This window comes from Kitasatospora papulosa, assembly GCF_000717245.1.
Taxonomy (GTDB): Bacteria; Actinomycetota; Actinomycetes; order Streptomycetales; family Streptomycetaceae; genus Streptomyces; species Streptomyces papulosus.
This window is the reverse complement of sequence record NZ_JNYQ01000004.1, coordinates 230,686-686,108: the sequence shown is the minus strand read 5'-3', so window position 1 is coordinate 686,108 and position 455,423 is coordinate 230,686. Positions and strand designations below refer to the sequence as shown.

The 455,423-nt window shown below is 70.9% G+C and carries 420 protein-coding genes, 2 tRNA genes and 1 riboswitch (2 of these 423 only partly in view); of the genes, 246 read left to right on the top strand and 176 right to left on the bottom strand.

Translation table 11 applies throughout. The features are described from left to right. On the bottom strand, positions 1-372 hold the 5' end (the start) of the coding sequence (locus tag IA22_RS0114320) for an aldehyde dehydrogenase family protein (protein ID WP_030123835.1). It extends 1,092 nt beyond the left edge of the window; 372 of the gene's 1,464 nt are visible here — the first part of the coding sequence; its start codon is at positions 370-372; the stop codon falls past the left edge of the window. 5 nt (positions 373-377) lie between these two features. Then, positions 378-1,364, bottom strand: coding sequence for a deoxyribose-phosphate aldolase (deoC, locus tag IA22_RS0114315; protein WP_030123834.1), 987 nt, complete (start codon positions 1,362-1,364; stop codon positions 378-380). Between the two features lie 124 nt (positions 1,365-1,488). Between deoC and IA22_RS0114310 the strand changes: the two genes are divergently transcribed. Then, on the top strand, positions 1,489-2,127 hold the full coding sequence (locus tag IA22_RS0114310) for a PH domain-containing protein (protein ID WP_015578488.1): 639 nt from the start codon (positions 1,489-1,491) through the stop codon (positions 2,125-2,127). 147 nt (positions 2,128-2,274) lie between these two features. Here IA22_RS0114310 and IA22_RS0114305 read toward each other — a convergent pair whose 3' ends face one another. The 3 genes from IA22_RS0114305 to IA22_RS0114295 form a co-directional block, all read right to left on the bottom strand. Next, positions 2,275-3,915 carry a phospho-sugar mutase gene (locus IA22_RS0114305; protein ID WP_014154427.1) on the bottom strand — a complete coding sequence of 547 codons (1,641 nt, stop codon included), beginning with the start codon at positions 3,913-3,915 and terminating at the stop codon, positions 2,275-2,277. Between the two features lie 96 nt (positions 3,916-4,011). Next, entirely contained in the window at positions 4,012-4,836 is an 825-nt protein-coding gene (locus tag IA22_RS0114300) for a purine-nucleoside phosphorylase (protein WP_014154426.1), read from the bottom strand. A gap of 103 nt (positions 4,837-4,939) precedes the next feature. Further along, entirely contained in the window at positions 4,940-5,377 is a 438-nt protein-coding gene (locus IA22_RS0114295) for a gamma-glutamylcyclotransferase family protein (protein ID WP_014154425.1), read from the bottom strand. A gap of 243 nt (positions 5,378-5,620) precedes the next feature. On the opposite strand from IA22_RS0114295, the gene IA22_RS0114290 reads away from it, so the two are divergent. The 3 genes from IA22_RS0114290 (at position 5,621) to IA22_RS0114280 (ending at position 9,015) form a co-directional block, all read left to right on the top strand. Next, complete coding sequence (locus tag IA22_RS0114290; protein WP_014154424.1) at positions 5,621-7,060, top strand: NAD(P)H-quinone dehydrogenase; 1,440 nt, start codon at positions 5,621-5,623, stop codon at positions 7,058-7,060. 80 nt (positions 7,061-7,140) lie between these two features. After that, positions 7,141-7,902: an isocitrate lyase/PEP mutase family protein gene (locus tag IA22_RS0114285; RefSeq protein WP_015578491.1), complete on the top strand. Its 762-nt coding sequence runs from the start codon at positions 7,141-7,143 to the stop codon at positions 7,900-7,902. Between the two features lie 144 nt (positions 7,903-8,046). Further along, positions 8,047-9,015, top strand: a complete 969-nt coding sequence (locus IA22_RS0114280; RefSeq protein WP_078640114.1) for a DeoR/GlpR family DNA-binding transcription regulator — start codon at positions 8,047-8,049, stop codon at positions 9,013-9,015. Positions 9,016-9,048: 33 nt separating this feature from the next. On the opposite strand, the gene IA22_RS0114275 is transcribed toward IA22_RS0114280, so the two are convergent. Together IA22_RS0114275 and IA22_RS0114270 are read right to left on the bottom strand one after the other, a co-directional pair. Next, positions 9,049-9,651 (bottom strand): TetR/AcrR family transcriptional regulator, encoded by a 603-nt coding sequence (locus IA22_RS0114275; RefSeq protein ID WP_014154421.1) that lies wholly within the window; start codon positions 9,649-9,651, stop codon positions 9,049-9,051. 90 nt (positions 9,652-9,741) lie between these two features. Continuing rightward, positions 9,742-11,496, bottom strand: coding sequence for an acetyl/propionyl/methylcrotonyl-CoA carboxylase subunit alpha (locus IA22_RS0114270; RefSeq protein ID WP_014154420.1), 1,755 nt, complete (start codon positions 11,494-11,496; stop codon positions 9,742-9,744). A 379-nt stretch (positions 11,497-11,875) separates the two neighbouring features. On the opposite strand from IA22_RS0114270, the gene IA22_RS0114265 reads away from it, so the two are divergent. Next, on the top strand, positions 11,876-12,316 hold the full coding sequence (locus IA22_RS0114265; RefSeq protein ID WP_014154419.1) for a hypothetical protein: 441 nt from the start codon (positions 11,876-11,878) through the stop codon (positions 12,314-12,316). 9 nt (positions 12,317-12,325) lie between these two features. On the opposite strand, the gene IA22_RS0114260 is transcribed toward IA22_RS0114265, so the two are convergent. The 4 genes from IA22_RS0114260 to IA22_RS0114245 form a co-directional block, all read right to left on the bottom strand. Then, positions 12,326-12,937: a nucleoside triphosphate pyrophosphatase gene (locus IA22_RS0114260; protein ID WP_030123831.1), complete on the bottom strand. Its 612-nt coding sequence runs from the start codon at positions 12,935-12,937 to the stop codon at positions 12,326-12,328. 20 nt (positions 12,938-12,957) lie between these two features. Beyond that, the gene (gene mmpB, locus IA22_RS38015; RefSeq protein ID WP_015578495.1) at positions 12,958-13,086 is read right to left on the bottom strand and encodes a morphogenic membrane protein MmpB; all 129 of its coding nucleotides are present in this window, start codon (positions 13,084-13,086) and stop codon (positions 12,958-12,960) included. A 75-nt stretch (positions 13,087-13,161) separates the two neighbouring features. Continuing rightward, entirely contained in the window at positions 13,162-13,368 is a 207-nt protein-coding gene (locus IA22_RS0114250; protein ID WP_014154416.1) for an acyl-CoA carboxylase subunit epsilon, read from the bottom strand. 14 nt (positions 13,369-13,382) lie between these two features. Further along, positions 13,383-14,963: an acyl-CoA carboxylase subunit beta gene (locus tag IA22_RS0114245; protein ID WP_014154415.1), complete on the bottom strand. Its 1,581-nt coding sequence runs from the start codon at positions 14,961-14,963 to the stop codon at positions 13,383-13,385. Between the two features lie 184 nt (positions 14,964-15,147). Between IA22_RS0114245 and IA22_RS0114240 the strand changes: the two genes are divergently transcribed. The 5 genes from IA22_RS0114240 to hutH all read left to right on the top strand — a co-directional run bounded on the left by IA22_RS0114240 (position 15,148) and on the right by hutH (position 21,121). Then, positions 15,148-16,017: a biotin--[acetyl-CoA-carboxylase] ligase gene (locus tag IA22_RS0114240; protein WP_030123830.1), complete on the top strand. Its 870-nt coding sequence runs from the start codon at positions 15,148-15,150 to the stop codon at positions 16,015-16,017. 151 nt (positions 16,018-16,168) lie between these two features. After that, positions 16,169-17,359 carry an adenylate/guanylate cyclase domain-containing protein gene (locus tag IA22_RS0114235; RefSeq protein WP_014154413.1) on the top strand — a complete coding sequence of 397 codons (1,191 nt, stop codon included), beginning with the start codon at positions 16,169-16,171 and terminating at the stop codon, positions 17,357-17,359. A 97-nt stretch (positions 17,360-17,456) separates the two neighbouring features. Continuing rightward, entirely contained in the window at positions 17,457-18,269 is an 813-nt protein-coding gene (locus tag IA22_RS0114230) for an enoyl-CoA hydratase/isomerase family protein (RefSeq protein ID WP_030123829.1), read from the top strand. Between the two features lie 73 nt (positions 18,270-18,342). Next, a complete protein-coding gene (locus IA22_RS0114225; RefSeq protein ID WP_030123828.1) occupies positions 18,343-19,509 on the top strand; it encodes a GGDEF domain-containing protein in 1,167 nt (388 codons plus the stop codon). A 64-nt stretch (positions 19,510-19,573) separates the two neighbouring features. Further along, positions 19,574-21,121 carry a histidine ammonia-lyase gene (gene hutH / locus IA22_RS0114220; RefSeq protein WP_030123827.1) on the top strand — a complete coding sequence of 516 codons (1,548 nt, stop codon included), beginning with the start codon at positions 19,574-19,576 and terminating at the stop codon, positions 21,119-21,121. 55 nt (positions 21,122-21,176) lie between these two features. Here hutH and IA22_RS0114215 read toward each other — a convergent pair whose 3' ends face one another. Beyond that, on the bottom strand, positions 21,177-21,509 hold the full coding sequence (locus tag IA22_RS0114215) for a hypothetical protein (protein WP_030123826.1): 333 nt from the start codon (positions 21,507-21,509) through the stop codon (positions 21,177-21,179). Positions 21,510-21,662: 153 nt separating this feature from the next. Here IA22_RS0114215 and IA22_RS0114210 point away from each other — a divergent pair, with 153 nt between their 5' ends. The 5 genes from IA22_RS0114210 (at position 21,663) to gdhA (ending at position 27,502) form a co-directional block, all read left to right on the top strand. Further along, positions 21,663-22,022: a hypothetical protein gene (locus IA22_RS0114210; protein ID WP_014154408.1), complete on the top strand. Its 360-nt coding sequence runs from the start codon at positions 21,663-21,665 to the stop codon at positions 22,020-22,022. Positions 22,023-22,203: 181 nt separating this feature from the next. After that, a complete protein-coding gene (locus tag IA22_RS0114205) occupies positions 22,204-23,475 on the top strand; it encodes a L,D-transpeptidase (protein ID WP_015578503.1) in 1,272 nt (423 codons plus the stop codon). A 152-nt stretch (positions 23,476-23,627) separates the two neighbouring features. Then, positions 23,628-25,097, top strand: coding sequence for an ABC transporter permease (locus tag IA22_RS0114200; protein ID WP_030123825.1), 1,470 nt, complete (start codon positions 23,628-23,630; stop codon positions 25,095-25,097). Positions 25,098-25,145: 48 nt separating this feature from the next. Next, on the top strand, positions 25,146-25,829 hold the full coding sequence (locus IA22_RS0114195; protein WP_014154405.1) for an ABC transporter ATP-binding protein: 684 nt from the start codon (positions 25,146-25,148) through the stop codon (positions 25,827-25,829). Between the two features lie 293 nt (positions 25,830-26,122). After that, complete coding sequence (gene gdhA, locus IA22_RS0114190; protein WP_030123824.1) at positions 26,123-27,502, top strand: NADP-specific glutamate dehydrogenase; 1,380 nt, start codon at positions 26,123-26,125, stop codon at positions 27,500-27,502. Between the two features lie 190 nt (positions 27,503-27,692). On the opposite strand, the gene IA22_RS0114185 is transcribed toward gdhA, so the two are convergent. Next, entirely contained in the window at positions 27,693-28,193 is a 501-nt protein-coding gene (locus tag IA22_RS0114185; protein ID WP_234434506.1) for a hypothetical protein, read from the bottom strand. On the opposite strand from IA22_RS0114185, the gene IA22_RS0114180 reads away from it, so the two are divergent. From IA22_RS0114180 to IA22_RS0114170, 3 genes are all read left to right on the top strand, one after another. After that, complete coding sequence (locus IA22_RS0114180; protein ID WP_234434505.1) at positions 28,161-28,700, top strand: pectate lyase family protein; 540 nt, start codon at positions 28,161-28,163, stop codon at positions 28,698-28,700. The two genes, IA22_RS0114185 and IA22_RS0114180, sit on opposite strands and share 33 nt — an antisense overlap. Positions 28,701-28,993: 293 nt before the next feature. After that, the gene (locus IA22_RS0114175) at positions 28,994-29,356 is read left to right on the top strand and encodes a helix-turn-helix domain-containing protein (protein WP_014154401.1); all 363 of its coding nucleotides are present in this window, start codon (positions 28,994-28,996) and stop codon (positions 29,354-29,356) included. A 127-nt stretch (positions 29,357-29,483) separates the two neighbouring features. After that, entirely contained in the window at positions 29,484-30,230 is a 747-nt protein-coding gene (locus IA22_RS0114170) for an esterase/lipase family protein (protein WP_014154400.1), read from the top strand. Between the two features lie 77 nt (positions 30,231-30,307). Here the strand turns inward: IA22_RS0114170 and msrA are convergent, their stop codons facing one another. The 3 genes from msrA to IA22_RS0114155 all read right to left on the bottom strand — a co-directional run bounded on the left by msrA (position 30,308) and on the right by IA22_RS0114155 (position 32,384). Next, complete coding sequence (gene msrA, locus IA22_RS0114165; RefSeq protein WP_030123821.1) at positions 30,308-31,012, bottom strand: peptide-methionine (S)-S-oxide reductase MsrA; 705 nt, start codon at positions 31,010-31,012, stop codon at positions 30,308-30,310. A gap of 68 nt (positions 31,013-31,080) precedes the next feature. Then, positions 31,081-31,239 carry a hypothetical protein gene (locus IA22_RS37120; protein WP_014154398.1) on the bottom strand — a complete coding sequence of 53 codons (159 nt, stop codon included), beginning with the start codon at positions 31,237-31,239 and terminating at the stop codon, positions 31,081-31,083. Positions 31,240-31,280: 41 nt separating this feature from the next. Next, on the bottom strand, positions 31,281-32,384 hold the full coding sequence (locus tag IA22_RS0114155) for a hypothetical protein (RefSeq protein WP_030123820.1): 1,104 nt from the start codon (positions 32,382-32,384) through the stop codon (positions 31,281-31,283). Between the two features lie 79 nt (positions 32,385-32,463). Here IA22_RS0114155 and IA22_RS0114150 point away from each other — a divergent pair, with 79 nt between their 5' ends. Continuing rightward, the gene (locus IA22_RS0114150; RefSeq protein ID WP_030123819.1) at positions 32,464-33,609 is read left to right on the top strand and encodes a cystathionine gamma-synthase; all 1,146 of its coding nucleotides are present in this window, start codon (positions 32,464-32,466) and stop codon (positions 33,607-33,609) included. 126 nt (positions 33,610-33,735) lie between these two features. Here IA22_RS0114150 and IA22_RS0114145 read toward each other — a convergent pair whose 3' ends face one another. Together IA22_RS0114145 and IA22_RS0114140 are read right to left on the bottom strand one after the other, a co-directional pair. Beyond that, entirely contained in the window at positions 33,736-33,927 is a 192-nt protein-coding gene (locus IA22_RS0114145; protein WP_014154395.1) for a DUF1059 domain-containing protein, read from the bottom strand. A gap of 98 nt (positions 33,928-34,025) precedes the next feature. After that, positions 34,026-34,553: a MarR family winged helix-turn-helix transcriptional regulator gene (locus tag IA22_RS0114140; RefSeq protein WP_030123818.1), complete on the bottom strand. Its 528-nt coding sequence runs from the start codon at positions 34,551-34,553 to the stop codon at positions 34,026-34,028. A 157-nt stretch (positions 34,554-34,710) separates the two neighbouring features. Here IA22_RS0114140 and ilvA point away from each other — a divergent pair, with 157 nt between their 5' ends. The 3 genes from ilvA to IA22_RS0114125 all read left to right on the top strand — a co-directional run bounded on the left by ilvA (position 34,711) and on the right by IA22_RS0114125 (position 37,947). Beyond that, positions 34,711-35,940 carry a threonine ammonia-lyase gene (ilvA, locus tag IA22_RS0114135; protein WP_030123817.1) on the top strand — a complete coding sequence of 410 codons (1,230 nt, stop codon included), beginning with the start codon at positions 34,711-34,713 and terminating at the stop codon, positions 35,938-35,940. A 148-nt stretch (positions 35,941-36,088) separates the two neighbouring features. Continuing rightward, positions 36,089-37,093 (top strand): daunorubicin resistance protein DrrA family ABC transporter ATP-binding protein, encoded by a 1,005-nt coding sequence (locus IA22_RS0114130; protein ID WP_030123816.1) that lies wholly within the window; start codon positions 36,089-36,091, stop codon positions 37,091-37,093. After that, the gene (locus IA22_RS0114125) at positions 37,090-37,947 is read left to right on the top strand and encodes an ABC transporter permease (protein WP_014154391.1); all 858 of its coding nucleotides are present in this window, start codon (positions 37,090-37,092) and stop codon (positions 37,945-37,947) included. Before IA22_RS0114130 ends, IA22_RS0114125 begins: the two co-directional genes overlap by 4 nt. A gap of 60 nt (positions 37,948-38,007) precedes the next feature. Here IA22_RS0114125 and greA read toward each other — a convergent pair whose 3' ends face one another. Together greA and IA22_RS0114115 are read right to left on the bottom strand one after the other, a co-directional pair. After that, positions 38,008-38,505, bottom strand: a complete 498-nt coding sequence (gene greA, locus IA22_RS0114120) for a transcription elongation factor GreA (RefSeq protein WP_014154390.1) — start codon at positions 38,503-38,505, stop codon at positions 38,008-38,010. 191 nt (positions 38,506-38,696) lie between these two features. Beyond that, the gene (locus IA22_RS0114115; RefSeq protein ID WP_030123815.1) at positions 38,697-39,101 is read right to left on the bottom strand and encodes a DUF4307 domain-containing protein; all 405 of its coding nucleotides are present in this window, start codon (positions 39,099-39,101) and stop codon (positions 38,697-38,699) included. Positions 39,102-39,198: 97 nt separating this feature from the next. On the opposite strand from IA22_RS0114115, the gene mca reads away from it, so the two are divergent. Together mca and IA22_RS0114105 are read left to right on the top strand one after the other, a co-directional pair. After that, entirely contained in the window at positions 39,199-40,080 is an 882-nt protein-coding gene (gene mca / locus IA22_RS0114110) for a mycothiol conjugate amidase Mca (protein WP_014154388.1), read from the top strand. 1 nt (position 40,081) lies between these two features. Beyond that, complete coding sequence (locus IA22_RS0114105) at positions 40,082-40,369, top strand: hypothetical protein (protein ID WP_015578513.1); 288 nt, start codon at positions 40,082-40,084, stop codon at positions 40,367-40,369. Positions 40,370-40,428: 59 nt separating this feature from the next. Here the strand turns inward: IA22_RS0114105 and IA22_RS0114100 are convergent, their stop codons facing one another. Continuing rightward, positions 40,429-41,088 (bottom strand): response regulator transcription factor, encoded by a 660-nt coding sequence (locus IA22_RS0114100; protein ID WP_014154386.1) that lies wholly within the window; start codon positions 41,086-41,088, stop codon positions 40,429-40,431. Continuing rightward, complete coding sequence (locus IA22_RS0114095) at positions 41,076-42,350, bottom strand: sensor histidine kinase (RefSeq protein WP_030123814.1); 1,275 nt, start codon at positions 42,348-42,350, stop codon at positions 41,076-41,078. Before IA22_RS0114095 ends, IA22_RS0114100 begins: the two co-directional genes overlap by 13 nt. A 174-nt stretch (positions 42,351-42,524) precedes the next feature. Here IA22_RS0114095 and IA22_RS0114090 point away from each other — a divergent pair, with 174 nt between their 5' ends. Both IA22_RS0114090 and IA22_RS0114085 read left to right on the top strand, forming a co-directional pair. Further along, a complete protein-coding gene (locus IA22_RS0114090) occupies positions 42,525-42,728 on the top strand; it encodes a hypothetical protein (RefSeq protein WP_014154384.1) in 204 nt (67 codons plus the stop codon). Between the two features lie 77 nt (positions 42,729-42,805). After that, on the top strand, positions 42,806-43,633 hold the full coding sequence (locus IA22_RS0114085; RefSeq protein WP_015578516.1) for a CPBP family intramembrane glutamic endopeptidase: 828 nt from the start codon (positions 42,806-42,808) through the stop codon (positions 43,631-43,633). 8 nt (positions 43,634-43,641) lie between these two features. Here IA22_RS0114085 and IA22_RS0114080 read toward each other — a convergent pair whose 3' ends face one another. Both IA22_RS0114080 and IA22_RS0114075 read right to left on the bottom strand, forming a co-directional pair. Further along, complete coding sequence (locus IA22_RS0114080; protein WP_030123812.1) at positions 43,642-46,860, bottom strand: tetratricopeptide repeat protein; 3,219 nt, start codon at positions 46,858-46,860, stop codon at positions 43,642-43,644. A gap of 285 nt (positions 46,861-47,145) precedes the next feature. After that, positions 47,146-47,787: a DinB family protein gene (locus IA22_RS0114075; RefSeq protein ID WP_015578518.1), complete on the bottom strand. Its 642-nt coding sequence runs from the start codon at positions 47,785-47,787 to the stop codon at positions 47,146-47,148. 124 nt (positions 47,788-47,911) lie between these two features. Between IA22_RS0114075 and IA22_RS0114070 the strand changes: the two genes are divergently transcribed. Together IA22_RS0114070 and IA22_RS0114065 are read left to right on the top strand one after the other, a co-directional pair. Next, positions 47,912-48,310 carry a nuclear transport factor 2 family protein gene (locus IA22_RS0114070; RefSeq protein ID WP_030123811.1) on the top strand — a complete coding sequence of 133 codons (399 nt, stop codon included), beginning with the start codon at positions 47,912-47,914 and terminating at the stop codon, positions 48,308-48,310. Positions 48,311-48,351: 41 nt separating this feature from the next. After that, the gene (locus IA22_RS0114065; protein WP_030123810.1) at positions 48,352-49,068 is read left to right on the top strand and encodes a helix-turn-helix transcriptional regulator; all 717 of its coding nucleotides are present in this window, start codon (positions 48,352-48,354) and stop codon (positions 49,066-49,068) included. 226 nt (positions 49,069-49,294) lie between these two features. Here the strand turns inward: IA22_RS0114065 and IA22_RS0114060 are convergent, their stop codons facing one another. The 6 genes from IA22_RS0114060 to IA22_RS0114035 form a co-directional block, all read right to left on the bottom strand. Next, on the bottom strand, positions 49,295-49,702 hold the full coding sequence (locus IA22_RS0114060) for a PIN domain-containing protein (protein ID WP_030123809.1): 408 nt from the start codon (positions 49,700-49,702) through the stop codon (positions 49,295-49,297). Continuing rightward, positions 49,699-49,962 carry a hypothetical protein gene (locus IA22_RS0114055; protein ID WP_015578522.1) on the bottom strand — a complete coding sequence of 88 codons (264 nt, stop codon included), beginning with the start codon at positions 49,960-49,962 and terminating at the stop codon, positions 49,699-49,701. The genes IA22_RS0114060 and IA22_RS0114055 overlap by 4 nt, the downstream gene beginning before the upstream one ends. A 178-nt stretch (positions 49,963-50,140) precedes the next feature. Then, a complete protein-coding gene (locus tag IA22_RS0114050; protein ID WP_030123808.1) occupies positions 50,141-50,665 on the bottom strand; it encodes a hypothetical protein in 525 nt (174 codons plus the stop codon). Between the two features lie 14 nt (positions 50,666-50,679). After that, complete coding sequence (locus IA22_RS0114045; RefSeq protein WP_030123807.1) at positions 50,680-52,668, bottom strand: hypothetical protein; 1,989 nt, start codon at positions 52,666-52,668, stop codon at positions 50,680-50,682. Continuing rightward, the gene (locus tag IA22_RS0114040) at positions 52,665-53,828 is read right to left on the bottom strand and encodes a 5'-methylthioadenosine/S-adenosylhomocysteine nucleosidase family protein (RefSeq protein WP_030123806.1); all 1,164 of its coding nucleotides are present in this window, start codon (positions 53,826-53,828) and stop codon (positions 52,665-52,667) included. Before IA22_RS0114040 ends, IA22_RS0114045 begins: the two co-directional genes overlap by 4 nt. After that, the gene (locus IA22_RS0114035; protein ID WP_030123805.1) at positions 53,829-54,572 is read right to left on the bottom strand and encodes an NUDIX hydrolase; all 744 of its coding nucleotides are present in this window, start codon (positions 54,570-54,572) and stop codon (positions 53,829-53,831) included. It abuts the gene before it with no gap. Positions 54,573-54,757: 185 nt separating this feature from the next. On the opposite strand from IA22_RS0114035, the gene IA22_RS0114030 reads away from it, so the two are divergent. Beyond that, the gene (locus IA22_RS0114030) at positions 54,758-56,785 is read left to right on the top strand and encodes a thioredoxin domain-containing protein (protein WP_030123804.1); all 2,028 of its coding nucleotides are present in this window, start codon (positions 54,758-54,760) and stop codon (positions 56,783-56,785) included. A gap of 71 nt (positions 56,786-56,856) precedes the next feature. Here IA22_RS0114030 and trhA read toward each other — a convergent pair whose 3' ends face one another. Continuing rightward, positions 56,857-57,540: a PAQR family membrane homeostasis protein TrhA gene (trhA, locus tag IA22_RS0114025; RefSeq protein ID WP_030123803.1), complete on the bottom strand. Its 684-nt coding sequence runs from the start codon at positions 57,538-57,540 to the stop codon at positions 56,857-56,859. A gap of 207 nt (positions 57,541-57,747) precedes the next feature. Between trhA and IA22_RS0114020 the strand changes: the two genes are divergently transcribed. Further along, positions 57,748-59,574: a phosphoenolpyruvate carboxykinase (GTP) gene (locus IA22_RS0114020; protein ID WP_030123802.1), complete on the top strand. Its 1,827-nt coding sequence runs from the start codon at positions 57,748-57,750 to the stop codon at positions 59,572-59,574. Between the two features lie 325 nt (positions 59,575-59,899). Here IA22_RS0114020 and IA22_RS0114015 read toward each other — a convergent pair whose 3' ends face one another. From IA22_RS0114015 to IA22_RS0114005, 3 genes are all read right to left on the bottom strand, one after another. Then, the gene (locus IA22_RS0114015; RefSeq protein ID WP_030123801.1) at positions 59,900-60,298 is read right to left on the bottom strand and encodes an SCO4983 family protein; all 399 of its coding nucleotides are present in this window, start codon (positions 60,296-60,298) and stop codon (positions 59,900-59,902) included. Between the two features lie 102 nt (positions 60,299-60,400). Further along, entirely contained in the window at positions 60,401-61,612 is a 1,212-nt protein-coding gene (locus IA22_RS0114010; protein ID WP_030123800.1) for a pyridoxal phosphate-dependent aminotransferase, read from the bottom strand. Between the two features lie 260 nt (positions 61,613-61,872). Then, complete coding sequence (locus IA22_RS0114005) at positions 61,873-62,685, bottom strand: arylamine N-acetyltransferase family protein (protein WP_014154367.1); 813 nt, start codon at positions 62,683-62,685, stop codon at positions 61,873-61,875. 229 nt (positions 62,686-62,914) lie between these two features. Here IA22_RS0114005 and IA22_RS0114000 point away from each other — a divergent pair, with 229 nt between their 5' ends. Beyond that, entirely contained in the window at positions 62,915-63,760 is an 846-nt protein-coding gene (locus IA22_RS0114000) for a S1 family peptidase (RefSeq protein ID WP_030123799.1), read from the top strand. A 43-nt stretch (positions 63,761-63,803) separates the two neighbouring features. Here the strand turns inward: IA22_RS0114000 and IA22_RS0113995 are convergent, their stop codons facing one another. Continuing rightward, positions 63,804-65,426, bottom strand: coding sequence for an N-acyl-D-amino-acid deacylase family protein (locus IA22_RS0113995; RefSeq protein WP_030123798.1), 1,623 nt, complete (start codon positions 65,424-65,426; stop codon positions 63,804-63,806). Between the two features lie 40 nt (positions 65,427-65,466). Continuing rightward, positions 65,467-66,768, bottom strand: coding sequence for an alanine racemase (locus IA22_RS0113990; RefSeq protein ID WP_030123797.1), 1,302 nt, complete (start codon positions 66,766-66,768; stop codon positions 65,467-65,469). Between the two features lie 138 nt (positions 66,769-66,906). Between IA22_RS0113990 and IA22_RS0113985 the strand changes: the two genes are divergently transcribed. The 4 genes from IA22_RS0113985 to IA22_RS0113970 all read left to right on the top strand — a co-directional run bounded on the left by IA22_RS0113985 (position 66,907) and on the right by IA22_RS0113970 (position 70,760). After that, positions 66,907-67,956 carry a sugar kinase gene (locus IA22_RS0113985; RefSeq protein WP_030123796.1) on the top strand — a complete coding sequence of 350 codons (1,050 nt, stop codon included), beginning with the start codon at positions 66,907-66,909 and terminating at the stop codon, positions 67,954-67,956. Next, positions 67,953-68,711: an IclR family transcriptional regulator gene (locus IA22_RS0113980; protein ID WP_014154362.1), complete on the top strand. Its 759-nt coding sequence runs from the start codon at positions 67,953-67,955 to the stop codon at positions 68,709-68,711. Before IA22_RS0113985 ends, IA22_RS0113980 begins: the two co-directional genes overlap by 4 nt. Before the next feature lie 6 nt (positions 68,712-68,717). Then, positions 68,718-69,128 carry a RidA family protein gene (locus IA22_RS0113975; RefSeq protein ID WP_014154361.1) on the top strand — a complete coding sequence of 137 codons (411 nt, stop codon included), beginning with the start codon at positions 68,718-68,720 and terminating at the stop codon, positions 69,126-69,128. Between the two features lie 159 nt (positions 69,129-69,287). Then, positions 69,288-70,760, top strand: coding sequence for a GntP family permease (locus tag IA22_RS0113970; protein ID WP_030123795.1), 1,473 nt, complete (start codon positions 69,288-69,290; stop codon positions 70,758-70,760). 4 nt (positions 70,761-70,764) lie between these two features. Here the strand turns inward: IA22_RS0113970 and IA22_RS0113965 are convergent, their stop codons facing one another. Further along, positions 70,765-72,453: a serine/threonine-protein kinase gene (locus tag IA22_RS0113965; RefSeq protein WP_038272253.1), complete on the bottom strand. Its 1,689-nt coding sequence runs from the start codon at positions 72,451-72,453 to the stop codon at positions 70,765-70,767. 179 nt (positions 72,454-72,632) lie between these two features. Between IA22_RS0113965 and IA22_RS0113960 the strand changes: the two genes are divergently transcribed. After that, positions 72,633-73,940, top strand: a complete 1,308-nt coding sequence (locus IA22_RS0113960; protein WP_030123793.1) for an Nramp family divalent metal transporter — start codon at positions 72,633-72,635, stop codon at positions 73,938-73,940. A 79-nt stretch (positions 73,941-74,019) separates the two neighbouring features. Here the strand turns inward: IA22_RS0113960 and IA22_RS0113955 are convergent, their stop codons facing one another. After that, on the bottom strand, positions 74,020-75,750 hold the full coding sequence (locus IA22_RS0113955) for a chitinase (RefSeq protein WP_030123792.1): 1,731 nt from the start codon (positions 75,748-75,750) through the stop codon (positions 74,020-74,022). A gap of 542 nt (positions 75,751-76,292) precedes the next feature. Between IA22_RS0113955 and IA22_RS0113950 the strand changes: the two genes are divergently transcribed. The 15 genes from IA22_RS0113950 (at position 76,293) to IA22_RS0113880 (ending at position 89,658) form a co-directional block, all read left to right on the top strand. Then, positions 76,293-77,177, top strand: a complete 885-nt coding sequence (locus IA22_RS0113950) for a hypothetical protein (RefSeq protein ID WP_234318622.1) — start codon at positions 76,293-76,295, stop codon at positions 77,175-77,177. Between the two features lie 84 nt (positions 77,178-77,261). Then, positions 77,262-77,966, top strand: a complete 705-nt coding sequence (gene cpaB / locus IA22_RS0113945; protein ID WP_014154355.1) for a Flp pilus assembly protein CpaB — start codon at positions 77,262-77,264, stop codon at positions 77,964-77,966. Positions 77,967-77,973: 7 nt separating this feature from the next. After that, the gene (locus tag IA22_RS0113940; protein WP_030123790.1) at positions 77,974-79,251 is read left to right on the top strand and encodes a CpaE/TadZ family protein; all 1,278 of its coding nucleotides are present in this window, start codon (positions 77,974-77,976) and stop codon (positions 79,249-79,251) included. Next, positions 79,248-79,661, top strand: a complete 414-nt coding sequence (locus IA22_RS0113935) for a TadE family protein (protein ID WP_014154353.1) — start codon at positions 79,248-79,250, stop codon at positions 79,659-79,661. The genes IA22_RS0113940 and IA22_RS0113935 overlap by 4 nt, the downstream gene beginning before the upstream one ends. Positions 79,662-79,667: 6 nt before the next feature. Further along, positions 79,668-80,072, top strand: a complete 405-nt coding sequence (locus IA22_RS0113930) for a TadE/TadG family type IV pilus assembly protein (protein WP_030123788.1) — start codon at positions 79,668-79,670, stop codon at positions 80,070-80,072. A 31-nt stretch (positions 80,073-80,103) separates the two neighbouring features. After that, complete coding sequence (locus IA22_RS0113925) at positions 80,104-81,441, top strand: TadA family conjugal transfer-associated ATPase (RefSeq protein ID WP_030123787.1); 1,338 nt, start codon at positions 80,104-80,106, stop codon at positions 81,439-81,441. A gap of 10 nt (positions 81,442-81,451) precedes the next feature. Next, positions 81,452-82,387, top strand: coding sequence for a type II secretion system F family protein (locus IA22_RS0113920; RefSeq protein ID WP_014154350.1), 936 nt, complete (start codon positions 81,452-81,454; stop codon positions 82,385-82,387). A gap of 13 nt (positions 82,388-82,400) precedes the next feature. Continuing rightward, positions 82,401-83,288 (top strand): DUF5936 domain-containing protein, encoded by an 888-nt coding sequence (locus IA22_RS0113915; RefSeq protein WP_014154349.1) that lies wholly within the window; start codon positions 82,401-82,403, stop codon positions 83,286-83,288. Between the two features lie 10 nt (positions 83,289-83,298). Next, positions 83,299-84,675 (top strand): sensor histidine kinase, encoded by a 1,377-nt coding sequence (locus IA22_RS0113910; protein WP_030123786.1) that lies wholly within the window; start codon positions 83,299-83,301, stop codon positions 84,673-84,675. A 92-nt stretch (positions 84,676-84,767) separates the two neighbouring features. Beyond that, on the top strand, positions 84,768-85,895 hold the full coding sequence (locus IA22_RS0113905) for a response regulator transcription factor (RefSeq protein ID WP_030123785.1): 1,128 nt from the start codon (positions 84,768-84,770) through the stop codon (positions 85,893-85,895). A gap of 224 nt (positions 85,896-86,119) precedes the next feature. Continuing rightward, the gene (locus IA22_RS0113900) at positions 86,120-86,344 is read left to right on the top strand and encodes a hypothetical protein (protein WP_030123784.1); all 225 of its coding nucleotides are present in this window, start codon (positions 86,120-86,122) and stop codon (positions 86,342-86,344) included. Next, complete coding sequence (locus IA22_RS0113895) at positions 86,341-86,982, top strand: pilus assembly protein TadG-related protein (RefSeq protein WP_318259860.1); 642 nt, start codon at positions 86,341-86,343, stop codon at positions 86,980-86,982. The genes IA22_RS0113900 and IA22_RS0113895 overlap by 4 nt, the downstream gene beginning before the upstream one ends. Before the next feature lie 26 nt (positions 86,983-87,008). Further along, the gene (locus tag IA22_RS0113890; RefSeq protein ID WP_030123782.1) at positions 87,009-87,596 is read left to right on the top strand and encodes a hypothetical protein; all 588 of its coding nucleotides are present in this window, start codon (positions 87,009-87,011) and stop codon (positions 87,594-87,596) included. Positions 87,597-87,604: 8 nt separating this feature from the next. Beyond that, complete coding sequence (locus tag IA22_RS0113885) at positions 87,605-88,255, top strand: OmpA family protein (RefSeq protein ID WP_014154343.1); 651 nt, start codon at positions 87,605-87,607, stop codon at positions 88,253-88,255. A gap of 98 nt (positions 88,256-88,353) precedes the next feature. Continuing rightward, complete coding sequence (locus IA22_RS0113880) at positions 88,354-89,658, top strand: hypothetical protein (RefSeq protein WP_030123781.1); 1,305 nt, start codon at positions 88,354-88,356, stop codon at positions 89,656-89,658. On the opposite strand, the gene IA22_RS0113875 is transcribed toward IA22_RS0113880, so the two are convergent. Together IA22_RS0113875 and IA22_RS0113870 are read right to left on the bottom strand one after the other, a co-directional pair. Continuing rightward, entirely contained in the window at positions 89,646-89,837 is a 192-nt protein-coding gene (locus IA22_RS0113875; RefSeq protein WP_030123780.1) for a hypothetical protein, read from the bottom strand. The genes IA22_RS0113880 and IA22_RS0113875 overlap by 13 nt on opposite strands. An 11-nt stretch (positions 89,838-89,848) precedes the next feature. Then, positions 89,849-90,700 (bottom strand): helix-turn-helix domain-containing protein, encoded by an 852-nt coding sequence (locus IA22_RS0113870; protein ID WP_030123779.1) that lies wholly within the window; start codon positions 90,698-90,700, stop codon positions 89,849-89,851. Positions 90,701-90,978: 278 nt separating this feature from the next. Between IA22_RS0113870 and IA22_RS34750 the strand changes: the two genes are divergently transcribed. Beyond that, positions 90,979-91,482, top strand: coding sequence for a hypothetical protein (locus IA22_RS34750; RefSeq protein ID WP_015578551.1), 504 nt, complete (start codon positions 90,979-90,981; stop codon positions 91,480-91,482). 171 nt (positions 91,483-91,653) lie between these two features. Here the strand turns inward: IA22_RS34750 and IA22_RS37590 are convergent, their stop codons facing one another. Continuing rightward, positions 91,654-91,803, bottom strand: a complete 150-nt coding sequence (locus tag IA22_RS37590) for a hypothetical protein (protein WP_245229571.1) — start codon at positions 91,801-91,803, stop codon at positions 91,654-91,656. 986 nt (positions 91,804-92,789) lie between these two features. On the opposite strand from IA22_RS37590, the gene IA22_RS0113855 reads away from it, so the two are divergent. Together IA22_RS0113855 and IA22_RS0113850 are read left to right on the top strand one after the other, a co-directional pair. Continuing rightward, positions 92,790-95,237, top strand: a complete 2,448-nt coding sequence (locus IA22_RS0113855) for a Tox-REase-5 domain-containing protein (protein ID WP_030123777.1) — start codon at positions 92,790-92,792, stop codon at positions 95,235-95,237. A 52-nt stretch (positions 95,238-95,289) separates the two neighbouring features. Further along, the gene (locus IA22_RS0113850) at positions 95,290-96,018 is read left to right on the top strand and encodes an Imm52 family immunity protein (protein WP_030123776.1); all 729 of its coding nucleotides are present in this window, start codon (positions 95,290-95,292) and stop codon (positions 96,016-96,018) included. Between the two features lie 87 nt (positions 96,019-96,105). Here the strand turns inward: IA22_RS0113850 and IA22_RS0113845 are convergent, their stop codons facing one another. The 4 genes from IA22_RS0113845 to IA22_RS0113830 all read right to left on the bottom strand — a co-directional run bounded on the left by IA22_RS0113845 (position 96,106) and on the right by IA22_RS0113830 (position 100,540). Then, positions 96,106-96,549 carry a DUF3592 domain-containing protein gene (locus IA22_RS0113845; RefSeq protein ID WP_030123775.1) on the bottom strand — a complete coding sequence of 148 codons (444 nt, stop codon included), beginning with the start codon at positions 96,547-96,549 and terminating at the stop codon, positions 96,106-96,108. A 20-nt stretch (positions 96,550-96,569) separates the two neighbouring features. After that, positions 96,570-97,151 carry a hypothetical protein gene (locus IA22_RS0113840; protein ID WP_030123774.1) on the bottom strand — a complete coding sequence of 194 codons (582 nt, stop codon included), beginning with the start codon at positions 97,149-97,151 and terminating at the stop codon, positions 96,570-96,572. 20 nt (positions 97,152-97,171) lie between these two features. Then, on the bottom strand, positions 97,172-99,160 hold the full coding sequence (locus tag IA22_RS0113835) for a hypothetical protein (protein WP_030123773.1): 1,989 nt from the start codon (positions 99,158-99,160) through the stop codon (positions 97,172-97,174). Positions 99,161-99,265: 105 nt separating this feature from the next. Further along, positions 99,266-100,540 (bottom strand): benzoate/H(+) symporter BenE family transporter, encoded by a 1,275-nt coding sequence (locus IA22_RS0113830; RefSeq protein ID WP_015578558.1) that lies wholly within the window; start codon positions 100,538-100,540, stop codon positions 99,266-99,268. 328 nt (positions 100,541-100,868) lie between these two features. On the opposite strand from IA22_RS0113830, the gene IA22_RS0113825 reads away from it, so the two are divergent. Next, positions 100,869-102,056 carry a glycosyltransferase family 39 protein gene (locus IA22_RS0113825; protein ID WP_030123772.1) on the top strand — a complete coding sequence of 396 codons (1,188 nt, stop codon included), beginning with the start codon at positions 100,869-100,871 and terminating at the stop codon, positions 102,054-102,056. A 20-nt stretch (positions 102,057-102,076) separates the two neighbouring features. On the opposite strand, the gene IA22_RS0113820 is transcribed toward IA22_RS0113825, so the two are convergent. Next, positions 102,077-102,466: a DUF192 domain-containing protein gene (locus tag IA22_RS0113820; protein WP_030123771.1), complete on the bottom strand. Its 390-nt coding sequence runs from the start codon at positions 102,464-102,466 to the stop codon at positions 102,077-102,079. Between the two features lie 105 nt (positions 102,467-102,571). On the opposite strand from IA22_RS0113820, the gene IA22_RS0113815 reads away from it, so the two are divergent. The 3 genes from IA22_RS0113815 to IA22_RS0113805 all read left to right on the top strand — a co-directional run bounded on the left by IA22_RS0113815 (position 102,572) and on the right by IA22_RS0113805 (position 104,812). After that, entirely contained in the window at positions 102,572-103,363 is a 792-nt protein-coding gene (locus IA22_RS0113815) for a prepilin peptidase (protein WP_030123770.1), read from the top strand. A gap of 71 nt (positions 103,364-103,434) precedes the next feature. After that, a complete protein-coding gene (locus tag IA22_RS0113810; RefSeq protein WP_014154331.1) occupies positions 103,435-104,253 on the top strand; it encodes a class I SAM-dependent methyltransferase in 819 nt (272 codons plus the stop codon). Positions 104,254-104,356: 103 nt separating this feature from the next. Further along, positions 104,357-104,812 (top strand): hypothetical protein, encoded by a 456-nt coding sequence (locus IA22_RS0113805; protein WP_014154330.1) that lies wholly within the window; start codon positions 104,357-104,359, stop codon positions 104,810-104,812. Positions 104,813-104,886: 74 nt separating this feature from the next. On the opposite strand, the gene IA22_RS0113800 is transcribed toward IA22_RS0113805, so the two are convergent. Together IA22_RS0113800 and mgrA are read right to left on the bottom strand one after the other, a co-directional pair. Beyond that, complete coding sequence (locus IA22_RS0113800; protein WP_030123769.1) at positions 104,887-106,065, bottom strand: winged helix DNA-binding domain-containing protein; 1,179 nt, start codon at positions 106,063-106,065, stop codon at positions 104,887-104,889. A gap of 320 nt (positions 106,066-106,385) precedes the next feature. After that, on the bottom strand, positions 106,386-107,423 hold the full coding sequence (gene mgrA / locus IA22_RS0113795; protein ID WP_015578565.1) for an L-glyceraldehyde 3-phosphate reductase: 1,038 nt from the start codon (positions 107,421-107,423) through the stop codon (positions 106,386-106,388). Between the two features lie 207 nt (positions 107,424-107,630). On the opposite strand from mgrA, the gene IA22_RS0113790 reads away from it, so the two are divergent. From IA22_RS0113790 to IA22_RS0113775, 4 genes are all read left to right on the top strand, one after another. Further along, on the top strand, positions 107,631-108,392 hold the full coding sequence (locus IA22_RS0113790) for an isoprenyl transferase (RefSeq protein WP_014154327.1): 762 nt from the start codon (positions 107,631-107,633) through the stop codon (positions 108,390-108,392). A 336-nt stretch (positions 108,393-108,728) separates the two neighbouring features. Then, positions 108,729-110,051, top strand: a complete 1,323-nt coding sequence (locus tag IA22_RS0113785; RefSeq protein WP_030123768.1) for a PhoH family protein — start codon at positions 108,729-108,731, stop codon at positions 110,049-110,051. A 389-nt stretch (positions 110,052-110,440) separates the two neighbouring features. Further along, positions 110,441-111,151 (top strand): aggregation-promoting factor C-terminal-like domain-containing protein, encoded by a 711-nt coding sequence (locus IA22_RS0113780; RefSeq protein WP_015578568.1) that lies wholly within the window; start codon positions 110,441-110,443, stop codon positions 111,149-111,151. 131 nt (positions 111,152-111,282) lie between these two features. After that, positions 111,283-112,683: an AI-2E family transporter gene (locus IA22_RS0113775; protein ID WP_014154324.1), complete on the top strand. Its 1,401-nt coding sequence runs from the start codon at positions 111,283-111,285 to the stop codon at positions 112,681-112,683. 139 nt (positions 112,684-112,822) lie between these two features. Here the strand turns inward: IA22_RS0113775 and IA22_RS0113770 are convergent, their stop codons facing one another. Both IA22_RS0113770 and IA22_RS0113765 read right to left on the bottom strand, forming a co-directional pair. Next, the gene (locus IA22_RS0113770) at positions 112,823-113,359 is read right to left on the bottom strand and encodes an alkyl hydroperoxide reductase (RefSeq protein WP_014154323.1); all 537 of its coding nucleotides are present in this window, start codon (positions 113,357-113,359) and stop codon (positions 112,823-112,825) included. A gap of 12 nt (positions 113,360-113,371) precedes the next feature. Continuing rightward, the gene (locus IA22_RS0113765; RefSeq protein WP_030123767.1) at positions 113,372-113,923 is read right to left on the bottom strand and encodes a peroxiredoxin; all 552 of its coding nucleotides are present in this window, start codon (positions 113,921-113,923) and stop codon (positions 113,372-113,374) included. Between the two features lie 848 nt (positions 113,924-114,771). On the opposite strand from IA22_RS0113765, the gene IA22_RS35230 reads away from it, so the two are divergent. The 6 genes from IA22_RS35230 (at position 114,772) to IA22_RS0113745 (ending at position 121,185) form a co-directional block, all read left to right on the top strand. Next, on the top strand, positions 114,772-115,305 hold the full coding sequence (locus IA22_RS35230) for a hypothetical protein (RefSeq protein ID WP_078640253.1): 534 nt from the start codon (positions 114,772-114,774) through the stop codon (positions 115,303-115,305). Positions 115,306-115,442: 137 nt separating this feature from the next. Then, positions 115,443-115,655: a hypothetical protein gene (locus IA22_RS36795; protein WP_157840927.1), complete on the top strand. Its 213-nt coding sequence runs from the start codon at positions 115,443-115,445 to the stop codon at positions 115,653-115,655. 362 nt (positions 115,656-116,017) lie between these two features. Further along, on the top strand, positions 116,018-118,354 hold the full coding sequence (locus tag IA22_RS0113760; RefSeq protein ID WP_038272245.1) for a glycoside hydrolase domain-containing protein: 2,337 nt from the start codon (positions 116,018-116,020) through the stop codon (positions 118,352-118,354). A gap of 236 nt (positions 118,355-118,590) precedes the next feature. Then, positions 118,591-119,019 (top strand): hypothetical protein, encoded by a 429-nt coding sequence (locus IA22_RS0113755; protein WP_030123765.1) that lies wholly within the window; start codon positions 118,591-118,593, stop codon positions 119,017-119,019. After that, positions 119,016-119,705, top strand: a complete 690-nt coding sequence (locus IA22_RS0113750; protein ID WP_030123764.1) for a hypothetical protein — start codon at positions 119,016-119,018, stop codon at positions 119,703-119,705. Before IA22_RS0113755 ends, IA22_RS0113750 begins: the two co-directional genes overlap by 4 nt. 523 nt (positions 119,706-120,228) lie before the next feature. Next, the gene (locus IA22_RS0113745; protein WP_030123763.1) at positions 120,229-121,185 is read left to right on the top strand and encodes a hydrogen peroxide-inducible genes activator; all 957 of its coding nucleotides are present in this window, start codon (positions 120,229-120,231) and stop codon (positions 121,183-121,185) included. A 52-nt stretch (positions 121,186-121,237) separates the two neighbouring features. Here the strand turns inward: IA22_RS0113745 and IA22_RS0113740 are convergent, their stop codons facing one another. From IA22_RS0113740 to IA22_RS0113720, 5 genes are all read right to left on the bottom strand, one after another. Further along, a complete protein-coding gene (locus IA22_RS0113740) occupies positions 121,238-123,574 on the bottom strand; it encodes an ABC transporter permease (protein ID WP_030123762.1) in 2,337 nt (778 codons plus the stop codon). Further along, positions 123,571-124,257: an ABC transporter ATP-binding protein gene (locus IA22_RS0113735; protein ID WP_014154319.1), complete on the bottom strand. Its 687-nt coding sequence runs from the start codon at positions 124,255-124,257 to the stop codon at positions 123,571-123,573. Before IA22_RS0113735 ends, IA22_RS0113740 begins: the two co-directional genes overlap by 4 nt. After that, a complete protein-coding gene (locus IA22_RS0113730) occupies positions 124,254-124,778 on the bottom strand; it encodes a PadR family transcriptional regulator (RefSeq protein WP_014154318.1) in 525 nt (174 codons plus the stop codon). Before IA22_RS0113730 ends, IA22_RS0113735 begins: the two co-directional genes overlap by 4 nt. A 103-nt stretch (positions 124,779-124,881) precedes the next feature. Then, a complete protein-coding gene (locus tag IA22_RS0113725; RefSeq protein WP_014154317.1) occupies positions 124,882-125,157 on the bottom strand; it encodes a type II toxin-antitoxin system antitoxin in 276 nt (91 codons plus the stop codon). Further along, positions 125,154-126,125, bottom strand: a complete 972-nt coding sequence (locus IA22_RS0113720; protein ID WP_030123761.1) for an SPFH domain-containing protein — start codon at positions 126,123-126,125, stop codon at positions 125,154-125,156. Before IA22_RS0113720 ends, IA22_RS0113725 begins: the two co-directional genes overlap by 4 nt. A gap of 222 nt (positions 126,126-126,347) precedes the next feature. On the opposite strand from IA22_RS0113720, the gene IA22_RS0113715 reads away from it, so the two are divergent. Beyond that, complete coding sequence (locus IA22_RS0113715; RefSeq protein WP_030123760.1) at positions 126,348-128,573, top strand: transglycosylase domain-containing protein; 2,226 nt, start codon at positions 126,348-126,350, stop codon at positions 128,571-128,573. A 76-nt stretch (positions 128,574-128,649) separates the two neighbouring features. Here the strand turns inward: IA22_RS0113715 and IA22_RS0113710 are convergent, their stop codons facing one another. The 4 genes from IA22_RS0113710 to IA22_RS0113695 all read right to left on the bottom strand — a co-directional run bounded on the left by IA22_RS0113710 (position 128,650) and on the right by IA22_RS0113695 (position 134,980). Beyond that, positions 128,650-130,596, bottom strand: coding sequence for an ATP-binding SpoIIE family protein phosphatase (locus IA22_RS0113710; protein ID WP_015578572.1), 1,947 nt, complete (start codon positions 130,594-130,596; stop codon positions 128,650-128,652). Positions 130,597-130,978: 382 nt separating this feature from the next. Then, positions 130,979-131,692, bottom strand: coding sequence for a cytidylyl-2-hydroxypropylphosphonate hydrolase (gene fomD, locus IA22_RS0113705; protein ID WP_014154313.1), 714 nt, complete (start codon positions 131,690-131,692; stop codon positions 130,979-130,981). Between the two features lie 44 nt (positions 131,693-131,736). Continuing rightward, positions 131,737-133,140 (bottom strand): class II fumarate hydratase, encoded by a 1,404-nt coding sequence (locus IA22_RS0113700; RefSeq protein WP_014154312.1) that lies wholly within the window; start codon positions 133,138-133,140, stop codon positions 131,737-131,739. Between the two features lie 163 nt (positions 133,141-133,303). Beyond that, positions 133,304-134,980 (bottom strand): fumarate hydratase, encoded by a 1,677-nt coding sequence (locus IA22_RS0113695; protein WP_037659195.1) that lies wholly within the window; start codon positions 134,978-134,980, stop codon positions 133,304-133,306. A gap of 190 nt (positions 134,981-135,170) precedes the next feature. On the opposite strand from IA22_RS0113695, the gene IA22_RS0113690 reads away from it, so the two are divergent. Together IA22_RS0113690 and IA22_RS0113685 are read left to right on the top strand one after the other, a co-directional pair. Next, a complete protein-coding gene (locus tag IA22_RS0113690; RefSeq protein WP_015578574.1) occupies positions 135,171-135,842 on the top strand; it encodes a DUF1707 SHOCT-like domain-containing protein in 672 nt (223 codons plus the stop codon). Between the two features lie 163 nt (positions 135,843-136,005). Then, positions 136,006-136,377 carry a WhiB family transcriptional regulator gene (locus IA22_RS0113685; protein ID WP_014154309.1) on the top strand — a complete coding sequence of 124 codons (372 nt, stop codon included), beginning with the start codon at positions 136,006-136,008 and terminating at the stop codon, positions 136,375-136,377. A gap of 48 nt (positions 136,378-136,425) precedes the next feature. Here the strand turns inward: IA22_RS0113685 and glpX are convergent, their stop codons facing one another. After that, positions 136,426-137,460: a class II fructose-bisphosphatase gene (gene glpX, locus IA22_RS0113680; protein WP_014154308.1), complete on the bottom strand. Its 1,035-nt coding sequence runs from the start codon at positions 137,458-137,460 to the stop codon at positions 136,426-136,428. 144 nt (positions 137,461-137,604) lie between these two features. On the opposite strand from glpX, the gene IA22_RS0113675 reads away from it, so the two are divergent. Then, entirely contained in the window at positions 137,605-138,162 is a 558-nt protein-coding gene (locus tag IA22_RS0113675; protein WP_015578575.1) for a DUF4245 domain-containing protein, read from the top strand. A gap of 131 nt (positions 138,163-138,293) precedes the next feature. Here IA22_RS0113675 and IA22_RS0113670 read toward each other — a convergent pair whose 3' ends face one another. The 4 genes from IA22_RS0113670 to IA22_RS0113655 form a co-directional block, all read right to left on the bottom strand. Continuing rightward, entirely contained in the window at positions 138,294-138,884 is a 591-nt protein-coding gene (locus IA22_RS0113670) for a malonic semialdehyde reductase (RefSeq protein ID WP_014154306.1), read from the bottom strand. 172 nt (positions 138,885-139,056) lie between these two features. Next, the gene (locus IA22_RS0113665) at positions 139,057-139,308 is read right to left on the bottom strand and encodes an exodeoxyribonuclease VII small subunit (protein ID WP_030123758.1); all 252 of its coding nucleotides are present in this window, start codon (positions 139,306-139,308) and stop codon (positions 139,057-139,059) included. A 40-nt stretch (positions 139,309-139,348) separates the two neighbouring features. Further along, positions 139,349-140,560, bottom strand: coding sequence for an exodeoxyribonuclease VII large subunit (xseA, locus tag IA22_RS0113660; protein WP_030123757.1), 1,212 nt, complete (start codon positions 140,558-140,560; stop codon positions 139,349-139,351). 30 nt (positions 140,561-140,590) lie between these two features. After that, entirely contained in the window at positions 140,591-141,940 is a 1,350-nt protein-coding gene (locus tag IA22_RS0113655; RefSeq protein ID WP_014154303.1) for an APC family permease, read from the bottom strand. Between the two features lie 78 nt (positions 141,941-142,018). Here IA22_RS0113655 and IA22_RS0113650 point away from each other — a divergent pair, with 78 nt between their 5' ends. Both IA22_RS0113650 and ppgK read left to right on the top strand, forming a co-directional pair. After that, a complete protein-coding gene (locus IA22_RS0113650; protein ID WP_014154302.1) occupies positions 142,019-143,059 on the top strand; it encodes a 4-hydroxy-3-methylbut-2-enyl diphosphate reductase in 1,041 nt (346 codons plus the stop codon). A 122-nt stretch (positions 143,060-143,181) separates the two neighbouring features. Then, entirely contained in the window at positions 143,182-143,919 is a 738-nt protein-coding gene (gene ppgK / locus IA22_RS0113645; protein ID WP_015578580.1) for a polyphosphate--glucose phosphotransferase, read from the top strand. Between the two features lie 18 nt (positions 143,920-143,937). Here ppgK and IA22_RS0113640 read toward each other — a convergent pair whose 3' ends face one another. Continuing rightward, positions 143,938-144,552 (bottom strand): DUF6542 domain-containing protein, encoded by a 615-nt coding sequence (locus tag IA22_RS0113640; protein ID WP_030123756.1) that lies wholly within the window; start codon positions 144,550-144,552, stop codon positions 143,938-143,940. Positions 144,553-144,796: 244 nt separating this feature from the next. Between IA22_RS0113640 and ychF the strand changes: the two genes are divergently transcribed. From ychF to IA22_RS38450, 6 genes are all read left to right on the top strand, one after another. Beyond that, a complete protein-coding gene (gene ychF, locus IA22_RS0113635; RefSeq protein ID WP_014154299.1) occupies positions 144,797-145,885 on the top strand; it encodes a redox-regulated ATPase YchF in 1,089 nt (362 codons plus the stop codon). Between the two features lie 368 nt (positions 145,886-146,253). Further along, entirely contained in the window at positions 146,254-146,481 is a 228-nt protein-coding gene (locus tag IA22_RS35225; protein WP_209443737.1) for a hypothetical protein, read from the top strand. Continuing rightward, positions 146,465-146,977, top strand: coding sequence for a DUF6879 family protein (locus IA22_RS0113625; RefSeq protein ID WP_030123754.1), 513 nt, complete (start codon positions 146,465-146,467; stop codon positions 146,975-146,977). Before IA22_RS35225 ends, IA22_RS0113625 begins: the two co-directional genes overlap by 17 nt. Beyond that, a complete protein-coding gene (locus IA22_RS0113620; RefSeq protein ID WP_030123753.1) occupies positions 146,974-147,807 on the top strand; it encodes a helix-turn-helix domain-containing protein in 834 nt (277 codons plus the stop codon). Before IA22_RS0113625 ends, IA22_RS0113620 begins: the two co-directional genes overlap by 4 nt. Before the next feature lie 94 nt (positions 147,808-147,901). Further along, complete coding sequence (locus tag IA22_RS0113615) at positions 147,902-148,114, top strand: hypothetical protein (RefSeq protein ID WP_030123752.1); 213 nt, start codon at positions 147,902-147,904, stop codon at positions 148,112-148,114. Beyond that, a complete protein-coding gene (locus IA22_RS38450) occupies positions 148,114-148,404 on the top strand; it encodes a DUF7848 domain-containing protein (RefSeq protein WP_450783227.1) in 291 nt (96 codons plus the stop codon). The genes IA22_RS0113615 and IA22_RS38450 overlap by 1 nt, the downstream gene beginning before the upstream one ends. 667 nt (positions 148,405-149,071) lie before the next feature. On the opposite strand, the gene IA22_RS0113605 is transcribed toward IA22_RS38450, so the two are convergent. Beyond that, positions 149,072-149,503, bottom strand: a complete 432-nt coding sequence (locus tag IA22_RS0113605) for a hypothetical protein (RefSeq protein WP_030123750.1) — start codon at positions 149,501-149,503, stop codon at positions 149,072-149,074. A 366-nt stretch (positions 149,504-149,869) separates the two neighbouring features. Here IA22_RS0113605 and IA22_RS0113600 point away from each other — a divergent pair, with 366 nt between their 5' ends. From IA22_RS0113600 to IA22_RS0113580, 5 genes are all read left to right on the top strand, one after another. Further along, entirely contained in the window at positions 149,870-152,305 is a 2,436-nt protein-coding gene (locus IA22_RS0113600; protein ID WP_030123749.1) for a type I restriction-modification system subunit M, read from the top strand. Then, positions 152,302-153,534, top strand: a complete 1,233-nt coding sequence (locus IA22_RS35220; protein ID WP_081889817.1) for a restriction endonuclease subunit S — start codon at positions 152,302-152,304, stop codon at positions 153,532-153,534. The genes IA22_RS0113600 and IA22_RS35220 overlap by 4 nt, the downstream gene beginning before the upstream one ends. Continuing rightward, positions 153,531-156,623 (top strand): type I restriction endonuclease subunit R, encoded by a 3,093-nt coding sequence (locus IA22_RS0113590; RefSeq protein WP_030123747.1) that lies wholly within the window; start codon positions 153,531-153,533, stop codon positions 156,621-156,623. The genes IA22_RS35220 and IA22_RS0113590 overlap by 4 nt, the downstream gene beginning before the upstream one ends. A 34-nt stretch (positions 156,624-156,657) precedes the next feature. Beyond that, entirely contained in the window at positions 156,658-157,338 is a 681-nt protein-coding gene (locus IA22_RS0113585; RefSeq protein ID WP_245229570.1) for a M48 family metallopeptidase, read from the top strand. 212 nt (positions 157,339-157,550) lie between these two features. Next, on the top strand, positions 157,551-159,545 hold the full coding sequence (locus IA22_RS0113580; RefSeq protein ID WP_030123745.1) for an ATP-binding protein: 1,995 nt from the start codon (positions 157,551-157,553) through the stop codon (positions 159,543-159,545). A 525-nt stretch (positions 159,546-160,070) separates the two neighbouring features. Here IA22_RS0113580 and IA22_RS0113575 read toward each other — a convergent pair. Then, positions 160,071-161,018 (bottom strand): AAA family ATPase, encoded by a 948-nt coding sequence (locus tag IA22_RS0113575; RefSeq protein WP_030123744.1) that lies wholly within the window; start codon positions 161,016-161,018, stop codon positions 160,071-160,073. Positions 161,019-161,131: 113 nt separating this feature from the next. Further along, entirely contained in the window at positions 161,132-161,296 is a 165-nt protein-coding gene (locus IA22_RS34095; RefSeq protein ID WP_157840926.1) for a helix-turn-helix domain-containing protein, read from the bottom strand. A 188-nt stretch (positions 161,297-161,484) separates the two neighbouring features. Between IA22_RS34095 and IA22_RS34745 the strand changes: the two genes are divergently transcribed. Genes IA22_RS34745 through IA22_RS35215 form a run of 3 tightly spaced genes read left to right on the top strand, consistent with a single transcriptional unit; the run spans position 161,485 to position 163,175 of the window. After that, complete coding sequence (locus IA22_RS34745) at positions 161,485-162,003, top strand: hypothetical protein (RefSeq protein ID WP_051694795.1); 519 nt, start codon at positions 161,485-161,487, stop codon at positions 162,001-162,003. After that, entirely contained in the window at positions 161,978-162,454 is a 477-nt protein-coding gene (locus tag IA22_RS34085; RefSeq protein ID WP_038272239.1) for an N-terminal phage integrase SAM-like domain-containing protein, read from the top strand. Before IA22_RS34745 ends, IA22_RS34085 begins: the two co-directional genes overlap by 26 nt. After that, positions 162,405-163,175 (top strand): site-specific integrase, encoded by a 771-nt coding sequence (locus IA22_RS35215; RefSeq protein WP_245229569.1) that lies wholly within the window; start codon positions 162,405-162,407, stop codon positions 163,173-163,175. The genes IA22_RS34085 and IA22_RS35215 overlap by 50 nt, the downstream gene beginning before the upstream one ends. A 241-nt stretch (positions 163,176-163,416) precedes the next feature. On the opposite strand, the gene IA22_RS0113555 is transcribed toward IA22_RS35215, so the two are convergent. From IA22_RS0113555 to IA22_RS0113515, 9 genes are all read right to left on the bottom strand, one after another. Beyond that, positions 163,417-163,809 (bottom strand): DNA-binding protein, encoded by a 393-nt coding sequence (locus IA22_RS0113555; protein WP_014154298.1) that lies wholly within the window; start codon positions 163,807-163,809, stop codon positions 163,417-163,419. Beyond that, entirely contained in the window at positions 163,809-164,060 is a 252-nt protein-coding gene (locus tag IA22_RS0113550) for a hypothetical protein (RefSeq protein WP_030123741.1), read from the bottom strand. The genes IA22_RS0113555 and IA22_RS0113550 overlap by 1 nt, the downstream gene beginning before the upstream one ends. Before the next feature lie 105 nt (positions 164,061-164,165). Next, positions 164,166-164,723, bottom strand: a complete 558-nt coding sequence (locus tag IA22_RS34075) for a HEAT repeat domain-containing protein (protein WP_245229568.1) — start codon at positions 164,721-164,723, stop codon at positions 164,166-164,168. 96 nt (positions 164,724-164,819) lie between these two features. Continuing rightward, positions 164,820-165,275, bottom strand: coding sequence for a CPCC family cysteine-rich protein (locus IA22_RS34070; RefSeq protein WP_245229567.1), 456 nt, complete (start codon positions 165,273-165,275; stop codon positions 164,820-164,822). Positions 165,276-165,586: 311 nt separating this feature from the next. After that, positions 165,587-165,850 carry a type II toxin-antitoxin system RelE family toxin gene (locus tag IA22_RS0113535; RefSeq protein ID WP_030123740.1) on the bottom strand — a complete coding sequence of 88 codons (264 nt, stop codon included), beginning with the start codon at positions 165,848-165,850 and terminating at the stop codon, positions 165,587-165,589. After that, positions 165,843-166,112, bottom strand: coding sequence for a type II toxin-antitoxin system Phd/YefM family antitoxin (locus IA22_RS0113530; RefSeq protein ID WP_030123739.1), 270 nt, complete (start codon positions 166,110-166,112; stop codon positions 165,843-165,845). The genes IA22_RS0113535 and IA22_RS0113530 overlap by 8 nt, the downstream gene beginning before the upstream one ends. A gap of 394 nt (positions 166,113-166,506) precedes the next feature. Then, positions 166,507-167,178 (bottom strand): hypothetical protein, encoded by a 672-nt coding sequence (locus IA22_RS0113525; protein ID WP_030123738.1) that lies wholly within the window; start codon positions 167,176-167,178, stop codon positions 166,507-166,509. After that, on the bottom strand, positions 167,162-167,599 hold the full coding sequence (locus IA22_RS0113520; RefSeq protein WP_030123737.1) for a hypothetical protein: 438 nt from the start codon (positions 167,597-167,599) through the stop codon (positions 167,162-167,164). The genes IA22_RS0113525 and IA22_RS0113520 overlap by 17 nt, the downstream gene beginning before the upstream one ends. Positions 167,600-167,619: 20 nt before the next feature. Continuing rightward, the gene (locus IA22_RS0113515) at positions 167,620-170,034 is read right to left on the bottom strand and encodes a glycoside hydrolase domain-containing protein (RefSeq protein ID WP_030123736.1); all 2,415 of its coding nucleotides are present in this window, start codon (positions 170,032-170,034) and stop codon (positions 167,620-167,622) included. A gap of 362 nt (positions 170,035-170,396) precedes the next feature. Between IA22_RS0113515 and IA22_RS0113510 the strand changes: the two genes are divergently transcribed. Next, positions 170,397-170,879 (top strand): cupin domain-containing protein, encoded by a 483-nt coding sequence (locus IA22_RS0113510; RefSeq protein WP_014154291.1) that lies wholly within the window; start codon positions 170,397-170,399, stop codon positions 170,877-170,879. 11 nt (positions 170,880-170,890) lie between these two features. Here IA22_RS0113510 and IA22_RS0113505 read toward each other — a convergent pair whose 3' ends face one another. Both IA22_RS0113505 and IA22_RS0113500 read right to left on the bottom strand, forming a co-directional pair. Beyond that, positions 170,891-172,015, bottom strand: coding sequence for a threonine synthase (locus IA22_RS0113505; protein WP_030123735.1), 1,125 nt, complete (start codon positions 172,013-172,015; stop codon positions 170,891-170,893). 90 nt (positions 172,016-172,105) lie between these two features. Next, complete coding sequence (locus tag IA22_RS0113500) at positions 172,106-173,461, bottom strand: glycoside hydrolase family 18 protein (protein ID WP_030123734.1); 1,356 nt, start codon at positions 173,459-173,461, stop codon at positions 172,106-172,108. 278 nt (positions 173,462-173,739) lie between these two features. Here IA22_RS0113500 and IA22_RS0113495 point away from each other — a divergent pair, with 278 nt between their 5' ends. From IA22_RS0113495 to IA22_RS0113470, 6 genes are all read left to right on the top strand, one after another. After that, a complete protein-coding gene (locus IA22_RS0113495) occupies positions 173,740-174,492 on the top strand; it encodes a GntR family transcriptional regulator (protein ID WP_030123733.1) in 753 nt (250 codons plus the stop codon). Positions 174,493-174,693: 201 nt separating this feature from the next. Further along, complete coding sequence (locus tag IA22_RS0113490; protein ID WP_030123732.1) at positions 174,694-176,415, top strand: purine-cytosine permease family protein; 1,722 nt, start codon at positions 174,694-174,696, stop codon at positions 176,413-176,415. A gap of 200 nt (positions 176,416-176,615) precedes the next feature. Next, positions 176,616-176,798, top strand: a complete 183-nt coding sequence (locus IA22_RS0113485; protein ID WP_030123731.1) for a hypothetical protein — start codon at positions 176,616-176,618, stop codon at positions 176,796-176,798. 42 nt (positions 176,799-176,840) lie between these two features. After that, positions 176,841-177,245, top strand: a complete 405-nt coding sequence (locus tag IA22_RS0113480; RefSeq protein ID WP_030123730.1) for a (deoxy)nucleoside triphosphate pyrophosphohydrolase — start codon at positions 176,841-176,843, stop codon at positions 177,243-177,245. Between the two features lie 238 nt (positions 177,246-177,483). Next, positions 177,484-177,921, top strand: a complete 438-nt coding sequence (locus tag IA22_RS0113475) for an ATP-binding protein (protein ID WP_030123729.1) — start codon at positions 177,484-177,486, stop codon at positions 177,919-177,921. A 194-nt stretch (positions 177,922-178,115) separates the two neighbouring features. Then, a complete protein-coding gene (locus IA22_RS0113470) occupies positions 178,116-180,698 on the top strand; it encodes a SpoIIE family protein phosphatase (protein WP_030123728.1) in 2,583 nt (860 codons plus the stop codon). 45 nt (positions 180,699-180,743) lie between these two features. Here the strand turns inward: IA22_RS0113470 and IA22_RS0113465 are convergent, their stop codons facing one another. From IA22_RS0113465 to IA22_RS0113430, 8 genes are all read right to left on the bottom strand, one after another. Further along, positions 180,744-181,457, bottom strand: coding sequence for a PspA/IM30 family protein (locus tag IA22_RS0113465; RefSeq protein ID WP_030123727.1), 714 nt, complete (start codon positions 181,455-181,457; stop codon positions 180,744-180,746). Between the two features lie 78 nt (positions 181,458-181,535). Then, on the bottom strand, positions 181,536-183,563 hold the full coding sequence (locus IA22_RS0113460) for a TPM domain-containing protein (RefSeq protein ID WP_245229583.1): 2,028 nt from the start codon (positions 183,561-183,563) through the stop codon (positions 181,536-181,538). Between the two features lie 206 nt (positions 183,564-183,769). Continuing rightward, entirely contained in the window at positions 183,770-185,236 is a 1,467-nt protein-coding gene (locus IA22_RS0113455; protein WP_030123725.1) for a glucoamylase family protein, read from the bottom strand. A 155-nt stretch (positions 185,237-185,391) separates the two neighbouring features. Next, positions 185,392-186,594, bottom strand: a complete 1,203-nt coding sequence (locus tag IA22_RS0113450) for a glycoside hydrolase family 1 protein (protein WP_014154279.1) — start codon at positions 186,592-186,594, stop codon at positions 185,392-185,394. Between the two features lie 80 nt (positions 186,595-186,674). Beyond that, complete coding sequence (locus tag IA22_RS0113445) at positions 186,675-187,544, bottom strand: carbohydrate ABC transporter permease (RefSeq protein WP_030123724.1); 870 nt, start codon at positions 187,542-187,544, stop codon at positions 186,675-186,677. Beyond that, positions 187,541-188,524: a carbohydrate ABC transporter permease gene (locus IA22_RS0113440; protein ID WP_015578600.1), complete on the bottom strand. Its 984-nt coding sequence runs from the start codon at positions 188,522-188,524 to the stop codon at positions 187,541-187,543. Before IA22_RS0113440 ends, IA22_RS0113445 begins: the two co-directional genes overlap by 4 nt. A 2-nt stretch (positions 188,525-188,526) precedes the next feature. Next, positions 188,527-189,774, bottom strand: coding sequence for a sugar ABC transporter substrate-binding protein (locus tag IA22_RS0113435; RefSeq protein ID WP_014154276.1), 1,248 nt, complete (start codon positions 189,772-189,774; stop codon positions 188,527-188,529). Between the two features lie 444 nt (positions 189,775-190,218). Further along, positions 190,219-191,274 (bottom strand): LacI family DNA-binding transcriptional regulator, encoded by a 1,056-nt coding sequence (locus IA22_RS0113430; RefSeq protein ID WP_030123723.1) that lies wholly within the window; start codon positions 191,272-191,274, stop codon positions 190,219-190,221. A gap of 223 nt (positions 191,275-191,497) precedes the next feature. Between IA22_RS0113430 and IA22_RS0113425 the strand changes: the two genes are divergently transcribed. The 16 genes from IA22_RS0113425 to IA22_RS0113350 all read left to right on the top strand — a co-directional run bounded on the left by IA22_RS0113425 (position 191,498) and on the right by IA22_RS0113350 (position 212,249). Further along, positions 191,498-191,974: a MarR family winged helix-turn-helix transcriptional regulator gene (locus tag IA22_RS0113425; RefSeq protein ID WP_015578603.1), complete on the top strand. Its 477-nt coding sequence runs from the start codon at positions 191,498-191,500 to the stop codon at positions 191,972-191,974. Beyond that, positions 191,971-193,407, top strand: coding sequence for an MFS transporter (locus IA22_RS0113420; protein ID WP_030123721.1), 1,437 nt, complete (start codon positions 191,971-191,973; stop codon positions 193,405-193,407). Before IA22_RS0113425 ends, IA22_RS0113420 begins: the two co-directional genes overlap by 4 nt. A gap of 78 nt (positions 193,408-193,485) precedes the next feature. Continuing rightward, positions 193,486-194,037: an isochorismatase family protein gene (locus IA22_RS0113415; RefSeq protein WP_014154272.1), complete on the top strand. Its 552-nt coding sequence runs from the start codon at positions 193,486-193,488 to the stop codon at positions 194,035-194,037. Positions 194,038-194,229: 192 nt separating this feature from the next. Next, positions 194,230-196,494, top strand: coding sequence for an ABC transporter family substrate-binding protein (locus IA22_RS0113410; protein WP_030123720.1), 2,265 nt, complete (start codon positions 194,230-194,232; stop codon positions 196,492-196,494). Between the two features lie 334 nt (positions 196,495-196,828). Continuing rightward, complete coding sequence (typA, locus tag IA22_RS0113405; protein ID WP_014154270.1) at positions 196,829-198,703, top strand: translational GTPase TypA; 1,875 nt, start codon at positions 196,829-196,831, stop codon at positions 198,701-198,703. Positions 198,704-199,144: 441 nt separating this feature from the next. Next, positions 199,145-200,770, top strand: a complete 1,626-nt coding sequence (locus IA22_RS0113400) for a peptide ABC transporter substrate-binding protein (protein ID WP_014154269.1) — start codon at positions 199,145-199,147, stop codon at positions 200,768-200,770. A 121-nt stretch (positions 200,771-200,891) separates the two neighbouring features. Continuing rightward, the gene (locus tag IA22_RS0113395) at positions 200,892-201,821 is read left to right on the top strand and encodes an ABC transporter permease (RefSeq protein WP_014154268.1); all 930 of its coding nucleotides are present in this window, start codon (positions 200,892-200,894) and stop codon (positions 201,819-201,821) included. Further along, entirely contained in the window at positions 201,814-202,755 is a 942-nt protein-coding gene (locus tag IA22_RS0113390) for an ABC transporter permease (RefSeq protein WP_014154267.1), read from the top strand. The genes IA22_RS0113395 and IA22_RS0113390 overlap by 8 nt, the downstream gene beginning before the upstream one ends. A gap of 11 nt (positions 202,756-202,766) precedes the next feature. After that, entirely contained in the window at positions 202,767-203,825 is a 1,059-nt protein-coding gene (locus IA22_RS0113385) for an ABC transporter ATP-binding protein (RefSeq protein ID WP_014154266.1), read from the top strand. After that, complete coding sequence (locus tag IA22_RS0113380; protein WP_030123719.1) at positions 203,818-204,960, top strand: ABC transporter ATP-binding protein; 1,143 nt, start codon at positions 203,818-203,820, stop codon at positions 204,958-204,960. The genes IA22_RS0113385 and IA22_RS0113380 overlap by 8 nt, the downstream gene beginning before the upstream one ends. A gap of 160 nt (positions 204,961-205,120) precedes the next feature. Next, the gene (locus IA22_RS0113375; protein WP_030123718.1) at positions 205,121-206,749 is read left to right on the top strand and encodes a peptide ABC transporter substrate-binding protein; all 1,629 of its coding nucleotides are present in this window, start codon (positions 205,121-205,123) and stop codon (positions 206,747-206,749) included. 92 nt (positions 206,750-206,841) lie between these two features. Continuing rightward, on the top strand, positions 206,842-207,765 hold the full coding sequence (locus tag IA22_RS0113370; RefSeq protein WP_014154263.1) for an ABC transporter permease: 924 nt from the start codon (positions 206,842-206,844) through the stop codon (positions 207,763-207,765). Continuing rightward, on the top strand, positions 207,758-208,750 hold the full coding sequence (locus IA22_RS0113365) for an ABC transporter permease (protein WP_030123717.1): 993 nt from the start codon (positions 207,758-207,760) through the stop codon (positions 208,748-208,750). Before IA22_RS0113370 ends, IA22_RS0113365 begins: the two co-directional genes overlap by 8 nt. A gap of 13 nt (positions 208,751-208,763) precedes the next feature. Continuing rightward, the gene (locus IA22_RS0113360; protein WP_014154261.1) at positions 208,764-209,741 is read left to right on the top strand and encodes an ABC transporter ATP-binding protein; all 978 of its coding nucleotides are present in this window, start codon (positions 208,764-208,766) and stop codon (positions 209,739-209,741) included. Continuing rightward, positions 209,731-210,957 (top strand): ABC transporter ATP-binding protein, encoded by a 1,227-nt coding sequence (locus tag IA22_RS0113355; RefSeq protein WP_030123716.1) that lies wholly within the window; start codon positions 209,731-209,733, stop codon positions 210,955-210,957. The genes IA22_RS0113360 and IA22_RS0113355 overlap by 11 nt, the downstream gene beginning before the upstream one ends. A gap of 203 nt (positions 210,958-211,160) precedes the next feature. Then, complete coding sequence (locus IA22_RS0113350; protein WP_030123715.1) at positions 211,161-212,249, top strand: hypothetical protein; 1,089 nt, start codon at positions 211,161-211,163, stop codon at positions 212,247-212,249. A gap of 27 nt (positions 212,250-212,276) precedes the next feature. Here IA22_RS0113350 and IA22_RS0113345 read toward each other — a convergent pair whose 3' ends face one another. Beyond that, positions 212,277-214,403 carry a S9 family peptidase gene (locus IA22_RS0113345; RefSeq protein WP_030123714.1) on the bottom strand — a complete coding sequence of 709 codons (2,127 nt, stop codon included), beginning with the start codon at positions 214,401-214,403 and terminating at the stop codon, positions 212,277-212,279. A 166-nt stretch (positions 214,404-214,569) separates the two neighbouring features. On the opposite strand from IA22_RS0113345, the gene IA22_RS0113340 reads away from it, so the two are divergent. The 4 genes from IA22_RS0113340 (at position 214,570) to IA22_RS0113325 (ending at position 218,456) form a co-directional block, all read left to right on the top strand. Then, positions 214,570-214,764, top strand: a complete 195-nt coding sequence (locus tag IA22_RS0113340) for a hypothetical protein (protein ID WP_014154257.1) — start codon at positions 214,570-214,572, stop codon at positions 214,762-214,764. Between the two features lie 74 nt (positions 214,765-214,838). Continuing rightward, positions 214,839-215,756 (top strand): N-acetyl-1-D-myo-inositol-2-amino-2-deoxy-alpha-D-glucopyranoside deacetylase, encoded by a 918-nt coding sequence (gene mshB, locus IA22_RS0113335; protein ID WP_014154256.1) that lies wholly within the window; start codon positions 214,839-214,841, stop codon positions 215,754-215,756. Further along, complete coding sequence (locus IA22_RS0113330) at positions 215,753-216,214, top strand: DUF6113 family protein (protein WP_030123713.1); 462 nt, start codon at positions 215,753-215,755, stop codon at positions 216,212-216,214. Before mshB ends, IA22_RS0113330 begins: the two co-directional genes overlap by 4 nt. Before the next feature lie 175 nt (positions 216,215-216,389). After that, positions 216,390-218,456: a hypothetical protein gene (locus IA22_RS0113325; protein ID WP_199818235.1), complete on the top strand. Its 2,067-nt coding sequence runs from the start codon at positions 216,390-216,392 to the stop codon at positions 218,454-218,456. A gap of 327 nt (positions 218,457-218,783) precedes the next feature. Here IA22_RS0113325 and IA22_RS0113320 read toward each other — a convergent pair whose 3' ends face one another. The 3 genes from IA22_RS0113320 to IA22_RS0113310 all read right to left on the bottom strand — a co-directional run bounded on the left by IA22_RS0113320 (position 218,784) and on the right by IA22_RS0113310 (position 222,566). Beyond that, a complete protein-coding gene (locus tag IA22_RS0113320; RefSeq protein WP_030123711.1) occupies positions 218,784-220,394 on the bottom strand; it encodes a hypothetical protein in 1,611 nt (536 codons plus the stop codon). A gap of 288 nt (positions 220,395-220,682) precedes the next feature. After that, the gene (locus IA22_RS0113315; RefSeq protein WP_030123710.1) at positions 220,683-221,534 is read right to left on the bottom strand and encodes a transglutaminase-like domain-containing protein; all 852 of its coding nucleotides are present in this window, start codon (positions 221,532-221,534) and stop codon (positions 220,683-220,685) included. A gap of 30 nt (positions 221,535-221,564) precedes the next feature. Continuing rightward, positions 221,565-222,566 carry a GNAT family N-acetyltransferase gene (locus tag IA22_RS0113310; protein ID WP_030123709.1) on the bottom strand — a complete coding sequence of 334 codons (1,002 nt, stop codon included), beginning with the start codon at positions 222,564-222,566 and terminating at the stop codon, positions 221,565-221,567. Between the two features lie 117 nt (positions 222,567-222,683). On the opposite strand from IA22_RS0113310, the gene fdxA reads away from it, so the two are divergent. Next, positions 222,684-223,004, top strand: coding sequence for a ferredoxin (gene fdxA / locus IA22_RS0113305; protein WP_014154250.1), 321 nt, complete (start codon positions 222,684-222,686; stop codon positions 223,002-223,004). Positions 223,005-223,103: 99 nt separating this feature from the next. Then, positions 223,104-224,207 carry a bifunctional succinyldiaminopimelate transaminase/glutamate-prephenate aminotransferase gene (locus IA22_RS0113300; protein ID WP_014154249.1) on the top strand — a complete coding sequence of 368 codons (1,104 nt, stop codon included), beginning with the start codon at positions 223,104-223,106 and terminating at the stop codon, positions 224,205-224,207. Positions 224,208-224,289: 82 nt separating this feature from the next. Here the strand turns inward: IA22_RS0113300 and IA22_RS0113295 are convergent, their stop codons facing one another. Together IA22_RS0113295 and IA22_RS0113290 are read right to left on the bottom strand one after the other, a co-directional pair. Beyond that, complete coding sequence (locus IA22_RS0113295) at positions 224,290-224,652, bottom strand: hypothetical protein (protein ID WP_014154248.1); 363 nt, start codon at positions 224,650-224,652, stop codon at positions 224,290-224,292. Positions 224,653-224,969: 317 nt separating this feature from the next. Further along, positions 224,970-225,866, bottom strand: coding sequence for a hypothetical protein (locus IA22_RS0113290; protein ID WP_015578621.1), 897 nt, complete (start codon positions 225,864-225,866; stop codon positions 224,970-224,972). Positions 225,867-225,928: 62 nt separating this feature from the next. On the opposite strand from IA22_RS0113290, the gene dapE reads away from it, so the two are divergent. Together dapE and IA22_RS0113280 are read left to right on the top strand one after the other, a co-directional pair. Then, entirely contained in the window at positions 225,929-227,008 is a 1,080-nt protein-coding gene (gene dapE / locus IA22_RS0113285) for a succinyl-diaminopimelate desuccinylase (protein WP_014154246.1), read from the top strand. An 85-nt stretch (positions 227,009-227,093) separates the two neighbouring features. Further along, a complete protein-coding gene (locus IA22_RS0113280; RefSeq protein ID WP_014154245.1) occupies positions 227,094-227,879 on the top strand; it encodes an LOG family protein in 786 nt (261 codons plus the stop codon). Between the two features lie 39 nt (positions 227,880-227,918). Here IA22_RS0113280 and folP read toward each other — a convergent pair whose 3' ends face one another. Next, positions 227,919-228,791 (bottom strand): dihydropteroate synthase, encoded by an 873-nt coding sequence (folP, locus tag IA22_RS0113275; protein WP_014154244.1) that lies wholly within the window; start codon positions 228,789-228,791, stop codon positions 227,919-227,921. Positions 228,792-228,882: 91 nt separating this feature from the next. Here folP and IA22_RS0113270 point away from each other — a divergent pair, with 91 nt between their 5' ends. Together IA22_RS0113270 and IA22_RS0113265 are read left to right on the top strand one after the other, a co-directional pair. After that, positions 228,883-229,278, top strand: a complete 396-nt coding sequence (locus IA22_RS0113270; protein ID WP_030123708.1) for a DivIVA domain-containing protein — start codon at positions 228,883-228,885, stop codon at positions 229,276-229,278. Beyond that, positions 229,275-229,859 (top strand): DNA-3-methyladenine glycosylase I, encoded by a 585-nt coding sequence (locus tag IA22_RS0113265; RefSeq protein ID WP_014154242.1) that lies wholly within the window; start codon positions 229,275-229,277, stop codon positions 229,857-229,859. Before IA22_RS0113270 ends, IA22_RS0113265 begins: the two co-directional genes overlap by 4 nt. Before the next feature lie 6 nt (positions 229,860-229,865). On the opposite strand, the gene chcB is transcribed toward IA22_RS0113265, so the two are convergent. After that, the gene (chcB, locus tag IA22_RS0113260) at positions 229,866-230,678 is read right to left on the bottom strand and encodes a 2-cyclohexenylcarbonyl CoA isomerase (RefSeq protein WP_030123707.1); all 813 of its coding nucleotides are present in this window, start codon (positions 230,676-230,678) and stop codon (positions 229,866-229,868) included. Positions 230,679-231,002: 324 nt separating this feature from the next. On the opposite strand from chcB, the gene IA22_RS35205 reads away from it, so the two are divergent. After that, a complete protein-coding gene (locus IA22_RS35205; RefSeq protein WP_003966491.1) occupies positions 231,003-231,170 on the top strand; it encodes a DUF3117 domain-containing protein in 168 nt (55 codons plus the stop codon). Positions 231,171-231,274: 104 nt separating this feature from the next. Here IA22_RS35205 and IA22_RS0113250 read toward each other — a convergent pair whose 3' ends face one another. After that, positions 231,275-231,940 carry an O-methyltransferase gene (locus tag IA22_RS0113250; RefSeq protein WP_014154240.1) on the bottom strand — a complete coding sequence of 222 codons (666 nt, stop codon included), beginning with the start codon at positions 231,938-231,940 and terminating at the stop codon, positions 231,275-231,277. A gap of 176 nt (positions 231,941-232,116) precedes the next feature. Here IA22_RS0113250 and sigE point away from each other — a divergent pair, with 176 nt between their 5' ends. From sigE to IA22_RS0113225, 5 genes are all read left to right on the top strand, one after another. Continuing rightward, positions 232,117-232,878 carry an RNA polymerase sigma factor SigE gene (gene sigE, locus IA22_RS0113245; protein ID WP_179831180.1) on the top strand — a complete coding sequence of 254 codons (762 nt, stop codon included), beginning with the start codon at positions 232,117-232,119 and terminating at the stop codon, positions 232,876-232,878. Beyond that, a complete protein-coding gene (locus IA22_RS0113240) occupies positions 232,875-233,801 on the top strand; it encodes an anti-sigma factor family protein (RefSeq protein WP_014154238.1) in 927 nt (308 codons plus the stop codon). The genes sigE and IA22_RS0113240 overlap by 4 nt, the downstream gene beginning before the upstream one ends. 89 nt (positions 233,802-233,890) lie before the next feature. Then, complete coding sequence (locus IA22_RS0113235; protein ID WP_030123705.1) at positions 233,891-235,690, top strand: S1C family serine protease; 1,800 nt, start codon at positions 233,891-233,893, stop codon at positions 235,688-235,690. A gap of 117 nt (positions 235,691-235,807) precedes the next feature. Continuing rightward, entirely contained in the window at positions 235,808-236,296 is a 489-nt protein-coding gene (locus IA22_RS0113230; protein ID WP_014154236.1) for a sec-independent translocase, read from the top strand. A gap of 126 nt (positions 236,297-236,422) precedes the next feature. Beyond that, positions 236,423-237,088, top strand: coding sequence for a hypothetical protein (locus IA22_RS0113225; RefSeq protein ID WP_014154235.1), 666 nt, complete (start codon positions 236,423-236,425; stop codon positions 237,086-237,088). A 61-nt stretch (positions 237,089-237,149) separates the two neighbouring features. Here IA22_RS0113225 and IA22_RS0113220 read toward each other — a convergent pair whose 3' ends face one another. The 3 genes from IA22_RS0113220 to IA22_RS0113210 all read right to left on the bottom strand — a co-directional run bounded on the left by IA22_RS0113220 (position 237,150) and on the right by IA22_RS0113210 (position 240,258). Further along, positions 237,150-238,283, bottom strand: coding sequence for an Mrp/NBP35 family ATP-binding protein (locus IA22_RS0113220; protein ID WP_014154234.1), 1,134 nt, complete (start codon positions 238,281-238,283; stop codon positions 237,150-237,152). Between the two features lie 132 nt (positions 238,284-238,415). After that, positions 238,416-238,994 carry a DUF1003 domain-containing protein gene (locus IA22_RS0113215; RefSeq protein ID WP_015578628.1) on the bottom strand — a complete coding sequence of 193 codons (579 nt, stop codon included), beginning with the start codon at positions 238,992-238,994 and terminating at the stop codon, positions 238,416-238,418. Beyond that, a complete protein-coding gene (locus IA22_RS0113210; protein WP_030123704.1) occupies positions 238,984-240,258 on the bottom strand; it encodes a magnesium transporter MgtE N-terminal domain-containing protein in 1,275 nt (424 codons plus the stop codon). Before IA22_RS0113210 ends, IA22_RS0113215 begins: the two co-directional genes overlap by 11 nt. Positions 240,259-240,430: 172 nt before the next feature. Between IA22_RS0113210 and IA22_RS0113205 the strand changes: the two genes are divergently transcribed. After that, positions 240,431-241,183 carry a hypothetical protein gene (locus IA22_RS0113205; protein WP_030123703.1) on the top strand — a complete coding sequence of 251 codons (753 nt, stop codon included), beginning with the start codon at positions 240,431-240,433 and terminating at the stop codon, positions 241,181-241,183. A gap of 37 nt (positions 241,184-241,220) precedes the next feature. On the opposite strand, the gene IA22_RS0113200 is transcribed toward IA22_RS0113205, so the two are convergent. Next, positions 241,221-241,739, bottom strand: a complete 519-nt coding sequence (locus IA22_RS0113200; protein WP_030123702.1) for a hypothetical protein — start codon at positions 241,737-241,739, stop codon at positions 241,221-241,223. A gap of 12 nt (positions 241,740-241,751) precedes the next feature. Continuing rightward, on the bottom strand, positions 241,752-242,867 hold the full coding sequence (locus tag IA22_RS0113195) for a magnesium and cobalt transport protein CorA (RefSeq protein WP_030123701.1): 1,116 nt from the start codon (positions 242,865-242,867) through the stop codon (positions 241,752-241,754). A gap of 412 nt (positions 242,868-243,279) precedes the next feature. On the opposite strand from IA22_RS0113195, the gene IA22_RS0113190 reads away from it, so the two are divergent. Continuing rightward, positions 243,280-243,864 (top strand): suppressor of fused domain protein, encoded by a 585-nt coding sequence (locus IA22_RS0113190; protein ID WP_030123700.1) that lies wholly within the window; start codon positions 243,280-243,282, stop codon positions 243,862-243,864. 38 nt (positions 243,865-243,902) lie between these two features. On the opposite strand, the gene IA22_RS0113185 is transcribed toward IA22_RS0113190, so the two are convergent. Beyond that, entirely contained in the window at positions 243,903-245,135 is a 1,233-nt protein-coding gene (locus IA22_RS0113185) for an MFS transporter (protein ID WP_030123699.1), read from the bottom strand. Between the two features lie 158 nt (positions 245,136-245,293). On the opposite strand from IA22_RS0113185, the gene IA22_RS0113180 reads away from it, so the two are divergent. From IA22_RS0113180 to IA22_RS0113170, 3 genes are all read left to right on the top strand, one after another. After that, a complete protein-coding gene (locus tag IA22_RS0113180) occupies positions 245,294-245,938 on the top strand; it encodes a DUF6758 family protein (protein ID WP_014154226.1) in 645 nt (214 codons plus the stop codon). Positions 245,939-246,035: 97 nt separating this feature from the next. Beyond that, a complete protein-coding gene (locus IA22_RS0113175) occupies positions 246,036-246,902 on the top strand; it encodes a PHP domain-containing protein (RefSeq protein WP_014154225.1) in 867 nt (288 codons plus the stop codon). Positions 246,903-247,043: 141 nt separating this feature from the next. Continuing rightward, a complete protein-coding gene (locus IA22_RS0113170; RefSeq protein WP_014154224.1) occupies positions 247,044-247,649 on the top strand; it encodes a MarC family protein in 606 nt (201 codons plus the stop codon). A 111-nt stretch (positions 247,650-247,760) separates the two neighbouring features. Here IA22_RS0113170 and IA22_RS37115 read toward each other — a convergent pair whose 3' ends face one another. Continuing rightward, positions 247,761-247,913 (bottom strand): hypothetical protein, encoded by a 153-nt coding sequence (locus IA22_RS37115; protein WP_014154223.1) that lies wholly within the window; start codon positions 247,911-247,913, stop codon positions 247,761-247,763. Positions 247,914-248,122: 209 nt separating this feature from the next. Between IA22_RS37115 and IA22_RS0113155 the strand changes: the two genes are divergently transcribed. Continuing rightward, a complete protein-coding gene (locus tag IA22_RS0113155; RefSeq protein WP_014154221.1) occupies positions 248,123-249,034 on the top strand; it encodes an NYN domain-containing protein in 912 nt (303 codons plus the stop codon). Between the two features lie 28 nt (positions 249,035-249,062). On the opposite strand, the gene IA22_RS0113150 is transcribed toward IA22_RS0113155, so the two are convergent. Both IA22_RS0113150 and IA22_RS0113145 read right to left on the bottom strand, forming a co-directional pair. Then, positions 249,063-249,917 carry an alpha/beta fold hydrolase gene (locus IA22_RS0113150; RefSeq protein WP_014154220.1) on the bottom strand — a complete coding sequence of 285 codons (855 nt, stop codon included), beginning with the start codon at positions 249,915-249,917 and terminating at the stop codon, positions 249,063-249,065. Positions 249,918-250,027: 110 nt separating this feature from the next. Beyond that, the gene (locus tag IA22_RS0113145) at positions 250,028-251,992 is read right to left on the bottom strand and encodes a DEAD/DEAH box helicase (protein ID WP_030123697.1); all 1,965 of its coding nucleotides are present in this window, start codon (positions 251,990-251,992) and stop codon (positions 250,028-250,030) included. Positions 251,993-252,464: 472 nt separating this feature from the next. Here IA22_RS0113145 and IA22_RS0113140 point away from each other — a divergent pair, with 472 nt between their 5' ends. Next, complete coding sequence (locus IA22_RS0113140) at positions 252,465-253,211, top strand: ferritin-like fold-containing protein (protein ID WP_014154219.1); 747 nt, start codon at positions 252,465-252,467, stop codon at positions 253,209-253,211. 33 nt (positions 253,212-253,244) lie between these two features. Here IA22_RS0113140 and IA22_RS0113135 read toward each other — a convergent pair whose 3' ends face one another. The 4 genes from IA22_RS0113135 to IA22_RS0113120 form a co-directional block, all read right to left on the bottom strand. Next, on the bottom strand, positions 253,245-253,517 hold the full coding sequence (locus IA22_RS0113135; protein WP_014154218.1) for a hypothetical protein: 273 nt from the start codon (positions 253,515-253,517) through the stop codon (positions 253,245-253,247). Between the two features lie 195 nt (positions 253,518-253,712). Continuing rightward, positions 253,713-253,940, bottom strand: coding sequence for a DUF3107 domain-containing protein (locus tag IA22_RS0113130; protein WP_014154217.1), 228 nt, complete (start codon positions 253,938-253,940; stop codon positions 253,713-253,715). 135 nt (positions 253,941-254,075) lie between these two features. Next, the gene (locus IA22_RS0113125) at positions 254,076-254,717 is read right to left on the bottom strand and encodes a TetR/AcrR family transcriptional regulator (protein ID WP_014154216.1); all 642 of its coding nucleotides are present in this window, start codon (positions 254,715-254,717) and stop codon (positions 254,076-254,078) included. Positions 254,718-254,885: 168 nt separating this feature from the next. Then, entirely contained in the window at positions 254,886-255,101 is a 216-nt protein-coding gene (locus IA22_RS0113120) for a hypothetical protein (protein WP_015578636.1), read from the bottom strand. A 111-nt stretch (positions 255,102-255,212) separates the two neighbouring features. Between IA22_RS0113120 and IA22_RS0113115 the strand changes: the two genes are divergently transcribed. The 12 genes from IA22_RS0113115 to moeZ all read left to right on the top strand — a co-directional run bounded on the left by IA22_RS0113115 (position 255,213) and on the right by moeZ (position 269,644). Further along, on the top strand, positions 255,213-256,178 hold the full coding sequence (locus IA22_RS0113115; RefSeq protein WP_015578637.1) for an alpha/beta fold hydrolase: 966 nt from the start codon (positions 255,213-255,215) through the stop codon (positions 256,176-256,178). A gap of 8 nt (positions 256,179-256,186) precedes the next feature. Beyond that, the gene (locus tag IA22_RS0113110; protein WP_015578638.1) at positions 256,187-257,503 is read left to right on the top strand and encodes a DUF3152 domain-containing protein; all 1,317 of its coding nucleotides are present in this window, start codon (positions 256,187-256,189) and stop codon (positions 257,501-257,503) included. 90 nt (positions 257,504-257,593) lie between these two features. After that, a complete protein-coding gene (locus IA22_RS38115) occupies positions 257,594-257,689 on the top strand; it encodes an Ms4533A family Cys-rich leader peptide (protein WP_318259849.1) in 96 nt (31 codons plus the stop codon). Between the two features lie 205 nt (positions 257,690-257,894). Continuing rightward, positions 257,895-259,631 (top strand): ABC transporter substrate-binding protein, encoded by a 1,737-nt coding sequence (locus IA22_RS0113105; protein ID WP_030123696.1) that lies wholly within the window; start codon positions 257,895-257,897, stop codon positions 259,629-259,631. A gap of 2 nt (positions 259,632-259,633) precedes the next feature. Further along, complete coding sequence (locus IA22_RS0113100) at positions 259,634-260,632, top strand: ABC transporter permease (protein ID WP_030123695.1); 999 nt, start codon at positions 259,634-259,636, stop codon at positions 260,630-260,632. Then, on the top strand, positions 260,629-261,618 hold the full coding sequence (locus IA22_RS0113095) for an ABC transporter permease (RefSeq protein WP_015578642.1): 990 nt from the start codon (positions 260,629-260,631) through the stop codon (positions 261,616-261,618). Before IA22_RS0113100 ends, IA22_RS0113095 begins: the two co-directional genes overlap by 4 nt. Next, on the top strand, positions 261,615-263,261 hold the full coding sequence (locus IA22_RS38010; RefSeq protein WP_030123694.1) for a dipeptide ABC transporter ATP-binding protein: 1,647 nt from the start codon (positions 261,615-261,617) through the stop codon (positions 263,259-263,261). The genes IA22_RS0113095 and IA22_RS38010 overlap by 4 nt, the downstream gene beginning before the upstream one ends. A gap of 189 nt (positions 263,262-263,450) precedes the next feature. Continuing rightward, a complete protein-coding gene (locus tag IA22_RS0113085) occupies positions 263,451-265,235 on the top strand; it encodes a DUF3492 domain-containing protein (protein WP_030123693.1) in 1,785 nt (594 codons plus the stop codon). Next, complete coding sequence (locus IA22_RS0113080; protein ID WP_245229566.1) at positions 265,228-266,466, top strand: hypothetical protein; 1,239 nt, start codon at positions 265,228-265,230, stop codon at positions 266,464-266,466. Before IA22_RS0113085 ends, IA22_RS0113080 begins: the two co-directional genes overlap by 8 nt. 134 nt (positions 266,467-266,600) lie before the next feature. Next, entirely contained in the window at positions 266,601-267,566 is a 966-nt protein-coding gene (locus tag IA22_RS0113075) for an NAD-dependent epimerase/dehydratase family protein (RefSeq protein ID WP_014154206.1), read from the top strand. Next, a complete protein-coding gene (locus IA22_RS0113070) occupies positions 267,554-268,381 on the top strand; it encodes a spherulation-specific family 4 protein (RefSeq protein ID WP_030123691.1) in 828 nt (275 codons plus the stop codon). The genes IA22_RS0113075 and IA22_RS0113070 overlap by 13 nt, the downstream gene beginning before the upstream one ends. Before the next feature lie 84 nt (positions 268,382-268,465). Then, positions 268,466-269,644, top strand: a complete 1,179-nt coding sequence (gene moeZ / locus IA22_RS0113065; RefSeq protein WP_014154204.1) for an adenylyltransferase/sulfurtransferase MoeZ — start codon at positions 268,466-268,468, stop codon at positions 269,642-269,644. A 68-nt stretch (positions 269,645-269,712) separates the two neighbouring features. On the opposite strand, the gene IA22_RS0113060 is transcribed toward moeZ, so the two are convergent. The 3 genes from IA22_RS0113060 to IA22_RS0113050 form a co-directional block, all read right to left on the bottom strand. Next, the gene (locus tag IA22_RS0113060) at positions 269,713-271,251 is read right to left on the bottom strand and encodes an alpha/beta hydrolase (RefSeq protein WP_030123690.1); all 1,539 of its coding nucleotides are present in this window, start codon (positions 271,249-271,251) and stop codon (positions 269,713-269,715) included. Between the two features lie 79 nt (positions 271,252-271,330). Further along, complete coding sequence (locus tag IA22_RS0113055) at positions 271,331-272,926, bottom strand: alpha/beta hydrolase (RefSeq protein WP_014154202.1); 1,596 nt, start codon at positions 272,924-272,926, stop codon at positions 271,331-271,333. Positions 272,927-273,002: 76 nt separating this feature from the next. After that, on the bottom strand, positions 273,003-275,747 hold the full coding sequence (locus IA22_RS0113050) for a lysylphosphatidylglycerol synthase domain-containing protein (protein WP_014154201.1): 2,745 nt from the start codon (positions 275,745-275,747) through the stop codon (positions 273,003-273,005). A gap of 216 nt (positions 275,748-275,963) precedes the next feature. Between IA22_RS0113050 and IA22_RS0113045 the strand changes: the two genes are divergently transcribed. The 5 genes from IA22_RS0113045 (at position 275,964) to nudC (ending at position 286,090) form a co-directional block, all read left to right on the top strand. Continuing rightward, positions 275,964-276,374, top strand: a complete 411-nt coding sequence (locus IA22_RS0113045) for an MGMT family protein (protein ID WP_030123689.1) — start codon at positions 275,964-275,966, stop codon at positions 276,372-276,374. 293 nt (positions 276,375-276,667) lie between these two features. Then, positions 276,668-280,138 carry an ATP-dependent helicase gene (locus IA22_RS0113040; RefSeq protein ID WP_030123688.1) on the top strand — a complete coding sequence of 1,157 codons (3,471 nt, stop codon included), beginning with the start codon at positions 276,668-276,670 and terminating at the stop codon, positions 280,136-280,138. Between the two features lie 60 nt (positions 280,139-280,198). Then, entirely contained in the window at positions 280,199-283,693 is a 3,495-nt protein-coding gene (locus IA22_RS0113035) for an ATP-dependent DNA helicase (RefSeq protein WP_030123687.1), read from the top strand. A gap of 10 nt (positions 283,694-283,703) precedes the next feature. Continuing rightward, positions 283,704-285,098 (top strand): dipeptidase, encoded by a 1,395-nt coding sequence (locus tag IA22_RS0113030; RefSeq protein ID WP_030123686.1) that lies wholly within the window; start codon positions 283,704-283,706, stop codon positions 285,096-285,098. 44 nt (positions 285,099-285,142) lie between these two features. Further along, a complete protein-coding gene (gene nudC / locus IA22_RS0113025) occupies positions 285,143-286,090 on the top strand; it encodes an NAD(+) diphosphatase (RefSeq protein WP_030123685.1) in 948 nt (315 codons plus the stop codon). Positions 286,091-286,199: 109 nt separating this feature from the next. Here the strand turns inward: nudC and IA22_RS0113020 are convergent, their stop codons facing one another. Continuing rightward, positions 286,200-287,012: a phosphotransferase gene (locus IA22_RS0113020; protein WP_030123684.1), complete on the bottom strand. Its 813-nt coding sequence runs from the start codon at positions 287,010-287,012 to the stop codon at positions 286,200-286,202. Positions 287,013-287,109: 97 nt separating this feature from the next. Then, complete coding sequence (locus IA22_RS0113015; protein WP_014154194.1) at positions 287,110-287,352, bottom strand: mycoredoxin; 243 nt, start codon at positions 287,350-287,352, stop codon at positions 287,110-287,112. Between the two features lie 249 nt (positions 287,353-287,601). On the opposite strand from IA22_RS0113015, the gene IA22_RS0113010 reads away from it, so the two are divergent. The 5 genes from IA22_RS0113010 (at position 287,602) to IA22_RS0112990 (ending at position 291,562) form a co-directional block, all read left to right on the top strand. Next, a complete protein-coding gene (locus IA22_RS0113010) occupies positions 287,602-289,824 on the top strand; it encodes an ATP-dependent DNA helicase UvrD2 (RefSeq protein WP_015578657.1) in 2,223 nt (740 codons plus the stop codon). Positions 289,825-289,991: 167 nt separating this feature from the next. Then, the gene (locus tag IA22_RS0113005) at positions 289,992-290,321 is read left to right on the top strand and encodes a hypothetical protein (protein WP_014154192.1); all 330 of its coding nucleotides are present in this window, start codon (positions 289,992-289,994) and stop codon (positions 290,319-290,321) included. A 171-nt stretch (positions 290,322-290,492) separates the two neighbouring features. Beyond that, complete coding sequence (locus tag IA22_RS0113000; protein WP_030123683.1) at positions 290,493-290,861, top strand: WhiB family transcriptional regulator; 369 nt, start codon at positions 290,493-290,495, stop codon at positions 290,859-290,861. A 17-nt stretch (positions 290,862-290,878) separates the two neighbouring features. After that, positions 290,879-291,217 carry a hypothetical protein gene (locus tag IA22_RS0112995; protein WP_033248505.1) on the top strand — a complete coding sequence of 113 codons (339 nt, stop codon included), beginning with the start codon at positions 290,879-290,881 and terminating at the stop codon, positions 291,215-291,217. 141 nt (positions 291,218-291,358) lie between these two features. Continuing rightward, positions 291,359-291,562, top strand: coding sequence for a hypothetical protein (locus IA22_RS0112990; RefSeq protein ID WP_030123681.1), 204 nt, complete (start codon positions 291,359-291,361; stop codon positions 291,560-291,562). Positions 291,563-291,590: 28 nt separating this feature from the next. Here the strand turns inward: IA22_RS0112990 and IA22_RS0112985 are convergent, their stop codons facing one another. Further along, positions 291,591-293,033: an ABC1 kinase family protein gene (locus IA22_RS0112985; RefSeq protein ID WP_030123680.1), complete on the bottom strand. Its 1,443-nt coding sequence runs from the start codon at positions 293,031-293,033 to the stop codon at positions 291,591-291,593. 63 nt (positions 293,034-293,096) lie between these two features. Then, positions 293,097-294,245, bottom strand: a complete 1,149-nt coding sequence (locus IA22_RS0112980) for a ThiF family adenylyltransferase (protein ID WP_030123679.1) — start codon at positions 294,243-294,245, stop codon at positions 293,097-293,099. Between the two features lie 179 nt (positions 294,246-294,424). Here IA22_RS0112980 and IA22_RS0112975 point away from each other — a divergent pair, with 179 nt between their 5' ends. From IA22_RS0112975 to IA22_RS0112960, 4 genes are all read left to right on the top strand, one after another. After that, the gene (locus tag IA22_RS0112975; RefSeq protein WP_014154187.1) at positions 294,425-295,051 is read left to right on the top strand and encodes a M48 metallopeptidase family protein; all 627 of its coding nucleotides are present in this window, start codon (positions 294,425-294,427) and stop codon (positions 295,049-295,051) included. Between the two features lie 106 nt (positions 295,052-295,157). Continuing rightward, positions 295,158-296,750: a TerD family protein gene (locus IA22_RS0112970; RefSeq protein ID WP_030123678.1), complete on the top strand. Its 1,593-nt coding sequence runs from the start codon at positions 295,158-295,160 to the stop codon at positions 296,748-296,750. Positions 296,751-296,761: 11 nt separating this feature from the next. Then, a complete protein-coding gene (locus IA22_RS0112965; RefSeq protein ID WP_014154185.1) occupies positions 296,762-297,442 on the top strand; it encodes an AIM24 family protein in 681 nt (226 codons plus the stop codon). 18 nt (positions 297,443-297,460) lie between these two features. Then, on the top strand, positions 297,461-298,216 hold the full coding sequence (locus IA22_RS0112960) for an AIM24 family protein (protein WP_014154184.1): 756 nt from the start codon (positions 297,461-297,463) through the stop codon (positions 298,214-298,216). Positions 298,217-298,275: 59 nt separating this feature from the next. Here the strand turns inward: IA22_RS0112960 and IA22_RS0112955 are convergent, their stop codons facing one another. Then, complete coding sequence (locus IA22_RS0112955; protein WP_030123677.1) at positions 298,276-298,821, bottom strand: NUDIX hydrolase; 546 nt, start codon at positions 298,819-298,821, stop codon at positions 298,276-298,278. Further along, complete coding sequence (locus IA22_RS0112950) at positions 298,818-300,272, bottom strand: zinc-dependent metalloprotease (protein WP_014154182.1); 1,455 nt, start codon at positions 300,270-300,272, stop codon at positions 298,818-298,820. Before IA22_RS0112950 ends, IA22_RS0112955 begins: the two co-directional genes overlap by 4 nt. Positions 300,273-300,463: 191 nt before the next feature. On the opposite strand from IA22_RS0112950, the gene IA22_RS0112945 reads away from it, so the two are divergent. The 4 genes from IA22_RS0112945 to IA22_RS0112935 all read left to right on the top strand — a co-directional run bounded on the left by IA22_RS0112945 (position 300,464) and on the right by IA22_RS0112935 (position 303,769). After that, positions 300,464-301,606, top strand: a complete 1,143-nt coding sequence (locus IA22_RS0112945) for an SDR family oxidoreductase (RefSeq protein WP_014154181.1) — start codon at positions 300,464-300,466, stop codon at positions 301,604-301,606. Between the two features lie 106 nt (positions 301,607-301,712). Then, the gene (locus IA22_RS0112940; protein ID WP_030123676.1) at positions 301,713-302,174 is read left to right on the top strand and encodes a molybdenum cofactor biosynthesis protein MoaE; all 462 of its coding nucleotides are present in this window, start codon (positions 301,713-301,715) and stop codon (positions 302,172-302,174) included. A gap of 127 nt (positions 302,175-302,301) precedes the next feature. Beyond that, on the top strand, positions 302,302-302,472 hold the full coding sequence (locus IA22_RS37110) for a hypothetical protein (RefSeq protein WP_014048224.1): 171 nt from the start codon (positions 302,302-302,304) through the stop codon (positions 302,470-302,472). 187 nt (positions 302,473-302,659) lie between these two features. Continuing rightward, complete coding sequence (locus IA22_RS0112935; protein ID WP_030123675.1) at positions 302,660-303,769, top strand: YlbL family protein; 1,110 nt, start codon at positions 302,660-302,662, stop codon at positions 303,767-303,769. 40 nt (positions 303,770-303,809) lie between these two features. Here IA22_RS0112935 and IA22_RS0112930 read toward each other — a convergent pair whose 3' ends face one another. Continuing rightward, the gene (locus IA22_RS0112930) at positions 303,810-304,379 is read right to left on the bottom strand and encodes a PPA1309 family protein (protein ID WP_014154178.1); all 570 of its coding nucleotides are present in this window, start codon (positions 304,377-304,379) and stop codon (positions 303,810-303,812) included. Positions 304,380-304,505: 126 nt separating this feature from the next. On the opposite strand from IA22_RS0112930, the gene IA22_RS0112925 reads away from it, so the two are divergent. From IA22_RS0112925 to IA22_RS0112915, 3 genes are all read left to right on the top strand, one after another. After that, the gene (locus tag IA22_RS0112925) at positions 304,506-307,430 is read left to right on the top strand and encodes a UPF0182 family membrane protein (protein ID WP_014154177.1); all 2,925 of its coding nucleotides are present in this window, start codon (positions 304,506-304,508) and stop codon (positions 307,428-307,430) included. Positions 307,431-307,472: 42 nt separating this feature from the next. Then, positions 307,473-307,546: transfer RNA gene (locus tag IA22_RS0112920), tRNA-Met, on the top strand. Positions 307,547-307,757: 211 nt separating this feature from the next. Continuing rightward, positions 307,758-309,839 carry a tetratricopeptide repeat protein gene (locus IA22_RS0112915; protein WP_030123673.1) on the top strand — a complete coding sequence of 694 codons (2,082 nt, stop codon included), beginning with the start codon at positions 307,758-307,760 and terminating at the stop codon, positions 309,837-309,839. Positions 309,840-309,996: 157 nt separating this feature from the next. Here IA22_RS0112915 and IA22_RS0112910 read toward each other — a convergent pair whose 3' ends face one another. After that, positions 309,997-310,416 carry a Fur family transcriptional regulator gene (locus IA22_RS0112910; RefSeq protein WP_014154175.1) on the bottom strand — a complete coding sequence of 140 codons (420 nt, stop codon included), beginning with the start codon at positions 310,414-310,416 and terminating at the stop codon, positions 309,997-309,999. Positions 310,417-310,574: 158 nt separating this feature from the next. On the opposite strand from IA22_RS0112910, the gene IA22_RS0112905 reads away from it, so the two are divergent. Next, on the top strand, positions 310,575-312,047 hold the full coding sequence (locus IA22_RS0112905) for a catalase (protein WP_030123672.1): 1,473 nt from the start codon (positions 310,575-310,577) through the stop codon (positions 312,045-312,047). Between the two features lie 91 nt (positions 312,048-312,138). Here IA22_RS0112905 and IA22_RS0112900 read toward each other — a convergent pair whose 3' ends face one another. Further along, positions 312,139-312,540, bottom strand: coding sequence for a CBS domain-containing protein (locus IA22_RS0112900; protein ID WP_030123671.1), 402 nt, complete (start codon positions 312,538-312,540; stop codon positions 312,139-312,141). Positions 312,541-312,663: 123 nt separating this feature from the next. Then, positions 312,664-313,464 (bottom strand): histidinol-phosphatase, encoded by an 801-nt coding sequence (gene hisN, locus IA22_RS0112895; RefSeq protein WP_014154172.1) that lies wholly within the window; start codon positions 313,462-313,464, stop codon positions 312,664-312,666. 155 nt (positions 313,465-313,619) lie between these two features. Between hisN and IA22_RS35195 the strand changes: the two genes are divergently transcribed. Then, positions 313,620-314,234, top strand: a complete 615-nt coding sequence (locus IA22_RS35195; protein WP_081889823.1) for a TetR/AcrR family transcriptional regulator — start codon at positions 313,620-313,622, stop codon at positions 314,232-314,234. Here IA22_RS35195 and IA22_RS0112890 read toward each other — a convergent pair. From IA22_RS0112890 to IA22_RS0112875, 4 genes are all read right to left on the bottom strand, one after another. Then, positions 314,164-314,487 carry a DMT family transporter gene (locus tag IA22_RS0112890; RefSeq protein ID WP_014154170.1) on the bottom strand — a complete coding sequence of 108 codons (324 nt, stop codon included), beginning with the start codon at positions 314,485-314,487 and terminating at the stop codon, positions 314,164-314,166. The genes IA22_RS35195 and IA22_RS0112890 overlap by 71 nt on opposite strands. Positions 314,488-314,605: 118 nt before the next feature. Beyond that, the gene (rsgA, locus tag IA22_RS0112885) at positions 314,606-315,622 is read right to left on the bottom strand and encodes a ribosome small subunit-dependent GTPase A (RefSeq protein WP_030123670.1); all 1,017 of its coding nucleotides are present in this window, start codon (positions 315,620-315,622) and stop codon (positions 314,606-314,608) included. Between the two features lie 4 nt (positions 315,623-315,626). Then, the gene (aroA, locus tag IA22_RS0112880) at positions 315,627-317,006 is read right to left on the bottom strand and encodes a 3-phosphoshikimate 1-carboxyvinyltransferase (protein ID WP_030123669.1); all 1,380 of its coding nucleotides are present in this window, start codon (positions 317,004-317,006) and stop codon (positions 315,627-315,629) included. Between the two features lie 124 nt (positions 317,007-317,130). Further along, entirely contained in the window at positions 317,131-317,844 is a 714-nt protein-coding gene (locus IA22_RS0112875; RefSeq protein WP_014154167.1) for a M50 family metallopeptidase, read from the bottom strand. Between the two features lie 73 nt (positions 317,845-317,917). On the opposite strand from IA22_RS0112875, the gene IA22_RS0112870 reads away from it, so the two are divergent. The 9 genes from IA22_RS0112870 to IA22_RS0112830 all read left to right on the top strand — a co-directional run bounded on the left by IA22_RS0112870 (position 317,918) and on the right by IA22_RS0112830 (position 326,202). Further along, positions 317,918-318,733 carry an SOS response-associated peptidase gene (locus tag IA22_RS0112870; protein WP_014154166.1) on the top strand — a complete coding sequence of 272 codons (816 nt, stop codon included), beginning with the start codon at positions 317,918-317,920 and terminating at the stop codon, positions 318,731-318,733. 18 nt (positions 318,734-318,751) lie between these two features. Then, entirely contained in the window at positions 318,752-319,405 is a 654-nt protein-coding gene (locus IA22_RS0112865; RefSeq protein WP_030123668.1) for an alpha/beta hydrolase family protein, read from the top strand. 321 nt (positions 319,406-319,726) lie between these two features. Continuing rightward, the gene (locus tag IA22_RS0112860) at positions 319,727-320,383 is read left to right on the top strand and encodes a sigma-70 family RNA polymerase sigma factor (protein ID WP_030123667.1); all 657 of its coding nucleotides are present in this window, start codon (positions 319,727-319,729) and stop codon (positions 320,381-320,383) included. Beyond that, positions 320,380-320,700, top strand: coding sequence for a mycothiol system anti-sigma-R factor (gene rsrA / locus IA22_RS0112855; RefSeq protein ID WP_014154163.1), 321 nt, complete (start codon positions 320,380-320,382; stop codon positions 320,698-320,700). Before IA22_RS0112860 ends, rsrA begins: the two co-directional genes overlap by 4 nt. Before the next feature lie 141 nt (positions 320,701-320,841). Next, entirely contained in the window at positions 320,842-322,230 is a 1,389-nt protein-coding gene (locus IA22_RS0112850) for an HD-GYP domain-containing protein (protein ID WP_015578674.1), read from the top strand. Further along, positions 322,227-323,477: an HD-GYP domain-containing protein gene (locus tag IA22_RS0112845; RefSeq protein WP_030123666.1), complete on the top strand. Its 1,251-nt coding sequence runs from the start codon at positions 322,227-322,229 to the stop codon at positions 323,475-323,477. Before IA22_RS0112850 ends, IA22_RS0112845 begins: the two co-directional genes overlap by 4 nt. Before the next feature lie 91 nt (positions 323,478-323,568). Further along, on the top strand, positions 323,569-324,561 hold the full coding sequence (locus IA22_RS0112840; protein ID WP_014154160.1) for a tetratricopeptide repeat protein: 993 nt from the start codon (positions 323,569-323,571) through the stop codon (positions 324,559-324,561). Positions 324,562-324,641: 80 nt separating this feature from the next. Next, positions 324,642-325,280, top strand: a complete 639-nt coding sequence (gene def, locus IA22_RS0112835) for a peptide deformylase (RefSeq protein WP_014154159.1) — start codon at positions 324,642-324,644, stop codon at positions 325,278-325,280. 184 nt (positions 325,281-325,464) lie between these two features. Further along, a complete protein-coding gene (locus IA22_RS0112830) occupies positions 325,465-326,202 on the top strand; it encodes a D-Ala-D-Ala carboxypeptidase family metallohydrolase (protein ID WP_014154158.1) in 738 nt (245 codons plus the stop codon). Between the two features lie 21 nt (positions 326,203-326,223). On the opposite strand, the gene IA22_RS0112825 is transcribed toward IA22_RS0112830, so the two are convergent. Beyond that, positions 326,224-327,198 carry a GlxA family transcriptional regulator gene (locus IA22_RS0112825; protein WP_015578675.1) on the bottom strand — a complete coding sequence of 325 codons (975 nt, stop codon included), beginning with the start codon at positions 327,196-327,198 and terminating at the stop codon, positions 326,224-326,226. Positions 327,199-327,279: 81 nt separating this feature from the next. Between IA22_RS0112825 and IA22_RS0112820 the strand changes: the two genes are divergently transcribed. Continuing rightward, positions 327,280-327,492: a hypothetical protein gene (locus IA22_RS0112820; RefSeq protein ID WP_030123665.1), complete on the top strand. Its 213-nt coding sequence runs from the start codon at positions 327,280-327,282 to the stop codon at positions 327,490-327,492. On the opposite strand, the gene IA22_RS0112815 is transcribed toward IA22_RS0112820, so the two are convergent. From IA22_RS0112815 to IA22_RS0112790, 6 genes are all read right to left on the bottom strand, one after another. Beyond that, positions 327,489-328,505: a ribonucleotide-diphosphate reductase subunit beta gene (locus tag IA22_RS0112815; RefSeq protein ID WP_030123664.1), complete on the bottom strand. Its 1,017-nt coding sequence runs from the start codon at positions 328,503-328,505 to the stop codon at positions 327,489-327,491. The genes IA22_RS0112820 and IA22_RS0112815 overlap by 4 nt on opposite strands. Next, on the bottom strand, positions 328,505-330,898 hold the full coding sequence (locus tag IA22_RS0112810) for a ribonucleoside-diphosphate reductase subunit alpha (RefSeq protein ID WP_015578678.1): 2,394 nt from the start codon (positions 330,896-330,898) through the stop codon (positions 328,505-328,507). The genes IA22_RS0112815 and IA22_RS0112810 overlap by 1 nt, the downstream gene beginning before the upstream one ends. A 139-nt stretch (positions 330,899-331,037) precedes the next feature. Beyond that, positions 331,038-331,161: riboswitch (cobalamin riboswitch) on the bottom strand. A gap of 52 nt (positions 331,162-331,213) precedes the next feature. Next, positions 331,214-331,714 carry a GNAT family N-acetyltransferase gene (locus tag IA22_RS0112805; RefSeq protein ID WP_030123663.1) on the bottom strand — a complete coding sequence of 167 codons (501 nt, stop codon included), beginning with the start codon at positions 331,712-331,714 and terminating at the stop codon, positions 331,214-331,216. A 124-nt stretch (positions 331,715-331,838) separates the two neighbouring features. Further along, positions 331,839-333,491: a monocarboxylate uptake permease MctP gene (mctP, locus tag IA22_RS0112800; protein ID WP_015578680.1), complete on the bottom strand. Its 1,653-nt coding sequence runs from the start codon at positions 333,489-333,491 to the stop codon at positions 331,839-331,841. Beyond that, entirely contained in the window at positions 333,488-333,751 is a 264-nt protein-coding gene (locus IA22_RS34065; protein ID WP_014154151.1) for a DUF3311 domain-containing protein, read from the bottom strand. The genes mctP and IA22_RS34065 overlap by 4 nt, the downstream gene beginning before the upstream one ends. Before the next feature lie 177 nt (positions 333,752-333,928). Then, entirely contained in the window at positions 333,929-334,693 is a 765-nt protein-coding gene (locus tag IA22_RS0112790; RefSeq protein ID WP_014154150.1) for a GntR family transcriptional regulator, read from the bottom strand. A gap of 286 nt (positions 334,694-334,979) precedes the next feature. Here IA22_RS0112790 and IA22_RS0112785 point away from each other — a divergent pair, with 286 nt between their 5' ends. The 4 genes from IA22_RS0112785 (at position 334,980) to IA22_RS0112770 (ending at position 339,821) form a co-directional block, all read left to right on the top strand. After that, positions 334,980-336,278 carry a sugar ABC transporter substrate-binding protein gene (locus IA22_RS0112785; RefSeq protein WP_014154149.1) on the top strand — a complete coding sequence of 433 codons (1,299 nt, stop codon included), beginning with the start codon at positions 334,980-334,982 and terminating at the stop codon, positions 336,276-336,278. Positions 336,279-336,402: 124 nt separating this feature from the next. Next, entirely contained in the window at positions 336,403-337,419 is a 1,017-nt protein-coding gene (locus IA22_RS0112780; RefSeq protein ID WP_014154148.1) for a carbohydrate ABC transporter permease, read from the top strand. Beyond that, on the top strand, positions 337,416-338,288 hold the full coding sequence (locus tag IA22_RS0112775; RefSeq protein ID WP_014154147.1) for a carbohydrate ABC transporter permease: 873 nt from the start codon (positions 337,416-337,418) through the stop codon (positions 338,286-338,288). Before IA22_RS0112780 ends, IA22_RS0112775 begins: the two co-directional genes overlap by 4 nt. Before the next feature lie 9 nt (positions 338,289-338,297). Further along, positions 338,298-339,821, top strand: a complete 1,524-nt coding sequence (locus tag IA22_RS0112770; protein ID WP_030123662.1) for a glycoside hydrolase family 3 protein — start codon at positions 338,298-338,300, stop codon at positions 339,819-339,821. A 70-nt stretch (positions 339,822-339,891) separates the two neighbouring features. Here IA22_RS0112770 and nagB read toward each other — a convergent pair whose 3' ends face one another. Next, positions 339,892-340,677 carry a glucosamine-6-phosphate deaminase gene (nagB, locus tag IA22_RS0112765; RefSeq protein ID WP_014154145.1) on the bottom strand — a complete coding sequence of 262 codons (786 nt, stop codon included), beginning with the start codon at positions 340,675-340,677 and terminating at the stop codon, positions 339,892-339,894. A gap of 571 nt (positions 340,678-341,248) precedes the next feature. On the opposite strand from nagB, the gene IA22_RS0112760 reads away from it, so the two are divergent. Beyond that, positions 341,249-342,715: a sensor histidine kinase gene (locus tag IA22_RS0112760; RefSeq protein WP_030123661.1), complete on the top strand. Its 1,467-nt coding sequence runs from the start codon at positions 341,249-341,251 to the stop codon at positions 342,713-342,715. Between the two features lie 196 nt (positions 342,716-342,911). Here IA22_RS0112760 and IA22_RS0112755 read toward each other — a convergent pair whose 3' ends face one another. Next, positions 342,912-343,169 (bottom strand): WhiB family transcriptional regulator, encoded by a 258-nt coding sequence (locus tag IA22_RS0112755; protein ID WP_003953983.1) that lies wholly within the window; start codon positions 343,167-343,169, stop codon positions 342,912-342,914. A 320-nt stretch (positions 343,170-343,489) separates the two neighbouring features. Further along, positions 343,490-344,458: a diacylglycerol/lipid kinase family protein gene (locus IA22_RS0112750; protein WP_015578685.1), complete on the bottom strand. Its 969-nt coding sequence runs from the start codon at positions 344,456-344,458 to the stop codon at positions 343,490-343,492. 141 nt (positions 344,459-344,599) lie between these two features. Here IA22_RS0112750 and IA22_RS0112745 point away from each other — a divergent pair, with 141 nt between their 5' ends. Continuing rightward, positions 344,600-345,049, top strand: coding sequence for a hypothetical protein (locus tag IA22_RS0112745; RefSeq protein WP_030123660.1), 450 nt, complete (start codon positions 344,600-344,602; stop codon positions 345,047-345,049). A 10-nt stretch (positions 345,050-345,059) separates the two neighbouring features. On the opposite strand, the gene IA22_RS0112740 is transcribed toward IA22_RS0112745, so the two are convergent. The 3 genes from IA22_RS0112740 to IA22_RS0112730 all read right to left on the bottom strand — a co-directional run bounded on the left by IA22_RS0112740 (position 345,060) and on the right by IA22_RS0112730 (position 346,923). Continuing rightward, the gene (locus IA22_RS0112740) at positions 345,060-345,995 is read right to left on the bottom strand and encodes an RNA polymerase sigma factor SigF (protein ID WP_015578686.1); all 936 of its coding nucleotides are present in this window, start codon (positions 345,993-345,995) and stop codon (positions 345,060-345,062) included. A 23-nt stretch (positions 345,996-346,018) separates the two neighbouring features. Further along, complete coding sequence (locus IA22_RS0112735; protein WP_014154139.1) at positions 346,019-346,432, bottom strand: ATP-binding protein; 414 nt, start codon at positions 346,430-346,432, stop codon at positions 346,019-346,021. Positions 346,433-346,662: 230 nt separating this feature from the next. Then, on the bottom strand, positions 346,663-346,923 hold the full coding sequence (locus IA22_RS0112730) for a UBP-type zinc finger domain-containing protein (protein WP_014154138.1): 261 nt from the start codon (positions 346,921-346,923) through the stop codon (positions 346,663-346,665). A gap of 35 nt (positions 346,924-346,958) precedes the next feature. Between IA22_RS0112730 and IA22_RS0112725 the strand changes: the two genes are divergently transcribed. Beyond that, on the top strand, positions 346,959-348,566 hold the full coding sequence (locus tag IA22_RS0112725) for a Na+/H+ antiporter (protein ID WP_014154137.1): 1,608 nt from the start codon (positions 346,959-346,961) through the stop codon (positions 348,564-348,566). 9 nt (positions 348,567-348,575) lie between these two features. Here the strand turns inward: IA22_RS0112725 and IA22_RS0112720 are convergent, their stop codons facing one another. The 4 genes from IA22_RS0112720 to IA22_RS0112705 form a co-directional block, all read right to left on the bottom strand. Continuing rightward, on the bottom strand, positions 348,576-349,469 hold the full coding sequence (locus tag IA22_RS0112720; protein ID WP_030123659.1) for a 1-aminocyclopropane-1-carboxylate deaminase/D-cysteine desulfhydrase: 894 nt from the start codon (positions 349,467-349,469) through the stop codon (positions 348,576-348,578). Positions 349,470-349,498: 29 nt separating this feature from the next. Next, complete coding sequence (locus IA22_RS0112715) at positions 349,499-350,089, bottom strand: N-acetylmuramoyl-L-alanine amidase (protein ID WP_015578689.1); 591 nt, start codon at positions 350,087-350,089, stop codon at positions 349,499-349,501. Positions 350,090-350,232: 143 nt separating this feature from the next. After that, a complete protein-coding gene (locus IA22_RS0112710) occupies positions 350,233-351,438 on the bottom strand; it encodes a globin domain-containing protein (RefSeq protein WP_030123658.1) in 1,206 nt (401 codons plus the stop codon). Positions 351,439-351,567: 129 nt separating this feature from the next. Further along, the gene (locus IA22_RS0112705; protein ID WP_014154133.1) at positions 351,568-352,020 is read right to left on the bottom strand and encodes an RrF2 family transcriptional regulator; all 453 of its coding nucleotides are present in this window, start codon (positions 352,018-352,020) and stop codon (positions 351,568-351,570) included. A gap of 99 nt (positions 352,021-352,119) precedes the next feature. Between IA22_RS0112705 and IA22_RS0112700 the strand changes: the two genes are divergently transcribed. Beyond that, entirely contained in the window at positions 352,120-353,547 is a 1,428-nt protein-coding gene (locus tag IA22_RS0112700) for an FAD-binding oxidoreductase (protein WP_203227114.1), read from the top strand. A gap of 6 nt (positions 353,548-353,553) precedes the next feature. On the opposite strand, the gene IA22_RS0112695 is transcribed toward IA22_RS0112700, so the two are convergent. After that, a complete protein-coding gene (locus IA22_RS0112695; protein WP_030123657.1) occupies positions 353,554-354,576 on the bottom strand; it encodes a questin oxidase family protein in 1,023 nt (340 codons plus the stop codon). 282 nt (positions 354,577-354,858) lie between these two features. Between IA22_RS0112695 and IA22_RS0112690 the strand changes: the two genes are divergently transcribed. The 4 genes from IA22_RS0112690 (at position 354,859) to IA22_RS0112675 (ending at position 358,838) form a co-directional block, all read left to right on the top strand. Then, positions 354,859-356,262, top strand: coding sequence for a family 2B encapsulin nanocompartment shell protein (locus tag IA22_RS0112690; protein WP_014154130.1), 1,404 nt, complete (start codon positions 354,859-354,861; stop codon positions 356,260-356,262). 97 nt (positions 356,263-356,359) lie between these two features. Then, the gene (locus IA22_RS0112685; RefSeq protein WP_030123656.1) at positions 356,360-357,403 is read left to right on the top strand and encodes a family 2 encapsulin nanocompartment cargo protein polyprenyl transferase; all 1,044 of its coding nucleotides are present in this window, start codon (positions 356,360-356,362) and stop codon (positions 357,401-357,403) included. 93 nt (positions 357,404-357,496) lie between these two features. After that, entirely contained in the window at positions 357,497-358,093 is a 597-nt protein-coding gene (locus IA22_RS0112680; protein WP_014154128.1) for a GNAT family N-acetyltransferase, read from the top strand. A 76-nt stretch (positions 358,094-358,169) separates the two neighbouring features. Continuing rightward, entirely contained in the window at positions 358,170-358,838 is a 669-nt protein-coding gene (locus tag IA22_RS0112675) for a DUF6304 family protein (RefSeq protein ID WP_030123655.1), read from the top strand. 82 nt (positions 358,839-358,920) lie between these two features. Here the strand turns inward: IA22_RS0112675 and snpA are convergent, their stop codons facing one another. Next, complete coding sequence (gene snpA, locus IA22_RS0112670; protein WP_030123654.1) at positions 358,921-359,583, bottom strand: snapalysin; 663 nt, start codon at positions 359,581-359,583, stop codon at positions 358,921-358,923. 279 nt (positions 359,584-359,862) lie between these two features. On the opposite strand from snpA, the gene IA22_RS0112665 reads away from it, so the two are divergent. The 4 genes from IA22_RS0112665 to IA22_RS0112650 all read left to right on the top strand — a co-directional run bounded on the left by IA22_RS0112665 (position 359,863) and on the right by IA22_RS0112650 (position 363,143). After that, positions 359,863-360,816: a LysR family transcriptional regulator gene (locus tag IA22_RS0112665; protein WP_030123653.1), complete on the top strand. Its 954-nt coding sequence runs from the start codon at positions 359,863-359,865 to the stop codon at positions 360,814-360,816. Positions 360,817-360,900: 84 nt separating this feature from the next. Continuing rightward, entirely contained in the window at positions 360,901-361,893 is a 993-nt protein-coding gene (locus IA22_RS0112660) for an NAD-dependent epimerase/dehydratase family protein (protein ID WP_014154124.1), read from the top strand. A gap of 9 nt (positions 361,894-361,902) precedes the next feature. Then, on the top strand, positions 361,903-362,265 hold the full coding sequence (locus tag IA22_RS0112655; RefSeq protein WP_015578699.1) for a DUF952 domain-containing protein: 363 nt from the start codon (positions 361,903-361,905) through the stop codon (positions 362,263-362,265). Further along, the gene (locus IA22_RS0112650; protein WP_030123651.1) at positions 362,262-363,143 is read left to right on the top strand and encodes an SDR family oxidoreductase; all 882 of its coding nucleotides are present in this window, start codon (positions 362,262-362,264) and stop codon (positions 363,141-363,143) included. Before IA22_RS0112655 ends, IA22_RS0112650 begins: the two co-directional genes overlap by 4 nt. A gap of 162 nt (positions 363,144-363,305) precedes the next feature. Here IA22_RS0112650 and sodN read toward each other — a convergent pair whose 3' ends face one another. Further along, entirely contained in the window at positions 363,306-363,701 is a 396-nt protein-coding gene (gene sodN, locus IA22_RS0112645; RefSeq protein ID WP_014154121.1) for a superoxide dismutase, Ni, read from the bottom strand. A gap of 180 nt (positions 363,702-363,881) precedes the next feature. Here sodN and sodX point away from each other — a divergent pair, with 180 nt between their 5' ends. Next, a complete protein-coding gene (gene sodX / locus IA22_RS35190; protein WP_014154120.1) occupies positions 363,882-364,319 on the top strand; it encodes a nickel-type superoxide dismutase maturation protease in 438 nt (145 codons plus the stop codon). Here sodX and IA22_RS0112640 read toward each other — a convergent pair. Next, positions 364,223-364,852: a CGNR zinc finger domain-containing protein gene (locus tag IA22_RS0112640; protein ID WP_030123650.1), complete on the bottom strand. Its 630-nt coding sequence runs from the start codon at positions 364,850-364,852 to the stop codon at positions 364,223-364,225. The genes sodX and IA22_RS0112640 overlap by 97 nt on opposite strands. A gap of 65 nt (positions 364,853-364,917) precedes the next feature. On the opposite strand from IA22_RS0112640, the gene IA22_RS0112635 reads away from it, so the two are divergent. Continuing rightward, entirely contained in the window at positions 364,918-365,712 is a 795-nt protein-coding gene (locus IA22_RS0112635; RefSeq protein ID WP_051694792.1) for a class I SAM-dependent methyltransferase, read from the top strand. Positions 365,713-365,801: 89 nt separating this feature from the next. Here the strand turns inward: IA22_RS0112635 and IA22_RS0112630 are convergent, their stop codons facing one another. Genes IA22_RS0112630 through IA22_RS0112620 form a run of 3 tightly spaced genes read right to left on the bottom strand, consistent with a single transcriptional unit; the run spans position 365,802 to position 368,515 of the window. Next, positions 365,802-366,563 carry an amino acid ABC transporter ATP-binding protein gene (locus IA22_RS0112630; protein WP_014154117.1) on the bottom strand — a complete coding sequence of 254 codons (762 nt, stop codon included), beginning with the start codon at positions 366,561-366,563 and terminating at the stop codon, positions 365,802-365,804. Further along, complete coding sequence (locus IA22_RS0112625; RefSeq protein WP_015578702.1) at positions 366,560-367,528, bottom strand: amino acid ABC transporter permease; 969 nt, start codon at positions 367,526-367,528, stop codon at positions 366,560-366,562. Before IA22_RS0112625 ends, IA22_RS0112630 begins: the two co-directional genes overlap by 4 nt. 27 nt (positions 367,529-367,555) lie before the next feature. Continuing rightward, positions 367,556-368,515, bottom strand: a complete 960-nt coding sequence (locus tag IA22_RS0112620; protein ID WP_014154115.1) for an ABC transporter substrate-binding protein — start codon at positions 368,513-368,515, stop codon at positions 367,556-367,558. 526 nt (positions 368,516-369,041) lie between these two features. Between IA22_RS0112620 and IA22_RS0112615 the strand changes: the two genes are divergently transcribed. From IA22_RS0112615 to IA22_RS0112600, 4 genes are all read left to right on the top strand, one after another. After that, a complete protein-coding gene (locus IA22_RS0112615; RefSeq protein WP_014154114.1) occupies positions 369,042-370,277 on the top strand; it encodes an NAD(P)-dependent malic enzyme in 1,236 nt (411 codons plus the stop codon). A gap of 143 nt (positions 370,278-370,420) precedes the next feature. Beyond that, positions 370,421-371,383: a zinc-binding dehydrogenase gene (locus IA22_RS0112610; RefSeq protein WP_014154113.1), complete on the top strand. Its 963-nt coding sequence runs from the start codon at positions 370,421-370,423 to the stop codon at positions 371,381-371,383. Positions 371,384-371,531: 148 nt separating this feature from the next. Beyond that, complete coding sequence (locus IA22_RS0112605; protein WP_014154112.1) at positions 371,532-371,741, top strand: sigma factor-like helix-turn-helix DNA-binding protein; 210 nt, start codon at positions 371,532-371,534, stop codon at positions 371,739-371,741. Beyond that, positions 371,741-372,310 carry a Clp protease N-terminal domain-containing protein gene (locus IA22_RS0112600; protein ID WP_015578706.1) on the top strand — a complete coding sequence of 190 codons (570 nt, stop codon included), beginning with the start codon at positions 371,741-371,743 and terminating at the stop codon, positions 372,308-372,310. Before IA22_RS0112605 ends, IA22_RS0112600 begins: the two co-directional genes overlap by 1 nt. A 46-nt stretch (positions 372,311-372,356) precedes the next feature. On the opposite strand, the gene IA22_RS0112595 is transcribed toward IA22_RS0112600, so the two are convergent. Both IA22_RS0112595 and IA22_RS0112590 read right to left on the bottom strand, forming a co-directional pair. After that, positions 372,357-373,334: a PadR family transcriptional regulator gene (locus tag IA22_RS0112595; RefSeq protein ID WP_014154110.1), complete on the bottom strand. Its 978-nt coding sequence runs from the start codon at positions 373,332-373,334 to the stop codon at positions 372,357-372,359. 1 nt (position 373,335) lies between these two features. After that, positions 373,336-374,193, bottom strand: coding sequence for a DUF4097 family beta strand repeat-containing protein (locus tag IA22_RS0112590; RefSeq protein ID WP_030123648.1), 858 nt, complete (start codon positions 374,191-374,193; stop codon positions 373,336-373,338). 169 nt (positions 374,194-374,362) lie between these two features. Here IA22_RS0112590 and IA22_RS0112585 point away from each other — a divergent pair, with 169 nt between their 5' ends. Then, positions 374,363-375,223 (top strand): hypothetical protein, encoded by an 861-nt coding sequence (locus tag IA22_RS0112585; RefSeq protein ID WP_030123647.1) that lies wholly within the window; start codon positions 374,363-374,365, stop codon positions 375,221-375,223. Between the two features lie 12 nt (positions 375,224-375,235). On the opposite strand, the gene IA22_RS0112580 is transcribed toward IA22_RS0112585, so the two are convergent. The 5 genes from IA22_RS0112580 to IA22_RS0112560 all read right to left on the bottom strand — a co-directional run bounded on the left by IA22_RS0112580 (position 375,236) and on the right by IA22_RS0112560 (position 382,288). After that, on the bottom strand, positions 375,236-375,415 hold the full coding sequence (locus IA22_RS0112580) for a DUF6104 family protein (protein ID WP_014048295.1): 180 nt from the start codon (positions 375,413-375,415) through the stop codon (positions 375,236-375,238). Positions 375,416-375,503: 88 nt separating this feature from the next. Further along, the gene (locus tag IA22_RS0112575; protein WP_030123646.1) at positions 375,504-379,298 is read right to left on the bottom strand and encodes a multifunctional oxoglutarate decarboxylase/oxoglutarate dehydrogenase thiamine pyrophosphate-binding subunit/dihydrolipoyllysine-residue succinyltransferase subunit; all 3,795 of its coding nucleotides are present in this window, start codon (positions 379,296-379,298) and stop codon (positions 375,504-375,506) included. A gap of 259 nt (positions 379,299-379,557) precedes the next feature. Then, positions 379,558-380,634 (bottom strand): HAMP domain-containing sensor histidine kinase, encoded by a 1,077-nt coding sequence (locus tag IA22_RS0112570; protein WP_014154106.1) that lies wholly within the window; start codon positions 380,632-380,634, stop codon positions 379,558-379,560. Next, on the bottom strand, positions 380,631-381,368 hold the full coding sequence (locus IA22_RS0112565) for a response regulator transcription factor (protein WP_014154105.1): 738 nt from the start codon (positions 381,366-381,368) through the stop codon (positions 380,631-380,633). Before IA22_RS0112565 ends, IA22_RS0112570 begins: the two co-directional genes overlap by 4 nt. A 233-nt stretch (positions 381,369-381,601) precedes the next feature. Continuing rightward, the gene (locus tag IA22_RS0112560) at positions 381,602-382,288 is read right to left on the bottom strand and encodes a spermidine synthase family protein (protein ID WP_014154104.1); all 687 of its coding nucleotides are present in this window, start codon (positions 382,286-382,288) and stop codon (positions 381,602-381,604) included. 410 nt (positions 382,289-382,698) lie between these two features. Between IA22_RS0112560 and lon the strand changes: the two genes are divergently transcribed. Next, on the top strand, positions 382,699-385,134 hold the full coding sequence (lon, locus tag IA22_RS0112555) for an endopeptidase La (RefSeq protein ID WP_030123645.1): 2,436 nt from the start codon (positions 382,699-382,701) through the stop codon (positions 385,132-385,134). A gap of 95 nt (positions 385,135-385,229) precedes the next feature. Here the strand turns inward: lon and IA22_RS0112550 are convergent, their stop codons facing one another. Beyond that, entirely contained in the window at positions 385,230-385,982 is a 753-nt protein-coding gene (locus tag IA22_RS0112550) for a polysaccharide deacetylase family protein (RefSeq protein WP_030123644.1), read from the bottom strand. Between the two features lie 215 nt (positions 385,983-386,197). After that, positions 386,198-387,028, bottom strand: a complete 831-nt coding sequence (locus IA22_RS0112545) for a lysozyme (RefSeq protein WP_014154101.1) — start codon at positions 387,026-387,028, stop codon at positions 386,198-386,200. A 236-nt stretch (positions 387,029-387,264) separates the two neighbouring features. Here IA22_RS0112545 and IA22_RS0112540 point away from each other — a divergent pair, with 236 nt between their 5' ends. Beyond that, complete coding sequence (locus tag IA22_RS0112540) at positions 387,265-387,762, top strand: MarR family winged helix-turn-helix transcriptional regulator (protein WP_202435436.1); 498 nt, start codon at positions 387,265-387,267, stop codon at positions 387,760-387,762. Positions 387,763-387,792: 30 nt separating this feature from the next. Here the strand turns inward: IA22_RS0112540 and IA22_RS0112535 are convergent, their stop codons facing one another. Further along, positions 387,793-388,578, bottom strand: a complete 786-nt coding sequence (locus IA22_RS0112535) for a protein phosphatase 2C domain-containing protein (RefSeq protein WP_014154099.1) — start codon at positions 388,576-388,578, stop codon at positions 387,793-387,795. Positions 388,579-388,948: 370 nt separating this feature from the next. Between IA22_RS0112535 and IA22_RS0112530 the strand changes: the two genes are divergently transcribed. The 5 genes from IA22_RS0112530 to IA22_RS0112510 are packed head-to-tail and all read left to right on the top strand — an operon-like array spanning position 388,949 to position 394,619. Next, positions 388,949-391,822 (top strand): sensor histidine kinase, encoded by a 2,874-nt coding sequence (locus IA22_RS0112530; protein ID WP_030123642.1) that lies wholly within the window; start codon positions 388,949-388,951, stop codon positions 391,820-391,822. After that, on the top strand, positions 391,819-392,298 hold the full coding sequence (locus IA22_RS0112525) for a roadblock/LC7 domain-containing protein (RefSeq protein ID WP_014154097.1): 480 nt from the start codon (positions 391,819-391,821) through the stop codon (positions 392,296-392,298). Before IA22_RS0112530 ends, IA22_RS0112525 begins: the two co-directional genes overlap by 4 nt. After that, on the top strand, positions 392,295-392,708 hold the full coding sequence (locus tag IA22_RS0112520; protein WP_014154096.1) for a DUF742 domain-containing protein: 414 nt from the start codon (positions 392,295-392,297) through the stop codon (positions 392,706-392,708). The genes IA22_RS0112525 and IA22_RS0112520 overlap by 4 nt, the downstream gene beginning before the upstream one ends. Continuing rightward, complete coding sequence (locus tag IA22_RS0112515) at positions 392,689-393,339, top strand: GTP-binding protein (RefSeq protein WP_014154095.1); 651 nt, start codon at positions 392,689-392,691, stop codon at positions 393,337-393,339. The genes IA22_RS0112520 and IA22_RS0112515 overlap by 20 nt, the downstream gene beginning before the upstream one ends. A 38-nt stretch (positions 393,340-393,377) precedes the next feature. Continuing rightward, positions 393,378-394,619 (top strand): styrene monooxygenase/indole monooxygenase family protein, encoded by a 1,242-nt coding sequence (locus IA22_RS0112510; protein ID WP_014154094.1) that lies wholly within the window; start codon positions 393,378-393,380, stop codon positions 394,617-394,619. Between the two features lie 66 nt (positions 394,620-394,685). Here IA22_RS0112510 and IA22_RS0112505 read toward each other — a convergent pair whose 3' ends face one another. The 5 genes from IA22_RS0112505 to IA22_RS0112485 all read right to left on the bottom strand — a co-directional run bounded on the left by IA22_RS0112505 (position 394,686) and on the right by IA22_RS0112485 (position 400,668). Further along, complete coding sequence (locus IA22_RS0112505) at positions 394,686-395,828, bottom strand: C40 family peptidase (RefSeq protein ID WP_030123641.1); 1,143 nt, start codon at positions 395,826-395,828, stop codon at positions 394,686-394,688. Positions 395,829-395,981: 153 nt separating this feature from the next. Next, positions 395,982-398,573 (bottom strand): outer membrane protein assembly factor BamB family protein, encoded by a 2,592-nt coding sequence (locus tag IA22_RS0112500; RefSeq protein WP_030123640.1) that lies wholly within the window; start codon positions 398,571-398,573, stop codon positions 395,982-395,984. A gap of 71 nt (positions 398,574-398,644) precedes the next feature. Continuing rightward, positions 398,645-398,920 (bottom strand): hypothetical protein, encoded by a 276-nt coding sequence (locus IA22_RS0112495; RefSeq protein ID WP_014154091.1) that lies wholly within the window; start codon positions 398,918-398,920, stop codon positions 398,645-398,647. A gap of 10 nt (positions 398,921-398,930) precedes the next feature. Continuing rightward, positions 398,931-399,692, bottom strand: a complete 762-nt coding sequence (locus tag IA22_RS0112490) for a TetR/AcrR family transcriptional regulator (protein WP_014154090.1) — start codon at positions 399,690-399,692, stop codon at positions 398,931-398,933. Positions 399,693-399,732: 40 nt separating this feature from the next. After that, positions 399,733-400,668 carry an AurF N-oxygenase family protein gene (locus IA22_RS0112485; protein ID WP_014154089.1) on the bottom strand — a complete coding sequence of 312 codons (936 nt, stop codon included), beginning with the start codon at positions 400,666-400,668 and terminating at the stop codon, positions 399,733-399,735. A gap of 189 nt (positions 400,669-400,857) precedes the next feature. Here IA22_RS0112485 and IA22_RS0112480 point away from each other — a divergent pair, with 189 nt between their 5' ends. The 5 genes from IA22_RS0112480 (at position 400,858) to IA22_RS0112460 (ending at position 407,564) form a co-directional block, all read left to right on the top strand. Next, positions 400,858-401,970 (top strand): ferritin-like domain-containing protein, encoded by a 1,113-nt coding sequence (locus IA22_RS0112480; protein ID WP_030123639.1) that lies wholly within the window; start codon positions 400,858-400,860, stop codon positions 401,968-401,970. A 168-nt stretch (positions 401,971-402,138) separates the two neighbouring features. Continuing rightward, positions 402,139-402,459 carry a CATRA system-associated protein gene (locus tag IA22_RS0112475; RefSeq protein ID WP_014154087.1) on the top strand — a complete coding sequence of 107 codons (321 nt, stop codon included), beginning with the start codon at positions 402,139-402,141 and terminating at the stop codon, positions 402,457-402,459. Then, on the top strand, positions 402,456-404,072 hold the full coding sequence (locus IA22_RS0112470; RefSeq protein ID WP_030123638.1) for a CATRA conflict system CASPASE/TPR repeat-associated protein: 1,617 nt from the start codon (positions 402,456-402,458) through the stop codon (positions 404,070-404,072). Before IA22_RS0112475 ends, IA22_RS0112470 begins: the two co-directional genes overlap by 4 nt. After that, complete coding sequence (locus tag IA22_RS0112465; protein ID WP_014154085.1) at positions 404,069-406,765, top strand: CHAT domain-containing protein; 2,697 nt, start codon at positions 404,069-404,071, stop codon at positions 406,763-406,765. Before IA22_RS0112470 ends, IA22_RS0112465 begins: the two co-directional genes overlap by 4 nt. A gap of 58 nt (positions 406,766-406,823) precedes the next feature. Beyond that, positions 406,824-407,564 carry an NUDIX hydrolase gene (locus tag IA22_RS0112460; RefSeq protein ID WP_014154084.1) on the top strand — a complete coding sequence of 247 codons (741 nt, stop codon included), beginning with the start codon at positions 406,824-406,826 and terminating at the stop codon, positions 407,562-407,564. Positions 407,565-407,600: 36 nt separating this feature from the next. On the opposite strand, the gene IA22_RS0112455 is transcribed toward IA22_RS0112460, so the two are convergent. The 5 genes from IA22_RS0112455 to IA22_RS0112435 form a co-directional block, all read right to left on the bottom strand. Then, entirely contained in the window at positions 407,601-408,674 is a 1,074-nt protein-coding gene (locus IA22_RS0112455; protein ID WP_030123637.1) for an amidase family protein, read from the bottom strand. A 45-nt stretch (positions 408,675-408,719) separates the two neighbouring features. Then, positions 408,720-410,177, bottom strand: coding sequence for a peptidoglycan D,D-transpeptidase FtsI family protein (locus IA22_RS0112450; RefSeq protein ID WP_014154082.1), 1,458 nt, complete (start codon positions 410,175-410,177; stop codon positions 408,720-408,722). Further along, positions 410,174-411,541 carry an FtsW/RodA/SpoVE family cell cycle protein gene (locus IA22_RS0112445; protein WP_030123636.1) on the bottom strand — a complete coding sequence of 456 codons (1,368 nt, stop codon included), beginning with the start codon at positions 411,539-411,541 and terminating at the stop codon, positions 410,174-410,176. The genes IA22_RS0112450 and IA22_RS0112445 overlap by 4 nt, the downstream gene beginning before the upstream one ends. 82 nt (positions 411,542-411,623) lie before the next feature. Beyond that, positions 411,624-411,947 carry a zinc ribbon domain-containing protein gene (locus IA22_RS0112440; RefSeq protein ID WP_014154080.1) on the bottom strand — a complete coding sequence of 108 codons (324 nt, stop codon included), beginning with the start codon at positions 411,945-411,947 and terminating at the stop codon, positions 411,624-411,626. Beyond that, positions 411,944-414,061, bottom strand: a complete 2,118-nt coding sequence (locus tag IA22_RS0112435) for a HEAT repeat domain-containing protein (protein ID WP_030123635.1) — start codon at positions 414,059-414,061, stop codon at positions 411,944-411,946. The genes IA22_RS0112440 and IA22_RS0112435 overlap by 4 nt, the downstream gene beginning before the upstream one ends. Positions 414,062-414,341: 280 nt before the next feature. Here IA22_RS0112435 and IA22_RS0112430 point away from each other — a divergent pair, with 280 nt between their 5' ends. Next, a complete protein-coding gene (locus IA22_RS0112430; RefSeq protein WP_014154078.1) occupies positions 414,342-414,701 on the top strand; it encodes a hypothetical protein in 360 nt (119 codons plus the stop codon). Positions 414,702-415,062: 361 nt separating this feature from the next. Here the strand turns inward: IA22_RS0112430 and IA22_RS0112425 are convergent, their stop codons facing one another. Together IA22_RS0112425 and ligD are read right to left on the bottom strand one after the other, a co-directional pair. After that, positions 415,063-415,398, bottom strand: a complete 336-nt coding sequence (locus tag IA22_RS0112425; protein WP_030123634.1) for a MerR family transcriptional regulator — start codon at positions 415,396-415,398, stop codon at positions 415,063-415,065. Between the two features lie 792 nt (positions 415,399-416,190). After that, complete coding sequence (gene ligD, locus IA22_RS0112420; RefSeq protein ID WP_030123633.1) at positions 416,191-417,084, bottom strand: non-homologous end-joining DNA ligase; 894 nt, start codon at positions 417,082-417,084, stop codon at positions 416,191-416,193. 59 nt (positions 417,085-417,143) lie between these two features. Between ligD and ku the strand changes: the two genes are divergently transcribed. Continuing rightward, positions 417,144-418,274 carry a non-homologous end joining protein Ku gene (ku, locus tag IA22_RS0112415; RefSeq protein ID WP_030123632.1) on the top strand — a complete coding sequence of 377 codons (1,131 nt, stop codon included), beginning with the start codon at positions 417,144-417,146 and terminating at the stop codon, positions 418,272-418,274. A 27-nt stretch (positions 418,275-418,301) separates the two neighbouring features. Here ku and IA22_RS0112410 read toward each other — a convergent pair whose 3' ends face one another. Next, positions 418,302-419,966: a hypothetical protein gene (locus tag IA22_RS0112410; protein ID WP_030123631.1), complete on the bottom strand. Its 1,665-nt coding sequence runs from the start codon at positions 419,964-419,966 to the stop codon at positions 418,302-418,304. A gap of 514 nt (positions 419,967-420,480) precedes the next feature. Between IA22_RS0112410 and IA22_RS0112405 the strand changes: the two genes are divergently transcribed. From IA22_RS0112405 to IA22_RS0112390, 4 genes are all read left to right on the top strand, one after another. After that, entirely contained in the window at positions 420,481-421,635 is a 1,155-nt protein-coding gene (locus IA22_RS0112405) for a nuclease-related domain-containing protein (protein WP_030123630.1), read from the top strand. Positions 421,636-421,718: 83 nt separating this feature from the next. Beyond that, on the top strand, positions 421,719-422,678 hold the full coding sequence (locus tag IA22_RS0112400) for a D-2-hydroxyacid dehydrogenase family protein (protein ID WP_030123629.1): 960 nt from the start codon (positions 421,719-421,721) through the stop codon (positions 422,676-422,678). A 113-nt stretch (positions 422,679-422,791) separates the two neighbouring features. Beyond that, positions 422,792-423,499, top strand: a complete 708-nt coding sequence (locus IA22_RS0112395) for a formylglycine-generating enzyme family protein (protein ID WP_030123628.1) — start codon at positions 422,792-422,794, stop codon at positions 423,497-423,499. Positions 423,500-423,544: 45 nt separating this feature from the next. After that, positions 423,545-424,276, top strand: a complete 732-nt coding sequence (locus IA22_RS0112390) for a DUF7873 family protein (protein ID WP_030123627.1) — start codon at positions 423,545-423,547, stop codon at positions 424,274-424,276. 582 nt (positions 424,277-424,858) lie between these two features. Here IA22_RS0112390 and IA22_RS0112385 read toward each other — a convergent pair. Next, positions 424,859-424,930: transfer RNA gene (locus tag IA22_RS0112385), tRNA-Arg, on the bottom strand. 136 nt (positions 424,931-425,066) lie between these two features. Here IA22_RS0112385 and IA22_RS0112380 point away from each other — a divergent pair. The 26 genes from IA22_RS0112380 (at position 425,067) to IA22_RS0112255 (ending at position 453,045) form a co-directional block, all read left to right on the top strand. After that, positions 425,067-425,582 (top strand): response regulator, encoded by a 516-nt coding sequence (locus IA22_RS0112380; RefSeq protein WP_081889811.1) that lies wholly within the window; start codon positions 425,067-425,069, stop codon positions 425,580-425,582. A gap of 79 nt (positions 425,583-425,661) precedes the next feature. Beyond that, positions 425,662-426,723, top strand: a complete 1,062-nt coding sequence (gene nrtL, locus IA22_RS0112375; protein WP_030123626.1) for an ArgS-related anticodon-binding protein NrtL — start codon at positions 425,662-425,664, stop codon at positions 426,721-426,723. 24 nt (positions 426,724-426,747) lie between these two features. Further along, positions 426,748-428,139, top strand: coding sequence for a diaminopimelate decarboxylase (gene lysA / locus IA22_RS0112370; protein WP_014154067.1), 1,392 nt, complete (start codon positions 426,748-426,750; stop codon positions 428,137-428,139). 95 nt (positions 428,140-428,234) lie between these two features. Then, positions 428,235-429,590, top strand: coding sequence for a homoserine dehydrogenase (locus tag IA22_RS0112365; RefSeq protein ID WP_030123625.1), 1,356 nt, complete (start codon positions 428,235-428,237; stop codon positions 429,588-429,590). 6 nt (positions 429,591-429,596) lie between these two features. Then, the gene (thrC, locus tag IA22_RS0112360; RefSeq protein WP_014154065.1) at positions 429,597-430,667 is read left to right on the top strand and encodes a threonine synthase; all 1,071 of its coding nucleotides are present in this window, start codon (positions 429,597-429,599) and stop codon (positions 430,665-430,667) included. Positions 430,668-430,943: 276 nt separating this feature from the next. Further along, a complete protein-coding gene (gene thrB / locus IA22_RS0112355; RefSeq protein WP_014154064.1) occupies positions 430,944-431,861 on the top strand; it encodes a homoserine kinase in 918 nt (305 codons plus the stop codon). 388 nt (positions 431,862-432,249) lie between these two features. Continuing rightward, on the top strand, positions 432,250-434,295 hold the full coding sequence (gene rho, locus IA22_RS0112350; RefSeq protein ID WP_014154063.1) for a transcription termination factor Rho: 2,046 nt from the start codon (positions 432,250-432,252) through the stop codon (positions 434,293-434,295). A 251-nt stretch (positions 434,296-434,546) separates the two neighbouring features. Next, complete coding sequence (locus IA22_RS0112345) at positions 434,547-436,376, top strand: trypsin-like serine protease (protein WP_030123624.1); 1,830 nt, start codon at positions 434,547-434,549, stop codon at positions 436,374-436,376. Positions 436,377-436,560: 184 nt separating this feature from the next. Continuing rightward, positions 436,561-437,664 carry an LCP family protein gene (locus IA22_RS0112340; protein WP_030123623.1) on the top strand — a complete coding sequence of 368 codons (1,104 nt, stop codon included), beginning with the start codon at positions 436,561-436,563 and terminating at the stop codon, positions 437,662-437,664. 177 nt (positions 437,665-437,841) lie between these two features. Then, entirely contained in the window at positions 437,842-438,066 is a 225-nt protein-coding gene (rpmE, locus tag IA22_RS0112335; RefSeq protein ID WP_014154060.1) for a 50S ribosomal protein L31, read from the top strand. A 149-nt stretch (positions 438,067-438,215) separates the two neighbouring features. Then, the gene (gene prfA / locus IA22_RS0112330; RefSeq protein WP_014154059.1) at positions 438,216-439,292 is read left to right on the top strand and encodes a peptide chain release factor 1; all 1,077 of its coding nucleotides are present in this window, start codon (positions 438,216-438,218) and stop codon (positions 439,290-439,292) included. A 52-nt stretch (positions 439,293-439,344) separates the two neighbouring features. Then, positions 439,345-440,190 (top strand): peptide chain release factor N(5)-glutamine methyltransferase, encoded by an 846-nt coding sequence (prmC, locus tag IA22_RS0112325; protein WP_014154058.1) that lies wholly within the window; start codon positions 439,345-439,347, stop codon positions 440,188-440,190. Between the two features lie 67 nt (positions 440,191-440,257). Beyond that, on the top strand, positions 440,258-440,905 hold the full coding sequence (locus IA22_RS0112320) for an L-threonylcarbamoyladenylate synthase (protein WP_014154057.1): 648 nt from the start codon (positions 440,258-440,260) through the stop codon (positions 440,903-440,905). After that, on the top strand, positions 440,902-441,543 hold the full coding sequence (locus IA22_RS0112315; protein WP_014154056.1) for an arsenate reductase/protein-tyrosine-phosphatase family protein: 642 nt from the start codon (positions 440,902-440,904) through the stop codon (positions 441,541-441,543). The genes IA22_RS0112320 and IA22_RS0112315 overlap by 4 nt, the downstream gene beginning before the upstream one ends. 139 nt (positions 441,544-441,682) lie before the next feature. Continuing rightward, on the top strand, positions 441,683-442,972 hold the full coding sequence (locus tag IA22_RS0112310) for a serine hydroxymethyltransferase (RefSeq protein WP_030123622.1): 1,290 nt from the start codon (positions 441,683-441,685) through the stop codon (positions 442,970-442,972). Positions 442,973-443,068: 96 nt separating this feature from the next. After that, positions 443,069-444,430: an MraY family glycosyltransferase gene (locus tag IA22_RS0112305; RefSeq protein WP_234318602.1), complete on the top strand. Its 1,362-nt coding sequence runs from the start codon at positions 443,069-443,071 to the stop codon at positions 444,428-444,430. Between the two features lie 262 nt (positions 444,431-444,692). Then, a complete protein-coding gene (locus tag IA22_RS0112300; protein WP_014154053.1) occupies positions 444,693-445,130 on the top strand; it encodes a Cg1360 family ATP-synthase-associated protein in 438 nt (145 codons plus the stop codon). A 222-nt stretch (positions 445,131-445,352) separates the two neighbouring features. Beyond that, complete coding sequence (gene atpB / locus IA22_RS0112295; protein ID WP_014154052.1) at positions 445,353-446,168, top strand: F0F1 ATP synthase subunit A; 816 nt, start codon at positions 445,353-445,355, stop codon at positions 446,166-446,168. Positions 446,169-446,243: 75 nt separating this feature from the next. Next, positions 446,244-446,489, top strand: a complete 246-nt coding sequence (gene atpE, locus IA22_RS0112290) for an ATP synthase F0 subunit C (RefSeq protein ID WP_014048348.1) — start codon at positions 446,244-446,246, stop codon at positions 446,487-446,489. A 42-nt stretch (positions 446,490-446,531) separates the two neighbouring features. Then, positions 446,532-447,077: a F0F1 ATP synthase subunit B gene (locus IA22_RS0112285; protein WP_014154051.1), complete on the top strand. Its 546-nt coding sequence runs from the start codon at positions 446,532-446,534 to the stop codon at positions 447,075-447,077. After that, entirely contained in the window at positions 447,074-447,889 is an 816-nt protein-coding gene (locus IA22_RS0112280) for a F0F1 ATP synthase subunit delta (RefSeq protein WP_014154050.1), read from the top strand. Before IA22_RS0112285 ends, IA22_RS0112280 begins: the two co-directional genes overlap by 4 nt. Positions 447,890-448,036: 147 nt before the next feature. Then, positions 448,037-449,608: a F0F1 ATP synthase subunit alpha gene (atpA, locus tag IA22_RS0112275; protein ID WP_014154049.1), complete on the top strand. Its 1,572-nt coding sequence runs from the start codon at positions 448,037-448,039 to the stop codon at positions 449,606-449,608. A 3-nt stretch (positions 449,609-449,611) separates the two neighbouring features. Further along, the gene (locus tag IA22_RS0112270) at positions 449,612-450,529 is read left to right on the top strand and encodes a F0F1 ATP synthase subunit gamma (RefSeq protein ID WP_014154048.1); all 918 of its coding nucleotides are present in this window, start codon (positions 449,612-449,614) and stop codon (positions 450,527-450,529) included. Next, positions 450,529-451,971, top strand: a complete 1,443-nt coding sequence (atpD, locus tag IA22_RS0112265; protein WP_030123620.1) for a F0F1 ATP synthase subunit beta — start codon at positions 450,529-450,531, stop codon at positions 451,969-451,971. The genes IA22_RS0112270 and atpD overlap by 1 nt, the downstream gene beginning before the upstream one ends. A gap of 109 nt (positions 451,972-452,080) precedes the next feature. Next, positions 452,081-452,455, top strand: a complete 375-nt coding sequence (locus IA22_RS0112260; RefSeq protein ID WP_014154046.1) for a F0F1 ATP synthase subunit epsilon — start codon at positions 452,081-452,083, stop codon at positions 452,453-452,455. Positions 452,456-452,598: 143 nt separating this feature from the next. Beyond that, on the top strand, positions 452,599-453,045 hold the full coding sequence (locus IA22_RS0112255; RefSeq protein ID WP_014154045.1) for a DUF2550 domain-containing protein: 447 nt from the start codon (positions 452,599-452,601) through the stop codon (positions 453,043-453,045). A gap of 220 nt (positions 453,046-453,265) precedes the next feature. On the opposite strand, the gene IA22_RS0112250 is transcribed toward IA22_RS0112255, so the two are convergent. Together IA22_RS0112250 and IA22_RS0112245 are read right to left on the bottom strand one after the other, a co-directional pair. After that, a complete protein-coding gene (locus IA22_RS0112250) occupies positions 453,266-455,149 on the bottom strand; it encodes a glycoside hydrolase family 18 chitinase (protein WP_030123619.1) in 1,884 nt (627 codons plus the stop codon). Positions 455,150-455,306: 157 nt separating this feature from the next. Further along, positions 455,307-455,423, bottom strand: partial view of a response regulator gene (locus IA22_RS0112245; RefSeq protein WP_030123618.1) — the final stretch only. The gene runs 540 nt beyond the window's last position; the window shows 117 of its 657 coding nt (coding positions 541-657); its start codon lies beyond the right edge, outside the window — the gene reads right to left on this strand; its stop codon occupies positions 455,307-455,309.

Here is a 455,423-nt window from a genome sequence, read left to right as displayed (position 1 = left end):
CAGCGGGAGGTCCGCGTCGCGGGTCTCCCGGATCGGCTTCCCGTTGTCCAGCGTCTCCAGGACGGCCAGCTCGCGCGAACGCTCCTGGATGATCCTGGCGATCCGGAACAGGTACTTGGCGCGCTCGGAGCCGGGCAGCGCCGACCACTTCTCGAAGGCCCTGCGCGCGGCCTTCACGGCCCGGTCCACGTCCTCGGTGCCGGCCTGCGCGACCTCGGACAGCACCTCCTCGGTGGAGGGGCTGACCGTCTTGAAGACCTTGCCGTCGGCCGCCTCGGCGAACTCGCCGTCGATGAAGAGGCCGTACGAGGGGGCGATGTCGACGACGGAGCGGGACTCCGGAGCCGGTGCGTATGCGAAAACAGATGCCATGGGGATCAGTCCACCGTCACGTAATCGGGGCCGGAGTAACGGCCGGTGCTGAGCTTCTGGCGCTGCATCAGCAGGTCGTTCAGCAGGCTGGAGGCGCCGAAGCGGAACCAGTGGTTGTCCAGCCAGTCCTCGCCCGCGGTCTCGTTGACCAGGACGAGGAACTTGATCGCGTCCTTGGTGGTGCGGATGCCGCCCGCGGGCTTCACACCGATCTGCACGCCCGTCTGCTCCCGGAAGTCGCGCACGGCCTCCAGCATCAGCAGGGTGTTCGCCGGGGTGGCGTTGGTGGCGACCTTGCCGGTCGACGTCTTGATGAAGTCCGCCCCCGCCAGCATCCCGAGCCAGGAGGCCCGCCGGATGTTGTCGTACGTGGAGAGCTCGCCGGTCTCGAAGATCACCTTCAGCCGTGCGGAGCCGCACTCGGCCTTCACGGCGACGATCTCCTCGTAGACCTTGAGGTAACGGCCGGAGAGGAAGGCGCCGCGGTCGATCACCATGTCGATCTCGTCGGCCCCCGCCGCCACCGCGTCGCGGACGTCCGCGAGCTTGACGTCCAGAGCGGCGCGTCCGGCGGGGAAGGCGGTCGCGACGGACGCGACCTTCACCCCGGAGCCGGCCAGCGCGGCCGCGGCGGTCGCGGCCATGTCGGGATAGACGCAGACCGCCGCGGTGCGCGGGGTCGTGCGGTCGGTGGGATCGGGGTTGACCGCCTTGGCGGCCAGAGCCCGGACCTTGCCCGGGGTGTCCGCGCCTTCCAGCGTCGTCAGGTCGATCATCGAGATGGCGAGGTCGATCGCGTACGCCTTGGCGGTCGTCTTGATCGACCGCGTACCGAGGGAGGCGGCCCGCGCTTCGAGACCGACCGTGTCGACGCCGGGCAGCCCGTGCAGGAAGCGGCGCAGCGCACTGTCGGACGCCGTCGCGTCGGCGAGTGGGGGTCCCCCCTGCTCGAACGGAGCCGAGAGCTTGGGGGAAGCAGCAGTGGTGGGCATGGTCACCACATGAGCATATCTACGCGCGTAGCGACCTGTACAGGGGCCCACCCGTTTCGGGCCTTCCCCGGGCCGGGCACGGCCCCTCCGCGTCCCCGGCGCCGCTTCAGGCAGAATCGGGACCATGACGAGCCCCACACCCCCCGCCGAGCCCGCCTACGCCGACCGGACCTTCCGGTCGGGCGCCGGGCTGGTCAGCGGCGCACTGCTGATCCTGCTGGTCGGCTGGATCGGCGGCGACGCGGTGGTCCAGGGCAAGGGGTGGGTGCCGTGGCTGGCGCTGGCCGCGCTGCTCACCGTGATCCCGCTGATCGTGGCGTTCACGCTGCGGCCCGCGGTCTTCGCCGACGAGGAGCGGATCCGGATCCGCAACCCGTTCCGCACGATCGTGCTGCCCTGGTCGGACGTCTCCACCGTGCGCGCCACCTACTCCAGCGAGATCTTCACCCACGACGGCGCCAAGTACCAGCTCTGGGCGGTCCCCGTCTCGCTGCGTGAGCGCAAGAGGGCGGCCAGGAAGGCCACCCAGCAGGCGCACGACGACCCGTACGGCCGGACCTCCGTGCACGCCGACGTCCGCGACTCGCACGCCCGGGCGGCCGCCGCGGACCAGACGGTGGGCGACCTGAGGGAACTCGCCGAGCGCGCCGGCCGCCGCGAGGAGCCGGGCACGACCACCGCGTCGGTGCGCTGGGCCTACGAGGTGATCGCCCCTGCCGTCGTCGGCCTGGTGCTGCTCGTGGTCCTTCTCGCGATCGGCTGACGCGCCGACGCCGACGCGGCCGGCTCCCACGGGGAACCGGCCGCGACGATCGGGCACACGTTTCGACGGTTCAGCTGTCGTTGCTGATCGCCCGCCGGACCGGCCCGGGGCGAGGTGGCGTCCGGCGGCGCCGGACGGCCGGGGACGTCAGATGCCGGCGGCCGCCGACAGGTCCCGCTTGACGGCGGCGAGCAGCTCGGCACCCTTGGCGCGGGCCTCGGGGAGCCCGTCCCTGCCGGAGACCGGGACGACGACCTCCAGGTAGCACTTGAGCTTCGGCTCGGTGCCGCTCGGGCGGACGATGACCCTCGCGCCCGTCAGGTGGTAGCGCAGCCCGTCGGTGGGCGGCAGGGCGTCCGTGCCCAGGGAGAGGTCCTCGGCCGAGGTGACGGGGAGGCCCGCCAGGGCGGTCGGGGGAGTCTCCCGCAGGCGCCGCATGGCGTCCGCGATGACCGTCAGGTCCTCGACCCGGACCGACAGCTGGTCCGTCGCGTGCAGCCCGTGTGCGAGCGCGAGGTCGTCGAGCAGGTCGAGGAGGGTGCGGCCCTTCTCCTTGAGCACGGAGGCGAGCTCGGCGACCAGCAGGGCGGCCGTGATGCCGTCCTTGTCGCGTACGCCCTCCGGGTCGACGCAGTAGCCCAGCGCCTCCTCGTAGCCGTAGCGCAGACCCTCCACACGGGCGATCCACTTGAAGCCCGTCAGCGTCTCCTCGTAGCCGAGGCCCGCCTTGTCCGCGATCCGGCCGAGCAGGGAGGAGGAGACGATCGACTCGGCCAGTACCCCGGTCACGCCCCGGTCCACCAGGTGGGCGGCGAGCAGCGCGCCGACCTCGTCGCCGCGCAGCATCCGCCAGCCGCCCTCGGCCGACGGGTCCGGTACGGCGACGGCGCAGCGGTCGGCGTCCGGGTCGTTGGCGATGACGAGGTCCGGACCGGCCCGGCGCGCGGTCGCGAACGCCAGGTCCATCGCGCCGGGCTCCTCCGGGTTGGGGAAGGCGACGGTGGGGAACGCCGGGTCGGGTTCCGCCTGCTCGGCGACCAGCACCGGCTCGGGGAATCCGGCCCGGGCGAAGGCGGCCGTCAGGACGGACGTGCCGACGCCGTGCATCGCGGTGTACACGGTGCGCGCGGACCGGGGGGAGCCGGGACTCAGGACGGCGTCCGTGCGGGCCAGATAGGCGGCCAGGACGTCCTCGCCGAGGATCTCCCAGCCCGACTCCGGGCGCGGTACGCCGTCCAGCGGGCCGACCGCCGCGATCGCGGCGGCGATCTCCGCGTCGGCGGGGGGCACGATCTGCGAACCGTCTCCGAGGTAGACCTTGTAGCCGTTGTCGCGCGGCGGGTTGTGGCTGGCCGTGACCTCCACACCGGCGACGGCTCCCAGGTGCCGTACGGCGTACGCGAGGACGGGGGTGGGCAGCGGGCGGGGCAGCACGGCCGCACGCAGGCCGGCCCCGGTCATCACCGCCGCGGTGTCGCGGGCGAAGTCGGCGGACTTGTAGCGGGCGTCGTAGCCGATGACGACGAGTCCGCCGTCCTGCCCGTGCGCCTTCAGGTACGCGGCCAGGCCGGCGGCCGCGCGGATGACGACCGAGCGGTTCATACGCATCGGCCCGGCGCCGATCTCGCCGCGCAGGCCGGCCGTGCCGAACTGCAGCGTGCCCGCGAAGCGGTCGGCGAGCGCGGCGAGGTCCTCGGAGTCGATGAGCCCGGCGAGCTCCGCGCGGGTCTCGGGGTCCGGGTCCTCGGCGAGCCAGGTCCTGGCCCGCGTGATGAGGTCCTGCTGCACGGTGTCCGCCTTTCTGCGGTGCGGTGCGGTGCCTTGCGGTGGGGCACCTTGCGGTCGGTCGGGACGCCGGGCCTCCGTGCCGCCGGCCCGCGGGGATCAGATGCGGTCGAGCACCCGCGCCAGCAGGGCGCCCATCTGCGTCGCCGAGTCACGGCCGGCCTGGAGGACCTCCTCGTGGTTGAGGGGTTCGCCGCTGAGGCCCGCCGCCAGGTTCGTGACGAGGGAGATGCCCAGCACCTCGGCACCCGCCTCACGGGCCGCGATGGCCTCCAGCACGGTGGACATGCCGACCAGGTCGCCGCCCATCACGCGGACCATGTTGATCTCGGCCGGGGTCTCGTAGTGCGGGCCGGGGAACTGCACGTACACGCCCTCTTCGAGCGTGGGGTCGATCTCCTTGCAGAGCGCGCGCAGACGCGGCGAGTACAGGTCGGTCAGATCGACGAAGTTCGCACCCACGATCGGCGACGCGGCCGTCAGGTTGAGGTGGTCGCTGATGAGGACCGGCTGGCCGGGGCGCATGCCCTCGCGCAGCCCGCCGCAGCCGTTCGTCAGGACGACGGTCCCGCAGCCCGCGGAGACGGCCGTACGGACGCCGTGGGCGACCGCGGCGACACCGCGGCCCTCGTAGTAGTGCGTGCGGCCCAGGAAGACCAGGGCGCGCTTCTCGCCGAACCGGTACGAGCGGATCGTGCCGCCGTGGCCCTCCACCGCCGGGGCCGGGAAGCCGGGCAGCGCGGTGACCGGGAACTCGGCCTCCGGGACGCCGAGCGCATCGCCGGCGGGGGCCCAGCCGGAGCCCATCACGAGAGCGACGTCGTGGGTGTCGGCGCCGGTCAGCTCGCGCAGGCGGGCGGCGGCGTCCGCGGCGGCGGCGTACGGGTCGCCCTGGATGTGGTCCGGAATAACAGATGCGTTCACGCGGATGAGGGTAACCGGTGATTCCCTACGCGCGTAGATGTGGGCGTGCAGAGTGTGGCCGGTCCTCTTCGTACATTCGTACAGAAGTGGTGCGGGGCGGGGCTCAGCAGGGGCGCTTGCGGAGGTTCATCACGTAGTCGTGCGGTGCGCCGGCGGACTCGGCGGCGTCGGCCACCTCGCCCAGGTAGCGGGCCGAGGGCAGCCCGCCCTCGTAGCCGTTGAGGACGTACATCCAGGCCGGCTCCTCGCCGTCCAGGGTGTGTACGCGCACCCGCATGCGCCGGTAGACGTCGAGGCCGACACCCTCCCAGCGGTCCATGGAGTCCTCGTCCATCGGGGCCAGGTCGTACAGCGCGACGAACACCTGGGAGCGGGGTGCCTCCACCACCGTGGCCAGCGCGCCCTCCCAGCCCATCTGCTCGCCGCCGAACGTCAGCCGCCAGCCGTTGAGCCAGCCCGTGCTGCGCAGCGGGGAGTGCGGTGCGCGGCGCGTCATCAGCCTCGCGTCGAGGTTGCCGGCGTAGGCGGCGTAGAGCGACATGGGGTCGAGGGTACGGGAGGTGTGCCGGTTCCGGCGGTGACGACGGCCTGTCGTGGGCCGAGCCCCCGGAGGCCGGAGGCCGTGGCCCGGCCAGGCCCGTTCCCGTATGGAGGGCCCCGGAGCGAAGCAGCTTGGCGCGTGCGGGACAATGAACTACGTACTGCATACGCCGGGGCGATCCCCCGGACCCCCGGCCGGGGCGGCAGACGGCCGTGGGATGACACCACGCGAGGCGGACTTTTCGTGACCCGGATCGTGATCATCGGCGGCGGCCCCGGCGGCTACGAGGCGGCACTGGTCGGCGCCCAGCTCGGCGCGGAGGTGACCGTCGTCGACTGCGACGGCCTCGGCGGCGCGTCGGTGCTCACCGACTGCGTGCCCTCCAAGACCCTGATCGCGACGGCCGAGGTGATGACCACCTTCGACTCCTCGTACGAGGAACTCGGCATCATCGTCGCCGACGACACCCCGCACATCGAGCAGGCCGCCCGGGTCGTCGGTGTCGACCTGGGCAAGGTCAACCGACGGGTCAAGCGCCTCGCCCTCGCGCAGTCGCACGACATCACCGCCTCCGTCACCCGCGCGGGCGCCCGGGTCATGCGCGGCCGCGGCAGGCTGGACGGCCTCCAGGCCGCCGACGGCTCCCGCCAGGTCGTGGTGACGGCCGCGGACGGAACCGAGGAGCGGCTCACCGCCGACGCCGTGCTGATCGCGACCGGCGGCCACCCCCGGGAGATCCCGGACGCCCTGCCCGACGGCGAGCGCATCCTGAACTGGACCCAGGTCTACGACCTCGACGAGCTCCCCGAGGAGCTCATCGTGGTCGGTTCCGGTGTCACCGGCGCCGAGTTCGCCGGTGCCTACCAGGCGCTCGGCTCGCGCGTGACGCTGGTCTCCTCCCGTGACCGCGTGCTCCCGGGCGAGGACCCGGACGCCGCCGCGGTCCTGGAGGACGTCTTCCGCCGCCGCGGCATGAACGTCATGGCCCGCTCCCGGGCCCAGTCGGCCAAGCGCGTCGGCGACCGCGTCGAGGTCACGCTGGCCGACGGCCGTGTCATCTCCGGCACCCACTGCCTGATGGCGGTCGGCGCGATCCCGAACACCGCGGGCATGGGCCTGGAGGAGTCCGGCGTCCAGCTCAAGGACTCCGGGCACATCCGGACCGACCGGGTCTCGCGCACCAGCGCCCCCGGCGTGTACGCGGCCGGCGACGTCACCGGGGTGTTCGCCCTGGCCTCGGTCGCGGCGATGCAGGGCCGTATCGCGATGTACCACTTCCTCGGGGACGCGGTGGCGCCGCTGAACCTGAAGACGGTCTCCGCGAACGTCTTCACCGACCCGGAGATCGCCACCGTCGGCTACAGCCAGGCGGACGTCGACTCCGGCAAGATCGACGCCCGTGTCGTGAAGCTGCCGTTGCTGCGCAACCCGCGCGCCAAGATGCAGGGCATCCGGGACGGCTTCGTCAAGATCTTCTGCCGGCCCGGCACCGGCATCGTGGTCGGCGGCTGTGTCGTCGCCCCGAGGGCCAGCGAACTGATCCACCCCATCTCGCTCGCCGTCGACAACAACCTGACGGTGGAGCAGATCGCCAACGCGTTCACGGTGTACCCGTCCCTGTCCGGCTCGATCGCCGAGGTGGCCCGGCAGTTGCACACCCGTAAGAGCGCGGGCGAGGCGTAGTACCGACCGACGGCCGCGCCACAGGCGGGCCGCGCCCGTCGCCATGTCTTCCGTGGCGATCCGGGGGTAGCGTCCTGGGCATGGATCTTCGAATCACCGTTGAGCGCGCTCAACGCCTCAAGCAGCTGCACGCCGAGTACAAGCCGCTCGTGCTCCCGACCGTCTGGGACTCCTGGTCCGCACGGACGGCGGTCGACGCCGGGTTCCCGGCGCTGACGATCGGCAGCCATCCGCTCGCCGACTCCCGCGGCGCCGGCGACCACGAGGGCCAGACCTTCGAGGAGGTGCTCGCCGCCGTCAGGCCGATCATCGCCTCGGTCGACGTCCCCGTGTCCGTGGACCTGGAGGCCGGGTACGGCCAGAAGCCCGCGGATCTCGTCGCCGGCCTCGTCGAGGTCGGCGGCGTCGGGCTCAACATCGAGGACACCGTCCACTCGGAGGGCGGACGCGTGCGCAGCACGCAGGAGCACGCGCAGTACGTCGCGGGCCTGCGCGCGGCGGCCGACGACGCGGGCGTCCCGGTCTGGATCAACGGGCGCACCGACCTCTTCCTGCACGCGGAGGACGCCTCAGGCGTCCTGGACGAGGCCGTCGAGCGGCTGCGGGCCCTGGAACAGGCCGGCGCCGACAGCGTCTACCCGGTGACCATCCAGGACGACGACGACCTGCTCACGGCGGTGACCGGAGCCGTCGGCATCCCCGTGAACTCCACGGCCCACCCCGTCAAGCACGATCTGGAACGCTTCCGCCGCCTCGGCGTCGGGCGGATCACCTACGGCCCGCTGCTGCAGTTCGCGATGACGGACGCCATGAAGGACATGCTCCGGCGGTGGGCGCCCTAGCGGAGGCCCGCAGTAGGACGGCGCTTCCGGGCGGAGCGCCTCGGGCGGGGGCCTATACCACCAGGGGTCCCCGCCCATGTACAACTTCTGTTATTCGGCGCAAACTGCTGAAAAGCAACCCATGCCCACGTTACTGTCAGTTTCGTGTTCGCTGCAGAACGTCGTCAATTGATCCTCGAAATGGTGCGTGCCAACGGGGCGGTATCGCTCCGTGAGCTCGCCCGCGTCGTCCAGACCTCCGAAGTGACCGTACGGCGGGACGTGCGTGCGCTGGAGGCAGAAGGACTCCTCGACCGCCGGCACGGCGGTGCGGTCCTGCCGGGTGGTTTCACGCGCGAGTCCGGCTTCCCGCAGAAATCCCATCTCTCCACCGCGGAGAAGACGGCCATCGCCGACATGGCGGCCGGTCTCGTCGGTGAGGGCGAGGCCATCGTGGTGGGCGCCGGGACGACCACGCAGGAGCTGGCGCGCCGGCTCGCGCGGGTGCCCGGTCTCACCGTGGTCACCAACTCACTCCTGGTCGCCCAGGCGTTGGCCCATGCCAACCGGGTGGAGGTGGTGATGACGGGCGGCACCCTGCGCGGGAGCAACTACGCCCTCGTCGGCAGCGGTGCCGAGCAGTCCCTCCAGGGGCTGCGGGTGAGCCGGGCCTTCCTCTCCGGAAGCGGGCTGACCGCGGAACGCGGCCTGTCCACGTCCAACATGCTCTCCGCGAGCGTCGACCGCGCCCTGGTGCAGGCCGCGGCCGAGGTGGTGGTCCTGGCGGACCACACGAAGCTCGGTTCCGACACCATGTTCCAGACGGTGCCCACGGAGCTGATCACCCGTCTGGTGACGGACGACCCGCAGGCCCACGACGAACGTGCGGCCACGGAGCTGCAGGCCCTGGCCGACCAGGGCGTGGAGATCACGGTGGCGGGGTCCGGTGCGGAGCCCGCGGCCGGTGAGGCCCTGCCGCCGACCCGGCAGCAGGCGCGGCAGGAGATGCCGCTGCCTGGCCAGAGGCGCACCCAGGGGGGTCACGGAGGGCCGGGAGGCATCGGTCCGCAGCTGCGGAGCGCGGTGATGGCGGAGGGTCCGGCGGGCCGGGTCGCCGACATGCGGCGCCGGTAGTCACGGACACCGGGCACCGGAGGGTGCCCTCGCTCAGGCGCTCCGGGCAGCGCCGGCCGGGTCCGCCTTGAGGCCGCGCAGCGTCAGCCGCAGCAGACGGTCCGCCAGGGCCGGATCGGCCGGGGACTGTTCGGCGGCCAGCGCGATCGCGTTGGTCAGCTGCAGGAGGTCGTCGATCGAGACGTCCGCACGCACCGAGCCGCTCGTCTGCGCGCGTGTCAGCAGCTGCGCCCCCGCCCGGCGCAGTGACGTGTGACATGCGGTCAGTTCCGAGGTCTCGTCCCCGGAGGCCGTCATGAGCCCGTGGGCCAGACCGCGGTACTCACCCGCATGCGTGACGACCGCACCCAGCCATTCCACCAGCGCGGTACAGGGCTGGTCCGCCCGGGCCAGTTCACGGGAGCGGTCCAGCAGTGCGCCGAGCGCCTCCTGGAACACCGCGTTCATCAGGGCCTGGCGGTTCGGGAAGTGCCGGTAGAGCGTGCCGATGCCGACGCCGGCCCGCCGGGCGATGTCCTCCAGCGAGGCATCGGTCCCCTGCGCGGCGAAGGACGTCCGTGCCTCGCTCAGCAGCCGGTCGTGGTTGCGGCGCGCGTCGGCGCGCATCGGCCGTGCCGGTGTCGGTGCCGTACTCATCGCCCTGTCCTCCTGGTGTCCGCGCCGCGTACCAAGGATGCCACTGGGGGCCCGGCGGTCGCCGGGCCCCCAGTGGCTGAGAACGAGAACTCAGTCCTTGATCTCGCAGATCGCGGCGCCGGACGAGACCGACGTGCCGACCTCCGCCGACAGGCCCTTCACCGTGCCCGAGCGGTGGGCGTTGAGGGGCTGTTCCATCTTCATCGCCTCGAGGACGACGACGAGGTCGCCCTCCTTGACCTCCTGCCCCTCCTCGACGGCGATCTTGACGATCGTGCCCTGCATCGGGGAGGCGAGGGTGTCGCCGGTCGCGGCGGAGCCGGACTTCTTGGCCGCGCGGCGCTTGGGCTTCGCGCCGGCCGCGAGACCCGTACGGGCCAGGCTCATGCCGAGCGAGGACGGCAGGGACACCTCCAGGCGCTTCCCGCCGACCTCGACGACGACGGTCTCGCGGCCGGACTCCTCGTCGGCGTCCTGGTCCGCGGGGACCGTGAAGGGCTTGATCTCGTTGACGAACTCCGTCTCGATCCACCGGGTGTGGACGCGGAACGGGTCGGCGGTGAACGCCGGGTCGGCCACGACCGCACGGTGGAACGGGATGGCGGTGGCCATGCCCTCGACGGTGAACTCGGCCAGCGCACGCGCGGCGCGCTGCAGCGCCTGCTCACGCGTCGCGCCGGTCACCACGAGCTTGGCCAGCAGCGAGTCCCACGCCGGGCCGATGACGCTGCCGGACTCCACACCCGCGTCCAGGCGGACACCGGGACCGGTGGGCGGGGCGAAGAGGGTGACGGTGCCGGGGGCGGGCAGGAAGCCGCGGCCCGGGTCCTCGCCGTTGATCCGGAACTCGAAGGAGTGCCCGCGGACCGCGGGGTCGCCGTAGCCGAGCTCCTCGCCGTCGGCGATGCGGAACATCTCGCGGACGAGGTCCAGGCCCGTGACCTCCTCGGTGACCGGGTGCTCGACCTGGAGCCGGGTGTTGACCTCCAGGAAGGAGATCGTGCCGTCCACGCCGACGAGGAACTCGACCGTTCCGGCGCCGACGTAGCCGGCCTCCTTGAGGATCGCCTTCGACGCCGCGTACAGCTCCGCGTTCTGAGCCTCGGACAGGAAGGGTGCCGGGGCCTCCTCGACGAGCTTCTGGTGGCGGCGCTGGAGCGAGCAGTCACGGGTGGAGACGACGACCACGTTGCCGTGCTGGTCGGCCAGGCACTGGGTCTCCACGTGCCGCGGCTTGTCGAGGTAGCGCTCGACGAAGCACTCGCCCCGGCCGAACGCCGCGACGGCCTCGCGGACCGCGGAGTCGTACAGCTCCGGGATCTCCTCCAGCGTGCGGGCGACCTTCAGGCCGCGCCCGCCGCCGCCGAACGCCGCCTTGATCGCGATCGGCAGACCGTTCTTCTCGGCGAACTCCACGACCTCGGCCGAACCCGACACCGGGTCGGGCGTGCCGGCCACCAGCGGCGCACCGGCGCGCTGGGCGATGTGACGGGCGGCGACCTTGTCACCCAGGTCCCGGATCGCCTGCGGGGGCGGGCCGATCCACGTCAGGTCGGCGTCCAGCACGGCCTGGGCGAACTCCGCGTTCTCCGAGAGGAAGCCGTAGCCCGGGTGGACCGCGTCCGCTCCCGAGTCCTTGGCGGCCTGGAGCACCTTGGCCATGTCCAGATAGCTGGCGGCCGGGGTGTCACCGCCCAGAGCGAACGCCTCGTCGGCCGCGCGCACATGCAGAGCATCCCGGTCCGGATCGGCGTAGACGGCCACGCTCGCGATTCCGGCATCCCGGCAAGCCCGAGCAACACGGACAGCGATTTCGCCACGGTTGGCGATGAGCACCTTGCGCACGATGACTCCCTCCTTGAGAACAAGCTGAGTTTAGGGACTACCGACACGGCCGTACGACCCGTCCCCAATAGTGAACTTGCCCACACGGAGTGTGATCCGAGGCTTGCTCGAGTCGCGAAATCCCTTGTCGCACCACGGTACGCCGGGATCCTCAACGGCACAGTAGCCACGAAGTGTGGCCCAAGTCTCTGTCCGGACGGTCAACGGCGCGCGGCGTTTCTTTGTGGACTCCCTACGAACGGCCGATGGAATCTTTGCTTCGGGCGCGGCGGGGGCGCGGCGCGGGGGTGTCCTGTGCGTGAACCCTTGTCCGATGCATTACCGGTTAGTAGGGTCCGCGCTGTACCGGACGTACTACAGGTAACAAGGGGTGGGTGCCGTGGTGCGCAGACCAGTGGCCGTCGTGACCGCGATCGTCCTGTTCGTGGAAGCCGTGGGCATCGTGATCGTCAACGGCGTCCTGGCGACGGTCGCCGGCAACCAGAGCATGTCCCTGGCCGGTATGGACCCGGACGCCATGGTCGCCGGCACCTGGGTGATGGGGGGCGTCTCGGGCGCCCTGCTCGTGCTGTGCGGGCTGATACCGCTGCTGGCCGGGATACGCGACCGGGCCCCCGGCCGCTTCGGCCGGATCGCCCTCATCGCGTGCGCGGTCGTCCACGGGGTGCTGGGGGCGCTGGCGGTGGGGCTGATCGGCTGGCCGGCCTTCGCGTTCCTGATGGTCGTCCTGGCGCTGATCGTGCTGACCCTGGTCACGTTCGACCGGCGCGTCCCGGAAGCCGGGAAGGCCGGCGCCCCGGAGGCTCCGGCACCGGTATGACGCCGCCGCTCAGACCCACAAGTCGGTGACGGAGATCCCGAGTTCGCCGAGCAGCCGGCGCAGCAGCGGCAGCGAGAGGCCGATGACGTTGCCGTGGCTGCCCTCGATCGCCTCGACGAACGGCGCCGAGCGGCCGTCCAGCGTGAACGCTCCGGCGACGTGGAGCGGCTCACCGGAGGCGACGTAGGCCGCCACCTCGGCGTCCGTCGGCTCGCCGAACCTGACGACCGTGGACGCGGTCTCGGACACCGTACGGCCGGTGGCCGTGTCGATGACGCTGTGCCCCGTCCGCAGGGTGCCGGACCGGCCGCGCATGGACTTCCAGCGGGCGGTGGCCTCCTCGCTGTCTGCGGGCTTGCCGAGCGCCTCGCCGTCCAGCTCCAGCACCGAGTCGCAGCCGACGACCAGCGCGCCCGCGGCCTCGGGACGGGCCGCCACCGCGGCGGCCTTCGCCTCGGCCAGGACGAGCGCCAGCTCGCCGGGGGTCGGGGCGTCGATCGCGTCCTCGTCCACACCGCTGACGATCACCTCGGGGGCGAAGCCCGCCTGACGCAGGAGACCGAGACGGGCGGGGGAGGCGGAGGCGAGCACGAGGCGGCGCTGATCAGTCATACCCGCCATCGTAGGCGCGCCCGGGCGGCTCAACGGATGCCGAGCACGAACATCGCCACGACCATGGCCAGCGCCAGCAGCAGCCCCGCGCGGCGCATCATGTCCTGGGCGTCGCGCAGGTCCTTCGGCGGCTTGTTCTCGGGGTCGGACCACAGCATGGTTCCGATGGTGCTCCCGGACACGGCTGCGGCGCCTGAGTACGCGTACTCAAGCGCCGCACACCGGTCCCGGAGTCAGGAGGGCCAGTACGTCCGCGCCCACGACCGGGGCCCCGGCCGGAGCGCGCCCCTGCGGGCGATACGCCCCGGGTCCGACCACTGTTCGGGCGGCAGCGGGGCCCCGGACGGCACCGCCGCCACCGCCGCCGCGCGTGCCTGGACCACGGCGAGGGCCGCGGCGAGCTCCTCCGGGGTCGGATTGCCCCGTACGACCTTGATCATGGTGGCTCCCGTGGTTAGAGGGGGATGTTGCCGTGCTTCTTCGGCGGCAGCGACTCACGCTTCGTACGGAGCTGGCGCAGGCCCTTCACCAGGTGTGCCCGGGTGTCGGACGGCATGATCACCGCGTCGACGTAGCCCCGTTCGGCCGCGACGTACGGGTTGAGCAGGGCGTCCTCGTAGCCGGTGATCAGCTCGGCGCGGGTGGCGTCGGGGTCCTCGGCGGCGGCGATGGTGCGGCGGTGCAGGATGTTCACGGCGCCCTGCGCGCCCATCACCGCGATCTGCGCGGTCGGCCAGGCCAGGTTCAGGTCCGCGCCCAGGTGCTTGGACCCCATGACGTCGTAGGCGCCGCCGAACGCCTTGCGGGTGATCACCGTGATCAGCGGGACGGTGGCCTCGGCGTAGGCGTAGATCAGCTTGGCCCCGCGGCGGATGATGCCGCCGTACTCCTGGTCGACGCCGGGCAGGAAGCCGGGCACGTCGACGAAGGTGAGGACCGGCACGTTGAACGCGTCGCAGGTACGGACGAAGCGCGCGGCCTTCTCGCTCGCGTCGATGTCCAGACAGCCGGCGAACTGCATCGGCTGGTTGGCGACGATCCCGACCGGATAGCCCTCGACCCGCCCGAAGCCGGTGATGATGTTCGGGGCGAACAGGGCCTGGGTCTCCAGGAACTCGCCGTCGTCCAGCACGTGCTCGATGGCGGTGTGCATGTCGTACGGCTGGTTCGCCGAGTCCGGGATGAGGGTGTCGAGCTCGCGGTCCTCGTCCGTGGTCCCCAGGTCCGCCTCCTCAGGGAAGGCCGGAGCCTCGGAGAGGTTGTTCGAGGGGAGGTAGGACAGCAGCGACTTGACGTACTCGATGGCGTCCTTCTCGTCACCCGCCATGTGGTGCGCCACACCTGACGTGGTGTTGTGCGTGCGGGCGCCGCCCAGCTCCTCGAAGCCCACGTCCTCGCCGGTGACCGTCTTGATGACGTCCGGGCCGGTGATGAACATGTGCGAGGTCTGGTCGACCATGACCGTGAAGTCGGTGATCGCGGGCGAGTAGACCGCGCCGCCGGCGCAGGGCCCGACGATCAGCGAGATCTGCGGGACGACACCCGAGGCGTGGACGTTGCGGCGGAAGATCTCGGCGAACAGCCCGAGGGCGGCCACGCCCTCCTGGATGCGCGCGCCGCCGCCGTCGTTGATGCCGATCACCGGGCAGCCGGTCTTCATCGCGAAGTCCATGACCTTGACGATCTTCTCGCCGTAGACCTCGCCGAGCGAGCCTCCGAAGATCGTGAAGTCCTGGGAGTACACGCAGACGGGGCGGCCGTCGACCGTGCCGTAACCGGTGACGACCCCGTCCCCGTAAGGGCGGTTCTTCTCGATGCCGAAATTGGTGGACCGGTGCCGTGCGAACTCGTCGAGCTCCACGAACGAACCTTCGTCGAGCAGGAGCTCGACCCGCTCACGGGCGGTCAGCTTGCCCTTCGCGTGCTGCTTTTCGACGGCACGGGCGGAACCTGCGTGTGTGGCCTCTTCGATACGGCGCTGCAGGTCCGCGATCTTGCCCGCGGTGGTGTGGATGTCGCTCTGCGGCTCGGACATCGGGTGGCGGCTCCCTGCCTGGTCACGGGGACGGCTGGTACATCTGGTGCATCCGTTACGGGTGCTGGACCGATAGGTGCTCGACGGCGACCTGCTCGTCGGCGGGTGTTTGCTACTGACCCGTAGCGTATCGGCGGGGATACGGTTCGGCAGTGCGTCGTTGGCCACACCTAATGTGGGTTGCATGACACCTCCCGATGCGCCGCACAACCGCTGGTCGGACCTCGACAGGCCGCCCCTGAACGTCGCTGCGCTGCGCCGAGGGCTGCTGAGGCCCGACGGTCTGTGGACCTCGCTGGACGTCGTGGACGCGACCGGCTCCACCAACTCCGACCTCGCCGTACGGGCGGCCGGGGGCGGACTGGCCGAGGGCACGGTCCTCGTCGCCGAGGAGCAGACCGCGGGCCGCGGGCGGCTCGACCGGAGCTGGACGGCGCCGCCGCGTTCGGGCCTGTTCCTCTCCGTCTACCTGAACCCCGGGGGCGTGCCCGTCGAGCGGTGGGGGTGGCTGCCGCTGCTCGCGGGGGTGGCCGCCGCCACGGGCCTCGCGCAGTCGGCGGGCGTCGACATGGCACTCAAATGGCCCAACGACCTGCTCGTGACGATCGGCGGCACGGAACGCAAGACCGGCGGCATCCTCGCCGAACGCGCCGGGGAGGGCGTCGTCATCGGCATCGGCCTCAACGTGTCGCTGCGCGCGGCCGAGCTCCCCGCCCCCCACGCGGGGTCCCTGGCGCTCGCCGGTGCCGTCTCCACCGACCGCGAGACCCTGCTCAGGGCCGTCCTGCGGTCACTCGAACAGTGGTACGCGCGATGGCGTGACGCGAACGGGGACGCGGCGGAGAGCGGGCTCCAGGCGGCCTACGCGGCGGGCTGCGCCACCCTCGACCGGACGGTCCGGGCCGAGCTGCCCGGCGACCGGTCCGTCGTCGGCGAGGCCGTCGCGATCGACGGCGACGGGCGGCTCGTGCTGGCCACGGGCGACGGGATCCAGGAGCCCGTGTCGGCCGGCGACATCGTCCACCTGCGCGGGGAGCGGGGAGGCCTCACCTGACCGGCGTCCCGCACATACGGGTGATGTCGCGCACGAGGTATCCGGATCCGTGCCACCGTGGACGTGAGCCACGGCACACCTGCCGTATCGTTGAGGCGATCCAGCGACAGATCGGCAGGGCAGTGCGCAGGGAACGGGCAGGAGGCGGCCGGTGACCGTCGACGACACGAACTCCGACGACGGCGCGGAGCCCTCGTCGGGACCGTCCGTCCACTCGACACCGCATCACGAGGTCGACCACACGGCCGAACCCACCGACGACCCGCTCGCCATCCGGCTGGAGTCCCTGATCCTGGGGGCCGACCGCCGCTACACGCCGTTCCAGGCGGCCCGGACCGCCGGGGTCTCCATGGACCTGGCCTCCCGGTTCTGGCGGGCCATGGGCTTCGCGGACATCGGGCAGGCCAAGGCGCTCACCGAGGCCGACGTCCTGGCGCTGCGCCGGCTGGCCGGTCTCGTGGAGGCGGGGCTGCTCAGCGAGCCGATGGCGATCCAGGTGGCCCGGTCGACGGGGCAGACGACCGCCCGGCTCGCCGAGTGGCAGATCGACTCCTTCCTGGAAGGGCTGACCGAGCCCCCCGAGCCCGGCATGACCCGGACCGAGGTCACCTATCCGCTGATCGAGCTGCTCCTGCCCGAGCTGCAGGAGTTCCTGGTCTACGTGTGGCGGCGCCAGCTCGCCGCGGCCACGGGCCGGGTCGTGCAGGCGGCGGACGACGAGGAGATGGTCGACCGCCGGCTCGCCGTGGGCTTCGCCGACCTGGTCGGCTTCACCCGGCTGACCAGACGCCTGGAGGAGGAGGAGCTCGGCGAACTGGTCGAGTCCTTCGAGACCACCTCGGCGGACCTGGTCGCCGCGCACGGCGGACGGCTCATCAAGACCCTGGGCGACGAGGTCCTCTTCGCCGCGGACGACGCGGGCACGGCCGGCGAGATAGCGCTGCGGCTGGTCGAGGCGATGTCCCAGGACACGACGATGCCCGCGCTGCGGGTCGGCATCGCGTTCGGCACGGTCACCACGCGCATGGGCGACGTGTTCGGCACGACGGTGAACCTGGCCAGCCGGCTCACGTCGATAGCGCCGAAGGACGCCGTCCTGGTCGACGGAGCCTTCGCCGCCGAGCTCATCAAGCACGGCGACGCCCCCGCCTCCGAGGCCGAGGAGACCGCGGCGGCCGCCGAGCGGGCCCGGCTGGCGGAGAAGGAGGGCCGCGGCCCGGGCGAGGAGCCCGCGCCGCCCTCGTACCGCTTCGGGCTGCAGCCGATGTGGCAGCGGCCGGTGCGAGGGCTGGGCGTGGTCGAGCCATGGCTGCTGGCCAGGCGGGGCAAGCCGTCCTCCTGACCCGTGCGGGTGCGGGCGGAGTGCGCCCGCGACGGACCGGCCCGCCGCGCCCCCGCCTAGGATCCCGGTAACGCTCGTTAACCGGAGGGGTGCAGTCATGGGTGTCACGTCCGAGCAGAGGTTCGGGGAGTTCGTCGTCGTACGCCGCCACGAGGGCCAGGAGCACGTGGCCGAGCTGGTGCTCGACCGTCCGAAGGCGATGAACGCCGTGAGCAGCGCGATGGCGGTCGCGATCGCCGAGGCCTGTGCCGCGCTCGGTGCCGATCAAGGGGTGCGGGCGACCGTCCTCACCTCCAGTCACGAGCGGGCCTTCTGCGTGGGCGCGGACCTCAAGGAGCGGAACTCGTTCACCGACGCCGAGCTCGTCCGGCAGCGGCCCACGGCCAGGGCGGCGTACACCGGTGTGCTGGAGCTGCCCATGCCGGTCGTCGCCGCCGTGCACGGCTACGCCCTCGGCGGCGGCTTCGAGCTCGCGCTGGCCTGCGACGTGATCGTGGCGGACCGTACGGCCGTGGTGGGCCTGCCCGAGGTGTCCGTCGGCGTCATCCCCGGCGGCGGCGGTACGCAGCTGCTGCCCCGCCGGGTGGGCGCGGCGCGCGCCGCCGAGCTGGTCTTCAGCGCGCGGCGGGTGGAGGCGGCCGAGGCGCGTGAGCTGGGCCTGGTCGACGAACTGGTCGACGCGGGCCGGGACCGGGAGGAGGCGCTGGCGCTCGGCGCCCGTATCGCGGCGAACTCGCCGGTGGGGCTGCGGGCCGCCAAGCGGGCGCTGCGGCTGGGGCAGGGGCTGGACCTGCGGGCCGGTCTCGAGGTGGAGGACGCCGCCTGGCGGTCCGTGGCCTTCTCCGGCGACCGGGCCGAGGGCGTCGCCGCGTTCAACGAGAAGCGGAAGCCCAGCTGGCCCGGCGAGTGAGCCGGGGAGGCTTTTGAAGATCATCAGCGCCGCCGACTGATCAAATCATCGTGAACCTACCTAAGCTGGGGCGATGGGCGGTGATGATGCGCGGCTGCGCGCCGTGGTTGCGCTGGCACAGACGATGGCGGCGGCCCACACCCCGCGCGAGTCCTGGCACGCCGCGGCGCTGGGGGCGTGCGAGGCGCTGGGAGGCAGCTTCGCCGCCCTCTCCGTGTGGGAGCGGGACCGTGGCAGGCTGCGCGTGCTGGTGAACGCGGGGGAGCGGGCCGAGGGGGAGGAGGAGTTCCCCGAGTGCGAGGCCTACCCCGTGCACCAGTTCCCTGAGATCACCGAGTTCCTCCACGAGCGGTGGGCGGGGGGTGGCGAGCCCGACGCGTGGGTGGAGACCGCCGACGGCGCCCCGGCCGCCGGTGCGCCCGCCCGGGGCGCCCGCCCCTACTGCCACCAGCGGGTCGCCGCGCTGCGCCGGCGCGGCCGGGGCTGCTGCGTGGTGGCGCCGATCGTGCTGCACGGCCGCGCCTGGGGGGAGCTGTACGTCGCCCGGCCGGCCGGGGCTCCGGTGTTCGGCCGCGACGACGCGGACTTCGCGACCGTCCTCGCCGCGGTCGTCGCGGCGGGCATCGCGCAGACCGAGCGGCTGGAGGAGGTCCGCAAGCTGGCCTTCACGGACCCGCTGACCGGCCTCGCGAACCGCCGGGCCGTCGATCTCCGGCTCGACGAGGCGGTGGACCTGCACCGCACCGAGGGGGCCGTGGTCAGCCTGGTCGTCTGCGATCTGAACGGCCTCAAGGCGGTCAACGACACGCACGGCCACGCGGTCGGCGACCGGCTGCTGGAACGTTTCGGCTCGGTGCTCTCCCTCTGCGGCGCAATGCTTCCCGGCGCGCTGTCCGCGCGTCTGGGCGGTGACGAGTTCTGCCTGCTGGCCCTGGGGCCCCCGGCGGACGACGTCGTCCGGGTGTCCGAGGAACTGTGCGCCCGCGCCGTCTCCCTGGAGCTCGGCGACGGCGTCGCCTGCGGGGTCGCCTCCACGGGCGACGACATCGGCCCCGTCCGGTCGGCGCGCAGGCTCTTCCGGCTGGCGGACGCCGCGCAGTACCAGGCGAAGGCGGCGCACTCGCGGAGGCCCGTGGTCGCGGGGCGCGACGGTGACGTGATCCGGCTCGCCGACTCCCCGCCCCGGTCCCCCCACGACCGCCGCAGGCTGCGGGGCAATCCGCCCGGCGGCGACCGGTAAGGGGCCGAGCGCGCGACCACTGGTGACATGTTGGGTTTCAGTCCGTAGGGTTCTGAATATGGATATGCACACAGTCGTGGTGGGGACGGCCGGTACCACCGCCGAGGACGTCGTCGCCGTGGCCCGCCAGGGCGCCCGGGTCGAGCTCTCCGCGGCCGCCGTGGAGGCCCTGGCCGCCGCACGGGAGATCGTCGACGCCCTCGCCGCCAAGCCCGAGCCGGTCTACGGCGTCTCCACCGGCTTCGGCGCCCTCGCCGCCCGGCACATCAGCCCCGGTCTGCGGGCGCAGCTGCAGCGCAACATCGTCCGCTCGCACGCGGCGGGCATGGGCCCCCACGTCGAGCGCGAGGTCGTCCGCGCGCTGATGTTCCTGCGGCTGAAGACGCTCGCCTCCGGCCACACCGGCGTACGCCCCGAGGTCGCGCAGACCATGGCCGACGTGCTCAACGCGGGCATCACCCCGGTCGTCCACGAATACGGATCGCTCGGCTGCTCCGGCGACCTCGCCCCGCTGTCGCACTGCGCCCTGACCCTCATGGGCGAGGGAGAGGCGGAGGGCCCCGACGGCACCGTGCGGCCGGCCGGAGAGCTCCTCGCCGAGCACGGCATCACGCCCGTCGAACTGCGCGAGAAGGAGGGCCTCGCCCTCCTCAACGGCACCGACGGCATGCTGGGCATGCTCGTGATGGCCCTCGCCGACCTGAAGAACCTCTACACCGGCGCCGACATCACCGCCGCCCTCTCCCTGGAGGCACTCCTGGGCACGGACCGGGTCCTCGCCCCGGAGCTGCACGCCATCCGTCCGCACCCCGGCCAGGGCGTCTCGGCCGGCAACATGCTGCGGGTGCTCGAAGGGTCCGGCCTCACCGGCCACCACCAGGACGTCGCCCCCCGCGTCCAGGACGCCTACTCCGTGCGCTGTGCGCCGCAGGTCAACGGCGCCGGGCGCGACACCCTCGCCCACGGGCGGCTCGTCGCGGACCGCGAGCTGGCCTCGGCGGTCGACAACCCCGTCGTCCTGCCCGCGGAGGGACGGGTGGAGTCCAACGGCAACTTCCACGGCGCCCCCGTCGCGTACGTCCTCGACTTCCTGGCGATCGTCGCCGCCGACCTCGGGTCCATCACCGAGCGCCGCACGGACCGCCTGCTGGACAAGAACCGCTCGCACGGGCTGCCGCCGTTCCTCGCCGACGACGCCGGGGTCGACTCGGGGCTGATGATCGCCCAGTACACGCAGGCCGCCCTGGTCAGCGAGCTGAAGCGGCTCGCGGTCCCGGCCTCCGTCGACTCGATCCCGTCCTCCGCGATGCAGGAGGACCACGTGTCCATGGGGTGGTCGGCCGCGCGCAAGCTCCGTACCGCCGTCACCGGCCTCGCGCGGATCGTGGCCGTCGAGCTGTACGCCGCCACGCGCGCCGTCGAGCTGCGGATCGCGGAGGGCCTGAGCCCCGCGCCCGCCACGCTGGCCGTCATCGAGGCGCTGCGGGCCGCCGGTGTCCAGGGACCCGGGCCGGACCGTTTCCTCGCGCCGGACCTGGCCGCCGCCGAGGCGTTCGTACGGGAGGGCGGGCTCGTCGGGGCCGTGGAAGCGGTGACCGGCCCACTGGACTGACCCCGTACACGTGAGGGCTGCCGCACCCCGGGGTGCGGCAGCCCTCACCTACCTCTCAGAGGCCGGTGCTCAGCGTGCCGCCCCGGCGTACCGAGTACGCGACGAATCCCGCGCCGACGCACAGGGAGAGCGTGCCGCCGATCAGATAGGGCGTCGTGTCGACGCCCGCCCCGGTGTCGGCCAGCCTGTCCCCGGTGCTCAACTCCCCGGTGACGGAGGCCTGTCGGACCTCACCGGAGGAGACGGTGGAGGAAGCGGCGGACGAGCCGGTGGAACCGCTCCGCGTCTCTGTCCCGCCGGTCGCGTTGGCGGAGGGTACGAACCAGAGAGCACAGAGCAGGGTGCCTGCCGCCGTGGTGGTCAGCAGCGTGCGACGAGCCATGGACACAGAATCGATCCCCTTGCGACAACCATCAGTTAGCCCTGCGGGCCGATGCTAAGCAAAGCAGCGGGTCGGAGGAAAGTCGCAGGTGCGGGGGGCCTTACGCTCCGGCGTATGAGCACTTCGGAGACACCCTCATTTGTTCGGCTTCGCGTGGAGATGGTGCTGGAGATCAGCGACGCGGACGCCCTCACCGGCACGGCACTGGAGAGCATCGCCGCCGATTTCACCGCCCCCGGCAGCACACCCGCCGACGAGTCCCCCGAGGAACGCACGCATGCCGAGGAGGCCGTCAGGGAAGACGCAGCGGAGGCCCTCGCCTCGCTGATCGACCCGTTCGACCTGGTCGGCCAGGTGCCCGGTGTCGCGCTCGCACAGGCCTCCTGGAGCAGCGAGACGATCGACTACGACCCCGACGCCGAGGACTGGGCCGCCGGAGAGGACGGGGACCAGGAGTACTACGGGATCGAGGACAATGAGACCGACGACGAAGAAGGTGGCGGGCGCACGGAACGCTGAGGCCCGGAAGGCACTCCTCGGAGGTGGCGGGAACCGCCGCGGCCCCGGGTGCGTCGATGAGTGGTGTTCCCCACATCCTTGCCGGATGTGGAACGGAAGACCCGGTCGCGGTGTTCTTGGAACATTGACGGGGAGTCGCCGTCGGGCGACCCTGTCCGGGGATCTTGGGGAATCGGCAACGATGGAGAAGCGTGTGATGACGGACAGCAAGCGGCGCAGGGGCCTCATGGCCGCGTCCGCACTGCTCGGCGGCGTTCTGGTGCTTTCTGCCTGCAGCGACGACGGCGGTACGAACACGGGCGCGAGCACCGACAGCTCGAAGACGTCACAGTCGCAGGTGGACGAGGCGGCCGCCAAGGACACCTCCGAGGCGCAGATAACGATCGCGCCGAAGAACGGCGCGACCAACGCGAGCATCAACAACGCCGCGATCGTCACCGTCGCCAAGGGCAAGCTGACCGAGGTCACCATGACCACGGCCGAAGGTGACGCGGTCGAGGGCAGCCTCGCGGCCGACGGCTCCAGCTGGAAGCCCAGCGGTCAGCTCGAGCGCTCGACGACGTACAAGATCAGCGCCACGGCGGCCGACTCCAAGGACCGTCAGGCGCACGCCAACAGCTCCTTCACCACGGTCTCGCCCGAGAACAGCTTCATCGGGAACTTCACGCCCGAGGACGGTTCCACCGTCGGCGTCGGGATGCCGGTCTCGATCAACTTCAACAAGGCGATCACCAACCGGAAGGCCGTCCAGGACGGCATCAAGGTCACGTCGAGCAGCGGCCAGGAGGTCGTCGGGCACTGGTTCAACAACCAGCGTCTGGACCTGCGCCCCGAGGACTACTGGCAGGGCGGCTCCACCGTCACCCTGAAGCTGTCCCTCGACGGCGTCGAGGGCGCCGACGGCGTCGTCGGTGTCCAGCAGAAGACGGTGACCTTCAAGGTCGGCCGCAACCAGGTCTCCACCGTGGACGCCAAGGCGCACACGATGACCGTCACCCGGGACGGCAAGACCGTCAAGACCATCCCGATCTCCTCCGGATCCTCCGACAACCCGACGTACAACGGCCAGATGGTGATCTCCGAGAAGTTCAAGGAGACCCGCATGGACGGTTCGACGGTCGGCTTCACGGACGACGACGGCAAGGGCGAGTACGACATCAAGGACGTGCCGCACGCCATGCGGCTGTCCACGTCGGGCACCTTCATCCACGGCAACTACTGGGGCGCGAAGTCGATCTTCGGCAGCGCGAACACCAGCCACGGCTGCGTCGGCCTCTCCGACACGAAGGGCGCCGGCGACGCCAACACGCCGGCCGCCTGGTTCTACGACAACTCCCTGATCGGTGACCTGGTCATCGTCAAGAACAGCCCCGACAAGACCATCGCTCCCGACAACGGCCTCAACGGCTGGAATATGAGCTGGTCGGAGTGGACGGCGGGCTCCGCCGCCTGATCCCGAAGGCGCACTCCTCTCCCCGCACGAAGGCGGCGGTATCCGGACGATCCGGGTGCCGCCGCCTTCGGCGTGTGCGGGCGGCAGGCGTTCTCATCCAGCTCTCATCGGAGACTTAACTCCTCATCACGCCCGCTCCATACCTTCGCGCCATGTTCTTCACCTACCTCCGGCGCGAGCTGCGCCGCCGCAGAAAGGCGGCGCTCGTCGTCGCCTCGGGGCTCGCCCTCGGCATTGCGCTGGTCATCATCGTCAGCTCGGTCTCCGTCGGCATGAGCAAGGCCCAGGACAAGGTCCTGGAATCGCTGTACGGCCTGGGCACGGACATGACGGTGACCAAGGCCGCGGCCGCCCAGGGCTCCGGAGGCACCGAGCGTCCCCGGTTCGAGTTCGACGCCGAGGACGACGACGCGACCCAGAGCACGGACCGGGTCATGGTCCAGGGCTTCCAGACGCTCGCGGCCGGCACCGTCGACACGGTGGGCGAGCAGGACGGCGTCGCGAACGCCGTCGGCGGGCTGAGCCTGACGGTCATGAAGGTCGACGGCCAGTTCAAGCGCGGCGAGTTCAAGCAGGACGAGAGCTCGGGGCAGAGCCAGGGCGGCCCCGGCGGCGGCCAGGGCGGCGGAGGCCAGCCGCAGGGCCGGGTCGAGGGCGGCGGCGCCTCCTTCGACGTCAACTCCTTCACCGTGTACGGCACCGACGTCACCCAGCAGGACCTCGGCCCGCTTACCTCCTCCAGGATCACCGAGGGCCGTACGTTCAAGGCGTCCGAGACCGACGCCGAGGTCGCGGTCGTCGACTCCGCCTACGCCAAGGAGAAGGAACTCGCGGTCGGCAAGACGGTCACCGTCTCCGGCACCGCCTACACGATCGTGGGCGTCTCCACCGCGGACAGCGGCGACGCCGCCGCCGACGTCTACATCCCGCTGAAGCAGGCGCAGACCGTCGCCGACTCCAAGGACAAGATCACCACGGTCTACGTCCAGGCCGCCGATTCCCAGCAGATCGACACCGTCAAGGCCGCCATCCAGAAGAACGTCTCCGGTACGACGGTCACCACCTCCGCCGACCTCGCCGACACGGTGTCCGGCTCCCTCTCCACCGCCTCCGACCTGGCCTCCAGCGTCGGCAAGTGGCTCTCGATCGCCGTCCTGGTCGCCGCGTTCCTCGTCGCGGGCCTGCTGACCTCCTCCGCGGTCAGCCGCCGTGTGCGCGAGTTCGGCACCCTCAAGGCCCTCGGCTGGAAGAGCGGACGCGTCACCCGCCAGGTGATCGGCGAAGCCCTGGTCAACGGCCTGATGGGCGGTGTCCTCGGTATCGCCGTCGGCCTCGCCGGTGCCTACGCCGTGACCGCCGTCAGCCCCACCCTCACCGCCCAGCTCGGTTCCTCGGGCGGCGGAGGCGGCGGCATGGGCGGCGGCGGCCCCATGGGCGGAGGCGGCCCCGGCCGTCAGACCGCGTCCAGGACCCTCGACATCGCGCTGACCGCACCGGTCTCCCTCACCACGATCCTCGTCGCCGTCGCCCTCGCGGTGGCCGGCGGACTCGTCGCGGGAGCCTTCGGCGGCTGGCGGGCCTCCCGGCTGCGCCCGGCCGACGCCCTGCGCCGCGTCGCGTGACACCGCCCCGCCCCGCCCCTTCCCGTACGTAGCAGCAGGAGTCCACACGTGTACCAGCTCAAGGGCGTCACCAAGCGCTACATGCGCGGCAAGAATCCCGTCGACGCGCTCGCCGGCGTCGACCTGACCATCGAGGACGGCGGCAGGCTCGTCATCCAGGGCCCCACCGGCGGAGGCAAGTCCACCCTCCTGCAGATGCTGGGCGGGCTGGACCGGCCCACCGCCGGCACCGTCGAGCTCGACGGCGTCGACCTGGCCAGGCTCCCCGAGTCCCGGCTCACCAAGGTCCGGGCCGAGTCCATCGGATTCGTCTTCCAGAGCTTCAACCTGATCCCGACGCTCACCGCCCAGGAGAACGTCGAGACCGCCCTCGTCCCCCTCGGCCTCGGGGCGAGGACCCGCCGCGAACGCGCCGCGGAGGCACTGGAGTCGGTGGGCCTCGGCGACCGGCCCACCCACCTGCCGAGCGAGATGTCCGGCGGCCAGCAGCAGCGCGTCGCCATCGCCAGGGCCCTGGTCAAGCGGCCCAAGGTGCTGCTGGCCGACGAGCCGACCGGCAACCTCGACGAGTCCATGCGCGACGAGATCATGGACCTCCTCGACGGACTGTGGAAGGAGCACGGGCTGACCTTCGTGATGGTCACGCACGACAGCTCGCTGGCCCGCAAGGCGCCCCGGGTGGCGACCATCCGCAAGGGAAAGGTGACGGTGACGGAGAACGCGGCGGCCTGACCCGTACCCCCGCGGACCTCACGGCCGTCCTCCTCCGGCTGTGAGGTTCGCCACCCGCACTGCCCCGCGGAACGGGCGCCGTGCGGCCCCTCCGCCCCGGCGGCAGAGGGCTGCCGCCCCGCGGAATCGCGCGTACCGGGGCGAACGGTGGTGGCCACTATGTGGATGTCGTCCGGGCGCGGCCGGGCCGCACTGCGAGACTTGCCGGATGCAACGGCCCCCACGGGCCGGGGGGCGCCTCCGGGGACAGGGAGCGCCGACGCGCATGAGCCCACCCACGGAAGGTTGATCAGATGCCGGCCAGTTCCGACTCCCTCACCCCGCGTACCGCCGGGAACCGTGTCATCGAGCCGCTCTACGCGGAGATCCTGCGGCGCAACCAGGGCGAGAGCGAGTTCCACCAGGCTGTGCGCGAGGTCCTGGAAACCCTGGGCCCCGTGCTGGCGCAGCGCCCGGAGTTCGTCGACGCCCGCATCATCGAGCGGATCTGCGAGCCCGAGCGCCAGCTGATCTTCCGGGTGCCGTGGTCGGACGACTCCGGCGACATCCACGTCAACCGCGGTTTCCGCGTCGAGTTCTCCAGCGCGCTCGGCCCCTACAAGGGCGGACTGCGCTTCCACCCCTCCGTCAACCTCGGCATCGTGAAGTTCCTCGGCTTCGAGCAGATCTTCAAGAATGCCCTGACCGGAATGCCGATCGGCGGCGGCAAGGGCGGCGCGGACTTCGACCCCAAGGGCCGGTCCGACGCCGAGGTCATGCGGTTCTGCCAGTCGTTCATGACGGAACTCCACCGCCACCTGGGCGAGTACACCGACGTCCCCGCCGGTGACATCGGCGTCGGCGGCCGCGAGATCGGCTACCTCTTCGGCCAGTACAAGCGCATCACCAACCGCTACGAGTCCGGTGTGCTCACCGGGAAGGGCCTCGGCTGGGGCGGCGCACAGGCCCGCACCGAGGCGACCGGCTACGGCTGCGTCCTCTTCACCGCCGAGATGCTGCGCGTCCGCGGGGAGTCCCTGGACGGCCAGCGCATCGCGGTCTCCGGCTCCGGCAACGTGGCCATCTACGCCATCGAGAAGGCCCAGCAGCTCGGCGCGACCGTCGTGACCTGCTCCGACTCGGGCGGCTACGTCGTCGACGAGAAGGGCATCGACCTCGATCTGCTCAAGGAGATCAAGGAGACGGGCCGCGGCCGGATCTCCGAGTACGCCGAGCGGCGCGGCGAGCACGTGCGCTACGTCGAGGGCGCCGGCGTCTGGAGCGTCCCCGTGGACGTCGCCCTGCCCTGCGCCACCCAGAACGAACTCCACGAGGCCGACGCGCTCGCCCTCGTGCGCAACGGCGTGAAGGCGGTCGCCGAGGGCGCCAACATGCCGACCACCCCGGAGGCCGTCCACGTCTTCCAGGAGGCGGGCGTCGCCTTCGCCCCCGGCAAGGCGGCCAACGCGGGCGGGGTGGCCACCAGCGCCCTGGAGATGCAGCAGAACGCGTCCCGTGACTCGTGGACCTTCGCCCACACCGAGGAGCGGCTCGCGCAGATCATGCGCCACATCCACGACTCCTGCCACACGACGGCCGAGAAGTACGGCAGCCCGGGCAACTACGTGGTCGGCGCGAACATCGCCGGCTTCGAGATCGTCGCGGAGGCCATGCTGGCGCAGGGCCTGATCTGACGGGGCGGCGTCGCGGGGTCCGGGGTGACGATCCCCGGACCGCGTGGCGGCGCTCCCCGAGTTTCGCTCGCCGGTGTGCCGGGGAGAGTGGTCGGTCGTCGTGCGGGATCAGGGACACTTCCGGAACTCCGGACAGGAACCGCGGCTGCCCGCTCCGACGACCGTCGTCCCGGCGCGTTGACCAGGATCCTCACCGTGCGTCCTCCCGGGGTGTCATACGCGCGCCCGGCGCGGTGCCGGACGAGGTCAGGAAGGCGGTCCGGGGCAGGGTGGCGTCGGCCGCGCGGGCGGCCTCGGCGGTGGACGGGTCGGTAGTGGTGAACACCGGCGCGGCGCCGCCGTCCCAGGTGTTGCCCTCGGACCTGGCGGAATCCGCGAGCACCGCGTCCCGCCCCTCGCCGCTGTCCGCCGCCGCGTTGGCGTTCAGCACGGCGGCGGCGGTGACCAGGTGGAAGCCCGTGCCGTTGCGGAAGGCCGTGTTGCGGGTGAGACGGATCGCACCGGGGTTGCCCTCGTCGTTGAAGCCGAGCCCGGCGTTGTCCCAGGCCACGTCGTCGGTCAGCACATGGGCGACGGAGGCCGAGGTGTGGCCGCCGCCGAGGGTGAAGCCGTTGCCGTTGCGGTAGGACCAACTGCCGCGCACCGTCACCGGGCTGAGATGGACACCGCCGACCACATCTGGATCGACCACAACCGCATCGAGCGGATGAACGACGGGCTCATCGACAGCCGCAAGGACACCAGCTACCTCACCGTCTCCTGGAACGTCCTCGGTGAGCAGAACAAGGCCTTCGGCATCGGCTGGACGGACAACGTCACCGCGCGGATGACGATCCACCACAACTGGATCCACGACACCAACCAGCGCAACCCCAGCATCGACAACGTCGCCTTCGCGCACCTCTACAACAACCACATGCAGAACGTGACCTCGTACGGGAACCTGTCACGCGGCGCCTCGAAGACCGTCATCGAGAACAGCTACTACCAGAGCGTCGCCAACCCCTACTACGTCGACACCACCGCCGCGTCCCTCACCCAGACCGGCAGCATCTGCGTCTCCTGCACCGGCAAGCAGCAGACCAACGGGACGACCTTCAAGCCGGGCGACCACTACAGCTACACCCTGGACCCGGCAGCGGACGTCCCCGCCCTGCTCAAGCAGTACGCCGGCCCGCAGGGCAACATCGGAAGCTGACCCACCGCGGCAGGTGTCCGGCCGCCGCCGGGCCGGCCCGGTACGGGACAGACCGTGTTCCGTACCGGGCCCACGGCCCGTCGGTGAGGCCTCCGGCGTGCCCGGGGGCCTCGCGGCCGTCGGGCTCAGCCGTGTGAGGCCCCGGCCGCATCGACCGCTTCGAGCTGTTCGCGCCGCGTCCGCTCGCTTGCCCGCGGGTCCTGCGGGGAGAGACCGTTCTGCCGACAGCAGATACGCCCGGCGCGGAGGGCGAACCTCTCCCGCGCCGGGCGCACCGCTCCTAGGCTCGGACGATGAGCAGCGACACACCCGACCGTGCCCGCGTGATCCCCCTGCGCCCCGTTCCCGCGGCGCCGGACAGGGAACCCCTCTGGCGGGACGTCGTGGGCGACGTCCTGCGCCGCGAACGCGCCGGCCAGCGGCGCACACTCAAGGACGTGGCGGAGGCCGCGCGCATCTCCGTGCCCTACCTCTCGGAGGTCGAACGCGGGCGCAAGGAGGCGTCGTCCGAGGTGCTGGCGGCGGCCGCCCGTTCCCTCGGGCTCGGACTGGCCGACGTGCTCTCCCTGGCCCAGGACGAGCTCGTCCGGCGGAGCGCGCCCTCCCGTACGTCCACGGCCCGGATGCCCCGGGGAGCGGTCCGGCTGGCCGCCTGACCCCACGTCCGGGTGACGTACGCGCAGGACTCGCGGACGCCGGTGAATTCGCCGATGGCATCCGGGGCCCGGGGCCCGAACCTTGTCGGACCAGGCACCCGCCCCCGATCCCCGCCAGGAGCGTTCCATGCGTCGTCGTTCACCCCGCCGGCTTCTCGGCGTCCTCGCCGCCGTCACCGTCGCGTTCTCCCTGTTCTCCGCGGCTCCGACGGCGGGCGCGGCTCCGGCCGCGACGACCGCCGCCACGTCGACAGCACAGGCCGGCACCGCCGTGCAGCCGCTGTCGACGAGCACACCGGTCGTCTTCGTCCACGGCTACACCGGCAGCGCCTCGAACTGGGTCACCGCCATGAGCGTCTTCCAGCTCAACGGCTGGTCCAGCTCCAAGCTCTTCGCCTACGAGTACAACTCCTACGGCAACAACGTCACCAACGCGCAGGGCCTCGCGTCCTTCGTCAGCACCGTGAAGTCCCGCACCGGGGCGAGCAAGGTCGCGATCGTCAACCACTCGATGGGCGGCCTCGTCAGCCAGTACTACCTGAAGGTGCTGGGCGGGAACACCAGCGTCAGCCACCTCGCCTCGATCGCGGGCGCGAACCACGGGACCACGTTCGCCTCCGCCTGCCTGATCTACACGACCTGCCAGCAGATGTACCCGGGCTCCTCGTTCATCTCGCAGATCACCTCGGGCGACGAGACCCCCGGTGACACGAGGTACGCCACCTGGTACTCCGCGTGCGACGGCGTCATCCTGCCGTACACCAGCACCAGGCTGAGCGGCGCGACGAACAACCTCGTGGCCTGCCAGACCCACATCGGCTTCCTGGCGGACACGATCGTGCTGGGCCAGATCGCGCGCTTCGTCGCCTCCTGACCCGGACGCGCCCCGTCCCCGGCACCCCGTGACGGGTGCCGGGGACGGGGCGCGTGGTGCGTCCTGGCCCGGGAGCCTCAGGCCTCCGGCGCCGGGGCGATGCCCGTCGGGCAGGCACGGCCCCAGTTGGTCTCGGAGGGGGACTCCAGGGTGGCGCCCGTGCCGCCGATGCCGCAGTAACCGTCGGGGTTCTTGTCCAGGTACTGCTGGTGGTAGGCCTCCGCGGGCCAGAAGGTGCGGCCCTGGGCCGGCAGGATCTCCGTGGTGATCTCCTTGAAGCCCGCGCCCGTCAGCACCTGCTGGTACGCCTCACGGGACGCCTCGGCGGCCTCCGCCTGCTCGGGGGAGTGGGTGTAGATCGCCGAGCGGTACTGCGTACCGACGTCGTTGCCCTGGCGGAAGCCCTGGGTCGGGTTGTGGGACTCCCAGAAGAGCTTCAGGAGCTCGGCGTAGCTCACGACCGTCGGGTCGAACACGACCCGGACCGCCTCCGTGTGACCGGTGAGGCCGGAGCAGGTCTCCTCGTACGACGGGTTCTCGGTGTAACCGCCCTGGTACCCGACGAGCGTCGTCCAGACGCCCTCCGTCTGCCAGAACTTGCGCTCGGCGCCCCAGAAACAGCCCAGCGCGAAGTCGGCGACCTCCAGGCCCTGCGGGTACGGGCCCGTCAGCGGATTGCCGAGGACCGTGTGGCGGGAGGGCACCGTGAACTCGGGGGCGGGGCGGCCGCGCAGGGCCTCCTCAGGGGTGGGGAGCTGCGGGGTGCGGTGGGTCAGGAACATGCGGTGGCTCCTCCGGGGTCGGGGTTCGCTTCTTGCAACGCCGTGGGGGCGCCGCGGATTCCGTGTTCTCAGGCCGCGGGGGCCGGAGGGTCGCGACGTTCGTCACCTTCGCGGTGCGCACCGGCCGGGTACTCGTAGGAGGCCATGTACGCGGCCGTCTTCCGGCGTGCGCGCAGCCAGAAGAAGACGGCGAGGCCTATCAGGATCAGCGGGATCAGTCGTGCCATGGGTGCCGGTCCAATCCTTCGGGGGCGGCGGGTGTGCCGGGTCAGTGGAGCAGGGTCGCGGGGCTGCCGCCGTTCGCCTCGTACCCGGCGACGGCCAGGGCCCGGTACACCGTGTACTCGGCGGCCGGGTCGGGGTTCTGGGTCCAGGGCAGCGCGCCGACGTGCCCGTCGACGTGGACGAACTGGTGCATGGCCTCCGACCAGCGCTCCATGCGGACCAGGAAGAGGACCAGCAGGTGCCGTACGTGCGCGAGCATCGGGTCGTCGGCGCGGGCCGCGTGCACGGCGAACATCGCGCCCTCCACCGCCTTCGTCACGACGGCACCCCGGTAGAAGCCCTGCACCAGATTGACCTCGGGCAGGTGCTCGTACACCGCGAACAGCGGCAGCGCGGCGAGCAGCGAGCCCTGCGGGGCGCGGGCGGCGGCCGTCGTCGCGAAACGGTCGGCCTCCTGGCGGGAGCCGTGCCACTTCTCGCACCAGAAGTGCAGGGCCGCGATGTGCGCGCCCATGTGCGCGGGAGCACGGTCGATGATCTTCGCCCAGACCTGGTCGAACTGCTCGTGGGAGTAACCCAGCCCGCGGGCGACGGCCAGCTCCACGATGTACGGGACGGGGTCGCCCGGGGCCAGCAGCGCGGCCTCGCCGCAGACTGTCCGGGCCTCCTCCAGGATGATCCGGAAGTCGTCGGTGCCCACCGTGCCGGTGCGCCACGCCTGCTGCACCAGGAACTCCGCGTGCACCGCGGCGGCGCCCGCGTCCTTCGGAGCCTCGGCCCGCCACGCCCTCAGCCACGCGCCTCCGGCACCCGGCCGCTGCGCCAGCTCCAGGGAGGCCGCACCCGCGAACGCCTGCACCCGCTGCCAGCGGACCTCGCTCTCCTTGGGCGTACCCGCGAGCAGTTGGGAGGCGGCCTTCCAGTTCTGGGTGCTCTGCACGACGTCGAGGACGTCGAGCAGGTCCTGGTCGGGGCCCGGCATCCGGACGTCCAGCTCCTCCTGCCGGGCGAAGCCGTAGGTGTCCGGGTCGGCGGCGTCGGGCGAACCGGGCGCCACCTGGCGGATACCGCCACGGCGCCGCAGCATGAACGGACCGACGACGGCGGCCAGCATGCACAGGGCGAGCAGGAACCACAGAATCTCCATGCGGTCCATTGTCCCCGGACGGCGAAGCGGGCGGCGAGTGGCCTGTAACTCCCCTCCGGAGGAACTACGCTCGGGCCCCATGAGCGACCAGCACAGCTTCGAGACCCTTGCGATCCATGCCGGCAACACGGCGGATCCCCTCACCGGCGCAGTGGTCCCGCCGATCTACCAGGTGTCCACGTACAAGCAGGACGGTGTCGGCGGGCTGCGCGGCGGCTACGAGTACAGCCGCAGCGCCAACCCCACCCGCACGGCGCTGGAGGAGAACCTCGCCGCGCTGGAGGGCGGCCGCCGCGGGCTCGCCTTCGCGTCCGGCCTCGCCGCGGAGGACTGCCTCCTGCGTACGCTGCTCACCCCCGGTGACCACGTGGTCATCCCGAACGACGCCTACGGCGGCACGTTCCGGCTGTTCGCGAAGGTCGCCTCGCGCTGGGGCGTGGAGTTCTCGGTCGCCGACACCTCCGACGTGAGCGCGGTCCGGGCCGCGCTCACCCCGCGCACCAAGGCGATCTGGGTGGAGACGCCGTCCAACCCGCTGCTCGGCATCACCGACATCGCCGCCGTCGCGGGTGTGGCCCGGCAGGCGGGCGCGCGGCTGGTGGTCGACAACACCTTCGCCAGCCCCTACCTCCAGCAGCCGCTCTCGCTCGGTGCCGACGTCGTCGTGCACTCCACCACGAAGTACATGGGCGGGCACTCCGACGTCGTCGGCGGCGCGCTCGTCGTCAGCGACCCGGAGCTGGCCGAGGAGCTGGCGTACCACCAGAACGCCATGGGCGCGGTGGCCGGACCGTTCGACGCGTGGCTGGTCCTGCGCGGCATCAAGACCCTCGCGGTCCGCATGGACCGCCACGACGAGAACGCGACGAAGGTCGCCGACCTGCTGACCCGTCACCCCAAGGTCACGCAGGTCCTCTACCCGGGGCTGCCGGAGCACCCGGGGCACGAGATCGCCGCCAAGCAGATGAAGGCGTTCGGCGGGATGGTGTCGTTCCGGGTCTCGGGCGGCGAGGAAGCGGCCGTCGAGGTCTGCAACCGCGCCAAGCTGTTCACGCTCGGGGAGTCGCTCGGCGGCGTCGAGTCGCTCCTGGAGCACCCGGGCCGCATGACGCACGCGTCCGCGGCGGGCTCTCCGCTGGAGGTGCCGGCCGACCTGGTCCGGCTGTCCGTCGGCATCGAGAACGCCGACGACCTGCTGGCCGACCTGACGCAGGCGCTCGGCTGACGGGCTGCCGCAGGGGGCGTGCGCCGTCGGGCCGCGCCCCACGTCCCTCAGCAGACCCGGTCGAGGAACAGGGCGGCGAGACGTCCGGCGGCCGGGACGCTTCGGTCCCGGCCGTCGCGCTGTCGGTCAGACTGCGACCCTCTCGTCCTCCAGCGAGCCCCGGATCTGCTCACGCAGTTCCGGACTGTCGGTGTGCTCGTGGACCGAGACCGCGTGCTCGGCGGCCGCGCGGACGACTTCGTCCTCCTCACCGGAAATGGTGAGTGTGCAGTTCGAGACGCTCGGATACTTGCGGCAGTCGGCGATCTTCCGTGTCATGGCGCCCTCCTCGACTCGCGAGTGCGGCACTTCCAGAGTAGATCCGCCCGGCCCGCCGGACAGCCGGGCACACCGCCCGGGACCGCGGGTGCCGAGGGTCAGCTGTCCTGCGCCGGCTGGATCGCCGCCTGCCGGGCCGCCAGGGAGGCGTTGAACCGGGTCAGCAGGGCGCAGAAGGTGTCGCGCTCCTCCTCGGTCCACCCGCCGGTCACCTGCGACATCAGCTCACGCCGCGAGGCGCGGACCTCCTCCAGCCGGGACTGGCCGCGCGGCGACAGCTGCAGCACGACCGCGCGCCCGTCCTCCGGGTGCGAGGTGCGCTTGACCAGACCGGTGTCGACGAGCGGCGCGACCTGACGGGTCACCGTCGAGGAGTCGATCCCCATGCCCGCGGCCAGCGCCTTGACGCCCATGGGCCCCTCGACGTCGAGCCGGTTGAGCAGCAGATAAGCCGCCCGGTCCATCGAGTTGCGGACCTGGCCGACACCGCCGAGGCGGGTCTGCTCGGCACGGCGGGCGAAGACGGCCACCTGGTGCTGGAGTGCGTCGAGCAGGTGGTCCGTTCCTTGTCCGGGGGCGGCGCCCCCGGAAGGAGACGCAGCAGTCGTCATGTCCTGAGGGGGCATGGCCGGGGGCTCTCTTCGTGCGGTGTCGGATAGGTGGGGGACAGAGTACGCGGCCACGGGGCAACGTGTAGCAGCGCTGCACAAACCTGTGGACACCACCGCAGGCCGCCATGAGATGCGACGGCTCCCGGGCCTCCTGGCTGCAAGACTTGCTGTCATGAGCTTCCGTACGTCAGGCCCCTTTCCTCCGCTGATCCTCGACGACGTCCGCGGGGCGCAGAAGATGCTGTCCGGGGTGGCCCGGACGACCGGGATGGAAGGCAGCCGCTACCTCAGTTCCCTCGTCGGCGCTCCGGTCCACCTCAAGTGCGAGAACCTCCAGCGGACCGGCTCGTTCAAACTCCGGGGCGCGTACGTGCGCATCGCCGGACTCAGCCCCGTCGAACGGGCTGCCGGGGTGGTGGCCGCGAGTGCCGGAAACCATGCGCAGGGTGTCGCACTCGCGTCTTCGCTGCTCGGCGTACGCTCCACGGTCTTCATGCCGGTCGGCGCGCCCCTGCCGAAGGTGGCCGCGACCCGGGACTACGGCGCGGAGGTCAGGCTCCACGGCCATGTCGTCGACGAGACACTGGCCGCCGCCCAGGAGTACGCGGAGGAGACCGGCGCGGTCTTCATCCACCCCTTCGACCACCCGGACGTCATCGCGGGGCAGGGCACCGTCGGCCTGGAGATCCTCGAACAGTGCCCGGAGGTCCGGACCGTCGTCGTCGGCATCGGCGGGGGCGGTCTCGCCGCGGGGATCGCGGTCGCGGTGAAGGCCCTGCGTCCCGACGTCAGGATCGTCGGTGTCCAGGCCGCGGGCGCGGCGGCCTTCCCGCCCTCACTGTCCGCCGGTCACCCGGTGGCGCTCGACGCGGTGCAGACCATGGCCGACGGGATCAAGGTGGGCCGGCCCGGCGACCTGACGTTCCCGCTGGTCCAGGAGCTGGTGGACGAGGTCCGTACGGTCTCCGAGGACGAGCTGTCCAGCGCGCTGCTGCTGTGCCTGGAGCGGGCGAAGATGGTCGTCGAGCCGGCCGGGGCGATCCCGGTCGCGGCGCTGCTGAGCGATCCGGGCGCCTTCCGCGGACCTGTCGTCGCCGTGCTGTCGGGCGGCAACGTCGACCCCCTGCTGATACAGCGCATCCTGACGCACGGCATGGTGGCGGCCGGCCGTTACCTGAGCCTGCGGCTCCGGCTCACCGACCGGCCGGGAGCGCTGGCCGCGATGCTCACCACCCTGTCCGCCGCCGACGCCAACGTGCTCGACATCCAGCACGTACGGACCGACCCGCGGCTCGGGCTCACCGAGGCGGAGGTGGAACTCCACCTGGAGACGAAGGGGCCGGAGCACTGCGAGGAGGTCGCCGCCGCGCTGCGCACCGCCGGCTATCTGGTGCGCTCCTGAGGGTCCGATTCCCCGCGCGAAAACCTGTTGTGTGTCGCGATGTATCGCGTTACGGTGCATCGCCGAACACTCGGTGTTCCCCGCCTCGGAGGGCCGGGAACTCTACGATCCGCTCAGGAACGCACGCGAGACAACTGGGGGAAAACGTATGCCAGGCGCCATCTACGCCGAAGGCCTGGTGAAGACCTTCGGCGATGTACGAGCACTGGGCGGCGTCGATCTCGACGTGCCCGAGGGCACCGTCCTGGGTTTGCTGGGGCCCAACGGCGCCGGTAAGACGACAGCCGTGCGTGTCCTGACCACCCTGCTCAGGCCGGACAGCGGCCGGGCCGTCGTGGCGGGCATCGACGTCCTGAAGGACCCCGACGCGGTGCGGCGCTCGATCGGCCTGTCCGGCCAGTTCGCGGCCGTCGACGAGTACCTCACGGGCCGCGAGAACCTCCAGATGGTCGGGCAGCTCTACCAGATGAGCTCGCGCGACGCGAAGAAGCGGGCCGGGCAGCTCCTGGAGAGGTTCAACCTCGCCGACGCGGCCGACCGCACCGCCAAGACGTACTCCGGAGGCATGCGCCGCCGCCTCGACCTGGCGGCGGCGCTCGTCGTCTCCCCGCCGGTGATGTTCATGGACGAGCCCACCACCGGGCTCGACCCCCGCAACCGGCAGCAGCTGTGGGAGGTCATCGAGGAACTCGTCGCGGGCGGCACGACCCTGCTGCTGACCACGCAGTACCTGGAGGAGGCCGACCACCTCGCCCACGACATCTGCGTCATCGACCACGGCAAGGTCATCGCCCGAGGCACGTCCGACCAGCTCAAGGCCCGCACCGGCGGAGAGCGCGTCGAGGTCGTCGTGCACCAGCCGGACCAGATCGAGCCGGCCCGCTCGGTGCTCGCCTCGTACGGCAAGGGGGAGATCTCCGTCGCCGAACACACCCGCAAGCTGACCGTCCCGGTCACCGGCGGGGCCAAGCTGCTGGCCGAGGTCATCCGCGACCTCGACACCCGGGGCGTGGAGATCGACGACATCGGCCTGCGCCGCCCCACCCTCGACGACGTCTTCATCTCGCTCACCGGCCACGCCGCCGAGCTGGAGAAGAACGGCGGGAACGAATCCACCGAGGCCGCACAGGGCCGGAAGGAGGGCGTGCAGTGAGCGCCGTCACGGACGCACCGGACATCGCACCGCTCAAGTCCCGCGGGGCGGTCGGCCGCTCCGTGGCCGACTCCCTGGTCGTCGCCCGACGCAACCTGATCCGCATGGCCAGGATCCCCGAGATGGTGATCTTCGGCCTGGTCCAGCCCATCATGTTCGTGGTGCTGTTCACCTACGTTTTCGGCGGCTCCATCAAGGTGGGCAGCTCCCTGTCGTCCACGGCCTACAAGGAATTCCTGATGGCCGGGATCTTCGCCCAGACCGTCACCTTCGCCACGGCCGGCGCCGGAGCGGGTATCGCGGACGACATGCACAAGGGGCTGATCGACCGCTTCCGGTCCCTGCCGATGGCCCGGGGGGCCGTCCTCACCGGACGTACGCTCGCCGACCTCGTGCAGACCGCGCTCACCCTCGTCGTCCTCGCCGGTGTCGCACTGATCATCGGCTGGCGGACCCACGAGAACCTCGGCAAGGTGCTGCTGGGCTTCCTGCTGCTGCTCCTGCTCGGGTACGCCTTCTCCTGGATCGGCGCGCTGATCGGCCTCGTCGTGCGCACACCCGAGGCGGCCACCTCCGGCGGGCTGATCTGGCTCTTCCCGCTGACGTTCATCTCGAACGCCTTCGTGGACGCCAACCAGATGCCGACGATCCTGCGCCACATCGCGGAATGGAACCCCTTCAGCGCCACCGTGGCGGCCTGCCGCGAACTGTTCGGCAACGTCCCGCCGGGCTTCGTGACCTCGGACGCATGGCCCATGCAGCACCCGATCCTCGCCTCGGTGATCTGGTCGGTGCTGATCGTGGTGGTCTTCCGCACCCTGGCGGTCCGCAAGTACCGCTCGGCGACCGCCTGACCCGGACGCGACGGAGCCCCGGCCGCAGCTGCGGCCGGGGCTCCACCGGTGTTCCGGGGGTCAGCCCTGGTACGGCTTCGCCGAGACGATCTTCACGGTGGCCTTCTTGCCGTTCGGCAGCTCGTACTCCGCCTCGTCACCGGTCCGCTTGCCGTTCACGCCGGTGCCGAGCGGGGACTGGGGGGAGTAGGTCTCGATGTCCGCGCTCGCGTACTCGCGGGAGGCGAGCAGGAAGGTGACCGTGTCGTCCGGGTCACCGTCGAAGGCGATGGTCACGACCATGCCCGGCTCGACCACGCCGTCGTCGGCCGGGGCCTCGCCGACCTTCGCGTGCTCCAGGAGCTGGGTCAGCTGACGGACCCGGAGCTCCATCTTGCCCTGCTCCTCCTTGGCGGCGTGATAGCCGCCGTTCTCGCGGAGGTCACCCTCCTCGCGGGCCGCCGCGATCTTGACGGAGATCTCCGTGCGCGCGGGACCAGACAGGTACTCCAGCTCTGCCTTCAGCTGGTTGTACGCCTCCGGCGTGAGCCAGGTGACGTTATCGCTGGTCTGGGTCACAGGGTGCTCCTCGTCGGTGCTGGGAATACAAAGCAACGCCCTACCCCAAGCATGCGCTGCCACGGGTGGGCGAAACAACGAGCCTAACAATTCCCCGCGAAAAGGGGGAGAAGGTAAAACGTCACACGCGCTTCCGGGCCGGTCGGCGCGGGAGCGCGGGCATCCGGGACGGCGCGCGACCCCGGGCGTGGTCAGCCGCCGGCGGTGCACCCCTTGAGCTCCACCGCGGTCGCCCTGGAGGTGGTGCGCAGCGAGACGACCTCGTCGATCCGCTCCGCGCGCCCGTCGAACCGGAAGTCCGCCCGCCCGACCTCCGCGCCGTCCTCGCTCAGGGCGCGGAGCGTGCACTGCCCGGTGGCGTCCCGGTCCTTGCGGACCTCGAGGTGCGCCTCGGCGCGGCCCGCCGAGACGATCTTCGACTTGATGAGCTCGGCGCTGACGTCCTGACCGGCCACGTAGTCGTAGCCGAACCAGCCGATCATGGCCAGGAACGCCACACCCAGCACGGAGCCGGTGATCTTCAGCTTGCGGTCCGCGCGCTCGTCCTGCGACCGGCCGTAGCGCCCCTCGGGCAAGGCCTCGCGTACCGCTGCCATGATCGTTCCTCCCGTGCCGGGGATCGAGGAATTTTCCACCCCCCGGTTCAGTCACTATAGAAGCCGACCACTGCGACGAATCACTGAGGACCGAGTCTTGACCGAGCAGCTGAGACTGATGGCCGTTCACGCCCACCCCGACGACGAGTCGAGCAAGGGCGCGGCCACCATGGCCAAGTACGTGTCCGAGGGGGTGGACGTCCTGGTAGTCACCTGCACGGGCGGCGAGCGGGGGTCCATCCTCAACCCGAAGCTCCAGGGGGATGCCTACATCGAGGCGAACATCCACGAGGTGCGCAAGAAGGAGATGGACGAGGCCCGGGAGATCCTGGGCGTCAAGCAGGAGTGGCTCGGCTTCGTCGACTCGGGTCTCCCCGAGGGCGACCCGCTGCCCCCGCTGCCCGAGGGCTGCTTCGCCCTGGAGGACGACGAGACGGCGGCGGGGCGTCTCGTCGCGAAGATCCGCGCGTTCCGGCCGCAGGTGATCACCACCTACGACGAGAACGGCGGGTACCCGCACCCCGACCACATCAAGACCCACACGATCTCGATGATCGCGTTCGAGGGGGCCGCGGACACCGACAGGTTCCCCGAGGCGGAGTTCGGCCCGGCCTGGCAGCCGCAGAAGCTCTACTACAACCAGGGCTTCAACAAGCCGCGCACCGTCGCCCTGCACGAGGCGCTCCTCGCCCGCGGTCTGGAGTCCCCGTACGGCGACTGGCTGGAGCGCTGGAAGGAGTTCGAGCGCGCCGAGCGCACGCTGACCACGCACATCCCGTGCGACGACTTCTTCGAGATCCGCGACAAGGCGCTGATCGCGCACGCCACGCAGATCGACCCGGACGGCGGCTGGTTCCGCGTGCCGATGGACGTCCAGCGGGAGGTCTGGCCGACCGAGGAGTACGAGCTCGCCAAGTCCCTGGTCGATACCTCCCTCCCCGAGAGCGACCTCTTCGCGGGCATCCGCGACAATGCCTGATATGTACGCGACCCAGGCACTGACGCAGCTCGTTCCGCTCGCCGCCGACGAGCTCGACAAGAACAAGGTGACGCCCGGCGTTCTCGGCTTCCTCGTCTTCGCGGCGCTCGCCGTGGGGGTGTGGTTCCTGATGAAGTCGATGAACCGCCACATGGGCAAGGTCGACTTCGAGGAGGCCCCCGACCCGGCGGCCCAGCCGGGTGACACCGGCGGAAACCCGGCGCAGGCGTCCTCCGGCGCGGGCACCGAGGCGGCCGGCACGAAGGCGTCCGCCTCGGGCAAGAGCTGACACGGCGGGGCCGCCCCCTCCCCCCCCCCGTACGGAGGGAAGGGGGCTCGCGCCGTCTCTCAGGCCCGCCGGTGCGCGTCGTTCAGATGGCGCAGTACGGCCGCGACCCGGCGGTCCGTGCCGTCGGCGGGCGCAAGATCGAGCTTGGCGAAGATGCTCCGGATGTGCTTGTGGACGGCGCCGTCCGTCACCACGAGCCGCTCGGCGATCGCCGCGTTGCCCAGGCCCTCCGCCATCAGCGCCAGGACCTCCCGTTCGCGCGGGCTGAGCCGGTCCAGACGGGTGTCGGGACGGGTCCGTGCGAAGAGCTGCGCGACCACCTCGGGGTCGATGGCCGTTCCGCCGTCCGCGACCCGCTCCAGAGCCGTGAGGAACTCCTCGACCCTGCCGACCCGCTCCTTGAGCAGGTACCCGAGCCGGGCGCTGCCGTCGGCGAGGAGGTCGGTGGCGAAGGCCTGCTCGACGTAGGCGGAGAGCACGAGGACCGCAAGGCCCGGCTGACGGCGCCGCGCCTCCACGGCCGCCCTGATCCCCTCGTCGGTGTGCGTCGGCGGCATCCGTACGTCGACGATCGCGAGGTCCGGCCGGTGCTCGTCCACCGCCGCCAGGAAGGCGTCCGGCGTACCCGCGGTCGCCACGACGTCGAGGCCCTCCGCGCGCAGCAGCAGCGCGAGCCCCTCCCTCAGCAGCGGGTCGTCCTCCGCGATCACGATCCGCATGGCAGTCCGGCCTCCAGTGTCGTGGGCCCGCCCGGTGGGCTGGCCAGGGTGAGTACGCCGTCGAGCGCCTCGACGCGCTTACGGATGCCGGCGAGGCCGGACCCGCCGTGCTCGTCGGCCCCGCCGCGGCCGTCGTCGGTGACCCGTAGCCACAGCCGTCCGTCGCGGTGGCGGACCGTGACGGACGCGGACCGTGCTCCGCTGTGCCGGGCGACGTTGGTGAGTGCCTCCGCCACCACGAAGTAGGCGGTCGCCTCGACCGACGCGGCGAACCGCCCCTCCACGTCCGCGTCGACCCGGCAGGGCACCGGGCAACTGCCCGCGAGCCCTGAGAGCGCGTCCGTCAGGCTCCGGTCGGCCAGCACCGGCGGCAGGATGCCCCGTACGACCGCGCGCAGTTCCGCGAGTGCCTGCTCGGCGGCGTCCTGGGCCCGCTCCAGCAGGGCGTCGGCGTCGGCGGAGCCCCGGGACACCGCCCGGCGGGACGCCCCCAGCAGCACCGTCACCGCCACCAGCCGGTTCTGAGTGCCGTCGTGCAGGGCCCGTTCGATGCGCCGCAGCTCGGTGGCGTGCGCGTCCAGTGCGGCGGCGCGGGTCGCGGTGAGCTCGGCGACGCGCGTCACGAGGTCGGTGCCGGGCGGAGGGGTGAGCAGCCGCCGCCCCGGCCACGCCTGGAGCCGCGCCATGCCGGGCGCGACGGCCAGGGTGACGGCGAACCATCCGATCCCCAGCAGACTGACCGCGAAGGCCCCCGGCCAGTCCGTCACGGTCCACAGGCCCAGGGACGGGGTGGCCTCCGAGGGCGGTACGAACGACCACCACAGCGGGAACGCGGCATCCGTCGCCGAGGTGAGGGGCAGCGTCAGCCCGACCAGGCCCAGCACCGTTCCGAGGAGGGCGTGCGAGGCCACCCAGCCCACCTCGCGCCGGGTGGCCGGGTCGGCGACGGCCTGCCGCAGCCCGGTCGGTGAGGGCCCCGGCCCGATGACCTCCGGCCCCCAACGGGACAGCCGCACGCGTTCGCGTCCGGCGACCGCGCGCAGCGCCCTCAGGGTGCCCGGCACCAGGAACAGGCCGGCCCCGAAGAGGCAGGCGGCGGCGGTGAACACCAGCCACAGCAGCATGATCAGGGCGAGGATCGCCGTACCGATGCCGCCGACGAGATGCTCGAAGGCGTCGAGAGCGGTCCGGGCGCGGACGGACACGTCCCAAAGGCGGGCCGGTTCATGTGCGGCCGCCGGCGGGGCGTCGTGCGCGGGCATCTCCACCTCCTGGTGCCGCGCCACTATGGCATCTCCCGGCGGGTGCGCGACGGGCGGGGGACGGCAGGTACAGCCTGCTGTACCCCGGTCCTCCACCTGGCGGGATCGTCGCCACCGCGCCGCCTCCGTAGCGTCCTTTCCGTGCCCAACTCCCCCTCGGACAAGGAGAAGACGATGGCTGATTCCTCCCGGCGGCCCGCACGTCCCGTGCTCTGGCTGCTGCTCCTGCTCTGCGCTGTCTGCAACGCGGTCACCTCGATGATGGGCGGGATCGCCACGGCCGTCTCCGTCGCCGCGGGGCTGGCCGCCCTGGCCTGCGGGATCGCCCTCGTCGCGGACCACCGCCGCGCCCGCTCCCCGGAGAGGACCGCCCGATGAGCGCCGGGACACAGCTCATCCCCGGCTCCCCTCCGGCGCCCAGCACGCCCGAGCCGCGCGGAGGATGGCGGGCCGGCATGAGCCGCCGACCCCTGACCTGGTTCTTCTCGCTGGCGTTCGCGCTGAGCTGGGTGGCCTGGGTGCCGTACATCCTGTCCGGGAACGGCCAGGGCGTCCTGGACTTCACCTTCCCCGGGGGCGAGGTCACCGGCCAGCTACTGGGGGTCCTCCCGGGCGCCTACCTGGGCCCGATCCTCTCCGCGCTCGTCGTCACCGCCGTCGCCGACGGACGCCCCGGCCTCCGGGCCTGGGCAGGCCGGATGACCAAGTGGCGGGTCGGCTGGCGCTGGTGGGCCGCGATCATCGTCACCGTGCCGCTCGTCCTCGTCCTCACGCTGTACGCCCTGGGCGGCGAGAGCCCGGTCATGCCGAGCGCCGTCGTGCTGGTCGCCTTCCTGCCCGGCCTGGCCCTCCAGATGGTCACCACCGGTGTCGCCGAGGAGCCGGGCTGGCGCGACTTCGCGATGCCCCGGCTGCAGGACAGGTTCGGCCCCGTCCGCGGCACGCTGGTCCTCGGCCCGCTGTGGGGCGCCTGGCACCTGCCGCTGTACCTCAGCGACTGGGGCGGCCCGCACGTCCTCTGGTGGACGCCCGTGGAATTCATCGCCACCACGATCGCCTTCAGCTTCGTGATGACCTGGGTCTTCAACCACACCCGGCAGGCCCTGCTGCTGGCCATGCTGCTGCACACCAGCGTCAACAACTACTTCTCGGTCGCCTTCACGGACATGTTCCCCTCGCTGGACCCGGCCTACGCGGGGCACGCCTTCCTCGTGAGCTCCGCGACCGCGGCCGCCGTGCTGCTCCTCGCCACCCGCGGCCGGCTCGGCCTGCCCCGCGCGTAGGGCCGTGCCTACGGCCGCACGTCCACCGGCACCCCCATCACCTCGCGGGCGTGCCGGGACGGCGTCAGACCGAGCCGCCAGGCCTGCCAGCCGTCGTCCAGGTCCACACCGCGGTTCAGGACCACCCGGAAGGCCTCCGCGCAGGTCTCCAGCTCCGTGTCCCTCAGCGGGTGGGCGGCCTCCAGCAGGTCGGCCAGCTCCTGCTGCGCCACCGCCGTGCCCACCTCGCTGCCGCCCGGCGAGGCGTACGGCAGCAGCGTGCACCGCAGGAACACCGCCCAGTCGCCGCCCCGCACGTCCCCGTACGAGGCGAACAGGGTGATCGCCTCACCGCACAGCTCCAGCGCCTGCGCCGCGCGGTCGTTGCCGCCGTCGATCAGGGCCAGCTCCAGGCAGGTCCAGGCCTCGCCGTGCGCCACGCCGATCCGGCGGAAGTCCGCCCGGGCGTCCATCAGGAGCTGTCGCGCGAAGCCGGAATTGCGCAGGTTTCCGGTCTGTGAGGCCCGCTGGTCGCGGGTCACGCGCCCCGAGTGGTGGCGGGCGCACGCCAGCCCGTACACGTCCCGCATCCGGGAGAACATCGTGCGGGCCCGCTCCAGCTCCCGCACCCCCTGGACGGCGTCGCCGTCCTCCTCCAGGGCCTGCCCCAGGTAGTAACGCGTCCACGCCTCGCCCCGCGCGTCCTCGTTGGCCCGGTGCCGGTCGAGGGCCCCGCGCAGCTGCTCCACCGCCGGAGCGGGGTCGCCGTCCAGGAGCCGGGCACGGGCCAGCTGCGTCAGCGCCCACGCCTCCCCGCGCTCGTCCCGGGTGCGGCCGTACAGGTCCAGCGCGGTGGACAGCTCCTCCTCCGCCCGGGCGACCTCGCCCATCCGCAGACACACCTGGCCGAGCTGGAAGTGCGACCAGGCCTCGCCGTGCAGCGACTCGCCCTCACGGTGCAGGGTCAGCGCGGTGTGCAGCAGGGCCAGGGCCTCGGCCAGATTGGCCCGGTCGCGCTCGACGGCGGCGAGGGCGTGCAGGGACCAGGCCCGGTCCTCGGACTGCTCCGGTGACTCCTGGAGGGCGAGCGCCTCCCGCAGCCGCGCCGAGGCCTCCGCGAGGTTCCCCTGGTGGTGCAGCGTGATGCCGAGCGAGCAGAGCGCGAGCGCGGCGCCCGCGTCGTTCTGTGCCTCGCGGTAGAGGCCGACGACCGAGGACAGCGTGGTGCGGGCCTTGTCGAGCTCCCCGAGCTGCCGGGCCGCGATGCCCGTACGCCACTGGACCGACCGCTCCAGGAGCCCTTGGTCGACGGCGCGCGTCAGCTCGCTGATCTCTCCGAGGCGGTAGAGGTCGCCGCGCAGCAGGCAGTAGTCGCACAGGGCGCCCAGCAGGTGGAGCACCGAGCGCTGGTCGACGCCCTCCGTGTGACGCAGCGCCGAGGTGATGAAGCTGGACTCGTCGTCCAGCCACCGCAGGGCCGCGTCGAGCGAGCTGAAGCCGTGCGAGCCGAACTGCCCGGCACGCGTCGACATCTTGCCGTCGACCATCCGGATCACGGCGTCGGCGAGCTCCGCGTAGTTCTGGATGAGGCGCTCCTGCGCGGCCGTACGGTCGGCCGCCGGTTCCTCGTCGAGCAGCCGGGCCAGGGCGAAGTCGCGTACGAGGTCGTGCAGCCGGTAGCGCGCGCCCCGCACATGGACCAGGAGACCGGCCCTGGCCAGCGACTCCAGCAGACGGCCCGCCTCCTGCTCGTCACAGGACAGCAGCGACGCGGCCGCCGCCGCCCCGAGGCTGGCCCGTCCGGCCAGGGCGAGCCGCCGCAGCAGCCGGCGGGCCGGCTCGGACTGGTCGGTGTAGCGCAGCCACAGGGCACGCTCGACGGGTCCCACCGGACCGTAGGCCCCCAGTGCGTCGGCGAGCTCGGCCCGGTTGCGCGCGCCGAGCGAGGAGCCCGCCACCCGCAGCGCCAGCGGCAGCGCGCCGCACAGCTCCACGACCGCGTCGGTCGAGGGGAAGTCGTACGGGCCGGCCTCCTCGTCCTCCGCGGACTCGCGCAGCACTTCCTCGGCACCCGCCGCGTCCAGGCCGCCGACGGGCAGGTGGTACACCCGTGCGGGGATGTCGGCGGGCAGGTCGAGGGGCTCACGGGCGGTGACGAGGACCAGGCTGTCGGAGCGCTCGGGCACGAGCGTGCTGACCTGGGCCGCGTCGGTGGCGTCGTCCAGGACGACCGTGACGGGTGTGCCCGTCAGATGCTGGTGGTAGAGCTCGCTCAGCCGCCGTACCTGCTGCTCGGCCGAGGACCTCTCGCGGAAGAGCAACTGCTCGCGCGGAGCGCCCAGCCGGTTGAGCAGGTGCAGCAGCGCGTCCCGGGTCGGCAGCGGGGTCTCACCGGCCACGTCTCCCCGCAGATCGACCACGCACGCCCCGCGGAACTGGTCCTTGAGCGCGTGCGCGGCCCGCACGGCGAGCGTGGTGCGTCCGGAGCCCGGAGTGCCGTGCAGGACGACCACGGTGGGCCGGGTCTCGGTCGCCGCGCGGGCCGCGTGCACCCACTGGGCGATCTGCGCCAGCTCCCCGCGACGCCCCGCGAACGGCCCCTCCGCCGCCGGCAGATGGCCGAAGGACTGATCGAGGACCGAGCGGGTCCGTGCGGCCGCGCTGCGGTCACCGCCGCGCAGCTGCGCCACCACGGACGCGCCCGGCTTCTTCGGCGGGCGGGCCGACGCGGTCAGCATGCGCTGCTGGTCGAGGAACGGGCGGATGCCCCGTACCTCCAGCGCGGTCAGCCACTCCAGCCGCAGCTGCTCCGGACCGCCGGGCTGGTTCCGCTCACCCGCCCTGCGGTGCGCGGCGGGCCAGTGCGACGCGGTCACCCTGGCCATCGTCGCGGTCGTCCCCGCCACGGCGACGACCGCGCCCGCCCCCAGGGCGAGACCGGTCGCGGTGCCGAGCGCCAGGTCCGCCCCGAACGCCGCGGCGGCGGCAACACCCGTCACCAGCAGGGGGGTTCCGAGTGTCGCCTTGCTGAACCGCGCCGACAGCGGCTGCTGTCCGGCTCCCGCGGCGTCCAGCGCCCGGGTGTAGGCGGCGTACTCGTCGGCCGCCCCGGCCGCCATGCTGTCGAGCGCGCCCCGCCCCCGCGACAGCAGCGCGCCGGAGTCCGTCCTGCCTCCCGTCCGCCGCGCCTCCTCCTCCACGGCACGTACCAACAGCCTTTCGGCTTCCGCCCGATGGCTGTCCCGCATGCGTCCCCCTCGTTGCGCGCCTCGCCGGCCGCGACCGGATCGGTTCGTGTGGACCACCCAGTCTCCAATGTCCGATGCCCCGGCGACAGGGCGTCCGAGGGACCACTCGCCACTCCTGCCCGTCCGCGTCCGCGCGGTCCCTCCGGGCGCCGAGTTCGTCCGGCACCGCCGGTGCGGTCTGCCCACGACCCGGCGGTCCCGCCACCTCGCGGTCGGACCGCGAACGACGGCACCGGCGGGGCCGCCATCTTCCGCAGCCCATCGGGAACCAGACGCTTCGGCAGATCAGCCCGCACGGCCGCCATCACGCCGCTCGAACATCACGTCACGTGGCACAGCCCTCCGTGCCGTGGACGAAGCGGCCGATCTGGCGGCCTGCTCGACCTTCGCGTAGTAGGCGTCGCGGGCCTTCCCGTCGATCCGCGTCTCGTGTTCGGGGCGCATCCCGGTCCGGCCGTCGACGCCTTCGCGCAGGATGTCGGCGTGCCCGGCATGCCGGTTGGTCTCGCCGAGGACGTGGACCAGGACGGCGAACAGGTTCGTGCCGGTATGCGGCTCCGGCCACCACGGCACGTGGCCGGGGGCGTCGAGGGGAAGTTCGTCGATCGTCGCGTCCGAGTGTTCCCACGTGCGCCGGCAGGACTCGATGATCTGTTCCCGGGTCTCGTCCTCGGTCGCCCACAGATCGCTGCCGTCGTGGTCCTGCCACCGGGGCAGCGGTTCCGGGGAAGGGCGGTCGAAGACCTCGCCGAAGTACCTGGCCTCGACGCCGGCTACGTGTTTGACCAGGCCGAGGAGGTTGCTCCCGGACACGGTCAGCGGCCGGCGGGCGTCGTACTCGGACAGGCCGTCTAGCTTCCAGACCAGCGCCTCGCGGTCCCGTCGCAGTCTCCCGTGCAGGTGGTCCTTCGCGAAGTCGTCGATCATGCGGCCTGAGCCTGCCATGGGCTACTGGCGGCCTCAAGATCCCGTGCGTGGACCGCAACGACTCCGTGAGGGATTTCCGGAACACCGACATACTGTTGTCGCGTCGGCGTCCAAGAGTGGGGGCATGACCGAGAACGCGAACCCCACGACCAGTTCCTCCGCCCGGCGCTCGCTCGACCTGTGGCTGACCATGTGGAACACCGACGGCGACATCGCACGCCAGATCTGCGCCGACGACTTCCGCATCCACTTCGCCGTGACCGAGCCCGACGGGTCGACCCCCGCGGACGACATCCGCACCGCCGAGGACTTCGCGCGGTACCTTCGCTGGTGGCACGGCCAGAACCCGGGCGTCGTCTTCACCGGCATCGCCGATGCCGTCGACGGCGACCACGGCCGACTGCTGTGGGACGTGGACGCGAACGGCCAACGCGCGGGCGGTGTCGACGTGTTCGACTTCGCTGAGGACGGCCGGGTCCGACGGGTCTGGTCCGTCGGCGGACAGCGGAGCATGCGCAGCTGACGCTCGGCACCGATGGCGGCCGCCTCTGCCACACTCGAGGCATGAAGCGAGCCGAGCGGCAGTACGCCCTTGTCGATCTGCTCCGCGGAGCACGTCGGCCAAGGCCTGCCGCTCGGCTCGCCGACGAGTTCGGAGTCTCCCCGCGCACCATCGAACGCGACATCGCATCACTTCAGCTCGCCGGAGTCCCGATCTACGCGGAGCACGGGGCGACCGGTGGCTACGCGATCCTGCGTGAGTACTCGCTGCCGCCGCTGAACCTGTCCGCCACCGAGTCGCTTGCCGTGCTCGCCGGGCTCGCACTGCTCGATTCCTCGCCGTACCAGGCGGCCGCCCGCCGGGCACGCGCGAAGATCGCCGCCGTCATGGAGGAGGAACACCGCGAGCCCGTACAGAAGATGCTCGGGATGATGCAGGTCATCGACGCCGTGGCCCCGACGAACGACGCCGTGCCGCTCGGCATGCTCTCCGACGTGATAGCCGACCGGCGGGTGGTGCGGCTGACTTATCTGGGTGAGGACAAGGACGGCGGCCCCGATCCCGCCACCAGCACCGTCCGCGACGTGGAGACGATGGGACTCCTTCGCGCGGGCGACGCCTGGCTCCTCGCCGGCTGGTGCCGGCTCCGTGACGCGATCCGTGGCTTCCGCATCGAGCGGATCACCGAACTCAGGATTCTCGACGAGGCCCCTCCACCCCGTGATCCGGCGCTCCTGGAGGCGGACCTCGCGCGATGGCCGACGCGGCGCCTCACCTGAACCGGCCTGAACTCCGTAGATCGACCGTGGTGGCGAAAGGCGCGGTGGCCTTCCATGCCCGTTCGTACCCCGCTCCGTGGCGCGGGTGTACGGGAGCCGGGTGCCCGTGGATCGGACCTACGGCCAACCGGCTTGCGCAGACTGCCTCGCCTTATCTCCTCCAGCACGCCGGTATCCCCGTCGGCTGTTCGTTGTGGTCGCCCCAGGCGGGATGTGGCCGTGTTGCCTATACGTCTCGGATGATCACGCGCTTACCACAGAGCTTGGACCAATCGTCACGGTCGGAGGTCAGAACGATCGCAGGAGCCGGGACGCGGAGCGCGAGCGCGGCGACGAGGGCGTCGATCGCGTACTTGTGCCCATGCAGCCCGCCTGCGTCCTGAAGTAGCGCCACGGCGGTCAGGGAGTCCTCCTGGCTGACCGGCTCCACCCGCAGTCGGGACAGCACCCACTTCAACCGCGCAAGATCGGTCTTGCTGTGCACGGCTTCGACGACGGTCAGCGCAGACACGAGGACGGGAACCCCGACCTGCCGGGCTGCCTCGATGCGGGCCGCCATGCCGCGGTCGTCGCGTAGAAGCAGGGAGAGCGCCTCGGAGTCGAGCACCAGCGAGCGGGCCGGCTGCTCCTTCACGCGGCGCCACGCTCCGTGTGCTCGTCTGCGAACAGCTCGCGACGAGCGGCTTCGATCTCCTGTTCCGTGAGCGGGCCGTGCTCTTCTTCGTGGGCCGCGACGATCTCAGCGAGCCCGTCCATGGCGAGCTGGTGCCTGACGGCCTCGGTGACGTAGCCGGACAGCCCTCGGCGGCCGGTCCTTGATCGGAGTTCACTGACCAACTCGGCAGGCATGGACACGGAGATGTTCTCAGTGACTCCGGAACGGTTCTGCTTCATGGAATCAGTGTAAGACCGTCTCTATTACATTCGCGAGACCGTCCGTGCAACCGCCTGACTGACGGCCGGCGGAGGCATCGCCTGAGTCGCTGAGATCGACTGCCCGGACCTGAGGGAAGCGCCGCCCTCGATCGAGTGATCGGATCAGATCGGAGCTCGCCCTGCGGCGGGGCAAGTGTTACCCCTCCGCACGGCGCAGGAACTGCCAGCCCAGCGCCGCCAGGGTGAGCGTCTGCGCAAGTGAGGTGAGCACGAGTAAGGGGTGAACGGTGGGGGAGCACCAGAACGCGACCGTGCAGACCATGGGCAGGATCAGGTACGTGAACAGGTCCACTGCTGTCTGAAGCCGCTTGCGCACTGCGCGGCCCGCAACATCGCGGTGATAGACCTCCCACCCGAACATTGCGCCCCTGGCGGAGGCGAGGTCTCCCAGACGCGGCCCCAGCCGGTCGCGGACGTAGCAGCCGATCGCCGAGATCTTCTCGTCATTGACCAGGTAGGTCCAGCCCAGGATCAGACAGATCGCGGGGGCGGAGAGCAACAGTCCGGCCTGCCCGCTTTGGACGGTGACCGCTACGACCGCGGTGACTGCGGCGAGCGTGAAGTAGAGCAGGTTGTCGCGGAATCCTATGCGGGTCTTCTGTTCCTCCTTGAGGCGGTCGTACTCGGCCAGCAGGACTTTGCTCTCGGTGACATCGTCCATGTAGGTCACAGCCTTCAGTCGGCGATCTGGAAGGGCGTCAGGTTGTCGGGGTTGTGTCGTTCGAGCCAGCCCTTCCCGTCTGCTGCGATCCCCTCCAGGAGGCGGAAGGTATGGGTGAAGCCGGTCGTGCTGAGACTGATCTCGGAAATCTCCCGGGCGCTTTCGTCCGGTGCCAGTTGATGGGCATCGGCGTCCTTCACACGGATCTTCCGAGCTGGGCCGTTGGTGAGGACGAGCTCCAGGTCGTAACCGGCATCTGCGTTCTCCGTCACCTGCACCGAGGACAGGGCGTCGAACCGGTAGTTGCTCCGCTGCTCGTTCCTGCGCGTCGAGTCGGAGAACTCGAGCTCGGAGCTGACTTCGCGGATGCCGTCCCGGGTGAACAGGAACAGGCGGATGACGTAGTGCGAGTACCGCCATGGACCGCCCTGGATCCGGGCCCGTTTGTAGGGGCGCGCAGGAGCCACCAGGATGGTGTGCGTGATCAGATCCCGCCAGGTGAGCCGGTGGTGCCGCAGCGCCTCATCGACGAACGACGTCTTGTCGCAGGCGAGCCAGGTCTCCATCTCCACCTCACTGGGGCGGGTTTCGTCCAAGTACGCCTTCCAGCGCTGGTGAGCCTTCTGCCGTGCCGCCAGCTCTTCCTGGTACTCCCGCACCTCCATGGCCAGGCGGTGCCTTTCACGCCGGACCTTCAGCCACAGCTGAGCGGCCGCGTGCCCCGACCAAGCCAGGGCGAGAAAGGCCAGTAGGGCCCACACCGGCCGTGGCTGCACGGCACCCCGGACCGCCGTGCCCAGCCCTGCCAGGACCGCGGCGCCGCACACGGCGAGGGCTGCCACGGTCAGCACCTTTGTCCTGGTCGGCGTTCGGTCCTGAGGGTGCCGATCGAACAGGGTGCCGTTGTTGTGCCGGGTCCGGGCCTCCTCGGCGAGGTATCGGATCAGCCAGTTGACCCGGTCGACACCGATCCGGTTCTCCCGGTAGAGGTCAGCGATCTCGGCGGCGAGGTCGCTGCGGACCTCAGCGGTGTGCGCAAGCCAGGCATCCGGGGTGAATCCGTGGGGCGTGCGGACTGTGAAGTAGTGCTCGAACCTGTTGCGGACGCTGTTGGTGAACCCGCCCTCGGGAGGTGCGGGACTGTGCGGCTGCGGGGCGTCGGACCCGGCCGTGCGGTCCGGCCGGGGCTGTCGGCCCCACCACTGGATGCCGCATCGGGCCGCGGCGCGGCCTGCGCCGAGTGCGACCAGTGACTCGATGACCGCCAGAGCCGGGTGGGCGATCCATGCCAGGGCTCCGAGGGTCACACTGCTGACTACGAACAGGACCACCCGGGGCGGGAGGGCCGCCTGGGCGGCGGCAGCGGCAGCAGTGTCCAGGCGGGGTGGCGCGGCCCGTGCCCCGATGGGGGAAGGCTCGAAGTAGGCCCAGACCCGCTTGGCCCGGTGGTTGCCCCAGCGCTCCGCGTCGGCCTTTTCGAGGGTCTCCGCCCACAGATCGTCCTTCAGGCCCCCGGTGAGCATGAGATCGAGGTGGCGGAGGATCGCATCATGCTGACGGGAAGGCAGATCCTGCAACTGCTTCAGCACGGGTCCGGTTGTTCCGCTGGCGGAGCCGAGCGCCGTCAGCAGGTCGAAGACGACGCGCAGGGCTTCCTTCCACTCGCCCTCGGGGTAGGACCGAATGAGCCCGGAGGCGCGGTGCAGCTGCTGAACCTCTTCGGCGCTGAGGTCGTGGTGGGTGCGTGTGCTGAACATGGCGAGCACCCAGTGGAACCGAACCTCCGCGTTGCGGTAGCCGTGAGCGATCGCATCAGTGATCATTTCGCGGGCGCGGCTGGGAACTCCGTCTTCCAGAAGCCGCACGCCCACCCTGTACTTCTCCTGTGGTGAAGCATCCGGGTGGACGAAGTAGACGCTGGAGTTGTGTACGGTCTCAGCCTGAATCCCGATAGTGGAGTCGTGCGCGGCAGAGCTGTACGTGGCACCGTCGCTGTCGCTCATGCCCGGTCACCGGCTGCGGCGATCAACGGGGCCAGCTCGGCCATCAGTGCAGGGCACTCCACGACCAGCCCGCGCAGTCTCCTGAGCGTCATGGCTGCCCGCTTCGACGAATCAGAGGTTTGTTCCCCGGCTGACCGGATGGCGGATTCCAGGTCGGCCAAGGCCTCTTGGTACGTGTCCTGGTCGAGGCCGCCTTCAGCGCGGTGCCGCGTCAGATTTTCTCGGAAGCCATGGAGTGCCGCGCACAGGTCCAGCGGTCCGGACTCCTCCGGAGCCGTGTACATGTGCACGCTGCTGCCCGTGACCGAGCTGGCCATGATGCCAACCGTGCTGTTGTGGGCAGTGTTGCTGACGTGTCGGTCGAGTCGGTCGGTCGAAGGGGCCCTGTCGTCTCGGGGCACCACGGTCTCCTCCTGCTCCCCCGCCAGTTCCACTGCCAGCCGGATGGCGAACGCCGCCGCGTTCGTTGCGGCCTGCGGCTGCCAGCTGCGGTCGTCCGTAGTGTTCTTCGTGCCGTCCGCGCGATCGCTGATTCCTCGGATGATGGCCACCGGCGCCCCGTTGAGATGGCCCGCTTGTGCCACCCCGGCCGCCTCCATCTCGATGGCGAGCGCGTCGTTGTAGTGCTGCCGGATCCATGTCGCCTCGGCCGAGACCCTTGAGTTCTGGACGATCTCGCCGGCGGCGATCGCCCCGAAGCGCACCTGTGGTGCGGGCTCGTGACCGGAGGCGGAGTCCGCCCAGTCGTCCAAGCGGGCCAGGTGCGAGGCGAGCTGGCTGATCCTGTGCGGTGCTTCCCACACCCGTGGGCGCGCCTTGAGCCCGTCGTCCTCGCTGGTCCCACCGTGGTAGGCGTACACATGTGACGCCACTACCACGTCACCCAGCCTGGTGGCGTCCCATAAGGCGCCGGCGACCCCGACGAACAGCACGGCCGCCGGCGAGAACTCCTGAATCGCGCGTTCGGCGATCACTGCGGCGGAATGATTTCCTTTGTTTGTCAGGCCGAGTGCGACACGGCACGACGTACTTTGCACGGTTCCCACTTCGAACCGGGTGCCACGCTCATGGAGGTGCGCGTGCGGGCTCGCCAGCTTCCGGCGCACGGCCTGGTACTCGAGATTGAGGGCGGTGAGAATCACCACCGGACCGTTCGGCATCTATTCCTCTTCCCCGTTCGGGTTCTCTTCCGTAGCGGACGGCGTGGGTCGGATCAGCGGTGGGAACAGGACGGTTTTCGGACCGGCCCGGTACAGCCGTGCCGGTCGCCCGCCCGTGGTCCTGCGGTCCGTGCCGACGGGAATGATGAATCCCTTCGCGGCTTGGACCTTCCGGTAGAAATTTCGAGTGTCGAGTGCGGTGCCCCAGACTGCCTCGTACACCTGTTGCAACTCTGCGATGGTGAACTCCTCCGCGCAGAACGCCGTGGCCAGCGACGAGAACTCGAGCTTGGTGCGGGCATGTTCGATCCCGTCCGTTGCGATTCGACGATGGTCGAAGGCCAGTTCCACCTCCCCCGACAGCACGGCTTCCGCGGGAATCCAGGAGGCATCGGTGGCATCCGTTCCCGCGACCGGGTCGGGTAGCCCTGGTGCGATCGCCAGGTGCGCCACGGAAACGACTCGGCCCCGGGGGTCGCGATTCGATTCTCCGTACACGGCCAACTGCTCAAGATGTACCCAGCTGGATGCCAGGGCTGTTTCCTCGTTCAGTTCGCGGTGGGCGGCATCCAGAATTTCCTCGCGATCGTGGTTCAGGAATCCTCCGGGCAGGGCGGGCATGCCTCGGAAGGGGGCTTCGCCCCGCTCCACCACCAGCACGTGGAGGCGGCCCTCCCGCAGCGTCAGGATCACGAGATCGACCGTCAGTAGCACAGGGGGTGGTGACCATGCGTCATCTTGCATGCCTCGTAAGGTACTGCAGTTATTGTCAATCTCACAAGAAGGGGGGTGTGTGGCGCTTGCCGGCGCGCGCGACTCCGCAGTCCCGGTGCGGGTGACGGGGCTTCGTGGGCCGACCGGCCGGAACCGACTCCGCCAGTGCGTTCGGATTTCAGGGTTCCCGCGGCAGGTGCTGCGATACTGCCCGCATGGTGAACCGCCTGGCCGATGCCATGTCCCCGTACCTCCTCCAGCACGCCGACAACCCCGTCGACTGGTGGCAGTGGTCGCCCGAGGCGTTCGAGGAAGCCAGAAGGCGGAACGTTCCCGTGCTGCTCAGCGTGGGCTACGCCAGCTGCCACTGGTGCCACGTGATGGCCCACGAGTCCTTCGAGGACCCGTCCGTCGCCGACTACCTCAACGCGCACTTCGTCCCGGTGAAGGTCGACCGCGAGGAGCGGCCCGACGTCGACGCCGTGTACATGGAGGCCGTGCAGGCCGCGACCGGCCAGGGCGGCTGGCCGATGACCGTCTTCCTCACCGCCGAGGCCGAACCCTTCTACTTCGGCACGTACTTCCCGCCCGAGTCCCGCCACGGCATGCCGTCCTTCCAGCAGGTGCTCGAAGGGGTCGCCGCCGCCTGGACGGACCGGCGCGAGGAGGTCGCCGAGGTGGCCGGCCGCATCGTGCGCGATCTCGCGGGCCGGTCCCTGGCGGCCGCCGAGGGCGGCCTCCCGGGTGAACCCGAACTGGCCCAGGCCCTGCTGCGGCTGACCCGGGACTACGACGAGAGGCACGGCGGCTTCGGCGGCGCACCCAAGTTCCCCCCGTCCATGGTCATCGAGTTCCTGCTGCGCCACCACGCGCGTACGGGTGCCGAGGGCGCCCTGCAGATGGCCGCCGACAGCTGTGCGGCGATGGCGCGCGGCGGGATCTACGACCAGCTCGGCGGCGGCTTCGCCCGCTACTCCGTGGACCGTGAGTGGGTCGTCCCGCACTTCGAGAAGATGCTCTACGACAACGCCCTGCTGTGCCGCGTCTACGCCCATCTGTGGCGGGCCACCGGCTCGGACCTGGCCCGCAGGGTGGCCCTGGAGACCGCCGACTTCATGGTCCGCGAGCTGCGGACCGCCGAGGGCGGGTTCGCCTCCGCGCTGGACGCCGACAGCGAGGACGCCCAGGGCCGCCACGTCGAGGGTGCGTTCTACGTCTGGACGCCCGCGCAGCTGCGCGAGGTGCTGGGCGAGGACGACGCCGCCTTCGCCGCCGAGTACTTCGGTGTGACCGAGGAGGGCACCTTCGAGGAGGGCTCGTCCGTCCTGCGGCTCGTGCCGACGGGGGAGGCGGAGCCCGCCGACGACGAGCGGATCGCCGGTGTGCGGGCCCGGCTGCTCGCGGCCCGTGAGCTGCGCCCGCGCCCGGAGCGCGACGACAAGGTCGTCGCCGCCTGGAACGGGCTGGCGATCGCCGCGCTCGCCGAGACCGGGGCCTACTTCGACCGTCCGGATCTGGTCGAGCGCGCCACCGAGGCCGCCGACCTCCTGGTGCGCGTCCACATGGGTGACGTCGCCCGGCTCTGCCGCACCTCGAAGGACGGGCGCGCCGGGGACAACTCCGGGGTGCTCGAGGACTACGGCGACGTTGCCGAGGGCTTCCTCGCGCTGGCCTCCGTCACCGGGGAGGGCGCCTGGCTGGAGTTCGCGGGCTTCCTGCTGGACATCGTGCTGCAGCACTTCACCGGGGAGAAGGGGCAGCTCTTCGACACCGCGGACGACGCGGAGCAGCTGATCCGGCGGCCCCAGGACCCCACCGACAACGCCACCCCGGCCGGCTGGACCGCTGCCGCGGGGGCGCTGCTCTCCTACGCGGCGCACACCGGCTCCGAGGCGCACCGTGCGGCGGCCGAGGGCGCCCTCGGGGTCGTGGGGGCCCTCGGCCCGAAGGCACCCCGGTTCATCGGCTGGGGGCTGGCGGTCGCCGAGGCGCTGCTGGACGGTCCGCGCGAGGTCGCCGTGGCCGGGCCGGTCGCCGGGGAGCTGCACCGGACGGCCCTGCTGGGGCGGGCCCCCGGCGCGGTCGTCGCCGTCGGTGAGGGTTCGGACGCGGGCAGCGAGTTCCCGCTGCTGGTGGACCGGCCGTTGGCCGGAGGCGCACCGACCGCCTATGTCTGCCGGCACTTCGTGTGCGACGCGCCGACCACGGACGCCGGGGAGCTGGCCGCGAAGCTGGGCGGCTGACCCGAGGGGCGAAGAGGTACGACGAGGGGCCCGGCCATGACGGCCGGGCCCCTCGTCGTACCGAACGGCGGTTACTGCTGGTAGGCGACCAGGGAGATGCCGACGTAGTGCGCGACGAACGCGGCCAGCGTCAGCGAGTGGAACACCTCGTGGAAGCCGAACCAGCGCGGTGACGGGTTCGGGCGCTTCAGGCCGTAGATGACGCCCCCCGCGCTGTAGAGCAGCCCGCCGACGACGACGAGGACCAGCACCGCGACGCCTCCGGCGCGCATGAAGTCCGGCAGGAAGAACACCGCTGCCCAGCCCATGGCGATGTAGCACGGGGTGTAGAGCCAGCGCGGGGCGCCGACCCAGAACACGCGGAAGGCGATTCCGGCCGCCGCGGCTCCCCAGATCCCCCACAGGAGCGGGCGGCTGGTGGACTCGGGCAGCAGCAGGAGGGTCAGCGGCGTGTAGGTGCCCGCGATGATCAGGAAGATGTTGGCGTGGTCCAGCCTGCGCAGCACCGCCTCGCCGCGCGGACCCCAGGTGCCCCGGTGGTAGACCCCGCTCACACCGAAGAGCAGGCAGGCGCTGAGTACGTAGACGGCGCAGGCGACCCGTGCGCGAGTGCTGTCGGCCAGGGAGACCAGGACGATCCCGGCTATGACCACCGCGGGGAACATCCCCGCGTGCAGCCAGCCACGCATCCGTGGTTTGACCGGGACGGGGTCGGTGAGCTCGACGGGTCCGGACGCGGCAGCGGCAGAAGTCATGTCCGCATGCTACCTACGCTTCCGTAGGTAACGGATCCGAGTGGTGATGCTCACGTGTGCGGCCCCCTGGACATATGGGCGGGATGGTCGGATGATCAAATGAGTGCGGTCGGCACCGGATGAGCGCCAGGGGAATTCGAAGGGGTCAGCATCCGGGTCGCAGCCCCCACGGGGCCGGACAACACACCCTCTCTACAAGGAGCGATCGTGGCGCGAGACATCGCGGCTCCCCTCACTGTTCCCACTCGGCACCAGGAGCTCCTCTCCTGGGTGGACGAGATCGCCGCCCTCACCCAGCCGGACCGCGTGGTCTGGTGCGACGGCTCCGAGGCCGAGTACGAGCGCCTGTGCGGGGAGCTCGTCGCCAAGGGCACGTTCACGAAGCTCGACCCGGTCAAGCGCCCCAACTCGTACTACGCCGCCTCCGACCCGAGCGACGTCGCCCGCGTCGAGGACCGCACCTACATCTGCTCCGAGAAGGAGGAGGACGCGGGCCCGACCAACCACTGGAAGGCGCCCGCCGAGATGCGGGAGATCTTCGCGGGGGAGAGCGGCGTCTTCCGCGGCTCCATGCGCGGCCGCACGATGTACGTCGTCCCGTTCTGCATGGGCCCCGTCGGCTCGCCGCTCTCCGCGATCGGCGTCGAGATCACCGACTCCGCGTACGTCGCCGTCTCCATGCGCACCATGACGCGCATGGGCCAGGAGGTCCTGGACGAGCTCGGCACGGACGGCTTCTTCGTCAAGGCCGTCCACACCCTCGGCGCCCCCCTGGCCGAGGGCGAGGCCGACGTCCCGTGGCCCTGCAACTCCACCAAGTACATCTCGCACTTCCCCGAGGACCGGGAGATCTGGTCCTACGGTTCGGGTTACGGCGGCAACGCCCTGCTCGGCAAGAAGTGCTACGCCCTGCGCATCGCCTCCGTCATGGCCCGCGACGAGGGCTGGCTCGCCGAGCACATGCTGATCCTCAAGCTCACGCCCCCGCGTGGCGGGGCGAAGTACGTCGCCGCCGCCTTCCCGAGCGCCTGCGGCAAGACCAACCTCGCCATGCTGGAGCCCACCATCCCCGGCTGGACCGTCGAGACCATCGGCGACGACATCGCCTGGATGCGGTTCGGCGAGGACGGCCAGCTGTACGCCATCAACCCCGAGGCCGGCTTCTTCGGTGTCGCGCCCGGCACCGGCGAGCACACCAACGCCAACGCCATGAAGACCATGTGGGGCAACTCCGTCTTCACCAACGTCGCGCTCACCGACGACGGCGACGTGTGGTGGGAGGGCATGACCGAGGAACTGCCCGCGCACCTCACGGACTGGAAGGGCAACGACTGGACGCCCGAGTCCGGCACGCCCGCCGCCCACCCCAACGCCCGCTTCACCGTCCCCGCCGGGCAGTGCCCGATCATCGCGCCCGAGTGGGAGGACCCGAAGGGTGTGCCGATCTCGGCGATCCTCTTCGGCGGCCGCCGCGCGTCCGCGGTCCCGCTGGTCACCGAGTCCTTCACCTGGCAGCACGGCGTCTTCCTCGGCGCCAACGTCGCCTCGGAGAAGACCGCCGCCGCCGAGGGCAAGGTCGGCGAGCTGCGCCGCGACCCGTTCGCCATGCTGCCGTTCTGCGGCTACAACATGGGCGACTACATGAAGCACTGGGTCGAGGTCGGCAACGACAAGGCGGACCGGTCGAAGCTGCCGAAGATCTACTACGTGAACTGGTTCCGCAAGGACGACGCGGGCAGGTTCGTCTGGCCCGGGTTCGGTGAGAACAGCCGCGTCCTCAAGTGGATCGTCGAGCGGCTGGACGGCAGGGCCGAGGGCGTCGAGACCCCGATCGGCATCCTGCCGGCCAAGGGCTCCCTGGACACCGAGGGGCTGGAACTCTCCGAGTCCGAGCTCGACTTCCTGCTGTCCGTCGACAAGGAGGTCTGGCGCGAGGAGGCGGCGCTGATCCCCGAGCACCTCAACACCTTCGGCGACCACACGCCGAAGGAGCTGTGGGACGAGTACCGCGCGCTGGTCCAGCGCCTGGGCTGACCGCGTCCCGACTCCGCGGCCGGGTCCCTTCGGCGTCCGCCCTGACCTGTGGGGCCGACGGCCCGCCGCGGCACGGCACCCGGAGCCCCCTCATGGTTCCGGGTGCCGCTTCTTCCAGGAGACCCTCTCCGGCGTGGTCGTACCCCGTGTCGGAGCGAACGTCCATGCGTCGCCGACAACGTGCACGCACGACCTTCACATCTGTCGCGTGAGGTGCGGCGGACGGCCGGTGCGTCCGGCCTCGCACGCCCACGTCCCGCCGGCCGCGTCCCGCGGGTGTGTGGCACCCGGTCCACGCGTCTTCGCGACCCGTGGACCGGGGCCGTCAGGGCGCGCCGACCAGGACGGTGGGCGCGGTGGGGGTGGACAGGGCCGCGGCGTGCGTGTCCATGGCCTCGGCCGCCAGGATCGCGACGGCGGTGTCGGCGCGGGATGCCGCCACCACCAGGGCCCGGCCGGCGAGCGCGTGCGCCCGGCGGTGCAGGGCCGCCGGGGACGCCTCGCTCCGTCCGGCGTGCCGGGCGGGCGGAGCGGAACGGAGCCTGGCCACCTGCTGGGCGATGCGTTCGCCCAGGGCGGTGAGGCCCAGCTCGTCGGTGACGGCGAGCAGGGCCGCGAGATGTCCGGCGAGCTGGATGTCCAGCTCGTCCTCGCGGCTGCGGTGCGGGAAATCGGCGTTGTCGGCCGATGTGTGGACCGACTTGCTGCGGATCGGCTCGTACATGGGTGGCCTCCTGGTGTTGCAGTAAGGCCATCCTATCTTGGATTCAGTCTAAAGTTGTGTCGGATCCGGAAGGATCTCGGGTGCGGGGGCCGTACGGGCCGGTCAGGGCTGGCTGTAGCCGTCCAGGAAGTTTCCGATACGGGTCACCGCGTCGGTCAGGTCCTTCGCCGGCGGCAGCGTGACCACCCGGAAGTGATCGGGCTCGGGCCAGTTGAATCCGGTGCCCTGCACCACCATGATCTTCTCGGCCCGCAGCAGGTCGAGGACCATCTGCCGGTCGTCCTTGATCTTGAAGACCTTGGGGTCGAGCCTCGGGAAGAGGTACAGCGCCCCCTTCGGCTTCACGCAGGTCACCCCGGGGATCCGGGTCAGCAGGTCGTACGCCACGTCCCGCTGTTCCAGGATCCGGCCGCCCGGCAGCACCAGTTCGTTGATCGACTGCCGCCCGCCGAGCGCGGTGGCCACCGCGTGCTGCGCGGGCATGTTGGCGCACAGCCGCATGTTGGCCAGGATCGTCAGGCCCTCGATGTACGAGGTCGCGTGCGCCTTCGGGCCGCAGACCGCCATCCAGCCGGAGCGGTATCCCGCGATCCGGTAGTTCTTGGAGAGCCCGTTGAAGGTGAGCACCATCAGGTCCGGGGCGATCGCGGCGGTCGGGGTGTGCGTCGCGCCGTCGTAGAGGATCCGGTCGTAGATCTCGTCGGAGCAGACGACCAGGTTGTGGCGCCGGGCGATCTCCGTCAGCCCGCGCAGCATCTCGTCGTCGTAGACCGCGCCGGTCGGATTGTTCGGGTTGATGATCACCAGCGCCTTGGTGCGGTCGGTGATCTTCCGCTCGATGTCGGCGAGGTCGGGCATCCAGTCGGCCTGCTCGTCGCACCGGTAGTGCACCGCCGTGCCGCCGGCCAGCGAGACCGAGGCCGTCCACAGGGGGTAGTCCGGAGCGGGGACGAGCACCTCGTCGCCGTCGTCGAGCAGTGCCTGCATCGACATCTGGATCAGCTCGGAGACGCCGTTGCCCAGGTAGACGTCCTCGACGTCCAGGTCGATGCCCTTGGTCTGGTAGTGCTGCATCACCGCGCGGCGCGCGGACAGCAGGCCCTTCGCGTCGCCGTAGCCGTGCGCGCCGGACAGGTTGCGCAGGATGTCCTCGAGGATCTCCGGCGGGCACTCGAACCCGAACGCGGCCGGGTTCCCGGTGTTCAGCTTGAGGATGCGATGACCTGCGGCTTCGAGCCGCATCGCTTCCTCGAGGACGGGGCCGCGGATCTCGTAACAGACGCCGGAGAGCTTCGTTGACTGGATGACCTGCATGTCTGCGAGCTTACGACCGTGTTTCGCGCGGTGCTCCCGGTTCCCCGGCCGGTTGCTCCCTACGGGCACGCGCGTCGGCGGGCGGGGTCTTCCATCGGCATGCCGCCCCGGCCGCGGACCGTGGGAACGGCCGGTCGGGGCGGCGCTGCGGCTTGGAAAGCGGGCATCGGGCACGTACCGGGTGAGATGCGCCACGCGGGGGCGCGCACGTGACCCGGGGCGCGCCCCCGCGGACCGGCCCGCGCCCGCCGGCGCCCCGGTCAGCCGGGCAGGACGGTCCCCTCGGGAAGGTGTACGTCGAAGTCCTCGGCCAGCACCCGCAGCACCTCGGCGGGGCCGGACAGCTCCCGCTCCGCGACCGTGCCGTCGTCGGCGGTCTCCACCAGCGTCCGCCCGGACAGGGCGCGGTGCAGGCCCGGCAGGGTGCGCTGGGCGTACAGCGCCTGCCGGAACGGCGAGCGCGGGTTCGTCGCGATGTGCCAGTTGATGACCTCGTAGTCCGGGGCCTCGAAGGGCTCCAGGGTGAACTCGTACTGCGGCTCCCAGTAGCCGCCCTTGTCCGCCTGGAGTTCCCACATCTCCAGCGGACCGTCGTGCGGGGCGTGCACGAGCCGGTGGCGCCTCGGGGTGTCGAGCAGTTCGGCGTCCACGGCCAGCGGGATCGGCTCCAGCAGCGCGCCGTGCGAGCCGAAGCCGACGTCGGCGAGGTAGGAAACGGGCTCACCCTCCACGTCCACCTGCATCAGCATGTGCGTACGGGGCCTGATGTCACCGGGCGCGGCGCCCACCACCACCCGCGCGGTCAGCAGCGTCACCCTGAATCCGAGCTGGTTCAGGGCGGCGGCGAGGAGGGTGTTGTGCTCGTAGCAGTACCCGCCGCGGTCACCGCGGACGAGCTTCCTCTCCAGGTCCGGGAGCGCGAGGGAGGGGGCGCTGCCGAGTAGGGGTTCCAGATTCTCGAACGGGATGCCCAGCATGTGGGCGCGGTGCACGGACCGCAGCACCTCCACGGTGGGGCGGCGCTCCCCGGACCAGCCGATGCGGGCGAAGTAGGCGTCGAGGTCGAGTGTCATACCCCGACAGTACGCAGACGGCTCAGGGGTTTTCACGTGCTCCGGGCGCGCAGAAGGGGAGGGGAACACGCCTCCGCCATGCCCTGCCGGACGTGCGGCGCCCGGCCCGCGGGCACGGTCGGGGCGCGGCTTGAATTCGCCCCTTGTCGGCCCTCCCTCCCGTAGGCCAACATGCGCATGTCAAACCGGAAGAACTCCGGTCACTGGCGCATCTGGAGGGGACCCCCACATGAAGAAGCCTCTGGTCGGCGCAGTTCTTTCCGTCCTGTTCCTCGGGGCGGGCATCGCACCTGCGGCGGCGTCCACGGCCACGGATCAGGGCGGGGCCGAAGTCCGCGCCAAGGCCGTCACCTTCGCCGGCACGGTCGCGCTGAGCAACTGCTCCGGCTCGGTCGTCCGGGCGCCGTCGTCGCAGCCGGGCGACCCCGCCCTGGTCCTGTCCAACGGCCACTGCCTGGAGACCGGTTTCCCGGCACCGGGCCAGGTCGTGCTCAACAGGGCGTCGACCCGCAGCTTCACCCTGCTGAACGCGGCGGGCAGCGGTGTCGGCACCCTGCGGGCATCCAAGATCGCGTACGGGACGATGACGGACACCGACGTCTCGCTGTACCAACTCACCCGCACCTACGCCCAGATCGAGAGCTCCTACGGCATCAAGGCCCTCGAGCTCGACACCGCCCGCCCGACCCAGGGCAAGGCGATCACCGTCGCCTCCGGCTACTGGAAGCGCACCTACAGCTGCGCCGTCGACGGGTTCGCCTACCGGCTCAAGGAGGGTGCCTGGACCTGGAAGGACTCGGTCCGCTACACCTCCGCCTGCCAGACCATCGGCGGCACGTCGGGGTCCCCGGTGATCGACAACGCGACCGGCAAGGTCGTCGCCGTCAACAACACCGGCAACGAGGACGGGCAGCAGTGCACGGACAACAACCCGTGCGAGGTGTCCGAGAACGGCACCGTGACCGTGCGCAAGGGCATCAACTACGCCCAGCAGACGTACAACATGGTGCCGTGCATCGGCACCGGCAACCAGATCGACCTGAACCGGGCGGGCTGCGCACTGCCCAAGCCGTAGCGAGCGGGGCGGGGGCGGCCGCGCCGGCCGCCCCCGCGTTCCCTCAGGCCCGCGCGCGGCCCGTGCCCCGGACCGCCCGGCCCGCGAGGGTGGAGGTGCGCTTCCCGTCCTCGACGACGAAGCGGCCGTCGATCAGGACGTGCGGGATGCCCACCGGCAGGACACGCGGCTCCTCGAAGGTCGATCCGGCCGCCACGGTGGCCGGATCGAAGAGGACGAGGTCCGCGCGGTATCCCTCGCGGACGAGGCCGCGGTCCGGCAGACGCAGACGCGCGGCCGGCCGGGAGGTGAGGTGGGCGACGCACTCCTCCAGGGAGAGGATGCCCAGCTCCCTCACGTAACGGCCGAGGTACTGGGGGAACGTGCCGTAGGCGCGGGGGTGCGGCTTGTCGCCCTGGAGGATGCCGTCGCTGCCGCCGGTGTGGACCCGGTGGCCCATGATCCGGCGGACGTTCTCCTCGTGGCCGACGTGCTGCAGGATCGTCGTGCCGAGCCTGTCCTCGACCAGCACCCGACGGGCCGTCACCCAGGGTTCCTCGCCACGCAGCCGCGCCGACTCGGCGACCGTCCGGCCCACGTATCCGGACAGGTCAGGGTTGTTGACCCCGGAGATCTCTATCGAGTCCCACTCGATCGGGACCCCGTGGCAGCCGTCGGAGCCCACGACCTCCACGTGGTGGCGGATCCGCTCGGCCGTCCCCTCGTCCGCGAGCCGGGTCAGGATCGATTCCGGCCCGCCCTCGCTCGACCAGCTCGGCAGCATCGCCACGAGCGTCGTGCACCCCGGCGTGTACGGGTAGGTGTCCAGGGAGATGTCCGCGCCCGCCGCGAGGGCCTCGTCCAGGAGGTTCAGGAGCTCGGGGGCCTTCCCCTTGTTCACGCCGAAGTTCATGGTGGCGTGCGCGAGGTGGAGGGCGCATCCGGCGTCGCGGGTGAGCTGCACCATCTCCTCGTACGCCTGGAGGGCCCCGGCGCCGTACGAGCGGTGATGGGGGCAGTAGTAACCGTCGTGCGCCGCCACCACCCGGCACAGCTCGGTGAGTTCGGCGTCCTTCGCGTACATCCCCGGCGTGTAGGTCAGGCCCGAGGACATGCCGACCGCGCCCTCGGCCATGCCCTGGGCGACGAGCTCCCTCATGCGGTCCAGCTCGGCGTCGGTGGCGGGGCGGTCGTCCCAGCCGACGGCGAGCATCCGGACCGTCCCCTGCGGGATCAGGTAGGCGGCGTTGACGGCGATGCCCTGGCCGCCGAAGTTGCGGTCGAGGCGGTCCAGATAACCGCCGACGGTGCGCCAGTCGAAGTCGATGTCGCTGCCGTCGCCGTTCCAGCCGGCGATGGAGCGGCGGACCTCGGCGAGGGTGCGGTCGTCGGCGGGGGCGTACGACAGGCCGTCCTGGCCGAGGACCTCCAGGGTGACGCCCTGGGCGGCCTTCGCGCTGTGGTCGGGGTCGCGCAGCAGGGCGAGGTCGCTGTGCGCGTGCATGTCGATGAAGCCCGGCGACAGTGCGAGGCCGTCGGCGTCCAGGGTGCGGGCGGCGGTGAGGCGTGGGCCGTCGCCCTCCCGGCGGATCTCGGTGATCCGGCCGTCCGTGATGGCCACGTCGGCGCGGTAGGAGGGGGTACCGGTGCCGTCGACGACGCGGGCGTCGCGGATGACCAGGTCCATGGGAGGTCGCCTTTCGGGTGGGGGAGAGGTCCCGCCGGGATCAGAAGAAGGTGCGGATGTAGTCGGTGACGGTGCCGTCCGCCTCCACCAGCGGGATCAGCTGCCACTTGTCGAACGACGTGCAGGGGTGGGACAGACCCATGCCGATCCAGTCGCCGACCTCCAGCTCGGCGCCCGGATCCGTGCGGACCCAGCCGTGCTGGTCGGACAGCCCGCTGACGGTGATCCCGGTGGCGGGCCGCACCGAGCCGTCGCGGGCGGAGCGCACGACCTGCGCCTCGGGGAGGTCCAGGTCGTAGGCGGCGTCCCGCTTCCCGGCGTTGACGAAGGCCTGCTCGGGAGTGGGGCGGGAGACCACCTGCGCCCAGAGGCGGAAGGAGGGCTGCAGCGCGCCCTCCTCGGGAATCCGGTTGAAGGGCGTGAGGTGGCGGTAGTGGCCGTCGTCGTGGCTGACGTACGCGCCGGAGCGCAGCAGCCTGCACACGGGCCGGCTCAGCGAGGGGATCCCGGCGAAGACGTCGGCGACCGCGTCGAACCACGCGCTGCCGCCCGCGCTGACCAGGATCTCCTGGTCGTCGGCCAGCTCGTCGAAGCGGCCCGCCGCGTCGAAGTCCGCGGCGAGTGCGACGAGCCGGCGCAGCCACTCCCGCACCCGCTCGGGGGAGGCGTCCGGCACCTCGCCCTCGTACCCGGCGACGCCCACCAGGCGCAGGGTGGACGTGGCGGCCACCGCGTCGGCGACCGCCGCGCAGTCGGCCTCCGTGCGGGCGCCGGTACGGGCGCCCTGGCCGGCCCCCAGCTCCACCACCACGTCGACCGGGCGCACGGCGCCGGCCGCGCGCAGGGCCTCGTCCATCAGCTCGACGCCGCGCACGGAGTCCACGTAGCAGGCGAAGACGAAGTCCGGGTCGCCGTCCAGCTCGCCGGCCAGCCAGCGCAGCGCCACCGCGTCGACGAGCTCGTTGGCGAGGAAGATCCGCCGGATGCCGTGGGCGCGGTACACCCGGGCCTGGTGGGGGACGGCGGCGGTGATGCCCCAGGCGCCGTACTCCAGCTGGCGGGCGAACAGCTGCGGGGACATCGAGGTCTTGCCGTGCGGCGCGAAGGCGAGGCCGTGCCGCTCCGCGTACGTCTCCAGCAGGGCGAGGTTGGCCTCGACCGACTCGGCGGACAGGGCCAGCACCGGGGTGGTGAAACCGCCCGTGAAGAGATCGCGGCGCTCGGCAGCCAGGGCGCCGACGGTCAGCCCCTCCGCGTCGGGCGGCAGCGCCTTGAAGCGGTGGTCGACCACTTCGGCCGCGAGGGCCGTCAGGGACTGTTCGGCGGACTGCTGGGCGGCCAAGGGATCCTCCTCGGGAACTCGATCGTTGCATTGTCTGCAACGGTCATTGCGCATATCGCTTAACGCTGTCTAACATCCGAGCCGATGCCGGGTCAATGGTGAGCACCGGCGCCCACGGCCGACGAAGAGGAGCCCAGAGTGTCCGGATCCGCAGCCAGGACAGCCACCGCGGACGTCGTCTGCCTCGGCGAGTCCATGGTGACGTTCCTGCCCTCGCAGCCCGGCCGCCTCGCCGACGTCCCCTCCTTCGGCCGGGGCATCGGCGGCGCGGAGTCCAACGTCGCCTGCGCCCTCGCCGCCGCCGGCCACCGGGCGAAGTGGGTCGGCAGGGTCGGCGCCGACGGCTTCGGCGACCACCTCGTCGACGCCATCGCGGGCTACGGGGTCGACACCTCCGCCGTGCGCCGCGACCCCGACCGCCCCACCGGCATCTACTTCCGCACGGCGACGGACCGGGCCACCGACGCCCACGAGGTGGCGTACTACCGCGCCGGCTCCGCGGCCTCCGCGATGTCCCCGCACAACGTCCCGTACGACGACCTCCTGAACACCCGCGTCCTGCACCTGTCCGGCATCACCGCCGCGCTCTCCGCCGACTGCCTGGCCCTGCTCCACGACCTCACCGCCCCCCGCGACGGCCGCCCCCTCATCTCCTTCGACGTCAACCACCGCCCCGGTCTGTGGCGCGAGGGAGAGGCCGGCCCCGAGGTGCTGCTCGCCCTCGCCCGCCGCAGCGACCTCGTCTTCGTCGGGGAGGACGAGGCGGAGGAGGCCTGGGGCGTCCACGGCACCGAGGCGATCCGCGCGGCCCTGCCGGAACCGGACGTGCTGGTCGTGAAGCGGGGAGCCGACGGCGTCACCGTCTTCTCCCGCTCCGGCGGCGGCGACACCGTCACCACCGTCCCCTCCCTGCGCGTCGACGTCGTCGCCGCCGTCGGCGCCGGTGACGCCTTCGCCGCCGGGTTCCTCTCCGCCACCCTGCGCGACCTGCCCGTACGCGACCGCGCCCGGCACGGCCACCTCATGGCCGCGGCCGTCCTCACCGTCCCCGGCGACCTCACGGGCCCCCCGCCCCGCGCGTACGCCGACCGGCTCGCCGCCCTGGACGACGAGGCCTGGGGCACACTTCGTCTCGGCCCCGGATGGACCGTCGCCGACGGGGCGAACGAGGAGGTACGAGTCACATGAGCCAGACCGTCGACCGCGCGCTGAGCATCCTGCCGCTGCTCGCCCAGGGCCCCGCCGACCTCGGCCAGGTCGCCGAACGGCTCGGCGTCCACAAGTCCACGGCACTGCGCCTGCTCCGTACGCTCCACGAACACGGCCTGGTCTACCGCCAGGAGGACCAGCGCTACCGCCTCGGCGCACGTCTCTTCGCGCTCGCGCAGGAAGCCGTCGAGAACCTCGACGTACGCGAGATCGCCCACAGCCACCTCGTCGCGCTCAACGAACAGTGCGGGCACACCGTCCACCTCGCGGTGTACGAGGAGAACGAGGTCCTCTACATCGACAAGGTCGAGAGCCGCTACCCCGTGCGGATGTACTCACGGATCGGCAAACCCGTCGCGATCACCGTCGCCGCGGTCGCCAAACTGCTCCTCGCCGACCTCACCGAGCCCGAACGGCGCGCGATCGCCGAACGGCTCGACTACCCCATGTACACGTCCCGTTCGCTCCCGAACGCCGGTGCCTTCCTGAAGGAACTCGCCGTCGTGCGCGAACAGGGCTGGGCCACCGACCTCGGTGGCCACGAGGAGTCGATCAACTGCATCGGCGCCCCCATCCGGGGCGCCGACGGACGGGTCGTCGCCGCCATGTCGGTGTCCGCACCGAACGTGGTCGTCACGGCCGAGGAACTCCTCACCCTGCTCCCCCTGGTGCGACGCACCGCGGACACCATCAGCCGGGAGTACTCCGGTACCACCCCCACCAAGAAAGCCTGAACCGTCATGACCGAGAAGACCGCCCTCACCCCCAGCACCCACACCGCCCCGCCGGCGAAGTTCTCGCACGGCGTGAAGAAGGGGAACATCCTCCAGGTCGCCGGTCAGGTCGGCTTCCTGCCCGCCGTGGAGGGCCAGGCCCCGACCCCGGCCGGCCCCACCCTGCGCGAGCAGACCCTGCAGACCTTCGCCAACGTCAAGGCGATCCTGGAGGAGGGCGGGGCGAGCTGGGACGACGTCATGATGATGCGCGTCTACCTCACCGACGTCGACCACTTCGCCGAGATGAACGCGATCTACAACGAGTACTTCGAGGAGCAGGGCCTCACGGCCCCCGCCGCCGCGCGTACGACGGTGTACGTCGGCCTCCCCGCGGGACTGCTCATCGAGATCGACGCGCTCGCGGTCCTCGGCTGATCCTCTGATCCGCCGGCCGGCGGTCCGCCCCCGGACACCCGGCTCCCCGAACCGCCCCGCCTCACGGCACGGCACCCCCTTCCCCTTCCGTACGGGGGTGCCGTGCCGCGCTCCTCCCTGCCCCGAAGGACCCCCTGTCACCACCGGAGTTGACCGCTCATGCTGCTCGCCGCCGCCCCCGCCCCCGAGGCCCCACCCCACACCGGTGGACTGCTCCTCCTGATCGGCGGGACCCCCGGTCTGCTGACCGTCGCCGCGCTCGGGATCGCACTCCTGCTCTTCCTGATCATCAAGGTCAGGCTGCAGCCGTTCGTCGCGCTGCTCGCCGTGTCCATAGCCGTCGGCCTGGGTGCCGGTCTCTCCGTCACCGAACTCTTCGGCACGGTCCAGAAGTCCGCCGCCGTGTCCGTCATCGAGTCCGGCATGGGCGGCATCCTCGGACACGTCGCGATCATCATCGGCCTCGGCACGATGCTCGGCGCGATCCTCGAGGTGTCCGGCGGCGCGGAGGTCCTGAGCGCCCGTCTGCTGAACCTCTTCGGTGAGAAGCGCGCCCCGCTCGCCATGGGACTCACCGGCCTCATCTTCGGTATCCCGGTCTTCTTCGACGTCGGCATCTTCGTCCTCGCGCCGATCGTGTACGCCGCCGCCAAGCGCTCCGGCAAGTCCGTCGTCCTGTACGCGATGCCACTGCTGGCCGGTCTCTCCATGACCCACGCGTTCCTGCCCCCGCACCCCGGACCGGTCGCCGCCGCGGGCCTCTTCAACGTCTCCCTCGGCTGGGTCATCCTGATGGGTGCCCTCGTCGGTATCCCGTCCGTCCTCGCCGCCTGGGGCTACGCCGCCTGGATCGGCAAGCGCATCTTCGTCGAGGTGCCGCAGGACATGGTCGAGGCCGCGGAGGAGTCGAAGGCGGCGGTCGTCGCCGAACAGCGCGCCGCCGGGGTCACCCCGCACGAGAAGCCCGTTTTGCTGGGCACCGTGCTGGCGATCATCGGCACCCCGCTGATCCTCATCCTGGCCGCGACGTTCTCCTCCATCGCACTGGACCCCTCCACGCCGCGCTCCGTCATCGAGTTCTTCGGCAACCCCTTCGTCGCGCTGACGATCGCCCTGTTCCTCGCCTACTACCTGCTGGGCATCCGGCGCGGCTGGTCCCGCAAGTCCCTGGAGTCGGTCTCCACCGCCTCCCTGAAGCCCGTCGGCAACATCCTGCTGGTCGTCGGCGCGGGCGGGATCTTCGGAGCGGTGCTCAAGGGCAGCGGCATCGCCGACGCCCTCGCCGACACCTTCAACGACGTGGGCCTGCCGGTCATCCTGCTCGCCTGGCTGATCTCCGTCGTCCTGCGGGTCGCGCAGGGTTCCGCCACCGTCGCCATCGTCACCACCGCCGGCATCGTCGTCCCGCTCGTCGAGGGCCAGGACATGTCGCAGGCGCACCTCGCGCTGATCATCATGGCGATCTCGGCCGGCTCCATCTTCGCCTCGCACGTCAACGACGGCGGGTTCTGGATGGTCTCGAAGTACTTCGGCATCTCCGAGCGCGACACCCTCAAGACCTGGACGGTCCTGGAGACGGTGCTCTCGGTCGCCGGCTTCGTGGTCGCCGCGGCGCTGAGCCTGGTGATCTAGGGACTCACGCCGATCCGGGACGTACGGACGCCCGTACGTCCCGGACCCGCGTGACGCGGAGCGCCGTCCCGACGTCGTCCCCCAGCGGGCATGCGCCGGTGTCCGCACCCCGGCCCGCGACGACGGCGGCACTCGTGCCCGCGCCCATGCCGCCCGTCTCCGTGTCGCCGTCCCCGTCCGGCCTGTTGACCAGCCAGAGGACCAGGGCGACGACCGCGAGCACCAGCAGCCAGCCCACGGCCGACGACGCCTTCCTCGACGGAGCGGGGGCGGGTGGAGGCGTCCGGGCCGGATCCGGGCCGGACGCCGGCCGGGGCGGCGTCCCGGAGGCGGCTCCCGCCGAGGCGGACGACGCCCCGGAGGCCTGCTGGCGGGCCCTGGCCCTGGCGGCCCTCTCCCGCGCCTTCGCCTCGGCCTCCTCGCGTGCCTGCCTCTCGGCCTGCTCCCGCTCCTTCTTCCCGGCCTCCTCCCGCGCGAGCCTCTCCGCGTTCTCCCGCTCCTTCTTCCCGGCCCGCCTCCGCTCCTCCTCGGCCTTCCTCCGCGACAGCTCCTGCTGCCACTCCTGCTCGCGCAGCCGCTCCTGGACGAGCCGGGCCCGCTCGCGCTCCACCCGTTCCTTCTCCGCCCGCGCCTCCTCGGCCCGCTCCCTCTCGGCGCGCTCGCGCTCGGCCTGCTCCCGTTCCCGCGTGTACACGCGGGTCGGGTCGGACGGCGGGACGGCACCCGCGCGCCGGACGACCGTGATCCCCTCGGGGTCCGGAGCGTCAGCGCCCGTGCCGGCGCCACGCGCCAGGTCCCGTCCCTGACGCTCGTACGCACCGATCAGGTCCGTCCAGCGCTGCGGCAGCCAGCGGCGGCCGTCCTGTGACACCGGAAGCCCGGCCAGGGACTGCCGGAAGCGTGCCAGCATCTCCGCCGGGACCGGCCGCTGCGCGGGGTCGGCCGCCAGACAGGGGCGGATCAGCGCCGTCAGTTCCTTGGGCAGACCGTCGAGGTCGAGCTGGCCCCGCTGCACCTGCGCCAGCAGGGCCAGCGTGTCACTGCCGTCCCGGTACGGGGGCCTGCCGAGCGCCAGGTGGAACAGGGTCGCCCCGAGCGAGTACACGTCCGACGCCTCGGTCGACGGTTCGCCCCGCGCCTGCTCCGGCGAGGTGAAGGCGATCGTGCCCAGCGTGAGGCTCGTGCGGGTGAGGTCGTTCGCGTGCGAGATGCCGAAGTCGATCACGCGCGGACCGGGGAGCGGCAACAGGATGTTCTGCGGCTTGAGGTCCCGGTGGATGATGCCCTCGCGGTGCAGCGTGACCAGCGCCTCCGCGGTACCCGCCGCCAGCCACTGGACCGCCGAGGCCGGCAGCACCCCAGCGGTGCGCACCAGCTCGGAGAGCGGTGGCGCGGCGATGTAGTCGATCGCCATCCACGGCAGTTCCGCCTGCGGATCGGCGTCCCGCACCCGAGCGGTGAACGCGCTGTCGATGCGCTGCGCCAGGCCCACCTCGCGCGTGAACCGCCGCCGGTCGACCTCACCGACGACGCCCTCGGAGAGCAGCGTCTTCACCGCCACCAGCTGCCCCTCGGCGTTCCGGGCGAGGTAGATGCGCCCCATGCCGCCGGAAGCCAGCCTCCCGATCAGTTCGTACCTGCCGAGCGTCGCCGGATCCCCGCCTCCCAGCGGATCGACTCGCGCGCCTGTCATGTCACTTCCCCCGTCCAGCGCCCCACGGTCCAGCGCGACAAGCGTCCCACGGGGACGGGGGGCGCGCACCGTTATCCCCTGTCACGGAACGTCCACAGCTGTCCTGGTGAAGAGAGGGCCTGGCGGGGGTATCACATGCCCCCTTGTGCGAACCCGGTCTTTGCGCTTCTTTGATCGACATGGCCGAGACGAGCGACACCACAGAGACCGGGGAGCTGGACTCCCGTCCACGTAGATCCAGTTGGAAGTACATCGGGCCCGGCATCGTCGTCGCGGCGACGGGAGTCGGAGCCGGCGACCTGGTCGCGACCCTCATCGCGGGCAGCAAATTCGGCTACACCCTCATGTGGGCGGCGGTGATCGGCTGTCTCGTCAAGATCTCCCTCGCGGAGGCGGTGGGCCGCTGGCACCTCGCGACCGGCCGCACCCTCTTCGACGGCTGGCGCACCCTCGGCGGCTGGACCACCGGCTACTTCGCCGTGTACGTCGTCGTCTGGGGCTTCGTCTACGGCGCGACGGCCATGTCCTCCAGTGCCCTGCCCATCGTGGCGCTCTTCCCCGACGGACCCGGCCTCAAGACCTGGGCGATCGTCACCGGACTGGTCGGCCTGGTCTTCGTCTGGTTCAACCAGTACGCGGTCTTCGAGAAGGTCATGACGGTCCTCATCGGCGTCATGTTCGTCGTCGTGGTCTACGTCGCGATCCGGGTGGTGCCGGACGTCGGCGCCTCCTTCGCCGGGCTGCTCCCGGTGCTCCCGGACGGCTCGCTGATCTACACGCTCGGGCTGATCGGCGGGGTCGGCGGCACGATCACCATGGCGGCGTACGGGTACTGGGTGAACGCGAAGGGCTGGTCCGACTCCTCCTGGATGAAGGTGATGCGGATCGACAACCGGGTCGCCTACCTCACGACCGGCATCTTCGTCGTCGCGATGCTCATCGTCGGTGCCGAGCTGCTGCACGCCTCGCAGATCGCCCTGACGAAGGGCGACCGGGGTCTGATCGACCTCGGCACGGTCCTCGAGGGCCGCTTCGGCGCGGGCACCGCGAAGCTCTTCCTGGTCGGATTCTTCGCGACGTCGTTCTCGTCGCTCATCGGCGTCTGGCACGGCGTGAGCCTGATGTTCGCCGACTTCGTCGAGCGGATCCGGGCCGCCGGCCGTGGTGACCGGGACGTGGAGAGGGCGGGCAGCGACACCGTGGGACGGCAGGAGCGGTCCGTGCCCTTCCGCGCGTACCTGCTCTGGCTGACGTTCCCGCCGATGACGCTGCTGTGGCTGGACGAGCCGTTCGGGCTGGTCATCGGCTACGGGGTGCTGGGGGCGTTCTTCATGCCGTTCCTGGCCCTGACCCTGCTGTGGCTGCTGAACTCCTCCCGCACACCGCGGGAGTGGCGCAACGGCTGGCTCAGCAACGGGATGCTGGGCGCGGCGGGGCTTCTGTTCGTCGTGCTGTGCGTCCAGCAGGTGCGCGAACTGCCCTGGTGACATCCGCGTACGGATCCCCCCGCACACAGCAGCGCCGCCGGGGGAGCGGCGGCGCTGCTGGACCGAAGGGCCGGTGGGGCTACGGCAGGCCGTGGACGTGCGGGCCGACCGCGTTGGACCAGGCGTTTCCGGCGGTGGCGTCCCAGTTGGTGGACCAGGTCATCGCGCCGCGCAGGGCCGGGTAGGTCCTAGAGGGCTTGAAGGAACCACAGCTCGTGCCCTTGGTGAGGCAGTCCAGGGCCGCGTTCACGACGGACGGGGCGACGTAGCCGCTGCCCGCGCCGCGGGTGGAGGCCGGGACGCCGAGGCCGACCTGGGACGGGGCGAGGCCGCCCTCCAGCTGGATGCAGGCGAGTGCGGTGAGGAAGTCCACCGAACCCTGGGAGTAGACCTTGCCGTCGCAGCCCAGCATCGAACCGCTGTTGTAGTACTGCATGTTGACGACGGTCAGGATGTCCTTGATGTTGAGCGCCGTCTTGAAGTACTCACCGGAGGTCGACTGCATGTCGATGGTCTGCGGCGCCATCGTGATGACGAGGCCGGAGCCCGCCTTCGACGAGAGCGAGCGCAGGGCCTTCGTCATGTAGGTGGAGTTGAGGCCGTTCTCCAGGTCGATGTCGACGCCGTTGAAGCCGTACTCCTGGATGAGCGCGTACACCGAGTCGGCGAAGGCGGTCGCGGAGGCGTCGCTGTTGACCGCGACGGACCCCTTCTCGCCGCCCACGGAGATGATGACGTTCTTGCCGGCGGCCTGCTTGGCCTTGATGTCGGCCTTGAACTGGGCGACGGTGTAGCCGTTCAGCCCCGCCGAGTCCAGGTTGAAGGTGACCGCGCCGGGCGTGGCGGTGGCGTCCGCGAAGGAGACGGCGATGATGTCGTAGTTCGCGGGGACGTCGCTGAGCTTCTGGACGGTGGCGCCGTTGTTGAAGTTCTGCCAGTAGCCGGTCACCGCGTGCTTGGGCACCGAGGTCGTGGGGCCGCCCGGGTCGGTGGTCTTCGCCGTACGGCCGCTGACGGTGGCCGACTTCACCGACTCACCCGCGGCGTTGGTGGCGCTGACGGCGAACTGGTAGGCGGTGTCGGCCGCCAGCCCCGTCACCGTCGCGGAGGTGCCGGTGGACGTGGTCGCCTTCGTGCCGTTCCGGTAGACGGTGTACCCGGTCGCGCCGGAGACGGCGTTCCAGCTCAGGGCGATCGAGGACGTGGTGGTGGCCCCCACGGTCAGCCCGGCGGGGGACCCGGGGACCGAGGGCTCCGGATCGGTGCCGCCGCCGCCGTCCGGGCCGGTCACCTGGACGTCGTCCGCGAAGTACGCGGCCTGGCCGTACCAGCCGTGGGTGTAGACGGTCACGGAGGTGGTCGAGGGACCCGTGGTGAAGCTCGTCCTCAGCTGCGTCCAGCTGCTCGACCCGGGCGTCCAGGTGGAGACGTCCGTGGTCCCGGTGCCGCTCGCGCCGAGGTAGGCGTAACCGCCCTGCACCCAGGAGCTCAGCGCATAGGTCGAGTTGGGCTTCACGGCCACGGTCTGCGTGCACTTGGCGTTGTCCTGCCCAGCCGGGGAGGCCTTGAGCGCGGAGGTACCGCCGTGCACGGGGGAGGAGACGGTGGTGCCGCTGCCGCCGGAACAGGTCCAGTTGGCGAGCCCTGACTCGAATCCGGCGTTCTTGGCCACGTTGACGTCGGCGGCCTGCGCACTGGTCGCGAGCCCGGTGACGGCCAGCGCCCCTGCCGCGACGACGGCGACCGCCCCGCCGAGGAGAGGCCGGACCCGGCTCCTTCTGTGTCTGCTGCTGCCTGCGGAGCGTTCCACTTGCTGCCTCCGGTGGGGGAGTTGGGGGTGCTGGCGGAAACGGTGGCCACCGTTGGCCGATAAACTGGTCCAGACCAATCGAGTTGTCAAGACCTCTGGCGGCGCGGATGCCTACGACGTGCCGGGCGAGGGGCCGGGCGGCACCCGCGCACACCTTCGGGTGGCCGTTCGCGGAACGTCGGGCGTGCACTCGCGCGGGTGACTCTGCGGGGGTGTCCGGAACGTGACGGCCGCGATATCGCGGAAGGCCCTGGAAAGCGACTGCCGTCCGCTCTGACGTGGGCGGATCAATTCCCCGGCATTTCAAACCGGTTCGAACGGAGTAACTCTATGCAGTGGTGCAGAAGTTAACCACTTTGCTTTTCGTCCGATTTCGTACGGACGCGTAGCGAACGCCTGTGCCGCACGTCTTCGTACTGGGTTCCGATATCTGTTCTCTGCCCGCTCTGACGTGGTTAAAGTGCTGGGGAAAGAAGCACGGAGCAGGAGCGATTGCGGCCGAAGTCGTCACCGACGACGGCCGGGGCCGAACGGGGAAGAGCGTGCCGACCGCAATAGCAGTGACCAGTGCCGATCTGGTGCTTCCGCCGACCGATCAGCAGACACCCACGGCGGCCACGCTGCAGGCACCCGAGGCCCAGTCCCTCGACCTCGCGATCGGTGACATGAACCTGCTCCTGGAGCAGCACGGTCACGTCGTCGCGGTCTACCCCGCCGGCATCGGCGCCGCCCACGAACGCAGGCTCCACGCCATCCGCTCGGTCCTGGAGAGCGACCGCATCGCCCTGCTCAGGACCGACCTGCCACCCCTGGGCGTCGCCGTACTCGTACGCCAGCTGCGCCAGCTCTCCGTCTGCGACTTCAGCCCCGGAGTGGTGGCCTCGGCGGCCCGCCTGCTCGCCCACTACATCCACGCCGGAGCACTGCTGAACTCCGTGGCCAGGCTCGACCGGGTGCCCGTCAGCCTCAAGACCCACGCCAAGTCCTGGGTCCCGGGATCACAGTTCGCCGTGCTCGCCGGCCCCAGCCCGCAACTCGTCAGGATCAGCCCGTCGGCCGAACCGCCCACCGGCCCGCCGTTCACCACCCAGCTGATGGTCGCCAAGGGGCAGCTGACCTCCGAATGGGTCCAGCAGACCCTCGCCCCGGCCTGGGGTGTACAGGCCGTCCAGGAGTGCGCCCTGCCCTCCGGTTCACCGCGCTGGTGGGGAACGGGGAAGCTGGTGGAATTCGCGTCCTTCCTTCCGGACATCTCCGTGATCTACCAGCTCGTTTCCTCCGTGCGCCGGGAAAACTGCCACTGGTGCGGAATGGAGCTCATCGGCGACCGCTGCGCGTTCTGTTCCTCCCCGCTCGCCCCGCCGGAGAACCGAAAACACTCCCCGGGTGTCCTGAGCCATGGAGCACCCGCACCGCCCGCCACCTAGCGCGCCCCGGGCTCTCCGCAGACACCGCGCATCCCTCTCTGTCCGCTGCTCCACGCATCCGATTCGAACGAGGTTGTCCGGCCCATGAACTCCCGCCAGCGCCGCGGCGTGATACTCCTGCTCCTGTCGGTCCTGTGCGCCTTCGCAGCCTTCGCCGGAGTCCTCTCGGTGATCAGCGACGTGAACTCGAAGGTCGGTCCCGAGGTCGACGCCTACCGGCTCAAGGACAACGTGGCCCCGTACACGGCCCTGTCCGCCAAGCAGTTCGAGAAGGTCTCCATGCCGAAACGCTGGCTGTCGGAGAACGCCGTCACGGAGATCGACGAGGTCGACGGCAAGATCGCCGTCACCGAACTGCGGGCGGGCTCCCTGATGCAGTCGGACATGATGGTCAGCAGCCCCGAACTGCGCCCGGGTGAGCAGGAGATCGCCATCATGATCGATGCCGCCACCGGCGTGGCCGGCAAGATCCGGCCCAACGACAAGGTGAACATCTACGCCACCTTCGCAGCCGAACGGGACGGCGAGGTGCCCCAGTCCAAGATCATCGTCTCCAACGCGAAGGTCCTGGACGTCGGTGAACTGACCGCCCTGGAGCCCAGGAAGGACGACCGGAACCAGGCGGCCGAGGCCGTGCCGATCACCTTCGCGCTCGACACGCTCGACACGCAGCGAGTGGCCTACGCCGAGTCGTTCGCCCAGCACGTGCGTCTCGCGCTGATCGCCCCGGGCAGTGACGGCGTCGTCCGCCCCGGCGACCGGACCTACACGCTCGACAAGGACAAGTGAGGATGGGATGACCACCAGAATCCTCCCGGCGGTCGGCGACCCCGACGCGGCCAGGTCCGTGACCACCCTGCTCAGCCAGCTCCCCGACGCGGAGCCGGCCGCCCCGGTCGGTGACTCCACGCAGCTCATCGACACCCTCGCCCGCCTCGCCGGCGAGGCCATCGAGGAACTGCCCGAGGTCGTACTCGTCCACGAGCGGATCGGCCCGGTGCCCGCGCTGGAGCTGATCCGGGAGGTCTCCCTGCGATTCCCCGCGGTGGGGGTCGTCCTGATCACCGCCGACGCCAGCCCCGGGCTCTTCGCCGCGTCCATGGACGCCGGAGCGCGGGGCCTGGCCACCCTGCCCCTGAGCTACGAGGAGCTCGCCAACCGCGTCCAGGCCGCCGCACTGTGGTCCACGGGCGTCCGACGCCACCTCGGCACGGGCGGAGACGTGTTCACCGGCCCCGGGGGAACGGTCGTCACGGTGACCGGGGCCAAGGGCGGCGTCGGCGCGACCGTCACCGCCGTACAGCTGGCCCTGGCCGCGCAGGCCTCCGGTTACACCGCCGCACTCGTCGACCTGGACCTCCAGACCGGCGACATCGCCGCCTACCTCGACGTGCAGTTCCGGCGTTCCGTCGTCGACCTGGCCGCCATCACCGACATATCCCCGCGGGTCCTCTCCGACGCCGTGTTCTCCCACGACAGCGGCCTGGCGCTGCTGCTGGCCCCCGGGGAGGGGGAACGCGGCGAGGAGGTCAGCGACCGCGCGGCCCGCCAGATCGTCAGCGCCCTGCGCTCACGGTACGAGGTCGTCGTCATCGACTGCGGAAGCCAGATGAACGGGGCCAACGCCGCGGCGATCGAGATGGCCGACACCGCCGTGCTGGTGACGACACCGGACGTCGTCGCCGTGCGGGGCGCCAAGCGCATCGTACGGATGTGGGACCGCCTCCAGATCCGCAAGGCGGAGGAGACGGTCACCCTCGTCAACCGCTTCAACCGCAACACGGAGATCCAGCCGCCGCTCATCCAGCGGATCACCGGCACCAGGATGTCGGGCACGGCGGTCCCGGCGAACTTCAAGGAACTCCAGGGCGTGGTGGACTCCGGCCGGATGCACGAACTGGACCCACGCTCCACCGTGAAACAGGCCCTCTGGGCCCTGGCGGGAGAGCTCGGACTGGTGAAGCCTGCCCAGGGAGCGGAGCCGCGAGGCGGCGGCATGCTGCGCGGCGACAGGGGCTCGATCGGGGGCCGTAGGCGCAAGGGCGGAACGACCAGCGGGGGAGGCCGGAAGTGAAGCGACGCACAGGAGAACCCGACCGGATACGGGCGCGGCCAGGAGGTGACCGCGGTCAGCTGAGCATCGAGTTCACCGGGATGGTCCCGATCATCCTGGTGACGCTGGTGCTGCTCTGGCAGGCCGTCCTGGTGGGCTACACCTTCACCCTGGCGAGCGGCGCGGCCGACGAAGGCGTACGCAAGGCCGTCGCGGCGGACGGGGACCGCTGGGGCAGGTGCGAGGCGGCCGTGTACGAACGGCTCCCGAGCGCCTGGGAAGGACCGGCTGAGATCCGCGACTGCGGGGCCGGGGGCGACGACGTGGTCACCGCCACCATCACCCTGAAGGCACCCGTCCTGTTCCCCGGCTTCGCCAGCCTCCCCATCCCCGTCACGGCAACGGCCGGCGCGGCCGCGGAAGGGAAGTGACGCGTCATGGCACCCGTACGCACCCCCCGCGCGGCCGGACGGACGGCGCACAGGGCCAGGGGCGGGGACCGCGGCTCCACCGCCCTCGAATACCTGGGCTTCCTCCCCGTCCTCATCCTCATCGGCCTCGCCGGGATCCAGCTGGGACTGATCGCCTACACCGCGCAGCAGGCCGGCACCGGAGCCAGGGCCGCCGCCCGCACCGCCGCGCAGGAGGACGTCTCCGGGTCCTACGCGCGGGTCGGAAGGGCGTCCATGACCGGCTGGGTCGCCGAACGGTCCCGCATCGCCCCGCCCACGGGAGGCGACTCCGTCACCGTGACGGTCACCGTCACCGTCCCGGACGTCCTCCTCGGCCTGCTCGGGGACCGGAGCGTCGAGAAGTCCGCCACCATGCCCCGCGACGACTGAGCGCACCCACCCCACCCGAGGAGTACCACCCATGAGCCTGCGGGCACGCATCACCGCCCCCGAGGAGCGCGGAGGGGGACGGGAGGACGGCCACCTGGTCGCCACGTACCGCGCCAAGCTCCTCGAGGAGATCGACCTCGCGGAGATGTCCTCGCTGGCCGCCGCCGACCGCCGGGCCCGGCTGGAACGCGTCCTGGGCCACATCATCAGCCGCGAGGGCCCCGTCCTCTCGACCGTCGAACGCTCCCAGCTCATCCGCCGGGTCGTCGACGAGGCCCTCGGACTCGGCGTCCTCGAACCCCTCCTGGAGGACGCCTCCATCACCGAGATCATGGTCAACGGACCCGACCAGATCTTCGTCGAACGGGCCGGCCGGGTCGAGCAGCTCCCCATGCGCTTCGCCAGCCACGAGCAGCTCATGCAGACGATCGAGCGCATCGTCTCCACCGTCAACCGACGGGTGGACGAGGCCAACCCGATGGTCGACGCCCGCCTGCCCAGCGGCGAGCGCGTCAACGTCATCATCCCGCCCCTCGCCCTCACCGGCGCGACGCTCACCATCCGGCGCTTCCCCCGGTCCTTCTCGCTCCAGGAGATGATCGCCTTCGGCTCGCTGGACCAGCAGATGCTGCTCCTGCTCGCCGGACTCGTCCAGGCGAAGTTCAACGTGATCGTCTCCGGGGCCACCGGCACGGGGAAGACCACGCTCCTCAACGCGCTCTCCGGACTCATCCCCGAGGGCGAGCGCATCGTCACCATCGAGGACTCCGCCGAACTCCAGCTCCAGCAGAACCACGTGATCCGGCTGGAGTCCCGTCCCGCCAACGTCGAGGGCAAGGGCCAGGTCACCATCCGCGACCTGGTCCGCAACTCCCTGCGCATGCGACCCGACCGCATCGTCGTGGGTGAGGTCCGAGGCGGCGAGTCGCTCGACATGCTCCAGGCCATGTCGACCGGCCACGACGGCTCGCTGGCCACCGTCCACGCCAACAGCGCGGAGGACGCGCTGATGCGGCTCCAGACCCTGGCGTCGATGTCCGAGATCAAGATCCCCTTCGAGGCCCTGCACGACCAGATCAACAGCGCCGTGGACGTCATCGTCCAGCTGACCCGGCACGCCGACGGCACCAGGCGCGTCACCGAGATCGCCGTACTCGACTCGCACGGGCGCGACCCGTACAGGATCGTCACCGTCGCCCGGTTCGACGCCCGCCCCATGAACACCGACGGCGTGATCCACGGCGAGTTCCAGGCACTCCCGCTCCCGCGTCGCATCGCCGACCGGCTCTACATGGCCGGACAGCCCATCCCCCAGGCCTTCGGGGTCGCTCCGTCAGAGGAATACCTCGCCACCCGAGAGGCCAGATAGGTACCCCGACATGGACAACCTCGCACCGCTCACCCTCGGCGTCACGCTGCTGTGCTGCGTACTCGGCGTCCTCGGAGTGCACGCGTACACCGCGGGCAAGGCCCAGCGTGAAGCGCTCGTCGACCGGCTCTCCTCGACCGGGCAGATCGACATGGGCCCCCGACGCCGCTTCCGGGGACTCGACCGGCGGCTGCGCCGCACGAAACTCGGCAAGAGGATCGAGCTGAAGCTCGCGGCCACGGGCCTCGACATCACCCCGGGCGAGTACTTCCTCTACGTCGTGGGCTCCGTGGCGGCCTTCTGGCTGATCGCGGCCTCCCTCCTGGCCTCGTTCTTCGGCCCGCTCGCCGGACTCGCCGCGCTCTGGGGTGCCAACACCTTCCTGAACTGGCACCGCACCAAGCGCACCGAGGCCTTCATCAGCCAGCTGCCGGAGATCTCCCGGGTGCTCGCCAACGCCACCCATGCCGGGCTCTCGCTGCGCACCTCCATCGCCATGGCCGCCGACGAACTCGAATCGCCCGCAGGCGACGAACTCCGCGTCGTCGCAGACCAGCTGGGAGTGGGCCGGACCCTCGACGACGCCCTCGGGGAACTCGCCGAACGCCTGCCCTCCCGCGAACTCGTCGTCCTGGTCTCCACGCTGATCCTGTCCAACCGGGCCGGCGGCCAGGTCGTGTCCTCGCTGCGCAACCTCACCGTCACCCTGGAGGAACGCAAGGAGACCCGGCGCGAGGTCCGCACCCAGCTCTCCCAGATCAACGCCACCGCCTACGCCGTCCCCGCCATCGGCATCGGCGCGATGCTCCTGGTGAACTCGATCCTCCCCGGCGCCCTCGACCGCATGACGGGATCGGTCGTCGGACAGATCGCCGTCATCGTCTCGCTCGGCCTCTACGCCCTCGGCTTCGTCGCCATCCGCCGCGTTTCCAAGATCGATATCTGAGGAGGGGGCCGGAATGGAACTGCTGCTCGCTCTCGTCGTCGGCGCCAGCGTCTTCGGCGTCTTCAAGGGCATCCGGATGTACCGCGCCGAGGCCACGCTCCCCGGCGACCTCGCCCTCGCGCTCGAAGTCGGCTCGACCCGCACCACCGCCGTCGGCTCCGGCATCGACCGGCTCGGTATGCGCTGGGCGCCCCTGGTACTCCGCCTGATGGGACCCAAGAAGGTCAACGAGAAGCGCCGGAAGATCGACATGGCGGGCAACCCCGGCGGCCTCACCATCGACCGCTACGCCGCCCGGCGCGCCGTCTACAGCGCCCTCGGCGGATTCGCCGCCTTCGCGATGCTCACCAGCGGCAAGTTCTTCATGGCCCTGTTCATGATCGCCTTCGGCCTGTTCTGGGGCGAGGTCGGCATCTGGGCCGCCGTCCGCAAGCGCAGGGACGACATCGACCGCACACTCCCCGACTTCCTGGACGTCCTCGCCGTCGTCGTCTCCGCCGGCCTCGGATTCCGGCAGGCCCTCGACAGGGTCGCCGAGAAGTACCAGGGTCCCTGGTCCGACGAACTGCGCATCACCCTGCGGCAGATGGACATGGGCGTCAGCCGCCGGCAGGCCTTCGACGAACTGCGCAGGCGCAACGACTCCGAACAGGTCGCCATGTTCGTCACCGCGCTCCAGCAGGGCGAGGAACTCGGCGCACCGATCGTCGACACGCTCATCGCCATCGCCAACGACATGCGCCGCACCGACGCCCAGAACGCCCGGCGCAAGGCCGCCAAGGCCGTCCCCAAGGCGACCCTGATGGTCACCACCTTCATGATCCCCGCCACCATGATCCTCATGGGCGCCGCCATGCTGCTCGGATCCGACACCGACCTCGGGTCCTTCACGGGGGAGTGAGCGGCCGGCCATGACGATCTCCCTGCACCCGGGTGCCGAGGACGCGCGGCACGCCGCCCTGTCCACCCCCACCGGCCCGGCGCCCACCGTGTCCATCCAGGTCAACGCCCTCTCGGCGCTGGCCCGCCAGGTGTTCCTCTTCCGCCTGGCCATGATCGCCATCGGCACCCCGCAGGCCCTCGACAACACCGCCCCCGGCCTCGCGAGCTGGCTGGTCGCCTCCGCCGTCCTGGTCACCTTCGTCGGCTCGTACGCCCTCTACCGCGACTGGGAACGCTTCGGGCCACTCCTCGTACGCTCCCCGCTCCTGCTGGCAGCCGACACGCTCTTCGGCGCCCTGCTCCTGTTCACGGCCACCCCCGACTCGAGCCTCGGCTACGCAGTCGTCTGCACCCCGCTGCTCGCCGGACTGCTCTACGGCTGGCGCGCCGCCGGAATCTTCGCCGTACTCCAGGTCCTCATCCTGGCCGCCGCCTACGGCGCCGACCAGCAGTTCCGGGGAGGCCTCGCCGCCGCCCTGCTGCTCCCGGGCTTCTGCGTCCTCGCCGGGGCGGTCGGTGTCACGCTGCGCAACCTGATGCTCCGCGTCGGCGCGGCGAGCCAGGCGCTGACCGAGACCCGGGCCCGCCTCGCCGTCAGCGTCGCCGTCGAGGACGAACGCGCACGGCTGGCCCGCGAGATGCACGACTCCGTCGCCAAGACCCTGCACGGCCTGGCCCTCGCCGCCGACGGGCTGGCCCGATCGTCCGGCCGGACGGACCCGATCACCCTCCGGCAGCAGGCGGAACTGGTCGCCAGGTCCGCCCGAAGGGCCGCCGCCGAATCCCGTGAACTCCTCTCCGACCTCCGGCGCGAGTCCGGCCTCGACGAAGGGGTGGACCTCATCGCCGAACTCCGCTCCAGGACGGAGGACTTCACCCGCAGGCGCGGAATGAACACCGTGTTCCGCACCCTCGGCGACACGCCCGTGCCCCCGGTCCCCCAGATCGTCGCCCGACAACTCCTCACCGTCGCCTCCGAAGCGATGGAGAACGCCGACCGGCACGCCCACCCCACCTACCTGGTCGTCCTCGCGGGCATCAAGGGCGACGTCCTGCGCGTCAGCGTGTACGACGACGGGGAGGGACTGCCCGCAGGCACCACCCTCGACGACCTCAGGCGGGCCGGCCACTTCGGACTCGTCGGGATGGTCGAACGCGCTGCCTCCATCGGCGCCCGCATCCGGATCGGCAAGGGGAAGGCGGCCAAGGGCACCGAGGTCCGCGTCGAACTCCCCACCGCCGCCCTGGCGACCGCCGACCGGACCACGGGCGCCGCTACGGCGTCTTCGGATGCCGCCTCGGCGTCTGCGGGTGCCCCTTCCGCGGATCCGGCTTCGAGCCCCTAGCCGCTCGCGCACGACCACTGCCCCTGCCCCTGCTTCACGGCTCCATCGCTATCGCACCCCCGTCCCCACGACACTCGAGAGGAGGTCGCAGAATGCCGGACGACATCTCCCGCGCGTCGGGCCAGGACCGGGCGGATCAGCACCACACCTCCCAGCACACCTCCCCGCACGGCCCTGCGCTCAGCAGCGAACTCGGCTCCCTCGCATTCCCGGCCACCGCACCAGCGCCCACGGCGGCCACAGGGTCCAAGGAGTGGACAGCGCCCACAGGACCCCAGCCGATGCCCGCTTTCCCCGACGCCCCCGACCGTCCGGCTCCCGGGACCCTGCGCGTCGTCGTCGCGGACGACAACCCCGTGGTGCGGGCAGGACTTGGGGTCCTGCTCAGCGGCCGCGCCGACATCGAGGTCGTGGCCGAGGCGGCGGACGGGCGCGAGGCCTACGAAGCCGCCGTGCACCACCGGCCGGACGTCATCCTGCTCGACGTGCGCATGCCCGGGGTGGACGGCCTCTCCGCCCTGCCGCACCTGGTGCAGGTTGCACCCGTGATGATGCTGACGTACAGCCGCGAGAGCGACATCGTGCACGAGGCGCTGCGCCTGGGCGCGGGCGGCTACCTGGTGCACGGCGAGTTCACGGCCGATGAACTCGTACAGTCCGTACGCGACACGAAGAGCGGCCGCGCCCCCTTCACGGCCACAGCGGCGAGCGCGCTGCTCGCCCATATGCGGCAAGGGACGAACCAGCAGCCGCGGACGCTGCCGGACGGGCTGGGAGCAGCCCTGACGGGCGGCAGCCCCCACGACGGGCCCGGCTCGCAGGCCCAGCTCCCGGGCACCGGCGCCCACGAGGGGCGGGCCCCTGTGCCGCATCCTGCGCATCCGCCGCATCCGGCCGAAAATCCACAAAACCTTTCGCAACTGCAACCTGTTGTGGGACAGTCTTCGTCCAGTACAGAAACAGTCGGCTTTCCGAAGCCCAACAGGCAGCAGTACCAACTGAGTTCGAGGGAGGCGGAGGTCATGGAGCTCATCTCCTCGGGCATGAGCAACCAGCAGATCGCCGCCACCTGCTTCATCAGCGAGAAGACCGTCAAGAACCACATCAACCGGATCTTCACCAAGCTGCACAGCACCAGCCGCAGCGAGGCGATCGCCCGCTGGCTCGGTACGGCGCCGGGCTCGGGACCTGGAGTGAGGGGGACAGGCAGCCATGGCTGAACGGGGGACAGGCCCCGGCAGGGGCACCCGCGCCGGGCGAGGGGCCCAACGCCCGCTTTGGGCCCGCTTTTGGGCCCTGGGACCCTGCACCGACAGGGGTGTCCAGCCGTACGTTTCTCATGTCGCCAGCGGCACCGGCCAGGAGGAAGCCGGTAACGCAGACGCCACAGCAGAGACGTACGCGTCGGCCGGTACCCGGCCGGCCGAAACCGGAGGGGAACACCATGAGCAAGCTGATGCTGAAGGCTTCCGTCAACGCCAAGGTGTGGGCGAACACGTCCGTCGAGCGCATGAAGGCCCAGGCGGACCGGGGGCAGGGCGCGGTGGAGTACCTGGGCATCATCGTGGTGGTCGTGGCGATCATCGGCGTGCTCATGACGACGAACTTCGGCAACGCGATCGCGACGGCCATCACCACGCAGATCGGCAAGATCACGGGCGCTGGCTGATCGCCAGAAGAACTCACGAGGCAGGGCAGGCTTTCCCCATCTACATCATGGTGGTGGCGGGCCTGCTCTTTCTTGCGTTCGCGTACTTCGCCGTCGGGCAGGCCTCGATGAAGAAGAACGAGGCACAGACCGCAGCCGATGCGGCCGCGCTCGCCGCAGCTCAGGACGCGCGTGACGAATGGAGCTGGCCCGGTGTCTTCGATCTCGGCGAGTGGGACGACCTGCTGAGCGGACGGGATGTCGGAGCGGGGTCGTGCTCCGCTGCCGACCGGCTGGCTGCGGCAAACGGTGCTGATTCGATCGCCTGCGACGCGGACTTCTGGCCCGAGGCCTCCTACACCGTGAAGGTCGAGACGAACAAGACCGTCGGCAGTTCGGTGATCGCCAGTACCAAGACGACGAAGGCCACGGCGACCGCGCGCGCGGTGATCGAGCCGCGTTGCCGCATCGAGGAGGACACACGTCCCACGCCGAGCCCGTCGGCGGACGACGATGACGGCGACACGGATGAGGCCGAGGAGCAGAAGGCGTACAAAGTTGTCTGCGACGATGTCGAGGACTTCCGGATCGACCCGAAGAACCTTGGCCTGCTGCCCGACCTGGCAGACCTTTTCTCCGTCCACCTGGCCGACAACTAAGTGAACGTCACGAGAGGAACACGCCGATGCGTGCAGCCATGACCCGGATTCGCTTCAAGGGAGCCGCCGTCGCTGCTGCCTCAGTAGCCATGGCAGTCATGCTGACGGCCTGTGGCGGCGACGACGGTTCGGATGAGCCTGAGAGCAAGCCGCAGGGCGCTTCGTCCTCGTCGGCCGGGCAAGAGAGTGAAGCTCCTGCACCGCCGGAGGACGACGAGGGCCAGGTTCTTGCCTCGATCAAGGGCAAGGACGGTGTGGAAGCGATCGTCAGTTCGGTCAAGCGGGAGGCGGGCGGATTCGTCACCGTGAAGGGCACGGTGAAGAACGGATCCAAGCAGATCTGGACTGCTCCCGGCTGGCAGGGCATGGAACAAGAGGTCGCAGGCAACGGCGCCTCCATGGCTGGCACGTCACTCGTCGACCAGACAGGGAAGAAGCGCTATCTCGTTCTCCGGGACACCGACGGCCGCTGCCTGTGCACCAAGTTCGAGGGCCTGACGCCTGGAGCGGAAGCTCCGTTCTTCGCCCAGTTCCCCGCCCCGCCGCAGAGCACCACCGAGGTCGACTTCCAGATCCCCACCATGCCCACCGCGACGATCAAGATCTCGGGGTGACGACCGCCATGCAGCCACCCACCCCCACACCGGTCACCTCACGGGGCGCGCTGAGGTGCCGTATCGGCCTCTGCGCGGCCGCAGCAGTCGTTCTCGGTACCTCGACCCTGTGGGGCGCCACCGCGGCCTCGGCGGACGACAACCCCACCGCGGTCCCGAGCGCCTCGCCCCCTGTCGAGGTCGATGCCAATTCGCCGGGTCTCATGCTCGGTGACGGCGCGACCCTCGGCGACGTCCGCGTGCTCGACATCAAGTCCATCGTCGAGGACATGGGGGGCGAGGAGCGCCGCGAGGACACCAACGCCGACATCACCTTCGCCCTTCAGGCCGAAGTCCTCTTCGGCAAGGACAGCGCCAAGCTCAGCGGCGAGGCAACGGCCCGCATCAACGCGATCGCCCTGGAGATCCAGACGCAGAAGGCCCCGAAGGTCCGGGTCTTCGGCTTCACCGACAACCTCGGGTCGTCCGCCCACGGTGACGTCCTGTCCAAGCAGCGGGCCAACGCCGTGCAGGGAGTGCTCGCCACCAAGCTGCCGAGTGTCACCTTCGAGATCCGCGGCTACGGAGAGCAGTACCCGATCGCCAGCAACGACACCGAGGACGGCCGCAAGAAGAACCGCCGCGTGGAGGTCTCCTTCCCGCGCACCAGCGGCTCGTAGAGCCCCCATGCAGTCCAGGGGGCGGCGGTGCCCCGGCCGTCGGGTCGTGGCACCCCGCCCCCGCACGAACGGTTTCCCGGTGTCGGAGTAGGAGCGGAATGGTGTCGAGGACCCGAGGCGGTGCCGCCGCCGGGGTGGCGGCAGCGCTCTGCGTACTGCTGCTGCCGAGCGTCGCGGCCGCGCACCCGCGCTCGGACGACGCTCCAGGAGGTGCTGTTCCCTCGTACCGGTCTGCCGACGGAGCCGTGCCCGTCGCCGGCACGGCGTCGAGCGCCGACGGCCCTCAGCTGGAGCGCGCCAAGGTCTACTCCGACACCATCTCCCCGGGCCAGAAGAAGTACTACCGGGTGCGGCTCGACGGCACGTCCAGCGCGTTCGTCTCCACGGTCCTCGCCCCGCCGCCCGGCAGCAGGAGCGACATCCTCGACGGCATTCAGGTCTCCCTCGTCTCGACCGACGGCACGTCGTGCGGTTCCAGCCCGACCGTCTACTTCGGGGGCGAGACCACCCGGCCGATCGCGGGCTACGCGTCGCGTCGCATCGGCGACAGCAGCCTTCCCTGCCAGGAGGCCGGGGACTACTTCTACACCGTGACCTGGGCGGGGACGAAGACCGGTGGAACTGCCAAGTGGCCGATCGAGCTGACGTACATGGCCGAACCCGGCCTCAAGGCCGGTGCCGCCGAGCCCGAGGCGCCGACGGGCTGGAGCTCGAAGGCCCCCTCGGCCGGCGAGGGCAAAAGCTCCCGGAAGGTGAGTGGTGGCACCGGGTTCAACGATGCCGCAGCCGTGGACGACGGTGCCTGGAGGGACGACATCCGGCCGGGAGAGAGCCGCTTCTACCGGGTGCCGGTCGCCTGGGGCCAGCAGCTCTTCCTCCGGGCCCAGCTGGCCAACACCACCTCCGACGGATCGTTCTTCGCCGCCAGCGGCTTGCGCCTCGCCCTGTACAACACGGCCCGTGGCCGCGTCTCCGACAAGAGCGCCGGCTATACGGGTGCCCCCACCGGGATCGATCTCGGCACGGCCCCGGCCGCTTACGCGAACCGGTTCGAGGGCGACTCGGACGCCGAATCGGCAATGCGGTTCCAGGGCTGGTACTACGTCCAGGTGAGCCTGGACCCCAAGGTGCCCGGCAGTGTCCCGCTGACGCTGGACGTCGGCATCGAGGGAGCGGCACAGCAAGGGCCTCCGTACGACGGTGACGCGGCAGCGGCAGGCTTCGGCCTCGGAGACGCCGGCGGCACGGCCGGCGGCACCTCCGGCTCGATGAGGGCGCTCGGATTCACCGGGATCGGCGTCGGAACCGTCCTGGTCGTCGGCCTCGGCACCTGGTACCTCCTGAGCCGTCGCCGGAGCCCTGCCGAGGGACAAGCGGACGCGGGGCCTGCCTACAGCAGGTGATCGGCCTTGCCGGCCTTGATGTCCCGGATCATCTGCTGGAGGGCTTCGCGGCTGTCGGTGAGGTAACGATCCTCGGCCCCGACAAGGGCGACGTATCCGTTTCCGTTCGCGTCGGTTCCTATTCGGAAGCAGGAGTTCCCCTCGCCGCAGAACGGCTCTTCCCACTGGACGTCTGACATCTTCCTTCTCCTCAAAGTTGTTGTGCGATCGAGTGGATGAAGTCCCGCGAGTTGCGAGGTGAAAGGGCGATCCGTTCCATCCAGTCCAGGTGAGCCCGGTACTTCGTCAACTGGGCCTCCGAATGGACGAAGACCGGGCCGTGCGAGTTGTCGATCTGTACGGTGTCCAGCTGCGGCGTCGGGCCTTCCGCGTACAGCACCGTCTGTCCGGCTCCTGGAAATGCTCCTGCGACGAAGGGAATGACCAGAAGCTCGACGTGGGGCAGCTCGGACCTCTCCAGCAGGCTTTCGAGCTGAGCTCGCGCCACGGAGGGTCCGCCGAACTGCATGCGCAGGGCCGCCTCATGGACGATTGCGGTGTAGGGGGTCGGTGCATCGCCGTCCAGTACGGCTTGCCGCTCCACCCGGTGGGCCAGTCGTAGAGCAATCTCTTGCTCCTGCAGTTGCGGAATGACGACTCGGAACAGGGCCAGTGCGTGTTCGGTCGTCTGGAGCAGGCCCGGCATGTGCATCGCGTACGCAGCCCGCATGCGGTGGGCGTGAACCTCCAACTCCGCGATGTCGAGGAGGCCGTCGGGAAGGACGCCCCGATACTTCTCCCACCAGCCCCGGCTGCGGGGCTGGGCCATTTCTGCGAGCGCGTCGACGTACGTGGCTTCGGTGCAGCCGCAACTGTCGGCCAGAGTGCGCAAGCGATCCGCGCTGATGGGCCGAGCGCCTGACTCGATGTTCGAGATCTTGCCGCGGTCGACACGGAGGAGCCCGGCTGCGAACTCGGCCGAGATACCGGCTGACGTGCGCATTCTCCGCAGCTCTGCCCCAAGTCGCCTCTGGCGTTCGGTAGGGGACGTTCTCGCTGCCATGCCGTTCTCCTCCGCGTGCGGTCACCGGCAGTCTGCCGTCTGAGCACGCGACGTATCCACGAAAGGGTTCACTTACTCCTGGAGAAGGGTAATTTTGCCCCTTCGGTGGCTACATTGAGTCGCGCACCGCACACTCTGCGCTCCGGCCGAAGTGCATCGCGCGACCCTGCCCGTACCCTCCTGCCCTGGGAGGGGCAGGTCCGCGTCAGGGAGACAGGCCACAGCTCGGACCGCAGCGGCGATGTCCTTAACCGAGCACCTGCACAAGGAAGTCAGCCATGCACACGTACTCACCCCCACCCCAACGCACCGCCCTGTGCCCCGCGTCGCAGCCCTCCGCGCTCGGCGTCGCCCCGCGTCGCCGGGCGCATCCCCACCCTCACCGAGGGCTCGTTCTCAGCCTCACGCTGCCCGGTGACCCGCGCAGCGCCTCGGTCGGGCGGCACGCGGTCACCGCGGCCCTGCCCACCTACGGGTTCCGCTCCCACGCCTGGCCGGTCACCCACGTCGTCACCGAACTGATCGCCGTCAACGCCGCGCTCACCCCCGGCCGGGACCTCTATCTTTCGCTGCGCCGACGCGACGGTGACCTCCGCCTGGTTCTCTGGGACCAGCACCCCCGCCACGTCGACCCGGACACCCTCACCCTCTGCGAGGTGCGCCGCCGCCGGGCGCTCTGGTTGCTGGCGGCCGTCGTCGACGACTGGGGCGGCGCATGGGGGCTCGCTGCCGCCGAGCCGCCGCACACGGGTGTCAGGTCCTGGGTCGTGCTGCCGCAGTAGGTGGAGCGGAAGCGGGTTCGGACGGAAGGCCGCAGGGGGTTCAAGGGGAAGTGCCGAAGTCCCCCTGAGAACCTTGCCATCCGCCGCGCGGTCTGTCCGTCAGCCCGTCCGTCGACGGCTTGCCGAACACTGATCGCATCGTCGTAGGCAAGGCGCCCTGGTGAACCGAAGTCATCCTTCCAGTTCGGCCAAGGCAGCGCGGACCTCGGCGACGAAGCGGTCCGGGTTGCGGAAGACCTCCGTGGCGGTGAAGCGCAGGATGCGGCGGACCTCCGGGCAGCTCTGCAGTTCGTTGAATCGGCGGAGGCGAGGCATGAGCATCGCGGGTCCCGTGGAAGGTGTACCCCTCCACCTCGACCACCAGGCCCTGGGCGCGGAAGAGGAAGTCGGGGCGGAGCGTGCGGCCTGACGCGGTGCGCAGGGTCGCCTGGGCGACAGGGCGCAGACCAGCGTCGTGCAGTCGGAGGCGGGCGATGGTTTCGGCGGGCGAGCCGGACCGGGGGTCGAGGAGGGGTAACCAGGCGCGGGCCCGGGGGGAACCCGCACGGCGGGAGGCCAGCTCCGTCCGCAGAGCCGCCGTGTCGAGCAGCGCGGGCCGGCGGACGCCTCGAACCGTACGGGTGCTCAGCGCGGAGTCCGCGGCCGCGACTGCCTCGTCGCGCGGGAGGCACCGTATGAGGTCCCCGACGGTGCGGGCCGGAGAGGTCGTGCACAGGCCGCGGCGCACCGTCCGGTCGGCGGGGCCCAGGGGCATGCGGTGCACACGGACGCCTGGGCGCTGGTACGGGCCGGGGCGCGGGTCGGTGAACTCTGCCTCCGTATGCGGCCGGCCCAGCAGCTCCACCAGGTGGAGAGCGGCGGCCGTCCGGTGGCTGCACACCAGGTGAGGCTGCAGCCTCTGCACGACCCAGGCATGGGTCAGCCAGTCCACCAGCCGGCCCGGAGCCGCCCACGCGCCCTGGTGGACCCGCTGCCAGCCGCCCTTGTGCAGCCGCCTGTTCAGCAGCCTCGGCGGCCAGCCGGCCGCCAACGCCCACGAAACGAGGAGGATGCCGCCGATCGCCAGCGCGGCCAGCTCCCGCAGCTCACGGTCACGGCGGCAGGGGCGCGTCTCCCGGGCATCGGGCGGGGTCCATGCGTTGATCCAGCTCATGCGTCAACGATCCGCGATCGGGGCGAGGGCTGCACAAGCCTGTGGATAACCGTCGCTTTTGGGTCCTGGGGCCCATGCCCGCGGCCCTTCCGCTGTGGTCCGATGAGCCGGGCGGGGTCGACTACCGCTTCACAGCGTCTGGTTGGGGGCCGGGATGTCTGGTGCAGGAGGATTCGCGGGGTCGGGGGGCTTCGGCGGGGTGCCGGTGCCGGTGGGCAGGGTCCCGCTTCCTCGGCCGTTGCAGGCGGTGCTGCTCCTCGTCCGGACGCTGTTCGTGTTCACGGTCGTCGGAGGCATCGGCGTACTCCTCCGGGCGTCGTCGCTCGACGCCATCGACGGTGAGCTGCTCGGGCTCCTGCTGTACGCGGCGCTGCCGGGCGCCGCCGGGTTCGCGCTGTCGCTGTACGTACGCTCCGGGGACATCTGGATCTGGCGCGGCCTCGTGGCCGTGGACGGCTGGTTCCTGCTCGGTGCGTTGGCGACGCTGAGTGGGGGTGGCGCGCGGGGCGTACCGCAGTTGGTCATTCCCGCGGTGACCCTGGTCCTGTTGCTGCGGGGCGGTTCCCGTGACTGGTTCGACCTGCCGGTCGGGCGGCGCGCGGAGCACCGGCCCTTCAGCGTCGCCCGGTTGATCAGATGGCGCCGGGACGGTGGCCAGACCGCGGTGGAGTACCTGGGGCTCATCGTGATCGTCGGTGCGCTCGTGAGCGCGCTCCTGCTGACCGGCATCGGCGGTCGGATCAGCGGAGGGCTGCGCAGCGCCATCTGCGAAGTGACCGGAAGCGCGTGTCCGGCACCCGGCGGTGACGAGGTGGTCGCCGGCGACGGGCCGGAATCCCGAGAGGATCCCGAACCGGGGACCGGGAACTCCGGAACCACGGGGACGGGCGGCGCGACTGGAGGCACCGGGGGAGCCGCTTCGGGCGGCCCCCAGGGCGGAACGACCGGTGGTACCCAGGGAGCCGCCTCGGGCGGCACCGATGGCGGAGCCACCGGCGGGTTGACCGGCGGAGCCACCGGCGGTACCCAGGGCGGAACCACCGGCGGTACCCAGGGCGGAACCACCGGCGGCTCCCAGGGTGGAACGACCGGCGGCTCCCAGGGTGGCTCCACCGGCGGTCCCGCCGGTTCCGACGCCGCTGTGCAGGTGGGTGACGGCGGGGACGACGTGGACGCCTCGGGAGGGGCGGACGGCGACGGACCCGGGGAGGGTGGCGCCGATGGCGAGGAGGAGGACGGCGAGAGCTGCACCTCGGGGGTCGGCGCCTTCTTCTCCTGCGCCGGGCACCAGACCGGCGGCTTCTTCACCGGTGTGTTCGCCAACGGCCTCTGGGGCGACGTCACCGGCACGTTCGACACCGTCATCCACCCCGTCAAGGCGTGGAACGGCCTGATGGACTACGGCAGGAGCCTCGGCGACACGTGGTCCCGGGACTCGGAGGGCGCCGGTGACAAGTGGTCCGACGGCGACTACCTCGGGGCCGTCTGGGACTGGACCAAGGCCAGTGGCGGCACCGGGGTGAAGGTGCTCGACGACGTCTTCATCGGTGACGAGGTCCGGGACCTCTGGAAGGACGGCAACGAGGGCCAGGCCATCGGAACCGGCCTCTGGAACATCGGCTCCCTCTTCATCCCCGGCTACGGCGAGGCCAAGCTCGTCGGCAAGCTGGGGAAGCTCGGCAAACTGGGGAAGCTGGGCAAGCTCGGCGAGGTCGCCCAGAAGGCCTCGGAAGCCGCCGCCAAGGCCAGGAAGGCCGCAAAGGCCGGCGATGTGGAAGGCGCCGAGAAGGCCGCCGCCGAGGCGCAGAAGCACGCGGACGACGCGGCGGACGAGGCCGGCCTGACCGGCTGCACCGTCGGACTGGGCGGACTCCCCCGGGTCCCGTACGCCACAGGAGGCGGCGGAGGCGGCCACCGCGGCACGACCGGTCTCCCCGGTGCCGGCACCGGCACCATGGCCGCGGTGCGGGCCTCGGTGCCCGTCGCGTTCCTGACCCAGCAGTGCGACGAGGTCGACCCCGAGAAGAAGGAAGCCGCCGAAGAGGCGCAGAGACAGGCCGACGAGGCCAAGAAGGCAGCTGCCGAGGCCAAGCGGAAGAAGGAGCTGGAGCGGGCCAGGAACCAGCCGAAGCCGGCGTGGTACAAGGACCTCAGGAACCCGCGGGCGGGCTCGAAGGACGGGGGCACCGGCACCTGGACGAAGATCAAGCCCGGTGTCTGGAACTACCCGACCGAGATGGGCGCCCGCTACCAGGAGCAGATCTCCAAGGTGGCCCGCGGCAAGGAGTACCAGGTCCCGCTCGACAAGCTCACCGGGAAACCGGTCGACTTCGACGGCTGGGACGCCGCGCGGGGCACCTACCTGGAGGCGAAGTACGGCTACCGGGGCAAGGACTTCTACGACGCCGAGACCGGCGAACTCACCCCCAAGGTCCAGCAGCGGTGGGCGGACCAGGCCACCCGGCAGGTGGACGCGGCGCGTGGCAAGCCCGTCGAGTGGCACCTGTCCGATCCGGACGTCGCCGAGGCCGCGCGGCAGCTCTTCGAGGACCGGGGCATCGACGTTAAGGTGATCAACACGCCTGATGACGTGACGGGGTGAAGGGCCGGCGGGAACACGCGCCGGCGCTGTCGAGAGGGCCGAGGAGAGCATCGTGCTGAACGTCGTCGTCAACGGTTTCTGGGGACTCCGGGAAGAGGACCCGCAGGCGATCGCGGAGCGCTGGTACGCCACTCTGACGCGGCTCGGCGACATCGACCACGCGACGTTCCACGGCTGGCACGAGGCGGGGGACGGGGTCCCGGCCGACCCCCTGCTGATGCCCTCCGTCCCGGCCCTGGCGGACTACGTCGTCCGGGAGAACACCGGGCCCGACCTCGACGTCGTGGGCTACGGGGCGTCCCTGTGGGCCCACAACACGGACGCCGCGAAGGTGACGTCGGCCGTCCGGGCCGGTGGCTCGTCCCCGTACGTCACCCGTTCCGTCTCGGTCTCCTTCCGCTCACGCACGGTCGGCGAGGACGTGGACGTGGTCCGCCGCACACCGGAGATCCTGGCGGCCGTCGCCGAGGCGTGGGACATCGACGCGGGGCAGGTGTACGACAGGCCGCTGTACCGGGCGGTGGCCGACCACTTCGGCCTGGAGAACTCCGATCCGCGCTGCGGCAGAGCGGTCTTCCTGTCCGAGCGGCGGGCGGCCCGCGCCCCCGAGGGGCTGCCGGGCGCGTACACCCCGGCAGCCGACGGGGGACTGGTCATCGACCTGACCCTGGGCGGTACGCGGACCCCGTCCGCGGAGACCGTCATCGACGTCAACACGGAGCTCCGGGCGGCGGGCGCCCTGGAGCCGCTCACCGCGCCCTTCGACCGGGCCAAGCTCTGACGGAGCGCCGTCACACCGGTCAGGACCCGACGGGCCGCCGTCACCCCGGTCGCACACCGGTCAGGCTCCGACGGGCCGGCCCACCCGTCAGCCCACCGTCACCGCGAACGCGGTCAGCAGGCCCAGCGTGAACAGGCTCAGCACCGTGGCGAACGCGGCGGGCATCAGCAGGGGCCCCCACGCGCCCGGTCCCGCGACCGTGGCCCGGCGGTCAGGGGCAGCCGGGTCGTAGGAGACGCGGACGGGAGCCCCGACCTCGAAGCCGAACGGGCCCGGGGCGTGGTCGGTGAACTCCACCTCCCGGCCGTCCGGGGTGCGGAAGGCGAAGACGTACTCGGTGCGGTAGCGGTTCTCCGTCCCGGTACCGCGGTCCTCCACGCGCCGTGCCGAACACCTGCCCTCGGCGCGCTCGCCGTGGCGGACCAGCCGCAGCACGCGGAACAGACGCAGGCCGGACCGGACCGCGAAGGCACCGAGGAACAGGCCGAACAGCAGCAGGAAGGTGGCCGCGCCACCGGGCAGTATGTCCATGAACAGGGCTCCGCTACGGGTTACTTGACGGTGATCGACGCGACGAACGAGTCGAGGTCCGCAGCGCTGAGCGCGCCCTTCACCGCGTTGATCCGGATGGCGAACGGTACGTCCTGGGAGTCGACACCGGCCACCACGACGCCCGTCATGCGCGTCCCCTCCGCCGGGGTCGACTCCTCACCCGTGGAGGTGAACTCGTAGTCGATCCTGCGTGCCTCACGGGCGCTCTCCTCACCGGCGAGGCGCACGTCCCGGGTGTCCTTCCGGGTGGCCCCGATCCCGATCCCCGCGCCGGCGGCGGCAGCGGCCTCACCCGCGTCGCCGACGCCCGTGGCGAAGTCCAGCTGGACCGACACCATGCCGGTGCGCACCCCCTTCTCCTCCTTGAGGGCGACGGCCGCGTTGGCCTTGCTGCGCTCGGCGGCGGGCTGCGGGGCGTACCCCTGGTTCTTGGGATAGCCGACGGACACGCTCCTCGTGTCGAGCGTGCCCCAGCCGTCCGGGACCGCGGCGGTGTCCGTGCCGCCGCAGCCGCTGAGCAGTGTCAGAGCGAGGGCGGCGGCGACGGCCGTGCCGGGCGTCCTGGACTTCGTCAACGTCATCGCCTCTTCGTGTGGGGTGGTCACCGGGCGCAGTAGCTGTACGGGAGGTAGGTGCGCTTGTCGCCCTGCGGGGCACCGAGGAACCGCGCGTCCGTCAGTGTCTCCTGCTTGTGCTCGTCGGAGACCGAGAATCCGAGGCTCATGCCCAGCGAGACCTCGAAGCCGAACTCCTGGGCGTCCGTCTCGCCGTGGTACCGCATCGTGCTGGACAGGCCGTCCTGGAACATCAGCTGCTCGAAGGGGTCGCTTCCCCCGGGCTTCTTCTGCAAGGACTTGTCGCCGAACATGTACTCGAACGGGGCGGTGTTGTTGCCGGAGCCGTCGAGCCACTGCTCGGCGAGGGCGCGCTTGTCCCCCGTGGCCTTGTCGGTCTCCTTCCCGAAGACGATCGAGTTCGTCCGGACCTCGATGCCGGTGTCCCCGGAGGAGTCCGTCACGCCGCCCTTGCCGCCCCGCTTGTCCTGGTCCTTCTTGCCGTTGTCCCCGCCGGCCTCGCCCTTGTCGGACGTCGAGGTCTTCTCCACCGTCTGCGTCATGTCGATCCGGACGATCTTCCCGGTCTTCTGGTCACGGGTGACGGTGAGGGCCCCGGTGCGGGTGTCCTTCGCACCGGCGGTGCCGCCCAGCGGGCCGGCGGTGCCGCCCACCTTGCCCTCGATCTCCAGCTTGGCGGTGTAGGTGTACGACTCGTTGCCGTTGACGTCGTCCTTGGTGACCGTGACGTCCGGCGAGAACTTGGCCTTGCCGCCGAGCTTGGCGCTGAGCTTGTTCTCGTCGCCCGGCTTGAGGGAGAGGCCCCCGTCCGCGTAGACGTTCAGGCCGATGGTCGAGTAGGAGATCTTCTTGTCGCCGATCTTCTTCTCGATGTCCTCCTTCTTGTCCGCCCACTTCATGCCGGAGTACCAGCCGCCGCCGTAGCCGCCGCTGTGCTTCATCGAGGTCTCCCACATCTTCATCTCCTCGATGTCGTCCCTCATCTTCTGGGCGTCCGTCTCGCTCCTGAACACCCAGGTGTCACCGTTGGTGATCTTGATGCCGCCGCCGATGTCGACGTCCGCCTTGCCGAGGCTGCCGAGTTTCACGCCGGGCGTGCTGGCGTTGACGCCCGCCGAGGCGGCGTCCGTGAACGTCATGTAGACGAGCTTGTCGTTCTCGTCGATCTTCCCGTCCTCGTTCACATCGGTGTTGGCCTGGGCGACCTTCTGCTGGAAGCCGTACTCCTCGCCCCATTCGAACCAGCCGATCTTGACCTTGCCGCCCGCCGTGTCCGAGACGTTCGATATCTGACAGAGCTTGGGTTCGTAGTCGGCGTCGGTCTTCGGACCGGCGGTGCCGTCACCTCCCGTCGTGCAGCCGCCGCCCCCGGTCAGCGAGGTGATGGCGCAGCGGATGCCCTCACCGATCCGGCCGCCGATCCCGGCCAGGGCGAGTGCGCCGATCAGCGCGACGACCAGGACGATGACACCGAGGTACTCGGTCGCGGTGGCGCCGCCGTCGCGCCGGCCGTACGGGCGTGTGTACGCCGACGAGGGAGCGGGCCCGTCGTCCCGGTCCTCGACGAGCCGGTCCAGGACCAGTCCCACGGCGGCGCCGGTGACCACGGCGACCACGGGCATCAGCAGCCCCTCGGTCCCGACGACGTCCCAGGTCACGGCGTAGCCGTACGCGAGTCCGGCGACGGGGACGGTGAGCGTGCCCAGCAGGTGGAGGGGCCGGGAGTCCCGTCGGTGGGCGGGAAGCGCGCGGGCGGCCGCCAGGACCGTCAGGACGGTCACGAGGACGCCGGGGAGGTGCAGCAACGCCAGTCGCCAGCCGAAGAGTTCGAGCCGGTCGTCGGTGGCGAGGGTCTCCACGAGCGCACGCGTCGTGAGGAACCCGGCGACGACGTAGACGAGGGCGCCGGCCGCCCAGCTGCGGCTCAGCGCGAAGAACCAGCCGTCCCCGTCGCTGTGGCCGCCGGGCGGTATCGGGCCCGGGACCCTGCTTCCCCAGTCGCTGCCACCGCTCACGGTCCACCCTCTCCCCGGCACCCGGCCTGTCGGCCCTCGGGGGGGGAATGTATGACCGGTAACCCGTGCCTGACCTGGGCCCCAGGCCCCAAAGACGGGCCCAACTCAGGCGCTGCCCGCCTCCGGTCGGCGACGTGGGCCCAGGGACCGGAACCGGCCGTTCAGCACGAGATGCGCCGCGACTCCGAACACCAGCCCCCAGAAAGCCGATCCGATGCCGAACAGGGTGACGCCCGAGGCCGTGGTCAGGAAGGAGATGACCGCGGCCTCCCGGTCCTTGCCCTCCCGTACCGCGCCGGTGAGCCCGCCGGACAGCGCGCCGAGCAGGGCGACGCCGGCGACCGCGGCGACCAGTTCCTTCGGCAGGCCGGCGAAGAACGCCACCAGCGTCGAGCCGAACGCACCGACCACCAGGTAGACGAGGCCGCAGGCCACCCCCGCGACGTAGCGGCGACGTGGATCGCGGTGGGCCTCGGGTCCCGTGCAGATCGCCGCGGTGATGGCCGCGAGGTTCACCGCGTGGGAGCCGAACGGGGCGAGCACCGCCGAGACCAGGCCGGTGGAGCCCACCAGGAGGCGGTCGTCGGGCCGGTAGCCGGACGCGGCGAGCACACCGACGCCGGGGGCGTTCTGGGAGGCCAGCGTCGCCAGGGTCAGCGGCACCGCGATGCCGATCAGCGCGGCCACGGAGAAGGAAGGCGTGGTGAACACCGGCTGCACCAGACCGACATGGTCCAGCCTGATGCGCAGTTTCGACGTCGCGGCACTGCACAGCACACCCGCGGCCAGCGCCAGGAGCACCGCGTACCGGGGCAGCCACCGCTTGCCGAGCAGATAGGCCAGGAGTACGGAGCCCGCGATGACCGGGGTGTGCTCCAGCGAGGTGAACACGCCCGTGCCGAAGGAGAACAGGATGCCCGCGAGCATGGCCGACACCACCGCGCCGGGCACCAGGCGCATCAGCCGCCCGAAGACCCCCGTCACGCCGATCAGGGCGATCACCGCACCGGACACCACGAAGGCGCCGATCACCTCGCCGTACGCGTACGAACCGATGCTGGTGACCAGGAGCGCGGCACCCGGGGTCGACCACGCGGTGACGACCGGCATGCGGGTGAGGAGGCTGAGGCCGATGCAGGTCAGGCCGCTGCCGATCGAGATCGCCCAGATCCACGACCCGGTCTGCGCGGGGTCGAGGTGCCCGGCGCGGGCCGCCGAGAGCACGATGACCAGCGGCCCCGAGTAGGAGACGACGACCGCGACGACACCCGCGAGCACGGCCGACAGCGAGAGGTCGCGGAGCAGCCTTGGCCGGGGCCCGCCGGACGGAGACCGCTCCGTGTGCTCCTCCGCCGTCGGTACCGCTGGACCGGCCGTCATCCGCTGTCGCCCTCTTCCGCGCTCTCCACGTCCGCCGTACGGTCGCACGCCGCCCGAAACCCTCGCACGACGGGCCGGGTCCGCTCCGCCGGGTCCGGCACCCGAGACGGGGCCGGCCCACGGGCCCGGCGGCGCACTGGGGTCCTTGGTTGGGCCCCTGGGCCCAAGACGGGGGCCCGCCGGGACGTTAGCGTCTGCCCCGCAGGTGATCGACGCCCGTCCCGGCGCACCCCCACGGCGCCGGGCCGGGTCGCAACCTGCCTCGTGGAAGCGGCCCTGGCGGGACCGGTTCGGCGAGCCGGGCGGCAGCGGGCCCATAATCACCCGTATGCCCGATCAGCTCACGCGCCTCCCCCCGGCGGCGTCCGGAACCGGCGGCCCGCGGCACCGTGCCGCGGCCCTGCTCACGGCCGCCGCCCCCGCTCTGGCGGCCTACGCGGCGGTCAGGGCCCTCGGGCTGCTCGTCCTCCAGCTGTCGGCGTCGGCTGCCGGGAAGGACGCCCTGCATCTGCTGGGCGGGCGGTGGGACTCCGTCTGGTACCAGCGGATCGCCGAAAACGGCTACGGCTACACCGTCACTCTCCCCGACGGCGGCACCCACCCCGACCTGGCCTTCTTCCCGCTGCTGCCCGCCCTGGAGCGCGGCCTCGCCACGGTCACCCCGTTCGGCGTCCAGGGCGCCGGCATCGCCGTCGCCTGGCTGGCGGGGCTCCTCGCGGCCTGGGGGATCTTCGCCGTGGGGGCACGCCTGCACGGACCGCGGACCGGGATCGTGCTGGCCGCGCTGTGGGGCGCTTACCCGACGGCGTTCGTGCAGTCGATGGCGTACACCGAGACCCTGTTCACCGCGCTCGCCGCCTGGTCGCTGTACGCGGTGCTCCGGGACCGCTGGATCGTCGCCGGCGCGCTGTGCGTGCTCGCCGGCCTGACGCGGCCCTCGGCGGCCGCCCTCGTCGCGGCGCTCGCCGTCACCGCGGCCGCCGCCCTCGTACGGGAGTGGCGGGCGGGCGGCCGGAGGGGACTGCTCCGCCGGAACGCCCGCATGCTGCTGGGGGTGTGCCTGGCACCACTGGGATGGCTGGCCTACGTGGTGTTCGTCGCCGTACGTCAGGGCGGCCCGTTCGCGTACTTCGACGTCCAGGCGCAGTGGGGCAACAGCATCGACGGGGGCAGGGCGCTCGCCGCGTTCATCGCCGGGCTGCCGCTCCCCGCCGCACTCGGACTCTGCGCCGCGCTGGGGCTGCTGGGGTGGCTGGTGTTCCTGTGCGTACGGCAGCGGCAGCCGCTCCCCGTGCTCGTCCACGGCATCGCGATCGTCGTCGTCTCGCTCATCGGCTCCGGCTACTTCGGCTCCCGGCCGCGCCTGATGATGCCCGCGTTCCCCCTGCTGCTGCCCCCGGCCGTCGCGCTGGCACGGCTGCGCACCACGGTCCGTACCGGCGCCGTCGTCGGGGCGCTGGCCCTCGGCTCCGCCGCGTACGGTGCGTGGACGCTGCTGGGGCCGGGGCCGCCGTGAGCGGTGAGGTCCCGTGCCCGTCACCGCACGGGCGGCGACACCTCCCTGACGGGCACCGAGACCCGCACCCGTGTACCGGGCCGAAGACCCCACCCGTCCATCGCCCCGGCCTCCGACTCCACCACATGACGGGCGCGCAGCCGGGGCCGGCCGAGCCGGCCGGGCTTCATCGTGCGGACCGCCAGGACGTTGAACCTGCGGTCCAGGTACGCCACATCGATGGTGAACCGCATCCGGAAGGTGTGCACACTCCCGCACGGGGTGATCAGCAGGGCGCCGTCGACGCCGTCGGCACCGAGCAGTCCCCGCGCCCGTGCCCGGTAGGAGGCGGCTATGCGCAGGGGCACCTCCCGCACCTCGGAGTCCGACCCGACCGTCAGTGTCCCGCTGCCGTTACGCCATTTCCCCATGGGAGACGACCGTAGCCCTCCTCGCCCGCCCATGGGCCCGGAACGGGCGGCAGTGGGCCCCAGGGCCCAAGACCCCGCCGTGCGGGCCGGATTAGGGTCGCTTCCGTGGACGCCACACTGATTGCGGTCGCCGCGCTCTGGGGCGCCGCCGCGGGACTGCTGCTCCCGCGTGCCGCGTACCGCTTCTCCGTCGAACCGGAGGAGCCCTGGCGGGACGCGTGCCCGGCCGGGCACGCGCTCACGGGTCCCGCCCGTGGCTGGCTCGGACCGGCCAGATGCGTGTCGTGCGCCGTGGCCGTCTCCTCGCTCCCTGGTGCGGCGGTCCCGCAGGCCCCGGCAGCCGCCGGGCCGGGCCGTTACGCTCCCTCCGCCGTCGCCCCGGTGGTCACCTTGCTCGTCTGCGCCGCCCTCGCGGCGGCGGCCGGGGCCCGTCCCGAGGCCGTCGTCTGGGTGCTCCTGGCTCCCGTCGCCGTGCTCCTCGCGGTCATCGACCGCCGCGTCCACCGGCTGCCCGACGTGCTGACCCTGCCCCTCGCCGCCGTCGCAGCGGCCCTGCTGGGCGCCGCCGCCCTGCTGCCCGGACACGGCGGCTCCTGGACCTCCGCCCTCCTCGGCGGGGCGGTACTGGGAGGCTTCTACCTCCTCCTCTACCGGATCAACCCGAACGGCATGGGTTTCGGCGACGTGAAGCTCGCCCTCGCCCTGGGCGTGGCGCTCGGATGGTACGGCTGGCCGGTGCTCTTCCTGGGCGGCTTCGCCGGGTTCCTGTTCGGCGCGCTGTACGGGGCGGGGCTGATGCTCCTGCGGCGCGCCGGACGCAGGACGGGCATCCCGTTCGGCCCCTTCATGCTCGCCGGAGCACTGTTCGGCCTGGTGTCCGGGGGCCTCGGTGCCTGAGCTCCACCCGGCACACGGGCGTACGGAATATGAGGTCGCGCCGGACCGAGGCGGACTGACACCCTTCCCGTATGACCGGATCATCCGTGCCCCTCGATCCCGCGGCCTCCGACGCGCGTTTCGACGTCCTCGTGGCGGAGGCGGAAGCCGTGTCCGTCGACGGCTGGGACTTCTCCTGGCTCGACGGGCGTGCCACCGAGCAGCGCCCCTCGTGGGGCTACGCGCGCGCCATGGCGGGCCGGATGGCGCGGGCCGGGGCCGCGCTCGACATCCAGACCGGGGGAGGGGAGGTGCTGGCCTCCGCTCCCGTGCTGCCGCCGCTGACAGTGGCCACGGAGTCCTGGCCGCCGAACGTCGCCCGCGCCACCACCCTGCTCCGCCCGCGCGGCGTCGCCGTCGTCGCGGACTCCGACGAGCCGCCGCTGCCCTTCGCGGACGACACGTTCGACCTGGTCGTCAGCCGGCATCCGGTGACCGCCTGGTGGGACGAGATCGCCCGGGTGCTCGCCCCCGGCGGCACGTACTTCTCCCAGCAGGTCGGCCCGGAGAGCGTGTTCGAGCTCGTCGAGTACTTCCTCGGCCCCCGGTCCGCCGAGGAGCGCGGCGCCCGCGATCCGCAGGCCGCGCGGGAGGACGCGGAGGCGGCCGGGCTGGAGGTGACGGACCTGCGTGCCGAGCGGCTGCGCGTCGAGTTCCTCGACATCGGTTCCGTCGTCTACTTCCTGCGCAAGGTCATCTGGATGGTGCCGGGTTTCACCGTCGGCGACCACCTGCCCCAACTGCGTTCCCTGCACCGGAAGATCGAGCGGGACGGACCGTTCGTCGCACACAGCGCCCGCTTCCTGATCGAGGCAAGGAAACCGGACAGGACGTCAACACCCCTACGCTGAGGGCGCCTTCACGGGCCACGGACGCAACGCCATCCCCTGCTCCTCCGTCCTACCCATGAGTAGTGCGATTCTGGTGGTTGAGCGCACAACGAAGGAGCGGGTCATGTCGGTGGGAAGGGAAATGCCGGGCGGAGAGATCAGCCCGCCGGCCGGCCGGCTGCGTCACGGGAAGGCCGACTGGCTCACGGGCGCGCGGATCACCGCCGTCCTCGGCCTGTTCTACCGGCCCGAAGGACGCGCCGGGGAGCCGGAAGCCGTCGAGTTCGTCCTGGACGGAGGTCAGTCGGTGCTGCTGACCTGCGCCTCCGACCACACGCTGAGCATCACCTCCGGGGCCTGGCCCGGCCTGCCCGACTGGTGTGTGCCGGCGGGTCAGTGGCAGTTCGAGCAGCTGAGCCGGCTGCCACCCCCTCCGTACGGCGGGGCCTGGACGGTCACCGGCACGCAGGAACGGCGCGACGGGCACGGCGAGGTGCGCGAGGCGGTGATCCGGTGCGAGAACGGCGACTTCACGGTCGTCGGCGGCGACACCGTGGCCATCCGCTTCCTTCCCCGCTGAGGCCGCGCACTCCCCGGGCCCTCCGGACCCGCGGTCTCCCGAACCCGCCGGCCCGTGGTCAGGCCGGCCCCGGACTAGGCGTGGCCGCCCACGGTCACCTCCCCGACCGTCAGCTCCGGGGTGCCCTCCAGCACCTCGCCCAGCCTCTCCACCTGTTCCTCCAGCGCCCGCAGGCGCGCGGCGTCCAGCGGGCCCAGGGGTTCCACGGTCACCGCGATCCGCCTGCCCGAGCGCCGCTGGTGCCAGACCCCGGCGACCTCGCCGTCCACCAGCAGTACCGGGAAGTTGCCCGCCTGCCCGCCGGCCAGCGCGCGTTCGTACGCCGCGCCGGGGAAGAGGCGCTCACGCGGCTGGGAGGCGATGCCGAACGCGTCGAAGTAGGGCAGCAGCCGCACACCGCGCGGCGCCGCCGAGGGGAACCGGGTGTCGCCCGCCACCACCCACGCCTCCCCGCACGGCTCGTAGCCGACCTTCTCGATCGCACCCTTCCCGGCCAGCTCCTCGAAGAGCCGGCCGGCCCAGCCGCGCGGCGCCGCGAGCCACCGCGCGAAGTGGGCCGGGGTGGCGGGACCGTAGGCCAGCAGATACCGGCGCACGAGCGCGGCCGTCGCCTCCCGCGCGGGCATCGGGACGGTTCCGGGGTTCGTGTACGTGGCCTTCCGGCCCCGGTTCGGGGCGTAGCAGAGGGCGCCCCGGTGGCCCGCCAGGTGCAGTACCTGGCGCCAGCGGGGCCACATCCCCTGGACGGCGGGCATCACCGGGTCGCCCGCCCAGGGGCCCGTGCGGCCGATCACCTCGTCCGAGAGCTCGTCGACGGTGAGCTCGGTGTCCTCCAGGGCCGCCGCGACGGCGGCCACGACCTCCTCGACCTGGTCCGGCGTCATCCGGGCGTCCTTCGGGAAGGGGCTGCCGCCCGCCGGTACGGCCGACAGGGCCCCGGTCCACATCGCAAGCTCCTCGGCGGGCAGCAGGTGCACGGTGCCTCGCGGGCCGAACGTCTTGACCAGGCTCCGGTCGGTCCACAGAGCCGTCCGCACATCCGTGCGTGTCGCCCCCGGGGCGCGGAGCCCGATCGAGAGCTCGGCGGCGGACAGGACCTGGGCGTGTGCCCCGAGCATCGCCGCGACGGTCCCCATAACGCCGTGGGCGGGCCCCCGGGCGGAACGGGTGCCGCCGGAGAGGAACTGCCTGTCCAGGCGCCTGGCGTTCGCCCGGGACCAGCTCACGGTCGTGCCGCGGGTGCGTGTCGTCATGAGCGGAATGTAGGACGCCAATAGGACGGAATCCGTCCTCCGGGATCCCGGACGGGGACGTTCCGGGGGCGCGTGGAATGTGCCCGCAGCGCATTCCGATGAATTCGGAGAGTAATTATTCTGTGGCGTGGCACGCAGCAGCACTTACGAAGGGTTATGGTGGAAACCCCCCCTCGGGCCGGTCCGTAACCCCCCCCACGGACCGGCCCGTTTTTTTGTGCCCGGAAACATTCCGGATGTGCGGCGCTTGTGCAGGACCGGTGGCGCCCCCGTGCGCAGCCCCGGAAATCGGGGGAATTCGGTGCCCGGCGGTCCGCGGATCAGCCGCGGTTGGCCCAGATGTTGGTGCTCGCGGTGTCCACGGCGAAGGTGTCGATCTCCTTCAGTTCGGCGGCGGTCAGCGCGGGCGCGGCGAGCGCGGCCACGTTCTCCTCCAGCTGCTTCACACTCGAAGCGCCGATGAGCGCCGAGGTCATGCGGCTGTCCCGCAGGACCCAGTTGAGCGCCAGCTGGGCGAGGGACTGGTCCCGCCCCCGCGCGATGGCGTCCAGACCGCGCAGCCGCCGGACCATCTCGTCGGACAGCAGGTCCGGGTCCAGGGACTTGCCCTGGCTGGCCCGCGAACCCTCGGGAATGCCCGCCAGGTACTTGCCGGTGAGCAGCCCCTGGGCGAGCGGCGCGAAGGAGATGCAGCCCATGCCGGCCGTCTCCAGCGCGTCGAGCAGCCCGTCGGACTCCACCCAGCGGTTCACCATCGAGTAGGACGGCTGGTGGATCAGGGCGGGCACGCCCATCTCCCGGAGGATCCGGGCGGCCTCCGCGGTCTGCTCCGCGTTGTAGGAGGACACGCCCGCGTACAGCGCCTTCCCCCGGTTCACCGCGGAGGCGAGGGCGCCCATCGTCTCCTCGAGCGGGGTGGCGGGGTCGAAGCGGTGGGAGTAGAAGATGTCGACGTGGTCGAGGCCCGTCCGCCGCAGCGAGGCGTCGAGCGAGGAGAGCAGGTACTTGCGGGATCCCCACTCGCCGTACGGGCCGGGGTGCATCCGGTAGCCCGCCTTGGTCGAGACGATGATCTCGTCCCGGTACGGGGCGAAGTCCTGGTGGAAGATCTTGCCGAAGTTCAGCTCGGCGGAGCCGGGCGGCGGGCCGTAGTTGTTGGCCAGGTCGAAGTGGGTCACACCGAGGTCGAAGGCGCGGCGAAGGATCGCCCGCTGGGAGCCCAGGGCGCGGTCGTCGCCGAAGTTGTGCCAGAGGCCGAGCGAGATAGCCGGCAGCTTGAGTCCGCTGCGGCCGGTGCGGCGGTACTCCATGGAGTCGTAGCGCGACGCGTCGGGGAGGTAGGAGAGGGAATCAGTCACGTTTCACTCCTTATCACGGACTTGTGACAGGCCGGGTTGGGCCCCCGTGACCCGTCCGCAGTAATGTGGCGGCTTCGGGACAGGCCGGTCCGCGGCGCGAGAGCGCGGTGAGCGGACCGCACGGCGATCCCCCGGGGGGCGGCCCCGGACCCCCGCCGAGGGGGAGGGCGGGCCCCGGGCCCGTAATGAACCGAGAGGGTGAACTCAGTGAACTTGCGCGACCTGGTGTACGGGCTCTACGCACGCCGGGTGGGAGGCCGCCTGGATCACGACCAGGTGCCCAAGCACATCGGAGTCATCCTCGACGGCAACCGGCGGTGGGCCAAGGCGTCCGGCGGCTCGGCCGTGCAAGGCCACCAGGCCGGGGCGGACAAGATCTCGGAGCTGCTCGGATGGTGCAGCGAGACGGACGTCGAGGTCGTCACCCTCTGGCTGCTCTCCACCGACAACTTCGACCGGCCCGAGGCGGAGCTCATCCCGCTGCTCGGCATCATCGAGAACACCGTCCGCCAGCTGGCGTCCGACGGGCGGTGGCGCGTCCACCACGTCGGCACGCTGGACCTCCTGCCGTCCAGGACCCAGACCGTCCTCAAGGAGGCGGAGGAGGCCACGGCGGGCGTCGACGGGATAATCGTCAACGTCGCCGTCGGCTACGGCGGCCGCCAGGAGATCGCGGACGCGGTCCGCTCCCTCCTCCTGGACCACTCCGCCCGCGGCACCACGTTCGAGGAGCTCGCCGAGGTGGTCTCCACGGACCTGATCTCCGAGCACCTCTACACCCGTGGGCAGCCCGACCCGGACCTCGTGATCCGGACGAGCGGGGAGCAGCGGCTGTCGGGCTTCATGCTCTGGCAGAGCGCCCATTCGGAGTACTACTTCTGCGAGGTCTTCTGGCCGGCCTTCCGCAAGGTCGACTTCCTGCGCGCCCTGCGTGACTACGCGGCGCGCCACCGGCGTTACGGAGCCTGAGGGCCGGGACGGGCCGGCCGGGCGGCCGGAGGAGAGTAGCAGCGCCGGGGCTCACCTCGTCGCAGGCCGGGGCATGGCTTCGCGTGTTGGAGGGAATACAGCTCTCAGGTCGACGTCCGGTCAGTAACCGGGCGGACGTCGCAACCAAGTGAGCGGCACCCAGCCCGCTCGCCCGGGAGGCCCTTTGCACACGAAGGACCGCACACCGTGCGGCCGACGCGGAGGGCCGGTGTTCGGCCCGCGCACGGGGCCCGAACCCGGTCCGTCCTCTCCCTTCGGGAAGTTCCGCGACCTCCGTCGCACTCCCCGACCTCGTCCGAGGGGGTACGTCCTTCCGTGGTGACCAGCAACAAGCGCCGCATGCCCGACAGGCGCACCTACGTTCTCGACACCAGCGTCCTGCTGGCCGACCCCAAAGCCATGACCCGGTTCGACGAGCACGAAGTCGTGCTGCCGATCGTCGTGGTGACGGAGCTGGAGGCCAAAAGGCACCACCCCGAGCTCGGATACTTCGCCCGGCAGGCGCTGCGCCTGCTGGACGACTTCCGGATCCGGTACGGCCGGCTGGACGCCCCGATCCTGCTCGGGGACCTGGGCGGGTCGCTCCGTGTCGAACTCAACCATTCCGACCCCGGCGTGCTGCCCGCCGGCTACCGGTTGGGGGACAACGACTCACGGATCCTCGCGGTCGCACGCAATCTGCAGGCCGAGGGGTTCGACGTCACCGTCGTCTCCAAGGACCTGCCGCTCCGGATCAAGGCGTCCTCGGTCGGCCTCCTCGCGGAGGAGTACCGCGCCGAACTCGCCGTCACCGACTCCGGCTGGACGGGGATGGCCGAACTGACCCTCGCCGGGGACCAGGTCGACCTGCTCTTCGGCGAGGAGAGCCTGTACGTCCCCGAGGCCGCCGAGTACCCCGTGCACACCGGTCTGGTCCTCCAGTCCGAGCGCGGCAAGGCGCTCGGCAGGGTCACGGCCGAGGGCAACGTGCGCCTCGTGCGCGGCGATCGTGAGGCCTTCGGGATCCACGGCCGCAGCGCCGAACAGCGGATCGCGCTCGACCTGCTCCTCGACCAGGACATCGGCATCGTGTCCATGGGCGGCCGGGCAGGGACCGGCAAGTCGGCCCTGGCGCTCTGCGCGGGCCTGGAGGCCGTGCTGGAGCGCCGGCAGCACAAGAAGGTGATGGTCTTCCGGCCGCTGTACGCGGTCGGCGGGCAGGAGCTCGGCTATCTCCCCGGCAGCGAGGCCGAGAAGATGAGCCCCTGGGCGCAGGCCGTCTTCGACACGCTGTCGGCGGTCGCCGGGCGCGAGGTCATCGAAGAGGTGCTGGGGCGCGGGATGCTGGAGGTCCTGCCGCTCACCCACATCCGGGGCCGGTCGCTCCACGACGCGTTCGTGATCGTGGACGAGGCGCAGTCCCTGGAGCGGAACGTCCTGCTGACCGTGTTGTCCCGTATCGGGGCGAACTCGCGGGTGGTGCTCACCCATGACGTCGCGCAGCGGGACAACCTCAGGGTCGGCCGGTACGACGGAGTCGTCGCCGTGGTCGAGAAACTGAAGGGGCATCCGCTCTTCGCCCACGTCACGCTCACCCGGTCCGAACGCTCACAGATCGCCGCGCTGGTGACCGAAATGCTGGAGGACGGCCACATCTGACCCTGAACGCCCCATAGATGCCGCCCGGCGAGCCAAGGAGCTTAGCCGGGCGGCATCGTGCTGCGCCGTCATTTCCGAAAAAGTTGTGCGCCAAACGGGGTGTGAGCTTTCACACGCAACACAGAATTGCAACGCGCCGTGTCCTTCCGGCAGAGTCTTGCTTCCGTCAGGCCCCGCATACGGCACTTGGGCACCTCCAGAGGCGCCACGCACCACACAACTCAACAATCGCCGTCCGTATGCCGCCCGCGAGTACCACGTGGCGCTCCCGAGAGGGAGTGCCCACCGGGCCCGTGCCTCCCGTGACCCAAGCAGTAGGGAGGCCAGTGTCAGGGGGCACGATTGCGCCCGCGAGGTCACCTAAGCGGGCGATGCTGGAAGGACACCATGTGAGCCGGATCTCGGTCCGGGGGTTCGCCGTGGCATCTGCCACCGCGGTCACCACCGTAGGCGCCGTCGTAGGCGTTGCGTCGGGCAGCACTCCCGCTGTCGACGACAACAACTTCGAGGCGGCCGCAGCCGACACCACGCTGCTCGCAGACATTCCCGCGGGCCAGCAGGCCCAGGTCCAGACCGCTTCGCTGACGCAGCAGGCCGACGCCCAGGCGTCCGCGGCCGACGCGGCGGCGAAGAAGTCGGCCGAGGAGACGGCCCGCATCCAGGCCGCCAAGGACGCCAAGTCGAAGAAGCAGGCGGCCGAGGACAAGCTGGAGGCGGAGCGCGAGGCCAAGGAGAAGAAGGAGGCCGAGCGCGCGAGCCGGTCCTCCGTCCGCGACGCCTCGTCCTTCTCGGCCCAGGGCTCGTACTCGGTGGCCGAAGTGCAGGCGATGGCCCGGCAGATGATGCCGGCGGATCAGTTCCAGTGCTTCAGTAACATCGTGGAGCGCGAGTCTGGCTGGAACTACAAGGCAACCAACCCTTCCTCCGGCGCCTACGGCATCATGCAAGCCCTGCCGGGCTCCAAGATGGCGTCGGCGGGAGCAGACTGGCAGACCAACCCTGCGACCCAGATCAAGTGGGGTCTCAGCTACATGAACAGTGACCGCTACGGCAGCCCCTGTGCTGCATGGTCCTTCTGGCAGGCCAACCACTGGTACTAGAACCCCGCGAGGTTCAGCGACCGACCTCGAGATGCCCCGCACCGATCCACGGTGCGGGGCATCTCGCGTGTACGGTCGATCCGGACATCTCCGGGGGCGTGCGGGGAGTGAACGGGGGAAGGAAAAGATCCATGTCAAAACTTCCGGGGTGGCTCGGTCGGCTGGGCGCCGAACTCACCGAGATCGGGGCGCGACTGGAAGAACGCCGCGCCGAGGACGAGCGCCGTGCCGACGAGAACGCCGTGAGCGGCTCGTCGTCGACGCTCTCCACGGTGGCCGCCGAACAGGTACCGCGTCCCCCCTCCTACGCCCCCGACGTGGCGGCGAGACCCGACCCGGTGTCGGCGATCCCCTGGGGGATGCGTGTCGCGGCCGAGGCGGGCTGGCGGCTGCTGGTCCTGGCGGGCACCCTCTGGATCCTGATGCGCGTCATCAGCGCCATCCAGCTGGTCGTCCTGGCCTTCGTCGCCGCCCTGCTGGTGACGGCGCTGCTCCAGCCGACCGTCGTCCGCCTGCGGCGTCTCGGGCTGCCGCGCGGGCTGGCCACCGCGGTCACCGCCGTGCTCGGCTTCGTCATCATGGGCCTGGTCGGCTGGTTCGTGGTGTGGCAGGTCATGGACAACCTGGACACGCTGTCCGACCGGGTCCGTGACGGTATCGACGAGCTGAAGCGCTGGCTCCTGGACAGCCCGTTCCATGTCACCGAGTCGCAGATCAACGACATCGCGAAGAACCTCAGCGACACCATCGGCACCAACACCGAGGAGATCACCTCCGCCGGGCTCCAGGGCGTCACGGTGATGGTCGAGGTCCTCACCGGGCTGCTGCTGGCGATGTTCTCGACGCTCTTCCTGCTGTACGACGGCAAGCGCATCTGGCAGTGGGTGCTCAAGCTCGTGCCGGCCCAGGCCAGGCCGGGCGTCGCGGGCGCCGGGCCGCGTGCCTGGCGGACACTGACCGCCTACGTCCGGGGCACGGTGATCGTCGCCCTGATCGACGCGATCTTCATCGGGCTCGGGATCTACTTCCTCGATGTGCCGATGGCGGTCCCGCTCGCCGTCTTCATCTTCCTCTTCGCCTTCATCCCGCTGGTCGGCGCCGTGGTCTCCGGCGCCCTCGCCGTGGTCGTCGCACTCGTCACCCAGGGCGTGTTCACCGCCCTGATGGTGCTCATCGTGGTCCTCGCGGTGCAGCAGATCGAGGGTCACATCCTGCAGCCCTTCATCCTCGGCCGGGCGGTGCGCGTCCACCCGCTGGCCGTGGTGCTGTCCGTCGCGGCCGGCGGCATGATCGCGGGCATCGGCGGCGCCGTCGTCGCCGTGCCCCTGGTCGCGGTGACCAACACGGTGGTCGGCTATCTGCGTTCCTACGGGCAGGACCCGGCCGTGCTCCAGGGCCCCGGACCGTACGGAGCCACCGCCCTGTCGGCCATGCCGGCGAAGGAGCCGCCCGCCGCCGGGGACGCCCCGGCGGCCGTTTCCGCGGACGACCACGGCGGCGAGGGCGCCGCCCCGGACGACCGGAAGCAGTAGGACGTCACGACGGTCCGGGCGCCGGGAGGCGGCCGGACCGTCCGCGCCGGGCGTGGACGTCAGGAGACGCGGACATGAAGAAGGGCCCCGCCGACGGTCGGTCGTCGACGGGGCCCTTCCCGTACAAATGTACTGCGGGTCACTGCCCCGCGAGCACGTCCTCGGAATCGAGGGTCACACCGACCGCCTGGATCACCGAAGCGATCTTGACGGCTTCCTGGACGGTCTCGCGGTCGACACCGGCCTTGCGCAGCACCTGCTCGTGCGAGTCGAGGCACTGGCCGCAGCCGTTGATCGCGGAGACGGCGAGCGACCACAGCTCGAAGTCGACCTTCTCCACACCCGGCTTGCCGATGACGTTCATCCGCAGGCCGGCACGGAGGTTCCCGTACTCGGGGTCCGACAGCAGGTGCCGGGTGCGGTAGAAGACGTTGTTCATCGCCATGATCGCCGCTGCCGACTTCGCCGCGGTGTACGCCTCGGCGGAGAGGTTGGCCTTGGCCTCCGGCTCCAGCTCGCGCAGCACCTTCGGCGAACGCGAGGCGATCGCGCAGGCCAGGACGGTGCCCCACAGCTGCTGCTGGGGAAGCTCGCTGTTGCCGATGACCGAACCGAGGTTCAGCTTCAGGTCCTTGGCGAAGTCCGGTATGGCGGACTTCAGTTCGTCGAGTGCCATGTGGGTATCAGCTCACTCGCCGGAGAGGAGGGCGACCGGGTCGAGGGTGTTCTCGCCCTTGGTCCAGTTGCAGGGGCAGAGCTCGTCGGTCTGCAGGGCGTCGAGGACCCGCAGGACCTCCTTGGGGTTACGGCCCACGGAACCGGCGGTCACCATCGTGAACTGGATCTCGTTGTTCTGGTCGACGATGAAGACGGCGCGCTGGGCGAAGCCGTCCTCGCCCTCGATGCCGAGGTCACGCATGAGCTCGTGCTTCGAGTCGGCCAGCATCGGGAAGGGCAGGTCGGTCAGGTCCGGGTGGTCCTTGCGCCAGGCGTGGTGCACGAACTCGGAGTCGCCGGAGAAGCCGAGGACCTGAGCGTCACGGTCGGCGAACTCGTCGTTCAGCTTGCCGAAGGCGGCGATCTCGGTGGGGCACACGAAGGTGAAGTCCTTCGGCCACGCGAAGATCACTTTCCAACCCTCATACGTCTTGTGGGTGATGGTCTCGAACTCCTTGCCCTTCTCCAGGGAGACGCAAGCAGTCAGTTCGAATTCGGGGAACTTGTCACCAACGGTGAGCATGATTCGGGGTACTCCTGTGTTGCTTGGGGTTGGACCTGAGCAGAGTCGCACATTCCCATTGATCAAGGAAATCGGTCACGTCGCAAGTATTGATAGAGGCACGCGATCAGTGGTATGTGTCGTAGCCATGTCAATATCTGGGGCCCGGCCGGATCGCGGCTCCGGCTCCAGGGCGCAGGTTTCAGGGCCTCCGGGAGGGAGCCTTCTCGATCAATCCTTCCATCGCCGCAGCCTCCGGCGACGCCACCGCGTGCGCCGAGCATGATGACGGAGGCCGCACCTGTCGAACCTTCGAGGAGGTCGTCCCCTTCGAGTGCCTGCAGGACGTCAAGGGAAGTAGCCCTGTTCCGATTGAGACATCGGAATCTTCGCGCCAGTGCGTGCACTGCTCGATCAGCCTGGCGCAAGCGTTAAGCCTCCACTCGCCAGGCGGGGGCCTCGAGGGCTAGGCGCTGAGCTGAGCAGACTGGAATCTCCATAACACACAGGTCGGGGGTCTACCCAGAGGAATTTCGAGACGTGGGTGGACAGTGCAACGACGGTTCCGAGCCCTCTCCCTCCTCTGATCCGTCACGATATGGCCGCATTGATGGAGGCGCTGTGCTGAAGGGCACAGTGCAGGCAGGGTAGGTCTCACGTCGGTCTTCTGGTCACTTTATGTGCACATTGCGGCGGCGCTCGCTCTGGTCCGGGCGTCTGGAGCGCCCTGAAGTGACCAATGGCTGGACCAGACCCTTACTAGCCCAAGGCTTCTCGCATAGATTTCTAACGACTACAGAGAGTGCGTAAGCGATCCGGTTCGGTGAATGTGTTGTCACCTTTCCCTGATTCCAGACTAAGGATGCTCAATGTTCAGCAGAGTCAGATCCACCGTGTGTGCCACGCTTGCCGTAATTGCAATATTTACCCTCGCCGCACCGCAGGCCTTCGCTGAGGAGGGTCGCAATACCGTGGTGGGTGTGTCCGAACTGCAGATCGCCAGGGGCGCGGATTCTGTGACTCGTGCCATTGCCCAAGCTGACCCTCAGGCCGTGGCCGCTGCCGCGAATGTGTGCGGCGCCGGCTATGTGCTGAACAAGGGGATACCGCTTCCTGTGGGCACTGCCCCTAGCGAGCGACTGGCAACCTTGTTCTCCTACCAGAACAGCGGAAAGGGCTGCGTGATCCTTGACAATAACGTCGGAGTCTCGAGGTACATGTATCTGAAGGCTTGCAAGGCGGGTGGCACTGGTTGCGCCACTGACTCAGGGAATTTCAGTCAGTACGCGGGACCGGTATACGTTTCCGCTTTCGTCTGTGCGCCGGTGACTGCCAAAATGGGGACCAGTTCCTCGAGTCTTTACATCAACTACACTGACGAATATGTCTTCTCGTGTAACTAGCCCAGTCGGCGAGGGTTGTCACGCGCCTCTGGCAGCTACCTCAAAATAGGTGCCTGTAACTAGTGGCAGCGTGCTGCGCCTCAGACTCTGGGGCGCAGCATTGCTTGCTGCCACCCTGGCCGTCGGATGCTCGAACAGTGAAAATTCTCCTCCTGTTTCCTCGCCCACTGCTCCTCGCCCTCGTCGACGGCATCCCACCCGTCGCGGGCTGCCCCGGCCGGCCCCGCAGGCGGCCCGAGGCTCTGCTTGGTGACAAGGTCTACGACTCCAACGCCAACCGCGACGAGCTGGGTCACCGGCGAATCCTGCCCGCCATCTCCCGCAAGGATCACCGAACATCAAGGGCCTGAGCAAGCCGCGCTACGTCACCGAGCAGACTTTCGTCCTGCACCACTGCTTCAAACGCCTCGCCATCCGCTGGGAACGCCGCACCGAACTCCACGACGCCTTCATCTCCCTCGCCTGCAGCCTCATCTGCTACCGACGCTTCAAGAAGACCCGACCATGATCGTGTTACGAGGTCTAAGCGTCATTTGATTGGCGGCAATGCGCACGAAAACTGGACCGCACCTCGCTTGTTTAAGCCAAAGTTTCCATGTGCACATCGTCCGGTCCGGTAGATTGCTGTGAGTACTGCCAGGTCGTTCGTCGTGACCGGTTCGATTCCCCATTTCCCGGATATATCGAAGAATCGAAGGAGCGGATTGCCGCCATGGTTGATGAAATGGTACTTCAAGCCCAGAAGTGGGTTAACGCGACGTACAAGAGTGTCGCCGGCTATAACGCTGTGACGGAGGACGGGAAGACCGGATGGAACACCATGTACTCCCTGACACGGGCGTTGCAGCATGAACTCGGGATTGCAGTGCTTTCCAACGCCTTTGGTCCCACGACTTTGTCTACGTTGGCCGCTAGGGGGGACATTAAGGTTGGCGAGTCGAACAAGAACATAGTCAAGATCATCCAGTGTGGCCTTTGGTGTAAGGGTTACACCGGCGGTGCCATCGACGGGGAGATGTCCAACGCCACTTTGTTCGGCTTCAAGACAATGATGGAAGACATCGATCTTCCGCCGGAAAAGATCGGCCCCTTCCTTCCGGCCAAAGTTTTCAAGGCCCTGCTCACCATGGATGCCTATAAATTCCAGTCCGGTGGACTTGAGCAGATTCGCCTCATGCAGCGGTGGCTCAACCGCATGTACTGGGAAAAGTCGACCTTTTTCATCGGCCCGTGTGATGGGTTCTTCTCCCGTGACGTGCAGCAGGCCCTGATGAAGGGGATCCAGTATGAGTCGGGAATTCCCGAGGGCTCGGCCAATGGCGTTTTTGGTCCCGCTACTGAAGCGAGCCTACGAAACCATGTGCTCGCCGAAGGCGACTCCGGGACGTGGGTGCAGCTTTTCTCCGCCGCTTGTGTTGGAAATGGCCCCTCGAACACAAGTGGCGACATCGCCAGCTTCAGCTACGAATTCGGCCCGAAGCTCGCGAGTTGGGTGAGAAAGTTTCAAAGCTTCTCCGCGATCAGCGAGACGGGCAAGGCCGACTTCGACACATGGGCCCAATTGTTGGTTTCTTACGGCAACCCCGACAGGTTTGCCAACTGCTGTGACACCCGCTTCACCATCACCTCCTCTCGGGCGAAGGCTCTCTACGCCGCTAAGTACCGCGCAGTAGGCCGCTACCTTGACGAGCCGGCCGGTAGCACCCTGAACAAGGAGATACAGCCTGGAGAGCTGGACGCGATCTTCTCCGCCGGCCTGAACGTCATCCCGATCTGGCAGTATGATGCGCGGAAACTAGCAGACTTCTCGTACTCCAACGGGTTCTCGCACGGGCGCAAAGCTCACGAGCGTGCCGAAGGATATGGATTCAATCGGAGTACGGTGATCTATTTCGCGGTTGACTACGATGCCACGCAAGCAGAGATGGATAAGATCGTCGACTACTTCAGCGGCGTGAACGACGCCCTCAAGAGTAGTGGCAGCAAATATATCACTGGCGTGTACGGTTCAAGGAACGTGTGCGCAAGCGTGTCTGCAGGTGCCTATGTTCCTTACGCGTATGTCTCCGGTATGTCCTACGGATTCTCCGGCAACCTCGGATTTCCTCTTCCGCAAAACTGGACATTCAACCAGATCAAGGAGTTCGACTTCTCTGCGGGTGCGGACACCTTCGCGCTTGACCGGGTGGTACATCGCCCCGGCTCCGACTTCGGGCAGAGCTCAGTCAACCAGTCGGGAAGTGCATCAGTCGATGAGTTCATGGCGTACGTCCAGAGGGTGTATGACGCAGCCGTCGCGTACGGAAAAGGTAACGCGAACGAACTGTCCCTTCAGTTCATGCGCTGGGACAAGTACACCGACTCTCGCTGGGGGTTGCTTTTCGGCGATGTTGACAACGCGTTCATTCAATTCGCGCGTGACCGGGGACTCGGTCGCGCGAGGGATCAGGCGTACCTTGACCCGTCGATGGGTGTCACCATCAGCCCGGACCACCTGATTGCCAGTGCCGCAGGATATTTCCTTAAGGGGAATGCGGGAGTCGGAAATGCGAATCGCGCCGAGCTCGCCAGTTGGGGTGGAGACCTGCTCACGTTCTACGGTGAATGGAGTCGTTCGGATAACGCATCCCCGCTGGACTTCTGCCGGAAGACGCTGGCCAGGCCCGACGTCGCGTCCACGTTCTCGCTCAGCGACCTGATCGAGGACATAGACGGGTTCACGGTCGCGACTAAGCTGAAGGCGGGCAGCACAAACATCGTTACCGAACTTAGGAAGATTTTGCTTGGTGGTGGTCACGCGACGCGTTTTAGTGACTTCAAAGCAGCCAGGTTCGGAAACACCACCGACGGCGTCAAGAGGACGGCAAAGGCATTTCTCGAGGACCAGATCGAAGATACCCTGCTGTCAAAGACGCGTGCACTTCTTATTCAGAGGAACTGCCCGCTCCTCAAAGAGCCCTGGAACGAGCCCGACTCTGTAATGGACGAGTTCTATCGGGGATTCGCCGAAGTTCTGCAGCGTCTCATCGACCAGGAAGTGAACCGCTGAAGCAGGTGTCTCGGGCGGCGGGCTGCGTCCGTTGTTCAGACTCTAACGGAAGCATATTTACGCTAAACATGCACATTCTTCACCACAGCTAGGACGACAGTAGAGGCACACGGCCGCACCCGTCGAAAACGGCAGGCCGGATGACTTGCCTGCCATGGTGAAGCACATGGTGCGGGAGACCGAAAAACTACTTTGCTCCGCGTGTCTGCGGAATCGGATCAGGAGAATGGGACGCAATGCCGACGCCTTTGATGGGCCTGCTCCTGCTCTTTAGTGTGGCGGCTGTGCCGGCCTGCATCCTGGTGATCGTTCTCATGCTGAGGAACCCGCCCCGCTCGCTGTCCAGGATCTGTGCGGTTCTCGCCCTGATCTTTGGTTTTTCGGCTACGGCCGTGTACTGCTACGGCTGGTTCTCCGTCACCCTGGGGGGGCCGTTCCCGGAACTGTGCGAGGACAGGCACACGTCCGGCGCCCAGTTGGAGAGCCTTAAGCAGGATTTCTGGCCCCTCCGCAACGCCTGTATGTATTCCGACGGATCGACGGTGGAGCATGTTTCCTCATCGATCAACGTGTTCGTCTACGTGCTGGCCGGTCTTGCCGTCGCTATGACCTGTGCCGCGTTCCTGTACCGGCGGGCACGAAACATTTCCGAAGGGACCTCATGACCACCGAACTTTCACGTCGTACCATACTCAAGCAACTCACAGGCGTCGCTGCTGGAGTCGCCCTGGTCTCCGGTGGCGGCGCACTTCTGGCTCCCGCCACCGCTGTAGCCGCTGATACCACGTGGCGCCAATCGTATTCTGCGAACGGCTGGAGCATCTCGACCGACCGCGCTTCGTTCACCAGTGACTGTGACATCCAGGGAACCGGCCTGACCGTCGCCCTGCGTGAAGGAGACACCGCAACGGTCCTGGCCTATCTGGCACAACGCTTCCACTACGACGTCGCCCAGCTGGATAGCGAGCGCGGCGAGATCGTCGGATACCGCGCCCATCACGAGGTCAGGGCGGAATTCGAGTCCAACCACCTGTCAGGAACCGCACTCGCGCTGTATCCGGAAAGCTTTCCGCTGGGAGCCACGGGGAACTTCTACCCGTACCAGGTGACGGTGATCCGCGACATCCTGGCGGAACTCAGAGGCGTCGTGAAGTGGGGCGGTGACATGAGGCCAGCCATGGAATCTATGTTCTACATCGACGTGCCGCCGGAGTCGCAGCAACTCAAGCAGGTCGCAGCGACGCTCCGAGAATGGCAAATCACTCCGGGTGAGGGTGCTGGGACTCAAAACGTCGAGGACCCCAAGCGCATCAAGGCGTCGAAGGCGCTCACGAAGAGGCAGAAACATTAGGCGTTCTGTCCGCCAAAGTTGGTTGCGGTGACAGTGAGCTGTTTACAACCCCCCGTCAGGTTGGGAACAGCTCAGTTGGGGCGCACCGGATGAACTGCGCGGGCTATCCTGCCTAAGAACTCATAACACGATCTTGTTTGAGTGTCCTATTTCCGTGACCGGCACCCTCATCGCCGCGGGATGGCTGCGGGTATCATTGACACTTGCGCTCACTCTCGGACGCTGGTCCACGGGCTGTATTAGACTTGATGGATCACTGCCTTCCGGTCCGGCAGGGGCAGTGCATCGCATAGCAGAGAGGTGTCGTCATATTGGACTGTAAGGGCGTTCCCGATATCTGGAGTTGTGCCGTATGCGTCGTCGAGCGCCAGCCGGAGATTATGGGGAAGTCCGAAACTAAATGGACGCCGCATTTCCGCTCGGAGTGGTGGAATTCGCTGTTCCGTCGAGGCGGTACCTGTGCCGTTTAGCGAGCTCATTAGGTCCGCTATTCTTGGCTCAAGGTGATATAGGGTAGTTTTCGATGGCTCATGAAAATCGGGACAAAGTGAAACGTCCCAGCCTCTCGCAGCTGCGCGCCTTCGCGGCCGTGGCGGAACATCTGCACTTCCGGGATGCGGCGGCAGCAATCGGGATGAGTCAGCCCGCGCTCTCCGGGGCCGTGTCCGCACTGGAGGTGGCACTGGGTGTCCAGCTGATCGAGCGTACGACGCGCAAGGTGCTGCTCTCGCCGGCGGGGGAGCGGCTCGCGGTGCGGAGCCGGGCCGTGCTGGAGGCGCTGGGCGAACTGATGGAGGAGGCCGAGGCGGTCCGCGCGCCGTTCACCGGTGTGCTCCGGCTCGGCGTGATCCCGACGGTGGCCCCCTATCTGCTGCCTGCCGTGCTGCGGCTGGTCCACGAGCGCTACCCGGATCTGGACCTCCAGGTCCACGAGGAGCAGACCTCCTCGCTGCTGGAGGGGCTCGCCGCGGGGCGGCTGGACCTGCTGCTGCTCGCCGTGCCGCTCGGGGTGCCCGGAGTCACCGAGATGCCGCTGTTCGACGAGGACTTCGTGCTCGTCATGGAGAAGGAGCACGCCCTCGCCGGGCGCACCGCTCTGCCGCGGGAGACGCTCCGGGACCTGCCGTTGCTGCTGCTCGACGAGGGGCACTGCCTGCGCGACCAGGCGCTGGACATCTGCCGGGAGGCGGGGCGCACCCAGGGGGCGCCGGTCACGACGACCGCGGCCGGGCTCTCCACGCTGGTGCAGCTGGTCGCGGGCGGGCTCGGGGTGACCCTGCTGCCGCGTACGGCGGTGACGGTCGAGACCGGGCGCAACGAGGCGCTGTCCACCGGGTACTTCACGGATCCCGCGCCCTCCCGGCGGGTGGCCCTGGCCGTGCGGACGGGTTCGGCGCGCCACGAGGAGTTCGAGGAGCTCGCGGCCGCACTGCGCGGTGCGATGGGGACACTGCCGGTACGGATATCCGGCGAGGGGTGAATGCGCCCCCCGGCGCACTCACCCCTCGGGTGCCACCCGGCCCCTCCGGGTGTCACTCCGTACGCAGACCGTCCGGACGCATCAGACGCCACAGCAGCGGCAGCGAGAGCAGGGTCACGAGCACGATGAGTGCCCCGCCCGCGCCCGCCATCGGCAGGAACAGCCACCACTGGGTCACCGTCTTGTCCAGCATCCAGGTCATGACGGCACCGAGTCCGAGACCGCCCGCGATCGCGACCAGGAGGCCGGCGGTCACCGGCACGGCGGTCTGCCAGAGCACCGACCAGCCGAGGGTGACGCGCCTGGTGCCGAAGGCGACCAGGACCGACAGCAGGCGCTTGCGCTCCCGGAGCTGCTCCAGCTGGGAGATCAGCATCGAGGAGGCGATGAGCAGCAGCGTCGCCGCCGCGCCGAGCCGCAGACCCGTCTGCACACTGGCGTACTGGCGGTCGCGTTCCGTCGAGGCCAGGGTGGCGACACGCATGCCGGGGTCGATCCGGGCCGCCGTGTTCCGTACGTACTCGGCGACGTCCTCCACGCCCTCGTCGACCTTGATCTGTGCGACGGTCTGGGCACTCGGCAGGATGCGGGGATCGATGGCACCGACCGTCGCCATGATGCCCGAGTGCTCCAGACCGATCGGGTCGCGGCTCGTCGTGACCGTGGCCGCGTCCGCCGGCAGGGTCCACCGCACGGACTTCGCCTTCGGGTCCCAGCCGAATGCGGGGTTGAGCTCGACCTCCTCGCCCTTGCGCGCCGTCTCGTCGACCCAGTCGCTCAGCTCCTTGTCGCCGCGGGGGTGGACGACGAAGCTGTCGCCCTCCTCGCAGGAGCTGATCTCGGCGAGCTCCTTCAGGGTGGCGCAGTCGCCGACGGTCAGGGAGGTGGTGGGCGTGACCTCGTCCTCCCCGAACGTCCCCGGCTTGATCACGTAGGTCTCGACCGTGCCGATGACGCGCTCCACCCCCTCGGTGGCCCGGAACTTCTCGATGGTCCGGGCGGCGGCGTCCCCGGTGACCTTCTCCGAGAAGGTGTGGAACTGGGCGCGCGAGGGGTCCTGGCCCGTCATCGACTCGAACTCGTCGCCGACCGCCGCGAAGAGCATCTGGAGGGCCACCGCGCCGGCGACGGCGACGGTGATCCCGCTGACGGCCCGGGACGCCGCTCCACTGTTCAGCTGGAGCCGGCGCACCGCCAGCTGCCAGGCCGGTGCGCCACCGTGCAGTCGGCTCACACCGGCCTCGATCAGCCAGGGCAGCAGCAGCGCGAGGCCGAACAGGACGAGTACGGCGCCGGCCGCGATCGGGTACGGGTCGACCGGCGCGTCCTCCTCGACCTTGCCGGTCAGCCCCAGGACGGCCAGGCCCAGGGCCGGAACCAGCAGCCGCCACCAGAGGCGGCGCCGGCGGCTGCCCGTGTGGCGCATGACGCCGAGCGGCTCGACGGCCACCGAGCGCATCGCGACCAGCGTGACGAGCACGGCGGACAGCGGTACCGCCACGGCGATGAGCGCCGCCTGCCAGAGGGCGGGCGTGAGGTCGGACGGGAACGCGCTGTGGTTCCAGAGCTCGATGTGGCCGATGAACCTGCGGCCCACCAGGAAGAACGCCAGCCCGGCCAGCAGGCCGAGCAGCGAGCCGAACAGCGCCTCGCCCGCCGCGATCCGGCGGGTCGTCCGGATGTCGGTGCCGACCAGGCGCAGGGCGGCCAGCCTGCGGTCGCGGCGGTCGCCGCCGAACCGCACGGCGGTGGCGATGAAGATCGCGACCGGCGAGAGCAGCACGACGCAGATCAGGATGACGAGGACGACCAGGACGGGCGTGAGCGGTTCGGCGGGAGTGTCGTCGCCGTAACCGGCCAGCCGGTGCCCGCCGGTGGCGGGGGTCAGTGAGTCGCTGCCCACGTAGAAGTACAGCTCGTGCGGCGAGCGCAGGCCCGGGTCGGCGATCGTCGAGGTGACCCGGTACGGCAGCCGTTCCTTGAGAAGGGCGCCCTCGGGCGAGGCCAGCAGCTCGCGGAGGGCGGGGGAGGCCGCCATCTCACCGGGTCCGGGGAAGGCCTCGACCCCGGGCGGGAGGACCGGGTGCGCCCCCTCCGCGCGCATCAGGAAGCCTTCGACGCCGATGCCGCGGTACTCCGTCGCCGCGTTGACCCGCAGGACCGTGGTGTCCGACTTCGGGACGACGGCGTCGCGCGACGCCGCCACCTCGGCACGGGCCCGGTCACGCGAGGAGCGCTCGGTGAGCAGGTGCGGCACGGACGCGGCGGTCAGCAGCAGCGCCACCCCCAGCCCCACCCCGACGGCGGTCAGCGCGGTCCGGGCCCAGCCCTCCCGCCCGCCCCCGGCGGCGAAGCGTATGCCGAGGCCGAGGTCACGCAGCCAGGTCATACGGCGTACTCCAGATCACGGCAGCGGCCGTCACGCACGACGACGTCGCGGTCCGAGTAGGCGGCGACGCGTGCCTCGTGGGTCACCAGCACGACGGCGGTCCCGGCCGTGCGGGCGGACTCGGTGAGCAGTTCCATGACCCGCTCGCCGTTGAGGGAGTCCAGCGCTCCCGTCGGCTCGTCGGCGAAGACGACCTTGGGGGTGGCGACGAGGGCGCGGGCCACGGCGACGCGCTGGCCCTGGCCGCCGGACACCTCGCCGGGGCGCTTGGCGGCGACGTCGTCGACCTCCAGACGCGCCATCCACTCCAGGGCGGTGCCTTCGGCCTCCTTCCGCTTGACGCCGTTGAGGCGGAGCGGAAGGGCGACGTTCTCGACGCAGGTCAGCTCGGGCACGAGCTGGCCGAACTGGAAGACGAAGCCGAAGTCCGTGCGCCGCAGGGCGCTGCGCCCGGCGTCGGACATGGCGGACAGTTCACGTCCGCCGTAGGTCACGGTGCCCGAGTCGGGGGTGACGATCCCCGCCAGGCAGTGCAGCAGGGTCGACTTGCCCGAGCCGGACGGGCCCATGACGGCGACGACCTCGCCGGGGTGGACGGAGAACGAGGCGCCGTCGAGCGCGGGGGTCGAGCCGTAGGTCTTGTGGAGGTCGTGGGCGGCGAGCAGGGAGCCGGCGGGAGTCACGGAAGGACCACCTCGGCGAGCCGGCCGAGACGCGCGGCGGTCAGTTCCAGCCACCGCAGATCGGCTTCGAGGTGGAAGAGCGCGTGGTCGCAGATCAGCTGGTCGGCGAGATCGCCCTGGCGCTTGCGGTCGGTGAGGATGCGCATCAGGCGCAGGTGCTCGGAGCGCTGGGCGTCCAGGAGGTCGGCGGCATCGCGGCCGGTGAGCAGCGCCAGGACGACCTTGGTGTACAGGGTCGACTGGAGGTAGGGCTCCGGCTTCTCGGGCTGCGCGAGCCAGGCGGCGACGTCGGTGATGCCGGCGTCGGTGATGGCGTACCGCTTGCGTTCGGGGCCGCCGTCCGACTCGACGCCGTCGACCTCGACGAGTCCGTTCTTCAGCAGCCGGGACATCGTCGCGTAGACCTGCCCGTAGTGCAGGGGGCGGTCGTGGCCGAACTTCTCGTCGAAGGTGCGCTTCAGGTCGTAACCGTGGCGTGGGCCGGACTCCAGGAGCCCGAGGAGGGTGTGACCGATTGACATGCGCCGCACTGTACACGGTGTGTATACCTCGCATGTATACGAGCCCCGGGGAAGGCGGGAACGGCCGGTGGGGGCGGGCCGCCGCGGCCCGCCCCCACCCCACTCACTCCGGCGGTCCGGCCGGCTCCGGCGGCTCCGGCGGAGCCTTCGGCGGCCGGCCCCGGCGGGCGATCGGGGCCGCGCCGCCGGGGAGCCGGCCCGCGTCCGCGAGGGCCCGCCGCAACAGGAACTCGATCTGCGCGTTCGCGCTGCGCAGCTCGTCCGAGGCCCACCGGGCCAGCGCGTCGTGCACCGCGGGGTCCAGCCGCAGCAGCATCTGCTTGCGGGCGGGGCCGCGCCGGGGCGTCCGGCCGGGGGGAGGGGCCGCGTCGTCGGTCACTGGTAGAGCGTGCCCGTGTTCAGGACCGGCTGCGCCGCGCGGTCACCGCACAGGACCACCATCAGGTTGCTGACCATGGCGGCCTTGCGCTCGGAGTCGAGCTCGACGATGTCCTGCTCCGCGATCCGGGTCAGCGCCATCTCGACCATGCCCACGGCGCCCTCGACGATCTGCTGGCGGGCGGCCACGACCGCACCCGCCTGCTGCCGCTGGAGCATCGCCGAGGCGATCTCGGGGGCGTAGGCGAGGTGGCTGAAACGGGACTCGATGATGCGTACGCCCGCCGCCTGCACCCGCGCGGTGAGCTCGACCGCGAGCTTCTCGGTGATCTCCTCGGCGTTACCGCGCAGGGAGAGCCCGCCCTCCTCGTGGGCGTCGTACGGGTACTCGATGGCGATGTGCCGGACGGCCGCCTCGGTCTGGGTGGCGACGAACTCCAGGAAGTCGTCGACCTCGAAGAGCGCCTGTGCGGTGTCCTCGACCTTCCAGACGACGATCGCGGCGAGCTCGATCGGGTTGCCGTAGGCGTCGTTGACCTTCAGTACGGCGGTCTCGTGGTTGCGGACCCGGGTCGAGATCTTCCGGCTCGAGGTGAGGGGGTTGATCCAGCGCAGGCCGTCCGCCCGGATCGTGCCGACGTAGCGGCCGAAGAGCTGGATGACCCGCGCCTCGCCCGGAGCGACCATCTTCACACCGCTCATGCAGAAGAACGAGGCGATGGCCAGCAGCAGGCCGAGGATGAAGAGCGGGACGCCGACCCCGTTGTGGCCGTCGGAGCCGAGGACGCCCCCGACGATGCACAGAGCCACGCCGAGGAAGACCCCCAGGACGGTCAGCAGGAGCCCGAGACCGCCGGGGATGGAGTGGGCGACCGTCTCCCTGACCTGCGGTGCGGGCATCTCGGGAGCGTCCGGCGTCAGGTCGGCGCCGGGGCCGCTCGTGTGAGGAAGGTCGTGCGGTGCGGACATGGATCCCCCGTTTCGGGCGGCATAGCGCCGCGCTAGCAATGTGATTTCACATTATCGCGTCTCGCAACCTCGCGCACCCCTCGGGAGTCGGTTCCTTCGGGGGTGCGTGCTGATTCTCACGTCCGGAAAAGGCCGGATCGCCTGCCATTTGTCCAGACTCTCGGTGTTAGCTGGCAGGTCTGACCGGAGCGGTACGAGCAGAAGAACAGGAGCACCACAGCGATGGGTCGAGCGGATGCGCGGCGAGCCCAGGGGCGCGAAGCCCGCCGGGCCAAGGGCGGCGGCATACGCCGGCTCTTCACCTGGCGGAAGATCGTGGGCACGTTCTTCGGTCTCTGCCTGCTCGGCATGGGGGCCCTGGCCGCGCTCTACCTGTACGTCGACGTTCCGGAGGCCAACGCCCAGGCCCAGAAGCAGAGCAACGTCTACAAGTACAGCGACGGCACGCTCCTGGCCCGGAGCAACTCCGAGGTCAACCGGGAGATAGTCGACCTCGGCGTCGTACCCAAGAGCGTCCAGCACGCGTTCGTCGCCGCCGAGAACAAGTCCTTCTACCGTGACCAGGGCGTCGACCTGAAGGGCACCGTGCGCGGCCTGTTCAACACGCTCTCGGGCAAGGGCAAGCAGGGCGGATCCACGATCACCCAGCAGTACGTGAAGAACTACTACCTCACGCAGGACCAGACGGTCACCCGCAAGCTCAAGGAGCTGGTGATCTCCCTCAAGGTCGACCAGCGCACGGAGAAGGACGACATCCTCGCCGGTTACCTCAACACCGTGTACTACGGACGCGGCGCGAGCGGTATCCAGGCGGCGGCACAGGCCTACTACGGCGTCGACGCCAAGGATCTCGACACCTCCCAGGGCGCCTACCTCGCCGCTCTGCTCCAGGCACCCAGCCAGTACGACTGGGCGAACGCGACACCCACCGGCAAGAAGCTCGTCAAGGAGCGCTGGGCCTACACGCTGGACAACATGGTCGGCGAGGGCTGGCTCGACAAGGCCGAGCGGGACAGGATGACGTTCCCCGTGCCCAAGTCGCCCAAGGCCGCCCCGGGCATGGAAGGGCAGACCGGTTACCTCGTCGAGGCCGCGAACGACGAGATGAAGCGCCAGGGCGTCACCGAGGAGATGCTGGACGCCGGTGGCTGGACGATCACCCTCAACATCGACAAGAAGCGGCAGAAGCAGCTCGAGAAGTCGGTCGACCGGCAGCTGGAGAACCAGCTCGACCGGAAGAACAACAAGGTCGACGCGACCGTCCAGGCCGGCGCCACGTCCGTGGACCCGAAGACCGGCAAGGTCGTCGCGCTGTACGGCGGTGTCGGAGCCACCGAGCACTGGTACAACAACGCCACCCGGCAGGACTACCAGCCGGCCTCCACCTTCAAGCCGCTGGTGCTCGCCTCCGCGCTGGAGAACGAGTCGACCACCCAGGACGGCGACCTCATCGGCCTGAACACGGTCTACGACGGCACCAGCAAGCGCCCCGTCGTCGGCAGCGACACCCCGTTCGCCCCGCAGAACGAGGACGACATCAGCTACGACAGCCCGACCGTCCAGAGGGCGATGGACAAGTCGATCAACTCCGTCTTCGCGCAGATGGTCGTCGACGTCACCCCGGCCGCCGTGAAGAAGACCGCGCTCGCCATGGGCGTACCGGACAAGAACTTCCCCGAGCGGCCCGCGATCACCCTCGGCACCATGAACGCCTCGACGTGGGACATGGCCGGGGTGTACGCCACCCTCGACAACCACGGCAAGAAGGTCACCCCGACCATCGTGAAGTCCGCCGAGAACCGTGACCGCACCATGCGGCCCGTGGACGGCGTGGGCGGTCAGGCGATCAGCCGGGCGTCCGCCGACACCGTGACGAAGGCGCTCACCGAGGTCGTCGACATCGGCTCCGGACACGAGGCGAACACCTCCGCCTACGACGCCGCGGGCAAGACCGGTACCTCGGAGAACAACAAGGCGGCCTGGTTCGCGGCCTACACCCCGGAGCTCACGACGGTGGTCGCCCTGTACGGCGAGTCCCCCAAGGAGGGCGGCGGGCAGGTCAGCCTCACGGGCACCGCCAACTCCGGCCGGGCCAACGGCGGTGGATTCCCCGCGAAGATCTGGGCCGACTACACCCTGGGCGCGCTCGGAGGAGGGTCGGACGCCTCCTTCGACCTGCGGGGCGTCGAGCGCGGCGAGACGGCCGTGACCGAGACGCCGAGCGTGGAGCCGACGCCCTCCGAGACGCCGAGCGAGACGCCCAGCGAGGAGCCGACGCCCTCCGAGACACCGAGCGAGACGCCCAGCGAGGAGCCGACGCCCTCCGAGACACCGAGCGAGACGCCCACCTTGACGCCGAGCGGGACGCCCAGCACCACCCAGGACCCCGGGGAAGGCGGTGCCGAGCCGCCGGGTGAACGGCCCGGCGCCGACACCCCCCTGGGGTAGTGAGGACGCCCGCTGGAGCGACGCGTGAGGGGCGGGTGCCGGCCGGCACCCGCCCCTCACGCATGGTCCGCCACCGTCAGCGGGTTGCCATCTCGAACCAGACCACCTTGCCCGTCGACAGCCGGGTCGCCCCCCACCGCCGGGCCAGCCGGTTGACCAGGAACAGCCCGCGCCCGCCCTCGTCCGTCTCCCGCGCCCGCCGCTGACGCGGCAGCTGCGGGGCGTCGTCGCCGACCTCGCAGCGCAGGATGTCCGTACGCAGCAAGCGCAGCGTCACCGGACGCTCCGCGTACCGCACGGCGTTCGTCACCACCTCGCTGACCAGCAGCTCCACCTCGTCCGAGAGATCGTCCAGACCCCACCGGCTCAGCGCCCTGCGGGCCAGCCTGCGCGCCCGGCCGGGCGCCGCGTCCTCCGGCTCGAGGAACCAGTACGCGACGTCACTCGGCGCGATCCCGTCGAACCGGGCGGCCAGCAGCGCGATGTCGTCGTCCCGGTCACCCGGTCCGAGCATGTCCAGCACGTCGTCGCATAGCGCCTCCAGGGGCGGCGAGTGGTCGGGACCGGTCAGCTGCGCGGTGGTGGCGAGCCGCTCCCGCAGGATCTCGATACCCGTCCAGACGTCCCGCAGCCGCGACTCCACCAGACCGTCCGTGTACAGCAGCAGCGTCGCTCCGGCGGGCGCGTCCAGCTCGACGGCCTCGAAATCGACCCCACCGACACCGATCGGCGCACCCGGCGGCACCCGCAGGACCTCCGCACGGCCGCCCAGATGGAGCAGCACCGGCGGCGGGTGGCCCGCGTTGGCGATGGTGATGCGGTGCGCGACCGGGTCGTACACCGCGTACAGGCAGGTCGCCATGCGGTCGCTGCCCAGCCGCTGCGCCTGCTCGTCCAGGTGGTGCAGGACCTCCTGCGGAGGCAGGTCGAGGCCCGCCAGGGTCTGCGCGGTCGTGCGCAGCTGGCCCATGATCGCCGCGGACGTCATGGAGTGCCCCATCACGTCACCGACGACCAGCGCGACCCGGCTGCCGGGCAGCGGGATCGCGTCGTACCAGTCCCCGCCCACCCGGGCCGTCTCGGCGGCCGGGAGGTAGCGGGAGGCCAGCCGCACGCCCGTCGGCTGGGGCAGCGAGTCCGGCAGCATCGTGCGCTGCAGTTCGTCCGCGATGTACGCCTCGCGTCCGTACAGCACCGCCTTGTCGATGCCGAGCGCGGTGTGCGTGGCCAGCTGGGCCGCGACCAGGAGGTCGTTGGCCTCGAACGGCGGACGCTCCGGCCCGCGCAGGAAGACGGCGGCGCCGATCACCCGGCGACGGCCGCGCAGCGGAGCCAGGATCGCGCGGTGCCCGGTCGGCACGGTCCGGCCCGCCCCCAGCAGCTCCGGCAGGGCGACGCGGGCCGCGGCGGAGTCCCCGAAGACGGGCCGCACCCCGCGCAGCACCTCGGCCAGCGCGCCGCCCGCCCGGATCTCGCACAGATCGGCGGCGGGCAGCAGCCCCGCCTGCGAGCCGGCGACGGGCAGCCGCAGCCGCTCGCCCTCCGGCCCGCCGTCGTTGTCCTCGTCGGTCAGCCGCAGTCTGTCGGTACGCCGCAGCCGCAGGACGAACGGGGTGGCCGGCCGTTCGTCGCCCACGGGGAGCGGGTCTCGCAGGTAGACCAGTATGGCGTCGGAGAACGTGGGTACGCTCGCCCGGCACAGGCCCAGCACGATCTCGTCCAGGTCTATCCCGCGCGCGATCCGGCGGGTCGCCGCGCCGACGAAACGCAGCCGGTCGCCCTCACGACGGGCCAGCGTCTGGGGGTCGACAGCGGGTCCTGCCGCGTCGACCGCGCCGGGAACCGGATTCGGCACCGCGTTGGGCACCGGGCCCTTCGCCGTGTTCGGCACCGGGGAGGGGCCGGGGATCGCGGCGGTGGCAGCGGCACCCGGCGGGCCCTCCTGCTGCCGGGGCCGCGCGCGTTCCTGCGGCCGGGCGGCGAGAGGCTGCCGGCCTTCGTGGGAGGTGGGGTGCTCCGTCACGCGTGGGATTCCGTCCGTCCGGGCCGGTTGTATGAGGCAATCACCTCGGGGGGCTGCGCCACTGTGCCCCGGCGAGAGCGGTGAGAACAACGGCTGTCACCGGATGCCCGGGGAAAAGGGGCCGAAACCGGGTGTGGGGCAGGGTGGCCGGTACGAGGTCCTACGATGGCCGGGCAGGGGACAGCGTGCATGTCTCAACCCCCTCGCAGTGGTTCGTGCGCCGCGCGGCCCGACGGTTTCGTGGACCGTGTGACTCGTACGACGCGTTCGGTGACTGGTGGTCAGGCCCCGGGCCGGTACCGCCGGTTGTGGCCTGTCGTTCCGGCGGAGCGGTTCATGGAAGGCGATCCTACGTTTGCCCCCCTGGGGTGCATCAAGGGTCTCACGACGGGGTGGCGGCAGGGGTGCGGTCCCAGTCATCCGGCAGCGGGGGAACCTGCCACCGGGGGTCCGGCCGCCAGTGCTCCCAGCCGTCGCTGAACGGCGCCCCCCACCGCTGGATCACCTCGACGGCCGCGAGTCCCGCCTCGCGCACCCGCCGGGCGGTGGCCCCGTCCATCAGCCCGACCCGCTGCGCCTGCGCGAACTCGTCCTCGTCGAGCCACTCCCAGCTGTGGTCGGGACGCACCGAGATGTCGAGGAAGTGGTCCTGGGAATCGACCCCGCCCGCCCAGCGTGAGCGGGGCTCCTCGAGGTTGACGTACCAGTTGCGGAAGAGCCAGCCGCGGTCCCAGAACAGCCACACCGACCAGGGGTCACCCGGCCGTGCGAGCTTCAGCACACCCGAGCCGAACCACCGGGAACGCACCGTGGTGCGCGGACGGGTGTAGCGGGTGGCGAGCGGTTCCGCGTGCACCTGGGTCCCGTCGGCGAGGACCGGCCTCACACACTCGGTGCCGGACGCCATCCACACCGCCAGGAGGTCGTCGGTGTCCTGGACGACGGTGACCGGACGGCAGATGTGCACCGCGCCGCCGTCACCGGGCTCCCCGTTGGCCCGGTAACGCCAGAGGATCCGGTCCCCCGGCGCCCAGCGCACGCCGTCCCCCGCACCCGCCCCGGTGCCCGCTCCCGTACCCGCATCCGTCGCTGTCATGAAGAGATCTTAGTGACGTGCCCGCCGGCGCGGCGCGTTACGTGTCAAGGCCGGGTCATCCGCAGCACGTCCAGGGCCTCGTCGAGTTGTTCACGCGTCAGGTCGCCGCGCTCGACGTAGCCTCCCGCCAAGACGGTCTCCCGGATCGTCGTGCCCTCGGCCAGGGACTTCTTGGCGACCTTCGCCGCCTCCTCGTAGCCGATGTACCTGTTCAGCGGGGTGACGACCGACGGCGAGGACTCCGCGTAGCGCCGCGCCCGTTCCGCGTCGGCCGTGATGCCGTCGACCGTGCGGTCGGCGAGCAGGCGGGACGCGTTCGCGAGCAGCCGCACCGATTCCAGCAGGTTCTTCGCGATCACCGGGAGCATCACGTTGAGCTCGAAGTTGCCGGCCGCGCCCGCGGCGGCGACCGTGGCGTCGTTCCCCGTCACCTGGGCCGCCACCATCAGCACGGCTTCGGGGATGACCGGGTTGACCTTGCCCGGCATGATCGACGACCCGGGCTGCAGGTCGGGCAGGGTGATCTCGGCGAGCCCGGTGCGCGGCCCGGAGGCCATCCAGCGCAGGTCGTTGGAGATCTTGGTGAGCGAGACGGCGACGGTGCGCAGCTGGCCCGACGCCTCGACGAGTCCGTCCCGCGCGCCCTGCGCCTCGAAGTGGTTCCGCGCCTCGGTGAGCGGCAGGCCGGTCGTGCGGGCGACCTCCGCGATCACCGCGGCGGAGAAGCCGGCGGGCGTGTTGATCCCGGTCCCCACCGCCGTCCCGCCCAGGGGGAGTTCGGCGAGCCGGGGCAGGGAGGCATGCAGCCGCTCGACGCCGTGGCGGATCTGTGCGGCGTAGCCGCCGAACTCCTGGCCCAGGGTGACGGGAGTGGCGTCCATCAGGTGCGTACGGCCCGACTTCACGACCTCCGCGAATTCGGCCGATTTCCGCTCCAGGGACGCGGCCAGGTGGTCGAGCGCGGGAATCAGGTCGGCGGTGACGGCCGCGGTCGCGGCGATGTGGATGGACGAGGGGAACACGTCGTTCGACGACTGGGAGGCGTTGACGTGGTCGTTGGGGTGGACGTCACGCCCGAGACGCTCCGTGGCCAGGGTGGCGAGGACCTCGTTCGTGTTCATGTTGGAGGAGGTGCCCGAGCCGGTCTGGAACACGTCGACGGGGAAGTGCTCGTCCCAGCGTCCCGCCGCCACCTCGGCGGCGGACTCCTGGATCGCCCGGGCGACGTCCGGATCCAGCACCCCCAGCTCGGCGTTGACCTTGGCCGCCGCGGCCTTGATCCGGGCCAGGGCCTCGATGTGCGCACGTTCCAGGCGCTGTCCCGAGATGGGGAAGTTCTCCACCGCACGCTGCGTCTGGGCCCGCCACTTGGCGTGCGCGGGCACCTTCACCTCGCCCATCGAGTCGTGCTCGACGCGGTACGTCGTTTCCTCGGCCGATCCGTCCATGGTGTTCCAACCTCCTGATGCAGATGAGCGCCCGGCGTGCTCGGCGTATTCCCCGGGACGCCGTCCGCCAGAAGGTATCCGGAGCGCGTCCGCCGGCCGGCCGGACACGGCGGAGGGGTGCCCGGCCGGCCGGCCGGGCACCCCTCGTCCCACGCCGGACCGATCAGCCGAGGCCGGGGCCGCGGACCGGGATGCTGGTGAAGGTCGGCGCCGGGGCGGGCTCGGTGAAGAAGTCGTTGCCCTTGTCGTCGACCACGACGAACGCGGGGAAGTCCTCGACCTCGATCCGCCAGACCGCCTCCATGCCGAGCTCCTCGTACTCGACGACCTCGACCTTCTTGATGCAGTCCTGGGCGAGACGGGCGGCGGGACCGCCGATCGAGCCGAGGTAGAAGCCGCCGTGCGCGTCGCACGCCTCCGTGACCTGCCGGGACCGGTTGCCCTTCGCGAGCATCACCTTGGAGCCGCCCGCCGCCTGGAACTGCGCGACGTAACTGTCCATGCGGCCCGCCGTCGTCGGGCCGAAGGAACCGGAGGCGTAGCCCTCGGGGGTCTTCGCCGGGCCCGCGTAGTACACCGGGTGGTCCTTGAGGTACTGCGGCATCTCCTCGCCCGCGTCGAGCCGCTCCTTGATCTTCGCGTGCGCGATGTCGCGCGCCACGACCAGCGGGCCGGTCAGCGAGAGCCGGGTCTTGACGGGGTACTTGGTCAGCTCGGCGAGGATCTCGTCCATGGGACGGTTCAGGTCGATCCGCACCACGTCACCGGACTCGTCCAGGTGCTCGTCGGTGGTGTCCGGGAGGAAACGCGCCGGGTCCTTCTCCAGCTGCTCCAGGAACACGCCCTCGGCGGTGATCTTCGCGGTCGCCTGGCGGTCGGCCGAGCAGGACACGGCGATCGCGACGGGGAGCGAGGCGCCGTGCCGGGGGAGGCGGACGACCCGGACGTCGTGACAGAAGTACTTGCCGCCGAACTGGGCGCCGATGCCGATCTTCTGGGTCAGCTCGAAGACCTTCTGCTCCAGCTCCTCGTCCCGGAAGCCGTGACCGGTCGGGGAACCCTCGGACGGCAGCTCGTCGAGGTAGTGCGCGGAGGCGTACTTCGCGGTCTTCAGGGCGAACTCGGCCGACGTGCCGCCGACGACGATCGCCAGGTGGTAGGGCGGGCAGGCCGCCGTGCCCAGCGAACGGATCTTCTCCTCCAGGAACTTCATCATGGAGTCCTCGTTGAGGACCGCCTTCGTCTCCTGGTAGAGGAAGGACTTGTTGGCCGAGCCGCCGCCCTTCGCCATGAAGAGGAACTTGTACGCGCCGCCGTCGGTCGCGTACAGCTCGATCTGGGCCGGGAGGTTCGAGCCGGTGTTCTTCTCCTCCCACATGGTCAGCGGGGCCATCTGCGAGTAGCGCAGGTTCAGCTTCGTGTAGGCGTCGAAGATGCCGTGCGACAGGGCCTCCTCGTCACCGCCCTCGGTGAGCACGTTCTGGCCGCGCTTGCCCATGACGATCGCCGTGCCGGTGTCCTGGCACATCGGCAGGACACCCGCGGCGGCGATGTTCGCGTTCTTCAGGAGGTCGAGCGCCACGAACTTGTCGTTCGACGAGGCCTCGGGGTCGTCCACGATGCGGCGCAACTGCGCCAGGTGGGCGGGCCGCAGGTAGTGGGAGATGTCGTGCATGGCCTCGGCGGCGAGGGTGCGCAGAGCCTCCGGGGCCACCTTGAGGAACGTACGGCCGTCGGCCTCGAAGGTCGAGACGCCCTCGGCGGTCACCAGCCGGTACGGCGTGGTGTCCTCTCCCAGGGGAAGCAGATCGGAGTACGCAAACTCTGGCATTACGGCCATTCCTCACTCGGTGACAGCGGCTGACCTCCCTTGGGCAGCGCATCCACCAGGGTAGGACCCCCGGGGCCCGCCGGGCCTGTGAGGTAAGGCTCACCCGGCGCTCGGCGGGGCCGCCCGGCCGGGTACCGGAATCCGGGGAAGGCCGGTGAGGCACTGGTCGCGATCTATCGCGTTTCGGTAGGCTGGTCCGGTGGACCTCGAGAAGCAGCCTCAGCAGCCCGTCGCACCGGCCGGTCCCGCGCCCGCCGGAATCCGTGCTTCCGACGCGGACCGCGACCGGATCGCGGACATCCTGCGGGAGGCGATGGCGGAGGGCCGGCTGACCGCCGAGGAGCACGCCGAGCGGGTCGACCTGGTCTACCGGGCCAAGACGGTCGGTGAACTGGAGCCGCTGGTCCAGGATCTGCCCGCACCGGGCGGCACCGCCCGGCAGAGTTCCCCCGCCTACGGCTACGGCGCCGAAGGGGCGGCCGGGCCCGCCGAGAACCTCGTCGCGGTCTTCAGCAGCTCCACGCGCAGGGGCCGTTGGCGCGTCGGCGGCCGCACGAACGCCTTCGCGCTGTTCGGCAGCGTCGAGATCGACCTGACCGAGGCGCTGTTCGGTCAGCGTCTTACGGTCGTCAACGCCACGTCCATCTTCGGCAGCGTCGAGATCAAGGTGCCCGAGAACATCTCGCTGCGGGGCAGCGGGACGGGCATTTTCGGCAATTTCGAGGTCGACACACTGGAATCCGCCGACCCGGAGGCCCCGGTCGTCGTGGTCAACGGCTACTCGGTGTTCGGGAACGTCGAGGCGAAGCCCAAGCGGGGCAAGCTCATCACCAACCTCCACCGGCAACTGCGGAAACACCTCGGCCACTGAGGCCGGGCGACGGAACCGACTGTTTCAGGCCAGTCGGTGTCGCACGGGCCCCCGCGACGGTCCCGGGGCGGCGCCACTCAGTGCATAGGCGTGCGTACAGCGGGTAGGGAGTGCTGCATCGCCTCTCGCTCACGAAGCCCCAAGCCGTCGTCAGGAGTGGACCGTGCTGCACATGCCACACCAGCCCTTGCAGGTCGCCGCCGTGCCGCCCCAGCGCGCACCCGCGCGGGAGGACCAGGCGGGGCCCTGGCATTCGGAGGCGGTGTGCCGCCGGGACGAAGCCGGGCTGTTCTTCGCCCCGTCGAAGGAGCCGACCGCTGCCCGGCTGTCCCGGGAGGAGGCCGCGAAGCAGGTCTGCGCGAGATGTCCGGTGATGGTGGAGTGCAGGGAGCACGCGCTCGTCCAGCCCGAGCCCTACGGGGTGTGGGGCGGTCTCACCGCCGCCGAACGCCGTGTGGTGCTCGCGCGACGCCGCAGGCGTGACATCGAGCTCAAGGCCGCGTCCCAGGCGGGGCGCATAGCCGCGGCGGGCTGAGCCCGCGCGCACGGGTGCGGGGCCGGTCCCACACCCGTGCGGCCGGAACTACTGGGCGCGGTCGAAGTCGATCGCGCTGTAGGCGCGGAGCTTCGAGAGCCGGTGCGTCGAGTCGATCCGGCGGATCGTGCCGGACTTGGACCGCATCACCAGGGACTCCGTGGTGGCCGTCTCCGCGCGGTACCGCACACCGCGCAGCAGTTCACCGTCGGTGATCCCCGTGGCGACGAAGAACACGTTGTCCCCGCTGACGAGGTCGTCCGTCGACAGGACCCGGTCCAGGTCGTGGCCGGCGTCCAGCGCACGCTGCCGCTCCGCCTCGTCCTTGGGCCAGAGCTTGCCCTGGATGACGCCGCCGAGGCACTTTATGGCGCAGGCCGAGATGATGCCCTCGGGCGTGCCGCCGATGCCCATGAGCAGGTCGACGCCGGTCCCCTCACGGGCGGCCATGATCGATCCGGCGACGTCGCCGTCGGAGATGAACTTGATCCTGGCGCCGGTCTCCCGGATCTCCTTGACGACGCCGTCGTGCCGGGGGCGGTCCAGGATGACGACGGTGACGTCCTCGGGGGCCGAGTTCTTGGCCCGCGCGACGCGCCGGATGTTCACGGACACCGGTGCGTTGATGTCGACGAAGTCGGCCGCCTCGGGGCCGGTGACCAGCTTGTCCATGTAGAAGACCGCGGACGGGTCGAACATCGAGCCGCGGTCCGCGGCCGCCAGTACGGCGATCGCGTTGGGCATGCCCTTGGCGTTTAGCGTGGTGCCGTCGATCGGGTCGACGGCGATGTCGACCTCGGCTCCGGTGCCGTCGCCGACGCGCTCGCCGTTGAACAGCATGGGGGCTTCGTCCTTCTCGCCCTCACCGATGACGACGATGCCGTTCATCGACACGGTGGAGACGAGCGTACGCATGGCCTTCACGGCGGCACCGTCGGCGCCGATCTTGTCGCCGCGGCCGACCCAGCGCCCCGCGGCCATGGCGGCGGCCTCGGTGACCCGCACCAGCTCCAGGGCCAGGTTGCGGTCGGGAGCCTCCGGGGAGACCTCGAGCGGGGACGGCAGATGATGATGCTCGGACATCGGAGCGCACCTTTCTGTACGACGACGACCGGAAAAGAGGGTGCTGTGACTCTATCGGTAGGTCGATAAAATGAGCAGGGCGGGTCACGTATGAGCGGACGCCCGCTGGCGGGACGCCCAAAGGCTCATGCCACCATTGAGTCCGTGGCAAGCAAGCGAGGCAAGCAGACCGTCCGGGACATGATCCTGTCGATGCTCGTGATCACCGCAGTGGCGGGCGTCGTCTACCTCTTCATCCCGCACGACGACAAGGCCGACCCGATCAAGGCGGTCGACTACCGGGTCGAGCTCGCGACGGCCCGCCGTGCCGCGCCGTACCCGGTGGCGGCCCCGGACGGCCTGTCGAAGGGCTGGAAGCCCACCTCCGTCTCGTACGAGGGCCGTGACGGCGCCGGCTGGCACCTGGGCTTCCTCGACCCGGACGACAGGTACGTCGCCGTGGAGCAGTCGACGGCCCCGGCGAAGAAGTACGTGCCCGAGGTCAGCCGTGACGCCGAGAACACCGGGCGCACGCGCGAGGTGTCGGGCCGGGCCTGGGAGGTCTGGGAGGGGCCGAAGTACGACGCCCTCGTCCTGCACGCCGAGGGCGTGACGACGGTCGTCACCGGATCGGCCCCGTCGGACCGGCTCGCCGAGATGGCCGCCGCGCTGAAGACGGATCCGGCCGCCACCGCTTCCGAGGCCCCCGCCGCCTCCTCCTGACAGCCCGCGGGTCCGGGCGGCCGTGTGGCGGCCCCGCCCGGACCGGAAGCCGTGAGAGCCCCGCGACGCTCGGCGTCGCGGGGCTCTCACGGTTCCGGGTGGGGACCGGTTCCACCGCCCCGGACCAGGGGTCAGACGGTGGTGACGACCTCGTCGTAGGACAGGCGCGGCAGGCGCGGGAACCAGGCGTCCTCGCCCGGCTTGCCGATGTTGACGGCCATGAGCAGCTTGTGGTCGCCGTCCAGGAACTCCTTCTCGATGCCCGCGGCGTCGAAGCCGGTCATCGGGCCGGCGGCCAGACCGGCGGCGCGGACGCCGATGATGAAGTAGGCGGCCTGCAGCGCGGCGTTGAGCGCGGCGGACTGCTCGCGGACCGGGCGCTCGGAGAAGAACGCGTCCTTGGCCTGCGGGAAGTGCGGCATGAGGGCCGGGAGTTCCTCGTGGAACTCGTGGTCCGCGACGAGGAGCGCGACCAGCGGGGCGGTGGCGGTCTTCGGGCGGTTGCCCTCGGCCATGTGCTTGACCAGGCGCTCGCGGCCCTCGGCCGAGCGGACCAGCACGACGCGCAGCGGCGACTGGTTGAAGGCGGTGGGGCCGTACTTGACCAGGTCGTAGATCGCCTGGACCTGCTCGTCGGTCACCGGCTCGTCGGTGAACGTGTTGGCAGTGCGGGCCTCACGGAAGAGGAGGTCCTGGGCGGCGGGGTCAAGAACGAGGGACATCTGGGGGGTTACCTTCCGGACGGATGCGTCGAGCGATGCGAGCACCGTAACCCGGTAATAGATTAAACTTCAACTAAATCGGGTCGGGGGTGATCCATGGCACACCACCCGACCGCGCACCACCCGGGCCGCCTCGCCCGTCCGGCGCGGCCGCAGGCCCCCGGCGGACCCCTCAGTCCGTACCGTCGCCGTCCGAGGGCTCCTCGGGACCCGCCAGAGCCGCGTCCAGGCGGGCCCGCGCGCCCTCCAGCCAGCGCCGGCACACCTTCGCCAGCTCCTCGCCGCGCTCCCACAGGGCCAGTGACTCCTCCAGGGTCGTCCCGCCCGCCTCCAGGCGGCGTACGACCTCGATCAGCTCGTCCCGCGCCTGCTCGTACCCGAGCGTGCCCGCCGTGGCAGCCGTCGTCGTCCCGTCGTCCGTCATGCCGACCACCCTATGCGCGGGCTCCGACAACGCCGGCCCCTCACTCCGCGACCCGTACGGTGAACTCGCCCTCGGAGACCCGCGCCCTCAGCTCCGCGCCCGGCGCCCCGGCGTCCGCGGGGGAGCGGACCACATGGCCGTCCGGCCGCTGGAGGACGGCGTACCCCCGCTCCAGCGTCGCCGCCGGCGACAGCGCCACCACCCGGGCCCGGGTGTGCGCCAGCTCCGAGTCGGCGCGGTCCAGCAGGTGTCCGAGCACCCTGCGGCTCCGTCCGACCAGCGCGTCCACCTCCGCCTCGCGCTCGTCCACCATCCGCTGCGGGCGCTCCATCGAGGACCTGCCCAGCGCGTGGGCGAGCCCGCGCTCCTCCCGGTCGATCAGCCCGCGCACGGTTCTCAGTGTCCGGTCACGGAGCTGCTGCACCCGGTCGAGCTCCTCGCCCACGTCCGGCACGACCTTCTTCGCCGCGTCGGTCGGCGTCGAGGCCCGCACATCCGCCACCAGGTCGAGGAGGGGCGAGTCCGGCTCATGCCCGATCGCGGAGACCACCGGGGTACGGCACGCGGCCACCGCCCGGATCAGCGCCTCGTCCGAGAACGGCAGCAGATCCTCGACGCTGCCGCCGCCGCGCGCGACGACGATCACGTCGACCTCCGGCAGCCCGTCCAGCTCCTGCACCGCCTGGACCACCTGATTCACCGCGTGCACGCCCTGCACCGCGGTGTTGCGTACCTCGAAGCGCACCGCGGGCCACCGTCGTCTGGCGTTCTCCAGCACGTCACGCTCCGCCGCGGAGGCCCGCCCGGAGACCAGGCCGATCAGCTGCGGAAGGAACGGCAGCGGCTTCTTCCGGTCCAGGGCGAAGAGGCCCTCGGCCGCCAGGGACTTCTTCAGCTGTTCCAGCCGCACCAGCAGCTCGCCGATGCCCACCGGCCGTATCTCCGTGGCCCGCAGGGACAACTGCCCGCGCGGGGCGTACCACTCGGGCTTGGCGAGGACCACCACCCGCGCGCCCTCCGTCACCACGTCGGCGATCCGGTCGAAGACCTGCCGGAAGCAGGTCACGCTCACCGAGATGTCGTGGGACGGGTCGCGCAGCGTCAGGAACACCACCCCGGCACCCGGCCGGCGGGACAACTGGGTGATCTGTCCCTCCACCCAGACGGCGCCGAGCCGGTCGATCCACCCGCCGATCAGCCGTGACACGTCGCCGACGGGCAGCGGGGCTTCGGGGGACGTGGTGAGAGCCATACGGGCGAGCGTATCGGCCGGCGCCGACAATCAGGCGGTGCGTCGCCCCCACTGGAGCGCGAGCACCACCAGGCCGATCCCCAGCCAGCACACGCCGACCAGCTGGGCGGTCGCCGTCGCCTCCAGGATGACCGCGACCAGCACGCCGGCGCCCACCACCGGCACCACGACGTGGCGCCACCAGCTCGGCGGACCCTCCATCCGGCGCACGGCGAACCAGCCGACCACCGACGCGTGCAGCAGCACGAACGCGGTGAGCGCGCCGACGTTCACCACCGACACCAGATGGTCGAGGCCGTCGTCGCGCCGTGCCGCCCACACCGCCGCCACCAGGGTCACGACCGCGGCGCACGCGATCGCGACGCGCGGGACCCCCGACCCGCCGTCGACCCGGGAGAGGAACGACGGCAGCCGCCCCTCCCTGCCCATCGCGAACACCAGCCGTCCGGCCGCCGCCTGCCCGGCCAGCGCCGCGAAGGCCGCGCCGATGGCCTTGCTGACGGCCACCAGGTCGTGCAGCCACGTCCCGACCGAGGCGTCCACCGCGTCGTAGAACGCCGACCCCTGCTTCACCGGGTCCGCCGCGAGCTCCGCCGAGCTCACCGGCTCCAGCAGCGCCGCCAGGTACGACTGGACGACGAACAGCGCCCCGGCGAGCACCAGGCAGAACAGCACCGCCCGCGCCACCTTCGCCGAACCGCCCGTCACCTCCTCGGCGAACGAGGCGATCGCGTCGAAACCCAGATAGGACAGCACGGCGACGGACACCGCACCCAGCACCGCGGTCGTCGAGAACCCGGTGTCCCCCGTGAGCGGGGTCAGCCAGCCGCGCTCCGCCCCGTCCCTGGCCAGCACCACCACGGCCGAGACCACGAACACCAGCAGCACCACGATCTCCATGGCGAGCACCGCGAAGCCCACCCGGGCCGCCGCCCGCACCCCCCAGAGGTTGAGCGCGGTCGTGACGACCACCGCGATCGCCGTCCACACCCAGCGGGACACCTCGGGCACCAGCGCGTTCATCGCGATGCCCGAGAACAGGTAGGCGACCGCCGGGATGAGCAGGTAGTCGAGCATGGCCATCCAGCCCGCGATGAACCCGGGCCCCTCCCCGAGCCCCTTGCGGGCGTACGCGAAGACCGACCCGGCGAGCGGGGCGACATGGACCATCTGGGCGTAGCTGAACGCGGTGAACGCCATCACCACGGTCGCCACCAGGTACACCAGCGCCACGGCCCCGTCGGACTTGGCGTCCAGCGTGCCGAACACGCCGACCGGGGCCATGGGCGCGATGAACAGCAGCCCGTAGACCACGAGGTCCCGGAACCCGAGTGTGCGCCGAAGCTTTCCCTCGGCCGTGCTGCCGCCGCTGACCGCCATGGAGCCTCCGTCGCTGGATTGCGTACGCCTCAGTCTCCCGACCCCGCCGATCCGGCGCCTGTTCGGTACGGCCTTACGATGGGACGCATGACTGCAACGCCCAGCCCGTCACCCGCCACCGCCGCGAGCGGAGACGCTTCGCGCAGCAGTGGCGACCGCCGTGTCCTGCTCGCCGCGCCCCGCGGCTACTGCGCGGGCGTGGACCGCGCCGTGATCGCCGTCGAGAAGGCCCTGGAGCAGTACGGTGCCCCGATCTACGTCCGCCACGAGATCGTGCACAACAAGTACGTCGTACAGACGCTCGAGAAGAAGGGCGCGATCTTCGTCGACGTGACCGCGGAGGTGCCCGAGGGCTCCATCGTGATGTTCTCCGCGCACGGTGTCGCCCCGACGGTCCACGCGGAGGCCGCCGAGCGCAAGCTCGCCACGATCGACGCGACCTGCCCGCTGGTCACCAAGGTCCACAAGGAAGCCGTCCGGTACGCCAAGGAGGACTACGACATCCTCCTGATCGGCCACGAGGGCCACGAGGAGGTCATCGGCACGAGCGGCGAGGCCCCCGACCACATCACGCTGGTCGACGGCCCCGACGACGTCGCGAACGTCGAGGTCCGCGACGAGTCGAAGGTCGTCTGGCTCTCCCAGACCACCCTCTCCGTCGACGAGACGATGGAGACGGTCGGGGCGCTCAAGAACAAGTTCCCGAACCTCCTCTCCCCGCCGAGCGACGACATCTGCTACGCCACGCAGAACCGCCAGGTCGCGGTGAAGAAGCTGGCCGAGGACGCCGATCTGGTCATCGTCGTCGGCTCGAAGAACTCCTCCAACTCGATCCGCATGGTCGAGGTCGCCCTGGACGCCGGCGCGCCGGCCGCCCACCTGGTGGACTTCGCCTCCGAGATCGACGAGGCCTGGCTGGAGGGCGTCACCACGGTCGGTCTCACCTCCGGGGCCTCGGTGCCCGACGTCCTGGTCGACGGCGTGCTGGAGTGGCTGGGCGAGCGCGGTTACGCGGACGTCGAGACGGTGAAGACCGCGGACGAGTCGATCACCTTCTCGCTGCCCAAGGAGCTCCGGCGCGACCTCCGCGCCGAGGCCGCCGCACTCTCCGCCGAATGACCCCGGGCGCGCCCGCTCCCGTGAGCCGGGCCGGGCGCGCCCCGACCGCCGGACCGGCGCGATCCCACCGGATCGCCACTCCGGGGGAGTGATCCGCGACACCTGCACGTACCGTGGGTCACATGGAGATCTTCGGTGTGGACATCGGCGGTTCAGGGATCAAGGGCGCGCCCGTGGACCTGGACCGCGGAGAGCTGGCGCAGGAGCGCCACAAGGTACTGACACCCCACCCGGCCACGCCCGCGAGCGTGGCCGACGGTGTGGCCGAGGTCGTCGGCCATTTCGACTGGAAGGGCCCGGTCGGCATCACGTTCCCCGGAGTCGTCACCGGCGGCATCACCCGGACCGCGGCCAACGTGGACAAGGGCTGGATCGACACGGACGCCCGGAAGCTGCTCAGCGAGCGGATCGGGCAGCCGGTCACGATCCTCAACGACGCCGACGCCGCCGGTGTCGCCGAGATGACCTTCGGCGCCGGCCGTGACCGCAAGGGCACCGTGATCATGCTGACCCTCGGGACGGGCATCGGCAGCGCGGTCTTCACCGACGGGCAGCTGGTGCCCAACACGGAGCTCGGTCATCTGGAGCTGCACGGCCACGACGCGGAGAAGCGCGCCTCCACGAAGGCCAAGGAGGACGAGGACCTCAGCTGGCACCACTGGGCGCACCGGGTGCAGAAGTACCTGGTCCACGTGGAGATGCTGTTCTCGCCCGAACTGTTCATCATCGGCGGCGGCGTCAGCCGCAAGGCGGAGAAGTTCCTGCCGCTCATCGAGCACGTACGCGCGGAGATCGTCCCGGCCCAGCTCCAGAACAACGCGGGCATCGTCGGAGCGGCCATGGCGGCCGCGGGCCGGTAGGCCCGTCCCGGAGGACCCCTAGACGCGGGGGCGGCGGGCGGCCGCCCGGTCGGCCCTGACCAGGTGGCGCTGCCGCTCCCGCATCTGCCGGATCTTGCGTACCGAGGCGATGAGACCGGCGACGAGCGTTCCTCCGTACAGCCAGCCGGCATGGACGGCGAGGGCGGTGACGACGGCCATCGCCTGCCCGCCGAAGCCTCCGGTGCCCCCCGCCACGGGGATCACCCCGACCGCGAAGGCGATGGGGACGATGATCGGCGCGGTCACCAGGTCGGCGGGCCGCACCCAGAGCGCGGTCAGGGCGCTGACCGGCAGGAACAGCACCCCGTACACGATCTCCGAGCCGCCGAGGAGCAGCTGGTCGGCGCAGGCCAGCAGGAACATGGTCAGGACCGCGAAGAGCCCGGCGCCGATCCCCGTCAGCCGCGGGTCGGGGAATCTGCGCAGTGCCAGGACCACGGGCGGTACGCCGCCGGGCCGGGACCCCCGGCTCGGGGCCGCCGCCGGGGCCGGGGCGACCACCACCGACACCGGACCGCCGGCCGGGCCCTCGCCGAGACCGCCGGACGGTGCGGCGGGCGGGGCCTGCGCGGGCTGCCTGCGCTGCGGGGTACGTGTCCTGTGCTGCTCCACCCCGCCAACCTAGGTCGCCGGGTGCGTTCTTTCGGGCGTTGGACACGCGCTTTGGCCTACCTTGGCGTTGCGTTCGATCCCACTCGGCCGAAACACCACCGGTCGGCCCCTGACCGGCCTCCGTCCCCGCACCCGTGACGGGCCGCCCGGCCCCGCCCGTAAACTGGAGAATCGGCCCACCCACGGGACGGCCCGCGCACCCCCTCTCCTCCTTCCCGTCTCCTCACTCCAGGAAGTCGCCAAAGTGTCGCTCACGATCGGAATCGTCGGTCTGCCGAATGTCGGCAAGTCGACCCTGTTCAACGCCCTGACCAAGAACGACGTGCTGGCGGCCAACTACCCGTTCGCCACCATCGAGCCGAACGTCGGTGTCGTGGGCGTCCCCGACCCCCGTCTGGACAAGCTCGCGGAGATCTTCAGCTCGCAGAAGCTGCTCCCCGCCACCGTCGACTTCGTCGACATCGCGGGCATCGTGCGCGGCGCGAGCGAGGGCGAGGGACTGGGCAACAAGTTCCTCGCGAACATCCGCGAGTCCGACGCGATCTGCCAGGTCATCCGCGCCTTCAAGGACGAGAACGTCGTCCACGTCGACGGCAAGGTCTCGCCCAAGGACGACATCGAGACGATCAACACCGAGCTGATCCTGGCCGACCTCCAGTCCGTCGAGAAGGCCGTCCCGCGCCTGACGAAGGAGTCCCGCCTCCAGAAGGAGAAGGTCGCGGTCCTCGCCGCGGTCGAGGAGGCCCAGAAGATCCTCGAAGCGGGCGACACCCTCTTCTCCCAGGGCATCACCGCCGGCACCGAGAAGGGCCGCCTCCTCCACGAGCTGCACCTGCTCACGACGAAGCCCTTCCTGTACGTCTTCAACGTCGACGAGGACGAGCTGGTCGACGAGGACTTCAAGAACGAGCAGCGCGCCCTGGTCGCCCCGGCCGAGGCCATCTTCCTCAACGCCAAGATCGAGTCCGAGCTGATCGAGCTCGACGACGACGAGGCCCTGGAGCTCCTGCAGTCCATGGGCCAGGAGGAGCCCGGCCTGGCCACCCTCGGCCGCGTCGGCTTCGACACCCTCGGCCTCCAGACCTACCTCACGGCAGGCCCGAAGGAAGCCCGCGCCTGGACGATCAAGAAGGGCGCCACGGCCCCCGAGGCGGCCGGTGTGATCCACACCGACTTCCAGAAGGGCTTCATCAAGGCGGAGATCGTCTCCTTCGACGACCTCGTCGAGACGGGCTCGGTCCCCGAGGCCCGCGCCAAGGGCAAGGCGCGCATGGAGGGCAAGGACTACGTGATGCAGGACGGGGACGTGGTGGAGTTCCGCTTCAACGTGTAGTGCGTGATTCCTTGATCGCTGAAAGTGGCTGGTCAGGGTAGGAAACCCCAGGTCAGGGGCCAGATCTTCGGGTCTGGCCCCTTCCTGTTTTCTCCGGTGGATTCAGGCCTTTTCCGGGTCGCGTGCTGACTTCGTGCTGACTCTGGGGAAGTGGTTGGGGCAGTGATGACCTGGGCTTTCGAAGGGGCAGCGAGGGGCCCGGGATGACCCTGGCGAGAGGAAGAGGGCGGGAGCCTCCAGCGACCCGCTCGCGGGCCCTCTTTATGCAAGGACGCGCATAGTCGCGAGAGTGCATAGACGGCCGTGCATGGCGTCCGTACCGTCGTTCTGGGCGGCTCCGGCAGGGGGCTGCGGACTTGGGGGTTCACGTGTCCGAGCGCACTGGATTGACCCGGCTGACGGGCGGAGACGACAAGAACGGCAACGGAAGCGGGGAGTGCGGACAGGGCGACTGCCCGAACGTGTACCGCACTGAGAAGGGGAGCATCGTGGTGCAGGGCGACCTGTTCGACGGCTTCACGCCCCCGCAGGGGGAGGGCCTGGTGGAGATTCCGGAGAGCGTGTTGCGGGAGGCAGTCCGTGCTCTTGGCTGGTGAGAAGTGGCAGGCGAAGTTCAGCGAGTTCACGAGCGAGGCGTGGCGGCTGGAGACACGCCCCGTCTACCGCGTCCCACAGGAGGCGGACGAGTTCTCCCGGTTCCTCGCCGGGGAACGGTTCCCCGGCCCGTACGAGGACGACTGGATGGCGCTGATCCGCAGGCACCGCGAGACCGGCGGGACGATCGGCCGCGTCCACGTGCTGACGCGTCCGCTCTCGGACTACCTGCGCTTCGAGTTCGAGCGGTACTACCGCCATCAGGCTCCGGTCGGGGAAGACATCCTCATCCTCGACGTCACGGACCGGACGAACCCCCTGGCGGGTGTCGACGACTTCTGGATGTTCGACCGCTCCACGGTCGTCCTGATGAAGTACGCCGACGACGGGACACAGATCGAGCGGGAACTGTACGAAGGCGATCCCGCCCCGTTCCTGGAGTACCAGCGCATCGCGCTCGCTGAGTCGATTCCGTTCCTGGAGTACGTGACTGCGTGACGTTCGAGCCCGAGCAGCTCGGCCAGTCCGCTCAGGAACTCGCCGCCACGCTGCGGAAGCTGCGCAAGCAGGCCGGTCTCTCCGGGGACCGGCTTGCCGCGCGCTGCAACATGTCGCAGTCGAAGGTGAGCCGCATCGAGAACGGCAAGGTGCGCCCCACCCTGGTGGACATAGAGCGCCTGCTCACCGCTCTGGAGGCCCCGCCGGTACTGGTGGCCGAGGTCTCGGCGCTGGCCCGTATCGCCGCGACGGAGTGGCAGGACGCCCGCTCCATGCGCCGCAAGGGCCTGGACAAGAAGCAGCTCGAACTGGCAGGTCTGGAAGCATCCTCGTCGCACTTCCGGTTTTTCCTCCTGTCCATGCTCACGGCTCTGCTGTCGACCCCGGAATACATCCGGGCCAGCCTGGAACACATCCCCGGTGACCACAGCCGGGCGGTGGCGAAGAAGCTGGAGCGGCAGGACGTCCTCTACGACCGCCGCAAGCAGTTCACGTTCCTTGTCACCGAACAAGCTGCGCGCTCCCCCTTCGTCCCGCCGGACGCCATGGCCGTGCAACTGGACCGGCTGGCGTCGCTCACACACCTGCCGAACCTGCGCCTCGGCGTGCTGCCCCTGGACACCCGGCTGCCGGGCTGCCCGCTGAACACCTTCACCGTCTACGACGAGCGCTTGGCGACGGTGGAGACGACGACGGGAGTCATGGTCTTCCGCGACCCACGGGACATCGGGATGTACCTCGATGAGTTCGCCGGCTACGAGGAGCTGGCGCTCTTCGGCGAGGACGCGCGGGACCGCCTTGCGGACTGGGCTGCCGCCTTCCGAACCTGATTTTTAGTCCAGGACGTGACTGAACCTCGATGACGGCCCTGCCTGCGGGAAAGATGCCGTGGCATCGGAGAATCCAGGCGGGGAGGCGTGCGAGATGCGCGATACGTACGAAGCACAGACGACGATGTCCGAGGCGGTGGCGCTGTCCCTGCCGCCGGTACGTCCGGAGCCCGTTACGGGCTGCCGGGACTGTCTCGGCTTTGCGGTGCAGCGGGTCAACGCGGGGTCGGTCGGGGACTACTCCAAGGTCTCGGACATGAATGTGACCCTGCGGGCGCACCTGCGCGACGCGCACGGGGGCGAGTAATGACCCGCGCAGTGCTGCGGTACGTGACACACCGGATCACTCAGCACCCGGACACCGACGTGACCTTCGAGGCCGAGTGTCTCCACTGCGAGTGGACAGCGCATCCATCGGAGGACGGGGCGACCGTGGACATCGAGTGCATGGGCCACACCGGGCGCAGCGGCCATAAGGGCTTCCGGCGTGTGTGCACATCGTTCGCGATACCCAGGCAGAGTGAACGTACAGGCCCTCGCCGCAAACCGGAGGAGCTCTGGGACGCGGCTGAGGACCGGTGGCGCGTACTCCTGTGACGACCGCTGGCGACCTCCAAGTGGTCCAAGGGAGGGCACGCCATACCTTGTGCAGTCCACGGCGAGCACCTCATCATTGCCGAAGAAGACGAGCCCTCACGAAAGTGTTGGGGGCTTGGGCGGCTACCTTCGCCGCCCCGAACCAGGAAGTCCGCCGGGGACGGTGCGCACGCTGTTGCCGGTCTCCTCGGCTGGGCGACCCTCTACCACCAGCGGGCGCGCCGGCTTCGTGGGTTCGGGAGCAACAAGAGTTGGGCCACCTTCGGGCGGCATGACGAGGGAGGCCGACGCCGGACAAACGCGTGTCGAGCCCGGCTCGTTGTGCGAGTACATGCGTCCTGTCCTGCGTAGAACACGCACGGTCCTGCCACAGGTGTCGCACTCGGCCTTCGCTGTCTGCGGATGCTCCATCTGTCTCCCAGCGCCCGGGTGTTTTCGTGTCATTGTCCGACTGTGCGGCGGCTGGGGCAATGGGGTGGGGTATGACCCCTGGGTCGAAAGTTCGTAGGCCGCCACGTCTTAGCAGCTCAGATTCCGCCACGGTTCCAAGGCCGACGTGAGCCTCCTAGCGCATCCCGTCAAGGCCAGCATTCCCGTAGGGCAGCGGCGGCAAGAGCGTCTCGGGGGGCCTCCGCCGGCACACTGTGCGGGCCCCTCGCTCGGACGCTCAGGCTGCGGTCTCGTAGAGCCACCTGCTAACCAGGGTGTAGCCGTCAGGAAGCTCTTCCCCATCCGTCAGCTCCCTGTATCTCTCCCTGGCCTCCGGGCTGGCCTGCTGGCCAGGGGGGAGCCTTCGCAGGAAGGGGTCGCGGGCGGGGTCTGGATAGGACTGGCGGGTCTGGCTCGCAGCTTCAGGGGCGGAGGAAGGCTCCTGCGCCTCGCCCTCCTCGGCATCCTCGGCTTCGTCTTGCGCCATGCCGTCCGACTTGAAGACCATGACGGCGACAGCCACGCCCGCAGCGACGCCCGCGGTCATGACCATGGTTTTAGCGACGCGTATCGTCCTCGGGTGCTTCTCGGCCCAGTCCTTCGCCCGCTCGCGGAAGGAGGTGGGCTCGCCATCATCGGCGGTGGGCTCGCTGGGCGTGGAGTCAGTCACTCACACAGATTTACCGGACGCAGCCCTCAACAGTCAGGCATTCAGCCGACATCGCCCGATCAGGTTCCGGGGCGCTCGTACGTCTTCAGGTCTTCGCGAAGGTACGGCCTTTGGCCGCCGCAGACCCGATTGCCTTCTTCGCTCTGTGGCCCGCCGGGCGGCCCTGCTGGCGGCGACCGCGAGGTGTCTCTCTTCCCGTACAGGGAAGCTCGGTCGCTTTCTCTACTACGCTTCCCGCGTGGACTCGGCCGCCGCACGCGTGGAACTCGCATCGACGGTTGGAAACGGCCGCGCGACGTGCGTCACGCCGCAGGCATCAGGGTTGGCGGCCCGCGCGACCGCCATGACATACCGGGAAGAAGAGCCTTGGCCCTCAAGAAGACAGACCTCTACAGCTCGCTCTGGAAGAGCTGCGACGAGCTGCGCGGCGGGATGGACGCCGGCCAGTACAAGGACTACATCCTCACGCTGCTCTTCGTGAAGTACGTCTCCGACAAGGCCAAGGCGGACCCCGACAGCCTCATCGACGTCCCGCCCGGTGGCTCCTTCGACGACATGGTCGCGGCCAAGGGCGACAAGGAGATCGGCGACCGCTTCAACAAGATCATCAGCCGGCTCGCCGAGGCGAACGACCTGCGCAACGTCATCGACCTCGCCGACTTCAACGACGAGGAGAAGCTCGGCAAGGGCAAGGAGATCCAAGACCGGCTCTCCAAGCTCGTCACGATCTTCAGCGACCTTGACTTCCGAGGCTCCCGAGCCGAGGGCGACGACCTCCTCGGCGACGCCTACGAGTATCTGATGCGCCACTTCGCCACAGAGTCCGGCAAGAGCAAGGGGCAGTTCTACACGCCTGCCGAGGTGTCCCGCGTTCTGGCCAAGGTGGTCGGGATCACGAAGGACACCCGCCAGGACCAGACGGTCTACGACCCGACCTGCGGCTCCGGCTCACTTCTCCTGAAGGTCGCTGCCGAGACCTCACGCGGCATCACGATCTACGGCCAGGAGAAGGACAACGCCACGTGGGCGTTGTCCAAGATGAACATGATCCTGCACGGGAACGAGGACGCCGAGATCCTCAAGGGCGACACGATCACGAGCCCTCAGTTCACCAACGGCAGCGCACTCCAGACGTTCGACTTCGCCGTAGCCAACCCGCCGTTCTCGATCAAGTCCTGGAGCAACGGGCTGGAGCAGGAGTACGGCCGCTTCGAGTACGGTCGGCCGCCGGAGAAGAACGGTGACTATGCCTTCCTGCTGCACATCCTCAAGTCGCTCAAGAGCACGGGCAAGGCGGCAGTCATCCTCCCGCACGGAGTGCTCTTCCGCGGTAACGCCGAAGCCGACATCCGCCAGCGCCTGCTGAAGCAGGGGTTCATCAAGGGCATTATCGGCCTCCCCGCGAACCTCTTCTATGGGACCGGCATCCCTGCCTGCATCATCGTTCTGGACAAGGAGAACGCCGTCGGCCGCACCGGCGTCTTCATGATCGATGCGTCCAAGGGCTTCATCAAGGACGGCAACAAGAATCGCCTGCGTAGTCAGGACCTCCACAAGATCGTGGACGTCTTCACTCGGCAGACCACGATCGAGCGCTACTCGCGCATGGTTCCGTTTTCGGAGATCGCCGACCCGAAGAACGACTACAACCTCAACATCCCCCGCTACATCGACTCCTCCGAGCCTGAGGACATCCAGGACCTCCACGCACACATGCACGGCGGCACCCCTGACCGCGATCTCGATGCTCTCAGTGGCTACTGGGATGCCTTCCCGCAGTTGCGGGGCCAGCTGTTCCAGTCGAACCGTCCTGGCTACAGCGACCTGACGATCGATGTCAGCCAGGTTCAGCAGGCGGTCCTTGATTCCCCCGAGTTCCAGAAGTTCACCGAAGAGGCCAGGGAACTCACCACTGAGTGGTTCGACGCCCATCGCAGGCAGCTTGAAGGGATCGACGAGACCACTCGGCCGAATGACCTCATCGCCGCCCTCGGTGACGACTTGCTCGCCCGCTTCAAACCAGTGCCTTTGCTGGACGAGTACGACGTCTACGAACAGCTCATGACGTACTGGCACGACGTTGTGCACGATGACGTCTTCATGGTCATGAACGACGGTTGGCTCGAAGCGGCCAAGCCTCGCAAGATCGTGGTGGACAAGGACCGAAAGCTTTCCGAGGCACCGGACCTCGTTGTGGGCACCGGCCGCAGCGGCGTCAAGTACAAGATGGACCTCATCCCGCCGGATCTGATCGTCGAGTGTTACTTCGCTAAGGAACGCGCCGAGGCCGATGAACTCATGTCGGCATGGGAGAAGGCGAGCCGCGTGGTCGAGGAGTACATCGAGGAGCACGCCGTCGAGGATGGGCTCCTGGCGGAAGCGATGGACGACGAAAAGATCAACAAGGCACTCGCTTCGGCTCGCCTGAAGAAGGCGCGACACGAGGGTACGGATGCAGACGAGGTGGCAGCCCTGTCGCACCTGATCAAGCTGTACAACGCGGAGGCGGTAGCCAAGAAGGCAGCCAAGGAGGCGGAAGCCGCGCTCAGCCTTGCCACGCTGAAAAAGTACGGCGATCTCACCGAGAGGGATGTGCAGGCGCTGGTGCTGGATGCCAAGTGGCGGTCCACGGTCACAGCGCGCGTTACCTCCGAAGCTGAGGCGCTAACGCTTGCTCTGGTGAAGCGAATCCAACAGCTCGGCGACCGCTATGCACAGACTGTCGGCGCACTCGCAGCCGAGTTGGAGAAGCTCGAATCCAAGGTTGCCGGCACTCTCGTAGTGATGGGGGTCACGGAGTGAACGGCACTGGCGACGACGGATGGAGCGAGGGACGGCTGCTCGATGTTACGCAGCCCGCTGCCCCGATCGGCTATGGGATCGTGCAGCCTGGACCCTACGTACGTAATGGCGTCCCCGTTATTGCCATTCGAGACTTGGATAATCTATCTGACCGAACTACACACCGGAGCTCGCCGAGCATTGAGGCGGCATACCGAAGGAGCCGAGTTACCGCCGGCGACCTTCTGATCTCGGTGAAGGGAACGACTGGTCGCATCGGCATTGTGCCCACGGGATTTGAAGGAAATATTAGTCGCGATGTTGCGCGTGTGCGCCTTACTGATGCGCATGATCCCGAGTTCTGGTTTCAGCTCCTTCGATCATTTGCGGCTCAGCAAATTTTGCAGCTGGCGGCTGTCGGTTCTACTCGACAGGAACTTTCGATCGGCACGCTGAAAATGCTTCGCTTCCGATTTCCTGATCGACCAGAGCAGGAGCGGATCGCCGAGGCTCTTTTGGATTCCGATCGCCTGACCAGAGCGCTGGAGCTGATGATTGCCAAGAAGCGGGCGATCAAACAGGGGATGATGCAACAGCTCCTAACGGGAAAGATTCGACTTCCCGGCTTCACCGAGGTCTGGGAAGAGCTCCATGCTGGAGATATCGGCCAATTCAAGGGTGGGAGCGGCTTTCCGGTGCGCTTTCAAGGTTCGAAATCCGGGAAATTCCCTTTCTTTAAGGTCTCGGACATGAACAATGAGGGAAACGAATTGTTCATGTCGGGGGCGAAAAACTACATCTCGGAGTCGCAGCGGAAGCAGATGGGCGCTGTCCTGATGCCAAAGCAGGCGATCGTCTTTGCCAAGGTAGGTGCTGCAGTATTCCTTGAACGCAAGCGCATCCTGACGGAGTCAAGCTGTATCGACAACAACATGGCCGCGTTGATCCTCGATGATACGCGTGCTGACGTCCGCTTCATCTACCACATGCTCACGAATTTCCCGATGGGGTCGCTAGTTGCCACGGGCGCACTGCCCTCACTCAACGGTCGCCAGCTTCGGTCCATCCCAGTGTCGTTGCCCACGGACCTCGATGAGCAGCGGGAGATCGCTGCGGTCCTCGGCGATGCGGATGCCGAGATCTCCGCTCTGCGAAATCGTCTTGGCAAAGCGCAAGCAGTGAAGACTGGGATGGTGCAGGAACTGCTGACTGGTCGATCTCACCTTGCAATCAAGAATGCAGCATCGTGAGCGACGTCGGACAAGTCGAGCGGGAGGTGCAAAACCGGGTCGTGCGGCTGTTCAAGGAGCATTTGGGCTACCGCTACCTCGGCAGCCGAGAGCGCCGCGCAGGTAACTCGAATATTGAAGTCGAGCTATTGGAGTCGAACCTCCGCGCCCGCGGCTACGACAGCGCCCTCGTCAGCAAATCGATCGACCAACTCAAGAAGGCTGCCGCGCTCGGTAGCGGTCGTGACCTGTACGAGGCGAACCGCGCCGTCTATGAGTTGCTGCGCTACGGGGTCAAGGTCAAGCCGGGGGCTGGTGAGCAGCACGAGACGGTCTGGCTCATTGACTGGAACGACCCACAGGCCAACGACTTCGTCGTCGTCGAGGAGGTGACGATCGTCGGGAAGCAGACGAAGCGGCCCGACATCGTGCTCTACGTCAACGGCCTGGCTCTGGTGACTCTGGAACTCAAGCGTTCCCGGGTGGCCGTGAGCGAGGGTATCCGGCAGACCATCGGGAATCAGAAGCCCGAGTTCATTCGGCCGTTCTTCTCTACCGTCCAGCTCGTACTTGCCGGCAACGATGTAGAAGGCCTGCGCTATGGCGTCATCGATACGCCCGAGAAGTATTGGTTGCAGTGGAAGGAGCCTTCCAACGTCGAGGAGCCGTTGGATTGCGCGCTGCTCCAGATGTGCGGTAAGGAGCGGCTGCTTGAGCTGATCCATGACTTCACCGTCTTCGACTCCGGTGTCCGCAAGGCGTGTCGTCACAACCAGTACTTCGGCGTCAAGGCCGCGCAGGAACGTATCGGCCGACGCGAGGGCGGCATCATCTGGCACACCCAGGGCTCGGGGAAGTCGCTCACGATGGTGTGGTTGGCGAAGTGGATCCGGGAGCATCAGAAGGATGCACGAGTCCTGCTGATCACCGACCGCACCGAGCTGGACGAGCAGATCGAGAAGGTCTTCAACGGTGTCAACGAGGAGATTTATCGCACCAGTAGTGGCGTGGACCTCCTGGATACTCTGAACAAATCCGCCGAGTGGCTCATGTGCTCCCTTGTCCACAAGTTCGGTAGCTCAACGGATGGTGGGGACGCGGCCGACGCGAGCAACGAGTTCATCAAGGAGCTCAAGGCCAAGCTCCCCAAGGACTTCAAGGCCAAGGGCAACCTCTTCGTTTTCGTCGACGAGGCCCACCGCACCCAGTCCGGCAAGATGCACGACGCGATGAAGGACCTGCTGCCGGGCGCCATGTTCATCGGGTTCACGGGAACGCCGCTGCTCAAGGCGGACAAGGCCACCAGCATGGAGACCTTCGGGTCGTTCATCCACACATACAAGTTCGACGAGGCCGTCGAGGACGGCGTTGTACTTGATCTCCGCTACGAGCCCCGTTCCATTGACCAGCACCTCACGTCGCCGTCGCAGGTGGACAAGTGGTTCGAGGCCAAGACCAGAGGCATGACCGACCTGTCCAAGGCGGAGCTGAAGAAGCGCTGGGGCACGATGCAGAAGGTCGTCTCTTCCGAGCCCCGGGCGAAGCAGATCGTGCAGGACATTCTGCTCGACATGGAGACCAAGCCCCGGCTGATGGACGGGCGGGGCAACGCCATGCTCGTAGGGGAAAGCATCTACCAGGCCTGCAAGTTCTACGAGCTGTTCTGTAGCGCGGGCTTTCGCGGTAAGTGTGCCATCGTCACCAGTTACGCCCCGCGGTCCGGCGACATCTCCAAGGAGGACTCCGGCGCAGGCCAGACGGAGAAGCTCCGCCAGTACGAGATCTATCGCAGGATGCTCGCCGACCACTTCGGAGAGTCCGAAGACGTCGCCATGACGAAGGTCGAGCAGTTCGAGAAAGAGGTCAAGCGGCAGTTTGTCGAGGAGCCGGGCCGCATGCGCTTGCTCATCGTGGTCGACAAGCTCCTGACCGGGTTCGACGCCCCGAGCGCGACGTACCTTTACATTGACAAGAAGATGAGCGACCACGGCCTGTTCCAGGCGATCTGCCGAGTCAACCGCCTCGACGGGGACGACAAGGAATTCGGTGGCATCGTCGACTACCGGGACCTGTTCAACTCACTCCAGGACACCATCAGCGACTACACCTCCGGTGCACTCGACGGGTACGAGCCGCAGGACATCGAGGGCCTGCTGACTGACCGGATCGGTAAGGCGCGAGAGGCTCTCGATGAAGCGCTGGAACGGATCCGCGCGCTCTGCGAGGTGGTCGCGCAGCCCCGGAACACGCTCCAGTACCAGCAGTACTTCTGTGCGGCAGAGCCGGGCAACGCCGGGCAGCTCAAGGCCAACGAGCCGAAGCGGGTCGAGCTCTACAAGGCCGTGGCCGCCGTCACGCGGGCCTTCGCCAATCTGGCGAACGACATGAAAGCCGCCGGGTACACGAGCCAGGAGATCGAGGGCATCCGGGCTGAGATCCGGCACTACACGGCTGTCCGCGACGAGGTGAAGCTCGGGGCCGGCGAGGACGTCGACTTCAAGCAGTACGAGGCCGGCATGCGGTTCCTCCTGGACACCTACATCCAGGCAGGCGCGTCCGAGGCCTTGTTCGACTTCGAGGAGACCGGTCTCGTCCAGCTCATCGTCGAACTCGGTGCCGGAGCCCTCGACAGGCTGCCGAAGGGAATCAGGAACAGTCCTGAAGCGGTTGCCGAGACAGTCGCCAACAACGTGCGTAAGTTGATCGTTGATGAGCGTGCGACGAACCCGAAGTACTTCGACAAGATGTCGGAGCTGCTCGACGCCATAATCGAGGAACGGCGCAGGGGCGCGATCGAGTACCAGGACTACCTTGCCAAATTGCTGGAGACAGCCGCGCAGCTCGGTAGGGGGGATTCCGGTGACGGCTACAAGTACCCCGCCTGGGCCACCAATGATGCAAGGCGGGCCCTGGTCGACTTCTTCCTCCCGGACGAGCATCTGGCCGTCGGGGTTGATACAGCGGTGCTCCACTCCAAGCCGCATGCCTGGGTGGGGAACCAGTTGAGGGAGCGCAAGGTCCGCAACGCGATCAAGCGAACACTTCCCGATGACTTCGACCGGCTAGATGAGCTTTTCGAACTGGTGAAAGCACGGAATGAGTACCGCTAGCACACGCTTCGCTGTCCGAGGCATTGACGTCGATGTGGTCTACAAGGACATCAAGAACCTGCACATCGGCGTATACCCGCCCATGGGGCGTGTCCGGGTGGCTGCTCCTCAGCAGCTGGATGACGATCAGGTCCGCCTGGCTGTCATCCAGCGGTTGCCGTGGATCAAGCGCCAGCAGGATCAGCTGCGCGCCGCCCAGCGGCAGTCGGTACGCGAGATGGTCAGTGGTGAGTCGCACTACGTCTGGGGTGTACGACGTCGCCTGAAGGTCATCGAACGCCCGGGGCGCCCGCATGTGGAGATCGACGGTGACCGGATGCTGTTGTACGTGCCGGCCGGCACGAGTGAGGAGCGCCGTCGTGACCTGCTCGACCAGTGGAGTCGCCAGCAGCTCCGGCAGGCGATCCCTGCGCTCATCGAGCGTTGGGAGCCCAAGCTAGGGGTGTCGGTCCCGTGGTGGGGCATCCGGAGGATGAAGACCAAGTGGGGCTCCTGCAACCGGGAGACTCACCGCCTGTGGTTCAACTCCGAGCTGGCAAAGAAGCATCCGGAGTGCCTCGAATACGTCGTCGTGCACGAGATGGTCCACTATCTCGAACGAGGGCACGGCCAGCGCTTCACCCAGCTGTTGGACAGCTTCCTGCCGAACTGGCGCAGCCGCCGCGATGGCCTGAACGCCGCACCGCTTTCTGACGAGCTGTGGGCGGGTCGTTGAGTGTGGCGAGGGCTGCTCGGGACCGGCCGGAGCCTTCGCTGCGGCAAGAGTCCCGTGCCTGACCTGGAATCTGTGGAAGCACTGGACACGCTTCCGTCGCTCGAAAACGTTGAGTGACGTTTATCAGGTATCCGAGTTAATGAACGAGAGGAAGTGTTCTGATTCCTCTTCGGACCCAACAGATGACGATGACGCGGAAGGTGCTGGTCCCCATGGCGAAGCTTCGGTTGACCGTAGGGCGTGGGCACGTCGAGGAGCTTGCTCGGCTGCGTCACCCTGTCGGGGCTGTCGAGGAGCTGATCTGGAACTCTCTCGACGCGGACGCCGAGAACGTCACCGTCGTGCTTGAGCGGAACGAGATCGGTGGCGTCGACCGGGTCGCGGTGATCGACGACGGCACCGGTATTGCGGCGGAGAAGTGTGGCGACTACTTCGAGCAGATCGGTACCTCGTGGAAGAAGCGCACGCAGGTCAGCGAGGTCAAGAAGCGTGTGCTGCACGGGAAGAACGGGCGGGGGCGTGTCCGGGCGTTCGCGCTCGGGAGTGAGGTGCGCTGGAGCAGCGTGAGCGGGGAGCCGGGGAGCCGGCGTCGAGTCGTCATCGAGTCCGATCGCAGTTCTATGGACGAGTTCGACGTCAGTGACCCTGAGCCGACGGCGGATGCGACGGGGACGGCCTTCGAGGCGTTCGGCGGTGAAGATCTCCAGAAGCTGACTGAGGACGCCGCCCGTGCCATGCTCACGGCCGCCTTCGCGCTCCATCTGGAGGCGTACCCGGACATCTGCATCACCTACGACGGGACGCGGCTGGACCCGGCGTCGGAGCAGGTCCACGTCGACACGTACGAGGTGGCGGCGCCGTCGGGAAGTCCTCATCCGCCGGCTCAGCTGAAGATCATCGAGTGGTCGCGTCCGTACTCGCGGGCGCTGATCCTGTGCGACGGCCGAGAGATGTCGTTGGCGCAGTTGAAGCCGGAGATCCAGGCTCCGGGCTTCCACTTCACGGCGTACCTCTCCTGGTCAGGGTTCGAGGACGAAGCGGTCGGCGACCTTGCCTTTGCCGACTGGGCACCGGAAGGGCCTGCCGCCGAGGTGCTGGCCGAAGCTCGGGAGCGTATGCGTGTGCACTTCCGGTCACGCGCCGACGAGCGGCGTCAGGAGCTCGTCGACTCGTGGCGCGCGGAGGGCTTCTACCCGTATGCGGGGGAGCCCGCCAACGACCAGGAGCGCGCGGAGCGAGAGACGTTCGACGCCGTGGCGACGGCGGTCGTCCGGCATCTGCCGGCGAGCAAGCGAGCCCAGAAGGTGTCCTTCGCACTGCTGCGCTCCGTCCTGACTCATGAGCCGGGCGAGGTGCTGCGCATCGCCGAGGAGCTCTTCGCGCTCTCCAAGCAGGAGCAGACGGAACTCAGCCGACTGCTGGACCGTACGCCGTTGTCTGCCCTGATCAAGGCGTCGACGGCGACGACTGGACGTCTCGACTTCCTGTCGGCCCTGGAGCACCTCGTCTTCGAGCCTGTGGCAAAGGGGCGGGTCAAGGAGCGTACCGAGCTGCACCGGATCTTGGAGAACGAGTGCTGGATCTTCGGTGAGGAGTACGGACTGCACGCCAGCGACCGCAGTCTGAACGAGGTGCTGAGACAGCACTGTCGTCTTCTCGACCGGGATGCGCCGGCTCCGGGCCCTGTCCTGAGGGAGGACGGCAGCCGGGGGATCGTCGACCTGATGTTGTCCCGCGCCGCCCGGCAAAGGAAGGGGGAACGCCACCACCTCGTGGTGGAACTCAAGAGGTCGAATGTCACCCTCGGCATGAGCGAGTTCGCGCAGATCAACAGCTACGCGCAAGCGGTCATGAACGACGATAGGTTCCGGGACCCCAAGGTGACCTGGGACTTCTGGCTTGTCGGCAATGCCATGGACGAGGGCCTTCGCCAAATCGCCCATCAGCCGGACCGGATGCCCGGATGCGCCGTCAATCAGCCCGCCTATCGGATCTGGGTGCGTACCTGGGGCGAGATCATCGAGGACGCTCAGGAACGACTCCGCTTCTACAGCGAGCAGCTTGAGTACCAGTCGTCGACCGAGCACGCCATGGACTATCTGATCAGAGAACACGCCGACACGGTCGCGGACCTGGTGAGCGACGGCACGGTGCCCGTGGCCAGAGCGGGTGAGAGTGGACTGGTCGGGGATGCCGTCAACCGGTGACTCGCTGCCCCTGCGTCACCCTCTTCCTGACACTGGGGCTGCCACGGCGGCCCAGCGAAGGGCAGCGGCGAGGAAGTGGCCGTGTAGCGGCCCCAGCGGCAAGTGACCTTGCCGAGTGCTTCACCCTGACCGGCCCCGGCAGGGGCCGCAGTCGCCAAGGGCTTCCTGCTGCGGGCGGCCTTCCGGCCGCCCAGTTCGGCGTAGCCCCTTGCTCTGGGGGCGCTGTCGCGCCCGCCAATCCTTCGCTGTCGAGGCTGGCTTTGTTCTGTCGGCCCCTCCGGGGCCGCGCCGCCGCTTCCTGCTTGCCATGAGATTTGAGCCAGGGCCGCGCAGCGGCCCTCTTGGGCTTTCCAGCCCCTTCCCAGCGGCCTGCGTGCTGGTCGGCCGGAGGCCGCCAGAGTTCAGAGAACCTGGCGTACTTAAGTAAGAGGGCAGGTCAAGTGCGGAGCGAGGCTTGCCGAGCGGAGCGAGGTGGAGGTTGATGACGGAGTCTCTATAAGGGGAGGCGTCATCATCAGCACCTTCCTACGCCGCTGCCCACCCCTCGCCACTGCGGACGATGAACTTCGGAAGCTCCGCGCGGATGGTGCTGGAAGCCTTGCCGACGGATTCGGCGTAGCGAGAGGCGAGTGCGGCGATGGTGGCTTCTTCCGGCTGCTCCTTGAGGACCTGTTCGGCGAGGAGCGCCTGCCATACGGGTGCTGTACGAATGCTCGGCTCGGGCCGGGGCTTCGTGTCCATGCGCTCCCAGATCGGTACCTCGCTGGACTCGCCGGCCGGGCGTACGGTGACTCGCAGGTTCAGGTCTTCCGTGGCCCGGTTGATGGTGGTCTGGATACGGCGTCCGTGCTTCTCGGAGTTGCGCAGAGCGATTACTGCCCGGGAACCTGCCGCGATCGCGCGGCCTCCGATGGGCGACGAGGCGACGGTCATGCCTTCTGCCGGTCCCTTGGGTGTATGGGTCACGAGGAGCACGGGAATGCGGGCTTGGCTGATCGGTTTCAGGCTGCGCATGATGCGCTGCGCGGTGACGGAGGAGGCGATGTCTTCGCCGGGGGCGAGCGCGCCGATGATGTTGTCCAGGACGAACAGTCCGGGCTGCATGTGGATGAGATCGTCCGCGATGCCGGGCCAGTAGCCGGAGTCCCCAGGGTCCTCGACGGGGAACACGGTGACCGAGTCGTCCGGTACGGCCTCGTGGAGACGTTCCTTCAGCTCTTCCGGAGCGCCGTCGTCGGTCAGTCCGAACACGATGTGGTCGAGCTTCCGGAGTACCGGCTGCCCGAGGAACTCCTTCTCGCCGTTGATCAGCGCTATGCCCATCCCCGCGGCGAACAGCGTCTTGCCGGCTTTTGGCTCGCCAGCCAGGGTCGTGATGCGGGTCGAGAGGAGATCGCCGATGAGGAAGGCGTCCTCGTACGGGACGCGTTCGATCTGGTGGAGCCGCAGCCCCTTGTCCTTGATGGCTCCCATAGAGGGTGGCCGTCCTTTCCTTCGGGGCGCTGAGGTGCGCCGGTGCCCTCCCGCCGGGCGGCGGGATCATGTGACCTCCTTTCGGTCGGGTACAGGTGAGAGGGGCGTGCTGGTCAGGCCGAGACCGGGCACTCCCGATCGATCCAGCGGTCGACCTCGGACAGACGGAAGCGCAGGCTTCCGCCGACCTTCCGGGAGGGGATTCCGAGGGCGCGGTGGTTGTTGTAGATCCACGCGGGCTTCTTGCCCAGGTACTCGGCCAGCTCATTGATGGTCATGAGGCGGTTGTGGTGCAAAGGCGGGTCTCCTTCGGGAGTGGTGGGTGGACATCCACATATTGAGGACTTCATCCACCGTGGTCAAGTCCGGCTTTGTCGCGTCCGGACTTGACGGGGTGGTGTGGTCGACTTACGTTGCGGTTATGAACACAACACCTCAGCCACCCGGAGCGGAGAGCCGTTCTGGTGTGACCGTCATCAAGCGCATGGGCGCATGGATGGTGACCATGTACTGGCCGGAAGGCACCGGTGGAACGGTAGGTCCGCGAGAGATCCAGGTCGTTCCTGCGGACGACGCTGACCCGCAGGAGGTGGCGCGGGGCATCTCCAGCACCATTCTCCGGCGGATCAACACCACGCCGAGCGACAGCTTCGCCGCGATGCGGTCGCTGGCGGAGGCTGTCGACGTGGACATCCGTGAACTCGGGGAGCGGTTGGTCGCCATGCCGGGTGGAGTCACGGACGAGCGTCTGGCGGTGCTCTCCGCTCTCTACGTGCATTACGTCGATCTGGGGGAGCGTGCCCCGGCGCAGCGTCTCGCGCTCGGATTCGACTTGAACCCGGCCACTGTGAAGGGCCACCTACGCGCCGCCCGGCAGAGGGGGTTCCTGACGAAGGTCGAAGGGAAAGCCGGTGGCCGGCTGACGGAGAAGGCCAACGAGACACTCAGGGGGATGAAGCATGGCGCAGGTACTGAAGAAGTGTGACTGCCGGAACAAGACCCGGTGCGGGCACCGGTGGACGGTCCGCTACCGGGAGCCGGGAGGGAGGAGCGCACGACAGCGGGAGAGGTCGTTCCCCACGAAGAAGGAAGCCGAGAGCTTCGGCGTCAAGGCGGAGAACGACAAGCGCCAGGGCGTCTACATCGACCCTCAGCTCGGTCAGGTCTCGCTGCGGAAGTGGGCCGAGGAGTGGCTGGAGCAGCACCAGGTGAACGAGTCCACGCGGCGCAACTACCAGGGTTTCCTCTCCAACCATCTGATTCCCGAGCTGGGGTCTCGCACCCTCGCCGGCCTGACCGTCGCGGACGTGAAGAAGCTCCAGGTCGCGAGTGGGCCGAGGGCTGACGGCGGCGACTGTCAACGACCGTCTGAACATCCTGCGCAGCATGATGACGGCGGCGGTGAAGGAGCGCCGCATACCCGACAGTCCGTGTGACGAGGTGTCGCCGCTCAAGACGGCGGGCGCTGCGGTCGACCCGGACGAGATTCCGACACTGGCCGAGGTGTACGCCATCGCGGCGGCCATGTCCGATCAGTACCGGCTCACGGTGTGGCTCCAGGCGGGCGCCGGCCTGCGCATCAGCGAAACACTCGGGTTCTCGGCCGACTGTCAGCGCGACGGCTTCCTCCGGCTGCGGCGCCAGATCAGTGCCAAGGCGAACCAGGGCGACTGCGTCACGCGTTTCGCCCCGCTGAAGCACCGCACGGCGGAGGAGTTCCGAGACGTGCCCACGCCGACCTTCCTCGACCAGGAGATCGGGCTGCATCTCAAGCGCTGGGGGACGGTCGAGCTGGATGGCCTGGAGGTCCTGTTCGCGCCTCGGGAGCGAGGCAAGGGCAAGATGCCCACGGCATCGACGTACGGCTATCACTGGCGGAAAGCGCTGAAGGCGGCCGGGGTGACGATGTCGGACGGGAAGCCGAAGTACACGCCGCACTCGTTGCGGCACTTCTTCGCCTCGACGGCGCTGGCGAACGGCGTGCCGATCCACGAGGTGAGCCGCTGGCTCGGTCACCGCAACATCAAGACGACCGTCGATACGTACGGGCACCTCGTGCCGGAGGCGTGGGACCGCTGCCGGGACGTCATGCAGGAGGCGCTGCGCCCGTCGGTTCCCCGGCAGACGGTGAAGCCGACGACGACGCTGGTGGCGTGACGTGCTGACTGATCAACACTGTGCTGACTTGGTGCTGACCCTGCACCCCTCCGAAGGACTGAAACCCTTGGGAATACTGGGAAGTAGAGGGCTTCATGAACGTTCCGCTTCAACGTCTAACGATTCGTCAATAGATTTGCCCGGTCCGCTCGTTGGCGGGCCGGGCAGTTTTTCTGTTCGTGTGGGGCCCACCCTGTGAGTCGTTGGAGGCGGGTCTGTGTGGTGCGACCGCGGCCGGTGTTCAGACCTTGACGACCTCTACGGGAGGCCCACACAGGAGCGTCAGGTCCTCGGGGTCGGAGGTCAGGACGGTGACCGGCCGGGGTGAGGTGCGGGCGATGACGGCGAAGGCGGCGTCGATGGCGTACTTGTGGCCGTGGAGACGGTGGGTGCGCAGGAGGGCGGCGGCTTGGTCGGTGATCTCCTTGGTGACGTCATGGACGTCGACGCGGGAAAGGACCCACCTGATGCGTGCGGGGTGGATGCGCTCGTAGTCGGCCTCAAGAGTGGTCATGGCGCTGGTGGCGACACGGACGCCCTCCTCCGACGCTGCTTGGACCAGAGCCGCGACGGTGCGGTCCTTGCGGTAGAGCTTCGAAAGGCCTTCGCTGTCGAGCAGGAGGGTGCCGGGCATCAGGCCGCGGCCCCGCCGGCCCGCCTGTGGTCGTGGCGCAGCAGCGCACGGGCGGCCTCGACCTCCTCGCGAGTGAGGGCTTCGTTGTCGGTCTCGAAGTCGGCGACGATCTCCCGGAGCTTGTCCATGGCGATCCGCTGTTCGAGAGCCTCGGCGACGTAGGCGGAGAAACCGCCGGGTCCGACGTGGGCGCGTGCGGCTTCGGCGAGATCCTCGGGCAGGCTGATGGAGTACTTCTTACTACCGCTCATGGTGCTGATGCTACCAATGGTCGTACGATTCGCGGGGAAAATGGCGGTGCCCGCGCAGACCGGCGCAACGTGGCCGGTGTCCCCGGGGCGCTTGGACGGCATCGTTCACCTCTCCGGGGACAGGTCGGTGCGGTCGATCCAGGTGGGGGCGACGAAGATGGTGTCGTCGGTGGGGGCTCCGGAGGCTTCCAGCAGGGGCCAGGTGCGGGACTCCTCGACCAGGTGCTGCCACGGCGCGGTCCAGTCGAGTCCCCGGTCCGGGCCGGGGCCGGAGACGTCGTACGTGCGGGCGGCGGCCACCTGCCAGAACTGGGAGTGGAGGATCACCTGGGCGTGGTCGGCCGGGTCGTTGATGATCCCGGTGAAGCGGGCTGAAGGCCAGCCTGGGGCGTTGTCCGCAGGGGTGGCTCGTAGGCGCGTGATGAGCGGTGGGACGACGGGGGTGCGTGCGCCGAGTTCGGTCAGGGCCCGGCGGATGCCTTCCGGCTCGCTCCAGTCCGGTGGCGTCGCTCGTTCCGGGCAAGCGCGAAAGGCCCGGCGCACGGGCTCGACCGCGCCGTCGATCTTCAGGGTCGCCAGGGCCGTCGCCGCCCATTCCCGGACGGTGGAATCGTCGCTGCCCAGGAGAGCGATCAGAGCCGGGCCGCAGCGTGAGTCCGCCACCTCTTCGAAGACCTCGATGGCGGTCAGACTGACCGAAGCCGCCGAGTGAGGGCAGCCCGTCGATGATGGCGGGAATGGCGTCGAAGCCGGTGCCGATCAGTTCTGCGCCGGCGCCGTATGACGGGCCGGTCGAGTCATCGAGCTGCTGGATGAGTCTCTCGGCGTGGGTGGCCATGGGTGGTCCCGGCGCCAGAATGTGGGCAGCCACCAGCAGAGCACCGAGCGGTCATCAGGCCACGGAACGCGGTCCTCGGCTCCCCGGTCCTCGAAGGAGTCGCGCGTCAGGTCGATGGGGCGCCAGGTGGGGTCGAGCGGCTCGTCCTCGGCCGGAGGGCGGACGTACTGCCGGCCGTACTGGTCGCATGCGCCGAAGTCCTGGTAGTTGCGCTGGGCCTTGATCAGGGAGACCTTGTTCGCGCCGCCGGCCATGGTGGGCCAGCGGAACTGGACCCCGTCGTCCTCCCAGAAGCAGACGGGGCAGATCTCGTACGAGCCGGGCATCGCGTCCAGCACGCGGTGCCCGCAGCAGGGGCATGGGTAAGAGTCGCTCATCCGCGCAGTCTCGTTGTAAGTCTCGCCGAGGTGCCATGGATTCCTCTGCCTCAGGGATGCCCGCCAGTCCGCAACCAGTCCGCAGGACACCCGTAAACGGCCGTCGGGAGCCAACGCATACCAACCAGGAAATCCCAGTTCAGAGCCTTGGAGAGGGCTCCGCCGCAGGTCAGCATCAGTCCGCAGACATTCCGCTTCAACGTCTGAGCGGACACAACGCCGGTCGCCGATGTGGCGGACAGGCGGATCGGAAGGGGCCGGGCTCTCGACCCCGGCCCCCTCGTTCTGGCGCCGGATGTGCGGACGCTGGATCAGGTGCCGTAGACGGTGGAGCGACGCCCGACGTGGACGACCCACACCACGAGCTCTCCCTTGTCGATCGTGTAGACGACGCGGTAGTCACCGACCCGCAGCCGACGGCGTTCCGGCTGTGACACGAGCGCGGTGGTGGCAAAGCCGAGGGGGTCGCTCTCCAGCTCGGTCAGTTTGGTCAGGATGCGTAGGGCCATTTCGCGAGGGATCTTCCGGAGCTCGGCCTGTGCCTCTGGCCGGAAGACGGTTCGGTACTCACTCACCGCGGGCCAGCGTGTCCCTCATGATGTCCTCGATCGGGATGCCGGGTGCTGGGTTGGCCATGCGTTCGTCGATGATCCGGTTGATCTCGCGCTCTTCCCATTCCTGGTACTTGCGCAGCACCTCGATGGAGACGACAGCGGCAATCTGCTTGCCCCGTCGGGTGATCACGGTGGGCATGTCATCTCGATCGGCGCGCTCCACGACCTCGGCCAGGTGTGCACGTACGTCACGGATGGACTCTATGGGCAGTGGCTGCGTCATGCGCTCAAGCGTACCGAGTGTGCCATGTGTACACCAGTCGCTCCGGGTGGAGCGGGTTGTGCCGTGCCGGATCAGCTGGGTGACTTGTCACCGTGCCGGGCAGGCGCGGGACAGCCTCTTGCAGTACCGCGTTTACGCAGGTGGGAGGTGGCGCGGGTCCAGGGCTGCACTGGTCGCAGGGCTGAGGGGACGCCCTGCGAGGACGTGGCGGACGGCTTCGAGGGGGACGGGGCGCTCGTAGTAGTCCTCTGCCGTCATGAAAACAGGGGGCACCGACGACCCGGCGCGCCTGCGGTCTTCCGGTGCGCACCGGAACAGCCCCGGGTCGCGGCCGTACGCGACCGCCCGCGCGGACGGCAGGGGAGCCCCGCCGCCCGCGCGGGCCGGAGCCGGGTCACGCCGCCCGGCGGGCGAACGCCTCGGCCCTGGTGCGGCGTTTCGGGTCGAAGGCGTCGACCGTGCCCGCGCCCGCGTTGCCGGGGCCCGCCTTCCAGCCTCGGATGGTGCGGGCCACGCCCTTGATCTTCGGGTGGCCCGGCTTGTGGGCGAGCTCGAAGTGGGACTCCTTCGGGGTGGCGAGGTCGCCGCCCCAGGTGACCGCACCGTCCAGCTCGGCGAGGATGTCCCGCACCACGACGAGCTCGTGCGGGTAGAGGCCGCCCTTGACGCCGGCCGGATAGGCGAGCGGACGGATCGCCAGGGCGGTGCCCGACAGGTAGTTGGACTCGTAGTCCTCGGCCACGGTGCGCGCCGTGCGGTGGCCCGTGACGTCGCCCTCGCGGAGCTGGTCGATCTCGTAGTGGAAGCGGCGGGCCACGTGCAGCAGGATCACCGCCGCGTCACCGCCCGCGAGACGCACGGACCGGCCGGAGCCCTCGATCGGGAGGAGCTCCGCCTCGTCGAGCACGGGCCAGCCGTTCGCGGACTTCGCGCCCGGCCAGCGCCGGCCGGTGGGAGCGCCGGCGGCGGCGGCGTACGCGGTGCCGGGCAGGCCGGCCAGGGCCGTGGTGGCCCCTATCGCGGCGCCCGCGAGGAGCACACCGCGTCGGTCAATCTGGTTTCTCACTCTTCTTCCTTCCGATGACCGCCGTCGCGACGGCACCCGCGGCACAGCCGACGAGCAGCAGCGCGATGGCGACGAGAGTGGGGTTGACCCAGGCGGGGACCAGGTCGAATCCGGCGTTGCACTTGTTGTGCAGGGGGAACCAACGGGACGGCTCGCGCCAGTACTCCGACCGGTAGGCCTCGTCGTAGCCGGCTCCCCGGGAGACGCAGGCCTCCCGGGTGTCGAGACCGCCGGAGAAGACCCCGGCGAACCAGGCGACGCAGCCGAGCCCGGTCAGCACCACCGCCGGGAACGCCCACCAACCGGGGCGTTCCCACCGGCGGGCGGACAGTCCGCGCGCGGTTTTCCAGAGACTCAGCACGAACACGGCCAGGAGGAGTGGGGGGAGTGCGATGGCGGCCAGTGCCGAGACGGCGTTCACTTACGGGGTGGTCCCTTCGTTCATTCGCGGGCCGCGCGGCTCCTGGCGGCCTTCAGGTACTTCTCGTGGTTCGCTTCATAGGTGGCACGCAGGCGCCGTTCGGTTCCCGTACGGGCCAGCATGACGTCGACGAAGCCCTGCTCGAAGGGCTCCAGGTCGTCGTATCCGAGCATCGCGGGCAGCGTCTTGATCCCGCCCCGTACGGTCACGAGCCCGACCTGGGCGGCGATGACCTTCGCGTCGTCGGCGGCGGTGAGGATGTTGTGGGCGAGGAACTTGGCGTCCTCCGCGTTGCCGCTGAAGCGCCCGCTCCAGTAGCGGCTGAACCGTGTCAGGCCGCCGCCCCCGTTGTAGAGGTCGCGGACGGCCTGGGCGATCGTCCTCCCGTCACGGACCGCCTTGGCCAGCAGCCAGGCGTCCGCGTCCTCGATCAGGTCGTTGTAGCCGAAGCTGGACGCGACCCCGACCTTGGCCATCTTCTGCTGCACGAAGGTGCGGCCGTCGGGGTACTGGTCCGAGGCCCGGCGCCAGTCGACGTAGAGGGTCAGCAGGTCGCCGCCCCAGCCCGCGACGTCGCCCGCGTTCACCGAACGCGGGTTGGAGGGCATCCAGGAGACGTAGTGCCCGTTGGCGGACGCCATGAGGTGCTCGGCGCCGAGCTCGTACGCCGTGTACGGGTCGGTGAAGTCGGTCATCACCGACATGCCTTTTCCGTCGGCGTAGTCGACGAACTCCGAGTTGTACGAACCGATCAGGAAGTCCCAGTCGCCGCCTCCGTACGCCTCGTGCCGGATGTACTCCATGACCAGCTGGTTCGGGTCGCCCTCGCCCGGGTAGGCCACGGCGTGGTCGTACAGGCGCTGGACGTAGTCGATGAAGCCGTCGGCCGGTCCCGACGGCTGGTTCACGCTGCTCTGGCCGGGGTCGATGCCGGAGACCACGTCACGGTCGAGGTCGAAGGTGTCCGACCCGTTGGTGACCTTGAACTCCTTGATCTGGTTGAACGACCAGTTCGCGGGGATCGGGAAGCCGAGGTTGCCGGAGAAGCCCCACGACATGCCCGAGACGAACGAGTAGCGGGCCCCGGTCTGGCGGCTGACGACGGTGCACACGTTCCGCGAGCCGTACACGCCGTGCACATAGCGCCTGCCGTTGTAGGCGAGGCCGGCCGCCACTCCGTGGAAGTACGGCACGATCGCGGCGTCGATCTCGTCGCGGGTGGCGTCGTAGTCCACGGCGAAGTAGATGACCGTCCCGCGGTTGAAGCCGTAGCCGGAGGCCAGGCTGTGGGCGTTGAGCGCGTGCTGGTAGCCCTGGCTGTAGGTGAAGTCGGAGAGCTGCCGGGCGTTGTCCTGGTAGATCGGGAAGACCTTCAGCCCGTTGCTGAACATCGTGTTCAGCTCGCCCGGCTTGATCTCCTTGTCCAGGGTCGAGCCCGGCGGGTCGTAGATGTAGCGGCCCACGACCGCGTAGCCGTTGTTGCGCAGCCACTGGGCACGGGAGGCGGTGATCTCGAAGCGGGTGTCGGAGCCCGTGGCGGGGCGGTCGGGGTCGCCCATGGAGACCAGGAGCTGCGCCCATGTCCGGTAGTCCGAGCGCCCGTTGACGTCCAGTTTCGAGAACCTCTGGAATATCTCGACCCACTCGCGGAGCTTGGAGTCGTAGCTGCTGCGCCACGTGGTGGGGGTGCCCGTCTCGCTCGTGCCCGTCGGGACGGGGGAGTTGAAGACACAGGCGGCGGAGAACAGCTGGACCCACAGGCCCGAACTGCCCTCACCGAGGTTCTTGGTCTGCAGCCCGGCCTGGGTGGCCGGGCCGAAGTTCCCGTTCGGGGCGGCGATCCCGAGCTCGTACTGGATGGCGATCATCATGGATTTCTGCACGTCACGGGAGTAGATCCCGTCGCAGGGGCCGATGGTGTAGGCGTCCCTGGTCCAGTAACTGCCGTTGAGCCAGCGCTGGATCGATCGGATGTCGTCCGTGCCGCCGCTGACCTTCGTGTACGCGTCCATGTTCAGGATGCACTTGAAGATCTTCGGCGTGGTGACGCCGCCGGCGGTGCCGGTGCCCCCGTCGGGGAGGCCCATGTCGGTGAGGAGGTTCTTGACGGCCTCGGTGGTGACGGCGCCGTAGCCGCCGTAACCGTTGGCTCCCCAGTAGCCCTTGCAGAACAGGCCGTGCTGGATGATGCGGACGATGTTGGTGTTCTTGTCCCAGCCGAAGCCGATGTCGCCCAGGGCCTGGAGTCTGGACATCGTGGTCGGGCCGAAACTGGCGACCACCGGGCTGATGCCCAGTTCGTGCTGGAGGCCCATGACGAGGGCGTTCATGGTGGACCAGCCTGTGCGGCCGTCCTCGGGGCACCGTACGTATCCGGAGACGCCTCCGTAGGTCGCGTTGACCCACGTCTGGGCGTCGAGAACCTTCGTGTCCAATGTCGATCCCTTTCTCGGCAAGGGGCGGCACCTGGCCCGGCGTGCGCCACGACGACGTCGCGGTACAGCGCCGAGGACATGCTTCTCTGCCGCGGACGCTACGTGGCGGAAGTCTCCGTTCCCTCTCCGCGGACCGTGGCCTCTCCGCCTCCGCCGGTTCACCGCGGGCCGTCGGTCCGGCGCCGTACGGCGGTGGGGCGCCCGCCCGCCCGGACGGCGGGACCGTCGTACCGTGGTGGCAGAGACGTCCGACGCCCCCAGCACGCGGTGTCGAACGCCGGTCACGGAACGTCGGCCGCTTCTCCCGTGGGCACGCGGAGACGGGACGCGCGGGGCGGGCGGCACCAGGACAGGAGAGCGGCATGTCGTATCCGGAACCCGTCTACACCGGCGGCGAGGGCGAGATCAACGCGGAGTACCGCCCGGCCGGAACCACCCCGAACCTGCTGACGCGCGACGGCGGCAGCACCCACTACCTGGCCACCACGGAGTCGACGCACGGCGAGTTCGGGCTGTACCGGATCACCATGGGCCCACGGGCCGGAGGGCCGGCCGAGCACTTCCACCGGTCGATCTCGGAGTCGTTCTTCGTCCTCGACGGGACGGTGCGGATCTACGACGGCGAGCGGTGGACCGACGCCACGGCGGGCGATTTCCTGTACGTGCCCCAAGGTGGTCTGCACGCCTTCCGCAACGACTCCGACGAACCCGCCTCGATGCTGCTGCTCTTCACCCCCGGAGCGCCCCGTGAGGAGTACTTCGAGAAGGTGGGGCAGGTCTCCGACTGGCCCGAGAAGGAACGGGCGGAGTTCTTCGTCAAGCACGACACGTACTGGACGGGCTGACGGCGCTCACCTCACGGTGACCCGGGCGCGAGGCCCGTCTTGAGGCCGGCCCCGCAGAGCGGCACGACCACGCTCCGGTCCGTCTCCGCGCCCACGGCGGCCCAGCAGGCGACCCCCGTCGTCTCGACGAAGAAGCCGCGGGCGGCCAGGTCCCGCTGTGCCGAACGGATCTGGTCCTCCGTCACCGTCAGGAAGGTGCCGCCCGACTCCCGGACGGCGGCGAGGATCTGCCGGGCGCGCGGTGGCCGGGGGATGGCGATCCCCTCGGCAAGCGTGGGCCGGGCCGGCTCGGGGGCGGCGGACAGCTCGTCGTCACCCGCCCGGAACGCGGCGGCCAGCGGCGAGACGGCCTCCGCCTGGACGGCGATCAGGGCCGGGCGCCGGTCGATCAGGCCGTGCGCGAGGAGCTCCGAGGTGGCGAGGGCGGCGCCCAGGAGCAGTGTGCCGTTGCCGACCGGTACGGCGATGGCGTCGGGGAGGGTGCCGCCCAGGTCCTCCCAGATCTCGTAGACGTACGTCTTCGTGCCGTGCAGGAAGAACGGGTTGAAGACGTGCGAGGCGTAGAAGGTGCCGGGCGTGTCCGCCGCCGCCCGGGCGGCCGACGCCGTGGCCTCGCGGCCGCCGGGCACCGTCACCAGCCGGGCGCCGTGGGCGCGGATCTGCTCCGTCTTCTTGGGGGAGGTCCCCTCGGGGACGTAGACCGTGCACGGCAGCCCGGCCCGGGCGCAGTACGCGGCGACCGCCGTCCCGGCGTTGCCGCTGCTGTCCGCGACGACCCGCTCCGGGGAGAGCCTGCGGGCGAGTTCGGCCAGCATCACCGCGCCCCGGTCCTTGAAGGAGAGCGTGGGCATCAGGAAGTCGAGCTTGGCCGACACCCGCTCGGTGAGGGGGACGAGCGGGGTCCTGCCCTCGCCCAGGGAGACGGCGGGGCCGGAGAGCGGGAGAGCCTCCTCGTAGCGCCACAGCGAGTTGGCCCGACCGCTCAGGGAGCCGAGGCCGACCGGTCGCGTGGCACCGGTGTCGAGGTCCCAGGGGCCTTTGCAGACCGGGCAGCACCAGCCGGGTGCGGTGATGCCGGCCCGCGATCCGTCCAGCGGGCAGAAGTAGGCCGCCGTGGGCAGCGAGGAGTCGCTCATACGGCGAACCTACGACCCGACGGCGCGGTCGATCCAGTCCCGGCGGTGGCCGTGCGGGGCGTGGCCACCGCCCCGCACGGCCGGGGAGGTCTAGCGCCCCCCGAGCCCCCGGGCGACCGCGGCCATCAGCTCGCCGTCGTCCGTGTCGCCGTCCAGCGACCAGAACATCGCCCCGCCGAGCCCCCGTTCGCGGATGTACGAGGTCTTGGCGCGCAGCACCTGCGGGTCGTCGTACGTCCACAGGGTCGTGCCGTCGAACAGCCAGGCGTGACCGTTCCTGACGTCCCTGTGCACCGTGTACGCCCCGGAGGCGGCCAGCTTCTTGAGGACCTTGTAGTCCTCGTAGCCGGCGGCCCAGGTGGCGGGCGCGGGGCCCGTGGCCGGCCGGCCGAGCCCGTCGCCGCCCCCGGTGACCCCGGTCCAGCCCTGACCGTAGAACGGCATGCCCATCACCAGCTTGCGGGCCGGGGCACCCCGTGTGATCCAGTTGCGGACCGTTTGGTCGACGCTGAAGTCGCCCTTGGCGTACAGGGCGGACTGCTGCGCGGTCGTCGTCTCGCCGGAGACGTGGAAGTCGTAGCCCTGGAGATTGACGAAGTCGAAGTCCCGCATGAGGCGCGGCACGTCGAAACCCGCGTCGATCTTCGCGGGCGCGGTGGGGACGAAGGCGGACAGCTCGTAGTGCTTCGGCTTCGCCTTCCCCTTCCGGGCGCTCCTGGCGTAGGCGTCGAGCTGGGTGCGGAACTCGTGCACCAGGGCGGTGAAGTTCCGCTTGTCCTCGGGGCGGTACACCGTGTCCGTGTCGCCGGCCGAGCCGGGCCACTCCCAGTCGAGGTCGATGCCGTCGAACAGGCCGGCCGCGGCTCCCTCGCCGCCACGGGCGCCGTCCACCGGCAGGTTGCCCTTGATGTACAGGTCGATGCAGGACGAGACGAGCGCCTTGCGCGATGCGGCGGTGCGCGCCGCGTCCGAGAAGTGGGTGGACCAGCTCCAGCCCCCGAGGGAGATCATCACCTTGAGACCCGGGTGCGCGGCCTTGAGTTCGCGCAGCTGGTTGAAGTTGCCGGCGAGGGGCTGGGTGCCGGTGTCGGCGACGCCGTCGACCGAGGCGGCGGCGTCCAGCGGACGGGCGTAGTCCGCCCAGGCGTCGGCCTCGCCGGGCACGTTGCCGGTGAAGCACCGGCCTTCGGCGCTGACGTTGCCGAAGGCGTAGTTGATGTGGGTGAGCCGGGCGGCGGTGCCGCTGGTGTCCAGGTCCTTGACCTGGAAGTCGCGTCCGTAGACACCCCATTGGGTGAAGTAGCCGACGCTCCGGTAGACGCGGTCGTGCCGGTCCGGGCCGCGGTCGTGGGCGGACGGGCCGGCCGTGGCGGCGGGAGCGAGACCCGCCAGCATGGCGAGGGCGCCGGCGGCGGTGGTCAGTCCGGTCAGGGTTCTTCGGCGCATGGGGCTCGTTCCTGTGCGTGGTCCGGCGGTGATTCCGGACGCGGGTCCGGGCGGTGTTCCGGGTGCTGGAAGGGCGGCTGGAGCCGTGCTGTGCACAGGAAGGTATTGGTCTGGACCAAAAAGGGTCAAGAGTCAGGGGCGTGACCGGCGCATCTATGGCCAGGTATGCCCTGGTGGGCAGGGAATCATCACTTCGAGTGAAACTCTGGCCCGTGCTTGCGGTTCTCAACCCACGGTTGCGACGCTGTTGCTGTCTGTCAACCTGTTGGGAGTGGCCCGTGCCTTTCGGTGAGCAGCCCGCCTATCTGCGCGTGGCGAGCGATCTCAGGGAGAAGATCGTCAACGGCGCGCTGCCGCCCCATGCCCGCCTGCCGTCGCAGGCCCGCATTCGCGAGGAGTACGGCGTCTCGGACACCGTGGCGCTGGAGGCGCGCAAGGTGCTGATGGCCGAAGGGCTCGTCGAGGGTCGGTCGGGCTCGGGCACGTATGTGCGCGCGCGCCCGGTCCCGCGCCGGATCGCCCGCTCCGGCTACCGTCCGGGCTCCGGCGCGAGCCCGTTCCGTCAGGAGCAGACGGCGGAGGGGGTGCGGGGGACCTGGGAGTCCCGCAGTGAGCAGGAGGGGGCGAGCGCCGAGACCGCCGAGCGGCTCGGGATCGAGCCCGGTGACCGGGTGATGCGCACGCGGTACGTCTTCCGGGAGGCGGGCGAGCCGATCATGCTGTCCACGTCCTGGGAGCCCCTTTCCGTCACGGGGCGCACTCCGGTCATGCTGCCGGAGGAGGGCCCGCTGGGCGGCTGCGGCGTGGTCGACCGCATGGCGGCGATCGACGTCGTCGTGGACAACGTGGCGGAGGAGGTCGGCGCGCGTCCCGGGCTGGCGGAGGAGCTCCTGGCGCTGGGCGGCGTGCCGGGGCACGTGGTCATGGTGATCGGGCGGACGTACTACGCCTCGGGGCTGGCGGTGGAGACGGCGGATGTCGTGGTACCGGCCGATCGCTACCGGATTGCCTACCATCTGCCGGTCAAGTGAGCCCGTCCGCAGCCGTGGTGACAGGTGGGGCGATCGCGGCGGCCGCGTGGCGCGACGGCGTGTCCGCCTCCTGTGACGCGGAGTTAACCGTCGCGCTCCGCGCGTAACGGGCGGGCAACCGTCCACCGCACAACTTGTCATGTCCAAGTCTTAGCTTCCCGTTCGTCACCGCACACCGGACCGACGGACGGGAAGCCACCGATGACGGACATCGCCACACCGGCGACGGGCGAAGCGCCGCGACAGGAGCCGCAGGAAGGCCCCGGGACGCCCCGGCGCAGCTACGCCAGGCTCGCGGCCGACGAGAGCCGCGAGGACTACTCCCTGCGGTACGCGCCGCACTCCTTCCGGCGCTGGTCGCCCTCCACGGTCGCGGGGACGGCGCTCGGGGGCATCGCGTACCTGGCCGACTTCGCGATCGGCGCGTCGATCGTCTTCACCTACGGATTCACCAGCGGGATCGCCTCGATCCTCGCCGCCGCGACGATCATCTTCCTCACCGGCATCCCGATCGCCCGCGCGTGCGCGAAGTACGGCCTGGACATGGACCTGGTCACCCGGGGTGCGGGATTCGGTTACTTCGGTTCGACGCTGACCTCGTTGATCTACGCGTCCTTCACCTTCATCTTCTTCGCGCTCGAAGGCTCGATCATGGCGCAGGCCATGCACCAGGCCGTCGGGCTCCCCGTCGAGGCCGGCTACCTGGTCACGACGCTGATCGTCATCCCGATCGTGTTCCGGGGCATGGGCGCGCTGGCCAAGGTGCAGGCCTGGACCCAGCCGGTCTGGATCGTCGGCATGGTGCTCCCCTTCGTGGTGCTCGCCGTCGAATCCCCCGGCTCCTGGGGCGCGTTCGGCTCCTTCACCGGTACCGAGGGGGCCGCGCCGGGCTTCTCCTGGATCGCCTTCGGGTTGGGGACGGGCGTCGCGCTCTCGCTCATCGCCCAGATCGGCGAGCAGGCCGACTACCTGCGGTTCATGCCCGCCCGGACCGAGGCCAACAAGCGGCGGTGGAATCTCGCCGTTCTCGCTGCGGGGCCCGGCTGGGTCGTCATCGGGGCCGCCAAGCAGATCGGGGGCGCGTTCCTGGCCTTCGTCGCGCTGGAGGCGGTCGGCAAGACGCACGCGCTGGAGCCGATCGCGCCCCAGATCGAGGCGTTGAAGCCCTGGCTCGGCACTTTCGCGCTCCCGGCGGCGGCCCTGTTCGTCATCGTCTCCCAGGTCAAGATCAATGTGACCAATGCCTACAGCGGCTCGCTGTCCTGGTCGAACTTCTTCTCCCGGATCACCCACAAGCACCCGGGCCGGGTCTGGTACATCTTCCTCAACCTCGCCATCGCGCTGACGCTGATGGAGATGAACATGTTCGCGGCCCTGAACAAGCTGCTGGGCTTCTACTCCAACGTGGGCATCGCCTGGATCGCGGCCGTCGCCGCCGACCTGGTCATCAACAAGCGCATCGGGCTGAGTCCGCGTTACATCGAGTTCAAGCGCGCCTACCTCCACGCCGTCAACCCGGCGGGTTTCGGTGCCATGGTGATCGCGTCGACCGTCTCCGTCCTCGCCTTCTTCGGGCTGTTCGGCAGGTACGCCGAGGCCTTCTCCACCTTCATCGCGGCCGGACTCTCCCTGGTCCTCTGCCCGTTGATCGCCTGGCTGACCAAGGGGAAGTACTACCTGGCCCGGCCGAACCCGGTGAACGGTCCGGGCGTCGAGATCGCCGACATCACCGCCACGCACACCTGCGCGGTGTGCGAGACCGCCTACGAACTGCCGGACATCGCGGACTGCCCGGTCCAGGCGGGGCCGGTCTGCTCCCTGTGCTGCTCGCTGGACGCGGAGTGCGGAGACGTCTGCCGCAAGGAACCCGCGGCCGGGCCCGTGCCGCTGCCGATGCCCGTGGTGCGGGAACCGGCCGGCTGACCCCACCGGGCGGCGAAGGGGCGCATTCGGGAGAGTGCGCCCCCTTTGGTTTGGCCGGTTGCGTGTCTCTTTGTGTAAACACGCATCCGCTGAGTGAAGGTCAGGCGTACGCTCGGGCATATGCGTACTGCGGTTTCCTGGGGATCCTTAGAAGCGAGCACACCACTGGGGAGAGGGGCGGGATGCTGGGGAGGAACGCCATGACGGACAGCGGTGCGGTGCTCCCCTGGCTGGTGATCAGGCAGGACGACAACGGCAACAGGTATCGCGTCGGGCGCTACGCGACGCAGGACGAGGCGCAGAAGATCGCGGACGGCCTGGACCGCCACGGACACGAGCAGCTCTACTGGGTGGAGCGGACGAGTCGCAGCGCGCGCCCTTGACGGGCCCCAGAAGGGCGAGCGGCACCGGCTACGCTCCGGCCCATGAGTGATTCCGTGGTGGTGGCCGGGGCCGTCTGTGACGGCGGACGGCTCCTCGCCGCCCGCCGCAGTGCCCCGCCGGAGCTGGCAGGACGCTGGGAGCTGCCCGGCGGCAAGCAGGAGCCCGGGGAGAGCGGCGAGCAGGCGCTCGTGCGCGAGCTCCGCGAGGAACTGGGCGTGGAGGCGGAGCCCCGGGAGCGCATCCCGGGAGAGTGGCCCCTCAAGCCCGGCCTCGTGCTGCGGGTGTGGACGGTCCGGCTGGTGTCCGGTGTGCCCAGCCCGCTGGAGGACCACGACGAACTGCGCTGGCTCACTCCCGACGAGACGGACACCGTCGACTGGCTGGACCAGGACCGGCCCGCCGTGGCCGAAGCCGTACGCCGGCTGAGGGAGGCCTCGCGGGCCTGAGGGAACGACGCCCGGGCGGGGGCCGCACGCGTACCCGGGGGACGCGGTTCGGTGAGCGGAGAGGATCGCAGGTCGGCGCGGCGACGGAGCGGGGCACCGGTCTCCGGGTACGGGAACGAAGAGCGACGTGCACCCGTACGCCGCATACCTCCATGTATGCGATAAGTTACGACCTATATCGGGTATGTGCCGATTAGGCCCTCTGGACAGGGTGCACCCCCGCTGCCGGCCCCGGGAAGTGATCGGCGTGACCGATACCGAAGGCGATTGCGCCGAGTGGAGCTTTCCGGCGGTGCCGGGCTCCGTGCGCAGCGCCAGGCACGCGGTCCGTGACGCATTGCACCTCTGGGGCTACGAAGCGGCGGTGGGCGACGTCGCGGTGCTGCTCGTCAGCGAGCTGGTGACCAATTCCCTGCGCTACGCCTCCGGCCCCATCGGCGTCCGGATCGCGTGGCTCCGCCCCCACGGCGGCGGGCCCGGGAGCGGCGCCGACGACCACGGGCTGCTGGTGGAAGTCTCCGATCCCGTTCCGGATCCGCCCACCGAACGTACTGCCGGGCCCGAGGACGAGGGCGGTCGTGGAATGCAGCTCGTGGCGTGTTCCGCACGCCGCTGGGGGACCCGGCGCGGAAACGGCGGCAAGACCGTGTGGTTCGAGCTCGCCCTGCCTGGTTAGGAGTGGTGGAGGGACACACAGCGATCACCGGAGGTCGGGCAGAACCTGGCTGAAAGGGACTGAGACCGTGCTGTGATCGTGAACGCCGTGCCGGTGAGGCCCGTAGTGCTGAATACTGCGGGCAGGACCGGTCCGGTGTGTGAGCTGGAGGGGACGGTCGCGTGAGCGAGATACCTGGGACGGCGGGCGACGTCATGTGGCAGAGCAGCCCGCCCGGCTCGATCTATGACTACATCAGGGTCGCGTCGTTCTCGATCGGGCCCGACGGCCTGATCGAGCAGTGGAGCCGAAGGGCCGCGGGTCTGTTCGGCATGGCCTCCGACGAGGTGGTGGGCAAGGACCCGGTGGAGGCCTTCATGCCCGCCGAGTTGCGCCCGGACGCCCACAGACGTGTCGGCGAGATCCTGGACGGCAAGGAGTGGACGGGACTCGTCCCGTTCCGGATCCCCGGCGAGAACTCCGTCCGCGGGCTCGCCGAGATCTACGTCATGCCGAGCGAGACGGACACAAGGGAGCGCGCGGCGCTCTGCATCGTCGTCGACGTCCGAGCTCTCCGGCGTATCGAGACGGACCTCGCCGCCTCGCAGGCGATTTTCGGCCAATCTCCTTTCGGTTTCGTCCTTTTCGGTACCGACTTCACCGTCGTACGCGCCAACAAGCGGTTCGCCACCGTCTTCGGCGGCGAGGCCGACGACCACCGGGGCCGCACGGTGGAGGACTATCTGACCCGCCCGGAGGCCGAGCGGCTCACCGCCACGCTCAGGCGCGTCCTGGAGACCGGTGACGCCGTCACCGACCTCCAGCTCGTCGGCACCCCGCCCGGCTCCATGGGCAGGCGCCACTGGTCCATGAACCTGTACCGGGTGCACAGCGGTTCCGGCCGACCCGTCGGCATCGCCGGACTCGCCACCGACGTCACGCAACGGCACATCGCGGCCCGCGAGGCCGCCAGCGCCCGCCGCAACCTCGCCCTGCTCAACGAGGCCAGCGCACGCATCGGCAACAGCCTCGACCTGGAGACCACCGCCCGGGAGCTGCTCGACGTCGCCGTGCCCGGCTTCTGCGACCTCGCCTCGGTCGACCTGTACCAGGGACTGCTCACCGGCGAGGAGGCCTCGCCCGGCAGCTGGGGCGGGCGCCACCACGAATCCGGCACCGGATCGGCGGAGCTGCGGCGGGTGGCCCACGCCAGCGCCGTGTCCGACGCGCTCCCGGGAGTCATCCCCGGCGCCCGGACGGGCGGGACCGCGGAGGCGGACGGGGGCACGGGGCCGCCCGAGCTCGGCTCGGTCCACCGCTACCCGTTCCACTCACCCTGCGCCGTCGCCTTGCGCACCGGTCGCGTCGAGGACGTACCCGGTGACGAACGCGGCTTCGTCCACTCCACCCTGGCCGTGCCGATGGTCGCGCACGACATCGTCGTCGGCCTCGTCCAGTTCTCCCGTACCAAGGGCAGCGAGCCCTTCGGTGAGCGGGACCGGGCCCTGGCGACCGAGCTCGCCGCCCGGGCGGCGGTCTGTATCGACAACGCCCGCCTCTACCGCCGGGAACACGAACGCGCGCTCATACTCCAGCGCAGCCTGCTCCCGCCGGGCGACCCCGAGGCGGCGGGCCTGGACATCGCCTGCCGCTACCTTCCCGGAAACACGGCCACCGAGGTCGGCGGCGACTGGTTCGACGTCATCGAACTCCCCGGCCACCGCACGGCCCTCGTCGTCGGTGACGTGATGGGCCGCGGACTGCGGGCCGCCGTCGCCATGGGGGAACTCCGCACCGCCGTACGGACGCTGGCCCTGCTGGACCTGGAGCCGGCCGAGGTGCTCTCCGCCCTGGACGAGGTCGCCCGCGGCCTCGGCACCCCGGGCGGTGGCGAGCGGAGCGACGGCTTCGGCGCGGGCGGCGGCGCCCAGTGGCCCTCGCGGGCCGCCCACAAGTCACGCGAGGCCGACCTCTCCGAGGTCTACCTGGCGACCTGTGTGTACGCGGTGTACGACCCGGTCACCCGGCGGTGCACCTTCGCCAACGCCGGCCATCTGCCGCCGGTGGTGGCCGAGCCGGGCGAGCCCGCGACGCTGGTCGACGTACCCCCGGGCATGCCGCTCGGCGTCGGCGGCGAGCCCTTCGAGGAGGTCGAGGTGGAGCTCAAGGAGGGTTCCCTCCTCGCCCTCTACACGGACGGGCTCGTCGAGTCCCGGGACCATCCGCTCGACGAGGGCCTCGACGCCTTCCGGCAGGCCCTCGCCGAACCGTCGCAACCGCTCGAAGACGTCTGCGACCACGTGCTGACGACCCTCGACACCCGGCACGGCGAGGACGACATCGCCCTGCTGATGGCCCGTATCCAGGGGCTCGCCCCGAACGCGGTCGGCGACTGGCGGCTCCCGCGCGAGCTCCGCTCCGTGTCCCGTGCCCGTGAGCTGGCGCGTGTGCAGCTCACCGCCTGGGGCCTGGACGAGCTCGTGGACACCACGGAGCTGCTCGTCAGCGAACTGGTCACCAACGCCCTGCGCTACGGCGAGGGCGAGATCAGGCTCCGGCTGCTCCGCGACCGCACCCTGGTCTGCGAGGTGTGGGACGCGGGGCTCGTCCAGCCGAGGCGGCGGCGCGCACGCGACACCGACGAGGGCGGGCGCGGGCTGCAACTGGTCGGGCTGCTGAGCGCGGCCTGGGGCTCGCGGCGCACCCCGCGCGGCAAGACCGTGTGGTTCGAGCTGGCGCTGCCCGACGGGGAGCCCGCCGCGGAACTCTCCGTGGAGCAGCTGCTGAGCATGTACTGACGGGCCCCGCGACGGGGCGCCGGCCGGTCCCCTGGAGACCGCCGGTCACGAGGCGGACTTCAGGGCGGCGAGCCTGGCCTCGACCTCCGCGCTGTCCCCGAGGCTGTCCAGCTGTTCGAACTGGGCGTCCAGGGACGAGGCGGCGAGCTCCTGGGCGCCCACCGCCCGCGCCTCCTCGCGCCGCACCTTGTCCTCGAAGCGGCCGAGCTCGCTCGTCGGGTCCATGACGTCGATGCTTTTGACGGCGTCCGTCATGCGGTTCTGCGCCCGGGCGGAGGCGGCGCGGGCGACCAGCCCGTCGCGCTCGGACTTCAGCTGCGCCAGCTTGTCCTTCATCGTGCCGAGGCCCGACTTCAGCTTGTCCACCACCACCGTCTGCGAGGCGATCGTCGGCTCGGCCGTCTTCGCCTCCTGCTCGGACCGGAGCTGCCGTCCCAGCGCCACCTTGGCGAGGTTGTCGAACGTGTCGGCGTCCACACCCGAACCCGCGGCCCTCAGCTCGTCGGCCTTCCGGCTGGCGGCGAGCGCCTTCCGGCCCCACTCCCTGGCCGCGTCGACGTCCTCCCGGTGGTCCTCCTCCATCAGCCGGAGGTTGCCGATGGTGGCGGCCACCGCCTGCTCGGCCTCCGCGATGTTGTTCGTGTAGTCGCGGATCAGCTGGTCCAGCATCTTCTGCGGATCCTCCGCCTGGTCGATCAGGGCGTTGATGTTGGCCCGCGCCAACTGGGTGACGCGGCCGAGAACGGTCTGCTTGGTCATGGCACCTCTCCTTGTGCGAGATCTCGTCGTAAGAAAGCCCCGTGTCGCCGAGCCCGTGTCGCCGAGCCCGTGTCGCTGTCAGAAGCGGCCGCCCCCACCGCGCCGGCCCCGGGTCCCCCCGCCGCCGAAACTGCCCGGGCCGCCGCCGAACGCGCCGCCGGAACCGCCGAACCCGCCGCCGAACCCGCCTCCCCGTCCGCCGCCCAGCAACCCGCCGAGGAGGATGCCGCCCAGCACGGCACCGCCCGCCCCGCCCCCGCCGCGCGGACCGCCGACGTCGTTCCGGTCGTGGTAGTCGCGTACGTCCTGCTCGGCCAGGCTCCGTGCCCGCGCGGCCAGCGCGTCCGCCTGCCTCGCCTCGGCCAGGGCACCCTGCGGGTCGTCCGCCGCCGTCAGCTCACCGGCCCGCTCCCACCTGCGCTGCGCCTCGGCGAGGCGGGTCCGCGCCTGGCTGCCGACCGCACCCCGGTGGGTGCCGATGTAGTCGGCCGCGGCGCCGACGGACGACCGGGCGGTGAGCATCGCCCGGTCCAGGAGCGAACGCGCCCGCAGGCCGCCCCGCTCCTGCTCGCGAGCGCCGGCCAGCGCCTCGTCCAGCGCCGCGTCGGCCTCCTCGACCCTGCGCAACGCGTCGACGGGGTCGTACGGTCCGGCGCCGAGTTCGCCCCGGACCTCGCGGACCACGGCCTCGGCGCGGGCCACCCGGCCCCGCAGGTCCGCGGTCGGCACCCCCTCCGGGGTGCCTGCGAGCAGCCCACCGGCGTCGGCCAGGTCCGTCTCGGTGGCGGTGAGCGCGCCCGGCAGCTTCTCCGCGGCCTCGGCCAGCTCCCCGGCACGCCGGCCGACGCCGTCCACCAGGGTGGACACCTGCTTGATCGCTCCCTCGGCGGCACGGACGTACACCGCCGCCCGGGCGTCGTCCCCGCCGTCCACGGCCCGGCGCGCTTCGTCGAGGGCGGTGGTGGCGAAGGCGAGGCGGTCCTTCGCCTGCTCGACGTTCTCGGCCGCCGGGGCCGCCGCCGACCCGGCGTACCGCTCCCGCATCGCGCCGAGCGCCGTCTCCGAGGCCGAGACGCGTGCGGCCAGGTCGCGGAACGCGGCCTCGGCCCCGGCCACGGCGTGCGGGGCGTTCCGTTCGAGGGCGCGCAGCCGGTCGAAGTCCTCGGACACGGCGTCGAGGCGGCCGTTGGCGTCGGCGCAGCGGCTGATGATCTCGTCGAGCATGCGGCGGCGCGTCGCGTCGTCCTCGGGGAAGGCGTCGTCCAGTTGCTGCCTCAGCCGGAAGGCCGCGGTCAGCTCCGTCCTGGCGTACCCGACGGCCTCGGCGAACGGCGCGGCGGCCTCCTCGCCGAACTGGGCGGTGGCGAAGCCGAGCTCCTCGTCGCTGGTGCGCACGGCGTCGTCCGTGTCGACCAGGTCCTCCTTCGCCCGTGCGTCGAGCTCCGGCAGCGGGACCTGCGGCGCGTCCGCCGCCCCGGTCCCGCCCCAGCCGCCGGCCGCGGGCGTCGTCCGGCTGCTCGTACGCCGTCTTCGTCGGGCGAAGGCGAAGGCGGCGACGGCCAGCGCGACGGCGAGGACGGCCAAGGGCACGATCAGGTTCGCCGAGGTGCCGGAGCCGGAGGAGCCGCCCCCGGGGTCCGCGGCCCCCGGGGTGACGGCAGGGGCCGTGACGGGGTCGCCGGCGAGCACCGCGGCGTATCCGTCGGCGGCGCCGATCGCGGCTCCCGCCCAGTCGTTCTGCCGGAGGGCCGGCTCGATCGCCGTGTTCGCCACGTCCCGGAGCTGGGCGTCGGTGAGGCGAGACCCCTGGTCGACGGAGTACGCGTACCGCCGGTCGTGCGTGGCCACGGCCAGCAGCACGTCCTCCTGGCCCAGGCCGTTGCGGTTCGCGGTCTCGTCGGCCCAGGTCCGGGCGTCACGGCCGGAGAAGTCACGGACGTACACCACGAACAGCTGCACGCGTTGGGTATCGAACAGATGATCGAGTGCAGCCTCGGTCTGTGGCTCGCGGTCGCCGAGCGCTCCCACCCTGTCGGTGATCTGTCCCCCGCGGGAGAGCGGGACGGGGTCCGTGGCGCGGGCGTCCGGGGCGCCCGGCAGGACCATCCAGAGCGCCGCCGTCAGGACGGCGACGAGGATCCTGCCGGGTACCGGAAACCGGGACGTCCCGGGGCGGCTCGCAGGCGGCGTCACATCTGGGAGGCTATGTCCGCCCCCTGGCCCCCGCGACCCGGCGGGTCCCGCCCTCAAATGTCCCGGCCCGGCGGGCGGGGGCCGCCCGGGAGCCGGGTCCGGGGCGGCCCTCCGGCGGCTCAGATGCTGAAGCGTTCCGCGGCCAGCAGCGGGCGCACCCGCGAACGGAAACCACCCGTCCGGAACGGCCGCTGCAGCAGACCGGGCCGCAGGGCCTGGGCCAGCGCCGCGGTGATCATGCCTTGATCGAGCGCCAGCATGAAGTCGCTGACGCGCCCGGTGCCCACGTCGACGGAGTCCCGGAAGCCGTAGCCCTCGTGGTACGCGCCGAAGTCACGTTCCAGGGCCCGCAGGTTGGCCAGCGCCTCCCCGCGTGCGTACGGCAGCGCGAGGAACGAGGCGTGCGGCGTGACCACCCCGTGGGTGAAGGCCGAGGGGTCCGGCAGCGGGGCGCCGTCCGTGGTGTACGTGCGGTCGGTGTTGGACGCGTAGCCGTCGACCTGCATGCCCAGGGCGTCGACGCCGTACTCCTGGTAGCCGCCGTCGGGGACGTTCGCGGGGGAGAAGCCCCAGTAGCCGTACTCCGCCTCCCGCAGCCCGTGCTCGATCTGACTGCGGACGTAGCGCCGGTGGTTGAGGCCCCAGGAACGCGGTGACCACTCGGGCTCGGGCACGAACAGCGGCACCATCAGCGCCTCGAACATCGAGCCGCCCCAGGTGGGAACGATCTTCCGCCCGCCGTGGGTGTAGTGCCCCTGCCAGACCCGTACGCCGTCCGACACGGCGTACGCGCCCTGCGGGCGCTGCTCCTGCTCGTGCTCGGGGAGCATCGTGCGCAGCAGGTGCCAGTAGTGCTCGGGCGGCAGGGAACCGTCCGCGATGCCGAGATAACTGGCCATGCGGGGCTCGGTGTTGAGGGCGCCGTAATGATGGGCCGTGGGCTCCCCGGTGTCCGTCCAGAAGCCGCCGCGCAGCTGTCCCGGGCCGGCCACGGGGTCGGACGGGTCGTACGGGGTGTAGTAGTACGACCAGTCGGCGGTGGAGAGGATCCGCCCGATGCGGGGGCGGAGCGACGGCGCCGCGTCGGCGGCGATCCGCAGCCCGGTGACCAGCCAGGCGTTGTCCACCGAGGAGAGGAACGGGCGTACGGGATCCCCGGTGCCGGGCCACTCGGTCAGCACGGATCCGTCGTGGGCGTCGTACCAGTTGAGCCAGAAGCCGTGGTGGCGCTCCAGCTTCTCCACGGCGGAGACGGTCCGCTCCAGCGTGCGGAGCATCGCGGCCCCGCTCGTCACGCCGAGCCCCGCCGCGGCCACCGCCGACCAGAGGCCGCAGCCGATGTTGGTGGGCGAGGTCTGAGGGGAGACGACGGGCGAGGCGCCGCTGACGTCGATCTTGTCGGCGGTGAGACCGAAGCCGGTCGTCATCGCCTCGATCGAGCGGTAGGTGTCACGGAACCAGGCCAGGAGCTGTGCCTCGTCGGCGGGGCCCGCGGGCGCCGCGACGGCCTGCGGAGCGGTGAGGGCGCCGAGGGACAGGGCGGCGGCCCCGGTCCCGGCAGCGGTGAGAAACGTGCGACGGTCCATCGGATACCTCTCGGGGGAAGAGTCATCGACTGCCATGGCGAACGGGGGCCCGGACGTGTCCGGGCGGGAGGGCGCGGGAGCCGTCGCCCGTCAGGTGGCGACGGCTCCCGCACCGGAGGGACCCGTCAGGTGGGTCCCGGTCCTGGGGGCCGGTCTCAGCCGGCGGTGCGGGGCAGCTCGCGGGAGCGGCCGAGGGAGCCCAGCCACTTCGCCGAGGGACGCGCGGTCCGCTCGAACGTCTCCCAGTTCACGCCGATCAGACCGAAGGTCGGGGCGAACGAGCCCCACTCGTAGTTGTCCAGGGCGCTCCACGCCAGGTAGCCCTGGACGTTCAGTCCGTCCTCGATCGCCGAGGCCACCTCGTTCAGTGCGCCCGTGTAGTAGGCGACGCGGCGGGTGTCGTCGGAGGTGGCGATGCCGTTCTCCGTGACGATCAGCGGCATGCCGGCGCCGGCGACCTCGGCGGTGTGACGCAGGGCGTGCCCGACCGCGGCCGGGTAGTACTCCCACTGCGTCAGCGTGCGCTCGACGTCACCGGACGCGGGGACGGGGCCGTCGGGGCCGATCTCCGTACGGGTGTAGGACTGCACGCCGATCCAGTCGTCGCCGCGTGCGGCCTCGATGAAGACGTCCTCGCGCGGGTGGCGGTAGGCGGCGGTGACGTCCTCGGCGCCCGGACGCGCCTGGTAGACCTGGTTGGCGATGGTCCAGCCGACCTGGATGCCCGCGTCGAGCGCCCTGACCTCCTTCACGGCCGCGTGGTGCGCGGCGATGACGGCCCGCGTGGTCTCGTCGTCCGGGGTGGGCAGCCCTGCGGGCGGGAAGCCGATGTCGCCGCGCTTCGCCTGGCCCGCCATCACGGCGATCATGTTCGGCTCGTTGATGGTGCAGACGTGGCTCACGCCCTCGGAGATCACCGGGGCGCAGGCGGCGACGTACCGGGCGAACAGCTCGACGGCGCCGTCGGCCGTCCAGCCGCCGCGTGCCTCGAACCACTGCGGCACGGTGAAGTGGTGGAGGGTCACCATCGGACGCAGGCCGCGGGCGATCGCGCCCTCGACCATGCGGCGGTAGTGGGCGATCTCCGCCCGGGAGAAGTGCCCCTCCAGGGGCTCGATCCGCGCCCACTCGACGGAGAAGCGGTAGTCGGTGAAGCCGAGGGACGCCAGCAGGTCCATGTCCTCGGGCCAGCGGTGGTAGCTGTCGCAGGCGTCCAGGCTGGGCTCCTGGATGTGGGTGCCGGTGGAGTGCTCCTTGACCCACCAGTCGCTGTCGGTGTTGTTGCCCTCGATCTGGTGGGCGGCCGTGGAGGCCCCCCACAGGAAGCCTTCGGGGAACGGGACAGGGGCGTGCGTCATCGCGGAGTGTCTTTCTGTGCGTGAAGGGGCGTGGCCGCGAGGTGGGGTGCGGCCTCGTGTGCGTACGTGGGGCGGGCGGGCTACTTCATGCCCGCCGTGGCGATGCCCTGGGTGAAGTGCCGCTGCAGGGCGATGAAGAGGACCAGCACCGGCAGCACGACCAGGAACGCTCCGGCCATCAGCATGCCGTTGGAGCCGCCGGCCTTGTTGGGGTCGGTGGCGAACGTGGCCAGGGCGACCGGCAGCGTGTACTTGTCCGGGTCGTTGGTCGCGATCAGCGGCCAGACGAAGTTGTTCCAGGAACCGAGGAACGTGAAGATCGAGAGCGTCGCGAGGGCGGGCTTCACCAGCGGCATGACGATCCGCCAGAAGATGTACCACTCACCGGCGCCGTCCATCCGGGCCGCCTCCAGCAGCTCGTCCGGGATCGACTGCATGAACTGGCGCATCAGGAAGACACCGAACGCCCCCGCCGCGAAGGGCAGCACCAGACCGGCGTACGAGTCGATCAGCTTCAGCTTGCTCATCAGCACGAACAGCGGCAGCAGCATCAGGTTCCCGGGCACCATGAGGGCGCCGAGGACCACACCGAAGATCTTGTTCCGCCCGACGAACCTCAGCTTGGCCAGGGCGTAGCCGAGCATCGAGCAGAACACCAGGTTCGAGACGGTGACCAGCACCGCCACGATCACGGAGTTCATGAAGTGGAGCGGCAGGTCCAGCTTGTCGAGCAGCTGCCGGAAGTTCTCCAGGGTCCACTCGGTGGGGATCCACACCGGGGGACTGGCCGAGAGTTCGCTCGTCGTCTTGAAGGACGAGAGAGCCATCCAGAGGAACGGCGCCGACATGATCAGCAGGCCCAGGGAGAGCAGGACGTAGACCAGAGGACGCCTCAGGTTCCGGGACCTGCCCGTGGGGGCCGTACGCGCGGGTGCCTGGCCGACGGTCATTTGGTGTTGTCCTTCAGCAGTCGGAGCTGCAGCACCGTGATGCCCATGATCACCACGAAGAGCACATACGCCATGGCGCTCGCATAGCCCATGTGGAAGAAGTTGAAGCCCTCGCGGTACATGTTCAGCGACACGGTGAGCGTGGAGTCGGAGGGGCCGCCCTGCGTCATCACGAACGGCTCCTCGAAGACGTTGAGGTAGCCGATGGTGGTGATCACCGTGGCGTAGAGGAGTGTCGGCCGCAGCAGCGGCACCGTGATCCCCCGGAACTCCTGCCACACTCCGGCGCCGTCGAGCCGCGCGGCCTCACGGACCTCGGTGGGAATGGCCTGAAGGCCCGCGATGAAGAGCACCATGACCGTACCGACGTTGCGCCAGACCGCCATCGCGATCATCGAGGGCATCGCCAGCGTCTCGGAACCGAGGAAGTCCGGTGCGGTGAGGCCCACTTCGGAGAAGAGGCCCGCGATCAGCCCGTCGCTCGGGTCCAGCACGAACCGCCACACCACGGCCACGGCCACGATGGTGGTGACCACCGGGGCGTAGAAGCCGACGCGGAAGAAGGTCCGTGCCCGGTCGATGCCGTTGTTCAGCAGTACGGCCACGACCAGCCCGAGGGCGATCGTCAGGGGGACGCCCACCACCACGAAGTACGCCGTGTTGAAGAGCGACTTGAGGAACTTCTCGTCGCCGAACAGCTCGGTGTAGTTCTCGAAGCCGATGAAGTTCGCTTCCCAGGGGCGCGTCACGTTGCGCAGCCCGAAGTCCGTGAAGCTCATCAGCAGCGTCGCGAGGATCGGGAACGCCATGAAGACGGTGAACAGGACGAGGAAGGGCATGGAGAACAGCCAGCCCGCCGCGTTCTGTACGCCCATCGAGCGCTTCCTGCGCCCCGGTCCGGCTCCGGCCCGGGGCGGGAGTGCCCCGGGGCCGTCCTTCACCTTGGCCGGTCGTGCGGCCTGGGATGTCGTGGTGCCCATGGCTACTGCTTCACGAGGCCTTCGATCTCGGACTGCGCGGTCTTCAGCGCGTCCTCGGCGGAGGCCTTGCCCTGCGTCACCTTCGCGATGGCCTGGTCGACCTTGTCGGTGATCTCCGTCAGCCGCGCCGTGGAGGGTGAGGACTTGGCGGTGTCCATCTGCTGCTTGAAGACCTGGAGGTTCGCGTCGTCGGCGAGCTTGCCGGAGTCCCACGCAGCCGTGTTCGCGGGGAGGTCCTTGGTGCGCTCGTACCAGTCGGCCTGGCCCTCCGTGTCCGTGAGGTACTCGATGAACGCGGTCGCCGCCGCCTTGTGCTCGCTGTCCTTGGAGACGACCAGTGAGGAACCGCCCGCCATCGACACCGAGGACGTGCCGGCCGGGACGGGGGCCACGGCCCACTTGCCCTTGATCTGCGGCTGGCCCTCGTCCAGCAGGGTCACGTGCCACGGGCCGCCGAAGAACATCGGGACGCGGCCGTTGCCGAAGTCCTTCACGACGTCGTAGCCGGGCTGCACCGACTTGTCGGACAGGCCCTTCTCGAAGTAGGCGCCGTACTCCTTCAGCGCGGTGACGGCCTCGGGGCTGTCGATGACGGCCTCGCCCTTGTCGTCGAGGATCGCGCCGCCCGCGGAGTAGAGGAAGGGGTAGAAGTTCTGCACCGTGTCCAGACCGCTGGGCTGGATGGACAGGCCCCACTTGGTGCCGGCCTTCTCCTGGTACGCGGCCGCCAGGGACCGCATCTCCTGCCAGTCGGCGGGCGCCTTGTCGACTCCGGCCTTCTTCGCGAGGTCGGTGCGGTAGTAGAGGACCCGGGTGTCGACGTACCACGGGACGCCGTACGCGGTGCCGTCCACCTCGCCCTGGCTCCAGCCGGCGGGGAAGAAGTCGCCCTTGTCGAATGTCTTCGTGTCGACAGGCTCCAGGACACCGAGCTCGGCGAACTCGCCCATGTAACTGCCGCCCATCTGGGCCACGTCCGGCATGGTGCCGGCCGCCGCGGCGGAGACGAGCTTCTGGTGGGCGACGTCCCAGCCGACCGGGGTGACCTTGACGGTGATGTTGGGGTTGGCCTTCTCGTACACCTCGGCCACCTCCGCGAGCTTCTCGCCCTCGGCACCCATGGCCCAGACGGTCAGCGTCTGCTTCGCGTCCGCGGCGACGTCGTCACCACCCGAGCCTCCGCAGGCGGAGACGCCGAGGGCGAGTGCCACGGTGAGGGCGGCGGAGGCGGTTCTGGCGGTGCGGGACATGGAGGGCTCCTCCTCGAGCAATCCGAATGTATGCGCTGCCTGTAAGCGCATACATCACTCTGCGGCAGTCGTTCGGGAATCCGCAAGAGGGTGCTGGGTCACACTCGTGCAACGTGCTCGACACCTGGAGGTCCGACGGTGGCACCGTAAGCACACTGTTTGCGTGATTGAAGTGGATGTGACCGATTCCGCTTTGAGTGCTGTGGCGAGGGCCGAGCGCTCGTCACCGCTCCCGGGTGCGGAGGGGCGTGGCTCCGGGGCGTACGGCTTCGGGGCCCGGCGGGCGGGGCCGCCCCGGCCCGTCCTTCGCGTCCCGTTTCCGCCGTCGCCGTGCGTGTCGGCCGCGCGCCCTGCCGGGGTCGGCCTTCCGTGCGGCAGGTGTCCGCCGCGTCGCCTGCCGGGGGCGCCCTTCCGCCGCCCGTGTCCCCTCGCGTGACCGTCCGGTCAGCCGCAGCCGCAGCTCGCCCGGCGGGCCAGGGAGACGGGCAGCTCCAGGGACACCGGCTCCCGGCTCGGATCCGCCAGGCGTTGCACCAGCAACTCCACCGCCTGTTCGCCCAGCTGCCGGATCGGCTGCCGCACGGTCGTCAGCGACGGGCGCACGATCCGGCTCAGCGGGATCCCGTCGAAGCCGGTCACGGCCATGTCCTCCGGTACCCGCACCTCGCGCCGCTCCAGCGCGCGCAGAGCCCCCACCGCCATCTGGTCGTTGGCGAAGACCATCGCGTCCGGGCGCTCCCCGCCCCGGTCGAGCAGGGTTTCGGCGGCCCGCGCGCCCTCGGCCCGCGTCATCATCCCGGTCCGCAGGTCCGGTGCCTCCGGGACCGGCAGTCCCGCGTCGCCGCACGCCTCCCGGAATCCGCGGAACCGCGCCTCGGCGTCGGGGGAGTCCGGGTCGCCCCCGACGAAGGCGAGCCGGCGGAGTCCGTGGTCCTCGATCAGATGCCGGGTCAGCTCGCGCTCCCCGGCGGCGTTCGCGACGACGAGGTGGTCGAGGTGGTCGATCTCGCGCGGTCCGGCGAGCATCACGACCGGCAGCCGGCGGGATATCACCTCGAGGTCCTCGGTCGGCACGGTCTGCGCCAGCACGGCGAAGCCGTCCACCCGCCCCGCGACCTTCGCCACGAGGCTCTCCGGCCCGCCCTGCAGCGACGCGGCGATCAGCAGGGCGTAGCCGTGGCGGCGGGCCGCCCGCTCCATGCCGCGGATGATCTGGTCGGAGTACAGCATCGCGGCGTCGTCGGCCCCGCTGTCGTTCTCCGCGTCGGCCTCGGCGTCCGGGTCGGCGTAGTCGGGGAAGCAGAGGCCCAGCACCCCGGTGGTGCGGCTGGCCAGCCCCCGGGCGTTGCCGCTCGGTACGTAGCCCAGCTCGCGGGCTGCCTCCAGCACCCGCTCGCGGGTCTGGGCGCGCACCGAGTCGGGGTTGCGGTAGACCCGGGAGACCGTGGCGATCGAGACGCCCGACCGCTCGGCGACGTCGTACACCGTGGGGGCGCTCACTCGACCGACCGTCCGCTTCCTTCTTCGTACGCGGCACCCGCTGCCGCGGGTGCCCGGCCCTCTTCTGAAAGCGCATTCACCCTAGATCGCGTGCCCGGTGGCGGGCAACAGCGGCCCCGGTCCGCGCGCCGCCGGGGCACCTCCGCACCGGCTGAGCAGGTCTTTGCCGAACAATAGACAGGTTGCCTTGCAAGATGTCCTGTCCATCTTTAGCGTGGAAGACATGTCCGACACCGCGGCGAACACCGGGGACGCCTCCTCGCGGGACACCGACGATCCGACCGCCGAGCGCGTGGCGACGGACCTGTCGGCCGTGGTCGGCCGGCTGCTCAGGCGCCTGCGGAGCTCGTCCGCGGACAGTCTGCTGACCCCTTCCCAGCGCTCCGTCCTCGCCCGGCTCGACGACGGCGGTCCGGCCACCACGGCGGCGCTGGCCCGCGCCGAACTCGTACGGCCCCAGTCGATGCGGCTGACGCTCGGCGCACTGGAGACCCGGGGCTTCGTCACCCGCGCCCCCGACCCGGCGGACGGCCGCAAGTCGCTCGTGTCGGTCACCGAGGAGGGCAGCGCCGTGCTCGCCGCGGTGCGGGCCGCCAAGCGGAGCTGGCTGGCCGACGCGATCACCGCCGAACTGGACGGCGCGGAGCGCCGCACGCTCGCCGAGGCCGCCGAGCTCATCGGCCGGCTGGTCGACACGTGACCCGTCACCGGACGGATCCGGTGTCCGGGGCGGCGCGTCCGGAAACGTCACCGGTCACGGCCGAGGACTCCGCCCCGGCCCCCGGATTCGGCGCACGGCTCACGGCACCGCTCCTGATGGGGTCCCTGCTCAACCCGCTCAACACCACGATGATCTCCACCGCCCTGGTGTCCATCGGGCACTCCTTCGGCATCGGGGCGGGCGACACCGTCTGGCTGATCTCGGTCCTCTACCTGGCCAGCGCCGTCGCCCAGCCCGTCCTCGGCAAGCTCGCCGACACCCTCGGCCCGCGCCGCGTCTTCCTGGCCGGCCTCGTCGTCGTCATGGCGTCCGGGCTGGTCGGAGCACTCGCTCCCGGCTTCGGCACGCTGATCGTCTCCCGGCTGCTGCTCGGCGTCGGTACGTCGGCGGCCTACCCCGCCGCCATGGCCGTCCTGCGCGACGAGTCCCAGCGCCTGGGCCGCCCCACCCCGCGCCCCGTCCTGGCCCGGCTCAGCTTCGCCGCGCTGGGCAGCGCCGCGGTCGGACCCGCGCTCGGCGGACTGCTCGTGTCGGTCGTCGGCTGGCGTGGCATCTTCGCCGTCAACGTGCCGATCGCCCTGCTCGCCCTCGGCGCCGCGCTGCTCTGGATCCCGGCCGACCGGCCGCCCGGGGCGTCGCCCGGCCGGGAAACGCCGAAGCTCTCCCTGGACCCGCTGGGCACCGGCCTGTTCACCGCCGCGCTGACGGTGCTGGCCTTCTTCCTGCTCGACCTCGCCGACCCGCGCTGGTGGCTGCTCGCCCCCTTCGCCGCGCTGACGGCGGCCCTGGCCGGATGGCAGCTGCGCACCCCGCAGCCGTTCATCGACATCCGGATGCTCGCGGGGAACGGCCCCCTGCTGCGCACCTACGCACGCCACGGCCTCGGCTACCTGATCGTCTACTGCGTCATGTACGGCTTCACGCAGTGGCTGGAGGAGGCGCGCGGCTTCTCCCCGGGACACACCGGACTGCTCATGCTGCCGATGTCCGTCACCGCGCTCGTCTGCTCGCTGCTCGGGGCCCGGACGAAGGGCCTGCGCGGCCCGCTGACCCTGGCCGCCCTCCTGCTCACCGCGGGCGCCGGGATCCTGGCGTTCCTCTCCGGAGACACACCGCTCGCCGTGCTGCTCCTGGCCGGAGCGTGCTTCGGCGCGCCCCAGGGGCTCATCGGCACGAGCAACCAGGCCGCGGTCCAGGCCCACGCGCCGCCCGAGAGCATCGGCGCCGCCGCAGGGCTCCAGCGGACCGCCCAGTACATCGGGGCCATCACCGCGTCCAGCCTGATCGCCCTCGCCTACGCCGACGCGACGAGTGACGCGGGGCTGCACCTCATGGCGGCGGTGTCCGTCGTCCTGGCGGTCCTGCTGACCGTCCTCACCCTCACCGACCGGGCGCTGAGCGCCCGCACCTGACCGTCCCCCACCGGTGTGCGCCCACGCGCATCCGGACGAACCCGCCTCAGCACCTCGGCACAACCAAGGAGTACGCCCATGACCGCCACCGTTCTGGACCCCCGCACCGCGCTCGTCGTCGTCGACCTGCAGAAGGGCATCGTCGCCCTGCCGACGGCCCACCCGGCCGAGGACGTCGTCGCCAACTCGGCGGCCCTGGCCGACGCCTTCCGCGCCAAGGGCCTCCCGGTCCTCCTGGTCCGCGTGACGGGCGGCGCGCCCGGTCGCACCGAGGGAGCCGCCCGGTCGGGCGAGCCCGCCGCGGACTGGGCGGACATCGTGCCCGAGCTCGGCCCGCGCGACGGCGACGTCGTCGTCACCAAGCAGCAGTGGGGCGCCTTCCACGGCACGCCGCTCGACCTCGAACTGCGCCGCCGCGGCATCACCCAGGTCGTGCTGACCGGCATCGCCACCAGTATCGGCGTCGAGTCCACCGCCCGTGCCGCGCACGAGCACGGGTACCACGTCACCATCGCCACCGACGCGGTCACCGACATGGACGCCGGGGCGCACCGCAACAGCCTGGAGAAGATCTTCCCGAGGCTCGCCGAGACCGACACCTCCGCGGCGATCGCCGCGCTCCTGGGCTGACCGCCGCGGGCCGGCCCCGGGGCCGCTCGGGTGACGTCCACGGCCCCACCGGCCGCGTCTGCCTCCCCTCGCGCGTACACGTGCGTTCAGTGGATCAGCGAATCAGTCTGATCAACTGCAAATGCCACCAGTACGCATCATCCGGTCCCTTCCGGTACGGGGTGGGCCGGGCCGGCCCCGGAGGTATCAGCCATGTCCCACGTCGGCGTCCCACGCGGGACGGCACGAAAGCGCCGCTCGGTCGCGCTCCTGGCGACAGGCGTGCTCACGATCCCGGTGCTGGCGGGCTGCACCTCGGACGGCGAGGACCCCACCTCGGTGGCCGTCCCCCAGGACATCGCCCCGGCCTCCCGGGACCGGGTGGCCGACGGATCGACCCTCAACTGGGCGATCGACGCGGTCCCCTCCACCCTCAACGCCTTCCAGGCCGACGCCGACGGCGCGACCACGCGGATCACCGGCGCCCTGCTGCCCTCGCTCTTCCCCATGGACGCCAAGGGGGAGCCCCGGCTCAACCCCGACTACCTGGAGTCGGCGAAGGTCATCGAGCAGGAGCCCAAGCAGGTCGTCCTCTACAAGCTCAACCAGCAGGCGGTGTGGAGCGACGGCCGGGAGATCGGCGCCCCCGACTTCGTCGCCCAGTGGCGCGCGCTGAGCGGCAAGGACTCCGCCTTCTGGACGGCCCGCAACGCCGGGTACGAGCGGATCGAGAAGATCGAACGCGGCAAGGACGACCTCCAGGTCCGGGTCACCTTCTCCAAGCCGTACGCGGACTGGCGCTCCTTGTTCTCGCCGCTGTACCCGAAGGAGGTGACCGGGTCCCCCGGCACCTTCAACGACGGCGCCCGGACGACCCTCAGGAACACCGCGGGACCGTTCCGGCTCCGCAGCGTGAACAAGCCCAAGGGGACGGTCGTCCTCGACCGGAACCCGCGCTGGTGGGGCGACGAGGCCAGGCTCGACTCCCTGGTCTTCCGCGCCGTCGAACCCGGCAAGCGCACCGACGCGCTGGCCGAGGGGACGGTCGACGTCGCCGACATCGACCCGGCGACCGCGAACAGCATCGCCCTGGCGGCCCGCTACCGCGGCGGGAACGGCGGGCCGCCCGCCCACGGTCCGGGAGCCGGCATCACCCCGGCCGCCGCCCTGCGCTCCTGGGCACTGGCCCACGGATCGGACGAGGAGGCCGCCGAGACGGCGCGGGCCGCCCGAGAGGAGACCCGGGAAGCCGTCGCGGTCTACGCCGCCGAGCAGAAGTCGCTGAGCGGCTTCGCCGTACGCAAGTCGCTGGAGCCCTCCTACACGCAGCTCGCGCTGAACGGCGAGTCCGGTCCCCTCTCCGACGACCGGGTCCGCCGCGCCATCGCCCGGACCCTGGACCGGCAGGAGCTCGCCGACGCGGTCCTGAAGCCGCTCGGCCTGCCCGCGAAGCCCCCCGGCAGTCATCTGGCCCTGGCCGGGCAGCCCGGGTACAAGGACGGCAGCGGCGCCCTCGGCGAGCGGGACACCAAGGAGGCGCAGGCCCTGCTGGCCGACGCGGGGTGGACCCCGGGCGGAGCCCTGCGCAGCACGCGGGACACGAAGGCGGGCAGCGAGGCCGAGAAGAAGGACGAGGGAGAGAAGCCGGCGGCCGGGGAGAAGGCGGCGGACGAGGACAAGGACGAGAAGGCCGGGAAGGCCGGCAAGAAGGACGAGAAGGCCGAGGACACGGAGAAGGACGACAAGGCCTCACGCGAGGAGGGCGAGTACACCGTCGGCGACGACAAGCCGGGCAGCCGTTCCTCCGGCGGTTCCGGGGTCACCGCCCAGGACAAGCAGCCGGGCGGCGTCGCGGGGGCCTACGCCCCGGTGGGAACGGCGGCCCCCGCGCCCGCCGCGGTCAAGAGCCGGCTCGGCAAGGACGGCAAGCCGCTGAGCCTCCGCTTCGTCCTGCCCTCGGGCCCCGGATCGCAGTCGCTGCGGACCGTCGGGGAGAAGATCGTGGCGATGCTCGACTCGATCGGCATCAGCACACAGGTCACCAAGGTCGCCGACGACAGCTACTTCAAGGACCACATCGCCTCCGGCGACTACGACCTGGCGCTGTACTCCTGGCCCGCCACCGCCTATCCGGCGACCGACGGACGACCGATCTTCGCCAAGCCGGAGCCCGCCACCGACGGCTCGCTGCTCGTCGCGCAGAACTACACGCGGGTCGGATCGGACCACATCGACCAGCTCTTCGACCGGGCCGTCGCCGAACTCGACGCCGACGCGTCCAGGGACCTGCTGAAGCAGGCGGACGCACGGATCTGGGCCGCCGCCGGATCGATTCCGCTGTATCAGAGGCCACAGCTGGTCGCCGTCGACAAGAAGCTCGCGAACATCGGCGCCTTCGGCTTCGCCGCACCCCGCTACCAGGACATCGGATTCACCGCGCGGCAAGCGGCGGGTCCGCCCGCGAACGGGAAGAATTAGCAGGTCAAAGCCATATCGCAAGCTCAGATGCAGCTCAATTCCCTTGCCCGTCGGAGCCCCCGGCGGGCAAGGTGGTGTCCGCCCCGACCCGGGCCGCCCGTCTTCTCACACCCCGTGCCGTCCGGCCGTACGCCGCCTGGATGATGGCGTAATACCGGCTGAATATCGGCTGAATTGTGGCCGCGATCCCGTCCTGAGGATCGGGCCGGGAAGCCCCGGACCCGTCGGGCCCGTACCATTGGACGAGCCGTGGCGTGCCGCCCGGCGGGCGTACGAGGACTCGAGACCGACTGAGACGCCTGATCCCACGATCCGAGAGAAGCGCAAGCCACCCATGCCCACGCGCCACGACATCCGTAACGTAGCCATCGTCGCCCACGTCGACCACGGCAAGACCACGCTGGTCGACGCCATGCTCAAGCAGGCGGGCGCCTTCGCCGCGCACGCCGCCGAGAACCTCGACGAACGCATGATGGACTCGAACGACCTGGAGCGTGAGAAGGGCATCACGATCCTCGCCAAGAACACGGCGGTGAAGTATCACCCCAAGGACGGCGGGGACCCGATCACGATCAACATCATCGACACCCCCGGCCACGCCGACTTCGGCGGCGAGGTCGAGCGCGGTCTGTCGATGGTGGACGCGGTCGTCCTGCTCGTCGACGCCTCCGAGGGCCCGCTGCCCCAGACCCGCTTCGTCCTGCGCAAGGCTCTGACGGCCAAGCTGCCGGTCATCCTCTGCATCAACAAGACGGACCGTCCGGACTCGCGTATCGCCGAGGTCATCGACGAGACCTACGACCTCTTCCTGGACCTGGACGCGGACGAGAACCAGATCGAGTTCCCGATCGTCTACGCCTGCGCCCGTGACGGCGTGGCGTCGCTGACCAAGCCCGAGGACGGCACCGTCCCGGCCGACAGCGACAACCTGGAGCCGTTCTTCTCCACGATCCTGTCCACGGTCCCGGCTCCCGAGTACGACGAGGCCGCCCCGCTGCAGGCCCACGTCACCAACCTCGACGCCGACAACTTCCTCGGCCGTATCGCGCTCTGCCGTGTCGAGCAGGGTGAGCTGCGCAAGGGCCAGACCGTCACGTGGATCAAGCGCGACGGCACCATGTCCAACGTCCGCGTGACCGAGCTCCTGATGACCGAGGCGCTCACCCGCAAGCCGGCCGAGGTCGCCGGTCCCGGCGACATCTGCGCCGTGGCCGGTTTCCCGGACATCATGATCGGCGAGACGCTGGCCGACCCCGAGAACCCGATCGCGCTCCCGCTGATCACGGTCGACGAGCCCGCCATCTCGATGACCATCGGTACGAACACCTCGCCGCTCGTCGGCAAGGGCGGCAAGGGCCACAAGGTCACCGCCCGTCAGGTGAAGGACCGTCTGGACCGCGAGCTCATCGGTAACGTCTCGCTCCGCGTCCTGGACACCGAGCGCCCGGACGCCTGGGAGGTCCAGGGCCGTGGTGAGCTCGCGCTGGCCATCCTGGTCGAGCAGATGCGCCGTGAGGGCTTCGAGCTGACCGTCGGCAAGCCGGAGGTCGTCACCAAGCAGGTCGACGGCAAGACGCACGAGCCGATCGAGCGCATGACCATCGACTCCCCCGAGGAGCACCTCGGTGCCATCACGCAGCTGATGGCGACCCGCAAGGGCCGTATGGAGACGATGACGAACCACGGGTCGGGCTGGGTCCGCATGGAGTGGATCGTGCCCTCCCGCGGCCTCATCGGCTTCCGTACCGAGTTCCTGACCCAGACCCGTGGCACGGGCATCGCGCACTCCATCTTCGAGGGCCACGAGCCCTGGTTCGGTGACCTGCGCACCCGCCACAACGGCTCGCTGGTGGCCGACCGCGCGGGCACGGTGACGCCGTTCGCGATGGTCAACCTCCAGGAGCGCGGTGTCATCTTCACCGAGGCCGGCACCGAGGTCTACGAGGGCATGATCATCGGCGAGAACTCCCGCGCCGACGACATGGACGTGAACATCACCAAGGAGAAGAAGCTCACCAACATGCGTGCGGCGTCCGCGGACACCACGGAGAACGTGGTGCCCGCCCGCAAGCTGTCGCTGGAGCAGTCCCTGGAGTTCTGCCGCGAGGACGAGTGCATCGAGGTCACCCCGGAGACCGTGCGCATCCGCAAGGTCGTCCTGGACCAGAAGCAGCGCGGCCGCACGGCCTCGCGCGCGAAGAACGGCTGACCGACCGGGGACGCCGGCCGAGGCCGGCGAACCGTCGGTTCGAGCCATTGACATGAGGCCTGGGCCCCCGCAGACACTGTGGGGGCCCAGGCCTTTCGTCAACCGGTTTTCCTGACCGACGTGTCCGCATATCGTGCGTCGCTCTCCGGAACATGTGTTAACGGTCCGTTTCGGGGGTGTCTGTCTGGGATCACTTTGTCCGGATTTCGGGCAACCATGGCTTCTCGATGTTGTCAAACCGAGACCCTTTAAGTGTGGTTTACAGCCCGTCGTTCCTTAATAGTTGGCTCCATTGAGCTCGGGTCAATGGGTCGACGCACTGTGGGGAGTGCGGACTCACGAGCACACTCGGGGCACTGCAAACGATCGCCGTCAGGGGTGTCGGTGGATCTCTACAGTGCCCCTCTTGTAGTCAAAAGTGGACTCATGAGGAGGAAACCCATGCGCGGTGCCAAGAGCGCCAAGTGGGTCGCGGGAGCGGCAATCATCGCCCTGGCCGCGACCGCCTGTGGCGGGGGCGACAGTGACGACAGCAGCAAGGCCTCGAAGGAGAAGGGCAAGCCCGCGGGCTACGTCTCCATCGACGTCGGCGAGCCGCAGAAGCCGCTGATCCCGGCCGACACCAACGAGTCGCTGGGCAGCTACGTCATCCAGTCGATCTTCACCCAGCTGCTCGACTTCGATGCGGACGGCAACATCGTCTACACGAACGCCGAGTCCGTGAAGTCGACGGACAACAAGACGTGGACCGTCAAGCTCAAGGCCGGCTGGAAGTTCCACGACGGCACTCCGGTCACGTCCGAGTCCTACATCAAGGCGTGGAACTGGTACGCGAACGTCAAGAACGCCCAGCAGAACGCGTTCTGGTTCGAGGACATCAAGGGCTACGAGGACGTCCACCCGGAGAAGGGTGACCCGAAGGCCACGGAGATGTCCGGTCTGAAGGCGGTCGACGACACCACCTTCACGATCGAGCTCAACAAGCCCGTGCCGTACTACGAGTACAAGCTCGGCTACACCACCTTCGCCCCGCTGCCGGAGGTGTTCTACAAGGACACCAAGGCCTTCGGTCAGGCACCGGTCGGCAACGGTCCCTACGTCTTCGAGAAGTGGGACCACAAGAAGCTCATCCAGGTCAAGGCCAACCCGGACTACCAGGGTCCGAACAAGGCCAAGAACAAGGGTGTCCTCTTCAAGAACTACGCGACCGTCGAGGCCGCGTACCAGGACCTCCTCTCCGGCAACCTGGACATGATCCGCCAGGTCGGCCCGAAGGACCTCCCGAAGTACAAGGCCGACCTCGGTGACCGCGCGATCGACGAGCCGTACGCGGCCATCCAGTCGCTCGTCCCGACCTTCTACTCGAAGACCTTCAAGGACATCGACCCGAAGGTCCTCCAGGGTCTGTCGATGGGCATCGACCGCGACACGATCACCAAGACCGTGCTCAACGGCACCCGCAAGCCCGCCACCAGCTTCACGCCTCCGGGCGTCGCCGGTAACCAGGACCTGGGCACCGACGTGTTCAAGTTCGACCCGGCGAAGGCGAAGCAGCTCGTCAAGGAAGGCGGCGGCGTTCCGGAGAACAAGATCTGGATCCAGTACAACGCCGACGGCGGCCACAAGGAGTGGGTGACCGCGGTCTGCGAGTCCATCCGCAACTCGACCGGTGTCGACTGCGTGCCGGACGCCAAGCCGGACTTCCAGACCGACCTGGAAGCGCGTGACAACGACCAGGTCAAGTCGATGTACCGCGGTGGCTGGGTCGCCGACTACCCGCTGAACGTCAACTTCATGCGGGAGCTGTACGGCTCGACCGCCGAGGCCAACAACGGCCGGTTCTCCGACAAGGAGGTCGACGCGGCCTTCAAGAAGGGCGACAACGCGGCTTCCCTGGACGAGTCGATCAAGGCTTACCAGGACGCCGAGAAGCTCGTCCTCGAGAAGATGCCGGCGATCCCGCTCTGGGAGTACAAGACCAACGGTGGCTACTCGAAGTCGGTCGACAACGTGACCACCGACTTCCACGGTGACTACAACATCACCGAAGTCACGGTCACCAAGTAGCACACGCCTGAGGGCCCCCACTCGGCCATCAGCCGCCCACACCAGGCAGTAGGTCCCGGGGGGCCGCTCTCCGCATCCGGAGGGCGGCCCCTGGGCTGCTTTATCCCTATCGGAGGCAAACATGGGGCGTTACGTCGCGCGGCGACTGCTCCAGATGATCCCGGTCTTCCTCGGATCAACCTTGCTGGTCTTCGCCATGATGTACGCGCTGCCCGGCGATCCCGTGCGCGCACTCGCCGGCGAACAGGCAGTGGACCCGACGCAGATCGCGGAAATGAAGAAGGAGCTCGGGCTCGACCTGCCGCTCTGGCACCAGTACTGGAACTACCTCGTGAACCTGTTCCAGGGTGACTTCGGCACACAGATCGCCAGTGGGCGACCGGTCGCCGACATCATCTCGGAAGCGTTCCCGATCACGGTCAGACTGGCGCTGTTTGCCTTCATCTTCACGGTCGTCGTCGGTATCTCCATGGGTGTCTTCGCCGGTCTGAAGGCCGACACCCTCCGCGACCGCGGACTGCTCGTCCTGACGCTCCTGCTCATCTCGGTCCCCTCGTTCGTGCTGGGCTTCCTCGGCCAGTACTTCTTCGCCTTCCAGCTCGGCTGGGTCGACCCCAACGTGAGCATGGAGGCGAACGCGGACGAGCTGATCCTGCCCGCTGTCGTGCTCGGATCCCTGTCGCTCGCGTACGTCGCGCGGCTGACCCGCACCTCGGTCGCCGAGAACCTGCGCTCCGACTACATGCGCACCGCGGTGGCCAAGGGCCTGCCCCGGCGCCGCATCATCGGTGTCCACCTGATGCGCAACTCGATGATCCCCGTGGTCACCTTCCTCGGCACCGACCTCGGTGCCCTGCTCGGCGGCGCGGTCGTGACCGAGGGCATCTTCAACGTCAAGGGTGTCGGCTCCGCCGTCTTCGACGCGCTGAGGCACCGCGAGGGTGCCACGGTCGTCGGCATCGTGACGCTGATCGTCATCGTCTATCTCGTCGCCAGCCTGGTCGTCGACCTGCTTTACGCGGTCCTGGACCCGAGGATCCGTTATGCCTGAGACCCTGAAGGAAGCCACCCCGGACACGCCCGGCGCCGTGGCCGCACCCGTCGCCACCGCCGCCGTCGGCAAGCCCCGCAGCCTGTGGTCGGACGCCTGGCACGACCTGCGGCGCAGCCCGCTGTTCGTCGTCTCGGCGATCCTGATCATCTTCCTGCTGGTCATGGCGATAGCACCCGGCCTGTTCACCGGCGCCGACCCGCGCTACGCGGACCTGGCCCACCACTACCTGCAGAAGCCCAAGTGGGGGAACTTCTTCCAGGAGGACTGGTTCGGGTACGACATCCAGGGCCGGTCCATCTACGCCCGTGTCGTCTACGGCGCCCGTGCCTCGATCACCGTCGCCGTCGTCGTGACCGTCCTCGTCACGATCCTGGGCACCGTGGTCGGCATGCTCGCCGGTTACTTCGGCGGCTGGATCGACACGATCCTGTCCCGGGTCACCGACATCTTCTTCGGCGTCCCGTTCATCCTCGGTGCGATGGTCGTCCTGACCTCGTTCGAGGAGCGCAAGATCTGGGTCGTCATCCTGGCCCTGGCCTTCCTCGGCTGGACCTCGATCGCCCGAGTCGCACGCGGCTCCGTCCTGACGATCAAGCAGGCCGACTACGTGATGGCGGCCAAGGCGCTCGGCGCCTCGACCACCCGCATCCTGCTCCGGCACATCCTGCCCAACGCGATCGCCCCGGTGATCGTCGTCGCGACCATCGCGCTCGGCGGCTACATCTCGGCCGAGGCCACCCTGTCCTTCCTGGGCATCGGCCTCGCCGAACCGACCGTGTCGTGGGGTGTCGACATCTCCTCCGGCCAGGAGCAGCTGCGTAACGCCGCGTTCGTGCTGATCATCCCGTCGGTCATGGTGTCGATCACCGTCCTGGCGTTCATCATGCTCGGCGATGCGGTACGCAACGCCCTCGACCCCAAGCTGCGCTGAGGGAGGCGTACATGACCATCATCGACAAGACGGCGGATGTTCCTGCTCCGCGTGGTTCGAACGACGAGAGCGGTCCGCTGCTCGAAGTCCGTGACCTGCACGTGGAGTTCCACACCCGCGACGGCGTGGCCAAGGCCGTCAACGGCGTGAACTACAGCGTCAGCGCCGGCGAGACCCTCGCGGTGCTCGGCGAGTCCGGCTCCGGAAAGTCCGTGACCGCGCAGGCGATCATGGGCATCCTGGACATGCCTCCGGGGCACATCCCCAAGGGCGAGATCCTCTTCCGCGGCCAGGACATGCTCAAGATGTCCAACGAGGAGCGCCGGCAGATCCGCGGCCAGAAGATCGCCATGATCTTCCAGGACGCGCTCTCCTCGCTGAACCCGGTGCTCTCCGTGGGCTACCAGCTCGGCGAGATGTTCCGCGTGCACCAGGGCCTCTCCAAGAAGGAGGCCAAGGCGAAGTCCATCGCACTGATGGACCGCGTGCGCATCCCGGCGGCCAAGGAGCGGGTCAACGACTACCCGCACCAGTTCTCCGGCGGTATGCGCCAGCGCATCATGATCGCGATGGCGCTCGCCCTGGAGCCCGACCTGATCATCGCGGACGAGCCCACCACGGCGCTCGACGTGACCGTCCAGGCCCAGGTCATGGACCTGCTCGCGGAGCTCCAGCGCGACTTCAACATGGGCCTGATCCTGATCACCCACGACCTCGGCGTGGTCGCCGACGTCGCGGACAAGATCGCCGTGATGTACGCGGGCCGGATCGTCGAGACCGCTCCGGTCCACGAGATCTACAAGCGCCCGGCGCACCCGTACACCAAGGGTCTGCTGGAGTCGATCCCGCGCCTGGACCAGAAGGGCCAGGAGCTCTACGCGATCAAGGGCCTGCCGCCCAACCTCCTGCACGTGCCGTCCGGCTGCGCCTTCAACCCGCGCTGCACGATGGCGCAGGACATCTGCCGTACGGAGATCCCGGCCCTGCGCCCGGTGACCGAGCAGGACGGTACCGAGCTGGTCGGCCGCGGCAGCGCCTGCCACTTCTGGAAGGAGACGATCCATGGCTGAGCTCGACAAGAAGTCCGTGGACGCCACCCCGAACGTCGCCGAAGTGGCGACGGTCAACGCGGTCACCGGGACGGAGGCGGTGGCCGCCCTCGACGCCCCGGTGTCGCAGGGTGAGCCGATCCTCCAGGTGCGCAACCTGGTCAAGCACTTCCCGCTGACCCAGGGAATCCTGTTCAAGAAGCAGGTCGGCGCGGTCAAGGCCGTGGACGGCATCTCGTTCGACCTCTACCAGGGCGAGACGCTCGGCATCGTGGGCGAGTCCGGCTGTGGCAAGTCCACCGTCGCCAAGCTCCTGATGACGCTGGAGCGGGCCACCGCCGGTGAGGTCTTCTACAAGGGCCAGGACATCACCAAGCTGTCCGGCCGTGCGCTGAAGGCCGTGCGCCGCAACATCCAGATGGTGTTCCAGGACCCGTACACCTCGCTGAACCCGCGCATGACGGTCGGCGACATCATCGGGGAGACCTTCGAGATCCACCCCGAGGTGGCCCCGAAGGGCGACCGGCGCCGCAAGGTGCAGGACCTCCTGGACGTCGTCGGTCTGAACCCGGAGTACATCAACCGGTACCCGCACCAGTTCTCCGGCGGGCAGCGCCAGCGCATCGGGATCGCCCGGGGCCTCGCGCTCAACCCGGAGATCATCATCTGCGACGAGCCGGTCTCCGCGCTCGACGTGTCGGTGCAGGCGCAGGTCATCAACCTGATGGAGAAGCTCCAGGACGAGTTCAACCTCTCCTACCTCTTCATCGCGCACGACCTGTCGATCGTCCGGCACATCTCGGACCGGGTCGGCGTCATGTACCTCGGCAAGATGGCCGAGATCGGTACGGACACGCAGATCTACGACCACCCGACGCACCCCTACACCCAGGCGCTGCTGTCGGCGGTCCCCGTCCCGGACCCGGACGCCCGCGAGGGCCGCGAGCGGATCATCCTCAGCGGTGACGTCCCGTCGCCGGCCAACCCGCCGTCGGGCTGCCGCTTCCGTACGCGGTGCTGGAAGGCGCAGGACAAGTGCGCCACCGAGGTGCCGCTGCTGGCGATCCCCGAGCGCTTCAAGGCCTCGGACACGCCGGCCGCGCACGAGTCGGCGTGCCACTTCGCGGAGGAGAAGGACGTCGTCCACGCGGCGTAGTGCCTGATCCGACCGACGAGGACGCCCGGCCCCCGAGGGGCCGGGCGTCCTCGCGTTCCGGCAGCCACGTACGGCGTACGGCGTAAGCCGACATGCGACGGGGTGTCATATGGGGTGATATGAGGCATTGAGCACTCAAGGGAACCCTAGGAGGCACTCCATGCGCGGAGCCACACAGGCCAGGTGGGCCGCATGTGCCGTCGCCGTCGCCCTGACGGCGACGGCCTGCGGTGGCGGGGACAGCGGCGGTGGCGGTGGCGCCGACGGGATCGTGAGCTCGTCCTGGGGCGACCCGCAGAACCCGCTGGAGCCGGCGAACACCAACGAGGTCCAGGGCGGCAAGGTCCTCGACATGGTCTTCCGGGGGCTCGTGCGCTACGACCCCAAGACGGGTGAGGCGAAGAACGAGATCGCCGAGAAGATCGACTCGAAGGACTCCCAGAACTTCACGGTCACGATCAAGGACAACTGGACCTTCAGCAACGGTGAGAAGATCACCGCGAAGTCCTTCGTGGACGCCTGGAACTACGGCGCCCTCCTGAAGAACAACCAGAAGAACGCCTACTTCTTCCAGTACATCGACGGCTACGACCAGGTCCACCCGGAATCGGGCTCGGCCACCGCCGACACCCTCTCCGGCCTCAAGGTGGTGAACGACACCACCTTCACGGTCAAGCTGTCGCAGAAGTTCTCGCTCTGGCCCGACACCCTCGGCTACGCGGCCTTCGTCCCGCTGCCCAAGGTCTTCTACACCGACCACGAGGCCTGGCTCTCCAAGCCGGTCGGGAACGGCCCGTACACCATCGACCAGTACGCCAAGGGCTCGTCGATGAACCTGCGCAGGTGGGACGACTACCCCGGCGCGGACAAGGCGCAGAACGGCGGCATCGACCTCAAGGTCTACACCGACAACAACACCGCCTACACCGATCTCACCGCCGGCAACCTCGACCTGGTCGACGACGTGCCGGCCTCGCAGCTGAAGAACGTCAAGGCCGACCTGGGCGACCGCTACATCAACACGCCCGCGGGCATCATCCAGACGCTCGCCTTCCCGTTCTACGAGAAGGCCTGGGACACCCCCGGCGCGGTCAAGGTCCGCCAGGGGCTGTCGATGGCGATCAATCGCGAACAGATCACCGACCAGATCTTCCAGAAGACCCGCACCCCCGCCTCCGACTGGACCTCCCCGGTCCTCGGTGAGGAGGGCGGCTTCAAGAAGGGCCTGTGCGGCTCCGCCTGCGAGTACGACAAGGCGCAGGCCAAGAAGCTGATCCAGGAGGGCGGCGGGATCCCCGGCGGGCAGCTCAAGATCTCGTACAACGCCGACACCGGCTCCCACAAGGAGTGGGTCGACGCGGTCTGCAACAGCATCAACAACGTCATGGGCAACAACAAGGCCTGCGTCGGCGGGCCCGTCGGCACCTTCGCCGACTTCCGGAGCCAGGTCTCCACCCAGAAGCTGACCGGCGCCTGGCGGGCGGGCTGGCAGATGGACTACCCGCTGATCCAGAACTTCCTCCAGCCGCTCTACTACACCAACGCCCCGTCCAACGACGGCAAGTGGAGCGACAAGAAGTTCGACGACCTGGTCGACAAGGCCAACGCGGAGAGCGACAAGGCCACGGCCGTCAGCACCTTCCAGGACGCCGAGAAGGTCCTCGTCGAGCAGATGCCGGTCATCCCGCTCTGGTACCAGAACGGCAGCGCGGGTTACTCGGACAGGGTCGAGAACGTCTCGCTGAACCCCTTCAGCGTCCCGGTGTACGACCAGATCAAGGTCAAGTGACCCCCTGAAGCCGGGGGCCGGTGCGCGGTGACGCACCGGCCGCCCGGCTTTCCGGTCCCTCCGCCCGCTCGCCCCGACCCCCGGAGCCCCTCATGGGACGTTATGTGATCCGGCGGCTGCTGCAGATGATCCCCGTCTTCTTCGGCACCACGCTGCTGATCTTCCTCATGGTGAACGTGATGGGCGACCCCATCGCGGGCCTCTGCGGCGACCGCCAGTGCGACCCCGCGACCGCCGCCCAGCTGCGCACCGAGTTCGGCCTCGACAAGCCCGTCTGGCAGCAGTACCTGACCTACATGGGCAACATCTTCACCGGGGACTTCGGCACCGCGTTCAACGGGCAGAAGGTCACCGAGCTGATGGCCACGGCCTTCCCCATCACCATCCGGCTGACCATCGTCGCCATCGTCTTCGAGATCGTCATCGGGATCAGCCTCGGCGTCGTCACCGGACTGCGCCGCGGACGGCCCGTCGACACCGTGGTGCTCATCCTGACCCTGGTCGTCATCGCCGTCCCCACATTCGTCACCGGCCTCCTGCTCCAGCTCCTGCTGGGAGTGGAGTGGGGCATCATCAAGCCGTCCGTGTCCTCGGAGGCGCCCGTCGACGAGCTCATCGTCCCCGGACTCGTCCTGGCCTCCGTGTCCCTGGCCTACGTCACCCGGCTCACCCGGACCTCGATCGCCGAGAACGCCCGCGCCGACTACGTCCGCACCGCCGTCGCCAAGGGCCTGCCCCGGCGGCGGGTGGTCGTGCGGCACCTGCTGCGCAACTCGCTCATCCCCGTCGTCACCTTCATCGGCACGGACGTGGGAGCCCTGATGGGAGGGGCGATCGTCACCGAGCGCATCTTCAACATCCACGGAGTCGGCTACCAGCTCTACCAGGGGATCCTCCGCCAGAACTCCCAGACCGTCGTCGGGTTCGTCACCGTCCTGGTCCTCGTCTTCCTGGCGGCGAACCTGATCGTCGACCTCCTGTACGCCGTACTCGACCCGAGGATCCGCTATGCCTGAGCAGAAGCCGTGGGACGAGACGACGGGCAGCGGAGCGATCTCGGGGGCCGGCGCGGGCGGCGGCATGGACCTCGCGATGGACGAGGGCACCACACTGGAGAAGACGCCCGGCGGCCCCGAGGGCACCGGACCGGCCGGCAAGCCGCGCAGCCTCTGGTCCGACGCCTGGCGGGACCTGCGCCGCAACCCGGTCTTCATCATCTCCTCGCTGGTCATCCTGTTCCTGGTGATCATCTCGATCTGGCCTTCGCTGATCGCCGACCAGGACCCGCTCGACTGCGACCTGTCCAAGGCCCAGGAGGGCTCCCAGCCCGGCCACCCCTTCGGCTTCGACGGCCAGGGCTGCGACGTCTACACCCGCACCGTCTACGGCGCCCGGACCTCGGTGACCGTCGGTGTCCTCTCGACCCTCGGGGTCTCGCTGCTGGGCGGCGTGTTGGGCGGTCTCGCCGGCTTCTTCGGCAGGGGATGGGACGCCGTGCTCTCCCGCATCACGGACGTCTTCTTCGGCATCCCGGTGGTCCTCGGCGGACTCGTCTTCCTGTCCGTCGTCACCAGCTCCACCGTCTGGCCCGTGATCGGCTTCATCGTGCTGCTGGGCTGGCCGCAGATCGCACGCATCGCGCGCGGCTCCGTCATCACCGCCAAACAGAACGACTACGTCCAGGCGGCCAGGGCACTCGGCGCCTCCAACTCGCGGATGATGCTCCGCCACATCATGCCCAACGCCATCGCGCCCGTCATCGTCGTCGCGACCATCGCCCTGGGCACCTACATCTCGCTGGAGGCGACGCTCTCGTACCTCGGCGTCGGCCTGAAACCGCCGGCCGTCTCCTGGGGCATCGACATCTCCGCCGCCTCCCAGTACGTCCGCAACGCGCCGCACATGCTGCTCTGGCCCGCCGGGGCGCTGGCCGTCACCGTGCTCGCCTTCATCATGCTCGGCGACGCGGTGCGCGACGCCCTCGACCCCAAGCTGCGCTGAGGAGTCCGCCGCCATGTTGCTCGAAGTGCGCGATCTGCACGTGGAGTTCCACACCCGGGACGGTGTGGCCAAGGCCGTCAACGGGGTCAACTACTCGGTCGCCGAGGGCGAGACCCTCGCCGTCCTCGGAGAGTCCGGCTCGGGCAAGTCCGTCACCGCCCAGGCGGTCATGGGCATCCTCGACATGCCGCCCGGCCGGATCAGCGGGGGCGAGATCCTCTTCAAGGACCGCGATCTGCTGAAGCTCAAGGCCGACGAACGCCGGCGGATCCGCGGCCAGGAGATGGCCATGATCTTCCAGGACGCGCTCTCCTCGCTGAACCCGGTGCTCAGCGTGGGGCAGCAGCTCGGCGAGATGTTCGTCGTGCACCGCGGGATGTCCCGCGGGGACGCCCGGGCCAAGGCCATCGAACTCATGGACCGGGTCCGCATCCCGGCGGCCCGGGAACGCGTCGGCGACTTCCCGCACCAGTTCTCCGGCGGTATGCGCCAGCGCATCATGATCGCCATGGCGATGGCGCTCGAACCCTCGCTCATCATCGCCGACGAGCCCACCACCGCCCTCGACGTGACCGTCCAGGCCCAGGTCATGGACCTGCTCGCGGAGCTCCAGCGCGAGCTCAACATGGGGCTCATCCTGATCACGCACGACCTCGGCGTGGTCGCCGACGTCGCCGACAAGATCGCGGTCATGTACGCCGGCCGGATCGTCGAGACCTCGCCCGTCCACGAGATCTACCAGGCTCCCGCCCACCCGTACACCAAGGGCCTGCTGCGCTCGATCCCGCGCCTGGACCAGAAGGGCCAGGAGCTCTACGCGATCAAGGGCCTGCCGCCCAACCTGCTGCACATCCCGCCCGGCTGCGCCTTCCACCCGCGCTGCCCCATGGCCCAGGCCGTGTGCCGTACGGACGTCCCGCCGCTCTACACCGTGGACGAGGAACGACGGAGCGCCTGCCACTTCTGGAAGGAGACGCTCGATGCACGCTGATGACGCGGGACGCGAAGGGCTCTCGGGCGGCTCCACGCTGCTCACCGGGGCGCGGGAGGCGGACCGTACGCGGCCGTACGCCGAGGGGGACCCGATCCTGGAGGTGCGGGGCCTGGTCAAGCACTACCCGCTGACCCGGGGCATCCTCTTCAAGAAGCAGATCGGCGCGGTCAGGGCCGTCGACGGTGTGGACTTCGACCTCGCGGCGGGCGAGACGCTCGGCATCGTGGGGGAGTCCGGCTGCGGGAAGTCGACCGTGGCGAAGATGCTGGTCCATCTGGAGCCGCCGACCGGGGGAGTGATCCGGTACAAGGGCGAGGACGTCACCAAGCTGTCCGGCCGTGCGCTGAAGGCCGTGCGCCGCAACATCCAGATGGTCTTCCAGGACCCGTACACCTCGCTGAACCCGCGCATGACGGTCGGCGACATCATCGGGGAACCGTACGAGATCCACCCCGAGGTGGCGCCCAAGGGGAGCCGCCGGCAGAAGGTTCAGGACCTGCTCGACGTCGTGGGCCTGAACCCCGAGTACATCAACCGGTACCCGCACCAGTTCTCCGGCGGGCAGCGCCAGCGCATCGGGATCGCCCGCGGTCTCGCGCTCAACCCGGAGATCATCGTCGCCGACGAGCCGGTCTCCGCGCTCGACGTGTCGGTGCAGGCGCAGGTCGTCAACCTGCTGGACCGGCTGCAGGCCGAATTCAGCCTGAGTTTCGTGTTCATCGCGCACGACCTGTCGATCGTCCGGCACATCTCGGACCGGGTCGGGGTCATGTACCTGGGACGGATCGTCGAGGTGGGCACGGACGAGGAGATCTACGACCACCCGACGCACCCCTACACCCAGGCGCTGCTGTCGGCCGTCCCGGTGCCGGACCCGTCGGCCCGTGAGCACCGCGAACGGATCATCCTGCACGGCGACGTGCCCTCCCCGGCGAACATCCCGTCCGGCTGCCGCTTCCGCACCCGGTGCTGGAAGGCGCAGGAGCGATGCGAGCGGGAGGTGCCGCTGCTGGCGGTGCCGGCGGTCTTCCGCGACTCGGGTACTCCGGCCCGGCACGACTCGGCGTGCCACTTCGCCGAGGAGAAGCGGGTGGTGCCGCCGGAGGAGCGGAGGGAGGGGCCCGGGGCCGCCGGGGAAGCGCAGCCGCACCCCCCGGACGAGGACACCCCGGGCTCCGGGGGCACGGACGAGGGTGGCGGAGAGGGACGGTGAACGGGCATCGGTTCCGTTAACACGGAGGCAACTCGACCGTCGTCGCACCGATATACGAACACTCCACCATGGAGAACGTACGGCCGTGCGGGTGCCGTGAACCGGCCGGGGCGTTCATCACGTCGCCCCGGCCGGTTACCCGTTCCGGCGCTTCCCCCGAGGTCCCCTTGTCCATCGGCGGACCGCGGTGGAGTATCGCTGAGGTGATACTCACACGGGGAGCCAGAATCACCGGAGCGGTGCTGTGCGCCGTGCTCGCGGCCCTTGTCGCCGCCTGGATCGTGCGGGACCTCCGCGCCGTCGGAGATGCGTCCACCCTGCTGCGCTACTGGGCGGGCTACACCGACGGGTGGCCGAGGAAGCTGCCCGCCACGCTGCAGGCCGACCCGGTGCTGCTCGTCGTGTACGTCCTCGCCCTCCTCGCCGCGCTGCGCTCCTCGGTGGCGGCGTCCGCACTGGTCGTCACCGGACTCGTCACCCTCGTCCTGCGGCTGCCCGGCCTCTGGATCATCGGTTCGTCCTGGACGGGCGACCGGTTCGGCGACGACCTGCGGACGCGCGCGCTCGTCGGCACCTTCGTGACCCTCGCCGCCGGCCTCGCGCTCGTCGTCACCGGCGCCGCCGGCCGCAGGCGGCCCGAGGACATGTACGAGCGACCGCCCACCCGGCCCGGACGGGGCGCGGGCGTCACGGCCTTCCTGGTGCTCGGGGCGTCGGGCGCGGTGCTGATCGCCTGGGAGATCCGCCAGCTCTTCACGCTGCCCGACGAGGTCTATCCCGCCTGGTACATCGGCGGAGAAGCGCTGACACTCGGGCTGATCGCCGCCCCGCCGGGCTGGAGCAGCGTGGCGCTCGGGGTGATCTGCCTGGTGGTGGCGTGGACCGCCCTCTTCCGCGCCGTCCACTCCCGCCCGCTCGGTATGACCGCTGCCGGATTCCTGCTGGTCTCCGGCGTCTGCGGGATCGCCCGGACCGTCCACAACGGGTGGCTGGAACACTTCGGTGAGGCGGAGACCGAGCAGCAGCTCGGCATGCTCACCTCGTTGCTGCTCGCCTTCGCGGGGGCGACGGCCCTGCTGGTCCTGGCGCCCCGGGGGTTGGAGAGCGCCGGCGGACCGGACCAGGGGTACGGCGGCCACGGGCACCCGCAGGCCGAGGCCTACGGGCACCCGCGGGGCGCGACCCCGGGATACGGCTACCCGGGGGCCGGCGCCCCCGGGTACGGATACCCGCAGAGCGGCGGCGGATCCGGTCCCCCGCCGCCGCCCGCGTCCCCGCCGCCCGGCTGGTGAGGCCCCGGGCGCTCCGCACGGGAGGAGTCACGGCCGGGACAGCCCCAGGGACCGGCGGAGGAAGTCCACCTGGAGCAGCAGCAGGTTCTCCGCGACCTGCTCCTGCGGGGTCATGTGCGTGACCCCGCTCAGCGGCAGCACCTCGTGCGGCCGCCCGGCGGACAGCAGCGCGGAGGAGAGCCGCAGCGCGTGGGCGACCACCACGTTGTCGTCGGCCATCCCGTGGACGATCATCATCGGCCGCACGGTGCCGGCCGGCTCGGAGAGCCCCTCGTCGGTCACCACGGAGTTGCGCGCGTACACCTCGGGCTGCTCCGCGGGATCCCCGAGATAGCGCTCGGTGTAGTGGGTGTCGTAGAGCCGCCAGTCCGTCACCGGGGCGCCGACGACGGCCGCGTGGAAGACGTCCGGACGCCGCAGCACCGCGAGCGCCGAGAGGTAGCCGCCGTAGGACCAGCCGCGCATCGCCACCTTCGACAGGTCCAGCGGGAACCGTCCGGCCAGGGCGTGCAGTGCCTCGACCTGGTCGTCGAGGGTGAGGGTCAGGTCGTCCCGCACCGCCTTCTCCCAGCCGGGCGAACGCCCCGGCGCCCCCCGGCCGTCGGCGACGATCACGGCGAAACCGTGGTCCGCGAACCACTGGGACGTGAGGTGCGGATTGTGGGCGGCCACCACCCTGCGGCCGTGCGGGCCGCCGTAGGGGTCCATCAGCACCGGAAGCGGACCGTCTGATTCCTTGTAGCCGGTGGGGAGCAGCACGGCGCACGGGATCCGCCGTGCGCCCCCCTCCGTCAGACGGACCTTCGCGGTCAGGACCGGCTCCTGGGCGAGATTCGCCACGGAGGCGATCCGCACGCCGTCCCGCAGCACGCCGACAGCCGTCCCCGGGTGGTCCGGGGAGGCCGACACCAGGACCGTCACACCTCCCGCGCGCACCGCGGAGTGCACCCCGACGCCCTCGCTGACGCGCTCCACGCCCAGCTCGTTGACCCGGTACACATGGCTCTGCCCGGTCTCCGGGTCCGCAGCGTCCTCGCCCGCGGTCGCCTGCACCAGGATGTCCGACCCGCCGATGTCCAGCACCGCCTGGACGTGCAGCTGGCCGCCGGTCAGCGGGCGGTCACCGACCGAGAGCACCCGCGCGCCCCCCTCGTCGGCGATGCGCACGAGCCGCCCGTCGGGGGCCCAGGCGGGAACCCCGGCGAAAAGATCGAGCCAGATCTCGTCCTCGTCGACATGCACCGTGCGGGTCGCCCCGCTCTCCGTGTCGACGGCCAGATACAGCTGGCTGCGCTGGTCCCGGGCCTGGACCAGGAGCAGCGGGGCGCCGTTCGACGACCAGTGCACCCGCGCCAGGTAGGGGAAGCGGGACCGGTCCCAGACCACCTCGGTGCGGGCCCCCTCCAGATCCGTCACGAAGAGCCTCACCTCGGCGTTGGCCGTCCCCGCCGCCGGGTAGCCCACCTCGGCGGGCCGGTTCCCGGGGTGCGCGGGATCGGCGATCCACCACCGCTGTACGGCGCTGTCGTCGACGCGGGCGACCAGCAGGCGGTCCGAGTCCGGCGACCACCAGAAACCCCGGTAGCGGCTCATCTCCTCCGCCGCGAGGAACTCCGCGACGCCGTAGGAGACGTGGGCGTCCTCGGGCTCCGCGACCGCCCGGTCGCCGTCGCCCTCCGCCCCCACGACCCGCAGCGCGCCCCGCGAGACGTAGGCGACGTGCCGCCCGTCGGGCGAGGGGCGCGGGTCGATCACCGGACCGGGCACCGGCAGGGCGCGTGCCGTGCCGGCCCTCAACTCGGCGACGTACGCCCTGCCGGAGAGCGCGAAGGCCGCCAACTCCGCGGCGTCGTCCACCGCGTAGCCCACGATGCCCGCCGAACCCTCCCTGACCCGCTCCCGGCGCGCCCTCTCCTGCGGCGACAGCGCCTCCGCGGAACCGCCCAGCAGGGCGGCCGGGTCGGCGGCCACGCGCTCCTCACCCGTCCCGGTGTCCAGCACCAGGAGGCGGTTGGTCCGGTCGGAGCCCGAGGCCGACCTGAGGAAGATCACCCGCGTCCCATCCGGTGAGACGGTGAAGGCCCGAGGTGCGCCGAGAGTGAACCTCTGGGTCCGGGCGTGCTGGAGGGGAAAAGACAGCTTCTTCGAGGTCATGGCTCCGAACCTAGTCCGCCCCGGGCGGTCCGTGCGCCCCTCGTGCTGCTGTGCCCCGATCAATGCGTCGGCACGGATAGTTATGATCCGTAGCGCTCGGTGGGTATGAACCTGCTGGCTCCATGTGTGCTGCCCGTCCCGACCGTACTGATGGAGGTGAACCGCCGTGGCACTCTCGATTTCGGCGGTGGTGCTGCTGGCGATCGTCGTCTTCCTGCTGATCCGGAAATCCGGACTCAAGGGCGGACACGCGGTGGTCTGCATGTTGCTGGGGTTCTACCTCGCGAGCTCGTCGATCGCCCCGACCATCTCGGAGGTGACGTCGAACGTGGCAGGCATGATCGGGGGGATCAAGTTCTGATCGGGTGCGCCGCCGGGCGCCCCGGCACCGCGGGGCGTTCGGCCGGTGGAGCGGCCTGCTCGTAGGGTGGTCCCATGAAGGACCTTCCCGCCCGCCGTCTGCTCCTGGTGCACGCGCACCCCGACGACGAGTCGATCAACAACGGCGCCACCATGGCCAGGTACGCGGCCGAGGGCGCGCACGTCGCCCTGGTGACGTGCACCCTCGGCGAGGAGGGCGAGGTCATCCCGCCGGACCTCGCGCATCTCGCCGCGGACCGCGAGGGCGGCCTGGGCGACCACCGCGCCGGCGAACTCGCCGCCGCGATGCGGGCGCTCGGGGTCACGGACCACCGCTTCCTGGGCGGCCCCGGCCGCTTCCGCGACTCCGGGATGACGGGCACCGAGCAGAACCACCGGCCCGGTGCCTTCTGGGCCGCCGACGTCGACGAGGCCGCCGGGCACCTGGTCGGAGTGATCCGCTCCCTGCGCCCCCAGGTACTCGTCACGTACGACCCGGACGGCGGATACGGCCACCCCGACCACATCCAGGCGCACCGCGTCGCGATGCGCGCGGCGGACCTGGCCGCCGATCCCGCGTACGACGCCGGCGCCGGAGCCCCGCACACCGTCGCCAAGGTCTACTGGAACCGGGTGCCCCGCTCGGTGGCCGAGGAGGGCTTCGCGCGGCTGCGGGACACCGCCCCCGACGCGTTCCCGGGCATCGCCCGGATCGACGACGTGCCCGGAGTCGTGGACGACGACGTGATCACCACGGAGATCGACGGCTCGGCGTACGCCTCGGCGAAGACGGCCGCCATGCGCGCGCACGCCACCCAGATCGCGGTCGACGGACCGTTCTTCGCTCTTTCGAACGACCTGGGCCAGCCCGTGTTCACCACGGAGTACTACGAGTTGGTGCGAGGCGTCCGCGGCGGGGACGACGGTGCCCGGGAGCACGACCTCTTCGCGGGTGTGCAGGACGCGGACCTCGCACCGGGAGCACGGACATGAGCAACAGGCAGAGGCAGCGCGCCTCGTCGCAGTCGCCGCGCACCAACGCGCCGCCCAGGATTCCCGAACCGTCCGGTCTCGCGGCGCCCCCGAACCCCCGGCGGATCCCCCTGTACGTGGGTCTCGCGGTCCTCGGCGCGGCCGTCGGACTCGCCGGCACCCTGGTCCAGGCGGCCCTGTTCCCGGGCGGGTTGCTGCTCGCGCTGGCCGCGTCGGCGGGACTGTTCCACGGCGGCCGGGTGCTGACCCGGACACAGCTCGGCGCGCTGGTGCCGGCGGTGGGATGGTTCCTCGCCGTCATCGTCCTGCTCGGCGGGCGTCCCGAGGGCGACTACGTCTTCGGGGAGGAGATCGGCCTGGCTCTCTTCATGCTCGGAGGGATGGCCGTGGCTGTGATCTGTGCCACCATGTCGCGGCTGCCGTATTCGGCCAACGACCCCGGTCGATCCGGCACGTGATGTGGTATGTCCGCCCCCGGATTGCCCCTCCGCGCGGTGCCGGGTGCATCCTTGTTCTCCCCGTACGCGGAGAGTCCTGCGGCGGCGGCCAGTATGGTGGTGCGCGCGCCGAGCCGTCCCCTGGCCTGCGGCATGGGGGAAGTACGGGCGGCGGAGCCAATCGGGAGAACCTGCTTTGAGTCGTGAAACTGACAGTTCGTCCTCCGGGCCCCAGGGGCGTGGAGGAGCCGCGTACCCGTCGGGTACGCCGCCGTACGGATCACGCCAGTATCCGTCGCTGCACCCGTCTCAGGACGGCCCGGAGGAGACTCCGGAGCCTGCGGACCCGCCCCGGCCCGAGGAGCCCAGAACCGAGACGACGCTGACGACGCGTATCCGGATCAACATCCCGGGCTCGCGTCCGATCCCGCCTGTCGTCATGCGTACGCCGATGAGTGAGACGGACGCGTCGGGCGGGCGCCCCGCCTCCGAGCGGACCGGCAGCACCCCGAGGCCCGGCGCACCCGCGCCGTCGTCCGGCGGGGCCCCCGAGCCCGGCCCGGACGCGCGGCCCGGCGGCCCGGCGGCCGAGGTCCCGGACGGGAAGCCGGCCAAGGAGAAGAGCGGGAGCGACTGGTTCGCCCCGCGCAAGGCGCCCGCCCCGGCCCCCGGCGCGGGCGCGGCTCCCGCGGCCTCGGCTCCGGGAGGCCCCGGCCAGGGCCCCGGCGCACCCTCCTCCGGCGGTCCTTCCGGCCCGGCCGGCGGTTCCGGCCGGCCGACGCCGCCGCGCGTGGACTCGCCGTACTTCTCGGACGGTCCGCAGCAGCCCGGCGACCGGGACGGTGCGCCCCGACCGGGGCGCAGCGCCCTCGACGACCTCGACGGCCCCCCGCGCGGCACGCCGAACCCCGGTGTGCGGCCGCAGGGCGGCCCCGGCCCCTCCGGACCCACCACGGGCCCGGTCACCGGGAGTTCGTCGCTCACACCGGACCTCGACCGGCTTCCCGGCGCACCCGGCCGGACGGCTCCCAGCGGCCCGGCCGGCCCCGGCGGCGTCCCTCCGCGGATGTCGGACGACACCGCCATCCTGACGCCGCAGGCCCCCGCACCGGGCCCCGGCTCCGGTGGCCACGTCTCCGGCGACACGCTGACCAGCGGCATCCCCGTCATCCCGGCGGAGCCCCGCTCGGTCTTCCCGGGCGGCCCCGGAGCCGTCCGGCCGCCCGAGGGCCCCATGGGCGGCCGGCCCGGGGGCGCGGGTGCCGCGGCGCCCACTCCCGCCTCCCGGCCCGCTCCCAAGGCGGCGCCCGCCAAGAAGGGCCGCTCCAAGCTGGTCCTGCTGGGCGCGGGAGTCCTCGTGCTGTTCGGCGTGGCCTACGGCGCCGGTCTGCTGATGAACCACTCGGAGGTCCCCAAGGGCACCACCGTGCTCGGTGTCGACATCGGCGGCGGCACGAAGGAGGAGGCGGTCGCCAAGCTCGACGCCGCCCTCGGCAAGCGGGCCCAGACCCCTCTGCGGCTGTCCGTGGACGGCGAGGAGCAGAAGCTCGACCCCGACAAGGCCGGTCTCACCCTGGACAGCCAGGAGACCGTCCGGGGCGCGGCGGGCAGCGACTACAACCCGGTCTCGGTGATCGGGTCCCTGTTCGGCGGGGCGCGCTCCGCCGACCCGGTGATCCCGGTCGACGAGGAGAAGCTCGGCGTCGCGCTGACCGATCTGGCGGGTGCCGCGGGTTCCTCCAACGACGGCACGATCAAGTTCGAGCCGAACAAGGCCGTTGCGGTCCCCGGGAAGCCGGGCAAGTCGCTGGACGTCAACCGGTCGATGATCTCCGTACGCGATGCCTATCGCGCGCAGGTCCAGACCGGCGATCCGGCCCTCGTCGAACTGCCCGTCGCGGCCAGCGAACCCACCATCACCAAGGCCGAACTGGACCGGGCGATGAAGGAGTTCGCCGAGCCCGCGATGTCCGGGCTGATCACCGTCCAGGCCGGGAGCAAGTCGATCGACTTCGGCCCCGCGCGGTCCCTGCCGCAGATCCTGTCCATGAAGCCGGTCGACGGCAAGCTGGTCCCGGTCTACGACAGGAAGGCGATCGACACCCTGCTCGACGGCGTCTTCGACGGCATCATGATCACCAAGGGTGACGGTACGAAGCACCAGGTCAGCTCGACCGACGTGGCCCAGGCCATGCAGGGCGCCCTCCTCGGCAGGACGCCCGCCGAGCGCACCGTCGCCATCGACCTGAGCGGCGAGGGCTGACCGGCCCGGCGACCTCGCGTACGCCCGCCCCCGTCCGGAGTTCCGGACGGGGGCGGCGTGGTGTCGGCGGCCGGACGTGTGGCCACGCGGCTCCGCCGGACATGCCGACCAGGCCGTGGGGCGCGTCGTCGCCGAAGAGGAGCCCGTGGAGTTCGCCCGTCCGTCGCGGACCGGATGCGTGCCCACGACGACCGGGAGGAGTTCCTGGCGGGGGATCGCGCTCCTCGTGGCCGGGACCGCGGCGCTCCACCCGCCGGCCGGCCGGGCACGCCGAAGCGCGGGGCCCGTCCGTAGGCACGGCACAGGGCCCCGCGCTTCCCCCGCGTGCTACGGGAAGGACACCACCTGGGACGGAACGGTGGTGTCACCCGAGGTGGGCGATCCGGTGTCGTTGATGACGTGGTCGTACTGGCCCTTGCCGCCGAGCGAGACCACGAGCAGGTCGTGGAACTTAACCCCGGGCTTCACCGGGGCCTGGAAACCGTGCTGCTGGCGGATGGTCGGGTCGACGTCGAAGAAGCAGTAGCTGCCCATGCCCCACCCCTCGTGGGTGGTCACGGAGTCGTCGACCTTGTAGCCGGCGTAGCCCTTGATGTCGCCGTTCTGGATGGCGGCCTGGTTCGGGGCGTCGTACGCCTTCTCGTTCTGGAAGAAGATCGTCTTCCCGTTCTCGCCGGACCACCGGACGTCGTACTTGTTGAAGTGCTCGACGAACAGCCCGGTGGCCAGGACGTCGTCGCCCTTGACGTGGACGCCGTAGTCGGCCCGGTTGGTCTCCCAGCCGACACCCTCGCCGTGGTCGGCGCGCCAGACCCAGGTGTGGTCGATGATGGTGTCGTCGCTGTTGACGACGATGCTCGTGGTCGCCTTGCCGGGGCCCGCGCCGCCGATCCGCACGAACACGTCCTGCAACGACGTCGGGTTGGCCGCGTGGTCGCCCGAGGAGCCCTCCGGGCCGACCTCGACGAGGACCGAGGAGTTGACCGGGCCGGCGTCCACGAGGAGTCCGGCGAGCTTGACGCCGTCGACGTCACCCACCTTGATCGCCGTCACGCCGTTGTCCGGGATGATCGTGGCGAGGCCGAGACCGAGCGCGACGGTGTTCGCGCGGTCGATCTCGATGGGCTCGTCGACGTGGTAGACGCCCGGGGTGAACAGCAGGTGCAGGCCCTGGTCGACGGCCGCGTTGATGGTCTGCGCGGTGGCGCCGGGTTTCACCACGTAGAACTGGTCGAGGGGGATCGACTCGCCCTCGGGCGTGCCGTCGGCCCAGCTCGTCCCCCGCGCGTAGCTGTCGCGGGTGTACCACTGCTGCTGGGAGTAGGGGCCGACCTGTCCGTCGATCTTGCTGTCGGCGATGTAGCCGCCGCTGGCCCATCCGTAGCCGTCGGGCGCGAGGTTGAGTCCGCCCTTGACGTGCATGCGGCGGAACGGGGCGGCCTGTGAGACGGCCCAGCGGTTGGTGCCGTTGACCGGGTCGAGGGCGAGGTTCTCGGCCGAACGCCAGAAGTTCTGGGTGGCGTTGCCGTCGAACCAGCCGGCGTCGACCGTGACGTCACCGTTGAACGTCGTGTCGTCGGGGTTCAGGCCGAGGCCGGCGATCGACGTGTAGAAGCCGATCTGGGCGTTGATGTCGTTGTAGGTGCCCGGCTTGAACATCAGGGCGTAGCGGTCGCTGCCGAACTGCGCGGACTCCTGCTTCTTGAAGATCTCGTCGACCTTGCCCTGGATGTCGGGCGTCGAAGGGTCGAAGACCAGCACGTTGGGGCCGAGGTCGCCCCCGCCGGGCACCGCCCCGGTCTCGTCACCGAACGCCGACCGGGCCGTGGGGAAGGCCATGAGCAGCGACACGGCGAGTGCGGCGAAACCGAGTGCCTTGGAGCGGCGGCGCCGGTGAGGTGCGGTGGGGGCTGCTGGATTCGTGGGGGGAACGTGCATGGATGACGTCTCCTGGGTCGTGGTAGGGGCACGACGGAACCTCTGAAATGAGAGAGCGCTCTCTCATGCGGCCGATGTAACCGCCATCGCCCTGGACACGTCAAGAGGTGTGCGTCAGGAGCCTCCGTCGGGGGCCGCGGTGGACAACCATTGGCGCCGGACGTGAGCCGAATGGGCCGGTATGCGCGTGGATCGCCCGCCCGGTGCGTTCACGGGGTGACCTACCGGCCGCCGGATCGCGGCCGGCCGGCTCCCCGCCCGGTGGTGCGGGCCGCCCGCACGACCGGGTCAGTTCAGCAGCGCCCTGGCCGCCCGGGCGCGGTGGCGGATCGCCTCGGCGGCCGTCGGCTCGATCCCGTCGACGATCTCGGCGTACTCGTCCATCTCCGCGGCGCCCCGCAGGAACTCCCCGCGCTGCACGAGGAGCTGGGCCCGCTCGTAGCGGAGCCTGGCCGGGTGCGCGGGCAGCAGCAGGGAGAGTTCGAGCGCCCACAGCGCCACGTCCGTACGCTCCGGGCGGGCCGACGCCCAGGCCCGGACGTTGTTCAGGATCCGCAGCACCGTCTCCAGCGGCCGTGCGGGCACCAGCATCGACGACTCCAGGGGCGCGCCGGTCGCCCCCGTCACCATCAGCTCCGCGTCCTCACCGCTCAGCGGGGCGCCACCGGCGAAGGGATCGGCCAGGACCCGCTCGGCCGGGTCGCCGAAACCGACCACGAAATGACCGGGGAGAGCCACTCCGTAGACGGGCGCCCCGGCCCTCCGCGCCACCTCGATCCAGACCACGGACAGCAGGATGGGCAGTCCTCTGCGACGTCGCAGCACCTGCTGGAGGACCGACGACTCCAGCCGCTGGTAGTCGGGGGAAGAACCCCCGAAGCCGCAGCGTCCGCCCAGCAGTTCGGCGAGCGCGGACGCCCACGCGCGGGCTCCGCGGGCGCCGTAGGGCAGGAGGCCCGCCAGCCGGTCCAGCTCGATCTGCGCCGCGTCGACACCGTACGGATCGGCGTCCCCCGGCGACGGCGGTGAGGCCTCCGCGCCCAGCAGCAGACAGAGCAGTGCGAGGTCCGGCCGTTCGGCGCGCGCCTCCTCGGCGAACCGCTTGCGTCGTGCGTCCCTGCCGGCGTCCTCGGAGCTCATGTCTGACACGTGTCCCTGCTGCTGTCTCCGCTACGCGGACCGGAAGTGGTGGTAACGGTGATGGGTGGCGAAGCCCATGCGGTCGTACAGCGCACGGGCGCCTTCGTTGTCCGACTCCACCTGGAGCCACGCGGCCGAGGCGCCCTCGTCCAGCGCCGTGCGGGCCAGCGCCGTCATCACGGCGGTGGCGAGCCCCCGGCGCCGGTGCTCCGGACCCACCTCGACGGCCATGAAGCCCGCCCAGCGGCCGTCCACCACGCAGCGCCCGATCGCCGCCGGCACCCCCGCCGGGCCGTCGCCCGGTACGGAGGCGAACCACACGGAGGGGCCGCTGCCCAGCACCGTCCGCACATGGGGCCCCGGCGTCCCGGAGCGCTGGTACCGGGACAGCCACGCGTCGTCCGGCTGACGGGCCGTCCGCACCGCGGAGACGTCCGCGTCCAGGTCGCCGACCGGGGCCAGCGCCGCGATCCGCACCTCGGCCGACACCTCCCGCCGCCACCCGTGCTCCTCCAGACCCGCGCAGAGCCGCTCCTGCGTGCCCTCCGCGCCCGTCGCGGCCTGCACGTAGGCGGGCAGCCCCCGGTCCTCGTACCAGCGCCGGACACGCCCGAGCGCCTCACCCAGCGGAAGACCCGGATCGCCGAGCGGCAGCACGGAGTTGGCGCGCCGGGTGAATCCGCCGGCGGCGCGCAGCCGCCAGTCGCCCAGGAGTTCGCTCTCCACGGGCTGCCAGGCGCGCGCGGTGACCAGGGCGAGTTCACCGAAGGAGGCGGCGGGACCGCGGCGGCGTGCCGGGGCCGCGGGCACCACCTTGCCCGCCACCAGCGAGGATTCCGCGATCCGGACGCTCCCGCCGCTCTTCGTCGTGACCGAGAGCACACCACCGTCCCACGATGTGAGAACCCCGACCGTGTCGGTGAACTTCGCGTCCTCGCCCGGGACGCCGACGACGCGCCGTACGGACACCCGTTTTCCGACGTCAGCGGGCGTTATGCGAACTTCGAGCCGTCCGCCCATGGTGAATTCCACAGCTCTCTCTGCCCCTCCTGTTCGGATCGTGCCCCGGAACGGAGATACTAGGGGCGGGCATCGACGACGCCGCGCTCCCGCGCGAGAGCCAACGCCCTACCGAGGAGGAACGACAGCGTGACCTACGTCATCGCGCAGCCTTGTGTCGACGTGAAGGACAAGGCCTGCATCGAAGAGTGCCCCGTCGACTGCATCTACGAGGGCTCCCGGTCCTTGTACATCCATCCGGACGAGTGCGTCGACTGCGGAGCCTGTGAGCCGGTCTGCCCGGTCGAGGCCATCTTCTACGAGGACGACACCCCGGAGGAGTGGAAGGACTACTACAAGGCGAACGTCGAGTTCTTCGACGACCTCGGCTCCCCGGGTGGCGCCTCCAAGCTGGGTCTCATCGAGCGCGACCACGCGTTCATCGCCGCGCTGCCGCCGCAGAACCAGTAACCGGCACAGCGAGCGCCGCCCGGTCCCGTACGGCTCGTCACCGTGCGGGACCGAGGTGTTTTCCGGCTGCCACGCCCCCGTACGAGAAAGCAGAGTTCCGTGTCCGAAGCAGTCCCCGTCTCCTCCCGCCTCCCGGTCTTCCCCTGGGACAAGCTCGCGCCCTACAAGGCGACGGCCGCGGCCCATCCGGACGGCATCGTGGACCTGTCGGTCGGCACGCCCGTCGACCCGGTGCCCGAGCTGATCCAGCAGGCGCTGATCGCCGCGTCGGACAGCCCCGGCTATCCGACGGTGTGGGGGACCGAGGAACTGCGTGACGCCCTGACCGGCTGGGTGGAGCGCAGGCTCGGCGCGGTCGGCGTGGCCCACGGGAACGTGCTGCCCGTGGTCGGCTCGAAGGAACTCGTCGCCTGGCTGCCGACGCAGCTGGGGCTCGGCGCCGGTGACAAGGTCGCCTACCCGCGGCTCGCCTACCCGACCTACGAGGTCGGGGCGCGGCTCTGCGGCGCCGAGCCCGTCGTCTACGACGACCCGACGGAGCTGGACCCCGAGGGACTGAAGCTGCTCTGGCTCAACTCCCCGTCCAACCCGACGGGCCGTGTCCTGCCGAAGGACGAGCTGACCCGGATCGTGGCCTGGGCGCGTGAGCACGGGGTGCTGGTCTTCAGCGACGAGTGCTACCTGGAGCTCGGCTGGGAGGCGGAGCCGGTCTCCGTGCTCCACACGGACGTCTGCGGCGGCACGTACGAGGGCATCGTCGCCGTCCACTCGCTCTCCAAGCGCTCCAACCTCGCCGGGTACCGCGCGGCCTTCGTGGCGGGCGACGCGGCCGTCCTGGGGGAGCTGCTCCAGATCCGCAAGCACGGCGGGATGATGACGCCGGCCCCGGTCCAGGCGGCGACGGTCGCGGCGCTGGGCGACGACGAGCACGTAGCGGAGCAGCGGGCGCGCTACGCCCGGCGGCGCACGGTCCTGCGGGCGGCGCTGGAGGCCCACGGCTTCCGGATCGAGCACAGCGAGGCGAGTCTCTACCTCTGGGCCACCCGCGACGAGCCGTGCTGGGAGACCGTGGCGCACCTGGCGGAGCTCGGCGTCCTCGTGGCACCGGGCGACTTCTACGGGCCGGCCGGGGACCGCTTCGTACGGGTGGCGCTCACGGCCACGGACGAGCGCGTGGACGCGGCGGTCGCGCGGCTGTCCTGACGCAGGGCCCGCAGACGCGCCGAGGGGCCTCGGGAGTGCGCACTCCCGAGGCCCCTCGGCACGTTCGCCGGGGCCCGGCGGGTCAGCCGATCGGCAGGCCCTTGGTGGGCAGCCCCTTGGTCGGCAGGCTCTTGGTCGGGAGGGTGTCCTCCGTCAGCTCGCCGTCCGCCAGGGTGCCGGCCTTCTCCAGGGTCTTGCCGGCGGCGGGAAGGGTCGTGCCGACCACCTTGCCGCCGGTCTCGTTCGCCGCGTGCGAGCCCTGCTTGGCGGTGGAGTCGAGCGTGCTGCTCAGGCCCGCGCCGTCGAGCGAGGTCAGGCCGCCGAGCGCGGGGGTCTGCGGGAGCCCCGCGGCGCCCGCCGCACCGGCCGCGCCGACCACGGGGGCCGCACCTGCGGCGATCAGCAGCGCGGCGCGGGCGATCCGACGGGTCAGGGGGAGGGACATGATGCTCCTTCGGCGGGACGTCAACGGGTCTCGGCGGATGTGGAATCCGCCTGTCCGGTGATCGGACGCACTGAACAACAGCTCCAGGGGCGGGGAAGGTTGCGGGGAACCCGGGCAAAGACTGGGTAATGCGTCCGATAATCCGCAATGCGACGACCCGGTGGCGGGGGGCGTTCCCCGCACGCCTGATGAACCGTCACTTCCCGTCGTACGCAGGGTCGTGAGCCCGTGGGGAGGGTGCGTGGAAGCGCGGGTGCGGGCGTGGCTCGGCCTGTCGTCCGTGCGGCCCGCACGGCCCGTACGGATGACAGGCCGTACTACTGAGCGAGCCGCATCCGGACGCTGGTGGAGCTCGGTTCCTCGCGTTCCGTCCGCCACCCGGTGTCGGCGGTCCACACCCGCCCCCCGTAGGAGACCTCGTCGATCCGCAGGGTCCCGGCCCGCGCGACCGCCCAGTGGGCGAGCTCCCAGCCCCGGCTCGAGGCGCGGTCGTCCCCGGCGGGTACCGGAACCGACACGGTGCCGGCCGCGGCGGCGCCCGCCGACCCGGTGGACGGCAGGACGTCCTTGCCGAACGCGCGCACCAGATCGGACCGCACCGCGGCCGCGTCACCGGGACCCTCGGCGGCCGCGGACGCCTGCGAGCAGGTCAGCGAGGCGGGGGAGCGCCCGGTCAGCGCCGCGGCCAGCAGGGCGGAATCCGGCTCGTGCTTGGCGTACGCCTGCGGGAACCCGCTCTTCTGCACCTTCTGGGCCGCGACGGTCAGCGGCAGCCGCGAATAGCCCGGGACCTCGACGAGGTGCTCGTAGAACTCCCCGGCCGAGTAGACCGGGTCCATGATCTGCTCGGGCGTTCCCCAGCCCTGCGAGGGCCGCTGCTGGAAGAGACCGAGCGAGTCCCGGTCGCCGTGGTCGATGTTGCGCAGGGAGGACTCCTGCATGGCGGTCGCCAGCGCGATGGTCACGGCCCGTTCCGGGAGTCCGCGGGTGGTGCCCACGGCGGAGACGGTGGCGGCGTTGGCGGCCTGCTCGGGGCTCAGCTCGTACGTCCGCCCCTCACCCCCGCCGACCGGCCCGACGACGCACCGGGGCGCACCCTTGTGGCCGGAGAGGTACTGCAGGGCCAGATAGCCCGCCAGTGCCACGAGCACGGCGAAGGCGGCCGCGGCACGGAACAGGCGGCTGCGGCGGGGAGAAGAACTCGTCCGGGGCACGAGGCCAACCGTACTGGAGGGTACGAGCGGGCCGGTCCCCGAAGTCCCTTAGGGTCGTGGCCATGGATGGACACACGCTTGACCTCTCCCTGGACGGTCCCGAGCTCACCGCCCGGCTGGTCGACTTCCCGTCGGTCAGCGGGCAGGAGAAGGACCTCGCCGACGCCGTCGAGGCGGCCCTGCGCACGCTGCCGCACCTGACCGTCGACCGCCACGGCAACAACGTCGTGGCGAGGACCCGGCTGGGCCGGTCCGAGCGTGTCGTCCTGGCCGGCCACATCGACACCGTGCCGATCGCGGACAACGTGCCCTCCCGCCTCGACGACGACGGCGTGCTGTGGGGGTGCGGCACCTCCGACATGAAGTCTGGCGTGGCCGTCCAGCTCCGGATCGCGGCGACCGTGCCGGAGCCCAACCGCGACCTGACCTTCGTCTTCTACGACAACGAGGAGGTCGCCGCCCAGCACAACGGCCTCGGACACGTGGCCGAAGCGCACCCCGACTGGCTCGAAGCGGACTTCGCCGTCCTGCTGGAGCCCTCCGACGCGCAGGTCGAGGGCGGCTGCCAGGGCACCGTGCGGGTGCACCTGCGGCTGGAGGGCGAGCGGGCCCACTCCGCGCGCAGCTGGATGGGTTCCAACGCGATCCACGCCGCCGCCCCGGTGCTGGCCAGGCTCGCCGCGTACGAGCCGCGCCGCCCGGTCATCGACGGTCTGGAGTACCGCGAGGGGCTCAACGCCGTGGGCATCGAGGGCGGTGTCGCCACCAACGTCATCCCGGACTCCTGCACCGTGGTGGTCAACTACCGGTACGCCCCCGATCGGAGCCCCGAGGAGGCCGAGGCGCACGTCAGGGAGGTCTTCGCGGACTGCGGCGTCGTCGGGTTCACCGTCGACGACCACTCCGGCGCCGCCATGCCCGGGCTCTCGCATCCCGCGGCCAAGGCGTTCATGGAGGCGGTCGGCGGCACGGCCCAGCCCAAGTTCGGCTGGACCGACGTCTCCCGGTTCGGCGCTCTCGGCGTTCCCGCGGTGAACTACGGTCCCGGGGACGCGCTGTTCGCGCACAAGCGGGACGAGCACGTGGCGGTCGACCGGATCACGCACTGCGAGGAGCGTCTGCGCTCCTGGCTCACCAGCTGACCCACGGCATTCCCCCGCCCGTAACCTCCGCCGATCTAGGCTGAACCGACACACGCACATCGCAGGTCGGCGGAGGGAGCAGGTCATGGGCAACCCGGAGGACGCACGGATCCCCGAGGGCGCGCAGATTCCCGAGGGCGCGGTGAAGCCCGAGGAGCAGCGACTGGGTCCGGTACTGCGGCGCAGGGACCAGGTCCAGCCGGGCACGACCGATCAGCGGCTGCTGGACTCCGAGGGCGACTCGGAGTGGGTCCACACCGACCCCTGGCGCGTCATGCGGATCCAGTCGGAGTTCGTGGAGGGATTCGGCGCGCTGGCGGAACTGCCCAGCGCGATCAGTGTCTTCGGCTCGGCCCGCACACCGGCGGGCGGACCGGACTACGAGGCGGGCGTACAGATCGGCAAGGCGCTGGTCGAGGCGGGTTTCGCCGTCATCACGGGCGGCGGTCCCGGAGCGATGGAGGCGGCGAACAAGGGGGCCCGGGAGGCCAAGGGCGTCTCCGTCGGGCTCGGCATCGAGCTCCCCTTCGAGTCCGGACTGAATCCACATGTCGACATCGGCGTCAACTTCCGCTACTTCTTCGTCCGCAAGACGATGTTCGTGAAGTACGCCCAGGGGTTCGTCGTCCTGCCCGGCGGTCTGGGCACGCTGGACGAGCTCTTCGAAGCGCTCACCCTGGTCCAGACGGGCAAGGTGACGCGCTTCCCGATCGTCCTCTTCGGTACGGCGTACTGGGGCGGCCTGGTCGACTGGCTGCGGGACACGGTGGTGGCGGGGGGCAAGGCGTCCGAGCACGACCTGATGCTGTTCCACGTCACGGACGACGTGGACGAGGCGGTCCGGCTGGTGACGAAGGAGGTCGGCCGCTAGCCGCGTCGGCCGGCGGCGGGGCCGGAGCGGCCACGCTCCCTACGCCAGGCCCCGCCGCGCGACGGCCGGCGGCCGGTGGCCCGCGATGGACGCGACCATGTCCAGGACCTGACGGGTCTCGGCCACCTCGTGCACCCGGTAGACCTGCGCCCCCAGCCACGCGGAGACGGCCGTCGTGGCCAGCGTGCCGATCACGCGCTCCTTGACCGGCCTGTCGAGCGTCTCCCCGACGAAGTCCTTGTTGGAGAGGGAGACCAGCACCGGCCAGCCGGTGGCCGTCATCTCGTCCAGCCGGCGGGTCGCCTCCAGCGAGTGGCGGGTGTTCTTGCCGAAGTCGTGGCCCGGATCGATCATGATCCCGTCCGGCCTCACCCCGAGCTCCACGGCCCGCTCCGCGAGCCCCAGGGTGACCCGCAGGATGTCGGCCACCACGTCGTCGTACGCGATCCGGTGCGGCCGGGTGCGGGGCTCCGCGCCGCCCGCGTGCGTGCACACGAGCCCGGCGCCGTACCGCGCCGCCACCTCCGCGAGCTTCGGGTCGACGCCGCCCCACGCGTCGTTCAGCACGTCGGCACCCGCCTCGCAGACGGCCGCACCGACGTCGTGCCGCCAGGTGTCCACACTGATCACTACGTCCGGGTGGCGGCGCCGTACCTCGGCGACGAAGCCCACCGTGCGACGGGCCTCCTCCTGCGCGGTCACCTCCTCGCCCGGGCCGGCCTTCACCCCGCCGATGTCGATGATCGCGGCACCTTCCGCGACGGCCTGCTCGACCCTGGAGAGCGCGGGCTCGTCACGGAACGTCGCCCCCTGGTCGTAGAAGGAATCGGGAGTCCGGTTCACGATCGCCATGATCACCGGCTCGTGCGGCCCGAACTCCCGCCGCCCCAGCCTGAGCGTCCCGCTTCGCATTCCTGGTTCCTCCCTGTAGCCCGCCTGCGACCCTAACCGTCGGTGGCGCATGGCACGATCTGACCTGGACAGGTATTCCGCTTCCGGGGAGATGCACGTGTTCTGGTTCTTGCTGCTCACGATGGCCGTGGTCGTGGCCGCGGTCACCCTGGCGGTGGTCGGCGGAGGCGGAAGCCCGGTGCTGCAGGACGTCGAGCCCGAGCGGCTCACCGACCCGCTGCCCGCGAACCGCCCCGTCGGCCGCGCCGACGTCGAGGCGATGCGGCTGCCCATGGCCGTGCGCGGCTACCGCATGACGGACGTGGACGAGGCCCTCGGCCGGCTCGGTGCCGAGCTCGCCGAGCGGGACGCCCACATCGCCGAGCTGGAGTCGGCGCTCGCCGGAGCCCAGGCCACCGCGGTGAACGGCGGCCCCGACCTGTTCAAGCGGCCGGACGAGCCGCGCCGCGGCGAGGACGGCCGGCCGGGCGAGGAGGACGAGCGGTGAGCGGCGCCGTAGCAGCGGCCGACGGCCGCCCGCGCTGCCCGTGGGGGCTGTCCACGGAGGACTACCTCGCCTATCACGACACCGAGTGGGGACGCCCGGTGCACGGCGACGACGCCCTCTTCGAGCGGCTCTGCCTGGAGGCCTTCCAGTCGGGGCTGTCGTGGCTGACGATCCTGCGCCGTCGCGAAGGGTTCCGCAGCGCCTTCGCCGGTTTCAGGATCCCCGCCGTGGCGGAGTTCACCGACGCCGACAAGGAGCGGCTCCTCGCCGACGCCGGGATCATCCGCAACCGCGCGAAGATCGACGCCACGCTCGCCAACGCCAAGGTCCTGGCCGGCTGGGACAAGGGCGAACTGGACGCTCTGATCTGGTCCCACGCCCCCGACCCGGCGACCCGGCCGGCCCCGCGCACCCTCGGTGACGTCCCGGCGGTCACCCCGGAATCGACCGCGCTGGCCAAGGACCTCAAGAAGCGGTCCATCCGCTTCGTCGGCCCCACGACCGCGTACGCCCTGATGCAGGCGTGCGGCCTGGTCGACGACCATCTGGCCGACTGCGTCGCCCGGGGCGGCGGCCGGTAGTACGGGTCAGGCGCCGAGGTACTTCGCCGGCTGCTTGGAGAGGAACGCCTCGACCGCGATCGTGTGGTCCCGGGAGGCCCCCGCCCTCGTCTGGAGCTCGTCCTCCTTCTCCAGCGTCTCGGTGAGCGTGTGGCCGGCGCCGTACGCCATGGACGCCTTCAGGGCCGCGTACGCCACCGTCGGTCCCTCGGCCAGGGCCCGGGCCACGGCCCGAGCCTCCTTCGCCAGGTCGGCCGAGGGCACCACCCTGTTCGCGATGCCCAGCTCGTGGGCCTCCCGGGCGGTGATCGAGCGCGGGAAGAACAGCAGGTCGGCCGCGCGGCTCGCGCCGATGAGCCGCGGCAGGGTCCAGGAGACGCCCGAGTCGGCGGTCAGCGCGACGCCCGCGAAGGACGTGTTGAAGGAGGCGGAGTCGGCGACCACGCGGTAGTCGGCCGCCAGCGCGAAGCCGAAGCCCGCCCCCGCGGCGACCCCGTTGACCCCCGCGACGACGGGCTTCTCCATCTCGGTGATGGCGCGGACGATCGGGTTGTAGTGCTCCCGCACCGTGCTCAGCGCGTTGCCGCCGTCCGACTCGCGGGCCTCGGAGAGCTTGGCGACGTGCTCCTTGAGGTCCTGGCCCACGCAGAAGGCGCGCCCGGTGGCCGTGAGCAGAACCGCCCGTACGGCGGGATCGTCGGCGGCCGCCCGGAGGGCGTCGCGCAGCGCGACCTTCGCGGCGGTGTTCATGGCGTTCATCGCGTCGGGGCGATTGATCGTGATCGTCGCGAGTCCGTCGCTCACGTCCGTGAGCACCGGGTCAGCCGTGGTGTCGGCCAGGTCGGCCATTGCGGGATCTCCTTACGGGGCCGGCGTCGTTGCCTGTCCAGGCAAGCATGGCCGACTTCCGGCGGGCCGGACATGTGACCTGCGTCTAACGATTGGACCTCGGCTGAGGGGCGAAGGTGGCGCAGTATCGCAGCCGGATCGCCGAATTGGGTGGTTTTGGGAAAGCGCGTTGCGTAAGCGATGCCGACCGATGTTGGTCATCGGGGTCTTCGATGCGGGATAATGCGGAGGAAGCATTGTGTTCGACGCCGGTGAGGCAGCGCCTGTCATGGAGCCGCCGGTTGCGATGAGCTGGTTTCAGGAAGGGGAACGAGCATGGCGGCCATGAAGCCGCGGACGGGCGACGGCCCGCTCGAGGTGACAAAGGAGGGGCGGGGCATCGTCATGCGCGTTCCGCTCGAAGGCGGCGGTCGGCTTGTCGTCGAGCTGACTCCGGACGAGGCGGACGCACTCGGTGACGCGCTGAAGAAGGTCGTCGGCTGAGGCCGTAGCGCCACACCTCACTGCTGCCCCGGCACGGAATCCGTGCCGGGGCAGCAGTGCGTCGGGCCGGGCCCGTACGGACCGGTGCCGGTGGTCGGGCGGGGTCAGCCCCGTCGCACCGCGCAGAGGAGGCCGTCGCCCACCGGCAGCAGGGTCGCCATCAGTTCCTGGCTCTCGCGCACCGCCCGCAGCAGTTCGCGCAGGCGCAGCACCTCGGCCGGCTGCGCGGCCGAGTCGATCGTGCGGCCGTCCGCGAAGACGCCCTCGAAGCACACGAGGCCGCCGGGCCGGAGCAGACGCAACGATTCGGCGAGGTAGTCCAGGCTCTCCAGCCGGTCACCGTCGCAGAAGACGAGGTCGTACCCGCCGTCCGCCAGACGCGGCAGGACGTCGAGGGCACGCCCGGGGATGAAGCGGGCCCGGTTCGTGGCGAACCCGGCGGCACGGAAGGCCTCACGGGCGAACTGCTGGCGCTCGGGTTCCTGGTCGACCGTGGTCAGTACGCCGTCCGGCCGCATGCCCTGGAGCAGATAGATGCCGGACACGCCCGTCCCGGTGCCGATCTCGGCCACCGCTTTGGCGTCCGCGGTGGCAGCGAGCAGGCGCAGTGCCGCGCCGGTGCCTGACGACACCGGGAGGAGCCCCGTCTCGTGGGCCCGGTCCCGGGCCCAGAGCAGAGCTTCCTCCTCGGCGACAAAGGCGTCGGCGAATGCCCAGCTCGTCTGCCGGTTGGCGGTAATGACCCTCTCCTGACCCCGTAGTTGGCGCAACGGTGACTGTATCCGCTGCGCCCGGGAACCCGCAGATGGGACCGGACGTTGTGAAGGGGCGAGGGGGAACACGTGGACCGGGCCCCGGGGCCGGGTCCGGAATGTTCCTCTTGCACCCGGGGACACCGGGCGCCAGCAGGTAAAAGGCTTATCCGGAGCTAACGGGCGAGGTGGCTATGGTAGGGGCTCCACTGGACACCACCAGAGCCGATAGGGGAGGTGCGGCTGCGCCTGTGGATCGGAGAGGTGCGCTGCGGCGTCTTCTCAGGTCGGCTGGTGAGCCGAAATCCGTGACCGACATTGCTGACCGTTCTTCCAGCGCTTCCGCACCGACCGCGACCTTCGCCTCAGATGCGGATTCCCAGGCGTGGACCCCGCCCTCATGGGAAGAGATCGTCAGCACGCACAGCGCCCGCGTGTACCGCCTCGCCTACCGGCTGACGGGCAACCAGCACGACGCGGAGGACCTCACCCAGGAGGTCTTCGTCCGCGTCTTCCGGTCGCTGTCGACCTACACGCCGGGCACCTTCGAAGGCTGGCTGCACAGGATCACCACGAATCTCTTCCTGGACATGGTCCGCCGCAAGCAGCGGATCCGTTTCGACTCCCTCGGCGACGACGCCGCCGAGCGACTGCCGAGCCGCGAGCCGTCCCCCCAGCAGGTCTTCAACGACACGCACTTCGACGCGGACGTGCAGCAGGCGCTGGACACCCTCGCGCCCGAGTTCCGTGCCGCGGTGGTGCTCTGTGACATCGAGGGCCTGTCGTACGAGGAGATCGCCGCCACGCTCGGCGTGAAGCTCGGGACCGTGCGCAGCCGTATCCACCGCGGCCGCTCGCACCTGCGCAAGGCGCTCAAGCACCGTTCGCCCGAGGCCCGCGCCGAGCAGCGTTCCCTGGCGGACGCGGTCCTCGCCGGGGAGGGCGGAGCGGCGTGAGTGGCACAGGTGCGACCCCGGCCGAACAGCATCTGGGGGACAGGCTCGCCGCGCTCGTCGACGGCGAGCTCAAACACGACGCCCGTGAGCGGGTCCTGGCCCATCTGGCGACCTGCGCCCGGTGCAAGGCCGAGGCCGACTCCCAGCGGCGGCTGAAGAGCGCCTTCGCGACCTCCGCCGCCCCCTCGCCCTCGGAGGGTTTCCTCGCCCGTCTGCAGGGCCTGCCCGGCGGCGGTGGCGACGGCCCGGACGGCGGGCGGCGCTTCGGGGACGGGGTCTTCCCCGTGCCGCAGTCCGGCGGGCCGGCCGACCAGGCGCGTTCACCGCTGGACGGCTTCGGATACCTCCCCACCGCCCACGGCTCGACCGCCGTCCTGCCCGGCGGTGCGTCCGGACCCGGCTTCCGCATCCACGACGTGGCCCGGGACGCCGACCGTTCGCCGTGGCGCGCGCGGCGCTTCGCGTTCGTCGCGGCCAGTGCCGTGTCCCTGGCGGCCATCGCCCTGGGAGGCTCGCTCCCGCTCGACTACGGCCCCGAGCCGCCTCTGAGCGCCGAGGGCGCGGGCAGCAACGCCACCCCGCTCGCGGCCGACGAGCGGACAGGTGGTGCCACCGCGGCGACCAGCCGCAGCGGTGGCGGAGCCCTCGCCTTCGGGGAGGACCGTGGCGCCCGGCCGAGCGCGGCCCCGTCCCCGGCCGTCCGGTCCGTGTCCACGCCCACACTGCTGAACAGCACGGTGTTCACCGGGGGCACGTTCGCCTTCCCGGTGCTCAATGTGACCGTGCCGCCTCTGATACGCCCGACGGACGCGGGCCCGCTGTACTCGGCGGCTGTCGGCGGGGGCGCGGACCCGAAGCCGTCCGCGACGACCTCCGTCCCGCCGCTCCGCGACCGGGCGGTGCCGCTCACCCCGCTCCGCTGACCGGTACCCTGCGCGCCGATTGGCAAACCTGGTTGAATTCCGGGAGAGACGCCTCTGTGGGGCGTCCATGGGCCAGTTGCGGGGAGAGCATGGACGACGGGAAGCCCAGCGGGCCGAGGACGAAGTGGTGGAGCCGTCCCTCCACGGACCGGGACCGTCCGGCCGGGCCGGAGGAGGACGGGGCGGCCGCCAACCGCGTCGCGGACGCTTCGGGGACGGCGCCGGCCGGTCCCGGCGGGACCACCGGGCCCACGGCGGGGGAGCGGCTCCCGCACACGACACCGGACGGTGACTACACGCCCGCGCCGCCCGTCGCCGCACCGCCGCCCGCCGCCGACCTGGGCACCCCCGCGCCGGCGGAACCCGCGCCGCCCGCCGCCGAGCCGCACGTCCACCGCACGCAGCCGCTGCACGCGCCCGACGAGTACAGCACTCCGCCCTACGGCGGTCCGGGGCCGTGGGCGCCCGCGCCGCCCGTGCAGCGTCCGGTGGCGACCCCCGCCCACGGCACGCCCGTACCGCCGCCGTACGCCGGGACGGACGGGCACGGCACGGCCGCTCCGCCCGTCGCCGCCGCTCCCGCTCAAGGCGGCCAGGAACACCACACCGACCCCTGGCCCCCGCCGCACACCGTGGCGCAGCAGCACCCGGTTCCCCAGCCCCCCGGGCAGATCCCGCAGCAGACCTCCCAGTGGATGCGGTACGACCCCTGGGGCGCGCCCCGGCAGCCGTTGAGCCACCCCGGCCCCGGCCAGGGCGTCGACGACGTCCGGCCGCGCAAGGCCCGTCGGGGGACCGTCCTCGTCGGAGCGGCGCTGCTCGCCCTCCTCGCCGGCGGGATAGGCGGCGGAGTCGGTGCCTACGTCGAGCGCAACGGCGGCCTGACCACGGTGGAACTGCCGCAGTCCGGCCGGGACGCGGGCGGGCGTGCCCCCGACAGCGTCGCCGGTATCGCCGCCAGCGCGCTGCCCGGCGTGGTCACCCTGCACGTGAACGGCTCCGCCGAGTCGGGCACGGGCACCGGCTTCGTCCTCGACGACAGGGGCCACATCCTCACCAACAACCATGTGGTCGCCCCCGCGGGCTCGAACGGCGACATCACCGTCACCTTCAGCGGCGGGGAGAGCGCGGCCGCCGAGATCGTCGGCAAGGACAGCGGCTACGACCTGGCCGTCGTCAAGGTGACGGGCGTCTCGGGCCTCACGCCCCTTCCCCTCGGCAACTCCGACAACGTGCGGGTGGGCGACCCGGTGGTGGCGATCGGCGCACCCTTCGACCTGTCCAACACGGTCACCTCCGGCATCATCAGCGCCAAGGAGCGCCCCATCACCGCGGGTGGCGAGAAGGGCGACGGCACCGACGTCAGCTACGTCGACGCCCTGCAGACCGACGCCCCGATCAACCCGGGCAACTCCGGCGGCCCTCTGGTCGACGCCGAGGCCCGCGTCATCGGCATCAACAGCGCGATCCGCGCCGCCGACAGCGGATCCGGCCTCGACGGCGGCCAGTCCGGCTCGATCGGCCTGGGCTTCGCGATACCGATCAACCAGGGCAAGCGGGTCGCCGAGGAGCTGATCAGCACCGGCAAGGCCACCCACCCCGTGATCGGTGTCACGCTCGACATGGAGTTCACCGGCGACGGCGCGAAGGTCGGAGGCAAGGCGGCCGGCGGCGCGTCCGCGGTGACCGAGGGAGGCCCGGCCGACAAGGCGGGCATCCGGCCGGGCGACATCATCACCGAGGTGGAGGGCCAGCGGGTGCACAGCGGTGAGGAACTGATCGTCAAGATCCGCGCCCACCGGCCCGGTGACCGGCTCGGTCTCGTCCTGACCCGCGGCGGCAAGGAGCTGTCCATGACGTTGACCCTGGGTTCGGCGAGCGGTACCTGACGGCCACCGGCAGGTACCGCGGGGACAGCTTCGCCGGGTACCGTGGAGCGGTCCGGGCCCCTGACCTGGCGGCGGAGACCACGCGGAGAACACGCAGAGAACACGAGGAGCAGCAAGGTGTTCAATGACATAGGCGCACTCGAGCTGCTGACGCTCGTGGTTCTCGCCGTGCTCGTATTCGGCCCGGAGAAGCTCCCGAAGGTCATCCAGGACGTCACGCGCACGATCCGCAAGATCCGTGAGTTCTCGGACAGCGCCAAGGAGGACATCCGCTCGGAGCTCGGACCGCAGTTCAAGGACTTCGAGTTCGAGGACCTCAACCCCAAGACGTTCGTCCGCAAGCAGCTCATGGACGGCAACGACGACCTGGGGCTCAAGGAGATCCGGGAGAGCTTCGACCTGCGCAAGGAGATGGCCGAGGTCACCGACGCGGTGAACGGCCGGGAGAGCGCCCCCGCCTCCGCTGTCGCCGGTGCCGCCGCCACGTCCGACCTGCTCAAGAAGTCCACGCCCGACCACCCCGACACGTCCACGCCGGACCTCCTCAAGAAGCCCGCGCAGCCCGCGAAGGACGACCGGCCGCCCTTCGACGCCGACGCGACCTGAGACCCGTCAATCCCGACTCGTCCGGACGGTATGGCTATTCTCCATCTGTCCGGTTGCGTGTTTGCCCATGCCCACGGGGGGAGGGCCGCTCCGGATCAGTGAAAGATCGAGGAGGCGGCCGGGCAGATGGAGACGACGAGTCGGGTAGGGGCGGACGGTGCGCCCAGCGCGGACACCGCAGAGGGGGTGCCGGCGACCCGGCGTACGGTCGACGGCTATCTCAAGGCGCCGTTCCCCTGGTACGGGCTGGACGAGGCCTTCACGGGCCCGCGCTGGCTGATGCACGTCACCGCCGCGGCGGACGACACGGTGCAGCACGGTTCCACCGGGCACGGTGAGGAGCCCGTCGTACGGGCCGACGCGGGGGCGGAGAAGGCGCGCTTCGCGGTGGTCGTGACCGTGGGCAGCAGTCCGGTGCGGGACAGCGACGACGGTACGGGGGTGCTGGACGCCACCACGGTGTCGTCGGCGGCCTGGCTGGCGGGCTCGGGCCTGCTGGACTGCACCTGGCCTCCGCAGATGGACCACACCCTGCGTGGCGAATGGCTGAACCAGCAGACGGAGACCGCGTTCGAACTGGCGGACGACCTGGGCCGGGAGCCCTGGTCGACGCTGTCGCTGCCGGTGGACGGCGTCCCGGTGGACTTCCACTACCGGGAGTCCGAGTTCGGCTGGGTGCTCGCGGGCTCGGCGCCCGACGGGGTGCACATCGGCGCGTACGGGCGCGGGATGAGCGCCTACGGTCTGGGCTTCGCGGTGATCGGCGACATCGCCTCGTACGACGAGAGCTGAGTGCCACGCGTACGGGCGGTGGGCGGCTCTCCCAGGAGGCCGCCCACCGCCCGTACGACGCTCAGAACTTGTTGCGCGGGGTGAGACCCAGCGACATGCCGGACAGGCCGCGCTGACGGCCGCTCAGCTTCTCCGCGATGGAGCGCAGCGCGGAGCCCGCGGGGGAGTCCGGGTCGGACAGGACGACGGGCTTGCCCTCGTCGCCGCCCTCCCGCAGGCGCACGTCGATCGGGATGGAGCCCAGCACCGGGACCTCGGCGCCGACCGTCTTCGTCAGCCCGTCGGCGACCCGCTGTCCGCCGCCCGAGCCGAACACGTCGACCATCTCGTCGCAGTGCGGGCACGGCATGCCCGACATGTTCTCGACGACCCCGACGATCTTCTGGTGGGTCTGCACCGCGATCGAGCCGGCCCGCTCCGCCACCTCCGCGGCGGCCTGCTGCGGGGTGGTGACGACCAGGATCTCGGCGTTCGGGACGAGCTGCGCCACGGAGATGGCGATGTCGCCGGTGCCCGGCGGAAGGTCCAGCAGCAGCACGTCCAGGTCGCCCCAGTACACGTCGGCGAGGAACTGCTGCAGTGCGCGGTGGAGCATGGGGCCGCGCCACACCACCGGGGCGTTGCCCGGGGTGAACATGCCGATGGAGATCACCTTCACGCCGTGCGAGGACGGCGGCATGATCATGTTCTCGACCTGGGTGGGCTTGCCGTCCGCGCCGAGCATCCTGGGCACGCTGTGCCCGTAGATGTCCGCGTCGACCACACCGACCTTGAGCCCGTCGGCGGCCATCGCCGCCGCGAGGTTGACCGTGACCGAGGACTTGCCGACGCCGCCCTTGCCGGACGCCACCGCGTAGACCCGGGTCAGCGAGCCGGGCTTGGCGAACGGCACCTCGCGCTCCGCGGTGCCGCCGCGCAGCGACGCGGCGAGCTCCTTGCGCTGTTCGTCGCTCATCACGTCGAGCGTGACCTCGACCCGCGACACGCCCTCGACACGGGCCACCGCGTCGGTCACGTTCTTGGTGATCGTCTCGCGCATCGGGCAGCCGGAGACCGTGAGATACACGGTGACAGCGACCACACCGTCAGGGTCGATCCCGACCGACTTCACCATGCCGAGCTCGGTGATCGGTCGGTGGATCTCCGGGTCGTTCACTGTCGCCAGCGCTTCGCGCACCGCGTCTTCCGTAGCCATACCCCGATAGTACGGGTGCGCGCAGCGCTTCCTGGAAGGGTGGTGGCGGGCGACGGGTTGGCGGCAGGGCGGCGCGCAGCGCTCCTCGGAAGGGTGGTGGCGGGCGACGGGTGGGCGGTACGGCGCGGGTACCTACGGGCGGGTAGCCCCTCCGCGGTCGCCTTCGTCACTCTCGGGCTGGGAGAAGAGCCGACGTTCCTCCAGATCCTTCACCATCGCCTCCAGCTCCGAGCGGATCCAGTCGCGGGTGGCGACCTCACCGAGGCCCATCCGGAGCGCGGCGATCTCGCGGCTGAGGAACTCGGTGTCCGCGATCGAGCGCTCGTTCTGCTTGCGGTCCTGCTCGTGCGTCACCCGGTCGCGGTCGTCCTGCCTGTTCTGCGCGAGGAGGATCAGCGGGGCGGCGTAGGAGGCCTGGAGGGAGAGCATCAGGGTCAGGAAGATGAAGGGGTACTCGTCGAACCGCAGGTGCTCCGGAGCGAAGATGTTCCACACCACCCAGAGGATGATGATCAGCGTCATCCAGACGATGAACCGTCCGGTGCCCAGGAACCGGGCGATGCGCTCGGAGAACCGGCCGAACGCCTCGGGGTCGTACTCCGGCAGCAGCCGGCGCCTCGGCGCCTTGGGGAGGTCGAGCCGGGGCCTCGGCGGGCGCACGATGCCCGACGCGCCCGTCGCCACAGCCCTCGAACGGTCCTCAGCGGCCACCGGCGATCCCCTCCTCGCCCTGGAAGTCGGTCTCGCGCCAGTCCTCCGGCAGCAGGTGGTCGAGGACGTCGTCGACGGTCACCGCGCCCAGCAGCGACCCGCTCTCGTCCACCACGGGCACCGAGACCAGGTTGTAGGCGGCCAGATAGCTGGTCACCTCCGGCAGCGGCGTCTCCGGCGGCAGGGGCACCAGGTCGCTGTCGACGATCGAGCTGACCAGGGTGAACGGCGGATCCCGCAGCAGCCGCTGGAAGTGCACGGTGCCCAGGTACTTGCCGGTGGGCGTCTCGTCCGGCGACCGGCAGACGTACACCTGCGCGGCCAGCGCGGGCGAGAGGTCCTGCTGCCGGACCCTGGCCAGCGCGTCCGCGACCGTGGCGTCCGGCCGCAGGATGATCGGCTCGGTCGTCATCAGCCCGCCCGCGGTCCGCTCCTCGTACGACAGCAGGCGCCGTACGTCGGCGGCGTCGTCCGGCCGCATCAGGGCCAGCAGCCGCTCCTTGTCGGCCTCCGGCAGCTCCGAGAGCAGGTCGGCCGCGTCGTCCGGGTCCATCGCCTCCAGGACGTCCGCGGCGCGGTCCTCCGCCAGCTTGCCGAGGATCTCCACCTGGTCGTCACCGGGGAGCTCCTCCAGGACGTCCGCGAGGCGGTCGTCGTCGAGGGCCGCGGCGACCTCGGCCCGGCGCTTGGGCGTCAGGTGGTGCAGGGCGTTGGCGACGTCGGTGGGGCGCAGCCGTTCGAAGGTCGCCACCAGGTTCTCGGCGCCCTGCCCGTGCTCCTCCAGCGAGAAGCCGCTGATCGCCGACCACTCCACGGTCAGGGTCTCGCCCTTGCGGCGCAGGGCTCCGCCGCGGCCCTTGCGCACGAAGAACTTGTCGATCTCCCAGTCGCGGCGGGCCGGGAGCTGCTGGATGGCGACGTCGAGGACGGTCACCTCCTCGTCCGTCTCCACGAGACGCACCCGCCGGTCAAGGAACTCGCCCAGGACGAGTCGCTCGGTCGGGCGCTGCTCGAACCGCCGCATGTTGACCACGCCGGTGGTGATGACCTGACCCGACTCGACCCCCGTCACCCGGGTCATCGGCACGAAGATGCGCCGCCTGCTGACGACCTCGACGACCATGCCGAGCAGCCGGGGCGGCTTCCCGCCGACCCGGAGCATCGCCACCAGGTCGCGTACCCGGCCCACCTGGTCACCGTTGGGGTCGAACACCGGCACGCCGGCGAGGTGCGAGACGAAAACCCTGGGAGTGCCTGCGGCCATCCTGTGCGCTCCCTCCGTCCCTGACGTCCTCCTTCGCAGTGATCAGGCTAGCCCGTACCGGTCCGTGCCGCGCTGGCGGACCGTCCGTACGGAGCTCTGCCGAACGGCGTACGCGGCACGGGTACGCTGCGGTCTGCCAACCCCCGACACACAGACGAGAGGCAGTGCGCCCGTGACCTCTTCCGCCCCGGCCGTCCGGGCCCGTCGCCGGACCGCTTTCGCCGTGGTGCTCTGCGCGGGGCTGACCGTCGCGCTCACGGCCTGCGCCGGAGAGGACCCGGACAAGGGGACCAACGGCGTCGGCAAGCTGACGGCAGAACAGATCGACAAGAAGACGCGGGCCGCCGCCGATGCCGCGGACGCGGTGCGGCTGACGGGCAAACTGGTCAGCAAGGGCGGGACGTACACCCTGAACATGCAGCTCAGCGGCGAGGGCGGCACCGGGTCGGTCACCTCGAAGCAGAACACCTTCGAGCTGCTGCGCATCGGCGACGAACTCTTCCTCAAGGCCGACGCGGGCTTCTGGAAGCACGAGCAGGGGGACGACGGCAGCGAGCAGGCGGCCGACAAGCTCGAAGGCAAGTACGTCAAGGTCCCCGAGGACGATCCGACCTACCAGCAGCTGCGCGGTTTCACGGAGAAGGACACGCTCCTCGACGGGATGCTCGCCCTGCACGGGAAGGTCAACAAGGGCGACCGGGGCACGGTCGGCGGAGTGCGTACCGTGCAGATCATGGGCGGAAAGGGTGAGGGTGGTGCGCTGGAGATCTCCCTCAAGGGCACGCCGTACCCGCTGCGTGTCGCCCGGGGCGGGGGCGGCGGGACCGTCACCCTCGCGGACTGGGGCCATGCCTTCGAGCTGGAGGCACCGGCCGAGAACGAGACCGTCGACTACGGCGGCGAGCTCCCCAGGTCCTCCGGCTGACGGCAGGCCGGCTTCCCACTCCCCGCGGCGGGCGCCGTCAGCGCCTGCCGCGGCGCCTCAGCAGCAGCCGCGGGAGCGCGGCGGGTGCCGTGCGCCGCGTGGTCGCCCCGGTGGGCAGCGGTGCGACCGCCAGGGAGCCGTCGGGAAGGTCGGTGCTCGACGCGCCGGGCGTCAGCCGCAGGACCCGGCAGTCACGGGCCCAGCGGTCCGTCAGCTGTTCGGCGTCCGGGGCGTTGAGCCGCTTGCCCTTGAGCTCGCCGACCGCGGTCTCCCACTCCTCCGAACGCGGCTCCAGCACGGTGACGGCGGCGGTCCAGGCCACGAGCCTGCCGCCCTTGTCCTTGCTGCGCACGGTCACCTCGGCGGCGGCGCCCGCGTCCAGCCCGGCGGGGAGCGGCTGCTCGCCGGGGCCGTCCCCCACGAGCAGGGCCGCACCCTCGTGCCACACGTGCCACAGCGCCCGGGCGGGGCCGGTGCCCCGCACCCAGATCAGGCCGGACTTCTTGGTGGCCTCCTCGACGAGAGCCCGGGCAAGCAACACGTCAGCAGCAGTCATGCCCGAACTCTATTAGAGCCAGCCGTTGCGCTTCAGGGTGCGGTGGATGGAGAAGCAGACGACACCGATGAGGGCCAGCACCATCGGATAGCCGTACGTCCAACGGAGTTCGGGCATGTGCTTGAAGTTCATGCCGTAGACCCCGCAGATCATCGTCGGGACGGCGATGATCGCCGCCCAGGAGGTGATCTTGCGCATGTCCTCGTTCTGCGTGACGGTCGCCTGCGCCAGATTGGCCTGGAGGATCGAGTTGAGCAGTTCGTCGAAGCCGATGACCTCCTCGTGCACCCGGGCGAGGTGGTCGGCCACGTCGCGGAAGTACTTCTGGATGTCGGGGTCGATCAGCCGCATGGGCCGTTCGCTCAGCAGCTGCATCGGCCGCAGCAGCGGCGACACCGCGCGCTTGAACTCCAGGACCTCGCGCTTCAGCTGGTAGATGCGGCCCGCGTCCGAACCGCGCGTACCGCCCTTCGCCGGGGTGGAGAACACGTCGATCTCCACCTCGTCGATGTCGTCCTGGACCGAGGCCGCCACCGCGATGTAGCCGTCGACGACGTGGTCCGCGATGGAGTGCAGCACCGCGGACGGCCCCTTGGCGAGCAGCTCCGGGTCCTCCTGGAGACGGTGGCGCAGGGCACGCAGCGATCCCTTCCCGCCGTGCCGGACGGTGATCACGAAGTCCCGGCCGGTGAAGCACATCACCTCACCGGTCTCGACGACCTCGCTGGTCGCGGTCAGTTCGGCGTGCTCGACGTAGTGGATCGTCTTGAAGACGGTGAACAGCGTGTCGTCGTACCGCTCGAGCTTGGGCCGCTGATGGGCGTGGACGGCGTCCTCCACCGCGAGCGGGTGGAGGCCGAACTCCCTTGCGATACCGGCGAACTCCTCCTCGGTCGGCTCGTGCAGGCCGATCCAGGCGAAGCCGCCTTCCTCCCGCACGCGCAGCATCGCCTCGCGCGGCGTCAGGCAGGAGACCTCGGTGACCCGGCGTCCGTCACGGTAGACGGCGCAGTCGACGACGGCGCTGGAGGCGGACGGGTCACGGGTCGCGTCGTAGCTGTTGTACGGGGTGTTGCTCTTGCGCAGGGACGGGCGCACGGCGGCGCGCAGGTCACGGATCATCGACATGGCTGGCTCCTCTTCACGGAGGGCCGTCGGCGGGCACGTGGAACAGCCCGGAATGGGGACGTGCGCTCACGTCCGCAAAGCGGGCGGCACCGCGCGGGCACGATGACGGCGTTCGCTACAGACAGGCAAAAACGAGGGGCTCTTCCGGTGCGCGAACTGCCGTGGTGACGTCCGGGAAGGGCGTCAGATCACAGAAGGAAGGCGTCGTGCGGAAGGGCGGTTGGTACTGCACGGTCGACTTGGATCCACCGCGGCCCCACCTCCTCCGGCCGGTCCCCCGTAGGGGATCACGTGTTGTCAGGACTGAGAGCGACGCTTCTGCGTGCTGTCCCGACCGACGCCTCAGGCTATCAGCCGGGTGAGGAGCCAATTCCTTCCTTTGCCCGTTCCGTACGCGTTCTATGCTCGCGGCATGGGAGAAATTCTTGATCTGGTCGAAGCCCGGCTCCGTACGGCGCTGGGGGAGCCGGACGCGCGCGCGGACGTGACCTTCCTCGGCACGGACCGCATCGAGGTGCTCCGCTTCATCGACGGCGACATCGTGCGCTATGCCACGCTCGGCATGTCCGCCCAGCCGATGGCCGACCCGACCTCGCCGCTCGCCGACCCCGTCAAGGGCCCGCGCGCCGAACTGGTCCTGTCCGTACGGCTGGGGCTCGCCGACACCGACCAGGTGCTGCGGCCCCTCGCCGTCCTCGCGGCCTCCCCGCAGGTCGAGGGCCTGATCGTGGCTCCCGGGGCGTCGCTGGACCTCGGGCAGCCGCTCTGGACGGGGGCCCCCTTCAGCTCCGTCCTGGTCGCCGAACCGGGCGGGCTCGTCGAGGACCTGGAACTGGACGCGCCCATGGACCCGGTGTGCTTCCTCCCCCTGCTTCCCATGACCCGCAACGAGGCGGCCTGGAAGCGGGTCAGGGGCGCGCAGGAACTCCAGGAGCGCTGGCTCGCGCAGGGCACGGACCTGCGCGACCCGCTGCGCGCGTCCGTACCGCTGGACTGACGCACGCGCGGGGCGGGGGAGGGCCGGAGGCGGCCCGTTCAGTCGGCGAGGACGGTGACGCCGTCCTCCGTGGCGTGGCGCGGCACCAGTTCCTCCGCCTCGTGGGTCAGCGCCGCGCGCCGCACCCACACCACCACCGCGCCGGCGAGCGCGGCGGCCGCGGCGACCACGAACGGGGTGTGGATGTCGCTCCACCCCTCGATCCTCGGCGCGAGGTAGGGCGCCGCCGCCGCGGCGAACCAGCGGACGAAGTTGTACCCGGCGCTCGCCACCGGGCGCGGCGCGTCCGACACACCGAGGGCCAGTTCGGTGTAGACGGTGTTGTTCATCCCGATGAAGGCGCCCGAGACGACGGTGCAGACGACGGCCGTCGTGTGGTCGCCGTAGCCGAGGACCACCAGGTCCGCGGCGAGCAGCACCAGGGAACCGCCGACCACCCTCAGCGAGCCGAAGCGCCGCTGCAGGCGCGGTGCGACCAGTACCGAGAAGACGGCGAGCAGCAGGCCCCAGGCGAAGAAGACCGCCCCCGAGCGGTACGGCGACATGTCCAGCACGAACGGCGTGAAGGCCAGGATCGTGAAGAACGCGTAGTTGTAGAAGAACGCCGACGTGGCGACCGAGGCCAGCCCGCCGTGGCCGAGCGCCCTGACCGGGTCGAGGAGCGAGGTCTTCCGGGCGGGCTTCGGCTGCTCCTTCAGGAACGCCGTGATGCAGAGGAACCCGATCGCCATCAGGGCGGCGGTGCCGAAGAAGGGGTAGCGCCAGCTGGCGTCACCGAGCAGGGCGCCGACCAGGGGCCCGCACGCCATGCCGAGGCCGAGCGCCGACTCGTACAGCAGGATCGCCGCCGCGCTCCCGCCGGCGGCGGCGCCGACGATCACGGCGAGGGCGGTCGACACGAACAGGGCGTTGCCCAGCCCCCAGCCCGCCCGGAAGCCGACCAGTTCCGCGACCGACGAGGAGGCGCCGGACAGGGCGGCGAAGACGACGACCAGGGCGAGACCGGCGAGCAGGGTCCTGCGTCCGCCGATGCGGCTGGAGACGAAGCCGGTCACGAGCATCGCGACCGCGGTGATCAGGAAGTACGAGGTGAACAGCAGGGACACCTGGCTGGGTGTGGCCTCGAGCCCCTCGGCGATGGACGGCAGGATCGGGTCCACCAGCCCGATCCCCATGAAGGCCACGACCGAGGCGCCCGCCGTGGCCCAGACCGCCTTCGGCTGACGCAGGATGCTGGTCGCCCCCTCGTCGAACGGATCCTCTCCCCGCATGGGTTCTCTCGCTCTCCACTAGATCGTTGCGTTATGCACAGAATAAGTTAGAGGGTCTAATAAGTGCAAGATGCATGTACCTGGTGCGGGCCGACACCGCGCCGTGGACGGGTGATCGTCCTTGACGGGGCGACGGGCGAAGAGGACCGTTGGGCGTTATGAGGGGCGAACCCAGTTGCCCGAAGTGCGGTGGCCGGGTCAGGGCGCCCGGCCTTTTCGCCGATGCCTGGCAGTGCTCCGCACACGGCCAGGTGCATCCGATGCAGCCGGTGGTCCCACCCAGCGTCGAGGCGCTGGGTGTCGTGGTGCACCGGGCCCGGGTGCCGGTGTGGATGCCCTGGCCGCTCCCGGTGGGCTGGCTGTTCACGGGCGCGGCGTACGCGGGCGACGACCGCAGCGGTGGCCGCGCCACCGTCGTCGCGTGCTCCGGTCCCGGACCGCTCGGAGGGATGGCCGAACTGCTGCTCGTCGCCGAGGAGCTGGGGGTCGGGCTCGGCGCACGGTACGCCGGCCTCGACGGCCCCGATCCCGGAACGGGCATGCGTGTCGACGAGGCACCGGACGCCAAGGTCCTCGCGGCGGGACGCCCCACCGCGCTCTGGCACGTCAAGGACGCGCCCGCCGACCGGGCCGTCTTCGCGGGCGAGGCGCGCGGGCTGTGGCTGTGGGCGGTCGTCTGGCCCGAGCAGTCCGGTCTCCTGATGTACGACGAACTGGTGCTGACCGACCTGCGCGACGCCGGCGGCGAGGTCGACCTCCTGCCGTGCGGAGCGCTCACCCCCCGGCTGATCACGCCGCCCTGACCTGGGATGCGCCGCGGGGGCGGAGGGCCGGAAGGGTGACTCCCGGCGGTTATCCTTGAGCGTCCCCTGTCCGTCCGCCAGCACTGGAGTACGCGTCGTGCGCATCGATCTGCACACCCACTCCACCGCTTCCGACGGCACGGACACCCCCGCCGAGCTGGTGGCCAACGCCGCCGCGGCGGGCCTCGACGTCGTCGCCCTGACCGACCACGACACGGTCGGCGGACACGCGGAGGCCGCGGCCGCCCTCCCCGAAGGCCTCACCCTCGTCACGGGCGCCGAGCTCTCCTGCCAGGTCGACGGCGTCAGCCTGCACATGCTGGCCTACCTCTTCGACCCGGCCGAGCCCGAACTGGCCCGGGAGCGCGAACTCGTCCGGGACGACCGGGTGCCCCGTGCGCAGGCCATGGTGCGCATGCTCCAGGAGCTGGGCGTCCCGGTCACCTGGGAGCAGGTCGCCCGGATCGCCGGGGACGGGTCCGTCGGCCGCCCGCACGTCGCGACCGCGCTGGTGGAGCTGGGGGTCGTCGACACGGTCTCCGACGCCTTCACCTCGGCCTGGCTGGGCAACGGCGGACGCGCGTACGCCGGCAAGCACGAACTCGACCCCTTCGACGCGGTCCGGCTGGTCAAGGCCGCGGGCGGCGTCACCGTCTTCGCCCACCCGCTCGCCGTCAAGCGGGGGGCCGTGGTCCCCGAAGCCGTGATCGCGGGGCTCGCCGAGGCGGGGCTGGACGGCATCGAGGTCGACCACATGGACCACGACGCGTCCACGAGGGCCCGGCTCCGAGGGCTCGCCGCCGATCTGGGGCTGCTGCCCACCGGGTCCAGCGACTACCACGGCAGCCGCAAGACCGTCCGCCTCGGGGAGTACACCACCGACCCCGAGATCTACGGCGAGATCACCCGGCGCGCCACGGGGGCGTTCCCCGTGCCGGGCGCCGGCGGACCGCTCCCCGTGTGACGGGCCTCGCGTAACGCTCCCCGCCTCTTCCCTGTCTCTGCCCCCCGTCGTCCCTCCGTCACGTCACCGTGCCCCCGGGCACCCCGTGGTGTGCCGGCGCGCATCCTCCTGTTCGGCCCCTCTTCTCCCGCAAGGCTCACCGTGTTCGACATCGCTGTCTTCGGATCCCTTTTTCTCACCCTTTTTGTGATTATGGATCCGCCCGGAATCACCCCGATCTTCCTGGCCCTCACCGCGGGCCGCCCCGCCAAGGTGCAGCGCAGGATGGCCCTGCAGGCCGTCGCCGTCGCCTTCGGCGTCATCGCCGTGTTCGGTCTGCTCGGCCAGCAGATCCTGGACTACCTGCACGTGTCCGTGCCCGCGCTGATGATCGCGGGTGGCCTTCTGCTGCTGCTCATCGCGCTGGACCTGCTGACCGGCAAGACCGATGAGCCGACCCAGACCAAGGACGTCAACGTGGCGCTCGTGCCGCTCGGCATGCCGCTGCTCGCCGGCCCCGGCGCGATCGTCTCGGTGATCCTGGCGGTGCAGAACGCCGACGGCACCTCCGGCCAGATCTCGGTCTGGGCGGCGATCGTCGCCATGCACCTCGTGCTCTGGGTGACCATGCGGTACTCGCTGCTGATCATCCGCGTGATCAAGGACGGCGGCGTGGTCCTGGTGACCCGGCTCGCCGGGATGATGCTCTCGGCCATCGCGGTGCAGCAGATCATCAACGGCGTCACCCAGGTCATCCAGAACTCCTGAGGCCCCGGGGTCCGGACACCACAGCGCCCCCGCACGGACCATCCGCGCGGGGGCGCCTCGTCTTCAGCTCGTCATCCGCTCGACATCAGCGACACGAAGCGATGCAAGGTGTTACGAAGCCGACGTGTCGGCCGGCCGGATGTAGATGCGCTGGCCCATGGCCGCGGCCTGCTGCACGATCCGGTTGACGGAGGCGGCGTCCACGACGGTGCTGTCCACGGCGGTACCGTCGACGTCGTCGAGTCGCATGATCTCGAAGCGCATATGGCTTCCCTTCGTCTGATCCTCCTGCTGGAGAACTACTGGGAGGACGGTCTGACCGTCCGCAAGGATGGGAGCGCGAGACGGCTGCGCCTCGCGCTCCACAGGGGGTACAACGGCTTGCCCGGCGCAAACATTCCCTACGCTAAGGAAATTTTTTGGATGTCTAAGTACCCGTTGGTAATCAGCCATGCGCGGACAATGAGGTCCGCATGAGTCACGCGGACGCGGGGCCGGACGAAGCCTCCGGAATCCGCGAGCAGCTGGACCGCACCAACGAGCTGCTCCTGCGGGTGCTCGCCGAGGTGTCGAAGACCCCCTCCACCCACGCGATCTTCGTGGACGCGGGCTACGTCTACGCGGCGGCCGGGCTGCTCGTCACCGGCACGGAGGACCGCCGCTCCTTCGACCTGGACGCCGAAGGGCTGATCGAGGCCTTCATCGACAAGGCCCGCACGATCTTCGCCGACAGCCGGCTGCTGCGCGTGTACTGGTACGACGGGGCCAGGCGCCGGATCCACACCGTCGAGCAGCAGTCCATCGCCGAACTCCCCGACGTCAAGGTCAGGCTGGGCAACCTCAACGCCAACAACCAGCAGAAGGGCGTCGACTCACTCATCCGCACCGACCTGGAGTCGCTCGCCCGGCACCGCGCCATCAGCGACGCCGCACTCGTCGGCGGCGACGAGGACCTCGTCTCCGCGGTCGAGGCCGCACAGGGGTACGGCGCCCGCGTACACCTCTGGGGCATCGAGGCGGGAGAGGGCCGCAACCAGGCCGAGCCGCTGCTGTGGGAGGTCGACAGCCAGCGCACCTTCGACCTCGACTTCTGCCGCCCGTACGTGACCAGGCGCTCCGTCACGATGTACGAGGACGACAGCCCCGCACCCGCCCGCGAGGACGTCCGCTTCGTCGGTGCGCAGATCGCGGCCGGCTGGCTCTCCTCGCGCGGCAGGGAGGCCCTCGCCGACCTGCTGCCCGGGCACCCGTATCTTCCCGGCTCCGTCGACCAGGACCTGCTCGTCGAGGCCGAACGCCTCCTCCAGCACTCGCTGCGCGGTCACGCCCATCTGCGCCGGGCGCTGCGCGACGGCTTCTGGCAGCACCTGCAGGCCCAGTACTGACGGTGGGGCCGGCTCGCGCGGGTGAGCGTCAGAGGCCGTTCCAGAAGGCGGCCAGGGCCGCCGCGGTCTCCACCGGCCGTGCCGTGTTCGGGGAGTGCTCGGCGCCCTCGATCACGGTGCGCCGCGCCCCCAGGCGCCGTGCCATGTCGTCCAGCAGCGGCACCGGCCAGACGTCGTCACGCTCGCCCGAGATCACGTGTACCGGCAGGGGCAGCCCGGCCAGCTCGGCCACCCGGTCCGGCTCGGTGGACAACTGGGCTCCTGTGGCGATCAGTTGGGCCGGGTCGTGGCGCATCCAGCGGTGCCGCAGGTCCTCGCCGTCGCCCGTGTCCGCGTCCTCGGGCGGGTCCATCGCGCGCATCATCCGCCACACCTCGGCCATGGTCCAGCGGCCGAGCGCGTCGCTGAGCAGCCGCGCCTTCTTCTGCTGGGCGGGGTCGATCTCGGCGGGACCGGACGACATCAGGGTCAGCGAGCGGAAGGGCGTGGCGTCGTGCAGCACGGCCGCGCGGGCGATCTGGCCCCCCAGGGAATGCCCGAGCAGATGGATGCCGCCGGGCGGTGCGACACCGTCGACCGCGGCGGCCTGCGCCAGCACGTCCCGGGCCAACTCCGCCTGTGCGTAGTCCTCCTGGCGTACCGCCCCGGCGGTCTCGTACTGCCCCCGGCCGTCGACGGACAGCACGCGGAAGCCGGCGTCGGCGAGGGGTTCGAGCAGCGCGACGAAGTCCTCCTTGCTGCCGGTGTATCCGGGCAGCAGGAGGGCGGTGGAGTGACCGCCGTCGGCCGGTGCCGCGTCCAGCACGGCGAAGTCCCCGCGCTCGGTACGCAGAACCCGGGCACGGGCGCAGGGGGGCGGGGTGAAGGTGGGCGGCCGGCTCATGGGGCCGAGCGTATCCCCAGGGGACCCGGCGTGCCCGTCCGGGCAGACGTACGGCCCCGGCCCCCGCAGCGCGGGAACCGGGGCCGTACGTAGGTGCACGCGGCCGGGGATCAGCCTTCGGTGGTCTCGGCGGCGGCAGCCGCGCGGGAACGGCGCCTGCGCGGCTTCGCCGGAGCCGCCTCGCCGTCCGACGTCAGGGTCACCGCGGCGGTCTCCGTCTTCTCCGCGGCCGCACGCGGCCGGCGACGGCGCGGCTTGGTCTCCGCCGCGTCCTCGGCGGTGGCCGGGGCGGCGACCGCCTCGGCCTTCGGCTTCGCCGCCGCACGGGTGCGGCGCGCCTTGGTCTGCGGCGCGGGCTCGGAGGCCGGGGCGATCTGGAAGTCGACCTCGTCGGCCGGCTTCACCACACGGGTACGGCGGCGCGGCTTGGTGGCCACGGGCTCCGCGGCCTGCGCGGCGACGGCCACGGTCTGGAAGTCCACCACGGGCTCGGCGGCCGGGGTCTGCGCGACGGCCGGCTTCGTGGCCGCCGGTCGCGTACGCCGACGGCGCGGCTTCGCCTCCGCGGCGGGCTCCGCCTCCGCGGCGGGCTCCGCCTCCGCCACGGGGGCGGGCGCGGGCTCGGCGGCCGGGGTCTCCACCACGGTCACCGCGGCCTCCGCCACGGCCTCGGGCGCGGCGGCGCGGGTGCGACGACGGCGGCGCGGGGTGCGCGTCTCCGGTGCGTCCTCGCCGGTCGCCCCGTCGGCGGGAGCGGGCACGGCGACGGCGCTCTCGTCGAGGGAGCTGCCGCCGCGGGTGCGACGACGCTGGCGGGGCGTGCGGGGAGCGCGCTCCTCGCGGGGGGCCGGCGCGGACGGGGTCGACCTGCGGCCTCGGCCACCGGTCTCGCCGAGGTCCTCGATCTCCTCGGCCCGCAGACCCGCCCGGGTCCGCTCCGCACGCGGCAGCACACCCTTGGTGCCGGCCGGGATGCCCAGCTCCTCGTACAGGTGGGGGGACGTGGAGTACGTCTCCGGCGGGTCGGGGAACTTCAGGTCCAGCACCTTGTTGATCAGCTGCCAGCGCGGGATGTCGTCCCAGTCGACCAGCGTGATCGCGGTGCCCTTGGCGCCCGCGCGGCCGGTGCGGCCGATGCGGTGGAGGTAGGTCTTCTCGTCCTCCGGCGACTGGTAGTTGATGACGTGCGTCACACCCTCGACGTCGATGCCGCGCGCGGCGACGTCGGTGCAGACGAGGACGTCCACCTTGCCGTTGCGGAAGGCGCGCAGCGCCTGCTCACGGGCGCCTTGGCCCAGGTCGCCGTGGACCGCGCCGGACGCGAAACCGCGCTTCTCCAGCTGCTCCGCGATGTCGGCGGCCGTCCGCTTGGTGCGGCAGAAGATCATCGCGAGTCCGCGGCCCTCGGCCTGCAGGATGCGGGAGACCATCTCGGGCTTGTCCATCGAGTGGGCGCGGTAGACGAACTGCGCCGTGTTCTTGACGGTCGTGCCCTCGTCGTCGGGCGAGGTGGCGTTGATGTGCGTGGGCTGCGACATGTACCGGCGCGCCAGGCTGATGACCGCGCCGGGCATGGTGGCCGAGAACAGCATGGTCTGGCGCTTCGGCGGCAGCATGGTGATGATGCGCTCGACGTCGGGCAGGAAGCCCAGGTCGAGCATCTCGTCGGCCTCGTCCAGGACGAGGACACGGATGTGCGAGAGGTCGAGCTTGCGCTGGCCCGCCAGGTCGAGCAGCCGGCCCGGGGTGCCGACGACCACGTCGACGCCCTTCTTGAGGGCCTCGACCTGGGGCTCGTACGCCCGGCCGCCGTAGATCGCGAGGACGCGGACGTTGCGCGCCTTGCCGGCGGTCAGCAGGTCGTTGGTGACCTGCTGGCACAGCTCACGGGTGGGGACGACGATGAGGGCCTGCGGCGCGTCGGTCAGCTTCTCGGGCGCGGCCCGGCCGGCCTCGACGTCGGCGGGGACGGTCACCCGATCGAGGAGCGGGAGACCGAAGCCGAGCGTCTTGCCGGTGCCGGTCTTGGCCTGGCCGATGACGTCGGATCCGGAGAGCGCGACGGGGAGCGTCATCTCCTGGATGGGGAAGGGGGACGTGATGCCGACCGCCTCGAGGGCTTCGGCCGTCTCGGTGAGGATTCCGAGGTCGCGGAACGTAGTCAGGGTGCTGCCTCTTCTGTGAGACGCGGCCCGAAGGCGAACGCGGGGGTCGTACCGTGCCGGGGTTGGTCATCCGGCCGTTATGGGCCGGGTGGCGCGGGACCACTGCCGTCGCTCGAGCGTTCGTGCCGCTGAGGGGGCCCCTCATCTGCGGTCGTACGTGGTGTACGCCCCGCGTGGAGGGCTGTCGGGTCGGAGCCGATCGGGCCACCGACCGGGCATCCTCATTCAAGGTCGCGCTGATGGCACAAGAAATGCTCAGCAAGCGCAATACCACTGTACCCCGGATTCGCGCATACGTGTTGGGCGAATTCATCGGAACGGTGTGATGTGTCCCGGTGGCCGGGCCCTTACGCCATCGGCGGGTCCGGCTATTCTGCGCTTCATGGAGACGTCTGACAACGCCACTGAAGCACCGGACGAAGCACCCGTACCGACCGGAATCGCCGCCCAGGACTGGGCCACCGCGTCCGCCGAACCGCAGTACCGCGCCGCGGTCGTGGATCTGCTCGGCGCGCTCGCCTACGGGGAACTCGCGGCCTTCGAGCGGCTCGCGGAGGACGCCAAACTCGCGCCGACACTCGGCGACAAGGCGGCGCTGGCGAAGATGGCATCCGCCGAATTCCACCATTTCGAGCAGATCACCGACCGGCTCACGGCCGTCGAGGAAGCTCCGACGAAGGCCATGGAGCCGTTCGCCAAGCCACTGGACGACTTCCACCGCCAGACGGCCCCCTCGGACTGGCTGGAGGGCCTGGTCAAGGCGTACGTCGGCGACTCGATCGCCAGTGACTTCTACCGGGAGATCGCCGCGCGCCTCGACTCCGACACCCGCTCCCTCGTCATCTCCGTGCTCGACGACACGGGCCACGGCAACTTCGCCGTGGAGAAGGTGCGGGCGGCCATCGAGGCGGATCCCAGGGTCGGCGGCCGGCTCGCCCTGTGGGCGCGCAGGCTGATGGGCGAGGCGCTCTCGCAGGCCCAGCGGGTGGTGGCGGACCGCGACGCCCTCTCCACGATGCTCGTGGGCGGTGTGGCGGACGGGTTCGACCTGGCCGAGGTCGGCAGGATGTTCTCCCGCATCACCGAGGCCCACACCAAGCGGATGGCCGCCCTCGGGCTCGCCGCCTGACGGCTCCCGCCGGTCAGCGCCTTCCGGCGGCGCCTACTGGGCCGCCGCCGATCGCACCGGCCGGCTGCCGCGCGGACGGATCAGCAGCGACAGGGTCACCGCCCCGACCAGCACGGCACCCGTGGGCGTCGCCAGGACGTGTCCGGAGCCGAGTGTCGAGTGCGTCAGGTAGGCGCCGAACAGGGCACCCAGCGCACCCGTGACGAAGACCACGCGGGAGGACGGAAGGCGGCCGGGCAGGTAGTGGAGCGCGGCCCAGGACAGGGCGAGCCCGAGCACGACGGAGCTGACGGATTCCCAGAGCACAGAGGGTCACCTCGCTTTGATGGCGTGGCGGTCGGTCGGTCCTAGGCCGTCCTACCCGTGGCCCGCGGAATACAACCCTCCTCCGCTCGCGTGAACCCCATCGTGTGCAGAACGGGAGCGGATCCGGGCCGGAAGAGGTGGAGGCCCGGCGGAATCGTCCGCCGGGCCTCCACCTCCGCTGCTCCGTCGCGCGGGTTACAGCGCGCCGAATCCGACCCGCCGGGCGCTGGGCTCGCCGATCTCCACGTAGGCGATCCGGTCGGCCGGCACCAGGACCTTGCGGCCCTTGTCGTCCGTGAGGCTGAGCAGCTGCGCCTTGCCGTTGAGCGCCTCGCTGACGGCGCTCTCGACCTCTTCGGCGGAAAGTCCGCTCTCCAGAACGATCTCGCGGGGCGTGTGCTGCACCCCGATCTTGACCTCCACGGCTATGTCCCTCCGACGGTCCGTCTCTGCGCGGTGAACCGCGCCGTACGCAGCACACATTAGCCCGGTGAAGGGGCCGACCACGGGTCGACCGGCAACGCCCGCAGCGAACACCCGCCGCGGTTCACGCCCGGCTCAGTGCTGATCGGTGCCGTGCAGCGGGAACCCGGCGATACCGCGCCAGGCGAGTGACGTCAGCAGGTGCACCGCGGACTCGCGCGGGATGCCGGACGGGCTGGACAGCCAGTAACGCGCCACGACCTGGGAGACGCCGCCGAGGCCGACCGCGAGCAGCATCGATTCGTCCTTGGACAGGCCCGTGTCGCCGGCGATGACGTCGGAGATCGCCTCGGCGCACTGCAGCGAGACCCGGTCGACCCGCTCGCGGACCGCCGGCTCGTTGGTCAGGTCGGACTCGAAGACCAGACGGAAGGCGCCGCCCTCGTCCTCCACGTAGGCGAAGTAGGCGTCCATCGTCGCCTCGACGCGCAGCTTGTTGTCCGTGGTCGAGGCGAGCGCCGTGCGGACGGCCTGGAGCAGAGACTCGCAGTGCTGGTCGAGCAGGGCGAGGTAGAGCTCCAGCTTGCCGGGGAAGTGCTGGTAGAGAACGGGCTTGCTGACTCCCGCGCGCTCCGCGATGTCGTCCATCGCCGCGGCGTGGTAGCCCTGGGCGACGAAGACCTCCTGTGCGGCGCCCAGCAGCTGATTGCGTCGGGCACGGCGGGGCAGCCGGGTGCCCCGCGGGCGCGCCGCCTCTGTCTGCTCGATGGCTGTCACGCCGCCTCCCAAAATCGTGTTCGAACACAGTCGCACCGTGCACGCTGTGCCGTGGGGCCATCGTACTTTTGAGTAACCCGGGTGCGCGCGGCGCGGACGCAGAATTTCACGGACCGGGCGGCTGCGGAAGCCGCAGATACCTCGGCCCATGCCGCAAAGCGGTGCGTTCTACCGGTAATCGTCCTCATCCTGTGCGACGACGCGGGCCTGCTCGGCCGCGTCGGCCTCGTTCGCGGTATCGCGGTCGATGCCGGTGAGCGGTTCGTCCCGCTCAGGCCGGACCGCGGCCTGCTGTTCGGCGCTGTCCTCTTCCGGTGCCTCGGGGTCCGGTGCGTCCGGCTGCGGATCCTCGAAGGTGTCCGGGTCGCTCGGGTCGACCGTCATGGTGGCTCCCTTCCCTCTCCTGGCAGCCTAGGAGCAACCCTCCGGAGGCGCTATGCGGCCTGTGACCGCGAACACATGAACCACCGCGTGATCATCTCGTAACATTGCCGCATGTCTTCGACCGAGCTGCCCGGAATCCAGGCCGCCGCTGCCGCGGTGGCGCCCACGGTCAGTGCCGTCCGGGTCGCCGAGGGGGAGGAGCTGCGGTCCGTCACGCTGCCCGGTCTCACCCTGACCGTCCGTTCCCGCCCCGCGGGGGTCGCGGCGCCGGCGCCCGCACTCTTCGTGCACGGCCTCGGCGGCTCCTCCCAGAACTGGTCGGCGCTGATGCCGCTGCTGGCGGACACGCTCGACGGCGAGGCGGTCGATCTGCCCGGCTTCGGGGACTCCCCGCCGCCGGACGACGGCAACTACTCCGTCACCGGACACGCCCGGGCGGTGATCCGGCTGCTGGACGCCGGCGGGCGCGGCCCCGTCCACCTTTTCGGTAACTCCCTGGGCGGCGCAGTCGCCACCCGGGTCGCGGCCGGCCGGCCCGATCTGGTCCGTACGCTGACGCTGATCTCCCCGGCCCTGCCCGAGATCCGGGTCCAGCGGCCCGCCGTTCCGACGGCCCTGCTCGCACTCCCGGGCGTCGCTTCCCTGTTCGTCCGGCTCACACGTGAGTGGACCGCGGAGCAGCGCACCCGTGGAGCCATGGCACTCTGTTACGGCGATCCGGCACGAATCTCCGACGAGGCCTTCCGTCACGCGGTGGCCGAGATGGAGCGACGACTGGAACTGCCGTACTTCTGGGACGCCATGACACGCTCGGCGCGAGGCATCGTCGATGCCTACACGCTAGGAGGACAGCACGGGCTGTGGCGCCAGGCCGAGCGGGTGCTCGCACCGACGCTGCTCGTGTACGGCGGAAAGGACCAGCTCGTCTCGTACCGGATGGCACGCAGGGCGTCCGCGGCCTTCCGCGACTCGCGCCTGCTGACACTGCCCGACGCCGGGCACGTGGCGATGATGGAGTACCCGGAGGCGGTCGCCCAGGCGTTCCGGGACCTGCTCGACGAACGTGGCGGGAGCTGATCCGGGGCGTGGGACGACACAGCCGAAAGGGCCCTGAGGCCACCCGGCACGACAGCGGTATCCCCGACGGCGCCGCCGTGGAGCCCGGCACCGGGCGGCGCGGACGCGGGCGCGAGGCCGCGACACCGCCTCCGCGGGAGGGCCGCGGTCCGTTCGGCGACGCTCCGCACGTGCGCGGCGGGCACCCCGAGCAGCGCGAGCCGGGCGGTGGCTGGGGGACAGGGCCGCAGCCGCGGCACGACGGCCGCCGTGAGCCGACGGGACCCGCCGGGCAGGAGGTCTTCCGCGCCGGGCAGGCCGCTCTGGCACGGCAGCAGGCGGCCCAGCGGGCCGAGGCCGGCCGGCGTACGGCCGGGCCGGACACCGGTGCGCTGATACCGGGACCGCGCAGGGAGTTCCTGGAGGCGTTCGACACCACGCCTTCGCGCCCCGCGGCGCCGGTCGCCCCCGAGGAGCCGGCCTGGACCCCCGACGTGCCCGACGGGCCGGAGGACGAGGCCGCCCCTGCGGCGAAGAGCGGCAAGGGGCGTACGTTCACGGGGATCGCGGCCGCCGCCGTGACGACGGTGCTCGCGGTCGTGGTGGCCGGACAGGTGGCACAGGATCCGGGGGGCGGGACGGACGGCCGTGAGTCCGCGGGCGTGGACCGCCAGGACTCCGAGGACGCCTCACGCTCGGTGGACCGGACGGCCCCGCAGACGCGGAGGCAGGAGGCCGAGACCCTGACGTACGCGCAGAAGATGGCCACCGCCTTCCCGCTGGCGGCGGATCTGAAGGCGTCCGGGAAGTTCGACGCGGTCCAGGGGCTGGCGAAGGCGCCCGGCAAGGGGCACAAGTACCGCTACCGGATCGACGTCGAGCAGGGACTCGGCCTCGATTCCGGGCTGTTCGCCGAGGCCGTGCAGAAGACGCTCAACGACGACCGCAGCTGGGCGCACAACGGCGCCATGACCTTCGAGCGGATCTCGTCGGGCGAGCCGGACTTCGTGATCACCCTCGCGAGCCCGGGCACGACGGCGGACTGGTGCGAGAAGTCGGGGCTGGACACCACGGAGGACAACGTCTCCTGCGACTCGGCCGCCACTGACCGCGTGATGATCAACGCGTACCGCTGGGCGCAGGGTGCCTCGACCTTCGGGCCGGACAAGCTGCTGGCCTACCGTCAGATGCTGATCAACCACGAGGTCGGCCACCGGCTGGGCCACAACCACGTCAGCTGCCGCACGCCCGGCGCCCTGGCGCCCGTGATGCAGCAGCAGACCAAGACCCTGGACCTGGACGGCGTCAAGTGCCGCCCCAACCCCTGGGTCCACCCGGGTCGTTGAGGGGGCCCCATCCCCGGGATGTCCGCATCGTGGGACGGGTGTCTCATCACGCGTTGACATCAGGGGAGGGCGTCGTTCATATTTCTCCGCATGTCACGCAGCCCCGAATCCTCCGAGCGCGCCGCCCTTGAGCTGGCGCTCCTCGGCGTGGCCGGGCACTGCGTAGCCGACATTCTCTGTCGCTGACGCCTGCTCGAGCGCGCGTCGGCCACCCCCTGAGGAGCCCTTCTCCGGCTCCTCGGCCTTCCTCTGCCGCGCCCGGGCGTACTCCGTCCGCAGGCGCGGCAGTTCGGTTCCTCCGGTTCCTCCCCTCCCCACCGGGCAGGACCTGCTGCGCCCGTGCGGACCTGTCTCCTCACCCTGCCGCAGTACACCGAGAGGTCATCTTCCGATGAGTCAGCCGTCCGTCATATCGCGCCGTGTGGCCACCACCGCCGCTGTCAGTCTCGCCCTGGTCGCCGGCCTCGCGGCCTGCGCAGGCCCCCAGAGCAACGACGGCGGGGGCGACGGCGCCGGCTCCGGAGCCTCGGGAAAGCCGCAGAAGGGCGGCACCCTCACGGTCCTCAACAGCAACCCGCAGGAGGACTTCGACCCGGCGCGGCTCTACACCTCCGGCGGCGGCAACGTCCCCTCCCTGGTGTTCCGCACGCTCACCACCCGCAACCGCGAGAACGGCGAGGCGGGCGCCCAGGTCGTCCCCGATCTGGCCACCGACCTCGGCACGCCCAGCAAGAACGCCACCGTCTGGACGTACACCCTGAAGGACGGGCTGAAGTACGAGGACGGCACCGCCATCACCAGTGGCGACATCAAGTACGGCATCGAGCGGTCGTTCGCCGCGGAACTCTCCGGCGGTGCGCCCTACCTGCGTGACTGGCTGATCGGCGGCGCCGACTACCAGGGCCCGTACAAGGACAAGAAGGGCCTCGACTCCATCGAGGTCCCGGACGACCGGACCATCGTCTTCCACCTGAACAAGCCCGAGGGCGAGTTCCCCTACCTCGCCACCCAGACCCAGACGACCCCGGTCCCGAAGGGCAAGGACACCGGCACCACGTACGAGGAGCACCCGGTCTCCTCCGGCCCGTACAAGGTCGTGTCGAACGAGAACGACGGCGAGCGGCTCGTCCTGGAGCGCAACCCGCACTGGTCGGCCGCCACCGACGAGGAGCGCAAGGCCTATCCGGACAAGATCGACGTGCGCTCCGGTCTCGACTCCGCCGTCATCAACCAGCGCCTCTCCGCCTCGCAGGGGGCCGACGCCGCCGCCGTGACCACCGACACCAACCTCGGCCCGGCCGAACTCGCCAAGGTCTCCGGCGACAAGAAGCTCGCCGCCCGCGTCGGCACCGGCCACTTCGGCTACACGAACTACATCGCCTTCAACCCCAAGGTGAAGCCGTTCGACGACCCGAAGGTGCGCCAGGCGATCTCCTACGCCGTCGACCGCTCCTCCGTGATCAACGCGGCCGGCGGCTCCTCGCTGGCGGAGCCCGCCACCACCTACCTGCCGAACCAGAAGTCCTTCGGCTACACGCCCTACGACCACTTCCCGGCGGGTGAGACCGGCAACGCCGCCAAGGCCAGGGAGCTGCTGAAGGAGGCCGGTCACCCCAAGGGTCTGAAGGTCACCCTCACGCACTCCAACGACAAGGACTTCGAGACCAGCCCGGAGATCGCCACGGCGCTCCAGGCCGCCCTCAAGAAGGCCGGCATCACCGTCGAGCTCAAGGGCCTGGAGAGCAACGACTACTCCGACACCATCCACAGCGCGTCCAAGGAGCCGGGCTTCTTCCTCGCGCACTGGGGTGCCGACTGGCCCTCCGGCGGCCCGTTCCTCGCACCGATCTTCGACGGCCGCCAGATCGTGAAGGACGGGGCCAACTTCAACACGGCCTTCCTGGACGACGCCGCGGTCAACAAGGAGATCGACGAGATCAACAAGCTCACCGACCTGAAGGCCGCCGCCGCACGCTGGGGCGCGCTCGACAAGAAGATCGGCGAGCAGGCACTGACGGTGCCGCTCTTCCACCCGGTCTACAAGCGGCTCTTCGGCCAGGACGTCAAGAACGTGGTCATCAGTGACTGGACCGGCGTTCTCGACATCTCCCAGGCCGCGGTCAAGTAACCATGTCCGAAGCACTTCTGGTCCAGGAGGCGGGAGCGGCGCCCCTCGCCGCCCCCGCCTCGGGGGCCCGGCAGTTCTGGCGGAGGCTGCGCGCACAGCGCGCGGCCACCGCCGCGGCGGCCGTGGTCCTCCTGCTCTTCCTGGCGGCGCTCGCCGCGCCCCTGCTCGCCGCGCTGGCCGGCCAGGACCCCGACACCTTCCACCCCGAACTCGTCGACTCGGCGGCCGGCGGGGTCCCCCGCGGCTCCTTCGGCGGCATCGGCGCCGACCACTGGCTCGGCGTCGAACCGCAGACCGGCCGCGACCTCTTCGCCCGCATCGTCCACGGGGCCCGGGTCTCGCTGGGCGTGGCCGTCGCCGCGACCCTCCTCCAGGTCACCATCGGCGTGGTGGTGGGACTCGCCGCGGCCCTCGGCAACCGGCGGCTCGACCAGGTCCTCAGCCGCATCACCGACATCAACGTCGCCCTGCCGCTCATGGTCATCGCCCTGGGGCTGCTCGCCGTCGTACCGCCCTCCTTCCCCCGGCCCGTCCTGATCGCGCTGGTCATCGGCGGCATCAACTGGGCGGGCACCTCGAAGATCGTGCGTGCCCAGGCGCTCGCCCTGAAGACGCTCGACTTCGTCTCGGCGGCCCGGCTCAGTGGGCGCGGGCGGTGGAGCATCGCCCGGCGCGAACTGCTGCCCTCGCTGGCCGCGCCCGTCATCACGTACGCCGCGCTGCTCTTCCCCGTCAACATCACCGTCGAGGCGGCGCTGTCCTTCCTCGGCGTCGGCATCAAACCGCCCACCCCGTCCTGGGGGCAGATGCTCACCGAGGCCGACACCTGGTACCAGTCGGCGCCCACCTATCTCCTGCTGCCGGCCGGGCTGCTCTTCGTCACCGTGCTCTCCCTGACCGTCCTCGGCGAGGGCGTCCGCACGGCGCTCGACCCCAGGGCCGCGTCCCGGCTGAGCATCGGCACGGGCCGTGAGGGACGTACGAAGGAGCAGGCGTCGTGACCGGTTTCCTGCTGCGACGGCTCGGCGGAGCCGTCTTCGTGCTCCTCTCCCTGACCGTCATCCTGTACGCGGTCTTCTACGTGGCCCCGGGCGACGTCGCCCAGATCGCGTGCGGTCCGCGCTGCTCACCCGCCCAGGTCGCCCAGGTGACCGAACAGCTCCGGCTCGACGACCCCGTGTACACGCAGTACGGGCACTTCCTCCAGGGCATCGTCGCGGGGCGGGACTTCTCCACCGGCACGGGGGTGGACCACTGCTCCGCGCCCTGCCTCGGGGTCTCGTACCAGAGCGACCAGCAGGTGATGCGGCTGATCCTCACCAAGCTGCCGGTGACCGGCTCGCTCGTCGTCGGGGCGTTCGTGTGCTGGATCCTGCTCGGCGTCGGCACGGGCGTGCTGTCCGTGTGGCGGCGCGGCCGGATCACCGAGCGGCTGCTGACCTGGCTGACCCTGGCCGGCACGGCGACCCCCGTCTTCGTGATCGGCCTGCTCCTCATCATCGTCTTCTGCTCCACGCTCCAGTGGCTGCCGTCGCCCACCTACGTGCCCTTCACCGAGGACCCGGAGCAGTGGGCCTGGGGGCTGCTGCTGCCCTGGGTGTCCCTGGCCCTCATCGAGTCCGCCAAGTACGCCCGTCTGACCAGGAGCTCCATGCTGGAGACGCTCGCCGAGGACCACGTACGCACCTTCCGCGCGTACGGCGTCGGCGAGCGGGCCGTGATCGGGCGCCACGCGCTGCGCGGCGCGGTCGCCCCCGTGATCGCGCTCAGCGCCCTCGACTTCGGCAGCATGTTCGGCGGTGCGGTCCTGACCGAGTCCCTCTTCGGGATCCCGGGGCTCGGACGCGAACTCGTGCACGCGGTCAAGGTCGTCGACCTGCCCGTGGTCGTCGGCATGGTGCTGGTGACCGGCTTCTTCGTGGTGCTCGCCAATGCCGTCGCGGACATGCTGTACGCGCTGGCCGACCGACGGGTGGTCCTGTCATGACAACACCGCTGGTCCAGGTCGAGGACCTGACCGTCGACTTCGGCGACGTCCGGGCCGTGGACGGGCTCTCCTTCACGCTGGAGGCGGGCGCCGCCCTCGGTGTGGTCGGGGAGTCCGGCTCCGGCAAGAGCGCCTCGGCCTCCGCGCTGCTCGGACTGCACCGGGGCACGGGCGCCCGGGTCACCGGGACCGTCCGCGTCGCCGGTACGGACGTCGGCGCCGCGGACGAGGCGGAGCTGCGCGCCCTGCGCGGGGCGAAGGCGGCGATGGTCTTCCAGGACCCGCTCTCCTCGCTCGACCCCTACTACACGGTCGGCGACCAGATCGCCGAGGTCTACCGGGTGCACAACAGGGTCTCCCGGCGAGCCGCCCGCGCCCGGGCCGTGGAGGTCCTGGACCGGGTCGGCATCCCGGACGCGGTCCGCCGGTCCAGGTCCCGGCCCCACGAGTTCTCCGGCGGGATGCGCCAGCGCGCCCTCATCGCGATGGCCCTGGCCTGCGAACCCCGGCTGATCGTGGCCGACGAGCCGACCACCGCCCTCGACGTCACCGTGCAGGCGCAGATCCTGGACCTGCTGCACGACCTGCGCCGCGAGACCGGAACGGCGCTGCTGCTGGTCACCCACGACGTGGGTGTCGCCGCGGAGAGCGTGGACGAGGTCCTGGTCATGCAGCACGGCCGGGCCGTGGAGCGGGGGCCGGCCGTCGAGGTGCTGGGCGCGCCCCGGCAGCCGTACACCCGGGAGCTCCTGGCCTCGGTGCCCCGGGTCGACGCGCGGCGGCCGGCGGGCCCCGTCCCCGGCCCGCGGGCCGCCGCGCCGGAGACCGGACCGCTCCTCGAAGCCCTCGGCCTCCGGCGCGAGTTCGGCCGTGGTTCCTCCCGCGTCACCGCCGTGGACGACGTCTCGCTCACCGTCCACGCCGGCGAGACCCTCGGCATCGTGGGGGAGAGCGGCAGTGGCAAGACGACGCTCGGCCGCATGCTCGTACGGCTCGACGACCCGACGGGCGGCCGGCTCCGGTACGGCGGCAGGGAGATCGGCTCGCTGCCGGAGAAGGCCTTCCGCCCGTTCCGCCGCGAGCTCCAGATGGTCTTCCAGGACCCCGTCGCCTCACTCAACCCGCGGCGCTCCGTCGGCGAGTCCGTGGCCGACCCGCTCCGTGCCGCCGGTGAGACCGACGAGACCCGGATCCGGGACCGGGTGAGCGGACTGCTGGAACGGGTCGGTCTCGACGCCGGCCGTTACGAGCGCTATCCGCACGAGTTCAGCGGGGGGCAGCGTCAGCGGATCGGCATCGCGCGCGTGCTCGCCGCCGACCCGAAGCTGATCGTGTGCGACGAGCCGGTCTCCGCGCTCGACGTCACGACCCAGGCCCAGGTGATCGCGCTCCTCGGCGAGCTCCAGCGCGAGCTCGGCATCGGACTCGTCTTCATCGCCCACGACCTGGCCGTGGTGAGGCAGGTCAGCGACCGCGTCGCGGTGATGCGGCAGGGCCGGATCGTCGAGCAGGGCGCGGTCGACGAGGTCTACGGATCGCCCCAGGACGCGTACACGAAACAGCTCCTGGCGGCGGTGCCCACGCTCGACCCCGCGCGCGCCGCCGCGCGCCGTGCGGCGCGTTCGGAGCTGGCCGTAGCCTGACTCAACGTAACCGAACGCCCCATTGTCGCAACAGAACGCGACTTGCGCGGGAAAGTTACGCCGGTTCACCCCTTTCGGTGGTGCGACGGACAACCGTCCGTCGCACCACCTGTCTGTCCGCATACGGTCGTCCCGCTGTGAGCCGCCGATCAACGGCGGCCGTCCACAAGGGAGATCGGGGGTGTGCTCGTGCGGATCGGGCTCCTCACGGACGGTGGTTATCCGTATGCGACCGGTGAGTCCAGACTCTGGTGCGACCGCCTGGTGCGGGGTCTGCCCCAGCACGAGTTCGACCTGTTCGCCCTCAGCCGCTCCGCCGACCAGGAGCGACAGGGCTGGGTGAGGCTGCCCGACCGGGTCGGACGGGTGCGGACGGCGCCGATGTGGACGCGCGAGGAGGACGCCCGGAGCCCACGCCGCACGGGCCGATTCGCCACCGGCCTGGGGCGCTCGTACGGACGACGCGACCGACGGCGCTTCACGGCGCACGTGACGGCGCTCGTCGGCGCGGTCTGCGCCGGCGTGGAGACGGAACCGGGAGCCGGCGGTGCGGACACCCGTCCGGCGTCCGCCCGCTTCACGGACGGCCTCTACGGTCTCGCCGAACTGGCCCGGGACGGCGGCGGACTGCGCGACGCCCTGCGCTCCGAGGCGAGCGTACGCATCGTGCAGGCGGCCTGCCGCGCCCCGGGCACCGGCCGGACCGTCCACGGCGCCACCGTCCCCGACTACCTCGCCTTCGTCGCCGAACTCGAGCGCGCCCTGCGCCCTCTGTCCCTCGACTGGTACGAGGAGGACGGCCTCGGCGGTGTGGACCTCTGCCATGCCGCGTCCGGCGGCACGGCGGCCCTCCCGGGGCTGCTGGCCAAACGCTTCTTCGGCGTTCCGCTGCTGGTCACGGAGCACGGAGTGCCCCTGCGGGCCCACTACCTCGCGGCGCCCGAGGCCCCCCTGGGCGCGCCGGTGCGCGCCATGCTGGCCAACTTCCACGGGCTGCTCGCCGCCGAGGTCTACCGGCAAGCCGCGATCGTCACCCCCGGCAACACCCATGTCCGGCGCTGGCAGGAGCGGTTCGGCGCCCACCGGGACAAGCTGCGGACGGTCTATCCGGGCATGGAGGCCGAACGGTTCGGGGACGTGGGGGAGGGCGACGACGCGGGCGGTCCCGGAACGCTGGTGTGGATCGGCCGGATCGAACCCGCCAAGGACCTGATCGCCCTGCTCCACGCCTTCGCCGAGGTGCGCAGGGCCGAGCCGGACGCCCGGCTGCGGATCTTCGGGGCTCCGGTCCCGGGGGCCGAAGGGGAGACCTACCTCGCCCACTGCCGGGCGCTCGCGGTCCAGCTCTTCCCCGACGAGGCCATGGACGCGCACACCGTCGGCGACAACCCGGTCACCTTCGAGGAGATCGGCGGACCCGAGGTGCCCGACCTCGCGGAGGCCTACGCCGCGGGCGGTGTCGTCATCCTGTCCAGCGTCGTCGAAGGCTTTCCCATCAGCCTGGTGGAGGCGATGTTCTGCGGCCGGGCCACCGTGTCCACGGATGTGGGCGCCGTCGTCGAAGTCGTCGGCGGTACGGGGGTGGTGGTTCCCCCGCGCAATCCGCGGGCACTCGCCGACGCGTGCGTCGCACTGCTGCGCGACCCGGAGCGCCGTGCGCGCCTGGGCGCCGCAGCGCGCGCCAGGGCGCTCGAACTCTTCACCGTCGAGCAGAACCTCGCGGCATTCCGCGACATCTACCTGGACCTGGCCGGGCACGCCCCGGCCCGGTGGGCGACGCCGGTGGACCCCCGGGACCCGGCCGGGCCGCCGCGCCCCTTCGCCACACCCCCGGAGGCCCATGTGCTGGGCGCCACGCGCCCCGGTCCGGTCGCCACGAGGGCCCCGGCCGGTGTCGGCCAGGTGCCGAGCTGGGCCATCGGCGCGACGGGCGTGTGCGCGGGCGCACGCGGAGCGGGAGACGGCGATGCGTGACGGCACGAGCGGCCACGACCAGGGAGGAGCCCCGATGGGCGGACCGGCCGAAGTCGAGGCCCGGGGCACCGGGAGCGAGCCCGCGGACGAGGGTCCCTGGGAGGTCCGCTCCGCGGTCAGGGCACCCGAGATCGCGTACCACCCGGGGCGCAGAGCCGCGGTCCGGCGCGGCCCCGCGGACCCCGTGAAGGTGCTCATGCACCGGCACCGGGACCTCTGCGAGCGCGCCGTCGACCCCCTGGAGATCGCGGCCGGTCTGGAAGCGCACGGGCTGACCGACCGGACCGCCGCACGCTACCGGCACCGCGACGTCTTCTCGCTCGCCGAAGAGCTCTACGCCCGCGTCCCCGCCGCCGGGCGGTCCGCCCGCGCCCACCACGAGCGGCCCGGACGGGACACGGAGGCGCGCGCCGGCTGGACGCTCACCGCCCTGCTGCCCGGTGCCGCCTGCCTCGCGACGGCCGGGGCGCTCAGGGCCACCGAGGGGGTGCTCGGCGGCGGAGCCCGGTTCGCGGTGACCGCCGCCGGAGCGCTGCTCGTCGTCCTCGGGCTCCGGCTCTGCCTGCGGGCCGGCCCGCTGCGTGTCCCGGCCGCCGCCGGGGGCGCCACCCTGTACGTCTGCTGGCTCCTCGGCTTCGCCGTGTACGGCGACGGCCTGATCGCCCAGGTCGTCAGCGGCGGTCCCGACGGGCACTGGACCGCGGCGCCCGCCCCCCTGCTCGGACTCTCGCTGGCCCTCGCCCCGGCGGCCTGGTGCGCCCACCTGTTCGCCGCGCACGCCCGCCGACGGCTCGCCGGGTCCCACGGTCTGTCGGAGTTCGGCGCGCGGGTGCGCCCCGTGCTCTTCGGTGTCGTCGCGCTCTTCCTGTGCGCGACGACCGCGCTGCTGTACCTCGCCGGCCTCGGCCACCCCGGTCCGGGTGCGGGCCTCACCGGCCCGGCGGCACTCGGCGCCCTGCTCCTGCTGGCCCGGCTGCTGGCCGTCCACGGCTTCCCGGAGCCCGCCGCCACGGGGCTGGCCGCCGCCTGCGCCGTCGAGGTGGCAGCCCCCTTCCTGGTCCTCGCCGGACGGCTGCCCGGCCTCGACCTGCTGGCCCGGCCGGTCGACGCCGTCGTCGCCGCGGCCGGTCCCGGCGGCGTAGCCGTCCTCGCCTGCGGGATCGCCGCGTCGGGGCTGCTCGTCCACGCATCGGTCACCCTCACGCGGGCGTCCGCCCACGCCTCGGCCTAGCCGCCGCCCGCCCACCCCGCGGAGCCGACGCCGCGGGTTTCCCGTACCGCTCACACCTTCCTCAAGGAGACACCGGACATGACCCCCCAATCCCTCTCACCGGCAGTCAGCCGTCGGCGCCGAGGGGGCGCGCGATGAGGGTTCTGCTGCTCGGAGCGAACGGATTCCTCGGCCGCTTCGTCGCCGACCGCCTGCTCGCCGATCCCGCCGTCCACCTCACGGCGCTCGGCCGCGGCGACGACGCCGACGTGCGCTTCGACCTCGCGGGCGGCAGTCCCGGAGCGCTCACCCGCTTCCTGGACGCCGTCCACCCCGGGGTCGTCGTCAACTGCGCGGGCGCCACCCGTGGCGGGGCCCGCGACCTCACCCGGCACAACACCGTCGCCGTGGCCACCGTCTGCGAGGCGATGCGCCGCAGCGGGTGCAGCGCGCGGCTCGTCCAGGTCGGCTGCGCCTCCGAGTACGGCCCCTCGCAGCCCGGTTCGTCCACCGCGGAGGACGCGGTGCCCCGCCCGGGAGGCCCGTACGGCGTCAGCAAGCTCGCCGCCACCGAGCTGGTCCTCGGTTCCGGACTGGACGCGGTCGTGCTGCGGGTCTTCTCACCGGTGGGCCCCGGGACCCCGGCCGGCTCCCCGCTCGGCCGGCTCGCCGAGACCATGCGCCGCGCCATGCAGACCGGCGACCCCGAGCTCAAGCTCAGCGGCCTCGGGGTGCAGCGTGACTTCGTGGACGTACGCGACGTGGCGCGCGCCGTGCACGCCGCCTCGCTCTCCGCGGCCCAGGGTGTCGTCAACATCGGCACCGGCAGGGCCGTGCGACTGCGCGACGCCGCAGCGGTCCTCGCCAGGGTCGCCGGTTACGCGGGCGCGCTCCACGAGCTGGACACGCCTCCCGGCAGGCTCCCCATCGGCGCCCAGCGCACCTCCGCCGAGTCGGTCGTGGAGCATCTGGCCGCCACCCCGTCCCCCTACCCGGACGGCTGCGGTGCCTGGCAGCAGGCCGACGTGCGCACCGCCCGGGACCGGCTGGGCTGGCGCCCCCGGATCAATCTGGAGGAGTCCCTCGCGGACATCTGGATGGAGGCCGCGTGCCGCATCTGACGAGTACCGGTTCCACCCTGCGGACCGGCGGGGCCGAACGGCTCGGCGTCGGGGTGCCCGGATACGCCCACCCGCTGCTGGCGCCCGCCGAGTGGGCCGGGCTCAGCCGGCCGGGCACCCCGCTGCACTGGGCCGTCCTCAACATCGACGGCGGTCCGGGCGCGCGGCCCGACCCGGGCTGTCTGGAGGCCGCCGGCCGGCTGCGCAACGCCCGCGAACGGGCCCTGCACGGCGAGGCGCCGGACGACACGGTCCGCGTGTCCGGCGGCAGGCTGCTGGGCCACATCGACCTGGCCTTCGGCGGCCGCCCCTTCGACGAACTGGTCGCCGACGCCCGGTCCTACCTCGACTGGTACCGCGTCGGCGGCTTCTACCTGGACCACTGCCCGGCCGGGCGTGACCGGCTCCCGGCGGTCCGCCGGCTGACCGGCACCCTCGGCGCGCTCCTGGCGGACAGCGACAGCGCGGACGAGGAGGGCGGACTGCTCGTCCTCGGGCACGACACCCACCCGTACCCGGGTTACGCCGAGGCCGCCGACCAACTGGTCACCTTCCGGGGCCCCTGGACCGACTACCGCTGGTCGCAGGTGGCCGAGTGGACCGCCTCCTACGAACCGGGCCGCTTCGCCCACTTCGTCCACGGCGTGCCGCGCACGCATCTGGAGGAGGCCATGCGCATCGCCCGCTGGCAGGGTGCGGGCACCATCTTCTTCACAGACCGGGACGGCACGAGGGGGCAAACCGACCCATTCGCGGCACTGCCCAGCTACTGGGACGAATTCGTCTCGCGGATCGGACCCGGTATCTCGGAATGAGGAGGGGCGTGGCAGTGTTACGGGAGAACAACCGTACGTAGATGAAGTACGTAGAAACCGACCACCTGCATTGTTGAGGTTCCTGTGTCGCTGCCACCCCTGGTCGAGCCAGCTGCTGAGCTCACCGTCGACGAGGTCCGCAGGTACTCCCGCCACCTGATCATCCCGGATGTCGGGATGGACGGACAGAAGCGGCTGAAGAACGCGAAGGTGCTCTGTGTCGGCGCCGGCGGCCTCGGCTCGCCGGCTCTGATGTACATGGCCGCGGCCGGCGTCGGCACGCTCGGCATCGTCGAGTTCGACGAGGTCGACGAGTCGAACCTGCAGCGCCAGGTCATCCACAGCCAGGCCGACATCGGCAAGTCCAAGGCCCAGTCGGCCAAGGAGACCGTGCAGGGGATCAACCCCCTGGTGAACGTGGTCCTTCACGAGGAGCGGCTCGAAGCCGACAACGTGATGGACATCTTCGCCCAGTACGACCTGATCGTGGACGGCACGGACAACTTCGCCACCCGCTATCTCGTCAACGACGCCGCGGTCCTGCTGAACAAGCCGTACGTCTGGGGCTCGATCTACCGCTTCGACGGTCAGGCGTCCGTCTTCTGGTCCGAGCACGGTCCCTGCTACCGCTGCCTCTACCCGGAGCCGCCCCCGCCCGGCATGGTCCCCTCCTGCGCCGAGGGCGGTGTCCTGGGCGTGCTCTGCGCGTCCATCGGCTCCATCCAGGTCAACGAGGCCATCAAGCTGCTCGCCGGCATCGGCGACCCGCTGGTCGGCCGTCTGATGATCTACGACGCGCTGGAGATGCAGTACCGCCAGGTCAAGGTCCGCAAGGACCCCGACTGCGCGGTGTGCGGCGAGAACCCCACCGTCACCGAGCTCATCGACTACGAGGCCTTCTGCGGCGTCGTGTCCGAGGAGGCCCAGGAGGCGGCGGCCGGTTCCACGATCACTCCGAAGCAGCTCAAGGAGTGGATCGACGGCGACGAGAAGATCGAGATCATCGACGTCCGTGAGCCGAACGAGTACGAGATCGTCGCGATCCCGGGCTCCCGGCTGGTCCCGAAGAACGAGTTCCTGATGGGCAACGCCCTCCAGGACCTTCCGCAGGACAGGCGCATCGTCCTCAACTGCAAGACCGGTGTCCGCAGCGCCGAGGTCCTCGCGGTCCTCAAGTCGGCGGGCTTCGCCGACGCGGTGCACGTCGGTGGCGGTGTCATCGGCTGGGTCAACCAGATCGAGCCCGAGAAGCCGGTCTACTAGACGCGCGGCACGACGGACGAAGGGGCCGGCTCCGGCACACGGAGCCGGCCCCTTCGCGTGCCCGGACCTCAGGAGCAGACGCGTCCGTCCGCCGGCACCTTCCCGTCCAGGAAGTACGCGTCGACCAGCGCGGTCACGCAGTCGCTCTCGCCGTAGGAGCCGTGCCCCTCGCCCCTGTTGGTCACCGTCACACCGACCCCCTCGCCGAGTTCGTCCGCCATCCGCCGCGCGCCCTCGTAGGGTGTCGCGGGGTCTCCGGTGGTGCCGATGACCAGGATCGGGGCGGCACCGGGGGCACTCGCCTCCGGGGTGTCGTGCTCCCCCTCGACCGGCCACCCCGCGCACCATCCGGCCGTGTCCCAGGCCAGGAACGGGCCGAAGACCGGGGACAGCTCCCGGAATTCGGGGAGCAGCGCACGGGCCTCGGCCGCCGTCGGCCGCGCCTTGGCGTCGGCACAGGAGATCGCCCGCTGGGAATGGCTCCGGGTGCTGTAGTGCCCGTCCTCGTCACGGCCGTTGTAGGAGTCGGCCAGTGCGAGCAGGCGGTCGCCCCTGCCGCTGTTCTCCGCCTCGTCGAGCGCGGCCGTCAGGGTGGGCCAGGCGCTCCTGGAGTAGAGGGGGGTCACGATGCCGATGACGGCGAGGGACTCGTTCAGCTCGCGACCCGAGGCGGTCGGCAGCGGTTCCTCGTCGAGGCGCTCCAGCAGGGTGGTGATCCGCCGGGTGCCTGCCGCCGGGTCCTCGCCGCGGTCCTTCAGGTAGTTCTCCAGGGCCCGTTGGAAGCCCTTCGCCTGGTTACGGGCGTGGCCCACCGAGTCCGCGGTGGGGTCGACGACGGCGTCCAGGACGATCCGGCCTGCCTTCTCCGGGAAGAGGTGCGCGTAGGTCCCGCCGAGTTCCGTGCCGTACGAGATGCCGAAGTACGTCAGTGTGTCGTCGCCGAGCGCCCGGCGGATCGCGTCCATGTCCCGGGCGGCGTTCGACGTGCCCACGTGGGGGAGCACCGGACCGGACAGACGCGCGCAGCCGGCGCCGAAGTCCTGGCCGTCGGCGATGAACGCGGCCTCCTCCGCCGGGGTGTCCGGGGTCATGTCGATCCGGCGGTAGGCGGTCTCCTGACCGGCGTCGTCGCGGCAGCGGACCCCCGAACTGGCCGCGACGCCGCGCGGGTCGAAGCCCACCAGGTCGTAGCGGGTGTTGAGCTCCCGGTACGCGGAGGCGGCGCGCGGCAGGGTGTCCACTCCCGAGCCGCCGGGGCCGCCGAAGTTGAAGAGCATGGAACCGATCCGCGCGCTCTTCCTCGTGGCCGCCTTGCGGATCAGCGCGATGCCGATGGTCCTCCCGTCCGGCCGTGCGTGGTCCAGTGGCACGTCGAGGGTGGCGCACCGCCACGCGGGGCCGGGTGCGGTGCCGTCCTCCGGCGCCGCGCAGCGCTTCCAGTCCAGCGCCCCGGAGGCGTCCGAGGACCGCTCCGGCGCCTGTGACGAGCCTTTCGACGACCCCGGTGAGGCCGGGCCGCCGTCGCATCCCGCGAGGAGCGCGGTGACCAGCAGCACGACCAGGGCCGGTGCCGCGCACCGGCCGGCCCGTCCGTCGCGTACGCGCATGGTGCGTCCTCCCCCGTGTCCCGGGGCCGCCGCCCGGAACGGTCCGGGCGGCACGACTGCCCGGCCGTCCAACGAGCGGTCATTCGCAGACCGTTCCCGACTTCGGGACCTTCCCTTCGAGCAGGTAGGCGTCCACGGTCCGCTGCACACAGGTGCTGCCGCCGTTGTACGCCCCGTGGCCCTCTCCCTTGTACGTGAGCTCGATCCCGACCCCCTTGCCGAGCGCGGTGGCCATCGCCTTCGCGCCGGCGTACGGCGTGGCCGGGTCCCCGGTGTTGCCGATGACCAGGATCGGGGCCGAACCGGGCGCGCTGACGTCGGGGGTGTCCCAGGCGCCCGCGACCGGCCAGCCCGTGCAGGCCATCAGCCCCCAGCCGAGGTAGTCGCCGAACACGGGGGAGGCCTTGCGGAACGCGGGGAGTGCCTTCCTGGTCTGTTCCAGGGTGAACCGCTGCTTGGAGTCCGCGCAGTTGACGGCCGCGTTGGCGGCGTTGGAGTTGTCGTAGTGCCCGTCCTCGGAGCGGCCGTTCAGCGAGTCGGCGAGCGCGAGCAGCAGTCCGCCGTTGCCGCCGTCCGCCTCGTCGATGCCCTGTTCGAGCAGCGGCCAGGTCTCCTTGGAGTAGAGGGCCGACGCGATGCCGGTGGTGGCCTGGGTCTCGGTCAGCTCCCGTTCACCGAGACCCGGGACGGGCTTCTTCTCCAGCTTCGCGAGGAGGGCGGTGATCCCGTCCTGCACCTCCTGGGCGGTGGCGCCGGGGAGTCTGCAGTCGTCGCGCTCGGCGCAGTCGGCGGTGAAGTTGTCCAGGGCCAGCTGGAAGCCCTCCGCCTGGCCGAGGGAGGACTTCAGGGAGTCCTCCGTGGGGTCGACGACCGCGTCCAGGACGGCCCGGCCGACCGTCCTGGGGTAGAGGTGGGCGTAGACACCGCCCAGCTCGGTGCCGTACGAGATGCCGAAGTAGTGGAGCTTGTCGTCGCCGAGCACCTGACGCAGCAGGTCCATGTCGCGGGCCGCGTTCGTGGTGCCGACGTAGGGGAGCTCGTCCCCGGAGTTCTCCTCGCAGTCGGCGATGTACGACTTCTGGTCCTCGGCGAACGCCTTCTCCTCCTCGGCGTCGTCCGGGGTGCCGTCCTGCTCGTAGCGCGCGTCGAGCGCGGCGTCGTCCGAGCACTCGACTCCTTCGCTGCGGCCGACGCCGCGCGGGTCGAAACTCACCAGGTCGTAGCGGGCGCGGAGCGAGTCGTAGTCGGTGCCGAACGACGGCAGCGTGGCGACGCCCGAGGCACCCGGCCCGCCGAAGTTGAAGATCAGCGATCCGATGCGCCTGCCCCGGTCCCTGGACGCCGCGCGGATGAGGGCGAGTTCGATGGTCCGGCCCTCCGGGTCCGCGTAGTCGAGCGGTACGTCCATGAAGGAGCACTGCCAGGTCGTCCCGCCCGGGAGGGGCGAGGGGGACGTGCCGCTGCCCTGGGCCTCGTTGGGGGCCGGGCACGGCTTCCAGTCGAGCTTCTGGGAGGACAGGTTTCCCGGCGTCGCGGTGGGGGCCGCGGTCGAGGCGGACGAGGGCGTCGAGCTCCCCGTGCCTCCGTCACCGTCGTCCGAACAGGCCGCCAGGGGCAGGAGCACCGTGGCGGTCGCGGCGAGGGCGGCGGCACGCAGAGCGGGGGAGGTCCTCATGGACCCATCGTGCGGCGGGGCACGGAGGAACGCGCGGGGCGCGGTCCATGCGAGTGGCGCGCCCCGCTCAGGTGTTCTAGAGCTCGCCCTTTCGGGTGAGCTGGTTGAAACAGATCCAGCCGGGCAGCACCGGCAGCCACAGCGTCATCACGCGGTACAGGAGCACGGCCGGGGCGGCGACCTCCTTCGGCAGGCCCACCGCGATCAGACCCAGCGTCAGCGCGCCCTCGACCGCGCCCATGCCGCCCGGGGTGGGCGCCGCCGACCCGAGGGCGTTGCCCGCGAGGAAGACCACGGCGATGCTGGCGTAGCTGAGCTGCGGGACGTCGGGACCGCTGAAGGCGCGGATCGACGCGTCGAGGCACAGCACGAACAGCCCGGTCAGCAGCAGCATGCCGCCGATACCGGTGATCAGCTTCTGCGGGCGCTGCACCACGTCGAGCATGCGGGGCACGACGCCGGCGAACAGCGACCGGACCCGGGTCACGACGAACTTCCGCAGGAACGGGATCGCCGTCACCACGAGCACGAGCACCGCGACCGTGAGCAGGCCCGCGATGACCGTCCTCGACGGGGTGAGCGAGTCCGGGGTCTTCTCCGTGCCGGTCAGATACCCGAAGAGGGCGAGCAGCAGGATGTGGGCCCCGAGACCGAACAGCTGGGAGGCGCCCACACTGGCTACGGCGAGCCCGGGGCGTACCCCGGCGCGCTGCAGGAAGCGCGTGTTCAGCGCCACACCACCGACCGCCGCCGGTGCCACGATCTTCACGAACGACCCGGCCACCTGCGCCAGCACGGTCTTCCCGAAGGGCACCCGCTCGGGCACGAAACCGAGCAGGCTCATGGCCGCGGCGACGTAGCTCAGCGCCGAGAAGCCGAGGGCTGCCGCCACCCAGCCCCACTCCGCCTGCTCCACGACCGTGCCGAAGTCGGCCTCGGTGACCTGTGAGATCAGGAAGTAGGCGGCGATCGAACCCGCGATGAAGCTGAAGAGGGTGCGCGGTTTGATGCGTTCCAGGCGGACCGGTTCGACCGGCGCCTGCGGCCTGATCAGCAGCACCTGCCGGCGGATCTGCGCCAGCATGTCCTCCTCGCGGGCCTCTTCCAGGGCGTCGTCGATCGCCCGCTTCTCGGCCTGCTTCTCCGTGCGCTGCGACTTCCGGACGGCCTTGCGGTCGTTGGCCGCGGTGTCGTGCTCCTCCGCCTTGGCCTGCTTGGCCGCCTCCGAGGCCTCCAGCACCGCCTCACGCTCACGCTGCGAACGCTCCCGCGCGAGCCTGCGCAGCGTCGCCCGGGTGGAGCGGCTCAGCGCGATGGGCTGGAGCAGCGGCAGGCAGTCCGCCACCGCGTCGGGCCCGAGCACGGCGAGCGCCCCGGCCACGGCCCGTTCGGCGCCCACCCTCAGCCCGGTGGTGGTGAGCAGCTGGGCGACGTCCATGCGGAGGATCAGGTCACCCGCCGCGATCTCGCCGCCTCGCAGGTCCGTGACGAACACCGTGCCGGAACGATCCACCAGGATGGCGTCCCCGGTGAGCCTGCGGTGCGCGATCCGGCGCGACTGGAGCGCCCGCACCTGCCGCCAGGCGCCCCGCACCAGTTCGTCGGTGATCTCCTCGTCCTCCAGGGCGTCCAGCGAGCGTCCCCCGATGTGCTCGTACACGAGCATCACGGCGTCGGGCCCGAGTTCGGAGGTGGCGATCAGCTTGGGTGCGTTGGCCCCGGCGGCGATCGCCGCGTACGCGAGGAGGGCTTCCTGCTCCAGGGCCTGCCGCAGGGACTGGATGGAGCGGCGCTGGGTGATGCTGCGCAGGGTGAGCCTGCGCCACACCCGGTAGAAGAAGCCCTGGGCCTGCTGTTCCCGGTCGACGACCGTGACGTCCAGCGGGGGCCCGTCCTCCAGGGTCACCAGATAGCGGCGGCCGCGGTCGATCTGGTCGATGTTGTCGGGGGCGTCCTCCGCGCGCATGGCGGCGACCGGGCGGAAGCCGACGTGCCGCAGACCGGCCATCAGGTGCTGGCCGGTCGGGCGGACGTTCGGCGAGCCGACGGCGTACAGGGTGCCGTACGCCACGGTCCAGCCGATCAGCACGGTGAGGACGATCGAGAACGGGGTGGTGTAGCCGCCGACCAGCATCGCGAAGGCGTCGAGGAGCAGCACCACCCAGAGCACGACCCGCCACCGGGGTCTGCGGGCCATGCCCACCGCCGTCATGTAGGCGATGACCGGCGCGAGGTACCCGTGCACGGGGTCGGTGAGCGCGTCCCCCGGCTGGGGCTGGGTCAGGGCGTCCCGGATCGTTCCCGAGGCCGACCTCGCGACCCAGAGGTCGGTGGCCAGGGTCACTCCGTGGGCCAGGACTGCGGCGAGCACCCCGTCCGCGATCCGCAGCCCGTCGCGTTTCACCAGACGTTCGATCGCGAAGGCGACCGGTACGAGGAGAACGGCGATGCTGGACACCAGGCCGGCCAGCTTGATCAGCAGGTCGGGCGCCTGGTCGGTGCCCTTGGAGATGTCGTCCTCGAGGCCGGTGGTGGTCCCCTGGGCGAAGGCGGCGATGGAGAACAGCAGAGCGATCGCGAGCACCCCGACGAGGAGCCTCAGCAGATCGGAGGGGCGGTGGACCCGGGCGGGCAGCAGCGGCTCGTCGCCCGAGACCCGGTCGGTCAGGCCGTCGGCCGGTGCCAGGGTCGAACCCGAGAGGTGCTCCCCGGACGGTGCGGTCGACCCCGACGTGTCCCCGCCGCCGGGGGCACCGGGGACATCGGGGGCGTCGGGACGCGGCTCGGCGTCGGAGGCGTCCGCCGCCTTCGGTGGCTGCACGCCCTGCTCCTTAGCCTCTGAAGAATCTTCGTGGTCTCGTATCACCGGTCACCGCCCGCATGATGGTGGCACGGCCTGCAGACAGAGGGGGGCATCAGGGTGCATTGCGCGGGCGCGATGCGCAACATACGCTGCTCCGCCCCCGTGCGCACGGTGTGTGACGAGGACGACACCGGGCAGGACGCGTTGTCGGTGGCGTACGGCAGGATGGGACGGATGAGCGAAGACCGGACGAGTGACAGCCGGACAGGGGCCGGACCGGCCGACCCCGTGATCGCCGAGCTGCCCGTCTACGCCGAGCGGGTCCTGGACGTGGCGGACCTCGTCCCGCCCGGCCGCGTCATGACGTACGGCGACGTCGCGGAGTGGCTGGGCGAGGGCGGGCCGAGGCAGGTCGGCCGGGTGATGGCCCTGTACGGCTCCGCGGCGGCCTGGTGGCGTGTGGTGCGGGCCGACGGGACGCTGCTGCCGGGCCACGAACTGCAGGCGCTCGGCCACTACCGCGAGGAGGGCACCCCGCTGCGGGCGGCCCCGCGCGACGCGGACGGGCACGTTCCGCGCCTCGACATGAAGCGGGCCAGATGGGACGGCGTGACCGGTGGCCCGGGCGACGAAGCTCACACCTGACAGCTTCCGCCATCGCGCCCCGCCGGGACAGGCGCCGTGCCGCTGAGCAGCACGGACCGGCGAACCGGAGCGCGGCTGTGACGAGGGACGCGGCCCACCGCCCGCTGTCCGCCCCGCCGACGGCGTAGCGTCGTCCCCACGCGGCACGCTCCGCTCCCTCATCCGTACGCGTCACGGCCGGGCCCCTCCGGACCCGGCACCTTCCTTCACCCGCAGCCTCCGCACCGGGCCGTCACACCGCGGCCCCGGCCACCGGGCGGACCCGAGAACACCCTTCAGGACCGGCGATCCACGTGAGTTCCTCCTTCACCACCCGGAACAGCCCGCACCGTCAGGCACGGCGGCGGGCCCCGGGCGCGTACCGGCTGGTGCGCACGCCGCCGGGTTCCGTGGACCCCCCTCTCCTGGACGCACCGCAACGCGCCGTGGTTGACCACCGGGACGGGCCGCTCCTCGTCCTGGCCGGGCCGGGCACCGGAAAGACCACGACGCTGGTGGAGGCGGTCGCCCGGCGCGTGGCCGGGGGGACCGATCCCGCCCGGATCCTCGTCCTCACCTTCAGCCGCAAGGCGGCCGTCGAACTCCGCGACAGGATGGCGGCCCGCCTCGGCGGCACCAGGGGCCCGCAGGCCACCACCTTCCACTCCTACTGCTACGCCCTGGTCCGCGCACACCAGGACGCCGACCTCTTCGCCGATCCGCTGCGCCTGCTCTCCGGGCCCGAGCAGGACGTCACCGTCCGTGAGCTCCTGGCCGGCCAGCTCGGCCTTGAGCAGGCCGGGCTGGCCCATGTCCGCTGGCCCGGCGAACTGCGGGCGTGCCTCACGACCCGTGGCTTCGCCGACGAGGTGCGCGCGGTGCTGGCCCGCAGCCGTGAGCTGGGTCTCGGCCCCGACGCGCTGGCCGCCTTCGCCCGCCGCACGGGCCGCCCGGACTGGAGCGCCGCCGCCCAGTTCCTCGCCGAGTACCTCGACGTCCTGGACGCCCAGGGCGTCCTCGACTACGCCGAACTCGTCCACCGGGCGGTCCTGCTCGCCGAGCGCCCCGAGGTGGCGGCGCAGCTGGCCCGGAACTACGACGCCGTGTTCGTCGACGAGTACCAGGACACCGACCCCGCACAGGTGCGCCTGCTGCACGCGCTGGCCGGGAACCGGGGGAGCACGGCTCCGGGAACCGGCGGCGGCCGGACACTGATCGCCTTCGGCGATCCCGACCAGTCGATCTACGCGTTCCGGGGCGCCGACGTGAACGGCATCCTCGACTTCCCCGACACCTTCCGCCGGGCCGACGGCGAGCCCGCCCCCGTCGGGGTCCTCACCACCTCGCGCCGCTCCGGCGCGCACCTCCTGGAGGCCACCCGGCTGCTCACCCGCCGGATGCCCCTCACCCGCCTGCCCTCGGACAAGGTCCGCGCCCACCGCGAGCTGTCCGCCGTGCGCGAAGGCGGGCGCGTGGAGGCGTACACCTATCCGACGCTCTCCACCGAGCTGGAGAACATCGCCGATCTGCTCCGGCGCGCCCACCTGGAGGAGGGCGTGCCCTGGAGGGACATGGCGGTACTCGTCCGCGCCGGCGGCCGTTCGATCCCCGCCGTGCGCCGGGCGCTCACCTCCGCCGGAGTCCCCCTGGAGATCGACGGCGACGACCTCCCCCTGCGCCACGAGCCGGCCGTCGCGCCGCTCCTGACCGCCCTGCGCACCGTCGCCACGGCGGCGCTCCACCTCGGCGCGCCGGAGGACCCGGACAGCGCGGAGGCCGTGGAGGAGGACCCGGAGGCCGGGGAGGCCCCGGCCGGTGACGTGAGCGACGACACGGGATCCGGCGGCCGCGGCACCGGGACGGACGGCGGCCGCGGCGCGGGGACGGCCGACGGCTACGACGTGGCGCCCGGCGGCCTGGACACCGAGACCGCCCTCACCCTGCTCGCCTCGCCCCTCGGCTCCATGGACGCCGCCGACCTGCGCCGGCTCGGCCGGGCCCTGCGCGACGAGGAGCGGGCCGCCGGGAACCGGGTGCCGCCGCCGTCCGGATACCTGCTGGCGCGGGCGCTCGCCGAGCCCGAACGCCTGGTCACCCACGACCCGGCGTACGCCCGCGGAGCCCAGCGCCTCGGTGCGCTCCTGCGCAAGGCCCGCGAACTCCTCGAAGGCGGCGGCACCGCGGAAGAGGCCCTGTGGACCCTCTGGAACGGCACCCCCTGGCCCGGCCGGCTGGAGCGGGCCGCGCTGCGGGGCGGCGCGGGCGGCCGGAACGCCGACCGGGACCTCGACGCCGTGTGCGCCCTCTTCGACACCGCGGCCCGGGCGGAGGAGCGGACCGGCGGGCGGGGCGCGCTCAACTTCCTGGAAGAGGTCGACGCCCAGGACATCGCCGCCGACACCCTCTCCCGGCGTGCCGTCCGTCCCGACGCCGTGCGCCTCATGACCGCGCACCGCTCCAAGGGCCTCGAATGGCGCCTGGTGGTCGTCGCCGGGGTGCAGGAAGGGCTCTGGCCCGACCTGCGCCGCCGCGGATCCCTCCTGGAGGCGGACCGGATCGGACGCGACGGCCTGGCCGAACCGCTCACCCCCGGGGCGCTCCTCGCCGAGGAACGCCGCCTGTTCTACGTGGCCGCCACCCGGGCCCGGGAGCGCCTGGTCGTCACCGCGGTGAAGGCACCCGCCGACGACGGCGACCAGCCGTCCCGCTTCCTCACCGAGCTCGGGACCGAGCCCCGGGACGTCACCGGACGGCCCCGCCGCCCCCTGGCGGTGGCCTCGCTCGTCGCCGAGCTCCGGGCGACGACCGTCGACCCCGGTGCCTCGGAGGCCCTGCGCGACGCGGCCGCACGCCGGCTCGCCCGGCTGGCGGCGCTCACCGACGACGAGGACCAGCCGCTCGTGCCGGCGGCCCACCCGCACCGCTGGTGGGGGCTGAACGAACCGACCCGCTCCGAGGTCCCGCTGCGCGACAGGGACCGCCCCGTCGCCCTCTCGGGGAGCGCGCTCGACCAGCTCGCCAACACCTGTGCCCTCCAGTGGTTCCTGGGCCGTGAGGTGAAGGCGGACGCCCCCGCGACGGCCGCCCAGGGCTTCGGCAACGTGGTCCACGTGCTCGCCGACGAGGTGGCCTCCGGCCGCACCGCCGCCGACCTGGACGTCCTGATGGAACGACTGGACTCCGTGTGGGACGGCCTCGTGTTCGACGCCCCCTGGAAGTCGCAGCAGGAGAAGGACCACGCCCGGGCCGCCCTGGAACGCTTCCTGCGCTGGCACGTCATGGACCGCGCCGGGCGCACCCCCACGGCCAGCGAGCACGACTTCGACGTCACCCTCGAAGCGGGCGAGTACGCCGTACGCATCCGTGGCTCCATGGACAGGGTCGAGCGGGACGCCGAGGGGCGGGCGTACGTCGTCGACTTCAAGACCGGCAAGGGGGCCCCGACCAAGGACGAGGTGGCCGCGCACCCCCAGCTCGCCGTGTACCAGCTGGCCGTCAGGGAAGGGGCCGTCGACGAGGTCTTCGACGGCCGGCGCCCGGATGCCGGAGGCGCCGAACTCGTCCAGTTGCGGCAGCCCGCCCCGAAGAAGGAGGGCGGCGACGCCCTCCCCAAGGTGCAGGCCCAGGAGCCCCTCTCCGGCGCATGGGTCTCCGACCTGCTGGCCACGGCGGCGGGACGGGTCCTGGACGAACGGTTCACCCCCACGACCGGCCAGCACTGCACCCACTGCGCCTTCAAGGCGTCGTGCAGCGCGCAGCCCGAAGGACGTCAGATCATCGAATGATCTTTCCGGCGGAATCCGTGCGGGACGGCGTTGTCGGTCCGTCCGGTTAGCCTCTGTGGAGTGTCCTCCCGAATCACCGATCCCGAGCAGCTCAAGGAGCTCCTCGGGATCCCCTTCACCCCGGAGCAGACGGCCTGCATCACCGCGCCGCCCGCCCCGCAGGTGATCGTGGCCGGAGCGGGTTCCGGGAAGACCACGGTGATGGCGGCCCGGGTGGTGTGGCTGGTCGGCACCGGACAGGTCGCCCCCGAGCAGGTCCTCGGCCTGACCTTCACGAACAAGGCCGCCGGTGAGCTCGCCGAACGCGTCCGCAGGGCCCTCGTCGCCGCGGGCGTCACCGACCCGGACGTCCTCGACCCGGACAACCCCCCGGGCGAGCCCAGCATCTCCACGTACCACGCCTTCGCCGGCCGGCTCCTCACCGACCACGGTCTGCGGATCGGCCTCGAACCCACCAGCCGTCTCCTCGCGGACGCCACCCGCTACCAGCTCGCGGCCCGGGTGCTGCGCGAGGCGCCGGGCCCCTACCCGGCGCTGACCCGGTCCTTCCCCACCCTCGTCAGCGACCTGCTCGCCCTGGACGCGGAGCTCGCCGAGCACCTCGTACGCCCCGAGGAGCTCCTGGAGTACGACACGGAACTCCTGCGGGGACTGGAGACGGCCAGGCTCACCAACGCCGAGCTGCGCAAGATCCCCGAGACGGCCGGGGCCCGCCGCGAACTCCTCGGACTGACCCGGCGCTACCGGACGGCCAAGCGAAGCCGGGACCTCCTCGACTTCGGCGACCAGATCGCCCTCTCCGCCGAGCTCGCCCTGACCCGGCCCGAGGTCGGCACCCTCCTGCGCGACGAGTTCCGGGTCGTCCTGCTCGACGAGTACCAGGACACCTCCGTGGCCCAGCGGCTGCTCCTGGCCGCGCTCTTCGGCGGCGGAGGCGGCGACGGCACGGCAGGACACGCCGTCACAGCCGTCGGCGACCCCTGTCAGGCGATCTACGGATGGCGCGGCGCCTCCGTGGCCAACCTCGACGACTTCCCGCACCACTTCCCGCACGCCGACGGCACGCCGGCCACCCGCTACTCCCTCAGTGAGAACCGCCGCAGCGGCGGCCGCCTCCTGCACCTCGCGAACGGCCTCGCCGAACCCCTGCGCGCCATGCACGAGGGGGTCGAGGCACTGCGCCCCGCCCCCGGAGCCGAACGGGACGGCACGGTCCGGTGCGCCCTGCTGGCCACCCACGCCGAGGAGATCGACTGGCTCGGCGACTCGCTCGCCCACCTCGTGAGGACCGGTACGGCTCCCGGGGAGATCGCCGTCCTGTGCCGGACCGCGGGAGACTTCCCCCGCATCCAGGCCGCCCTGGTCGCCCGAGACATCCCGGTCGAGGTCGTCGGACTCTCCGGACTCCTGCACCTCCCCGAGGTCGCCGACCTCGTCGCCGTCTGCGAGGTGCTGCAGGACCCCGGGGCGAACGCCTCCCTGGTCCGGCTGCTGACCGGACCCCGCTGGCGCATCGGACCACGCGACCTCGCCCTGCTGGGGCGCCGCGCCCGCGTCCTCGTCCACCGCACCGCGCCGGGGGACGAGGACACCGATCCGGACCGGCGTCTGGCGGATGCCGTCGAGGGGACCGACCCGGCCGAGGTGATCTCGCTGGCCGACGCCCTCGACACCTTCCTTGAGTCCGGCGGCGCGGAGGACGACCGGCTGCCGTTCTCCGCGGAGGCACGCGTCCGCTTCGCCCGTCTCGCCACCGAACTGCGCGACCTGCGCCGTTCGCTGGCCGACCCCCTCATGGACGTACTGCACCGCGTCCTCGCGACCACCGGCCTGGAGGTGGAGCTCTCGGCGTCCCCGCACGCCCTGGCCGCACGCCGCCGGGAGACCCTCGCCAACTTCCTGGACGTCGCGGCCGGATTCGCGGCGGTGGACGGGGAAGCGACCCTGCTCGCCTTCCTCGGCTTCCTGCGCACCGCCGCCCAGTACGAGAAGGGCCTCGACAACGCCCTGCCCGGCGGCGAGAACACCGTCAAGGTCCTCACCGCGCACAAGTCCAAGGGCCTGGAGTGGGACGTCGTCGCCGTCCCCGGCCTGGTCGGCGGCCAGTTCCCCAGCACCCGGTCCCGGGACGCGTGGACCTCGCAGTCCCAGGTCCTCCCGCACGCCCTGCGCGGCGACGCGCCCACGCTGCCGGTGCTCGACACCTTCGACGCCAGAGGGCTCGCGGCTTTCAAGGCGGAGATGAAGGGGCATCAGCACACCGAGGAGCTCCGCCTCGGCTACGTCACCTTCACCCGGCCCCGCAGCCTGCTGCTCGGCTCCGGCCACTGGTGGGGCCCGTCCCAGAAGAAGCCCCGCGGCCCGTCCGTCTTCCTGGACGCGCTGTACGAGCACTGCGCGGCCGGACACGGCGAGATCGAGGTGTGGGCGGACGAACCCGGCGAGGACGAGGAGAACCCGGCGCTGCGGGACGAGGGCGCCGACCAGCCCTGGCCGCTCCCGCTCGACGACACCGCCATGGCCCGCCGCAGGGCCGCCAGGGACACGGTGCTGGCGCACCTGGAGGCCCTGGCGGCCGCACCCGTCCCGGACACCGTGCCGGAGGAGTACGGGCGGACCGCCCCCGGCGGGCGCCCGCGACCCGCACACGAGCCGCCGTACGACGACGAGCCGCCCCCCTTCGAGGACGACGAGCCGCCGTACGACGAGCCGCCGTACGACGACGCGGACGCCCCGTACGACGACCCGTACCCGGACTGCGAGGAGGACCCGGGCCGTGGGGGGCCGCCCCCGCCCCGGGACGCCCCCGCCGCACCGCACGTCCCGGCCGCCCGCACCCCGGCCGACGCGGGCCTCACCCCCGAGGAGTCGCGCACCCTCGCCTCCTGGGACCGCGACCTCGACGCCCTCGCCGGTGAGCTGCGCCGTGCCCGCGCCGCGGTGCGCGACGTCGTCGTGCCCGCCACGCTCTCCGCGACCCAGCTCCTGCACCTCGCCGACGATCCCGAGGGCTTCGCGCGGGAGCTCGCCCGCCCGATGCCGCGCCCCCCGCAGCCCGCCGCGCGCAGGGGCACCCGCTTCCACGCCTGGGTGGAGTCCCGGTTCGAGGAACTGCCGCTGCCCATGCTGGGACCGGACGAACTCCCGGGAGGCGACGAGAACGACGCGGAGATCGCCGACGAACGGGACCTCGCCGATCTCAAGGAGGCCTTCGAGCGCACCTCGTACGCCCGGCGCACCCCGCACGGCGTCGAGATCCCGTTCCAGATCACGCTCGCCGGCCGTGTGATCCGCGGCCGGATCGACGCCGTGTACCGCACGGGTGACACGTACGAGATCGTCGACTGGAAGACCTCCCGGCACCGCACGGCCGACCCCCTCCAGCTCGCCGTCTACCGGCTGGCCTGGGCCGAACTGCACGGACTGCCGCTGGAGGCGGTCGCCGCGACCTTCCTCTACGTGCGCACCGGGGAGACGTCCCGCCCCACCGGGCTGCCGGGCCGGGAGGAACTGGAGAAGCTCCTGCTGGACGAGTCACCTCCGCGGGGCCGATAGGCTCATGAGCATGAGCGACACCCCGGACAGCGCCGTCCGTACGTACACCGAGCAGCACCGCGCGGCCTTTCTCGCCGACCTCGCCGAGTGGCTGCGCATCCCGTCCGTGTCCGCCCAGCCGGAGCACGACGGGGACGTACGGCGCAGCGCCGAGTGGCTGTCCGGCAAGCTGGCGGAGACCGGCTTCCCGGTCACCGAGATCTGGGAGACGCCCGGCGCCCCGGCGGTGTTTGCCGAGTGGCCGTCCCAGGACCCGGACGCACCCGTCGTCCTCGTCTACGGCCACCACGACGTGCAGCCCGCCGCCCGTGAGGACGGCTGGAGCACCGACCCGTTCGACCCGGTGATCCGCGACGGCAGGATGTACGGGCGCGGCGCCGCCGACGACAAGGGCCAGGTGTTCTTCCACACACTCGGCGTCCGGGCCCACCTCGCGGCGACCGGCCGCACCACGCCCGCCGTCCACCTCAAGCTCCTCGTCGAGGGCGAGGAGGAGTCCGGGTCGCCGCACTTCCGCGCGCTGGCCGAGGAGCGGGCCGGCCGCCTCGCCGCCGACGTCGTGATCGTGTCCGACACCGGCATGTGGGACGAGAACACCCCCACCGTGTGCACCGGCATGCGGGGTCTCGCCGAATGCGAGATCGAGCTGTCCGGCCCCGGCCAGGACATCCACTCCGGCTCCTTCGGCGGCGCCGTCCCCAACCCCGCGACCGAGCTCGCCCGCCTGGTCGCCGCCCTCCACGACACGGAGGGCAGGGTCGCGGTCCCCGGCTTCTACGACGGGGTCGCCGAACTCACCGGGACCGAACGCGCCCTCTTCGCCGAACTGCCCTTCGACGAGGAGACCTGGCTGCGCACGGCCGCCTCGCGGGCCACGGCCGGCGAAGCGGGGTACTCCACGCTCGAACGCATCTGGGCCCGCCCGACCGCCGAGGTCAACGGCATCGGCGGGGGCTACCAGGGTGCGGGCAGCAAGACCGTCATCCCTTCGTCGGCCTTCGTGAAGCTGAGCTTCCGGCTGGTCGCCGGACAGGACCCGGAACGGATCCAGGAAGTCGTCCGCAGCTGGGTGGAGGACCGGATACCGGCCGGAATCCGCCATCGGATCACCTTCTCCCCGGCCACCCGCCCCTGTCTGACGCCCCTGGACCACCCCGCCCTCCAGGCGTTGGCCCGCGCCATGGGCCGGGCCTTCGGCACGAAGATCCTCTTCACCCGCGAAGGAGGTTCGGGCCCCGCCGCCGACCTCCAGGACGTGCTCGGCGCACCCGTCCTCTTCCTCGGCATCTCCGTACCGTCCGACGGCTGGCACGGCCCCGACGAGAAGGTCGAACTCGACCTCCTCCTCAAGGGTGTGGAGACCACCGCCCACCTGTGGGGCGAACTGGCCGACGCACTCCGCTGAATCTCTGAACGCCCGATCCGCCCCCGGGGGAGTAGGAAGCACCTGTGAGCACCTTCGACAACGCCACCGCAGACCGCCCGATCGGTCTCACCGCGCCCAGCGGCATCGACCGCGCGGCGCACCATCGGCTCGACGAGGCCTGGCTCGCCGCGGCCTGGAGCCACCCGACGACCAGGGTCTTCGTCGTCTCCGGGGGACAGGCGCTCATCGACGACACCCCCGACGGCGGCACCGAGCTCGTCATGACCCCCGCCTTCGAGGCGCCCGTCACCGAGACCCACCGCTACTTCCTGGGCACCGACGAGGACGGCGTACGCTACTTCGCCCTCCAGAAGGACTCGCTCCCCGGCCGCATGGACCAGTCCGCGCGGCCGGCCGGTCTGCGCGAGGCCGGGATGCTCCTCGGCCCGCGCGACGCCGGCCTGATGGTGCACGCGGTGGCCCTGGAGAACTGGCAGCGGCTGCACCGCTTCTGCTCACGCTGCGGCGAGCGCACCGTCATCGCGGCCGCCGGGCACATCCGCCGCTGCCAGGCGTGCGGTGCGGAGCACTACCCGCGCACCGACCCCGCTGTGATCATGCTGGTCACGGACGACCAGGACCGCGCACTGCTGGGACGCCAGGTGCACTGGCCCGAGGGCCGGTTCTCGACCCTCGCCGGCTTCGTGGAGCCGGGGGAGTCGATCGAGCAGTCCGTCGCCCGCGAGGTGTTCGAGGAGGCGGGGGTCACCGTCGGCGAGGTCGAGTACATCGCCAGCCAGCCCTGGCCGTTCCCCTCCAGCCTGATGCTCGGCTTCATGGCCCGCGCCGTGTCCTCGGAGATCACCGTGGACGGCGAGGAGATCGAGGAGGCCCGCTGGTTCTCCCGCGAGGACCTGACCGCGGCCTTCGAATCCGGCGAGGTGCTGCCGCCCTTCGGCGTCTCGATCGCGGCACGCCTGATCGAGCTCTGGTACGGCAAGCCGCTCCCGAGGCCGGGCGTGGCCGGCTGACGGTGCGGGCGGAGCCTTCGCGCAGGCCTGGTCACCAAGGCGCCGAGGCGTCTCGGCGGAGCCCGGGGTCGTGCCTCGGAAGCGTCCTGGCCGGCGGGAAGCGGACGCGTCAGTCCGACAGGGCGGCCGCGAACATCCCGCGGTGGGCCGTCAGCCAGGCCTGCGCACGGTCCCAGCGCCGCCATCCGCCACGGTCGGCCAGCGCCTCGGCGTAGAGGGGATCGCCGTCGGCCACGCGTCGGGCGACGAACGCGCGGCAGACCTCCGTGGCCTGTTCGATCACGCCGGGCAGTTCGGCCCGCTCGGCAGGTGAGAGGCCGTAGCCGCCGGCCAGGACCCGCAGCCGCGCGGGCACGTCCGGTGCGTCCGGGTACAGCGTCGCCGCGGACAGGGGATCGAGCATGGGCACCCAGTAGCGGGCGGCCATGGCGACGTCCCAGAGGGGCCGTCCGGGTGCCGCCAGATCGAAGTCGATCAAGGCGGCGGCGCGGCCGTCGCGGAACACGACGTTCTCCGGGCACACGTCGTTGTGGCACACCACCGGTCCCCCTTCCGGGTCGGCGAGGTCCTGGGGCCACTCGACGTCCGATGCGGCAGCGGCGGACGCACCGGCCTCGTGCAGGCGTCGCAGCAGGGCCCCAACCGATTCGAGGGCGGCCGTCGTCATGACCCATGGCGGGAACGGCGGCAGGGCCACGTCACCGGGGATGAACGTCAGCTGCTCCCGGCCGTCGGCGGTCGGTCCCACGGGAATCGGAGCGGCGTCGAAGCCGTGCTCCCTCAGCGCGACGAGGTGGGCATGGAGAGCGGGCGCGTGGCGCGGTGCCGGGCGATCCACCAGGGCGCCCCTGCGGAAGACGTCCCCCGCGTTCGCCATGCCTCCCGCCAGCGCCCCGCCGGCCGCCCCGTCCTCGGTCGTCATGCCGTTCACGCTACCGCCGGGGCGCTCTCGTACGGCCAGGTCATGAGAAGACCCCCGACCGGCGCCGGCCGGTCGGGGGTCGTGTGCCTCGTGCGGGTCAGGCGCCGATCTTCTGCTTGACCTGGGCCAGTGAGGGGTTCGTCAGCGTCGAACCGTCGGGGAAGAGCACGGTCGGGACCGTCTGGTTCCCGCCGTTCGCCTTCTCCACGAAAGCCGCCGAGTCCGGGTCGTGCTCGATGTTGACCTCGGTGTACGCGATGCCCTCGCGATCCATCTGCCCCTTGAGCCGGCGGCAGTAGCCGCACCACGTGGTGCTGTACATCGTCACAGTGCCCGGCATGTCGTCGGTGCTCCCTTGTCTCGTGTGTCCCGCTGGGAAGGTCCCGCTGAAAGCGCGCGACAGACGCGTCCGCGCACCGTCCCGCATGGAGGGAACGTCCGGGACCCGGACACCATTCCCGGCCCCGGGCCGAGGGCCGTTCCCGGACCCGCCCCGTACCCGCACGGCACCCACGCAGCCGGTACGACAATCGACGGCCCCTGTGGACAACCGCCTCGGCCGTCCCTTCCGACCTGGCAGCATGGCAGGGTGACAGCAGCAACGCATTCCACCCTCTTCCCCCAGGTCCCCGACTCCGCGGACGCCGTGCTCGACGGGCTCGACCCGGAGCAGCGCGAGGTCGCGCTGGCCCTCGGCGGACCCGTGTGCGTGCTGGCCGGAGCGGGTACGGGCAAGACGCGGGCGATCACGCACCGCATCGCCTACGGGGTGCGTGCCGGGATCCTCCAGCCGACCACGGTGCTCGCCGTCACCTTCACCAACCGGGCGGCGGGCGAGATGCGGGGCCGGCTCCGCCAGCTCGGCGCGACGGGTGTGCAGGCCCGGACCTTCCACTCCGCGGCTCTGCGTCAGCTGCAGTACTTCTGGCCGAAAGCCGTCGGTGGTGAGCTTCCGCGTCTCGTGGAGCGCAAGGTCCAGCTGGTCGCCGAGGCCGCCGCCCGCTGCGGGATCCGGCTCGACCGCAACGAGCTGCGGGACACCACCAGCGAGATCGAGTGGGCCAAGGTCACCCAGACGGTGCCGGCGGACTACCCGGCAGCGGTCGCGAAGACCCAGCGGGACGCGCCGCGCGACCCTGCCGAGCTCTCGCAGATCTACGCCATGTACGAGCAGCTGAAGCGCGACCGCTCGGTGATCGACTTCGAGGACGTGCTGCTGCTCACGGTCGGCATCCTCCAGGACCGGCACGACATCGCCGACCACGTGCGCCGTCAGTACCAGCACTTCGTCGTCGACGAGTACCAGGACGTCAGCCCGCTCCAGCAGCGGCTCCTGGATCTCTGGCTCGGTGACCGGGACGACCTCTGCGTCGTCGGCGACGCGGGTCAGACGATCTACTCCTTCACCGGCGCGACCCCAGACCACCTGCTGAACTTCCGCACCCGCCACCCGGACGCGACGGTGGTCAAGCTGGTGCGGGACTACCGCTCGACCCCCCAGGTCGTCCGCCTGGCCAACGGACTGCTGGGCCAGGCCCGGGGCAAGGCGGCCGAACACCGGCTGGAGCTGGTCTCGCAGCGCGACAAGGGCCCCGAACCCGTCTACACGGAGTACGCCGACGAGCCGGCGGAGGCCGAGGGCACCGCGCGCCGGATCCGTGACCTGATCGCCGCCGGGGTGCCGGCGGGGGAGATCGCCGTGCTCTACAGGGTCAATTCCCAGTCCGAGGTCTACGAGCAGGCCCTCGCCGACGCGGGTGTGCCCTACCAGCTGCGCGGTGCCGAGCGCTTCTTCGACCGTCCCGAGGTGCGGGAGGCGGGTGTAGCCCTGCGCGGCGCGGCGCGCGCGGGGGGCAACGACTCGCTGCTCGACGGCGCCGACGACCTGCCCTCCGAGGTGCGGGCGGTGCTCTCCACCAAGGGATGGACCTCCAAGCCGCCCACCGGCTCGGGGGCGGTGCGCGACCGCTGGGAGTCCCTCGCCGCGCTGGTGCGGCTGGCGGAGGACTTCGAACAGGCCAAGCCCGGCGCGACCCTCTCCGATCTCGTGGCCGAGCTCGACGAACGGGCCGCCGCTCAGCACGCCCCCACGGTCCAGGGCGTCACGCTGGCGTCGCTGCACTCCGCCAAGGGCCTGGAGTGGGACGCCGCGTTCGTCGTCGGGCTCACCGAGGGCATGATGCCGATCGCCTACGCCAAGACGGACGAACAGATCGAGGAGGAACGCCGGCTGCTGTACGTCGGCGTCACCCGGGCCCGCTTCCACCTGTCGCTGTCCTGGGCCCTGTCCCGGTCGCCGGGCGGACGCGGGAACCGCAGGGCGACCCGCTTCCTCAACGGACTGAGGCCCGGCTCGGCAGCGGTCGGCCCGCGGGGCGGAGCGGGAGGAGGCGGCGGAATCGACCGCGGCTCCCGCACGGGCACGTCGGGTGCCGGTGCCGAGACGCCCGCCCGGCCGGCCAGGAGGGGTCCGGTGCGGTGCAGGGTGTGCGGCAGGACGCTCACCGAGGCCGGCGAGATGAAGCTGATGCGTTGCGAGGACTGCCCCTCGGACATGGACGAGGCGCTGTACGAGCGGCTGCGTGAGTGGCGCGCGGACCGGGCGAAGGAGATCAGCCAGCCCGCCTACTGCGTCTTCACCGACAAGACACTGATGGCCATCGCGGAGGCGGCACCGGACAGCGAGAGCGAGCTGGTCGTCATCGCCGGTGTCGGGAACCGGAAGCTGACCAGGTTCGGGGCCGACGTCCTGGCCATCTGCGCAGGTCGGACAGTGGGTCATGAGCAGGCGGAGGGCGACGGCGAGGTCTGAGGAAAACTCGTCGAAAAAATAGTTTGCGCCCGCAGCAGCAAGCACCATAGGTTCTTAACCACGGGAACAGCGACTTCTCTGAAGCCCTGACTCCGTGCTGTACTTATCCGAATACCGCAGGACCGGTCCCGGCCGGTCCCTTGAGACGCCGAGAGGAGGCGATTGTCGTGATCAGCATCATCAACACCATCAAAATGACCGATCCGTCGGTCGTCTCCACCTGCTCGCTCGGCCTCACCCGCTCTGCGGAGCTCTCCCTCGGTGGCACCCGTGTGTCCGGCGTTCCCGCCGTCCGCCCGCTGCCCCTGGCGAGCCTGCCCGTGCGGGAGCGCAATGAGCGACCGACCGAGGCACTGGAAGCAGCGGTAGCGAAGGGACAGGCCTCGGCCTATGCCTTTGCGGCAGCCGCAGCCGGTGCCGGAGCCAAGAAGCAGACGACGCAGCACCACACGATGTGGGCCTTCCGTGGGCCTGAACCCTGGAGTGATCCAGCCTGATACAGAATCAGGCCGGCGCCTTCAGGGCCGCGGAACCCCACTCGGGATCCGCGGCCCTTTTGTTTTGTCCGAACGGATGAGACGAGACGAAGGAGCCTCGGGACAGCAGGACCTGGTACCAGCCGCCAACCGGCCAACAGGCCGGCACGACCAGACGAGGACAACACCACCGTGCAACTCGAGACGCACGCCCCGTCCGTACCGCCTTCCGACACGATCACCCCGCCCGGCCTCACGGAGGACTCCACCTTGACCCCCCTCACCGCGCTCACCGCGCTCGACGACGCCATCGAGAACCTCGGCGTACCCGTTCCGTGCCGTTCCTACGACCCGGAGGTCTTCTTCGCCGAGTCCCCCGCGGACGTCGAGTACGCGAAGTCCCTCTGCCGGACCTGCCCGCTGGTCGAGGCCTGCCTCGCCGGGGCCAAGGAGCGGCGCGAGCCGTGGGGTGTCTGGGGTGGCGAGCTCTTCGTGCAGGGCGTCGTCGTCGCCCGGAAGCGTCCCCGTGGGCGTCCGCGCAAGAACCCGGTCGCGGCGTGACCCCCGGCCTGGGGGTCATGTCCCCCACACGAACGAAGCGCATCGGAACCATCGACCGTCCCCAGACCCATGACCCCCGGAATCAGGCACCAATGATCACCACCACGCGGGAGCCCGTCGGCTCAGCGACCCCGGACGTCACCATCATCGGCGCGAACGACTCGCGTCAGAACAGGACCCGCGAGATGCAACTCATCCCAGAAGCTCTGGCCCGTGCGCATATGCACGACCGCCTGAGGGAAGCCGAGGAGGGACGTCAGGCTGTGCGCCTGGTGGCCGCCCGGCGGATGCAGCGCCGAGCCGAGCGTGCCTCGATGCGCGCCCGCCGCGCGCTCGCCATGGCCGTCATGCACTGACGGACCCAGCAGTACGGCTGCCGGGCCACCGCTCGGCCCTCCAGGCAGCCACCCTCCCCGACAACGGGGCCGGCCCGAACAGGCCGGCCCCGTTGTGCGTCCCGGCGCGCGTGGCCCGGCGCACGGCGTTATCGTCGCGAGGTGGACGAGGAGACTCATCACCCCGAGACGCCGGTGGGCGGCCACGTGACGTGTGCCCGTTGCGCAACCATCCGGGAGCCGGGCGCACCACCGGCGACGTGGCTCTGCTCCGTGGAGGACGGCGGGCACCGGTACGTCTGCGAGGACTGCGCCCGTACGCACATCAGGGCCATCGAGAGCCGGCTCGACTCGGCCTGGTGGTGACCCGTGGGCGCGGAGGCGACGTCTCCTCCTACACCTCGACCGGCGTATCGTCCTGCGCGCTGTTCCCGTCCGTCGTACGTTCGTCGGCGTCGGCCTCGTCCGGTTCGTACTCCGGGAGGAAGCCCGGCAGCCAGGACTCCAGCTCGTCCCGCAGCCGGACGGTCGCGCCCAGCTGGCACAGCACCCCGATCGTGCTCAGGGTCACACGGTGTATCAGCAGGTACGACGGGGGCAGATTCAGCTGCTTGCCCAACTGATGTGCGGGGGAGCGCGGGTCGGCGATCCGGGCGGCCTGGCTGCGCAGCCAGGATCGGGTGAAGGTGAACTCGTCCGCCTGGGCCGGTTCGATGATGGGGAGCAGATAGGCGAGTACGGCGTCCGGTTCGAGCTCGATCGACTCCTTGACGAACCCCGCCTCGCGCAGCATCGCGTAGACGGCGTCGGCGTCCCCTTCCAGCGTCATCCGCAGGGCGTCGCCGATGATGCCCGGCAGGCCGCCAGGCAGCCGGTCCACCGTCCCGAAGTCCAGTACTCCCAGGCGCCACCGGCCGTCACCCGCGGCCGGCTCCTCCGTCCCGTCGGCGGGCACCCCGGCAGGCGGCAGCAGCCGGAAATTGCCGGGGTGGGGGTCCGCGTGGAGCAGACCCGTGCGCGCCGGCCCCGAGAAGAGGAAACGTGCCAGCAACTGGCCCGCCCGGTCACGCTGTTCCGCGGTGCCGTCGGCGATCACCTCCGACAGGGGGATCCCCTCGATCCACTCCGTGACCAGCACCTGGTCCGACTGGTGGAGCACTCCCGGGATCACCACGTCCGGATCGTCCTCGAACTCGGCCGCGTGCTCGCGCTGGGCCCGTGCCTCGAGCTCGTAGTCCAGTTCCTCGGAGACCCGGTCACGGAGTTCCGTGATGAGCGGTTTGATGTCCATGCCGGGCACCAGAGGGCCGAGGAGGCGTGCGAAGCGGCTGAGCTGGGTGAGGTCGGACAGCAACGCCTCACCCGCGCCCGGGTACTGGACCTTCACGGCGACATCACGTCCGTCGTGCCAGACGGCCCGATGGACCTGTCCGATCGATGCCGCGGCCGACGGCTGGTCCTCGAATTCGGTGAACAGCTCCCGCCAGTCCTCGCCGAGCCGTTCCGCCAGCACCCCGTGGACCGTGCGGGTCGGCATGGGAGGCGCTGCCTCCTGCAGCTTCGTCAGCGCCGCACGGTAGGGGCCCGCGACATCTTCGGGCAAGGCGGACTCGAAGACGGACAGCGCCTGTCCGAGCTTCATCGCGCCGCCCTTCAACTCCCCGAGCACCTTGAAGAGCTGGTCCGCCGTGCGCTGCTGGACCTCGCGGGCGACGATCTCGGCGGACTTCCCGCCGATCCGCTTGCCCAGGCCCCAGGTGGCACGCCCGGCGAAGCCTAGCGGCAGAGCTGCCAGCTTCGCGGTACGGGTGACCGCCTTCCGGGGAAGATCAGACATGTGCCCCTCCAGTTCCCAGATCGCCGTGCCACGTGACGTCCGGCTCCGCTCCGTCGGCGGCGGTCACCCGGCCATTGTGTCCTGCGCGGCGGCGGCCGCGGAGGTGAGCTCCACCTCAGTGTGCCCGGCGGCGCCGCAGGGACAGTCGGGGTGCGGCGCCAGCCGCTCCGACCGCCAGTCCAGCAGAGGCATGGCGGCCTCCCAGCGTGTCCCCGTGCCGGCGGGGAGTTCCCCGTCGAGGAAGGACAGGGCGTGGGCGGCGGCGAGCCCGGCCACCGCTGTCGCCAGACCCAGCTCACACGCCTGCACGCAGGTGCGCCGCCCTGACTTCCACTGGGCGAGCATCCGGGGCCACTGCGGGTCGGCCTCCGCACGGTTCAGGGCCAGGCAGCCCGCGCAGCCCGTGCCTCCGGGCAGCACCAGGGGACCGACCACTCCCGTGGCCTCGATGACACCGGCGTAGAGATGCGGTGTGCCCGAGGCGATCCACGGTGCGGCGACATCCGGATCGGGGGCGTAGACGGAGAGGCCGTCCCGGGGCGCCACCACGATCAGGGACAGGGCGGGCTCGCCGCATGCCGGAGCCCTGCTCGTCCCCACCGGGTGCGGGGGCGGCCCGCCGACCGCCGATCTGCGCACCAGCTGCCGGGCCGCGGTGTCCCGGCGTTCCCCGACGGACGACGCCGGGAGCCCGCCCGGTGCCACGTCCCAAGGCTCCGTGCGGCCCCCGTCGAGGACCTCGACGTGGCCCACCCCCGAACCGGACAGCACAGCGGCGATCGCCGCGCCGACCCTGCCCGCACCGCGCACCTGGACCCGCATCGCGCGCCGGGCCGCGAGTCTGCGCAGCCCGCTGCCGGGCGCCGGATGGACGACGGAGAGGGCCGCCGCGTCAGGGCGCTGCCGCTCGACGGCCTCGGCGCGAAGCCGTAAGGCGTCGGCCTCCGGGCCGCCGGCGTCCGGATCGTCCAGCAGACCGGCTTCCGTGAGGCGTGACACCAGAATGTCCACGTGCCGGTCCGACAGGTCCAGGGCTCTGGCCTCCTCGCGCAACAGAGGAAGTCCGCGCGTGCCGTCGAGCAGTTCCAGAAAACTTCCGGTGGCGATATCCATCGGCCCCAGCGTGACCGCGTGCGCCGGCGTCACGCCGAATTGCACGGTGTTCCGTCCACGCCAGGCCCGGCGGAGTGCGGGCTTCAGCATGAGATGCATGACTTCTCCCAGGTCGGTCTCGTGATCCGTTGCCAGAATGCAACGTGACGGCGAAACGGGCCGAAAGTTGTCCACAGGCCGGGGCATTAGTCGTTCAAATGGTGCGGACCGAGAAGTGGATCAAGGCTGAACCCCCGAGTGGCGGGACTTCCCCCTTCGTGGGCGGGTAACGTCGTGCCGTGCCCGCCGACTCCCCTCCCGGTCTCGCCGGGGCGACCCCCGAGCGCCGCGCCGGACGCCAGCAGCGCCGCGCCGCAGCCACCCAGCCGCCCCGCGGGACATCGGCGAGCCCGGTCGAGGTCCGCAGGAGCGCGCGGCGCAGCAGGACGGTCTCCGCGTACCGTGAGGGCGATCGCACCATCGTGCTCATCCCCGCCCGCATGTCCGAGGCGGAGGAGCAGCGCTGGGTCGGCGTGATGCTCGACAAGCTCGCGGCGCAGGAGAGCAAGCGGGTCATCGGTGACAGCGAGCTGTCCGACCGTGCCGAGCGGCTCTCGGACCAGTACCTCGAAGGCCGGGCGCGGCCCGCCTCCGTGCGCTGGGTGACCAATCAGAACACCCGCTGGGGCTCGTGCACCCCGGCGGAGGGCAGCATCCGGCTCTCGCACCGACTGCAGGGCATGCCCGAGTACGTCGTCGACTACGTCCTCCTCCACGAGCTGGCCCACCTGCTGGTTCCGGGGCACGGGCCGCGCTTCTGGCGGCTCCTGGAGGCGTACCCCCGCACCGAGCGCGCACGGGGATATCTCGAAGGAGTCGTGGCTGCCGACCGGCTTCCCCGGCTGCCCGCCGCTCGCGAGGAGTGACGTCGCCGGTTGTGTACCGGGTCTGTACCGGCTTGGCTCATTGTCGTGGTTTGCGGTTAGCCTGACGCGACGCATTCACCTTCGGGATGGGGGACGGTCGTTACGCATGGCCAGGGAATTCCAGCGCGGCCACAAGGCCAAGGTCAGTGATCTCACGTCAGGGACGGATCTGTACGTAGGCGTGCAGATCGCGGGCCCCGGCCTGACGTTCGACATCAGCTGCTTCGGTCTCGACGCCGACGAGCAGCTCTCCGACGACCGGTATTTCATCTTCTTCAACCAGCCGAAATCACCGGAGGAGTCCATTCAGCTCCTCGGTGCCCAGGCCGGTGACACCGAATCGTTCCGCGTCACACTCGACCGCATTCCGGCGAACATCCACAAGCTGTCCTTCACCGCGACCCTCGACGGTGCCGGGCAGATGTCGCAGGTGGGTCCCGGGTACATCCGGATCGTCGCCGGCGGCGAGGAAGTGGTGAAGTACGCCTTCACCGGTTCGGAGTTCACCACCGAGCGCGCGGTCATGCTCGGTGACTTCTACCTGAAGGACGTCTGGCGCTTCGCCGCGGTCGGCCAGGGCTTCGACGGCGGACTCGACGCGCTGCTCAAGAACTTCGGCGGCGAGGTCGCCGAGGAAGCTCCCGCCGCGCCGTCCCAGGACGCCCCTCCCGCCTTCGCGCCCCCGTCCCAGGCGTCCGCCCCTCCCGCGTTCGGTGCTCCGGCAGCGCCCCAGGCGCCCCAGCCGGCACCCGCCTTCGGTGCCCCGTCGGCGCCGGCTCCCGCACCGCAGCAGCCCCCGGTGCACGCGGCGCCCACGATCGCCGCACCGATGGCGCCCCAGGCGCCCGCTCCGTACGGGCAGCCGCCCCAGCAGCCGCAGTTCGGGCAGATCCCGGGACAGGGTGCTCCTCCCGCCGCCCCGCCCTACGGTCAGCAGCCCCCCGCGGCACCGCCTTACGGCCAGCAGCCCCCGGTGCCGTTCGGGCAGCAGCCTCCGGGCCTGCCGCACGGTGTTCCCCAGGGTGTTCCCGCCGCCGGTGCGGGGCTGCAGGCCGCCCTGCAGCCCTACAAGGAGGCGGCCACGGGGCAGCGCTGGACCTCGCAGAACCAGCAGCTCATGCGCGTCGACCTCACGATGGGCGGTATGCCGGTGCTGGCCCGCCAGGGCAGCATGGTGATGTACCAGGGCAAGGTGGACTTCGGTTACAAGGGAGCCGGGTTCGCCGGCCGCATGGTCGGCAACGCGACCGGCCAGGAGATGCAGCTGATGCGCTGCACCGGCCGCGGCCAGGTCTTCCTCGCGGAGGAAGGGGCGCACCTGCACCCCATCGAACTGCAGGGCGACGGCATCTGCGTCTCCGCGGAGAACGTCCTCGCCTTCGACGAGTCCCTGCTGTACGAGGTCCGCAGGATCGAAGGGCACGGCATCCCCGGCGGCGCCCTGTTCACCATGCAGTTCCAGGGCACCGGCACCGTGGTCGTCAAGACCCACGGTGTGCCGGTCGTCCTGCCGGTCACGCCGACCACCTTCGCCGACTGCAACGCCGTGGTGGCCTGGTCGTCGGCCTCCCAGGTGATCGTCTCCAGCCAGGTCCGGCTGCGCCGCAACGCGTATCCGGGACACAGCGGGGAGACCGTGAACCTCCAGTTCCGGGGAGCCCCCGGGAACTTCGTCGTCGTCCAGCCCTACGAGGTCTGAGGGAGCCCGTCATGAACCAGCAACTCGCGGGCTTCGCCCCGACCCCCGTCACGGCCCGCATGGAGAACCACGGCCGCACGATGCTCAAGGTCGCCATGGCAAGCGGCCAGGACCTGTACGCGCGCACCGGCTCGATGGTGGCCTACGAGGGCTTCATCCAGTACGAGCCCAACCCGCCGGCCGTCCGCCAGATCGCCTCCCAGTGGATCACCGGCGAGGGCGCGCCGCTGATGAAGTGCGCCGGCGACGGGCTGCTCTACCTCGCCGACTACGGCGCCGACGTGGTCGTCATCAACCTCGACAACGACTCCCTGTCGGTCAACGGCACCAACCTCCTCGCCTTCGACAGCCACCTCACCTGGGGTGTCGAGCGGGTCAAGGGACTGGCCAAGTTCGCCGGCCAGGGCCTGTGGAACGTCTGCGTCCAGGGCACGGGGTGGGTCGCCATCACCTCGCGCGGCACGCCGATCGTCGTCGACTGCGGCCGGGGCGAGGACGAGACGTACGTCGACCCCGACGCACTCGTCGCCTGGTCCCCGAACCTCAAGGTGAAGGGCAAGCGCAGCTTCAAGGCGGGCTCGCTCATCGGGCGGGGCAGCGGAGAGGCCTACCAGATGGCCTTCTCGGGACAGGGCATTGTCGTCGTCCAGCCGAGCGAGGACAGTACGGACCGCCTGCGGGTCCGGAACTGAGCGGGGGAGGAACACATCATGCAGAGTCCGCTTTTCAGCCACACCGAACAGCAGTCGCAGGACCGCTACACCGTCCAGAACCCGCAGCTCCTGCGCGTCGCGCTGACCGGTCATGACGACGTCCTCGCCCGCAAGGGCGCCATGGTCGCCTACCAGGGGCTCATGGAGTTCGACGGGGAGTACCAGTCGCACGCCCAGCGCAGCGCCCGCAGGAGCACGGGCGAGGGCCTCGACCTCATGCGGTGCTCCGGTCAGGGCACGGTCTACCTCGCCAACCTCGCCCAGTACATCCACGTGGTCGACGTCGACCACGAGGGGATGACGGTCGACAGCGCGTACGTCCTCGCGCTGGACTCCTCGCTGCACACCGAGGTCATCGCGGTGGACAGCCAGTACGGGATCTCCGGCACCGGCAAGTACCAGCTGAACATCTCGGGCAACGGGAAGGTCGCGCTGATGACCTCCGGCCAGCCGCTGATGATGCAGGTGACACCCGACAAGTACGTCAACGCCGACGCCGACGCGATCGTCGCCTGGTCGAGCGGGCTGCGGGTGCAGATGCAGGCCCAGACGCACTCCACGGGTGTCATGCGGCGCCGCGGCAACACCGGCGAGGGCTGGGAGCTGAGCTTCCTGGGCCAGGGCTTCGCCCTCGTGCAGCCCAGCGAGGTGCTGCCTCCGCAGAACGCCCAGATCGGCCAGGGGGCCGCGGCACAGTTCGGTGTGGGCCAGCACGGTGCCCACGGCCAGAACCGGAACAACGCCTGGAACTGACCCCGGTCGTCACCGCGGGCGGTGGGGCGGTCTCCGGACGGAGACCGCCCCACCCGTGTCTAGAAGCCCTGCGCCAGCCGTGCCCTGGTGCGCTCCAGCAGCCGCACGACCGAGCCGTCCGCCACCCCCGCCACCTCGTCGTACGGGAACCAGCGCAGGTCGAGTGACTCCTCGCTGATCTGCTCCACGGCCCCGGCCGTCGCCGTCGCCGCGTACTGCACGTCCAGGTGCCAGTGGCACGGAGCCGGGATGGGGTGCCGGTCCAGCCGCACCGGCCCGCCGGGCAGCAGGGAGAGCCCCGCGATCCCCGACTCCTCCGTGGCCTCGCGCAGGGCCGCAGCCGCGAGCGTGGTGTCCTGGGGCTCGCAGTGTCCGCCCATCTGCAGCCACATCCGCAGCTTCCTGTGCAGGGTCAGCAGGACCCGTCCGCGCTCCGGGTCCACCACCAGCGCGCTGGCCGTCAGGTGCCCGGCTCCGCACGCCTTCCACATGCCGTCGGGATGCCCGGCCAGGTGGTCCAGGTAGGCCAGGCGGAGCCCGGCCTGCCGCGCGTCGCCCTCGTCGTAGGCCTTGAGGACCGATACCGCGTCGTCGTGCAGGCTCACCGGCCGTCGTCGTCCTTGCCGTCGGTCCTCGGCCCGTCGTCCCCGGCCCCGTCCTCGCCCCGGTCCTCGGCCGAGGGCTTCCGGGTGCCGCCCTCCGCCGCCTCGCCGAGCATCTTGTCCAGCTCGGAGAAGTCCAGCTGCTCGTGGTGGACGAAGCCGTCCGGGTCGTCCAGGTCCTGGGCCGTCGGCAGCATGTCCGGGTGCTCCCACAGGCCGTCACGGCCGTCGACGCCCCGGGCGTCCGTGAGCGAGGCCCACAGACGCGAGGCGTCCCGCAGTCGGCGCGGCCGCAGCTGGAGGCCGATGAGCGTGGCGAAGGTCTGCTCCGCGGGACCACCGGACGCCCGGCGCCTGCGCATCGTCTCGCGCAGCGCGTCCGCCGAGGTCAGACGGGACTTCGCGGCCTCGTGCACCACCGCGTCGACCCAGCCCTCGACGAGGGCGAGAGCCGTCTCCAGACGGGCCAGCGAAGCCTTCTGCTCCGGGGTGTCCTCGGGCTGGAACATGCCCTGCTGAAGCGCGTCCTGCAGCTGCTCGGGCTGCGACGGGTCGAACTGGCCGACGACGTCCTCGAGCTTGCTGGTGTCGACCTTGATGCCGCGCGCATACGCCTCGACCGCGCCGAAGAGGTGCGAGCGCAGCCACGGGACGTGTGCGAAGAGCCGCTGGTGGGCCGCCTCGCGCAGCGCCAGATACAGCCGCACCTCGTCCTGCGGAACGCTCAGGTCCTTGCCGAACCGCTCGACGTTCAGCGGGAGCAGCGCGGCCTTCCCGGCCGGCGCCAGCGGAAGGCCGATGTCGGTCGAACCGACGACCTCGCCGGCGAGCACGCCCACGGCCTGCCCGATCTGCTGGCCGAACATGGCGCCGCCCATGGACCGCATCATGCCGATCAGCGGGCCGGCCATGGCCTGCATCTCCTCCGGCAGGACATCTCCCATGGCCAGGCCGACGCGCTCGGCGACCGGGTCCACCAGCTGCTGCCAGGCGGGCAGGGACGCCTCGACCCACTCGGCACGGCTCCACGCCACGGTCGTGACGGAACCCGAGGGCATCGAGGTGACGCCGTCCAGCCAGAGGTCGGCGAGACGGAGCGCCTCGTCGACGGAGGTCCGCTCGGCGGGGCCGACGCTCGCGTCCTTGCTGCCGTCCGTGGTGCCCTGCGACACCGTCTGGCGGGCGATCTGCTTGGCCATGTCCCAGTTGACCGGGCCGCCCTCGTAGCTCAGCATCTGGCCGAGCTGCTGGAAGGCCGCACCCAGGTCGTTCGGGTTCATCGAGCCGAACATCGCCGCGAACGGGTTGTCCCCGCCCGCGCCGGGCCCGAAGCCGAACGGGTTCGCCGGCCCGCCCGAGCCCTGCCCACCACCGGTGGGGTCCTTCTTCTTGCCCTCGTCGCCGTCTTCCGGCTCCTCCGGCGGAAGGCCGAATCCGAATGGGGTGTCACTCACGGGTTTCCTCGGCTCGTAAGGCCGCCGGCTCGAACCGACGGCGACTGCCCGACATCACCATCCAGCGTAGACACCGAAGCCCGCTCGGGGCCTCAGTGCTCCGCCGGCTCCCGGCCTGCGGCAGGATGGACGCCACCTGGTACGCACGCGTCATTCGGGTACGTACTGAAGACAACCGCTGGAGACGCCCGGTGAGTTCCCCAGATCCGCAGGTTCGCGCAGCGCGAAACCTGGCCGACCCCTCGCCCGAAAGCAAGCCCACGAAAAATTCTTCCCGAAGCCGCGGCCCCGTCGTCGCGGTCACCGGTGCCGCGACCGGCGTCGGTGAGCTGCTCACCGCCCACCTCGCCGCATCCGACGAGATCAAGCAGGTCATCGCCATAGACGAGCGCAGGGGCGACGTCTCCGAGGCGACGTGGCACGTCCTGGACGTCCGCGACCCCGGCATCGCCGAGAAACTGCGTGGCGCGGACGTCGTCGTGCACATGGCGCTCGACCTCGACCTGGAGACCGACCCCGCCGCCCGTACCGCGTACAACGTGCGCGGTACCCAGACCGTCCTGACGGCGGCCGCCGCCGTCGGTGTCCACCGGGTGGTGCTGTGCACCTCGGCGATGGTCTACGGAGCCCTGGCCGACAACGACATCCCGCTCGCCGAGGACGCGGAGCTGCGGGCCACGGCCGAGGCCACCGGCGTCGGCGACCTGCTGGAGATCGAGCGGCTCGGACGCCGCGCGCCCCGCGCCCACCCCGGTCTCAACGTCACGGTCGTGCGTCCCACGGTCCTGGTCGGCGGCACGGACACGGCGCTCACCCGGTACTTCGAGTCCCCCAGGCTCCTCGTCGTCGCCGGCTCGCGTCCGGCCTGGCAGTTCTGCCACGTCGACGACCTGGTGAGCGCCCTGGAGTACGCCGCTCTCGAGAAGATCGACGGAGAGTTCGCGGTCGGATGCGACGGCTGGCTCGAGCAGGAGGAGGTGGAGGAACTGTCCGGTGTGCGCCGGATGGAACTGCCGTCCGCCGTCGCCCTCGGCGCCGCCGCCCGGCTGCACCGCATCGGTCTCACGCCGTCACCGGCGGGCGATCTCGCCTACACCATGCACCCCTGGGTGGTGAGCGTCAGCAGGCTCCACGACGCGGGATGGCGCCCCCGGTGGACCAACGAGGAGGTCCTGGCGGCGCTCCTGGAAGAGGTGGAGGGGCGCCACACGGTCGCGGGCCGGCGGCTCGGCCGGAAGGACGCCACCGCCGCGGGCGCCGCGGGTGCCACCGTCGCGCTGCTCGGAACGGCCGCTCTGGTCCGGCGGGCCCGCAAGGCCCGTCGTCGTTTCTAGACCGGTGCCACCCGGTCCGTCCTGGTAGGAGACTCCAAGAGGACGGGGGCGGCGCTGGTCGACCACGCTATTCCGGGATGTCGGTGCCGTGCGGCACCATGGCCCCATGGCACGCACCCACGACCACCCCGGCGAGCAGGCGGCCCAGGACCCGATCCGGCTCCTGGACATCCGGGACACGCCGCTCTCCCTCGACGAGATCTTCCGCGCGGTCGGGGACGACGCGGCGGGAGGCACGGCGCTCTTCGTCGGCACCGTGCGCAATCACGACGACGGCCAGGACGTCGGTTCCCTCGGCTATTCGTGCCATCCGTCGGCCGCCGACGAGCTCCGCCGGGTGGCCGAGAAGGTGGTGGCCGAGTTCCCGGTGCGGGCGCTCGCCGCCGTCCACCGGGTGGGTGAACTGGGTGTGGGCGATCTGGCGGTGGTCGTCGCCGTGTCCTGCGCCCATCGGGGTGAGGCCTTCGAGGCATGCCGCAAGCTCATCGACGACCTCAAGCACGAGGTCCCGATCTGGAAGCACCAGCGTTTCTCCGACGGCACGGAGGAGTGGGTCGGCGCCTGCTGAGCGCAAACCGTCCCGGGGGGCATCAGCCCCGATTTGCGTAACCGCACCCCTGCCGTGAGCGTTGGTGCTGCAGCTGGCTAGTCTTCTGATCGTCGGTTGCGGTCGCTCATGGGGTAGGGAGGTCGTGATGGCAGCACTCGCTTGGCTGTTGATTCCGCTCATAGCCGCTCTCGGCGCGGCGATATGGGGAGGGTGGGCAGCCCGTAATCGAACTACCGGTGACGTCACCGAACTCGCCGGCTACGCCCGGTTCCGTGAAGCGATGGAGAAATCGCATTCCGGTTCCGAGGCGGTCTGACACTCCGCGACCGTACGCAGTCGCCAATTCCGCACCGCACCGCACCACACCGCCTCCCCGCCGCCCCGTCGGCGTCGCGAGCGGAACCCCCGGTGCCGCCCGTCCCGCCCGGACCGGCCACGTCCCTCCGCCTCGTACGGACCGGCCCCGACGGTGCACTGACAGGCCGTTCCCGTACTGTCGTTCCATGCCACGCCGCACCGCGACGATGCTCGCCTCCACCCTCATCCTGATCGCGCTGCTCTGCGCAGGCGTGCTGATCCGCGTGCCGTACTCGGAGATGTCCCCCGGTCCGACCGTGAACACGCTCGGCGACGCGCGAGGCGAGCCGGTGCTGCACATCAGCGGACACAAGACGTACCCGACCTCCGGGAACCTCAACATGACGACGGTCCGTGTCACCGGCGCGGACTACGACATGAACATCGTCGAGGCCGTCTACGGCTGGCTGGCCCACGACAGCGTCGTGGTGCCCCACGACACCCTCTATCCGGACGGCAAGACGGAGGAGGAGTCGACACAGGAGAACGCCGAGGAGTTCAGCCAGTCCCAGGAGAGCGCCAAGGTCGCCGCCCTGGAGGAGCTGAAGATTCCCGTCACCTCCCGGGTCGTGGTCTCCACGGTCGTCAAGGACAGCGCGGCCGAGGGCGTGCTGCACGCCGGAGACGTGATCAAGGCCGTCGACGGAACGGCGGTCGAGCAGCCGGAGGACGTCGCGAAGCTCGTCACGAAGCACGAGCCCGGCGAGGACGTCGTGTTCACGATCATCCCGGCCAAGGCGGCGGCGGCCGCCGAGAAGGCGGGCAAGGAGCCCCAGGGGGCCCACGACGTCACCCTCACCACGCGGAAGGCGCCGGAGGATCCCGCGGACCCCTCGGCGGAGGACCGGGCGATCGTGGGGATCCAGGCCGGGACGGACCACACGTTCCCGTTCGAGATCGACATCAAGCTCGCCGACGTCGGCGGGCCGAGCGCGGGACTGATGTTCTCGCTGGGCATCATCGACAAGCTGACGCCCGGAAAGCTGACGGGCGGCAAGTTCATCGCCGGTACCGGCACCATCGACGACGACGGCAAGGTCGGTCCCATCGGCGGGATCAACATGAAGCTGGTCGGAGCCCGCGACGCGGGCGCCCGGTACTTCCTGACCCCGGACGACAACTGCTCCGCCGCCGCGTCCGACACGCCGAGCGGCCTCACCCTGGTGCGGGTGAAGACCCTCGACGACGCCACGAAGTCGCTGGAGAAGATCCGCGCGGGGGACACAGCCGGCCTGCCGAGCTGCTCGACGGGCTGAGGCGCCGGCCCCGCCCCGGGGGGCGGGGCCCGGCCCGGCGTCAGGACTCGAAGGTCGCCGCGAGTGCCTCGGCCAGCCCGGGGACCAGCCCCGCACCGGTCAGGACCTCGGTGGGGGAGTCCTTCTCGCGCAGCCGCACGGCCGAGTCCCGCGCTCCGTCCCGCAGCACCGCCACGGTCATCCGCACCTCCTGGCGGTCGGGATGCTTGCCGACCCACTCGGTCAGCTGGGCGTCGGTCAGACCGTCCGGCACGGACGCCTCCGCGGAGGGCGGCAGCATCATCCGTTCCACGGTCATGGCGCAGCCGACCACGGCGTCGGGCCAGGCGATCGTGGCGAGGAACTCGTCCAGCGCGGTGCCGGCGGGAAGCTCCTCCTGCTCGACGGGGGTCAGGGCGGCGGTCGGGGAGGCGGCGTCGTCGAGGCCGAGCTGGGCGGCGAGGCCCGGCTCGTGGGCCCGCAGCCGGGCGGTGTCGACCAGGGCGAACAGCCTGGCCGGCTGGTCCCAGCCGAGACCTGCTGCATAGGCGTCGATTTCGAGGACGGCGACGGTCAGGGGGCTCGCGGCCATCGGGGGGCCTGAGGGGGAAACGTTGGGCATGCCCAACATCCTGCCTCCTTCTGCCCCGGGAACGGGAACTAGGTAAAGCCTCAGTAAGTTGCATAGGTGGGCTCTACGATCGCTGGGCCTGCTCCACACGACCCGAACTTCGAGGTGCGCACGTTGGCTTTCCAGATGCCGGACCGCGGCGGAGGCCCGACCGGGCCACGGATCAGAGTCGGCCGCCCGTCCCGGCGCGTCCGTACCCTGCTCATGACTTTGGGTGTCCTGGCGGTCCTCGCCATGGCCTTCGTCATGTTCGCCGGGTTCTGGACGGACTGGCTCTGGTACAGGTCGGTAGCGTTTTCGTCCGTCTTCACCACCACCCTGTGGACCAAGATCGGGCTGTTCCTCGTCTTCGGACTGCTGATGGCCGTGGCCGTCGGCGTGAACATCTGGCTCGCGCACCGGCTCCGGCCGCCGCTGAGCGCGATGTCGCTGGAACAGCAGAGCCTGGACCGCTACCGGATGAGTGTCGCCCCGTACAAGAGGTGGGTGCTGCTCGCGGTCACCGCGCTCGTCGGGCTGATCGCCGGCGCCTCCGCGTCGGGCCAGTGGCGTACGTGGCTGATGTATGTCAACGGCGTGCCGTTCGGGCAGAAGGATCCCCAGTTCAAGCTGGACGTCTCCTTCTACGCCTTCGACCTGCCGTGGTACCGCTTCATGCTCGGGTTCGGCTTCGCCGCCGTGGTGCTGTCGCTGATCGCGGCGGCGCTGACGCACTACCTCTACGGCGGCCTGCGGATCACGAGCCCCGGCGCGCGCGCCACGGGCGCGGCCACCGGCCACCTCTCCGTGCTGCTCGGGATCTTCGTCTCTCTGAAGGCCGTGGCGTACTGGCTCGACCGGTACGGCCTGGCGGTGAAGTCCAGTGACTTCAAGGCCACGGACAACTGGACGGGCCTGAGGTACGTCGACGCCAACGCCTATCTCCCGGCGAAGACGATCCTCTTCTGCATCGCGGTGATCTGCGCGGTGCTGTTCTTCGCGACCCTCTGGCGACGCACCTGGCAGCTGCCGGTCATCGGCTTCGGTCTGATGGTGCTGTCGGCGATCCTGATCGGCGGCCTCTACCCGGCGATCGTCCAGAAGTTCCAGGTCCAGCCGAACGAGCAGGCCAAGGAAGCCGCGTTCATCCAGAAGAACATCGACGCGACACGGGACGCCTACGACATCGACGACGCGAAGGTCGACGACTACGAGGGCACCAGCACGACGGACGACGGCACGAAGCTGAGGGCCAACGCCGACGCCGCCGCCAGCTACCGCGTGATGGACCCGAACGTCGTCTCGCCGGCGTTCCAGCAGATCCAGCAGAAGAGGAACTACTATCAGTTCCCCAAGACCCTGGACGTCGACCGCTACAAGGGCCCGGACGGCAAGGAGCAGGACACCGTCATCGGCCTGCGCGAGCTGAACCTCCAGGGCCTTCCCAAGCGGAACTGGATCAACGACCACTTCACGTACACCCACGGCTACGGCGCGATCGCGGCCCGGGGCACCACGACGGGCACCAACCCGGCGGGCTCCCCGGACTTCACCGAGTCGGGCCTGCCCACCACCGGTGACCTGGGCACGTACGAGCAGCGGATCTACTACGGCGAGAAGACCGAGCAGTACTCCATCGTCGGCGGGCCCCAGAAGGAGCTCGACTACGAGGAGGACGGCGAGAAGACCACCAGTTACAAGGGCGACAGCGGCGTCAGCCTCTCCAACGCCTTCAACCGGGCGGCCTATGCCGTGTCCTTCAGCGAGCCGCAGATCCTGTACTCCGGAGCCATCGGGGACGGATCGCGGATCCTGTACAACCGCACGCCCAAGGAGCGCGTCGAGGCGGTCGCCCCCTGGCTGACCATCGACGGCGACGCCTACCCGGCGGTCGTCAAGGGCCGCATCCAGTGGATCGTCGACGCGTACACCACCACCAACGGCTACCCGTACGCCTCGCGGACGACGCTCGGTGACACCACGGCCGACTCGCTGACCACCAACCAGCGGGCCGTCGTCGCCCAGCAGAACCAGGTCAACTACATCCGCAACTCGGTGAAGGCCACCGTCGACGCGTACGACGGCAAGGTCAAGCTCTACGAGTGGGACACCGAGGACCCGGTCCTCAAGACCTGGCGCAAGGCGTTCCCCGGCACGGTGGAGCCCCGGGCGGACATCCCGCAGCAGCTCATGGACCACCTGCGCTATCCGCAGGACCTGTTCAAGGTCCAGCGGGAGCTGCTGACGCGGTACCACGTGCAGAACCCGGCGCAGTTCTACAGCGGCAGTGACGCCTGGCAGGTGCCGGACGACCCGACCAACAAGGAACCCGGGTCCGTCCCGCCGTACTACCTGAGCATGAAGATGCCGGGCCAGGACACCCAGAAGTTCTCGCTGACCACGACCTTCACCCCGAAGGGGCGCCCCAACCTCGGGGCGTTCATGGCGGTGGACGCGGACGCGGCCAGCAAGGACTACGGCACTATAAGACTGCTGAGAGTCACCAGCACGGTCAAGGGACCGGGCCAGGTGCAGAGTGAGCTCAACGGCAACGACGACGTCGCCGAGTTCGTGAGGAACCTCAAGGGCACGGACTCGGACATCGAGTACGGCAACCTGCTGACCGTGCCGCTCGACGGGGGCTTCCTCTACATCGAACCGGTCTACACGCGCGGTGGCACGCAGAACTACCCGCTGCTGCGCAAGGTGGCCGCCTCGTACGGGTCGAAGATCGTCTTCGAGAACAGTCTCGGGGAGGCGCTCAACGCCGTCTTCGGGGTCGAGGGCTCCGACACGACGACGCCGCCGACGGAGCCGGACGAGCCACCGGGCGACACCACGGAGCCGCCGGCCACCGGGGACGCCGCGCTGAAGAAGGCCATCGCGGACGCCCAGAAGGCGTACACGGCAGGCGAGGCGGCCCTCAAGGAGCAGGACTGGGAGGCCTACGGCAAGGCCCAGGCAGACCTGCAGAAGGCGCTGGAGCGGGCGGCCGCGGCTCAGCCGAAGTCGGGTGGCGCCTCGGGCAGCGAGGGCGCCGGGAAGCCGGAGGGCGACGACCAGGGCAGCTGAGAAAGGTCCACCCCGCGTCGTGGTACGGTTTGAACACAACGACGCGGGGTGGAGCAGCTCGGTAGCTCGCTGGGCTCATAACCCAGAGGTCGCAGGTTCAAATCCTGTCCCCGCTACTGAAAGGTGAAGGCCCGGATCCTATGGGATCCGGGCCTTTGTCGTGTCGCGACACGTTTTTCAAGTTGTCGGAGTGAAGTGCGGTTCGCGGGGCACGAGTTGGTGCCAACCGTGTTTCACTTGTCTCTCTGTGGGCATGTCGACAAAACGCTGAAGTGACCTTACTGGCCGCGGTATTCCAGGTGTACGCGGGTTGCGGGTGGTGCGACGATGGTATTTATGGGGGACAGGGCAACTCTGTTGGAGACAGGGCGGTTTGTGCAGCGAAGCGGCCGGATGGCGGGGAACGTGGCAGATGCGGCATTCGTCGCCGCCCTGGCCACGACCGCTGACCTCGCCGACGGCGCCCACGAGGCCGCCGTCCTCGCCGCGGACATCACCGGCCCCGCCGGTGCCGCCGGGAACGCCGGCACCACCGAGGGCACGCGCGCAGTCAGCGGCGGCCCCGCCGACGGCACGGACGCCACCGACACCACCGACACGGCGGACCACGCCGACGAGACCGAGGCGCGCCACCGCCGTGCCGCGGAGGCCGGTGACACGGCCTCGATGAGCGTGCTGGGCGCTCTGCTGCTGCGCCGCGGCGACCTGGACGGGGCGGAGACCTACCTGCGCGCGGCCACCGCGGAGGGCGACCGCGCCGCGGCCAACAACCTCGGGGTGCTCCTCCACCAGAGGGGCTACGCGGACGAGGCGGCCGGCTGGTGGCGGATCGCCGCCGTCGCGGGCTCCGCGGCGGCCGCGCACGCCCTGGGACGCCACTTCCGGGAGCGCGGTGACGAGCCCGGTGCCGAGTACTGGCTGCGCCAGTCCGCCGAGCAGGGCCACGCACTGGGCGCGTACGCCCTGGCCGACCTGCTGGAGCACCGCGGCGACGCCGGTGCCGAGCGCTGGCTGCGCGCCGCCGCCGAACAGGGGCACCGGGAAGCCGCGTACCGCCTGGCGCGGACGATCGAGCGCAACGCCGTCGGTGACGCGCACGACGCCTTCGGCCTGGGCCGTGTCATGGACGAAGGCCGCCGTGTGCTGGACGCCGGTGCGCCGGTGAAGCGCGACAGCCCGGTCGCCGGGCCCGACGCGAGTCGGGTCGGCGAGGCTGAGCAGTGGTACCGCCAGTCCGCCGCACGCGGGCACCGTCGTGCCGCCCTCCATCTCGGCGCCATCCTCGAACAGCGCGGCGAGCTGAAGGAGGCGGGCCGCTGGTATCTCACCGCCGCCAAGGACGGCGAGCCGCGGGCGGCCTGCGCCCTCGGATTCCTGCTGCGTGACGCGGGTGACGAGGAGAGCGCCGCCGTGTGGTGGCTGCGTGCCGCCCAGGACGGCGACGGCAACGCCGCCAACGCGCTGGGCGCCCTGCACGCGGCCAGGGGTGAGCAGCAGACCGCCGAGCGCTGGTACCGCGCCGCCATGGACGCCGGTGACGTCAACGGCGCCTACAACCTGGGACTGCTGTGCGCCGCCCAGGACCGGATCCCGCAGGCCGAGCAGTGGTACCGCCGGGCCGCCTACGCCGGACACCGTGAGGCGGCGAACGCGCTGGCCGTGCTGCTCCTCCAGGCCGGCGACGCGACCGGGGCCGAGCCCTGGTTCTCCAAGGCGGCGGAGGCGGGCAGCGTGGACGCCGCCTTCAACCTCGGCATCCTGCACGCCGGACGGGACGAGGACCGCGCGGCGCTCGGCTGGTATCAGCGGGCGGCGGCGGCCGGGCACACCGATGCCGCGCTCCAGGTCGGCATGGCGCTGCTGCGGGACGGCGACGAGCGGGAGGCCGAGCGTCATCTGCGCTGCGCCGCCGGTGGCGGCAGCGCCGAGGCCGCCTTCCGGCTGGCCGGCGTCCTGGATCTCCGGCAGCCGGCTCCCGGCCCTCCCGCGCTGGGTGAGGCGATGCCGGAGAAGACCGAGTGCGAGGAGTGGTACGAGAGGGCGGCCGAGCAGGGGCACCGCCGCGCCCAGGTCAGGGCCGGGATGCTCGCGGCAGCCCGCGGGGACATGGAGAGTGCCGCGCGCTGGTACCGCGAGGCCGCCGAATCCGGCAGTCGCAACGGAGCCTTCAACCTCGGCCTGCTGCTGGCGCGTGAGGGCAGCGAGCGCGAGGCGGCCCTGTGGTGGAGCCGCGCCGCCAACGACGGCCACGGCCGGGCCGCCCTGCGTCTCGCGCTGCTCGCCGCCCGACGGGGTGAGCTCACCGAGGGGCAGCGCTGGTGCGCCCGGGCGGTCGAACTGGGCCCGGCCGAGGTGGCCGAACGCGCCGCGCGTCTGCTGGAGGCGCTGCACCAGGAACTCACCGCGTGAGCCGGCCTGCCCGCGTGGGCTCATAACCCAGAGGTCGCAGGTTCAAATCCTGTCCCCGCTACTGAAGACAGAGGCCCGGATCCTTCCAAGGATCCGGGCCTCTGTCGTATGCCGCTGCAAAGAACCGCCGGGGCCCACGCGTGCGGCGTGGGGTGGCTCAGGCCGTGGCGGCGCAGTTCGGGCAGATCCCGCGATACGTCACCTCGACGTCCGAGACGGTGAAGCCGAAGCGCTCGTCGTCCGGCAGGTCGGCCATCGGGTTGCCCGACGGGTGTACGTCCCGGATCGCCCCGCAGCGACCGCACACCAGGTGGTGGTGGGGGCGGTGGGCGTTCGGGTCGTACCGCTTGGCCCGGCGGTCGGTGGAGACCTCGATGACCTCCCCCAGGGACACCATCTCGCCCAGGGTGTTGTACACGGTGGCGCGGGAGATCTCGGGCAGTCGCTCGACGGCCCTCGCGTGGACCTCGTCCGCCGTCAGGTGCACATGGTCCCCCTCGAGAACCTCGGCCACCACGCGCCGCTGTGCCGTCATGCGCCAGCCGCGTCCACGAAGTCGTTCCAGGAGGTCACTCATGGGGCCCAGCCTAACAGTGGAAGGGCCGAGTCCCGAGTAGGTGTGACTTTAGAAGACAAATTGACTTGGATTGAGTCCAATGTAGGATCGGTGACGTACTGGCCGAGGGCAGGCTGAGGCCGAGAACAGACCGCGCAGGGAACGCCGCTGCGCAGCACATGACGCAGGAGGCGCGCGTGACCCAGGGACCGCTCACCACGGAGGCCGGCGCTCCGGTGGCCGACAACCAGAACAGCGAGACCGCAGGCCCGGGCGGACCGGTCCTCGTCCAGGACCAGGCGCTTCTCGAGAAGCTCGCGCACTTCAACCGCGAGCGCATCCCGGAGCGCGTCGTGCACGCCCGAGGCGCCGGTGCGTACGGCACCTTCACACTGACCCGGGACGTGTCGCGGTGGACCCGCGCGAAGTTCCTCTCGGAGGTCGGCAAGCAGACCGAGACCTTCCTGCGCTTCTCCACCGTCGCGGGGAACCTCGGTTCCGCCGACGCGGCGCGTGACCCCCGCGGGTGGGCGCTGAAGTTCTACACCGAGGAGGGCAACTACGACCTCGTCGGCAACAACACCCCGGTGTTCTTCATCAGGGACGCCATCAAGTTCCCCGACTTCATCCACACCCAGAAGCGCGACCCGTACACCGGCTCGCAGGAGGCGGACAACGTCTGGGACTTCTGGGGTCTCTCCCCCGAGTCCACGCACCAGGTCACCTGGCTCTTCGGTGACCGCGGCATCCCGGCCTCCTACCGGCACATGGACGGCTTCGGCTCGCACACGTTCCAGTGGAACAACGAGGCCGGCGAGGTCTTCTGGGTCAAGTACCACTTCAAGACCGACCAGGGCATCAAGAACCTCACCGCCGAGGAGGCCGTCCGCCTCTCCGGCGTGGACCCGGACAGTCACCAGCGCGATCTGCGCGAGTCCATCGAGCGGGGTGAATTCCCCAGCTGGACCGTGCAGGTGCAAATCATGCCCGCGGCGGAGGCGGCCACCTACCGCTTCAACCCGTTCGACCTGACCAAGGTGTGGCCGCACGCGGACTACCCGCCGATCGAGATCGGCAGGCTGGAGCTCAACCGCAACCCGGAGAACGTCTTCGCCGAGGTCGAGCAGTCGATCTTCAGCCCCGCGCACTTCGTCCCCGGTATCGGCCCGTCCCCCGACAAGATGCTGCAGGGCCGCCTCTTCGCGTACGGCGACGCCCACCGCTACCGCGTCGGCATCAACGCGGACCACCTGCCGGTGAACCGCCCGCACGCCACCGAGGCGCGCACCCACAGCCGTGACGGCCACCTGTACGACGGCCGTCACAAGGGAGCCAAGAACTACGAGCCGAACAGCTTCGGCGGCCCGGTCCAGACCGGCAGGCCCCTCTGGGAGCCCGTCCCCGTCGCGGGCGGCACGGGCAACCACGTGACGCCGCTGCACCCCGAGGACGACGACTTCGTACAGGCCGGCAACCTCTACCGGCTGATGTCGGAGGACGAGAAGGTGCGGCTGATCGACAACCTCGCCGGATTCATCTCCCAGGTCTCGCGCGACGACATCGCGGAGCGGGCGGTCGGCAACTTCCGTCAGGCCGACGAGGACTTCGGCAAGCGGCTGGAGGCCGCGGTCCAGGCCCTGCGCGGCCGGTAGCCCTTGCCGTCGGCGGTGGGCCGGATTCCCCGGGTCGTCCGGGGGTCCGGCCCGCTGCCGTACCCGGAGACCCGGGGCGGCAGGGGCGTCGTCACAGGGCCGCGCCCGCCGCCTGCCTCCTGGCCGGGGCCCAGCACCTGATGATGTCGCGGACGGAGACGACGCCGACCGGACCGTCGCCGTCCAGCACGATCAGATGCCGGAAGCCGCCGTGCGTCATGGCTGCCGCCGCCTCCTCCAGGGTCCAGGCCGGAGAGGCGAAGACCACGTCCGTGGTGGTGTGACCGGACGCGTTCTCGGCGTCGGGGTCCAGGCCCGCTCCCACCGCGTCGAGGATGTCCCGCTCGGTGAGGATGCCGAGGCCGCACGTGTCCGGATCGTGGACGACGGCCGCTCCGATGCGCCGGGCCGACATCAGCCTGGCCGCCTGGCGGAGCGTGTGGGCCGGACCGATGGTGAGGACCAGGGTGCTCATGGCGTCGCGGACGAGCATGTCGGGAGCCACCTCCTTGGGGGAGTGAACGGCGAATCGGCCTTCGTGAGGCAATTCACAAGTTCACAAGTGGGGGGAATCCCAGAGTCGCACCACCGAGGGGGCCGGACAAGGGGCGTACGCCTAGTAGCGCTGGTTCAGATAACCCAGCAGCTCGTCGTGCAGCAGTCCGTTGGACGCCGCCGCGTTGCCGCCGCCCGGGCCGGACACCCCGTCCAGGCTGGTGAACCGTCCACCGGCCTCCTGTACGACGATCGCTGTCGCCGCCATGTCCCACAGGGAGAGCTCCGGCTCCGCGCAGATGTCGACCGAGCCCTCGGCGACCATCATGTAGGGCCAGAAGTCGCCGTATCCACGGGTGCGCCAGCAGGCGCGCGTCAGATCCATGAAGCCGTCGAGCCGGCCCTGCTCCTCCCAGCCGGTCATCGAGGAGTACGCGAACGAGGAGTCCGCGATGCGCTCGACCTTCGACACCCGCAGCCGCGTCGCGGACGTCAGGCTGCGGCCGGAGAACGCGCCGGCACCCTTGGCCGCCCACCAGCGACGGTTCAGCGCGGGGGCGGACACCACGCCGACGACCGGCTGGAAGCCGTCCTCGCCCGCCTCCATCAGCGAGATCAGGGTCGCCCATACGGGGACGCCGCGTACGTAGTTCTTGGTGCCGTCGATCGGGTCGACGACCCAGCGCCGCGGGCCGGTGCCCTCGACCCCGTACTCCTCGCCCAGGATCGCGTCACGCGGGCGCGCCCGGTGCAGGTGCCCGCGGATCAGTTCCTCCGCGTGCTTGTCCGCCTCGCTCACCGGGGTCATGTCCGGCTTGGTCTCGACCTTGAGGTCCAGGGCCTTGAACCGGTCCATCGTCGCCGCGTCGGCGGCGTCCGCCAGTACGTGGGCAAGGCGCAGATCATCGTGGTAGTCGGGCATGCCGTCACAGTATCCACAGCCACCCGGCCGGGCTACACGGCCCCGCGCCGGGCGGGCACCTCCCCGCACGCCGGGGCGGGGCCGTACGCGGACCCTTGACAGGGTGTCCGGGCGCCTCAACTCTGATGCGCAGGTCCCCGGCGTGGGAGGCGACGATGCCCTCAGCGCGAGAAGCACTGCTGGACTCCGCGTACGCGGCGCTGACGACGCGGCCCTGGACGGCCGTACGCATGGTCGACGTGGCGGCCGCGGCGGGAGTGTCCAGGCAGACCCTCTACAACGAGTTCGGCAGCAAGGGCGGACTGGCGCGCGCACTGGTCCGGCGTGCAGCCGACGGCTATCTCGCCGGGGTCGAACGGACGCTCGGCACCCATCCGGCCGAGGGTGGCGGCCCTGCGGAGCTCGCCCGCTGGACGGTCCGGGCGGCCCACGGAGACGTCCTGGTCAAGGCGCTGATCACCGGTGTGTGGGGGGATCACCTGCCCCGGCCCGACGCAGCCCCCGCCGGACGGTACGGCGCACCCGCACCGCCGACGCCCACCGAGATGCTCGCCCTCGTCCGCGACCGGGCGGTGGCCGTGCTCGGGGCGGGCCCCTCACCGCGCGACCCCGTGCGGCTGGAGCTGTGCTGCGAGGTCGCGCTCAGGCTGGCCCTCTCCTACACGCTGGTGCCGGCGGACTCCGGGCCTGGGCCGGGGATCACTGCGCCGAACCGGACAGCTGCAGACCGATCACACCGACGATCACCAGTGAGATCGACACCAGCTTGAGCGTGGAGACCACGTCGTCGAGGAAGACCATCCCGTAGATCGCCGTGCCCGCGGCCCCGATACCCGTCCACACCGCGTAGGCCGGGCCGACGTCGAGCTTCTTGAGGGCCAGCGTGAGCAGACCGAAGCTGCCCAGGGCGAACGCGCAGAACGCGACCGTCGGCCACAGGCGGGTGAAACCGTGCGAGAGCTTCAGACACACGGCGAAGCCGGTCTCGAGCAGTCCAGCGACCACGACCAGCAACCACGCCATCGTCCGGTGCCTCCCACGTAGGTGACGTTCGTCCCGCCTGCGCGATTATGCCCTTACCTGTCGTGGGAGCCCGCAAACGCGCGAGGGGCGGCCCGGCCGTCCGCCGCCACGCGGTGTCTCAGTCGCCCTCGCGCCGCTCCCGCGTCGCCAGCAGCCGCCGCAGCGAGTCGAGGCGGGCTGGATCCGCGTGGCCCTCGGCGACCCACGCGTCCAGCGCGCACTCCGGCTCCTGGCCGTCGTGGGTGCAGCCGCGCGGGCAGTCCTCCGTGCCCGGCTGGAGATCGGGGAAGGCGTTGATGACCCGCGAGGGGTCGACGTGGTGCAGCCCGAACGACCGTACGCCCGGGGTGTCGACGACCCAGCCGCGGCCGTCGGGCAGCGGCAGGGCGAGCGCCGAGGTGGTGGTGTGCCGGCCGCGCCCCGTGACGGCGTTGACCACCCCGGTCGTCCGCCGCCGGTCCTTCGGCACCAGCGCGTTGACCAGGGTCGTCTTGCCGACCCCGGAGTGTCCGACGAAGGCGGTGACCCGGTCGTTCAGCAGCTCGCGCACACGGTCCGCGGCGTCACCGTTCTCCAGCTCCTCGCGGCTGGTCACGACGTACGGGACGCCGAGCGGGGTGTAGGCCTCCAGGAGCTTGTCCGCCGAGGCCAGGTCCGACTTGGTCAGCACCAGGAGAGGGCTGAGCCCGCCGTCGTACGCCGCGACCAGGCAGCGGTCGATCATGCGCGGGCGGGGCTCGGGATCGGCGAGCGCGGTGACGATGGCCAACTGGTCGGCGTTGGCCACGACCACCCGCTCGAAGGGGTCGTCGTCGTCCGCCGTGCGGCGCAGCACCGACGTACGCGTACCGATCCGCACGATGCGGGCCAGGGTGTCCTTGTCGCCGGAGAGGTCCCCGACGAGAGACACCCGGTCGCCCACCACGGCTGCCTTGCGGCCGAGTTCGCGGGCCTTCATGGCCGTCACCGTGCGGTCGTCGACGAGGCAGGTCAGCCTGCCCCGGTCGACGGTGAGCACCATGCCGTCCTCGGCGTCCTCGTGCTTGGGCCGCGTGTGGGTGCGGGGCCGGTTGCCCTTGGGGTTGGGGCGGACGCGGATGTCGTCCTCGTCGGGGTTCTTCCCGTAGCGGCGCATGTCCTCAGACCCCGCGGCTTCCCGCGGAGGCGCCGAGCGCGCCGGGTGAGACGCCGACGGCACCGGACGGTTCCCCGAGCATGCCGGTCCACATCTCCGGGAAGTCCGGCAGGGTCTTCGCGGTCGTGCCGACGTTCTCGATCTCGACCCCCGCGACCGCGAGGCCGATGATCGCGCCGGCGGTGGCCATCCGGTGGTCGTCGTACGTGTGGAAGGTGCCGCCGTGCAGCGGGCCGGGCACGATCCGCAGGCCGTCGGCGGTCTCCGTGACGTCGCCCCCGAGCCCGTTGATCTCCTTGGTGAGCGCCGCGAGCCGGTCCGTCTCGTGCAGCCGGAGGTGGGCGACGCCGCGCAGGGTGGACGGGGAGTCCGCGAGGGCGGCGAGGGCGGCGATGCCCGGCGTCAGTTCACCGACCTCGCTCAGGTCGACGTCGATGCCGTGGACCGAGCCCGTGCCCGTGAAGGTGAGACCGCGCTCGGTCAGCTCGCACACGCCACCCATCGCGGTGAAGATCTCGCGCAGCGCGTCACCCGGCTGGGTGGTCCGCAGCGGCCAGTCGGGGATCGTGACCCGGCCGCCCGTCACCAGCGCCGCGGCCAGGAACGGCTGGGCGTTGGAGAGGTCGGGCTCGACGGTCAGGTCGCGGCCCAGCAGCGCGGAGGGGGAGACCCGCCAGACGTTCGGCTCGCCGCCCGTCTCCGGCTCGTCGACCTGGGCGCCGACCGAGCGCAGCATGTCGACGGTCATCCGGATGTGCGGCATGGAGGGCAGGGTCGCGCCGGTGTGCCGCACCTCCACGCCCTGGTTGAAGCGGGGCCCGGAGAGCAGCAGGGCGGAGACGAACTGGGAGGACGAGGACGCGTCGACGGACACCGGGCCGCCGTCCAGCGCGCCCGCGCCGTGCACGGTCAGCGGCAGCGTCCCGCGGCCGTCGTCGTCGATCCGGGCGCCCAGGGACTTCAGCGCGTCGATCACGCCGTGCAGGGGCCGCTCGTAGGAGCGCGGGTCGCCGTCGAAGTGGACGGGGCCGTCCGCGAGGCAGGCCACGGGCGGCAGGAAGCGCATGACCGTCCCGGCGTTGCCGACGTCCACCCGGGCCGGGCCGTGCAGACCGGCGGGGATGACCCTCCACGCCTCGCCCGAGCCGTCGGGGCCCACGCCCTCCTCGATGCCGACCCCCAGGGCGCGGAGCGCCTGGGCCATCAGCAGGGTGTCGCGGGAGCGCAGCGGGCGGCGCAGCCAGCCCGGCTCCGAGGAGAGCGAGGCGAGGACGAGCGCGCGGTTGGTGACCGACTTCGATCCGGGCACGGTGACGGTCGCGTCGACGGCCCCGCTCGCTAGGGGGGCGGGCCAGAGGGCGGGGTGCACGGCACTTTCGGTCATGCCCCTCACTTTAGTGGCTCTCCGCAAACCCAGATCTTCAACAAAAGGGCCGAAACCGGTGCGTAATACAAGGGTGGTACAGGCGGCTCGCCGACGGTGTCCGGGGCGGCGGCCCCTCCGGTCCTCACAGTCCGAGGAGCCAGCGTCCGCCGCCGATCAGCGAGCTGAGCGACACGGCGTGGAAGAGGAAGAGCCACAGCGCGGCCGGGGCGTGCGTCAGCCGGGCGAGCTGGTCGGCGTCGGAGTCGGGGGCACCGCCGTACCGGCGCTTGGACTGGAGCTCGAACGCCGGGCGCACGCCCCCGAGCAGCAGGAACCAGACCGCCGTGTACGCGAACGCCGACTGGACGTCGGCCGAGGTCAGCCAGGACACCAGCAGGAACGTCGTCCCCGTGAGGATGACGGTGAGGGCGCCGTAGAGGTTGCGGATCATCACCAGCATGACCGCCAGCAGGGCGGTCGCCAGCCACAGGAACAGGGTGATCCTGCCGTTGGTCAGCAGCCAGGCACCGCCCAGCCCGAGCAGCGGGGGCGCCGTGTAGCCGGCCGCCGCGGTGAGGATCATGCCGACGCCGGTCGGCTTCCCGCGGCTGACCGTGAGGCCGCTGGTGTCCGAGTGCAGGCGGATCCCGGAGAGCTGCCGCCCCGTGAGCAGGGCCACCAGACCGTGTCCTCCCTCGTGCGCGATGGTGATCGCGTTGCGGGAGAGCCGCCATATGAGGTTCGGCACCACGGCGACGAGGGCCGCCGTCGCCGTGACCACAACCAGCCACTGCTCGGGGGCGGACTGGGTTCCGAAGACGCGATCCCAGAGATCGCCCAGGTCGGTGCTGTCCATGGTGCGGGCGGCTCCTTCGGGTGCGCGAGGGATCGGCGTCCACTCGACTGGCGGTCGTGGCAGTCTGGCATTCATGTGCGGACGGTATGCAGCGAGTCGGCGGCCCGAGGACCTGACCGGACTCTTCGGCGTGGAGAAGTGGGAACCCGCGGAGACCCTGGAGCCCGACTGGAACGTCGCGCCCACCAAGGAGGTCTACGCGGTGCTGGACCGTCCTGTGAAGGACGCGGAGGACCGGCGGCCGGTTCGCCAGCTCCGCGCACTGAAATGGGGACTCGTGCCGTCCTGGTCCAAGTCTCCCGAGGCCGGCGCCCGCATGATCAACGCCCGGGCGGAGACGGTCCACGAGAAGCCGTCCTTCCGCAGGCCCTTCGTGTCGCGCCGCTGCATCCTGCCCGCGGACGGCTACTACGAGTGGGTCACCGGGGCCGACGAGCGGCAGCTGGAGGAGAAGGGCAGGAGGAAGCGGCCGCGCAAGCAGCCGTACTTCGTGACCCCCGCCGACGGTTCCGTCTTCGCGATGGCCGGCCTGTACGAGTTCTGGCGCGACCGGACCCTGCCCGACGACCATCCGCAGGCCTGGTGGGTGACGTGCTCGGTGATCACCACCGAGGCGGAGACCTCCCCGCTCGCCGTGGCCCCCGCCGAGGGGCCCGCCTCGCTCTCCGACATCCACCCGCGGATGCCGCTGATGCTGACCCCGGACCGCTGGGACGCCTGGCTCGACCCCTCGCGCACCGACGTCGACGAGCTGAAAGCGCTCCTGGAGCCGCCGCCCGGAGGGCTGATGCGGGCCTACCCGGTGGCCACCGCCGTCAGCAACGTCCGCAACAACGGCCCGGAACTCCTGGAGGAGCTGGCCGCGCCGGAGGTGGGCACGCTCTTCTGACTTGGCAGGATGGGCGCCGTGAGCCGTACACCGGGGACAGCGAAGAAGACCGAGGACGTCACCACGGACGCCGGGGAGGCCAGGATCACCTGGATCCCCGCGAAGGACGCGCGGCTGGTGCTCGCCGTCGGCCACGGCGCCGGCGGCGGCGTCGAGGCGCGCGACCTCCAGGCCCTGGCCGCCGTGCTCCCGGCCCGCCGGGTGACCGTGGCCCTGGTGGAGCAGCCGTGGCGGGTGGCCGGGAAGAAGCTGGCGCCCGCGCCCAGGACCCTGGACACCGGCTGGCGGGGGCTGTGGCCGGCGCTGACCGGCCCGGGGCTTCCCGTCGTCGCCGGGGGCCGCAGCGCGGGGGCCAGGGTGGCCTGCCGTACGGCGGAGGAGCTCGGCGCCCGTGCGGTGCTCGCCCTGAGCTTCCCGCTGCACCCTCCCGGCAAGCCGGAGAAGTCCCGCGCGGACGAACTGCTCGGCGCGGGTGTGCCCACCCTCGTGGTGCAGGGCGGCCGCGACCCGTTCGGGCGGCCGGACGAGTTCCCCTCCGGCGGGCACGGACTCGTCGAGGTGCCGTACGCCGATCATGGCTTCGCCGTAGCGAAGAAGGCGCCGCTGACCCAGGATCAGGCGATGGACCTGCTCACGGGGGCGGTCGCCGGATGGCTGGACGGACTCTCCTGACGGCGTAGTCCCGCTCACACTCCCCGCGCCCGCGCGAGGACCGGGAATGCGCCGTGCGGGGCGGCTGTTGTGGCTGGTGTCGGCACACAGCCGATGTCGGTACAGACCGTCGTACGTGGAGAGGGAGTCCGTCGCATGGGTTCGACCATCTGCCCGAGCCGCTCGAACACCGCAGATCTGGAGTGGACGGTGCTTCACGCGGCACGGAGCACTCCGGCGCGCGCCCCGGGCGGAGCCGATCGACAGCCCGCGCGGAAGCAAGGTCGACTATTCTCCGAGGCGAGCGGGTCCGGTTTCGGGTCCGCGACATCGTTGGAGGAGGTGGGTCCGGTCACTGGGACCGACACAGGGACCGACGACGGCCGTGCGCAGGAGACGACCGCCGAGCGCAACGCGCGCTTCGAGCGGGACGCCCTCGGATATCTGGACCAGATGTACTCGGCCGCGCTGCGCATGACGCGCAATCCCGCGGACGCCGAGGACCTGGTCCAGGAGACGTACGCCAAGGCGTACGGGTCCTTCCACCAGTTCCGTGAGGGCACGAACCTCAAGGCGTGGATGTACCGCATTCTCACGAACACCTTCATCAACTCGTACCGCAAGAAGCAGCGTGAGCCCCAGCGGAGTGCCGCCGAGGAGATCGAGGACTGGCAGCTGGCACGTGCGGAGTCGCACATGTCGACCGGTCTGCGCTCGGCGGAGTCCCAGGCGCTCGACCACCTGCCGGACTCCGACGTCAAGTCCGCGCTGCAGTCGATCCCCGAGGAATTCCGCATCGCCGTGTATCTCGCCGATGTGGAGGGCTTTGCCTACAAGGAGATCGCGGACATCATGGGGACACCCATCGGTACGGTGATGTCCCGGCTGCACCGGGGGCGCCGCCAGCTGCGCGGCATGCTGGAGGACTACGCGCGTGAGCGCGGGCTCGTCCCGGCCGGAGCCGGTGAGTCGGACGAAACGAAAGGCTCGGCCTCATGAGCTGCGGAGAGCCGCACGAGACGGATTGCTCAGAGGTTCTCGATCATCTCTACGAGTTTCTCGACCATGAGATGCCCGAGGGCGACTGCACCAAGTTCGAGGTGCACTTCGAGGAGTGCTCCCCGTGCCTGGAGAAGTACGGCCTCGAACAGGCCGTGAAGAAGCTGGTCAAGCGCTGCTGCGGGCAGGACGACGTCCCGGCCGACCTGCGGTCCAAGGTGATGGGCCGGATCGACCTGATCCGGTCGGGGCAGGCCGTGCCCGAGCAGGACGTCGCCATGGGCGGCGCCGACCGTCCGGCCGCCGCCGCCGAGTGACGGTTCTCCACCGTCGGCGCTGAGCGCCCACCCCCTGATCCCTTCACCCGAACGTGCTAATCCAGCACGTTCGGGACCTGTCCGATGCCCAACTCGCTAGCCTGGCGCCTCCATTGACCAGGCGGGGGACGGGCGGTAAAGGTGAGGGGCATATCGGGGGCGGCGCGCGCCCACATCCTGTGCGCGGCCCTGTGCGCCGCGGTCTGCGCCCTGCCCGCGTTCTCCCCCGGGGCGCACACCCCCTGGGGCACACTCGGCCTGCTGGCGGCGCTCCACCTGATCTGTGAACTCCCCGGCCGCTGCCGCCTCGTCGGCGGCTCGGTGCCGGTCGGCGCCGGATCGTTCTTCCCCCTGCTGCTCGCGGCGGCGTTCCTGCTGCCGCCGTCCGCGGCCGTCCTCGTCGCCGTGCCCGGAGCGCTGGTGGGCCGTGTGGAGCGGCCGCCCGCCGCGGCCCGCAGGATCTGGCGGGCCGCGCAGCTCGCCCTGACCGCGGGTGCCGCCTCCTGGACCTACGGGTTCCTGGGCGGCCCCGTCACGCTCGGAGGCGTCGCTGGGGGCACCCTGCCGGACTTTCCGTACGCCCTCGTCCCGGTCTGTGGCACGGCACTCGTGTTCAGCCTCGTGCTGGCCGCGCTCGACGGCGCGATCCTCGTCACCGCGGAGCGCGTGGCCCTCGGGCGCGCGTGGCGCGGGCTGGTGTCCCGCTCCGTCGGACCGCACCTGGTGCACGCGCTCGCCGGGCTGATGATGGCCGTCCTGTGGCGCAGTTCCTACGGACCGCTGTCCGCGCTGGTCGTCCTGCTGCCGATGTACATCTCCTGCTGGGTCTTCGCGCAGTACCACCGCCGGCACGCCGCCCACCGCAACACCATCAGGGCGCTGGTCCAGGCGGTCGACATCAAGGACGGGTACACCCGGGGACACAGCGAGCGGGTGGGCCGCGCCTCCGAGCTCATCGCCCGTGAACTCGGCATGGAGGAGAGCCGGATGGAGGCCCTCCGTTTCGCCGGCATCCTTCACGACGTCGGCAAACTGGGGGTCCCGACACGCGTCCTGCGCAAGGACGGGCCGCTCACCCCGGAGGAGCGCCGTGTCATCGAGCTGCATCCGGAGTACGGCCACGAGATCGTCCGGGGGATCGGTTTCCTGGACGAGGCGCGCGCCGCGATCCTGCACCACCACGAGCGCCTGGACGGCAGCGGGTACCCGTACGGTCTCGCCGGTGACCGCATCCCCGAGTTCGCCCGGGTCGTCGCCGTCGCGGACGCCTTCGACGCGATGACCTCGACGCGTTCCTACCGGCCCGGCCGGCCCGTCCCCGCGGCCGTCGAGGAGTTGCGGCGCTGCGCCGGGAGTCAGTTCGACCCGCGCATGGTGCGGGCCCTGGCGTGCGCCCTGGACCGCCACGGCTGGTCCGCCGCGGCCAACACGGTCACCTCGGACGAGGGACGGACGGGACTTCCACGGCAGCGGGCGGACGTACGGCCGCCCGCCTCGGGGCCCGCGGACCGGCCGGGACGACCGCGGTGACCCGCCCGGTCCACCCGTCCCCGGCGGTCCTCGCGATCCGCGGCGCCGCCCTGGTCCTCGCGGTCGTCGCGCTCGCGCACACCCTGTGGAACGGCGTCGTGGAGCCCGGCCACGCCCTCGCCTTCGGGGTCCTGGTCACCGTCGGCGAGCTGGCCCGCTGGGGCGCCCTGCCGGGAGAGCGCGAGCCCGCGCCGCTGGGGGCGGCCGGAGCCCTCGCGTACGCCCTGCTGGGGCGCAGCGGCGGACAGGACACGGCGCACGGGGTCCTCCAGGTCGTCACCGTCGTCGTCGCCGCGCAGCTGCTCGCCTCCGTGCCCCACGTGGCGCGTGGCAGTGGCCCCGGCGCCGACCAGGCGGCCCGCCGTGTGCTGGCCGTGGCCTTCGCCGCCCTCTGCTTCCAGCCGCTGCACCATTCGGGCCGGTCGGAACGCTGGTTCGGGGAAGGGCCCTACTTCGCGCTCTTCCTCCTCGTGCTGCTGGTTCTCACCTCCCTCTGCGACGTCGTCCTCGCGGCCGCGACCGCGGGCACGTCCCGCCCGTTCGGGCCGCGGCTGCGTGACGAGCTCCGGGCGCTGAGCGGCATCGGCCCGGCGGTCGGCGCGACCGGCGCCGTGATGGCGCTCGGGGTGGCCGTCGTGGGGCTGTGGGCCCTGCCCGTCCTGTGCGTGCCCCTGCTGCTCACCCAGGTCTCGTTCCGCCGGTACGCCGCCGTCCGCACCACGTACCGGCAGACCATCGCCTCGCTGGCCCGCTCCACGGAGATCGCGGGTTACACCCCGCACGGGCACGCCCGGCGGGTGGCGGACCTGGCGACGGCCGTCGGGCGGGAGCTGGGGCTTCCCGGCCCCGAGCTGACCGTGCTCGAGTACGCGGCGCTGATGCACGACATCGGCCAGCTGTCCCTGGTCGACCCGGTGGCGGACGGAGCGACGACGGCCCTGCCCGCCGCCGAGCAGCGCCGGATCGCCCTGCTGGGCGGGGCGGTGGTCCGTCTGACCGGTGTGGATCCCGCGGTCGCCGCGGTGGTGGAGCAGCAGGCCGATCCGTACCGGGACCAGCAGACCTCCGCCCGGATCGTCCGCGCGGTCAACGCGTACGACGACCTGTGCGGGGAAGGCGTCAAGGGGTCCCTGAGGGCGCTGGAGCAGCTCAGGCTCGGCACCGGCCACGACTACCAGCCGCAGGTGGTGGAGGCGCTGGCCAGAGTCCTGGCGCGGGGCGGTCTCACCCGGGCCGGTACGGGGTAACCCATGGGTAATGAGCGAGCGTCCGGCCGGGCATGGTTGGATGCGAAGGAGAGCGGAAAACGAGGGTGTCCAGTCGGGACAGGCGGGAATCGTGAGGATCTTCGGGAAGGTACGGCATCGGCCGTCCGCCTCTTGGCGGCAGGCCACGGACCGCGCGTTCACGCTGATCGGCGACGGCCGGTACGAGGACGCGGGGGCACTGCTGACGCGCGCGGCGGACCTGGAGCCCTGGCTCTCGGAGTCCTGGTTCAATCTGGCCCTGCTGCACAAGTTCCGGCACGACTGGGAACAGGCGAGGGCCGCGGGTCTGCGCGCCGTCGCCCTGCTCGACCGGGAGTCCGGGGCGCCGGACTGGTGGAACGTCGGGATCGCCGCCACCGCGCTGCAGGACTGGCCGCTGGCGCGCCGGGCCTGGCAGGCCTACGGGCTGAAGGTGCCGGGCAGCGGTCAGTACAACGCGGCGGCCAACAGCGAGCCCACGGGCATGGAGCTGGGCAGCGCGGCCGTGCGGCTCTCGCCCGAGGGCGAGGCCGAGGTCGTCTGGGGGCGCAGGCTCGATCCGGCGCGCATGGAGGTGCTGTCGATCCCGCTGCCGTCCTCGGGGCGGCGCTGGGGCGAGGTCGTCCTGCACGACGGCGTGCCGAACGGTGAGCGGGTCACGGCGGCAGGGCCGTCCTACCCGGTCTTCGACGAGATCGAGCTGTGGGCGCCCTCTCCGGTCCCCACCTGGGTGGTGCTCCTGGAGGCCGCCACCGAGGCCGACCGTGACGCGCTGGAGCAGCTCGCCTCGGACGCCGGGTTCGCCGCCGAGGACTGGTCGTCCTCCGTACGGCTGCTCTGCCGTGCCTGCTCGGAGAGCAGGATGGAGAGCGACGAGGGTGACGGCGAGCACCTGGACCCGCACGACCACAGTGAGCCCGGACACCCCGGGCCGCTGGGCCACCGCACCGCCGGTGACCTTTGGGTACCGGAGCGTGAGTGCGGCATAGCGGCCCCCGCCGGGCTGGTGCGCGGTCTGCTGGACGGCTGGGTGGCCGACAGCCCGGACAGCCGTGAGTGGCGGGATCTGGAAGAAGTCTGCTGAGCGGTGCCCGTAGGCTGTACGGGCACCGATTCGGTGCGGGTACTCACGGGCTCAGGGTTGCAGGAAGGCGAACGGCGGACATGTCGCAGCAGGAGACGGACGAGCGGACCGGTGTCGACGACGAGGGATTCCTCGTGGACACCGAGGACTGCGAGGCGCGCGAGGCGGCGCACCGGGAGCGCGGCACCTCCCGCCCGATCACGGTGGTCGGCAATCCGGTCCTGCACAAGGAGTGCAGCGACGTCACGGAGTTCGGCGACGAGCTCGCGCAGCTGATCGACGACATGTTCGCCAGCCAGCGGACTGCGGAGGGCGTGGGCCTGGCCGCCAACCAGATCGGCGTGGACCGCAAGGTGTTCGTCTACGACTGCCCGGACGACGACGGGGTGCGGCACGTCGGCGCGATCTGCAACCCGGTGCTGGAGGAGCTCGCCCCGGAGCGGCGCAACCTCGACGACTCCAACGAGGGCTGCCTCTCCGTGCCGACGGCGTACGCCTCGCTGGCCCGGCCCGACTACGCGGTCGTGCGCGGTCAGGACGCCCAGGGCAACCCGGTGAAGGTCCGGGGCAGCGGCTACTTCGCGCGCTGCCTGCAGCACGAGACGGATCACCTGTACGGCTACCTGTACATCGACCGGCTCTCGAAGCGGGACCGCAAGGACGCGCTGAAGCAGATGGCCGAGGGCACCCCGCGCTACGAGGTCGTCCCGAACGCCTGATCTCCGTACAGGGAGGGGCCCCGCCGCGACGGCGTGGCCCCTCCCTGTTCTCTGCGCCGGTGTCCCGGTGAACGGTGAGTGTCGGCCAAGGAGCGTTTTCCCGGGCGTAGTTGACGCGCGTCGACTCCTGGGACAGGCTCACCCCGAAGCCCGCCCGTCCACCTCATCGCGCAGGGAGACCCCCATGCTCAGACGTACCGCACATCTGCTGCTCGGCCTTGTCATGACCATGGCTTTCGCGATCGGAGGGGCCGTCGTCACCGCGGGCACCGCGCAGGCCGACGGCTGCTACACGTGGAGCCGCACCCTGTCGTCGGGTGCCACCGGAGCCGACGTCACCCAGCTCCAGATCCGGGTGTCCGGCTATCCCGGATACAACTCCGTCCTGGCCGTCGACGGCTCCTACGGCCCGGCCACCACCGCCGCGGTCAAGCGCTTCCAGGCCGCCTACGGCCTCACCGCGGACGGGGTCGCCGGCCCGGCCACGTTCACCAAGCTCTACGCGCTCCAGGACGACGACTGCACCCCGGTCCACTTCACCTATCCCGAACTCAACACGTGCAACAGCACCTGGGCGGGCGGTGCGGTCGCGGCGGGGACGGCCAAGGCCAACGCCCTGAGCAGCATGTGGAAGCTGGAGGCGCTGCGCCACGCGCTCGGTGACCAGTCGATCCGGGTCACCAGCGGTTTCCGGTCCACCTCCTGCAACGCGGCGGTCGGCGGAGCGACGAACAGCCGCCATCTGTACGGCGACGCCGTCGACCTCGGCTCCGGGCCCCACTCGCTGTGCACCATCGCGAAGCAGGCCCGCAACCACGGCTTCAACGGGATCCTCGGCCCGGGTTACGCCGGCCACAGCGACCACATCCACGTGAACCAGGGGCCGAACCACTTCTGGTCCGCCTCCGGCTGCGGCATCTGACGCGGTCCGGGGGCCGTCGGGTCAGGCCGCCTCGGTCAGGGCGGACGGCCCCCGGAAGGTGCGGCGGTAGGCGTTCGGAGTCGTCCCGAGCGCACGTACGAACTGATGGCGCAGTGCCGCCGCGTTCCCGAAGCCGGTCCGCCCGGCGATCGTGTCCATCGTCTCGTCCGAGGTCTCCAGCAGGTGCTGCGCGAGCAGCACCCGCTGCCGGAGCAGCCAGCGGTACGGGGTGGTGCCGGTCTCCTGCTGGAAGCGGCGGGCGAAGGTCCGGGGTGACATGTGGGTCCGGTCGGCCAGCTGTTCGACGGTCATCTCCTCGTCGAGGTGGCGCTCCATCCAGGCGAGCGTCTCGCCGACCGTGTCGCACCGGGTACGCGGCAACGGGCGCTGGATGTACTGCGCCTGGCCGCCGTCCCGGTGCGGGGGGACCACCATGCGGCGGGCGAGGGTGTTCGCGACCGCGGGCCCGTGCGCCTGGCGGACCAGGTGCAGGGCGGCGTCGATGCCGGCGGCCGTCCCCGCCGACGTGACGATCGGGCCCTCGTCGACGTAGAGCACGTCCGGCTCGACCCGGGCCAGGGGGAAGCGCCGGGCCAGTTCGTCGGAGTGCCGCCAGTGCGTGGTGCAGCGGCGGCCGTCCAGCAGTCCGGCCGCGCCGAGGACGAAGGCGCCGGAGCAGACGCTCAGCACGCGTGCTCCGCGCTCCACGGCCCGGCGCAGGGCCGCCAGCGCCTCCTCGGGGTACGTCCGGTCCATGTAGTGGCTCCCCGAGGGCACGGCGATGAGGTCGGCCTCCTCCAGGCGGTCCAGATCGCAGGGCGCGCTGACGGAGAAACCGGCGTGGGTCCGCAGGAGGGGGCCCTCGGCCGACACGACGGCGAAGTCGTGGACGGGGAGCCCCTCGTCGGACCGGTCGAGGCCGAACACCTCGCACAGCACCCCGAGTTCGAAGGGATGGACGTCGTCGAGCAGCAGGGCGGCGACATTCTTCAGCATGACGTCAGTGTGGCAGCAATTCGATGGTGAGTGGCAGTCCTGCCACTCACGAAATTCCGGCACGCGGACGACAGTAGAGCCATGAACACATTCCTGGGCTACCTGGTCATAGCAGCACTTTTCGCCCTCGTCCTGCTGCCCGCGCTCGTCGGTCTCGTACGGGAGCGCCGGATCGACCGCGAACTGAGGGACGCGCAACGGCGCAGAGGGGGGACGCGCCCGGAAACGGCGGGCGCCGCACAGCCGGTCACGGCCGCACGGCGCCCGTACGTCAGGTCCTGGGCCAGGATCTAGAAGTCGTCGTCGAAGCCGACGGACCCCTCCACGGCCACCTGGTAGGCGGAGGGGCGGCGCTCGAAGAAGTTCGTCAGCTCCTGCACCCCCTGGAGCTCCATGAACGAGAACGGGTTCTCGGAACCGTAGAGCGCGGGGAAACCGAGCCGGGTCAGCCGCTGGTCGGCCACGCACTCCAGGTACTGGCGCATCGACTCGGTGTTCATGCCGGGCAGGCCGTCGCCGCACAGGTCACGGCCGAACTGCAGCTCCGCCTCGACCGCTTCCTTCAGCATGTCGGTGACCTGCTGCCGGAGCTCGTCGTCGAAGAGGTCCGGCTCCTCCTTGCGCACGGTGTCCACGACCTCGAAGGCGAAGTTCATGTGCATCGTCTCGTCGCGGAACACCCAGTTGGTGCCCGTGGCGAGACCGTGCAGCAGACCGCGCGAGCGGAACCAGTAGACGTACGCGAACGCGCCGTAGAAGAACAGCCCCTCGATGCAGGCGGCGAAGCAGATCAGGTTGAGCAGGAAGCGCCGGCGGTCGGCCTTCGTCTCCAGCCGCTCGATCTTCTCGACCGAGTCCATCCACCGGAAGCAGAACTGCGCCTTCTCCCGGATCGAGGGGATCTCCTCGACCGCGTCGAAGGCCGCCGCACGGTCCTCCGGGTCGGGCAGATAGGTGTCGAGCAGCGTCAGATAGAACTGGACGTGCACGGCCTCCTCGAAGAGCTGGCGTGACAGGTACAGCCGCGCCTCGGGGGAGTTGATGTGCTTGTACAGCGTCAGCACGAGGTTGTTGGAGACGATCGAGTCGCCCGTCGCGAAGAACGCGACCAGCCGGCCGATCATGTGCTGCTCGCCGGGGGAGAGCTTCGCGAGGTCGGCGACGTCCGAGTGGAGGTCGACCTCCTCGACGGTCCAGGTGTTCTTGATCGCGTCCCGGTAGCGCTCGTAGAAGTCCGGGTAGCGCATGGGACGCAGGGTCAGTTCGAAGCCCGGGTCGAGCAGGTTCATGTTCTCTGATGCGCTCATCACTGGCAGGCCTCGCAGGACTCGGGGTTTTCGAGGGAGCAGGCGAGGGCGTCCGCGTCGGGAGCCGACGCCTGCACGGGAACGGTGGCGGCGGCCGGGGCCTGCCCGGACGCGGCGCGGGCGATCCGGGTCGCCGGACGCGAGCGCAGGTAGTACGTCGTCTTCAGCCCCTGCTTCCAGGCGTACGCGTACATCGAGGAGAGCTTGCCGATCGTCGGCGTCTCCAGGAACAGGTTCAGCGACTGGCTCTGGTCGAGGAACGGCGTGCGTGCCGCCGCCATGTCGATCAGGCCGCGCTGCGGGATCTCCCACGCCGTGCGGTACAGCGCCCGCACGTCCTCGGGGATCCAGGCGAAGCCCTGCACGGAGCCGCTCGCCTCGCGGAGCGCCTCGCGGGTCCGGGCGTCCCAGACGCCGAGCTTCTTCAGCTCGTCCACCAGATAGGCGTTGACCTGGAGGAACTCGCCGCTGAGCGTCTCGCGCTTGAAAAGGTTGGAGACCTGCGGCTCGATGCACTCGTACACCCCGGCGATCGAGGCGATCGTCGCCGTCGGCGCGATGGCCAGCAGCAGCGAGTTGCGCATGCCGGTCCTCGCGACCCGGGCGCGCAGGGCGTCCCAGCGCTCCGGCCAGTGCAGCTCGGTGTCGTAGTGGTCCGGGTGCAGCACGCCCCGGGCGGCGCGGGTCTCGGACCACGCCGGCAGCGGGCCGGACCGCTCCGCGAGGTCGCAGGAGGCCTCGTAGGCGGCGAGCATGATGCGCTCGGAGATCTTCGTGGACAGCGCGCGGGCCTCGGGGGAGTCGAACGGCAGCCGCAGCTGGAAGAAGACGTCCTGGAGGCCCATCGCGCCCAGGCCCACCGGGCGCCAGCGGGCGTTGGACCGGCCGGCCTGCTCCGTCGGGTAGAAGTTGATGTCCACGACGCGGTCGAGGAAGGTCACCGCGGTGCGGACGGTGGCGTCCAGCCGCTCCCAGTCGATGGTGCCCTCCGCGACGAACGCGCCGAGGTTGACCGACCCGAGGTTGCAGACGGCCGTCTCGCCGTCGTCGGTGACCTCCAGGATCTCCGTGCAGAGGTTCGAGGAGTGCACGACCCGGCCCGGCTCGGCGGTCTGGTTGGCCGTGCGGTTGGAGGCGTCCTTGAACGTCATCCAGCCCTGGCCGGTCTGCGCGAGGGTGCGCATCATCCGGCCGTACAGCTCACGTGCCGGCAGGGTCCTGCGGGCCAGCCCCTTCGCCTCGGCCGCGCGGTAGGCCGCGTCGAACTCGTCCCCCCACAGGTCCACCAGTTCGGGCGCGTCGGCCGGGGAGAACAGCGACCACTGCGTGTCCGCGTCGACCCGGCGCATGAACTCGTCCGGGATCCAGTGCGCGAGGTTGAGGTTGTGCGTACGCCGCTGGTCCTCGCCGGTGTTGTCGCGCAGCTCCAGGAACTCCTCGATGTCCGCGTGCCAGGTCTCCAGGTAGACGGCGGCCGCACCCTTGCGCCGTCCTCCCTGGTTGACCGCCGCGACCGAGGCGTCGAGCGTCTTCAGGAACGGCACGATGCCGTTGGAGTGCCCGTTGGTCCCCCGGATGAGTGAACCCCGGGCGCGGATGCGGGAGTAGGAGAGCCCGATGCCGCCCGCGTGCTTGGAGAGCCGTGCCACCTGGTGGTAGCGGTCGTAGATCGAGTCGAGCTCGTCCATCGGCGAGTCCAGCAGGTAGCAGGACGACATCTGCGGATGACGGGTGCCGGAGTTGAACAGGGTGGGGGAGGAGGGCAGGTAGTCGAGCCGGTTCATCAGGCCGTACAGGGCGGCCACTTCCTCCAGGGCCCGCTCGGAGGTGTCCTCGGCCAGCCCGGCGGCGACGCGCAGCATGAAGTGCTGCGGGGTCTCGATGACCTGGCGGGTGAGCGGGTGCCGCAGCAGGTACCGGCTGTGCAGTGTCCGCAGCCCGAAGTAGCCGAAGCGGTCGTCCGCGCCGTCGGCGAGGGCCCGGTCGACCAGGGCGTCGAGTGCGGCGGCGTGCAGGGTGACGAACTCGGCCGTACGGTCCGCGATCAGGCCCTCGCGGTGCCCGACGGCGACCGAGGCCGAGAAGGAGACGGCACCCTGTCCGGCGGCCTCGTCCGCGACGGCCCGGGTGAGGAGCCGGGCGGCGAGCCGCGAGTAGGACGGGTCCTCCGAGATCAGGCCGGCGGCGGCCTCGGTGGCCAGCGAGCGCAGTTCCGCCTCGTCCGACCGCGCGCTGCGGCCGCGCAGGGCGGCGGCGGCGACCCGTCCGGGGTCGGTGTCGGGGAGATCGGCGGTGAGGCCGGTCAGGGTCCGCAGCAGGGCGGTCCCGGGCGCGTCGGTCGTACGGCCTTCGGATTCCGCGGCTGAAACCGGGTCGGCTGGCGCGATGGTCACTGGGGCTATCCCTCGCTCGGCTCAGGGCCTGCGGGAGCGGGGCAGCCGGAACACAGGGAACCCGGGGGAGGGCAGCACGGTGTGCGCGGCGTCCACCGGCCCTCCGCGGGGCCCGGACGTCTCTGCGTCCGGTTCGGTCGAGCCGGACGCACTGTCGACAGGTCCTCGGACTCCGCGGTGCGCGTATACGCACCGATCACACCGTTGCGGGACAGTTCCGGATTCGCACCGGATTCCCCTGCGGCGACAGCGAGGTCGAGCATACATGTGGGGGCCGCCGATTGCGGCGGCCCCCACATGTAGTGTCGTGACGGGTCAGAGAGGGAGACGGAACGTCAGGAGGGTGAAGCCCGGCAGAGGGCTCCAGTCCCGCTCCGGCGTCCGTACGAAGCCCAGGCGGCGGTAGATCCTGTGGGCGGCCTCCATCGACGACCGGGTCGACAGGACGATCCCGGAGAGGCCGCCCGCGGCGCGTGCCCGGTCCACGCAGGCCCGCACCAGCGCCTCGCCCGCACCGCGCCCGCGCGCCGTCCCGGAGACGGCCAGCATCCGGAACTCGGCCTCGTCCGGGCCGGCGACGTCCGCCCACGGGCTGCCGGGCGCGACGTAGGTGACACCGCCCACCAGCTCGCCCCCGGCGTCCACCGCGGCCAGCACCAGGGCCTCGGCGGCCCGTCGCCCGACGGCGCGGAGCTGCTCCAGGTAGGGGTCGCCGGTGCCGAAGTCCAGCAGTCCGTCACCGAGGTACGCCTGGGCCGTGATCTCGCCCAGGGCCTCGTACTCCTCGGCGCGCACAGGTCTGATCGTGACATCCATGCGCGACAGTCTGCCCCGGGCGCGGGGCCGGGCGCACGCTCTTTCCGGGGCGGTGCCGGAACCCCGCGGCCTCCGCGCGAACGTCCCGGCGGGGGGATCCCCGCCGGGACGGACGGCGCGGGTCCTAGGCCCGTCGCACCGGCTCGTCGTCGCCCGGCGCACCCACCGTGGCCGGCGGGAGCTCGGTCTTGACGCCGGGGTCGCCGGCGTCCGCCGTGTAGTCGGACGGCGAGGTCTCGTCCACGCCGGCCGGGGCCTTCAGGGCGTTGAGCACGAAGGTCAGCACGACCACCACGACGATGTTCAGCACGATCGCGGTGAGACCGATGTAGCCGATCTCGCCGATGCCCGGGATCTCCTTCGAGGAGCCGCCGAAGTGCTTCTGGGTCGGGCTGGCGACGCCGTACGCGGCCACCGTGCCGTAGAGCATGCCGACCGCCCAGCCGGCGATCAGGGCCCAGCGGTGGAACCACCGGGTGAACAGGCCGCCCACCAGGGCCGGCATCGTCTGGAGGATCCAGATACCGCCCAGCAGCTGGAAGTTGATCGCGACCGTCTTGTCCATGGTGAGGACGAAGGCCAGCGCACCGACCTTGACCAGCAGCGAGACCAGCTTGGAGACCTTGGTCTCCTGGGCCGGGGTGGCGTCCGGCCTGATGAAGTCCTTGTAGATGTTGCGGGTGAAGAGGTTCGCCGCGGCGATCGACATGATCGCGGCCGGCACGAGGGCGCCGATCCCGATCGCGGCGAAGGCCACGCCCGCGAACCAGTCGGGGAACATGTTCTCGAACAGCTGCGGGATCGCGAGCTGTCCGTTGTCCACCTTGATCCCGGCTGCGATCGCCATGAACCCGAGCAGGGCCAGCAGGCCCAGCATCAGCGAGTACAGCGGCAGGATCGTGGTGTTGCGCCGGATCACCTCACGGCTGCGGCTGGAGAGCGTCGCCGTGATCGAGTGGGGATACATGAAGAGCGCGAGCGCCGAACCCAGCGCCAGGGTGGCGTAGCCCCACTGGCCCATGTCGCCCGGGACGAGGCCCGCCACGGGCTTGCCCGCGGCCTCGTTCTTCGCCGAGAACGCCTCGCTCGCCTTGGCGAAGATGTCGTCGAACCCGCCGAGCTTGATCGGGATGTAGATGATCGCCACGGCGATGACCAGATAGATCAGGCCGTCCTTGACGAACGCGATGAGCGCGGGGGCGCGCAGGCCCGAGGAGTAGGTGTACGCGGCGAGCACGGCGAACGCGATCAGCAGCGGCAGGTCCTTGACGAACCAGTGCGTGTTCTCGCCGCCGCCGACGCCCATGACGTCCAGCACGGCCTGGATGCCGACCAGCTGGAGCGCGATGTACGGCATCGTGGCGAGGATGCCGGTGAGGGCGACCGCCAGCGAGAGCCCCTTGGAGCCGAAACGCCCGCGGACGAAGTCCGAGGTGGTGACGTAGCCGTGCTTGTGCGAGACCGACCACAGGCGCGGCAGGAACGTGAAGATCAGCGGGTACACGAGGATCGTGTACGGGACGGCGAAGAAGCCTGCCGCACCCGCCGCGTAGATCGCCGCGGGCACCGCGACGAAGGTGTACGCCGTGTAGAGGTCGCCGCCCAGCAGGAACCAGGTGACCCAGGTGCCGAACGACCGTCCGCCCAGCCCCCATTCGTCGAGGCTGGCCTCGTTCTCGGCCTTGCGCCAGCGCGCCGCCATGAATCCGATGACCGTCACGGCCACGAAGAAGAAGATGAAGACGGCGAGTGCCACGCCGTTCACGCCGTCCTTCATGCGGACGCACCCCCCTTGCGGGCGCGCTGGTCACGCTGCCACAGCTTGTAGGCGATCATGGTGAGGGAGGTCGAGAGCAGTACCCACAGCATCTGGTACCAGTAGAAGAACGGGATGCCGATGAAGGTCGGATCGACCTTCGCGTACGAATCGACCCAGAGCATCGCCACGAACGGGGCGATCAGACAGAGCGCGATCACCACCCTCGTGGGTGTCACTGTCGGTGCCTTCGGTGGGTTCGCACCTGTTTCTTCTGTCATGCGGCGACTCCGTCCCCTCGCTGATCACCTGTGCAATGCGCAGGAAATCTAGGCGAGAGGTCCGGCCACCGTCACCCCCGTCCGCATTGCGGTCCTGCAACGGTCCTTGTGTCGCCCGAAATGACTGGTCCCCCCGCGTGGGCAGGGGGATCAGCCGACTGTGGGGAACAAGCCGTGTCAGTCGGTGGGACGCTTCAGACGGGCCACGAACTTGTACCTGTCGCCCCGGTACACCGAGCGCACCCACTCCACCGGTTCGCCGTCGCCGTCGATCGAGTGCCGGGACAGCATGAGCATCGGCAGACCGACGTCCGTGCCGAGCAGCCCGGCCTCCCGCGGCGTGGCGAGGGAGGTCTCGATGGTCTCCTCCGCCTCGGCGAGCCGGACGTCGTACACCTCGGCCAGCGCGGTGTAGAGCGAGGTGTACTTCACCAGCGAACGGCGCAGCGCGGGGAAGCGCTTGGCCGAGAGGTGCGTGGTCTCGATGGCCATGGGTTCGCCGCTGGCGAGCCTGAGCCGCTCGATCCGCAGCACCCGCCCGCCCGCCGTGATGTCCAGCAGTCCGGCGAGCGTGTCGTCCGCCGTGACATAGCCGATGTCCAGCAGCTGGGACGTGGGTTCCAGACCCTGGGCGCGCATGTCCTCGGTGTAGGAGGTGAGTTGCAGCGCCTGGGAGACCTTCGGCTTGGCGACGAAGGTGCCCTTGCCCTGGATGCGTTCCAGCCGGCCCTCGACCACCAGCTCCTGGAGGGCTTGGCGCACCGTGGTGCGCGAGGTGTCGAACTCCGCGGCCAGGGTCCGCTCGGGCGGCACCGGGGTGCCGGGCGGCATGGTGTCCGTCATGTCGAGGAGATGGCGCTTGAGCCGGTAGTACTTCGGGACGCGTGCCGTACGCGCGCCCGCGCCGGTCTCGCCCGTACTGCTGCCCCCGTCGGCACCCATGGCCCGCCTTCCCGACTGCTGCGTTGCTGCCGTCACCGGCTCCTCCGTCTGTCGCGGCTCACATGGTGGCACGGCCTCGTCACGGGTCGTCGCCCTCCCTCAGGTGTCGGTCCGATAACGGACGCGAGTGCACTTCTTATACACCCTTGACACCCCTAAAGGTCTAGGCCAAGCTCCCGGTACTGGTCTAAACCATTAAAGACCAGGTCCCAGCCCCACAGGTAGCGCCAGGCGTACGTCTTCGCGGTGGGCGGGGGGTTGCTGGTATCCCTGAGGAGGGTGTGGCATGAAGCGCAAGCTCATTGCGGCCGTAGGCGTCGCAGCGATGATGACCGGAATCGCGGCGTGTGGTGGGGACAGTAGCGACAACGCCTCGAAGGACCCGAAGGACCGTACCGAGAGCCTGACGGTCTGGCTGATGGTCGACGCGCAGAGCACCTGGCCGGAACTGGTCAAGGACGTCAACGCGCAGTTCAACAAGAAGTACCCGAAGGTCAAGGTCAACGTCCAGTACCAGCAGTGGGCGGACAAGGCCAAGAAGCTCGACACGTCCCTCGGCGGCGACAAGTTCCCGGACGTCGTCGAGCTCGGCAACACCGAGACGATGCAGTACATCCTCAACGGTGCGCTGGCCGAGATCGACCCCAAGAAGTACGACAACTCCGACACCTGGATCAAGGGTCTGAAGGACACCTGCACCTACGAGGGCAAGCAGTTCTGCGTGCCCTACTACGCGGGTGCCCGGGTCGCGGTCTACAACAAGGACATGCTCAAGAAGGGCACCGGCAGCGACGCCCTCCCGCAGACCGAGGACGAGATGCTCGCCGCGCTCGACAAGGTCTCGGCCGAGTACACCAAGAAGGACAAGCGCTTCTCGTCCCTCTACCTGCCGGGCCGTTACTGGTACGCGGCCATGTCCTACGTCGCGGGCTACGGCGGCTCCATCGCCGAGTACGACGAGGGCGCGAAGGAGTGGAAGGGCAACCTCTCCTCCCCCGAGTCCCAGAAGGGCATCGAGCACTTCGTCAACCTGGTCAAGAAGTACAACAAGGCCGACCAGACCAAGGACGAGCAGGACCACGCCAACGTCATGGCCAACGAGAAGGCGGCCCTGATCTACGGCAACGGCTGGGAGGCCGGCTCCGTCGTCGACGGCGCCAACAACGGCAACCCGAAGCTCGAGGGCAAGATCGGCACGGCCGGCATGCCCGGCCCGAACGGCAAGGCCCTCCCGTCCTTCATCGGCGGTTCGGACCTCGCGGTGACCGCCAAGTCCAAGGTCACCGACCTGGGTGAGGAGTGGGTCTCCCTCTTCACCAGCGAGAAGTCGCAGGAGGTGCTCACCGCGAAGAACATCCTCCCGAACAACGAGAAGCAGCTCGAGCCGCTGAAGTCCAAGCCGGAGACGGCCGCCGTCGCCAACGCCGTGCCGGACGCCTGGTTCACGCCGATCGCGCCGGGCTGGACCTCCATCGAGAAGGAGGAGGTCCTGGAGAACATGCTCCTGGAGATCCTCAAGGGCACCTCGGTGGCCGACGCCACCAAGAAGGCCGACGACAAGGTCAACGAGCTCATCAACAAGTAGTCCCCGGGCTTCGGCTCTCCAGGCGGGGGTCCGCGAACACCGGGCCCCCGCCCTCCTTTTCTCAGGTAGAAACGCCGTGATTCCCGGGTGCAGATCCCCGGAATCCCGATGGAAGGTCAGTCACGTGACTGCTGCCGACACCAAGGCCGCCGGTCCACCGGTACCCGTACCGCGTGTCCCGGAGAAGACCGGGATCTCACCCTCCGGACAGGAAGCCGACGGGCCCCGCCCGAAGAAGCGGCGGAAGAAGGGGGAGCTGCTCCCCTATTTCCTGATCCTGCCGGCGATCCTGGCGATCGCCGCCGTCTACGTCTACCCGCTGATCAAGACCGTGATCATGTCCTTCCAGGACCTGGGGCGGGCGGCCCTCTGGGGCAACGGCGAGACCCCGTGGGTCGGCTTCGAGCAGTTCACCAACATCCTCGGCGACCCGGACTTCTGGGCGGTCGTCGGCAGGACCGTCGTCTTCATGACCATCTGCGTGGTGCTGACCATGGGCATCGGCCTGCTGATCGCACTGATGATGCTGAAGGTCTCCACCTGGGTGCGGCTCGTGCTCACGGTGGCCCTGATCGCCGCCTGGTCCATGCCGCTCATGGTCGCCGCCTCGGTCTTCCGCTGGCTCTCCGACTCCGACTACGGCCTGATCAACACCCTGCTCGCCGACCTCACCGGTGACGAGGACCGGTGGCTCGGCCACAACTGGTTCCTCGACCCGTGGCAGGGCTTCGGCATCATCACGCTCCTGGTCGTCTGGGGCGCCATCCCGTTCGTCGTGATCACCATGTACGCGGCCCTCACCCAGGTCCCCAAGGAACTGGAGGAGGCGGCCTCCCTCGACGGAGCCACCGCGTTCGGCGTCTACCGCTTCGTCACCTGGCCCGTCATCAAGCCCGTCTTCACGATGGTCGCCACGCTCTCGGTGATCTGGGACTTCAACGTGTTCGGCCAGATCTGGCTGCTGCGCGGCAACAAGCCCGAACCCGAGTACGAGACCCTCGGCCTCTACTCCTTCTCCAAGGCGTTCGAGTCCACCTCCTTCAGCCAGGGCAGCGCGATCGCGCTGATCACCGTGCTGATGCTCTCCGGTGTCGCCGTGTACTACCTGCGCCAGCTGATCAAGACGGGAGAGGTCGAATGAGCGCCTCCACACCCACGAACGCGCCTGCCCAGGTCCTGCGGCCCGACCGCAAGCGCAACCGCCTCGGCTACAACATCCTGGCGCTGGTCACGGCCGGACTGATGGCCTTCCCGGTCTACTGGCTGATCGTCAGCTCGCTGCGCCCCAACCACGAGATCCGGTCCTACGACCAGACCCTGTGGCCGTCCTCCCTCACCTTCGACAACTTCGCGCGCGCGGTGAAACAGGACAACTTCGCCACCGCGATCCAGTCGAGCCTGATCGTCTCGGTCACCGCCGTCGTCGGCGGGATGATCATCGCGACCCTCGCGGCGCTCGCGATCGGACGCTTCCGCTTCTTCGGGCGGAAGGCACTGATGATGGTCATGATCCTGGTCCAGATGCTGCCGCCGACCGCGATGCTGATCCCGATCTACCTCCAGCTCAACGCGCTGGGAGGCATCGACGAGTACTGGGGACTCATCGTCGTCTACCTGGTCTCGACGCTTCCCTTCGCGACCATCATGATCCGCGGATTCGTGATCAACATCCCCGTGGAGCTGGAGGAGTCCGCGATGGTGGACGGCTGCACCCGCATGGGGGCCTTCCGCCGGGTCATCTTCCCGCTGCTGGCACCGGGGCTCGCCGCCGCGTCCATCTTCGCGCTGGTCAACGCCTGGAACGAGTACCTCTTCGCCTACATCCTGATCAACGACAACTCCAAGTACACGCTCAACGTGTGGCTGATGACGTTCACGACGGAACGCGGTACGGACTACGGCGCGCTGATGGCGGCCTCCACGCTCATCTCCATCCCGGTCGTCATCTTCTTCATGATCATCCAGGGGAAGATGGCTACGGGGCTCACCTCCGGCGCCGTGAAGGGATAAGGAGCCCCCATGACCACCCTCGTTTCCACCACGGACACCGTCACCCGCGACGCGCTCGCCGTCCTCCAGCCGGGCTTCACCGGTACGACCGCCCCGGACTGGCTCCTGCGCAGGGTCGGCGAAGGCCTCGCCTCCGTCGGACTGTTCGGCCGGAACATCCACTCGCCCGAGCAGCTCGCCGCGCTGACGGCCCGGCTGCGGGCCGAACGCGACGACGTCCTCGTGGCGATCGACGAGGAAGGCGGCGACGTCACCCGGCTGGAGGTCCGCAGCGGCTCGTCCTTCCCCGGCAACCTCGCCCTCGGCGCCGTGGACGACGTGGACCTCACCCGGGCCGTCGCCCGCGAGCTCGGACGCCGGCTCGCCGAGTGCGGGGTGAACCTCAACTGGGCGCCGTCCGCCGACGTCAACTCCAACCCGGGCAACCCGGTCATCGGCGTACGCTCCTTCGGCGCCGACACCGGGCTCGTCGCCCGGCACACCGCCGCCTACGTCGAGGGGCTGCAGGCCGCCGGTGTCGCCGCGTGCACCAAGCACTTCCCGGGGCACGGCGACACGGCGGTCGACTCGCACCACGCGCTGCCCCGCATCGATGTGGACCTGGACACGTTGCACACCCGTGAGCTGGTGCCTTTCCGGGCAGCCGTCGCAGCGGGTTCCAAAGCGGTGATGAGCGCCCATATCCTGCTTCCCGCACTGGACCCGACCCGGCCCGCGACCCTGAGCCCGCAGATCCTCACCGGTCTGCTCCGCCAGGAACTGGGCTACGAGGGGCTGATCGTCACCGACGGCATGGAGATGGACGCCATCGCCGGCACGTACGGCATCGAGCGCGGATCCGTCCTCGCCATCGCCGCCGGCGCCGACGCCATCTGTGTGGGCGGCGGGCTGGCCGACGAGGAAACGGTGCTGCGGCTGCGCGACGCCCTGGTGACAGCGGTGCGCGACGGTGAACTGCCCGAGGAGCGGCTCGCCGACGCGGCCGCACGTGTACGGGCCCTCGCGTCCTGGACGCAGGGGGTCAGGGGGGCTGCCTCGGGGCCGGGCGCGGACGAGCAGGAGGGGACCGCGCCCGGCGCCGGAGCCGGCATCGGACTCGTCGCCGCCCGCCGGGCCGTGACGGTCACGGGCACCGCCGGGCCGCTGGACGGACCGGCGTACGTCGCGGCCTTCACCCCGGTCGCCAACATCGCGGTCGGCGACGAGACCCCGTGGGGTGTGGCGGCCGAGCTGTCGCGGATCCTGCCCGGCACGGAGACCGGCACCTACGGCAGCGGCAGCGTGGCGCCGGCCGCCGAGGTGCTGCGGGCGGCGGGGGAGCGGCGCATCGTCGCCGTCGTCCGTGACGTCCACCGGCACGGCTGGATGAGCGCGGCGCTGGACGAGGTGCTCCGGGCGCGTCCCGACACCGTCGTGGTCGAGATGGGCCTGCCCGTGGCGCCGCCCCGGGGCGCGCTGCACGTCGCCACGCACGGTGCCGCGCGGGTCTGCGGGGTCGCGGCCGCGGAAGCGATCACCGGCACCGGCGTCTGAGTCCGGCAGGACCGACGCGTGAGGGCCGGGTCACCGTGACGGTGACCCGGCCCTCACGCGTGCACGGGTTCTACAGGCCCTGCCACCGCGGCTTCGCCGCGAAGGTCGCGCGGAAGTAGTCCGCGAGCTTCAGCTTCGAGGCCGCCGCCTCGTCGACGACCACCGTGGCGTGCGGGTGCATCTGCAGCGCGGAGGCCGGCACGACCGAGGCGACCGGGCCCTCGACCGTCCGGGCCACCGCGTCGGCCTTGCCCGCGCCGGTGGCCAGCAGGATCGGGTGGCGCGACTCCAGGATCGTGCCGATGCCCTGGGTGATGACGTGGCGGGGCACCTGCTCGATGTCGTCGTCGAAGAAGCGGGCGTTGTCGATCCGCGTCTGCTCGGTCAGCGTCTTGATGCGGGTGCGGGACGCGAGCGAGGAACACGGCTCGTTGAAGCCGATGTGCCCGTCGGTGCCGATGCCGAGCAGCTGGAGGTCCACGCCCCCCGCCTCGGCGAGTGCCTTGTCGTAGGCGTCGCAGGCCGCCTGTACGTCCTCGGCGGCGCCGTCCGGTCCCATGAAGGACTTCTCGGACAGGCCGAGCGGGTCGATGACCTCGCGCAGCACGACCGAGCGGTACGACTCGGGGTGGCCCGGGGGCAGCCCGACGTACTCGTCGAGCTGGCAGATCCGGGCGCGTGAGGCGTCCACCGCGCCCGAGCGGACCTTGGCGGTCAGGGCCTGGTAGACGGGCAGCGGGGTCGAGCCGGTGGCAACGCCGAGCAGGGCGTCGGGCTTGCGGCCGAGCAGCGCCGCGATGGCCTCCGCGATGAGCTCGCCGCCTGCCGTGGCGTCCGGGACGATGACAACTTCCACGCTGTGCCTGCCGATCTGAAGAGTGGCGTCATGTGGACTAGACCAATTATGGGCCCAATCTAGCAGAACGGGGCGTCACGGAGGTGAACCGTGCATGTCCGTGTCACTCGTTGTCGCCCTGTCGGCGGACGGCCCCGCCCGCGAGGGGAACGCGAGAGGGGCGCGAGGGGGAAGGGCCCGGAAAAGGCCCCGGAAACACCCGCGGGCCGCGGCGCCGGGACGGGACCCTCAGCCCGTCCGGCACCGCAGCCCGGAGCTACCTGGCCGGCGGTGTGCGGTGCCTCCGGCCACTTGAGGCACCGGCGCAGTCAGGGCAGAGAGCGCCGGGTGCCTCGGTCCGCCCTCCTGTGCGGGGAGAGCGGAGGTCTGTCGCGCAGGGGGCGCGTCCTGGGCATGCCCTGGCCGTCGTACCCCTACGTGGTGCATTGTGGACTAGACCATTAGGCCCTGTCCATCCGTCGTGGCGGACATTCTCGCGTCCGCGTCCGCCTTCCACCAGTGTCACGCATCCGGCGCCGGATCGGTTCGGAACCTCCTCGATTCCACGGGTACGCTCGCACGTGTGCCCTCCATGAACGACCTCGTCCGCCAGCACACCGCCCTGAGTGACACCGACCTCGAGTGGCTCCACCTGCTGGTCTCGGAGTGGCAGCTGCTCTCCGACCTGTCCTTCGCCGACCTCGTCCTGTGGGTGCCCACCCGCGACGGGACCCGCTATGTGTCCGTGGCGCAGATGCGGCCGAACACCGGCCCCACCTCCTACCAGGACGACATGGTCGGCCACCTCGTGCCGCGCGGCCGCCGGCCGCTGCTCGACGCGGCCCTGGACGAGGGGCGCATCGTGCGCGAGGGGGACCCGGAGTGGCGGGAGGAGGTGCCCGTCCGGGTCGAGTCGATCCCGGTGCGCAGGGAGGGCCGGATCCTGGGCGTCATCGCCCGCAACACCAACCTGCTCACCGTCCGCACCCCGTCGAGGCTGGAGCTGACCTATCTCCAGTCCGCGTCCGACCTGGCCCAGATGATCGCCGCGGGCACCTTCCCGTTCCCCGGCCAGCAGGTCGACATGGACGCCTCGCCGCGCGTCGGGGACGGACTGATCAGGCTCGACGCCGACGGAGTCGTCCAGTACGCCAGCCCCAACGGCCTCTCCGCCTACCACCGGCTCGGCCTGGCCTCGGACCTCGTCGGGCACCACCTCGGCGCGACCACCGCCGAACTGGCCCCGTCGCGCGGCCCGGTGGACGAGGCCCTGGTCAAGGTGGCGAGCGGCTACGCGCCGCGGGAGTTCGAGGTCGAGGGCGCGGGCGGGGTCATCCAGCTGCGCGCGATCCCGCTCAAGCCCAAGGGGGTGCGCATCGGTTCGCTGGTGCTGCTCCGCGACGTCACGGAACTGCGGCGCCGTGAGCGGGAGTTGATCACGAAGGACGCCACCATCCGGGAGATCCACCACCGGGTGAAGAACAACCTCCAGACCGTGGCGGCCCTGTTGCGGCTCCAGGCGCGCCGGATGGAATCGGAGCGGGGCCGTGAGGCGCTCAACGAGGCCGTGCGGCGCGTCGGTTCGATCGCCATCGTCCATGAGACGCTGTCCCAGAATCTGGACGAGCGCGTCGAGTTCGACGAGATCGCCGACCGGGTGATCGCGATGGTCGCCGAGATCTCGCCCGGGAAGGTCACCTGTCGCCGGACGGGACGCTTCGGGGTCCTCGACGCGGAAGTCGCCACTCCGCTCTCGATGGTGCTCACCGAGGTGCTGCAGAACGCGCTGGAGCACGCCTTCACCGTGGCCGAGCAGGGCTCGGTGGAAGTGTCCGCGGTGCGCGGCGGTTCCTCTGCCGGGAGCCGGCTGCTGATCACGGTGACGGACGACGGACGCGGGCTGCCCGAGGGGTTCGATCCCCAGAAGGCCGGCAACCTCGGCCTGCAGATCGTGCGGACCCTGGTCGAGGGCGAACTGGGCGGCACGTTCGGTATGGTCCCCGCCCCGGTGCGCGGTACCCAGGTGGTGCTGGACATCCCCGTGCAGAACGACAAGTAGCGGGGGAGCCGGCGACGACGCTCGCCGGATCCCCGGCACACAGCAGTGGGCCCGGACCGTGGTGACGGTCCGGGCCCACTGCGTGGTGCTCACGGTGCGATGCGCTTCGGGGGTACTGCGCGCTGCGACTCGAAGGCGGGGCTGTGCGTACGCTCTGTACGCGCCGCCGGGCTGAGGCTCGTGAGGGGGGCGTCGGTCAGGCGCTGGCGTTACGCGCCCGGTTGCGAGCGGCGCGGCGCTTCATTGCGCGGCGCTCGTCCTCGCTGAGGCCACCCCAGACGCCGGAGTCCTGGCCGGACTCGAGCGCCCACTGCAGGCACTGCTCCATGACGGGGCAGCGACGGCAGACGGCCTTGGCTTCCTCGATCTGCAGCAGCGCAGGACCGGTGTTGCCGATGGGGAAGAACAGCTCGGGGTCTTCCTCACGACAAACGGCGTTGTGACGCCAGTCCATGGCTGCTACCTCTCCTTGGTATTACATGCTGGTGCTTGTGAATGTGAACGCTTTCACGAATCCCCCCGCAGACGAAGGTCCGACGCCCAGATGAGCTGGATGTGGTCCTGTTGTGGTGAGGAGGGGTTCTGGCTCTCAGTGGAGGCCGATGTTGCGGGCCGTCCCGATCGCCAAGTAGAGATTCGCAAACCTCGGCTGCGGATACAACCCCTTCTGGAAAGTTTTTTTTGATTCCTCGGTGTCGACTAGGTCACAGCCGTACTTCTAAGGGGTGGGGGCCAGCCCAAACGTTCGAGTTAAAGGACTTTGGCCCCTTCGACTCACACAATCACACGCAGTGCACGGCGTACGCCTGTGAACGTCACGCTGGTACGCAGTCCTAGGTGGTCACCGTCCATCTGGAAGGGCAGTGGCGCCTTTGAATGCAAGGTGAAGTCCGTGAGGTCGTGAAGCGACACGGCGTGCTTGCCGTGCGGCCCCTTCTCGGGGCTCGAAGTGAGCAGCTGGGTGGCGTACCGGGTCACGGCGGGGGTGGAAAGACGCTTGAGGCCGAGGACGTCCAGGGCGGTGTCGAAGGAGGCCTTCGGGGAGGCGTATATCGGGCGGTTCCCCAGGTAGGTCCAGGGTGCGGTGTTGCAGATTATCGACAGCGCGAGTTCGGTGACCGGGTCACGGCCGGGGACGTCGAGGGTGATCATCCCGTTGCGCCGGTGCGGGTCGTCCATGAACTGCCGGAGCACCTGGCGCACGTACAGGGCGTGGGTCGACCGCTTGCCCCGCTCGCGTTTCTGTTCGACCCGGCCGATGACCCCGGCATCGAACCCGAGCCCCGCGCAGAAGGTGAACCACCGGCCGGGCACCGCTTCGTCCGCCGTGCCCGGGGTGCCGGCCGCGAGGCCCAGGCCCACCGTGCGCTCGCTGCGGTCGGCGAGGGCGTCCAGGATGGCGCCCGTCGCCTCGACCGCGTCGTTGGGGATGCCCAGGGCCCGCGCGAAGACGTTCGTGGAGCCGCCGGGGACGACGGCCAGGCTGGGCAGGCCCTCGGGGTCCGGGCCCTTGTGCAGCAGGCCGTTGACCACCTCGTTCACCGTGCCGTCGCCCCCGAGGGCGACCACCAGGTCGATGTCGTCGGAGTCGGCGGCCCGGCGTCCCAGGTCCCGGGCGTGCCCCCGGTACTCCGTGGTCACGGCCTCGATCTTCATCTCGCTCGCGAGGGCGTGGATCAGTACGTCGCGGGTCCGCGCACTGGTAGTGGTGGCAGCTGGGTTGACCACGAGGAGTGCGCGCATGCACGCCAGGGTACCTACCGCGCGGTACCTCCCCGAAGTCCCGATCCGCCGGGTCCACGGGTGGTCACGGAGAGTGACCGGCAGTCCTGCCGTGCGGCCCCGGCTTCGCTTCCGGCGGGCCGGGGTGCGAATCTGAGAAGCGTGAGCACTCAGCAGAACACGCCCGCCCCGTCGCCCTCGGCCGGGCCGGAGAAGCCGGGCCGGATCGCCGCCCTGGCCGCACTCAACGCGCTCGAGGGGGCGGCGCTCGTCGTCGGCGGGATCTACATGCTGGCCGTGGGGCTCTTCGGGCGGCCCGACAGCATGCAGCAGGCCGAGATGGGCGGACTGACGCTGGTGGCGCTCGGCCTGATCCCGCTCCTCGCGGCCCGTGGGCTGCTGCGGCGGCGCAGCTGGAGCCGCGGTCCCGCGCTCATCACCCAGCTCATGGCGCTGCCGGTGGCCTGGACGCTGCTGCGGGCCCAGGGCGCGCTGATCCCCCTGGGCATCGTCCTCGCGGCGGTCGCCGTGACGGGCCTCGTGCTGGTGCTCGACCCGGCGACCACGAGGGCGCTGGGCATCCGGGGGCCGCGGACGACCCCCGAAGCCTGACCGCGTCCGGCTACTCCTCGACGAGCAGCCGCTCGCGCAGCTGTGCGAGCGTGCGGGCCAGCAGGCGCGAGACGTGCATCTGCGAGATGCCGACCTCCTGCGCGATCTGCGACTGGGTCATGTTGCCGAAGAAGCGCAGCAGCAGGATCCGCTTCTCGCGCGGCGGGAGGTCCTCCAGCAGCGGCTTGAGCGACTCGCGGTACTCGACGCCCTCCAGCGCCTCGTCCTCGGAGCCGAGGGTGTCCGCGACCGCCGGCGACTCGTCGTCCGTGTCCGGGACGTCGAGCGAGAGCGTGCTGTAGGCATTGGCCGATTCCAGCCCCTCCAGCACCTCCTCCTCGGAGATGCCCAGCCGCTCCGCCAGCTCGTGCACGGTGGGCGAGCGGCCGTGCTGCTGGGAGAGCTCCGCGGTGGCCGTGGTCAACGACAGCCGCAGCTCCTGGAGGCGCCGCGGGACCCGCACCGCCCAGCCCTTGTCCCGGAAGTGCCGCTTGATCTCGCCGACGACCGTAGGGGTCGCGTACGTCGAGAACTCGACGCCGCGGTCCGGGTCGAACCTGTCCACCGACTTGATCAGACCGATCGTGGCGACCTGGGTCAGGTCGTCGAGCGGCTCGCCGCGGTTGCGGAACCTGCGGGCCAGGTGCTCCACGAGCGGCAGGTGCATCCGCACCAGCCGGTTGCGGAGCTCGGCCTTCTCCGCCGAGCCCTCGGGCAGCGCACGGAGCTCGATGAAGAGCGCCCGCGCCCCGCTGCGGTCGTGCGGATCGTGGTGCCCGTGCTCGCTCATCCGGCCCGCCCGCTCCGCCTGTGGCTGCTCGGGCGCGGCCGGACGGCCCTGCGCCTCGTCCGCACCGTCCGCCCCGCCCTCCGGATGCGGCCGGGCCTGCTGCTCCGGGAGGGCCGCCGGGCGCACCGCCCCCGACCGGATCGTCTCGTCACGCACAGGACCGTCCCCGTTCCCGTCGCTCACGCCGGCCCGGGTCCCGCGCCGCGCTGTTTGTAGAGGCTGATGCTGACCGTACGGTCGTCGGCGACCGTGGAGTCGACCTTGCCGGCCAGCGCGGAGAGCACCGTCCAGGCGAAGGTGTCGCGCTCGGGGGCCCGGCCGTCCGTCGTGGGGGCCGAGACGGTCACCTCGAGGGAATCCCCGACGAGGCGGAACACACAGCTGAGGACGGAGCCGGGCACGGCCTGCTGGAGCAGGATCGCGCAGGCCTCGTCGACCGCGATGCGAAGATCCTCGATCTCATCGAGAGTGAAGTCCAAGCGTGCTGCGAGACCGGCCGTGGCCGTGCGCAGCACCGACAGGTAGGCACCCGCAGCGGGCAGCCGGACCTCTACGAAGTCCTGGTTCCCGGGCTCGCCTGCGATCTGGGACACCCTCACCTCCAAGGTGGCACAAACTCGTTCGAGGCTCCGGGACGGGTGCCCGGGGCCGTGCGGTCCGTCGTCGGTCCTAGGGGTCGGCGACGCTGTCGCGACCCATGATGCCGTGTCGCCGAGACCGTAACCTCATGATTACTCATGGTAGGCATATGAGTACACACAGTGGCTAGAGGTCTGCGGCGGTCAATTGCGAAGAACCGGCGCCGGTTTGACGTACCCAGGCCTCAGACGATCGAACCGTCCACGAAGCACCAGCGCCAGCTCTCGGCGCATTCGAAGCTGCGCATCACGGGATGGCCGGTCGCCTCGAAGTGCGCCGTGGCGTGCTTCAGGGGTGACGAATCGCAGCACCCGACGTGCCCGCAGACCAGGCAGAGCCGCAGTTGCACGGGATGGGTGCCGGCCGCCACGCACTCCGGGCAGGTGTCGTCGAGCGCGACGGGCTCGGGGCGCGGCAGTTCGGATACATGCAGGCACTCGCTCATGATGGCCACGTTACGTCGGATGTGAGGACTGTGAGATGGACGCATTGCCGCTGGTGGCGCTCGTCGCGGCAAGCGCGGCGGTCGCCGGGGCCGCCCGCCGGACGCCGGTGCCCGCCCCGCTGCTGCTGGTCGCCGCCGGGCTGCTGGCCTCGTACCTGCCGGGGGTGCCGGCCTACACGCTGGACGCGCACGTCGTGCTGCCCCTGCTGCTGCCGCCGCTGCTGTACACGGCGGCGGTCGACAGCTCGTACCTGGACCTGCGGGCCAATCTGCGTCCCGTCGCCCTGCTGTCCGTGGGATACGTGCTCTTCGCGACGTTCGCGGTGGGGTGGCTGGCCTATCTCCTCGTGCCGGACCTGCCGCTCACGGCGGCGCTGGTGCTCGGCGCCGTGATCGCCCCGCCGGACGCCGTCACCGCCGCCGCGATCGCCCGGAGGGTGGGCCTGCCCACCCGGGTCACCACCATCCTGCAGGGCGAGTCCCTGGTGAACGACGCGACCGCGATCACCGCCTTCAAGGTGGTCCTCGCCGCGGCGGTCGGCGAGGGCATGAGCTGGGGCGAGGGGATCGGGGAGTTCCTGCTGGCCTCCGTCGGGGGTGTCGGCGTCGGCCTGCTGCTGATGGTGCCGCTGCACTGGCTGCGCACCCACCTCACGGAGGCGCTGCTCCAGAACACCCTGTCGCTGCTGATCCCGTTCGTCGCGTACGCGGCCGCGGAGCGGGTGCACGCCTCCGGTGTGCTGGCCGTGGTCGTCGTCGCGCTCTACCTGGGGCACCGCTCCTGGCAGGTCGACTTCGCGACCCGGCTCCAGGAGGCGGCGGTGTGGAAGATGGTCGCGTTCGTCCTGGAGTCCGCGGTCTTCGCGCTGATCGGGCTGCAGTTGCCCTTCGTGCTGAAGGAGCTGGGCGCCTACAGCGTGCTGGACGCCTTCCGGTACGCGGTGCTCGTGTTCGTCGCCGTGGTGGTGGTGCGCTTCGTCTGGGTGTACCCCGCGAGCTACCTGCCGCAGTGGTTCTCCGCGCGCATCAGGGAGCGGGAGGGGCCGATGCCGTGGACGTCCCCCCTGATCGTCGGCTGGGCCGGGATGCGGGGGGTCGTCTCGCTCGCGATCGCCTTCTCCATCCCCGCGCTCACGCACGACGGGGAGGACTTCCCCGCGCGCAGCCTGGTGCTCTTCCTGACCTTCACCACCGTCATCGGCACCCTGGTCGTCCAGGGGCTGAGCCTGCCGCTGCTGGTGCGGGTGCTGAAACTGCCGGGTCGCGACGTGCGGGCCGAGACGCTGGCCGAGGCGCAGGCGCAGGCCGACGCGTCCACGGCCGCGGACGAGCGGCTGGACGCGCTGCTGGCCGACCCGCGCAACGCCCTGCCCGATCCGCTCACCCAGCGTCTGCGCACCGTCATGGAGCGCCGCCGCAACGCCGTGTGGGAGAGGCTCGGCCGGTCCAACCCGGTCACCGGGGAGTCCGCGGACGACACCTACCGCCGGCTCGCGCGGGAGATGATCGCCGCCGAGCGCGAGGTGTTCGTACGCCTCAGGGACGAGCGGCGGATCGACGACGAGATGCTGCGCGCCCTGCTGCGCCGGCTGGACCTGGAGGAGGCCGCCGCCTACCGGGAGTCGGACGGCGACCGGTCGTGACCAGGGGTCTCAGGGCCGTCCGGTCACGACCGCGGTGACCGTGGATCCCGGGGCGAAGGCGCCCTCCCCGGCCAGCACGGTCAGCCCGTACAGCAGTTTGGCCACGTAGAGCCGCTCGACGGGCAGTCCGTGCCGGTCCTCGAAGTCCTCGGCGAACGCGTGCAGCTCCGGTGTCGTACGGGCGTACCCGCCGAAATGGAAGCGTTCGTCCAGCGACCACCGCCCGGCCGGGCCGCCGAACGCCTCCCGTTGCAGGTCGCGCACCGCGGCTCCCAGGAATCCGCCCCGCAGGACGGGGATCCCCAGGGCGCGCTGGTCGTCGCCGAGGCCCGCGGCCAGTCCGGCGAGGGTGCCGCCGGTGCCGCAGGCCACCGCGACCGTGCCGGTCCGGCCGCGCAGTTCGCGGCCGAGCTCTGTGCAGCCCTGTGCGGCCGGTGCGTTGCTGCCGCCCTCCGGGACGACCGCACAGTCCCCGAAGAGGCTCAGCAGGCCCTCCAGGACCTCGGGGGCGGTCTTCGCGCGGTAGGTGGCCCGGTCCACGAAGTGCAGACGCATGCCGTCGGCCGCGCACTGCGCGAGGGAGGGGTTCAGCGGCCGGTGGGCCAGCTCGTCCCCCCGGACGACGCCGACGGTGGGGAAGCCCAGCAGGCGCCCGGCGGCGGCCGTGGCGCGGAGGTGGTTCGACCACGCGCCGCCGAAGGTCAGTACGGTGCGGCCGGCGGCGGCCCTGAGGTTGGGGGCGAGCTTGCGCCACTTGTTGCCCGGCAGGTCGGGGTGGATCAGGTCGTCGCGCTTGAGCAGCAGGGTCACGCCGTGACGTGCGAAGCGCTCGTCCCCGGCCGGCTGCAGGGGTGAGGGAAGCACCGGCTGCAGCCGGGAGAGGTCGAGCGCTCCTTGGTCCATGCCTCCATTGTGTGCCGCCCCGCGAGGCGCTACTTCAGGCGGTCGTGGATCCGGTTGCGCATGCCGGTCAGGGAGAAGCCGCGCGGATCGACCTTGCCTGGCTGCCACTCCCGGTGCCCGATGACCGAGGGGGCGTCCCAGCCGTGGTAGCGGCAGACCGCGGCGGCGGCCTTCTCGATCGCCTCGAGCTGGACGGCCGGCCAGGGATCCTTCCCGTCGCCGAGGTTCTCGCACTCGAAGCCGTAGAAGTGGCGGTTGCCGTCGGTGTTGGACTCGTTGTCCGTCGGCAGGCGCTTCTCGGCGATGACGGCGCGCAGGACGTCGTCGTCCCCCAGGCCGGCGTGGTTGGCGCGGCCGTAGCCCACCAGGTGGACCCGTCCGTCCTTGGCGATGACACCGTGGCAGAGCGGGCCCGGCAGACCCGCGTAGCCGTCACGGCAGATCTCGACGGTGCGGGCCGTGCCCTTCGTGACGGTGTGGTGCAGCATCACACCGTGGACCGGCCCCCAGGGGCCCTTGTGGTTGCGGTTGTGCGTACGCCAGTCGCCGACCTGGACGACGGTGAGTCCCTCGGCCTTCAGCGCCTTGAGGAAGTTGCTCGCGGACATGGGTGAGGACATGGCCGACTCCTTACGTTCGCGGGGGAGTGTGTCCCGTACAGCGCTTGTACCGGAACAAGAGGCTCCGGCAAACCTGTTCGGGCGCTGTCCGAGCCGTGTGCGATTCGATCCGGACAGTCCGCGAACGCCCCGGGTGGCCGGGCTCAGTCCTGGGCGAGCCACAGATCGGGGCCGAACACCTCGTAGTGGATGTCGGCCGGGGCCACGCCCTTGCCGAGGAGCTGCGAGCGGACGGCGCGCATGAAGGGGAGCGGGCCGCAGAGGTAGGCGCGGGTCCCGGGGGCGACGGCCACGTCGCTCAGGTCGACCCTGCCGGTGCGGTCCGTGCTCCCGCCGGACGGGGCGGGCTCCGGGTTCTCGTACCAGAAGTGGGAGACGGCGCCGGGGAGCCTGCCGGTGAGCGCCTCGTGGTCCGCGCGCAGCGCGTGGTCGGCGGGCGAGCGGTCACCGTGCACCACGGTGACCGGGGAACCGTGCCCCTCCTCCGCCAGGTGCTCCAGCATCGACAGGATCGGGGTGCAGCCGATGCCGGCCGAGGCGAGGAGCAGCGGGGCGTCGGACCCGTCGAGCACCAGGTCGCCGTACGGCGCCGAGACGCGCAGCCGGTCCCCGGGGCGCAGCCGCTCGTGCAGGTGCGCGGAGACCTCGCCCTCCGGTCCGGCCTCGCCCCGCACCCGCTTGACCGAGAAGGAGCGCGTCGTGGAGCGGGTGGAACCGGTGAGGCTGTACTGGCGTATCTGGTGGGCGCCGTCGGGCAGTTCCACCTGGACGGAGACGTACTGGCCCGGCCGGAAGGCCGGTGCGGGGGCGCCGTCGGCCGGTGTGATGCGGAAGGTCGCCACGTCCTCGGTGTCCTCGACGCGGGACGTCACCGTCCACTCGCGCCACACGTCGCCGGCCGTCACGTCCTGCTGCGCGTAGAGCCGCTCCTCGAGGGCGATGAGCGCGTTGGCCATCAGCCAGTAGACCTCGTCCCAGGCCGCGGCGACCTCGGGGGTGACGGCGTCGCCGAGGACCTCGGCGACGGCCGCGAGGAGATGGGTGTGGACGACGGCGTACTGCGGGGCGGTGATGCCGAGCGAGGCGTGCTTGTGGGCGATGCGGTTCAGCATCACGTCGGGCCGGGTCCCCGGGTTCTCCACGAGCCGGGTGGCGAAGGCGGCGATGGATCCGGCGAGTGCCCGGCGCTGTGTGCCGGAGGCCTGGTTGCCCCGGTTGAACAGGTCCCTGAGGAGTTCCGGGTGGGCCTCGAACAGCTTCCGGTAGAAGAGGTCCGCGATGTCCCCGATGGCCGCTCCCACGGCGGGGAGGGTGGCTCGGACGGTGGCGGTCGACGTCTCGGAGAGCATCGGTTGACTCCTCTGGTGCGAAGGCGGGCCTCATGCGGACCCGTTTAATTGGCATGTGAGATGCATATTTTTAGGCAGCGCGATCCTGTCGCCGTGCGCCGTGGGGTGCGGTCGGCGGGGGCCGGTGGATCAGCCCGGCGCCGGGCGGCCGCGGCTGATGCCCAGCAGGAGCGGGCCGGTGGGGGAGGCGGCGAGATCGCTGACCGTGAGCGGGTCGAGCGAGGCGTAGAAGGCCTCTTCGGCCCGTCGCAGTGCCGAGCGGAGCCGGCAGGCGGACCGCAGGGGGCACGGGGTGTCCCCCTCGCATTCGACGACTTCGCCCGGCCCCTCCAGCTCTCTCACCAGGGTGCCGATCGAGGCGGAGCGCCCCGCGGTGGTGAGCGTGAGGCCCCCGCCGCGGCCCCGGCGCGCGTCGACGAGCCCGAGGTGCTGGAGGCGGGCCACGACCTTGGCCGCGTGGGTGTAGGGCACCTCCATGGTGGCCGCCACCTCGCGGGTGGTCGGCGGGTCCTCGCCGTCCGTCGTGACGGTCAGGCGCATGAGCACCCGCAGCGCCACATCGGTGAATCGCGTCAGCCGCATGGCGGCAGCGTAGATAAGTTGCATTGTGGATGCAAGTTAGGGTGCCCGGTTCCGGCCGGAGGGGGCGCGTCATGATGGAGGGGTGCGGCCCCGTGACGGATGCGGGGCGCGCGTGGGCGAGAGAGGTGGTCAGCGGCCGTGCAGAAGCCGAACGCAGCCGACGGGATCCCGGCGGGCAAGGTCATCACCGACCCGGACAGCCTGGGCCGTTACGCGCACGACGAGGCGGAGTGGGCCCCGGCGGGGCTGCCCCTCGCCGTCGTACGCCCGCAGGACACCGAAGAGGTCCGGGCCGTCGTCGCGTACTGCGCCCGGCACCGCATCCCGGTGGTCCCGCGCGGCGCCGGTACGGGCCTGTCGGGCGGGGCGAACGCGGTGGACGGGGCCGTCGTCCTCTCCTTCGAGGACATGAACCGGATCCTGCGCATCGACCCCGTGGAGCGCCTCGCCGTCGTCCAGCCGGGCGTCGTCAACGACGACCTGCGCGCGGCCTGCGCCGAGCAGGGCCTCTGGTACCCGCCGGACCCGGCGAGCTCGCCCTGGTCCACCATCGGCGGCAACGCGGCCACCAACGCCGGGGGCATGTGCTGCGTCAAGTACGGCGTGACCCGCGACTACGTGCTCGGGCTGGAGGCCGTCAACGGCCTCGGCGAGATCGTCCGGATGGGCCGGCAAACCGCGAAGGGGGTCGCCGGGTACGACCTGTGCGGTCTGTTCGTCGGCTCCGAGGGCACTCTCGGGGTGATCACCGAGATCACCGTGAAGCTGCGGGGCGCGCGCCCGCCGGAGCGCACGGTGGCGGGCTTCTTCGACTCGGTCGTCGCGGCCGGTGACGCGGTGAGCCGGGTGACGGCGGCGGGAGTCGTTCCCTCGGCGCTCGAACTCCTCGACCGGCACTGCCTGAAGGCCGTCGACGCGTGGAAGAACATGGGCCTCTCGGCGGACGCGGACGCGATCCTGCTCGGCCGCGTGGACACCCCCGGAGCCGCCGGCGACGCCGAGGCCGAGACCATCCGGGCCGCTTTCGCCGAGGCCGGCGCCGCCTGGGCCGAGGTCTCCACCGACCAGGCGGAGGCGGACGCCCTGTTCCAGGCCAGGCGGCTCGCCTATCCCGCGCTGGAGCGGCTGGGGCCGGTGCTCACCGAGGACGTGGTCGTGCCGCGCTCCCGGGTGCCGCAGATGCTGGCCCGCATCGAGGAGATCGCCGGTGAGCACGAGGTGCTCATCGCCAACATCGCCCACGCCGGGGACGGCAACCTGCACCCGCTGATCATCACCGAACCCGGCGACGACGCGGCCAGGGCGCGCGCCCAGCTCGCCTTCGAGGAGATCCTCGACGCGGCCATCGCCTTCGGCGGCACGGTCACCGGCGAACACGGCGTGGGGCTGCTGAAGATGGGCGGCATGGACCGCGAGGTCGGCCCCGTCAACCTCGCCATGCAGCGGGCGGTCAAGGCGGCCCTGGACCCGTACGGCATCCTCAACCCGGGCAAGGTCGTCGTGTCGGGAGCGCCGCTCGCGCACTGAACCGCCCTACCGCAGCGGTTCGCCGAGCTCCACGGCACGCAGGGCCGCCGCGAACGCCCGCTCGTCGCCGACGTCGAGCGCCGTGTCGGCCAGCTTGACGACGTGTTCGTCGCCGTGCGCCAGGGCACGCTCGAAGACCTCTTCGGGGGTGACGGCGCCCGGCGGGACACAGGGCTCCGGGGCGTCCGGCGCGTACATGGCGGTCACCGCCGCGGAGGCCGTCCAGGCCGCCCGGAGACTCGGGACCCACAGGGCCCGGGGAAGGGCGGGCAGCGTGCGCAGGACGGCGTTGGGAGCCGTGGCCGCGTGCACCAGCATCGTCGCGTCGCCGTGGCCGTGGGTGGCGTACCGGTGCGTGGCCGCCCGGACGAGTTCGGTGAGCCGGCGGTGCGCCTCGGCAGGGTCCGTGACGGCCGCCGCCCACACCGGCAGACTCCTGACCCGGCCGAGCCGGGCCGGGAAGCCGCCCTCCCGCACGTCGAGCGGCACCACCGCGTCGAGGGCCGCCGCGGCGTCGGCGGCGCCGGACACGGGGACCAGGTCCGCGACGGGGTGGTGGCGGGCCGCCCAGTACCCGAGGGCGTGGGCGAGCTCGGTCAGACGCGGCTCGGTGATCCCGCCCCCGCTCCGGTCCGCCAGGAGCGTGCGCACGGCATGGCCCACGCGGATCACCGGATGCGTCGATCCTCCGTACATGCCGGGCAGGAGACGCGGCCACCACAGGGCGAGCACGTCGCGCCAGGGCCGTTCGCCGAGTTCGCGGCCGAACCGGGCTATCCAGTCGGCGGCGCGGCGCGGGTCGCCCAGAGCGGAACGCCAGTCGGCGTCCGCGATCGGCTCGACGGCGTCCGGGAACTCCTCCAGCCGGGACGCGTACAGGTCGAGCCAGCGGTGCACGGCCGCCTCCTGACCGCGGGCGGCGAGGGCCTCGACGGCCATCGGCGCGTGGTTGGTCAGCCGTCCCAGCCGCTCGGGGCCGGAGGCGTGAAGCCGTTGGAGCGCCTCGTCGAGGGTGCCTGTCGTATCCATGGCGAGCACGCTATGCGGGCTTCCACGGCCGCGTAACGGGCGCGGGTCGCAGCCGGGGACGTCGAGGTCGCATCCGCCGTACCGACCGAAGTCCTAGGTCACCCGGTCCCGTTCGACCGGGTGTCCGAATGCGGTGCCCCGGGGCCCCGCCCGGGCACCGAGTGCGGGTGAGGTGCCCCTCCTCGGGACCGACTAGTCACACTCTTTTGTGTGATAGCGCGCTTCGTCCTCCGGCTGCAAGTCTTCTTCACGCAGGTCAGATCATGATCGAGAGGATGTCGGATGTCCGTTGGTGAAGAGGTTCGCGACACGCAGCCGCCGCAGCAGAGTCTCGGCACGGCGGCCGCGCGGAACCTCGCGACGACGACCAAGTCCGCCCCGCAGATGCAGGAGATCTCCTCGCGGTGGCTGCTGCGCATGCTCCCGTGGGTGCAGGTGCAGGGCGGCACGTACCGGGTGAACCGCCGGCTGAGCCATTCGGTCGGGGACGGCAGGGTGACATTCGTCCAGACCGGCGACCGGGTCGCGGTCATCCCCGCCGAGCTCGGGGAGCTTCCCGCCCTGCGCGACTTCGCCGACGAGGACGTGCTGGGTGAGCTGGCGCGCAGGTGCGAGCAGCGCGACGTCGCGGCCGGAGAGGTCCTCGCCGCGGCCGGCGACGCGGCGGACCGCGTCCACCTGCTGGCCCACGGCAAGGTCGAGAAGATCGGGACCGGGCCGTACGGCGACGAGACGGTGCTCGGAGTCCTCGCCGACGGCGCCTACTTCGGCGACCACGTCCTGGTCGACGGCGACGCGACCTGGCAGTACACGGCCCGTGCGGTCACCGCCTGCACCCTGCTCACCCTGCGCCGGTCGGACGTGCTCAACCTCGCGGCCCGGGCCGACTCGCTCCGCGACCACCTCGCCGGACTGCTCGCGATCCCGCACCAGCGGACCAACCCGTACGGCGAGGCGGAGATCGACCTCTCGGCGGGGCACGTGGGCGAGAGCGTCGTCCCGCACACCTTCGTCGACTACGAGTCGTCGCCCCGCGAGTACGAACTGAGCGTCGCCCAGACCGTGCTGAAGGTCCACACCCGGGTGGCCGACCTCTACAACCAGCCGATGAACCAGACCGAGCAGCAGTTGCGCCTCACCGTCGAGGCGCTGCGCGAGCGCCAGGAGCACGAGCTCGTCAACAACCGGGAGTTCGGCCTGCTGCACAACTGCGACTACGGGCAGCGGATCCAGCCCCACGCCGGGGCGCCCGGTCCCGACGACATGGACGAGCTCCTGTCGCGGCGACGCGGATCGAACCTCTTCCTCGCGCATCCCCGGGCCATCGCGGCCTTCGGCCGTGAGTGCAACAAGCGCGGCCTGGTACCGCAGAGCGTCGAGGTCGGCGGGCACCACGTACCCGCCTGGCGAGGGGTGCCGATCTTCCCCTGCAACAAGATCCCGGTCACCGACGCCCGCACCACGTCGATCATCTGCATGCGGACCGGCGAGGCGGACCAGGGTGTCGTCGGACTCCAGCAGAGCGGGATCCCGGACGAGATCGAGCCGAGCCTCTCGGTGCGCTTCATGGGCATCGACGAGCAGGCGATCATCTCGTACCTCGTGACGGCGTACTACTCCGCCGCCGTCCTCGTGCCCGACGCCCTCGGGGTCCTGGAGAACGTGGAGGTCAGCCGCTGGCGGTGACGCTCCCCGGGGGGCCCGGGCGTACGGCGCCCGGGCCCCGGCAGGCCCAGGCCGCGACACCGGTGCCCCGTGGCACCCGGAAGGAGTGACCGTGACCATGACCAGTACGGATGCCGCGATGGAGGAGGACAAGGCCGTCGCGCTCCTGGAGCGCACCCGTGACGCCGTCGATCCGCAGCTGCGGGCAGCCGTCGAGACGCTGCCCGGGGCGATCCGGCGGGTCGCCAAGTACCACTTCGGCTGGCAGGACGCCGACGGGACGCCCGCGGCGGGCCGGGCCGGCAAGGCCATCCGCCCTGCCCTCGTCCTGGCCGCCGCCCGCGCGGTGGGAGGCGATCCGGACGCCGCCATGCGTGCCGCGGTCGCCGTGGAACTCGCGCACAACTTCACCCTGCTCCACGACGACGTCATCGACGAGGACACCACGCGCCGGCACCGGCCCACGGCCTGGGCGGTGTTCGGTGTGCCCGACGCCGTGATCACGGGTGACGCGATGTTCTCGCTCGCCCTCCGCCTCCTGACGGACGATCCGCACCCGGCGTCCCCGCACGCGGCGGGACGGCTCTCCACCTGCGTCATCGAGCTCTGCGCGGGACAGCAGGCCGACTGCGGCCTGGAGGACCGCGGCCCGGACGACGTCACCCTGGACGAGTGCCTGGCCATGGCCATGGCCAAGACCGGCGCCCTGCTCGGCTGTGCCTGCGCCCTGGGCGCGCTCTACGGCGGGGCGGACGAGAGGGCGGTGCGCGCGATGGACGGCTTCGGAAGGGAGGCGGGCCTCGCCTTCCAGCTCATCGACGACCTGATCGGCATCTGGGGCGACACGGCCCGCACGGGCAAACCGGTCGGCGCGGACCTGACCGCCCACAAGAAGTCCCTGCCGGTGGTCGCCGCGCTCACCTCGGGCACCCCGGCGGCCGCCGAGCTCGCCGCGCTCTACCGGGGCGCCATGAACACGCCGAGGGAGGTGAGGAGCGCCGCGGACGCGGTCGAACGGGCGGGGGGCCGTGACTGGGCCCAGGCTGCGGCCGCGGACCGGATGGCCCGGGCCGTGCACCATCTGTCCCGCGCGGTCCCCGACCCGGCCGCTGCCGGAGACCTGCTGGCCCTGGCCGAGTTCGTCACCCGCAGAACGTACTGAACCGGACCGCCCAGGACCGGCCGGTCGGCCAACTCTATGATTCCGTCGGTCGGTTGCGACGATCCACCACGGGACGAAGGGGCGGGGCCGGTCATGGGCGTACGCGTACGGCAGGCGGAGCGGCGGGACAGGGACCAGGTCGTACGGATCCTGGCGGAGGCCTTCCACCACGACCCGGTGAGCTGCTGGGTCTTCCCGGACGAGGATCACCGGCACGCGGTGCACGGGAGGTTCCTGGGGGTCTTCGCGGACGTCGCGCTGGAGGAGGGACGTGTCGACCTGCTGGAGGACGGCACGGCGACGGCCCTCTGGCTCGATGTGCCCGCGGGCGCGCCGGAGGAGGAGGACGACACCCCCGCCCTCATGAGGGAGACCGCGGATCCCGACAACGAGCGGGCCGAGCTGGTGGGGCGGCTGACCGGAGCGGTCCATCCCCACGACCGCGCGCACGCCTACCTGTTGATGATCGGCGTCGCCCCCGGGCGCCAGGGGGAGGGCATCGGTGAAGCGCTGATGAGGGAGGTCCTGGAGCGCTGCGACCGGGAGGGGACCCCTGCCTACCTGGAGGCGAGCAGCGCGCGCAGCCGCGGTCTCTACGAACGGCTCGGCTTCACCTTCACGGGACGGACCGTCGAGCTTCCCGAGGGCCCGCCGATGTGGCCCATGTGGCGTGAGCCGCAGGCCCGATGAGCGGTCCGGCCACCCGGCCCACGGAAGGGGAGGGTGCCGCAGGGCGGGCCCTGGGGCAGGGCTACAGTCCCTGCTCATGACAGATGAGTCGTGGGCAGGCTGGTACCGGGACCGCCGTGGTTCCGAGGCCGTCATTCTCACCACGGACGGACAGTCGCTCCGTATCCGGGTGCGGGGCACGGACTTCGAGGGCGCGAGCTTCGACGGTCTGCGCCCCGTGGAGGGCGCGCCGGCCACCGAGGGGCTGTTCGACCTCCCGGACGGCGTGCTCGACGACTGCGTCCTGGAGTGGGACCTGCCGCTGCCGGTCCTCGCGGCCGGCACGGCCCGCCAGGCCACCCTCCGCTGCCTGCTGTCCCTGCGCAGGGCGGATCCGGACCTGTGCCTGGCCCTCCATCTGGACGGCGCGGTGTACGAGTCGAACCGCGCCGAGGGCGACTTCGCCGCGGCGCTGGCCACGGTGCAGCGGGTCCTGCCGCCGGACATCCATCTGCAGACGTGCATAGCCTGCGCCTTCTCCGACTACTTCCCGGCCCCGGTCCGCGGGCTGTCCGGCGGGCTCGCCTGCTTCCGCGGGGCGAAGGACGCCTACCGCGACGTGGTGGGCGGGGACGACGTCGCGGACCTCTGGGACCTGCGGACCGGATTCGTCCAGGAGATATGGAGCTGCCGGGAGTTCGAACCACGCCCGGCGCACGGGGCCGGCACGGGGCACCGGGGAGCCTTCCCGCTCGAACTGGCCTGACCCTTCCGGCAACGCCGTGGGGCCGTCCCGCCGGTGCGGAACGGCCCCTGTGCCGGGTGATGCGGTCGCGCCGGAAGTCGTGTCAGGAGGTCGCGCGGGCGAGCGCGGCCGCGAAGCCGTTCTGCCAGAGGGTGTTCACCCTCGAGCGCTCGGTCGAGTTCGGGTAGGCGTTCGTGCAGGACGTGCCGGGGCCGCCACCGGACATGAGCTCGCTGCACGGGCCGGTGTAGTGGTCGGGCAGCCCGAGGACGTGCCCGGTCTCATGGGCGGTGACCCGGGTCGAGTTGTACTGCCGGTTCTGGGCGTAGTCCAGGAAGATGTAGCCGCTGCCGTGGCCGTTCGTGCTCGCGTACGACCCACGGGAGTCGTTGCCCTCGCGGTAGGTGAAGTCGGGGTTCGACCCCTCCTGCAGCTTGACGTTGCTGACCGAGCTGTTCCAGATGCTGGTGCTGCTCGCTATCTGGCTGCGGAAGCTGGGGGCGTTGGTGGTGCTGTAGACGACGGTGACCGCCGCCGCACCCGGGTTCGCGGCCCGCTTCTCGGCGACCGACTTCATGACGGCGTCGAAGAAGGCCTTGTTGGCCTTGGCGTTCTCGCTCGAACCGGCGTACGCGGCGTAGCCGGCCTGGGCGGTGCTCGCGGGGGACGGGGCGGCGGCGACCGCGGGGGTGGTGCCGAGCGCGGCGGCGAGGCCGAGTCCGAGACCGGCCACGGCCGACATGACAGCTGTCCTGGGGTGTCTCATGGGGGGTGTCTCCTGCCTGTCCGATGAACCCCGTCCGGATGTCCGGAGGGAGAACGGGTGGGGGGTACGGCAAGAGTGTCGGGGCAGCCGGGCCCGCGGCGGATGATGTCAACCGGCGATAGCGCCGCCCTATCGCCCGCTCCGCGGAGGCCGACGGAGGGGCGGGAGACGCACAGAACCATCACAGTGCCGGACGCCCCGACACCCCCTGAATCGGCCCGGTTGGTGGGGGTTGGGGCATCTGGTGCTCGACGTACGAACAGCCATACCCTCGCGTTCATGGAGCTCGAGGTGAGGCACCTCAGGGCGCTCTGCGCCATCGCCGACACCGGCAGCCTGCACCAGGCGGCACGGAGGCTGGGCGTCAGCCAGCCCTCCTTGACCACCCAGCTCCAGCGGATCGAGAAGAGCATGGGCGCGGAGCTGTTCCGCCGCGGGAGGACGGGCTGTCTGCCCACCCTCCTCGGACACGCCGTCCTCAGCCGGGCCCGTCCTCTGGTGGACGGCATGTCCGCCCTGGTCGGCGCCGCGATGGCGGAGGCCGAGGCCGCCCGGGCAGGCGGCCCGCGCCTGCGCATCGGGTCCACCGCGAGCAGGGTCATCGGCGGCTGGCTGCGCGGACTTCGCCTCCGGCTGCCCGGCACCGACATCTCGCTCCGGGTCGACGTCTCCGCCCGGGCACTGCTCGGGGAGGTCGCGGCCGGCCGGCTGGACGTCGCCTTCGTGCACGAGGTCGAGGGCTGCCCGCTCGCCGTCCCGGACGGACTCGTCCAGCGCGTACTCCTGGAGCGGGAACCGCAGTTCATCTCCCTGTCCCGGGACCACCCGGCCGCGGGACGGCCGGTGGTGGACCTCGACGACCTGGCGGACGACCGGTGGATGGTCGACCCCTCCGTGGACGGGGAATGGGACGGTGTCCGGCGGGTCCTGGGTGCCGCCGGCCTCGATCCGCCCGTCCTGCACGGCGACTACCTCACGGCGGCCTCCCTCGTCGTGCTCGGTGAGGCGGTCGCCCCCTGCCAGCCCACCTCGGTCCCCCGCGACGACATGGCGATACGCCCGCTGCGCGGCGACCCGCTGGCGGTACGGCTGCTGCTGGTCTCCCGGCAGGGCGCGGACACGGACGCGGTGTACGGGGAACTGGAGGCGGCCTACCGCGACGCGGCACGGCGGGCCGAGGACTACCACCGGTGGCTGCTGCGTCACCGCAGCCCGCTCGCGCAGACGTCCTGAGCCGGGAGTTCCCCGTTCTGCCGAGAGCGACCTTCCGTTGTCCCCACCGGCCGCGGCGGGCACGATCGCCCTATGAGGCTCCTGATGCTGGGCGGTACGGAATTCGTCGGACGCGCCGTCACCGACGCGGCGCTCGCGCGTGGATGGGAGGTCACGGTCTTCCACCGCGGCCACCACGCGGCACCCGCCGGGGCGCGGACACTGACCGGTGACCGCACGACGGGGGAGGCCGGCCTGCGGGCACTGGCCGACGGCACCTGGGACCTGGTCGTCGACACCTGGAGCGGCGCACCCTCGGCGGTGCGGGACGCGGCCCGGCTGCTGTCGGGCAGAGCCGGGCACTTCGGTTACGTCTCCAGCAGGTCGGTGTACGCCCAGCCCGCCCCGGCCGGACTGGCGGAGGACGGCCCGCTGGTGGCCGGTGCCTCTCCCGACGACGGCCCCGACGTCTCCTACGCCCTGGCCAAACGCGGCGGGGAGCTGGCCGCGCTCGACGCCTTCGGGGACCGGGCGCTGCTGGCCCGGGCCGGGCTGATCCTCGGCCCCGGGGAGAACATCGGCCGTCTGCCGTGGTGGCTGGGCCGGGCCGCACGGGGCGGAGCCGTCGTCGCGCCGGGGCCACCGGACGCCGGAATCCAGTACATCGACGCCCGTGACCTGGCGGACTGGCTGCTGGACGCTGCGGCCGGCGGCCTCTCCGGGGCGTACAACACCGTGAGCCACCCCGGGCACGCGACCATGGGTGAACTCCTGGACGCCTGCGTCCAGGTCACCGGATCGCGTGCCCGGCTGCGCTGGACCGACCCGGAGACGCTCCTCGCCGCGGGCGTCGAGCCATGGACGGACCTGCCGGTCTGGCTGCCCGCCGGCGAGCTCCACGACACGCTGCACAGGGGTGATGTCTCCAAGGCGCACGCCGCCGGGCTGCGGTGCAGACCGGTCGGTGAGACGGTCGCCGACACCTGGGCCTGGATGCGGGATCTCGGTGGCACGGTCCCGCAGCGTCCGGACCGGCCGGCCGTCGGTCTCGACGCGCGGACGGAGGCGAAGCTCCTCGGGACGCCCGCCGGCCCTTAACGTGGCCCGATGACCGAACAGTTGCTGCACCTCACCGAAGAGCCCCTGTGGGAGGCCGCTCGCACCGCGGGGACGTACGAGATGTCGACCAGGGGCCGCACCCTGGGGGAGGAGGGGTTCATCCACTGTTCACTGCCCCACCAGCTCCCGTCCGTGGCACGGGCGGTGTACGGGTCGGACACCGACAACCTGGTGGTTCTCGTCATCGACACCGGTCGGGTCCCGGCGCCCGTCCGGTACGAGGCGATGGAGCCGGGCGGCGAGGAGTTCCCGCACATCTACGGACCGCTGCCCACGGACGCCGTCGTGGAGGTGCGCCCCTGGGCGGGGCAGGCCACGCGCGCCGCGGACGAGCAGGGCGGGACCCCGTGATCAGTGATCTCGTCGCGGTGACCGGCGCGAGCGGCGCGGTCGGCGGCCGGGTGGCCGCCCGGCTGGCCCGTACAGGTGTCCCCGTGCGCCTCCTCGGCCGTGACCCCGCCCGGCTGCCCGACCTGCCCGGCGCGGTCGCCGCGCCCCCGGCGGCGTACGGCGACGGGGAGGCCATGCGCCGCGCCCTCGACGGCGCGCACACCCTGTTCCTCGTCTCGGCGCACGAGAGCCCCGGCCGGGTGACCGAGCACACCACGGCGGTGGACGCGGCCCTGGCGGCGGGTGTCGAGCGCATCGTGTACGTGTCGTTCCTCGGTGCGGCGCCGGACGCGACGTTCACGTTCGCCCGCGACCACTGGCACACCGAGGCGCACCTCCGCATGACCGGAGTGCGCCACACCTTCCTGAGGGACGGCTGGTACCTCGCCGGCATCCCCGCGATGACGGGTTCCGACGGTGTCCTGCGCGGCCCCGGCGGAGAGGGGCGGGTCTCGGCCGTCTCCCACGAGGACATCGCGGACGCGGCGTCGGCCGTCCTGCTGGACGAGGGCACGGGCCACGACGGCGCGACGTACGAGCTCACGGGCCCCGAGGCGTTCACCCTGGCGGAGGCCGCCGAGGAACTGAGCCGGCACACCGGCCGCACGGTCCGGTACGTGCCCGAGACCGAGGAGGAGGCCTACGCCTCCCGTGCCCGCTACGGTGCCGAGGACTGGGAGGTGGCCGGCTGGGTCACCTCGTACCAGGCGATCGCCGCCGGCGAGCTGGAGACGGTCTCGGACGCCGTCCCCACCCTCACGGGCCGTCCGGCCACAGGTCTGTCCGCCTACCTGAGGGACCACCCGGACAGCTACCGCCATCTCCTGCCGGAGGCCTGACGGGCCGTTCGCGGTGGTCCCTGCACCACGGCAGGGCGGCCGGGAAAAGAAGACCGCACCCGGTCCGTCAGGGGCGCCGTGGACGGCGTCCGGAGGACCGGGTGCGGACGGATGGGCGACGGGCCGGCGGGGATCCCGTCGGCCCGTCGGCCGGGCCCGGGGTCAGGCCTTCTTGGTCTCCCAGAAGATCGTGTCGATCTGGGCGATCAGGTCCAGAGCCTTCTGGCCCGTGGCCGGGTCGTTCGAGCCCTTGGCCGCGGAGAGCGCCTTCAGGGTGTCGTTGACCAGCTGGTGCAGCTCCGGGTACTTCTCGAAGTGCGGGGGCTTGAAGTAGTCGCTCCAGAGCACCGAGACGTGGTGCTTCGCGAGCTCGGCACGCTGTTCCTTGATCAGAACGGCGCGGGTGCGGAAGTCCGCGTCCTCATTGGCCTGGTACTTCTCCTGGACGGCCTTGACGGACTCGGCCTCGATGCGGGCCTGGGCCGGGTCGTACACGCCGCAGGGCAGGTCGCAGTGGGCGCTGACCTTCACCTTGGGGGCAAACAGGCGGGAAAGCATGGAGCTGTCCTTCCTCGTGATCGTCTTCTCAGGTGGGACATTACTCCGTGGGAGGCCCCTTTCCGCGGCTGCCCCCTGGGGCTTAGGCCAAAAGTCCGGGGTGAGGATGGGACCGTCGGCCGAAAATACGGAGTGGTGCGCGCAGCCGTGTGCCGGAGGATGGACGGGGAGGTGCCACAGATGCCGGAACCGGCGGAGGAGCCGTGGAGCGGGCGGGCGGCGCGCAGGCCGTTCCAGGTGGTGGAGGTGACGGGGCCGTCGATGGTTCCCACGCTCTACCACGGGGACCTGCTGCTTGTTCAGCGCGGGGCGCCGGTGCGCCCGGGGGACGTGGTGATCCTGCGTCATCCGCTCCAGCAGGACCTGCTGGTCGTGAAGCGGGCCTCCGAACGGCGCGACGGCGGCTGGTGGGTGCTCGGCGACAACTCGTTCGCGGGCGGGGACAGCACGGACTACGGGACGGTGCCCGAAGAGCTCGTGCTGGCCCGGGTACGGGCCCGCTACCGGCCGCTGAGGAAGGATCAGCGGTCGGTGTTCGGGCTGCTGGGCTGGGCGGTGTCGGCGGTGCGCCGGGTCTCGTCGGAACGCTCCGACTCCAGGCGTTTGCGGGCCCGGTAGGCGGCCACGTTGGCCCGGGTCGCGCAGCGGTCCGAGCAGTAGCGCCGGGAGCGGTTCGTCGAGGTGTCGAGGTAGGCGTTGCGGCACGGCGCGGCCTCGCACAGGCCGAGCCGGTCCACACCGTGCGAGGTGAGGTGGAAGGCGAGGCCCATGGCCGCGATCGCGGCGTAGCCCGCCGTCGCGTTCGACGGGTGGTCGGCGAGGTGCATGTGCCAGTCCGGTGTGCCGTCCTCGGCCCGGGTGTCGTGGCCGGAGATCTGCGGGCTCACCGGGAACTCCAGCAGCAGTGAGTTGAGCAGATCGACCGCGAGGGTCTCGTCGCCGTCGTCCGCCGCCTCGAAGACCGCGCGCAGCCGGGCCCGCACGGACCGGAAGCGGGTCACGTCCCCGTCGGTCGCACGGCGGGCCGCCTGCGTGTTCGCGCCGAACAGGTCACGCACGGACTCGACCGTGGTGAGGGAGTCCGTGCCCCGGGCCGGCTCCTCGGTGTTGACCAGACGCACGGCGTAATCCGAGTAATAGGCCAATTCCACTTGTAGTCCTTACGGCGTCGGTCTATGGTCGATGCGTCGACCAGTGTAATGGGTGGTCGCCTTTGATGGGTATTACAGATATGCGTGACGAGGTGGAGGTCCGGGTGACGGCGACAGGCACCGACTGGCAGTCCTGGCAGGAGAGCTGGGACCGGCAGCAGGAGTGGTACATGCCGGACCGCGAGGAGCGGTTCCGGGTGATGCTGGACATGGTCGAGGCCGTCGTGGGGCCCGAACCGAGAGTGCTCGACCTGGCGTGCGGTACGGGCAGTATTACGGACCGGCTGCTCAAGAGGTTCCCCCGAGCCACCAGTACGGGCGTCGACCTCGACCCCGCGCTGCTCGCCATCGCGCGCGGCACCTTCGAGGGGGACGACCGGGTCACCTTCGTCACCGCCGACCTGAAGGACGCCGCCTGGACCGAACGGCTTCCGCACGAGGCGTACGACGCCGTGCTCACCGCCACCGCACTGCACTGGCTGCACAGTGAGCCGCTGGCCACCCTGTACGGGCAGATCGGCGGACTGGTCAGGGACGGCGGGGTCTTCATGAACGCGGACCACATGATCGACACCGGGACCCCCCGCATCAACGCCGCCGAACGCGCCCACCGGCACGCGGCCATGGACCGGGCCAGGGCCCGGGGCGCCGTGGACTGGGCGGACTGGTGGGCCCTGGCGGCGAAGGACCCGGTCCTCGCGGAGCCCACGGCCGAGCGGTTCGCGATCTACGGCGAGCACGCGGACGGTGACATGCCGTCCGTCCACTGGCACGCCCGCACACTGCGCGAGGCCGGCTTCGCGGAGGCGCGGGCGGTCTGGGCCTCGCCCTCGGACAGCCTGGTGCTCGCCGTGAAGTAGGGCGGCGGTACGGGGGCCGAGGGGCGGGAAGCGACGAGGAGGGCGGTACGGACCAGGTCCGTACCGCCCTCCTCGTCGTCGCGGGGGTGCTACAGCACCTTTGACAGGAAGGACTTCGTCCGGTCGTGCTGCGGGTTCGTCAGGACGTCGCGCGGGTGGCCCGACTCGACCACGACGCCGTCGTCCATGAAGACCAGCGCGTCACCGACCTCACGGGCGAAGCCCATCTCGTGGGTGACCACGATCATCGTCATGCCCTCCTCCGCGAGGCCGCGCATGACGTCCAGGACGTCACCGACCAGCTCCGGGTCGAGGGCCGACGTCGGCTCGTCGAAGAGCATCAGCTTCGGCTCCATGGCCAGGGCGCGGGCGATGGCCACCCGCTGCTGCTGTCCGCCGGAGAGCTGGGACGGGTAGTTCTTCGCCTTGTCGGACAGGCCGACCCGGTCCAGCAGCCGCTCGGCGCGGGCCCGGGCGACCGCCCTGGTCTCGCGCTTGACCTGGATCGGCGCCTCCATGACGTTCTCGAGGGCCGTCATGTGCGGGAACAGGTTGAAGCGCTGGAAGACCATGCCGATGTCACGTCGCTGGAGGGCGACCTCGGTGTCCTTGAGCTCGTAGAGCTTGTCGCCCTTCTGCCGGTAGCCGACCAGTTCGCCGTCGACGTACAGCCGTCCGGCGTTGATCTGCTCCAGGTGGTTGATGCACCGGAGGAACGTCGACTTGCCGGAACCGGACGGGCCGATCAGGCAGAACACCTCACGCGGGGCGACCTCCAGGTCGATGCCCTTGAGGATGTGCGCGGGGCCGAAGGACTTGTGGACGCCCTCGGCCTTCACCATGGCGGTCATGCGGAGACACCCCCCGAAGGACGGTTGCTGAAGGAGGCGAAGTTGACCTTGACCCGCTGCCACGGGGTGAGCGGCAGGCTGCGCAGGGTGCCCCGGGCGTAACGCCGCTCCAGGTAGTACTGGCCGACGCTGAACACGCTGGTCATCACGATGTACCAGATGGAGGCGACGAAGAGCATCTCCATCACCGCGTAACTGGTCGAGCCGATCTGCGAGGTGGAGCGCAGCAGCTCGTTGTAGGTGACCGCGTAGACCAGGGACGAGGTCTTCAGCATGTTGATGAACTCGTTGCCGGTCGGCGGGATGATCACCCGCAGGGCCTGCGGGAGCACCACGCGGCGCATCGTCTTCGCCTGGGTCATGCCGAGCGCGTGCGAGGCCTCGGTCTGGCCCTCGTCCACCGACTGGATGCCCGCCCGGACGATCTCCGCCATGTACGCGGCCTCGTTGAGGGCCAGCCCCAGCAGGGCGCACATGAACGGCGTCATCACGTCGGTCATCTCGTCCTTGTAGACGAACGGGATGTTGAGGACCGGGAAGATCAGGGCCAGGTTGAACCAGAGCAGCAGCTGCACGTAGACCGGGGTGCCGCGGAAGAACCAGATGTACAGCCACGCCACCCAGCTGGTCACGGGGTTCCTGGAGAGCCGCATCACGGCGAGCACCACACCCAGGACCACGCCGAGGGCCATGGCGAGCACACTGATCATCAGCGTGCGGCCGGCTCCCGCCAGGACGGTGTCGTCGAACAGCTTGTCCTGGACGGCCTGCCACTGGATGTTGCCCTGCGAGAAGGCGTAGACCAGGGCCGCCAGCAGCGCGAGCACGACCACACCGCTGATCCAGCGGCCGACGTGCCGTACGGGGATGGCCCTGATGGTCTCCGGTGCGACGGTGGTGGCCTTGGAGACGGGTGCCTCGGCGACCGATGGGCCGCCGGGCACCTTGTCGAACTTGTCAGTCACGGTGACTGCCCTTCGGTGGTGCGCCGGTCACTTGCCGCCGTTGACGGCGGCCTTGTCGATCGCGCCGGTCCCGGCACCCCACTTGTCGAGGACCTTCTGGTAGGAACCGTCGGCGATGATCGCGTCCACGGCCTCCTTGAGCGCGTCACGCAGCTCGGTGTTGTCCTTGTTCACGGCGATGCCGAAGGGGCCGGCGTCGACCTGCTCGCCGACGACCTCGAAGTCCTTGCCGCCGTTGGCCTTGCGGGCCAGGTCGAGGGCGACGGGGTAGTCGTTGACACCGGCGACGGCGCCGCCCGACTTCACACGGGTCTGGGCCTCTGTGTCGTTCTCGAAGGACTGGATGTCGACGGCCTTCTTGCCGCCGTCCGTGCACGCCTTCGACTGCTTCTGCAGGGCCTTCTCGTACGTGGTGCCGCGCTGGACCGCCGCGCCCTTGCCGCACAGGTCCTCGATGGACTTGATGCCCTCGGGGTTGCCCTTCTTGGTGTAGACGGCGGTGCCGGCCAGGAAGTAGTCGACGAAGTCGACGCCCTTGCCGAGCTTCTTGCCGCTGTCGTCCAGGCCCTCCTGGCGCTGCTTGTTGTCCGTGATGGACGACATGGCGATGTCGTGGCGGCCGGTGTTGAGAGCGGTGATCAGGCCGTCGAACGAGCCGGAGGTGAACTCGAACTTCACACCGAGCTGCTTGCCGAGCGCCTCGGCGAGGTCGGGGTCCACACCGACGATCTTGCCGTTCTCGACGGACTCCATCGGCGCGTACTCGGCGTTCGTGCCGACCTTGATGACGCCGGACTTCTGGTACTTCTCCGGCAGCTTGTCGAAGAGCGGGGCGGTGTTCCCGGACGTGCCGTCCGCGGCCTTCTTCGAACCGCTGTCGGTCTGGTCGCCACAGGCGGTCAGCAGCAGGGTGCCGGCGACCGCGACTGCGCAGACCGCGGCAATCCGGGACTTCGCGGCCGTACGACAGAGGGTGCTTGCGGTCATGATCGGAATCCTCCGGCGGTGAGGGAATGCTGCCTTTTCAGGTGGGTACGCACGCACCTTCGAGTGACGCCACCTTGTGTGATTAGGGCATCTTGCCATTCGGACTCACCCGATCAGGGGTCCAGCCATGTCAAAATCGGGTAACGGGCGACCCCCGAACCTCAACGGGCCGGTACGGCAAGGCCGGACCATCTGCTGGAAAGTGCGCACCCTTCCGGAGAATCTCCGGTGCGTCTCGACCTACGGACCGCCTTTGTAGCCCTTAGTGGACTTGTCCAGATATTCGGCTATGAGTCATCTCACCGAGTCGATACCGACTCGTAAGAGGCCCGGTCCGTCCGGTAAGAAAGACCTTTACACCCCTCATCCGGGGCTCAGGGCGCGTGTGCGGCGCGCCCGCGCGTATGTGCCTCCCCTGCCGGAGCGGTCCAACCGCTCAGCGCCGGGAACGTACGCGGTGCCCGCCCACCCCTCCTCAACCAGGAGTGGCCACCCTCAAATGATGAAGACTTAAGGGGTCAACACAATGGCAGCGGAGATCGTCAATCCTCGCAGCGACAGCACGACGCACGGCACGGCCGGTGCGGCAGGACCCAGCGGTGCGGACGAGCCCTTCGACCCGGCTTTCGCCCTTCACCGCGGCGGGAAGATGGCCGTGCAGGCCACCGTTCCGATCCGCGACAAGGACGACCTGTCCCTCGCGTACACGCCCGGCGTGGCCAAGGTGTGCAGCGCCATCGCCGAGCAGCCCGAACTCGTCCACGACTACACCTGGAAGTCGCAGGTCGTGGCCGTCGTCACGGACGGCACCGCGGTGCTCGGCCTCGGGGACATCGGTCCTGAGGCCTCCCTCCCCGTGATGGAGGGCAAGGCGATCCTCTTCAAGCAGTTCGGCGGGGTCGACGCGGTGCCGATCGCGCTCGCCACGACCGACGCCGACGAGATCGTCGAGACCGTCGTCCGCCTTGCGCCGTCCTTCGGCGGGGTGAACCTGGAGGACATCTCGGCGCCCCGGTGCTTCGAGATCGAGCGCAAGCTCCAGGAGCGTCTCGACATCCCGGTCTTCCACGACGACCAGCACGGCACGGCGGTGGTCACCCTCGCGGCCCTGCGCAACGCCGCGAAGCTGTCCGGCCGTACGCTCGGTGATCTGCGCGCCGTCATCTCCGGCGCCGGCGCGGCGGGTGTGGCCATCGCGAAGTTCCTCCTGGAGGCCGGCATCGGTGACGTCGCCGTCGCCGACCGCAAGGGCGTCGTCAGCGGCGACCGCGACGACCTCACCGAGGTCAAGCGCGAGCTGGCCGAGATCACCAACCGGGCGGGCATCACCGGCTCCCTGGAGACCGCGCTGGCCGGTGCCGACGTCTTCATCGGCGTCTCCGGCGGTACGGTCCCCGAGCCGGCCGTGGCCTCGATGGCGCCCGGCGCGTTCGTGTTCGCCATGGCCAACCCGAACCCCGAGGTCCACCCCGACGTCGCGCACAAGTACGCGGCCGTGGTGGCGACCGGACGGTCGGACTACCCGAACCAGATCAACAACGTGCTGGCGTTCCCCGGCATCTTCGCGGGCGCGCTGCAGGTGCGGGCTTCCCGGATCACCGAGGGCATGAAGATCGCGGCGGCGAACGCGCTGGCGGACGTCGTCGGCGACGAGCTGGCGGCCCACTACGTGATCCCGTCGCCGTTCGACGAGCGGGTCGCACCCGCCGTCACCGCGGCGGTGGCCGCGGCCGCGCGCGCCGAGGGCGTCGCGCGGCGCTGACGCGGGACGGGGCGGGGCGGGGCGCGGTCGCGCGCATCCCGCCCCGCCCTTCCGCTCCCGGAGCGTCGAGCCCCGCGGGCTGGGGCGTGTGTCACACCTTCGAACGGTTACGTCACGGCGCGTCACGGCCTATCGTCGTGGCCATGTTCGCCGCCTACGCAGCCCGCATCGACCGTGACCGCCCCCTCGACGGACTCGAACTGGGTGAACGCCCCGCCCCCGAGGCCCGGTCCGGGTGGACCACGGTCCGGGTCAAGGCCGCGTCGCTCAACCATCACGACCTCTGGTCCCTGCGGGGGGTCGGCCTCGCCGAGGACAAGCTGCCCATGATCCTCGGCTGCGACGCCGCCGGTATCGACCAGGACGGCAACGAGGTGGTCCTGCACTCCGTCATCGGGCAGACGGGGCACGGCGTCGGCCCGGACGAGCCCCGCTCGATCCTGACCGAGCGCTACCAGGGCACGTTCGCCGAGCAGGTCACCGTCCCCAGCTGGAACGTGCTGCCCAAGCCGAAGGAACTCAGCTTCGAGCAGGCCGCCTGCCTGCCGACCGCCTGGCTGACGGCGTACCGGATGCTGTTCACGAACGCCGGTGTACGGCCCGGTGACTCCGTGCTCGTCCAGGGCGCGGGCGGCGGTGTGGCCACCGCCGCGATCGTGCTCGGCAAGGCCGCCGGGCTGCGGATGTTCGCCACCAGCCGTGACGAGGCCAAGCGCAAGCGGGCCGTCGAGCTGGGAGCCGTCGAGGCCTACGAACCCGGGGCCCGGCTGCCGAAGCGCGTCGACGCCGTCATCGAGACCGTCGGCGCCGCGACCTGGTCCCACTCGGTCAAGTCGCTGCGGCCCGGCGGCACTCTGGTCATCTCGGGTGCCACCAGCGGGGACCGGCCCTCCCACGCGGAGCTGACCCGGATCTTCTTCCTGGAACTCAGGATCGTCGGCTCGACCATGGGCTCCAAGGACGAGCTGGAGGACCTGCTGTCGTTCTGCGCGGCCACCGGTGTGCGGCCGGTCATCGACGCGACGCTGCCGCTGGACCGGGCCCGCGAGGGCTTCGAGCGGCTGGCCGCCGGTGATCTCTTCGGGAAGATCGTCCTCACCACCTAGGGAGGCCGGGTCTCGTACCGCGCCACCGCGGCGGCCCGGGGCAGCGGTGTCGCCCTTGGGGCTGGGGGCGTCGGCCCGCCGGGTCTCGCCACCCGATGCCTGTCAACTTTCATTGACACACATCATGATGTCAACGTAGGTTGACATCATGACCGAAGCAACGGATCTCGCCGCACGTGCCGGTGACCGCGACCCGCGTGTCGGGCTGCGGGCCGTCGCCGCGCTGCGGAGGCTGCTCGAGCAACTCGAAGCCGTCCAGGTGAGAAGCGCCCGCGTCCAGGGGTGGTCGTGGCAGGAGATCGCTGCCGAGCTGGGTGTCAGCAGGCAGGCCGTGCACAAGAAGTACGGGAGGCATTGATGTTCGAGCGATTCACCAAGGGAGCCCGGGCCGTCGTGACCGGCGCCGTCACCCACGCCGAGCGGGCCGAGGCGGACTCCGTCACCGAGGAGCACCTGCTGCTCTCGCTTCTCGACCAGAAGGGCAGTCGCGCCTCCTTCGCCGTCGCCGCCCTCGGGCTCACCGACCGGCGGGACTCGATGGAGTCGGCCCTCGCGGAGGCCCGCCGCCGTGGCGGGCTCACCGAGGCGGATACCGCGGCCCTCGCCGGCATCGGCATCGACATCACCGAGATCCTGGCCCGGGTCGAGGGCGTCCACGGTGAGGGAGCCCTGGCGGCGGCCCGCGGGAACCGGCGCCGGCGGTCCCGTCGGCGGCCCTTCACGGGCGGCGCCAAGAGCATCCTGGAGAAGTCCCTGCGCATCGCGCTCGGCCGGCGCGACCGCTTCATCGGCGAGGAGCACCTTCTGCTGGCCCTGACCGCCGGCCCCGGTGTCGTCGCCGATGTACTCGCAGAGCACGGGGCGACCTACGCCATGGTGGAGCGGGCGCTGTACGGAGACGACGGGGAGAGCCGCGAGGCGAGCTGACCGGCCGTCCGCCGTCCGGCCGTGGCCGGACGGCGGGGGACGGGGATCAGGACGCGTCCTTGGTGCCCCTCGCTCCGTCGGCGGATCCCCGCAGCAGCGCATCGATATGGGTCGCGGCCGAAGCCAGATGACCGCGGGCCTCGGAGAGCTGGGCCCCGGTGACACCACGGTCCCGGGCCGCGTCACGGATGTCGTCGCGGAAGCGGTCCAGCAGGCGGTCCAGGTCACGGGCCGGGTCGCCGGTGCTCGCGGTGTCGGCGGCCCACTCGATGTCCGGCTCCTCGGGTGCGGGGCGACTGTACGACGGCCAGGTGCCCGTCCGGGCGAAGCCGCCGAGCTGGCCGGTGATCTCGGCCAGTCCGTCCCGCACGCCCGCCGGCCAGTCACCCCGCGCGAAGTGCTCCTGGACCTGGCGCGCGGCGTTCTGTACCTGCTCCCGCGCCTTCTCGTGCGCCTCCTGGGCCTGACGGCGCGCCTGCTCGGCGTCCTCACGGGCCTTGCGGGACTCGTCCTTCGCCCTGCGGGCCTGTTCCTTCCACTCCTGCTTCGCCTTGCGCAGCTCCTCCTTCGCCGCGCTCCATGCCTCTTTCTCCCCGAATCCGGGATCCCAGCCGCTCCGGCCCCCGCCGGAGGTCTGCCGTGACTCGGAGGCGGCCGCGCGCATCTCGCTGCGCAGCTGGCCGGCGGCGCCCCGCACGTCGTCGCGGATCTCGGCCGCCAGCTCGGACACGGACTCGCGGATCTCCAGCTCCAGATCGGCCAGTTCGCCGCCCCGGCCCGCCAGCTCGGCCCGTCCGGCCTCGGTGATGGAGTAGACCTTGCGGCCGCCCTCGGTGGCGTGAGTGACCAGGCCCTCGGCCTCCAGCTTGGCCAGGCGCGGATAGACGGTGCCCGCCGACGGCGCGTACAGCCCCTGGAAGCGTTCCTCCAGGAGGCGGATCACCTCGTAGCCGTGGCGGGGAGCCTCGTCCAGAAGCTTGAGGAGGTACAGGCGCAAACGGCCGTGGGCGAATACGGGGGCCATGTCAGAGCACCTTTCCGGTCGGCTCGGCATCATGCGCGTGGTCCGGGGCGGCCGGCCGGCGCAGCAGGGCGATCGAACCCGAGACGGTGGTCGCCTTCAGTTTCCCCGTGCCCGCGCCGAGCGTGCCGGTGATCTTCTTGGCACCCCACTGGCCGCCCACCCGCAGGTCCTCGAAGGCGTTGGAGACGGTCCCGCTCGCGGTGTTCGCCTCCACCTTCGCGTCGGCGGGGTGGGGCAGGCGAATGGCGATCTCACCGGACACCGAGGTCAGTCTGATGTCCGTCGGCTCCGGGGATGAGTCGAGGTCGATCACCATGGCCCCGGTCACCGACTCCGCCCGGACCGAGGTGCCCGCACCCTCGACGACCGTGAGGTCGCCCGACACGGACTGGAAGCGAAGGTCGCCGGTGACGGTCTGGGCCTCCAGGCTGCCGGACACGGTCTCGGCCCGTACGACCCCGGAGAGGCCCACCAGGGTGCTGTCGCCGGAGATGCCGCGCAGTTCGGTGCGTCCCCGGATCCCCGAGACGACCGCCTCGGCTCCGATCACACCGACCTCCACCTCCGCCCCTGCCGGCACGGCCAGCGAGACGGCGGCCCTGCGGCGCGGACTCCTGCGGTCCAGCCAGGTCAGGAGCCCCTGCCACGGCAGGTCCTCGTAGGCGACGGTGAGCGTGCCGTCCGTCAGGGTCACGATCAGCGGCGGCCCGTCGATCGCGGAGACCTCCAGCCGTGCCGTCGGTTCGTCCGTGCCGACGATGTTGATCGCTCCGTCGACGATGCGCACGTTGAGCGCGGTCACGGGTTCGTCGAACGCGAGCTTCCTGGGCTCGGCGACGGTCCACGTCGACTCGGGCATGGATCTGACCTCCCGCTGAACGGCGTGACGCAACATATCGCGTCTTGTTCTCAACACGATATATCGCGGATTGATGAAGTCAAGGGGGAATCGAATGGATGCGCGCGGCGAGGGTGATCCCGTGGTGCGAATAGTTCATGTGTGGGCGAATTGCCCTAGCGTGTGGGGCATGACCGCGACATCCGTGGGTGCCCTGCTGCTGTGCCGGGCCGACCCCGAGACCGTACGGCCCGTGGCCCATCTCCTTCAGGAGGGCATGACGCTCGTCCCCGCCGGGGACGGCTGGAGCGTGCTCGTCCCCGAGGGCAAGCCCTGGCGCACGCACGGCCCTTCGGCCGCCGGCGTCCCGGGGGAGGGAGGCACGGAACCCGTCGACCGGGTCGTCGGCGGTTGGGCCACCGCACTCGCGGTGGGCTCCACCTGGCCGGTGCTCGCCCTGTGGTGGGACGGCGACCGCTCGGGCTTCACCCTGGCGGCCGGATTCCGGCGGCCCGTCGGCTACGTCTGGCTGGCCGACGGCACCCCGGTGGGTGAGGACGAGGCCATGCGGACCTTCGCCGCCCGTCTGGGCCTCGACCCGGTCCTCGACGTCCAGGTGCTGGAAGGCCTCACCCGCGGGGACGCCGAGGCCGACGCCGGCACACGGCTGCGCGGCCTGCTGGCCGTGCTCGGCCGGACCGGGGTGGACCTGCCGCCCGGACTCGCCCCGGGCGAACCGGCCGACCGGCTCCGCTCGGTGGCGGGCGTCCTCCCGCAGGCCGAACCGATCGAATGGGGCGGCTGGCGTGACGCCGTGCGGGTGGAGCTCGATGCCGTGGAGAGCGGCAGCCTCGGCCCCTGGATGGTCGGGCCCAAGGCCCGCGCGGTGGCCACCGCGCAGGTCGCCGCGGGACTGCCGCTGACCCTGTGGGGCGCCCGGCGGCGCAGCGGAGGCTGGATCACCGCGGGCCTGGTCCTCCTCGTACAGGGGCTGCTGGGGCTCGCGTACAACCGCTTCAGGGAGGCGGACGGAGACGGCGTGTGGCGGTGACGCGCCGGCCTGCTACTCGTCCTCGTCGTCGTCCAGCCGGGCCAGCCACGTCGCGAGGCGCTCGACGGGGACCTCGAAGTCGGGGTTGAGGTCGACGAACGTACGGAGCTGCTCGGCGAGCCACTCGAAGGTGACCTCCTCCTCGCCGCGCCGCTTCTCCAGTTCCTCGATGCCACGGTCCGTGAAGTACATGGGACAAGAATAACGAGGCCGGAACGCCGGAGGGCCCGGCCCCGCGAGATGCTCGCGGGGCCGGGCCCTCCGGACGTACAGCCGCTGATCAGGCCTCGAAGACCTCGTTGACCAGCTGGGTCTGCTCCGCCTGGTGACGCTTGGCCGAGCCGACCGCCGGGGACGAGCCGTGCGGACGCGAGATGCGGCGCAGGCGCTCACCGTGCGGCACGTCGGCGCCGACGGCCAGGTCCAGGTGGTCGATCAGGTTGAGCGCGATGAACGGCCACGCACCCTGGTTCGCCGGCTCCTCCTGGGCCCAGAGGTACTTCTCGGCGTTCGGGTACTTGGCGATCTCGGCCTGGATCTCCGCACCCGGCAGCGGGTACAGACGCTCCAGCCGGATGATCGCCGTCTCCGTGTCGCCGCGCTTCTCGCGCTCGGCGTCCAGGTCGTAGTAGAGCTTCCCGGACACGAACACGACCTTGCGGACCGCCTCGGCGCCGACCGTCTCGTCGCCGATCACCGGGCGGAAGCCGCCGGTGGTGAACTCCTCGACCTTCGAGGCGGCGGCCTTGAGACGCAGCATCGACTTCGGGGTGAAGACGATCAGCGGCTTGTGGTGCGGGTTGTGCACCTGCCAGCGCAGAAGGTGGAAGTAGTTCGACGGGAGGGTCGGCATCGCGACCGTCATGTTGTCCTGCGCGCACATCTGCAGGAAGCGCTCCGGGCGCGCGGACGAGTGGTCCGGGCCCTGGCCCTCGTAGCCGTGCGGGAGCAGCAGGGTGACGCCGGACGTCTGGCCCCACTTCTGCTCGGCGGAGGAGATGAACTCGTCCACGACGGTCTGGGCGCCGTTGACGAAGTCACCGAACTGGGCCTCCCAGATCACCAGGGACTCCGGGCGGGCCAGCGAGTAGCCGTACTCGAAGCCCATCGCCGCGTACTCGCTGAGCAGCGAGTCGTAGACGTTGTAACGGGCCTGGTCCTCGGAGAGGTAGAGCAGCGGGGTGTAGTCCTCGCCGGTCTTCTGGTCGACGAGGACGGCGTGACGCTGACCGAACGTGCCGCGGCGGGTGTCCTGGCCGGCGAGCCGGACCGGGGTGCCCTCCATCAGCAGCGAACCGATGGCCAGGGTCTCGCCCATGCCCCAGTCGATCGTGCCGTTGTCCACCGAGGCCGCGCGGCGCTGCATCTGCGGCAGCAGACGCGGGTGCACCGTGATGCCGTCGGGGATGTTGACCTGCGACTCGGCGATCAGCTTCACGACCTCGGAGGACACCGCGGTGCCGACCGAGACCGGGAACTCCGCCTGGACGTCCGGGACGTGCGGCTGGGACGGTGCGGAGGTGGCCTCGCGGACCTCGGCGAAGACCTTCTCCAGCTGCCCCTGGAAGTCCTGGAGCGCCTGTTCGGCCTCTTCCAGCGTGATGTCGCCACGACCGATGAGGGACTCGGTGTAGAGCTTGCGCACCGAGCGCTTCTTGTCGATCAGGGTGTACATCTGCGGGTTGGTGAACTCCGGGTTGTCGCCCTCGTTGTGACCGCGGCGGCGGTAGCAGATGAGGTCGATCACGACGTCCTTGTTGAACGTCTGCCGGTACTCGAAGGCGAGCCGCGCGACGCGGACCACGGCCTCCGGGTCGTCGCCGTTGACGTGGATGATCGGCGCCTCGATCATGCGCGCCACGTCCGTGGCGTACATCGAGGAGCGAGAGGACTCCGGGGCGGCGGTGAAGCCGACCTGGTTGTTGATCACCACGTGCACGGTGCCGCCGGTGCGGTAGCCGCGCAGCTGCGACATGTTGAGCGTCTCGGCGACGACGCCCTGGCCCGCGAAGGCCGCGTCGCCGTGGAGCGCGACGGGCAGGACCGTGAAGTCCGTGCCGCCCTTGTTGATGATGTCCTGCTTGGCGCGCGCGATGCCCTCGAGGACCGGGTCGACGGCCTCCAGGTGCGAGGGGTTGGCGGCCAGCGAGACCTTGATCTGCTCGCCGTCCAGACCGGTGAAGGTGCCCTCGGCGCCCAGGTGGTACTTGACGTCGCCGGAGCCGTGCATCGACCGCGGGTCGAGGTTGCCCTCGAACTCCCGGAAGATCTGTGCGTACGACTTGCCCACGATGTTCGCCAGGACGTTCAGCCGGCCGCGGTGGGCCATGCCGATGACGACCTCGTCGAGGCGGGCCTCGGCGGCGGAGTCGATGACCGCGTCGAGCAGCGGGATGACGGACTCGCCGCCCTCCAGCGAGAAGCGCTTCTGGCCGACGTACTTGGTCTGCAGGAACGTCTCGAACGCCTCGGCGGCGTTGAGGCGGCGCAGGATCCGCAGCTGCTCCTCGCGCTCCGGAGCGGGGCGCGGACGCTCCACCCGGTCCTGGAGCCACTTGCGCTCCTTCGGCTCCTGGATGTGCATGAACTCGATGCCGGTGGTGCGGCAGTACGACTCACGCAGGACGCCGAGGATGTCGCGGAGCTTCATCATCGTCTTGCCGGCGAAACCGCCGACCGCGAAGTCGCGCTCCAGGTCCCACAGGGTGAGGCCGTGCTCGGTGATGTCCAGGTCGGGGTGCTTGCGCTGGCGGTACTCCAGCGGGTCGGTGTCGGCCATCACGTGACCGCGGACCCGGTAGGAGTGGATCAGCTCGAAGACCCGCGCGGCCTTGGTGACGTCGTCGTCGTGCGAGGCGTCGATGTCCTTGAGCCAGCGGACCGGCTCGTAGGGGATGCGCAGCGCCTTGAAGATCTCGTCGTAGAAGTCGTTCTCGCCGAGCAGCAGCTGGGCCAGGACGCGGAGGAACTCGCCGGACGCGGCACCCTGGATGACCCGGTGGTCGTACGTCGAGGTCAGGGTCATGACCTTCGAGATACCCAGCTTGTTCAGGGTGTCCTGGGAGGTGCCCTGGAACTCCGCGGGGTAGTCCATGGCGCCGACACCCATGATGAGGCCCTGTCCGGGCATCAGGCGGGGCACCGAGTGCACGGTGCCGATGCCGCCGGGGTTCGTCAGCGAGGCGGTGACCCCGGAGAAGTCGTCCATGCCGAGCTTGCCGACGCGGGCACGGCGGACGATGTCCTCGTAGGCCTGCCAGAACTCGAAGAAGTTGAGGGTCTCGGCCTTCTTGATGGCCGCGACGACGAGCTGACGGTCGCCGTTCGGCTTCACCAGGTCGATGGCGAGGCCGAGGTTCACGTGCTCCGGCTTGACCAGGGTCGGCTTGCCGTCCTTCACCGCGAAGGAGTAGTTCATCGACGGCATGGCCTTGAGGGCCTGCACCATCGCGTACCCGATGAGGTGCGTGAAGGAGATCTTCCCGCCACGGGCCCGCTTCAGGTGGTTGTTGATGACGATGCGGTTGTCGAAGAGCAGCTTCACCGGCACGGCGCGGACCGACGTGGCCGTCGGCAGCTCCAGGGAGGCGTTCATGTTCTTCGCGACGGCGGCCGACGGGCCCCGCAGCGTCACGTACTCGGGGCCGGCCGGGGCCTCGGTCGAGGCGTCAGCCTTCGCGGCGGCCGGGGCCGCCTTCGCGGGTGCCGCCTTGGCGGGAGCGGCGGGAGCGGCCTTCGCCGGGGCGGCCGGAGCCGCCGGAGCGGCGGCCGCGGGTGCGGCCGGGGCCGCCTGCGGCGCGGCCGGAGCCTGTGCCGTGGCGCCGTTGGTCGCGGCCGGGGTCACCGCTCCCGTGGGTGCGGGGACGGGCTTGTCCGCCGTGCCGGACGTACCCGGCTTGTAGTCGGCGAAGAAGTCCCACCAGGCGCGGTCGACCGAGTTGGGGTCCTGGAGGTACTGCTGGTAGATCTCGTCGACGAGCCACTCATTGGGGCCGAAAGCGGCGGCCGGGTTGGACCCGGAGCCCGCTTCTTGATCGGTCGAGATGCTCGAGTTACTGGGGGACTGAGACGACACGGCGGCAACCGCCCTCTTCCGCTTCACAAGGTGATGGACAGCGGAAATCAAGGCTACGCCTCCCGAGCCGTAACGTGCAGGCCGGGCCGGTCTTCGTCGTGCACATCACATCCGAAGCCGGGTTTCGGCGCATGAAATGGCGGGAAACAAGCAGAGTTCCGCTGCCCTTCGGGTACGCGGGGCCGGTGCTGCAGCCCCTTGGACCGTATCTCTTCCCGGACGGGAAGCAGAAACGGGTCCCTCCGCTTCGAACACTGGGTCAACCTTGCGTTCGGGCTTCCCCTGGAAGGGTGACCTGGATACGGCATCCACGAGTGGATTCGGCCACGCCGATGCGGCCACCGTGGAGATCCACCGCCCAGCGGGCGATCGCGAGGCCGAGCCCCGTGCCGCCGTCGCTGCCCGGACCGTGCGGGGACGGCGCCTGGCCGCGGTTGAAGCGCTCGAAGACCCGGTGGCGCTCCGCCTCGGGGATGCCGGGGCCCTCGTCGACGATCTCCAGCTCCAGCGACTCGGGATGCTCCCCGCGCCGTGCGAGCACCGTGACCCGGCCGTGCGGCGGGCTGTGCTTCACGGCGTTGTCGATCAGGTTGGCGACCACCTGGTGCAGGCGCTCCGCGTCCGCGTACGCCGTCAGCTCGGGCGGCGACACGTCGAGGTGCAGATGGACGTCGGTACGCGAGTGGTTGCCCGAACCGGAGGAGAGCCGGCGCTGGGAGGCGGCGAGATTCGCCTCCTTCAGCACGCCCGACAGGTAGGGCCAGACCTCGAAACGGCGCGCCTTGATCGCCAGCACGCCGTTGTCGAGCCGGGAGAGGTCCAGCAGGGTCTCCACCAGCCTGCCCAGCCGCTCCGTCTGTTTCAGCGCGGTGCGCATCGTCTCCGGATCCGCGGCGGACACCCCGTCCACCACGTTCTCCAGGACGGCTCTGAGCGCGGCGATCGGTGTGCGCAGCTCGTGGGAGACGTTGGCCACCAGCTCCTTGCGGTGCCGGTCCTCCGCCTCCAGGTCGTCCGTCATGCGGTTGATCGTCTGCGCCAGGTCGCCGAGTTCGTCCCGCCGCCCGGCGCCGCTCACCCGTCTCGTGTAGTCGCCGTGCGAGATCGACCGTGCGACGGCACGCATCTCGTCCAGCGGCGCGGTCAGCCCGTGTGCCACGAACTGGGTGATGAGCAGAGTGGCGATCACCGAGAAGACCGTGATGAACCGGAACTCGGTCCTGGTCCGCAGGGCGACGATGAGGAGCCCGGTCGTGATGAACACGGAGATCACCACGAGCGTGCCCAGCTTGGCCTTGATCGAGAAGGGCCGCAGTCCGGAGCCGGGCCGCGTCATGGCGCGGGGGTCTCCAGGGCGTAGCCGACGCCGTGCACGGTACGGATCCGCTCGGCACCGATCTTCCGGCGCAGAGCCTTGATGTGGCTGTCGACCGTGCGGGTCCCGGAGGCGTCCGCCCAGTCCCAGACCTCGGCCAGCAGCTGTTCCCGGGACAGCACCGCTCGCGGGGTGTTGGCCAGGCAGACCAGCAGATCGAACTCGGTCGGGGTGAGGTGGACGTCGTCGGCGCGCACCCTGACACGGCGCTGCGCGTGGTCGATCTCCAGCTCGCCGAGGCGCAGGATCCCGCTGCGCGGGGTCACCGCGGCCAGCGCGGCCCGTTCCACCCGGCGCAGCAGGACGTGGACCCGCGCCGCCAGTTCCCGCATGGAGAACGGCTTGGTCATGTAGTCGTCGGCGCCGACACCGAGTCCCACGAGCATGTCGGTCTCGTCGTCGCGTGCGGTGAGCATCAGGACCGGGACCGGGCGCTGGGCCTGCACACGACGGCAGACCTCCAGGCCGTCGAAGCCGGGAAGCATGATGTCGAGCACCATCAGGTCGGGCTGCCAGGCCTCGGCCGCGTCCACGGCCGCCGGGCCGTCGAGAGCCGTCTGCACCAGGAAGCCCTCGGCCCGCAACCGGGCGGAGATGGCGTCGACGATCGTGGCGTCGTCCTCTACCACCAGCACCCGGCGCTGAGCCCCCGGGGTGGCCGCGACGCCGTTGTGGGTGGTGTGTGTCTGTTCCATCGCCCCGCCCCTGCCCGTTCTCGCGGAGGCCATTCCTCCGGAGGCACGGTTATCGCTTGTGGATGTCGTCGGTGATCCCTTGTGACGGTCAGCAGCGTAAAGGCAGAGGAGGCCTTCCGGCTACGCAGGGTGTTGTCCGTCGTGAAGGTGTTACCCGGGGAAAGGGTCCGGATCGGCCGAGTCGCGGTGTCCGGTCCATGGGGGGACCGGGGCGTGCATACCGGGTGGGGGGTTCACTCCCCCCGGAGTGCGAGATGGACCACGTCCGGCACACCTCGGGCAACGGCTACTTCTTCGGTCGTTACTGCGCGGAATCCGGCATTCCGCAAGGTTGACTCGAACTCGGCGGACGGCTGTGCGGACCATACGGCGAGCACTCCGCCGGGCGTCAGGCGCGTCCGGCAGGCCTCGACACCAGCCGCCGAGTAGAGGCTTCCGTTGCCCTCGGTGACGGTCCAGTCGGGGCCGTTGTCGATGTCCAGACACAGGGCGTCGTAACGCTCCGTGGTCGTCCGGAGGTGGTCGACGAGGTCCGTGCGGAGTACCTCGGTCCGGGGGTCCGCGAGCGCCGCGCCGGAGATCCGTCCGAGCGGGCCGTCGAGGTGCCAGTCCACGATGGCCTGTTCGCGCTCGACGACCGCGATCCGGCCCCAGCGCGGTTCCTCGGCGGCCCGGACCAGCGAGAACCCGACGCCGAGTCCGCCGATGAGCACCGACGGCTCCGGCCTGTCGGCGGGCAGGGCCGCGAGCGCCGCGTCGATCAGCAGCCGCTCGGACCGCCCGTCGGAGGTGTCCATCAGGAAGCAGCCGTTGGCGATGATCTCGAAGTCGCTGCCCCGCTCGCGCAGGACGACTTCGCCGAACGGCCCCTCGCGCCGGTCGAGGACGACGGGGCGGTGGGCGTCTGTGGCGGACGGCATGGGCGCGTTCTCCGGTCTGCGGCAGGCGGTGGCGGGCTCCCGGGTTCCCCTCGGGCCGTTCCATGTTTCCCTGCCCGGGGCTCCCGGGCCAGTCGTTTTGCCCACTCCCACTCCTGGGGCCCCGCGCGGGGGCCGTGGTGCCGGTGCCGCCCCGGTGCGTCCTCCCGGACCGGTCCGGGAATGGCCGGGCCTTTTCGTGCGCTGCCGTGGAGGCGGGTGCGGCCGGGGCTCTGATGCCGCCCGCGCGGCGGTGCGGAGCGGGCGTCCCCGCGGGTGCCGCTGGGGCGATTCCCGCAGACGGGGGCGCCGGCGAACTGCTGATCGCTGAGAGCGAACGCGAGGCGGGGAACATTGCCGGGCTCACAAGCATTGAGTCCACATAGCTCAACTTGCCTGCCTAAGGGGAGATCATGACTGAAGGATCCGACGCCTCCAGGACGTCCACGCCGATCGACCTGCCCGTGCTGCCGCTGGACGACGAGGTCGTACTGCCCGGAATGGTGGTACCGCTCGATCTGTCGGACGCGGAGGTGCGCGCCGCCGTGGAGGCCGCGCAGGCCGTCGCGCGGCCGGGGGGCGGCAAGCCCGAGGTGCTGCTCGTGCCGCGCATCGACGGGAACTACACCGGGACCGGCGTCCTGGGCACCGTGGAACAGGTCGGGCGGCTCTCCGACGGGGACCCGGGCGCCCTCATCCGCGCCCGTGACCGGGTGCGCATCGGCGCCGGGACCAGCGGCCCCGGCAACGCCCTGTGGGTGGAGGGCACCCGGATCGACGTGCCCGTGCCCGACCCCCTGCCCGGCTCCGCCGCCGAGCTGGCCAAGGAGTACAAGGCCCTCGCGACCAGCTGGCTGAAGAAGCGCGGTGCCTGGCAGGTCGTGGACCGGGTCCAGCAGATCGACGACATCTCCGCCCTCGCCGACAACTCCGGTTACTCGCCCTTCCTCACCACCGCGCAGAAGGTCCAGCTGCTGGAGACCGCCGACGCGGTGGCCCGGCTGAAGCTGGCCATCCAGTGGCTCGGCGAACACCTCGCCGAGCAGGACGTCGCCGAGTCCATCGCCAAGGACGTCCAGGAGGGCGTCGACAAGCAGCAGCGTGAATTCCTGCTGCGGCGACAGCTCGACGCCGTGCGCAAGGAGCTCTCCGAGCTCAACGGCGAGTCCGGCTCCGGCGACGAGTCCGACGACTACCGGGCCCGCGTCGAGGCCGCCGACCTCCCCGGACACGTCCGTGAGGCCGCCCTCAAGGAGGTCGAGAAGCTGGAGCGCGCCTCCGACCAGAGCCCCGAGGGGTCCTGGATCCGCACCTGGCTGGACACCGTCCTCGAGCTCCCCTGGAACGAGCGCACCGAGGACGCCTACGACATCCGCGGCGCACGGGAGATCCTCGACGCCGAACACGCGGGCCTCGGCGACGTGAAGGAGCGCATCACCGAGTACCTCGCGGTGCGCAAGCGGCGTACCGACCGCGGGCTCGGTGTGGTCGGCGGACGCCGCGGCGGCGCCGTGCTGGCCCTGGTCGGCCCGCCCGGCGTGGGCAAGACCTCCCTCGGCGAGTCCGTGGCGCACGCCATGGGGCGCAAGTTCGTCCGCGTCGCGCTCGGCGGTGTGCGGGACGAGGCGGAGATCCGGGGTCACCGGCGTACGTACGTCGGCGCGCTTCCCGGGCGCATCGTCCGGGCGGTCAAGGAAGCCGGATCGATGAACCCCGTCGTCCTGCTCGACGAGATCGACAAGGTCGGATCCGACTTCCGGGGCGATCCGGCGGCCGCCCTGCTCGAAGTGCTCGACCCGGCGCAGAACCACACCTTCCGCGACCACTACCTGGAGGTCGAACTCGACCTCAGCGACGTCGTGTTCCTCGCCACGGCGAACGTTCTCGACGCCATCCCCGAGGCCCTGCTCGACCGCATGGAGCTGGTCACGCTCGACGGCTACACCGAGGACGAGAAGGTCGTCATCGCCCGTGACCACCTGCTCCCGCACCAGCTGGAGCGTGCCGGTCTGCAGGAGGACGAGGTCGGTCTCGACGAGTCCGCACTGCGCAAGCTGGCGGGCGAGTACACCCGGGAGGCCGGGGTGCGGAACCTGGAGCGGTCCGTCGCCCGGCTGCTGCGCAAGGTCGCGGCCCAGCACGAACTGGGTGAGCGGGAGCTCCCGTTCACGGTGTCCGAGCAGGATCTGCGGGGACTGATCGGACGGCCGCACCACGTTCCCGAGTCCGCCCAGGACCCGGCCGGGCGCCGCACCGCGGTGCCGGGCGTGGCCACCGGGCTCGCGGTGACGGGCGCGGGCGGTGACGTGCTGTTCGTCGAGGCCTCGCTCGCCGACCCGGAGACCGGGGCGTCCGGACTGACCCTGACCGGCCAGCTCGGCGACGTCATGAAGGAGTCCGCGCAGATCGCCCTGAGCTTCCTGCGCTCGCACGGGGCGGAGCTGGAACTTCCGGTCGCCGACCTGAAGGACCGGGGCGTGCACATCCACTTCCCGGCGGGCGCGGTCCCGAAGGACGGCCCGAGCGCCGGCATCACCCTGACCACCGCGCTGGCCTCGCTGCTCTCCGGACGGCTGGTCCGCACGGACGTGGCGATGACCGGTGAGGTGTCGCTGACGGGACGGGTGCTGCCGATCGGCGGTCTGAAGCAGAAGCTGCTGGCCGCCCACCGCGCGGGCATCACCACCGTGGTGATCCCCCAGCGCAACGAGGCCGACCTGGACGACGTGCCGGCGGAGGTCCTCGACACCCTGGACGTCCACCCGGTGACCGACGTCCGCCAGGTGCTGGAGATCGCCCTCGCCCCGGCCTCGGCCAGGGCGCAGGACAGGCTCCCGGCCGCCGCGTAGGCGCCATGCTGTGACGGGCGTGGCATCACGCCGACGGCCGGTACGGACGGTCCGTCCTCCCCCGGGAGGGCGGACCGTTCCGCGTGCGGAGCCGGTCAGGGGCGGTACACCGTGCCGGGCCGCGGCTCCGCCGGGGCCATCAGCTGGGGGACGGTCACGAAGGTGTAGCCCCGCTCCTTCAGCGTGTCGATGATGCCCGGCACCGCGGGGACCGTGCCCTCGTAGATGTCGTGCAGCAGGATGATCCCGTCCTTGCCGGCCTGGTCGAGTATCCGCTTCCTGATCAGCGCGGAGTCGTTCGTGGAGTAGTCCTTGGCGGTCGCGCTCCACAGGACCTGGGAGAGCCCGAGCTCCTCGCAGACCTCCGAGACGGTGGCGTCCGTGCGGCCCTGCGGGGGACGCATCAGCCGGGGCCGCTTCCCGGTGACGTCCTCGATCGCGAGCTGCGTCCTCTCCAGCTCGGCCCGTATCTCACCGGGCTCCTTGTCGGTCAGGATCTCGTGGGACCAGGTGTGGTTGGCGACCTCGTGGCCCTCGTCCTCGATGCGCCGCACCGTCTCCGGGTGCTTCAGCACGTGGTCCCTGCCCAGCAGGAAGAACGTGGCGGGAACCCGCTTCTCCTTGAGCACGTCCAGGAGGCGCGGAGTGTCCTTCGCCGGCCCCGCGTCGAACGTCAGCGCGATGCACTTGGCCTTCCGGCAGTCCACCTGTCCGAACGACCCCTTGGCGTCGGAAGCGGCGTCGGCGCGGGCGGACGCGGGAGCCGTGGTCCCCATCGCACAGCCGCCGAGCGTCAGTGTGAGCACCGTCACCAGGGCGGCGGCCAACCCCGGACGGAACGGCGTCATCTTTCCGGGCACAACAGGCACAGCACGTCACTTCCCCTGACTCGGCCGCACGCCGACGGTGCGGCACGGCGCGACTATACACAGCATGTATACGCAGAGTGCATAGCGGGGTGAGGTGCAACGCCGGGCCCCGGTGACCTGGAGCTGGTCACCGGGGCCCGGTCCTGCGTCGTGCGTCGTGCGTCGTGGTCGTGGTCGTGCGTCGTGCGGGAGGATCAGCCGTTCGCGAGCGCCACCACGCGGTCCAGGGCGCCGTTGAAGTGGTTGTGGTCGCCGACGGTCGGGCCCGACGACGTGTACTGCCACATCGTGTAGTAGCCCCAGCCGGCCGGGAGTTCGCCGACCGTCGTGTTGTACCGCGCCACCCAGAGCGGGTTGGTGGCGCCGAAGCCCGCGTTGTTGCCCGTGCAGTCCTTCCACCAGCTGGTCGCGGTGTAGATCACCGCGTCACGCCCGGTGCGCGCCTTGTAGGTGTTCACGAAGTCGCGGATCCAGGCGACCATCCCGGCCTGGGTCTTGCCGTAGCACTGCGCACCGTACGGATTCCACTCGATGTCCAGCACGCCGGGAAGTGTCCTGCCGTCCCTGGACCAGCCGCCGCCGTTGTCCACGAAGTAGTTCGCCTGGGCGGCGCCGCTCGTGGTGTCCGGGGTGGCGAAGTGGTAAGTGCCCCGGATCATGCCGATGTTGTAGGAACCGTTGTACTGCTGCGTGAAGTACGTGTTCTTGTAGTACGTCCCCTCGGTGGCCTTGACGTAGGCCCACTTCACGCCGCTGTTCCAGAGCGTCGCCCAGGCGACGTCGCCCTGGTGGCCGCTGACGTCCACGCCCTCGGTCTGGACGGCCCTCGTGCCGGTCGGCGCGCCGCCGCCCTGGCCGTCGTGGGCGATGACTCCCTGCCCCATCCTCGCCGTGCCCCGTTCGGGGAGGTCGGCCGCGGAGGCCGTGCCGGGCAGGGTGAACAGGAGGGTGAGTGCGGCGAGGAGGGTGCCTGCCGCGAAGAGGCGGGGGCGGCGGGCTGAGGTTCCGGATCTGTGCACGGGCATTGCGTGCCTCCGAGGGCTCGGTGGGGGAGCTCATGGCCCAGGAGCGGGTGCGGGACACTCCTGCGGTGCGTGCGCCGTGGTGTGGACATGCCACTCATGGCACTCATGAAGCTACGCACGTAGACCCGTGCTCCGGAAGGGGGTCCGGCCACTGCCGGAGGTCTACGCCTGCGAAATACTGGCCCAACTGCGGCGATGGCCCCAGTTGAAAGAAACTTTCATCGGCGGGAAAGCGTATGAGGGGTGCTGACGTGCACGGGAGCGGAAACGGCGGTGAACCGGGCGCGACGGCCGGAACTGGTGTGGACCATGAGTTCCTGGCCCTGGAGCGCGAGTTGGCGGTCTTCCTCCGCCGGGCGCGGGCCAACTCCGGGGAGATGGCCCGCGAGGTCCATCCGGACCTGGAGGCCGCGGCCTACGGACTCCTCGTGCGGCTGGAGTCCGCTGGACGGCAGCGCGCCACGGATCTCGCCGCCTACTTCGGCGTCGGGAAGGCGACCATGAGCCGCCAGTTGCGGGCCCTGGAGGGCCTCGGGCTGGTGGCACGGGAGACCGACCCGGCGGACGGCCGGGCGTCGCTCGTCCACCTCACGGACGACGGCCTCGCGCGCTTCCGCAGCGTCCGTGACGCCCGGCGTGGCCGGTACGCCCGCAAGCTCGCGGGCTGGGACCGTGGGGAGGTCGCGGAACTCGCCCGCCTCCTGCACCACTTGAACGAGCGCGCGGAGGAGTGACCCGGGCGGGGTGAGCCGCCCCGCCGGCGGCTACAGCTCCACGAGGAGCGCCGTGGCGTCGTCGTGCCTCTTGCCGCGACGCAGGTGCACGCGGTCGACGTCGGCCCGCTCCAGGTCCCTGACGCGGTCGATCAGCCCCTGCGGCCCCTCCTGGCGCAGCACCTTCACGGTGTCCGTCCAGTCGCCCTCCCGGAACTTCTCCGTCCAGCGGCTCGCCCCGTCGGTCAGCGCCGCGAGGGCCCGGACCTCCTGCCGCGGCGTCTCGCCGGTCACCGCGCGTGACGACACCAGAGGGTCGGCGGCCGCCGTGAAGAATCCGCCCTCCTTGTTCCGCGCACGCGTGTCCGCGATCTCCTCCGAGGCGAGCAGGCCCGGGGGCAGCCGGTCGAGACGGTCGTCGAGGAGCGGCCGGACCGTGCCGTCGGGCGCCTCGACGAGCAGGGCCGAGTCGGAGAGCACCAGGTGCTCGACCCTCTCCTGATCCCAACGCGCCAGGACCGCGGTTGCCTGAGGCGTGCGCGGGTGAGAAAGGTCACACGAGGAGCGGTGTGCGTCGGCGGTACGCCGGATGGACTCCGCGAGGATCTCGGACAGCGTCAGATCCCTTCGCGAAGCGGACAGTTCGACCAGGGCCCCGCCGAGCCGCGCGGTGAACCAGGGAACCGTGTGCACACAGCCGTCGTCGTCCTGTGGTGGCGTGACCCCGTCCAGCAGGACGAGCGCGCCACCCCGTCCTGCTGCGGGGACGGCGGTCGACGCCCAGTCCTCGTTGGGGCGTTCGGAGCTGCCCGGCGCGGTGGCGAGTTCGATACGCATCCGGTCAGTCTGCACGATGTCTTCACGGTGCCCGCACGCTCCTCGGCCGGGCCGTACGAGCAGGTCAGATGGCCCTGGGTGGCGCGATCCCGTGCTCGGTGCATATGCGGGCGGGCATACTCCCAAAGCCTGGCCCGAACTTCCACCCGGCCACCCGTGCATGCCGTGCGGCGCCACTGGGGAGACTTGTTCGCCAACTCCGGATTGCGGTTCACTCGTTCGAGTGGCGGAGCGGTTGATGCACGGCCCCCTCTCAAAAGCGCTGGAATGGTCGGAAGCCGTACGGTGCACATCAGGGCGGGGTGCCCATTTCACGTGACCGTGCGTCACCTCTGCTTCAAGGGCGGACGAGTCAAGATTGCGAGCACCGGTGCAGAAGAAGCGGCCTCGGAGCAAGGACAGCACGCGCGAGGAGTCCGGGGCGGCGCCTCAGGCAGCGGGTGCCTCCAAGCGGACCGTGCGGGTACGCAGCCGGCTCGTCGCCGGCGTTGCCGTCGTAGGGATCACCGTCATCGCGGCGGGCGCCCCGGCGGCCCTGGGAGCGTCCTCGGACCTCAACGAGTCCCAGCGCCTGGTGACGCTCGCCGAGCTGAACCAGCAGGCGATCACCCTCGCGCACTCCCTCGCGGACGAGCGCGACGAGGTGACCGCCCACATCGCGGGCGGCCGTGAGGAGGGCGACGGCAAGGACGGCACCACGAGTCCGGCGGCCCGTGTCGACCAGCAGGTGGACGAGATCCTGGAGGCCGCCCCCGCGGCGCTGCGCAGGGACCTCTCCGCCATCCCCTCCCTCCGCAGGACCGCCCTCACCGGCAAGGGCTCCGCGATGGAGGCCTACCAGGCGTACTCCGAGGTCATCGCCAAGCTGCACGACCTCGCCGACGAACTCGCGGAGAAGACCCCGCCGCGCGCCGCCGACGCCACCCGCGCCCCGCTCGCCCTCGGCACCGCCGTCGAACAGGCCTCCGCCACACGGGGACTGCTGCTGGCCGCGCTCGCCGTACCCGGTACGGAGCCGCAGCAGCAGACCGACCCGTTCACCGGTCTGCCCGTCCAGGGCCAGGACTCGGGGGACAGCGAGGGCGACCGCACCCGCGACGAGCTGAGCGCCGCGGCCCAGCAGGCCCGGGTGCGCGAACTCGCCTCCCTCGCCGAGTTCGACCAGGCCGCCGGCCCCTCCGCACGGGACAGTCTCGCCTCCACGGTCACCGGCCCCGAGGTCACCGGGGCGGAGAAGTACCTCACCCGGCTCACCGACCGCCCCGAACTGTCGGACAGTGACCGGGAGGCCGACCCCAAGAAGGTCGAGGCGGCGCTGTCCGCCCGTATCGACCGCATGCGCGGGGTCGAGTCCGCGCTGGGCACGGCGCAGGTCAAGCGGCTGGAGGCACTGCGCGACGACGACGTCACCGCGCTGGAGCTCCGCCTCGCCCTGCTCGGCGGCTGCCTGCTGGTCGCCGTCGGTGTCTCCACGGCGGTCGCCCGCACCCTCACCCAGCCTCTCGCGGTCCTGCGGATCGGGGCCGGCCGTATCGCCGCCGAGCCCGAGACCGCCGAACCGATCCGCTACACCGGGCGCAACGACGAGTTCGCCCAGGTCGTACGCTCCATCAACGCCCTGCACGGCAAGCTGCACGGACTGCAGCACGACGTCACCGGCCGGCTCGGGAGCGTGCAGAGCGAGCACGGTGAACCGGCCGCCGACCGTGAGGCACTCACGCTCCAGCGGGCCGAGCTCCAGACCCGGGTGGCGGAACTCACCGGGCAGCTGGAACGGCTCCGGAACACCGTGCACCACACCTTCGTGAACCTGTCGCTGCGCACCCTCGGCCTCGTCGAGCGCCAGCTCGGCGTCATCGAGGGCATGGAGGAGCGCGAGCAGGATCCCGAGCGTCTCGCGACCCTCTTCAAGCTGGACCACATGGCCACCGTCATGCGGCGCCACAGCGAGAACATGCTGGTCCTCGCGGGGACCGATCACAACCAGGGACACGTCGGCCCGATCCCCCTCGTCGACGTACTGCGCGCCGCGGTCAGCGAGATCGAGCGGTACGAGCGGGTCACCATCCAGTCCCTGCCGCCGCACGCCCGGATCGCGGGCTTCGCCGCCGACGACGTGAGCCATCTGGTCGCCGAACTCCTGGAGAACGCGACCTCCTTCTCCCCGCCCGACTCCCATGTCGAGCTCTCCGGATGGCTGCTGGAGACCGGAGAGGTGATGCTCTCGGTACAGGACGCGGGCATCGGCATGTCGGCCGTCCGGATGGGCGAGCTCAATGCCAGGCTGGCCGACCCCGCAACCTTCGAGGCCGGTGAACAGGCCGCGGACGGCGCGGGGCTGGGTCTTCAGGTGATCTCGCTGCTGGCGGCCCGCCACGGCGTACAGGTGCAGCTGCGCGAGCAGAAGGGGAGCGGGGTGACCGCGGTCGTCGTCCTTCCGCAGGCGCTGCTGCCCAAGGTGCCGCCCGTCTCCTCCCCGCCGTCCGTGGCGCTGCCCGGGGACGCCCCCGCGCTGAACCTCCCGGGTTCGGTCGCCGAGGCGAACTCCAACGCGCTGCCGACGCGTTCGGCCCTCCCCGGCGCGGACCCGCTGATCGAGGCGGCCGAGCGCACCCTGCAGCAGGCGGGCCCGCAGCACACGCCCGCGCAGCCCGGGACACCGGAACCGGCCGCACCCGGGCCCGAGCCCGTGGCCCCGGAGTCCGCGACGCCACAACCCCCCGCCGCCCCGGAGACCGACCCGGCCGGCGAGCCCGCGCACCACGAGGAGTCCGAGGCCGAGACCACGATGCAGGTCCGGCTGCCCGTGCAGCCGGACGCACCGAGCCCGTACGCCATCGGCCCCGACCGGCACGAGCGTGCTGCCGACACGAGCCCCGCGACGGATCCCGCACCGGCATCCGCTCCGGCCGCGGACGCCCTTCCGGGCCCCCGGCAGCCGCTGACCGGTCTCGGCGAGGAGGTGCCCGACCCGGCACCCGTGCCCGAGCGCCTCACCGACAAGGGGCTGCCCAAGCGCACCCCCAGGATCTCCGAGCCGCAGGCCACCGCGCCCACCGAGCGCAAGGGCAGCCTGGACAAGGAGGCACTGCGCCGTCGGCTCGGCGGCTTCCATCAGGGAGCGAAGGACGGCCGCCGCGACGTCGAGACGGAGATCTCCGACAGCGGCCCACAGACCGACCACGACCGTACCGACGGTCGCATCGATGAGACGGGGGACACAGTCGAGGAGGCACGCAGTTGACTGCGCCCAGCACATTCGGGCTGAGCACCGAGGCCCGGAACCTTCACTGGTTGCTGAGCAATCTCGTGGAGGAGGTGCCAGGGGTCCATTCGGTCACCGTCGTCTCGTCGGACGGGCTCATGCTGCTCTCCTCGGACCCCGGCCTCGCGACGGCCAAGGCGGCGGGACGGCAGACGGGCCCCAAGGGCTCCAGCGCCGACCTGGCCACCATCGTCTCCGGTATCGGGTCCCTCACGATCGGCGCCGCCAAGCTGATGGACGGCGGCGGCGTCAAGCAGACCATGGTCGCGATGGACGAGGGCAGTGTCTTCGTCATGTCGATCAGTGACGGCTCCCTGCTCGGCGTGCACGCCACCGCCGACTGCGACATGAGCGTCATCGCGTACCACATGGCGCTCTTCGTCGGCCGCGCCGGACACGTACTCACCCCCGAACTCCGCAGCGAGCTGCGCAAATCGATGGAGAGCACCCAGTGACGTCAGCTGCTGAACCCGTACGAAAACTCCCCGTCAGGGGTGCCGCCCGCAAGGCCGCGCGGGTCCGCCCGTACTCCCTCACCGGCGGCCGCACCCGTTTCGGCCACGTCCTGCTCGTCGAGACGTTCGTCGCCGCGCTGGACGCGCCCGAGGAGCGCCGGGAGCTCACCAACGGCAATCTCGCCTCGCGCGTCATGCCGGAGCTCCACGCCATCGTCGAACTCTGCCGCCGTATGCGTACGGTCGCGGAGATCTCCGCCCTGTTGAAGATGCCGCTCGGAGTCGTCCGGGTGCTGCTCAGCGACTTGGCCGACCAGGGAAAGATCCGCGTCTACGGAACCGGTCACGGCACCGGCCAGCCGGACCGCGCACTGCTCGAAAGGGTGCTCAATGGACTCCGCCGTCTCTGAGGCGCCGCTCTTCACTCCGCGCCAGCGGGGTCCGCAGGACAAGCCCGACGAGTCGGTGCAGGCCTGGCAGCTCGACCACACGCGCGCGCCGATCGCCACCAAGATCGTGGTGGCGGGCGGCTTCGGCGTGGGCAAGACGACCTTCGTCAGTTCGGTCTCCGAGATAGACCCCCTGCAGACCGAAGCGCTGATGACGCAGGCCAGCGAGGAGACCGACGACCTCACGGCCACGCCCGACAAGGTCACCACGACCGTCGCGATGGACTTCGGCCGGCTCACCCTGGACGACGACCTCGTCCTGTACGTCTTCGGGACCCCCGGGCAGCAGCGCTTCTGGTTCATGTGGGACGACCTGGTGCGCGGTGCGATCGGCGCGGTCGTCCTGGCGGACACACGGCGCCTCGCCGACTGCTTCGCCGCGCTCGACTACTTCGAGAGCTGCGGCCTCCCCTACATCGTCGCCGTCAACCACTTCGAGGGCACCCCCGGCTTCGACGAGGACGACGTCAGGGAGGCCCTGTCCGTCGCTCCGCACGTACCCCTTGTGATCATGGATGCGCGTAAGAGGATCACCGTCGTCGAGTCGTTGCTCGCCCTGGTGGGCCACGCACTCGCCGTCTCCCCCGAGTAACGAAGACGCACTTCCAGAACACGTAACGGAGAACCGCGATGCGGAAGATACTCATAGTCGGAGCCGGTCAGTCCGGTCTCCAGCTGGCCCTCGGACTGCAGTCCAACGGGTACGAAGTCACCCTGATGTCCAACCGCACCGCCGACGAGATCCGCACCGGCCGGGTCATGTCGACGCAGTGCATGTTCCACACGGCTCTCCAGCACGAGCGCGACCTCCAGCTCAACTTCTGGGAGTCCCAGGCCCCGCGGATCGAGGGCGTCGGCGTCTCGGTCGCCGGCCCGGACTCCTCGCGTGTCGTCGACTGGGTGGGCAAGCTGGACGGGTACGCCCAGTCCGTCGACCAGCGCGTGAAGATGGCCGGCTGGATGGAGACCTTCGCCCAGCGCGGCGGTCAGCTCGTCATCCACGGCGCCGCGGTCTCCGACCTCGACTACTTCTCCCGCACGTACGACCTGGTGATGGTCTCCGCCGGCAAGGGCGAGCTCGTCTCCATGTTCGGCCGGGACGCCTCCCGTTCGCCGTTCGACACCCCGCAGCGCGCCCTCGCCGTCGCGTACGTCCACGGCCTGGGCCCGCGCCCGGAGCACCCGGAGTTCGACGCGGTGCGGTGCAACCTGGTCCCGGGGGTCGGCGAGCTCTTCGTCATGCCGACCCTGACGACGTCGGGCCGTGCGGACATCCTGTTCTGGGAAGGCGTCCCGGGCGGGCCGCTCGACGCGTTCCAGGGCATCAAGGACCCCGCGGAGCACCTGGCCAAGACGCTGGAACTCATGGAGAAGTTCACCCCGTGGGAGTACGCGCGCGCCACCAAGGTCGAGCTGACCGACGCCAACGCCACGCTGGCGGGCCGTTACGCCCCGACCGTGCGCAAGCCCGTCGGCCGGCTGCCCGGCGGCGGCCTGGTCCTCGGTGTCGGCGACGTGGTCGTGGCCAACGACCCGATCACCGGCCAGGGTTCCAACACCGCGTCCAAGTGTGCGCACTCCTACCTGCACTCGATCCTCGAACACGGCGACCGCCCGTTCGACGAGGAGTGGATGGAGGCCACGTTCGAGCGGCACTGGGAGAAGACCCAGCACGTCGTGAAGTGGACGAACGCGATGCTCGGCCCGCCGCCGGAGCACGTCCTGAACCTGATCGGCGCGTCCGGCCAGCTCCAGCCGGCCGCCGACCGGTTCGCCAACGGGTTCAACGACCCGGCGGACTTCGACAACTTCTTCTTCGAGCCGGAGAAGACGAACGCGTACCTGGGCTCGCTCACCGGCGCCCAGGGCTGACAGCGGGTACGAGAGCCGGGCCGCCCCCTTCCGTCACGCACGAGCGGACGGACGGGGGCCCGGCTCTCACGTGTCCGGGGCGTCGTATCCGGTGTCCGGACCCGAGGTGGCGTCCGTGGGCAGTTCCGGCAGGGTGTACGCGGCCAGTGGCTCGCTGCCCGGGTCGGGCCGGACGGCGCCCAGCAGCGGGTTCGAGGCCAGTGGCGAGACCTTCACCGTGGCTCCGGGCCTGGGCGCCTGGATCACCAGACCGTCGCCGATGTACAGCGCGACATGGGTCGCCTTCGGGAAGTAGACCACCAGGTCACCGGGGCGCAGCGAGCCCAGGGGCACCTTCGGCAGTCGGCGCCACTGTTCCTGCGACGTACGCGGGATGTCCCGGCCCGCCGCCGACCAGGCCTGCGACGTGAGCCCGGAGCAGTCGTACGTCTCGGGCCCTTCCGCACCCCACACGTAGGGCTTGCCGAGCTGCTCGACGGCGTAGGCGACGGCCTTCCCGCCCTCCTCGGACGGCGGGCGGACCGAGCTGAGCGCCCCCGAGGCGGTGAGCGTGTCCTGGGCCTCGCCGATGTTCTTCTCCTCCAGCGCCGACAGGGCGGCGAGCTGCTCGGCCGACAGGGAGGCCAGCATCACCTCGACGGCCTTCAGCCGGGACCGCACGGTGTCGTGCTGCTTCTTCCGCAGTGCGGCGAGCTCCCGCTGCCGGTCCTGTGCCGCCCGGGACTTGGCCGCCAGCACCTCGGCGTGCCGCTCCGCCCCCGTCAGCCGGTCGACCACGGCCGACCGGCCGGCCTGGGCGCGCTCGATGACATGGCTCTGCTCCAGGGCCCGGGCCGGGTCGTCGGCCAGGAGCAGCCGCAGGTACAGGGAGAAGTCGGTGCGCCCCTGGTACTGGTCACGTGCCAGCCGTCCGGCGTCCCGGCGGCCGGATTCCAGGGCCGCCCGGGCCTCGGTCACCTCGCCGCGCAGCTTGCGGACCTCGGCCGTCCGCTTCCGCAGCTCCTCCTCGGTGCCGTTGTAGAGCTCGCCCGCCTCCTCGGCGTTCCGGTACAGCGTCTGCAGCTGCTTCAACAGCCCCGCCACACTCCTGGGAGCCGGCCCGGGCGCCGGCGCGGGTTCCGGTCCGGACGGTTCGGCGACCGCGGGGGAGGCGGCGACGGCCGCGGCCAGCGCGGCCGTGCAGAGGGCGCGTGCGACTCTGCCCCACACGAGATCACCTCCGGTGTCAGGGGTGATGCCGATTAATCGGACAACCCCACAAGTGCTCGGATGTCGTCCATCCGGTCACCCGGCCCCGGGTGATGCAAGGACCGTCCGGCGTGCCGCTCCGGGGCGTGCCCCGAACGGCGTACGCCGGGGCGGTCACTCCACGGGAAACGCATAAAATGCCCGTTCCCGCTGGACGACGACGGAGGTCTTCCCGGTGGCAAGGACCCGGTAGGGGGCGGTGACCGCGGCCCCCTCCGGGGCGGGGGCGCCGATGTCCTGGAACTTCCACAGCCTGCGCCCGTCCGCCGCGGCGAACGCGGTCACCTGCGAGGCGTCCGCGGCGAGCAGCGTCCTCCCGCTGCCGCTCAGCGTGAGCGCGGGACAGCCGTCACCGGCCGGGACCTCGGTGGACCGTCGCCAGAGCACCTTTCCGGTGGCCCGTTCGACCGCCCCGACCTCCTGGTCGCGGTTCGTGGTGTGGAGCAGCGCCCCGGCCGCGACCGGCGTACCGAAGACCGACGACGCCGTTCCGTTCAGCGTCCAGAGAGGCTTCCCGCTCCCCGTCTCGAAGGCCCCCAGATCGTCGCCCACCGCGCCGAACAGACGCCCCTCCTGGTCACCGGCCGCCGCGCCGCCGGGCGCGACCGTGCCGAACCGCCGGTTCCACAGCGGCTTGCCCGTGGTGCGGTCGAAGCAGCGGAAGACCGCCTTGCCCTGGCCCGCCCTGACGTCGGCCGGGGTGAGCGTGCCCGCGTCCTGCCGTACGACGAGGTCGGCGTTCCGGGCGGCGATCAGCCGGTAGGCCGGGGTTCCGGGTGCCCGGCCCGCGGGGACGGCGACGCGCCAGATCTCCTCGCGGCGGACGACGTCGTAGGCGAAGAAGTACGCCTTGACGACCTGGGTGTCCTTGCCGCGCTTCTTGCCCTTCTTCGGCTTCGGCGCCCGCACGGTGACCGTGTGGGAGCCCGTGAACCAGAGGACGGAGCCCGACTGTCCGGTGAGCGGGGCCACCTTCATGTCCGGTACGCCGTCGAACTGGTCCGCGAAGCGCACCCGGTGCCGGATCCGCCCGTCCTCCGGTGACAGCCAGAGGAATTCGGTCGGGGCCGCCAGGAAGCAGAGGTCCTCCCCGGCCGTCAGCACGCTCTGCGCCCCGGCGGCGTCGGCGCGCTCCCAGACCTTCCGGCCGGTCCTGAGGTCGACGGCGGTCGCCCCGGCCGTGTCCGTGAGCACCAGCAGCCTGTCCTGCCAGACGCCGGCGGTGAGCGGGGCCGGTGCCTTCGCCGGCCGGGCGTACGTCCACCGGGGCTCGGGCGGCCGGCCCGGAAGGGCGGGCCGGGGCTCGGCGGCCGGCTTCTCGTCGGTGGTGGCCGAGGCGGATCCGTCGGAACCGAGGGCCGCCACGGCGGCCCCGCCCAGAACGAGCCCCGCCGCGCCGGCGGCGACGGCCGTGAGCAGCGCCCGCCGGCCGGTGACCGGCCCCGTGCGCGGTGCCGCCGCGGGCGGCGCGGCGGCGGGCAGGGCCGGAGGCGCAGCGGTGAAGGCCGGGTGCGCGTACGGCTGCGCGGGTGGGGGGACTGCCGCCGGGAGGCGCGGGGGCGCGGTGTTCGTCACCTCCTCGGGGAGGGTGAGCTGGGCCGTCGCCCGGTCGGACCGGGGGGTGCGCGCACCGGTGCCCAGGAACCGCGTCGTCCGGCTGTCCTCGTCGGGGTCCCCGTCGTGGCCGCCGCCGGGAGGGACCACGTGTCCGGGAGCGCCGCCGTCGGGGAGCGCCGCGCCCGTGGGCACCGCGTCCGTGGGCGTCCGGTCCTCCACGGGAGGCACCCGGGGCCCGTCGTCCACCGGCCCGGCCGGCGGCTCCAGTGCACGCGCCCGCGCGGCCTGGTCCGTCACGGCGGCCGCGAGCACCGCGGGCAGCCAGCCGCCCTGTGCGCGGTCCGCCGCGCCCTCCGGCGCGAGTTCCGCGGCGACGGATCCGGCCGTGGGCCGGCCGGCCGGGTCCTTCGACAGGCAGCCGGCGATCAGGGCGCGCAACCCGACCGGCACGGAGCCGAGTTCGGCGGAGCCGTGTGCGATCCGCTCGGCCGCCTCCTCCGCCGGCCCGTCGGCGAGCGGGGTCGTCCCCGTGGCCGCGTACGCCAGCAGCAGTCCGAGTACGAAGAGGTCCGAGGCCGGGCCCGCCTCCTGGCCCTCGACCTGTTCCGGGGTGAGATAACCCAGGCGTACGGACAACTGCCCGCCCTCGCGGGCCTCGGCGTGGGCCGCGGCCCCCAGAGGTCCGAACGCGGTCAGCCGGGGGCCGTCCTCCGCCACCAGCACCGTCCCCGGAGCCAGCCCCTGGAACACGGCGCCGGACGCGTGCACCCGGGAGAGCGTCCCGGCCAGACCCGCGCCCAGCACCCGCACCGCGCGCTCGGGCAGCGGACCCGCGAGCCCGATCGCTTCGGAGAGCGTCACCGCGGGCACGTAGGCCGTGGCCGTCCACAGGCCGTCGCCCTCGGGGGAGACGTCCGGCCGCGGAACCGGGCCGCCGGCCAGCCGTTCGGCGGTGCGCGCCTCGGACCAAAAGCGCCGCCGGAAGGCGGGCACGGAGGCGAGGGCGGGCCGGGCGGCCGTCACCACGGCGAGGCCGTCACGGTCCGCGCCCCGGGCGAGGAAGTGCACGGCCACGGCGCTCTCGCGCACACGCGCCAGCGTGGTGTACGGGCCGAAGCGGCGTGGATCGTCCTGACGCAGCGCCTCCATGGCGCACCCCCCTCGTGACCGTGCCCACGGCACCGGACCGCCGATCCTACGGGCGCGTGCGCGGATGCGGCTCAGGACGCGCTGCGGGGCTTCTTCCAGGGCCACTTGGGGGTGAAGCGCTCCCGGCCTCCGGGGGCGAACTCGTAGATCCAGCCGCGTTGCAGCCCCAGCCGCTTCGAATAACCCGCGGGAGCGCGGCGGTAGGCGTAGACGGTGGCCGGGCCGCCGTCGGCGTCCGGCACCGGGACCTCGTACCACTTGGGCGGATGGCCGGTCGGTCCGAGCAGGATCGGCAGGACCCTGCCGTCCAGGGGGCCGCCGCGGAAGGGCGTGTTCTCGCTTTTCACCCGGCCAGTGTCACTCAGGCGACAGCAGGTGCGCCGCGTGCCCCGCCACGGGGACGATCAGAGCCGCGAGCCGGCCGGCGGGGCCGTCCGCGGTCTCCTGGGCCAGGAGTTCCGCCACCACGGATTCCGTCTCCTCGTCCGAGGCGGCGGTGACCGCGAGCAGGGCCATCAGATGATCGACCAGCCAGCCCCGCAGATCGGCGGCCGGCGGCTGCTTCTCCTCGTCCAGCCAGATCAGGGACGCCGCCTCCACGGCGGCGATCCAGGTGCGCACCATCATCCGCAGGCGAGGCCCGGCGGGTTCCTGCGCCGGCCCCCCGCCCCGGCCCAGGTGGAGCAGGATCTGCTCCGCCGCCGACCGGCGCACACCGTCCACGATCGTCGAGGTGCGCGAGGTCTCGGCCACACTGCCGCCGCGCAGCAACGCGCTGAACCCCGCGTCGTGCTGGTCGACGAACCCGAGGTAGCGGTCCAGGACCCGGCTGACCCTCTCGGTGGGCGGGCCGACGGCGGGCTCCGAGAAGCAGAGCGTCAGCTGCTCGGCGGCGGACCCCAGGGCCGCCTCGTACAACTGCTGCCTGCCGCCCGGGAAGTAGCGGTAGACCAGCGGACGGGAGACCCCGGCGGCGGCCGCCACCTCGTCGATCGACACGTCGTCCGGCGCCCGGTGGGCGAAGAGGGTGAGGGCCGCGCCCAGCAGCTGGGCGCGGCGTTCCTCGACACCCAGGCGTCGGTACGCGCGGGTTGGCGATGCTGCGGGTGCGGAGGTCATGCTCCGAAGCCTAAGCGGTCTCCCCGGAAGGGGAGCGGCCTCAGGCCAGCAGGCCCGAACTCTTCCACAGCCTGCGCCCCACCCCGTTGAGCACGCCGATGTCCTCGAAGAAGTCGGTGAGGCGCTTCGCCCCCGTCTGCATGACCTCCGCCCGGTGACCGCTGGCCTTCACCTGGGCCACGGCCTCGTGACGGTCCAGACCGACGTTCTCGTAGACCTGCGGGTTGACGAAGCAGACGGAGAAGACGCGTGCCGCCTCACCGCAGTTGAGCCGGGTCAGCCGCCGCTCCCACAGCGGCGCGGTCACCATCTGGCGGCGCAGCTCCTCGCGGGCGTAGCGCACATGCCGGGCCTCCTCCACCACATGGATGCGGGTGACGCCGCGCACGAGCGACTGGACGCGCTCGTCGGGGAAGGTGAGCCGCTGCATCCAGTCCAGGATCTCCTCGCCGAGCAGGGTCGCGGCGAACGAACCGGGGGTGGTGGAGATGGTCTTCAGCACCCGCGCCAGGTTGTGGTAGCGCCGGGGGACCGGGTAGGCGGGCGCCCCGCCCCACTCGATCATGCGGGCGAACATCATGGAGTGCCGGCACTCGTCGGCGATCTCGGTGAGCGCGTAGCGGACGTGCTTGCTGGTCACGGACTTGTCGTAGATGTGCCGGACGAGCAGCTGCATCAGGATGATCTCGAACCAGATGCCGAGCGAGGCCAGTGACGCCGCCTCGTGGCGCGCCAGGTCCATCCGCTGCTCCTCGGACATCTTCCGCCACAGCGGGGTGTCGTAGAGCGAGACCAGCTCGGGCGGCCAGAACCACTTGCCGTCCTCGGCGCCGGTGTCCCAGTCGAGCTCGGTGTCCGGATCGAAGGAGTGCTTGGCCGAGGCCTCGAGCAGGCGGACCGCGACCTGCTCGCGGTCCTTGAGCGGGCCGAGCGCGTCGCGCAGCGCCCGGATGTCCTCGTCGGTCACGGTCGTCATGGCTGAAGGCACCTCGCACAGGGGTTACCGGCGGTCAGGTTTCCGGTCATGAATTATGAGACTGCCTGTCAGCAAGGCAGTCAATCCCCTGTGCGCGACTTGTTGACCGCGCGTCTACCAACGTGTGAACCTGCCAACTGACGTCAGCACCACGGAATGCACCACCCTCGCCAGGCGAAGGAGCTGTCCGTGTCGACACACGACCTCTACACCACCGCGCCACCGGCCCCGACATGGCAGGTGCCTGCCACAGGGGCGGCCCGGTTCAGCTGGGACTACGACGACGGCCGCGAGCGTCTCCTCGCCCTCTACCAGAAGGGCAAGGACAAGCAGTGGGACGGGAACAAGCGCATCGACTGGAGCCTGGAGGTCGACCCCGCCGACCCCCTCGGAACCCCGGACGAGGCCCTCACGCTGTACGGCACCCCGCACTGGGCGAAGATGACCGAACGGGACCGGGGCGAACTGCGCAAGCACTACACCTCCTGGCAGTTCAGCCAGTTCCTGCACGGTGAACAGGGCGCCATGGTCTGCGCCGCCCGGATCGTGGAGTCGGTCCCCGACCTGGACGCCAAGTTCTACTCCGCGACCCAGACGATGGACGAGGCGCGGCACGCGGAGATCTACGCCCGCTTCCTGCACGAGAAGGTCGGGATGCTCTACCCGATCAACGACCACCTCCAGGGGCTGCTCGGCGACACCCTGCGCGACTCCCGCTGGGACATGCCCTACCTCGGCATGCAGGTCCTCATCGAAGGGCTGGCGCTCGCCGCGTTCGGCATGATCCGCGACACCACGACCCAGCCGCTGCCCAAGCAGATCCTCGCCTACGTCATGCAGGACGAGGCGCGGCACGTGGCCTTCGGCCGGATGGCGCTGCGTGACTACTACAAGCAGCTGAGCGACGCCGAACGCCGCGAGCGCGAGGAGTTCGTCATCGAGGGCTGCTACCTGATGCGCGACCGCCTGAGCGGCGTCGAGGTGCTGGAGAACTTCGGCATCGGCAAGCAGGAGGCCAGGGACCTCTCCGAGCACTCGGAGTACCTCCAGCTCTTCCGGAAGCTGCTGTTCAGCCGCATCGTCCCCTGCGTCAAGGACATCGGCCTCTGGGGCGAACGGCTCCAGAAGGCCTATGTCGGCATGGGCGTCCTCGAGCTGGGCGACTCGAACCTGGACCTGCTGATGGCGCAGGACGAGGAGGTCGCAGAGCAGCTGGACCGGGACCGCTTCGCCGCGGAGGAGCGGGCGCGGGTCGAGGAGGTCGCCGAGGCCATAGCGGAGGGTGGCGCGTCGGACAGGTGAGACCCCTGGTGACGCGTGATTCGAACGGCCGGTGAACTAGGGGGAATTCGACGGCGGGCGGGCCGGGGCGCGGCTATTCTGACGGCCCCGTCCGCCGGGCCGTGCGTGCGTCGACCGCGCTCCGCCGGCTCGCGTACCGACGGGGCCATTCGTCGTGCAGGGGGGCTCATGGACAAGTGGGGACTCATCGAACGCATCGCCAGGACCGAGCGCTGGCTGCTCGTGGACGCGGACTGGCTCGCCGTCGGCGAAGCCTTCAGCCTGATCCACCGGGCCCGTGCCGCCCAGGATCCCGCCGGTGTGCGTGCGGCGCTGGCGGCGCTGGAGCCGCTGGAGCAGAAGCAGCCCCGCCGGGTCACCAACACCCTGGGCCCCGGCGTCCACTCCATCAGCGACGAACTGAACGAACGGCGGAGCGCGCTGATCGTCGAGGTCAGCGGTGACCCGGACGAACACCGGGAGCCGCCGGCCCGGGAGGCCGCGCGGTGACCGCTCCGGAAGGAGCGATCCATAAACCGTCACTGCTCGTGATGGCGTTCGCGCCGCTGGACACCAGGGGGACCTGCCCCGGCCACGCGGCTCTGGCGTGCTTGTGGGCGGCGTGCCGACGTCTCGGCATGACCGAGAAGGTCCCGGGGCTTCCGCAGCTCGCCGTCACCGGCGGGTTCGACGGAGCGGACCGCCCGGAGCCGGGCTTCCGATTCCTGGCGGCGGCCCACCGCCCCGATCCGCAGGCGGTGTACCAGGTCTTCTCCTTCGTGGACCGGGACGTCGTCGGGCTGGTCTCCGTGCTCGCACCGAACGACAGCGCGGCAGGACCTGAGCAGTGGGCCGGCCTCGTCGCGAGCTGGGAGCAGGCGGTGGAGGCCGCCGGGCCCCCGTCCGGGGCATGGGGGCTGCTCGGCCGGCACCTCGTCCTCGAAGCCCTGTGCGACGGGGTGATCGACGACGGCGCCCTGTGCGAGACCGTGCGCGGACACGCGCCCGCCGGTGGGGGAGGCGCCAGGGCGTGGTGGGCCGGCTTCGACCGGACGGACGACGGGTTCTCCGTCTGGCGGGAGCAGGAGGGGACCCCGGAAACCGTGGGTCGCTTCTACGTGCTGGCCCCCGTCGAGCACGAGGCCGCCCTGGACGACTGGACGTGGTTCGCGCGCGGCGAGCACCGCCTGAGGCCGCTCGCCCGCTACCTGATGCACATGTCGAAGATCCGCTACCAGGCACAGGAGTACGACCGGGCCGCCTCGCTGCCCACGTGGCTGGAGGAGAGCGACCGCCGGACCGAGGCGCTGCTGAGGGAGCTGGACTCCGTCGGGGGCCGTCAGCCCCTCGCGGGGGTGGTCCGCACGGCCGCGAAGCTCGACGAGACCCAGCGCAGTCCCCAGGGGATGCTCTGGACGATCACCCGGCAGAGACAGGTCAGCAACGCGCTCGCCGCCGGACTGGACAACCTGCTTCCCTCCACCCCCTCCGTACGACGCGTCGGCGTGGGGGCGACCTGGCCCGACCGGGACCGTGCGTACGCCGAAACGCTGATCAAGAGGGTGGACGACGACCGCTTGCACCTGGAAGCGGCCCGCGAACGCGCGGACTCGGTGCGCGCGCAGGCCCGCATGATGACGGACCGCGCGCTCGCGGACGAGAGGAGTCTGCTGACCCTGATCCAGACCTCTGTGCTCGGCGCCGTCCTCACCGGTCTCGCGGCGGTGCAGACCCTGGAGTACGAACTCCCCCTGCCCCGTCCCGTCCAGTCACCGCTCATCGCCGTCCTGACCGTGCTGGCGCTCGCCCTCCCCGTGTCCGTGGTGCGCTGGACCGGAGTCGCGCTCAACGCCCACCGCCATCGCTGGCTCGACCGTGTGGTCGCCGGTCTGACGGCTGCCAGCTTCGGGTGGCTCGCCGTCACCGTGTACGGGGTGGCGTGGGGGGCCGGCCCGCCGGCCAGGGCCTGGACCCTGTCCGTCGCGGTGGCCGCGGCGGTGGCGGCGGCCCTCGGCGTCGACCGGCTGCTCCGGAGACCGCTCGACGGCGCGACGGCCGACGACGCCTCAGGCGGGCCGCGGACGGTGGCCCGGCCCTCCGGCGTCGGGGGAGCGTCCTCGTGACCGACGACCCTTCCCGGCAACAGGACCGGGCCGTGACGGACTTCGTCGACTCGCTCGACGTGGAGGACCTGATCCTCCGGTACGACGTCGACTTCGACGCACCCATGCGCCAGGCGACGGCCATCGGGCTGCTGCGCCTCGCGGGCGTGCACACCCCGGACCCGTCCTCCGGACTCCGCGGCATCGCGCGCCGACTGGGCGCCTACTGGTGCGAGATGGTCCTGGCCGACGTGGCGTACGAGCCGTTGACCGCCCTGCGGCTGATCGAGGCGTCCCGCCCGGACGCCGAGCGGCTGCTGGCGGACCTGGCCGCAGGCGGGGGACCCACCGGTTCCGAGGCCTTCACGGCGTACGTCGTCGCCCGCTGGTACGACGGCGTGGGCCGGGTGCGGTACCGGCTCGGAAGTTACACCGCCGCCAGGATCGCCTTCGGGACGGCGGTCGGTGTGGCAGCGGACCACGGCGTGTGGTGGGCCCGGCCCGACCTGATCAGCAACCATGTGCGGGCGCGGTTCGAGGAGCAGGGACAGGCCTCGCGGCGGGACGACGGCCGCCGCGCCGAGCGGGACTTCGTCGGTCCGATGGAGCGGGCGCGTGACGACATCGCCGCGTTGGCGGCGGCCCGGGGCGTGGACCTGGAGAGCGCCCCCACCCCGTCCTCCCCAGCCCGTCACCGTGAGTTCCTGCGGGGCTGGTCCAACGCCCTGCACAACGTGGCCACGGCCCTTCGCCAGGAGGGACGGACCGAGGAGTCGCTCCAGCAGAGCAGGGCGTCCGGGGCGGTGTCGGAAGGACTGGGCGACATCTACCGCAAGGCCCAGTCCCTGCTCAACGAGGCTCTCTGCGAACCCGGCGACCCGACGCACCTCTTCGAGGAGCTGCGCGACCTCGGCATCGGCCCGGACGGGAGGCCCGGTCCCGGCTGGCCCCGTGGCCGCAGGATCGCGCGCCAGCAACTGGCCGCCAGGAGAGGCGACGCCCAGGGGCTCGCCGGCCTGGCGGAGCTGCTGGACGACCTGGAGCGGGACGCGGCCGGGCCCGAGCGCCGTTCGGGACTGGACGTCGACTTCTACGCCTACACACTGGGCCTGTACAGCCGCACGGCGGCGGGACTCCCCGCGGACGGCCGGCCGGGCGACGTGGTCGACCGATGGGTGCACATGGCCCGGTCGGTGCGCGAGGCGATCGCCCTGCCGGTGTACAAGCGCACGTACTCCCGCCTCATGAGGCCGGTGTTCCTCCGGGCGATCGGGCGGCGGGTCACCGAGTGCGACCACCGGCAGAGGAGTCTCGAAGGGCTTCTGTCCCTGGTGGAGGAGTCGTCCGGCCGGGAACTGCTGGACATGCTCGCCTCGTCCAGCCCTCCCGCGCTCGGCCCGCCCTCCAGCGCGCTGCCCGGCCCGGTCCGTCCCGCCGGAGCGGACGGACCGGACAGACGCTCGACGCTCGGTTCGATGGACGACGCGGAGGCCGAGGAGGCGAAACGCCTGCTGCAGGAACGCGAGGAGCAGTACGAGCAGTACTTCCTGGGGCATCCGCTGAGCAGTGCCACCCACGACGAGGACATCGCCCACCAGCTGGTGCAGTACACCCTCAACCACCCGGGTTCGTGCGTGGTGCGGTACTTCCGGTACGGCGGGCCCCTGGATCCCCGCATGGACGGGGAGGAGGCCCCGGAGCCCGACTCCCTGGGCATCATGGTGTGCAAGGGGGGGATCCTGACCCTGGGCCGCCCGCTCCCGTACCCCGAGGTCGCGGCGCTCGCCGCGCGGGTCCTCGCGGACATCCAGGCCCGCTTCGTGCCGCAGCCCGACACCTGCCGGAGCATCTGGGAACTGCTGGTCGCCCCGGTCTGGGCGCACGCCACACGAGGTGAGGCGCTCACCCACCTCACGCTGATCCCGACGGACGACCTCTTCGCCATCCCGTTGCACGTGGCCACCGAACCGGGCGGCCTCGACCCGCTGGCCGCACGGGTGCCTCTCTCGCACTCCGTCAGCGTGGCCGCCTTCGTCTCGCGGGGACGGCACCTCCTCAAGAAGCAGCTGATGGAGGACGACGACGACCTCGCGGCGCTGATGTCCACCGACGAGGCGGCCACGGGCGGAGAGATCGCGGCCTCCGGATGGCCCGTGGACCGGGTGCACGTGGCAGGACGGGTGCCGGCCGTTCTGGCGGACCGGATCGCGGGTACCCACCGGGCCGACTGGGAAGGGCTCGCCGAACTCGTCTCGGTGGAACCGGAGTTCTTCGTCTACGCAGGGCACGGCACCTATGTGGAGAGGGACGGCGGATCCGGCGATCCGCTCCTGTACCTCGGGTCCGCGGACCGGCTCACCCAGTACGACCTGGCGCTGCGGGTCGCGCTGCCGAGGAACAAGCTGACCGTTCTCGGGGCCTGTCTGGCGGGACAGGGCATGCGGTCGGAGGGCGGTGACGTCCTCGGATTCATGCGCTCCCTGATCATCAGCGGCGCCGGGGCGATCGGAGTACCGCTCTGGTCGGTCAGCGACGGGGCGATGGTCTCCACGGTGAGCGCCCTGCTCCGGGAGAGCAGGGCAGCCCTCGACGGCTCCGACACCGGGGTGTTCGACGTCGTGCAGACCCTGCACGACTACTATCGCCGGGCTGTCGGGACCTATACGCAACTGGCCCGCCGGATCGATGAGATGCCGCTGGCCCTCTACCTATGACGATCCCCGCCGGCCCGGGCGACCCGGCGCCGGCGGGGCACACGGACGGGAGCCCGGGTTGGACACGGAGCGCACCACACAGGACAGGCAGGCGAAACTCGCCGCGTACGACGCCCTGCGGGAGAGCCGCCCGGACATGTTCGTCAACCCTCCCGGGGCCGCGTACGAGATCCTCCTGGACCGGGCCGACCAGAACCGGGCCTACGAGAGCATGGCGCAGAGGCTGACGGCCCGGGGGCTGCCGGCCCACTACGCCGACATCGGAGTCGTCCACGACGACCTCTACCTCACCCTCGTGAGGGATGCGGTGCGGTTCCGCACCGGCGACCTCGGCACCTACATCCGTGTGGTGCCCCGGGGCGACGCGGACGGGGCGGCCGTGCTGCCGGTGCTGGCCGACGGACGGATCGTCCTGCTCAGGCAGTTCCGCCATGCCTCACGCACCTGGCACTGGGAGATCCCCCGGGGGTTCGGCGACCCCGGTGAGCGGGGCGCGGAGACGGCCCGCAGGGAACTCTTCGAGGAACTGGGCGTGCCGGTCTCGGAACTGGTCCACCTGGGTCCCCTGCACAGCGACAGCGGTCTGGTGGCCGGTACGGACCAGCTCTATCTGGCGCGTCTGGCCGGGACCGGCATCGCCTCCGATCCCGGCCCCGGTCCTCACGCGGAGGGAATCGACGCCTACCGTGCGGTGAGTCCCGCCGAGTTGCGCGACCTGCTCGCGGACCGGCGGATCACCGATGCCTACACACTGGCCGCCTACGCCCTGGCCACGGCCCGAGGGCTGCTGACCGGCTGACACCGGCGCTGCGGGACAGGGGCGCCCGCGGCCCGGTCAGCCGTCCGCCCGGACCGGCGCGGGACCGAGTACGCGCTCCAGGGCGCGGGCGAAGCCGAGCAGTTCCGCGTCCGTTCCCCGGCCGGTGACCAACTGGAGACCCGCCGGACAGCCGTCCGGGGTGAAACCGGCGGGCAGGCTCGCCGCCGGATGGCCGCTGAGGTTGAACGCCCAGGTGAGCGCGGTGGAGTAGACGTCCCCCGGGCCCTCATGGCCGTGCGGCGGGGTGGGGGCGACCGGGGTGAGCAGCAGCGGCGTACGGGCGAAGAGGGCGTCGAGCGTCCGGTCGTTGGCGGCGCGCAGCCGTTCCGTCCGGGGTGTCGGCTTCCCCGCGCGCACCGCCGTCCACGCCTCCGCCGGGTCGAGCAGTTCGCAGGGTCCCGCCACGAGGCGTACCGCGCCGGCGTCCACGAGACGGCCGACCGCCTGCCGGGTCACGTGTGCGACCTCCGGGGTGACCTCGGCGAATCCCAGGTCGGGGCTGTACACGGCAGGAACGGGGAGACTCGCCGGCCGCGGTGCGTACCCGTCGGTCACCCGGCGCAGGAAGAGCTCGGCCAGGTCCACCGAGCGGGCGAGGACACCGGGGGACGCCAGGCCCGTACGGTCGGGGGAGGGGAGCAGGCCCGCGGTCGTCCTCAGGCCGAACACCCCGCACCAGGCGGCCGGGATCCGCACCGACCCCGCCCCGTCGCTGCCGGTCGCCAGGTCCACCATGCCCGCGGCGACCGCCACCGCCGACCCCGCCGACGACCCGCCCGGAGTGCGGTCCCGGCGCCAGGGGTTGACCGTACGGCCGTGCGCGCCCTGCCCCCAGGTCTGCCAGGGCGTGCCGGGGCCGGGGACGGAGGTCGACCCGACCGGGACCCCGCCCGCGGCGGCCAGCCGGCGGGCCGCGAAGGAGCGGACGCCCGCGCGGCCCTTCACGGCGAACGGCAGGCCGGCGAGCGGGAGACGGGAAGCGGTCTCCGCACGCGCCCGCGCCTCCTCGTGCCACACCTCGGTGAACGCGCACAGCTCCGGGTCGAGCCGGTCGATCCGGGCGAGGGACGCTTCGACGGCCGCTGTCATGACAGCCAGTCTCGGCCCTGGGGCGCGGCTTCCGCAGGCCGGTTCTCAGCCGTCGAGCGCCGCTTCCATCACCGCACGGGCGATCGGGGCCGCGTTGCCGCCCCCGCTGACGTCGGCCCGGTCCGCGGCGGCGTCCTCCACGACCACCGCGACGGCGACGGCGGGCCGGCCGGAGTCCGGTGCCTGCGCCCACGCGATGAACCAGGCGTACGGCGTACCGGAGTTGTCGACCCCGTGCTGGGCGGTGCCCGTCTTCCCGCCGACCGTCACCCCCTCGATCGCCGCGTTCGCGCCGGTGCCGTCCTCCACCACGTCGACCATCATCCGCCGGAGCTGCTGGGCCGTCGTCGGGTCCATGGCCTGGTGGTAGGAGTCCGAGCCCTGCTGCCGGACCGTGTCGCCGTCGTCGGTGGTCACCCGGTCCACCAGGTGGGGGCGCCGGAGGTCGCCGCCGTTCGCGACCGCCGAGGCGACCATCGCCATCTGGAGCGGGGTGGCGGCCGTGTCGAACTGGCCGATCGAGGACTGGGCGAGCTGGTCGTCACTCATGTCCGAGTCGAAGTTGCTGCGGGCCACCCGGGAGGGGATCTTCAGGTCGTTGTCGTTGAAGCCGAACCTGCCCACCGCCTCCAGCATCCCGTCCAGGCCCACCTCGACCCCGAGGTGGGCCATCACCGTGTTGCAGGAGACCCGGATCGCCTCCGCGAGGGAGGCCTTCTCGCAGCCCCGCGCCTCGTCGGGCAGCACGGTCGAGGTGCCCGGGAGGACGTACGGGGACGGGGTGTCCGTCTCGGCGTCCGGATCGTCGACCACGCCGGCGTCCAGTGCCGCCGCGGCCGTCACGATCTTGAAGGCGGAACCGGGCGGGTAGGTCTGCCGGATGGCCCGGTTGAGCATCGGCCGGCTCTGAGCACGGTTCAGCCGCGTCCACGCGTCGGTGACGGCGGAGCCGGTCCCGGAGAGCACCTCGGGGTCGTACGACGGGGAGGAGACCAGTGCCAGGATCCGTCCGGTGGCCGGGTCCAGGGCGGCGACCGCGCCCCGCCGGCCGTCCAGGCCCTCGTACGCCGCACGTTGCACCGCGTCCTCGACGGTGGTGACGACGTTCCCGCCGGGCTGCCGGCTGCGGGTGACGTCCCCCCACAGCGGCAGCGGGGCCAGGAGCGGGTCGGTGCCGGACAGGACGCGGTCCTCGGCGTTCTCCAGCAGCGAGGTGCCGTACGTCTGCGAGGCGTAGCCCGTCACCGGCGCGTACAGCGGGCCGTGGCGGTAGGTGCGCTCGTACGCGAGCTGCTGGCCGGTGTCCTTCGACCCGGTGACGGGTTCGTCGCCGACCAGGATGTTGCCGCGCGGCTGGTCGTAACGGTCGATGGTGGTGCGGCGGTTGGCGGAGTTGCCGTCGAGCTCGTCGGCCTCGAAGACCTGGACGCGGGCCGCGTTCGCCAGCAGGGCGAGGAGCAGGAGCAGACAGAAACCGGCGGCGTGCCGGATGTACGGGATCACTCGGCCTCCCCTGCGGGTCCGTCCCCGGTGGCGGCGGGGTCGGGCGTGCGGGACACGTCGCTGACCCGGATGAGCAGCGCCACGATGATCCAGTTGGTGACCACGGACGAACCCCCCTGGGCCAGGAACGGCATCGCCATCCCGGTCAGCGGGATCAGGCCCATCACCCCTCCCGCGATCACGAAGACCTGGAGCGCCAGGATCGAGGCGAGGCCGATCGACAGCAGTCGTCCGAAGGGGTCCCGCAGGGCCAGGCCGGCCCGGAAGCCGCGGGCCACCAGCAGGGCGTACAGCAGGAAGATCGCGGTGAGTCCGGCCAGACCGAGCTCCTCGCCCGCGGTGGCCAGGATGAAGTCGGACTTCGCGGCGAAGCCGATGAGGACGGAATGGCCGAGCCCGAGACCGGTGCCGAACATCCCGCCCGCGGCGAACGCGAAGAGGGACTGGGCGAGCTGGCCGGGTCCCTGGCCGGCGTCGATCGTGGCGTACGGGTCCAGCCAGTCCTCCACCCTGCTGTGCACATGGGGTTCGAACGAGCCGACGACGAAGGCGCCCGCGGCGGCCAGGAGCAGCCCGACGGCGATCCAGCCGGTCCTGCCGGTGGCCACGTAGAGCAGGATCACGAAGAGGCCGAAGAAGAGCAGTGAGGTGCCCAGATCCCGTTCGAGGACGAGGACGCCGACGCTGAGCAGCCAGATCGCCACGATGGGGCCGAGCACCCGCCCGGTGGGGAACTGGAGCTTCCAGACCCTGCGGCCGGTGTACGCGAGCGCGTTGCGGTTCGCCGCCAGGTACGCGGCGAAGAAGACCGCCAGCAGGATCTTGGCGAACTCGCCCGGCTGGAAGGAGAGTCCGCCGATCCGGATCCAGATCTTGGCCCCGTTCACGGCGGGGAAGAAGATCGGCACGATCAGCAGCACCAGCGCCGCGGCGACCGACATGTACGCGTAGCGCTGGAGCACCCGGTGGTCGCGCAGCAGCACGACGACGGCGATGAAGAAGGCGACCCCGAGCGTCGACCAGACCAGCTGTGTCGTCGCCGCCCGGTCGCTCGGGGTCTCCAGGTCGAGACGGTAGATCAGCACCAGGCCCAGTCCGTTGAGCAGGACGGCGATGGGCAGCAGCAGCGGATCGGCGAACGGGGCGCGGAAGCGGACCGCGAGGTGGGCGAGCAGGGCGAGGACACCGAGACCGGCGCCGTACCCGGCGACGTCGGGGGGTACGGCGCCGTTCCGGGCGAGGCCGACGGCGGCGTAGCCGTAGACGGAGATGAGCACGGCCCCGATCAGGAGCGAGAGCTCGACCCCGCGCCGCTTCGGCAGGCGTAGCTCGGGCGGGCGCGCGTCCGCCGTCGTTGCGGTCATGCCCCGCAACGTAGCAAGAGGAGGGTGTTATTTCCCTTATGTCAGCTTCGTGGCACTTCTCCGCAGGCGCTCCCGTGGCGGCTCAGTTCTGGTACGGGTTCTGGCCGCCGGGAGGCGCGTAGCCGGGCTGCTGCTGCGGTGCGGCGCCGTACGGATTGCCGTCCTGGCCCCCCTGGGCCTGTGCCAGCAGGCCGTCGGCCTGCTCCTTCGGTATCTGCCGTTCCCCGCCGCAGAAGGTGCACTGCGTCGCGTACTTCGTGGAGAACGGGAACAGCGGTACGAAGAACAGGGTGAACTTGGTGACCCGCTTGCGCAGGGTGTGCGCCGCGGGATTACCGCACCAGCCGCACACCATCGTCAGGACCGCCAGCTGGTACAGATAACCTCGCGTACCGAAAATGATCATGATGTGGTTCCTTTCCCCGTGTGTTCCGGAAGCGCTCGCCGGCAGAGCGCCAGCAGCTTCTCGTCCTCATAAGTGTCGTGACTGCCGTATCCGCCGTCCATCGCCTTGTGCCGGCGTACGGACAGGAGCTCGGCGCGCAGCACCCGTGTCGCGTCCGAGCCTGCACCGCCGGGGCCCATCCGCGCCAGGCATTCCGCCACCCGGACCCTGACATGGCAGTTCCTCTCCCAGGCCGACAGGAGCACGGGCACCACCTCGGCGGCCCGTCCCGAGACGTCCCACAGGGCGATCGCCGCCTCGACCCGGAGCCACAGCTCCTCGTGCGCCAGCAGGGCCCGCAGCCGCGGCGCGACCGCCCCGGCGCGCGGCCCCAGCGCGCCCACCGCACTCACGGCCGCCCGGCAGTCACGCGCCTGCTCGGCCCCCAGCCCCTCGGCGAGCACGGGCAGCACCGCGTCGGCGTCCCCGGTCACCGCCCACAGGGCCTCCGCCGCCTCGATCGCGCCTGTCCCCGTCCCCCGGGCCAGCCGCCGGAGCTCCGGCACCGCGTCGTGGGCGGCCGGTCCGAACGAGCCCAGTGCCCGGAGTGCCGCCGTACGCAGCCACTCGCCCCGGTACTCGGGTGCCCCCCGCAGCACCCGCAGCACCTCCGGGGCGGCCTCGCCCGCGCGCAGCGCCGTCAGCCCGGCGAGCAGCGGGCTCGCCCGGTCGTACGCGCCCTCGTCCAGACCCACCTCGCCCAGCCTGCGCCGCAGCACCCCGGCCAGCGGGGCGGCCGTACCGCCCAGGCACCTGATCGCGAAGCCCACGTCGTGCGGCACCTCCGGCCGTTCGAGCGCCGCCGCGAGTGCGGGCAGCACCCGCGCGTCCCCCAGCCCGGCCAGCGCCTTCACCGACGAGCCGAGCCCCGGAGGGCCGCTCGGCCACTCCTTGACCCACGCCCCCGGATCCGCCGCCACCCGTACGGCCAGGGCGTCGCCGGCGGGCGCGGCCAGACCGAACAGATCCTCCAGCGCGTACGAGGCGGCCTCGGCCAGCCGCGGCTCCGGATCCGCGAGCTGCGCTCCGATCAGACGCACCAGGTCCTCGTACGACCCGCGCCAGGCCCGCATCAGCCCGCTGCTCATCCGGACGGCGTCCACGCGCTGCCAGGGGTCGGGGCTGCGCAGCTGGTCCGACAGCAGCGCCGTACGGTCCGCCACGCGGTCGTCCAGGCCCACGTGCAGGGTGCGCAGCAGATCGGTGGCCCACGGCGTGCCGCGCGCGGCGGACTCCTCGGCGGACAGCTCGCGCAGCTGTCCCACCAGCGTCGGGGCCGCGGCCCGGTCCGTCGCGGTCTCGTCCCCGGAGGGAGGGTCCCCGGCGGGCTCGGGGCGGGCGGTCCCCGCGCGCAGCTGCCGCAGCAGACCGGACACCACCCGCACGACATCGCCGGGCAGCGCCTCGGGGGCGCACCTGGCGAGCTGGGCGAGGGCGGCCAGGCGCAGCCCGGGCGGGTACGCCTCCGCCGCGAGCCGGCTCAGCCAGTCGGCCGCCCGCCCCGACAGCCGGCCGTGGCGCAGGGCTATCCGCCCGGCGGCCTCGACGAGCGCCAGCCGCACCTCGTCGTCCGGCTCCACCGGCAGCCGCTCCCGCAGCAGCGTGAGGACCGCTCCCGGCCGGGAGTGCAGCGTGGCCAGCGCCAGCGGGGCGGCGAGCCGGACGCCGGGATCCTCGTCGGCGACGAGCTCGAAGAACACCGGCGAGCCCGCCGAGACGGCGGCCGACGCCATCGCGTAGTTCGCCACGCCCTCGATCTCGTCCTCGTCCAGCTCGTCGACCTCCTCGTCCTCGTCCAGGTCGATGCCGCCGATGCTGGTGAGCAGCTCCACTATGCCGCCCCGGTCCCGTACGCCCGGGTCTGCGGCCAGCTCGAAGAGGAACGGGATGCAGGCGAGCGTGCACGCGTACACGTTGCCCTGGTGGTGGACGGCGCCGTACATGCCGTCGAGCGCGCTCTCCCGCTCCGCCGGATCGGCGGAGGCGAGTCCGTACAGGAGCCCCGGCACGTCGTCCGCCGGGCCGTAGGCATGCTTCATCGAGGCCCAGTCGACCTCTTCGATCCCCGTGAACACGCCAGACCCTCCCCGTGACTTCCCTGCCCGTGCCCTCTCACCACGTCTCCGGTACGGCGCGTGCCGGCGACGCGGTGCCTGCGCAGAGTGTGCACCACGGCCGGGGCGTTCCACCCTCCCCGTCGTTTCTTCCTCGACGTCGCGGGTGCGTGGCGCAGGTCAGCCGGGCGACGAAGGACCGGTGCGGCCCGCGCAGCCCTCCACCGCACAGATCGATCCTGCATGTCGCACCGGTGCCTCCGTCTGGGCGGACCGAAGGCATTGGCTAAAATCGCTTCTCATGTCGAAGCCTGACCAACTGCTCGTCGAAGTAGCGGCCCTGGTGGAATCCGGGCACAGCAACCAGATGACTCTGACCGTGGTCGCCGGTGGCGCCGTCATCACGGGGCGGCTCGCTCCCGAGGCCGTCTGGAGGCAACGGGTGTCCGAGGTTCTCGCGGACTCCGCCCGGCTCGGCGAATTCTCCGCCGCCTTCACCGCTGCCCCTCGTGGGGAGGAGGCGCCCACCCATCTGCATTTCCACGTGGCGCGGATTCTGCAGGGCACGGTGGGGATCCCGGAGACGGGCGGGATGTACCGCGTGGCGATCGACGACGTCAGCGCCTGGACCGCGGGCGATTTCAGCTACTCCGACCAGTGAGACACGACGCCGCGCGCTGAAGGGCCACGCGGCAACGCGGTGAGGGACCGGCCGGCACATCCGGCCGGACCCTCACCGCTGTTCCGGTAGCGGCTCGCGCCCGCCCGTCGGTCGGACGGCACCGGGGGTGCCGAGCCGCGGAGGCCTGCCGGAACGGGTGGAGACAGGAGCGGGCACGGCGGTCCGGGGCGAACCGGTGCGGCCGAAGCCGATTCGAGCGATGGCCCGGAGGACTTCACCGGCGCTGCGATCGCGGTGGTCCTGACGTGTGACCACCCCGCGCGGCCTGCATGACCGGGGAGGTACGGCGGCCCACCCGGAGCCCGGCCCGCGACGCGCGCCGAGCGCAGGAGGGGCGGCCTCAGTCGGCGGCAGGAGGGTTGTCCGAGGCGGAGGCGCGGTATTCGGCGTTGATGCGCTGGGCTTCTTCGAGCTGGTCCTCGAGGATGACGATGCGGCAGGCGGCCTCGATCGGCGTGCCCTGGTCGACGAGTTCGCGGGCGCGGGCGGCGATGCGCAACTGGTAGCGGGAGTAGCGCCGGTGGCCACCCCCGGAACGCAGCGGAGTGATGAGGCGGGCTTCGCCGACGGCGCGGAGAAAGCCCTGCGTGGTACCGAGCATCTCGGCGGCCCGACCCATGGTGTAGGCGGGATAGTCGTCGTCATCGAGACGGCCGAAGGAGTCGCCTGCTGTCATTTGCACCTCTCTGTGGAACGCGTGGAGGGGCCCGGGTGCCGTACGGCACCCGGGCCCCGAAGGAACTGCTACACCATCTGCCGGCTGCTACTACGCCGGCCTTCTGTGTCCGTCGGCCCGACCTGGACGCTGTCGGTGCCGCGGGGATCGCGGTTGCTTGACCGGAGACCACCTCACTATCGATGTCCTGCGGTACCCGGGCTCGACACTCCACCCGGGCGATCCTGATGGCGCCTGGCTCCTCCGTCCTTTCCCTCTGGGATCACTTGCGTACTGCTGTCCTGCGCATTGCTCGGCGGCCTGTCGCAGCGCCACCCCTCGGCAGCCGGCCTCGTCGCCCGTACTGCGTGTGCTCCGGCTCGGAACGCCACTGCCGAATCCTCCGGTGCGCGCGTCCGCAGCCGACGCCTTCACCGAGGTACTGCTCACTCGAAATCACTGCTGAGTACTGCTCACGGCGCCCCTGATGACTGCGGGCCACCCGGTCCGGTCGTCAGTCCCGTCGCCGTCCTGCGAAAACCCTGGCTTCGAAACTCCACCACCGCACCGCCCTGCGAACTGCAACTGCTGGTACCGCTGCCCGGCAGTTCGTCTCTGCCGGGCTCTGCTGTCTTTCTGGCTACGAGAGAAACCTTAGCCATGTCGCCACCCAATGTCTACCCCCGCCGACATAGATTTTCGTGAGCCGGATCGACAGACATTCGATGCGGCGCACGAGGGGGCGGCGGGGGTCCCGCTGTTCCGGGCTCACCCGCTCCGACCCGGCTTCGCCCGGATGTCCGCCGCCCCGGCTCAGCCCCCGGGGAGAGCCCCGGCCTGCCCGGGATCGTTCAGCGGAGCGAGGAGATCCCCGTGCCGCTCCAGGCGGGTGGCCATGTCACCGGCGAGCAGGACGAGATCGTCCGGCGCCCCGCACTCCTCGATCTCCTCCCAGGTGACCGGCGCGGACACCGTCGGGCGGGCCTTCGCCCGCAGGGTGTAGGGCGCGGCGGTCGTCTTGGCCGCGGCGTTCTGGCTGAAATCCACGAACACCTTCCCCGGGCGCAGCGCGCGCGTCATCCGGTGCACGGCCAGTTCGGGCAGCGCGCCCTGTGCCTCGACCGCGAGCTTCTTCGCGTACGCCGTCACCTTCCCGGAGGGGGTCGGCTCCAGGGGGACGAGCAGATGGAGCCCCTTGGAGCCGGAGGTCTTCCCGTACGCGGACAGCCCGTCCCCGGCCAGCCGCTCCCGCAGCCAGAGGGCGACCGCGCAGCACTCCACCACACCCGCGGGCGGACCGGGGTCCAGGTCGAACACCATCCGGTCGGCCACGGCGGGGGAGTCCTGCCGCCACTGGTGGGTGTGGAACTCCACCACCAGGTTCGCCGCCCACATCAGCGACGGCAGGTCCTGGGCGAGGACCTGCCGGGCGCCGGGGTCGTCACTGCGGGGCACCGGGGCGGTGCGCACCCAGTCGGGTGTACCGGGCGGCGGGTTCTTGGTGAAGAAGCGCAGCCCCTCGGGGCCGTCCGGATACCGCAGGAACGACAGCGGGCGGTCCCGCAGGTGCGGCAGCATGACCCGCGCCGCCGTGGCCGCGTAGTAGTGCAGCACCTCGCCCTTGGTCGTCCCGGTGGCCGGATACAGCACCTTGTCGAGATTGCTGAGCGTCAGGCGCCGCCCCTCCACCTCCGTGATCGGCGTCATACGATAAGAATCACATGAAATCGCATATATGCGGTCATTTCGGGTGTGAGGGGTGAACCGTGAGGTCCATCTGGAACGGCTCCATCGCGTTCGGCCTGGTCAGCATTCCGGTCAAGCTGATGAACGCCACCGAGAACCACTCGATCTCCTTCCGGCAGATCCACCTCTCCGACGGCGGCCGGATCCGGTACCACAAGGTCTGCGAACTCGACGAGGAGGAGGTACCGGCCTCCGAGACCGTCAAGGCGTACGAGGACGCCGACGGCTCGGTGATCCCCGTGACCGACGAGGACCTCGCCTCGCTGCCGCTCCCGACCGCCAGGACGATCGAGATCGAGGGCTTCGTGCCGGCCTCGGCCATCGACCCCCTCCAGCTGGATTCGGCGTACTACCTCTCGGCCAACGGTGTCCCGGCCGCCAAGCCGTACGCCCTGCTGCGCGAGGCCCTCAGGCGCAGCGGCAGGGTGGCCGTCGCGAAGTACGCGCTGCGCGGGCGGGAACGGCTCGGCATGCTGCGGGTGGTCGACGACGTGATCGCGATGCACGGCCTGCTGTGGCCGGACGAGATCCGCGCCCCCGAGGGCGTCGCCCCCGACGCGGACGTCAAGGTCCGCGACGCGGAACTGGACCTGGCGGACGCGCTGATGAACACCCTCGGCGACGCCGACCTGGAGACGCTCCACGACGACTACCGCGAGGCGGTCGAGGAACTCGTCGCGGCGAAGGCGGCCGGGGAGCCCGTCACCCGGGAGGCGGCCGAGGAACCCGAGGGCAAGGTGATCGACCTGATGGCGGCGCTGGAGAACAGCGTCCGGGCGGCGGAGGAGTCCCACGGGGAGGACGGCGGGGTCGCGGACGTCCACCCCATCGGGTCGGGCGGAGGCGGCGGTGCGAAGAGGTCCGGGGCGGCCTCGAAGAAGGCCCCGGCCAGGAGGACGGGGCCGGGGAAGACGGCCGCCGGCAGGACGTCCACGGACAAGGCGGCCGCGAGCAAGGCGGCTGCCGGGAAGACGTCCGCGAGCGGGACGGCGGCGAAGGCACCGGCCGCGAAGAGCCCGAAGGCCGGCAAGCAGCCCGCGAAGCAGACAACGGCGAAGAAGGCCACGGCGAAAAAGACCACGGCGAAGAAGGCGGCGACGAAGGCCACCGCGAAGACCTCCCGGGGCGCACGGAAGCGCACCTCCGCCTGACGCGTGGCCGCGTCAGGCGGAGGGGGTTCATCGGAGGGCGGACGTCGGCTTCAGCAGGTCCGGCAGCGTGGGAAGGTCCAGGCCGTAAGGATCCCTCTCGACGACGTAGGTGCAACTCGTGTACGAGTAGCCGGGTTTGACGCTGGATCCCGAGGCGTAGCTGTCGACGGCGGAGGACGCTCCCGTGCCGTGCTTGTACAGGAAGTGGTATTCGCCGGCGGGGAGCCGCAGGCGTGCCTTCGGGTACGACGTGCCATTCGCCCGGCAGGCGCCCGCCGCACCCGTGGCCTCGCTGCTGAACCGCGCGCAGCTTCCGCACGCCTTCAGCTTCACCGTGCCGGTGACCGGACCCGTGTAGAGCACCTCCACGTCGTTGGGGGCGCCGTTGCTGACGACGAGCTCCATACGGACGCCGCCCGGCTTCCCGCTTCCGGGCAGCCGCTTTCCGGCCGAGGGCCGGACCTCGGCTATCTCGGCCGCGACGGCGATGTCCAGGGCGTGCCGCCGGCGTCCGTCCTGCGTGTAGGTGTCCGCGAAGTCCGTCAGGGTCTGCCGGGCGTCGGCGAACTTCTTGTCCTTGAACTCGTCCACGCCGCAGGCGTACACGCCGTCCCGTACGCCCGCGGCGGCCTGCGGTGCGAGGGAGGGCACGGAGGACGGGGGGAGGCCGTCCACCAGGGTGCTCGTCCGGCGCAGCTGGTCGGTCACGGTGCAGGGCTCCGCGCCCTTGAGACCGGCCACCTGGCGCTCGATCGTCGCGCTGACGGCCGGGCCGACCTGCTCCGCCTGCGGGGTGTCCGGGAACGTACGCAGCAGGGTGCCCAGCTCCTCCGCGCCGGAATCCGTGCCCGTGCCGTCCAGCCGGGAGACGCCGCAGCCGTACAGCGACTCCGCGAGCGGGGCGTCGGGCCAGCCCGCGAGGTCGCCGAGCAGCTTCCGGTCCACCGTGCCGCGGAGCGTGCGCAGATAGGTGAGGGGATCGACCGCCTCGCAGTGCTTCTTCGCGCGGTACGGCGAGGCCACGGCGGCGTAGTAGTCCTTCAGCCGTCCCGGCACCCGGGCGGCGGCGCGTGAACCGGCGTGGTCCTCGGCCAGCTCCCGGTAGAGCGTGAGCGCGTGGCGGAAGTCCGGTTCGGAGAGGGGGAACGGGCTCTCCGCGGCCTTCGTGACCAGATCGTCGCCCTTCTCCAGCCGGCCGAGCAGCGCCTGTTCCACGGCTTCGTCCCGCGCGGATCCGTACGCGGCGGTGCCCGCGACCGGTATGCCCAGCAGGAGCAGCCCGAGGGCCGCCGCCAGGGCGGGCCGGGACCACGGACGGAACTCCGTACGCCGGGCTATGCGGGCCGCGTCGGCCGCGGCGAGCACCAGCAGCACGAGGTAGCCGGCGACCAGCGCGGCGGGCACCCCGTCCGGGTCCGCCGGCAGTGCGACGAGCAGGAGGGCGGCCGTCGCCGCCCAGCTCACCGCGGCCCTGCCCCAACGGCCCACCAGGACGTGGCCGAGCCCCAGGCCGGAGAGGCCGAGCAGTCCGGCGGCGACGGCCCGCAGCACGCCACCGGGCGGCGGCGGACCGGCCGTCGGGGGCCGGGTGGGAGGAGGTGGCGGGACGGCCCCCCAGGAGCCGTCCGGCACGGTCTCCCACCCGGTGCCGGGTCTGGGCTCCGGTGCATCCGACTGCTCGCGTGACTCCATCACGGCCCCCCACCGCCGAACCTCATCAGGTCACCGGGAAGCTGCCCGGTTTCGTGCGTGTTCACGCGTCCGTGGGGCGTCCGTGCGGCATTGGCGCGAGATGGTGCGGATGAGGCGGATGAGGCGGATCCGTCGGGGAGCGGTCGCGCGGCCGCAGGCCGCGGAGAGCGCGCTGCGGCCTGCGGGTGGTTCAGCGGCCTTGGACCTGGACTGCGGGGACGCGGGGAGGCCGCCCGGGGGACCGGTCTTGTGGTCGATACCGCTCGTACAGGTGACGAAACGGCCGTTTCCGGGGCCGGGGACGAAGCGAGGGTGATGATGGACGCCTGTCCGGCGCCAGGCCTCCCCCGGTCCGGCCGGGGCACCGGAGCAGTCCGGGGCACACAGGGCCCGGACCGCTCCGGAACGCCGTGATCCCGACTCCGCGCGCCCGCTCTGCGCCCTGTGCGGCGGGACGGCCCGTCGCGCAGGCTGGGGGAGCAAGGATGCCGGAGGGGTGAACAGAGGGGGCACGATGCAGGATCTCAAGGTCACGTCATGGCAGCTCTTCGGGCACGACCGGCTCTACGTGAACCTGCCGGACGGCACCGCGATCGGCTGGGCGGACCGGGGCAGCGGCACCATCACGGTCCTGCACCCGCGCTACCGGGACGCGGTGACCGACGCGCTCGCACGGCAGGTCCCGGACCTTCCGGCCCTGGTCGGTGAGGAGGCGCCGACCGTGCCGCCCGGCCCGCCGCCGGTACCGCGCATCCCGCCGATGAGAGGCCTGCGGAGGCGCGGCGCGGCGAAGGAGCCCGGCCCCTTACCCGACGCCCCCGACGCGCAGGTGCCGGTGCCCGAGCCCGCCGAGGCGCCGCAACCGGCGGCCGCGCGCAGGGCCGCACCCGAGCAGACGGCCGCGCTTCCGGCCGTCTCCGAGCCGGTGGCCGGTCGGGAGGCAGAGCCGGAGCCGGGACCGGAGCCGGAGCCCGCGCCGGAGTCGGGCCCGCGGCCCGAACCCGGGGCCGCGCCGGTGACGATGCGGCGGCCGGCCGTCCTGCCCGCGCTGACCCCCGCGAACGACCTCTCCCAGCGGCGTCCCGGGAACCAGCTCCGGGAGCAGCTCGGCGAGACCGGTGCCGGGGCGTTCGTGCGGGTGGCCACCGGCGCGCTACGGCGGCACAAGGACACGGATCCACGGCGCGGCGCCCTCGCGGGGGAGCGGCGGGTCGGCGCGGAGCTCAAGCGCCTCACCCGGCACGGCTGGAGGGTGCTGCACTCCGTGCCCCTGCCGGACGGCACGGAGATCGGGCATCTGCTCATCGGGCCCGGCGGGGTGTTCGCCGTGAGCACCGAGCACCGCCCCGGCGCGTCGGTGCGGATCGAGGACGGCACCCTGCGGGTCGACGACGAGGCCCCGCAGCCGTACGAGCTCGACGGCAGGCCGGGCGCCCGGCGGGCCCGGGAGGCGCTGGAGGCGTACTGCGCCTTCGACGTACCCGTGCAGACCGTACTGGTCCTCACCGGGGTCACCGCACTGGAGGTGGTCGCGGTCCCGGCCGGTGTGAGCGTCTACCGGGAGCGCGAGGTGTCCGCCCTGGCTCCCCTCGCGGGCGTGCTCACCGCCACCCAGGTGGAGCGCGTCTACGACGTCGCCCGGAACGCGGAGGCCTGGCTGGAGGCGTGAGCCCCGTGCACGGCCGGTAGATTTCCCGGTGCTGCCGCGCTGCCGCGCAGTGTCCGTACCGTGCCGCCGAAGGGCAGGACACCATGAAGCTCCGCTGCGCCGTGCTCGACGACTACCAGTCCGTGGCGGGCACCGCCGCCGACTGGTCGCCCGTCGCCGACGACATCGACGTGGTCGGTTTCGCCGACCACTGTGCCACCGAGGACGAACTGGTCTCGCGGCTCTCGGAGTTCGACATTGTCGTCACGCTCAGGGAGCGCGTGCCGTTTCCCGCGACGCTGATCGAACGGCTGCCGCGACTCCGCCTGCTCGTCGCCTCCGGCATGCGCAACACCTCGATCGACTACGCCGCGGCCGAACGGCACGGGGTCACCGTCTGCGGTACCGCCAGCACGGCCACCCCGCCCGTCGAACTCACCTGGGCGCTGCTGCTCGGACTGGCGCGCGGGATCGTCACCGAGGCCAACGCCCTGCGCGAGGGCGGTCCTTGGCAGTCCACCGTCGGTGCCGACCTGCACGGGCGCAGGCTCGGGATCCTGGGACTGGGCAAGATCGGTGGCAGGGTCGCCGCGGTCGGCCGCGCCTTCGGCATGGACGTGGTGGCCTGGAGCCGGAACCTGACACCTGAGCGGGCCGAGGAGGCCGGGGCCGGATTCCTCGCCTCGAAGGAAGAGCTCCTGGAGACCAGCGACTTCGTCTCCGTCCACCTGGTGCTCAGCGACCGTACCCGTGGACTGCTCGGCGCGAAGGAGCTCGGGCTGATGCGTCCCGGCAGCTATCTCGTCAACACCTCGCGGGCGGCGATCGTCGACCAGGACGCGCTCCTCGACGTCCTGCGCCGAGGAGCCATCGCGGGCGCGGGCGTCGACGTCTTCGACGTCGAACCCCTCCCGGCCGACCATCCGATGCGCAGCGCCCCGCGCCTCCTGGCCACACCCCACCTGGGCTACGTCTCGCGGGCCAACTACGCCGCGTACTACGGTGACGCCGTCCAGGACATCCGGGCCTACCTCGACGGAGAGCCCGTCCGCCGGCTCGGCTGAGGCGCCGCCGCCCCCGTGCTCCCTCCCGGGGCCGCGTTCCCCGGCGGTCGCAGGCCGACCGAAGTAGCCTGTCCGCGGGGGCACTTCGGCCCTCCGGACAGGGAGGGCGTCACGTGAGCCTGCTCGACGACGAGACGGCGGCAGGCATGGTCCGGATTCCGGCCGGGACGGTCGATCTCCGCGACGACCGCCGCGGAGCGCACTGGCAGGAGGACGTCGAGCCCTTCCAGCTGGCCCGTCTCCCCGTCACCCTCGGGCAGTACTGGGCCCTCACGGACACGGTCCCCGATCCCTCCCTGTCGCACGCCCTGCCGGTGACGAACGTCAGCTGGCTCGACGCCGTCGACCTGTGCAACCGCTTCTCGGACCGGATCGGGCTGACCCCGGTCTACTCCCGCGACGCGGCGAGCGGCGAGGTGGTCCGCGACCCGGCCGCCGACGGCTACCGCCTGCCCACGGAGGCGGAGTGGCAGTACGCGTGCAAGGCGGGGACCACCGGCTACCGCTACGGAGAGATCGACACCATCGCCTGGTACGAGGGCAACTCGGACGGCAGGCTCCACGACGTGGGCGGCAGGCGTCCGAACGCCTGGGGCCTGTACGACATGCTCGGCAACGTCTGGGAGTGGTGCTGGGACCTCTACGACGCGGAGGTCTACGGCGCCTACCGCACCTTTCGCGGCGGCGGCTGGGCCGAGGCGGAACGCGGCTGCGGTGCCACGGTACGCCGCCGCAGCCACCCCACGTTCGCGATCGACGACCTCGGTTTCCGGATGGCCCGCGGCGGCACGAGCGCGCCCGGCGGAAATTCGCGCGACTGATCGAAAACGGGTGCGGTACGTTCCTGATCACTCGAAGGGGGCGAAGTGACGAAGCTCAACCAGATCATCGCCGTGGAGAAGGGTGTCAAGAGCAAGTCGCTCCAGGACATCACCGCGGCCCACCACAAGGTGCAGAAGCCGGCGCTGCTGGCCGGCATCTCGCGTACGTACCAGCCGAAGGACGAAGAGGGCGAGCAGCTGCCGCCCGAGTCCGCGCGGGTGCAGTTCAAGGCCGAGGGGGCGCTGCGTGAGATGTCCGCGTCGCTGACCCGGCTGTTCGACGTGACCGCGACGAAGGACTGGGCGAACTGCTCGGCCCGTGCGGACGTCACTGTCGACGGCCGCACGGTCGTGGCCGAAGTCCCGGTCAGCTACCTCCTCTTCCTGGAGAAGCAGCTCACCGACCTGCACACCTTCGTCAAGAAGCTTCCCGTCCTGGACGCCTCCGAGTCCTGGTCGCTCGACCCCTCGACGGACTGGTGGAAGACGGAGCCGGTCCGCACCATCCGGACGAAGAAGGTCCCGCGCAACCACGTCAAGGCCGAGGCGACCGAGAAGCACCCGGCGCAGGTCGACGTGTACTACGAGGACGTGCCGATCGGTTACTGGACGACCGTGAAGTTCTCCGGAGCGCTTCCGGCGCGACGGGTGAACGAACTCCTCGAGCGCGTCGAGAAGCTGCAGCACGCGGTGAAGTTCGCCCGCGAGGAGGCCAACGGCGCCGAGGTCACCGACCGGCGGGTCGGAGACGCGGTCTTCGGCTACCTGTTCGGCTAGGGCCGGACGCGGATCGGAGACGAGGCGGCACCCCCAAGAACGCCCCCGCGCCGTTGTCGCGGGGGCTGCGCACCCTGCACGGGCCGGAATTGAGGTCCGGCCCGTGTGACGAGCGCAAGCTGAAACTGACGTTCAGCCTGAAGACGCGGTAACGGTGGAGGTTCGAGCCCTCCCCCCGGCACCACCTGCCGGGGTGGCCCAACATGGCAGAGGCAGCCGCGATCAATCTCAGACTCTCGCTCCAGCTTCAGCATCGCCGCCGATTGCCAGATCGACCGAGTACGGACGAACACCGTTGAATGCTGGTTCGAATCCGGCCTGCGCCTCTCCGCGGCGCGGTAGTTCAAAGGCAGAACGCGACGGTATGACGACTGATCCGCACTCTTAAACGCGCTGGCAAGCGCAATTGGGTGGCAACCCCAGGGGCCCGGGAGCTGGATACGACTCCCGGGCTCCGCCACGTCTCCCGAGCGGTCCGAAAACGCTCAGGGTTCCGGGACGGGGGCTTCCCGCAGGCATGAAAAAGACCCCCTGCGCAGTGTCTCCACTGGCGAGAGGGTCTTTTCGGCACTTCCTGCGAAGTGCCCCCGGCAGGATTCGAACCTGCGCACCCGGCTCCGGAGGCCGATGCTCTATCCCCTGAGCTACGGGGGCGATGTCGCTGCGCTTGGCGGCGACGAGTGAAACCCTACCAGCTCCGGGCGGGTGTCCGGGAACAGATATCGCCGCGCCGTCCGGGCCGGGCGCGGGGGCGCGGGGGTGCTCGGCGGCCCGGACGCGGAGCCCTCCCATGCGAGCACCGGACGGCCCCCGGCCACCCCCTCGGGGGGCGGAAGTGGGCAAACCCCGGACGCAGCTCCTCCGCTCGACCTACCCTCGAAGGGTGTCAGGGGCGTACGGCCGCGTGCTTGTTGTCGACGACAACAAGGTCATCCGGCAGCTGATCAGGGTCAATCTCGAGCTGGAGGGCTTCGAGGTCGTGACCGCGGCCGATGGCGTCGAGTGCCTGGACCTGGTGCACGAGGTGTGCCCGGATGTGATCACCCTCGACGTGGTGATGCCCCGGCTCGACGGCATACAGACCGCGGCCCGGCTGCGTGCGGACCCCAGGACCGGACACCTGCCCGTGGCCGTCATCAGCGCGTGCACCCCGCGCGAGGTGGCCTCCGGCGTCGACGCGTTCCTGGCGAAGCCCTTCGAGCCGAGCGAGCTGGTGCGGATGGTGCGCCGTCTCGCCCGCCGTGAGGATCCCGCGGCCCTCGGCCGCAGGCGCGGTGCGGGGACGGCCGGGAGTGCGGCCGGCTGACGACGTGCGCGGGCGGCTCTCTGCCCGCATGGCGAAACCGGTTGGCGAAGTGCCCCCCTTCCTCCCATACGCTGGTGCCGTGACCCCCGCAGATCTCTCCAGGACCGTGCTGCACGCTGTGCGCCGCGCGGTCGACGAGGACGCCCTGCGCGCGCCGGTGCCCGCGCGCGTACGGGTCGAGCGGACACGGCCCGGCGGCAGCGGCGACTACGCCTGCGCCGTCGCCCTCCAGCTGGCCGGCCCCGCCGCGCTCCCGGCGCGGGAGGTCGCCGCGCTGCTGCGGGACCGGGTGGCCGGTACGCCCGGGATCGGCAGGGTCGAGATCACCGGGCCGGGCTTCCTGAACTTCACGCTCGACGCCTCAGCCGGGGCCACGGGGGCCGCGTGCGTGCGGCAGGTGCTGGAGCAGGGGCTCCGGTACGGCTGGGGAGCCGAGTGCGCCGGGCAGCTCCACCAGCTCCACCACCGGCGTGAGGTCCGGGCGGCGGTCGTGGCCGGCACGGTGATGAAGCTGCTCCGTGCGCAGGGCGCCCGGGGACGTACGACCTGTGAGGGTGCGGCCGACCCCGACTGGGAGCGTCTCGGCGTCACGGTGGACGCACACGGGCGGCCGCCCGTTCCGCCGGTGGAGACCCGGCCCGTCCCGGCCGGGGCCACGGCCGCGGAACTGCTCGAACGTCTGGGTGCCGACGCCACCCGGTGGGGCCTGCTCAGGCCGGCCGGACACGACCGCGCGGACCTGGGCGAGGCCCTCCTCGTGCAGGGCGAGGCCAATCCGCTGTTCCTGGTCCGCTACGCCCACTCCCGCGCCCGCGCGCTCAGCCGAGAGGCGGAGCGGCTGGGCTTCACCGCCGGATACGACCAGGACGTCGACGCGCCCTCGCTGCACGCCGCGCTCGCCGACCACCCCGGCGTCCTCGCCTCCGCGGCCCGCCACCAGGCACCGGACCGGCTCGCCCGGCACCTCGAAACGGTGGCGCACGCCTTCTTCGACCTCCACGACACCTGCCCGCCGCTCCCCGTCGGCGACGAGAAACCCTCGGCCGCCCACCGCTCACGGCTGGCCCTTGCCGAAGCCGCCGGGACGGTGCTCGCAGGCGGCCTGTCCCTGCTCGGCATCAGCGCGCCCGAACACCTCTGAGACCTGAGAGAGCAGAGCAGAACGATGAGCCGATCCGCACACCCCGCCGGGCCCCGTCACGCCGACGTCCTTCCCGAGGGCCACTACTCCGCCCCGGCCGCCGACCTGAACGAGCTCGACCCGAAGGTCTGGTCCCGCACCGTCCACCGTGACGCGGACGGCGCCCTGACCGTCGGCGGGATCGAAGTCGCGCGGCTGGCCGAGGAGTTCGGCACGCCGGCCTACTTCCTGGACGAGTCCGACTTCCGGGCGCGCTGCCGTGCCTGGGTGGACGCCTTCGGCACGGACGCCGATGTGTTCTACGCCGGGAAGGCCTTCCTGTCCCGCGCCGTGGTGCGCTGGCTCGCCGAGGAGGGGCTGAACCTCGACGTCTGCTCCGGCGGTGAGCTGGCCACCGCGCTGGACGCAGGGATGCCCGCCGAGCGCATCGCCTTCCACGGCAACAACAAGACGGTCGCCGAGATCGAGCGGGCCGTCGGGGCGGGTGTCGGACGCATCGTCCTGGACTCCTTCCAGGAGATCGCCCGCGTCTCGCACATCGCCCAGCGGCTCGGCACGCGTCAGCGCGTGCAGATCCGCGTCACGGTCGGCGTCGAGGCCCACACCCACGAGTTCATCGCCACCGCGCACGAGGACCAGAAGTTCGGCATCGCGCTGGCGGACGGACAGGCGGCCGAGGCGGTCCGCAGGGCGCTCACCCTGGACGGCCTGGAACTCATCGGCATCCACTCGCACATCGGCTCGCAGATCTTCGACATGGCCGGCTTCGAGGTCTCCGCGCGGCGCGTCGTGCAGCTGCTCGCCGAGGTCCGCGACGAGCACGGCGTCGAGCTCCCCGAGATCGACCTCGGCGGCGGCCTCGGGATCGCGTACACCTCCGACGACGACCCCCGCGAGCCGCACGAGATCGCCAAGGCGCTCGGCGACATCGTGACCCGCGAGTGCGAGTCCGCCGGTCTGCGGACCCCGCGCATCTCCGTCGAGCCCGGCCGCGCGATCGTCGGCCCCACCGCCTTCACGCTGTACGAGGTCGGCACCATCAAGCCGCTCGAAGGCCTGCGCACGTACGTGAGCGTCGACGGCGGCATGTCGGACAACATCCGCACCGCGCTCTACGACGCCGAGTACAGCGTCGCGCTGGTCTCGCGCAGCTCCGACGCGGAGCCCATGCTCGTACGGGTCGTCGGCAAGCACTGCGAGAGCGGTGACATCGTGGTCAAGGACGCGTTCCTCCCGTCGGACCTGGCCCCCGGCGACCTGATCGCGGTGCCCGCCACCGGTGCCTACTGCCGCTCCATGGCGAGCAACTACAACCACGCCCTGCGCCCGCCCGTCGTCGCCGTGCGTGACGGACAGGCCCGGGTCATCGTCCGGCGCGAGACGGAGGAAGATCTCCTGCGACTCGATGTCGGCTGATGAAATTCACATCTCAAAATCCGGACGGGTGGCAGAAACCCCCGTCCGGTGAGTGAGACTGGTCCACACATCAGAAGTATGAGAAACGAGGTCGGATGATGCGTACGCGTCCGCTGAAGGTGGCGCTGCTGGGCTGTGGAGTGGTCGGCACAGAGGTGGCGCGCATCATGACGACGCACGCCGACGACCTCGCCGCGCGCATCGGCGCACCGGTCGAGCTCGCCGGTGTCGCCGTCCGCCGGCCCTCCAAGGTGCGCGAGGGCATCGACCCCTCGCTGATCACCACCGATGCGACCGCCCTGGTCAAACGGGGTGACATCGACGTCGTCGTCGAGGTCATCGGAGGCATCGAGCCGGCCCGCACGCTCATCACGACCGCCTTCGAGCACGGCGCGGGGGTCGTCTCCGCCAACAAGGCGCTGCTCGCCGAGGACGGCTCCGCGCTCCACGCCGCCGCCGAGAAGTACGGCAGGGACCTCTACTACGAGGCGGCCGTGGCCGGTGCCATCCCGCTCGTACGCCCGCTGCGCGAGTCCCTCGCGGGCGACAAGGTCAACCGGGTGCTGGGCATCGTCAACGGCACGACCAACTTCATCCTCGACAAGATGGACACGAGCGGCGCCGGGTACTCCGAGGCCCTCGACGAGGCCACCGCCCTCGGGTACGCCGAGGCCGACCCGACCGCCGACGTGGAGGGCTTCGACGCCGCCGCGAAGGCGGCGATCCTGGCGGGCATCGCCTTCCACACCCGGGTGAAGATCGGCGAGGTGCACCGCGAGGGCATCACCGAGGTCACCGCCGCCGACATCGCCTCGGCGCGCCGCATGGGCTGCACCGTCAAGCTCCTCGCCATCTGCGAGCGCGCCGCCGACGGCAGGTCCGTGACCGCCCGGGTGCACCCCGCGATGATCCCCCTCAGCCACCCGCTGGCCTCCGTCCGCGAGGCGTACAACGCGGTCTTCGTCGAGGCGGAGGCCGCCGGGCAGCTGATGTTCTACGGCCCCGGCGCAGGCGGCTCCCCGACCGCGTCAGCGGTCCTGGGCGACCTCGTCGCCGTCTGCCGCAACATCGTCGGGGCCACCACGGGCCCCGGTGAGTCCGCGTACACGCGTCTGCCCGTCAGCCCCATGGGCGACGTGGTCACGCGGTACCACATCAGTCTCGACGTGGCCGACAAGCCTGGCGTGCTCGCCCAGGTCGCGACGGTCTTCGCCGAACAGGACGTATCCATCGATACGGTCCGCCAGCAGAGCCGGAACTCAGGCAGTGGCGACGAAGTCGGCATCGAGCAGAGTGGCGGCGGGCGACGCGTGGGTGGCAGCGGCGAGGCGTCCCTCGTCGTCGTCACCCACCGCGCGCCCGACGCCGCCCTCTCCGGGACCGTCGAAGCGCTGCGCAAGCTGGACACCGTGCGCGGTGTCGCCAGCATCATGCGTGTTGAAGGGGAGTAAGGACCCATGACCAGCAAGGGCACCCACCAGTGGCGCGGCATCATCGAGGAGTACCGGGACCGTCTTCCGGTCACGAGCACGACGCCGGTCGTCACACTCCGTGAGGGCGGTACGCCGCTCGTCCCGGCGCAGGTTCTCTCCGAGCGCACGGGCTGCGAGGTGCACCTCAAGGTCGAGGGCGCCAACCCGACGGGTTCGTTCAAGGACCGCGGCATGACCATGGCGATCACCCGGGCGAAGGAGGAGGGCGCGCAGGCCGTCATCTGCGCCTCCACCGGGAACACCTCCGCCTCCGCCGCCGCGTACGCCGTGCGCGCGGGCATGGTCTGCGCCGTCCTCGTGCCGCGCGGCAAGATCGCGCTCGGCAAGATGGGGCAGGCGCTCGTCCACGGCGCGAAGATCCTCCAGGTCGACGGCAACTTCGACGACTGCCTGACCCTGGCCCGCAGCCTCTCGGACAACTACCCGGTGGCGCTGGTCAATTCGGTCAACCCGGTCCGCATCGAGGGGCAGAAGACCGCCGCGTTCGAGATCGTCGACGCGCTCGGCGACGCCCCCGACATCCACGTCCTGCCCGTGGGCAACGCCGGCAACATCACGGCCTACTGGAAGGGCTACACGGAGTACGCGGGGGACTCGATCTCCACGCACACCCCCCGCATGTGGGGCTTCCAGGCCTCCGGGTCCGCGCCGATCGTCCGCGGCGAGATCGTCAAGGACCCGGCGACCATCGCCACCGCGATCCGCATCGGCAACCCGGCGTCCTGGCAGTTCGCGCTGGACGCGCGGGACGAGTCCGGCGGTTTCATCGACGAGGTGACGGACCGTCAGATCCTCTCTGCCTACCGCCTGTTGGCCTCCCAGGAGGGCGTCTTCGTCGAGCCCGCCTCGGCGGCGTCCGTGGCAGGTCTGCTCAAGGCCGCCGACGAGGGCAAGGTCGACCCCGGGCAGAAGATCGTCTGCACCGTCACGGGCAACGGCCTGAAGGACCCCGACTGGGCCGTCGCGGGTGCCCCGCAGCCCGTCACCGTCCCGGTCGACGCGGCGGCGGCGGCCGAGAGGCTGGGCCTCGCGTAGCCGGCCCGCGCCGCAGCTCAACCGCCCTCCCGGGTGAAGAGCGCATGGGAGGTGTGCGACACGCATCGTGCGCCTCCCGTGCGCCCTGTGTCGCCACAGAACCTTCCTTCGATAAGCTGTACCCAGCCCGCTCCGCCGCGTCCGCCGCGTCCGCCGCGGCGCCGCAGCCGTCGTGACTGCCGGGCACTCCCCGTTCCCGCGCAACGACACCCCACGCACGTCGAAGTACCCCGCACCACCAATCCCCGCCGCCGTACAGGAAGAGTCGTCCAACCGATGGCCGGTCCCGCGTTCCGAGCCGCCGCCGTCCGGGTGCGCGTCCCCGCAACCAGCGCCAATCTCGGCCCGGGTTTCGACGCCCTCGGCCTCTCGCTGGGGCTCTACGACGACGTCGTCGTCCGGGTCGCCGACTCCGGGCTGCACATCGACATCGCGGGTGAGGGCGCCGAGACGCTGCCCCGCGACGAGAACCACCTGCTCGTACGTTCCCTGCGCACGGCCTTCGACCTGCTCGGCGGACAGCCCCACGGCCTCGAGATCGTCTGCGCCAACCGCATCCCGCACGGCCGCGGCCTCGGCTCCTCGTCCGCCGCCATCTGCGCCGGCATCGTCGCCGCGCGCGCCGTGACCACGGGCGGCGAGGCCCGCCTCGACGACGCCGCGCTGCTGGAGCTGGCGACCGAGATCGAGGGGCACCCCGACAACGTCGCCGCCTGTCTCCTCGGCGGCTTCACCCTCGCCTGGACGGACGGAGGGGCCGCCAGGGCCATCCGGATGGACCCCGCGGGCTCCGTCGTTCCGGTGGTCTTCGTCCCGGCCACCCCGGTGCTCACCGAGACGGCCCGCGGCCTGCTGCCGCGCACCGTCCCCCATGTGGACGCCGCGGCCAACGCCGGTCGGGCCGCCCTGCTCGTCGAGGCCCTGACCAGGCGCCCCGAGCTGCTGCTGGCCGCCACCGAGGACCGGATCCACCAGGAGTACCGGGGGCCCGCGATGCCGCAGAGCGTCGAGCTGGTGAACCGGCTGCGCGCCGACGGCGTGCCTGCTGTCATCTCCGGAGCGGGGCCCACGGTGCTCGCGCTGACGGAGGAAGGGTCGGCCGACAAGGTCGCCGGGCTGGCGGGAGAGGGATGGGCCGCGAACAGGCTCGCTCTCGACGCCGGCGGGGCGAGCGTGTTGCCGCTCGCCGCGTGATCCCAGGTGATTGCCGGTGCATGAGAGGGGGAATGTTTGTTGGAGCCGGTAGTGTTAATCTCAAGTCAGCAATCGACGTCTTCGTGGCGCGTTGCTTCGTGTCCCCTTCCGGGACCACCACTCTTCCGGGAGCCTCCCCGACTGCCTGAGCAGCCTGCCTGAGCTTTCGAGCACGCTCCGGAACCGGCACGACACCCTCTTGCTCGTCCAGGAGTGGGCCGAGCAGGGGGATCTCGCGCCGGAACCCCGCACTTTCGTCTCTCCGCCGTACCCGGCGGACCATCGCCCCGGCAAGGTCCGCGATCGACACGATCAACAGACCGCAGTCGGACAGCACAACCGGTCGCCGAGCCAGAAGGCCGACGTCCGCTCCAGGGAAGGACCCTTCGTGAGCGACACCACCGATCTGATGGGCGTGACTGCCGACAAGAACGTCGACAGCTCCGTGCCCGCCGAAGGTGCTGCCTCTGGCACCACCGCACGGCGCCGCCGCTCCGGCACCGGCCTCGAGGGCATGGTCCTGGCCGAGCTGCAGCAGGTCGCGTCCGGCCTCGGCATCAGGGGGACTGCGCGGATGCGCAAGAGCCAGCTGATCGAGGTCATCAAGGAGGCGCAGGCCGGAGGCTCCTCCGCGCCCGCCCCCAAGGCCGCCGCGTCCACCGGTACGGACGCCGCGAGCAAGCCCAAGCGGCGTGCCACGTCCAAGTCGCGCACCGGTGACGAAGCCGCTGCCGCGCCCGCCGCCGACAAGGCCGCCGCGCAGCAGCAGATCGACATCCCGGGCCAGCCGGCCAGTGACGACCAGCCGACCGGCGAGCGCCGCCGTCGTCGGGCGACCGCGCAGGCGGGCAGCCCGGACACCAAGGCGGAGGCCGCGTCCGAGCCGAAGTCCGAGCCCAAGGGCGAAGGCCGCCAGGACCGCGCGGACGAGCGCGGCGAGGCGAAGACCGACACGAAGGCCGAGTCCGCCACGGACAACGCCGAGGGCCGTCGGGGCGACCGTCAGGACGGCCGCCGCGGTGACCGCCAGGACCGTGGTGACCGCGGCGACCGCCGGGACCGCCAGCGCGACCGCCGGGGCAAGGGCGACGACCAGGGCCAGCAGGGCGGCGGACGCCGTCAGGGCCAGCAGGGCGGCGGCCAGAACCAGGGCCAGCAGGGCGGCGGCGGCCAGCAGGACGACGGTTTCGACGACGAGGGCGGCAGGCGTGGCCGTCGCGGCCGCTACCGCGACCGCCGTGGCCGTCGGGGCCGTGACGACTTCGCGACCGACGTCCAGGTGGCCGACGACGACGTCCTGATCCCCGTCGCGGGCATCCTCGACATCCTCGACAACTACGCGTTCATCCGGACCTCCGGCTACCTGCCGGGCCCGAACGACGTGTACGTCTCGCTCGCCCAGGTCCGCAAGAACGGTCTGCGCAAGGGCGACCACGTCACGGGTGCCGTGCGCCAGCCCAAGGACGGCGAGCGCCGCGAGAAGTTCAACGCGCTGGTCCGCCTCGACTCGGTCAACGGCATGGCGCCGGAGTCCGGCCGCGGCCGGCCCGAGTTCCAGAAGCTGACCCCGCTGTACCCGCAGGACCGGCTCCGTCTGGAGACCGACTCCAACGTCCTGACCACCCGGATCATCGACCTGGTCGCACCGATCGGCAAGGGCCAGCGAGGCCTGATCGTGGCCCCGCCGAAGACCGGTAAGACCATGATCCTGCAGGCCATCGCCAACGCGATCACGGTCAACAGCCCCGAGTGCCACCTGATGGTCGTCCTGGTCGACGAGCGTCCGGAAGAGGTCACCGACATGCAGCGGTCGGTGAAGGGCGAGGTCATCTCCTCGACCTTCGACCGTCCCGCCGAGGACCACACCACGGTCGCGGAGCTCGCCATCGAGCGGGCGAAGCGCCTCGTGGAGCTCGGTCACGACGTGGTGGTCCTGCTGGACTCGATCACCCGTCTGGGCCGTGCCTACAACCTGGCGGCGCCGGCCTCCGGCCGCATCCTGTCCGGTGGTGTCGACTCGACCGCGCTCTACCCGCCGAAGCGCTTCTTCGGTGCCGCGCGCAACATCGAGGACGGCGGCTCGCTGACCATCCTGGCCACCGCGCTCGTCGAGACCGGCTCGCGCATGGACGAGGTGATCTTCGAGGAGTTCAAGGGCACCGGCAACATGGAGCTCAAGCTCGACCGGAAGCTCTCGGACAAGCGCATCTTCCCGGCGGTGGACGTCGACGCGTCCAGCACCCGTAAGGAAGAGATCCTGCTCGGCACCGACGAGCTGGCCGTGGTCTGGAAGCTGCGCCGAGTGCTCCACGCGCTCGACCAGCAACAGGCCATCGAGCTCCTCCTGGACCGCATGAAGAAGACGCAGTCCAACGCGGAGTTCCTGCTGCAGATCCAGAAGACGACGCCGGGCAACGGCGGCGGGAACGACTGACGCCTTCCTCCTGGAACGGATCAGGACAGATGCCCCGTCACCTTCGTGACGGGGCATCTGTTGTGTTCAGCCCCTGGTGGGTTGTGCAGCCACCTGAGTAACATGTGCCGGTCACGGTGGGGTGTCCGCCGCAGCGCCGGTCACCAGGGGGCCTCGTACCGCGCTGCCCGCAGATCCTCGTACCCCACCGCGCATCACATCTCACTCACGGCGGGGCTGTGCCCTGCCGTACACACGCAGGGGGTTTTCGAGTGCAGATACGCACCCGAGGTGGCCGGTCCAGACGTTCCGTAGGTGTGGCGCTGCCGGCGATGGCGCTGGTGGTGGGAATGCTGGGGGCCGGTCTCACCGCCGCCGGCGCGCAGGCTGCCGAACCCGGTGGCAAGCCGCACCTCACCCGGTCCGCGGACCGGGAGGCCACTCCGTCGCAGACCGAACTGCGCACCCGCGCGTCCCGGTCGATGCAGGCGGATCAGAAGGCGAAGAGCTCGCTGGCGCCTTCGGCGCTCACCGCCGACTCCACCGGTGCCGCGAAGAAGCCCGACCCGAAGATAATCGGCGGATCCGAGACCACGATCTCGGCAGCTCCGTGGATGGCACAGCTCCACTTCTTCGACGACAAGGACACCGCGGACACCTCCGACGACGTCGGGTACTTCTGCGGCGGATCCGTCGTCGCACCGACGAAGGTCGTCACCGCCGCGCACTGCGTCAAGGGACTCAAGTGGTACCTCGACAGCACGGTCATCGTGGGAACGGACCAACTGCCCACGGACACCGGTCAGATCGACGCCGACGGTTACCACGTCTACGACTTCCACGGCGGTCAGCTGCGGGGCGCGTACCGTCAGTGGAACCACCCCGCGTACGACTCCGTCACGATCGACAACGACGTCGCGGTCCTGACGCTCACGTCACCCGTGAACGTCAAACCGCTCCCGATCATGCGGAACACCGACACCGCCGTCTACACCCCGGGTACGGCCGCGAAGGTGTACGGCTGGGGCCGCACGAGCTCCACCGAGGAAGGGCTCGCCCAGACACTCAAGGTCGCCCAGGCCGACATCAACGCGAACTCCGACTGCTCCGCGGCGTGGGGTTCGTACTACGTCGTCGGACACATGGTCTGCGCGGGAACCCCGGCCACCGGCAGCGACGCGGACACGACGACCGCCTGCAACGGTGACTCCGGAGGCCCGCTGGTCGCCAACGGGATGCTGGTCGGCGTCGTCTCCTGGGGTGCCGAGGACTGCTCCGCGCAGGGCGCCTACTCGGTGTACGCGAAGATGAGCACCTACTCCGCACCGGTCAAGGCCAGGGTCTACGACACGAACCTCAGCAACGACCACACCGCTGACCTGTTCGCCCGCCAGACCTCGTCCAGCACCTTGTACGAGTGGGACTCGTCGGTGACCAAGCTGACCCGGACGTACGACTGGGGCAACGCCGGGGGCATGAGCCTGCTGGTTCAGGCGGACCTGGACCGGGACGACAACCAGGACCTGCTCTACCGGATCACCACCGGCGACGTCTACTGGGACCACTGGGTCACCTCGACGCAGTCCTGGAGCAGCAAGCTGGTCGCGAAGGGATGGAACGCGCACAAGCAGATCCTGGTGCCCGGCGACCTCACCAACGACGGACGGCCCGACATGCTCGCCGTCAACTCGTCCGGCAACCTGCACCTCTACCCCGGCAAGGGCGACGGTGGTTTCCTGGCGCCCATCCTCATCGGGGGCGGCTGGGGGCAGTACAACGCCGTCCGCGGCCACGGTGACTTCACGAACGACGGCAAGCCCGACGTGCTCGCCCGTGGGACCGACGGCTCGCTCTACCTCTACAAGGGCACCAGCAGCGCCACCGCGCCGTTCGAGCCCCGGGTGAAGGTCGGTACGTACGGCGGCCTCAACACGCTCGTCACCACCGGTGACGTGAACAGCGACGGCCACGCCGACCTGCTGGGGCGTGACACCGCGGGGAAGCTCTGGCTCTACCCCGGCAACGGCAAGTCCTCCGGTGCGATCTTCGCCACACGTGTCGCGTTCGGTACCGGCTGGAGCAGCTACAACCTTTTCGGCTGAAACACCAGGTGAGCGCCGGGTTCCCGGCCCGCTCACACGCTCGGGTCGAGGCCCCCGCCGTCCGGCGGGGGCCTCAGCCCGTTGTGCCACGCTTCTGGATGCTCCGGTCGTCGCACCGAGTGACGCCGGACCGCGCCCGTGCACCACCGCAGGGGGTGACAGCGAGAAGCGGAAGTGGGAGCCCATGAACGAGCAGAGCAGGAGCGCCGGCCGAATACGCGGCACCGGCAGCCGCCGGAGGAAGCCGTCGCGGGGCCGCCGCGTGAAGAGGGTCGCTCTGTGGGGCGCCGCCGCCCTGGTGGTCGTCGGGGGATCCGGGCTCGGTTACGCCTACTACACGCTCAACGGGAACCTGAAGGGCGTCGACATCGACGCCGCCCTGGGGACCGGCCGTCCCGCCGACGTGGACGACGGGTCCGAGGACATCCTGGTCCTGGGGTCGGACTCCCGCTCCGGCGCCAACGCCGCGTACGGCGCCGACGAGGGGTCCGCGCGGGCGGACACCGCGATGATCGTGCACGTCAACGAGGGGCACACCTCCGCCAGCGTCGTCTCGGTCCCGCGGGACACCCTCGTCGACCGCCCCGCCTGCACGAGCGACACGAACGGTGAGGAGGTCGGCGCCGCGCACCAGACGATGTTCAACTCGGCCTATCAGGTCGGCGGTCCCGCCTGCGCGGTCAAGACCGTCGAGTCCATGTCGGGCATCCGCATGGACCACTACGTCGAGGTCGACTTCACCGGGTTCAAGAAGCTCGTCGACGAGCTCGGCGGCGTGGACATCACCACCTCGCAGGCGATCGACGACCCCGACAGCCACCTCTCGCTGAAGCCCGGCACCCACACCCTGAGCGGGGAGCAGTCGCTCGGCCTCGTCCGCACGCGCCACAGCGTCGGCGACGGCAGCGACCTGGGCCGTATCCAGCTCCAGCAGGCCTTCGTGAAGGCCCTGATGGACCAGGCCAGGAGCGTCGGGGTGTTCTCGAATCCGAAGACCCTGTTCGGACTGGCCGACACGGCGACCAAGGCCGTCACCACCGACTCCGAACTGGCCTCCGTCAAGAAGCTCACCGGCTTCGCCGACGGGCTCAAGGGGCTCGGTTCCAAGAACGTCGACATGATCACGCTGCCGGTGGAGTACGACCCGCAGGACCCCAACCGCGTGCTGCCCCAGGAGAAGGCCGACCGTCAGGTGTGGGCGGCCCTGAAGCAGGACAAGCCCGTCCCGGCGTCCGCCACGGAGCAGTCGGCGGGCGACAAGGGAGACGCGGGGAAGGTCGTACGGTAACGGCACGTTCCGTCACCGCGCGGTCGCCGAACGCTCCCCGGCCCCACGGGAATACACACGGCCGGGTCCTCGTTTTGGGAGATACGGCCGGTCCTGGCAGACTGGTACGTCGGTCCCGGTTCACGGACGCGCAATCCGCGCGAACGACCCGGAACCCTCCCGAATCTAGGAGACACCTTGAAGCGCGACATTCACCCCCAGTACGTCGAGACGCAGGTCAGCTGCACCTGTGGTGCGTCGTTCACCACCCGGAGCACCCTCGACGGCGGCGCCATCCGTGCCGACGTCTGCTCCGAGTGCCACCCGTTCTACACGGGCAAGCAGAAGATCCTCGACACCGGCGGCCGCGTGGCCCGCTTCGAGGCCCGCTTCGGCAAGGCCACCGGCTCCGCCAGCAAGTAGCGAGCCACTGCGCCGGTTCCCGACGCCCTCACACGGGCGCCGGGACCGGCGTTTTTCCGGCTGTGCGGCCGGGCGCCCCGAGAGCGCGCGCCGACGGCACACCTCCAGCAGGCCCGCAGACGTATGACGCAGAAACCAGGAGCCCGAAGATGTTCGAGGCGGTCGAGGAACTGATCGGCGAGCACGCCGATCTCGAGAAGAAGCTCGCCGACCCGTCGGTCCACGCCGACCAGGCCAACGCGCGCAAGCTCAACAAGCGCTACGCGGAGCTCACCCCGATCGTCTCCACCTACCGGTCCTGGAAGCAGACCGGCGACGACATCGGGACCGCCCGCGAGTTCGCGGCCGACGACCCGGACTTCGCCGCCGAGGTCAAGGTCCTGGAGAAGCAGCGCGAGGAGATCACCGAGAAGCTCCGCCTTCTCCTGGTCCCGCGTGACCCCAGTGACGACAAGGACGTGCTCCTGGAGATCAAGGCGGGCGCGGGCGGCGACGAGTCCGCCCTGTTCGCCGGCGACCTGCTGCGCATGTATCTGCGCTACGCCGAGCGCGTGGGCTGGAAGACCGAGATCATCGACTCCACCGAGTCCGAGCTCGGCGGCTACAAGGACGTCCAGGTCGCCGTGAAGACCAAGGGCGGCAACGGCGCCACCGAGCCCGGCCAGGGCGTCTGGGCCCGGATGAAGTACGAGGGCGGTGTGCACCGCGTGCAGCGCGTGCCCTCCACCGAGTCGCAGGGCCGCATCCACACCTCCGCCGCCGGTGTGCTCGTCACGCCCGAGGCGGAAGAGGTCGACGTCGAGATCCACGCCAACGACCTGCGCATCGACGTCTACCGCTCCTCGGGTCCCGGCGGCCAGTCCGTCAACACCACGGACTCCGCCGTGCGCATCACGCACCTGCCGACCGGCGTCGTCGCGTCCTGCCAGAACGAGAAGAGCCAGCTCCAGAACAAGGAGCAGGCCATGCGCATCCTGCGGTCCCGGCTGCTGGCCGCGGCCCAGGAGGCAGCCGAGCAGGAGGCGTCCGACGTGCGCCGCAGCCAGGTGCGCACCGTGGACCGCTCCGAGAAGATCCGCACGTACAACTTCCCGGAAAACCGGATCTCGGACCACCGCGTCGGCTTCAAGGCGTACAACTTGGACCAGGTGCTCGACGGTGACCTCGACGCCGTCATCCAGGCCTGTGTCGACGCCGACTCCGCCGCGAAGCTCGCCGCCGCGTAGACCGTGAGCCCCACCGCCCCGCCCCGCCCGTGAACCCGTACGGAGAACCGCGATGAACCTGCTGCTCGCCGAGGTGGCCCAGGCCACCCAGCGGCTGGCCGACGCCGGTGTCCCCTCACCGCGATTCGACGCCGAGGAACTCGCGGCGTTCGTGCACGGGGTCAAGCGGGGCGCGCTGCACAACGTGCCGGACGCCGACTTCGACGCCCGCTACTGGGAGACGATCGCCCGCCGTGAGGCCCGCGAACCGCTCCAGCACATCACCGGCCGCGCCTTCTTCCGCTACCTGGAGCTCCAGGTCGGGCCGGGTGTCTTCGTGCCGCGCCCGGAGACCGAGTCGGTCGTCGGCTGGGCGATAGACGCCGTGCGGGCGATGGACGTCGTCGAGCCGCTGATCGTCGACCTCTGCACCGGATCGGGCGCGATCGCGCTCGCCATGGCGCAGGAGGTGCCGCGCTCGCGTGTGCACGCCGTGGAGCTGTCCGAGGACGCCCTGAGGTGGACCCGGAAGAACGCCGAGGGGTCCAGGGTCACCGTCCACCGCGGCGACGCCCTGAGTGCCCTTCCCGAGCTCGACGGCCAGGTCGACCTGGTGATCTCCAACCCGCCCTACATCCCGCTGACCGAGTGGGAGTACGTGGCGCCGGAAGCCCGTGACCACGACCCGCAGATGGCGTTGTTCTCCGGCGAGGACGGCCTCGACACCATCCGCGGCATCGAACGCACCGCGCACCGTCTGCTCCGCCCCGGCGGGCTCGTCGTCATCGAGCACGCCGACACGCAGGGCGGCCAGGTGCCGTGGATCTTCACCGAGGAACGGGGCTGGGCCGACGCGGCCGATCACCCCGACCTGAACAAGCGCCCCCGGTTCGCGACGGCCCGCAAGGCCATGCCGTGACGACCGGGGCGCCGGCACCGCACGATCCCCACCCGTCATACCCGTACATGTCCCAGGAGGCCGGCTGATGGCACGGCGATACGACTGCAACGACGCGACCGACCGTACGACCGGCCTGCGTGAAGCCGCGTCCGCCGTCCGCCGCGGCGAACTGGTCGTGCTGCCCACCGACACCGTGTACGGGATCGGTGCGGACGCCTTCAGTTCGGAGGGCGTGGCCGACCTCCTCGACGCCAAGGGCCGGGGCCGCAACATGCCCACCCCCGTCCTGATCGGCTCCCCGAACACCCTGCACGGCCTGGTCACCGACTTCTCCGAGCAGGCCTGGGAGCTCGTCGACGCGTTCTGGCCCGGCGCCCTCACGCTCGTCGCCAAGCACCAGCCGTCGCTGCAGTGGGACCTCGGCGACACCCGGGGCACCGTCGCCGTCCGGATGCCCCTGCACCCGGTCGCCATCGAGCTCCTCACGGAGGTCGGCCCGATGGCCGTCTCCAGCGCCAACCTCACCGGACACCCCTCGCCCGAGACCTGCGACGCCGCACAGGAGATGCTCGGCGACAGCGTGTCCGTCTACCTCGACGGCGGCTCGACCCCCGGGATCGTGCCGTCCTCCATCGTCGACGTCACCGGCAGGATCCCGCTCCTGCTGCGCGCGGGCGCCATCCCGGTCGAGGAACTCCGCAAGGTGGTACCCGACCTCGAGGTGGCCAATTGACCGCCCCTGAGGGGCGTGGCATAGCGGGGCAGCACGACACTTTCCGCATCCTCCACGTCAGCACCGGCAACGTCTGCCGCTCGCCCATCACCGAGCGGCTGACCCGCCATGCCCTCGTGGACCGCCTCGGAGACCCGCTCAGCGGCGGCCTCATCGTGGAGAGCGCGGGCACCTGGGGGCACGAGGGCGCGCCCATGGAGGCGAACGCCGAGGTCGTCCTCGCCGACTTCGGCGCCGACGCCACCGGCTTCGTCGGCCGGGAGCTCCTCGACGAGCACGTGATCCGCGCCGACCTGGTCCTCACCGCCACCCGGGACCACCGCGCCCAGGTGATCTCCATGGGCCACTCGGCGGGACTGCGGACCTTCACGCTCAAGGAGTTCACCCGGCTGGTGCGGGCCATAGACCCCGCCACTCTGCCCGACGCCCGCGAGGAGGGCGTCGTCGAGCGCGCCCGCGCGCTGGTGCGGGCCGCGGCCGCCCTGCGCGGCTGGCTGCTGGCCCCCACCGCGGAGGCGGACGAGGTCTACGACCCGTACGGCGCTCCGATCACCTTCTTCCGCTCCGTCGGCGACGAGATCAGCCAGGCGCTCGATCCCGTGATGACGGCGCTGACCGGGGTGCACGCCCAGCGCTGAGCCGGCGACGGCCCCGCGCGCGTACCGGGGGTGCGCCGACCGGCGTAGAGGGGCGCCCGGCAGCGGGCAGCCGGCCCGGGGCGGGCCTACATTGGATCTGACGCCACGCACCCCCCTCCTCCAGGCCCGGAGCCGTCAGATGTCGGTCACCACTCCAGCCTCACGCGCAGCCGCGCCGCCGTCCTCCCCGTCCGTCGGCGCCCTGCCCCAGGACTTCGGTGCCCTGGTCCGCCAGGACCCGGAGATCAGCGGCATCCTGCTGGCCGAGGCCGGACGGCAGTCGAGCACCCTCCAGCTCATCGCCGCCGAGAACTTCACCTCGCCCGCGGTGCTGGCCGCCCTCGGCTCCCCGCTCGCCAACAAGTACGCCGAGGGCTACCCCGGCGCCCGCCACCACGGCGGCTGCGAACAGGCCGACGCCGCCGAACGCGCCGCGGTCCGGCGGGCCATGTCGCTGTTCGGCGCCGAGCACGCCAACGTCCAGCCGCACTCCGGTTCCTCGGCGGTCCTGGCCGCCTACGCCGCGCTGCTGCGCCCCGGTGACACGGTGCTCGCCATGGGACTGCCGTACGGCGGGCACCTCACCCACGGGGCTCCGGGCAACTTCTCCGGACGCTGGTTCGAGTTCGCCGGCTACGGCGTCGACCCGGACAGCGGACTCATCGACTACGCGCAGGTACGGGCCCTGGCACGGGCCAGGCGCCCCAAGGCGATCGTCTGCGGTTCCATCTCCTACCCCCGGCACCCCGACTACGAGCAGTTCCGGGCGATCGCCGACGAGGCGGGCGCGTATCTGATCGCGGACGCCGCCCATCCGATGGGACTGATCGCCGGGGGAGCGGCCCCCAGCCCGGTCCCGTACGCCGACGTCGTGTGCGCGACGACGCACAAGGTCCTGCGCGGACCGCGCGGCGGCATGATCCTGTGCGGCGTCGAACTGTCGGAGCGGATCGACCGGGCGGTCTTCCCCTTCACCCAGGGCGGCGCCCAGATGCACACCGTCGCGGCCAAGGCGGTCGCCTTCGGTGAGGCGGCGGCCCCGGCCTACGCCGTCTACGCCCACCGGGTCGTCGCGAACGCCCGGGTCCTGGCGGCCGCCCTGGAGTCCGAGGGCCTCGAGATCACCACGGGTGGTACGGACACCCACATCGTCGTCGCGGACCCCGCCCCGCTGGGCGTGGACGCCCGGACCGCCCGTGAGCGGCTCGTGGCCGCCGGCATGATCCTGGACACGTGCGCCCTGCCGTACGGGGACGCACGCGGCATCCGGCTCGGGACCGCGGCCGTCACCACGCAGGGGATGGACGAGGACGACATGACGAGGATCGCCGGCCTGTTCGGTGCGGCCCTCCGGGCGGAGGGCGACCCGGGCCGGCTGCGCGCCGAGGTGCGCGGACTGGCGGAGCACAATCCGCCGTATCCGGGGTAGCCGAGCCATGGGGAACCATCACCCGTGGCTCGGCGTCCTTGCCGAGGAGACTAGGGTGTGGGGCTGAGATGGCCGGCGAATTCTGTGGGGCAGCCCGTGCGTGATTACCTGCTGACGCTCTGTGTCACGGCAGCGGTTACCTATCTGCTGACCGGACCGGTGCGGAAGTTCGCCATCGCGATCGGGGCCATGCCCGCGATCCGTGCGCGTGACGTACACCGGGAACCGACACCTCGGCTCGGTGGCATCGCCATGTTCGGCGGACTGTGCGCGGGGCTGATCGTCGCGGACCACCTGTTCAACCTGAACGGCGTGTTCGAACTCTCCAACGAACCCAGGGCCCTGCTCTCCGGCGCCGCCCTGATCTGGCTGATCGGCGTCCTGGACGACAAGTTCGAGATCGACGCGCTGATCAAGCTGGGCGGGCAGATGATCGCGGCCGCGGTCATGGTCATCCAGGGTCTGACGATCCTGTGGCTGCCCATCCCCGGCGTCGGCACCGTGGCGCTCACCCAGTGGCAGGGCACGCTGCTCACGGTCGCGCTCGTCGTGATCACCATCAACGCGGTCAACTTCGTCGACGGCCTGGACGGTCTCGCGGCGGGCATGGTCTGCATCGCGTCCGCCGCCTTCTTCCTGTACACCTACCGGCTCTGGTACGGGTACGGGATCGAGGCCGCGGCCCCCGCCACACTCTTCGCCGCGATCCTGATGGGCATGTGCCTCGGCTTCCTGCCGCACAACATGCACCCCGCCCGGATCTTCATGGGCGACTCCGGCTCCATGCTGATCGGCCTCGTGCTGGCCGCCGGGGCGATCTCCGTCACCGGCCAGGTCGACCCGGACGCGATGAAGCTCTTCGAGGGCAGCGAGCGCCAGGCGACCCACGCGATGCTCCCGGTCTTCATCCCGCTGCTCCTGCCGCTGACGATCATCGCGATCCCGGCCGCGGACCTGGTGCTCGCCATCGTGCGGCGCACCTGGAACGGCCAGTCGCCGTTCGCGGCCGACCGCGGCCACCTGCACCACCGGCTGCTGGAGATCGGGCACTCGCACAGCAGGTCGGTGCTGATCATGTACTTCTGGTCGGCCCTCATCGCCTTCGGCGCCGTCGGCTACTCCGTGCACTCCGCGTCGCTGTGGATCGTGCTGGTGATCGTGGGGCTCAGCGCCGTGGGCCTCGTCCTGCTGCTGATGCCCCGCTTCACCCCGCGCGCGCCCCGCTGGGCCGAGGCCTTCGTGCCGCCGCGCTACCGGCGGCGCACCGTCCACGAGGAACCCGTGGACGCCGACGAGGTCACCTCGCGGGGTCAACAGCGCTCCGGCGGCTCGCACATGGCGTCCCCGGCACCGGAACGGGCCGCCGTGCCCGTGGGTGTCTCCGGCGTCAACGGAGCGACCGCGATCGGCCCCCGTTCGCGCTTCGCGGATCGGGACCGCGCCGACTCGTCGCGTTGAGCCCCCGGTACAGAAATGCCCATACCAGACAATGTGGCGTGATGTTCTGCACACACGCGCGGATTAACTCTCATGTGTGACAGCTGGCACACTTTCTGAGTAAAGACCTCATCAAATAGTTTGTGATACCGTTCACGAAGCCCGGCGAGGAAGCCGAAGGACCTGGGTAGCACGGTCCTTTGGCCCGCAGCATCGACTCGGACCGGGCCTACGCTCGTCCCTGACGACCACTGACCACCCCCTGCAACGCGGAGTCACCGCCATGCCGTCCAACGACGCCCGGACTCTCCTCCACACCGCCGTGCCCACTGCTGCCGTCGGTGTCGTCACCGTCGCCGTCAGCGCTGCGCTCGCCGGCGGCAAGGGAGCGATCGGTGCGGCCGCCGGGACGCTGGTGGTGATCCTCTTCATGGGGATCGGACTCGGCGTCCTGCAGCGCACGGCGAAGTCACTGCCGCATCTGTTCCAGGCCATGGGGCTGGTGCTGTACACGACCGAACTGCTGCTGCTCTTCGTCTTCGTCGCCGCGTTCAAGGACACGACGCTGTTCAACCCCCGGGCCTTCGCCGCCGCGGTGATGGTCGCCACCCTCACCTGGGTCGCGGCGCAGATCCGCGTGCACATGAAGACCAAGATTCTTTACGTCGAGCCGGACTCGTCCGCGGGTAAGACGCCCGAGAACACGGGGTCTTCGACGTGAGGGGTAGGGCCGGGATAAGCGCGCGTTCGAGACCCTGCTATCGTCCGGTGCCAACTGCGGCACTGCGGGCGCGGGCATCAAAATCGGCGCCTGCTTCATCGCGAGGCGTAATGCCTGAGCCGCCCCCCATCCGTAACACCAGTCCAGTGCCGACCAGCGGCTGCTTGCCGCGCCGACACAACGAGGTTGCCGTACCTATGCGCCACGCTGAAGGAGCCCGCGGTGAGTGCTGACCCGACGACGGTGCTCGCCTTCGAGACCGACTGCCACATCTTCGACGGATGCGGCTTCCCGGCTCCTGGCCTGCACTCCTTTGTTTTCGAGCCGATGTTCACGCTCGGCGGCATCGAGATCAACAAGCCGATGCTGCTGGCGGTCCTGAGCACCGTTGTCGTCGTCGGCTTCTTCTGGGCGGCTTTCAACAAGCCGAAGCTGGTGCCCGGAAAGCTGCAGATGGTCGCCGAGGCGGGTTACGACTTCATCCGCACCGGTGTGGTGTACGAGACGCTCGGCAAGCGCGAGGGCAAGAAGTACGTACCCCTCATGGTCTCGCTGTTCTTCTTCATCTGGATCATGAACCTCTGGGCGATCATTCCCTTCGCCCAGTTCCCGGTGGTCTCGGTCATCGGATTCCCGGTGGCGCTGGCCGCGATCGTGTACGTCCTCTGGGTCAGCCTGACCTTCAAGCGGCACGGTTTCGTCGGCGGCTGGAAGAACATCTCCGGCTACGACCCGTCGATCGGCCCGGCCCTTCCCTTCGTCATGGTCATCGAGATCATGTCGAACCTGCTGATCCGGCCGTTCACGCACGCCGTGCGACTCTTCGCCAACATGTTCGCCGGTCACGTGCTGCTGCTGATCTTCACGATCGCCAGCTGGTACCTGCTGAACGGCATCGGCATCGCCTACGCCGGTGTCTCCTTCGTGATGGTCATCCTGATGACCGCCTTCGAACTGTTCATCCAGGCGCTGCAGGCCTACGTGTTCGTCCTCCTGGCCTGCAACTACATTCAGGGCGCTCTCGCCGAGCACCACTGACGCAGCCCAGCTCCACCCCCGATAGTCGTCCGGTGGCCAACCCCCACCGGTTCTGAAAGAGAAGGAAGAAACGGCATGTCCGCTCTTGAGACCCTCGCCGCCGTCAACATCACGGGCAACCTCGGTTCCATCGGCTACGGCCTCGCCGCGATCGGCCCCGGCGTCGGCGTCGGCATCATCTTCGGTAACGGCACCCAGGCGCTGGCCCGTCAGCCCGAAGCTGCCGGCCTGATCCGCTCGAACCAGATCCTCGGCTTCGTGCTCTGTGAGGCGCTCGCCCTGATCGGTCTCGTCATGCCCTTCGTCTACCCGGTCGACTAATTCGCGGCATTCCACAAGCCCGAAGCGACGAAAGGCATTGATGTGAACGCCCTACAGCTGGCGTCCGAGGGAGAGATCCAGAACCCGCTGCTCCCGGCGGTTCCTGAGATCGTCATCGGCCTCATCGCCTTCGCCATCGTCTTCGGTTTCCTCGCCAAGAAGCTCCTCCCGAACATCAACAAGGTTCTGGAAGAGCGCCGCGAGGCCATCGAAGGCGGTATCGAGAAGGCCGATGCGGCCCAGACCGAGGCCCAGAGCGTTCTTGAGCAGTACAAGGCTCAGCTCGCCGAGGCCCGCCACGAGGCCGCCCGTCTGCGCCAGGAGGCGCAGGAGCAGGGTGCCGTCATCATCCAGGAGATGAGGGCGGAGGGTCAGCGGCAGCGCGAGGAGATCATCGCGGCCGGCCACGCCCAGATCGAGGCCGACCGCAAGGCCGCGGCGTCCGCGCTGCGCCAGGACGTGGGCAGCCTCGCCACCGCCCTGGCCGGCAAGCTCGTCGGCGAGTCCCTCGAGGACCACGCCCGGCAGAGCGGCACCGTCGACCGGTTCCTCGACGAGCTCGAGGCGAAGGCCGAGGCCGTCCGATGAATGGAGCGAGCCGGGAGGCGCTGGCCGCCGCACGCGAGCGCCTCGACGCACTGACCGACTCCACGTCGGTCGACGCGGCGAAGCTCGCCGAGGAGCTGGCAGCCGTCACCGCGCTGCTCCACCGCGAGGTGTCGTTGCGCCGGGTCCTCACCGACCCGTCGCAGGGCGGCGAGGCCAAGGCCCAGCTGGCCGGACGACTGCTGGGCGGACAGGTGGGCGGCGAAGCCGTGGACCTGGTCTCCGGCATGGTCCGGTCCCGCTGGTCGCAGTCGCGTGACCTGGTCGACGCGGCCGAGGAGCTGGCGAACACCGCCGACCTCACCGCTGCCCAGCGCGCGGGTGTGCTCGACGACGTCGAGGACGAGCTGTTCCGGTTCGGCCGGATCGTCTCCTCCGACGTGGCGCTGCGGTCCGCCCTGACCAACAAGTCGGCCACGGGCTCCGCCAAGAGCGCGCTGCTCCGCAGCCTGCTCGGCGGCAAGGCCCAGCCCGTCACCGAGCGCGTGATCACGCGCCTCGTGACGCAGCCCCGAGGACGTAGCCTGGAGGCGGGACTCGATTCCCTGTCCAGGCTCGCCGCGGAGCGCCGGGACCGCATGGTCGCCGTCGTCACCTCGGCGGTGCCGCTGTCCGATCGCCAGAAGCAGCGCCTCGGTGCCGCCCTGGCGAAGATCTACGGCCGGCAGATGCACCTGAACCTGGACGTGGACCCCGAGGTCCTCGGCGGGATCTCGGTGCGCGTCGGTGACGAGGTCATCAACGGCACGATCGCGGAGCGCCTCGAAGAGGTCACCCGCAGGATGGCCGGCTGACGGCGCGCAGCGCCCACACCGCACCAACTGAACGAGCAAGAATTGCGGCCCGGTTGGGCCGTGCAGAAATTGCAGAAGATTCCTGGGGGTCGCCCCCAGACCCCTTTGAGAAACTTCGGGCCCAACAAGGAGAGCAGGGAACCCCAGATGGCGGAGCTTACGATCCGGCCGGAGGAGATCCGGGACGCACTGGATAGCTTTGTCCAGTCGTACCAGCCGGACGCGGCCTCGCGCGAGGAGGTCGGGACGGTCAGCGTTGCCGGCGACGGCATCGCGAAGGTGGAGGGCCTGCCCTCCGCCATGGCGAACGAGCTGCTGAAGTTCGAGGACGGCACCCTCGGTCTCGCCCTCAACCTCGAGGAGCGCGAGATCGGTGCGATCGTCCTCGGCGAGTTCAGCGGAATCGAGGAGGGCCAGCCGGTGCAGCGCACCGGTGAGGTGCTCTCCGTCGGCGTCGGCGAGGGCTACCTCGGCCGCGTCGTCGACCCGCTCGGCAACCCGATCGACGGTCTCGGCGAGATCGCGACCGAAGGCCGTCGCGCCCTCGAGCTGCAGGCGCCTGGCGTCATGGTCCGCAAGTCGGTGCACGAGCCGATGCAGACCGGCTACAAGGCTGTCGACGCCATGGTGCCGATCGGCCGTGGCCAGCGTCAGCTGATCATCGGCGACCGTCAGACGGGTAAGACCGCTCTGGCCGTCGACACGATCATCAACCAGCGCGACAACTGGCGCTCGGGCGACGTGAACAAGCAGGTGCGCTGCATCTACGTCGCCATCGGTCAGAAGGGCTCCACCATCGCCTCCGTGCGCGGTGCCCTCGAAGAGGCCGGCGCGCTCGAGTACACGACCATCGTCGCCGCCCCGGCGTCCGACCCGGCCGGCTTCAAGTACCTGGCGCCGTACACCGGCTCGGCCATCGGCCAGCACTGGATGTACGACGGCAAGCACGTCCTCATCATCTTCGACGACCTGTCGAAGCAGGCCGACGCCTACCGCGCCGTGTCGCTCCTGCTGCGCCGTCCGCCGGGCCGCGAGGCCTACCCGGGCGACGTCTTCTACCTGCACTCGCGTCTGCTGGAGCGCTGCGCCAAGCTCTCCGACGACATGGGCGCCGGTTCGATGACGGGCCTCCCGATCGTCGAGACCAAGGCGAACGACGTGTCGGCGTTCATCCCGACCAACGTCATCTCCATCACCGACGGCCAGTGCTTCCTGGAGTCCGACCTGTTCAACGCGGGTCAGCGTCCGGCGCTCAACGTCGGTATCTCGGTCTCCCGAGTCGGTGGCTCCGCCCAGCACAAGGCCATGAAGCAGGTTTCCGGCCGACTGCGCGTGGACCTCGCCCAGTACCGCGAGCTGGAGGCGTTCGCCGCCTTCGGTTCCGACCTGGACGCGGCCTCCAAGGCGTCGCTGGAGCGCGGTAAGCGCATGGTCGAGCTGCTGAAGCAGCCGCAGTACGCCCCGTTCCCGATGGAGGAGCAGGTCGTCTCCGTCTGGGCCGGCACCACGGGCAAGATGGACGACGTCCCGGTCGAGGACATCCGCCGCTTCGAGAGCGAGCTGCTCGAGTTCCTGCGCCGCGAGCGCAAGGACCTCCTGACCAGCATCGCCGAGGGCGGCAAGATGTCCGACGACACGCTGCAGTCGATCGCCGACGCGATCGCCTCCTTCAAGCAGCAGTTCGAGACCTCGGACGGCAAGCTCCTGGGCGAGGGCTGATCGATGGGCGCTCAGCTTCGCGTTTACAAGCGCCGCATCCAAGCCGTCACCGCGACCAAGAAGATCACCAAGGCGATGGAGATGATCGCCGCCTCGCGCATCGTCAAGGCGCAGCGCAAGGTGGCGGCGTCGATGCCGTACGCGACCGAGCTCACCCGTGCGGTGACCGCGGTGGCGACCGGCTCCAACACCAAGCACCCGCTCACCACCGAGGCCGAGGCTCCGGCCCGGGCCGCGGTCCTGCTCCTCACGAGCGACCGCGGTCTGGCCGGGGGTTACTCCTCGAACGCCATCAAGACGGCGGAGCGGCTGCGGGAGCGGCTGGCGGCCGAGGGCAAGGAGGTCGACACCTACATCGTCGGCCGCAAGGGTGTCGCGTACTACGGCTTCCGTGAGCGCAAGGTCTCGGAGTCGTGGACCGGCTTCACCGACAGCCCCGAGTACTCGGATGCCAAGAAGATCGCCGAGCCCCTGATCGCGTCCATCCAGAAGGACACGGCCGAGGGTGGCGTCGACGAGCTGCACATCGTCTTCACCGAGTTCGTGTCGATGATGACGCAGAACGCGGTCGACGGGCGGATGCTGCCGCTGTCGCTCGACAAGGGCGAGGAGGAGAGCACCGAGAAGGGCGAGATCCTTCCGCTGTTCGAGTTCGAGCCGTCGGCGGAGGACGTCCTCGACGCCCTTCTGCCGCGCTACGTCGAGAGCCGCATCTACAACGCACTGCTGCAGGCCGCCGCTTCCGAGCACGCCGCCCGCCGTCGTGCGATGAAGTCGGCGACCGACAACGCCGGGGATCTGATCAAGAGCCTCTCCCGGCTTGCCAACGCGGCCCGCCAGGCCGAAATCACCCAGGAAATCAGCGAGATCGTCGGCGGTGCAGGTGCGCTGGCCGACGCGTCCGCGGGGAGTGACAAGTAATGACGACGACAGTTGAGACGGCCGCTGCCACGGGCCGCGTCGCCCGGGTCATCGGCCCGGTCGTCGACGTGGAGTTCCCCGTCGACGCGATGCCGGAGATCTACAACGCCCTGCACATCGAGGTCGACGACCCGGCCGAGGCCGGCGCTCGTAAGACGCTGACCCTGGAAGTCGCCCAGCACTTGGGCGACGGCATGGTCCGCGCGATCTCGATGCAGCCCACCGACGGCGTGGTCCGCCAGGCCCCGGTGACCGACACGGGCACGGGCATCACCGTCCCCGTCGGTGACATCACCAAGGGCAAGGTGTTCAACACCCTCGGCCAGATCCTGAACGAGCCGGAGGCCGAGGCGCAGATCACCGAGCGCTGGCCGATCCACCGCAAGGCCCCGGCCTTCGACCAGCTCGAGTCCAAGACCGAGATGTTCGAGACCGGCCTGAAGGTCGTCGACCTGCTGACCCCGTACGTCAAGGGCGGCAAGATCGGTCTGTTCGGTGGTGCGGGCGTCGGCAAGACGGTCCTCATCCAGGAAATGATCATGCGTGTGGCGAAGCTGCACGACGGTGTGTCGGTGTTCGCCGGTGTCGGCGAGCGCACCCGTGAGGGCAACGACCTCATCGACGAGATGACCGACTCGGGCGTCCTGGACAAGACCGCGCTGGTCTTCGGCCAGATGGACGAGCCGCCGGGCACCCGTCTGCGGGTCGCGCTGTCCGCCCTGACCATGGCGGAGTACTTCCGCGATGTGCAGAAGCAGGACGTGCTGCTCTTCATCGACAACATCTTCCGCTTCACGCAGGCCGGTTCCGAGGTCTCCACGCTGCTCGGCCGCATGCCGTCCGCGGTGGGTTACCAGCCGACCCTGGCCGACGAGATGGGTGTGCTCCAGGAGCGCATCACCTCGACGCGTGGTCACTCGATCACCTCGATGCAGGCGATCTACGTCCCCGCGGACGACCTGACCGACCCGGCCCCGGCCACCACGTTCGCCCACCTCGACGCGACGACGGTTCTCTCCCGTCCGATCTCCGAGAAGGGCATCTACCCGGCCGTGGACCCGCTGGACTCCACGTCCCGCATCCTGGACCCGCGTTACATCGCGCAGGACCACTACGACACGGCCAGCCGCGTCAAGGGGATCCTGCAGAAGTACAAGGACCTCCAGGACATCATCGCGATCCTCGGTATCGACGAGCTGGGCGAGGAGGACAAGCTCGTCGTCCACCGTGCCCGTCGCGTCGAGCGCTTCCTGTCGCAGAACACCCACGCCGCCAAGCAGTTCACCGGCCTGGACGGTTCGGACGTCCCGCTCGACGAGTCGATCGCCGCGTTCAACGCGATCTGCGACGGGGAGTACGACCACTTCCCCGAGCAGGCGTTCTTCATGTGCGGTGGCATCGAGGACCTCAAGTCCAACGCCAAGGAGCTCGGCGTCTCCTGAGCCTCCGGCTCACCGAGGGGGGTGGGTGTGTCCCGCCCCCCTCACCACGCCCCGTAGAATTGAACCGACACCCGGCACGACAGCCGGGTGGTGACCCGAGGAGCCACCCTTGGCTGCTGAGCTGCATGTCGAGCTGGTCGCCGCGGACCGCAGTGTCTGGTCCGGCGAGGCCACCCTCGTTGTCGCACGTACCACGTCCGGCGACATCGGCGTCATGCCCGGTCACCAGCCGCTTCTGGGTGTGCTGGAATCGGGCCCCGTGACGATCCGTACGAGCGACGGCGGGACGGTTGTCGCCGCTGTGCACGGCGGTTTCATCTCGTTCGCGGACAACAAGCTCTCGTTGCTGGCTGAGATCGCCGAGCTTGCCGACGAGATCGACGTCCAGCGCGCCGAGCGTGCGCTGGAGCGTGCGAAGTCGGACACGGACGCGGGCGCCGAGCGCCGCGCGGACGTGCGACTGCGTGCGGTGGCGGCGCACTGAGCGCCCCCACGAGGAGTTTCTGACTCAGCCGCGGCCCGTGCTGGAGAGATCCAGACCGTGTCGCGGCTGAGGCGATGCAGGTGCAGTCCGGTTCGGCTCGGTTCGGTATCCGTTTACTCGACGATGCGAGGAGGTCGGTGGAGATGGTCCTCGCGTTGTGGGTGGGCGGTCTGGTCGTCGTACTGGTCGCGGTGGGGCTGTTCGTCTTCGGCCTCCGCAGGCGGCTGATCCAGCGTTCCGGCGGCACCTTCGACTGCAGCCTGCGCTGGGACGTGTCGGAGGAACCCGACCCGTCGGGCAAGGGCTGGGTGTACGGGGTCGCCCGGTACAGCGGTGACCGCGTCGACTGGTTCCGGGTCTTCTCCTACTCACCGCGTCCCCGTCGGGGGCTGGAACGTTCCGCCATCGAGGTCGTCGCCCGCCGGCTGCCCGAGGGCGAGGAGGAGCTGGCGCTCCTGTCCGACTCCGTCGTGCTCGGCTGTCTCCACCGGGGGACCCGCCTGGAGCTGGCGATGAGCGAGGACGCCCTGACGGGTTTCCTCGCCTGGCTGGAGGCGGCACCGCCCGGCCAGCGAGTCAATGTGGCTTGAGTAGGGCTCTCGCTGGTCGGGGGTCCCCCCGGACGGAGTCTGGGGGAGGGTCGATGTGGCTTGAGTAGGGCTCTCGCTGGTCGGGGGTCCCCCCGGACGGAGTCCGGGGGAGGGGCGACCTGGCCCGAGCGAGGCCCGCAGCGCATGCGAAAACCGGGGAGACAGGGGGCGGACCTGTCTCCCCGGCGCTTTTTGCGGGGGGTGCGAGTGCCTCGTGGGGTCAGTTGAGGCCGTTGTCCATCGCGGTCACGAGCTCACCGTTGGCGGTGTCGCCGCTGAACTCCCAGAAGAACGCGCCACCCAGGCCCTGGCTGTTCGCCCAGGCCATCTTGGACGTGATCGTCGCCGGGGTGTCGTAGCTCCACCAGTTCGTGCCGCAGTGCGCGTACGCGGTGCCGGCGATCGTGCCGGTGGCGGGGCAGGTGTTCTTCAGGACCTTGTAGTCCTCGTTGCCGGCCTCGTAGGTCCCCGGGGCCGCGCCGGTGGCGGTGCCGCCCGGAGCGGACTGGGTGACGCCGGTCCAGCCGCGGCCGTAGAAGCCGATGCCGAGGAGCAGCTTGGAGGCCGGGACGCCCTGGGCCTTCAGCTTGGCGATGGCGGCGGCGGAGTTGAAGCCCTCCTGCGGGATGCCGGAGTACGAGGTCAGCGGTGAGTGCGGGGCCGTCGGGCCCTTCGGTGCGAAGGCGCCGAAGAAGTCGTACGTCATCACGTTGTACCAGTTCATGGACTGGGCGGCGCCGGCGTAGTCGGCCGCGTCGATCTTGCCGCCCGCCGAGCCGTCCGCGGTGATCGCGGCGGTGACCAGGTTGCCGGTGCCGAACTTCGCCCGCAGGGCGGAGGCGACGTTCTTCAGCGCTGCCGGGCCGCTCGTGTCGCAGGTGAGACCGCAGGCGTTCGGGTACTCCCAGTCGATGTCGATGCCGTCGAAGACATCGGCCCAGCGGGGGTCCTCGACCAGGTCGTAGCAGGACTGGGCGAAGGCGGCCGGGTTCTGGGCGGCCTGCGGGAAGCCGCCGGACCAGGTCCAGCCGCCGAACGACCAGAGGACCTTGATGTGCGGGTACTTGGCCTTCAGCTTGCGCAGCTGGTTGAAGTTGCCGCGCAGCGGCTGGTCCCAGGTGTCGGCGACGCCGTCCACCGACTGGTCCGCGGTGTAGGCCTTGTCGTAGTCGGCGTAGGAGTCACCGATGGTGCACCTGCCGTTCTGGACGTTGCCGAAGGCGTAGTTGATGTGCGTGATCTTCGCGGCCGAACCCGAGGTCACGAGGTTCTTGACGTGGTAGTTGCGTCCGTAGACGCCCCACTCGGTGAAGTAGCCCAGGTTGATCTTGTCGCCGGTACCGGGGTTGCCCGGGTCGGTGGTCCCGGTGGTGCGGACGGCGACCGAGGCGCTGACCGGACCGGTCTGGTCGGCGGTGTCACGGGCCTGCACGGTGTACGAGTAGTCGGTGCCCTTGGTGAGCCCGCTGTCGGTGTACGTCGTCGTGGTGACCGTGGCGACCTTGGCGCCGTCGCGGAGGACGTCGTAGTTCTTGACGCCCTTGTCGTCGGTGGCGGCGGTCCAGCTGATCTTCGCCGAGGTGTCCGTCACGTTGCTCGCGGTCGGGGTGCCGGGCTTGGACGGGGGGTTGTCGCCGGGCACGCTGCCGCCGTCACAGGAGGCGCCGTTCAGCTTGCAGCCGGAGGGGGAGCCGGAACCCGTGCCGTTGAAGCCGAAGCTGATGCTGGCGCCGGGGGCGACCGTGCCGTTCCACCCGAGGTTCTTGGCGGTCCAGTGGGTCCCGGAGCTGGTCACGGAGGCGTCCCAGGCGGAACCGACCGCGGTGCCGGAGGGGAAGTCCCACTCGATCGTCCAGGAGGAGAGCGCGGTGGTGCCGGTGTTCTTGACGGTCCACTGGCCCTCGAAGCCGGTGCCCCAGTCGGACTTCTTGACGTAGGAGGCCGTGGCGGAGGTGGCGGCCTCGGCCGGGGAGGCCAGGCCGACCATCGCGGCGAGGGGGAGCAGCAGCGCGGTGAGGCCCGCGACGGCCTTGGACCTGGTGGCGGTGCCTGCTCCGCTTCTCCATCTGAGACGGGTGAGGCGTACGGGGTTGTCAGTGCTCAACGGTGCTCCTCGGGTGAGGCCCGGCAAACGGGGGATGATCCGTAACCTGCGAACCCTGCGTCGCCCTGAGCTCGCCTTGTCATGGCTTACTCACCGCAGCGTGTCCGGTGAGATTAGGAAGGTCTGGACCAATCGTCAAGAGGTCCAGACCAAAGATTCACGCTCCGGGCCGAACACCCAACTGCTGCGCGAGCACGGCGGCTTGGGCCCTGCTGCGCAGCCCCAGCTTCCCGAGGAGCCTGCTGACGTGCGTCTTCACCGTCGCCTCGGCCAT

Coding starts and splice junctions, on each gene's coding strand:
- IA22_RS0113120 (WP_015578636.1), bottom strand. CDS start 255,101: ATGACGGTCGACCCGAGCGACCCGGACACCTTCGAGGATCCGCAGCCG.
- IA22_RS0113810 (WP_014154331.1), top strand. CDS start 103,435: ATGACCGGATCATCCGTGCCCCTCGATCCCGCGGCCTCCGACGCGCGT.
- IA22_RS0113190 (WP_030123700.1), top strand. CDS start 243,280: ATGGGAGAAATTCTTGATCTGGTCGAAGCCCGGCTCCGTACGGCGCTG.
- IA22_RS0113650 (WP_014154302.1), top strand. CDS start 142,019: ATGGGACGCATGACTGCAACGCCCAGCCCGTCACCCGCCACCGCCGCG.
- IA22_RS0113105 (WP_030123696.1), top strand. CDS start 257,895: ATGAGTCAGCCGTCCGTCATATCGCGCCGTGTGGCCACCACCGCCGCT.
- IA22_RS0113410 (WP_030123720.1), top strand. CDS start 194,230: ATGTCCCACGTCGGCGTCCCACGCGGGACGGCACGAAAGCGCCGCTCG.
- IA22_RS0113765 (WP_030123767.1), bottom strand. CDS start 113,923: ATGCTCACCGTTGGTGACAAGTTCCCCGAATTCGAACTGACTGCTTGC.
- IA22_RS0113440 (WP_015578600.1), bottom strand. CDS start 188,524: ATGGGCACCACGACATCCCAGGCCGCACGACCGGCCAAGGTGAAGGAC.
- IA22_RS0112770 (WP_030123662.1), top strand. CDS start 338,298: ATGACCACCCTCGTTTCCACCACGGACACCGTCACCCGCGACGCGCTC.
- IA22_RS0113760 (WP_038272245.1), top strand. CDS start 116,018: ATGGTTGATGAAATGGTACTTCAAGCCCAGAAGTGGGTTAACGCGACG.
- IA22_RS0113830 (WP_015578558.1), bottom strand. CDS start 100,540: ATGACGGCCGGTCCAGCGGTACCGACGGCGGAGGAGCACACGGAGCGG.
- IA22_RS0113020 (WP_030123684.1), bottom strand. CDS start 287,012: ATGACGACCGAGGACGGGGCGGCCGGCGGGGCGCTGGCGGGAGGCATG.
- IA22_RS0112485 (WP_014154089.1), bottom strand. CDS start 400,668: ATGACGACCGTGACCGACGAGGACATCCGGGCGCTGCGCGACGCGCTC.
- lysA (WP_014154067.1), top strand. CDS start 426,748: ATGAGCCGATCCGCACACCCCGCCGGGCCCCGTCACGCCGACGTCCTT.
- IA22_RS0113550 (WP_030123741.1), bottom strand. CDS start 164,060: ATGAGCGGTAGTAAGAAGTACTCCATCAGCCTGCCCGAGGATCTCGCC.
- sodX (WP_014154120.1), top strand. CDS start 363,882: ATGCCGGAACCGGCGGAGGAGCCGTGGAGCGGGCGGGCGGCGCGCAGG.
- IA22_RS0113975 (WP_014154361.1), top strand. CDS start 68,718: ATGACCGAGAAGACCGCCCTCACCCCCAGCACCCACACCGCCCCGCCG.
- trhA (WP_030123803.1), bottom strand. CDS start 57,540: ATGACTTCTGCCGCTGCCGCGTCCGGACCCGTCGAGCTCACCGACCCC.
- IA22_RS0114040 (WP_030123806.1), bottom strand. CDS start 53,828: ATGCCGAACGGTCCGGTGGTGATTCTCACCGCCCTCAATCTCGAGTAC.
- IA22_RS0112545 (WP_014154101.1), bottom strand. CDS start 387,028: ATGCCCGTGCACAGATCCGGAACCTCAGCCCGCCGCCCCCGCCTCTTC.
- IA22_RS0113055 (WP_014154202.1), bottom strand. CDS start 272,926: ATGAGGACCTCCCCCGCTCTGCGTGCCGCCGCCCTCGCCGCGACCGCC.
- IA22_RS0113345 (WP_030123714.1), bottom strand. CDS start 214,403: ATGACCTCGAAGAAGCTGTCTTTTCCCCTCCAGCACGCCCGGACCCAG.
- IA22_RS0112615 (WP_014154114.1), top strand. CDS start 369,042: ATGGCAGCGGAGATCGTCAATCCTCGCAGCGACAGCACGACGCACGGC.
- IA22_RS0112970 (WP_030123678.1), top strand. CDS start 295,158: ATGGCCAGGGAATTCCAGCGCGGCCACAAGGCCAAGGTCAGTGATCTC.
- IA22_RS0114175 (WP_014154401.1), top strand. CDS start 28,994: ATGAGCAGCGACACACCCGACCGTGCCCGCGTGATCCCCCTGCGCCCC.
- folP (WP_014154244.1), bottom strand. CDS start 228,791: ATGCGAAGCGGGACGCTCAGGCTGGGGCGGCGGGAGTTCGGGCCGCAC.
- IA22_RS0113385 (WP_014154266.1), top strand. CDS start 202,767: ATGACCATCATCGACAAGACGGCGGATGTTCCTGCTCCGCGTGGTTCG.
- IA22_RS0112870 (WP_014154166.1), top strand. CDS start 317,918: ATGTGCGGACGGTATGCAGCGAGTCGGCGGCCCGAGGACCTGACCGGA.
- IA22_RS0114275 (WP_014154421.1), bottom strand. CDS start 9,651: ATGAGTACGGCACCGACACCGGCACGGCCGATGCGCGCCGACGCGCGC.
- IA22_RS0114240 (WP_030123830.1), top strand. CDS start 15,148: ATGACACCTCCCGATGCGCCGCACAACCGCTGGTCGGACCTCGACAGG.
- IA22_RS0113930 (WP_030123788.1), top strand. CDS start 79,668: ATGGCACCCGTACGCACCCCCCGCGCGGCCGGACGGACGGCGCACAGG.
- IA22_RS0114010 (WP_030123800.1), bottom strand. CDS start 61,612: ATGCAGGTCATCCAGTCAACGAAGCTCTCCGGCGTCTGTTACGAGATC.
- IA22_RS0112255 (WP_014154045.1), top strand. CDS start 452,599: ATGGTCCTCGCGTTGTGGGTGGGCGGTCTGGTCGTCGTACTGGTCGCG.
- mctP (WP_015578680.1), bottom strand. CDS start 333,491: ATGAAGGACGGCGTGAACGGCGTGGCACTCGCCGTCTTCATCTTCTTC.
- IA22_RS0113740 (WP_030123762.1), bottom strand. CDS start 123,574: ATGACCTGGCTGCGTGACCTCGGCCTCGGCATACGCTTCGCCGCCGGG.
- IA22_RS0113100 (WP_030123695.1), top strand. CDS start 259,634: ATGTCCGAAGCACTTCTGGTCCAGGAGGCGGGAGCGGCGCCCCTCGCC.
- IA22_RS0113505 (WP_030123735.1), bottom strand. CDS start 172,015: ATGAGCGACTCCTCGCTGCCCACGGCGGCCTACTTCTGCCCGCTGGAC.
- rsgA (WP_030123670.1), bottom strand. CDS start 315,622: ATGCGCCGCTACGGGAAGAACCCCGACGAGGACGACATCCGCGTCCGC.
- IA22_RS0112605 (WP_014154112.1), top strand. CDS start 371,532: ATGACCGAAGCAACGGATCTCGCCGCACGTGCCGGTGACCGCGACCCG.
- IA22_RS0112750 (WP_015578685.1), bottom strand. CDS start 344,458: ATGCGCGCACTCCTCGTGGTCAACCCAGCTGCCACCACTACCAGTGCG.
- IA22_RS0112580 (WP_014048295.1), bottom strand. CDS start 375,415: ATGTACTTCACGGACCGTGGCATCGAGGAACTGGAGAAGCGGCGCGGC.
- IA22_RS35230 (WP_078640253.1), top strand. CDS start 114,772: ATGTTCAGCAGAGTCAGATCCACCGTGTGTGCCACGCTTGCCGTAATT.
- IA22_RS35205 (WP_003966491.1), top strand. CDS start 231,003: ATGGCGGCCATGAAGCCGCGGACGGGCGACGGCCCGCTCGAGGTGACA.
- IA22_RS0112830 (WP_014154158.1), top strand. CDS start 325,465: ATGCTCAGACGTACCGCACATCTGCTGCTCGGCCTTGTCATGACCATG.
- IA22_RS0114000 (WP_030123799.1), top strand. CDS start 62,915: ATGAAGAAGCCTCTGGTCGGCGCAGTTCTTTCCGTCCTGTTCCTCGGG.
- IA22_RS0113370 (WP_014154263.1), top strand. CDS start 206,842: ATGGGACGTTATGTGATCCGGCGGCTGCTGCAGATGATCCCCGTCTTC.
- IA22_RS0114065 (WP_030123810.1), top strand. CDS start 48,352: ATGAAGCGAGCCGAGCGGCAGTACGCCCTTGTCGATCTGCTCCGCGGA.
- IA22_RS0113355 (WP_030123716.1), top strand. CDS start 209,731: ATGCACGCTGATGACGCGGGACGCGAAGGGCTCTCGGGCGGCTCCACG.
- IA22_RS0113920 (WP_014154350.1), top strand. CDS start 81,452: ATGGACAACCTCGCACCGCTCACCCTCGGCGTCACGCTGCTGTGCTGC.
- IA22_RS0113375 (WP_030123718.1), top strand. CDS start 205,121: ATGCGCGGAGCCACACAGGCCAGGTGGGCCGCATGTGCCGTCGCCGTC.
- IA22_RS0113870 (WP_030123779.1), bottom strand. CDS start 90,700: ATGGCAGCGAGAACGTCCCCTACCGAACGCCAGAGGCGACTTGGGGCA.
- gdhA (WP_030123824.1), top strand. CDS start 26,123: ATGCCGGCCAGTTCCGACTCCCTCACCCCGCGTACCGCCGGGAACCGT.
- IA22_RS0112515 (WP_014154095.1), top strand. CDS start 392,689: ATGGACTCCGCCGTCTCTGAGGCGCCGCTCTTCACTCCGCGCCAGCGG.
- IA22_RS0113820 (WP_030123771.1), bottom strand. CDS start 102,466: ATGGGGAAATGGCGTAACGGCAGCGGGACACTGACGGTCGGGTCGGAC.
- IA22_RS34065 (WP_014154151.1), bottom strand. CDS start 333,751: ATGACAGAAGAAACAGGTGCGAACCCACCGAAGGCACCGACAGTGACA.
- IA22_RS0112310 (WP_030123622.1), top strand. CDS start 441,683: ATGTCGGTCACCACTCCAGCCTCACGCGCAGCCGCGCCGCCGTCCTCC.
- hisN (WP_014154172.1), bottom strand. CDS start 313,464: ATGCCCGACTACCACGATGATCTGCGCCTTGCCCACGTACTGGCGGAC.
- IA22_RS0112705 (WP_014154133.1), bottom strand. CDS start 352,020: ATGCGGCTGACGCGATTCACCGATGTGGCGCTGCGGGTGCTCATGCGC.
- IA22_RS34750 (WP_015578551.1), top strand. CDS start 90,979: ATGCACACGTACTCACCCCCACCCCAACGCACCGCCCTGTGCCCCGCG.
- IA22_RS0112905 (WP_030123672.1), top strand. CDS start 310,575: ATGACGCAGGAGGCGCGCGTGACCCAGGGACCGCTCACCACGGAGGCC.
- IA22_RS0113360 (WP_014154261.1), top strand. CDS start 208,764: ATGTTGCTCGAAGTGCGCGATCTGCACGTGGAGTTCCACACCCGGGAC.
- IA22_RS0113575 (WP_030123744.1), bottom strand. CDS start 161,018: ATGGGAGCCATCAAGGACAAGGGGCTGCGGCTCCACCAGATCGAACGC.
- IA22_RS0112910 (WP_014154175.1), bottom strand. CDS start 310,416: ATGAGTGACCTCCTGGAACGACTTCGTGGACGCGGCTGGCGCATGACG.
- IA22_RS0112430 (WP_014154078.1), top strand. CDS start 414,342: ATGTCGAAGCCTGACCAACTGCTCGTCGAAGTAGCGGCCCTGGTGGAA.
- IA22_RS34070 (WP_245229567.1), bottom strand. CDS start 165,275: ATGAGCGACTCTTACCCATGCCCCTGCTGCGGGCACCGCGTGCTGGAC.
- IA22_RS0113770 (WP_014154323.1), bottom strand. CDS start 113,359: ATGGCACTCGACGAACTGAAGTCCGCCATACCGGACTTCGCCAAGGAC.
- atpA (WP_014154049.1), top strand. CDS start 448,037: ATGGCGGAGCTTACGATCCGGCCGGAGGAGATCCGGGACGCACTGGAT.
- IA22_RS0112565 (WP_014154105.1), bottom strand. CDS start 381,368: ATGGAACAGACACACACCACCCACAACGGCGTCGCGGCCACCCCGGGG.
- IA22_RS0114225 (WP_030123828.1), top strand. CDS start 18,343: ATGGGCGGTGATGATGCGCGGCTGCGCGCCGTGGTTGCGCTGGCACAG.
- IA22_RS0113180 (WP_014154226.1), top strand. CDS start 245,294: ATGAGGGGCGAACCCAGTTGCCCGAAGTGCGGTGGCCGGGTCAGGGCG.
- IA22_RS0114075 (WP_015578518.1), bottom strand. CDS start 47,787: ATGATCGACGACTTCGCGAAGGACCACCTGCACGGGAGACTGCGACGG.
- IA22_RS0113030 (WP_030123686.1), top strand. CDS start 283,704: ATGAGCGACACCCCGGACAGCGCCGTCCGTACGTACACCGAGCAGCAC.
- IA22_RS0114150 (WP_030123819.1), top strand. CDS start 32,464: ATGAGCGACCAGCACAGCTTCGAGACCCTTGCGATCCATGCCGGCAAC.
- IA22_RS0112620 (WP_014154115.1), bottom strand. CDS start 368,515: ATGACCGCAAGCACCCTCTGTCGTACGGCCGCGAAGTCCCGGATTGCC.
- IA22_RS0114130 (WP_030123816.1), top strand. CDS start 36,089: ATGCCAGGCGCCATCTACGCCGAAGGCCTGGTGAAGACCTTCGGCGAT.
- IA22_RS0112490 (WP_014154090.1), bottom strand. CDS start 399,692: ATGACCTCCGCACCCGCAGCATCGCCAACCCGCGCGTACCGACGCCTG.
- IA22_RS0113330 (WP_030123713.1), top strand. CDS start 215,753: ATGAGCAACAGGCAGAGGCAGCGCGCCTCGTCGCAGTCGCCGCGCACC.
- IA22_RS0114285 (WP_015578491.1), top strand. CDS start 7,141: ATGGATCTTCGAATCACCGTTGAGCGCGCTCAACGCCTCAAGCAGCTG.
- IA22_RS0113555 (WP_014154298.1), bottom strand. CDS start 163,809: ATGCCCGGCACCCTCCTGCTCGACAGCGAAGGCCTTTCGAAGCTCTAC.
- IA22_RS0113485 (WP_030123731.1), top strand. CDS start 176,616: ATGACGGACAGCGGTGCGGTGCTCCCCTGGCTGGTGATCAGGCAGGAC.
- IA22_RS0113195 (WP_030123701.1), bottom strand. CDS start 242,867: ATGTCGATGATCCGTGACCTGCGCGCCGCCGTGCGCCCGTCCCTGCGC.
- deoC (WP_030123834.1), bottom strand. CDS start 1,364: ATGCCCACCACTGCTGCTTCCCCCAAGCTCTCGGCTCCGTTCGAGCAG.
- IA22_RS0112500 (WP_030123640.1), bottom strand. CDS start 398,573: ATGGAGGCGCTGCGTCAGGACGATCCACGCCGCTTCGGCCCGTACACC.
- IA22_RS38115 (WP_318259849.1), top strand. CDS start 257,594: ATGTCACGCAGCCCCGAATCCTCCGAGCGCGCCGCCCTTGAGCTGGCG.
- IA22_RS0112655 (WP_015578699.1), top strand. CDS start 361,903: ATGACCGAACAGTTGCTGCACCTCACCGAAGAGCCCCTGTGGGAGGCC.
- IA22_RS0114050 (WP_030123808.1), bottom strand. CDS start 50,665: ATGGACGATGTCACCGAGAGCAAAGTCCTGCTGGCCGAGTACGACCGC.
- IA22_RS0112790 (WP_014154150.1), bottom strand. CDS start 334,693: ATGGGTGCCGACGGGGGCAGCAGTACGGGCGAGACCGGCGCGGGCGCG.
- IA22_RS0112775 (WP_014154147.1), top strand. CDS start 337,416: ATGAGCGCCTCCACACCCACGAACGCGCCTGCCCAGGTCCTGCGGCCC.
- IA22_RS0113695 (WP_037659195.1), bottom strand. CDS start 134,980: ATGGCCGTAATGCCAGAGTTTGCGTACTCCGATCTGCTTCCCCTGGGA.
- IA22_RS0113500 (WP_030123734.1), bottom strand. CDS start 173,461: ATGCGCCGAAGAACCCTGACCGGACTGACCACCGCCGCCGGCGCCCTC.
- IA22_RS0113960 (WP_030123793.1), top strand. CDS start 72,633: ATGGCCGAGACGAGCGACACCACAGAGACCGGGGAGCTGGACTCCCGT.
- IA22_RS0114260 (WP_030123831.1), bottom strand. CDS start 12,937: ATGGCGGGTATGACTGATCAGCGCCGCCTCGTGCTCGCCTCCGCCTCC.
- IA22_RS0113235 (WP_030123705.1), top strand. CDS start 233,891: ATGGACGACGGGAAGCCCAGCGGGCCGAGGACGAAGTGGTGGAGCCGT.
- IA22_RS0112340 (WP_030123623.1), top strand. CDS start 436,561: ATGAACGAGCAGAGCAGGAGCGCCGGCCGAATACGCGGCACCGGCAGC.
- IA22_RS0112280 (WP_014154050.1), top strand. CDS start 447,074: ATGAATGGAGCGAGCCGGGAGGCGCTGGCCGCCGCACGCGAGCGCCTC.
- IA22_RS0113390 (WP_014154267.1), top strand. CDS start 201,814: ATGCCTGAGACCCTGAAGGAAGCCACCCCGGACACGCCCGGCGCCGTG.
- IA22_RS0112675 (WP_030123655.1), top strand. CDS start 358,170: ATGACAGATGAGTCGTGGGCAGGCTGGTACCGGGACCGCCGTGGTTCC.
- IA22_RS0113060 (WP_030123690.1), bottom strand. CDS start 271,251: ATGCGCGTACGCGACGGACGGGCCGGCCGGTGCGCGGCACCGGCCCTG.
- IA22_RS0114250 (WP_014154416.1), bottom strand. CDS start 13,368: ATGATCAAGGTCGTACGGGGCAATCCGACCCCGGAGGAGCTCGCCGCG.
- IA22_RS0113320 (WP_030123711.1), bottom strand. CDS start 220,394: ATGCACGTTCCCCCCACGAATCCAGCAGCCCCCACCGCACCTCACCGG.
- IA22_RS0113970 (WP_030123795.1), top strand. CDS start 69,288: ATGCTGCTCGCCGCCGCCCCCGCCCCCGAGGCCCCACCCCACACCGGT.
- IA22_RS0113775 (WP_014154324.1), top strand. CDS start 111,283: ATGTCAAAACTTCCGGGGTGGCTCGGTCGGCTGGGCGCCGAACTCACC.
- IA22_RS0113395 (WP_014154268.1), top strand. CDS start 200,892: ATGGGGCGTTACGTCGCGCGGCGACTGCTCCAGATGATCCCGGTCTTC.
- IA22_RS0113425 (WP_015578603.1), top strand. CDS start 191,498: ATGTCCGACACCGCGGCGAACACCGGGGACGCCTCCTCGCGGGACACC.
- IA22_RS0113995 (WP_030123798.1), bottom strand. CDS start 65,426: ATGGACCTGGTCATCCGCGACGCCCGCGTCGTCGACGGCACCGGTACC.
- IA22_RS0112875 (WP_014154167.1), bottom strand. CDS start 317,844: ATGGACAGCACCGACCTGGGCGATCTCTGGGATCGCGTCTTCGGAACC.
- IA22_RS0113720 (WP_030123761.1), bottom strand. CDS start 126,125: ATGTCCGCACCGCACGACCTTCCTCACACGAGCGGCCCCGGCGCCGAC.
- atpE (WP_014048348.1), top strand. CDS start 446,244: ATGTCCGCTCTTGAGACCCTCGCCGCCGTCAACATCACGGGCAACCTC.
- IA22_RS0112380 (WP_081889811.1), top strand. CDS start 425,067: ATGCGAGCACCGGACGGCCCCCGGCCACCCCCTCGGGGGGCGGAAGTG.
- IA22_RS0114070 (WP_030123811.1), top strand. CDS start 47,912: ATGACCGAGAACGCGAACCCCACGACCAGTTCCTCCGCCCGGCGCTCG.
- IA22_RS0114105 (WP_015578513.1), top strand. CDS start 40,082: ATGTACGCGACCCAGGCACTGACGCAGCTCGTTCCGCTCGCCGCCGAC.
- IA22_RS0113225 (WP_014154235.1), top strand. CDS start 236,423: ATGGAGACGACGAGTCGGGTAGGGGCGGACGGTGCGCCCAGCGCGGAC.
- IA22_RS0113445 (WP_030123724.1), bottom strand. CDS start 187,544: ATGACCGTCGGCCAGGCACCCGCGCGTACGGCCCCCACGGGCAGGTCC.
- IA22_RS0113145 (WP_030123697.1), bottom strand. CDS start 251,992: ATGACGCTCCCCGTCGCGCTCTCCGGATCCGACGTCATCGGCCAGGCC.
- ppgK (WP_015578580.1), top strand. CDS start 143,182: ATGGAGATCTTCGGTGTGGACATCGGCGGTTCAGGGATCAAGGGCGCG.
- IA22_RS0114030 (WP_030123804.1), top strand. CDS start 54,758: ATGGTGAACCGCCTGGCCGATGCCATGTCCCCGTACCTCCTCCAGCAC.
- IA22_RS37110 (WP_014048224.1), top strand. CDS start 302,302: ATGGCAGCACTCGCTTGGCTGTTGATTCCGCTCATAGCCGCTCTCGGC.
- IA22_RS0113150 (WP_014154220.1), bottom strand. CDS start 249,917: ATGAGCCGGCCGCCCACCTTCACCCCGCCCCCCTGCGCCCGTGCCCGG.
- IA22_RS0113925 (WP_030123787.1), top strand. CDS start 80,104: ATGAGCCTGCGGGCACGCATCACCGCCCCCGAGGAGCGCGGAGGGGGA.
- lon (WP_030123645.1), top strand. CDS start 382,699: ATGACTGAAGGATCCGACGCCTCCAGGACGTCCACGCCGATCGACCTG.
- IA22_RS34095 (WP_157840926.1), bottom strand. CDS start 161,296: ATGACCATCAATGAGCTGGCCGAGTACCTGGGCAAGAAGCCCGCGTGG.
- IA22_RS0112690 (WP_014154130.1), top strand. CDS start 354,859: ATGTCCGTTGGTGAAGAGGTTCGCGACACGCAGCCGCCGCAGCAGAGT.
- IA22_RS0114170 (WP_014154400.1), top strand. CDS start 29,484: ATGCGTCGTCGTTCACCCCGCCGGCTTCTCGGCGTCCTCGCCGCCGTC.
- IA22_RS0113805 (WP_014154330.1), top strand. CDS start 104,357: ATGTCGGTGGGAAGGGAAATGCCGGGCGGAGAGATCAGCCCGCCGGCC.
- IA22_RS0114080 (WP_030123812.1), bottom strand. CDS start 46,860: ATGCGGGACAGCCATCGGGCGGAAGCCGAAAGGCTGTTGGTACGTGCC.
- IA22_RS0112960 (WP_014154184.1), top strand. CDS start 297,461: ATGCAGAGTCCGCTTTTCAGCCACACCGAACAGCAGTCGCAGGACCGC.
- IA22_RS35195 (WP_081889823.1), top strand. CDS start 313,620: ATGCCCTCAGCGCGAGAAGCACTGCTGGACTCCGCGTACGCGGCGCTG.
- IA22_RS0112585 (WP_030123647.1), top strand. CDS start 374,363: ATGACCGCGACATCCGTGGGTGCCCTGCTGCTGTGCCGGGCCGACCCC.
- IA22_RS0113490 (WP_030123732.1), top strand. CDS start 174,694: ATGACGGACATCGCCACACCGGCGACGGGCGAAGCGCCGCGACAGGAG.
- IA22_RS0113400 (WP_014154269.1), top strand. CDS start 199,145: ATGCGCGGTGCCAAGAGCGCCAAGTGGGTCGCGGGAGCGGCAATCATC.
- IA22_RS0112815 (WP_030123664.1), bottom strand. CDS start 328,505: ATGAGCGCATCAGAGAACATGAACCTGCTCGACCCGGGCTTCGAACTG.
- IA22_RS0112610 (WP_014154113.1), top strand. CDS start 370,421: ATGTTCGCCGCCTACGCAGCCCGCATCGACCGTGACCGCCCCCTCGAC.
- IA22_RS0112400 (WP_030123629.1), top strand. CDS start 421,719: ATGAAGCTCCGCTGCGCCGTGCTCGACGACTACCAGTCCGTGGCGGGC.
- ilvA (WP_030123817.1), top strand. CDS start 34,711: ATGAGCTTCCGTACGTCAGGCCCCTTTCCTCCGCTGATCCTCGACGAC.
- IA22_RS0112595 (WP_014154110.1), bottom strand. CDS start 373,334: ATGGCCCCCGTATTCGCCCACGGCCGTTTGCGCCTGTACCTCCTCAAG.
- IA22_RS0112980 (WP_030123679.1), bottom strand. CDS start 294,245: ATGCATCTCATGCTGAAGCCCGCACTCCGCCGGGCCTGGCGTGGACGG.
- IA22_RS0112935 (WP_030123675.1), top strand. CDS start 302,660: ATGCCACGCCGCACCGCGACGATGCTCGCCTCCACCCTCATCCTGATC.
- IA22_RS0112540 (WP_202435436.1), top strand. CDS start 387,265: ATGAGGGGTGCTGACGTGCACGGGAGCGGAAACGGCGGTGAACCGGGC.
- IA22_RS38450 (WP_450783227.1), top strand. CDS start 148,114: ATGACCCGCGCAGTGCTGCGGTACGTGACACACCGGATCACTCAGCAC.
- IA22_RS0113615 (WP_030123752.1), top strand. CDS start 147,902: ATGCGCGATACGTACGAAGCACAGACGACGATGTCCGAGGCGGTGGCG.
- IA22_RS0112405 (WP_030123630.1), top strand. CDS start 420,481: ATGCAGGATCTCAAGGTCACGTCATGGCAGCTCTTCGGGCACGACCGG.
- IA22_RS0112755 (WP_003953983.1), bottom strand. CDS start 343,169: ATGGACTGGCGTCACAACGCCGTTTGTCGTGAGGAAGACCCCGAGCTG.
- IA22_RS0113015 (WP_014154194.1), bottom strand. CDS start 287,352: ATGCCGGGCACTGTGACGATGTACAGCACCACGTGGTGCGGCTACTGC.
- IA22_RS0114095 (WP_030123814.1), bottom strand. CDS start 42,350: ATGCCCGCGCACGACGCCCCGCCGGCGGCCGCACATGAACCGGCCCGC.
- xseA (WP_030123757.1), bottom strand. CDS start 140,560: ATGGCTCTCACCACGTCCCCCGAAGCCCCGCTGCCCGTCGGCGACGTG.
- IA22_RS0112630 (WP_014154117.1), bottom strand. CDS start 366,563: ATGACCGCCATGGTGAAGGCCGAGGGCGTCCACAAGTCCTTCGGCCCC.
- IA22_RS0114230 (WP_030123829.1), top strand. CDS start 17,457: ATGGGTGTCACGTCCGAGCAGAGGTTCGGGGAGTTCGTCGTCGTACGC.
- IA22_RS0112760 (WP_030123661.1), top strand. CDS start 341,249: ATGAACGACCTCGTCCGCCAGCACACCGCCCTGAGTGACACCGACCTC.
- IA22_RS0112535 (WP_014154099.1), bottom strand. CDS start 388,578: ATGCGTATCGAACTCGCCACCGCGCCGGGCAGCTCCGAACGCCCCAAC.
- IA22_RS0112680 (WP_014154128.1), top strand. CDS start 357,497: ATGGGCGTACGCGTACGGCAGGCGGAGCGGCGGGACAGGGACCAGGTC.
- IA22_RS0112270 (WP_014154048.1), top strand. CDS start 449,612: ATGGGCGCTCAGCTTCGCGTTTACAAGCGCCGCATCCAAGCCGTCACC.
- IA22_RS0113450 (WP_014154279.1), bottom strand. CDS start 186,594: ATGACGCACGCCCCTGTCCCGTTCCCCGAAGGCTTCCTGTGGGGGGCC.
- IA22_RS0114205 (WP_015578503.1), top strand. CDS start 22,204: ATGGAGAAGCGTGTGATGACGGACAGCAAGCGGCGCAGGGGCCTCATG.
- IA22_RS0112805 (WP_030123663.1), bottom strand. CDS start 331,714: ATGGATGTCACGATCAGACCTGTGCGCGCCGAGGAGTACGAGGCCCTG.
- IA22_RS0113730 (WP_014154318.1), bottom strand. CDS start 124,778: ATGTCAATCGGTCACACCCTCCTCGGGCTCCTGGAGTCCGGCCCACGC.
- IA22_RS0114005 (WP_014154367.1), bottom strand. CDS start 62,685: ATGACACTCGACCTCGACGCCTACTTCGCCCGCATCGGCTGGTCCGGG.
- IA22_RS0113885 (WP_014154343.1), top strand. CDS start 87,605: ATGCAGCCACCCACCCCCACACCGGTCACCTCACGGGGCGCGCTGAGG.
- IA22_RS0113665 (WP_030123758.1), bottom strand. CDS start 139,308: ATGACGGACGACGGGACGACGACGGCTGCCACGGCGGGCACGCTCGGG.
- IA22_RS0112900 (WP_030123671.1), bottom strand. CDS start 312,540: ATGCTCGTCCGCGACGCCATGAGCACCCTGGTCCTCACCATCGGTCCG.
- IA22_RS0113900 (WP_030123784.1), top strand. CDS start 86,120: ATGAGCAAGCTGATGCTGAAGGCTTCCGTCAACGCCAAGGTGTGGGCG.
- ligD (WP_030123633.1), bottom strand. CDS start 417,084: ATGACGCCGATCACGGAGGTGGAGGGGCGGCGCCTGACGCTCAGCAAT.
- IA22_RS0112685 (WP_030123656.1), top strand. CDS start 356,360: ATGACCAGTACGGATGCCGCGATGGAGGAGGACAAGGCCGTCGCGCTC.
- IA22_RS0113800 (WP_030123769.1), bottom strand. CDS start 106,065: ATGACGACACGCACCCGCGGCACGACCGTGAGCTGGTCCCGGGCGAAC.
- IA22_RS0112440 (WP_014154080.1), bottom strand. CDS start 411,947: ATGATCATTTTCGGTACGCGAGGTTATCTGTACCAGCTGGCGGTCCTG.
- IA22_RS0114085 (WP_015578516.1), top strand. CDS start 42,806: ATGAGCCGCCGACCCCTGACCTGGTTCTTCTCGCTGGCGTTCGCGCTG.
- IA22_RS0113880 (WP_030123781.1), top strand. CDS start 88,354: ATGGTGTCGAGGACCCGAGGCGGTGCCGCCGCCGGGGTGGCGGCAGCG.
- dapE (WP_014154246.1), top strand. CDS start 225,929: ATGGATGGACACACGCTTGACCTCTCCCTGGACGGTCCCGAGCTCACC.
- IA22_RS34085 (WP_038272239.1), top strand. CDS start 161,978: ATGGCGCAGGTACTGAAGAAGTGTGACTGCCGGAACAAGACCCGGTGC.
- IA22_RS0112320 (WP_014154057.1), top strand. CDS start 440,258: ATGGCACGGCGATACGACTGCAACGACGCGACCGACCGTACGACCGGC.
- IA22_RS0114115 (WP_030123815.1), bottom strand. CDS start 39,101: ATGGCAGCGGTACGCGAGGCCTTGCCCGAGGGGCGCTACGGCCGGTCG.
- IA22_RS0112560 (WP_014154104.1), bottom strand. CDS start 382,288: ATGCCGTCCGCCACAGACGCCCACCGCCCCGTCGTCCTCGACCGGCGC.
- IA22_RS0113745 (WP_030123763.1), top strand. CDS start 120,229: ATGGCTCATGAAAATCGGGACAAAGTGAAACGTCCCAGCCTCTCGCAG.
- IA22_RS0112445 (WP_030123636.1), bottom strand. CDS start 411,541: ATGACCGCAACGACGGCGGACGCGCGCCCGCCCGAGCTACGCCTGCCG.
- IA22_RS0113655 (WP_014154303.1), bottom strand. CDS start 141,940: ATGGCGGTCAGCGGCGGCAGCACGGCCGAGGGAAAGCTTCGGCGCACA.
- IA22_RS0113365 (WP_030123717.1), top strand. CDS start 207,758: ATGCCTGAGCAGAAGCCGTGGGACGAGACGACGGGCAGCGGAGCGATC.
- IA22_RS0112600 (WP_015578706.1), top strand. CDS start 371,741: ATGTTCGAGCGATTCACCAAGGGAGCCCGGGCCGTCGTGACCGGCGCC.
- IA22_RS37115 (WP_014154223.1), bottom strand. CDS start 247,913: ATGCGCTTCGAGATCATGCGACTCGACGACGTCGACGGTACCGCCGTG.
- IA22_RS0112720 (WP_030123659.1), bottom strand. CDS start 349,469: ATGGACCAAGGAGCGCTCGACCTCTCCCGGCTGCAGCCGGTGCTTCCC.
- IA22_RS0114155 (WP_030123820.1), bottom strand. CDS start 32,384: ATGGAGATTCTGTGGTTCCTGCTCGCCCTGTGCATGCTGGCCGCCGTC.
- rsrA (WP_014154163.1), top strand. CDS start 320,380: ATGAGCTGCGGAGAGCCGCACGAGACGGATTGCTCAGAGGTTCTCGAT.
- IA22_RS0113465 (WP_030123727.1), bottom strand. CDS start 181,457: ATGACCAAGCAGACCGTTCTCGGCCGCGTCACCCAGTTGGCGCGGGCC.
- IA22_RS0113855 (WP_030123777.1), top strand. CDS start 92,790: ATGTCTGGTGCAGGAGGATTCGCGGGGTCGGGGGGCTTCGGCGGGGTG.
- IA22_RS0113045 (WP_030123689.1), top strand. CDS start 275,964: ATGAGCGAAGACCGGACGAGTGACAGCCGGACAGGGGCCGGACCGGCC.
- IA22_RS0112940 (WP_030123676.1), top strand. CDS start 301,713: ATGGCACGCACCCACGACCACCCCGGCGAGCAGGCGGCCCAGGACCCG.
- IA22_RS0114015 (WP_030123801.1), bottom strand. CDS start 60,298: ATGTACGAGCCGATCCGCAGCAAGTCGGTCCACACATCGGCCGACAAC.
- msrA (WP_030123821.1), bottom strand. CDS start 31,012: ATGTTCCTGACCCACCGCACCCCGCAGCTCCCCACCCCTGAGGAGGCC.
- mshB (WP_014154256.1), top strand. CDS start 214,839: ATGAAGGACCTTCCCGCCCGCCGTCTGCTCCTGGTGCACGCGCACCCC.
- IA22_RS0112665 (WP_030123653.1), top strand. CDS start 359,863: ATGGAGCTCGAGGTGAGGCACCTCAGGGCGCTCTGCGCCATCGCCGAC.
- IA22_RS0112635 (WP_051694792.1), top strand. CDS start 364,918: ATGGGTATTACAGATATGCGTGACGAGGTGGAGGTCCGGGTGACGGCG.
- IA22_RS0112985 (WP_030123680.1), bottom strand. CDS start 293,033: ATGTCTGATCTTCCCCGGAAGGCGGTCACCCGTACCGCGAAGCTGGCA.
- IA22_RS0113460 (WP_245229583.1), bottom strand. CDS start 183,563: ATGGTCCTGCCGGGCGCCCCGGACGCCCGCGCCACGGACCCCGTCCCG.
- IA22_RS0114090 (WP_014154384.1), top strand. CDS start 42,525: ATGGCTGATTCCTCCCGGCGGCCCGCACGTCCCGTGCTCTGGCTGCTG.
- IA22_RS0113270 (WP_030123708.1), top strand. CDS start 228,883: ATGCACGTGTTCTGGTTCTTGCTGCTCACGATGGCCGTGGTCGTGGCC.
- IA22_RS0113295 (WP_014154248.1), bottom strand. CDS start 224,652: ATGTCCCTCCCCCTGACCCGTCGGATCGCCCGCGCCGCGCTGCTGATC.
- IA22_RS0113315 (WP_030123710.1), bottom strand. CDS start 221,534: ATGAGCTCCGAGGACGCCGGCAGGGACGCACGACGCAAGCGGTTCGCC.
- thrC (WP_014154065.1), top strand. CDS start 429,597: ATGACCAGCAAGGGCACCCACCAGTGGCGCGGCATCATCGAGGAGTAC.
- IA22_RS0112995 (WP_033248505.1), top strand. CDS start 290,879: ATGTCCCCCACACGAACGAAGCGCATCGGAACCATCGACCGTCCCCAG.
- IA22_RS0113905 (WP_030123785.1), top strand. CDS start 84,768: ATGCCGGACGACATCTCCCGCGCGTCGGGCCAGGACCGGGCGGATCAG.
- IA22_RS38010 (WP_030123694.1), top strand. CDS start 261,615: ATGACAACACCGCTGGTCCAGGTCGAGGACCTGACCGTCGACTTCGGC.
- IA22_RS0112695 (WP_030123657.1), bottom strand. CDS start 354,576: ATGGATACGACAGGCACCCTCGACGAGGCGCTCCAACGGCTTCACGCC.
- IA22_RS0113890 (WP_030123782.1), top strand. CDS start 87,009: ATGCGTGCAGCCATGACCCGGATTCGCTTCAAGGGAGCCGCCGTCGCT.
- IA22_RS0113140 (WP_014154219.1), top strand. CDS start 252,465: ATGGAGACGTCTGACAACGCCACTGAAGCACCGGACGAAGCACCCGTA.
- IA22_RS0112930 (WP_014154178.1), bottom strand. CDS start 304,379: ATGTTGGGCATGCCCAACGTTTCCCCCTCAGGCCCCCCGATGGCCGCG.
- sodN (WP_014154121.1), bottom strand. CDS start 363,701: ATGCTTTCCCGCCTGTTTGCCCCCAAGGTGAAGGTCAGCGCCCACTGC.
- IA22_RS0114145 (WP_014154395.1), bottom strand. CDS start 33,927: ATGACACGGAAGATCGCCGACTGCCGCAAGTATCCGAGCGTCTCGAAC.
- IA22_RS0112710 (WP_030123658.1), bottom strand. CDS start 351,438: ATGCTCTCCGAGACGTCGACCGCCACCGTCCGAGCCACCCTCCCCGCC.
- IA22_RS0114045 (WP_030123807.1), bottom strand. CDS start 52,668: ATGAGCGACAGCGACGGTGCCACGTACAGCTCTGCCGCGCACGACTCC.
- IA22_RS37120 (WP_014154398.1), bottom strand. CDS start 31,239: ATGGCACGACTGATCCCGCTGATCCTGATAGGCCTCGCCGTCTTCTTC.
- IA22_RS0112475 (WP_014154087.1), top strand. CDS start 402,139: ATGGACAAGTGGGGACTCATCGAACGCATCGCCAGGACCGAGCGCTGG.
- IA22_RS0113155 (WP_014154221.1), top strand. CDS start 248,123: ATGAGTCACGCGGACGCGGGGCCGGACGAAGCCTCCGGAATCCGCGAG.
- IA22_RS0113510 (WP_014154291.1), top strand. CDS start 170,397: ATGTCGTATCCGGAACCCGTCTACACCGGCGGCGAGGGCGAGATCAAC.
- IA22_RS0113280 (WP_014154245.1), top strand. CDS start 227,094: ATGGGCAACCCGGAGGACGCACGGATCCCCGAGGGCGCGCAGATTCCC.
- IA22_RS0113415 (WP_014154272.1), top strand. CDS start 193,486: ATGACCGCCACCGTTCTGGACCCCCGCACCGCGCTCGTCGTCGTCGAC.
- prmC (WP_014154058.1), top strand. CDS start 439,345: ATGAACCTGCTGCTCGCCGAGGTGGCCCAGGCCACCCAGCGGCTGGCC.
- IA22_RS0114200 (WP_030123825.1), top strand. CDS start 23,628: ATGTTCTTCACCTACCTCCGGCGCGAGCTGCGCCGCCGCAGAAAGGCG.
- IA22_RS0114035 (WP_030123805.1), bottom strand. CDS start 54,572: ATGCAAGATGACGCATGGTCACCACCCCCTGTGCTACTGACGGTCGAT.
- IA22_RS0112915 (WP_030123673.1), top strand. CDS start 307,758: ATGGTATTTATGGGGGACAGGGCAACTCTGTTGGAGACAGGGCGGTTT.
- IA22_RS0112820 (WP_030123665.1), top strand. CDS start 327,280: ATGAACACATTCCTGGGCTACCTGGTCATAGCAGCACTTTTCGCCCTC.
- glpX (WP_014154308.1), bottom strand. CDS start 137,460: ATGTCCGAGCATCATCATCTGCCGTCCCCGCTCGAGGTCTCCCCGGAG.
- IA22_RS0114100 (WP_014154386.1), bottom strand. CDS start 41,088: ATGCGGATCGTGATCGCGGAGGACGACCCGCTGCTGAGGGAGGGGCTC.
- IA22_RS0112365 (WP_030123625.1), top strand. CDS start 428,235: ATGATGCGTACGCGTCCGCTGAAGGTGGCGCTGCTGGGCTGTGGAGTG.
- IA22_RS0114310 (WP_015578488.1), top strand. CDS start 1,489: ATGACGAGCCCCACACCCCCCGCCGAGCCCGCCTACGCCGACCGGACC.
- thrB (WP_014154064.1), top strand. CDS start 430,944: ATGGCCGGTCCCGCGTTCCGAGCCGCCGCCGTCCGGGTGCGCGTCCCC.
- IA22_RS0113715 (WP_030123760.1), top strand. CDS start 126,348: ATGGGTCGAGCGGATGCGCGGCGAGCCCAGGGGCGCGAAGCCCGCCGG.
- def (WP_014154159.1), top strand. CDS start 324,642: ATGTCGCAGCAGGAGACGGACGAGCGGACCGGTGTCGACGACGAGGGA.
- IA22_RS0113220 (WP_014154234.1), bottom strand. CDS start 238,283: ATGGCTACGGAAGACGCGGTGCGCGAAGCGCTGGCGACAGTGAACGAC.
- IA22_RS0114245 (WP_014154415.1), bottom strand. CDS start 14,963: ATGTCCGAGCCGCAGAGCGACATCCACACCACCGCGGGCAAGATCGCG.
- IA22_RS0113875 (WP_030123780.1), bottom strand. CDS start 89,837: ATGTCAGACGTCCAGTGGGAAGAGCCGTTCTGCGGCGAGGGGAACTCC.
- IA22_RS0114180 (WP_234434505.1), top strand. CDS start 28,161: ATGGACACCGCCGACCACATCTGGATCGACCACAACCGCATCGAGCGG.
- IA22_RS37590 (WP_245229571.1), bottom strand. CDS start 91,803: ATGCTCATGCCTCGCCTCCGCCGATTCAACGAACTGCAGAGCTGCCCG.
- IA22_RS0113480 (WP_030123730.1), top strand. CDS start 176,841: ATGAGTGATTCCGTGGTGGTGGCCGGGGCCGTCTGTGACGGCGGACGG.
- sigE (WP_179831180.1), top strand. CDS start 232,117: ATGGTAGGGGCTCCACTGGACACCACCAGAGCCGATAGGGGAGGTGCG.
- IA22_RS0113115 (WP_015578637.1), top strand. CDS start 255,213: ATGTCTTCGACCGAGCTGCCCGGAATCCAGGCCGCCGCTGCCGCGGTG.
- atpD (WP_030123620.1), top strand. CDS start 450,529: ATGACGACGACAGTTGAGACGGCCGCTGCCACGGGCCGCGTCGCCCGG.
- IA22_RS0112715 (WP_015578689.1), bottom strand. CDS start 350,089: ATGTCCTCACCCATGTCCGCGAGCAACTTCCTCAAGGCGCTGAAGGCC.
- IA22_RS0112660 (WP_014154124.1), top strand. CDS start 360,901: ATGCTGGGCGGTACGGAATTCGTCGGACGCGCCGTCACCGACGCGGCG.
- IA22_RS0113210 (WP_030123704.1), bottom strand. CDS start 240,258: ATGGCCGCAGGCACTCCCAGGGTTTTCGTCTCGCACCTCGCCGGCGTG.
- IA22_RS0112825 (WP_015578675.1), bottom strand. CDS start 327,198: ATGCTGAAGAATGTCGCCGCCCTGCTGCTCGACGACGTCCATCCCTTC.
- IA22_RS0113080 (WP_245229566.1), top strand. CDS start 265,228: ATGCGTGACGGCACGAGCGGCCACGACCAGGGAGGAGCCCCGATGGGC.
- typA (WP_014154270.1), top strand. CDS start 196,829: ATGCCCACGCGCCACGACATCCGTAACGTAGCCATCGTCGCCCACGTC.
- prfA (WP_014154059.1), top strand. CDS start 438,216: ATGTTCGAGGCGGTCGAGGAACTGATCGGCGAGCACGCCGATCTCGAG.
- IA22_RS0112300 (WP_014154053.1), top strand. CDS start 444,693: ATGCCGTCCAACGACGCCCGGACTCTCCTCCACACCGCCGTGCCCACT.
- IA22_RS0113380 (WP_030123719.1), top strand. CDS start 203,818: ATGGCTGAGCTCGACAAGAAGTCCGTGGACGCCACCCCGAACGTCGCC.
- IA22_RS0113910 (WP_030123786.1), top strand. CDS start 83,299: ATGACGATCTCCCTGCACCCGGGTGCCGAGGACGCGCGGCACGCCGCC.
- IA22_RS35215 (WP_245229569.1), top strand. CDS start 162,405: ATGATGACGGCGGCGGTGAAGGAGCGCCGCATACCCGACAGTCCGTGT.
- IA22_RS0114055 (WP_015578522.1), bottom strand. CDS start 49,962: ATGAAGCAGAACCGTTCCGGAGTCACTGAGAACATCTCCGTGTCCATG.
- IA22_RS0113840 (WP_030123774.1), bottom strand. CDS start 97,151: ATGACGTTGACGAAGTCCAGGACGCCCGGCACGGCCGTCGCCGCCGCC.
- IA22_RS0113980 (WP_014154362.1), top strand. CDS start 67,953: ATGAGCCAGACCGTCGACCGCGCGCTGAGCATCCTGCCGCTGCTCGCC.
- IA22_RS0113965 (WP_038272253.1), bottom strand. CDS start 72,453: ATGACAGGCGCGCGAGTCGATCCGCTGGGAGGCGGGGATCCGGCGACG.
- IA22_RS0113075 (WP_014154206.1), top strand. CDS start 266,601: ATGAGGGTTCTGCTGCTCGGAGCGAACGGATTCCTCGGCCGCTTCGTC.
- IA22_RS0114295 (WP_014154425.1), bottom strand. CDS start 5,377: ATGTCGCTCTACGCCGCCTACGCCGGCAACCTCGACGCGAGGCTGATG.
- IA22_RS0113200 (WP_030123702.1), bottom strand. CDS start 241,739: ATGACTGCTGCTGACGTGTTGCTTGCCCGGGCTCTCGTCGAGGAGGCC.
- IA22_RS0112425 (WP_030123634.1), bottom strand. CDS start 415,398: ATGACAGCAGGCGACTCCTTCGGCCGTCTCGATGACGACGACTATCCC.
- IA22_RS0113755 (WP_030123765.1), top strand. CDS start 118,591: ATGCCGACGCCTTTGATGGGCCTGCTCCTGCTCTTTAGTGTGGCGGCT.
- IA22_RS0113750 (WP_030123764.1), top strand. CDS start 119,016: ATGACCACCGAACTTTCACGTCGTACCATACTCAAGCAACTCACAGGC.
- IA22_RS0113435 (WP_014154276.1), bottom strand. CDS start 189,774: ATGTCCCGCACCGCCAGAACCGCCTCCGCCGCCCTCACCGTGGCACTC.
- hutH (WP_030123827.1), top strand. CDS start 19,574: ATGCACACAGTCGTGGTGGGGACGGCCGGTACCACCGCCGAGGACGTC.
- IA22_RS0113915 (WP_014154349.1), top strand. CDS start 82,401: ATGGAACTGCTGCTCGCTCTCGTCGTCGGCGCCAGCGTCTTCGGCGTC.
- IA22_RS0114140 (WP_030123818.1), bottom strand. CDS start 34,553: ATGCCCCCTCAGGACATGACGACTGCTGCGTCTCCTTCCGGGGGCGCC.
- IA22_RS0112965 (WP_014154185.1), top strand. CDS start 296,762: ATGAACCAGCAACTCGCGGGCTTCGCCCCGACCCCCGTCACGGCCCGC.
- IA22_RS0113470 (WP_030123728.1), top strand. CDS start 178,116: ATGTGGCAGAGCAGCCCGCCCGGCTCGATCTATGACTACATCAGGGTC.
- IA22_RS0112410 (WP_030123631.1), bottom strand. CDS start 419,966: ATGGAGTCACGCGAGCAGTCGGATGCACCGGAGCCCAGACCCGGCACC.
- fomD (WP_014154313.1), bottom strand. CDS start 131,692: ATGACAGCGACGGATGCGGGTACGGGAGCGGGCACCGGGGCGGGTGCG.
- IA22_RS0112730 (WP_014154138.1), bottom strand. CDS start 346,923: ATGAGCGAGTGCCTGCATGTATCCGAACTGCCGCGCCCCGAGCCCGTC.
- IA22_RS0113700 (WP_014154312.1), bottom strand. CDS start 133,140: ATGGACGGATCGGCCGAGGAAACGACGTACCGCGTCGAGCACGACTCG.
- IA22_RS0113670 (WP_014154306.1), bottom strand. CDS start 138,884: ATGTCCCTCGTTCTTGACCCCGCCGCCCAGGACCTCCTCTTCCGTGAG.
- aroA (WP_030123669.1), bottom strand. CDS start 317,006: ATGACCGAAAGTGCCGTGCACCCCGCCCTCTGGCCCGCCCCCCTAGCG.
- IA22_RS0112455 (WP_030123637.1), bottom strand. CDS start 408,674: ATGACAGCGGCCGTCGAAGCGTCCCTCGCCCGGATCGACCGGCTCGAC.
- snpA (WP_030123654.1), bottom strand. CDS start 359,583: ATGAGACACCCCAGGACAGCTGTCATGTCGGCCGTGGCCGGTCTCGGA.
- cpaB (WP_014154355.1), top strand. CDS start 77,262: ATGAACTCCCGCCAGCGCCGCGGCGTGATACTCCTGCTCCTGTCGGTC.
- IA22_RS0112925 (WP_014154177.1), top strand. CDS start 304,506: ATGCCGGACCGCGGCGGAGGCCCGACCGGGCCACGGATCAGAGTCGGC.
- IA22_RS0113185 (WP_030123699.1), bottom strand. CDS start 245,135: ATGCGGGGAGAGGATCCGTTCGACGAGGGGGCGACCAGCATCCTGCGT.
- IA22_RS0113530 (WP_030123739.1), bottom strand. CDS start 166,112: ATGACGCAGCCACTGCCCATAGAGTCCATCCGTGACGTACGTGCACAC.
- IA22_RS0112725 (WP_014154137.1), top strand. CDS start 346,959: ATGGACGCATTGCCGCTGGTGGCGCTCGTCGCGGCAAGCGCGGCGGTC.
- IA22_RS0112570 (WP_014154106.1), bottom strand. CDS start 380,634: ATGACGCGGCCCGGCTCCGGACTGCGGCCCTTCTCGATCAAGGCCAAG.
- IA22_RS0113455 (WP_030123725.1), bottom strand. CDS start 185,236: ATGGACCGTCGCACGTTTCTCACCGCTGCCGGGACCGGGGCCGCCGCC.
- IA22_RS0112510 (WP_014154094.1), top strand. CDS start 393,378: ATGCGGAAGATACTCATAGTCGGAGCCGGTCAGTCCGGTCTCCAGCTG.
- IA22_RS0112700 (WP_203227114.1), top strand. CDS start 352,120: ATGCGGGGCGCGCGTGGGCGAGAGAGGTGGTCAGCGGCCGTGCAGAAG.
- IA22_RS0113845 (WP_030123775.1), bottom strand. CDS start 96,549: ATGGACATACTGCCCGGTGGCGCGGCCACCTTCCTGCTGCTGTTCGGC.
- IA22_RS0112890 (WP_014154170.1), bottom strand. CDS start 314,487: ATGGCGTGGTTGCTGGTCGTGGTCGCTGGACTGCTCGAGACCGGCTTC.
- IA22_RS0112785 (WP_014154149.1), top strand. CDS start 334,980: ATGAAGCGCAAGCTCATTGCGGCCGTAGGCGTCGCAGCGATGATGACC.
- mmpB (WP_015578495.1), bottom strand. CDS start 13,086: ATGCTGTGGTCCGACCCCGAGAACAAGCCGCCGAAGGACCTGCGCGAC.
- IA22_RS0113825 (WP_030123772.1), top strand. CDS start 100,869: ATGCCCGATCAGCTCACGCGCCTCCCCCCGGCGGCGTCCGGAACCGGC.
- IA22_RS0113580 (WP_030123745.1), top strand. CDS start 157,551: ATGGCGAAGCTTCGGTTGACCGTAGGGCGTGGGCACGTCGAGGAGCTT.
- IA22_RS0114210 (WP_014154408.1), top strand. CDS start 21,663: ATGGTGCTGGAGATCAGCGACGCGGACGCCCTCACCGGCACGGCACTG.
- IA22_RS0112550 (WP_030123644.1), bottom strand. CDS start 385,982: ATGACGCCGTTCCGTCCGGGGTTGGCCGCCGCCCTGGTGACGGTGCTC.
- IA22_RS0112590 (WP_030123648.1), bottom strand. CDS start 374,193: ATGCCCGAGTCGACGTGGACCGTCGCCGAGCCCAGGAAGCTCGCGTTC.
- IA22_RS0113940 (WP_030123790.1), top strand. CDS start 77,974: ATGACCACCAGAATCCTCCCGGCGGTCGGCGACCCCGACGCGGCCAGG.